This window comes from Bacillus sp. FAU20 (assembly GCF_056033865.1).
On record NZ_JBVYHY010000003.1, the window covers coordinates 229,139 to 690,511 of the forward strand.

Sequence of the window (461,373 nt, forward strand, 5' to 3'; positions counted from 1 at the left end):
AGGACATATGGTGAAAGTAGAAGTAGAAACAGAAACTGAGGAACAGGTGAGAGAGGCTGTTGCTGCTGGTGCGGATATTATTATGTTCGATAATCGTACGCCAGATGAAATTCGGGAGTTTTCAAAAATTGTACCAAGCGCTATCGTTACAGAAGCTTCAGGTGGCATCACAATTGAAGATTTATCGAAATACGGAAAAACAGGGGTAGATTATATTTCACTTGGAGCGTTAACACATTCAGTGAAAGCACTTGATATTAGTTTCAATATTGAAGGGTAAGGAAAGTGGCTTAGAGGGGGAGAAACGTATATGAGTATTTTAGAACAAGTACAGCCAATTGAAACGATGTTACCAGAGCGTTATTACACGATGTCAACGGAAGATATGGAAAATCGGGTTCGTGAAATTAAAGAGAAAATGGGGAAAATGTTATTCATTCCAGGGCATCATTATCAAAAAGATGAAGTGGTACAATTTTCAGATGCAGCAGGGGATTCACTTCAGCTTGCGCAAGTTGCAGCGAGCAATAAAGACGCAAAATATATTGTGTTTTGCGGGGTGCACTTTATGGCGGAAACAGCAGATATGTTAACGACAGATGATCAAGTTGTCATCTTACCAGATATGCGTGCAGGTTGTTCGATGGCGGATATGGCAGATATTGAACAAACAGAAAGAGCGTGGAAAGAGCTCACAAAATTATTTGGAGATACGATGATTCCGTTAACGTATGTTAACTCTACAGCTGCAATTAAAGCGTTTTGCGGTCGTAATGGCGGAGCAACAGTAACTTCTTCTAATGCAAAGCAAATGGTATCTTGGGCGTTTACTCAAAAAGAACGTCTCGTCTTTTTACCAGACCAACATTTAGGGAGAAATACAGCGTACGATTTAGGTATCCCGTTAGATAAAATGGCAGTATGGGACCCACACACAGATTCATTAGAGTACGATGGAGATATAGAAGAAATTCAAGTGATTTTATGGAAAGGACATTGTTCTGTTCATCAAAACTTTACAGTGAAAAACATTGAGAACGTACGGAAAAATCATCCGGACATGAACATTATTGTACATCCAGAATGTTGCTACGAAGTTGTAGCTGCTTCGGATTATGCAGGTTCAACGAAATATATTATTGATATGATTGAAGCGGCTCCATCTGGAAGTAAATGGGCGATTGGTACAGAAATGAATTTAGTGAATCGAATTATTAAGCAACATCCAGATAAAGAAATTGTTTCACTTAATCCATTTATGTGTCCGTGTTTAACGATGAACCGAATTGATTTGCCGCACTTATTATGGGCACTTGAAATGATAGAAAGAGGAGAAGTAATTAACGTTATTAGCGTAGATAAACAAGTGACTGAAGAGGCAGTTCTTGCATTAAATCGTATGTTAGAGCGTGTGTAAAGCAGCGGATTCCCGTTGCTTTTTTTCGTACATATAATCATAACGAGAACAAAATGGGCATACATTGTTTTGAAGAAATCATTGTGGTTCTTTATGCTTATTCCGCTTCTAATGATATTGAAAATCGAAGAAGTGATAAAAGTGAAAAGAAGTTAATGTTATTTAGAAAAAGAGTTACTTCATGAGATTTGTTACTTATAGATAAGTTATACAGGAGGGGGAAAATTTGAAAATTCATATCGTGCAAAAAGGGGATACCCTTTGGAAAATTGCGAAAAAGTACGGAGTGGATTTTGACACGTTGAAAAAAACAAATACACAACTTAGTAATCCAGATTTAATCATGCCAGGTATGAAAATTAAAGTGCCATCAAAGAGTGTTCACATGAAACAACAGGCTGGAGCAGGTTCAGCGCCTCCAAAGCAATACGTAAAAGAAGTGCAGCAAAAAGAATTTGCAGCAACACCAACTCCGCTTGGAATAGAAGATGAGGAAGAAGTTACGTATCAATCAGCACCAATTACACAGCAGCCAGCTATGCAACAAACACAAAAAGAAGTGCAAGTAAAACCGCAGAAGGAGATGCAGGTAAAGCCGCAAAAAGAAGTACAGGTGAAACCGCAAAAAGAGGTACAGGTGAAACCGCAAAAAGAAGTGCAAAAAGAACAGCCAATTCAAAAAGAAAAACCAGTTGAAAAACCGTCTGTTATTCAAAAACCACCTGTGATAGAAAAACAAAAACCGGCGGAAAAAGAAAACACGAAGTTTTCGGTAAATGTATTACCGCAGCCGCCACAACCACCAATAAAACCGAAAAAAGAATATAAAATTTCAGATGTAATAAAAAAAGGAAGCGAGTTAATTGCTCCTCAAATTAGTAAAATGAAACCTAACAATATCATTTCTCCGCAAACGAAAAAAAACAATATAGTATCGCCGCAAGTGAAGAAAGAAAATGTAGGAAATATAGTATCGCCGCAAGTGAAGAAAGAAAATGCAGGAAATATAGTATCGCCGCAAGTGAAGAAAGAAAATGTAGGAAATATAGTATCGCCGCAAGTGAAGAAAGAAAATGTAGGAAATATAGTATCGTCGCAAGTGAAGAAAGAAAATGTAGGAAATATAGTATCGCCACAAGTGAAGAAAGAAAATGTAGGAAATATAGTATCGCCGCAAGTGAAAAAAGAAAATGTAGGGAATATAGTGTCACCGCAAGTGAAAAAAGAAAATGTAGGGAATATAGTGTCACCGCAAGTGAAAAAAGAAAACGTAGGGAATATAGTATCGCCAAATGTATCGAAAGAAAATGTAGTTATTCCACAAGTCATACCGCCAAATATTCAAATGCCAATCATGGATAACAACCAACCACCGAATATAATGCCAATCATGGATAACAACCAGCCACCGAATATAATGCCAATCATGGATAACAGCCAGCCACCGAATATAATGCCAATTATGGATAACAACCAGCCACCGAATATAATGCCAATTATGGATAACAACCAGCCGCCGAATGTAATGCCGATTATGGATAACAATCAAATGCCGAATATGATGCCGATCATGGATAACAATCAAATGCCGAATATGATGCCGATTATGGATAACAATCAAATGCCGAATATGATGCCGATTATGGATAACAATCAAATGCCGAATATGATGCCGATTATGGATAACAATCAAATACCGAATATAATGCCGATTATGGATAACAATCAAATGCCGAATATGATGCCGATTATGGATAACAATCAACCACCAAATATGATGCCCTATCAAATGCCGTATCAACAGCCCATGATGCCGCCGAATTCGTATTATCAACAACCAAATCCATATCAAATGCCATATCAGCAAGGAGCGCCGTTTGGACCGCAATATACGTCTATGCCAAACCCGAATATGATGCCAATGGATAATAATATGCCGCCGCTTGTGCAGGGTGAGGAAGATTGTGGATGCGGAGGAGAAAGTAGACTATATAGTCCACAACCAGGCGGTCCGCAATATGCGAATCCTTTATATTACCAACCAACTCAGTCTGCATATGCACCACAGCCAGGAACGATGTATTATCAACCAGATCCACCGAATGTATTTGGAGAGCCCGTTTCAGAAGAAGAGGACGAAGAAGAAGTTTAAAAAGGCGGGAGTATTCCCGCCTTTTTTACATTCCTGTTAATTAAGAAAATGAAGTTTTTTTATGAAGTGCTAGAAAATTCCCAGTGAAATATTAACAGTGTAAAAACCTTCTCGGTTACTCATCATAAGAGGGAGCTTTTCAGTAGAGAAGCTCATTCTAACAGAGGGGGTTTTTGTATTGAATACGAAAGTAAAAGTGATTGCTGCTTCTTTGTTAGTTACCAGTGCATTAGCTGCATGTGGTACACCGAAAGATAACAATGCAATGGATGGACGTAACTACAATTACGAGCGTACATCTTATAATGATACACACCAGTATCGTGATAATGTGACACGTAATGATCGTTATACAGATTATGTAACATATAGAAATGGTCGTAACGATACAGGATACAATTATTATCGAGATGTAAATTACAATGGACAAATTGCTAATCCGCATCCAACTCGTAATATTACAATGAACAATTCATACATTAACAATGATGGTAAAACAGCTGAAAGAATAACAAATCGTGTGAAACGTATGAATAACGTAGACCGTGTGTCTACAGTTGTATATGGAAACGATGTAGCGATTGCGGTAAAACCACGTAACACAGTGACAAATGAAACGGCGATGGCTAACGAAATTCGTCAAGCTGTTGCAAATGAAGTTGGAAACAGAAACGTATATGTTTCTGTAAGAAATGATATGTTTACTCGTGTCGATGCAATGAGTACGCGTCTACGTAACGGTACAGTTACAAACGATTTTAATCGTGACATAGTGAATATGTTCCGAGACATTCGTTACGGTTTAACTGGTACAGTGCGATAACAAAACAAAAGAGGAAGGGATAGCCCTTCCTCTTTATTCATCGTTGTCTTGTAAGCGACGTTTTTTAATAAAATAACTAACGGAATAAGAAACTAAAAAGCATATGAAAAGAATACTACCTGTTGAAATAGCTTCAAATAGAGGTCTTTCTGGACTGAAAATAATATAAATAATAGCCGTAACGATTCCTACAATAAGGGAGTGGAAGACAAGTTTGTAATAAGGAGTTAACTGTATTTCCTTTTCGCCTTCTTCTACATCGATTGAAACACTTAACTGTAAATAAGCAAGTAAAATACTTGTAAACATAAATAATAGCCACAATGGAGATTTCGTAATTTGATCAATGCCTTCAGTGAATCCGATATAGCCTAAAATTCCAACTACGCCAATGTATTGAAAAAGAAAGACAATACGTATGTTTTTTAACATTTGAAGAATGAGGCGTTCATCCTTTATTTTTTTCATAATATTCATCCCCTGCTTATTATGATTTCGCTGTCACATTAATTGTAACATATATATTGCAATTATCAATTTATAATTTACATAAAATAATTTGGATGAAAGAGGAAATAAAATATTTTTATAAACATGTTGCACTTATACTTTATTAATGTTATATTAGCAAAGCGATGAGCTAATTTACGTAAGACGAGAGATATGCTTAAGTGCTAAACACGCGAATGTGGTCGCCTGGTCTCTCGCCGTAAACGCATCAAGACGCCTGCTTTGCAGGCGTCTTTCATTTTATATAAAAGTAAATGATACATGCAGATGAGGTAAACCCTTATCTGCATTTTTTATTTTTCGAAAGAAATGTAATATGGATAAAACCCCCATTTCCGGAAAAACTACTAATGAAAGTATGATCTTGCCTAAAAGAGGTGAACGGAAATGAAATGGATACTGATTGCGATGCAAGCTTTCGTTATGATGTTTTGTTTCGTTTATGGAACGAATGTGAAGGCGGAAGGGCCAGTACCAGAAGTAACGAAAAAAGAACCTGAGGTTACAATTTTATTAGAGCGTATGTATGTTGATGGCGAAGTAAGCGAAGAAATACTTACAGAAAAAGTGACGGATTTAGAAAAGTTTTTACAGCAGTATAAAGAATGGCAGCTCGTTGATCGTGATGATGTACAAATTGTATTGCAAAAGAAAGTTGATGATATTTCTCCGTTATTGAAAACGAGCGGGTATTTTGGTGTTTCAGAGGAAGGGATATTACAAATTTTCAAAGGTGTACCGAAAAGTGATAATGCGATCCATTCTTTCTTTCAAATTGATATGAAAAAGCTTGAGAGCTATGAACGTGCGAAATTGAAACGTGGCATTCGTATTAAATCAAAAGAAGGTTTTGTGAAGACGATTGAAAAAATGAAGCAATACGCAGTTCAGAGTAAGAAAAAAAGCAGCTCATGGTGAGCTGCTTTTTTTTCTTATTTGTTTTTAGCTAAAATTTCTTTTGCGATTTCATCAATTAGCATATCTTTTCCGATTGGATTGAATGCTTTCGTATTGAAGACTTCATTTGATACTTCATATACGTGATTATTTTTAACTGCTTTATTGTCTTTCCAAACGGCACTGTTTTTGTAGTCTTCGTAAACTTTATCAGCTTCGCCGCCGAAGTTTACAATAAACATTTGGTCAGGCTGGAATGCAACTAGACCTTCTAGTGATACTTGCGCCATCGTTTGTTTTAAATCCGTACCTTTTGTTGCTGGAAGTTTTAAGTCATTAAAGATGATGTCACCGTATCCGAAGCTACCGTATACACGGAAGTTTTGTGGTGTAACTGCAACGAACATAAAGTTCTCATCTTTTGTTTTCTCTTTAATTTTTTTAGATAAAGAGTCTGCTTTCTTATCGTAGTCTGCAATCCATTTGTCTGCTTTCTTCTCTTCGTCAAATAGCTTACCTACTTCTTTAAACTTACCACGCCAGTCTTCTAAGTTTGTTTCTAGAACAACTGTAGGTGCAACCTTTTCTAGTTGATCATAAATTTTTAATTGACGGTTGTTTAAAATAATTAAGTCTGGTTTTAAAGCAGTAACAGCTTCTAAATCAACTTTAGGTGCCCAGTACCAACCTACTGCTTTTACTCCATCTAACTTGTCTGTTAAGTGAGTTTGGATTTTATCTTTATATGTATTTGCTGTACCAACAGGTTTGTGTCCAAGAAGTAATAGTTCTTCTGTTGATCCAGATAAGTCAACAATTCTCTTTGGATTTACTGGAATTGTAGCTTCACCTTTAGCATGTTTTACAACTTTTGTTTTCGGTTGTTCTTTTGCCTTCGATTCTTCTTTTTGAGAAGAACAGCCAACGATAGAAAGAACAACGAGCATAATAGTAAATAAAATAAATAGCTTACGTTTCATCCTGATGCAACCCCTTTAATTAGTATTGATAATCATTATCGACTTCTGTATATTAAGGTGCTTTAACCTTTCTGTCAATGGAAAATAACAGAAGTTTCAAGTGGAGAACATTTGTTGGGGCAGTCTCGCTTTTCTATCATTAAATATGTTAAAATGGAATACATGATTTAAGAGGGAGAGATCGTATTTTGTTTGAATATGTTACAGGTTACGTGGAGTATGTAGGGCCGGAATATGTCGTAATTGATCATAATGGAATTGGTTATCAAATTTTCACACCAAATCCGTATGTATTTCAAAGAAGTAAGCAAGAAATCCGTGTCTATACATATCATTATGTGAGAGAAGATATTATGGCACTTTACGGGTTTAAAACACGTGAAGAGCGTTTATTATTTACAAAGTTGTTAGGCGTGTCTGGCATTGGGCCAAAAGGAGCTCTTGCAATTTTAGCTTCTGGTCAAACAGGACAGGTCGTTCAAGCGATTGAGCATGAAGATGAGAAGTTTTTAGTGAAATTCCCAGGCGTCGGAAAGAAAACAGCACGCCAAATGATTTTAGATTTAAAAGGAAAACTAGCAGATGTCGTACCAGATGCATTTGTTGATTTATTCTCAGACACAGAACGTTTTGATGAGAAGAAAGGTTCATCAGCTGAGCTTGATGAGGCACTGGAAGCTCTCCGCGCACTTGGATACGCAGAACGCGAAGTTTCTCGTGTTGTACCAGAGTTATTAAAAGAATCATTAACGACGGATCAGTATATTAAAAAGGCACTTAGTCTTTTACTAAATGGTAAGAGGTGAGTATAATGGACGAACGTCTCCTTTCAGGGGAATCTGCATATGAAGATGCGGATTTAGAATATTCATTACGGCCACAGACGCTCCGTCAGTATATTGGCCAAGATAAAGCAAAACATAATTTAGAAGTATTTATTGAAGCGGCGAAAATGCGTGAAGAAACGTTAGATCACGTGCTTTTATATGGACCACCAGGTCTTGGTAAAACGACGCTTGCGAATATTATTGCCAATGAGATGGGCGTTAATGTTAGAACAACTTCAGGTCCCGCAATTGAAAGACCAGGAGATTTAGCTGCTGTATTAACAGCGCTTCAGCCAGGGGATGTATTATTTATTGATGAAATTCATCGTTTGCATAGATCAATTGAAGAAGTATTGTATCCTGCGATGGAAGACTTTTGCCTTGATATTGTAATTGGAAAAGGGCCTTCAGCACGTTCTGTACGCCTAGATTTACCGCCATTTACATTAGTTGGAGCAACAACACGTGCTGGAGCATTATCGGCACCGCTTCGTGACCGCTTCGGTGTACTTTCAAGGTTAGAGTACTACACAGTAGATCAGCTTTCTGCGATTGTTGAACGTACAGCAGAAGTATTTGAAGTTGAAATCGATTCGTTAGCTGCATTAGAAATTGCAAGACGTGCTCGTGGTACACCTCGTATTGCGAATCGTCTTTTAAGACGTGTACGTGATTTCGCGCAAGTTCGTGGTAACGGAACGGTTACGATGGAAATTACACAAATGGCATTAGAGCTACTGCAAGTAGATAAATTAGGTCTAGATCATATTGATCATAAATTACTGCTTGGTATTATTGAGAAATTCCGTGGCGGTCCAGTTGGATTAGAAACGGTTTCAGCAACAATTGGAGAAGAATCTCATACGATTGAAGATGTGTATGAGCCGTATTTATTACAAATTGGCTTTTTACAACGAACGCCAAGGGGCCGAATTGTAACGCCGCTTGCGTATGAACATTTCGGAATGGAGATACCAAAAGTATGACGGAGATGCCAAAGCTGCTTATTACAGCCGGGATCTTACTCATCGTTGTTGGATTAGCTTGGAAGTTCATTGGAAGGCTTCCAGGCGATATTTTTGTGAAAAAAGGAAACGTTACCTTTTATTTTCCTATCATTACATGTATTGTGTTAAGTATTGTATTATCTTTTATTATGTATATAATAAATCGATTTAAATAAGAAATAGGTGGATATAGCTATGGATATAAATCTGTTTGATTTTCATTTACCAGAAGAACTTATTGCACAAGTCCCGTTAGAAGATCGTGAAACATCAAGATTAATGGTGTTAGACCGTGAAACAGGTGATATTGAGCATAAACATTTTACGGATATTCTTTCTTACTTACATGAGGGGGATTGCTTAGTTTTAAATGAAACGAAAGTTATGCCTGCTCGTTTGCACGGTGTGAAAGAAGATACAGGCGCGCACATTGAAGTACTTCTTTTAAAACAAGAAGAAGGTGATAAGTGGGAAACGCTTGTAAAGCCAGCGAAACGTGTAAAAGAAGGAACTGTTATCTCTTTTGGCGAAGGGAAATTAAAAGCAACTTGCACAGGAACTGCAGATCAAGGTGGACGCCAGCTTGAATTTTCATATGACGGCATCTTCTATGAAATTTTAGATGAACTTGGGGAAATGCCACTTCCTCCATATATTAAAGAGACGCTAGAAGATCGCGATCGCTATCAAACAGTATATGCGAAAGAAATCGGTTCAGCAGCAGCGCCGACTGCGGGACTTCACTTTACAGAAGAGTTACTGGAGAAGTTAAAACAAAAAGGCGTTCAGTTAGCATTTATTACACTTCACGTAGGGCTTGGAACATTTAGACCAGTTTCTGCTGATACGATTGAAGAACACCATATGCACGCAGAATATTACCATATGTCTGAAGAGACAGCGGCATTATTAAATCGTGTGAAAGAGAATGGTGGACGTATTATTACTGTAGGTACGACATCAACTCGTACGTTAGAAACAATTGCAACAGATCATGAAGGTAAGCTTTGCGCCGCTTCTGGATGGACAGATATTTTCATGTATCCGGGATATGAATTTAAAGCAATTGATGGTTTAATTACAAACTTCCATTTACCGAAATCAACATTAATTATGCTTGTAAGTGCATTTGCAAATAGAGATAATGTACTTCATGCTTATAATGAAGCAGTAAAAGAAAAATATCGTTTCTTTAGCTTCGGTGATGCAATGTTCGTTGCATCTCACGCTAAAATGAGAAACAAATAAAAGGAGTAAGTTATGACAGCAATTCGTTATGAATTTATTAAGACATGTAAACAAACGGGTGCCCGTTTAGGTCGTGTGCATACGCCGCACGGTTCATTTGATACACCAACATTTATGCCAGTTGGTACACTTGCAACAGTTAAGACAATGTCACCAGAAGAATTAAAAGCAATGGATTCTGGCATTATTTTAAGTAATACGTATCATTTATGGCTACGTCCAGGTCATGAAATTATTCGTGAAGCAGGCGGCTTGCATAAATTTATGAACTGGGATCGTGCAATCTTAACAGACTCTGGTGGTTTCCAAGTATTCAGTTTAAGTGACTTCCGTCGTATTGAAGAGGAAGGCGTTCACTTCCGTAATCACTTAAATGGAGATAAATTATTCTTATCACCAGAAAAAGCGATGGAAATCCAAAATGCATTAGGTTCAGATATTATGATGGCATTTGATGAGTGTCCACCATTCCCGGCTACTTTTGAATATATGAAGAAATCTGTAGAGCGTACGAGCCGCTGGGCAGAACGTTGCTTAAAAGCGCATGAACGTCCGCAAGATCAAGGTTTATTCGGTATTGTACAGGGCGGGGAGTACGAAGAGCTTCGTCGTCAAAGTGCGAAAGACCTTGTTTCAATGGACTTCCCTGGTTACGCTGTAGGTGGTTTATCTGTTGGTGAACCGAAAGATATTATGAACCGTGTTCTTGAGTTTACAACACCACTTCTTCCAGATAATAAGCCTCGTTACTTAATGGGTGTAGGTTCTCCTGACTCGTTAATCGATGGCGCAATTCGTGGTATTGATATGTTTGACTGCGTACTTCCAACTCGTATCGCTCGAAATGGTACATGTATGACAAGTGAAGGTCGCCTCGTTGTAAAAAATGCGAAATTCGCAAGAGACTTCGGTCCGCTTGATCCAAACTGTGATTGCTACACATGTAAAAACTACTCACGTGCGTACATTCGTCACTTAATGAAATGTGATGAAACGTTCGGAATTCGTTTAACGTCTTATCACAACCTTCATTTTCTGTTAAACTTAATGGAGCAGGTGAGACAAGCTATTCGTGAAGACCGTCTTGGCGATTTCCGCGAAGAGTTCTTTGAACAGTATGGCTTTAATAAACCGAATGCTAAAAACTTCTAATACATAATTTAAAAGGAGGAACAAAAGATGAATGCAGGTATGATGAATATCGTTATGATCGTTGCGATGTTTGCGATTTTCTATTTCTTATTAATTCGCCCGCAACAAAAACGTCAAAAAGCAGTTGCTCAAATGCAAAGTGAGTTAGCAAAAGGTGATGCTATCGTAACAATCGGTGGTTTACACGGTACAATCGAATCAGTAGATGAGACGAAAATCGTTATTAAATCTGGTGGTTCACACTTAACTTTCGATCGCAATGCGATTCGTGAAGTTGTGAAAAACTAATGTGGAAGGCCCTGCATGAAATGTGCAGGGCCTTTTTTAGTTACTTTGCTTTGACATATTTACACCAAAAATACCACCGAGTGTACTCGCCCCCATTAATGCTAATTGATAAAGTAATTGTGAGTTCGATAAGGTTTGAGAAAAGCCTAAATAGTTAACTAGAAAGACGAGTATAGTGAACGTGAGCCCTGTTGTGAAACCTACTAGCCAACCTTTTCCTTGAGCCTTTTTGCCGGCAGTAAATCCAGACATAAGCATAGATAAAAGAGCAAGTATAAAAATAGTAACGGTTAATGTCCCTTCATTTATATTCGTAAACTTTAATAAAAGAGCCATAATCATACTAGTAATAGATGCGAGAATTAGTAGCGTAACAATACCGAAGCCAATTGCAGTTGATAATTTTTTCGTTCCATCCATTTATGCATTCCCCCTTTTTAATACAAGCATATTTTCCTTTTGCCCAAGTTAGACTAGTTTCTTTTTTATAGGGGAGTCTATACGTAAAAAAGGAGATGTAGGAATGGAATGGATATCGGTAATTGGACGGACAATGCTTTTGTATATCATTATCTTAATTATTTTTCGTCTTATGGGTAAACGTGAGATAGGAGAGCTAAGTGTATTAGATTTAGTCGTATTTATTATGCTTGGAGAAATGGCTGTAGTAGCAATTGAAAATACCGATAAATCACTTTGGCATCAATTAGTTCCGATGGCTTTTCTTATGTGCATACAAATCATTTTGTCAGTCATTTCATTAAAGTTTCAACGATTTCGGCATTTAATAGAAGGTGAACCAGCAATTATTATTAATGCGGGAAAGATTGATGAAAAAAATATGAGAAACCAGCGATATAATATTGATGATTTAATGATGCAATTAAGGGAACAAGGAGTTGGAGATATTCGGGATGTAGAATATGCTATTTTGGAACCGTCTGGGAAGTTATCTGTCTTTCAAAAACAAAAAAATAAACAAGATACATTGCAGTTTACGCTTCCTCTTATTATTGATGGAGAAATTCAATCTAGCCATTTACAAATGATTGAGCATACAGATGAATGGCTTATTGAGAAATTAAAAAACTTAGGTTATAACGATATAACACAAATTTTATACTGTAGTTTTCAAAACGGACAATTTTTTGTTGATTTAAAAGAAAATTAGATACTTATTCTTTGAAAGAGTAAGAATGATTAGTGTAACTAATAATCAGTGGAGATTACCCCACTGATTAAAGTTTCACCTTATTTCAAAAATGAAAGTTTACGAATAATAGGGAGGCGACTTAACTCTTCTTTTCGAATGAGTTTGAAAGTGAAGAGAAGTACGATATAAACAATTGTTGTTAAAGTGATTTCCCATAATGTTTGTATGCCAAGGGAATGAGAGAAAATAATATATTTATGAAGATAAAAACCGAAGGCGCCTGCGATACCGATGGCAAGTCCGCCGAAAATATAGTCTTTTGCGTAAATGGTAAATGTAATCTTTTTCAAAACAGTAGCGTAGTGAAGAAATGTTACTGTTACAATATTTGCAGCGATAGCAAGGGCAACCCCCATCATTTGAAATTCTGGCCTTGATGCTAGTACAAAAATAACGATTAATTTCACGATGGCACCAATAAATGTATTCATCATTGCAGCTCTTGCTAAGTTTAAAGCTTGCAAAACAGAGGTAAGTGGACTTTGGAAATAATGAAATAAAAAGCAAGGCGCAAGAAGTTGAATGAATGCTGTTGCGCTGTCTGATCCATACATAAGAGTTAAAACAGGAGAAGCGAATACGTATAATATAACGACAGACCATCCGCCGGTAATTAATGAAATTCGAAGTGCTTGTTGTAAACGGTGCTCTACTAATTTATGTTGTCTTTTTGCCATTGCCTCACTAATAGAAGGAACGAGCGCTGTAGAGAGAGCGTATGTAATAAAGGCGGGTAGTGATAGGAGTGGGAATGCATAACCGTTTAATATACCGTATTGCTGGGTTGCAACAGAAGCAGCGACACCAGCGATTGCTAAACTTTGCATAACGACAATAGGTTCAAAAAAATATGAAACGGAACCGATTAAACGACTTCCTGTAGTTGGAAGGGCAATATCCATCAGAGAATAAAATGTCCCTTTGCTTTCTTTTACAGTAGTGAAAAATTCAGAACGTATTGATAAATGTTTTTCTCGCTGAAATAACGTGAGTAAAAATAATAACGATGCAACTTCACCGAGAACAGCTGATAACATAGCGCCGGCTGCAGCGTATTCTATGCCGTAAGGTAAAAATAATTGGATGCATATAGCGATAATGGTAATGCGGACGACTTGTTCTAGAACTTGCGCATAAGCGCTAGGTTTCATGTTTTGTTTCCCTTGAAAGTAACCACGCAAAACAGAAGAAACAGCAATAACGGGAACAACGGGCAAAATGGCCATTAATGGATAGTACGTTCTTTCGTCGGTTAATAATGTTTTTGCTAAAATAGGTGTGAGGAACATAATTCCGATTGTTAAAATGATACTAATAACGGATGTAACAGCTAGTGATACGGTTAATATTTTTTTAACTCTTTGTTTATCGTTCACAGCTTCCGCTTCTGCTACAAATTTTGCGATGGCGACAGGAAGACCAATTTGTGTCAATGTAATTGCTAAAATGAATGTAGGAACGGCCATCATATAAAGACCAACGCCTTCTTCTCCTAAAATACGTGCCATTACTATGCGGTTGATAAAGCCGAGTATTTTTGTAATAAAGCCGGCTATCATTAAAATAAATGCGCCTTTTAAAAAGCTTTGTCTCGTCATGTTCTTCTCCTACCTTCTCAAAATCAATGGAATGATTTACAATAATTTATATGCACGTACGAGACAAGAATGACAAGCATTTAAGAGAGTGAAGTATGATAGTGCTCTTGAAAGTAGTTATTGCTGTCCATTAGAGCGGGATTAAAGCGACTTTTTCGTGCTGAAATAAGAAGGAGATGTTATAGATGTTAGATAGAGAGGCTTTGGTAGAATCATACCGCGGACAGTTACAAGTCGTTTTAGAAAGTAAAGTAGAAGAGTTTCAAATGTTCGGTTACGACCGAGTGACAGATGATGATATTTGGAAGTTTCTTAAAGTGAAAAAGTGGAAGAAGATAGACAGCGATGTTAGATTGTATGAATTAGTTAATGACGTATTAACAGTAACAGCTAATGAATATATGACATATTTAACTGTTGAAGCTTACCAAGCGCCACTTTGGTCATTTGATGAGTACGAAAATAAATAACCGACTGCAATTGGTTTGTTCTTCCTTTTGCAGTATAATGATATGTATTGATAAAGAGGAAATAATTATGTCTAAGATTATATATAAAGGAGGTAGTGAAGAGGAAAATAAATGATGGAAGTGTAGGTAGTGTAAAAGCTTACCTATACAGCTAGTGATGAACTAGCAAAAATTATAGAAAGGAAGTCTACTAACTAGGCGTATGCACACGTATAGCAGTGAATCGTAAGAGATTTATTGAAAGTGTTAGTAGCAGAAAGAGGGTACATATGGCAAAGCGTGGTACGAGAATTGCTGCCTTTTTCATCATCGTCTTATTAATCGGTGGAGTAATTGGTTCGGCAGGAAAAGACATAGCAAAAGGAATTAGTCTAGGACTAGACCTTCGCGGTGGTTTTGAAATTCTGTATGAAGTAAAACCAGCCAAAAAAGGTGATAAAATCGATCGAGACGTACTTGTAAGTACAGTAGGTGCTCTTGAAAATCGTGTCAATGTTCTCGGTGTAAGTGAGCCGAACATTCAAATCGAAGGGCAAGATCGAATTCGTGTACAGCTTGCTGGTGTACAAGATCAGCAAAAAGCGCGTGAAATGTTATCGACACAAGCGAAATTAACATTCCGTGATGTAGATGACAATCTCCTTATGGATGGAGCGGATTTAAAAGGCGGCGGAGCGAAGCAAACATTTGATGAGCAAGGCCGTGCAAGCGTAGGTCTTACACTAAAAAGCGCTGAAAAATTCCGTGAAGTAACTGAAAAAATTTCAAAAATGCCACCACCAACGAACTTAATGGTAATTTGGCTTGACTTTGAAGAAGGAAAAGATTCGTATAAAGCAGAATCTGCAAAACCGAATCCCAAGTTCTTATCAGCAGCAACAGTAAACCAAGTATTTAACCAAGCTGAAGTATCTATCGTAGGTGGAAACTTCACAGTTGAAAGTGCGAAACAACTTTCATCTTTATTAAATGCAGGTGCACTTCCTGTTGATTTAAAAGAAATGTATTCAACATCTGTTGGAGCGAAATTTGGTCAACAAGCGTTAGAGCAAACGATTTTCGCTAGTGCGATTGGTATCGCTCTTATTTTCTTATTTATGCTTGTATTCTACCGTTTACCAGGACTTGTAGCGGTTATTATGTTAGGTTTATACATTTTCGTTACATTACTTGTCTTTAACTGGATGCATGCAGTTCTTACGTTGCCAGGTATTGCAGCGTTAGTGCTCGGAGTAGGTATCGCAGTTGATGCGAATATTATTACGTACGAGAGACTGAAAGAAGAGCTGAAAATTGGTAAGTCCATGATGTCGGCATTCCGCGCTGGTAACCATCGTTCATTAGCAACAATTTTAGATGCAAACGTTACAACACTTGCAGCAGCTGGTGTGTTATTCGTGTATGGTAATAGCTCTGTAAAAGGATTCGCAACAAGTTTAATCGTAAGTATTTTAGTTGGTTTTATTACGAACGTATTCGGTACTCGTTTCTTATTAGGTTTACTTGTAAAGAGCCGTTACTTTGATAAAAAACCAGGATATTTTGGTGTGAAACAAAAGGATATTATTCCATTAACAAAAGGTGTAGTACATCCACCGACAAGATTTGATCGTATTAACTTCGTAAATATCGGTCATAAATTCCTTATTTTCTCGATTGTAGTTGTAATTGCAGGAGCAATTATTTTACCAATTTTCAAATTGAATCTTGGTATTGACTTTGCGAGTGGTACACGTATCGACTTGCAATCAAAACAAGCCGTTACTGTGTCTGATGTTCATAAAGATTTTAAAGAATTGAACATTGATGTGAAGGAAGAAAATATTGTACCGACTGGAGATGACAATAAAGGTTTCGCAGTTCGTACATTAGGTGTTTTATCAAAAGATGAAATTGCGAAAACAAAAACATTCTTCCACGATAAATATGGTACAGATCCAAACGTAAGTACAGTTTCACCGACAATCGGTAAAGAAATTGCACGAAATGCATTTATCGCTGTACTGATTGCTTCTGCGGTTATCATTTTATACGTAAGTATTCGTTTCCGATTTACGTATGCGTTATCTGCAGTACTTGCATTATTACATGACGCATTCGTTATGATTGTTATGTTTAGTATTTTCCAACTAGAGGTAGACTTGACGTTTATCGCTGCAGTATTAACAATCATCGGTTATTCTATTAATGACTCGATTGTTACATTTGATAGAAACCGTGAATTATACAAACAGAAAAAACGAGTGCGCGATATAAAAGACCTAGAAGAAATCGTAAATGCAAGTATTCGCCAAACGCTTGGTCGTTCGATTAACACCGTATTAACAGTGTTATTCCCAGTAATTGCACTGCTTATCTTCGGTAGTGAGTCACTACGTAACTTCTCGTTTGCGTTACTTGTTGGATTAATTGTAGGTACGTACTCTTCTGTTTTCGTTGCCTCTCAAATTTGGTTAATGCTTGAAAACCGTCGTTTGAAAAAGGGAAGAAACAAGAAGAAGGTTGAGAAAGTAGAATCTGAACCGCAAGTATAGAAAAGATGATGTCTCTTTATGAGGCATCTCTTTTTTCGTTTGTGGATACAATAAGATAGCAACTTTTTTACAGAAAGAAGATGGAAGAAAGTGGTGGTGTTATCACTGTATTTGTTAAAATAAAAAGATAGGTTAAGAAAAGAAGGGATTTTAATTATGGAAAAAGATGAACGTTTTAAACAGGCCGAGTTTGGTGCTATTGTCGGGATCGTTGGTAATATTATATTAGCGATTGTAAAGGCGGTAATTGGTTATATTGGGAACAGTAAAGCACTGTTAGCGGATGCTGTGCATTCTGCATCAGATGTAATTGGTTCGCTAGCTGTACTTTTTGGATTGCGAGCGGCAAAGCAGCCACCTGATGAAGATCATCCGTATGGTCATGGTAAAGCGGAATCGATTTCAGCGATTATTGTTGCGGTATTATTATTTATTGTGGGACTCGAGATAGCGATTTCGTCTATAAAAGCTTTTTCGCAAGAACTAGAACCGCCAAAAGGAATTACGATTTTTGCTGTTGTTCTTTCAATCGTCGTGAAAGAAGGAATGTTTCAATATAAATTCCGATTAGGGAAAAGAGTAAACAGTGATGCAATTATTGCAAATGCATATGAGCACCGTTCGGATGTATTTTCTTCAATTGCAGCTTTAATCGGTATTTGTGCAGCTATAATCGGTGGTAAGCTTGGTATAGACTGGCTTGTATATGCCGATCCGATTGCGGGATTAGTTGTTTCACTTTTTGTTGTAAAAATGGCATGGAGCATTGGAGCGGAAGCAATTCATGCAACGCTTGACCATGTTCTTCATGAGGAGGATGTTATTCCGCTTAGGGAAGCAGTTCTTCAAGTAGATGGTGTGAAAAAAATTGGTTCTTTATATGCACGGGAGCATGGTCATTATGTTATTGTCGATATTAAAGTGTCTGTAGACCCATACATTACCGTAGAAGAAGGACACCGTATTGGAAAACATGTGAAAGAAATACTTATGAAACAAGATAATGTACAAAATGTATTCGTACATATAAATCCGTATTCTCCAAATTAAACATCATTAACATTTTAGTATATAGATATTGCATCGTAGTTTGCATTATATTGTCACCCCTTAATCTGTCTTGTATAATGAACAGGTTAAGGGGTGATTTCGTGTTACAACCGAAGACGCGTTGGAAAGAAAAAGAATATAATGACGAGCGAGTGAGTGAATTAGCAAGTAAATTACAGTTATCGCCACTTGTCGTTTCATTATTCCTCGGTAGAGGACTAGATACAGAAGATAAGATTTTAGATTTTTTAAATACAGAAAATCAAGAATTTCATGATCCATTTTTATTAGAAGGAATGGATAGAACGGTAGAACGTGTAAATAAGGCGATTCAAAATGGAGAGCAAATATTAATATTTGGTGATTACGATGCGGACGGAGTAAGTAGTACGACGGTTTTATATCTTGCTCTTCAAGAATTAGGTGCAGAAGTAGAATTTTACATTCCAAATCGTTTTACAGAAGGGTATGGACCGAACGAAGAAGCGTTTCGTTGGGCGCATAGCGCAGGGTTCTCACTGATTATTACGGTCGACACGGGCATCGCAGCAGTACATGAAGCGAATGTAGCGAAGGAGCTTGGAATAGATCTAATTATTACAGATCACCATGAGCCACCGCCAGAATTGCCAGAAGCACTTGCGATTATACATCCGAAATTAGAAGGTGGCGTATATCCGTTTCACTATTTAGCTGGTGTAGGTGTTGCGTTTAAAGTTGCGCATGCATTATTAGGCCGTGTACCAGAACATTTATTAGAGATTGCAGTAATCGGTACAGTAGCCGATTTAGTATCACTTCATGGTGAAAATAGGTTGCTAGTGAAACGTGGTTTAAAACATATGCGTATGACGAGAAATATTGGTTTGAAGGCATTGTTTAAAGTTGCTAACGTTTCGCAAAGTGAAATTACAGAAGAGAGTATTGGCTTCTCAATTGCACCGCGTATTAATGCGGTCGGGCGTTTAGAAGATGCAGCGCCGGCTGTACACCTTTTATTATCAGATGATCCAGAGGAAGCGAAGGAGCTAGCTGAAGAAATTGATGAGCTGAACAAACTGCGAAAAGATATTGTAAAGCAAATTACAGAAGAGGCTATCGCTGAAGTTGAAAATAACTTCCCGCCAGAAGAAAACAAAGTATTAGTACTTGCAAAAGAAGGCTGGAACCCAGGGGTAATTGGAATTGTTGCTTCTAAATTAGTTGAACGTTTTTATCGTCCGACGATTGTATTAAGCATTGATCCTATAAAAGAAACAGCAAAAGGCTCAGCACGTAGTATTGCAGGATTTGATTTGTTTGCAAATTTATCAGATTGTAGAGAGTTATTACCACACTTCGGAGGGCATCCGATGGCAGCGGGAATGACGCTACATATGAATGATGTAGATGAATTACGTCGCCGCTTAAATGAACAAGCAGATGCAATTTTAACAGAAGAAGATTTTATTCCAATTACAGCAGTTGATGTTTTTTGTAAAGTAGAGGATGTAACGCTAGCGGCAATTGAAGATATGCAAAAACTAGCTCCATTTGGTGTTGGAAATCCGAAACCACGTATTGCAGTAAAAGATGCAGAGTTAGAAAGCATTCGCGCAATCGGATCAGATGGCTCTCATTTAAAAATGGCTCTTCGTGATGGACAAGCAACACTGGATACAATTGGATTTGGTTTTGGTGCATATGCGAAAGAAATCTCTCCAGTTGCAAAAGTATCTGTAATAGGAGAAGCGTCCATTAATGAATGGAATAATTTTAAGAAGCCACAACTAATGGTACAAGATATTGCTGTAGAGGCGTGGCAATTATTTGATTGGCGTAGTATGCGTAATGCAGAAGCAAATTTAGCAGAACTTCCGAAAGAAAAAATAACAATGGTGTATTTTTCTGAAGAGGTATTGAATAAATTTTCTTTAGAGAGCTATAAAGAAAAGCTCATGCATGCTTCAGAAGTAACGCATTTAGATGATCAATATATCGTGTTACTTGATTTACCAAAAGGAACAGATGAATTACGTGAGCTATTTAAGGTAGGATTCCCAGAGCGAATTTATACGCTATTTTATCAAGAGAATAACCATTTATTTAGTACAGTTCCGACGAGAGAACACTTTAAATGGTACTATTCTTTCTTAAGCCAAAAAACACCATTTTCTTTAAGACAATATGGAGAACAACTATGTCGTCATAAAGGTTGGTCAAAAGATACAGTAAATTTCATGACACAGGTGTTTTTTGAGTTAGAATTTGTTACAATAAAAGATGGCGTCATTTTTATGGCAGACAAAAAACAAAAGCGTGATTTAATTGAATCGAACACATATCGTGAGAAAATGAACCACTTACAATTAGAAAAAGAATTGGTTTATAGCACATATCAGCAACTATATACATGGTTTGAAACGATTCGTAATCATAAAGAAGTAGAACAGTTAGGGTAAAGGATTTGTATTTACAAACCTTTTAGATCTGAGGAGGATTCAGAAATATGGATTTCAAGCAACATATCGCAATTGTACCGGATTATCCGAAAGAAGGTATTGTGTTTAAAGACATTACACCTTTAATGAATGACGGTAAAGCATACAAAGCAGCAACAGATGCAATCGTTGAGTACGCAAAAGAAAGAGATATCGATGTTGTAGTAGGACCAGAAGCTCGTGGTTTCATTATCGGTTGCCCAGTTTCTTATGCGTTAGAAGTAGGATTTGCACCAGTTCGTAAATTAGGAAAATTACCACGTGAAGTAATTACAGTTGACTACGGTAAAGAATATGGTAAAGATGTTTTAACAATCCATAAAGATGCAATTAAGCCAGGTCAACGCGTATTAATTACAGATGATCTATTAGCTACAGGTGGAACAATCGAAGCGACAATTAAGTTAGTTGAAGAACTTGGCGGAGTTGTAGCAGGGATTGCATTCTTAGTAGAACTTACTTACTTAGATGGTCGTAAAATGTTAGATGGTTACGATGTATTAGTATTAGAAAAATACTAATCACTATATAGGTAAAACTACGGTGATAAAAAGTACCCGTGAATCTCTTGGAGAGGAGCGGGTACTTTTGTATAATTGAACAAAAAATCATGGTGAAATGTCAGTAAAATCTTTTCCTTTTCACAATTCACAATCATTGGGTTATAATGATAGAATATAATTTATTCTATTAAATAAAGATAAAGTCAATTTTCAATAAAAGGTGATTCGATGGCAAATGAGCAGGTACTAACAGCTGAACAGGTACTCGAGAAAGCAAGTCAATATTTAGCGGATGAAGATATTGAGCTAGTGGCACGTGCCTATGAATATGCACGTGATGCGCATAGCGAACAATATAGAAAATCGGGTGAACCGTATATTATTCATCCGATTCAAGTTGCAGGTATTTTAGTTGATTTACACATGGATCCAGCTACGGTATCAGCAGGTTTCTTACATGATGTAGTGGAAGATACAGAGATTACGTTAGAAGATATTGAACGGGAATTTAACAAAGAAATTGCTATGCTTGTTGATGGTGTTACAAAGCTTGGGAAGATTAAATATAAATCTCACGAACAACAACAAGCAGAAAACCATCGCAAAATGTTTATTGCAATGGCTCAAGATATTCGAGTTATTTTAATTAAACTAGCTGATCGTCTTCATAACATGCGTACATTGAAACATTTGCCTCAAGAGAAGCAGCGTCGCATAGCGAATGAAACGTTAGAAATCTTTGCACCTTTAGCACATAGACTCGGAATTAGTACTATTAAGTGGGAGCTAGAGGATACGTCACTTCGCTATTTAAATCCACAACAATATTATCGTATTGTAAATTTAATGAAGCGTAAACGTGCAGAACGTGAAGAATATTTAGAGGAAGTAATGACTGGTATTCGTGAGAAATTAGACGAAGTTGCGATACAACCTGAGATTTCTGGAAGACCGAAACATATTTACAGTATTTATCGTAAAATGGCACTGCAAAATAAGCAGTTCAATGAAATTTACGATTTATTAGCTGTACGTGTCGTTGTAAATAGTATTAAAGATTGTTATGCGGTGCTTGGAATTATTCATACGTGCTGGAAGCCGATGCCAGGTCGTTTTAAAGATTATATTGCAATGCCAAAAGCAAATCTATATCAATCTCTTCATACGACTGTAATTGGACCGAAAGGTGATCCACTTGAAGTGCAAATTCGAACGAAAGAAATGCACGAAATTGCAGAATTCGGGATCGCGGCACACTGGGCGTACAAAGAAGGAAAAACAGCAGAAACAACAGGTACATTAGAGAAGAAACTCACATGGTTCCGTCAAATATTAGAATGGCAAAATGAAGCTTCTAATGCAGAAGAATTTATGGAGTCATTAAAAATTGATTTATTCTCTGACATGGTGTTCGTCTTTACACCGAAAGGCGATGTAATGGAATTACCACTTGGATCGGTTCCGATTGATTTCGCGTATCGTGTCCATTCGGAAATTGGGAATAAAACAATTGGTGCAAAAGTAAACGGGAAAATGGTGACGCTGGATTATAAATTAAAAACAGGCGACATCATTGAAATTTTAACGTCGAAACATTCATATGGCCCAAGTCAAGATTGGGTAAAACTTGCTCAAACATCTCATGCGAAAAATAAAATTCGTCAATTCTTTAAGAAACAACGTAGAGACGAAAATATTGAAAAAGGCCGTGAACTTGTTGAAAAGGAAGTACGTGGTCTAGAGTATGAGATGAAAGAAGTATTAGCGCCTGATAACTTAAAACGCGTCGCTGAAAAATTTAACTTTGCAAATGAAGAAGATATGTTTGCAGCAGTTGGATATAGTGGAATTACAGCTTCGCAAATTGTTACGCGACTAACGGACAAGTTCCGCAAACAACGCGAAGAAGAAGAAATTGTTGAAGTTAAAGAAGTTCGTAAACCGATGAAAATTCGAAAATGGGATTCTGGTGTAAAGGTAAGCGGTGCTGATAATTTATTAATCCGTTTATCGAAATGCTGTAACCCAGTTCCAGGTGATGATATCGTTGGGTATATTACGAAAGGTCGAGGTGTATCGATTCACCGCCGTGATTGTGTAAACGTTCATACAGAAGAAGCTGTAGAACGATTATTAGAAGTAGAGTGGGAAGGTAGCCCTGAAAAAGAAATTGAGTATAACGTTGATATTGAAATTTCAGGTTACGATCGCCGTGGTTTATTAAATGAAGTACTGCAAGCTGTTACAGAGACGAAAACGTACATTTCAGCTGTTTCTGGTAGAAGTGACCGTAATAAGATGGCAACAATTAATATGTCAATCTCGATTCGTAACTTACAACACTTGAAAAAAGTAGTAGAACGCATTAAACGCGTTCCAGAAATTTATGCAGTACGACGCATGATGCATTAATAGGGAGTGTAGAAAGATGAGAGTTGTTTTACAACGATCAAAGAAAGCGTCTGTCACAGTAGACGGTGAGATCGTAGGACAAATTCCGTTCGGTTTAACATTACTAGTTGGCATTACGCATGAAGATACAGAAAAAGATGCAACTTACATTGCAGAAAAAATTGCGAACTTACGTATTTTTGAAGATGAGAGCGGAAAGATGAATCATTCTGTACTTGATGTAGAAGGACAAGTTCTATCTATTTCGCAATTCACATTATACGGAGATTGCCGCAAGGGAAGACGTCCAAACTTTATGGATGCTGCGAAACCTGATTATGCAGAGCGTTTATACGATTTCTTTAATGAAGAAGTTCGTAAACAAGGATTACATGTGGAAACAGGAAAGTTCGGAGCAATGATGGATGTTTCTTTGATCAATGATGGTCCGGTGACCTTAATTGTAGAAAGTAAATAGTGTTGATAAAAAAGAGAGGGTTATATAATCCTCTCTTTTTTATACATTGTTGTATGTTTTGTTCATTTATCATAGGATTAATTTAAAGGGGAATAAAAGGAAAAGAAGGTGTAGTATGCTTCAAGAATTTAATATAGCTTTACGTTTTATGCTAGAGTTATGTATTCTTGGGATTGTTGGATACTGGGGGTTTCGAGTAGGAACAACAATGGCTATAAAAATTACACTTGCTATTATAATTCCAATTGTTTTTGCTGTCATTTGGGGGCTATTTGGAGCTCCACATGCAGAATGGGAAGTACAAGGTATATTACATGTATTACTAGAAATTATCGTATTTGGAGTAGGTATTGTAGCGTTATATCATTTGAAGCATCATATGCTAGCAAGTGGACTGGCTATTGTTATTGTTGTAAATCGAATACTAATGTTTATTTGGAATCAATAGCAGTTTCGGTTATGTATAACTCTCTCATCAATATGGAACAATAAAAAGTAAAACATCCATATTGAATGTGAGGGATATACGTATGCGTATGAATGAAAAAGGGCATTCTGTTACAAATGGTGCAAATCAGCTATTTAACGTGAATTTTCATGATTTTATTTCAAAAGAGCAAAACAATACTTCAATGGAGCTTGCTTCCGAGTTTGGGATTTCTCTTCAAGATGTAAAGCGTTTAAAGAAGCAGATTGAACGCTCTTAGAGCACTTGACAATCCTACTGAACAAACGTATAGTAATTTTATATTTACATATGAATATAACCGTTGATAGAGAAGAGTAAATGAGACACACATGGAAAGAGAAGAAATGTCTTAGGCTGAAAACATTTCTACATGATGACTGATTGAATGACACTCTAGAGGTTTCAACTTGAACGGCATATACGCTTAGTAGGGATGAACGCACATTTAAGCGTTATTAAAAAAGTGGAAGCATACGTGCTTCAATTAGGGTGGCACCACGGGTATAATACTCTCGTCCCTACTGTTCAAACAGTAGAGGCGGGAGTTTTTTTATTTTTATTAAGATTAAAACAATTTGAGGAGGAACTGAATATGTCTATTCAAATCCCACGGGGAACGCAAGATATTCTTCCAGGCACTGTTGAGTTATGGCAGTATATCGAAGGGCAAGCACGCGAAATTTGCCGTCGTTACAATTATAAAGAAATTCGTACACCGATTTTTGAACACACTGAGTTATTTTTACGTGGTGTTGGTGATACGACAGATATCGTACAAAAAGAAATGTACTCATTCCAAGATCGTGGAGAGCGCAGCTTAACATTACGTCCAGAAGGCACTGCACCTGTTGTACGTTCTTACGTTGAAAATAAAATGTTCGGTGACGCAACACAACCAACGAAATTATATTATATCGGTCAAATGTTCCGTTATGAAAGACCACAAGCGGGTCGCTATCGTCAATTCGTACAATTCGGTATCGAAGCAATCGGCAGTAATGACCCTGCAATTGATGCAGAAGTAATTGCGCTTGCTGTTGAATTTTACCGCGGCATGGGCTTAAAAAATATTAAAGTTGTATTAAACAGTTTAGGTGACACAGCAAGCCGTCAAGCACACCGTGATGCATTAATCGCACACTTTGAGCCACGTATCGGTGAGTTCTGTTCTGACTGTCAATCTCGTTTAGAAAAGAACCCTCTTCGTATTTTAGATTGTAAGAAGGACCGTAACCATGAATTAATGGGAACAGCACCATCTATTACAGAATACTTAAACGAAGATTCAGCAGTATACTACGACAAAGTTCAAGAACTATTAACGATGATGGATGTTCCATTTGAAAAAGATCCGAACTTAGTACGTGGTTTAGACTACTACCAACACACTGTATTTGAAATTATGAGTGAGGCAGAAGGTTTCGGTGCTATCACTACATTAAGTGGTGGTGGACGTTACAACGGACTTGTACAAGAAATCGGTGGACCAGAAATGCCAGGTATCGGTTTTGCGATGAGTATTGAACGTTTAATTATGGCGCTAAAAGCTGAAAATATTGAATTACCAATTGAACATAGCATTGATTGTTACGTTGTAGCGCTTGGTGAAAAAGCAAAAGATCATGCTGCAAAAGTTGCGTTTGATCTTCGAAAAGCTGGATTATCAGTTGAGAAAGATTATTTAGACCGCAAAATGAAAGCACAATTTAAATCAGCAGATCGTCTAAAAGCGAAATTTGTAGCTGTATTAGGGGAAGATGAGCTAGATAAAGGCATCATTAACTTAAAAGATATGGCAACGGGCGAACAAGAAGAAGTAGCATTAGATGTATTTGCTTCATACGTAGCAGAGAAATTAATATAGGGGGAACTTACAGTGGCTGAAAGAACACATTCATGTGGAAAAGTAACAGTAGAAGCAGTTGGACAGACGGTTCAATTAAAAGGTTGGGTACAAAAACGCCGTGACTTAGGTGGATTAATCTTTATCGATTTACGTGACCGTACAGGTATCGTACAAGTTGTATTTAACCCAGAAACATCAAAAGAAGCGTTAGAAGTAGCAGAAACAATTCGTAGCGAATACGTATTACACGTAGAAGGTACAGTTGTTGAACGTGGTGAAGGCGCAATTAATGACAATATGGCGACTGGTCGTATTGAAGTACAAGCAATAAAAGTAAATGTACTAAATGCAGCGAAAACAACGCCAATTATCATTGCTGATGATACAGATGCATCAGAAGATGTGCGTTTAAAATATCGTTATTTAGACTTACGTCGTCCTGTAATGTTCAATACATTCAAAATGCGTCACGACGTAACAAAAACAATTCGTAACTTCCTAGATACAGAAGAGTTCTTAGAAGTAGAAACACCAATTTTAACGAAAAGCACGCCAGAAGGAGCTCGTGACTATTTAGTACCAAGTCGTGTACATGATGGTGAATTCTATGCGTTACCACAGTCTCCACAGCTATTTAAACAGCTTCTTATGGTCGGCGGATTTGAGCGCTACTATCAAGTAGCACGCTGTTTCCGTGACGAAGATTTACGTGCAGACCGTCAACCTGAATTCACGCAAATCGATATCGAAGCTTCATTCTTAACACAAGATGAAATTTTAGATATGATGGAGCGTATGATGACGAAAGTTATGAAGGATGCAAAGGGTGTAGAAGTTAGTGCACCATTCCCTCGTATGAAATATGCTGATGCAATGGCTCGCTACGGTTCTGATAAGCCAGATACACGCTTTGAAATGGAACTAACAGACTTATCTGAGTTTGCAGCAGGTTGTGGCTTTAAAGTGTTTACAAGTGCTGTAGAAAGCGGCGGACAAGTAAAAGCAATTAATGCAAAAGGCGCTGCGAGCAAATACTCTCGCAAAGACATCGATGCATTAACTGAATTCGTGAAAGTATACGGTGCGAAAGGTCTAGCTTGGCTTAAAGTGGAAGAAGACGGCCTAAAAGGACCGATTGCGAAATTCTTCAGTGAAGAAGATGCAAATGTGTTAATGAGCACATTAGAAGCTACTGCTGGCGACTTATTACTATTCGTAGCAGATAAGAAGAGCGTTGTTGCAGATAGCTTAGGCGCACTTCGTTTACGTCTAGGTAAAGAGCTTGAGCTAATTGACGAAAGTAAATTTAACTTCCTATGGGTAACGGATTGGCCACTTCTTGAGTACGATGAAGATGCAGATCGTTACTTCGCAGCTCACCACCCATTCACAATGCCATTCCGTGAAGACGTTGAGTTACTAGAAACAGCACCAGAAAAAGCACGTGCACAAGCATATGACCTTGTATTAAACGGTTATGAGCTTGGTGGTGGATCACTTCGTATTTACGAGCGTGACGTACAAGAAAAAATGTTCAAAGCACTTGGATTCTCACAAGAAGAAGCGCAAGAGCAATTCGGATTCTTATTAGAAGCATTCGAATACGGTACACCACCACACGGCGGAATCGCATTAGGTTTAGATCGTCTTGTTATGTTACTTGCAGGCCGTACGAACCTTCGTGATACAATTGCATTCCCGAAAACAGCAAGCGCAAGCTGCTTATTAACAGAAGCTCCAAGCCCAGTTGCAGAAGCGCAGCTTGAAGAGTTAAACTTAAAATTAAAATTAAGCTTAAAAGAAGAGAAGTAAGAATAGGGTCTAGATGGTTATACTAATACCATCTAGACTTTTTTTTGGAAGGAAGTTTAAAAAGTCCGGTTCAGATAACTGTCGCATCTCATCGTTATGTATGCTAGTCCGGTGCTCGAGTAGTAACTCTACACTACGCTTCTCCTATCATACGTGCCTCGATCTGTTCGGTTCTCTGAATCAAACGTGTATTTAGGAAGAAAGAAAATTCTGGTCTATGTTTTCATTCTCGAAATATGTATTTTTAGGAATTCTATAACTTTTTCTATACAAATAGTCGGAAAAACGCTAGAATACATGGTAGACCATTTTTGTAATAGGAGTGTAGAGCTGAATGTTACATCAATTTTCACGTAATGAATTAGCCTTCGGTAAAGAAGGACTTGAAATATTAAAAAATAGTACAGTCGGTATTTTAGGAATTGGCGGCGTAGGTTCTTTTGCAGCTGAAGCGTTAGCACGTTCTGGCGTAGGACGTCTCGTATTAGTTGATAAAGACGTTGTAGATATTACAAACGTAAACCGTCAAATTCACGCTTTAGTATCTACTGTAGGACGTTCAAAAGTAGAATTAATGAAAGAGCGTATCGCAGACATTAACCCAGAGTGTGAAGTAATTGGACTAGAAATGTTTTATACAGATGAAACATATGAAGAGTTCTTTAAGCACGGTTTGGACTTCGTAGTGGATGCATCTGATACGATTACGTTCAAAATTCATTTAATTAAACAGTGCTTACGTCGCAAAATTAAAATTATCTCAAGTATGGGTGCTGCAAATAAAATGGACCCAACTCGTTTCCGTATTGCAGATATCTCTAAAACACATACAGATCCAATTGCGAAAGTCATTCGTACGAAGCTTCGTAAAGAGGGTATTAAAAAAGGTGTAAAAGTTGTCTTTTCTGACGAAAACCCAATCGTAATTCGTGAAGAGGTACGTAAAGAAATTGTACCAGACGAAAATGCAAAAATTCGTAAAGCGAAATTACCGCCTTCATCAAATGCATTCGTACCATCAGTGGCAGGCCTAATTATGGCAAGTCACGTTGTACGTGAACGTATTAAAAACGTAGAAGTGAAGCGTGTAGGGCAAGAATAAAGTGAAAGCATATATCCATTTCGGATATATGCTTTTTTATATGTATTAAAGAAATATGGATATTTGCATCACTACTAGTTCAAATGTAAGTAAGGTTAGTAAGTAATAATCATATTTATCTGATTTATAGGCGGACGTATTGTGTAGACTTTTAATGGTGAAAAGAGCTAAAGTCAGGATGAGAAGGCCAAGAGTTATTTTGAAGATTATGAATGAAATAGCAACCATCTCCCTTTAAAGATATATGTTTACAATAACATTTTAGTGAAAATTATCCAATAAACATTAGGAGTTTCCTTGTATGACAGGGAGGAGTGTTATTGTCAATCTTTGTCGAATCGTTGATATATTGCAAGTTGTGATAGAAATATTTGAAAAATCGTTAATATAATTTCATTTACCGACACGCGCATATATATGTACGCTTCACCAAAAACAAACAGGGATGTCACTCAGTTAAAAAAGTGACATCCCTGTTTTTAATTCTCTGCAGAATAAATAATATCTAAATTCCCGTTTTGATCAGTTTTGAAAATCGGGGCAATTTGCTCTTCTTGCTCTTCGACTGAAACAAGTTTTCGAGCACGATCCATAATTCGAACAAGCATCGCGTAATCTTCTTCGATTGCTTGTTGTTTTTTTGTGAGTACCGCTAATTTCGTTTCAAGTTCATGATTCGTTTTTTGCAGAGAAGTGAGCTGAGCTTGTAATACATCATTTTCAGTTTGCAACTTTGCAAGTGAAGGATTGTTATGTTCTAAATTTTGTAAAAATGAGATGACATTTTGCATTGTAAGATCTTGTTTACTTGGCGTAATATCTTCTGAAAAATCGGCGTCAATTACGAGTTGCTTCGTTTTTGTGAACCGATCTTTTTCTATATTAGCTTCAGAACGTTTTAATTCTTTACGTTGTTTTTTTGCAAGCTGCACCGCATCTTCGTAATTCGGTCTTACTTCAGCGTTCCATCTAAAGCCGCAAGCTGCTGAAGTCCGGTTCAACGCATCGCCAACTTCATCGAATGCTTTTATTTGTGTACTTCCGCTGCGAATATGTCGTAAAACAGTTTCTGCTAAAAGGAGATCATCTTCTTTTGTCCATGCATCTTGACGTGTTTTCATAAGCGAAGCCTCCATAATGGTGACGTTTTCGTTTATGTTACCCTTTATTTTTCGTTTTATTCGAAGTTTGTAATCTTTCATAAACAGTAGAAAGAGCTTGCTCAAATTTCCCTGTCGTTTTCGGTTTATAATATTGCTTGCTTTTTATTTTATCAGGTAAGTATTGTTGCCTTACCCAGCCGTTTGGATGGTCGTGTGGATATAAATATCCAATGCCTCTTCCAAGTGATTCTGCGCCTTTGTAATGACTATCTTTTAAATGGCTTGGAATGTCACCTGTTTGACCGTTGCGTAAATCGTGTAATGCAGCATCCAGTGCTTTATAAGCTGAATTTGATTTTGGTGATAAGCATAGCTCGATAACGGCATTTGCAAGTGGGATGCGTGCTTCTGGGAATCCAACTCGTTCAGCTGATTCAATTGCAGCTAGTGTACGTGGTCCAGCTTGTGGGCTAGCAAGTCCAATATCTTCATAAGCCATAATAAGAAGGCGTCTGCCAATACTTTGTAAATCACCTGCTTCAATAAGGCGTGCTAAATAATGGAGCGCTGCATTTACATCACTTCCGCGCACTGATTTTTGAAATGCTGATAATACGTCATAATGAGCATCGCCGCCTTTGTCGTGAACGAAGCTCTTCTTTTGTAAGCATTCTTCCGCAATCTCGAGTGTGATTTCAGCCGCTTGATCGTCTGTAGTAAAGCTAGATAATACAGCAAGCTCAAGTGCGTTATAAGCGGAACGCATATCACCACCAGAGGCGTTTGCAAAGTGATGTAGTGCTTCATCTGTTACCGTTACAGCATATTCTCCAAGGCCTTTTTCTTTATCTTCTAAAGCTCTTTTTAACCCAATTAAAATATCATCTTCTGTTAGTGCGTGTAATTCGAAAATTTGACACCTGCTTCGAATAGCGGAGTTTATTGCATGGAATGGATTACTTGTCGTTGCACCAATTAAAGTAAGAAGTCCGCTTTCTAAGTGAGGTAATAGAAAGTCTTGCTTTGCTTTATCTAGACGGTGAACTTCATCTAAAATTAAAACGAGGTGTCGATGCATCTTCGCTTCTTGTACGACAACTTCCATATCTTTTTTATTGTGAGTAACAGCATTCAATAGACGAAACGGGGTACCGGTACTTCCAGCAATTGCACTGGCAATGGATGTTTTTCCTGTACCTGGAGGACCGTATAAAATCATAGATTGAAAATGATTGGCTTGGACCATTCGCCATAAAATCTTTCCTTCACCAACTAAATGTTGTTGCCCAATAATTTCTTGAATATTTGTAGGGCGCATTCGATGTGCGAGTGGTTGTTTCATTTGGACCGTCTCCCTTAATATATAATCTCGTTCTATCGTATCATTTTTTTCTACGAAATTTGAAATAGGATGCTGTTTTATGGGAAAAATGAAGGATAATATTTTCATTTTTCTTTCAATTGTAATAATTTCCGAGTTTTTCAATGTGATTTTATGTTATCATTTTGATACACAAGTTGAAATTTCTTATAATACTATATTATGCTATAATTTCATAGGATTTTAAATTGTGTTCTTTTTATAAATAAGATATAACCAATAGAAGTGAAAATTTGAAACGAGGTGCAAAATAGATGAAGATTTCAACAAAAGGCCGCTATGGCTTAACAATTATGATTGATCTTGCAAAAAAGTTTGGTGAAGGTCCGATTTCATTAAAATCAATTGCGCAGGCGCATGACTTATCCGAGCATTACTTAGAGCAATTAATTTCACCGCTTCGTAACGCTCGTCTTGTAAAGAGTACGCGCGGGGCATATGGCGGATATGTATTATCTGATCAACCGGCTAACATTACAGCTGGTGATGTAATACGTGTATTAGAGGGACCGATTAGTGTTGTAGAAATGATAGAAGAAGAAGAGCCAGCACAGCGCCAGTTATGGATGCGTGTTCGTGATGCGGTGCAAGAAGTGTTAGATAGTACAACGTTAGAAGATTTAGTACGTTATGAGGAAGAAAATCACGGGGGCTATATGTTTTACATTTAATTCCTTGTGAAACGATTTGGAAAGAAGGAGATTTAATGGAACGCATTTACTTAGATCATGCTGCGACATCTCCGACTCACCCAGAAGTGGTCGAAAAGATGATTCCATATATGACAGAAATATTCGGGAACCCGTCTAGTATTCACTTTTATGGACGTCAAACTCGTCACACAGTAGATGAGGCGAGACGAGTGTGTGCACGCAGCATTCATGCGAATCCGAATGAAATTATATTTACGAGCGGTGGTACAGAAGCTGATAATTTAGCGCTTATAGGTGTAGCACGTGCGAATCGTCATAAAGGTAACCACATAATAACGACGCAAATTGAACATCATGCGATTTTGCATACGTGCGAATTGTTAGAGCGTGAAGGGTTTGAAGTGACATATTTACCTGTCGATGAAACAGGGCGCATTCAAGTTTCTGACATACAAAAGGCATTAACAGAAAAGACGATTCTTGTATCTGTTATGTTTGGGAATAATGAAGTAGGGACGATGCAACCGATTGTGGAAATAGGAAAGCTGTTAAAAGAGCATCAAGCGTATTTCCATACAGATGCGGTACAAGCTTACGGTTTAGTAGAAATTAATGTGAAAGAGTTTGGTATTGATTTATTATCAATTTCAGCTCATAAAATTAATGGGCCAAAAGGTATAGGTTTCTTATACGCTGGTGCAAATGTGAAATTTGAACCGTTATTAATAGGCGGAGAGCAAGAAAGAAAACGCCGTGCTGGTACGGAAAATGTTCCTAGTATTGCTGGGCTTCAGCATGCAATTCTTATAGCTGAAAAAACTCGTGAGCAAAAAAATGCCCAATATGAAGAGTTTAAAGATATAATGGTATCTGTCTTCAAAAATGAAGGCATTACTTTCGAGGTAAACGGAAACTTAGAACATCGCTTACCGCATGTACTTAATATAAGTTTTACAGGAATGAACATTGAACCGTTTCTTGTGAACTTAGACCTAGCTGGCATTTCAGTATCAAGTGGTTCTGCTTGTACAGCTGGTTCGATTGATCCATCACATGTATTAGTAGCGATGTTTGGGAAAGACTCCGATCAAATACGTTCATCCGTACGCTTTAGTTTTGGACTTGGAAATACGAAAGAGCAAATTGAAAAAGCGGCGTACGAAACAGTGAAAATCGTGAAGCGATTAACACAAAATTAGCATGGGAGGTGACATGATGAACAAACTACCTCACGAAACACGCGTTGTCATCGGAATGTCCGGTGGCGTCGATTCATCTGTAGCAGCACTTTTATTAAAAGAGCAAGGTTATGATGTAATCGGAATTTTTATGAAAAACTGGGATGATACAGATGAGAATGGTGTCTGCACAGCAACAGAAGATTACAATGATGTAATTGAAGTGTGTAACCAAATTGGTATTCCGTATTATGCAGTAAACTTTGAAAAACAATACTGGGATAAAGTATTTACGTACTTCTTAGATGAGTACCGAGCTGGTCGTACACCAAACCCAGATGTAATGTGTAATAAAGAAATTAAATTTAAAGCATTTTTAGAGCATGCAATTGCGCTTGGTGCGGATTATGTGGCAACAGGCCATTATGCACGCGTTGCTTATATGGACGGCGAATATAAAATGCTTCGCGGTGTTGATGATAATAAAGATCAAACATATTTCTTAAATCAATTAAGCCAAGAGCAATTATCAAAAACAATGTTCCCGTTAGGTGAATTAAAGAAACCGCAAATTCGTGAAATGGCGAAAGAAGCTGGTTTAGCGACAGCGGCGAAAAAAGATAGTACAGGTATTTGCTTCATTGGTGAGCGTAACTTTAAAGATTTCTTAAGTAACTACTTACCGGCACAACCAGGTGTAATGCAAACATTATCTGGTGAAGTGAAAGGGAAGCATGACGGTTTAATGTATTATACAATTGGACAACGTCATGGCCTTGGAATTGGTGGTAATGGTGATCCATGGTTTGCTGTTGGGAAAAACCTAAAAGAAAACATTTTATATGTTGATCAAGGATTCCATAACGAACTTCTATATGGTGATGAAGTTATTGCCACCAATGTAGGATGGGTAAGTAACAAAGAAAAAGAAACAGAATTTAAGTGCACGGCGAAATTCCGTTATCGTCAAGAAGACAATAAAGTAACGGTTCAAATCGTTGATGAAAATACAGTTCGTATTCTTTGTGATGAGCCAATTCGTGCAATTACACCAGGACAAGCAGTCGTTTTCTATGATGGAGATGAGTGCTTAGGCGGTGCTACAATTGATGAAGTATACCGTAGTGGTAAGAAATTGGATTATTTAGGATAAACGAGAAGCCTCTGCCGATTAGCGGTTAGAGGTTTCTTTTACATAAAGCGAATTTTCGTTCGCTTGGAAAATACATTCTTTGTTATAATTTGTTGTAGAGGTGAAGGACATGTCAAACAAACTTGAAACAGGTATTCAATATATGCAAGAAGGAAATTGGGAAGAAGCAGCTAAAAATTTTACAGAAGCAATCGAAGAAAATCCGAAAGATGCGCTGGGATACATTAATTTTGCAAATTTATTAGACGTATTAGGTGATAGTGAGCGAGCGATTTTATTTTATAAACGTGCACTAGAGTTAGATGATAAATCTGCAGCTGCCTATTATGGTTTAGGAAACGTATATTACGGCCAAGAGCAATTTAATGAGGCGAAAGCTGTATTTGAACAAGCAATGCAAGCTGGGTTACAATCAGCTGATGTAACATTTATGGTAGGTATCACACATGTGCAGCTTGGAAATGATCGTCTTGCACTACCATTCTTACAAAGAGCAACAGAATTAGATGAAAACGATGTAGAAGCTGTATTCCAGTGTGGACTTTGCTTCGCGCGACTAGAACACATTCAAGAGGCGAAACCTTATTTTAAAAAGGTATTAGAAATGGATGAAGAGCATGCAGATGCGTATTACAATTTAGGTGTTGCGTACGTATTTGAGGAAGATAATGAGAAGGCTCTCGCTTTATTTAAGAAAGCAACTGAAATTCAGCCAGATCACTTTTTAGCGGGGAATGGCATTCGTTTATTAGAGCAAGAAGCTGAATAAGATAAAAATATAGTTTAATGGGTAGTTATCCCTCATCTAAAAAGGTGGGGGATGTACTGCTCATTAAAGTGAAAATATCGGAAAGGAGAGGAAAGATGGGAAATCAACATGCAATGGATTTGTTTGAGGAAGAGAAAAAGTTTATAAAAGCGCAAGTTCTTCATACCATTTTCCACAACGAAGAAAACCTCTATTCCGTTGTCAGTATGAAAGTCATTGAAACGAATGAAACATATGACGAAAAGAAAGTAATGATAAACGGTCATTTTCCCCGCATGCATGAAGATGAAGTGTTTACATTGACAGGTCACTTTAAGGACCATCCAAAGTATGGAAAACAATATATGGTTGAAACATTTAAAAAAGAATTGCCGCAAACAAAAGCAGGTATGGTGCAATATTTAGCGAGTGATTTATTTAAAGGGATAGGAAAGCGTACAGCTGAAAAAATTGTGGACCATCTCGGAGAACATGCTATTTCGAAAATTATGGATGACCCTGAGGCATTAAATGGTGTTGTTAATAAACAAAAGGCTCAGGAAATATATGAGACAATTGTTGAACATCAAGGGCTAGAGAAAGTAATGAGCTTTTTAAATGGCTACGGTTTTGGAACGAAACTTTCTATTAAGATTTACCAGCAATATAAAGAGATGACATTAGAAGTGATTCGTAATAATCCGTATCAACTTATCGAAGAAGTGGATGGGATTGGTTTTGGAAGAGCAGATGATATAGGGCGTGCGTTAGGGATATCGGGTAATCATGACGACCGTGTACGCGCAGGATGTTTTTACACATTAGAGAATGTCTCATTACAACTTGGTCACGTTTATATGAGGAAAGATCAACTTGTAAGAGAAACGATGTCACTTTTAAACAATCAAGAAGGAAGAGTGACTGAGGAAGATATTATAGGTTGTATTGAAACGATGCAAAGCGAAGGGAAAGTCATCATAGAAGAAGAACGAGTGTATTTAGCAACGTTATTCTACTCTGAGAAAGGTGTTGTAAAGTCTATTCGCAGGCTTATGAATCAAGAAGAAACACCTTCATTTCCAGAAGCAGAAGTGTTAAAAACGTTAGGTGAAATTGAAGAACAACTGAACGTACAATATGCACCGTTTCAGCAAGAAGCAATTCAAACGGCACTTCATAAACCGATGATGTTATTGACAGGTGGACCAGGAACAGGGAAAACAACAGTTATTAAAGGGATTGTTGAAATGTATGCATCACTACACGGGTTATCGTTAAATCCGAATGAATACAGTGATGATAATCCATTTCCAATACTATTAACAGCTCCAACAGGAAGAGCAGCGAAGCGAATGAGTGAATCAACAGGACTTCCAGCTTGCACAATTCACCGTTTACTTGGTTGGACGCCAGAAGGATCGTTCCAGCGTAATGAAACGGATCCTGTCCAAGGTAAGCTCCTTATTATCGATGAATTTTCAATGGTTGATATTTGGCTTGCAAATCAGCTATTTAAGTCGTTGCCGACGAACATTCAAGTTATCGTTGTAGGTGATGAAGATCAGTTGCCATCTGTAGGACCTGGACAAGTATTAAAAGATTTATTAAATGCAGGCGCAGTTCCGACGGTGAAGCTTACTGAAATTTATCGTCAAGCGGAAGGCTCATCAGTGATTCAACTTGCCCATGCGATAAAAAATGGAACTCTACCACCAGATTTAGCACAAAATCAAAAAGATCGTTCATTTATCGGCTGTACAGGAGCTCAAATTGTTGAGGTTGTGAAAAAAGTTTGTGAAAATGCTAAAACAAAAGGCTTTAGCGCAAGAGATGTACAAGTATTAGCACCGATGTACCGCGGGCCTGCTGGTATTAATGTATTAAACGAAGCGTTGCAACAAGTATTTAATCCGAAGAGGGAAAAGAGTAAAGAAATTGCTTACGGTGATGTTGTGTACCGAAGAGGCGATAAAGTACTGCAACTTGTGAATCAGCCGGAGAGCCAAGTGTTTAATGGTGATATTGGGGAAATTGTTTCGGTGTTTTATGCGAAAGAAAACGTTGAGCAACAAGATATGATTATCGTTTCGTTTGATGGAATTGAGGTAACGTATACGAAGCCCGATTTAAATCAAATTACGCATGCATATTGTTGTTCCATTCATAAATCACAAGGTAGTGAATTTCCGATTGTTATTATGCCAATCGTGAGGAGTTACAACCGTATGTTACGTCGTAATTTAATTTACACGGGTATTACAAGAAGTAAGAAGTTCCTTATTATTTGCGGAGAGGAAGCAGCTTTCCAATCTGGTGTAAATCGCCTTGATGATGCAATGCGTCAAACAACCTTAGCTAGTCGCTTGCAAGAATCACAAGGAGAAGTACAGATGGTCACAGTTAATGGCGAGGAAATGGACGTGGAAAACATTTCACCGTATGATTTCATGTAACAAGGTGAAATTATATAGTGAAACTTTCAAACGCATAGCGTTGAAAGGTTCCAGCAATGTATAAATGAATGCAGTTTGGACATAATGGCGAATAGAATCTGGGAGACTGTAAGGAGATGAAAGCCATATGTTCATTTGTCCAAATTGCAAAGGGAAAGACATTGGAAAAATAGGTGTCAACCAATTTTATTGCTGGAATTGTTATATCGAATTATCGGTTTCAAAGGGGAAAATCCATACACATCAAGTTGAGGAAGACGGTTCATTAAGCTCTCTTGATGATTTATTTGATGAGAATGAAAGAACGATCGGATAACGAAAAGGGGGATTTACTTTGAATCTACGCAATTCATTAATCGCATTAGGTGTTGGAGCTGCAGCATATCAATATGCTCGTAAACAAGATGTATTTTCAAAACGCAATATGAAAAAAGCACGTAAGATGATTAAGTCTTACTTATAATCATTTCGATAAAGTGAAAAACTCCCTTATAGACAAGGGAGTTTTTTTATGCACTCATATGTAAATAAAAAAGTCCGATTTCTGAGAAAAGATAAGATAGACCGTAGCAGCCAACGCCAAGTATTCCATACTGCCATAATTGCTTCGCTTTTTCTTTACGTGAAGAACGAATAAAGAACCCCTTCCAAATACCGAACCCGATACAAATCCATTCAAGAATCATAAAAAGTGCTGATAATCCAAGCATAAACAAAACCATAATTAGCCCTCCTGATTATATTAATTCATGCTGTATTCTCAGGGTGGTTGTCCTTGTTATGTTATTTATATGTACGTCTTTAAAAAACAGTATGGTCCGTATGAAAAGATTTTAAAAGTTTCGCACATAACCTACCCCATTTATTTTCAAAATAAAGGTGGAGGAGGTTTTTCATGTGAAGAATCTTAAAATCATTTGGATATATCGTTTAGGATTATTGTTACTTGTTTTTCTTTGTCTGCTCGTCTTTTTAAAAATTAAGCCGCTATGGGCACCGATTATTTTTGTATTTAAAGTAGCGATTACGCCGTTTCTTATCGCGTGTTTTATTGCGTATTTATTGCACCCTTTAATTGAAAAAATTCATAAGGAAGGGATGCCCCGTACACTTGCCATTTTGCTCATTTATATCCTTTTCTTTGGCGGAATTGGTTATGGGATTTATAAAGGAACACCAGTCGTTATTAAACAGTTACAAGAGATTAATGAACAATTTCCCCAGTTTACAAAGATGTACGATTCGTGGATGGATGGCGTTACAGAACAAACAGCGAATTTCCCTTCGTTCATTCATGAAAAGGTGAAACAACTTTTTGTGGGTGTGGAAACGAAGATTCAAGCGCTTTTAAATAAAGTGATGAGTACAGCTCGTGGTGTACTCGATTCATTGCTCATTATTTTCTTAATACCGTTCATTGTATTTTACATATTAAAAGATTATGGTGAGTTTTATCATATCTTTTGGAAACTAGTCCCAAGTAAATGGCGAGGTACGGGGCAAATGCTTGCGAAAGAAATTGATAAGTCACTTGGAAGTTATATTCGAGGACAGTTATTTGTTTGTTTAGTATTAGGGGGAGTATCAGCTCTTTCTTTTTGGTTTATCGGTATGAAATATCCATTATTGCTTGGCATTATTATTGGGGTAACGGATATAATCCCGTACTTCGGTCCTATTTTAGGAGCGATCCCGACCTTAATGATTGCAGCAACAGTATCAACGAGTTTACTTATTAAGGCGGGGATCACGATTGCGATTTTGCAATTTGTGGAGAGTAACATTTTATCGCCTTACATCGTTGGTAAGTCACTTCGTATGCATCCCGTTATTATTATGCTTGCCTTACTAGTTGGGGGAGAGGTAGCTGGGATTGTAGGATTGCTAATATCGGTTCCGATTTTAGCAGTTATTCGCACTGTCATTGTTCATGTGAGACCGCTCTTGAAAAAAGAAGATGTGTAAGTATAGAAGCCCTCTATGTAAGAAATAGAGGGCTAATCATATATTTATTTAGAAAGTTGCTCGTGTATTTTTTGAACGAGGGAGCTCACATCATTTGTTTGAATATGTTTTATTTTTTTCCATTCGCTATCATACATAAATATAATTTGATTGTTGAAAAGACGCTTTTGTTCTTTTAAATTAGAAATTTTTGCGAAAGAGTACTCTTCAAATATTGGATTCTTACTTACATCTGGCCCATAAAAGAATAGCCTTTTGTTCGTTAAAATTAGCAATCCTGGCCTTGCGACGGAACGATAAATAAATATGTCTAATGAACATGCTGCGTAAAATAATATCGTTTCGTCAGTCGCTAATATGTTTTTAGCTTTGCTAAGTAAGGTTGTCATTGTAATCGCTCCTTTATTTTATTAACAATAATTTAATTATAGCAAAAAAGTAATATTTAGAATTTTTATAAACCATTCTTATAAGGAGATTCCGATTTGTTAATAAACGCATAATATATGAAAAGGCTGTTAAGAATGAATAGTAGAATAGCTATGATTAATAAGCAATTAATACAATATAAATGATTATCTACATTGACAAACTTAAGAGAATTCTATTATATTTAGTCATATAATACATTAAATCAATGACGGAACAAGTACGTTACAGTCCATTTATAGAGAGAAGCTTCCATATGGCTGAAAGAAGCTTTAAATGAAGGGTAACAGAAAGCTAATCCTGAGAGCAGCTAATCACTGCCGTCTTGCCACGTTACGGCACCATGAGGTGATGAATTGATTGTTAATGTAATCAATTCATAATTAGGGTGGTATCGCGAGTTAACTCTCGTCCCTTTTATAGGGACGGGAGTTTTTTATATTTAAGGAGGAAAATATAATGAAACAACTAACAGGCGCACAAATTCGTCAAATGTTTTTAGACTTTTTCCAAGAAAAAGGACATGCAGTAGAACCTAGTGCATCACTAGTTCCACATGAAGATCCATCTCTTCTATGGATTAATAGTGGTGTAGCCACATTAAAAAAATATTTTGATGGACGTGTAATCCCACAAAATCCACGTATTACAAATGCTCAAAAATCAATTCGTACAAACGATATTGAAAACGTAGGGAAAACAGCTCGTCACCATACATTCTTTGAAATGTTAGGAAACTTCTCAATCGGTGATTACTTTAAAGAAGAAGCAATTACTTGGGCTTGGGAATTCTTAACGAGCGACAAATGGATCGGATTCGATAAAGAATTACTATCAGTTACAATCCATCCAGAAGATGAAGAAGCATTCAAAATTTGGAATGAGAAAATGGGCGTTCCAAAAGAGCGTATCATCCGTTTAGAAGAAAACTTCTGGGATATCGGTGAAGGACCAAGTGGACCGAATACAGAGATTTTCTATGACCGCGGAGAAGCTTACGGTAATGACTTTAGTGACCCAGAATTATATCCAGGCGGAGAAAACGAGCGTTACTTAGAAGTATGGAACCTTGTATTCTCTCAATTTAACCATAACCCAGACGGTTCATATACACCGCTTCCTAAGAAAAACATCGATACAGGGATGGGTCTAGAGCGTATGACATCTATCGTTCAAGATGTACCTACAAACTTTGACACAGACTTATTCATGCCGATGATTGGTGCAACAGAAACAATTTCTGGTGAGAAATATCGCAATGGTGACTTAGAAAAAGATATGGCGTTTAAAGTAATCGCTGACCATATCCGTACAGTAACATTCGCTGTTGGTGACGGCGCTCTTCCATCTAACGAAGGCCGTGGTTATGTATTACGTCGTTTATTACGCCGTGCTGTTCGTTACTCTAAGAAATTAAACATCAACCGTCCATTCATGTTTGAATTAGTAACGGTTGTTGGAGAAGTAATGAAAGACTTCTATCCAGAAGTACTTGAAAAGAAAGATTTCATCGCAAAAGTTGTGAAAAATGAAGAAGAGCGTTTCCACGAAACACTTCATGATGGTGAAGCAATTTTAGCTGAAGTTATCGCAAAAGCAAAAGAAGAAAAAACAACTGTTATTTCTGGAGTAGATGCGTTCCGTCTATATGACACATACGGTTTCCCAATTGAACTAACAGAAGAATATGCAGAAGAAGCTGGTATGACAGTTGATCAAGAAGGCTTTGAAAATGAAATGGAAAAACAACGTGAGCGCGCACGTGCTGCTCGTCAAGACGTTGATTCTATGCAAGTTCAAGGCGGTGTCCTTGGAGAAGTGAAAGTAGCGAGTGAGTTCGTTGGTTACGGTACAGTTGCAACAGAAAGTAACGTTGTTGCACTTGTGAAAAACGGCGAATACACAGACAGCTTACAAGCTGGTGAAGAAGGACAATTAATGCTTGATGTAACACCATTCTATGCTGAGAGCGGCGGACAAATTGCAGACCGTGGTTACCTTCTAGCTGACGGTGTGAAAGTTCTTGTAAAAGACGTACAAAAAGCACCAAACGGTCAAAACTTGCACAAAGTTGTTGTTGAAGAAGGTACATTAACGAAAGATGCAGCTGTGAAAGCTATTATCGATACGAAAAACCGTGGTAGCGTTGTGAAAAACCATACAGCAACTCACTTACTACACCAAGCATTAAAAGATGTACTTGGAACGCACGTTAACCAAGCAGGTTCTCTTGTAACTTCTGAACGTTTACGCTTTGACTTCTCTCACTTCGGTCAAGTACAAGCTGACGAATTAGAAAAAATTGAGCGTATCGTAAACGAGAAAATTTGGGAAAGTATTGATGTTGAGATTTCTCAAAAAGCAATCGAAGAAGCGAAAGAAATGGGTGCAATGGCATTATTCGGTGAAAAATACGGTGATGTTGTACGCGTTGTACAAGTTGGCGATTACAGCTTAGAGCTTTGTGGTGGTTGTCACGTTGATAATACAGCTTCTATCGGTATTTTCAAAATCGTTGCTGAGTCTGGTATCGGTGCAGGAACTCGTCGTATTGAAGCAGTAACTGGTAAGTCTGCATACGAATTAATGAACGATCAAGTAGGTTTATTAAAAGAAGCAGCAGGAAAAATGAAAACAAATCCGAAAGATATTTTAACAAGAGTTGATGGTCTATTTGCTGAAGTGAAACAACTGCAAAAAGAAAATGAATCTCTCGCTGCGAAATTAAGCAATATTGAAGCTGGAAACTTAACTGATTCTGTAATGACAGTTGATGGCGTAAACGTATTAGCGGCAAAAGTAAATGTTGCAGATATGAACAACTTACGTACGATGATGGATGACCTAAAAAATAAATTACAATCTGCAGTTGTCGTATTAGCGTCTGTAAATGATGACAAAGTAAACATCTTAGCTGGCGTAACGAAAGATTTAATTAGCCAAGGATACCATGCTGGTAAACTTGTGAAAGAAGTAGCTTCTCGTTGTGGCGGTGGCGGTGGTGGTCGTCCTGATATGGCACAAGCGGGCGGTAAAAACCCAGCGCAAGTTGAGGAAGCTTTAGCATTTGTACAAGAGTACGTTAAATCTGTTTCAAAATAAAGAGATAGTAGTGTACAATGGTAGGGAGAGGAGAAGTTCTTCTCCCTATACTTACTATATAAGTGAGGTGCTTGAAATGGACGGTTTTGATAAAACAATGAAGTTTAGCATTCAAGATGAAAAACAGAGTGTCCATGTAAATGATGTACTTTTAACTGTGTATGATGCACTTCAAGAAAAAGGCTATAATCCGATTAACCAAATCGTCGGTTATTTATTAAGTGGAGACCCAGCATACATACCTCGCCATAAAGATGCACGAAGCATCATTCGCAAGCTTGAACGTGATGAATTAATCGAAGAGCTTGTGAAGTCTTACTTGAAACATCATCGTGAGGAGTAATTTATGCGGATATTAGGTTTAGATGTAGGTACAAAAACAGTCGGAGTTGCAATTAGTGACGAAATGGGCTGGACAGCACAAGGACTTGAAACAATCAAGATTAACGAAGAACGAGGTCAATTTGGTTTTGACCGCATTTCTGAGTTAGTAAAACAGTATGATGTGGACAAGATAGTAGTAGGTTTACCTAAAAATATGAATGGTACAATTGGCCCGCGTGGTGAAGCATGCCAACAATTTGCAGAAAACCTACGAGAACTGTTACAATTAGACGTTGTAATGTGGGACGAGCGTTTGTCAACGATGGCAGCGGAACGTCTGCTCATTTCAGCCGATGTAAGCCGTAAGAAGCGAAAGCAAGTAATTGATAAGATGGCTGCAGTCGTAATCTTACAAGGATTTTTAGATAGTAAATAAGAGGTGACCAAAATGGAAGAAAATCAAATTACAATTGTAGACGAAAAAGGTAACGAACATTTATGTGAAATTATTTTCACTTTTGATGCTGAAAAATTTGGCAAAAAATCATACGTAGTCTTCTCCCCAATCGGTGAAGTAGACGAAGATGGAGACCAAATTTATGATGCAATGGCCTATGAGCAAAATGAAGAAGAGGGCGGAACTTTACTTCCAATCGAATCTGAAGAAGAGTGGGAAATGGTACAAGAAATGTTCAACACTCTAGCTGATGAGCAAGAAGCTGAATAATAAGTACTGAAAAGATGGACGATATATCGTCCATCTTTTTTATATGTAAAATGAAAGATTTTTTGTCGAAACTGCGTAATCCTTTGTAGTATAATGAGACGGATTGTAGAAAAATAAAGTATCTGTCAAAAATGATAGGTAAATTTATTGTGATTTTTCATCGTGTTGTATAGAAAGATGTACATATGGCCTACAATTGAATAAGGAGGAAGAGTTTTGGTAGAGAATCAAGTGAAAAAGAAGCGTAGACGCATTTTTTTATTTTCGATTATTGCACTGCTTTTAGTTTGTGGTTCAGTCTATGCGTATATTTCATCCGCATTAGGACCAGTTGATAGCGGGAATAAAAAAGAGATTGAAGTAGAAATTCCAAAGGGATCATCTACTAGTAAAATTGGTGAGATTTTAGAAGAAAAAGGTGCTGTGAAAAGCGGTACAGTTTTTAGTTTTTATACAAAGGCTAAATCTAAAAATTTACAAGCGGGTACATATTTATTAAATCCTTCAATGAGTGCGAAAGATGTTATTGAGCAAATGTCATCTGGTAATGTACATCGTCCAGCTCTTTATAAAGTGACGATAAAAGAAGGAGCACAAGTAACTGAAATTGCAGAAACGGTTGCAAACGAATTAAAGTGGAATAAAGATGATGTCGTACGTCAATTAAACGATAAAGCATTTATTCAAAAAATGCAGCAAAAGTATCCGAAGTTATTAACGGATAAAATCTTTGATAGTAATATTAAATACCCATTAGAAGGTTATTTATATCCTGCAACGTATTCGTTTTATAAGAAAGATACAACGTTAGAAGAAATTGTAATTCCAATGCTTGAGAAAACAAATGCAATCATTGTTCAAAATGAGGCGAAAATGAAAGCGAAGAATTGGGATGTTCATCAGCTTTTAACATTATCTTCACTTATTGAAGAAGAGGCAACTGGTTTTACAGATCGTCAAAAGATCTCTAGTGTCTTTTATAATCGTTTAGCAAAAGGTATGCCGCTTCAAACGGATCCGACGGTATTATATGCACTTGGAAAGCATAAACAACGTGTATTATACGAAGATTTAAAGGTCAACTCACCGTACAATACGTATGTTGTAAAAGGATTGCCGGTAGGGCCAATCGCAAACTCTGGTAAACATTCAGTAGAAGCTGCGTTAGAACCTGCGCAAACAGATTATTATTATTTCTTAGCCGCACCAAGTGGTGAAGTGTACTATGCGAAAACATTAGAAGAGCATAATGCATTAAAGCAAAAATATATTACGAAAAAATAGTGAAATGGGGAGGGATAGCGAAAAAAGTCGCACATCCCTCTTTTTTGTGGTAAAATATATCGGGTTAAAAACTGGCAGAAGAATCGTTTTTAATATCAAAACGGGACGTACAAGCTAAGGATAAAACTGGCTTGTATTTTTATTGCATTCTATGTGTGAAAAGACGTCATAGAGGCACTTCTCCATGTAAATAAGGAGGACCATTTATGGAGGATGCAGTTAACGAGTACCTATTATCATTTATTGATCCGAAAGATAAATTAATTCTTGAAATGGAAGAATATGCAACAGAAAATCATGTGCCGATTATGGATCGACTTGGAATGGAATTTATGCTGCAATTTTTACGTTTAATTGGACCGAAAAGCATTTTAGAACTTGGAACAGCAATCGGTTATTCTAGTATTCGTATGATGCAAGCTATTCCAAATTCACGTATTGTGACAGTTGAGCGCAATCGTGAGCGATATGAAAAAGCACTTGAATATATAGAACGTTCCCCAGTAACAGATCGTATTTCAGTTATTTACGGTGATGCGTTAGAGACAGGTGAACAAGTAAAAGAACACGGGACATTTGACGTTATTTTTATTGATGCAGCAAAAGGACAGTATCGTCGCTTTTTTGACTTATATGAACCGTTATTAAATCCTGGTGGCGTAATTATTTCAGATAATGTTATGTACCACGGTCTTGTAACGACAAAAGAGAAAATTGAAAACAGACGTACACGTGGTTTAATCCGTCGTATTAAGACGTACAATGAGTGGCTTATGAACCATGAAGGATACGATACAACGATTTTCCCAATTGGTGATGGAGTAGCTGTTAGTAAAAAGAGAGGGTGACCAAGGTATGAAGAAACCTGAATTGTTAGTAACGCCAAGAGCGGTGGCGGATATCGAACAACTTGCGAAAGCAGGAGCAGATGCGGTAATGATCGGTGAGCAAAAGTTTGGTTTACGTTTAGCAGGGGAGTTTTCACGTGAAGATGTAAAACAAACTGTGAAGATTGCACATGAAAATGGTGTGAAAGTATACGTAGCCATGAACGCTATGTTCCACAATGATAAAGTAGAAGAATTAACAGATTACGTTTCATTTTTAAACGAAGTAAATGTAGATGCAATTGTTTTCGGAGATCCAGCGGTATTAATGGCTGTTCGCGAAGTAGCGCCAAATATGCAGTTGCACTGGAATACAGAAACGACAGCAACAAACTGGTTCACTTGTAATTACTGGGGACAAAGAGGAGCGAAGCGTGCTGTATTAGCTCGTGAGCTAAGCTTAGATGAAATTGTTGATTTAAAAGAAAATGCTGAAGTGGAACTGGAAGTACAAATTCACGGTATGACTTGTATGTTCCAATCGAAGCGTTCATTAGTAGGAAACTACTTTGAGTATCAAGGACGTAATCTAGACATTGAAAAGAAAAAATATGAAGAGAATATGTTCTTATATGACCCAGAGCGTAACAATAAATATCCAATTTATGAAGATGAAAATGGTACTCACATTATGAGTCCGAACGATATTTGTTTCATCGATGAATTAGAGGAACTAATCGAAGCTGAAGTTGATAGCTTAAAAATCGACGGAGTACTAAAAACCTCTGAATACATTATTGAAGTAACGAAAAAATATCGTAAAGCAATTGATTTATGCGTAGAAGATCGTGATGCATATTATGACGTGAAAGATGATCTATATAAAGAAATAGAAGAAATGCAACCAGTAAATCGTCCGTTAGATACAGGATTCTTCTTTAAAGAAACGGTTTACTAAACGAGGAGGGTGTAGGAAATGACTGTACAAGAAATTTCACGAGTGATCGATGGCAAACGTGTTATTGTGAAGAAACCTGAACTGTTAATCCCTGCGGGTAACTTAGAAAAATTAAAAGTAGCTATCCATTACGGGGCAGATGCTGTATATTTAGGTGGACAAGAATTTGGTCTTCGTTCGAATGCAGGTAACTTTACGCTAGAAGAAATGGCAGAAGGCGTTGAGTTTGCAAAGAAGTATGGAGCAAAAATATACGTAACAACAAATATCTTTGCACATAATGAAAATATGGACGGGCTAGAGGAATATTTAAAAGGGATTGAAAAAGCTGGCGTAACGGGAATTATCGTTGCTGATCCGCTTATCATTGAGACTTGTAAACGCGTAGCGCCTTCTGTTGAGGTGCATTTAAGCACACAGCAATCACTATCCAACTGGAAAGCAGCACAGTATTGGAAAGAAGAAGGTTTACATCGTCTTGTATTAGCTCGTGAAGCAAGCTATGAAGAAATGAAAGAAATTAAAGAAAAAGTGGATATTGAAATTGAAGCATTCGTACATGGTGCAATGTGTATCGCATATTCAGGAAGATGTACATTAAGTAACCATATGACAGCGCGTGATTCTAATCGTGGTGGTTGTTGCCAATCTTGCCGCTGGGATTATGATTTAGTTCAAACAGTATCACAACATAAAGATGCAAAAGAGCTTCCTCTATTCCAAGAAGGAGATGCTCACTTTGCGATGAGTCCAAAAGATTTAAATTTAATTTTATCAATTCCGAAAATGATTGAAATCGGAATCGATAGCTTAAAGGTAGAAGGACGTATGAAATCAATCCATTACGTAGCGACTGTAGCAACTGTATATCGTAAAGTAATTGATGCTTATTGTGCTGATCCAGATAACTTTGAGTTTAAACAAGAATGGTTAGATGAGCTTGATAAATGTGCAAATCGTGATACAGCTCCTGCATTCTTTGAAGGGGTTCCAGGACATCAAGAGCAAATGTTTGGAAATCATAGTAAGAAAACAACGTATGATTTTGCTGGTTTAGTGTTAGATTATAATGAAGAAACGGGCATCGTAACGATTGAGCAACGTAATCATTTTAAACCAGGACATGAAGTGGAGTTCTTTGGACCAGAAATAGAAAACTTTACGCAAACGGTGGAGAAAATTTGGGATGAGGATGGAAACGAATTAGATGCAGCGAGACATCCGTTGCAAATCGTGAAATTCAAAGTGGATCAACGAGTGTATGTGAATAATATGATGCGCAAAAGCATACTTCAATAAGAAAGAGTGATAGTCGAATGGGGACGAATAAGCCTGTTGTAATTGGAATTGCTGGTGGTTCGGGATCAGGTAAAACGAGTGTAACGAAAGCGATTTTTGACCATTTTAAAGGTCATTCTATTTTAATCTTAGAGCAAGATTATTATTACAAAGATCAAAGCCATTTACCAATGGAAGAGCGTTTAAAAACAAATTATGATCATCCGCTTGCGTTTGATAATGATCTGTTAATTGAACATTTGCAGCAGTTGCTTGCATATGAGCAAATTGATAAGCCTGTATATGACTATACATTGCATACGCGTTCAGAAGAAATTATTCCGGTTGAGCCGAAAGATGTAATTATTTTAGAAGGAATTCTTATTTTAGAAGACCCACGTCTTTGCGAGTTAATGGACATTAAATTATTCGTTGATACGGATGCTGACCTTCGTATTCTGCGCCGCATGCAACGTGATATTAAAGAGCGCGGTCGTACGATGGATTCAGTTATTGATCAGTACGTAAATGTTGTACGTCCAATGCACAATCAATTTATTGAGCCTTCTAAGAAATTTGCGGATATTATTATCCCTGAAGGTGGACAAAACCACGTTGCAATTGATATTATGGTGACAAAAATTGCAACAATTCTTGAACAAAAAGTAAATTTGTAATAGCATAGTAAAAGATATACGGTAGGAAGGGATTTTTTCCCTTCTTATCGAATACAATGAAACATGCAACCTCATCTATATATAGGTGAGGGCATATTTATATCAACTTTCCATACATATCTTCTTTATATAAAGAAGAATTGGAAATACGGGGTTGTATGTGACAACTCCGCTAGTGCAAGGGTACTAGAAACCTCCGCTAACAATGGAAGCGGAGGAGTTTTCATATGGAACTCCTCTTTTTTTCGGGGGATTGGTATATAAAAGGAGTGGAAAATATGTCAACAGAAAAAACATACCCTATGACGCAAGAGGGTAAGCAAAAACTAGAGAACGAACTTGAGCAATTAAAAACAGTAAGACGTAAAGAAGTAGTAGAACGTATTAAAATCGCACGTAGCTTCGGAGACCTTTCTGAGAACTCTGAGTACGATGCAGCAAAAGATGAGCAAGCGTTCGTAGAAGGGCGCATTACACAATTAGAAAATATGATTCGTAACGCAGTTATCATTAAAGATAATGGCGAAGTATCTACTGTTGTTACATTAGGTAAAACAGTAACATTTAAAGAATTACCAAACGGAGATGAAGAAGCGTATACAATCGTAGGTAGCGCGGAAGCTGATCCATTCGAAGGAAGAATTTCTAACGATTCTCCAATCGCAAAAAGCTTATTAGGTAAGCAAATTGGTGAGAAAGTAACAATCCAAACACCAGGCGGAGAAATGCAAGTAGAGATTGTCTCTGTAAAATAAAAAAAGATTCTCCTATCGGGAGAATCTTTTTTTTCTGTAGAATGAAAAAAATTGTGTAAACCTTAGAGTGATTCGACAAAAAATGTCAAAAAAACAATTTAAGATTTGATATCATAATTGGAGAATATAGGTTTTAAAAGGGAAAAGGGGCTAATTATGAAACATAAAATCTTTACAGGATTGGTGTGTAGTATATCCATATTAGGACTTGCTGCATGCGGAACGAATGAAGAAACTACATCATCAAAGGGAGAAAAAGTAAAGCAAGAAGAAAAAAAGGATATTAAAGCAACTGAGAGTTCAAAAACCTTAGAAAATCCACAAGATAAAAAGGAATTTAATGATTTTGATGTAGCGTATCAATTAGCTATTGTCATGAAAATATTTCAAGATGTAACGATTAAGTATGATTACGCAATTGGGAATCCAGATTATTTATTGCGAGATTCGATGGATCAAAAAACAATAGATGATATGAAGAATATGTTACAAGAACAGGCGAAGAATAATGATAAAATTTTAAAAGATGAAGTGAATCAAGCATATACATATTTAAAACAATCGAAAGTAAGTAATAAAGATGATATTCAAAAAATAATAGATGCACAAAATAATTATTTACATATTGTAGATAAGATGATTACTTGTATTGATTCTGTAACAGTTGAGAATGCAAAAGAAAAAAGAAATGAAATGGATAATCTTAGTAAGGATTATTTAAAAATAGCGGCTAATGTAACAACCACTGTAATTGAAGTTGCTAAAAACACTGGAGTGAATGAAACTGAATTTAGATCGCTTCTTATGAAATTTTTAGAGAAGCCAAAGAAACAATAATAGCCTTATATAATATCTGTTTTTGTTTTGGAGATTGTATAAATAAAATAGTACCTCGTCTAAACTACAATAGACGAGGTGTTTTTTATGAAAATAAAACGGAGAATTACAATTGTTTTAATTTGTTTTATGTGCGTTATGTTTGTATTGCTTTGTCGTTTAATCCAAATTCAAATTATAGATACAGAATCATTTACTGATCGCAAAATAAATTTAATTGAAAAAAGTGTTACGCAACGCACACAATCCATTACAGTAGACGATGGACGTGGGCAGTTTATAGATCGTAATGGTAAAAAAATAGGTGAGGAAAAATATCCTGTTTTAATTATTTTTCCATTTTTACAAATAAAAAATGACATGTTAGAGAAAATCGCGCATATCATTGGTGTGTCGAGACAAGAGATTAGAAGACAAATGAAAAATAATAAAAATGCATTTACACTACAAGGAGAAACTGCTCCATTTCGAGTGACACGAGAGCAGATGGAGAAGGTAAATGAATTACATGTATTAGGTATTGTAGCAGCTGAAGTGCGATTAAAACAAACTGGAGAGATAAATCATTTAATTGGTGATGTAGGGGAGAACGAAAGGGAGTTTCAAAAGCGATATGGAGAATTGAAAAGAATTTCCAAACAAACGCCGATAGGTATTTCAGGATTACAGCAATCATTTGATGAATTTCTATTGACTGATGGAGAGGCAAAAGTATTATATCAAGTAGATCGGCAAGGAGAACCAATTTTCGGAAAGCAAGCGAAATACACTTCACCAGGAAATCCATTTTATCCAGTTAGGATTCAAACTACTTTACATAAAGAGTTGGAGCAAAAAGCAGAAGAAGTGATTGAAGCGAACGAAATAAAGAAGGGGGGACTAGTATTACTAGATGTAAAGACAAATGAAATATTAGCGATGGCTAGTAAGCCGTCTTTACAAGTAAGGGATGAGAATTTATATAAAACTACACTTGAAAATCAAATGTTAACGCCACATTTTCCAGGCTCTGTTTTTAAAACAGTAGTTGCAGCTGCAGTCATTGATCAAAAAGTAAATTTGTTTAATCGGACATTTAACTGTAATAAAGATTTATATGGTGAAAACGACCCGCAAGTTAGGATGGGTACACTTAACTTTAAAGAGAGCTTTGCTAGGAGTTGTAACAGGACATTTTCCGAGTTAGGTAACGAGCTATTACAAAAGGATAAGACGGTGCTAGAAACATACGTAGCAGCTTTAGGAGCAAATGAAAAGGTTGGATGGAAAGGTTCTGTATTTCATACACCTCATTTTGAGCAAATGCCAGAAGAAAAGGGTACTACTATTTGGGGGAATGAAGAAAATAAAAATAGTAAAAAAGCGGTAGAACAAACAGCAATTGGACAGAAAGATGTACGTATATCACCTCTAGCAATTGCAAATATGATGGCGACGATTGCGAGGAATGGAGAAAAGATGGAAGTGAAAGCAGTTGAAAAAATAGTATATAAAAATGGAGCGGATTTTTTTACATTTGAGAGCCATACGTTAAATGGAAAACAGCTTTCGTATGAAACAGTGAAAACATTACAAGAGTTATTAAGAGGCGTTGTAACAAGGGAGAAAGGAACAGGAACGGCATTCCGTTCGTTGCCACTAAGTGTCGCTGGAAAATCCGGGACAGCGCAAACAGGGAAAGGGACGAGGGTGAATCGCTGGTTTGCAGGTTATTTTCCGTATGAGAATCCAAGATATGCTTTAGTTGTTGTTGATCTAGAGACTGATAGCAAAGTGAATAAAGTTACACCTATTTTTAAAGATATGGTGGGAGCAATCTATCAATTGGAGAATGAAAAGTAATCTTGCAATTTATAGTGAAATGTCTTCATTTCATGAAAATATCATTGTAAATGTTCAACCTTTCTAGATTTAATGTTACAATAGCAATTAGGAAAAACTGCATGGAGGTTTGGAGAATGGCAGGAGGATCAAGATTCCAACAGAAACAACAAAAACGTCGTCAAAACGGTGTTTTAAATATTGCAATCGCTATTGTATTACTATTAGTAGCTATTGTAGCATATCAATTGTTCGTTCCTAGTACGAAAGAGCAAGCATCTTCTACTGATAAGAAAGTCTCTCAACAAACAACAAAGAATGAGAAAGCTGGAAAATCAGAAGATAAAGAATCTGCTAAGAAAAAAGAAAAAGAACAAGAGCAAGCAGAAGCTAAGCAAAAAGCTGAAGAAGAGAAGTTAAAGGCTGAAGAAGAACAGAAAAAAGCTGAAGAAGAAGCGAAAGCTAACGAGAAAGTATCAGCTGAAAAAACTGTATCCAAGGCAAAAGAGGCTTACACAAAACCTTCTTGGAAAGCTGTAGGAACAGAACAAGGTTCATCACCGGCGATGACGTTTAAACAGGGGTCATCAGATTGGAATGAGATGCAAAGTGCAATTGCTGCGGGTATTGAAGTACCGAAAGAGCAATTAGTATTCCATTTTGTTGGAAGAGACAAAACTGGAAAGAGCAAAGCTTATGGTGATGTTCAAGATAAGCAAAGTGGGAAAAGATATTATGTAAATATTGATTGGGTAGACAATGAGGGCTGGAAACCAGTACTTGTTCAAACTCTAAACTAAAAAAGAGAGGCTCCTTAGGAGCTTCTCTTTTTTGTTAACGCAATTTCTTTAATTTAAAATGAACAACCGCGCTATAATACGGTCTTTTGCTTTCAGGATCCATAACCATTTGATGTGAGATGTGATGAACTTCAAGCATAAGTGCTTTATTATTATCAATTTGTTCACTAATTTTTCGTTCTAAAGAAGCTAAGTCTCCCGCTTCAAAAAACTCTACTTTATCTTCTAACATTTCAAAGGTAAATGACATGAAGACGGCCCCTCTCCTATGTAATCAACTATAGTGTAACAAAGAAAAGAAGGAAATACCATGTACATTTCAATTGACATTTTTAGAAAGAGGGAATATCATACTGATAAAACCGATAAGAAAAAGGGGAATTTTTATGGGTACAGAATTTAATGGTTTATTTGATGAGTGGGCTCATACGTACGACTCATTTGTACAAGGCGAAGATATACAATATAAAGAAGTTTTCGCCCATTATGAGGACATTCTAGAGGATGTAGTTAACAAGTCATTTGGTAATGTATTAGAATTTGGTGTCGGTACAGGTAATTTAACAAATAAATTATTACTTGCTGGCCGCACAGTTTACGGTATAGAACCGTCGCGTGAAATGCGCATGATTGCAAAAGAGAAATTGCCAAAAGAATTTTCAATTACAGACGGTGATTTTCTTTCATTTGAAGTTCCAAATTCAATTAATACCATTGTAAGCACCTATGCATTTCATCATTTAACAGATGATGAAAAAAATGTAGCGATTGCGAAGTATAGTCAATTGCTAAACAAAGGTGGTAAAATAGTGTTTGCTGATACGATATTTGCAGATCAAGATGCATATGATAAAACTGTTGAAACAGCAAAACAAAGAGGTTTCCATCAGTTAGCAAACGATTTGCAAACGGAATACTATACACGTATTCCAGTTATGCAGACTATTTTTGAAAACAATGGCTTCCATGTAACGTTCACGAGATTAAATCATTTCGTTTGGGTAATGGAGGCAACTAAGCAATAGAAAGAGGGATTAGATTGAGAATTGCTGTAATTGGAGCAATGGAAGAAGAAGTACGTATTTTACGTGACAAATTAGAACAAGCAGAGACAGAAACGGTTGCAGGTTGTGAATTTACGAAAGGGCTATTAGCAGGGCATGAAGTAATCTTGTTAAAGTCTGGTATTGGTAAAGTAAATGCAGCGATGTCAACGACAATTTTATTAGAAAAATATAAGCCTGAAAAAGTAATTAATACTGGTTCAGCAGGTGGATTCCATCACTCTCTAAACGTTGGTGATGTAGTTATTTCCACTGAAGTTCGTCACCATGACGTAGATGTAACAGCATTTAACTATGAATATGGTCAAGTACCAGGAATGCCGCCTGGATTTAAAGCTGATGAGGCGTTAGTTGCATTAGCTGAGAAATGTATGCAGGCTGAAGAAAATATTCAAGTTGTAAAAGGTATGATTGCAACAGGTGATTCATTTATGAGTGATCCGAACCGCGTTGCAGCCATCCGTGATAAATTTGAAAATCTTTATGCGGTAGAAATGGAAGCAGCAGCTGTTGCACAAGTATGCCACCAATATGAAATTCCGTTTGTTATCATTCGCGCACTTTCTGATATTGCTGGTAAAGAATCAAATGTTTCATTTGATCAGTTTTTAGATCAAGCAGCTCTTCATTCTACAAACTTTATCGTAAAAGTGTTAGAAGAGTTAAAGTAATGTAACAAAAAGGCAACTGTCTCATATAAAGAAAATACATACAGTTGCCTTTTCTTTATTGGCAAACAAGGGGGAGAACACGATGAATGTATATCGTGGAGTTCATGAGTTAATTGGTCATACACCAATTGTAGAAATTACTCGTTTTCCACTTCCGAAAGGGGTCCGTTTATTTGCAAAGCTTGAATTTTATAACCCAGGCGGAAGCGTTAAGGATCGTTTAGGAAGAGAATTAATCGAAGATGCGCTAGAAAAAGGGCTTGTTACCCAAGGTGGAACAATTATTGAACCCACTGCTGGGAATACTGGTATTGGACTGGCACTTGCAGCATTAGAATATGATTTACGTGTTATCGTTTGTGTACCAGAGAAATTTAGTATTGAAAAACAAGAATTAATGAAAGCGCTAGGTGCAACGGTCGTGCACACACCGACTGAGCAAGGAATGACCGGTGCAATTGCAAAAGCAAAAGAGTTAGTAAATGAAATACCGAATTCATACTCTCCAAGTCAATTTGCAAATGAGGCAAATCCTCGTGCATATTTTAAAACATTAGGACCTGAATTGTGGGACGCATTGAATGGAGAGATTAACATATTTGTTGCTGGAGCAGGAACTGGCGGTACGTTTATGGGGACTGCATCTTATTTGAAAGAAAAAAATATAGATATTAAAACAGTTATCGTAGAGCCAGAAGGATCTATTTTAAATGGTGGTAAGGCTGGTTCACATGAGACCGAAGGAATTGGACTGGAATTTATCCCGCCATTTTTGAAGACATCTTATTTTGATGAAATTCATACGATTTCTGATCGAGATGCATTTTTACGAGTGAAAGAATTAGCGCAAAAAGAAGGACTTCTCGTTGGGAGCTCTTCAGGAGCAGCATTTCATGCGAGCTTACTGGAGGCAGAGAAGGCACCACCAGGTACAAATATTGTAACCATTTTTCCTGATAGCAGTGAGCGCTATTTAAGTAAAGACATATACAAAGGATGGGAATAAAAAATGAGAGCAAAGACAAAGTTAATTCATGGTATTCGCATAGGAGAACCTTCAACTGGATCTGTAAACGTACCGATTTATCAAACAAGTACGTACAAACAAGAAGCAGTTGGTAAGCATCAAGGATATGAATATTCACGTACAGGTAACCCAACACGTGCAGCTTTAGAAGAAATGATTGCTGTATTAGAAAACGGGCATGCTGGATTTGCATTTGGTTCAGGAATGGCTGCTATTACAGCGACAATTATGTTGTTCTCAAAAGGTGACCACGTTATTTTAACAGATGATGTTTATGGTGGAACATACCGCGTTATTACGAAAGTATTAAACCGTTTCGGTATTGAGCATACATTTGTAGATACAACAAACTTAGAGGAAGTTGAAGAAGCAATTCGTCCAAATACGAAAGCAATTTATGTGGAAACACCAACGAACCCACTACTAAAAATTACTGATATTAAGAAAATATCTACTCTTGCTAAAGAGAAAGACCTATTAACAATTATTGATAACACATTCATGACGCCATATTGGCAGTCGCCGATTTCTTTAGGAGCAGATATTGTGCTTCATAGTGCAACGAAATATTTAGGAGGTCATAGTGACGTAGTTGCAGGTTTAGTAGTTGTAAATAGCCCACAACTAGCAGAAGATCTTCATTTTGTACAAAACTCAACAGGAGGTATTCTTGGGCCACAAGATAGCTTCTTACTACTTCGCGGTTTAAAAACATTAGGAATTCGTATGGAAGAACATGAAACGAATTCACGTGCTATTGCTGAGTTCTTAAATAATCATCCAAAAGTAAATAAAGTATATTACCCAGGTCTTGAATCACATCAAAATCACGAATTAGCAACAGAACAAGCAAACGGATTTGGTGCTATTATCTCATTTGATGTAGATAGTGAAGAAACATTAAATAAAGTACTTGAGAAACTACAATACTTTACACTTGCTGAAAGCTTAGGAGCGGTAGAAAGTTTAATTTCTATTCCATCTCAAATGACACATGCATCAATCCCAGCGGATCGCCGCAAAGAATTAGGAATTACAGATACATTAATTCGTATTTCTGTCGGTATTGAAGATGGTGAAGATTTAATTGAAGATTTAGCACAAGCGCTAGCATAATACAAAATGCACTGCTAATATTAGCAGTGTATTTTGTATTATGTTATTTTGTGAAACATTTCACAAAATAGACATACACAAACGAAATGATTTCGTGTATATTGAATTCAGGAAATGTTACTCACAAATAAACTTGTGAAATATTTCACAAACAATGAAATTCATGTAGGAAAGCATCTCTATTTTTTTGTGTTAATTGGGACTTATTTTGACCTACAGGGACATATAAGGACCGTAATAGTAGAATAGGAGGAAATTCACATGGTAGTCAAAGAGAAAGTTGTAAATGAAATGCAGGAAGTAAAAAAGATGATTGATACGCTAGTAAATAATGGTCAACAAGCTTTACAAGCATTAGAAAGTTTTACACAAGAAGAAATTGACAACATTGTTCATGAAATGGCATTAGCAGGTGTTGATCAACATATGCCGCTAGCAAAATTGGCAGTTGAAGAAACTGGCCGTGGTGTATATGAAGACAAATGCATTAAAAATATTTTTGCCACTGAATATATTTGGCATAGTATAAAGCAAGATAAAACGGTAGGGATTATTCACGAAGATCCTCATGAAGAAATAATAGAAATCGCGGAACCTGTCGGTGTAGTAGCTGGAGTAACACCAGTAACGAATCCAACGTCGACAACAATGTTTAAAGCGTTAATTGCGATAAAAACAAGAAATCCAATTATTTTCGCATTTCATCCTTCCGCACAAAAATGTTCTGTGGCAGCAGCGAAAACCGTATATGATGCAGCGATGAAAGCTGGTGCCCCAAAACACTGTATTCAATGGATTGAAAGACCGTCTGTTGAAGCGACGAAACAATTGATGAACCATGATGGTGTAGCACTCGTTCTAGCAACTGGAGGGGCTGGTATGGTGAAATCGGCTTATTCTACTGGGAAACCAGCGCTAGGTGTAGGCCCTGGTAATGTACCATGCTACATAGAGAAATCGGCGCATGTAAAAAGAGCAGTTAATGATTTAATTTTATCAAAAACATTTGATAACGGTATGATTTGTGCATCTGAGCAAGCAATCATTGTAGATAAGGAAATTTACGATGATGTGAAAACAGAAATGATTGCAAACAATTGTTACTTTGTAACAGAAGAAGAGAGAAGGCAATTAGAAAAGCTTGTTATTAACGAAAATACATGTGCAGTAAATAGTGATATTGTTGGGAAATCAGCACAGTATATTGCCGAATTAGTTGGGATTACTGTACCTGAAAATACAAAAATGCTTGTAGCTGAAATACAAGGTATCGGAGCAGCGTATCCACTATCTCGTGAGAAACTGAGCCCAGTATTAGCTTGTGTAAAAGCGAATTCCTTAGAAGAAGGATTTGCATATTGCGAAGAAATGTTAAATCTCGGTGGTTTAGGACATTCAGCAGTTATCCATTCTACAAATAAAGATGTGCAAAAGCAATTTGGGTTACGTATGAAAGCTTGCCGTCTCATTGTAAATGCACCTTCATCACAAGGTGGAATAGGGGATATATATAATGGATTTATTCCATCACTTACACTTGGTTGTGGTTCATACGGAAAGAATTCAGTTTCCCAAAATGTAACAGCGACTCATTTATTAAATATAAAAAGGCTGGCAAATAGAAAAAAGAATATGCAGTGGTTCAAACTGCCACCAAAAATTTATTTTGAAAAACATGCTACAGCTTATTTAGCAAATATGCCTAACATTTCACGAGCATTTATTGTAACGGACCCCGGAATGGTTGAACATGGCTATGTCGATACAGTCGCGCACTATTTAAACAAGCATGCAAATGATGTGAAAGTTGAAGTTTTCTTTGAGGTCGAAACAGATCCATCAGATGAAACTGTTTTCAAAGGTGCGGAAATGATGAAAAGCTTTAAGCCAGATGTAATTATCGCACTTGGTGGTGGTTCAGCTATGGATGCAGCAAAAGGAATGTGGTTATTCTATGAGCATCCAGAAACGACATTCTATGGCATTAAACAGAAATTTTTAGATATAAGAAAACGTACATGTAAATATCCGGAATTAGGAAATAAGGCGCAGTTTGTTGCGATTCCAACGACATCAGGAACGGGATCAGAAGTGACACCATTTGCGGTTATTACAGATAAGAAAAATAATATAAAGTATCCGCTCGCAGATTATGAATTAACACCAGATGTAGCAATTGTTGATCCACAATTTGTAATGACAGTACCACCAAATGTAACAGCAGATACTGGTATGGATGTTTTAACACATGCAATTGAGGCGTATGTGTCTGTTATGGCAAATGACTATACAGATGGATTAGCATTAAAAGCTATTGATCTCGTATTCAAATATTTACCGAGAGCATATAAAGATGGAAATGATGAAGAAGCAAGAGAAAAAATGCATAACGCTTCTGCAATTGCAGGGATGGCATTTGCAAATGCTTTCCTCGGTATTAATCACAGCTTAGCACATAAGATTGGACCAGAATTCCATATTCCGCACGGACGCGCAAATGCCATTCTAATGCCGCACGTAGTCCGCTATAATGCTATTAAGCCAAGAAAACACGCATTGTTCCCAAAATATGAGCACTTTGTGGCAGATGAAAGATATGCACATATAGCGAGAATGCTCGGGCTTCCAGCAAGTTCGGTAGCAGAAGGGGTGGAATCACTCGTCCAAGCAATTATTGAGCTTGGAAAAAGCTTAAATATTAATATGAGTATTGCGGGACAAGGAGTCGATAAAGAGCAATTTGAAGAGGTTGTTGGAGTATTAGCAGAAAGAGCTTTTGAAGATCAATGTACAACTGCTAATCCAAAGTTACCGCTTATTTCAGAGCTGAAAGAAATTTATATGGAAGCATATAAAGGTGAATAATGATAAAAAAAGAGCCGCAGTAAAAGCGGCTCTTTTTTTATTGGAAAACATCTCCCAGAATGGCTGTATTTACTGGTCTTTCAGTTTCATAGAATATGATACAGTGAAATGGAGGAGTGAGAATATAATGAAAGAATTAAAAGGAAAAATAGAAGATTATACTCGGTTTGGACAAATGCTTCTCGCTGTAAGTACATTGTTAATGGTTGGCTTATTGATTCCGAGTGGAGCAAAAGAGACAATCCAATTTTTTGTTATGATGGGGAGCATCGTTATATTTTTAAGTTTATCGTTCTTTTTCTTTCAGCGTGTGAAAGTGATGCGTGAACAGCTAGAGGAAAATGAATGTGAATAATATTGTTAACTAGAGCGCGGCGAAAAGAAAAAATCTTTTTGTCACGCTTTTTGTTTTTTGTAGAAAAATGTATGCGTTTCGTGTTGACAATGATAATCCTTATCAATTAAAGTAGAATAGTGGTTAATGATTATCATTATCAATTAGAGGTGAAGAAATGAAAAAATCTATTACGCTATTTACAGCGATTTTATCTATTTTTTTCTTGTTAATAGGTTGCAGTGCCAAAGGGGACGGAAAAGCGTCTGCAACCAAAACAGAAAAAGGAAAAAAGAAAATCGAAATTACCGACCTATCAGGAAGAAAGGTAACATTCGATAAAGTGCCAGAAAGTTTTGCAACATTAAGTATGGGAGACATGGATATTATTCATGCTTTAGGTGGAAACATAGTAGGTCGCCCAGATACGAAATTAACTCTTCCAGAGGAGTTAAAGAAAGCACAAGTAATTGGGAATGCACATCAACCGAACTTTGAGCAAATTGCTAGTTTAAAGCCCGATGTACTTGTTGCTAACAATGGATTCCAAAAGAATGTGCCAACGGTTGAAGGACAAGGAACGCAAGTTATCATTTCTTCTGCGAATTCTGTACAAGATATTCAAAAAAATATTGAATTATATGGAATGGTAATGAAGAAAGAAGATAAAGCAAAAGAAATTAATCAAAAAATGAATGATCAAATGAAGAAATATGAGAAAAAGAGCGATGTGAAAGCCTTGCTAGTGTATGGCGCACCAGGAACTTATTTAGCGGCATTACCAACATCTTTATCAGGTGATATTTTAGAAAAAACAGGCGGAAAAAATATTGCTTCTGATTTTCCAGAAACGAAAGAATACCCGCAATATGCACAGCTAAGTGTAGAACGTATTATTGAGGCGAATCCAGATGTGATTTATTTAATTACACACGGAGATCCAAAAAGTGTGAAAAAAGCATTCGAAGGCGAAATGATGAAAAATGAAGCGTGGAAAAATTTAGAGGCAGTAAAACAAAACCGCGTAGTTATTTTGCCACCTGATTTATTTGGATCTAATCCTGGTACAAAAGTTACAGAAGCAATGGACTTTATGTATAAAAGTATACAAGATGTAAGGAAATGATACGTATGGAAAGTAGTGAAGTAGTAAGAGAAAAGGAACATCCTTTTGCGAAAAAAAGATGGATAATAGCAGTTACTTTAGTTGTATTAACAATCCTAGGTCTCTTTTACGGTCTTTTCGCAGGAAGTTTATCCTTTTCTGTACGAGATATTTTAACAGGTATACAAGATGAAGGTTCGACAGTTCATCGAATTGTATGGGATCTTCGCATACCGAGAGTGCTCATTGGGTTTATAGTAGGAACATGTTTAGCTGCATCTGGTACACTGCTACAAGGAGTTATGAGAAACCCTCTTGCAGATCCTGGTATTATCGGAGTTTCATCTGGAGCAGGCCTTGTAGCAATTGTCATCATGATTTTATTCCCACAGCATCTAGCTTTTTTACCACTAGGGGCGTTTTTAGGAGCTTTCATAACAGCGATGGTTATTTATGCTTTATCATGGCAAAAAGGGGCACCACCTTCAAGAATCGTCTTAGTAGGGGTGTCGATCAATGCATTAATTGGTGCAGCAACGTCAGCATTAATGTTATTACATAGTGACAAAGTACAATCGGTGTTACCGTGGCTAGCGGGCGGTATTGGTGGTGTAAGTTGGGCACATTTAAACATGATTATTTATTATGCAATATTCGCCATTATATTAGCTTTCTTTGGTATTAAGCATATTCGAGTGTTAATGCTTGGAGATGAAATGGCAAAGTTATTAGGACATAATGTGGAAAAAAGTCGGTTTTATTTAATCGTAGTAAGTACATTATTAGCTGGAATTGCAGTAAGTGTGTCTGGTCTTATTGGATTTGTCGGTCTTGTCGTACCACATATGCTACGTTTATTAGTTGGAAATGATTATAGATATTTGCTACCTTTATCATGCCTTGGCGGCGGGGTATTACTTGTTTTTGCGGATGCAATAGCTCGAAGTTGGTTTGACCCAATCGAATTGCCTGTTGGTATTTTACTGTCCTTCTTAGGTGGTCCGTTCTTCTTATATTTAATTCATAGAGGAGGAAAACAAAGTGATTTCCGTTAACAAAGTGTTTTACGCACACTCTGAAAGATTTCAAATGCAAAATATGAATGTACATATTAAGGCTGGAGAAATCGTTAGTTTAATTGGTCCGAATGGATCGGGAAAATCTACTTTGCTTCGTTTAATAGCAAGGCTACTGAAACAAAGCGAAGGGGACATCATTTTAGATGGGAAAAATATTCATATGATGAAGAGTGCTGATGTAGCGAAGCAATTAGCAATGTTACCACAAATGCATGATCATCAATTAGATTTAACAGTGAAAGAACTAATTGAGTTCGGAAGAGGTCCACATAAATCATGGAGTAGCCGCTTAAATAAAGAAGATGAAGAAATTGTTGATTGGGCATTGTCTGTTACAAATCTTGAAGGGTATGAATATCGTCTTTTACATTCTTTATCAGGAGGGGAACGGCAACGTGCTTGGATTGCGATGACGCTAGCGCAACGTACAAATGTCTTATTATTGGATGAACCAACAACCTTTTTAGATATCGTTCACCAGTTGGAAGTAATGGAACTTGTGAAACGATTAAATGAGGAGTTTGGAATGACAATTATAATGGTTTTACATGACATTAACCAAGCTGCTCAATATAGCGATCGTTTACTTGTATTAAAGCGAGGAAAAATTCAGTATGATGGTATACCAGAAGAAGTACTATGCCATGAAATGTTTCAACATGTATTTGGCATAGATGTAGATATTTTTCAGGGAAGTGACAAGCCTTTTTTTACACCGAAACGAATTTTTAAAAGGGGAGAAGAGCGATGCAAACAGAAGAGCGTATTACCACTGAATTAGTAAGAGAATTTGTTATGGCAGCTCACGGGGATTTAGAGAAAGTACAAGAGCTATTGGTTGAATCACCAAGCTTACTTCACGCCTCTTATAATTGGGGTGGATCAGATTGGGAAAGTGCGTTAGGCGCATCGGCACATGTAGGTCGTAAAGATATTGCTCTTTATTTACTAGAAAAGGGTGCTCGTATGGATATTTTCGCGGCAGCTATGCTTGGGGAATTAGAAGTCGTACAAGCTATTTTAGTAGCTCAACCAGAAGCATTACGTGCATCTGGTCCTCATGGTATTTCTCTTCTTCAGCATGCACGAATGGGTGGAGAGAAAGCTAAGCGTGTATATGATTATTTAGCAATACTATCTTAATGAACGAAGGAAGTTCTTATGTGCGGTAAACTTTTCACTTGAAACAATTGGAAAGTTTACCGCCCGTTAGAACGGGATAAGTATCTAGTATATTTGAAAATCCTACACCCCCCTCAATTGTAGTTTTCTTTATGCTAGTTATGATATGGATGCAGTAGACAATATTTGTCTACTGCTTTTTTTGTTTCTATAAGATTGAATATTCTGCGTTATGTAGTTGATTCATTTATAATAAATGGTAACATTTATTGTGCATACAAAATATGATCGTGAAATTAAGAAGAAATTAGTAGAAAGGAGTGAAGGAATGTTTCATACAGACCGTTTACAAATTCGTAAATATACAATGGATGATTTACAGTTCTACGCTTCACTATGGGGAAACGAAAAAGTAATGCGCTATATTGGAAATGGGACGTTAAAAACATATATGCAATGTAAAAAAAGTTTGGAGGAGTGGGTAATTCCTAGCTATAAAAATGGCCTCGGTTTATTTGTATTAATTGAAAAGGAAACGAGGATACGGATTGGTCATGCAGGATTAGTAAAGCAGCAGATAGATGGAAAAGAGGAAATTGAAATTGGTTATTGGTTATTACCTCAGTATTGGGGAAAAGGCTATGCGAAAGAAGCAGCGGCAGCATTTCGAGACTATGGCTTCCAAGCGTTACGAATGAATAAATTAATTTCTCTTATTAATCCGGACCACCCCGCCTCAATCTTTGTTGCTAGAAAAACGGGGCTTAGTTATGAGAAAACAACTTCATTTCATGGGATGGATGTTCTCGTTTATTCCATTAGGCGCATTGGATGAAAAAAGGTTAATTGCATTTTTTGAAGAATGGTATATAAAAATAAAGGGGGGATTACATGTACATTTATCATAATGGACTTATTATTCGTGAGGGAACGAATGGTGTACCTGCATATGCAATTAAGACTTTATTCGAAGATGCCGGTTGGAGCAATGATAATATCCCTTCTTGGCAAATTGAAAAATTCACGATAGCATTTGAAAATTCAACATGGGCATTCACAATTTGGGATGAAGAAGAGATGGTTGCGATGGTTAGAGTCATTTCTGATGGAATCATGGTCGCGAACATAGTAAATTTAGTTGTGAAATGTGAATATAGAGGGAAGGGATTAGGTAAGAAACTTGTCGCTCTTTGTTTGCAAAAGCTACCACATGGTGACTGGTTTGCACATACTTCTGCGAACAATTTTGATTTTTATAGAAGCTGTGGATTTGAAGTTAGAGAGCTATCGAGAAATGGAACATGTGCGTATTATGGATATCAAGTCGCGAGAAGAGATGGTCACCGATAAATGAATGAAAAGTAAAAAGTTTAGCGAGGTAATTTTGAGGCTATTGATAATAGAGAATGGATTGAGGCTCATTTTATGATAAAATAAAAGAAAATTCTGTTTATTGTTAGGGGGATAAAAATGAGCATAAAAGTTGGGGATGTATTTAAATATGAAAGAAGATTTACTGAGGAAGAGGTTTTTGAATTTGCAAATATTACCGGAGATAAAGGCAGACACCATGTGGAATATGATGAAAATGGAAGATTAATGGTCCATGGTTTATTGACTGCTAGCATTGGAACGAAAGTAGGCGAAGAATTACATTACATAGCAAGAGAATTAGTAAGTGAGTTTATTAGACCAGTTTTCACAGGAGATACAATCACTTGTGAATTAACTTTAACAAATGTTGAGCAAATGGAAGGCTATAAAAAAGTTTCAATCGAGTCAGTTTATCGCAATCAACACGAAAAGACTGTACTAGTGGGGACAAGTTATGGAATTATAAGGGGATAAAAAAGAAGCCTGTTTAGCAGGCTTCTTTTTTATTATTTAGTAAACACGTTTTCGATTTTCCGCATAACTAGAGATGAGTAGTAATGCAGTTTCTTCTCCTATATTACGAACAATATGAGGAACGCATGCATTCCATGAGAAAGAATCACCTTCTTCTACAATTGCAATATCTTCACCGTGCTGAACTTCTAGTTTTCCGCGTAATACAAGGTGACATTCTTCCCCTTCATGGGCATTTGGTGAGTTTTCTTTCGGGAATCCAGTAGGTATTTCTACTAAAGATAGGCGAAGGCCCCCTTGCTCAGCGACATGTTCAATTCTTTGTTCATCTTTTCCGTATACACTGTATTTCCGTTCTTCTTTTTTGACAATTTTTAATCGATCTTTTTGCTCTAACAATAAATAGGGAAGGGGAACGTTTAAAAAGTTGGAGATCGTTTCTAAAGTTGAAATAGATGGTGATGTTTTATTATTTTCAACCTGACTCATAAATCCTTTAGAAAGACCTGTTCCCTCGCAAATTTGTGCGATTGTTATGCCTCTACGTTGACGAATTTCACGTATTGCAGAACCAATATTCATAAAATCAAGCTCCTTTTTGTAAATAACTATTTGTATCATAGCAAAAAAAATATATATTTTCCCAGTGAAAATGAATTGACGAATAAAAAAAATTAGTGTATGTTTTGTAATGTAAATAAAAGTTTTGTATAAGAAAACTATAAAGGAGAGAAAGAAATGAATCAACATATTGGTAACTTAATTATTCGTATCGTGTTAGGGGTAACATTCTTCATGCACGGTTTAACAAAATTCCAATCAGGAATTGACAATATTGCAGGGTGGTTTACAAGCATTGGTTTACCAGGAGGACTTGCATACGGTGTAGCAACATTTGAATTAGTTGGAGGCCTATTATTAATTCTAGGTTTAGGTGTAAGATATATTGGATTATTATTTGCACTTGTTATGGTTGGAGCAATCGTAAAAGTGAAATGGTCAGCTGGTTTATTGGGAGATGGAAAAAATCCTGGTTTCGAATTAGAACTTGCATTATTAGCAATGGGTGCATACTTATTTGTTGCAAAAGCTGATGGTTTTGTAGATAATTTCTTAAAAGAAAAAATGTCAAAGAAGAACTAATTTAAATGGGGGCTAACAAGATGAGTTTTCAACTTCATCCCGATACAACACTTGATGTTGTTCATTTATACGTATCTAATGTAAAGAAATCACTAGAATTTTATACGGAAGTACTAAGTATGAAGGTGCTAAAAGAAGAAGAAGCAGTCGTTACATTTGGGAATGAAAATGATGAACCACTTCTTATCATTGAAGAAAAGAAAGAAGCTTTTCCGAAGCAAAGAGCAAGAACAGGGTTATATCATTACGCAATTTTATTACCAAGTAGACAGGATTTAGCGAATGTTCTTCGTCATCTTGTAGAGATGGTATATCCACTACATGGCGGAGCCGATCATTACTTTAGTGAAGCTCTTTATTTAGCTGATCCAGATGGAAACGGGATTGAAATTTATCATGATCGACAAAAAGAAGTTTGGCGTGATGAGAATGGAGAACTCCCATTTGTTAGTAACCCGTTAGCTGGTGAAGAATTATTACAGCAAGGAAGTACATGGAATGGATTTCCATCTGGTACTGTGATGGGGCATATTCATTTCCATGTAGCTGATTTAGAGGAAGCGAAACGTTTCTATGTTGATGGTCTTGGTTTTGAAGTAACGATTCCAGCTCGTAATGGAGCGTTGTTCGTATCAGCAGGTGGTTATCATCACCATATCGGCTTAAATACGTGGCAAGGTGAAGGGGTGCCACCGCAAATGCCAGGTTCTGTTGGTTTAAAATATTTCACAATTGTACTAGCGGATGAAAAACAAAAAGAGCAAGTATGTGAAAGCTTAAAAAATATTGGCAAGATTGCTACGTACAAAGATGGAATATTACAAGTCGAGGATCCATTTGGACATTGTATCCATTTCAAAATAAAAGGAGAAGCCTAAAAAGGCTTCTCTTTTTTATTTTCTTATAATTGCATTTTCGTTTTGTAAAAATAGTTCATCAAATTGTTTTGCAAGCTCAAAATCTAGTTTCGTTAAACCTTTTGCATTCCAAGATGACAAAGTAATAATAACTGCTTTATACTGGATAAGGATAAATGGATGGTGATTATGTTCTTCTGATAGTTTGGCGGCTTCAGAGACAAATTCGACTCCTTTTAAGTAGTCGGAAAACATATATTTTCGTTCAATCCATTTCTCATCTTTTACCATCCATTTATCTACCTTCAATAATTCCTCGTGAACTTCTTCTTCAGTTAATCTTAGCATCATTTTTCACATCCTTTACTGGAAGTAACGCAAGACCATTGTTAATAAGGCGTGTTACAGCTTCGTCAGTTGTGAAAGTAGAAAGTTGATGTAGTAATGCTGCCGATGTTTCATGCCCTTTGTTATGCTCTAAAAGTAACTCTAATACTTCAAGGCGCAGCAACCATTCTTTCGCATAAAATTTATTTAATACTTCTTGAATTGCTACTAATTGATCGATATGCGCGTCATGTAAAATCCCCTCACTTCGAATATCTCGAACTGTTTGATACATACGTTCAAGTTCATTCAGTACAAGTGGAGCAGGAATTTCTTGAACTTCTTCATCCATTGGGAAAAATGCTGCTGCATCTGCGGCACCTGGGAATACTGAAGTGATTTGTGAGCCAACAGCCATATCAAATGCGCCCCATGAAGCATCAAATAAAACGCGGGCGTTATAAGTAACTGTACAATCGATAAAGGAAATAAGGGCAATTTTCTTATCGTTTTTCACAATATCTGTTACTGTTCCTTTTACATGAATACCACTTGCAAAAGTAAACTCAGCGATAGTTCCAATTGTAACTCCTAATGATTGTAGTTGTTCGTCTGTACAATTTTCTAATGCAATATTTTCAGTGAGTAATCCAATTGGTGTTCCAAATCCGTCACTGTGTACAGAAGTAGAATGATTCGCTAACTGTTTATTATGAAGCGCTAATGCTGTTGGCGAATTTGTTCGCATGTAAATTAATTCACCTGCATCGTTTTCAATTGTCTCGCTAAATGTACCTGTAATTTGTAATCCGCTATTTAGCTCAGCTGTTGCATAGTTCTCAGAGCGAATTGCTTTTTCTAAACCTTCTTTTCCACCTGTTTTAAAGGCCATTGTTTTAGAAAATGTTTCAAGCGCATCTGTTAATTCTTCAAAGGACTTACAAACAAATAGTTGTGGTTGCATTTTTGTTACGTCATAAGTTGTCCCTGTACATGCTTCGATAGAAAATGGAACTTTTTCTACAGCGTCTGTTAAGCAATGTTTGCTTTCGCCAACAGAAGAAAGGAGACCAGCACCATATATTTTTGGATCATCTATATTTCCAATCAATCCATATTCTACTGTCCACCAGAAAAGACGTGAAATTTGTTCAGCTTCTGATAAACCAGAAACTAAGTTTTGTTTTTCAATTACAGCATTTTCAGCAGCCTTAACTTCATCAGGAGTAGAAGTAGGACTTTCTTTTACTATCGTTAATGTACGAACAGCTTCAAATGCATCATGTTCTTCTTTTGTAGAGAAAGCTTTTGCACCAATTTGCCCAAAACGTTTCACATATTTTGCATATGTAGGATCAAGTAAAATCGGTGCGTGTCCTGCGGCTTCGTGTACGATATCTGGAGCTGGTGTGTACTCGATATTTTCTACTTTCCGAATATCTGTTGCGATTGGTAGTAATCCGTGTCCTTGAAAATCGAAGAATGCTACGCCGGGAATAAGTCCGTCAATCGTTACAGCGCCCCAGCCACTTGGTGCCAAACACTCATTCATTTCTTCTACTTTTGGAATTGAATCTATATTAATACCAGATGATTGTAGTCCGTTCACATAGGCTGGATGAGCAACGTCTTTTAAGAAGCTATGATTTTGTCTCATAATATAACGCCACACAGCGTGATTCACCGGTGTGTATTGATCATAATGTTGTGTGGATACGAATGGTTTTAAATGCGATGGAATTTCTGTTTTCTTTGTCATTTAGACATCCTCCTTTTTTTCAATAAAATTGAATATCGATTTCGTATAGCTTGTATCACCTCCTTTCATTTTTGTAAGCGCTTATAAAATTTTAACATAAGATTCGGAATTATTTAACATATGTTTCTATGAGAAATAGAAAAAGCCCCTATCGGAAAATCCGATAGGGGCGAAAGAATCGCGGTACCACCCTATTTGTAAGTGAAAATATACTTACATCTCAATTAATGATAACGGAAAAATTCCGTCTTTTCCTTCATACATAAAAGCACTACGAAAAAGAAGCTCCAGAATTGTAATTCATACTTATATATGTGCTAATTTCCACCGACCATTAGCTCTCTGTAACAGGGATATAAGATACTACTGCGATTCTTTCAACGCGTATATATGAAATTGTGTAAGAGGATGGATGCAAAAAAGTCCCTATCGGAAAATCCGATAGGGACGATAAAAATCGCGGTACCACCCTATTTGTAAACAACTAATTGTTTACCACTCACTTTACGATAACGGAAAGATCCGTCTTTCTCTTCATGCATAAAAAGCATTACGGGAAAGAAGCTCCAGAATTGTAATTCACGCTTGTATATGTACTGATTCGCACCAACCATCAGTTCTCTGAGACAGTGATATAAGTCGCTACTAGTATTCCTTCAAAGCCGATATATAATTCGTTCAACTAAACTATGTTTTGTATTATAAAACTATATTAAAAAAATTGTCAACAAAAATTTTTTATCCCGTGTTAATGAGCAGTAAAATTCCTACCTCAAAATTCAGTGGAAGTAAAGAAGTAAGATGGGAGCCTAACTGCTCGTGAACCCCCGATTGGTGAAGGCTAATAATCAGTGGGGATGAATGAAATCTCCACTGATTAAAGTTTCACTTTATTTCACTTCTAAATTAACAGTTAAATTAGAGGTATTGCCAGCTGCATCAGTTGCTACAATGTGAATAGTATTTTTTCCTTCTTGTAATTGAGTACGATCGAAATAAATGTCATAGCTTTTCTCCCAAGGGTTCAGGAATGCCTGTTCCCATACACCATTTCCGTTAGTTTCATATTGCATTCTCACTGGAATGCCAGGTGCTATCCAACCAGATTCTGACATCCAATCTAGTAGAATATCATCAACTTTTCCTCTAATTACAAGATTTTCTTGGTCAACCTCATGTGTTAACTTAGGTGCAGTTCGATCAAGGAATACAGCAGCTGTTTGCTTTGTTTCTCCGCCAGAATTAGAAGCAACTGCTTCAATTTGATATAAACCATCCGCGAGTGGTGATCCATCTACTTTTGTACCATCCCATTTGAACGGTTTATAACCTGCTGTTTCATTTTTACCTTCATAAATCATTCCTTCGTATGTTACACGTTCTTTTGTAACTAAGTTACCATGTAACGTTACATCTTCAACAGGAGAAACTAAATAGTAGTTGATGAGATTATCATCTAATATGTTATCCCCGTTTGGACTAAAAGTAGAATTCACAATTTCGAGACCATCAATTCGTTTATAATCTTTAGGATCGATACTAAATGTAAATGGAATTCGAATTTCTTCTTTTGCTCCTTGCTCTTTTACATATACATTCCCAGTATACACACCTTGTGGTAGTGAGCTATCGACAGTGATAGTAAATGGTTTTTCCGTATTACTATTTGGTTGTACGCTAATCGATGAAGGAACAGAAGCTTTTACTTTTGTTTTTGTGGTTGCATCTAGTAATTCTACACGAGTTGAAAAGCTTTTCTTTTTACTAGAAAGATTTTGTAACGTAATATTTTGCATCAGTTTTACTTTACCACTGTTTGGCTTTATAAGACCGAAGCTGATATTGTTAGGCTTTACTAATACATTTGTTTGAACAGCTTTTGGAATGTTAATTAAGCCAGATCCTTGCGTCATAACAGGATACGTATTTTCATTAACATCTTTTAAAGTTTTTGCTGTATTGGCAAGTAATGCTTTTAATTGTTCCGTCGTCCAATCAGGGTGCATTTGACGCAGGAGGGCAACCGCTCCAGCTACTTGCGGAGCAGCCATACTTTTTCCGTTATGCGATTCATAGCCGCCTCGTGGTACTGTACTAGTAATTTGTACGCCAGGTGCAACGATATCTGGTTTTATAAGCCAGCTTCCTTGTGACGGACCTCTGGAACTAAAGTTTCCAATTAATTCAGTCGGAACCGGTTGGCTAATTTTTATATTTTTCTTGCGCTTTGTAATTAAGTTTTTCAACTCTTCACCGTTTACATTGGATAATTGCATAACTGGAAGGGCTAGGTTTTCACGTGTAAAGTATTCAGGCATAATATTGATTTCTTTTTCTGTAGAAATGAATAGTACACCAATTGCACCAGCTTGCTTCGCTTGTTCAGCTTTTACTAACGTACTAGAAGTACCTTGTAAAACAAGTGCAAATTTTCCTTTCACATCTTGTTTTGCATAATCGCTTGGATTACCATAGCCAACATATACAAGTGGAGAAGCATTTCCTATTGGGAAATCTGATTTTGATAACGGTAATCCTTGGTAGGTTTTGCTGGAACCAGCTATTTGTAATGTTGGAAAGGGAATAGAAACTGTAGATGCTCCAACTGATATTACGCTACTTGCATTCCCAGGTGCATCAACAGACCAAGGTTTTGGACCATCATTTCCATTGGAAACGACTGCAGTAACCCCAAGCTTTGCTGCACGTTCTAACGTTAAAGTTACAGGCTGATCAGGTACATTTAAATCTTGTCCAAGGGATAGATTTAACACATCAGCACCATCTTGAATCGCTCGTTCAATACCTTGAATAATATCATCTGTTTGTACCAGTACCACCGTCATTCATGACACGATAAGCTAAAATAGAAGCATTTGGAGCAACGCCTTTAATTTTTCCATTACCAGCAATAATTCCAGCTACATGAGTACCATGTACGTTACCATCCATTGGATCGTTGTCTTCATCGACAGTGTCATATCCACCAATATAATTTGCCTTTAAGTCAGGGTGTGTATAGTCTACGCCAGAGTCGATAATAGCTACTTTCATACCTTTTCCATCAAGAGGTTTGCCACAGGGGTCTTTTAAATTCCAAGCTTCAGGCGCACCAATTGTCGGTCTACCGATATTAGGTACTTCTTCGTTAGTAGCGCTTTTCGTTGTTTCGTGCAATTTATATGTTAAGTTCGGATAGATTGTCTTTACTTCAGGTAAAGAAGCAAGAGCAGTAATTTGATCTCCTGGAACTGAAATAGAGAAACCGGAAAATAACGTATTATAAACTTCTTTAATTTTTGCACCAGGTGCTTTTTCTTTTATTTTCTTAGTCGTCTCTTGTTGTGCTTTTTTTAGCTCGGCATGATAAGACTGTGCATTACTATTTTGTAAATCTGGAGCATGCTGAATATTACTTTGAGCAGCGAGAGGTGCATGTTGCAATTCTACAATTACTGATATTTCTTTTGTTGTTTTCGTTTCAACATTTTGAGCAATTTTATGTTCTCCCCACTGTTCAATCGTTGTTTTTAATTGTGGACTAAATTGCTTCTCCTTTTGCATTGATTCAGCATGGGCGCTTAAAGCTCCAAAACTAGAAAAGACGAGTACCATACTTAATAGTGTAGATGTAGTTTTTTTCATTGAGACTCCCCCTAATAAAAAGTGCTAATATTCCGAAATATAATCTTACAAATTTCTCTTAAATTACATAATCGGATGTTAGCTAAACTATATTTTCGGCATAATTCATACTAATCCTCTATGAATTGAAAATTTCTTGAGAAATTTTTTCTGATTATGTCGAATAGGTATTTTTCACATATTGTAGGTGGACATTGAGGAATGCTATGAGGGAAATGGAGGAGTGTTATGAAAAAGGCTATAGCAAGTGTCACCGCATTATTATTCATATTTTTAAGTTCAATTACTATTACTAAAGCAGAAAATAGTGGAGTGAAAATTGCTTTTATTCGTCATCATGACCTCTGGATTAAAGTTGATGGAAAAGAAAAACAACTTACAAAAGGAGAATACATAACAGGACCGAAATGGTCATATGATGGGGAGTGGCTAGCATATGTAAAAGGGAAGAAACAAAGTACTCTTGAGTTATATCGGCTGAAAGATGGAAAGAAAGTTACGCCGTTTCACTTAGAAGTATCAAATTATCAATGGTCACCAATAGAAAATATAATTGCATTTATATTTACAGGTACATTACATACATTTGAGGTAGAAAAAAAGAATGCTGATTTTGAAAATGTATCAGCTGGTGTAGGTGATTATGCATGGTACCCTGATGGAAAGAACTTTCTTATATCATCTGAAGCACACTTACTTCCAACAGGATGGACAGGAGCCCAGCTATATGAAGTGCAAAAAGATGCACATATGAATCCTCACAAAATGAAGCATTTGTATGCATTGCCAAATGAGCATGATGATTTTCTAGCGCTAGTTGCAAGTGGATTTGAGTGGTCACCAGATCGAAAGTGGATTTCATTTTTAGCGGTACCGACAGCTTCATGGTCAGCTGATAGTAATACGCTTTGCTTAGTTCGAGCAGATGGCAGCCGGTTTGAAAAGATAGACCAAATGTTATTAAACACACAATGGTTCAAATGGGCGCCATCTAGCAACATATTAGCCTATATTGAAGGAAGCGGGAGAGTTGCGTTAGAGAATAAACATTTAAAAGTAAAAGAATTGCCAGTACTTCAGCAGAACACATTTACGCCGAAAGGATATGTCGATTGGGATTTTGCATGGAAGAACCACAAAGTAATTATCGTTTCGAGGGCAAAAGAGGCAGGAATAGAAACTCCGCCGGAAAAAAGGCCACTGCCATCTTTATATGAGATTGATCGTACAAGCGATAAACAACATCAAATTACAAAGCCACCTCATGAGCAGGGTGATTATCATCCAATCTTTATAAAGAAGAGCAATCACTTAATATGGATACGTTCAGACCGTAAGAAAGCCAATGTATGGCTTGCCAATAGTGATGGAAAGCAAGAAAAGAAGTGGATTGAAAATATAGATGTACCAGCGTGGTATTATGAGAAATGGAATTGGGAAAATGTCATTTCGGTGAAAGAAGAATAAAAAATCTGCCTAAAAGATAATTTTAGGCAGGTTTTTATTGTTATTTATGTGTTTTATTTGGCTTCTTTTTCGCGGGGTTTCCGTTCCCCTGACGTTTTCTATTTTGTTCATCTTTTGCTTGTTTTTCATGCAGTGTATCTAAAAAATCATTCGAGTTACTCATTTTTATATCGCTCCTTTCATTTCGTCCTAATTACTATATCCATTTAGGAGGATAATCATGAGATAAAAGTTAAGCACTTAGTTTTCTTCTATAGTATACGTAAAATATGCCATACGTAATAAATAGCATAAATAAAATTTGTAGCTCTACATTTTCTTTTAAAATAGTTGCGACAGAAGGTGGTAAGTAAGGTGACGCGTTGCTCGTTTCTACACCTAACCATTTGTTTAAGAGGTTAATGATACAAAACATAAAAACACCAGACCAGCTTGCAATAATTGCTTTCTGCTTAATTTTTGTTTCCCGTTCATCATCTGTAATCCAAGGATTAGCAGTTTTATCACTACTAAAAAATCCGTTTATATATACCCATATGATCATTCCGATTAAGATGGTTATCCATTTCATATTTGTGATTCCCCTCTCTCTTGTAAAAAGTATTTGACATATCGGTTTTTTATATAGCAGGAATAATGGATGAGATAGGGAAGAAATTATGTTGAAGGATTTCATAGAGAGAGGAGGGTGGGTATGAAACTCGTCTTTGTTCGGCACGGTGAAGGAGAACATACAAAGGACTTGCCGTCAAGTTTACAAGTGTTGCATCCCCCATTAACGGATGAGGGAAGGAATCAGGCTAAATTACTTCAATGCAATGTGCCATTGCAAGAAACGGATATATTAATTGCTAGTCCTACACTTAGAACTTTACAAACGGCGACAATATGGAGTGAGAAGGTAGCTTGTCAAAAAATCGTCCATCCATATGTATCCCCGCGTATTTTTCCTTATCGAGAAGAAGCGAGAACATTACCGTGCGATTATATAGTAGATCAGGGAATGATAACAAAGTTATTTCCGCATTTTTCGATAGAGAAAAGCTCAAATAATCAGTTATGGAAGGAAGGTATAAACACTATTTCAAAGAATAGTTTTCAGCAAATAGTAGATGAATTTCTTCTTTGGTGTTATGAACTGAGTGTTGAAAGAATTTGCATTGTATCCCACGATGGAACAATTACAGCATATAGGCAATATTTACAGAAAGTCGTTTTAACTAGATCAGATTTTTTGCAGGAAACGGGCATATATGAAATGGATTTATACAATAAAATTCTGATTGATAAGGGCTGATTATAGGATGGGGTTGTATGTTGAATATTGCATTAGTAGTTGGTTTTAATTCGGATTTAGAGGCGCAATCAATCCGAGCATCTCTTGAATATTTTGGTGCAAGGGTTGTGACATATTGGATTGGTAGACCGAAAGATTTTGTGGAAGTTCTTTCTGGAAAGAACTTATTTAATGGTATTAATTATATTATTTTTTGCTTTCATGGTGAAGAAGGGAAGTTTGTCATGGAAGAGTTAGGCGAAGAAGTATATGAACAAGATGAACCGAGAGGGTATTTTGGTACAGAAGAAATTTATGAATATGCAAAATTGCATAATACACATATTGTAAATAGCGGGTGCACGTTAGGGGAGCAAAATCTAGCAAAATCTTTTTTACATAGTGGTGCGAAATCGTATATTGGATCGATTGATTATGTAGATGGAAATGCAGCACTTATGTTTACTATACGCTTATTTTATGGGGTTATTAACCATGGGAAAACGTTAGAAGAAGCGTTTCAAGAAGCAAGTTTAATTGATGAGGAGACACATACATTTCGATTCTATAATTAGTGTGAAACACGTTTATTCTATATTCGAATAAACGTGTTTCACATTTAACTCACATTTTTTTTACAATTTTTTCAATGAAAATGATTATCACCTGTGGTATGATATGTTCAAGTTTTTACAGGTAATAAAAGTTACTATATAAACGTTAGTTTTTAATGTTTCATACACATGTCACGGATTATTCATAATTAACGTTTGAAAAATAAGTAACTAATGTTATTATATTATCTGTAACTAATTTAATTACAACTTTAGGAGGAAGATATGGTTATTCAATTTTTAAGAGAAAACAAAGCAGTTTCTTTTGTATTAGCAGTAATTCGAGTATATCTTGGTTACACATGGTTAATGGCTGGAATCGGTAAACTACAAGGGAAAGGATTCGATGCAACAGGTTATTTGCAAGGTGCAATTGAAAAATCTAAAGGTGCACAACCGGCTGTTCAATCTTGGTGGGCATCATTCTTACAAGAATTTGCAATTCCAAATGTAGATTTGTTTAATACACTTGTAACATGGGGAGAAATTTTAGTAGGAATTGGTTTAATTGTAGGCTGTTTAACAAAAACAGCGGTCTTTTTTGGCCTTGTAATGAACTTTTCCTATATGTTTAGTGGGTCAATTGGAGTGAATCCTGAAATGGTTATCTTATCTATGTTCGTTCTGGTTTCTGGTATGAATGCTGGTAAATTTGGAATTGACGGCTTCGTTATCCCAAAAGTATTAGGATCAAAAACTCAAAAACGCCAAAAGCAAGCTGCTTAATATATGAAAACGGGTATCTCAAAATGAGATACCCGTTTATGTTATTTTTCAGATTGTATCGGATTGTTTTTAAAGAATTCTTTTACATAACCAACAAATTCTTGTGGCTCTTGACGAAACGGTGCATGATAACCTTTTTCGATAATATGGAAGGTACTATTCTTTAAGAATTGATGATACGTTTCTCCTTCTTTCCATGAAACGCTACTATCATTTCTTCCCCATATAATTAAAGTTGGCTGTTTCATTTCATTTGCATTAATTTTAAGACGCCTAGGCCATAATTTCATTTTATTATAATGCTCTTCATCATTACGTTTGAATTTCACTTTGCTTTTATCATAATCTGCAATAGAAGAAACGGCATTTAAATCAGTCGACAATTGTGGTTTTGGTGAGCCTTGTTTATTAACGAATGTATGAGGGCCACCTGTAGCATCAGTTAAAATAAGGTGAGTAACTGCTTCAGGATATAAATATGTTAAATTTAGAGAAATTTCTCCCCCCATGGAATGACCCAGTATTGCGAATGAATCATACCCTAGTTTTTTCATTAATTTATAATACAAATTTGCATGAGTTGGAAAAGAATAATAAAAATCCATTGGTTTAGATGAGCGCCCGAATCCTAAAGCATCTACAGAAATAATTGTATGATCTTTTGCTAAATCGGAGTAAATCTTTTGAAAACCATCTGATGACCCTCCAAAGCCATGAATCATAAGTAAAGGTGGTTTTTCATTACCAATTTTTTTAAAGTAAATGGTTTGACCATCTATTTCTACCATTTTTTCCTCGGTAGCTAGTTTCGCTGTAATTGTATTTTTCACTTGCTTTACTTGTTCTACTGGCTTTTCTGTTGCACTACATCCTACTAATAGTGTAAGAGTAAGACAACCTACCATAAAATAGCTAAATCGCTTCAATTAGGTGTCTCCTTTCTAACATAACGCTGTATCTATCATAGCAAATAGCATATTACGATTTCCAGGAAGTCGGCTACCATTTTTTATCATAAGCGGTGAAAGGAGCGTTTCTTGGAAATTTTCTGTTTGAAGAAATTTACGAAATGTAAATTGTGAGTGTGGGACATCAATTCGTACTATACCATTCCAACATTCACATATCTTTTTTAATAATTGAATAGCATCTTTTTCTTGCTTGGCGATAAGTGGATTGATACATAATATATTGCCCTTTTGTATGCATAATGAAAAAGCTTCTATACAGTTATTTCTTTCAATTTTAAAAGAGTGTACGGCCCTTGGTAGTAGCAAAGAGTAAAGTAGAGAACGATTCATACCAGTTGCAATTTGATCGAGAGAAGTAAGAGATATAAGGTCTTCTTCTTGTACTTCTTGTAAGTGAGAAGGGTCCGTCTTAATAGTTTGCTTTTCAAAACGATGAATCTTTGTTGCTGTTTGAAATCCGCATGATGTGTATAGAGGTTCGCCAGCTTTTGTCGCAATAAGTGCAATGGGTTGTTTTGGATGAATTTGTTCCAAGCAATGATTTAGCAACATGCGCCCTATTCCTCGTTCTTGAAAATTAGGGTGAACGATTAACATACCAATGGAAGCGAAGTTACGTGTAAAGGGAAATACTCCTCCAGTCGCAATGAGTTTGTTTTCATGAATGTAACCTACAAGTGTGCCGATAGAAAGATACATTTCGAATTGTTTTTTCATAAAAATTTCATCGTGTAACCATCCAACAGATTTGCAAAGATTAAGTAATTCAAAAATAAAAGACTCATTTAGCTTTACTATTTTCATAAAGGCTCACCGCATTTCTATTTATTTTCATAAAAATAGAGTCAAAATGTAAAAAAGAGATTTAGGTTAATAAATGAAATCCAACTTGTTTATATTTAAATTGTAAAGGGCGGGATGATTGATACCAAAAGACAAAGTTATACAAATTATAACTGATATTTACATAAGTTAACAAAAAATTTACATACAGCTAATTTTCTCTTAATAGTCTTCCATTAAATTTGATAGTGGGAAATGAATAACCTAATTAGGGGGACAAGACAGTGAAAAAGTTTGTGAAAAAAGCATGGCCATTTGCAGTTGTGGCATCATTAGCAGTTACTTCGGTAGCAACATGGAATTTTACTCGTTCTAGTGAGGTTAATGCAGATGAGAACGGAAGCAATGCAAAGATTAAAAATGTTATCGTATTAATTGGGGATGGTATGGGCCCTTCATATATGACGGCTCACCGTTATATGAAAGATAATCCGAAAACCTTTGAAATGGAATCTACAGAATTTGATAAGCATCTTGTAGGAACACAAAAAACATACCCAGAAGATGAACATGAAAATATTACAGACTCTGCATCGGCAGCAACAGCTATGTCAGCAGGGATTAAAACATATAATGCTGCAATTGCAGTTGATAATGATAAAGCGGAAGTGAAAACAGTTCTTGAGCAAGCGAAAGAAAAAGGGAAATCAACGGGACTCGTTGCAACTTCTGAAATTACACATGCAACACCAGCTGCTTTCGGTGCGCATGACATTAGCCGTAAAAATATGGACGCAATTGCAAATGATTATTTTGATGAGAAAATTAAAGGGAAGCATAAGGTAGATGTTATGCTTGGCGGCGGCGTAAAGAACTTTGTTAGAAAAGATCGTAATCTTACAGAAGAGTTTAAGAAATCTGGTTATAGCTATGTAACGGATAGAGATCAATTGTTAAATGATAAAAATGATCAAATTCTTGGTTTATTTGCACCAGGTGGATTAGATAAAATGATTGACCGTAATGAAAAAACACCTTCATTAGAAGAAATGACTAATGCAGCAATTGAGCGTTTGAACAAAAATAAAAATGGTTTCTTCTTAATGGTGGAAGGAAGTCAAATCGACTGGGCTGGACATGATAATGATATTGTTGGTGCAATGAGTGAAATGGAAGACTTCGAAAAAGCTTTCAAAGCAGCGATTGAGTTTGCGAAAAAAGATAAAAATACGTTAGTTGTTGCAACGGCAGATCACGCTACTGGTGGCTTATCTTTAGGTGCCAATGGCGAGTATAACTTTAAAGTAGAACCAATTAAAGCTGCAAAGCGCACACCAGACTTTATGGCAAATGAGATTGCAAAAGGTGCAAATGTAGAAGAAACATTGAAAAAGTATATTGATTTACAATTAACTCCAGAAGAAATTCAAGCTGTAAATGATATAGCTCCGTCAAAAGATGTAACAAAGATTGATAATGCAATTGAAGATATTTTCAATAAGCGCTCGGTTACAGGCTGGACAACGGGTGGACATACAGGGGAAGATGTGAACGTGTATGCATTTGGTCCAGGTAAATACTTGTTCTCTGGCGTTCAAGAGAATACAAATATAGCGAAACGTGTCTTTGATATTGTTGGCGGTGGCGATCCGAATAAAGGAAGACGCTAATTAAGAGCGAAAGTGAGGCGAAATGCCTCACTTTTCTTTTTAGGAGTTGGGAATATGGAAAAATTATTTAGAAAATTAAGGTTCCTTTTAGTATTTGTAGTATTACTAGTTGGATGTCAACAAGAAGAGAATAACGTAGAACAAAAATCTACTACTAAAAAAACTGAGGAAAAGGTACAAATACCAAAAGAAGAAGAGAGATCTATTCAAGATGTTATTAATGCATTTGTGCGAACGACGAATGAAAAAAATCTTGCAGAACATATGGAGTTATTTTCAAAGAAGATGCCTAGTGCCGAAGACTTAAAAATACAAAAAGAAGCCGCATTTCAAAAGGGAAATAAGAAAATTGAATTGGAACATATAGATATGAAAGTTAGTAAAGTAGGGTATGTTATTGTTGAAACGAAAGAAAAGGAAGTAGACGACAGCATTACTCTTCAAAAGAAAGTACAGTATGCCCTTGGAAAAGAAGAGGATAAATGGAAGATTGAAGAGGTTCGAATAATAGAGAAAAAATAACGTGAAACTTTAATAAGTGTAGGAGTCATATTTCCCAAAATGGTATAAAAAAAGGTTCTCATTGGCGAGAACCTTTTTTTATAGTGGTAGCATAATTTGATTTGAGCATGCCTCAATATCATCAATATCTTGACGAATTGTGGCCATTTTATTATCAAGATCTTCAGCTTTCATTGCTGCATCATGTAGTTCATCTTTTAAATACTCCGGTATTTTCCCTTCATATTTATAATAAAGTTTGTGTTCTAAACTTGCCCAAAAGTCCATTGCCAGTGTACGTAACTGAATTTCTGCAAATACATCTTTTGTACCAGAATTTAATGATAAAGGGTATTTAATAATCATGTGTAAACTTTTATATCCGTTTCGTTTTGGGTTAGCGATATAATCTTTTACTTCTATGACTTCCATATCTTCGCGTTTTTGAATGACTTCTTTCAAATGATAGATATCTTCTACGAAGCAACATGTAATACGAATACCAATAATATCTTGTAAATGTGTTTGAGCGTTTTCAACTGTTGGTAATAAGCTTTTGCGCTCTAGTTTTTTAATAATACTCTCAGGTTGTTTTAGTCTTGTTTTTATATGTTCAAACGGGTTGTAATCCTCTAGAAATTGAGCTTCCCGGTTCATAATTTCAAATTTAGTTTTTAACTCTTCTAAAGCAAATGTATATGGTAATACAAAAGCTTTCCAGTAGTTAACTGTTGATTGATTATATTCCATTTATATACACACCTTTTCCTATTTGCAAGTGAGGTCGTTATTATACTAAATACCAAATCATATAAGCGCAAGCAGCAAATGATGAGATCATAAAGCGATATTTAGTTTTCATACTTTCAACTCCTTTCGAGTAAGATTTTATATAAATAAACGTGATTGTTAATAAGTTCACTATGTACAGTTTCTATAGTAATAGATTCGTGTGAATTTCGTATGAACTAATTGTTTCAGCTTTTTGTCTTTTTTGCTGTTAATCATAATTATTATTCGAATTTAAAGTGTTTTTATTTTATTTATCTATTTGTATAAATTAATGTATATTTAAATTTATAGTTAAATTTATAGTTATTGAGGAGGATATATGGTGAACTTTGAAGAATTAGCAATTGCTAGACGTTCTGCAATGAAATTTATACAAGGTATAGAAATCTCTAATGAGGACTTTAAAAAAATATTTGAGTTAACTAAGCTTTCTCCATCTTGCTATAATTTGCAGCACACACATTATGTTGTAATTCGTGATCAAGAGCGAAAAGAAAGATTAAAAGAATTAGCTTTCGGTCAATATAAAGTATCGAGTGCATCAGCGGTAGTGCTCGTTTGTGGTGATAAAAAAGCATACCAAAATGTTGAAAATATTTACTTCGGTATGAAAGTTTTAAAAATGATTGATGAATGTGAATATGAAGATACAATTAGGCAAACGAAAGGTTTATATGAAGGAAAAGGAGAGCGTTTCATGGAGGATGAAGCGATTAGAAATGCTTCGTTAAGCGCGATGACTTTTATGTACGCAGCTAAATATTATGGCTATGATACATGTCCAATGATTGGTTTCGATGAAAAAGCAGTACAAAGTGAATTAAATATGCCGGAGCATATAGTACCTGTTTTAATGATTACGATAGGAAAAAGTGATACGACTAAAACTCGCCCACGAGGATATCGAAAGCCGATTAGTGAGTTTGTTACATACGAAACATTTTAATACAAAGCATAGATTACTTAAACAAAAGGGTTCTATTTAGACCCTTTTGTTTTGTAATTGACAAATAGAATGAAGTTATATAATATATAAATCGTAATCATTACGTTTTAGTTTGCAATCTTAAAAAGAAAGGAGAATTACATATGCGTGTAAATATTACACTAGCTTGTACGGAGTGCGGTGATCGTAATTACATTTCTAAAAAAAATAAACGAAACAATCCAGAGCGCATCGAACTAAAAAAATATTGTCCACGATTAAAGCGAGTAACGTTGCATCGTGAGACGAAGTAGAAGACTAGAGATATCTCTAGTCTTTTTTTGTTTATATTTTTTGGTTGTGTTTGTTATAATTACCTTAAATTGTAATAAAGGGAGCGGTATGATGAATCAAAAAGATAAAGAAAGAAAAGAGCAGGTGGCTCATATTATTAACATTCCAGATGATTATAGGCTTGTTGTAGATGATCAAGAAGGTGTGGATGACCCATATCATCTATTATGGTGGGAGCATAAAGCGGATGAGGAGAGAACAATACAGATTACGTTGAATAGACATACTGGTAGTTTAGTTGACCTTAGGATAGAGGATGAAAAAGCTTTTTCGAGCGGTGAGGAAGCGATAGAGGAAAATAAAGCAAGAGCGATTGCAAATACATTCTTAAAAAAATATACAAAAGAAGGATCTGAATTTTATACATATGTAACTGTTAAGGATGACAGGCGCAGTTGGAAAGAAGTAAATTATATGCAAGAAGTGAATGGCTATCCATTGCCGAATACAGGGTGTGTTGTGCGAGTTCATCCTTCAGGAAATATTGTGAATTTCCATTATAATGGACAAAAAGCGATAGAGAAAAAGCCGTCATGGCCAAGTGAAATTGTTGAGGAGAATGTCGTTTTAGAAAATTTGAAAGCTAGACAAGATATGAGACTTGTATTTGTAGATTTAACATACTCTTCGTGGGAGTATGAAAACGGGGAAGAAGTAAAAGGGTACCATCTTGTATATGAACCAGAGCCTAGTCATGCATTTATTGATGCAAGTACAGGCAAAGATTTATACGGGCCAGAACATTATAAATTACCTTCTACAGTACTTGTTGATAAACCGCTAAAGAGTAGTCAAAAAAAAGATGTGTTTGATTTATTTGATTGGGGCAAGGGGAAGTTTGTCAAAATAGATGAAAAAGTAGATGAGGATGAAGTCCGGATAAAATTTGTATTAAAAGAAGAATTACAAAAAGAAATAGAAGAGAAGGATTCATATTCAATGGATGAGTTTTATAAAAAACATTTTCCAATGTTGAAACATGATGAATTCGTTGTAATTACTCTAGATAAAGAAACAAATCAATTGCTTTCTTTTTTTATGTGGAAGGATGAGAAAAAAAAGGAAAACAATCTTATCAAGAGAGCAATGTTTAAGCAAGGCACTTCAATTTTTAGAGCATATTATCCCAGATGCGACAAAGTATGTTCAACTTTGGGATAATTATGAGGAGGAAGAGGGGATAGAGAGGTTTTCCTTTTCAATCTATGTAAATGACATTCATGTAGAGCGGAAATATATTATGATCAACATCAATGCAGAAAATGGTGCTGTGATGCACTACTCTGGAGAGTGTGGCAACTTTATAAAAGAATTACTTACATATAAAACAACACCAAAAGTAACAAAAGAAAAAGCATTAGAAATATACAGAGAGGCTATCCGAGTTAAATTAGAATGGTTTGTAGATCATGATGCAGAGGAAACGGTATATCAATTGCTGTATAAACAAACAACGGATGAGAATTATAAAGAGTTCTTCGACGGTAGTCGAGAAATTCGTTATATTGATGCCAAAACTGGGAGAAAGATTTGGAGTAAGTAAAATAAAAAGAGTTATTTTTCAAAGAAAATAACTCTTTTTATTTTTATACTTTGCCTGTTCGTTTTTCAAAAGTAAATGTGATAGGAAGATGGGAAGAAGAATTATCACTTTTAAATATTACGTTCCATTCTTTAGTATGGGCTTTAATTTCAAAATTAAGAAGATTCATCGCTCTACGTTTATCTATTTCTAAAAACATATTATGAATTTCTGGTTCTTGCTGTAAATTAAAAGCTTTTAGTGTGACTGTAAATGTGAAAAAATTCTGCCCTTCATATACTATTTTTGATATTTTTGTTTTTTGTGTATTTAACAGTATATAAAAACGGTCTGATGGAGTTAATTGTACAGAGTCATCAGTAATTTCATTCTCGCTATTATGAAGTTCAACTAAGAAAGATGTACTATGGGAAGAATCTTTTTTGCTTGTAATCTGTAATTCAGTAGGAATCATCGGTATTTCATAAAAATCATTCCTTATTATGTTATTATAATCCTCTGAAAATTTACGGACTTCTTTTGGAAAAGAGTCTTCTTGTGTACTTAAAAAAGTTTTATGTTGATTTGGAGTTTTTTTACTAAAATTTAATGTTTCTTTAAAGTAATAATTGGAACCAGTTAAAAATAAAAAACTACAAATTAATAAAAAAATTCGATACGGATTTTGAAAGTGAAAGAACAGTAGTATACATGTAATAATTCCAATTACATAGAAAATAAAGATAAGTAGTTCTAGTTTTGAGTGAAACGAGAAACCATAGTTATGAAAAAAATTTATTCCAGTTATAATTTGAGCTCCAAAAAATAAAGAAATTCCAAATTGAAAAAATAATAAATCAGGCCCTCTTTTAATAACAAAAGTAATGAACGAAATGAAAAGTAAAAATACCCCTAAATAAATTGTTACATTTAATAATCTATCTAATGTAATCATGAATAGTGTCCCCTTTAATAGCATATTCATATAAATAACAATTTTATTTAATTATAATATAACGATAAAATATTTTAAATGTTGGAAGTGTTGAGTTTTATAAATAAACTGTACAGACACAAACAACCTCACGCCCACATACACATAATAAAGACCACTATTTTGGCGGAGGTGAAAGGTTTGAGTCTATTCGCCGCAATTGGATACATGGTTCGAGAAGTGTTTGTCTTTGTTTCTTATGTAAAGAATAATGCGTTCCCGCAGCCGTTATCATCAGATGATGAGAGAAAGTACTTAGAGTTAATGGAGCAAGGTGATGCTCAAGCGAGAAATCTTTTAATTGAACATAATTTACGGCTTGTAGCTCATATCGTTAAAAAATTTGAGAACACAGGAGAAGATGCAGAAGATTTAATTTCAATTGGTACGATCGGGCTCATTAAAGCGATCGAGAGCTATTCTGCAGGAAAGGGAACGAAGCTTGCGACGTATGCAGCACGCTGTATTGAAAATGAAATTTTGATGCATTTACGTGTACTAAAGAAAACGAAAAAAGATGTTTCACTTCATGATCCAATCGGGCAAGATAAAGAGGGCAATGAAATATCGCTTATTGATATATTAAAATCAGAGTCTGAAGATGTAATTGATATGATTCAGCTTAGTATGGAGTTAGAAAAAATTAAAGAGTATATCGATATTTTAGACGAAAGAGAAAAAGAAGTGATTGTGAAACGTTTTGGACTTGGGCTAGATAAGGAGAAAACACAGCGGGAAATCGCTAAGGCACTTGGTATTTCTAGAAGCTACGTATCACGGATCGAAAAGCGTGCTTTAATGAAAATGTTCCACGAGTTTGTAAGGGCAGAGAAAGAGAAAAAAGCGAAAGAGTAAAGTGTATTAGAAGCAGCCATATTTTAAAATGGGCTGCTTTTCTTATTGTAAATAAGAAAAGAAAACGCGTTATGCTAAGAAGAAATACATGTTCACTGTTGAAAATGACGGATTCTATCTGTAATATTAGAAGGTGCTAAATAATTTAAGAATAATACCATACTTAGTTTTCTGTATGTATAATAAGGCTGCTTTATATGATATGTGGGAATAAGAACCAATTTTACATATGATATAGAAAGAAAAGAAGGGAAAACTAAAGTTATAGACTGATTAGGGGGTTTCGCAATTTGCGACGTACATTATATCGACTTATGATAGAACTTACAAATGGTCGCTTTACTTCTTATATATTACGTAAATTTGCACAATCTCGTTTGAGCTCTATCATTATTCCATCGTATGCGAAAGTTTTTCAAATTAATCAAGATGAGATGGAAAAGGGTTTGAAGGAATATAGAACATTGCATGAATTATTTACGCGTAAGCTAAAAGAAGGAAAGCGTAGTATTGATGCAGATGCATCGAGTATCGTTAGTCCTGTTGATGGTGTTTTTGCAGATCATGGTCCTATTGAGGATACAAAAACATTTGATATTAAAGGAAAGCGTTATTCGATTGTGGATATGCTAGGTAATGAAGAACGTGCACAGCGATATGCAGGTGGTACATATATGGTTATTTATTTAAGCCCAAGTCATTATCATCGTATTCATAGTCCGCTTTCTGGTTCTGTGACTGAAAGATTTGTACTCGGTAGAAAATCATATCCGGTAAATGCAGCTGGTATGGAATACGGGAAAGAACCACTGTCAAAAAATTATCGTTCTGTTACAGAAGTAAGCAGTGATGGCGAGCATATGGCTCTTGTAAAAGTAGGTGCCATGTTTGTTAATAGTATTGAGCTTTTGCATGAGAGAGACACTGTTCAAAAAGGTGAAGAAATGGCATACTTTACATTTGGTTCAACAGTTGTGTTATTGTTTGAAAAAGATATGATAGAAGTAGTGCAGGAATTAAAGAGTGGACAAGAGCTTCGTCTTGGTGAAAAAATAGCTACTCGCTTAGCTCATAAATAAAGAAAAGCTTTTATAACCGTAAGTAAGAGTTATGGGCAAAGATACTTAATGATGAAATCCCCTAGATGGGAGTACTTGTTTATTCGAGAGCCATCGTAGGATGGCTCTTTTTACAGGGCATCCAATAATGTATCCTTTAACTGTTTAATTGGTACGGGCTGATTAAACTTTCACTCTATATGTAATCAAGATGATTTGACAAGCTTGTCCTCTAATGAGCGTCTAATGATTTCTTGTTTTATAAGTAAAATGAAGTCGGGATTTAATTTTAGTTCTTTTGCTTTATAATAAGACTCAGTGAGTAACTCAGTGGATAACTGTTCCATATGTTTTGTTTTCAAGGTGAGTCACCTCCTAATAATATAAGGATTGATTCGTTGATGCATTTAATGTACCAAAAAAATATGACAGCCACAAACGAGTGGTTATCCACATACCTAGGTGGATAAAGTGTGTATAGTTTGTTAGTAAATTCCAAATTAACTGAAAAATTAATGTGGAAAATGTGTACAATTTTATCCACAGGTTATATATCGAAAAATGTTGTCGAAAAATTTTATGAAAAATCCTCAAAGAGGTGAAAGAAATTGAAACTATTTTTACCAAATGAATATGTAAAAAATGTATATCATGTTCAACCAGAAGATTTAAAAAAACGTGGGATTAAAGGCGTTATTACTGACTTAGATAACACTTTAATTGAATGGGATCGTCCTAATGCAACGCCGCAACTTGAAAAATGGTTCTTGGAGATGAAAGAGCAAGGCATCCAAGTAACGGTCGTTTCAAATAATAATGAGCAACGTGTGAAAGATTTTGCTGATCCATTAGGTATTCCATTTATTCATAGTGCACGTAAACCATTTGTTCGCGCATTTAAGCGTGCGATACAAGAGATGCGTTTGCAGCCAGATGAAGTTGTAGTAATTGGAGATCAGTTACTGACTGACGTGCTTGGTGGAAACCGAGTAGGCCTTCATACAATTTTAGTTGTACCGGTGGCACAAACGGACGGATTAGTAACGCGCTTTAATCGAAAAATCGAACGAAGAATTATGAAAAATATGAAGAAAAAAGGTTTAATTAACTGGGAGGAATAAAGTTTGACTGAAACAATTAAATGTATTGGTTGCGGTGTAGAAATTCAAACAGAAAATAAAAACGAAGTGGGGTATGCTCCTGCCTCATCTTTAGAAAAAGAACAAGTCATTTGCCAACGCTGTTTTCGCTTGAAACATTATAACGAAATTCAAGATGTATCGTTAACAGATGATGACTTCCTACGCATTTTAAATGGAATTGGAAAATCAGATGCATTAGTAGTCAAAATTGTAGATATTTTTGATTTTAATGGTAGCTGGTTACCTGGCTTACATCGTTTCGTAGGAAATAATAAAGTATTACTTGTTGGAAATAAAGCTGATTTAATTCCAAAGTCAGTAAAACATGATAAAGTAAAGCATTGGATGCGCTATAGTGCAAAGCAGCTAGGATTAAAACCAGAAGATGTCTTTTTAATTAGTGCAGCGAAGGGACAAGGAATTGCTGAACTAGCAGAGGCTATTGAGTATTATCGCGGCGGCAAAGATGTTTATGTTGTTGGATGTACGAATGTAGGGAAATCGACATTTATTAATCGTATGATTAAAGAATTTAGTGATGAGACTGAAAATGTAATTACAACATCTCATTTCCCAGGAACAACACTTGATTTAATTGATATCCCGTTAGATGAAGAATCTTCTTTATATGATACGCCAGGTATTATTAACCACCATCAAATGGCTCACTATGTTGGAAAACAAAGCTTAAAGCTTATTACACCAACAAAAGAAATTAAGCCGATGGTGTTCCAATTAAATGAAGAACAAACATTGTTCTTTAGTGGACTGGCACGTTTTGATTATGTAAGTGGCGGTCGTCGTGCATTTACTTGTCACTTCTCGAATCGTTTAACAATCCATCGTACAAAGCTTGAGAAAGCAGATGAATTATATAAAAATCATGCTGGAGATTTACTAAGCCCGCCAACACCAGAAGAATTAGAAAATATGCCAGAGCTAGTGAAATACGAGTTTAATATTCGTGAACCAAAAACGGATGTTGTATTCTCTGGATTAGGATGGGTTACTGTGAACGAACCGGGAGCAAAAATTGTTGCACACGTACCAAAAGGAGTAAGTGTTTCATTGCGTAAATCTTTAATTTAATATGGAGAGGGATTTATGAAACAATTATATGGTGTAATCGGAAATCCAATTGGACATTCACTATCACCCGTTATGCATAACGATGCATTTGAACACTTGAATATGGATGCCCATTATCATGCCTTTCTTGTTAAAGAGGAAGAGCTAGGGGAAGCAGTAAGAGGTTTAAAAGCATTAGGTATTTCAGGATTTAATGTAACAACTCCGCACAAAGTTGCGATTATGGATTATTTGGATGAGATTGACCCGCTAGCAAAACAAATTGGTGCGGTAAATACAGTGGTTCATAAGGGTGGAAAGTTGATTGGCTACAATACAGATGGAATTGGTTTTGTCCGAGCATTGCAGTCCGTTAGTAGTGAACCACTTCAAGAGAAACGTATTTTATTGCTTGGCGCAGGTGGTGCTAGTCGAGCGATTTATTTTTCTCTTGCCGATGTAGGTGTGAAAGAGATTGATGTAGCCAATCGTACAGTAGATAAGGCGAAAGAACTTATTGCTGCATGTACGGCTACTGTTCATTCTGTTCCTTTATCTTTAGAAAAAGCAACAGAAGAGCAAGGGAATTATGATATTATCATTCAGACGACAACGATAGGTATGCATCCACGCGTTGAACATACGCCGTTACAAATTTCTTCGTTAAAAAAAGGAACGATTGTATCAGATATAATTTATAACCCATTTGAAACGAAAATTTTATGCGAGGCGAAAGAGCAAGGTGCAATCATTCAAAATGGTATTGATATGTTTGTTTATCAAGGTGCACTTGCGTTTGAAATGTGGACAGGCCGCGCGCCAAATATCGAACGAATGAAACAATTAGTTATAAGAAAGCTTGGAGGCTAACATATATGTTAACAGGAAAACAAAAAAGATTTTTACGTGCACAAGCACATCATTTAACACCAATTTTTCAAGTAGGAAAAGGCGGAGTAAATGAAAATATGATTAAACAAATCGCAGATACTTTAGAAGCTCGTGAGCTATTTAAAGTAAGTGTGCTACAGAACTGTGAATTCGATCGCCGTGAGGTTGCAGAAGAACTTGCAAAAGGTGCACGTGCTGAAATCGTTCAAGTAATTGGAAGCACAATCGTTTTATACAAAGAATCAAGAGAAAATAAACAAATTAAGCTTCCTCGATAAAAAGACTAGCATGCGCTATTTTTATTGCTGATGCGTAATGATGTACAGAGCGAAACCAATTGAACTTTTATTAATAGCAACTCTCTTCATTCCTAACCGAGGAGAGTTGCTGTATGTAAAAGGAAGGGGCGTTTCTTTTGAGGAAAATTGGCATCATTGGCGGTACATTTGATCCGCCTCACTATGGACATTTGCTAATTGCAAATGAAGTATATCACGCTTTGAACTTGGAAGAAGTATGGTTCTTGCCAAACCAGATTCCGCCACATAAACAAGGGCGGAATATTACAAGTGTGGAAAGTCGTTTACATATGTTAGAGCTCGCGACTGAGGCAGAAGAACACTTTTCTATTTGTTTAGAAGAGCTAAGTAGGAAGGGCCCATCTTATACGTATGACACTATGTTACAATTGACGAAGAAGTATCCGGATGTGCAGTTTCACTTTATTATTGGTGGGGATATGGTTGAGTATTTACCGAAGTGGTATAACATTGAAGCTTTACTTAATCTTGTAACGTTTGTTGGAGTTGCAAGACCTGGGTATACATTGCATACACCATATAAGATTACTACAGTGGAAATTCCGGAATTTGCAGTTTCTTCATCCTTATTACGTGAGAGATATAAGGAGAAAAAAACATGTAAATATTTACTTCCTGAAAAAGTACAGGTATATATCGAGAGGAATGGGTTGTATGAATCGTGAGAATGCACTGCATATTGTCAAACAACAAATGCATGAAAAACGTTATATACACACAATTGGTGTAATGGAGACAGCGATTGAGCTTGCTAAGTTATACGGTGTGGACGAGAAAAAAGCAGAGATGGCAGCTATATTCCATGATTATGCGAAATGTAGAGCAATTTCAGAGATGGAAGAGATTATTAAACGTAAAGATTTGCCGAAAGATTTACTTTGCTATAACAAAGAGTTATGGCATGCACCTGTTGGGGCATACTTAGTAGAAAAAGAAGTAGGCATTACGGATTCTGAAATTTTGCAAGCTATTACATATCATACAAGTGGTCATGAGAACATGACGATGTTAGATAAAGTGATTTATGTAGCTGATTACATTGAACCGGGGCGAAAGTTTCCAGGAGTGGAAGAGGCTCGTAAACTCGCATATACGGATATAAATCAAGCTTTATTATTTGCGTTAAAGAGAACAATTCAATTTTTAATGGAAAAAGATCAGACGATTTATCCATTAACATTCCAAACATACAATGCAGTTATCAAGGAGGAAATGAGTAAATGAACGATAAAGATTTATTAGTATTAGCGGCAAAAGCAGCTGATGATAAGAGAGCAGAAGATATGGTTGTCCTAAATATGCAAGGTATTTCACCAATTGCAGATTATTTCATTATTTGTCACGGTAATTCAGATAAACAAGTGCAAGCAATTGCACGTGAAATTAAATCAAAAGCACATGAGTTCCAAATCGACGTACAACGTATGGAAGGATTTGACGAAGCACGTTGGGTATTAGTTGATCTTGGAGATGTAGTTGCTCATGTATTCCATAAAGATGAGCGTAATCACTATAATTTAGAGCGTCTATGGGGCGACGTGCCACGTGAAGATATTACAGAAGAGTTAGGCCAATGAAATACGAACAATTTGCATTGTTGTACGACGAACTAATGAATGATGTCCCTTATGATAAATGGGTGGAATTTACAGAGGAAAGTTTACAGCAGGCAGATATGAAAGAGGTAAAAATTCTTGATGTAGCATGCGGTACGGGTAATGTAACCCTTCCGCTTGTGCAAAAGGGTTACGATTTAATAGGTGTCGATCTTTCAGAAGAAATGTTAACAGTCGCTCAGCAAAAACTAGGAGGAGAGGGATACTTTATTCCTTTTTATCAACAAGATATGCGCGAGCTTGATGTTCCAGGTGAGTTTGATTGTGTAACCATCTTTTGTGATTCATTAAATTATGTATTGCAAGAAGATGGAGTACAAGAAACATTTAGAAGAGTATCTCACCATTTACGTCAAGATGGTTTGTTTTTATTTGATGTACATTCTTTATATAAAATACATCATGTATTTCAAAATGAAACGTATACAGTAAATGGAGAAGAAATATCTCTTATTTGGAATTGCTTCCCTGGTGAAGAATCAAATAGTGTAGAGCATGATTTAACATTCTTTGTTCAAGATCCGGAAGAAGATGTGTACCATCGGTTTGACGAATGTCACGTGCAACGTGCATATCAAGTGGAAGAGTTAACGAAATGGCTTGAAGAAGCAGGTTTTACAGTGCTTCGTGTAACAGGTGATTTTGAGCGACTTGAAGTTACAGAACAAACAGAGCGTATTTTCTTCATGGCGAAGAAAAACGGATAAAACAAAAGCAACCGAGAAGGTTGCTTTTGTTTTATAAAGAAGATGTATTTTTAGTTCTAGCATAATCTGAAGATTGTATGCGTAAAGTGTGGGAATAGTAGTTGAAGTGAAAATGTATTGTAAAAAAGTAAGTATTTATAAAAAGGATTTGGAATGAAAATGACGTATTTATTATGTGTGTTTATTGAATTGCTGATCAACGCATTCTAAATCTTCATCAAATTTTTCATGTGTTCGCTCAATTAACTTATGGAACATATCTCCAACGTGTTCTTCTAAAACCCGGATGCCTTCCCCAGTAACGCCGCCTTTCACGCAAACCTTTTCTTGTAAGGTAGGTAATGTGAAGATTTCTTTTTCAAGTAATTTCCCCATCCCCACGACCATTTCACTTACTAAAGTAGTAGCCTCTTCGTGTGTAATATTTGTTTTATCTACAGCAGCGTTAATGAAGCATTGTAGTAAATAACTAAAGAAAGCAGGACCGCAACTTGCTATATCAGATGAAACGCGCGTTATATCTTCTTCTATTACAAGAGGTGTCGAAATATTTTTGAATAGACGAAGTAGTTTTTGTTGCCATTCTTCAGAGCAATTATCTCCAAATGTAAATAGTGAGGCGCCAGAGAGCGCGCGATTTGTGATACTTGGAATGATACGCGCGACGTGGCAAGGTACGAGAGTCTCTAATTGTGATGGAGATATTGGACTTGTAATAGAAACTAAGCACGTGTCATCAGAAAAATGTTCAGTGTATTTTTTTAGGATAGGGTATATATCTATCGGCTTAACACAAATAAAGATCAGTTGTGATTGTTCGATTATTTCCGGGATAGTTTTTGCTATATGAACAGAAGGGTATTTTTCTTTTATATGATATGCTTTGGCAGGCGTCCGATTAATGATTGTAAGGCACGAAGGTTTGACAGCACGGGTTTCTAAAAATGCATCGATTAGTATATTCCCCATGTTTCCTGTCCCTATAATTCCTATGTTCAAAGTTTCATCCCTCCTTCGTAACAGCTTTCTCCTAAACAATATGAATGATGTTATAAATTTATGATTAGAGGTGTAAAATGATGTGGGATTTTCCGAAAAAGTGGTTAGGTTTAGTAGCTATTATTGGAACTTTACTTTTTCTTGTTTTTTGGAAAACGAATCAGAGTGTAGAACGAACGCCTATTACAATGAATGTACAAGAGAAGGATATAGAAAAAAAGAGTAAACCGAAAATGTCGGATACAAAGGAACAGAAAAGAACAATTATAATTGATGTGAAAGGAGCGGTTAATAAAGAAGGGGTATATGAAATGGAGGAAGGAGATCGCGTAAAGGATGCGGTTCAAAAGGCTGGTGGTTTTTTATCAGAGGTAGATATGAAAAAAGTGAATTTAGCACAAATTGTACAAGATCAAATGCTTCTTTATATACCGAGTAAAAATGAGTCAGAACAAGGGATGCTTACTTCTTCTAAGGAAGATGGCAAGATTCGAATAAATACAGCGGCGAAAGAGCAATTAGAAAAAATTACAGGGATTGGCTCTAGAAAGGCAGAAAGTATTTTGAAATATCGAGAAGAGCATGGTCCGTTTCAGAAAATAGAAGATTTATTAGAGATTGATGGGATTGGTGCGAAATCTCTTGAAAAGATAAAAGATCAAATTATTATTCCGTAAAAGATTGACGAAGTTTTTCTTCTTTCGCTACACTACAAGTAGACAAAAAAGTAGGTGAAAATATGGAACGAATTTCATGGGATCAATATTTTATGACGCAAAGCCATCTACTATCGTTACGTAGTACATGTACAAGGCTTGCGGTAGGAGCAACAATCGTTCGCGATAAACGAATTATTGCGGGTGGATATAATGGTTCAATTAAAGGTGGTGTACATTGTATAGATGATGGTTGTTACGTAATCGATAATCATTGTGTTCGGACAATTCATGCCGAAATGAATGCTTTATTACAATGTGCCAAGTTTGGTGCGAAAACAGAGGAAGCAGAAATTTACGTTACGCATTTCCCTTGTTTACAATGTTGTAAGGCAATTATTCAAAGTGGTATTACAGCGGTTTATTATGCGCAGGATTATAAAAATCATCCATACGCCATAGAATTATTCGAACAAGCGAATGTAACAGTGAAGCACGTTCCGCTAGAATATGATATTGCTGCATTAGAGGAGCAAAAACGTTATAAGGAGTTAAAAGAATTATTTGCGCCTTTAGAAAAAGATAATTTATCAATGGAAGAATTACAGCATGTATTCACGAAAGCAAAAATGATGCTATAAGGAGTGAGTATAAGTTGCAGGAACAATGGGGGTATGTTGCAATCTCGTTTATAATAGGGGTTGCAATTGCCTTTTCCTCGTCACTTTTATTGATAGTTTTTTGCCTCTTTTTAAATGTTTTCTTCTGTTTATATCGCACTTCGCGTAAAACCTTCATTTTTTGTATTGTAGCGTGCTTTAGTAGCGCTATATACACTTCCTATGTTCAAACGTGGAATAAGCCTCTAGGGGAGTCCTATGGAGTTACAAGAGGGGTTATACAAAATACACCGCTTGTTAATGGGGATCGCCTATCTTTTCAATTTGAAGATCAGAATAAAAATATAGTGCAGTTAAGTTATAGAATCAAATCAGCCTTGGAAAAGAAAAAAATGCAACAATTATACATAGGGATATCATGTGTATTCGAGGGTGAGAGGAAAGAACCGGAAACAGCTCGGAATTTTCATGGTTTTAATTACCGTGATTATTTATACAAACAACATATTTATTTCACATTTGAGGCTACATATATTTCTGAATGCTATAAAACATCACTATCGCTCACGCAATGGATTCTTCTTTTGAGGCAACAAGCAATCTCGAAAGTTACAGAAATGTTTCCAGAGCAATCAGGTGCTTTTATGAATGCATTACTATTTGGTGATAGACAACAAATGACGTTTGAAGTGGAAGAGCAATATCAACAATTTGGTCTTGTACATTTGTTAGCAATTTCAGGTTCGCACATTGTATTGTTAATGGTGATAGTATATTTTATTTTGCTAAGAAGCGGTGTGACAAGGGAGGTAGCAACAATTTGCCTTATCGTTTGTATTCCTTTGTATATGGTTTTAGCAGGGGCGTCACCCTCTGTTATAAGAGCTTCTATAACAGGAGTTTTGATGTTGATTGCTTTTATGTGCTCGATTCGTTTATCTAGTTTAGATGCTTTAAGTGTAACAGCTATATGTATGCTTATATATGACCCTTATCTTGTTTTTAATATTGGATTTCAGTTTTCTTTTGTAGGTAGCTTCGCTTTACTTTTGTCTGCTCCGTTATTGTTAGGGAGTAGCAACGGAGTAATCCGAAATTCTATTTATATTTCTATCATTTCACAGCTCGTTAGTACTCCGATTTTGTTATATCACTTTGGTTATTTTTCTCCATATAGCATTCTCCTCAATCTCTTATACGTTCCGTTTTTATCTATCATTGTATTACCATGTAGCATTATTATTTTACTGTGTATGCCAATTGTCCCGTTTCTCGCAAAAGAATTTGCGGATATATTATCAATAGGCTTGAGTATGTCTAATGATTTTCTGAGTTATTGTGAAAGTTTACCATTTACCCAGCTTATTTTCGGGAAAACGCCCTTCAATCTTGTAGCTGTATATTGCGCGAGTATTGTCAGTATATTGATGGTTTGGGAAAGGAGAGCGCCGAAAAAAATAGTTTGTATAGTTGCCAGTGTATTTCTTTTTATTAGCACATGTCATTATGTATATCCATATTTTAGAGGAAGCGGAAGTGTAACATTTATTGATGTTGGACAAGGTGATGCAATATTAATTCGCCTTCCGTATGATAAAGGAATTTATCTTATTGATACAGGTGGAACGCTTCGTGTGAATAAGGAAGAATGGCAGCAAAAAAAGCATGAATTTTCTGTTGGGAATGATATTTTAATACCCTATTTACAAAAAGAAGGTATTAAAACAATTGATAAATTAATCGTAACGCATGGAGATGCAGATCATATAGGTGCTGCGCAAGAATTATTATCATATATACCTGTAAAAGAAGTGGTATTTGGCCGGAAGGGAAAAGATGCAGTATTAGAAAAAGTAGTAAAGAAACAGGCATTAGAAAAGGAAATGAAAATAACTGAAGTGGGGGAAGGGGAGAATTGGAGTGTAAATGAAGCAGAATTTTTCGTTTTAGCTCCAAAAGGAAAAGAAAAAAGCGAAAATAACGCTTCAATTGTAATATGGGCAAAATTTGGAGGGCTGAAGTGGCTATTTACAGGCGATTTGGAAGAAGACGGGGAGAAGATTTTAGTAGAGGCATATCCAGATTTACGAGTAGATGTTTTAAAAGTTGCTCATCATGGGAGTAATACGTCATCTATAGAGCCTTTTTTGAACGTCATACAGCCTCGTGTAGCGATTATATCTGTTGGTAAGCAGAATAGGTATGGACACCCGCATAAAGAAGTGATAGAGCGTTTTGAGAAGATGGGGAGTGCGATATGGCGCACGGACGAGCAAGGTGCTATTTCCTATGTTTTTAAAGGGAAAAATGGAACCTTTAAAAGTAAAATCACATATGATAAAACACATAATAGATGAAAAAGAGAAGACTGCCATGAAGTGGCAGTCTTTAAGAACCGATAAATTTAATAACAGTTGCAATGATGAAAAGTGTTGCGAAAAAACCAAATGAGACGATAAATCCTACCCCTGAATCAATAGCGTCATTGCGTTTACTTTGAACGTTTTGTTCAAAATCATTCATTTAGAATCCCTCCCCAACATTCCACTTTAGTATAAAATATTGTCAGAAAAAAATCTACAATTTCCATATGAAGAGAAAACGAGCTTTTTTGTTACTTTTAAATCATGAAGTAATGTGAGTTTTTCGTTTCCAAGCATGTTAACAGTTGGCACTTATACTCAAATTTTTATTGTGAATAATAAAGGGAAGGTGATTACCGCACACCAATAAGAAACCCGGGGCTTATTGCGTGGCGTTTAATATAAATAAAGGGACGGGTTATAAAGCCTGTTCCTTTGTACTTGTAAAACAAAAGCTAGGGCATTAGTATAAATATATATTGCCAAGTTAGGGAGTAGGAAAAAGTATGAGTGATATACATAAAAAAATTAAAAAGAAACAGTTTGCTCCGTTATATTTACTATATGGAACGGAAGCTTTTTTTATAAATGAAACGATAAAGCTTATTACGACAGAAGCACTTGAAGAAGAAGATCGAGAGTTTAATGTTGTGACATACGATTTAGAAGAAGCGTATTTAGAAGATGTGGTTGAGGATGCGCGTACGCTTCCTTTCTTCGGAGAACGGAAAGTACTGTTAATAAAGTCACCGCTATTTTTGACTTCGCAAAAAGAAAAGTTAGAGCAAAATATAAAAATTTTAGAAGAATACATTGGTGAACCTTCCCCATTTTCTATTCTTGTTTTTGTTGCGCCTTACGAAAAACTTGATGAGCGAAAAAAAATTACAAAACTATTAAAGAAAACAGCAGATGTAGTAGAAGCAAATGCGATGCAAGTGCAGGATGTTCAGAAGTGGATTGTTGCTCGTGCAGATGAAGTACATGTGCATATTGATAACGCGGCTGTTAGTTTGTTGCTAGAGCTTGTGGGGAGTAATGTAACAATGTTGGCGAAGGAAATGGACAAGTTAACGTTATACGTTGGTATGGGCGGAGAGATTACGACGAAACTTGTTGCAGAGCTTGTGCCAAAATCAGTTGAGCAAAATGTATTTGCTTTGACAGAAAAAGTGGTGAAAAAAGATATTGCAGGTGCAATGCAAATTTTGGATGGATTATTTACGCAGCAGGAAGAACCGATTAAATTGCTTGCGTTATTAGTGAGTCAATTCCGCTTGCTCCATCAAGTGAAAGAGCTACAGCAACGTGGTTATGGCCAAAATCAAATTGCATCTCATATTGGTGTACATCCGTATCGTGTAAAGTTGGCAATGAATCAAACGAAGTTTTTCTCTTTTGAAGAATTAAAAAAAGTGATTATAGAATTAGCGGAAGCTGATTATAGTATGAAGACGGGAAAGATGGATAAGAAGCTTGTGCTCGAGTTTTTCTTAATGCGATTAAATCATATGTGATGACACAAAAAAGTTCATGTACTAAGTATATGAACTTTTTTGTATATAAAAAAACGATCCAAATGGATCGTTTTTTAAACGCCTTACGCGTTTACTTGTTTCGCTAAGCGAGATTTTTGACGAGCTGCAGCGTTTTGGTGGATAAGACCTTTGCGAGCTGCTTTGTCAAGTTTTTTAGAAGCAGTTTTGAAAGCTTCTTTAGCATTTTCAAGATCGTTATTAGTAACTAAAGCTTCTACAGTTTTAACAGCAGAACGCATGTCAGACTTGATAGAAGCGTTATGTGCACGACGCTCTTCGCTAAGTTTAGCGCGTTTGATAGCAGATTTGATGTTTGCCATACTTTTCACCTCCCTGGTGCAATCGAATGACTCGATTCTTACATAGAACAAGTGATATTCTATCAAACGGTGAAGAGAATTGCAATAGTATATCCATGAAATTTCACGTAAAGGAAAGAATGACCTTATATAACTTTGGGAAATCTAACGATATTTACTATGAATTACGGAGGAGATACGATGAAAGAACCATTAGATTTAAGTAAATATAGCATTAGAACTGACCTAGCTGTAGAAGCTCATCAAATGTTGCAAGAAAGCCAAGAAGAACAAAAAGGGATACAGGGAGTTATTGTAAAAGAGAGGGAAGAAGAAGGTACTATAATTACAAAAGTAACAATTGATGAGGCTGCCTCTGAAGCGATGGGTAAAAAGCCTGGAAATTATTTAACGCTTGAAGTTCAAGGTATACGTCAGCAAGATACAGAACTTCAACAAAAAGTGGAGCGTATTTTTGCAAAAGAATTTTCTTATTTCTTAGAAGAGATTGGCGTTACAAAAGAAGCAAGCTGTTTAATTGTAGGTCTTGGGAATTGGAATGTAACACCAGATGCTCTTGGACCGATAGTTGTAGAAAATGTATTAGTAACGAGACATTTGTTTCAATTACAGCCTGAAAGTGTAGAAGAAGGGTTTAGGCCTGTTAGTGCAATTCGGCCGGGGGTAATGGGGATTACAGGGATCGAAACGAGCGATGTTATTTATGGGATTATTGAGAAGACGAACCCGGACTTTGTAATTGCGATTGACGCATTAGCTGCCCGTTCTATTGAACGAGTAAATAGCACGATACAAATTTCTGATACTGGAATTCATCCCGGATCGGGGGTTGGGAATAAACGTAAAGAACTAAGTAAAGAAACATTAGGTATCCCTGTTATCGCAATTGGTGTTCCGACTGTGGTCGATGCTGTTTCGATTACAAGTGATACGATTGATTTTATTTTGAAACATTTTGGCCGGGAGATGAAAGAAGGAAATAAACCTTCACGATCTTTGTTACCAGCGGGATTTTTATTTGGAGAAAAGAAAAAATTAACAGAAGAAGATATGCCGGATGAAAAGAGCAGAAATATGTTTTTAGGTGCTGTTGGTACGTTAGAAGAAGAAGAAAAAAGAAGGCTGATTTATGAGGTGCTATCTCCTCTTGGTCATAATTTAATGGTAACCCCAAAAGAAGTAGATACTTTTATTGAGGATATGGCGAATGTAATAGCGAGTGGTTTAAATGCGGCGCTGCATCATCAAATTGATCAAGATAATACGGGAGCATATACACATTGAGGGGAACAGATGATTATCGTTTGAGTCGCTTTACGCTTTTGTGTATATGTAGTGTAGCTTTATGTTTACTTATGATGATAGCAGGAGTGGCACTTGCTAATCATGGTTTGAAAAGTATGAAAGGCTATCAGCAATTATCATATGAACAAATCGCTCATATGACAGGGACAGAAAGTACAGGTGCTGAATCAGAAATTTTGGGTAGCTCGTTTTCGGCCTCAGAAAAACAACAACAATTAGAACGTTTAAGAAGTTTTAATGTTGTAGAAGGAATTGGGATGGCTGTAGCAAGTGTAGCTTATGAAATGACGAAGTTCGGAACGGATATAGTTGTTGGGAAAATAAAAGAAATTTTTAGCTAAGAGTAACATGGGAGAAGGTTGTTTTACTGATTTGTAAGACAGCCGTTTTAAAATTTGAAAAGGGTTTGTCTCTTATGGTTTATTCGCATAAGATATAGATAGAATGATTTGTATCGTAAGCAGCACGAGTTTTCATTGAATCTTTGTTGCTCTATTGATATAATCAGTGCTAGTGTATATTGGCGAGACTATTAGGAGTTGAGAACATAGATGAATAAAGAAGAAAGAGCAAAAAGACAGTCCAAAATTCGTAATTTCTCTATTATTGCTCATATTGACCACGGAAAATCAACGTTAGCAGACCGTATTTTAGAGAAAACAAACGCGTTAACACAACGCGAAATGAAAGCTCAGTTGCTTGACTCTATGGATTTAGAGCGTGAGCGTGGTATTACAATCAAATTAAACGCAGTACAATTAAACTATAAAGCAAAAGATGGTGAAGAGTATATTCTTCATTTAATTGATACACCAGGACACGTCGACTTTACGTACGAAGTATCACGTAGTTTGGCGGCTTGTGAAGGCGCGATTCTTGTAGTAGATGCAGCGCAAGGTATTGAAGCGCAAACGTTAGCAAACGTATACTTAGCGCTTGATAATAATTTAGAAATTTTACCAGTTATTAATAAAATCGACTTACCAAGTGCGGATCCGGAACGTGTACGTCAAGAGGTGGAAGACGTAATTGGTTTAGATGCATCAGAAGCGGTACTTGCTTCTGCGAAAGCTGGAATTGGTATTGAAGAAATTTTAGAGCAAATTGTTGAAAAAGTACCAGCTCCGGCGGGTGATTCAGAAGAGCCGTTACAATGTATGATTTTCGACTCTTTATATGATCCGTACCGCGGTGTAATTGCTTATATCCGTGTTGTAAATGGAACAGTAAAAGTTGGCGATAAAGTACGTATGATGGCAACGGGTAAGGAATTTGAAGTAACAGAAGTAGGTGTATTTACACCGAAAACTACACAACGTGACGAGTTAACAGTAGGTGATGTAGGTTTCTTAGCAGCATCGATTAAAAATGTTGGTGACACACGCGTTGGTGATACGATTACACATGCGAAACGTCCAGCTGCAGAGCCGTTAGCAGGTTACCGTAAGTTAAACCCGATGGTATTCTGTGGTCTGTATCCAATTGACTCTGCTCGTTATAACGATTTACGTGATGCATTAGAAAAATTAGAGTTAAACGATTCTGCTCTTGAGTTTGAACCAGAAACATCTCAAGCGCTAGGATTTGGTTTCCGTTGTGGTTTCTTAGGACTTCTTCACATGGAAATCATTCAAGAACGTATTGAACGTGAATTTAAGATTGACTTAATTACAACAGCGCCAAGCGTTATTTATAAAGTTTATTTAACTAACGGTGAAGATGTTATAGTTGATAACCCATCTAATATGCCAGATCCACAGTCTATCGATCGTGTAGAAGAGCCGTTTGTGAAGGCTTCAATTATGGTTCCGAATGACTATGTTGGAGCTGTAATGGAGATTTGCCAAGGTAAACGTGGAACGTTTATTGATATGCAATATTTAGATGAAACGCGTGTTACATTAACATATGAAATCCCGTTATCAGAAATCGTATATGACTTCTTCGATCAATTGAAATCAAATACGAAAGGGTATGCATCATTTGACTACGAGTTAATTGGCTATAAACCATCTAAACTTGTGAAAATGGATATTCTTTTAAATAATGAACAAGTGGATGCTTTATCATTTATCGTACACCGTGATTCAGCGTATGACCGTGGTAAAGTAATCGTAGAGAAATTAAAAGAATTAATTCCGAGACAACAGTTCGAAGTGCCAATTCAAGCGACTATCGGAAATAAAGTTGTAGCACGTTCTACAATTAAAGCGATGCGTAAAAACGTACTTGCAAAATGTTACGGCGGTGACATTTCTCGTAAGCGTAAACTTCTTGATAAGCAAAAAGAAGGTAAAAAACGTATGAAGTCTGTTGGTTCTGTAGAAGTACCACAAGAGGCATTCATGGCTGTACTGAAAATGGATGACAACTAATATTTGAAATAAAAAAGAAGTCGTTTGTGCGGCTTCTTTTTTCTGTATAATTACTTTTTAGACATCTGAGCAGCTCTCATTTACAATAATGAGAGAGCTTTTTAGTTCATATAGAGTTAGGAGACTGTTAATGTCCGAAAATATTCGAAAAGATATTCAAGATAAAATACAAAATGGTAATTTTAATTGTGAAAAGGAATTGACGCTTTCTATTATTAGTGGAAAGTGGAAAGTTGTGATACTGTGGCATCTTGGTGTGGAAGGGCCGCATCGTTTCAGTGAATTACAACGGTTATTCCCAAGCATTTCTCATAAAGTTTTGTCGAACCAATTAAAAGAGTTAATGGAAGATGGGATTGTTGATCGGACAGTATATCCCGAAATTCCTCCTCGCGTTGAGTATTATATGACGGAACTAGGCATGTCACTTTTACCGATCGTTGAAATGATGTATGATTGGGGAAAAATGCGAATGGAACAAATTCGTAATACGTTAGAGAAGTAGAGAACCCTCCGGAGTGCGGAGGTTTTCTTTTTAGAAAGGTAGGAGTTATATTTGGTACAAGCTGCATATATTCATATTCCGTTTTGTCAGCACATTTGTCACTATTGTGATTTTAATAAAGTGTTTATTGAACGCCAACCGGTTGATCAATATTTAGATTATCTAGAGAAGGAAATAATAAATACGGTTCAAAAAGTTCCGTTTGATAGTATGAAAACGATTTTTGTGGGCGGGGGAACTCCGACAGCGTTAAATATGGAGCAGACAAAAAAAATACTCGAGATTATTAATCGTCATTTGCGTCCGTTCGCCCCGAATTGTGAATTAACATTTGAAGCGAATCCAGGAGATCTACCGAAAGAGAAGTTGAATGTACTGCTAGAAGGTGGAGTGAATCGAATTAGTTTTGGTGTGCAAACGTTCCGTGATGAACTGCTTGAGAAAATTGGGCGCAAGCATACGAGGGAAGATGCATTCCTAGCGATTCGAGAAGCACAGGAAGTAGGCTTTAAAAATATTAATGTAGATATTATTTATGCTTTGCCAGGACAGACGATAGAAGATGTAAAAGAAACATTAGATATTGCTTTTACGCTTGGTGTACAACATTTCTCGGCATATTCATTAATTGTGGAACCAAAAACAGTGTTTTATAACTTAATGAACAAAGGGAAATTGCGTCTTCCGGGTGAAGACCATGAAGCGAAAATGTATGAAATAGTAATGGATGAAATGGAGAAACACGGTTATAACCAGTATGAAATTAGTAATTTCTCAAAAGGTGACAATAAAAGTAGACATAATCTCACATACTGGAATAATGAAGAGTATTATGGATTTGGAGCTGGAGCTCATAGTTATGTGAACGGGGAACGTATTCAAAATGTAGGTCCCCTGAAGCAATATTTTAATAAAATTGATGAAACAAGATTTCCGTATTTAGATGTTCACAAAGTGACGGAGAAAGAAAGAATGGAAGAAGAACTGTTCTTAGGGCTTCGAAAAACAAAAGGTGTTTCTAAAACGTCGTTCCGCAATAAATTTAATGTGGAGATGGATCAAGTTTTCGCGAAGCAGTTACAAAGCAATCAAGAGCAGGGATTGCTTGAAGAGGAAGATGGACATGTACGTTTAACGCGAAAAGGAAAATTATTAGGGAATGAAGTATTCCAATCATTTTTGATTGACTAATTAAATGTTCCATAGGTGTGAAAAATTTTCATTATTTCGTGACGTTTCCGTTGACAATTGAATGTCAATTTTGGTAAGTTATTAATAGATTTAGCACTCAAAGACAAAGAGTGCTAACAGAGGTGATGATGAGATGCTTACGGAACGTCAGCTCTTAATTTTACAAACAATTATTGATGACTTTATTGGATCAGCGCAGCCCGTTGGGTCTAGAACGTTGGCTAAAAAAGATGAAATTACATTTAGTTCAGCTACTATTCGAAATGAAATGGCGGACTTAGAAGAATTAGGTTTTATTGAAAAAACGCACAGTTCTTCTGGACGTGTTCCTTCTGAGAAAGGCTACCGATTTTATGTAGACCATCTTTTAGCGCCGCAAAACTTACCAAACGCTGAAATTGTACAAATTAAAGATTTATTTGCCGAAAGAATTTTTGAAGCGGAAAAAATTGCACAGCAATCTGCTCAAATTTTATCAGAACTTACGAATTATACGGCCATTGTTCTTGGACCGAAGTTAAGTACAAATAAACTTAAAAATGTACAAATTGTGCCGCTTGATCGTCAAACTGCAGTCGCTATTATTGTAACTGATACAGGGCATGTACAAAGTAAAACGATTACCGTTCCGGAATCTGTTGATTTATCAGATTTAGAAAAAATGGTTAATATTTTAAATGAAAAGCTATCTGGCGTACCGATGGAAGAACTTCATAATAAAATCTTTAAAGAGATTGTTACAGTTTTACGTGGGTATGTTCATAATTACGATAGTGCAATAAAAATGTTGGATGGTACATTTCAAGTTCCGTTATCGGAAAAGATATACTTTGGAGGAAAAGCAAATATGCTTTCGCAGCCAGAGTTCCATGACATTCAAAAGGTTAGATCTTTACTTACCATGATTGATAATGAAGCCGAATTTTATGACATTTTGCGTCATAAACAAGTCGGGATTCAAGTGAAAATTGGTAGGGAAAATTCTTCGACGGCTATGGAGGATTGTAGTTTAATTTCTGCAACATATTCGATCGGCGAAGAGCAACTTGGAACAATTGCTATTTTAGGTCCTACGAGAATGCAATATTCTCGTGTAATTAGTTTGTTACAGTTATTTACGAGACAATTTACTGATGGGCTTAAAAAGTAAATGAGAGTAATACATTCGCTCAAGTGATGAAATTTTCATTGCTGTGTGTAATATATAATCCTTAGGTAATCATGCTATGCATGATACCTAATACCTTTTAAGGAGGTGAATATTGTGGAAGAGCGTAACGAACAAGTGGTAGAAGAAGTAAAAGAAGCGCAAGTTGAAGAAGCTGTCACGCCAGAAAACAGTGAAGAAACTGTAGAAGAAAAAAGTGAGGCTGCTCTTTTACAAGAAAAAGTAGATGAGTTACAAGCGAAACTAACGGAAACGGAAGGTCGCACATTACGTCTACAAGCTGATTTTGAAAATTATAAGCGCCGTGTCCAAATGGATAAACAGGCTGCTGAAAAATATAGAGCACAAAGTCTAGTTTCAGACATCTTGCCAGCTCTTGATAATTTTGAAAGAGCGATGCAAGTGGAAGCGACTGATGAGCAAACGAAATCCTTGTTACAAGGTATGGAAATGGTGCATCGTCAATTGTTAGAAGCACTGAATAAAGAAGGTGTGGAAGTGATTGAAGCTGTTGGTAAACAGTTTGATCCTAATGAACACCAAGCTATTATGCAAGTGGAAGATAGTGAATTTGAATCAAACGCGGTTGTAGAAGAATTCCAAAAAGGTTATAAACTAAAAGACCGTGTGATTCGCCCATCAATGGTAAAAGTAAATCAATAATTTACATAAAACTAGGAGGATTCGCCATGAGTAAAATTATCGGTATTGACTTAGGTACAACAAACTCTTGTGTAGCTGTTATGGAAGGTGGAGAACCAAAGGTTATCCCAAATCCAGAAGGAAATCGTACAACACCTTCTGTTGTAGCTTTCAAAAATGAAGAACGTCAAGTTGGGGAAGTTGCAAAGCGCCAAGCAATTACAAACCCAAATACAATCATGTCTGTTAAACGTCATATGGGTACAGACTACAAAGTAGAAGTTGAAGGTAAAGATTATACACCTCAAGAAATTTCTGCAATCATTTTACAAAACTTAAAAGCTTCTGCTGAAGCATACTTAGGTGAAACAGTAACGAAAGCTGTTATTACAGTACCTGCATACTTCAACGATGCAGAGCGTCAAGCAACGAAAGATGCTGGTCGTATCGCTGGTTTAGAAGTTGAGCGTATCATTAACGAGCCAACAGCAGCAGCACTTGCTTACGGTTTAGAAAAACAAGATGAAGAACAAAAAATCTTAGTATATGACTTAGGTGGCGGTACATTTGACGTATCTATCCTTGAGTTAGCAGACGGCACATTCGAAGTTATTTCAACTGCTGGTGACAACCGTCTTGGTGGCGATGACTTTGACCAAGTTATCATCGATCACTTAGTAGCTGAGTTCAAAAAAGAAAATAACATTGATTTAAGCCAAGATAAAATGGCGCTTCAACGCTTGAAAGATGCAGCTGAAAAAGCGAAAAAAGATCTTTCTGGTGTAACACAAACTCAAATTTCATTACCATTCATTAGTGCTGGAGCTGCTGGTCCATTACACTTAGAATTAACGTTAACAAGAGCGAAATTCGAAGAGCTTTCAGCAGGTCTTGTTGAAAGAACATTAGAGCCAACTCGTCGTGCATTAAAAGACGCTGGTTTTGCTCCAAGCGAATTAGATAAAGTTATTCTTGTTGGTGGATCTACTCGTATCCCAGCTGTACAAGAAGCTATTAAACGTGAAACTGGTAAAGAGCCATATAAAGGTGTAAACCCTGATGAAGTTGTAGCATTAGGTGCTGCAGTTCAAGGTGGCGTACTTACTGGTGATGTAGAAGGCGTTCTATTATTAGACGTAACTCCACTTTCTTTAGGTATTGAAACTATGGGTGGCGTGTTCACGAAATTAATCGAGCGTAACACTACAATTCCAACAAGTAAGTCACAAGTATTCTCAACAGCTGCTGATAATCAACCAGCAGTAGACATTCACGTATTACAAGGTGAGCGTCCAATGTCAGCTGACAACAAAACGTTAGGTCGTTTCCAATTAACTGACCTTCCACCAGCACCACGTGGTATTCCACAAATCGAAGTAACATTCGATATTGATGCGAACGGTATCGTTAACGTACGTGCGAAAGACTTAGGAACAAGCAAAGAGCAAGCTATTACAATCCAATCTTCTTCAGGTCTTTCTGATGAAGAAGTAGAACGTATGGTACAAGAAGCGGAAGCAAATGCTGACGCTGACCAAAAACGTAAGGAAGAAGTTGAACTTCGTAACGAAGCTGACCAACTTGTATTCCAAACAGACAAAGTTGTAAAAGATTTAGAAGGTAAAGTAGATGCAGCTGAAGTTGCAAAAGCAACAGAAGCAAAAGAAGCATTACAAGCTGCAATTGAGAAAAACGAGCTTGAAGAAATTCGTGCGAAAAAAGATGCTTTACAAGAAATCGTACAACAGTTAACTGTTAAATTATACGAGCAAGCTCAAGCTGCTGCTGGTCAAGCAGAAGGTGCGCAAGGTGCACAAGACGCTGGCGCGAAGAAAGATAATGTAGTTGACGCTGAGTTTGAAGAAGTAAAAGAAGACAAGTAATTCAACTGTAAACATAATAAGTAAGATGACAAAAAGTCAAAGTCAAGCGTGCCTTGACTTTGGCTTTTTTCACGAATGAGAAGCGATGTGTGAGGATCTTAAGTTTTTCGCTTTGCATACTGTAAGTGAGGAAACTTTGTTGCAAAGCACTTTCTTTCGGTGTTAAAATTACGTTTATGTGAAAGATTCGGGGGTTGTAAATTTATGAGTAAACGAGACTATTATGAGGTCCTTGGACTTAGCAAGGGCGCTGCAACAGATGAAATTAAAAAAGCGTATCGTCGTTTGGCTAAAAAATACCATCCAGACGTAAGTAAAGAAGAAAATGCAATTGAAAAGTTTAAAGAAGTACAAGAAGCATACGAAGTGTTAAGTGATGATCAAAAGCGTGCGCAGTACGATCAATTTGGTCATGCTGGTGCAAATCAAGGATTCGGTGGATTTGGCGGCGGAGGAGACTTCGGCGGTGGCTTCGGTTTTGAAGATATATTTAGTTCTTTCTTTGGCGGTGGCGGCGGCAGACGTCGTGATCCAAATGCTCCGCGCCAAGGTGCTGACTTACAATATCAAGTCACTTTAGATTTTGAAGAAGCTATTTTTGGTAAGGAATTAAATGTGGAAATTCCAGTAGAAGATCCATGTGATACTTGTAAAGGTAGTGGAGCAAAACCAGGAACTTCAAAAGAAACATGTAAACATTGTTCAGGTTCTGGTCAAGTGAGTGTTGAACAAAACACACCATTTGGTCGTATCGTAAACCGTCAAGCTTGTGGTCATTGTTCAGGAACTGGACAAATTATTAAAGAAAAATGTACGACATGTCACGGTTCAGGTAAAGTTCGTAAACGTAAAAAAATTAATGTTAAAATTCCAGCGGGTATTGATAATGGTCAACAAATTCGTGTGTCTGGAAAAGGTGAAGCCGGCGTAAATGGCGGACCAGCAGGAGACTTATATGTTGTCGTTCATGTAAGAAATCATGAATTCTTCGAGCGTGAAGGAGATCACATTATTTGCGAAATGCCATTAACATTTGCGCAAATGGCGCTTGGTGATGAAGTGGAAGTTCCTACTGTTCATGGTAAAGTGAAGCTGAAAATTCCAGCAGGAACACAAACTGGAACTGAATTCCGCTTAAAAGGAAAAGGTGCTCCGAACGTACGTGGATACGGCCAAGGAGATCAATATGTAGTCGTTCGTGTTGTTGTACCAACGAAATTGACTTCACAGCAAAAAGATTTATTACGTGAATTTGCAGGACAAGAAGAGCAGGATGATAGTTTATTCGGAAAGCTTAAACGTGCTTTCAAAGGGGAATAATGGAAATAAAAAATGGAGTTGGTAAATTGTGAAATGGTCAGAAATTAGTATTCATACAACAGAAGAAGCAGTAGAAGCTGTCTCTCATATTTTACACGAAGCTGGTGCTAGCGGAGTTGCGATTGAGGACCCAGCGGAGTTAACGAAAGAGCGCGAGCAACAATATGGTGAAATTTATGCATTGAATCCCGATGAATATCCAGCGGAAGGTGTATTAATAAAAGCATATTTCCCGCAAACCGATTCTTTACATGAAACGATTGCAGGTGTAAAATCATCTATTGATGTGCTTCCATCTTACGACATCGAAATTGGTACTGGAAATATTACCGTTAACGAAGTCAATGAAGAAGATTGGGCTACTGCTTGGAAAAAATATTACCATCCAGTACAAATTTCTGATACATTCACAATCGTACCGACTTGGGAAGAATATACACCATCTTCTCCTGATGAAAAAATCATTGAATTAGACCCGGGTATGGCGTTTGGTACAGGAACTCATCCAACAACAACGATGTGTATACGTGCTTTAGAAAAAACAGTACAGCCAGGTGACACTATTATTGATGTAGGAACAGGTTCTGGTGTACTTAGTATTGCAGCGGCAAAATTAGGTGCGTCTTCTGTTCAAGCATATGATTTAGATCCGGTTGCGGTTGAAAGTGCAGAAATGAATGTACGTTTAAATAAAACAGATGATATCGTGTCTGTTGGACAAAATAGTCTTTTAGAAGGTATTGAAGGTCCTGTTGATTTAATCGTAGCTAACTTATTAGCAGAAATCATTCTATTATTCCCTGAAGATGCAGCAAGAGTTGTGAAATCAGGTGGATTATTTATTACATCGGGCATTATTGCTACGAAGGAAAAAGTAATTTCTGAGGCGCTAGAAAAAGCTGGATTTACAATTGAAGAAGTGTTACGAATGGAAGATTGGGTAGCAATTATTGCACGAAATGCGTAATATAGATTTTAGTCTATAATGAAAAGGGGAGTCTCTCACTATAAGGTGAGGGACTTGCCGTTTGTTATATGAAAAATGATAACGTTTCGTTCTTTTCGTAAGTGTTGACTTACGAAAGGAACGAAACTCTACTAAGGTGATTATATGCAACGTTATTTTGTAGAAGAGAAATATGTAAATGAGACAAGTATTCGTATTGTAGGTGATGACGTACATCATATCGCAAGAGTGATGCGTATGTCAGCTGGAGATCATATTTATTGCTGTGTAAACGGAAAAACAGCAGTATGTTCAATTGATGAAATTACCAGTGAATTTATTAATACGACTATTGTAGAATGGGTAGAGGCGTCAAGTGAACTTCCTGTTTTCGTGACGATTGCAAGTGGACTGCCAAAAGGAGACAAGCTAGAGTTAATTTTTCAAAAAGGAACTGAGCTTGGGGCAGCTGCATTCTTACCATTTCAAGCATCTCGCTCTATCGTAAAATGGGATGCGAAAAAAGCTGATAAAAAAGTTGAGCGTTTAAGAAAAATTGTGAAAGAAGCTGCGGAACAATCACATAGAAGTGAAATTCCAGAAGTACATGCTCCGGCATCATTTAAGCAATTGCTTTCAATGAGTGGTGAGTATGATGTTTGTCTTGTTGCTTACGAAGAGGAAGCAAAACAAGGCGAGAAATCTAATTTTGCGAAAGCTTTAACGACAATGAAACCAGGTCAAAAGCTATTGATTGTATTTGGCCCAGAAGGCGGTTTAGCTGAGGAAGAGATTACAGCGCTTCGTGAACATAAATTTGTACCATGTAGTTTAGGACCAAGAATTTTAAGAACAGAAACGGCGCCATTATACGCGTTAAGTGCTGCTTCGTATCATTTTGAATTGATGGGGTGATGATCAATGTCAACTGTTGCGTTCCATACGTTAGGTTGTAAAGTAAACCACTATGAAACAGAAGCCATTTGGCAATTGTTTAAACAAGGTGGTTATGAAAGAACAGAATATGAAAAGAAAGCTGATGTATATGTTATTAACACATGTACAGTAACGAATACTGGGGACAAAAAAAGTCGTCAAGTAATTAGACGTGCTGTGCGTCAAAATCCAGATGCAGTTATTTGTGTAACGGGATGTTACGCACAAACATCTCCAGCGGAAATTATGGCAATCCCAGGTGTGGATATTGTAGTTGGTACACAGGATCGTGAAAAGATGTTAGGTTACATCGAAGAATTTCGTAAAGAGCGTCAACCAATTAATGCTGTCCGCAATATTATGAAAACACGCGTGTACGAAGAACTTGATGTACCTTATTTCACGGATCGTACACGTGCGTCTTTAAAAATACAAGAGGGTTGCAATAACTTCTGTACATTCTGTATCATTCCTTGGGCGCGTGGTTTAATGCGTTCTCGTGATGGAAAAGAAGTTATTAAACAAGCACAACAATTAGTGGATGCAGGCTATAAAGAAATCGTATTAACGGGTATTCATACAGGTGGATACGGCGAAGACATAAAAGATTATAACTTAGCTGGATTACTTCGTGATATGGAAGCGGAAGTAGGCGGATTAAAACGTCTTCGTATTTCTTCTATTGAAGCGAGTCAAATTTCAGATGAAGTAATTGAAGTGTTAGATAAATCTGAAGTAGTTGTACGCCACTTGCATATTCCGTTGCAATCTGGTTCTAATACTGTATTAAAACGTATGCGTCGTAAATATACGATGGAGTTCTTCCAAGAGCGTTTAGATCGTTTGAAAGAAGCGTTACCAGGCCTTGCGATTACATCTGATGTAATCGTTGGTTTCCCAGGTGAAACAGAAGAAGAATTCATGGAAACATACAATTTCATTAAAGAGAACCGCTTCTCTGAGTTACATGTGTTCCCTTACTCAAAACGTACAGGAACACCTGCAGCACGCATGGAAGATCAAGTTCCTGAAGATGTGAAGAACGATCGTGTTCATCGTTTAATTGAGCTATCTAATCAATTAGCGAAAGAGTACGCATCAGGGTTTGAAGGTGAAGTGCTTGAAATCATTCCGGAAGAGCAATTTAAAGAGGGCGACCGTGAAGGGTTATATGTAGGTTATACAGATAACTACTTGAAAATTGTATTTGAAGGATCAGAAGAATTAATTGGTAAGCTAGTGAAAGTGAAAATTACGAAAGCTGGTTATCCATATAACGAAGCGCAATTTGTTCGTGTTCTTGAAGATGATGTAAAAAAAGAATCAGCTAGTGCATAAAAAGAGCGTGCAACCGGAAACGGTTTGCATGCTTTCTTTATTTGAATCGGTTAAGTACTAGAGGGCGTGGAGGCGTTTCATGCATCCCTGTATGAAAAAAGATGAAATGATAAAAATATAGTTGTCTTCATCAGTGAAGGATACTAGCTATTTGCCATAACTTTTGAAAAGGAAATGCTTCTATTCTTCTTTTATTCTGCCAAATAGTTGACCTGAAGTGATAAAATGTATTATAATCGTAAAAGACATGCTGAAGAAGTGTTTCTTTTTGCATGCTGAAGTTAGTATGTAAGTGTGATGTTTCGGAGGGAGGGAAAGAGAATGTCAAAAACAGTCGTTCGTAAAAACGAGTCTTTGGAGGATGCACTTCGCCGTTTTAAAAGATCGGTTTCTAAAACTGGTACACTTGCTGAAGCAAGAAAGCGCGAGTTTTATGAAAAACCAAGTGTAAAACGTAAGAAGAAATCTGAAGCGGCAAGAAAGCGTAAATTCTAAGAGAGGGTGTAAGTTATGAGTCTTCTCGGTCGTTTAAACGATGATATGAAACAAGCGATGAAGAATAAACAAAAAGAAAAATTAACCGTTATTCGTATGGTTAAGGCTGCTTTACAAAATGAAGGTATTAAACTGCAACATACTCTTACTGAAGAAGAGGAAATAACAGTTTTAGCTCGTGAAGTAAAACAGTATAAGGACTCCCTCCTTGAATTTAAAAAAGCTGGTCGTGAAGACCTTGTTAATAAACTGCAAAGTGAAATTCAGATTTTAAGCGCATATTTGCCAGAGCAATTAACTGAAGAAGAACTAGTTGATGTAATCAAGCAAGTTATTTCTGAAGTTGGTGCGACTTCTAAAGCAGATATGGGTAAGGTGATGACTGCTGTTATGCCGAAAGTAAAAGGTAAAACAGACGGATCACTTGTGAATAAGCTGGTTATCCAGCTATTAGCATAAAAAAACGTCTCATTTCGTATGAGACGTTTTTTTATTGTTCTTATTAAGGAGAAACGCTATATTGCTTAAAAAGCGTTTCTGTAAGTGATAGAAACCCCTCTAGTTAAAGTTTCAATTTATTATTTCCTTGTATAATTCTGATTCTACACCTGTTCTTACTTCCTTGACTAAAACTTCTTTCGCAAATAAAAGCTAAGTACCGAGCCTTCTGAAACTCAGATTGAAGTTTTATAGCGTGCTCTTCAGCATAATCCTCGAAGGTAACAAAAGAGATTCTAACTATATTAGATTTTGCATCAGTTGCATAAAATGGCCGGATATGACTGTCGATAACTTGTTTTATAGCATTCAAAATTTCTTGACCAAAGCCAATTTACTTTCGTATTTCCTCATTTATTAATTCATCTTTTAATGAACCCTAATATTTTTTGAAATTCATATAACAACCATCTATAAAATATTCTTACTTACAACGTAACATTCAGAGCGGGGAAATTTTCTTTTTTGAATTTTATCCCGCATTAACAGGCAACCCGATTGGTGAGGGTTGATTAAAGTTTCACTTTATCTCATTTGTCCAATAAATGACAACTACTTATTCTATGGTCAGTATGTCACGTCCAGAACGAATTGTAACAGGTTTTTTCAAGTTTCCAACTTCTCGCTAGGCTCAATTTCTTAATGTAACTTGTACTGATATCCTGTAGGGGCGCATATTCTTGTATTAATACTTCTATTATTAAAGGTAATATCCTCTGATCCATCATTGTCCTGACAAATATGATTTCATATAGCGACTGTTTTAATTAACATGATATGAACTCTTACAGAATATAGTTATGTTAGTGAAGTCGTTATAACACGATAGGCACTTGTGAAGAAATACATATATATATATGGGATGAGGAGGGGGTCTTTCGAGATGAAGAAATTAGAACAAATGAAAAATTGGTTAACAAAACAAGTAGATCTACCAGTGGATGTATTAATGGATCTGCCTCGGATTACTCTTGTTGGGCAAATACATATTTATATAGAAAATCATCGGGGGTTATTAGTGTTTTCAGATAAAGAAGTGCGATTACTTTTAAAACATGGTCAATTATTAATTAAAGGACAATCCTTTGTTATTAAAACGATTCTTCCAGAAGAGCTTTTACTCGAAGGTATAATTGAGCAAGTAACATTTTTAGAAAATGAAAAAAAAGGTGATTGAAGTGAAACTTCCATTTGTGAAGTTTTTCTTCTTTATCCTGTAAAAGTTCCGTTGATAGAGACTGATTACAGTTTTACTCTGTTTCATTTTAGTACGAGCTATTTTAATGCTTCAAATAAAAAGTCGTATACCTACTTTTAGAAAGGTAGTGAAGGTGGTAAATGAAAAATAAATGGTTTATAAAGTGGCTTGGGTATGTAAAAGTGCGAATTGAAGGTAGAGGGGCAGAACGGTTTGTTAATGAATGTGTACGGAGGAATTTATTAGTTTGGGATGTTAAGAAGATAGCTGATGAAACGTTAGTTTTTTGTATATTGTTACGCGATGTGAAAAAAATAAAACCAATTTATAGAAAAAATGAATGTAAATTATATTTTATTGGACGTTATGGTTTTCCTTTTTGGAATAAGCGTTTAATTAAAAATAGTGGATTTTTAATTGGGTTTTTAATTTTCTTTTTTGGTGTGATTGCAATGTCAAATATGGTTTGGAAAATTGAAATTACAGGAGCAAAACCTGAAACAGAATATATATTAATGAAAGAATTGGATAAAATGGGTATTAAAAAAGGGAAACTACAGTTTCAAATGCCGAATGTAGAGGATGTACAACGCCATTTGACAGATAATATTAATGCCATTACTTGGGCGGGACTAGAAGTAAGAGGAACGACGTATCATTTTAAAATTGTTGAAAAAAACGAACCGAAAAAAGAAAAGGAACAAAGGCCACAAAATTTAGTAGCAAAAAAAGAAGCGATTATTACAAAAACGTTTGTAGAAGTTGGAAAACCGGTTGTACTGAAAAATGATCATGTGGAAAAAGGGCAGATTCTCGTATCTGGAATATATGGTAATGAGGAAAGCCCGACAATTGTTTCAGCGAAAGGTATTGTGTATGGCGAAACGTGGTATACCTCTAAAGTGAATGTCCCGTTAAAGACGCAATTTCAAGTGTATACTGGTAATGTATACAATGAACATTTTCTTAAATTTGGGGATACGAAAATAAAAATATGGGGATTTCAACATGATAAGTATAAACGCTCTCGTACTGAAAGTGTAAAGCACGATGTGAAATTATTTGGTTTTACACTGCCGATTGCATATGAAAAAGATGTTGTGAGAGAAGAGGAAGAAGCGAATCGAGAATATACAGAAAAGCAAGCGTTAAAAGTAGCGAAAGAGATGGCCGAAAAAGAACTAAAGAAAAAATTGGATGAACATGCTATGATTGTAAGTGATAAGATTTTGAGTAAAGAGGTTGAGGCGGATCAACTAAAGGTCACATTGCATTATACTGTAGTTGAAAATATTGCAGAGCCACAACCAATATCTGAATCCGATATTCAAGGAGACTGAGTAATGGCAGAACAATTAGTAGAAATGAACCAACAATTGGAAAATACTAACGAAGCAATCGCTCTTTTTGGAGTCAATGATGCGCATTTAAAAGTAATTGAACGAGAACTCAATGTATCGATCGTAACTAGAGGAGAAACTGTTCATGTATCTGGGGCAGTTGAAACGGTAACACTCGTAGAAAAAATCTTACAGCAATTACTTGTTGTAATTCGTAAAAGTATATCAATTTCGGAGAGAGATGTTGCGTATGCAATTCAGCTCGCACAACAAGGGAAAATTGCTCAATTTGAAGAGTTATATGAAGAAGAAATTTTCAAGACTCCAAAAGGTAAATCCATTCGTGTAAAAACAATGGGGCAAAGACGATATATTCATGCGATGAAGAAGAATGATATTGTCTTTGGAATAGGGCCAGCAGGAACTGGAAAAACATACTTAGCTGTAGTAATGGCTGTGAGGGCTTTAAAACAAGGATATGTAAAGAAAATTATTTTAACAAGACCTGCTGTAGAAGCTGGAGAAAACTTAGGTTTTTTACCAGGGGATCTGAAAGAGAAGGTTGATCCATACTTACGTCCATTATATGATGCCTTACATGATATTCTTGGACAAGAATATACGCAGCGTATGATGGAGCGAGGAGTAATTGAAATCGCGCCACTTGCTTATATGAGGGGACGTACGCTTGATGATTCATTTGTTATTTTAGATGAGGCTCAAAATACAACGGGTGCTCAAATAAAAATGTTTTTAACGAGATTAGGTTTTAGTTCTAAAATGGTTATTACAGGGGATCCTTCACAAGTAGACTTGCCAAAAGGGGTAAAATCAGGGCTATCTATAGCCTCTAATATTTTATCTGGTGTATCAGGTCTGTCATTTATTACATTAGAACAAACAGACGTTGTGAGACATCCATTGGTGCAACGTATTATTGAGGCATATGATAAAATGGAATGATCCTATTTGTCAGGATCATTTCTTTTTGTATGATAAGGTTGGCGAACGTCATATTTTTTACTATCATGAAAGATAAGGAAAATAAACTATAGGTACTGGTGTATAAAATGTTGCCTCAAAGTATCGTTGGGTAGAAGAAATGAAAGCTATAAATAGTTTCACTTTATTTCTGGAGAGGAGAAGTATTGAAATCATGTCAAGATCTCAAGAAATTTCTAAGTGGTTTCGTAATTTACAACATTCGAAAAAACTAAGTTGGATTTCTTACGTTGTATTAGGAGCAGTGCTGTTTTTTGCGCTTATGAATAATGTAAAACCAGAGCAATTAGATGTTAACATGTATTCTATTGCGAAAAAGACAATCCATTCTCCTATAAAAATTGAAGATAAAGTTACAACGGATAAAAAGAAAAAAGAAGCCGCTACAAAAGTTGAAGATCAATATACATATAAAAGTGAGTATAAACAAAATAAAGTTGATATTGTGAATGACGTCTTCGCTAAAGTGGATGAAGTGGTGCAAGAGATTAAAGCTGTTGGACCGGATGATCAAAAAAAGATTACTGATGCTGAGAAAGTGGATAAGTTAAAAAAGAAACTACCTGCTGACTTAACGAAAGAATTATCTGATTCAAACTTACTAAATTTGATTAATGCAGATTCGGGCCAATTAGTATTAGCGAAAGATGCTGCGGTCACAGCGATTAATAGTATCATGACTGAGCATATTAAAATGGACGAATTGAAAGATGCGAAAGAACGATATGTAAGTGAGATGAATAGTGTTAATGTTGATAATGGTTTAAAAGAGTCAATTAAGGCGCTAGGAAGATATGCAATTTCAGCGAACTATTTTTATGACCCGATCTTAACGAAAGAGAAGAGAAAAGCAGAGGAAGATTTAGTTCCACCTGTTTATATTCTTCAAGGACAAGTTCTTGTTAGAGAAGGTGAAACAATTTCAAGTGATGTGTATAATCAGTTGAAATTAGTTGGTTTGTTAGAAAAAGGGAATGGCTTTCAACCTTATGTTGGATTAGCGGTACTCATTAGTGTGTTACTATACTTTATGCATAAACAATTTGAATTGTTTTTAAAGAGAAAAAGAGAAGATAGACCGTATGTTTTAGCGTATATTACAATTTTGTCTATCACAATCGTCTTAATGAAAATCATTAGTTTGTTTCAAAAACTTGAATACGCAGGGATTGCATATGTTGTCCCAGTTGCGATGGGAACATTACTTGTAAAACTAATGATTGGTGATCGATTTGTCTTTTTAACGAGTATGATTTTTTCTGTATGCGGAAGTATTATGTTTAATGAAGGAGTAACGAGTACGTTAAATTATAGTGTAGGGATTTACGTATTGTTAAGTTCATTATCGGTTAGTATTTTCTTGCGAGAAAAAAATCGTCGTACAATGATCTTACAAGCTGGTATACTCGTTTCTGTATTAAATGTAGTCGTATTGGCGGCGCTCTTATTATTACGTAATGGGAATTTTTCGCCTCTTGAAATTGGTACGCAATTATTAATGGCTTCACTTTCAGGGATTATATCGTCCGTTTTGGCTATGGGGATTTTACCATATTTAGAAAGTGGACTTGGAATCGTATCAAGTATGAAGCTTATGGAACTATCAAGTCCAAATCATCCGCTTTTACGTAGAATTTTGTTAGAAGCGCCAGGGACATATCATCATAGTGTAATGGTAGCGAATCTTTCTGAGGCTGCGTGTGAAGCAGTCGGGGCAAATGGTGTATTAGCACGTGTAGGTGCATATTATCATGATGTAGGAAAAACAGTACAACCGCAATTCTTTATTGAAAACCAAATGGGAATTGAAAACCCGCATGATAAATTAGATCCTGTAACGAGTAAAGATATTATAATTGCTCACGTAACGGATGGAGTAAGAATGCTCGAAGAATATCATATTCCACAAGAAATTATTGATATCGCTGGGCAACATCACGGTACAACGTTACTGAAATATTTTTATTATAAAGCAATTAAAGAAGATAAAGAAAAATATACAGAAGAGATGTTCCGTTATCCAGGTTCAAAAGCAACTTCGAAAGAATCGGCAATTGTTGGTATTGCTGATAGTGTAGAAGCTGCGGTACGTTCTATGAATCACCCAACGCCAGAACAAATTAATAATTTAGTGCAAAGTATTATTAAAGATCGATTGCAAGACGGTCAATTTAGTGAATGTGATTTGACGTTTAAAGAACTACAAATCGTTGGGAAAACGTTGTGTGAAACGTTAAATGGTATTTTCCATTCGCGTATTACATATCCGGAACTTCCGGAAGAAAAGGAGAAAGAATGAGTTTGTTAATTGATTTTATTGATGAAACAGAAGAAGTAAAAGAAGCGTATATGAGTTTAATTCGTGAAGTGTTAGAAAAAGCAGCTCAAATGGAAAATATCGAGGATGGCGTGGAGGTATCGGTGACATTTGTAGATAATGAGCGCATTAGAGAAATTAATCGTGATTACCGAGATAAAGATCAACCTACAGATGTAATATCTTTTGCCATGGAAGAGATGGGAGAAGGAGAAATGGAGATCGTTGGTGCAGAGATGCCGCGCATGTTAGGTGATCTTATTATCTCTATTCCAAGGGCGAAAGAGCAAGCTGAAGAGTACGGACATTCTTTCGATCGTGAACTTGGATTTTTGGCGTTACATGGCTTTTTACATTTACTTGGTTATGATCACATGACGGAAGAAGATGAAAAAGAAATGTTCGGAAGACAAAAAGAAATTTTAGAAGCTTTTGGATTAGGAAGATGAAAAAAGGAAAACTTATAGATAGTTTTGGATATGCTATAGCTGGTATATTCTTTTGTTTTCGTCATGAACGAAATATGAAAATCCATTATTTAGCCGCAGTCATTGTTATATGCTGCGGCTTTTATTTCCATATTACGAAAATAGAGTGGATGATATTACTTATTGTAATAGGGATTGTAATGAGTTTAGAGATGGTAAATACGGCTGTGGAAAAAACGGTAGATTTAGCGACTGCCGATATTCATCCGTTTGCAAAAATTGCAAAGGATGTTGCGGCAGGAGCGGTTTTATTATTTACAATTATAGCTGTTATAATTGGTGCTATTATCTTTTTACCGTATATGGTATAGTTGCATTCCGAAGCTTTTATTAAGCTTTGGAAGTGCCGTAAGGGCCTTTAATGAGAGAGTGTATCTCTTCATAGCTGTGAACAGGAAGGATGCGGGAATATGAATAGTAAACAATTAATTCTAGAAGCAATCGAAGCGCGTAAACAAGCGTACGTACCATATTCTAAATTTCAAGTAGGTGCAGCATTATTAACGCGCGGTGGAAAAGTATATCGTGGGTGTAATGTTGAGAATGCATCATATGGCTTATGTAATTGTGCTGAAAGAACAGCTTTATTTAAGGCGGTTTCTGAAGGAGATAAAGAATTTGTAGCCATTGCGGTTGTAGCAGATACAAAGCGCCCAGTACCTCCTTGTGGAGCATGTCGACAAGTTATGGTAGAATTATGTAAACAGGATACGAAAGTATACTTATCAAATTTACATGGTGACGTTCAAGAGACGACAGTCGGAGAATTGTTACCAGGAGCATTTTTAGCGGAGGATTTACATGAATAGAAAAGGTTATAAATCAGGTTTTGTCTCTATTATTGGCAGACCGAATGTTGGAAAATCTACATTTTTAAATCGTATTATCGGCCAGAAAATTGCTATTATGAGTGATAAGCCACAAACGACTCGTAATAAAATTCAAGGTGTATATACAGAAAATGATGCACAAGTTATTTTCATTGATACACCAGGAATACATAAACCTAAACATAAACTAGGCGACTTCATGGTGAAGATGGCGCAAACGACATTAAAAGAAGTTGATATCGTTCTGTTTATGGTTAATGCTGTCGAAGGCTTTGGTCGTGGTGAGGAATTCATCATTGAGAAATTAAAAGAAACGAAACAACCAGTATTTTTAGTAATTAATAAAATTGACCAACTTCATCCAGAGCAATTACTAGAGTTAATTGATCAATATCGTAAACTACATGAGTTTGCAGAGATTGTACCAATTTCTGCGTTAGACGGTAATAATGTGGACGCTTTAATTGGAACAATTAAAAAGTATTTACCAGAAGGACCACAATACTATCCAGATAATCAAGTAACGGATCATCCGGAGAGATTTATTATTGCAGAGCTTATTCGTGAGAAAGTACTACATTTAACACGTGAAGAAGTACCGCATTCTGTGGCTGTTGTTATCGATGCGATTCAAAAGCGTGAGGGTGGGGCAGTTTATATAAATGCAACGATTGTTGTTGAACGTGCATCACAAAAAGGAATCATCATCGGAAAACAAGGAAAAATGTTAAAAGAAGTTGGTAAACGAGCTCGTTTTGATATTGAAGCGCTACTTGGTTCTAAAGTATTTTTAGAAGTATGGGTAAAAGTGCAAAAAGATTGGCGTAATAAAATGTCTCAGCTTCGTGACCTAGGTTTCCGCGAGGATGAGTACTAAAATAGAGTCAAGCTGTAATCAGTGGATGGTTGGTTCATCCGCTGATTATTGGTTTTTATGAACTTTGATAAATTAGGAAAAATTTTTCTCACATGAAAATGGACAAAATGGGTCAATTTAATAACAACAAAGGAAATTGGTTTATAGGCTACGCTTATTGAGAAAGGTGGATTCTTATGCTAGATTTTACCTGGAAGTTTTTCTCCAAAACAGGAAGCATTGAAACGTACTTGCTTTTGAAAGAAATGGAAAAAGACGTAAACGATGAGATGGATCAACATGAAGAGGAGCTAGCGCATCTAGACTCTCCAATTTCTTGACCCGTTTTGTTCAAACCTTGGATGGTGACGAACATGTTTCAAAAAGTTGAGGGCATCGTTATCCGTACGACAGATTACGGAGAAACGAACAAGATTGTTACAATATTCTCAAGAGAACTTGGTAAGGTAAGTGCAATGGCACGAGGAGCAAAAAAACCGAAAAGCCGATTAGCATCTGTGTCGCAATTAATGACACATGGCCATTTTCTTATTCAAATGGGATCTGGGCTTGGAACATTGCAACAAGGCGAGATTATTTCAACTATGAAAGAAATTCGCGAGGATATATTTTTAACTGCTTATGCATCATTTATTGTTGAGTTAACTGATAAAGCAACAGAAGATAAAAAACATAATCCGTACTTATTTGAAATGTTATATCAAACGTTGCATTATATGTGTGAGGGTGTTGATTCAGAAGTATTATCATTAATTTATCAAACGAAAATGCTTCCAGTATTAGGGATGCGCCCGTACTTTGATACTTGTGCGATTTGTCATCAAGAAACAGACTTTGTCGCCTTCTCCGTCAGGGAAGGCGGTTTTCTGTGCTCACATCATGCAGAGCAAGACCCATATCGTATACCGGTAGGAGAAGCTGTTCATAAATTATTACGTCTTTTCTTCCATTTCGATTTACATAGGCTCGGAAATGTATCGGTAAAGGATAGCACAAAAAAACAAATGCGTTTAGTATTGAATACATATTATGATGAATATTGCGGAATTTATTTGAAATCAAGACGTTTTTTAGAACAACTTGATAAGTTTCAAATATAATTTTGGACCGTATACGGTCCTTTTTACATACTTTCTTTTTCGAATAGCATATTTAGTATATAATATTTAAGAGATAGTATAACTTTTTCGTTGTGCATTAAAGGTGGTGATTATCATAGAGCTGAATAAACGGCAAGAACATATCATTCAGATTGTAAAAGATCACGGTCCTATTACAGGGGAATCAATTGCAGCACAATTGGGTCTAACACGTGCGACGCTAAGACCAGACTTAGCAATTTTAACGATGGCTGGTTATTTAGAAGCACGTCCACGCGTAGGTTATTTTTATACGGGTAAAACTGGGGGGCAGCTATTATCTGAAGCTGTTAAGAAAATTAAAGTACAAGATTATCAATCTAGACCGGTTGTAATTGATAAAAATGTTTCCGTATACGATGCAATTTGTACGATGTTTTTAGAGGACGTTGGTACATTGTTCGTTGTAGATCAGATGACTCTATTAGTTGGTGTTGTGTCTCGTAAAGATTTATTAAGAGCGAGCTTAGGAAAGCAGGATTTAACCTCTCTTCCGGTTAATATTATCATGACAAGGATGCCAAACATTGCGATGTGTCGTAGAGAGGATTCTTTATATGATATTGCGATGGAATTAATAGAAAGACAGATTGATGCAATGCCAGTTGTAAAAGATACGAAACAAGGTTTAGAAGTGATTGGGCGAATTACAAAAACAAATATTACACGTGCGTTTGTAAATTTAGTAAATAACGAATAAGTGTAATTTGTTTAAAGTGAGGTAATGTAATGGATAATAAAATCGTATATGTCGTATCTGACTCTGTAGGGGAAACGGCTGATTTGGTTGTTCGAGCAGCAATGGGGCAATTCCCGTTTGCTCCTGATATTAGACGTGTACCGTATGTAGAAGATACAGGGACATTAAAAGAAGTGATTTCGATTGCTAAGAGTAATCAAGCACTTATATGTTTTACGTTAGTTAAGCCTGATATGCGCCAGTATTTAGTAACAGAGGCTGCAAAAGAAGGGGTAGAGGCATACGATATTATTGGCCCTCTTATTGATCAAATTGAAGAAATTACGGGGCAAGTGCCGAGATATGAGCCAGGTGTTGTCCGTAGGTTAGATGAAGAATACTTTAAAAAGATTGAAGCGATTGAGTTTGCTGTGAAATATGATGACGGCAGAGATGCACGAGGTATTTTAAAAGCAGATATCGTGTTGATCGGTGTTTCGCGTACATCAAAAACACCACTTTCCCAATATTTAGCTCATAACAAACGCTTGAAAGTTGCGAATGTACCACTCGTGCCAGAAGTTGACCCACCTGAAGAACTATATCAAGTGGCAAAAGAAAAATGTTTCGGTTTGAAAATTACGCCAGATAAGTTAAATCATATTCGAAAAGAGCGATTAAAATCACTTGGATTAAGTGACGGAGCAACATATGCAAATATTAATCGTATTCAAGAAGAAATTGATCACTTTGAGGAAGTAATTAGTAAAATAAATTGCCAAGTAATCGATGTATCGAATAAAGCGATTGAAGAAACAGCAAATATTATTGTGAATGCAGTGCAAAACCAAAAAATGTTTTAGCACATTTACCAAAGGTGAATGTGCTTTTTTCGCTCGTGTGAAATATGACACCTATGGATTTTGTAATAGATTGTATTGTAATGGTTATACTTATACTCCTTTGTCTTTTAGTATATTCAAGGTGTGAGTTTGTCATCCTGAAATGTAAGATGAAAAAATAAAGGGATATGTAGCGTAGTTGAAGAAAATATATTATAATAAAAAATTGTGATAAAAACCTATATTTTACGTTTAGACTTTAATTTTTCAGAATAAACTAGGGATAGGATTTACGAAAAAGACATGTAATTACGTTAAATCGACAAAATCTATACAAGAAAACGCACATTATGGAAGGATTCACAGAAGGGATGTAGAATACAGAAATATGCAAAACATCAACAACATATCAGTTGGTGTATATGTATGTCCCGTGAAGGCTGAAGTTGTGCAAGTTGGAGCGGAATTTCATGTCGGAATTTTGTTTGTCGCATCATATGCTCATCCTTTTGGAAAATAGCAAGGCAATTGGATCTTTGTAGATACTGAACAAAATGTAGTTGATTGTTATATGGATCAACATGAAAAAGTTACAGATCTCAAGGTCAAACAGTATATGTGGCTTGCTACTGTTCTTGTAAAAAGGTCTATATGTATTGTTTCTAAGAGATACATTTGTAACAGATGAGCAAATGTATACAATTTTATATAGCAAGTATGTATATGCGATTTATGCATATAAAGGACCTATAGGAAGGTTCAAAATCGTTTATACAATGTAATCGGCAACACTTTCTAACAAGTTTAGAAAAATATTGTCGAATTATAAAGGAATTTTTTAATTTATATCGAATACAAAATACGACACGGAGATGGAGTTATGGGGAACAGAATTCCCGAAGAAGTTGTTGAACAAATTCGGACATCATCCGATATTGTAGAAGTCATTGGTGAATACGTTCAACTTAGAAAACAGGGGCGTAACTATTTCGGCCTTTGTCCATTTCATGGTGAGAACTCTCCTTCATTCTCTGTTTCATCCGATAAGCAAATTTTTCATTGCTTCGGATGTGGAGAAGGTGGAAATGTATTTTCCTTTCTAATGAAAATGGAAGGACTGGCTTTTACCGAGGCTGTTCAAAAGCTAGGCGAAAGAAATGGAATTGCGGTTGCAGAGTACACATCAGGGCAAGGACAACAAGAAGACATATCTGATGACACTGTCATCATGCAGCAAGCTCATGAATTATTGAAAAAGTATTATCATCATTTATTAGTAAATACGGAAGAGGGAAATGAAGCACTTTCATATTTATTAAACCGTGGTATTACGAAAGAAATGATTGAGAAGTTTGAAATTGGTTATGCATCACCTGCTTGGGACGCAGCGACGAAAATTTTACAAAAAAGAGGTTTATCGCTGTCTAGTATGGAACAAGCTGGCCTTCTAATAAGAAGTGAGAAGGATGGTAGTCATTACGATCGCTTCCGCGGAAGAGTTATGTTCCCGATCTATACGTTACAAGGTAAGGTAATAGCATTTAGTGGAAGGGCGTTAGGAGATGACACTCCGAAATATTTAAATAGTCCTGAAACGCCGATTTTTCACAAAAGTAAATTGTTGTATAACTTTCACCAAGCAAGACCGTTTATTAGAAAGCGTGGGCAGGTGGTTCTTTTTGAAGGATATGCCGATGTGCTAGCTGCGGTAAAAAGTGGTGTGGAAGAAGCTGTTGCGACAATGGGAACAGCTTTAACTGAAGAACAAGCAAAACTTCTGCGACGTAACGTTGAAACTGTTGTTCTTTGCTATGATGGTGATAAAGCAGGGCGAGAAGCGACGATGAAAGCAGGGCAATTATTGCTAAAAGTTGGTTGCCAAGTGAAAGTCACATCCTTGCCAGATAAGCTTGATCCTGATGAATATGTGCAACAATATGGCACTACTGCTTTTGAAAATCTTGTGAAATCAAGTGTGAGTTTTGTTGGTTTTAAAATAAATTATTTGCGTTTAGGGAAAAATTTGCAAGATGAGTCTGGCAAAGAAGAATATGTGAAAAGTGTTTTAAAAGAGTTATCGTTGTTACAAGATGCGATGCAGGCAGAGTCATATTTGAAGTCATTATCGCAAGAATTTTCGTATTCAATGGAAACACTTTTGAACCAATTGCACCAATATCGCAAAGAACAAAAGGTACAGCAAAAACAAATAAAGCAGGTTGCTAAACCGTCTCAAGTCGTTCAAACAAAACCTAAGTTAACAGGTTTTGAAAGAGCGGAAAGAGAAATTATTTACCATATGTTGCAAAGTGCAGAAGTAGCTGTTCGTATGGAATCCCATATAGAAGATTTTCATACAGAAGAACATAAAGGGATTTTATATGAACTATACGCATATTATGAAAAGGGAAATGAACCTTCAGTCGGAACATTTTTAAGTTGGCTCTCTGATGAAAAGTTGAAAAATATTATCACTGATATTTCGACGGATGAATTTATTAATCCAGAATACACTGAAGAAGTGTTGCAAGGCCATTTGGAGACGCTTAGACGGCATCAGGAAAAACTTGAAAAGATGGAGATCATCTTTAAAGTGAAACAAATGGAAAAAACAGATCCTGTAGAGGCTGCTAAATATTATGTAGCATATTTACAAAATCAAAAAGCGAGAAAATAGCTTTTTTGATAAATTTTTAGTATAATGAATGTTTGTATCTCGCGTAAGGAGGGGAACAGATGGCTGACAAACCAGCTCGTTCTAAACAAATTGAAACTGAAATGACCCTTGAGCAAGTGAAAGAACAACTCACTGAGCTCGGAAAAAAACGTGGCGTTCTTACATATGAAGAGATTGCAGAACGCATGAATGGATTTGAAATTGAATCCGATCAAATGGATGAATACTATGAATATTTAGGTGAACAAGGCATTGACTTAGTTGGTGATAATGACAACGAAGAAGGCCCTAATAATCGCCAAATTTCAAAAACAGAAGAAGAGTTTGACCTCAATGATTTAAGTGTACCACCTGGGGTTAAAATCAACGATCCTGTTCGTATGTATTTAAAAGAAATTGGTCGTGTAGACTTACTATCTGCAGAAGAAGAAATTCGACTTGCAACGCGTATTGAAGAAGGCGATGAAGAAGCGAAACGTCGTCTTGCAGAAGCAAATTTACGTCTTGTAGTAAGTATTGCAAAGCGCTATGTAGGCCGTGGTATGCTTTTCTTAGACTTAATTCAAGAAGGTAATATGGGTCTAATTAAAGCTGTTGAAAAGTTCGATTATCGTAAAGGTTTCAAATTTAGTACGTATGCAACTTGGTGGATTCGCCAAGCTATTACACGTGCCATTGCAGACCAAGCGCGAACAATTCGTATTCCAGTTCATATGGTTGAAACGATTAATAAGTTAATTCGTGTACAACGTCAATTATTACAAGATTTAGGTCGCGAACCGTCTCCTGAAGAGATTGGTGAGGAAATGGATCTTGCTCCAGAAAAAGTACGTGAAATCTTAAAAATTGCACAGGAGCCAGTTTCTCTTGAAACACCAATTGGTGAAGAAGATGACTCCCATTTAGGTGACTTTATTGAAGACCAAGAAGCAACATCGCCTGCGGACCATGCAGCCTATGAATTGCTAAAAGAACAATTAGAAGATGTGTTAGATACGCTAACAGATCGTGAAGAAAATGTTCTACGTCTTCGTTTCGGTTTAGATGATGGACGAACTCGTACGCTTGAAGAAGTTGGGAAAGTATTCGGCGTAACGAGAGAGCGTATCCGTCAAATTGAAGCAAAAGCACTTCGCAAATTAAGACATCCAAGCCGTAGTAAGCGTCTTAAGGATTTCTTAGAATAGGTTATTTTTTAAGTTTACTTCACCTTTGTGAAGTAAACTTTTTTATTTTGTTAATTTTTGTTAAAATTTAGCTGTGGGCAACGATTACAATTTCTTGTAATTTATTTTACAGAATTGTCTTTTGATTTGCAAATGCTCATTTTTCGATTTTTCGATTAATTTTGTTTATTATATACAAAAATATATGTAGAAAAGCGAAAAATATGATGAGAAACGTTAATAATTATCGAAATAATAAGCGATATGACAATAAAAAACAATAAACTGAATTTATGGAATATTTTTAACAAGTAGTAGTTTGCTCTTTTCTGATAGAGCGTTTTCAAGTACAATATAAATGACTGAATCATCTAACTATTTAGGGGTATAGAGGGGGGAGAAGAGATATGAAACGTAATCCGCTGATTCCGTTCGCTCTTATTGCAGCATTGGGTATTATCGTTATGTTTGTATTTTCATTTCAGGGGCTAAATAAATCTAAAGAGTTAGCTGATGCAAAAAATGGCGGGAAGCCAGCACAAACAGCATCAAAACCAGAGGATATTGTGAAGCAAAGCTGTACGAGCTGCCATGGTGATCAGTTACAAGGGGCAGTTGGACCTAACTTACAAAAAATTGGTGGGAAACTTTCAAAGGATGAAATTAAAGAAATTCTTTCGAAAGGAAAAGGCAATATGCCTGCCAATATAGTTCCAGCTGATCAAGCTGCTAAAGTAGCTGATTGGTTATCGAAGAAAAAATAAAGTTCCGTATGACAAGCCTTTTGCTTATGCAAAGGGCTTGTTTTTCTATATTTTCTAAAATACGATGAATGATAGAGTGGTGAATTGTTGTTATGGGCTTGCAACAACTACTATAAATTCATTATCATGGAGACAGACTGACAAGAGAAGGAGTAATGGAAATACATGAATGAAGTAAAGCTTTCAAAACGATTAGAAGAAGTTGTGCGTGAAATACCAGTAGGATCTACAGTTGCTGATATTGGATCGGATCATGCGTATTTACCGTGTTATACAATTATAAATAATATTGCTACAAAAGCAGTTGCAGGAGAAGTTGTAGATGGACCATTCCGCTCTGCACAAGCAACTGTAGCTGAAAGTGGCTTACAAGATAAGATAGATGTGCGTAAAGGGAATGGATTAGCTGTTATCGCGCCAGGAGAAGTAGATGTAATTACGGTTGCTGGGATGGGTGGAGCGTTAATTCGTGATATTTTAGAAAGTGGTAAAGAAAAATTAAAAGGTGTAACGCGTTTAATTTTACAGCCGAATATTGCAGCGCATCACATTCGTGAATGGTTTATTGAGAATGGATGGGAGCTTATCCATGAAAAAATCGTAAAAGAAGATGGAAAAATTTATGAAATTCTAGTAGGGGAGCGGGGAAACATCGCGTTGCCTTATTCTGAAAATAAACAAGCTGAATTGTTTATGGGACCATTTTTAATAAAAGAAAAAAGTGAAGCTTTTGTTGAAAAATGGGAAGGAGAATTAAAAAACTTCCAAAATATTTTAAAACAGTTAGAACGTGCGACTGATTCTGAAGAAACAAAAGCGAAACGTGAAGAAGTAGAAGCGAAAATGAAAATGATAGGGGAGATTTTATCATGAGTAAAATTCCGAATGGTCATGAAATAATTTCTTTATTTGAAAGTATGTATCCAAAGCATTTAGCGATGGAAGGTGATAAGATTGGTTTGCAGATTGGAGCGCTTAATCAACCTGTGCAGCACGTATTGATTGCTTTAGATGTAACGGAGGAAGTTGTGGAAGAAGCGATTCAATTAGGGGCAAATGTCATTATTGCTCATCACCCTTTAATTTTTAACCCGTTAAAAGCGATTCATACAGATAAGGCGTATGGGAAAATTATTGAAAAGTGTATTAAAAATGATATTGCAATCTATGCAGCGCATACAAATGTGGATGTTGCTAAGGGCGGGGTAAATGATTTACTTGCTGAGGCGTTAGGATTGCAAAATACAGAAGTTTTGGCACCAACATATGCAGAAGAAATGAAAAAAGTTGTTGTGTTTGTGCCAGTCACTCATGCAGAAGAAGTAAGGAAAGCATTAGGAGACGCAGGTGCTGGTCATATCGGCAATTATAGCCACTGTACGTTTAGTAGCGAGGGTACAGGCACATTTGTACCTCAAGAGGGGACAAATCCTTATATCGGGGAAACTGGACAGTTAGAACGTGTAGAAGAAGTGCGAATCGAAACGATTATTCCAGCTTCATTCCAGCGAAAAGTGATTAAAGCAATGGTAACGGCGCACCCTTATGAAGAAGTAGCATACGATGTGTATCCGCTTGATAATAAAGGTGAAACGTTAGGCTTAGGAAAAATAGGATATTTACAAGAAGAAATGACGCTTGGTCAATTTGCAGAACATGTGAAACAATCATTAGATGTTAAGGGTGCAAGAGTTGTCGGTAAGTTAGATGATAAAGTGCGTAAAGTAGCTGTACTTGGTGGAGATGGTAATAAATATATAAACCAAGCGAAATTTAAAGGAGCAGATGTATATGTAACTGGTGACATGTACTATCATGTTGCTCATGATGCGATGATGCTTGGTTTAAATATAGTTGACCCAGGACATAATGTTGAAAAAGTAATGAAGCAAGGTGTACAAAAGCAACTGCAAGAAAAAGTGGATGCAAAGAAATTCAATGTTCAAATTCATGCTTCGCAGTTACATACAGATCCATTCACATTTGTATAAGAAAAATAAAAACCGTTGCTCCATTAGGGCAACGGTTTTTATTATTCTTCTTTTTTCACCTTTACGCGAGGTAATATCTTTTGTAACGGTACTTTTCGAACTCTTTCCCATGTAGCGGGATTCATTGGATTATATTGCTCTAAGAACGCGATAACTTCTTTTGTAATCGGCGTTGGTGTAGAAGCACCTGCTGTGACAGCTACGTTTTCTACACCTTGTAGCCACTCTAATTGAATTTCGCTTACATCAGCAACTCGATATGCTTTTGTACCCGCGATTTCTTGTGATACTTGTGCTAGGCGATTTGAATTGTTACTTTTCGGATCGCCAACAACAATTGTTAAGTCTGCAACATCAGCTTGTTTAGCGACAGCTTCTTGGCGAACTTGAGTTGCTAAACAAATTTCTTTATGGAATTCTGCTGTTGGGAATTTTTTTTGAATGTCCTCCATTAAATGTTGAACATCCCATTGACTCATCGTTGTTTGATTCGTTACTAAAATTTTATCTGTTGGGATTTCTAATGTTTTTAAATCATCGGCTCTTTCGATAAGGTGAACGATGTCAGGTGCAATACCAACTGCGCCTTCTGGCTCAGGATGATTTTTTTTACCGATATAAATGACATGATATCCTTCCGCTTTTTTAGCTTCGATAAGATCATGCGTTTTGGTAACATCTGGGCAAGTGGCATCGATTGTTGTTAAACCTTTTTCTTTTGCGCGTTGTTTAACTTCTGGAGAAACACCGTGTGCTGTGAAAATAACAGTACCAGAATCAATCTTATCTAAAATTTCTAAGCGACTTGGACCGTCTAATGTGATGATTCCATCTTCTTCAAAAGCGTCTGTAACATGTTTATTGTGAACAATCATACCTAAAATATAAATGGGTCTCGGCAATGATTTATCTAATGCGGCGTTACGTGCAATTACCATTGCATCGACAACACCGTAGCAATAACCACGAGGGGAAATTTTAACAATTTTCATATGAGTAATCCTCTCCTTCTAAACAAGGGATACTTTTGTGCATAGTCTTTTACATTATAAAGGAGGAGTGGATAGAAAACAAAGGATTGTTACACATATAGTTTTGGTTTTGTTGCTGTTTGTTGAACTGGTTCTTTCGGTAACTCTTTTTGTATTACAGGTTCAATCACTATTTTCTTTCGTTTTCGTTTCTTTTTTTGAGGTGCAGGAGGCGGACTTTCTACCTCAACTGGCTCTGTTACATTTTCTGTTTGATTTTCTTCCGTGCTTTTTCCAGAGGTGAGGATTTTAACAATGCTTGGTAGACTACGCATAATAGGACCGTACTGTTCGACAACAGGACCTACAGATTGAACGACTTGGGATACTTTTTCGATGTTATTTATCATATTAGTTGGATTCGAAATTAAGTTCGAAAAAAAACTGCCGATGCCACTGCTTGCTGTTGCCGCAGCTGTAGTTGCGCCGCCGCGCGTTTCATTTGATTCATACATTTGAGGCGGTATCATTTGCTCAGGGTGTTGCTGCATGTATGGTTGATATTGTGGATGTTGCTGCGGATATTGTTGGTGGTATTGCTGCTGATATTGCTGTTGATATTGCGGCGGCGACGGTGGTTGCTGATGCATCATCGGTTGCCCTTCCATTTGTCGGTAAGGTGGAACCATTTGCATAAAAGGCTCGGTTGGATCGTGTTTTTTAAAAAGCTTGGCAAGAAAACCTTTCTTTTTTTGTACCATTGGTGGTAGTTGTGGAATTGGATATGGTGTATAAGGTTGCTGCCCTGGATTCGGATACATTTGCCTTGTAGGGGATTTCGGAAACATGTGAGAAATCCTCCTTTCTTCAGTTAGGTATATACACATACAATATGCAATAAAAGGGAAGAAGGTTAGTTTTTGAAGTGAAAACCTAAACTAAAGATGGATTTTACTTGTAGATTTCGATATAATGTAGACTTGACTGATTTGTGCGCGCAGTAGAAATTTTAGAAAGAAGGTGTAACTTATGACACAACAAACTTTTACACAGTATGATTTTAAACCATTTTTAATAGATGCAGTTCGTGAACTACGCTTTACAGAGCCGACAGGAATTCAGCAGAAAATTTTCCCGGTTGTGAAAAAAGGTGTAAGTGTAATTGGACAATCCCAAACAGGTTCTGGGAAAACACATGCATACTTACTTCCTACATTAAACAGAATTAATGCAAGCCGTGAAGAAGTACAACTTGTTATTACAGCGCCTACTCGTGAGTTAGCACAACAAATTTACGAAGAAATCGTGAAATTAACAAAGTTTTGTGCGGAAGACCAAATGATTACAGCACGTTGTTTAATTGGTGGAACTGATAAACAACGCTCAATTGAAAAGTTGAAAAAACAACCTCATATCGTAGTTGGAACACCAGGACGTATTAAAGATTTAGTAGAAGAGCAAGCATTATTTGTTCATAAAGCAAATACGATTATTGTCGATGAAGCAGACTTAATGCTTGATATGGGATTCATTCATGATGTAGATAAAATTGCAGCACGCATGCCTAAAAACTTGCAAATGTTAGTTTTCTCTGCAACAATTCCTCAAAAACTAAAACCGTTTCTGAAGAAGTATATGGAGAATCCAGAACATATTCATATCAATCCAAAACAAGTTGCAGCTGGAAACATTGAACACTATTTAGTGCCTTCTAAACATCGTAATAAAATTGATTTAGTGCATAAAATGCTACTTCAATTTAAACCGTATTTAGCAGTTGTTTTCACGAATACGAAAAAGATGGCAGACCAAGTTGCTGATGGATTAATGGAACGTGGCTTAAAAGTTGGACGAATTCACGGGGATTTATCACCACGTGATCGTAAAAAAATGATGAAACAAATTCGTGACCTGGAATTCCAATATATTGTTGCAACTGATTTAGCAGCACGTGGTATTGATATTGAAGGGATTAGCCATGTTATTAACTATGAGCTACCATCAGATTTAGATTTCTTCGTTCACCGCGTTGGAAGAACAGCACGTGCGGGGCATTCTGGTATTGCAGTGACGATTTATGATCCAGCAAACGAAGAAGCGTTAGATAGCTTAGAAAAACAACGTCATATCGAGTTTAAACATGTAGATTTACGTGGAGATGAGTGGGCAGATTTAGGTGAGCGTCGTCGTCGTAAGAGCCGTAAAAAGCCAAATGACGAACTTGATGTTATGGCAACAAAAGTTGTTAAAAAACCGAAAAAAGTAAAACCAAACTATAAACGTAAACTTGCAACAGAACGTGACAAAGTGAAGAGAAAATACAGCCATAAAAAAAGATAAGGGATTTCCCTTATCTTTTTTTTATCCTGCTAATTTAAATGAAGAGTATAGTCTGTCTAAATAGTCATATGAATTTGTGTAGTGCGTCTTTTGTGAACAAACAATTCACTACATATTTCTACAAATTATGCTATCATTATATCTATTGTATATTGAAGAGGTGATTGTATGTTAAAGATTGGATCTCATGTTTCCATGAGTGGTAAGAAAATGTTATTAGCAGCAAGTGAAGAGGCTGTTTCATACGGTGCAACAACGTTTATGATTTATACAGGTGCACCGCAAAATACACGAAGAAAACCAATTGAAGAATTGAACATAGAAGCAGGAAGAAAACATATGGAGCTGAACGGAATTGAGGAAATTATCGTCCATGCACCGTATATTATTAATGTTGGGAATACGACGAAGCCAGAAACATTCCAATTAGGCGTAGACTTTCTTCGCATGGAAATTGAAAGAACATCGGCATTAGGTGTAGCAAAACAAATTGTTCTTCACCCAGGAGCGCACGTTGGTGCTGGAGCAGATGCTGGTATTCAACAAATTATTAAAGGGCTTAATGAAGTATTAACGCCAGAACAGACGGTTAACATTGCGTTAGAGACGATGGCAGGAAAAGGAACAGAATGCGGTCGTAGCTTTGAAGAAATTGCAAAGATTATTGATGGTGTGAAATATAATGAAAAGCTATCTGTATGCTTTGATACGTGTCATACGCACGATGCAGGATATGATATTGTAAATGACTTTGACGGCGTATTAAACGAATTTGATAAGATCGTTGGTATAGATCGTTTACAAGTACTTCATATTAATGATAGTAAAAATGTACGCGGAGCAGGAAAAGACCGTCATGAAAACATTGGATTTGGTCACATTGGGTATAAAGCATTGCATCACATTGTACATCATCCACAGTTAATGCATGTACCAAAAATTCTTGAAACACCGTATGTAGGGGAAGATAAAAAAGATAAGAAGCCACCATACAAATTGGAAATTGAAATGCTGAAAAACGGCACTTTTGATGAAGGGCTTCTTGAAAAAATTAAAGCGCAATAAGGAGGGGAAATCCCCTCCTTATTTTAGTAGTTGCTGAAATAACGTATTTACTTGTTGGGCAGTGGCAGGGGAAGTTACTTTTGCGATCTGTTTTAAGAGCTCTAGTCGCTCGTTGTTATCGTAAATATTAATATTTTTACCCTTCATAAGTAAAACAATTTGATCAGCTTGTGCTGCTGTAATGGGAACTTCGTATTCTTTGCTATATTTTAATAACTCTTTTGTAGAAATATGATTTAATTTTTTATTAACAATTTGTTTAATGAGGTTCATCTTGTTATCCTCCTTCACGCGTTCTTCTATCGAAATATATGAGCATGTAGCTTGTACATATTCGTATGGAGTTTCTTTTTTCATGAGGAAAAGAAGCGTATGTTATAATATAAGAACGAAACTACAGAAAAAGAGTACAGGGAGGGCTTATGGAGCAAAAGCAACATCGAAAAGAAAGTGTTATTCATCTCATTTATCGTTTAGTTATGATTATTTTTGGAGCAGCATGCGCGGCGGTAGCAATTGAACTATTTTTAATGCCAAATAAAATTATTGATGGTGGAATTATTGGTATTTCTCTTATATTAGATTATCTTACTCCTAACATTTGGTGGTTAAGTTTTTCTACTTTAGTCGTTGTTCTCAATATCCCATTTATGTATTCCGGTTATAAGCAAATTGGAAAAACATTTATGTTATCTTCGACATTTGGTATTGTAGCGTTAGCTTTCATTGAGTCAACGTTACATGCGGTACCACCATTTACAACAGAACCTATTTTAGCGACAGTGTTTGGGGGTCTTATTTTAGGGCTTGGTGTAGGACTTGTAATTCGTCATGGTGGATCGCTAGATGGAACTGAAATTATGGGGATTTTATTAACGAAGAAATTACCGTTCTCTGTTGGTGAATTCGTAATGTTTGTGAACTTATTTATTTTTGCATGGGCAGCATTTGTGTTTGGTGTGGAACAAGCGATGTATTCTGTTATGACGTACTATATCGCATTTAAAACGATCGATACAGTAATTCAAGGGCTAGATGAAACGAAGGCGGTTTTAATTGTATCTGATCAATATGAGGAAGTATCAAACGCGATTTTGCATCGTCTTGGCCGTGGAACTACAAAGCTTGTAGCGAAAGGTGGTTACACGGATAAAGAAAAAGAAGTTATTTATGCAGTTGTAACGCGTCTAGAAGTGACGAAGTTAAAATCAATTGTGCATGAAATTGATGAAAATGCGTTTGTTACGATTATGAGCACGCAAGAGACAAATGGTGGTAAGTTTAAATCGGCTATTCACTAAAAAGTTTATAGGAATATTTTTCGAAAGCAGAGAATTTTTCTCTGCTTTTTGTTATAATAGTAAGGTTTCTTGAAAAAATAGATATATTTTAGGCAGATTGGTTTACAACTATAATAAGCTGTACTATAATTCAAATAGATATAAATCGGAATCATTCTGAATTAAAATAGGTGAGATGCTATGAATAATATATTAGAAATTGAAGGTTTAACATTCCGATACGAAGATCGGAATGTGTTAGAAAATATTAATTTGCAAGTTCCGAAGGGAGCTTTTTTAGGTTTAGTGGGACCGAATGGTTCAGGTAAATCAACTTTACTTAAGTGTTTATTAGGTGTTTTAAAGCCAAAAGAAGGAAGCATTCGCGTGTTTGGCGTTGATAGTAAGAAGTTTAAGGAATGGAACAAAGTTGGTTATGTATCCCAAAAGGCAAATAGTTTCAATTCTGGTTTTCCAGCAACTGTTTCTGAAGTTGTGTCAATGGGACTTGTTTCGAAAAAAGGGCTTTTTCGCTTTTTCACAAAAGAGGATAAGAAAAAGGTAGAAAAAGCAATTGCTGATGTAGGGATGAGTGAGTTTCAAGGTCGTAACATTGGAGAGCTTTCTGGTGGACAGCAACAGCGTGTATTTATTGCTCGTGCGCTCGTTAGTGATCCTGAATTGCTTATTTTGGACGAGCCTACTGTTGGAATCGATGTGAAAAATGTGGAAAGTTTTTACGAAATATTAGAGGATTTAAACAAAAGGCTCGGGATCACATTAATTCTTGTTACTCATGATATGGGAGCTGTTACTGAAAAAGTAACACATGTTGCATGCCTAAACCAACATCTACATTTCCATGGAAATGTAGAGAAGTTCCGAGAGTTAGAAGATGCAGAAATGTCCGTTTTATATGGACATCATGTTCATCGTTTAGAACACGAACATGAGCATCACGGGAGGATATAATGATACAAGATTTTTTACAATATGACTTTTTACGTAATTCTTTATACGCAGGTATTTTAATTGGACTTGTTGCACCACTAATTGGTGTGTTTGTTGTTATTCGTCGTTTATCTCTTATTGCGGATGCATTAAGTCACGTGACGTTATCGGGTATTGCAGCAAGTTTATTACTTGAAAAAACCATTTTTACAGGTGGATTTTTAAACCCCTTATATATGGGGATGATTTTCTCGATTGGTGGAGCGCTACTAATCGAAAAGTTACGAACTGTATATAAGCACTATCAAGAATTAGCAATTCCGATTATCCTTTCGGCAGGGATGGGGGTTGGAGTTATTTTCATTTCACTTGCAAATGGATTTAACACAGACTTATTTAGTTATTTATTTGGTAGTGTCAGTGCTGTAACAAGTACAGATTTAATTATTATTGGGATTGTAGCAATTGTTGTTGTTGCGACAATTATTTTATTATATAAAGAGCTGTTTCTATTATCATTTGATGAGGAATACGCAGTATCAACTGGTTTAAGAGCGAAATGGATTCACTTTATTTTCATTATATTAGTTGCTCTTGTCATTGCAGTATCAATGCGTGTAGTAGGGGTTCTTCTCGTATCATCATTAATGACGTTACCAGTTGCAGCAAGTATTCGTATTGCTAAAGGATTTAAACAAACAATTTTCTTTTCCATTTTATTTGGTGAAATTGCAGTAATTGGTGGAATGTTTGCTTCGTATCAACTTGATCTAGCGCCAGGTGGTACAATTGTTATGATAGCAGTTCTTATTTTAATCGGTGCGATTTTATGGAAGAAGAAAAAAACTGCATAAAGTAGGGATAGGTATGAATCTAACAGAAGCTTTACGCCTAATGAAAGAAAAAGGATACAAACATACTGGAAAAAGAGAAGAGATGCTCAGATTATTTGCAGCACATAATCGTTATTTAACTGCGAAAGATGTTTTAGAGCATATGAAAGATGATTATCCAGGGCTTAGTTTTGATACGATTTATCGTAACTTAACAGTTTTTGCTGAGATTGGTGTTTTAGAACAAACGGAATTAAATGGTGAAAAACATTTTCGTTTTACTTGTTCTATTATGGAACATCATCATCATTTTATTTGTTTGGATTGTGGAGGAACGAAAGAGATTACTTCCTGCCCAATGGATTTTATGAATAAAGATTTTACCGGTTATGAAGTAACGGGTCATAAGTTTGAAATATATGGTCGTTGTCCAAAATGTGCAAAGTAAAAGCTCGTCGGTTATATAACTGACGAGCTTTTTTACGTAGAAAAGAAGGTTGCTCACAAATATTGTGGCAACCTTCTTTTTATTGTTCTTGCGTCTCTTTTTCTTTTTCTCGTTCAGCAGCCATTTCAGCAGCAATTACGTCGATTTCTTTTTTCAGTTCTTCTACCATTGTTTCTTCTGGTACTTTACGAACGACTTGCCCTTTACGGAACAATAATCCCTCTCCACGTGCACCGGCAATACCGATATCAGCTTCACGAGCTTCACCAGGGCCATTTACAGCGCAACCAAGTACCGCGACTTTAATTGGTACTTGAAGTGTAGAGATGTATTCTTCCACTTCGTTAGCGATGCTAATTAAATCGATTTCAATACGACCACAAGTTGGACAAGAGATAAGTGTTGCTGCGTTAGATGCAAGACCGAATGATTTTAATAGTTCACGAGCAACTTTTACTTCTTCAACTGGATCAGCACTTAATGAAATACGTAATGTATTTCCGATGCCTTTATTTAAGATTGCTCCAAGACCAGCAGCACTTTTTACAGTTCCGGCAAACAATGTTCCAGATTCTGTAATACCTAAATGTAATGGATAATCAAAAGCGCGAGCAGCTTTCTCATATGCTTCGATTGCTAAGTTAACATCAGAGGCTTTCATAGATACGATAATATCGTGGAAATCTAAGTCCTCTAAAATTTTAATATGATGTAGCGCGCTCTCGACCATACCATCTGCAGTTGGGTACCCGTACTTTTCTAAAATGTGACGCTCTAATGAACCAGCGTTTACACCAATACGGATTGGAATACCGCGCTCTTTTGCTGCATTTACAACAGCTTCTACTTTATGGCGACGACCGATGTTACCTGGATTGATACGTACTTTATCGATGCCACCTTCAATTGCTTTTAAAGCAAGGCGATAATCAAAATGAATATCAGCAACAAGTGGAATGTTGATTTGTTTTTTTATATCAGCAATAGCATCTGCTGCGCGTTCATCTGGAACGGCAACGCGCACGACTTGACAGCCGGCTTCTTCTAAACGCTTGATTTCAGCAACTGTTGCTTCAACATCATGTGTTTTTGTTGTTGTCATACTTTGTATAATTAATTCATTATTACCGCCGATTGTTAAATTACCGACTTTAACTGGACGTGTTTTTGTACGATGAGTCATTTCATTCACGAATAGATCGCTCTCCTTATAAAAGAAGTTTCTTATTTAGTCCCTCATATCAATGATAGTATACGTGATATAGGGCTATAGAAACCGAAGTACTCAGTTTCACTTTTACTATTGTATCAGCGCCTTTATGTAATTGACAAGGATTAAGTGATAGCTTATTGATATAAGGGGAATTTATAAGACTTTCCAATTTGTATTTTTGTAGCAGATGTACTTTTGTTTAATTGTTTAAAGTCGTCAATGACTTTTTCTATGGAAGGAATTTTTTTCTTATTAATTTGTTCTGTAATAGAAAGAACTGTCTCACCAGTTTTTACTTCAATTGTTTTATAAGATACATCCGTTTCTTTTTCTGTTTTGTTCTCTTTATTTTGTTGGCTGTCTGTGTTTTCTTTTTTAATCGTTTGAGCAGTAGTTGTTTTTTTATATGCACTTAACATCGGTAAAGTACCGATTTTTATATCGTAATAAAATATATAACCGAGAACAAGCACGAATAGGAATATACCTAATCTCTTCATATTCTTCACTCCTTTGCTAGGAATATATGCTTGTCCAAAAAAAAAATGCCTATTTAGGCATTTTTTATTTTTCTTTCGGTTTGGGTACCTCTTTAATCGTTAAGTATAGAACGATTAAAACAACAGCGATATAAATGAACGTTGCCCCAGGTACGACGATTTTGAATAAATCCATAATCATGAAGAAAATGGTTGGGATTGTGTAGCTATATGCAGTTAGTGTCCAAACTTGTTTATAGGATAGTTTACGTTGACCGCTCATAGCAGAACCGATGAACGCAAGTAAAGTCACGCCTACAAAAGTGATGAATAATTGGAATAGGTACACTAAAAATCCAATAACAAATAATAAAATTGGGTAAATATTATCGAATAAAGAAATAAATTCTTGTAGATCTTTTTTCTCAAGAGATGCACCTAACAAATCGTTATAAGAATACGTTTGTGTTTGACCATTTCCCATAGAGACTACTTTATCTTTTAAAACAAATAAACCTGTTTTATTTTGATATTTTTCTAGGTCTGTTGAATTTGGATCAAATACGAAAAGTGCATTTCCTTCTTCTTTTTCAATAGGTTGATCAATATCGGCTTTTAGTTCGCCATTTTCAATTTTAAAATCAGGTAAATCTTTATCGATGACTTGATTTACCATGCCTACACCATCCTGGATAAAACTACCGTACAAAAAAGTTCTTGGAATAGTAGTAATTAAGCAAAGTAGCATAATATACAAAATGGTTTTACCGATTTTTTGAAAACGGAATAGCGCCATATCTTTAGGCGAGTATATGCTTTTTACGAATTGGGTAAATATGGACATAGATTCACTTCCTTTATGTATGTATAAAATCATTGTAACGTAGGAATCTAGAGAATCTCAAGATATATTATATTTACATATAGTGGAGATAACTAAATTTCTTTTTATTAACTTTCTTCTTTTAAATAAGAAAAATACAATTGACACTTTTCTTTTCTATATGGTAAATTTATCTTACCTTTCTTAAAGGGCATATCCGATAGGAATTCCTTTATTTGATATGTTGTTACATACATAATTGTGGACCCTTAGCTCAGCTGGTTAGAGCAGACGGCTCATAACCGTCCGGTCGTAGGTTCGAGTCCTACAGGGTCCATATCCATTTCACATGTTTATTATGTTAGCAGGAAGCTTCCTTGTAGAAGGAAGCTTTTTTTACGGAATATATGAGCATTTTAATTGAAAAGAAGTGGGAATTTTGCTACTTTAATGATAGCAAGACAATGTGATTTATTTGTTTGCACCCTATGGCAATTAGGGTAGAATGAAGTTGTATGTCACTTAAGTGGCAATACATAAACTGGGAGGAATATAACAATGGCAAAACACGAATTACCAAATTTACCTTATGCGTATGATGCTTTAGAGCCTCACTTTGACAAAGAAACAATGAACATCCATCATACAAAACATCACAACACGTACATTACAAACTTAAACGCTGCTTTAGAAGGTCATGCAGAATTAGCTGACAAAAGCGTAGAAGAATTAGTTGCGAACTTAAACGAAGTACCAGAAGCAATCCGTACAGCAGTACGTAACAATGGTGGCGGACATGCTAACCATACATTCTTCTGGACAATCCTATCTCCAAACGGCGGAGGACAACCTGTAGGTGAACTTGCAACTGCAATTGAAGCAAAATTCGGTAGCTTCGATGCATTCAAAGAAGAATTCGCAAAAGCTGGCGCAACTCGCTTCGGTTCTGGTTGGGCTTGGTTAGTAGTAAACAATGGTGAGTTAGAAGTAACAAGCACTCCAAACCAAGATTCTCCTTTAACTGAAGGTAAAACGCCAGTTATCGGTTTAGATGTTTGGGAGCATGCTTACTACTTAAACTACCAAAACCGTCGTCCAGACTACATCGGTGCATTCTGGAACGTTGTAGATTGGAACGCTGCTGAAAAACGTTACCAAGAAGCAAAATAATTGTAATAAATATAGAAAAAGCTAGGGGAGAGCCCCTAGCTTTTTTCTATGCTTTCCTTTTACATAATTGGGCTTGTCTTTGGAAGACTAGAACATGAAGTAAAGGAGAGTTGTGTATGAAATGGAAACATATAATTGGTGACGTTGAAGTGAATCGGGATTTAGTGTTATTGCTCCTTATAGGAGGTTTATACACGCTCGCAATTTCTTTATCGAATACGTTTGTAAATATTTATTTATGGAAACAAACACAAAATTATGTGAATCTTGGCTTGTATAATTTAGCCAGCGTGGTATTACAGCCTCTCACATTTCTTGTAGGGGGGAAATTAGCGAAACGTATCGATCGCTCGATTTTATTACGGATAGGGGTAGGAACGCTCGCAATTTTTTTTATCGTTGTCTTAGTAGCAGGAAAAAGTGCTTCTCAGTATATTTTATTAATGGGGGCTCTTTTAGGAGTAGGATACGGTTTTTACTGGTTGGCTTTTAACTTATTGACATTTGAAATTACAGAACCAGAAACAAGAGATTTCTTTAATGGGTTTCTTGGACTTCTTACATCCTTCTCTGGGATGATCGGACCAATAGCAGCAGGATACACAATTTCACGTATGGAGAAATGGAGTGGTTATACTGTTATATTCTTTCTTTCATTAGTTCTATTTGCAATTGCTGTCGTCTTAAGCTTCTTTTTATCTAAAAGAGAATGTGAAGGGCGTTATGAAATCGTGCAAGTATTGAAAGAACGACGGATTGATAAAAATTGGGGAAAGATTACACGAGCTCATTTTTTCCAAGGATTGAGAGAAGGAACGTTTATTTTTGTCATTTCAGTATATGTTTATTTAGCAACTAATAGTGAGTTCGCATTAGGAAAATACAGTTTAGTTAACTCTGCTGTATCCTTTGTATGTTATTACTTAGTTGCTCGTATGTTAAAGAAAGAGTGGCGAAAAAAAGCAATTTTACTTGGGGGCATTATTTTATATGCTGTCGTCTTTTTAGTCATTTTCAATGTTACATACACGAAATTACTTATTTATGCGGCATGTATTGCGGTTGCATATCCTATTTTACTTGTTCCGTACGGATCAATGACATATGACGTAATTGGTAGAGCGAAAAATGCGAGAGAATGGCGTGTGGAATATGTCGTTGTTCGGGAGCTGTGGTTAAACGCCGGAAGAATCTGTTCCATTTTAAGCTTTTTATGTGCTGTACTATTCTTTCCACCTGAAAAAAGTTTACCTTACTTATTATGTATTTTAGGTGCTGGACATTTTCTTATTTATTTTGCAGTTAAAAATGTCAAATATGATGAGGGAAATGCGAGTAAAACAAGTGTTGTAACGCAAGGGAACGCGCAAAACCAAACTGAACCAGAAGGTTAACTTCTCGTTTGTTTTATGCTAGAATAGAAAAAGATGTAAGACAGCAGTGAGGACACCTGTAGAAGGTGTCCCTTTCACATTACATAGCTGTTGGTAGAGGGGGTTTGTATGAGCAAGAAGCAGAAGCAAAATAAGAAAAAGACCCACGTTCCTTTTCGGTTAAACGTGCTGTTTTTCTGCGTGTTTTTAATGTTCTCCGCGGTTATTGTAAGGCTCGGATATGTACAAATTGTTCGCGGTGAAGAATATAAGAATGAAGTGGAGAAGAAAGAAAACTCAACGATAAGTAATCCTGTACCGCGTGGGAAAATATTTGACCGTTATGGGCGACCTGTAGTAGATAATGCAGCCGTTCGTACTATTACATTTACAAAAATGAAAGGATCAACTGCAGAAGATCGCTTAGAAACAGCGAAAAAGCTAGCAGATTTGATTGAAGTACCGACAGATAAATTAACAGATCGCGATAAAAAAGATTATTGGCTTGCTATGCATAAAGAGGAAGCTAAAGAAAAAATTACGAATAAAGATCGTCAAGAGTTTAAAGATAAAAAAATTGATGATAAAGAATTAGACGAGCGTCAGAGAAGTCGTGTAACAGAAGAAGAGATTAATCAATTATCCGCAAAAGATCTAGAAATACTAGCGATTAAAAGTAAGATGGACGGCGGATATGCAATGACACCTCAAGTTATTAAAAAGGATGCTACAGAAAAGGAATATTCGATTATTAGTGAAAACCTAGCAGCATTACCAGGTGTAGATACGAATGTTGATTGGGAGCGAAAATATACGTACGATGATTTATTCCGAAGTGTACTTGGTGGGGTGTCGACATCTGATGAAGGCTTACCGAGAGAAAGACTAGATTACTATCTTGTTCGTGATTATAATCGAAATGACCGAGTAGGAAAAAGTTATCTTGAACAACAGTATGAAGATAGTCTGCACGGTACGAAAGCAGAAGTTAGAAATGTTACAGATAAAAACGGTAATATTTTAGAAACGATTAATGTATCAAAAGGACAAAGTGGTAATGACCTGAACTTAACAATTGATATGGAATTACAAAAGCGCGTGGAAGATATTCTTGCGAAGAATTTAATGAGGTTTAAAGGAAGCGAACCTCTTTTAGATCGCGCATTCGTTGTAATGATGAACCCAAAAAATGGTGAAGTTTTATCTATGGCGGGGAAACAATTAGTTAACGAAGATGGCCAAACGAAAGTAAATGACTTTGCATTAGGTACCATGACAAGTTCTTATCCGATGGGATCAACTGTAAAAGGTGCAACAGTACTTACTGGATATCAAACTGGTGCGATTCAACCAGGGGCAGTACAATTGGATGAACCAATTAAATTAAAAGGTACACCTACGAAGTCGTCTTGGAAAACGATGGGATATATTAATGACCTTACAGCTTTAAAAATGTCTTCTAACGTTTATATGTTTAAAACAGCGATGAATATCGCCGGTGTTCAGTATGTGAGAGGTGGTACGTTAGATATACCTCAAAAAGCATTTGATACGATGCGTTATTATTTCGGACAGTTTGGACTTGGTGTAAAAACAGGAATTGATTTACCGAATGAATCTGCTGGTCAGATGGGTAGAAGTAGTCAACCAGGTTTCTTACTAGATTTATCAATTGGACAGTATGATACGTATACACCGCTTCAATTAGCGCAATATATTTCGACGATTGCCAATGGCGGATATCGTATGCAACCACAAGTTGTAAAAGAAATTCGTCAACCGGCAGTGAAACCAGATGAAGTTGGGAAAGTTGTTCAATCTATGGAACCGAAAGTATTAAATCGTGTTGATATGCCGGAATCGCAAATTAAACGCGTTCAAGAAGGATTTAGACAAGTGTATAATGATTCGGGTGGTACAGCTACAAAATACTTTACAGGTGCAAAATATAAAGCGGCAGGGAAGACAGGTACCGCGCAAACTGTGTATGGCGGAGATAAAGAGATTGGTAGAAAGGCAAACGGTGAACGTGTGGAAACATATAACTTAACATTAGTAGGTTATGCGCCACTTGAAGATCCAGAAGTAGCATTCTCTGTTGTCGTTCCGTGGGTACATGATGATAAGACTGGTATTAATGGATATATTGGTCGTGAAATTATGGATGCTTACTTTGATTTGAAAAACAAAGAAGTAAATGGTCAAGCTTCAAAAGATGATAAAGACAATAAAAATAAAGATCAAGATGATGAATAAAAAAGTTGTAAAAAAGCACACTATCTGAAAAGATAGTGTGCTTTTTTTTATGGTTTATGCATATCGTGTAATAAATGTGGACAAGTATACAACATTGGAAAAAGCGCGGCCGTATAAATGATACTTGTATATGGTGGGATAGGGGATAAATATTTTATAGGGAAATCATCAGAGGAAATGAATAGCTACTAATGAATTAAAATTGTATCGTATGTTGATTTTTGTGGAACTTTACAAAACTTTTACAAACAATTAAAACCGAATTAATAGTTTAGCAGTATTCTTATATCTGTAATCCTGTTATTTCCGGTTACTTCTAGGAGGAAGAACACGTGAAATGGATGCGTACACCTATTAAAATTTTCGTATTATCAATATGGTTCCTCTGTTTTGAAATGTCTACTGCATTTGCTTTAAATGATACGGGAGAAGTGAGAGTTGATGGATCCTCAACGGTTTTTCCTATTATAGAAGCAGTAGCGGAGGAATATACAAAGGTGCATCCAGACGTGAAAATTTCCATCAGTATTTCTGGAACTGGGGGAGGATTTAATCGTTTCAGTAAAGGAGAAGTAGATATAAATAATGCTTCGAGAGTAATGAAACAAGTCGAGAAAAATGAAATGAAGAAAAACTCTATTCAGTTCACACCTTTTGAGGTTGCTAACGACGGTCTTACGATTGTTGTGAATCGCCACAATACATGGGTAGACGATATGTCAGTAGACGAGTTACGACTACTTTGGAGTGAAGATGGAAGAGAGAAGCGATGGTCACAAATTCATTCAACATGGCCACGTGAACAAGTGAAGTTTTATGCACCAGGCGTAGACTCTGGTACGTATGATTATTTTCAAAATGTCATCTTACAAAATCATCGCATTGTAAAAAAAGTCTCTTTGTCTGAAGATGATCAAGTTATTATGCAAGGGGTAATGAATGATAAACATGCCATTGCTTTTGTAGGATATGCTTATTATATGGCTAATCGAGATAAGGTGAAAGCAATAAAAGTAAATGGTGTATTTCCGACGAAAGAGACCATTCAATCAGGTAAGTATAAGCCGTTATCTAGGCCGCTACTTGCTTATGTGAATAATGCATCTATCCGAAATAAAATGAATGTAGCAAACTATGTTGAGTTTATGATTCAGCATGTCGGTAACCTCGCTGAAGAGGTCGGGTATGTAAAATTACGAAAAGAAAAATACAATGAACAGCTGCGTATGTTAACAGAAATAAAAAGGTAATGTCGGGGTGGAAAGGGGTTTTCATCTTTGGCTCATAATGACAAAAGTCAAATTACATTTTCTGTACAACATTTGATTGAAAGAAATACAAAACAAAGAAAAAAAACGCAGCGAATCAATCGAATAGTACCTTTATTACTAAAAATAATTGCTAGCGTTTCTATTGTGACGACACTTGGAATTGTTTTTACGCTCTCTAATGAAACAATCATGTTTTTTCAAAAAATATCATTATACTCCTTTTTGACGGAGAAAGAATGGTTACCATTTTTTGAAGATCCTAAATTCGGCATATTACCACTTATATGTGGAACGTTCCTTGTAACAGCAATTGCTATGTTTGTAGCAATTCCTATCGGTTTAGCGTGTGCCGTATTTTTAAGCGAATATGCTTCAAATAGTGCACGGAAAATATTAAAGCCGATGTTAGAGCTATTAGCAGGTATCCCGACAATTGTATATGGTTTTTTTGCATTAACAATTGTTACGCCACTTTTACAAAGGGTTATACCAGACTTACAGTTTTTTAATGCGATTAGTCCAGGAATCGTTATCGGATTTATGATGATGCCTACAGTTGCATCTCTATCTGAAGACGCGATGAGAGCTGTGGCGAAAGGGACGAAAGAAGCTTCATTAGCACTCGGAGCGACGCGGTTTGAAATGGTAAAACAAGTGGTGTTTCCGTCCGCTTTTACAGGGATTATGGCAGCAATTATATTAGCGGCTTCTCGTGCAATTGGTGAAACGATGATTGTTGTAATTGCAGCAGGATCCACACCAAATGTATCGCTTGATCCGACACATTCTATTCAAACGTTAACAGCCTATATTGTACAAGTAAGTTTAGGTGATGCTCCGCATGGAACGATTACGTATTACAGCATGTATGCTGTAGGTGCAACGTTATTTTTGTTTACTTTTATTATGAACATCATTTCGCAGTCAATTATGCGCCGTTTTAGGAGGATGACATAATATGCGAATGTTGAATCATAAAAAAATACAAAAAAACATGGCATCACGCTTTTTAAAAGATCGAATTTACAAATTGTTATTTTATATAGCAATTTTATTTTCAATTGTAATTTTGTTTTTGTTACTGTTTCAAATTGTTGAAAAAGGTATAAGTTATCTTTCAATAGATTTCTTTACAAATTTCGCTTCACGTAATCCGAAAGAAGCTGGTATTGCTGCAGCTTTGTCAGGGACAATATTATTTATGAGTATTGTTATACCTGTTTCTTTTATATTTGGAGTTGGAACAGCACTTTATTTAGAGCAATATGCGAAGGAATCTCTATTTAAAAAAATAATAGAGATTAATAATCAAACGTTAGCAGGAGTACCATCCGTTGTATTTGGATTGCTTGGTTTAACTATTTTTGTATATGCTCTTCATTTAGGAGAGAGTATAGTTGCAGCAGCACTGACGATGAGTTTACTCGTTTTACCAACAGTTGTTGTGGCGAGTCAAGAAGCAATTCGATCAGTACCAAGTGTATTATTAGAGGGTTCTTACGGATTAGGTGCTACGAAGTGGCAAACGATGTATCAAATTGTATTGCCATATGCTTTCCCAGGGATTATAACGGGCTGTACGTTAGCGATATCAAGAGCAATTGGAGAAGCTGCACCACTATTAGTTATTGGGGCACTTGCGTTTGCAAATTATGTTCCATTTAGTATGTTTGATAGATTTACAGTTCTACCAATTCAAATTTTTAATTGGATGAGTAGGCCAAAAGAAGAATTTCAGTATGTAGCAGCAGCTGGGATGATTGTTTTGTTAGGTTTGTTGCTATTTATTAATATATTTGTTTTATGGTTACGAAATCGAAAATAAGTTGGAAGTGGATGAAAGGGGAATTCAAATGGTAGCAACAGTAGTAAATGTACAGGTGAAAAACGAAGAGAAAATCGAGACTGCGCCAAAGAAGGTAGTATTTGATACGAAAAACTTAAATTTATGGTATGGGGAAGACCATGCTTTAAAAGATATTAATTTAAGTATTCATGAGAATGAAGTTACAGCCATTATCGGTCCAAGTGGCTGTGGTAAATCAACTTACTTAAAAACATTAAATCGCATGGTAGAGCTAGTACCGATCGTTCGAACTACAGGTGTAATTGAGTATAGAGAACGCAATATATTTGATAAATCATATCCAGTTGAAGAATTAAGAACGCATGTAGGAATGGTGTTCCAAAAGCCAAATCCATTTCCAAAATCTATTTATGAGAATGTAGCATACGGTCCAAAAATCCATGGTATTCGTGACAAAAAGGCATTAGATGAAATTGTTGAAAAAAGTTTACGTGGAGCAGCGATTTGGGATGAGTTAAAAGATCGTTTGCACGATAATGCATATGGTTTATCTGGTGGACAGCAACAGCGTCTATGCATCGCACGCTGCTTAGCTATTGAGCCAGACGTTATTTTAATGGATGAGCCAACATCGGCATTAGACCCAATTTCAACATTAAAAGTAGAAGAATTAATTCAAGAGCTAAAGAAAGATTTTAGTATTGTTATCGTAACGCATAATATGCAACAAGCAGCGCGTATTTCAGACAAAACAGCTTTCTTCTTAAGCGGGGAAGTTGTGGAGTATACAGATACAAATAAATTATTTACGACTCCTTCAGATAAGCGTACAGAAGATTATATTACAGGTCGCTTTGGTTGATATCGTTTCAAAGCTAAGAGCAAATGCCCTCTTAACAGAGGGCATTTCTTATTTTATCTTACTGTTAATAGAGAAGTAATACTTCTCCTTATCTTAAGGTTTATTACAAGCGCAAGAGGCTATGTAGGAGATTTGCCCCGCTATTTGCAGGCAGTAAGCCCCCCACCTTAAAATTTAGCGAAAGCAAAGAAGTTAGGGAGGGGATCTTGCTGCCTATAAAAGCCCGATTGATGAGGGTTGATTAAAGTTTCACTTTTATATAATGGCACATAATATTGAGGGGGAAGAAAAATGGTAAGAGAACAGTTTCAAGGTGATTTAAAAGCGTTACAGCAAAAGGTGATCGAGCTTGGAGAATTAGCAAATGCGGCTTTATTGATTGCTATGGAAGGTCTGCATACAAGGGATGTAGAGAAAGCGTTAGAGGTCATTGATGGTGATTACCGCATGGATAATTTAGAAGAGGAAATAAACGATCTTGCGCTTATGCTCATTACGAAGCAGCAACCTGTAGCAAGTGACTTAAGAAGGATTTTTATTTCAATTAAAACAGCGACAGATTTAGAGCGTATTGCAGATCATGCTGTTAATATTGCAAAGGCTACAATTCGTCTTGGGGAAAAAGAAGTGGCTGTTAGTTTGCACAACCTGGATGAAATGTTTGCGGTTGCAAATGAGATGTTGCATTTAGCGTTAGAAGCATATGAACAAGAAAATTTAACTTTTGCGAAACAAATTGCTGAAATGGATGATTCCGTTGATGAAATATATGGAAAAGCAATTCGTGAGTTTATATCTTCAGTTCCGGAACAACCAGAAGCAATTACGCAAATTACACAATTATCATTTGTCGCGAGATATATTGAGCGTGTAGCAGATCATATTACAAATATTGCTGAAAATGTCTTTTATTTAGTAAAAGGAAAGCATTATTTATTGAATGAGTAGGAATTAAAGTAGGTGATGAGAAATCACCTGCTTTTTTTAGTCAAAACATGACAAAAAAAGCTCGTTGTTTCCTTTAGTTTATGATGATAAGATGTATCATAATATAATGGAAAAATTAGTATATATGTTTGTCGTTAATAAGTATTATTTAACAATTAATAGTAAGCGCTTTCTTGTTGTTTGAAACGTACGTTTTTATAGGTGAGAAATTTAATTATATGGTCTTCTAAATGAGGATTTGTTTAACTAATCAAGTTTATGCTGCTAGTTCATGTGGGATAGGGAATATACATATGGTATATGGAGTTATTGAACATTATATAAGTGGAGGCTGAAGTATATGAAGGGGGTTATTTTAGCTGGAGGAAAAGGAAGACGCCTTAGGCCATTAACATGTAATACTCCAAAGCCGATGTTACCATTATTAGAAAAACCAGTTTTAGAATATAATATTGAGTTATTACGCCAGCATGGTATTCGTGAAATTGCAATTACTGTTCAATATATGAGTACGACCATTAAGCAATATTTTGGTGACGGTAGTAAATGGGGAGTTAACTTGTATTATTTTGAAGACTCTCCTCCGCTTGGCACAGCAGGGAGTATTAAACAAGCAGAACAATTTTTAGATGAAACATTTGTTGTGATAAGCGGGGATGCATTAACTGACTTTCAATTATCAGAAGGAATTGGGTTTCATGAACAAAAGAAAAGAATGGTAACAATGTTTGTGAAAGAAGTAGAAAATCCACTCTCATTTGGATTGGTTGTAATGAATAAAGACCAGGAGGTTACACGATATATAGAAAAGCCGGGCTGGAATGAGGTAGTATCTAATGTTGTGAATACAGGCATATATATTATGGAACCAGAAATCTTTTCTTACATACCGCCTAGGCAATTTTTTGATTTCAGTCATGATGTGTTTCCGCTATTGGCAAACAAAAATGTGTTATTCGCATATTTGTCAGAAGGTTATTGGTTAGATATCGGCACATTTAATCAATATCGACAAGCACAATTTGATTTGTTAACGAAAAAGTTACAAGTACCTATTCCTTATACGGAAGTATTACCGATGGTATGGATGGGAGAAGGGGTGACGATTGGTAAAGGGACGAAAATTCATGGCCCCTCTTTTATTGGAGAAGGAGCAAAGATTGGTACAGGAGCTGTAATTGAGCCATATTCTATTATTGGGAAAAATAGTATCGTTTCAAATTATTCTCATCTTCAAAAGAGTATTGTTTTTGCAAATGCCCACATTGGGAAGTATTGTGAACTATTAGAAACGACAATAGGAGAGCGTACAATAGTTGAAGATGATGTTACACTGTTTCAAAAAAGCGTTGTAGCGGATCACTGTCATATCGGGAGAAGTACGGTAATTAAGCAAAAAGGAAAACTATGGCCTTATAAGGCGATTGATAGTCATTCGATAGTAGGAGCGGCTGGTATTCAAGAGAGTGAAATGAGTGCAGGGTGGTTACAAAAAAGCCGCATTGTAGGAAGAGGGAATGTTGAAATTACTCCCCAGTTTATCGTGAAGATTGCGATGGCCTATGGTTCTCTTTTTACAAAAGGAGAAAGTATATTAATTGGAAGTCAAGAAAATATAGAAACAACCTCTTATAAAAATTTATTTTTACATGCTATTCATGGTATAGGGATTCATACGATGGAATGTAAAGAAATGAACGAGTCACTTTTTCAATATAGTGTTCATCATTTGCAATGTGCAGGTGGTGTTTTCATTCAAGTGGAGAATGGGAATGAGATTGTTATAAAGTTATACGGTCAAGCTGGCATGCCGTTAACGTATAAGCAGCAAAAAGAGATAGAACAAGTATATATGTCCGAATTGTTTTATTACGTGCATGAGAAAGAAATGGGGCGTAATAAGCTGGTTCATGTTTCTATGAATGAGTATATAGAAGTTATATTGGAGCATATTGATATCGAGAAAATACAGATGCAGAAGTTTCATCTTCTTATTAATAAGAGAAATGATACGTTGCAACATTTACTCATGCTCTTTCTGCAAAGACTTGGTTGTACAGTTACATGGATTTATGCAAGCGAACAAAAAGATCATGTGAAAGCTTTGATGAAATCAAGTAAAGCGAATATGGCTCTTATGTTTTCTGAGCAAGGAAATCATTTCGAGTTATACGATAAACATAGTAATATTTACCAAGGTACAGATTTGGAAGAGGTAGATATTCCGGATTTCTTACTCGAATCGACAGGAAATATTTACCCAATGTCTTTGAAGTTAGGAGAATGTTATCTTCTATTTTATACGCAGGATGAAAGAAAGTCGTTTCAAGTAAGGTGGAAGCGAGATATTTTATATCGAATTGGAAAATTATTTGAGCTAATAGCATTGCAAGGAAAAACGTTTCTCAGCATAGTAGAGCAATCACCTCCGCTCTATTTACTTTATGATGAAGTGGTATGTTCATGGAATGAAAAAGGAGAAATTATGAGGAAATTATTGGATGATATGGAAAGGAAGGGAGAAGGTATATTTGAAGGAGTACAGTTCAAATATACTGAAAAAGAGTGGTCTTATATCGTTTCTGACACAAAACAACCAAAGTTTTTGGTGTATTCACATGCTAGAAATCCAGTAATAGCAAGGGAAAATATGAAAAATCTTATAGAAAAAATTAGACAATATCAAAAGGTGTAGAATTTTTATTTTAAAAGTGGTATTATAGTATAGTCTGATTTAAGTTATTAGTACTGGAGGGAAATAAGAATGCGTGTGAATATTACTCTAGCATGTACAGAATGCGGAGATCGTAACTATATCTCAAAGAAAAATAAACGTAACAACGCTGAGCGTATCGAGCTTAAAAAGTATTGCAAGCGTGACAAGAAGTCTACGTTACACCGTGAAACAAAGTAAGCAGTAGGAATATTTTCCTACTGTTTCTTTTTTTATTCGATTCCTATGTTAAAAGTGATACACTATCAGCATAGAGTAAAGTGTCACTGTAAGGGGGAGAGTGTGTGAAAGTAGAGAAAGTACGTTTACGTAAACAAATAATAGAACACATGAATTCTTTATCAGAAGAACAGTATACAACTTTATCAGAACAGATTGCATTTTCGTTGTATGCGCAAAAAGAGTGGGTTGAAGCTAAAACAATTGGAATTACTCTTTCAATGGAAAATGAAGTGAATACATATCCTATTATCGAAAAAGCTTGGGAAGAAGGAAAGAAAGTTGTAGTTCCTAAGTGTAATAAAGGAACAAGAACGATGTCTTTCCGGCAAATTAATAATTTTGATCAATTAGAAACGGTGTATATGAATTTACGTGAACCGATTCCTGGGCTTACGGAAGAAGTGAATATGGATGAAATTGATCTTCAAATTGTGCCGGGCGTAGCTTATACAGAACGAGGAGAGCGAATTGGGTACGGCGGTGGCTATTATGATCGTTATCTCGTGCATTATAAAGGGAAAACGCTATCATTAGCGTATGATTTTCAAATGGTAAAACACATTCCGGTAGAGCCATTTGATAAAAACATAGAAAAAATTATTACAGAAAAAGGAACAATACTTATAAATAAGCTTGTATAGACAAATAAAAATTGACGAGACTTTTTCTTCTTGATTATAATAAAATATGTGAACGTTTTCTTATTATAATTTTTTATAGTAAGTGAGTATAGAGGGTGATGAAATGGTATCTATTTATGATATTCAGCAATTGCTAAAGAAATTTGGTACGATTATTTATACGGGAGATCGAATTGCAGATTTACAATTAATGCAAGATGAATTGCGTGAATTAAATCAATCACAGCTAATCGATCCACAAGACTATCAAACAGCTTTATTTTTATTGAAGCAAGAAATTCAAAAAGAGCTAAATAAGAATTAGATAAAGGTAGGTAAGCAACATGGAAGAGAAATGGTTAGTTGGTGTTGACCTTGGTGGTACAACGATTAAATTAGCATTTATTAATGTATACGGTGAAATTTTACATAAGTGGGAAATCCCTACGAATACAGGTGAGCAAGGAAAACATATTACACTTGATGTTGCGAAAGCAATTGATAAAAAGCTAGAAGAATTAGGCGAATTGAAGAGCAAGTTAATTGGTATTGGTATGGGGGCTCCTGGTCCTGTACATGTGGCATCTGGAATGATTTATGAAGCGGTTAATTTAGGGTGGAAAAATTATCCACTAAAAGATTTATTAGAAGTAGAAACAGGATTACCTGTTGTTATTGATAATGATGCAAACTTAGCAGCGCTTGGTGAAATGTGGAAAGGTGCTGGTGAAGGTGCAAAAGATTTAATTTGTATGACACTTGGTACGGGCGTTGGTGGTGGTGTAATCGCCAATGGTGAGATTGTACACGGCGTGAGTGGTGCTGCTGGTGAGATTGGACATATTACAGTAGTTACAGAAAATGCTTTCCCATGTAATTGCGGGAAGTCTGGTTGCTTAGAAACAGTAGCATCTGCGACAGGTATTGTACGTGTTGCTATGCAAAAAATACAAGAGACTAATAAAGAGAGCATGTTGCGTTCTATGTTAGCTGAAGAAGGACGTATTACATCAAAAGATGTCTTTGAAGCACTTGGACAAGGTGATGAATTAGCAGGAGAAGTAGTAGAAAAAGTAGCTTCTTATTTAGGATTAGCTGTAGCGAACCTTTCTAGTACGTTGAACCCAGAGAAAATTGTTATTGGTGGAGGCGTGTCTAAAGCTGGAGATGCGCTATTAGAACCAATTCAACGCTATTTCGAGCAATATGCTTTCTCACGTGCTGTAAAGAGCACGAAGTTAGCTATTGCAACACTTGGTAATGATGCAGGTGTTATCGGAGGAGCTTGGCTTGTAAAAAAGCACAAATACGAAGCGAAGATGATATAAGTTGTGAAATATGAAAAGAGGAAGGGGAACCCTTCCTCTTTTTGTGTGAAATCTCGATGAAGAATAAAGTGTAAACGAATTAAGCTGCTGGTGGATACCCGTTATATAGAACAGTCATGATCGTAAACCATCCGAAAACGAGTACAGTTGCAATTGCAAAGCCGCTTGCGAAAAAGTTTTTTTCACGAAGTGTTCTAAGCGTAGCGAATACAGCTAACAGAGTGACAAGTGTAAAAATAATAACAAGGCCCATACAATATCCTCCTCTGTCTACCCATTTCTTATTATGAGTTTTTGGAATATTTACTCTTTTATATTGTACATGTTTTAAAAATGATTGTCGAGATAGCATCCTTTCTTTTCCTCAGAGAAAGAAATGTTGTATCATTAAAAGTAAGTTTAATAACTGGAGGAGATTTTCATATGAAATGGATACAAATGCCGTTAGGCCCATTACAAACAAATGCTTATATTTTAATGAACGATCAAAAAGAGTGCATTATCTTTGACCCTGGTCATGAAGGTGAAAAGCTCGTTACATATTTACAAGAAGAACAATTAAAACCATTGGCTGTTTTATTAACACATGCTCATTTTGATCATATCGGTGCTGTTGATGCGGTAAGAGACGCTTTTCATATTCCTGTGTACGTACATAAAGAAGAAGCAGATTGGTTAGGAGATGCAACTGTAAACGGCTCTCAAATTTTTATGATGAACCGCAGTATTACAGCAAAACCGGCGGATCATATTATTGATGCAGAAGGTACATTAACAATTGGATCATTTAATTTTGAAATTTTTGAGACACCAGGACATTCTCCAGGAAGTATTTCTTATTATAGTAAAGAGGCGAATGCTGTATTCTCAGGAGATGTATTGTTCCAAATGAGCATTGGAAGAACAGATTTACCTGGTGGAAGTTTCGCTGAATTAATTGGAAGTATTGAAGAGAAATTATTTGTATTACCAGATGAAACAGCGGTGCTATGTGGACATGGTCCAGAAACAAGCATTGGCTTTGAAAAAGAAAATAATCCGTTTTTACAATAAGGAGTCATTATGGGAATGGAGCTCATTTTAAGAGAATGGATGGGGAAAGAAAAGGATTATTCAATTTCATATAGTACGTATATGAACCTTGTATTGTATACAGAAGGTCATGGATATTATATGAAAGAACGTGAAAAGATTGGAAGACAAGGTGATTTTTTTACAAGTAGCAACGTATCCTCTGTGTTTGCAAAAACTTTTGCTAAACTTTTTATTCGTCTTGTTGAAAATGGTGAAGTTGCTCCGAATATTTGTGAAATTGGTGGAGGAACAGGGAAGTTTGCCTATGATGTTTTACAAGAATGGAAGCAATTATCTCCAAAAACCTTTATTGATTTAAACTATTCAATGATTGAAGTGAGCCCTTTTCATAGAAAATTACAGCAGGAGCACCTTGGCTCATTTTCTAATGTATCGTACTATACCTCTTATAGTGAAATGGGAGATTCTTTCGAGGGAATTCTTTTTTCGAATGAGTTGTTTGATGCATTTCCTGTTGAAATAATTGAGAAAAGAAATGGTATGTTGTATGAAGTGCGTATTACATATACAGAGGAAGGAAACCTTTCGGAAGTATGTAGGCCGTTAGATAAAAGAATTGGTCGCTATTTATTGAAATATAATATTCATATTGCTGAAGGGCAACGTTTTGAAGTACCAATTGTGATGGAGGATTATATAAAAGAAATTGCGAAATGGTTTCAAAGAGGTATATGTATTACAGTTGATTACGGATACACAAAAGAAGAATGGATGCATCCAGCACACCGTGAAGGAAGTTTGCGAGGGTATTATCAGCACAAGCTAATACGTAATCCACTAGCGCATCCAGGTGAAATGGATCTTACTACTCATATTCATTGGGACGAGCTAAAGGAGATGTTTAGTATGCAAGGAATGAGTGCAGTATGGCATAAGAAACAATCTGAGTTCTTGTTAGCTGCAGGGATATTAGAACAGCTTACGAGCCATCAAGATATGAATCCTTTTTCTGAAACGCAAAAACAAAATCGAGCAGTTCGTTCTATGATTTTAAATGGAGGAGTAGGGAGTTCGTTTGATGTTGTTATACATACAAAAGATATGCAACATTTACATTTGGATCGGTATGTAACAATATAAAAAACAAGACACAGTATATACTGTGTCTTGTTTTTTAATACGACTTATGTAGTATTATATATTTCCTCTCATGATATATATTTATATTAAAGATATGAGATAAAAAATATAGAATACGTTCTTTTTCTGCGATTATTAGTCCCTAACCTAATAATACGCGAACGAGTTGAATTATTGTTTCGTTCTCTACTTTGTAATAAATTTCTAATCCTTTTCTTTCACTAGAAACGATTTTAGCGCTTTTTAATTTTGCTAAATGCTGTGAAATTGTAGATTGTGGCATGTTTAATCCAGTATACATTGTAGAAACGTTGCTTGGACCGCGCTCGATTAATCCTTTTACGATACATAAACGAACAGGATGAGCTAGCACTTTTAATAATTCTGCATTACTTTCATATAGTTCTAATTCTTTTTGAAAGGTTTCTAACATGTTCTTTTCCACCTCCGTGTGAGCTATTATACCATACTATACATACCAAAAATTTAAAGAAAAGAAAATAGTTGTTGCAGAAAAAAAGTCCTAAAGTAAAGAAATTGTAAGAAAAGAGACCCTGATGTAAATAAAATAGGTAAATTAGCACGTTTTTGTAAAATGACATTTTTGGGTGAAAATTTCGATGCGTTTTAAAAATTGAAAGATATAAATATATTTGTAACACAATTTTATCATGATTTTCTTATTCTTTCAAATGAATATACTAAATTTTTAAAATAATATGACAAAGGAATTATAATGATATATATAGAATATAAAACAGGTTAAAAGAAAAGAAGCTGAATGTAATTCGCTTCTTTATGGTGATAATGAAATATTTGATTACGGCTGATAAATCTTAGGATAATCAAGTCAGTAGTCATTTATTCTAAAATTCATCTTTTAGCAACGTTAAAAATCTGTGATTCCATATGTTCTCGTAAAAATCAATTGTCTCTTTTGCGGACATAAAAGGATTATTCAACGTAGAGGTTGTTTTCTGTTCCATAAAGTTTTCGTATCCCAGCCCGTGGGCAAACTTAATCGTAGCATCCATACAGTACTCTGTTTGGGCACCACAAAATTCAATGCGATTTACAGATAATTGATCTAAAATTTCTTTTAAGTTTGTTTTATAAAATGAATTTGCATGTGTTTTTCTTACAAAAAAATCTTGTTCTTGAACATCTAGATCGGTATGAATAGTCCAAAGTTCTTTCTCGGGTACTAAATCATCATCACAATGTTGAACAAAAAGGATTGGTTTATTTAATTTTCTGTATGAAGAAATTCTTTTATTTACTTTTGTTAGTAAGTTCTGTAAATCAAATAAATGCTCTCCGCTATAACATACGCCATTTTGTAAATCGATAACGATTAAAATATCTGCACAAGTAACCATTATTTTCACCCCTGTTCATTTCTTAATATATCAATTAATCCATTATTTAGAAATAGATGATATACTTTTATTTTTTTATGGACTATAAGAAAAGAAGAAATTCAAATGAATATAACTAAACCGCATAAAAAGAAGATATGAAAACCTAATCTCATATCTTCTTTTTTCTCTATGCATTTATAGGTTCTTCTACATAAGAAAGGGCATTTTCAAAATCGGATATTAAATCGTTAACATTTTCAAGACCGACTGATAACCGAAGTAATGAATTAGAGATTCCTCTTTCATCACGAGCTTCTTGCGACAGTGCTGCATGTGACATTTTTGCTGGATAAGAAAGAATAGACTCTACAGCTCCTAAACTAACTGCAAAAACAGGTAATTTTACTTTTGATAAAAATTGGCGGAGTGCATCTTCAGACTGCAAAGTAAACGACAAGACCGCGCCAGCTGATGTTGCTTGAGATTGTTGAATATCAAATCCGAGATGTGTTTGTAATCCCGGATAATAGACATTTTGTACTTTAGCGTGCTCTTGTAAATAATGTGCAATTTTATTGGCATTTTTAGCTGAATGCTCGAGGCGTACATGTAATGTTTTTAGACCGCGAAGTACGAGAGAACAATCTTGAGGCCCTAAAATAGCACCGAATGCATTTTGTAAAAATCCAAGCTTTTGAGCGAGTTCTGCATCTTTTACTACTGCTAATCCGGCAGTAACATCACTATGACCAGCAATAAATTTTGTAGCACTATGAAGAACGACATCAGCTCCAAGTTCAAATGGTTTTTGGAATAGTGGTGTCAAAAATGTATTATCAACAAAAGTAAGAGCGCCAATAGACTTTGCGAGTTTAGAAACCTCGCGAATATCTGTCACTTTTAAAAGTGGGTTAGAAGGTGTTTCTACATAAAAGAGCTTTGTATTTGGTTTAATGTTTTGTTTTATTTCTTCTAAATTGGTCATATCAACAAATGTATGTGAAACACCGTAACGGGAGAGTACCTCAGTTATCACTCGGTAAGTGCCTCCGTATACATCTTCAGAAATGAGTACGTGATCACCTTGTGAAAGAAGGAGGAATGCAGTGGAAATCGCTGCAATGCCTGATGCAAAGGCGAATCCTTTTGTTCCGCCTTCTAATAAAGCAATGATATCTTCAAGAGCTTCACGAGTTGGGTTTCCTGACCTGCTATAGTCATATTTTCCGAACGTATCTACATCAAACTGGTGAAAAGTTGATGTGTTATAAATAGGAACGTTCACAGCGCCTGTTTGCGAGTCATGTTTATATTGGTTGTGTAGTAAGAGTGTATCTATAGAATAGCTCATATTCTTACACCTTCTTTTACGAGTTTAATAGCTTGCTTTAAGTCTTGAATTAAATCGTTACTATTTTCAATGCCAACTGAGAATCGAAGAAGACGATTACATACGCCGTTTGCTGTTCTAATTTCTTCAGGAATATCAGCATGTGTTTGCGTTGCTGGATAAGTCATTAAACTTTCTACACCACCAAGACTTTCGGCAAATGTAATTAAGGATAAAGACTGTAAGAATGGATTAATCCAAGCTTCATCTTTAAGGCGGAATGAAATCATGCCGCCTCTTCCTGGATAAAATACATCTGTTACCCCGTCTTCATCGTTTAAATACGCAACAACTGCTTTCGCATTTTCTTCGTGTTGTCTCATGCGAAGCGCTAACGTTTTCATACCGCGAATTAATAACCATGAGTCAAATGGACTTAAAACTGCACCTGATGCATTATGATAATGAGCGATTTCCTCGCAAAGTTCCTTTCCTTTTGCAACGACAAGCCCGCTTAGTACATCGTTATGTCCCCCTAAATATTTCGTTGCGCTATGAAGTACAATGTCAGCACCTTCTGTTAATGGTTGCTGTATATAAGGTGTGTAGAATGTGTTGTCTACAATAAGAAGTAGTCCGTGCCTTTTCGCTACAGTTGCGACAGCAGCAATATCAGTAACTTGCATTAATGGATTAGTTGGAGTTTCTATGAAAATAGCCTTCACTTCAGTTGTGATAGCTTGCTCAATTTGTTTAATAGACTGTGTATTTACGTATCTACATTGAACATTCCACTTTTTTTCATGCTCAGAAAATAATCGATACGTTCCCCCGTATAAATCTTCAGATACAATAAGTTCGTCTCCAGAGCGGAATAGAGAAAGGACGAGGAGAACAGCCGCCATCCCTGAACTACAGGCATAACCTTGTTCGCCATATTCTAAGTCTGCGATCGCCCGTTCTAAAAGACCGCGAGTTGGATTGCCAGTTCGTGAATAGTCAAAGCCAGTAGATTTACCAATTCCTTCGTGACGATAAGCGGTTGAGAAATAAACTGGTGGATTAACCGTTCCAGTTTTAGTTTCACTGCGATTTCCGATTTGTGCTAGTTTTGTTTCGATTGTTGACATGTGAAAATTCCTCCTTTTTAAATTGAAACATTAAGTGAATATAAAATAAAAAAAGCCTTCTAAGAAGAAGGCTTTCGGTTTGAATAGAGTCTTCTTCTCATCTGTCAAATCTTTCACAATTTGCTGGAATTAGCACCTTATTAACAAAATGTTAATGGTTGCTGAGGCGTCACAGGGCCAGTCCCTCTACCTCTCTAGATAAGAATGTTCGTATGAAATTTTTATTATGTTTTTAACTTTACAACAAAAGATAATTGAATTGCAACTTTATTTTAAATAATTTTTATTTTTCCGCAATTGTCATTGACTTTTACTTTTGTGCATGCTAAATTTATAAAAAATTAACAAACATTGTTAAAAGGGGAACACATTTCCTTTTAGCTACATAAATAAAATAATAAAGACAACTCTTATTGAGAGCGGTGGAGGGAAAGGCCCTGTGAAACCCGGCAACCTTCAAACGAAATGTTTGAAACGGTGCTAATACCTGCAAAACGAATGTTTTGCATAATAAGAGGAGGAACGATTATGTCCCCCTCTTCAAAGTGAAGAGGGGTTTTTTATATTGATAGAAATGAGGGAGATTCGTGAAATTACTAGATTTATTATCAAAAGGAATTGTAATAGGTGATGGTGCGGTTGGGACGTTATTGCATTCACATGGTTTGCAAAGTAGTTTTGAAGAATTGAATGTATCTGATCCAGACTTAATTATATCAATTCATAAACAATATGTAGCTGCTGGAGCAGATGTAATTCAAACGAATACGTATGGAGCAAATGAGGCGAAATTACGTATGTATGGTTTAGAAAATCAAGTTACAGAAATTAATAGAGCGGCAGTAAAACTGGCGAAAGCATCTGTGGCAGATAAAAATGCAATTTTAGGAACAATCGGTGGTATGAAACATATCGGAGCTGTTACAACGACTGATATGGAAAGAGAGTTTATGTTACTTGAACAGGCGGAGGCTTTACTAGAAGAACAGGTTGATGGATTACTATTAGAAACTTTTTACGATGAATTTGAATTACTTCATGCCGTTAAAGTATTGCGTAAGCAAACGAATATTCCAATTGTTGCTCAATTAGCGTTACATGAAGCAGGTACGACTCAAAATGGAAATGATGTCAATGAAATATTAAAGCAACTTATAGATTACGGTGCAAATGTTGTTGGATTGAATTGTCAACTAGGGCCGCTTCATATGACGGAAGCTTTCAAAATGATATCGATTCCGCAAAATGGCTATTTATCAGCATACCCAAATGCAGGTCTCCCGAATTATGTGGAGGGACGTTACGTATATGAGGGAAGCCCAGCTTATTTCGAAGCGATGACACCGAGATTTATTGAGCAAGGTATTCGGTTATTGGGTGGTTGTTGTGGTACGACTCCAGAACATATTCAAAGTATGAAGCGCGCTGTTGCGAATATTACCCCTGTAATAGAAAAAGACACGATTCAAAGGCCGAAAGTCGTTCATACGCATGAGAAACGCTCGAAGGCTCACGTCACTCTAGCAGAGAAAGCGAAAAAACAAACGACAGTTGTAGTGGAATTAGATCCACCGAAAACGTTAGATACACAGCGTTTTTTTGAAGGAGCAAGAGCGTTAAAAAGAGCGGGAGCAGATGCTATTACTCTAGCAGATAATTCATTAGCATCACCTCGTGTTTCTAATATGGCAATGGGTGCGTTATTAACGAAGCATGATATCCCGGTATTGACGCATTTAACGTGTAGAGATCATAACGTCATTGGACTACAATCTCATTTGTTAGGTTTATCGGCGTTAGGGATGGAAGAAGTGTTAGCTTTAACTGGTGATCCAGCGCGCGTTGGTGATTTTCCCGGTGCCACTTCTGTATATGATTTATCCTCTATTGAGCTTATTAAAATGATTAAAGAAATGAACGGTGGACGTTCAATTTTAGGGAAATCAATTGGACCGGCGACAAGGTTTTCTGTAGGCGGCGCATTTAATCCTCATGTAAGGCACTTAAAAGCAGCGGTTAAGCGGATGGAACGAAAAATAGATGCTGGAGCGGAGTATTTTTTAACTCAGCCAATTTATGATATCAAGTTAATTGAAGAAGTGTATGAAGCGACAAAGCATTTGGAACAACCTATTTTTATTGGAATTATGCCGTTAGTAAGTAAGCGGAATGCAGATTTTCTTCATTTTGAGGTGCCGGGTATTACTCTTCCTGAAGAAATAAGAGAGAGAATGGATGGACATGAAACGAAAGAGGCAGCAATTGAGGAAGGGATTCGCATTTCACAAGAATTGATTGACGCAGCGATGAAATATTTTAATGGTATTTATCTTATTACACCATTTTTAAAGTATGAAATTACAGAACATCTTGTTAAATATGTAAGAGAAAAGCAAGAAGTGAAAGAAGGTATTAATTGATGAAGTGTATAGAAGAAAAATTAAAAAATAGCATTTTAATATTAGATGGTGCAATGGGGACAATGATTCAGCAAGAGGATTTAACTGCTGAAGATTTCGGAGGGGAAGAGTACGAGGGCTGTAATGAATATTTAGTAGAAACAAGACCAGACGTTATTTTAAAGATTCATAAAACTTATATTGAAGCTGGAGCGGATATTATTGAAACAAATACATTTGGGGCAACGAATATTGTACTAAGTGATTATGAGCTGTCTCATTTAGATGAAGAACTAAATGAAAAGGCAGCACTTTTGGCGAAGCAAGCTGTTAAAGAAAGCGGGAAGGAAGTATATGTTGCGGGAGCGATGGGACCAACAACGAAAGCAATTAGTGTTACTGGTGGTGTGACTTTTGAAGAATTGATTGAGGCTTATACAAGGCAAGCACGAGGATTATTAAAAGGAGAAGTTGATGTATTACTCGTTGAGACGAGTCAAGATATGCGTAACGTGAAAGCAGCTTATATTGGAATTCAAGCTGCATTTGAAGAACTGAAAAAAACGGTTCCTATTATGATTTCAGGAACGATTGAGCCAATGGGAACGACTCTGGCTGGGCAAACAATTGAAGCTTTTTATTTATCAGTAGAACATATGAAACCATTATCTGTTGGGTTAAACTGTGCGACTGGTCCGGAGTTTATGAGGGACCATATTCGTTCACTATCTGATTTATCGGAGTGTTACATTTCTTGTTATCCAAATGCAGGTCTTCCTGATGAAGATGGACATTATCATGAATCTCCATCTTCTCTTGCTGAAAAGGTGAAGCGATTTGCTGAAGAAGGATGGGTTAATATTATTGGTGGTTGTTGTGGCACGACACCAGAACATATAAAAGCAATGAAATCCGCGCTAGCACCTCTTAAGCCTCGTGACCATCATGAGAGAGAAGGACATGGAGTTAGTGGATTAGAAGCACTGCAATATGATGAGTCTATGAGACCGTTATTTGTGGGTGAAAGAACGAATGTTATTGGGTCACGTAAATTTAAACGATTAGTAGCAGAAGGGAAATTTGAAGAGGCTGCTGAAGTGGCAAGAGCGCAAGTGAAGAAAAATGCTCATATTATTGACATTTGTATGGCAGATCCTGATCGCGATGAAATAGAAGATATGGAAAACTTCTTAGCAGAAGTTACGAAAGTTTTAAAAGTACCGATTATGATTGATTCAACAGATGAAAATGTGATGGAGCGAGCTCTTACTTATATTCAAGGAAAAGCTGTTATTAATTCAATTAATTTAGAAGATGGAGAAGAACGATTTAAAAAAGTGACACCGCTTCTTCAGAAGTATGGTGCCGCTATAGTTGTAGGAACAATTGATGAAGACGGTATGGCGGTTAGTGCGGAACGAAAGATAGAAATTGCGAAAAGAAGCTATGAATTACTTACAAAGAAGTATGGGATACGCCCGTCAGATATTATTTTTGATGCACTTGTGTTTCCAGTAGGGACAGGTGATGAAGAATATATTGGTTCAGCGGCAGCGACTATAGAAGGAATTCGCCTTATTAAAGAAGCGTTACCAGAGTGTTTAATGATTTTAGGTGTAAGTAACATATCATTTGGTTTACCACCGGCTGGACGTGAAGTATTAAATTCAGTTTTTTTATACCATGCTACGAAAGCAGGATTAGATTACGCGATTGTGAATACGGAAAAATTAGAACGCTATGCGTCGATTCCAGAGGAAGAAAAACGACTTGCAGATGCATTACTGTTTGAAACGACGAAAGAGACATTGGAAGAATTTACAAATTTTTACCGAGTTGCTAAAAAGAAAGATGTCGTTGTGCAAGAAACGTTAACGCTTGATGAAAGACTAGCAAATTATATTGTAGAAGGTACGAAACAAGGATTACACGAGGATTTAAGTCTTGCACTTGAAGAAGGAAGAAAACCTCTTGATATTATTAACGGTCCGCTTATGACAGGGATGGACGAGGTAGGACGACTATTTAATAATAATGAACTTATTGTTGCTGAAGTATTGCAAAGTGCCGAAAGTATGAAAGCCGCTGTAAGCTATTTAGAGCCACATATGGAATCTAGTGATAGTGCGAAAAAAGGGAAAGTGTTATTAGCAACTGTAAAAGGTGACGTGCATGATATTGGGAAAAATCTCGTTGAAATTATTTTAGCGAATAACGGATATGAGATTATTAATTTAGGAATTAATGTACGTTCGGATCGAATTGTTCAAGAAGTACAAGAAAAGAAGCCAGACATTATAGGTCTTTCAGGTTTATTAGTAAAATCAGCGCAACAAATGGTAACGACTGCTGAAGATTTAAAAGCAGCAAATATTGATGTGCCCATTGTTGTAGGTGGTGCAGCGTTAACGAGAAAGTTTACAGATAATCGGATTTCACCATCATATAAAGGGCTCGTTTGTTATGCGAGTGATGCGATGACGGGGCTCGATATTATTAATAAGCTTCAAAAAGAAGAAGAGCGTGAGAAGATGAAACAGGATAAAAAAGAACGTCATCTTCATATCGTAAAAAAAGAGGAGAAGAAAGTAGAAATTCCAGCAGTAATTGAGCCATTACCGAAGGCTGAAGTTATCGTGCCTGATTCAACAAAACGAATTGTATTACGCGATATTCCGGCCCTTCATCTCGCCCCATTTTTAAATAGACAAATGCTACTTGGGCATCACCTTGGATTAAAAGGAAATGTGAAGAAGCTTTTGAAAGAGGGAGATAAGAGAGCGCATGAATTAAATGATTTAATAGATGAATTATTGCAGGAAGGACAATCTTGGTTAAAACCGAAAGCAGTGTATCAATTTTTCCCAGCGCAAAGCGACGGACAAAACATTGTAATATATGATCCAGAAGATCATACGCGTGTTATAGAGCGTTTCACATTCCCTAGACAAGGAAAGGCCCCCTATCGTACTTTAAGTGATTATTTGCGCCCAATTGGAGATGAGATGGACTATGTTGCTTTCTTATCTGTTACGGTTGGGGAAGGAGTTCGGGACATTGCTGAAGAGTGGAAGGGGAAAGGGGATTACTTACGTAGTCATGCCATTCAATCGTTAGCGCTTGAATTAGCAGAAGGACTTGCTGAAAAAACACATATGCTCATTCGTGATCGCTGGGGCATTCCGGACTCACCTGAACTGACGATGGAAGAACGTTTCCGTACGAAATATAGAGGAATACGTGTGTCATTTGGTTATCCAGCGTGTCCAGAACTTGCAGATCAAGAAAAGCTATTTCGCTTAATTCATCCAGAGGAAATAGGTATTTCATTAACAGAAGGATTCATGATGGAGCCAGAAGCATCCGTAACGGCTATGGTATTTTCTCACCCTGAGGCAAGATATTTTAGTGTATTATAGTCTTGAAGGGGGAGACGTATGAAGAAAATAGTCTTTACAGGTGGCGGTTCGGCAGGACATGTAACACCTAATTTAGCCATTATCCCATATTTACAGGAAGACAACTGGGATATCTCTTATATTGGTTCTCATCAAGGTATTGAGAAAACGATTATAGAAAAGGAAGGCATTCCCTACTATAGTATTTCGAGTGGAAAGCTACGTCGTTATTTTGATTTGAAAAATATAAAAGATCCTTTTCTTGTAATGAAGGGTGTTATGGATGCGTATGTAAGGATTCGAAAACTAAAACCAGATGTGATTTTTTCAAAAGGCGGTTTCGTATCTGTACCAGTCGTAATTGGAGGATGGCTAAATAGAGTACCAGTTTTATTACATGAATCTGATATGACGCCAGGACTAGCAAATAAAATTGCGCTTCGTTTTGCTTCGAAAATATTTGTTACATTTGAAGAAGCAGCGAAACATTTACCGAAAGAAAAAGTAATATATACGGGATCTCCTGTACGTGAAGAAGTGCTGAAGGGAAATCGTGAAAAAGGTTTAGCATTTTTAGGTTTTTCACGTAAAAAGCCAGTTATTACGATTATGGGGGGCAGCTTGGGCGCGAAAAAAATTAATGATACGGCTCGAGAAGCATTACCAGAACTTCTTAACAAGTATCAAATTGTTCACCTTTGCGGAAAAGGTAACCTTGACGAAAGTTTACAAAATAAAGATGGATATAGACAATTTGAATATGTACATGGAGAACTGCCAGATATATTAGCGGTAACAGATTTTGTTATTTCACGCGCGGGCTCCAACGCAATTTTTGAATTTTTAACATTACAAAAGCCGATGGTTTTAATTCCATTATCGAAATTTGCAAGCCGTGGAGATCAAATATTAAATGCAGAGTCCTTTGAAAGGAAAGGGTATGCCTCCGTATTATATGAAGAAGATGTAACTGTAAAATCTCTTATAAAGTATGTCGAAGAATTGAATCAAAATAATGAGAAGTATAAAACAGCACTAAAAAAATATAATGGAAAAGAAGCAATTAAAACAATCATTCAAAATATTTCAGAGGCATGATGAAACAATCATGCCTCTTTTAGTAGGGTGAAAGATTCCAAGAATTGATATTTTTATGTTACAATAAAGTGAAACTTTAATCAGTTGGGTGCATCCCACATCTAACTTCTTTACTTTTACTGAATTTTGAGGAGGGAGTCTTACTGCCCTCAAATAGCGGGATAACAAATGGGTTAATAGGGAAATTCCAATTAATGAAGCGTGAAAATACGAATGGATTAGGAGTGACTGTGTTGGAGCTAAGTCTCTATGAAAATACTGCACTTATTATATGCTTTGTGTTGTACGTTGGTAGTGTTATTGTTTATATTTCAAGGAAATTTTCGCAAGAAAGAGAGCTTGAAAAGTCAGAGATAACAGCTGAACTAGAAATGTTAGCTGATGAAAGTTATAAAAAACAAAAAATAAAACAAGACCATGAAGCATCCCATCATTTAAACGCAAATAAGTTTTAAAGATGGGGATTTTTTTTGAAGTTGTTCTTTATTATAGCTATAACAAATAACGCTAAAAAGGAGTTTCCCCATACATAATGAAGGAGTGTATATAAATGAATTTTTATATCGCCTCAGGTTTCCAAAATAAACATCTTGTACGTTCCGTAGCAAATGAACTGAAACATGCAGGATGGCACCATACATATGATTGGACAAAAAACGAAAGAGTAGCGAATGAAGAACAATTAAGAGAAATTGGTCAGGCAGAACAAAACGCTGTAAAAAAAGCGGATGTATTTTTACTTATATTAGATGGCGGAAACGGGAGCCATACAGAGTTTGGAATGGCGATTGCACTAGAGAAAACGATATATGTATATCAGGCAGAAAACCCGCTCCAAACAACGTTCTATCACTTGCCGGAAATAAATATTTTTGAAGGAGATGTAGCTGAGTTTGCATCTTATGTTATGAATCATATGAAATAATAGTAACTACCTAAAAGGTTATAAAAGTGATCTTTTGGGTACAGTGATGATAAGAAACGTATATAAAGGAGTACATAATATGAAATTAGAAAATGGATGGGAAACGAGCTTTTTAGAAGTCGTACAAAATAGTGAATTTAAGAAAGAGGCACTTCTTAGTCAATTGCTTTGTCAGGATAGTGAAGAAGTAGAAGAGCTTGTGGATGATTACGGCTACGAAGAACTTGTTGAACGTGAACATGATGATGAGTTAGCTGAAATCTTAGGAGAAGAACTTTTTAGTGAGATGGAACGCCAAGTATTCTTATCTTCAAACCCAGAAGAAAAACTTATTTCATTCGTCAATGGATTAGGTTTTCATGTGCTAGATTGGATAGTTCTTCTTGAAACAGAATTTGGCATTGATAGTGCAAGCTTTACATCAGATGCTGTGAAGGTGTTAGAAAAGCGTTTCAGACAATTTCCATACATAGAGGACAAGACAATTTTTGATATGACATTTGGAGAATCGATGGATGTATTAGAATCTGTTACAGGATTACAACTAAAGGAAAAGATGAACGTATAATGAAAAAAGAACGTGATTGGATCACGTTCTTTTTTACATAATAATAATTTTATCATCTAGTTTTGTCTGCCCGGTAAGAAGTGCGTTTAAATATTCCACTTTTCTTATACAAGCTTGTATATGTCTTTCAATCTCTTGTAACTCTGCTTGGTGATGTGTTTCAATTGGATGAATTTGTACGTTGAATTTTTCAAATTGACTACTATATGTTATTTCTGCATAGCCGCTCATAATATCGGTTTCGTTATGAAATAAAAATTGCTTCGTTTTGTCACAGAATGATACATCCTGAAAGCCATATACTTTTAATGCTTCAATTACTTTTTTAATCATTTTTGTATTCATTTTTTAACCCTCTTTGCGAAGTTCTACTTATATATTATAACATAAAAAATTACATAGAAAGCGCTTCCAAATGTATTTTATTATAAACTTTACGTTTCAATCACAAAAATGAAACAAAGAAAAAATAATTGTAAAGAAGGAAGGACTCTTTTATTGTTTCGTCATATATATAGAGAAATAGTGCAATGAAAGGAAATTTTCCGAGGTGGAGATCGTATTTCCAATTTGAGCGCAGTAAAAGAGGTGAGAATCTTGAACTTTGATATTGTAGGACAAAAAGCATATATAAAAGATGGACCGCATCGGAACCGAATTGGAATTGTAAAGAAAAACAAGACAAAATTAGCATCGCAGTTTGCTATTGTAATTGGAGAACAAATCATTGATGTAGAGCTAAAGGATATCGTGTTAGTTGGAGTAGACGTAGGACAATTTCATAAATGGTGCGAACAAAATGGTTATTTGTGAAAAGGACGGGCTGTGAGATAATGAAATATATTTGAGGAAAGAGGATATGTTATTGTATTCTCTTTTTCTATGTTTAAGGAGGCGAAAATGAAATATAAAGAACAGGAGTTTACGTTGGAGTTAAAAGAGAACATTCAATGTATGGAGAAGGAAATAGAGCGAATATCACTTAAACTGCATAAAGAGTATTCGCATTTATACATAGAAAAACACATGGAATTAGATATGGGATTTGCAAGAGAAAAAGAGAATCCCTTTGAGGTGGGTTATTATTCATCAGTTGCTATAGCTATATTAGATGAAGAAAAAGAGATGATTGAATTTCATAATATTCTAATTTGGAAATGCGAAAGAATCTTTTTAGGAATGCCAATTCAATCAAACATTTTGGGGAGTAAGAAAGTAGGGGAACTCGCTGATGAATCTTGTTATGAGATTGAGGAAGAGTTAAAAGAGCAACTAGAAGAATACTTGGAGTGATAATTCTCAAGATAAAATCTATAAAGAGGGAACGGAATAAAAAAGACGCTAACAATTGTATGTTAGCGTCTTTTTTCATTATGAAGCAATTTCACCAGTTTTTGTATCATCTTGATTGTACGTATCTTGATCTAATTCACCAAGCCATTTACTTGAAATAAGACCTGCTGTCATAGAACCACTTACGTTAAGAGCTGTACGCCCCATATCGATTAATGGCTCAACCGAGATAACTAGAGCAACAATACCGATTGGTAAGTTCATCGTAGATAGTACGATTAAAGCTGCGAATGTTGCGCCGCCACCAACTCCGGCAACACCGAATGAGCTAATAGCAACAACAGCGATTAAAGTTAAAATAAATTGTGGTTGTAATGGATCAATTCCTACAGTTGGAGCGACCATCATTGCAAGCATTGCTGGATAAATACCTGCGCAACCGTTTTGTCCGATAGATACCCCAAATGAAGCTGCGAAGTTTGCAATTCCTTCGGAAATACCAAGCTTTTCTTTTTGAGCTTCAATATTTAATGGCATCGCACCAGCACTAGAGCGAGATGTGAATGCAAAAGTTAGTACAGGGAACACTTTTTTCAAATATTGAATTGGATTTAAACCAGACAATGCAATTAATAATAAGTGAATGATAAACATTACGATAAGTGCTACGTAAGAGGCTAACACGAAGTTACCAAGTTTTAAAATAGCATTTATATCGCTACCAGCAACTGTTTTTGCCATAAGAGCTAATACGCCGTATGGAGTAAGGCGTAAAATTAATGTTACCATACGCATTACGATTGCATATACAGCATCAAGCATATTCTTAAATAGCTCTGCTTGTTCTGGATATTTTCGTTTTACACCTATAAAGGCAATGCCGATAAAGGCTGCAAATATTACGACAGAAATTGTTGATGTTGGACGAGCGCCTGTTAAATCAAGAAACGGATTTGTAGGTAATAGCTCTAATAATTTATCTGGAATTGTTGTCTTTTCAATAGAAGTAAATCTTTCTTCAACTAGTTTCAGACGAGCAGATTCTGCATCACCTTGTTGTAGGCCTGTTGCAGATACATCAAATCCTGCACTTGCAGCGATACCGACAGCTGCAGCGATTCCTGTAGTAAGAATTAAAATACCGATAATAAGGCCACTAATTTTACCAAGATTTTTCGTTAACTGTAATTTTGTAAATGCTGAAATAATAGATACTAAAATAAGTGGCATAACGATCATTTGAAGTAATTTTACATAACCGTTACCGATTAAGCCAAACCAAGTATTTGATTCAATAATTACTTTAGAAGTTGGCTCATAAATAAATTGTAATATAAGACCGAATAAAATACCGACTCCTAAAGCGGTAAATACACGTTTATTAAAAGATACATGCTTACGTTGCATATAATATAATACGCCAACTAAGATGAGCATGACTGCAACGTTAATTCCGACAAGCAGTGTATTCATGTTGATTCCCCCTAATTCCAATCTGTTATATAGAATATAAGGTAATAAAACCTATAAGTCAACTAGGAAATTACGGAATTAAAAAAAAGATGGCAAAATGCCATCTTTTAATGTCCAGCTCCAGGCACAAGTAAGAATGTCGTGTAGTATGTAAATCCTATGAAGAAAACAGTTAAATATGCCCCGAATACGTATATATACATACGCTCTGTTAATTTTAAATAGCTTAAAAGTACGAAGAATCCTGTTTGTCCTAAAAATAGTAGTGCGGCCTGTTGCATATCCCCTACGTAAAACATAACCGAGAAAATTCCAGTCCAAAAGCCGAGAACGCGAAACATGCGCTCCATGCCATCTCCCTCCTTTTCTAAAAAAAGTAAACCTCACCTCATTATAGTTTATTTTTCTTACTATTGTAAATATTCGTTCATATAAAAAGAAGCCATTTATAAATGGCTTCTTTTTATATGAGAAATTAAATTGTTAGTTTATAATTACAAGATTTACATCCATCTAATAGACTATCATTTCGAGTTAATTCCATGTTAGGGAATAGGATTTCAAAAATTCCTTTCATCATATCTCCGTGCATGTTACAAATTTCAGTTGGGTGATGAACAGCAACTTCCTTAAATGGACAATTGTGTACATCATAGAAAATTTTTGTTCCATCTGCACTTAATTCAAATGCAGGTGATAAGCCAGCTGTTGAGAAAGCTTCTTTTGCAATTTGAACCTTTTGTTCCACTGTTAAAGCATCTTCACTCACATTTAAACGCAGCATATGTTGTTGCATTAATTCTGCCCCAAATTGTTTTCCTGTTTCGTATAGCGCTTTCTCACCAGCAGCGCCAAGGCTAAGTAAAGAATTGAATGCGATTCTTGCTAACAATTGATAATCACGGAATGGAAATTGCAATTGAATAACATCTTCAGATAAGACATATAATCTGCTTGGTCTTCCGCCTTTTCCAGTTTTCTTCGTTTCCGATTTAAGCATATGAACATCTTCTAATTTAGATAAATGTAAACGTGCTACGTTTGGATGAATATCGAATTCATCTGCAATTTCTTGTACCGTTACGTAACTATGTTTTTGCGAAATATATTTATAAATGTAATAACGAGTTGGGTCAGCTAAAACACCTGTAATTTTTAAAGCTTGTTCCATGAGGATCTCCACCTTTATCACTTTATCCAAGATAATAACATTATAATACAGATAAACATAAGTATAGGTAATTTCAGACAATAATTCGGAAATTGTTCATAATTTCACAAACATATTTTTCCTTTTTCTTCTATTGAAAATACAAAAGTCCCAATTTTTATTGCGCATGTTTTCATGCTATATACATAGTGAGGAGGGAAAAGTGATGAATGGGATTGAAATTTTTGCGAATGCAATTTTAAAAGAAGCGTGTAGGGTACAAGCGTCAGATTTACATATTGTGCCCCGGCAGAATGATGTAGCGGTGCAACTACGTATAGGAAAAGATTTAATGACGAGACAGTGTATTGAAAAGGAGTTTGGAGAAAAACTTGTCTCACATTTCAAATTTTTAGCATCTATGGACATAGGAGAGAAACGGAAGCCACAGAATGGTTCGTTGTATTTGCAAATTGATGGACAAGAAGTGTATTTACGCCTTTCAACACTTCCAACAGTATATCAAGAAAGTCTTGTTATTCGCCTCCATTTACAAGCATCTGTTCAGCCCTTATCACATCTTTCGTTATTTCCAAGTACAGCAGCAAAACTACTCTCGTTTTTACGCTATTCACAGGGGCTACTCGTGTTTACTGGACCGACTGGATCTGGGAAGACGACGACAATGTATGCATTATTAGAGGTAATTAGAAAAAAGAAAACACGCCGCATCATTACACTTGAAGATCCGGTTGAAAAAAGAAGTGACGATGTATTACAAATTCAAATAAATGAAAAAGCGGGTCTCACATATGAAACAGGATTAAAGGCTATTTTACGTCATGATCCAGATATTATTTTAGTCGGTGAAATACGTGATGAAGAAACAGCAAAAATAGCTATAAGAGCAAGTTTGACAGGACATTTAGTAATGACAACGCTGCATACGAATGATGCGAAAGGAGCAATCATTCGTTTCATGGATTATGGTATAACGAGGCAAGAGATTGAACAGTCTTTATTGGCTGTGGCTGCACAGCGACTTGTCGAATTGAAGTGTCCGTTTTGCAGAGGAAAGTGCTCAACTTTATGTAAATCAATGAGGCAAGTAAGGCAAGCAAGCATTTATGAGCTACTATATGGATATGAGTTAAAACAAGCGCTTAAAGAAGCAGATGGAGAATGTGTTACTTACAAACATGAGACTTTAGAATCGTCAATACGAAAAGGATATGCTTTAGGTTTTTTAGAAGAAGATGTTTATGTTTAAGAAAACTTGGAGTTTAAGTGATCAAGTAGTATTGTTGAAACGTTTAGGAGAATTATTAGAAAAAGGCTACTCTCTTTTACAAGCATTAGAATTTTTACAGTTTCAATTACCTGTAGAAAAGAAAGTACAATTGCAGGGCATGATTGAGGGGTTAAAAGATGGGAAAAGTCTACACGATTCTTTTCATCAGTTAAAGTTTCATCAGGACATGTTAAGTTATTTATTTTATGCCGAGCAACATGGTGATATTTCTTTTGCTTTGCAACAAGGAAGTGCACTTCTTTATAAGAAAGATAAGTATAGGAGAGACATGATGAAAATAATGCAGTATCCTATGTTTTTGATGTTTTTTTTACTAATCATGCTTTTTATTTTTAAACTTATTTTATTACCTCAGGTTGAAATGGTTTATAGTTCGTTCGGTTCTAATACACCACTACTTACAGAACAAATTCTAAGTGCAATAAAACTGCTACCTTACATTATTTTAACCGCTATTTTAACTGTTATTATTGGATGTAGTTTATATATGTTGTATTTTAGGAAACTTCCACATATTAGACAGGTAAAAATCATGCTTCGTATTCCTCTCATCAAAACATTTCTTATTTTAAAGCATTCACATTATTTTGCTACTCAGTTGAGTGGTTTATTAAATGGTGGACTATCAGTATGCGAAGCTTTAACAATAATGATGGAGCAAAGATATCATCCGTTCTTTCAATATGAAGCGAGCCGGATTGAAAGACAATTAATTGGAGGAGAACAGTTACAATCTATCATTGCTAAAAGTGGGTATTACGAGAAAGAACTTTCTTATGTTATTACCCATGGACAAGCAAACGGCAATTTAGGGATTGAATTAGGTGACTATAGCGATCTTATTATGGAAAAGATGGAACGGAAAATTAAACATATGTTAGTTATCATTCAGCCTATTTTATTTACATGTATTGGAGGAATCGTTGTCCTTATGTATTTAGCGATGATTATGCCGATGTTTCAAATGATGGATTCTATTTAGGGGGCATTTGTATGCAAAATGAGGAAGGATTTACTCTGTTAGAGATGCTATTAGTAATGGTTGTCATAACTATATTATTACTATTAATTATTCCGAATGTAGTTACACAGCGCTCATCGGTCCAAGGAAAAGGGTGTGCAGCTTACGTGAAATCTATAGAAGCGCAAATACAAGTATATCAATTACAACATAATAAAATTCCATCGTTAAAAGAACTGGCAGATGAAAAGTATATTACAGCTGATAAGTGTCCGAATGGCGAATCTATTCATATATCAGATGATGGCACAGTATCAATTAGGGCATTGTGAAACAGCAAGGATTTACTTTTTTAGAAATGTTACTCGTTTTATTTGCTATTTCTGTATTAAGTATAGTTACGTATTTTAGTGTTCATTCCTTATATGAGCGACAAAAAGTTGAACAATTTTTGAGACAGTTTTCAAATGATATTTTATATATGCAGCAATTAGCGATAAACCGTCAAAAGCACTATACATTACGTTGGCATAAAGATAGAAATATGTATGCTATAAAAGAGTCAGGTACAAAGTATTATATCGTCAAGCGAGAGTATGAAGAAGATATACAAATCGATTTGCATACGTTTCCAAATCCGATGACATATAATCCAAGTGGAAATATTAATAGAGGTGGTACGATTATAATTTCGTATAGAAATTATAAATATGAAATTGTATTTCAGCTTGGAAGAGGGAGATTTACGTATCGTGAAATGTCAAAAAGGATCCATAATGGCTGAAATGATTGTATCGTTAAGTGTTTTAATGATGGCTGTATCGTTACTACTACCGCAAACAGCATTAGTTATGCAAGAAAGAAAAAATATACAAATTCGTTATAAGGCATCTGGGTTATTAAAAAAAGAAGCAGCTATATATATGTATGGAAATGAAGAAAAGCGAATAATAGAAAAGAATATAAATGGAATTGTGTATTACACATATTGGGGAGGCAACGAAGTTTGTACCATGTGGAGAGATGTGAAAGACAGAATGATGGAACAATGCTTTTATGTAGGAGAAAAAATAAATTAGAATTTGGTTTTTCATTAATAGAAATGATTGTATGTCTGTTTCTATTATCAATATTTTTTTTGCTCTTTCCCCGCCTACATTTCATTGAAATGGAAAATAAACAGTCGAAAGGGTTAAATGATTGGGAGTGGAATGTGTTTTTAGGTCAAATGCAATTGGAGTTTCGTGAAGTATCATCTGGAGAACAGCTAGCATTTGAAAATGGAGAAAGTATTTTACGATTCCGATCGCGTAATGGGAGTGAAGTATCGTATGAAAAAGAGAATAGTCGTCTTATAAGAAAGGTAAATAGGCGCGGGAGGGAAGTTGTTTTACAAAATATTGGAACGGTTTCTTACAAACTAACACCTCATGTACTCATTATAAATGTGAAAGATACTAGTGGGGAAATATATGAAGGTGTAGTTATGCGATATAGCGAAATAGGAATAAACGTATGAGAAAGCAAAATGGATTTACAATGCCTGGGACGATTATCTTTCTTATTTTATTAACTTCTTTTTTTATATACGAAACAAATATGTTGTTTACAGATAAAAATTTTTATATAGAAATAGAACAAAAGTTTTTACTGGATGAACTACTTAACCGATCTATTACAGATATAAAAAAAGACTTACAGCAACAAGAAAATGAAGGTACATTCTTCTTTCAGTATGAAAAGGGAGAAGCGAGTGGAAATTATGTCTTTGAAAATGATTTAATTCTCGTTGCGTTACAGTGCACACTCAAACAGGAAGCTTTCTATACGGTGAGCTTTCGGTATAGAAAAAAGGATGGAAAAATAGTCGATTGGATAGAAGGATAATATGTAAAAAATACGAAGAAAAACCAGGGATTTCTATTGTAAATTGAATTGATTTTTTAGAAGAAATGGATAAATATAATGATTAAAAGTTTAAATTTTCTCAAAAAAGAGAAAGGTAGAAAGAATGTGATATATTCATGCTATCCAATCATTATTTTTAGGGAGAATAGGGAAATGACAAACAACAATCAAATAGGTGAAAATAAGGAACAAACTATTTTTGATCATAAAGGAAATACGATTATGACAGAAGATAGAGAAATACACATTATTTCAAAATTCGAAGAACCTCTTATTGTCGTATTAGCAAATGTACTGAGTGATGAAGAGTGTGATGAATTAATTGAAATGTCTAAAAATAAAATGAAGCGTTCTAAAGTTGGTTCATCACGTGATGTAAATGATATTCGAACAAGTAGCGGTGCATTTTTAGAAGACAGTGAACTTACTTTAAAGATTGAAAAACGAATTTCATCTATCATGAATGTTCCTGCGTCGCATGGTGAAGGATTGCACATTTTAAATTATGAAGTGGATCAACAATATAAAGCACACTATGATTATTTTGCGGAACATAGTAGATCAGCTGCTAACAATCGTATTAGTACGCTTGTAATGTACTTAAATGATGTAGAAGAAGGCGGGGAAACGTACTTCCCGAAATTAAATCTTTCTGTACACCCTAGAAAGGGAATGGCAGTATACTTTGAGTATTTTTATCAAGATCAATCACTAAATGAGCTTACGTTACACGGAGGGGCACCTGTAACGAAAGGCGAGAAATGGATTGCAACGCAGTGGGTGAGAAGAGGTACTTATAAGTAAAAGCGAGTGTTACGTTTTGTTCTTCATAGTATAAGAACAAAACGTTTTTTATTAAACAAAGTAGCATCTTTCGTTATAATAACAATTAATAAATGACGATTGAGAGGACAGAAAATGAAATCTATATACATAACCGGCTATATGGGAGCAGGAAAAACAACAATTGGAAAAGCGTTAAGTAAAGAACTTCAAATAGATGTTGTAGATACTGATCAAAAAGTTGAAGAGAAGCAAGAGAAGGCAATTCGAAATATTTTTGCCGAAGAAGGTGAAATGGCTTTTCGGGAATATGAAAGCGAAATGTTACGTTCGCTACCAGTCCATAATGTCATTATTACAACTGGTGGGGGAATTATTGAACGAGCGGAAAATCGCAAGTGGATGAAAGAGAACGGAACTGTCGTGTATTTATATTGTGATCCGCATGTAATTGCAGAAAGGCTTCGTGAAGATACGACACGTCCACTATTTCAAAAGAAAGATATAGATGCATTCGTAAAGAAATTTGAATCACGCCGAGCTTATTATGAAGAGGCGCACATTCATATCGATACGACAAATAAGTCTGTAAGGCAAATTATGAATGAGTTAAAGGAAAAGATTAATGTATAAAAAAGTGGACATACTAATCAAGTAGAGGTGATGATAATATGTCTACTAATGATTATGTTCGCTTTGTGACGCAGCAGTTTGTGTCGTATATGGATGCTCCAAAAGAAGATCGAAAACAAAAGAAAGAACAACGCCGTGCTGAAAAAGAGCCATTTATGAATAAGTGGTTTGGTGTTATGCCGCTGAGTGCTGCTTTGTTTTACCGAAATGTAAAAAGTAAAAGAAAAAAATCAAGTTAAATTTTAGTCATATGTCTAGCAAACCAAAAATCCCCTAGTGTCGTATTACACTAGGGGATTTTTATTTACTGCACGGATTCTTTTTCTTCCGTAACGGCATGTATTTTATTGTTAACCCATACGAACCCTATTCCGATACAAATAGAAATGCCCCAGCCGACAGCGGTCATAATCGCTCTCATTTCACCATAGCCATCTACACCAAAAACAGAGATGAAATAAATTTTTAAAAAGCTTTTTAATATAAATTGCAGCCCGAAAAATAACGTTAAATATTGTAGTGCTGGATAGATACGACTATCACGATAAAGCTCACGACTTTTATCGCGGTCATGCCCTTGCAGCGCTGCAATATCCGCAGCGAAATATAACATGAGTGGTTTTTTTATGAAAATTGTACAGATGACGATAATACCGAGTACGATGTGATAATATGCATCATTCCACAACATTCGTTCAGCTGACCCAGATAATAAATCTACCGTTGTATTAGAAATAAGTGTAATTAAAATAAAGAACCCTGTCACGTTAAACTGTTTTTCTTTTTTTAAAGGTATACAGTGTATAAATAATCCCCGGAACAGAGGAAAGTAACATCGCGTAATAAGGATCGATATAAGGTTTTGCAAATTTCCAAATGAGGAATGGGATTACGAGATAAAAGACAAGATCTAATATAGCTTTTTTATTTTGATTCATACAAAGCCTCCTTAAGTTATACATATATTTTATAATATAATTTCTGAAAATTGTATAAGGTTTAATGGGAAAAGAAAAAATATATCAATTTTCGAGGGGTTAGTAGATTGAAAAAAATTGCCCCTAGCGTAGTAAGTTTTTTTAGTATATAATAAAGGAAACGCTTTCATTTTGATTTGTTCACAAAATGGACGGAAAATCACATATTTACTATCTATATGTTGCTTTATAATGAAACTAATTAAATATACATGCATACAATATTGTGAAATAAATAACATAAATAATCTATATAAATGTAAACGTTATCAAAAGAGAGAGGTGGAGACAATGAGTAAATTTTTCTTCAATCATAATCCAGCAACAGTAGAGGATGGAAGGCTTGTTAAATATGCTGAAATTATTTATGGAGAAGGTGGCCGTTCTGTATTAGAAAATTTAATGGTGAAGGCATCTATCAGATTGCGTGATCGTTATCCGAATAAATCTGACGAGCAGATCTCGAACCTAGTAAATAAAGGCATCCATGATATGTTTCAAAAATATGTGAGCGAGTAAGAGTGGCCAATGGCTGCTCTTATTTTTTTTTGTATAAGGATTGTAACTCTAGCTGAAAATAAACATGTATTCTGAAAAACGTAAAAAGGAGTGGGAAAGATGAGCAATGGAATTGGACGTTCGAAAGAAAATCTTCCAACTGATGCAAATCATGTGAGCGCGAAGGATCGTGCGTATCAAAAACGCATGGCAAAGCAAAAACAACAAGAGCGTAATGAGGATAGAGAATAACTCGAAATAAAGCTCCTTCTAAAGCAGAAGGAGCTTTATTTTGATAGAAAATGATTCGCGGTAACATAAAAGAGTCCACCGTTAATAATTTGCACTGTAATACGTGGTTCATACTGTTCTTGCAGAGCTTGTTTTTCAATTTCATAGCTCTCAGGAAGTTCGTCACTTTCTTCATAAAAACGGTTTAAAAGGTCTAAATCATGATTCCAACGCACTCTTGCTTCTTTTGCCCACGTATGGTCATCTTCTGCAATTATATTTTTTAAAGCGTCTTCTATGCGTTGTAAACCACTTTGAGGTTTAATGATGGGCGAGAGCGTAAAACAAAAATCAGGTATTTTTGGTGTAAGTTTAATGTTTGTTAATGTTTCATGAAAGTTTGCCATCATTGTTCCAGAAATGAGATGAATACCAATCGAGTGAAGGATGTCTTTTTTTCGATCACATTGATAGGAAACTTTTATATTAATACCGAGCCAAGGGTGGAGCGGTGTATGTGTTGCCCCATTATGTCTTACATCCTCATATAAACGTATGTATGAGCCTAATTCTTTTGTCGTTTGGAAAATTTGATGTAGACGTGGTGAACCGTAGTGAATAAGCTCACCATCATTTTCTTCATTTTCTGGATTTGTAATAAGAGTAAGGCGCATTGGATTCGGTACGCCTCCTGTTTTCTCAAGATAGTGCCAATAAAAAGGGCGATTCATTAATAATTTATCCATCTCAATTGTTAACTGTACATCTAATAAATGAGGAGAACGTTCTAAAATTTCACAGTTATTCGCCTCAAAGAAATTGTATAAGTAATTATGAATTTCATGTTGCTGCATAGCCTTGCACCTCAGCTTCATTTCGTTTCGCAAAGTCGATAATAGATGTTAAGTTTTCCATCTTAATTCTAATTTCACCTTCGCTTTTTGATTGCGCGAAAATTTCTTGAATGTGCGCGTCGATGTTTTTCATATTAATTCTTGTTAAAATTTCATCGAGTTCACCGATAACACGCTCGAATAAGTTGATTTTTTCATATAACAGTTTCAGAATATGTTCTTCAACAGTATGCTTTGTAGCTAAGTTATAAATATGAACATCATTTTTTTGTCCAAGACGGTGAATACGTCCGATTCTTTGCTCAAGACGCATTGGATTCCATGGCAAATCATAATTGATCATATGGCTACAAAACTGTAAGTTAATCCCTTCACCACCAGCTTCAGTTGCAATTAATACTTGTGCGTGGTTTTGGAAAAGCTCCTTCATCCAATCTTTCTTCCCGCGTTTAAACCCGCCGCGGAATGGAACGGAAGAAATACCGTGTTGTTGTAAAAACCATTGTAAGTACATTTGTGACGCTCGATATTCTGTGAAGATAACGACTTTATCGTCAATTTCTTTTATAAGCTCAAGAGCTTTATTTGCTTTTGAGTTGAAAGGAATATGATTAATTTTGTCCATTAGCACATCGATATGTGGATCTTTTATATAATGTTCATTTTCTTTCTGTCTTTTTTCTACATGCTTTTTCAATGAATAGTAAACAGCTTCCCGACTACTACACGCTTCCCGTTTTAAAGTTAACGATGAGAAAGCAGATGTGAAGGCGTCTTGTCCTCGCCAATTTTCGATATCATTATATAGAGCTTGTTCTTGTTCATTAAACTCAACAAAAATTGTACGTACATGTCTCTTCGGCCAATCGATACCGGTATTATGTCGTCTATTTCGCACCATTACTTTATTAATGAGAGCTTTTAAGTCTTCATCTGATTCGGCTGAGCGATTTTTGGAAGCGTAATATTCTTCAAAGTTGGATTGATTGCCTAAATGTCCTGGTTTTAATAAAGAAACAAGGTTAAAAATTTCATCAATCTTATTTTGAACAGGAGTAGCGGTTAGTAATAAACAAAACTTCTTTTTTAATCGTTGTGCAAATTCATAGTTTTTTGTTTTATTGTTTTTCAGTTTATGTGCTTCATCGATAATAATAAGGTCATATTCCAAGTTCAACACGATATCGCGATGTGGTGAACGTTTCGCAGTATCAATTGATGATACGATTACGTCAGCTTGTTCCCATGAGTAGCTTTTCTTTTGTGCTACAGCGGGAATGAAAAACTTTGTATTCAGTTCGTATGCCCATTGTGATACGAGAGAAGCTGGGACAAGTATAAGTACCTTTTTCACAAGCCCGCGGACCATGTATTCTTTCAAAATAAGTCCAGCTTCGATTGTTTTTCCAAGGCCTACTTCATCTGCTAGAATCGCTTTACCGTTCATTTGTTCAATCACATTTTGAGCGACTTCTAATTGATGCGGAAGCGGTGTGAAATGGGATAAATGTTTCGGTGCTTGTAGTCCATCAAAAGTAGGAACAAGTAACGATTTTTCTGTTTCATAAGCTAAGTGATATAAATCCCAGTTTGTCCAAGGACCATCTTCGTCAATTCTATTTAAAAAATTGTTTTGCCATGTCCGATCTACGGAAATATCGACATTCATTACAACTCTCCCACCTTTTATAAACTAAAGTAATTATTTTTTAATGTATGATGATTTGCCTTAAAAGAAGGCATAATTATCGTTATTAAAGGCTATATGATAGACAATAATAAAGTATTAAATCTCAAAAGCTGTATTTATTGTGTTTTAACATAAAAAATTCTAAATTATTTTTTATGCTAGAATATTGATGAAATATAGCGAATGATGTTAGGATAATGGTGTGAAATGTGTGGAATCTTTCGTATTTTATCCAAGAAAGTGATTTTTTATTTACGCTTTCATAAAAAAATATAATGAGATTCCGTATATCCTATCTTTTCAGAATGAAAATGTTTAGAAAAGGGAAGCAACTTTTATTGATTTGTCAAAGCATAAGGGGGAGAGAGCATGATTACATTACAACGTACACCGTTATTTGATGTATACGCGAAGTATGGTGGGAAAACAATCGACTTCGGTGGTTGGGAATTACCAGTTCAATTTTCAAGCATTAAAGAAGAACACGAAGCTGTACGTACAGCTGCGGGTTTGTTCGATGTGTCTCATATGGGAGAAGTTGAGGTAAAAGGTGTAGATAGTTTAGCATTTTTACAACGTGTTGTTACAAATGACGTATCTACCTTAAAGGTAGGGGGCGCACAATATACAGCTATGTGCTACGAAAATGGTGGTACAGTAGATGATTTATTAATCTACAAACGTGGTGAAGAAGACTATTTATTAGTAATCAATGCATCAAATATCGAGAAAGATTACGAATGGTTAGCAAGTCATGTAATTGGCGATGCGACAGTAGTCAATGTTTCTAGTGAAGTTGCACAGCTTGCAATTCAAGGACCAAAAGCAGAAGGCATTTTACAAAAAGTTGTGTCAGAAGATTTGAAAGAAATTAAGTTCTTTAAATTTAAAAACGATATTCTTGTAGATGGAATTCCAACACTTGTATCTCGTACAGGTTACACAGGTGAAGATGGATTCGAAATTTATTGTAAGAGTGAAGATGCTGCAAAACTTTGGGAGAAACTTCTTGAAGTTGGAGCAGAAGAGGGCTTAAAAGCATGTGGTTTAGGTGCTCGTGATACACTTCGATTCGAAGCAACATTACCACTTTATGGACAAGAATTATCAAAAGATATTACACCGATTGAGGCTGGAATTGGCTTTGCGGTAAAAACAAATAAAGAAGCAGACTTCTTTGGAAAAGCAACGTTAAAAGAGCAAAAAGAAAACGGTGCGCCTCGTAAATTAGTCGGCATCGAAGTAATCGAACGTGGAATTCCTCGTACGCATTACCCTGTATTTATTGGTGAAGAAAAAATTGGGGAAGTAACGAGTGGTACACAATCTCCAACGTTAAAGAAAAGCATTGGTTTAGCACTAATTGATGTAAAATACGCAGCAGTTGATACAGAAGTAGAAATTGAAATTCGTAATAAACGCGTCAAAGCAGTAGTTGTTCCAACACCATTTTACAAACGTTCAAAGTAACGGGGAGAGGGGTAGATTTCATGTTGCATCGTTATCTTCCAATGACAGAAGAAGACAAAAAAGAAATGTTACAAACGATCGGTGTTCAAACGATCGATGAATTATTCTCTGATATTCCAGAGAGTGTTCGTTTTAAAGGGGATTTAAAAATTAAAGAAGCAAAATCAGAGCCAGAGCTTTTAAAAGAGCTATCTCAAATGGCTAGTAAAAATGCTAACTTAAAAGAATACGCTTCTTTCTTAGGAGCAGGCGTATACGATCATTACGCTCCAGTAATTGTAGATCATGTTATTTCTCGCTCAGAATTTTATACAGCTTACACACCATACCAACCAGAAATTTCACAAGGGGAATTACAAGCAATCTTTGAATTCCAAACAATGATTTGTGAATTAACAGGAATGGATGTAGCAAACTCTTCTATGTATGACGGGGGAACAGCTTTAGCTGAAGCGGCAATGTTAGCAGCTGGCCATACTCGCAAAAAGAAAATTCTTGTATCTAGTGCGGTTCATCCAGAATCAAGAGCAGTACTTGAAACGTATGCAAAAGGTCAAAATCTTGAAGTTGTTGAAATTAATCATAAAGATGGTGTAACAGATTTAGACGTATTACAAAGTGAAGTAGATGATACAGTTGCTTGTGTAATCGTTCAATATCCAAACTTCTTCGGACAAGTTGAAAAATTAGCTGATATTGAAAAAATCGTTCATCAACAAAAATCATTATTTATCGTTTCTTCAAATCCATTATCATTAGGCGCATTAACACCACCAGGGAAATTTGGTGCTGATATTGTAATCGGTGATGCACAACCATTCGGTATTCCAACGCAGTTTGGTGGACCGCACTGTGGTTACTTTGCAACAACGAAAGCATTTATGCGTAAAATTCCAGGACGTCTTGTTGGACAAACTGTAGATTCAGATGGTAAACGTGGATTTGTATTAACGTTACAAGCACGTGAACAGCATATTCGTCGTGATAAAGCGACATCTAACATTTGTTCAAACCAAGCGTTAAATGCATTAGCAGCTTCTGTTGCAATGACGGCACTTGGCAAACAAGGTGTGAAGGAAATGGCACGTCAAAACATTTCTAAAGCACAATATGCCAAACGTCAATTTGAAGCGAAAGGCTTCACAGTAACATTTTCTGGACCATTCTTCAATGAGTTTGTTGTAGATTGCAAACGTCCAGTGAAAGAAGTAAACGATGCATTATTACAAAAGAATATTATCGGCGGTTACGACCTAGGCCGTGATTATAAAGAGCATGAAAACCATATGCTTGTAGCAGTAACTGAGCTTCGAACAAAAGAGGAAATTGACACACTTGTAAACGAAATGGGGGCTATCCAATGAAGAACCAAGACCAAGCACTTATCTTTGAAGTGAGTAAAGAAGGACGCATAGGATATAGCCTACCAAAATTAGATGTAGAAGAAGTGAAACTAGAAGATGTATTTGAGAGCGATTATATTCGAGTAGAAGATGCGGAGCTACCAGAAGTATCTGAACTTGATATTATGCGCCATTATACAGCACTTTCAAACCGTAACCACGGTGTTGATTCTGGATTCTATCCACTTGGATCTTGTACGATGAAATATAATCCGAAAATTAATGAGAATGTAGCTCGTTTCGCAGGATTTGCAAATATTCATCCACTGCAAGATGAAAAGACAGTACAAGGTGCAATGGAATTAATGTACGACTTACAAGAGCATTTAATTGAAATTACAGGTATGGATACTGTTACATTACAACCAGCAGCTGGTGCACACGGAGAATGGACAGGGTTAATGTTAATTCGTGCATACCATGAAGCAAATGGTGATTTTAACCGTACGAAAGTAATTGTTCCTGACTCTGCTCACGGAACGAATCCAGCATCTGCAACTGTAGCTGGTTTTGAAACAATTACAGTAAAATCAAATGAACATGGTCTTGTTGACTTAGAAGATTTAAAACGTGTTGTAAACGAAGAAACAGCAGCACTTATGTTAACAAATCCTAATACATTAGGTCTATTCGAAGAAAATATTTTAGAAATGGCAGAAATCGTCCATAATGCAGGCGGTAAATTATACTATGATGGTGCAAACTTAAATGCGGTATTAAGCCAAGCACGCCCAGGAGATATGGGATTTGACGTTGTGCATTTAAACCTTCATAAAACATTTACAGGTCCTCACGGCGGTGGTGGCCCAGGTTCTGGTCCAGTAGGTGTGAAAGCTGATTTAATTCCGTACTTACCAAAACCGATTTTAGAGAAAACGGAAAATGGTTATCACTTCAACTACGACCGCCCAGAAGCAATTGGTCGTGTGAAACCATTCTATGGTAACTTCGGAATTAACGTTCGTGCATACACGTATATTCGCTCTATGGGTCCAGATGGCTTGCGTGCAGTAACTGAGTATGCTGTATTAAATGCGAACTATATGATGAGAAGATTAGCACCATTCTACGATCTTCCATTCGATAGACATTGTAAGCATGAATTTGTATTATCAGGTCGTCGTCAAAAGAAACTTGGTGTACGTACATTAGATATTGCAAAACGTCTGCTTGATTTCGGTTACCATCCACCAACAATTTACTTCCCATTAAATGTGGAAGAATGTATTATGATTGAGCCGACAGAAACAGAATCAAAAGAAACATTAGATGGTTTCATTGATAAGATGATTCAAATCGCTAAAGAAGTAGAAGAAAATCCAGAAGTTGTACAAGAAGCACCGCATACGACAGTCATTAAACGTTTAGACGAAACGATGGCTGCACGTAAACCAGTTTTACGTTATGAAAAGCCAGCTCCTGTACAAGTTTGATTAGAATAACAAAGGAAGAACTCGCTATATGCGAGTTCTTTTTTTGTATGGAGAATTTGTCCCGCATTAACGGACAGTAAACTCCCAACTCAAAACTTAGCTGGTGCAAAGAAGTCAGGTGGGAGATAAACTGTCCGTTAATGCCCGATTGGTTCAACTAATAATCAGTGGAGATGAACAAAAATCCCCACTGATTAAAGTTTCACTTTATGCAGAAATAGTGAAGAAAATGTTGAAAAATTATATTTTTTGTTTCCTAATGGTGTAAAGATGTAGTTTTATAGGTAGTTTTGTTGAAAAAGTCGGTTTGATAAAAGTATTTATTTTTGTTAGAATTTTATTGAAATTAAGAAGGTGTGATGAGGCAAAGATTACTCATTTTTATGTATATGTGAAAAAACGAGCAAGACGGGGGTGAAAGTGTGGGATATCGATGTTATAGAATGGTATACCATTTAGAAAATGGAGAAACAATTAAAGATGTAAAAGAATTTTGCTATCGAGACCAAGGAAAAGTGTTAGAAAGAGTAGCAAATCGTGTAATGGATAATAGAGAAGTGACGGCGATTGATAAACAAGGAACAATCATTTCAATAGCATGTGAGGATATTGTAAAGGTGGAACTTGATTACATAACAGAAAGTTAACCTTGAGTCATATCCAATTATTCGATAAAATAAACTGTTGAATGGTGAAGTGAGAAGAGAGGAGTTTATCATGGGTAGTACAAGACACTTTTATATGTTTATCTTAGCGTTTGTTCTTGTTGTGGCATTAACGGTTTACTTAATCGTTGACAGCAGCTGGTACAACACGGTTCATCCGGCATTCCTTCTGTTTATGTATATAGGAATTGCAGTAGTAAGTTTCGGAATGAGAGACGAGATGTTAGATCGCTTTGAAAAGTGATACATATACGAAAGACCAACAGGGCAATGTTGGTCTTTTTTTCTTGCCAAAAATAGGATGGTGTGTATATACTGTATATATAAGGTATATACAGTATATACACACTGGAGGAAAACATGAATATTATTATTTCGAATTCTTCCCAAGACCCTATTTATGTACAAATAAGAAAACAATTAAGCCAGCTTATTTTAAATGGTGGTTTAAAGGGTGGAGACCAATTACCGTCTATTCGTAGCTTAGCGAAGGAATTACAAATTAGTGTAATTACAACGAAGCGTGCGTACGAGGAGCTTGAAAAAGAAGGATATATAGAAACTGTTGCTGGGAAGGGGACTTATGTTTCACGTAAAAATAATGAACTACTAAAAGAACAAAGGCTTCGTCTATTGGAAAGTAAAGCGGAAGAGGTTGTAAATGAAAGTAAAGCGTTGCAGCTTTCACTTGAAGATTTACAGCAGATGATTGCGTGTTTATATGAGGGGGAATAAAGGGTGTTAGAGCTAAAAAACGTTTGTAAAAGTTATGAAGATTTCGCAGTGGAAAATATAAGTTTTACACTGCCACGCGGATATATTATGGGGTTTGTCGGACCGAATGGGGCCGGAAAAAGTACGACGATCAAAATGATTATGAATTTAATTAGAAAAGATAGCGGCTATATAAAAATTTTTGGCAAAGACAATAAGAAAGCCGGAAAGGACATAAAACAAAATATCGGCTTTGTATATGATGAAAATCATTACTACGAAGATTTAACGTGTGAACAAATGAAACGTATTATTGCACCGTTATATAAAAAGTGGGACGAAAATCAATACCAATCGTATATGCACAGATTACAAGTTCCAAAGTATAAAAAAATTAAAGAGCTATCTAAAGGGATGAAAATGAAGTTTGCGATTGCAATCGCGCTTTCACATCATGCTGAATTCATTATTATGGATGAACCGACAGCAGGATTAGATCCAGTTGTCCGAAGTGAATTACTTGATATGTTGCAAGAAATTGTAATGGAAGATGAAGTATCTGTATTATTCTCAACACACATTACAACAGACTTAGAGCGCATTGCAGATTATATTACGTTCATCAATGATGGAGAGATTATATTTACTGGTGAAAAAGATGAATTAATGGAGAACTACGTAATCGTAAAGGGAAGCAATGATTTATTAGATCAAGAAGGAAAAGAACTATTTGTTGGATTACGAAAAAATAAATTTGGTTTTGAAGGTTTAGCGAAGGATAAACAAGCAATTATCGATTGGTTTGGAAATGAGGTTGTAATAGAAAAGCCTACATTAGACGATATCATCGTTTACACTGCGAAAGGGAGAGGTGCCTATGCGTCAGCTCGTATATAAAGATTTGTTCTTTTTTCGGGTTATGTGGTTAGTGAATTTTGTTATGCCCCTTTTGTTCTTTATGTTAGATGCAAGTGGTGAATTGTTATTTCCAATGAGTTGTCTATTTATAACCTTTTCATCGGTTATGACGTTAACCGTTATGGATGAAAGAAATAAAAGTGACATTGTTATAAATAGTTTACCGGTAAGTCGAAAGGAAATCATAATTGCTAGATATATTTCCTGTGCAATATTCATTGTAGGTGGCATGATCTCTACGATGTTAGTTGTTTTTCTTATAAGAGGTATTGTGATTATTAGTGATATCGGTGTATATCATACTAATCTATACATTGAAATTCCATGGTATGAAGTCATAAATGGAGCTGTTTATGCCACATTTTTTGTTGTCACGTTTTTTCCTAGTTATTATGGTACAAAATCGAAGGTAGTAAGAAGTATAGTATCAGCAGCATCAATAGGAGTGGGTGTAATTCTTTGGATATTTATTAGTGATGGACTGAATGAAACAACATCTTCATTCAGTGAGTGGATTATGAATCCAGTACATATTGGTGTATTTATAGTTGGAGGAATGATATTAGCTAGTGTCTATATCGCTTCTATGTTTCTTACAATTAAAATTTATGAAACGTGTGATTTATAGAGAGGAGAGTTCATATGCAACAGTTGATTTTGAAGGAGTTTTTCTTACAGAAGAAGATGTTTCCTTTCTATTTTTTAATACCCATTTTATCTATTTTTAAGAATTCCGTCGAACCAATGGGGATTGCAATAGGATTATTTATAACATGTAGTACGATTATATATATTTCTTTTTATTATGACGAGAAAAGTAAGGCAGAAAAAGTATTAGTGAGTTTGCCTATAACGAGAAAAGAGATAATTATAGCTAAATATATTTCAAGTACATTATTTATTATGGCTGGTTTGAGTGTAACTTTTATAGTCGTAATATTAGGAAATATTTTATTGAACAGAGATATAGTTATGCCTGGATATGCAATATTTTCAGCAATAGTAGCAACTTTGATTTATTGTGCAGTAACGATACCGACTAATTACATTGGGGGATATAAAGCTATTACTGTCTTGAATTTGATTATGCTTTTTCCTTTAATGGGTATGATTGGTCTTATGTGCAATATTTTTGGTGATAAAACAATTATGTTAAAAGTACTTCACTCTCAAGAGGCTACACAAGCAATGGGTGTTCTTGGTATCGGAGTGTTAGTAAGTATAGTCATATCAATGTTTCTCTCAATGAAAATGTTTCAGGAGGCAGAGTTATAGAAGGGACATTTTCATATTAGGAGGGGTAATACATGATCAAGCCACTAATTTTAAAAGATTTCATCATTCAATGGAAATTTTTAATTTGGTACATATTGTATCCTGTTTTCTTTTATATGGCCTTAACAGATACGGAAAATTTGTTCATCATTATGTCAGTAATTATTACAATTGGGGCAACAGTAAAAACATTTGAAGCAGATAGTAAAAATGAGAGTGAAGTTATAGTAAATAGTTTACCAATATTGAGAAAACAAATTGTGTATGCGAAATATATAGTAGCAATTATTATTCTTTTTATAAGTGTAACGGTCGGTTGTTTCACGATGGGAATGAAGAGCGGGGTTAACTTATTTGAATTTATTGAAACGACAATGGTTGCTAGTATTAGCTTTATTTTATTGTATTTAAGTTTTGTTTTACCAATATCCTTTTGGCTAGGGTATAAGAAAACCATTTTCATTACGATAGTAATATTCATGGCACCGATAGTTGTTTTAGAAGCTTTGTTTCAAATTAACTTAGAACAAATTCAACTATACAACAGCTTGTTATTCATTAGTTCAATGTGTATGTTCATAGCATCTATCTTTGTTTCAGTAAAAATATATGAAAAAAGAGAATTTTAAAAGGTGCCCTATAAAAGGCACCTTCTTCAATAACGACAATACGAGAGCAGTAGTTTATAAAAAGAAACGCTATTTGGCACATCTTTCGGAGTATGTAATATAAAGCTGAAAACGATAACGAGAATAAGAAAGAGGAAAAATAAAAATAGGATTTGCTTATGTATAGAATTTTGCATATTATTCACTCCTTTTTTAGGTAGTATGTCCAAAAGAAAGGAGTGTATGAAAAATTTTAGGAGGGGAGAATGATGGACAAAAGAAAATGGTTATATAGAATAGGGGTACTTTTCGTTTCAATCGGTCTCATATTAGCAAATTTTTATTCAGACATACCATCACCGTTTCCTAATTTGCATAAAGCAATTGGTATAAGTATTGTTATAATTGGTCTGTTTTGTCTTATCACATCTAACTTCTACAGAAAGTCTGAATGAATATAAAAAAGGACAGTTATTCTTTTTCAGAAGTACTGTCCTTTTTTAATAACTTATTCCATAGTTTGGCGATACTCCATATAATGACGATTGCAATGGAGGCGATAATGGACCAAACAATCGATATAATTTCAAGTGTCATGTTAGGAAGGAATGTGAGAATGGATAATACTTTATGAAACAATGATTCTATTATATGAAAACTTATTTGTAATAGAATGACGATACCAAGTGTGATCCATGCTAATATTTTCTTTCCTTTTTCTTTCCACATGACATTCACCTCACGTTAGCTTAATAGTTTTAAGCCAACAGCGCCGCATAGAATGCAGCTTAAGAAAGCAAGACGACGCCAATCCGCTGATTCTCGGAAAATGAGAATGCCTAGAAGTGCACTTCCGGCAGTTCCGATTCCAGTCCAAATCGCGTAAGCAGTTCCCATCGGTAATGTGTTCATCGCAAGGGATAAGAAGAAGAAGCTTACGCCGAAGTTAGCGATTAAGATAACTTTTGGTGCCCAGCCTTTCTTTTCAGTGGCTACTTTCATAAAGAGTACACCAATAATTTCACAAATACCAGCTAGAATTAAAAATACCCAAGCCATTTTATGCGGCCTCCTTCGCTTCTTTTTCTTCTGTTACTCGTTTTAAACCAATTACTCCGAAGAAGATTAAACCGATTAATAAAACTTTTACGATAGAGAAAGGTTCTCCGAAAACGAAAATCTCAGTAAGAACGATTCCACCAGCTCCAATACCTGTAAAGACTGCGTATACAGTGCCGACAGGTAAATCTTTATAAGCTCTAAATAATAAGACGAAACTAATTGTAATTAATAGAGCAACACCAGCCCATTGAAGTGGTGCTTCCGCGTGTTTTAATCCAATCACCCAAAAGATTTCAATAATACCAGCTAAGATTACATAAATCCATGCCATTTGTCATTTCTCCTTCCTACCAGTCGTTAGGTAAAGGGCTTAAAAACGACGCATTGCAAAGGAGCAATCCGTCAGTTTGAAAGGCCTCGCCAAAATACTTGCCAAGAGGCGTTTAAACGAGTCTCAAAGCGATTTAAACCTGCGAATAGTAGTTCAACCATAAGTCCGTCCAGTAAGCATAGAAAAGCTTCTAGAGCGTCTTTCACTTCAATGTTATGCAGTTCACTTTGCTCGTTTGCCTGTTTAAATATAGGGAATAAAAGTTTTCCGACGTTTTCAATGTGCGCATTCGCTTTTTCGATAATTTGTTCGCGAAATGCATCAGGCGGAAAATAAGAAGTTCGTAACCAAAACATTGATTCTTCACTTTCACCAAATCGTTTTGCGTAGCCCTTTAGTAATTGTAAGAGCAATTCTTCAGTAGACGAATTTGAAAATTTTTCGATATCGTCAGTGAAGCTTTGTAAATCTTTTTGAAGAGCGGATTCTAAGCATATAAAATATAGCTCTTCTTTTCCTTTAAAGTGTGCGTAAATCGATGGCTTTTTAATCCCAACTTCTTGAGCAATATTTGCTAATGAAGTTCCTTCGTAGCCGTAGCGTGCGAAATGAGAAAGTGCTACAGCTTTAATGCGGTTTGCTGTCATTTTCATCCCCTACCTAACGTTCGTTAGGTTCATTATATGAGATGGAAAATATAAAGTCAATAGGTGAAAAGCTGAAAAAGAGCGTTATAGGTAACGCTCTTTTTAGACAGTCTCTCGCTCAATTAAATGGAATGAAAGCTCTTTTGCACTGCCGACAATTTGCTCGCTTTGGATCTGCTTATGGAATAAAGAAAAAGCATGTGAGCCCATTGCGAGACCGGGATGTTCAATTGTGGAAATTTCTAATGCCTTTGAAATTTCATGATTATCAAATCCAAGGATAGCAAGGTCTTCAGGTACTCGAATGCCATGTTTTCGAGCCTCTGTTAATAAACCAGCTGCAACTTGATCGTTCGCTGTAAAAATAGCAGTTGGACGATTTTTCATGTTTACAATACGATGGAGTACTTGTGCACCATCCTGCATTGTATAGCATTGGTGGAAAATCCATTCAGGATGCAACGTTTTCCCTTCGTTACGAAGTGTATCGGCGAATGCTTTTTCGCGCTCCATGGAATTTACACTTGTTTTTCTTGCTAAACAAATTCCGATTTTTTCATGGCCTCTACTTAGTAAATAGGCAGTACCGAGACGGAAACCTTCATAATGATCTACGTAGATGGATGAAATGAGGGGATGCTTCATTTTTTCACATGAAATAATAGGGGCAAATTTTGCAAAAGGTTCGATTTGTTCCCAAGAGCTCGTTCGGGAGCAAATAATCATCCCATCAAATTGTTTCATTTTCATCATTTCAAGAACACGAATTTCTTCAATGCTATCGTAATTCGTTTGACATAAATTAATATGATACCCAGCTAATAACGCTTCGTTTCCGATTCCTTCAATAATCGTACTGAAGTAGGGGAGGTTAATGAAAGGAAGCATAACGCCAATTGTATATGTTTTCCCTTTTATTAAATGGACAGCATTTATATTTTTTGCGTAGTTTAATTCTTCAACAGCATCTAGAACACGCTTACGCTTTTCTTCTTTTACGTAAGGGTGATTATTCAGGACACGAGAAACAGTTGATATCGATACACCAGCAGTTTTAGCAATTTGTTTTATATTGGCCATATGTATCACCTCTTTCCCTTATTATAAAGGGAAAATAATAAGAAAGAAAAAATCTTGACCTGAAAAGCTTTTCACAAACTATGGTATTAATAAGACTTCTTTTTATTCGCGTAACCTTTTCACTTGGGCGTAAGAATAATAGGGGTCTTTTTTGTTTGCAAAAAGTGTTGTCAAAATGTGTGAGAATAACGTGGAAAGAGAAAGGCATTGAATATCGCCTGCTATATCGGAATGTAGAAGAGAACGATGAAAAGGTAATCAAGCAGAGTTTATTATACATTGTGAATAAGATGAAATGAAAAAACTAGCTGATTTATTCAGCTAGTTTTTTGTATGTTATTATTTCTTTTTAATTTTGCCTGTCCAAGATTTAAATCCACCTTGTAATTGGTAGAAATCTTTGTAGCCTTGTTTTTTTAAGTATTGCGCTGCACGACCTGTACGGAATCCGCTTTGGCAATATAAGTAAACAGGTTGATCTTGACGAAGTTCTTTATGGCGAAGGCGAATTTGTGATAACGGAATGTTACGTGCACCTAAAATATGCCCTGCGTTATATTCGTCTGCTTCACGAATATCGATAAGCTGTGCTTTACGGTAGCCAGCGCGAAATTCTTCTTCTGTAAGAGTTTTAATTAATTTTTTCTGATAGAAGTACATCCATACAGTGTAGCCGATAAATGCTACGATTACGGCTAATAAAATAATCCAAGTTGTTGACACGATTCTATCGCTCCCTTTTTTCTTATCCTACTTTCAATATTATAATGCCCATATGTATTTATGCAACAGATTCATTTGCATATAAGAAGAAATTTCGTATTCTTTCACAAATTTTGTCGAATTTGGTAGACTAGAGAATGTGAAAAATAATTGGTTATATGAGGTGCAGGATGGGAAAAGAAAAATGGTGTTATATTAACTCTGGTCAATGTTCACCGGCATTTAATATGGCGTTAGATGAATGTTTGTTAAATTGGCAAAGTGACAAGAAAATGCCACCAACAATTCGTTTTTATGAATGGGAAGTACCAACATTAACAGTTGGATATTTTCAACGTGTTGAAAAAGATATTAATATGGATGTAGTTAACGAAAAGAAATATGGATTCGTTCGTCGTCAAACAGGCGGCAGGGGGGTACTACATGACAAAGAGTTAACGTATAGTGTTATTGTGTCTGAAGATCATCCGAACATGCCGAAAACAGTTACAGAAGCGTATCGTGTTATTTCGCAAGGTTTATTAGATGGTTTTAAGGCATTAGGGTTAGAAGCCTATTATGCAGTTCCAAAAACAGAAGCAGATCGTGAAAATTTAAAAAATCCACGTTCAGGCGTATGTTTTGATGCACCATCTTGGTATGAAATTGTAGTGGAAGGACGAAAAATTGCTGGTAGTGCTCAAACACGTCAAAAAGGTGTTATTTTACAGCATGGATCGATTCCATTAGAAATTGATTTAGATGAACTATATGATCTATTTTTATTCCCAAATGAACGTGTGAAGGAACGTATGAAGAGTATGTTCTCTTCTAAAGCAGTAGCAATTAATGAATTAACAGACCGTACATTTACGATAGAACAGTTAATTAAAGCGTTTGAAGTTGGCTTTGAAGAAGGATTAGATATAGAACTTGTTCCATATGAATTAACAGAAGAACAGTTACATGAAGTTCAAACGTTAGCGAAAGAAAAGTATGAAAGTAATGAGTGGAACTATAAAAAATAAGAGATGGCAATTGCCATCTCTTATTTTTTATAGTAAATTAAGTACTTTTTCTACTTTGATTCCTTTATCTTGTAAAGAACGAAGGCGACTTACAACGTCCATAATTTCTTTGTCAAATGTAACGCTAATACCTTGGTTTTGTAGTTCTTCTTTTAAGCTTTCAATAGAATCATCTATGTCGATGCCAAGCTCGTAATCTTGACAAACTTCAATTGTCTTTTTCACGAGTTTAACATAATTTTCTTGTAGTTTTGAATTTGTTTCAGTCAAAGCAGGCTGCTTCGGTTTTGCAGGAGCAACCGGTGCTGTCTCTTGCTTTGTAACTGGAGTAGGGACTGCTTTTTTCACAGGCGCTGGAGTTGCTAGTTCTACAGCTGCTTCTACGCTTACTGGCTTCGGTGTCGGTACCGGAGTAGGCTTAGGTGCCATAGCAGGTGTTTCCACCCGCGTAACAGGCTTAGGAGCAGGTGTAATTGCTTTTGGAGCTTCTACAACTACTTCTTTTTTCGGTGCTGCTTCTACCCGTGTTTCTTCTTGCTCGGCAGCTTCTTTATTTTCTTTACTCCACATAACGCGTTCAATTTCTAGAGAAACATTGTTTTTGTTCATCGCTGTTAATGTAACTTTACCAACTTCAGCGTTTCCAGTGAAATCAACAATTTTATAAATAACACTCTTGTTCCAATCCACGTTTCCGCTCAAAAATAATTCTTCGTTACATTTCGGCGTTAAGCCCTCGATTTTAATTTCTGCGTTTACACCGTTTTCACTATATACCATAATTAGCGAAGCATTTACATCTTCGTCTGCTAACATTAGTTCACGTACCATTTTGCCGGTGCGTACTTGCGTTTTCTTCTTAACTGACATCTAATTTCTCCTCTCAAAAATTCAGTAATAATAAAAAAATCGTATAACGAAAAATAATTGCTCACGAAGATTTATGATACCGATAATAAAAGCATCACGTCAACAATTAACTTTAATTATTTTGCATTTTTCTTATTTTCTTTATGAAATTTTTCAATTTGTAAAATTAGACAGAAGAAAAAACAGCCTTTTGAAGGGCTGTTAAAAATTTGATTTTTTATATAGTAATTTATATAAAATAAAAAATAAGATAGCAATTAAAGCATTTTGCCAAAAGTTTAGATGATAAATGAGATAAGGTTGCTTTTGGAAATAAATATTTAAGAATACAGCGGAACAAAATGGAGTAGCAAATGCGAATCCAAATAGAATTCTTCTTTTCCAATTCATTTTCTGATTAAATGAGTAACGCTTTAATAAATATAAAATAAATAGTATACCTAGTATAATTATTGAAACAGACAAAGTAGTTCCAAGGATGCTAAAAGGCGGACTTGATAATGTATTGTTTTTTTCAAAGAGAAACATAAAAAATGAAATAATTGCATTTATGCCAAACTGTATAGCAAGAAGTAAGCTAACAACAAAACCGATTAAAGAAGTTTTTTCTAATTTTGTTTGGGCTGGTAAAGCTGATATAAGTTCATCGCAATAAGATTGTAAATCACTACCGAAAATGTCATAAGCGCTTTTATTTTCTGTTTGTGCTTCGATGAGGTGATCTAATATTTCTAGTAACAGTTCCTCCATTTGTTGCTCAGGTACGTTTGATATTCGAAGATATACTAACATATCGCCATAAGCAGCTTCGTTTTCGGAAGTTAGAAACTCACGTTTTTTATTATTCAATTCAATCATGTCTTGTGCATTCATCCCCATCACTCCCCCTGTAATAAGTTATTTACCGTAGTAGAAACCATTCCCCAACTTTGTTTAAATTCTTCAAGTTGTTCTAACCCTTTATCGGTTACGTGATAATATTTTCGCTTTGGACCGAGTGAGGAAGCTTTTAATGTTCCTTCGATCAATTTTTCTTTTTGCATACGTAATAATAAAGGGTAGATGCTTCCTTCGCTTACGAATGTAAAGCCATGTTTATTTAATTTTGTGCTCAGTTCATATCCGTACACTTCTTCTTGTGAAATGATGTATAGGATGCAACCTTCTAGTACACCTTTTAACATTTGGCTGTGCATGATTTCACCACCTTTTACTCAGGTAACTTGCGTTGCAAGGTAGCTGTTATCCAAATTATAACATCCAGTAACTTGCAATGCGAGTTACTGAAGTGGAAAACTTTAATGTGTTTTAATTTTTCCGCGTTCCTCATACTAACAAGAGGAGGGAAGCGTATGAAACCATTTATGCCAAAACTCGTTTACTTTGAACCGAAGGCACTTGAATATCCACTTGGAAAAGAGCTTTATGAGAAGTTTACGAAGATGGGATTAGAAATTCGTGAAACGACATCACATAATCAAATTAGAAATTTGCCAGGAGAAAATGATTTGCAAAAGTATCGTAATGCAAAGGCTACACTTGTTGTTGGAGTAAGGAAGACGCTAAAGTTTGATACGTCAAAACCGTCAGCTGAATATGCAATTCCGCTCGCAACAGGGTGTATGGGACATTGTCATTATTGCTATTTGCAAACGACACTTGGGAGTAAGCCTTACGTTCGTGTGTATGTCAATCTTGATGAAATATTTGAGAAGGCAAAGCAATATATGGATGAAAGGGCACCTGAAATAACAAGATTTGAAGCAGCGTGTACATCAGACATTGTTGGGATTGACCATTTAACACATGCATTAAAGCGGGCGATTGAATTCATTGGAGAAAGTGAACATGGGCGCTTACGTTTCGTAACGAAATATTCGCACGTTGATCATTTATTAGATGCAAAACATAATGGGAAAACTCGTTTCAGGTTTAGTATAAATTCACGATATGTAATTAAAAATTTTGAACCAGGGACATCGCCGTTTGAGGAGCGAATAGAGGCGGCGCGTAAAGTAGCAGGTGCAGGTTATCCACTTGGTTTTATAGTCGCGCCACTTTATATGCATGAAGGATGGGAAGAAGGATATCGTGAACTATTTGAGCGACTGTACAATGCGCTGAAAGATATGACGATACCAAATTTAACGTTTGAATTAATTCAGCATCGTTTTACGAAACCAGCGAAAAAGGTTATTCAAGAGCGTTATCCAAATACGAAGCTTGAAATGGATGAAGAGAAGCGAAAGTATAAATGGGGACGATATGGCATCGGAAAATATGTATATAAAAAGGATGATGCAACAGTATTGGAAGAAACGATAAGAGGTTATATAAATGAGTTTTTCCCTAATGCCGAAATACAATATTTTACTTAAGGGGAGTCTGTATGCAAATACAGATTCTTTTTTGTTTTATATATTTAGGCTCGTTTCCACCTTGTCACGTTATTCTTTCTGGTGTATCATTTTATTGATTGCTTCGTACGGAATAAGCAAAATGAACTTGGATGGAGGAAACCGATGCCTACCCCTAGTATGGAAGATTATATTGAACAAATTTATTTGTTGATTGATGAAAAGGGTTATGCCCGCGTATCTGATATTGCTGAAGCGCTTAGTGTACATCCATCCTCTGTAACAAAAATGGTGCAAAAATTAGACAAAGATGAATATCTAATTTATGAAAAATATAGAGGGCTTGTATTAACAACAAAAGGTAAAAAAATCGGAGAACGTCTCGTATATCGTCATGATTTGCTAGAGCAATTTATGCGTATTATCGGTGTGGATGAAGGTAAAATTTACAATGATGTAGAAGGAATTGAACATCATTTAAGTTGGGAAGCGATTGATCGCATTGGTGATTTAGTGCAATACTTTGAACAAGATGCAGTCCGAGTGGAAACACTTCGCGGTGTTCAAAGAGCAAATGAAGAGAAAAGTAATTAAGGGGAACGTATGGCGTTTCCTTTTTTATTTCAATTCGAAAAGGATGGGAGAATTATGAAAGCAATTATTTTTGATTTTGATGGATTAATTGTGGACACAGAAACGATATGGTTTCACTCTTTCAGAGATGCTGTTCGTGAATACGGCGGGGAACTACCTTTAGAGGAATTTGCGAAATGCATTGGAACAACAGATGAGGTACTTTATGCATATTTAAATGATCAATTAAAAGAGAATTTTAACAAAAGTGCATTAAAAGAAAAAGTGGCAACTTTACATAAAGAGAAAATGAAAATACCAAAAGCTCGTGATGGGGTAAAAGAATATTTAGAAGAAGCGAAAGAAATGGCATTAAAAATCGCACTAGCTTCTAGTTCGTCTAGAGAATGGGTTATTCATTTTTTAGAAGAACTACAAATTCGAGAATATTTTGAAGTAATTAAAACGAGAGAAGATGTTAAGAAGGTAAAACCAGATCCAGCTCTTTATCGAGTTGCAATAGAAGAATTAGGAATTAAGCCGTCTGAAGCTGTTGTATTTGAAGATTCATTAAATGGATTGAGAGCAGCAGTTGCAGCGGGATTAACGTGCATTGTGGTACCTAATGATGTGACGCGGAATTTACCATTTGAAAATCATCATCTTCGAATTGAAAGTATGAAAGAGAAAAGTTTAAAAGAAGTGCTTCAAAGTATAAAAAAAGACCGTACTTCCTAAAAGGAAGCACGGTCTTTCTTTTTGCTTTTTTTGCCTTCAATGACAGTTAAATGAGACTGTTTTCTTTTTCGTTTCAAAGTGGAAGAATTCCCTTTTTTAATTTTGTCATTAGAAGTATTTGACTTAAAGAAAGAATTGCCTAGGGGTGCTACATTTTGTTTCCCATGTTTGCGGTTCGATTGTTTTGCCGCACGCTTATATGAGCTTTGCGAATTTGCAGAACCACTGGAATTTGTAAACATCTTGTATAGCAAGTAAAAGATACCGACAACAAGTAACATGTACCCGATATTTCTTAATACACCCATGGGATTTGTAATAACAGATGAAACAAGGCCGAATATTGCCAATCCGATAATAAGCACAAATATAGCGAAAGTAAACGAACGACCGTTCATAAGGGACACCTCCTAAAAACGTATATTAAAATTAGTATATTAACGATGAGGAAAGGAGTTGAACACCATTTTTAAATAATTATTGTTTGTTCTCTAAACGTAATAATTCTTCAAACGATGCAATTGCTACTTCCACTTGGTCATCTGTTGGTTCTTTCGTTGTTAATAGTTGTAGCCATAACCCAGGATATCCAAGTACGCGTAATACGGGAATATCTCTTAATCGATTTGTAAATTGCAATACTTCAAAAGAAATACCAAGTACAACTGGAATTAATAAAATTCGGTTTATAACTCGTGCCCAAAGAGGGTCTGTAGGGACTAGGAAATAAACGAACATTCCAATAATGACTGTAAATATAATAAAGCTACTGCCGCATCTATAATGGAGACGAGTTTGCTTTTGAACGTTTTCTACAGTCAGAGGAAGGTTATTCTCGTAAGCATTGATTACCTTATGCTCTGCACCGTGATACTGAAATACCCGCTTAATAAGTGGGGTTAAAGAAATAAAGTATATATAGCTCAATAATAGCATGAGCTTAATGACACTTTCGACAATGATTTGCCCAGTATGAGATGGGAAAATCGGTCTCGTTAATTCAGCTAATAGTGCAGGAACTGCTGTGAAAATGACTTTACCGAATATAAAAGATAAAACGCCAACAGCTGCAACTCCTAATACCATCGTTAATTTTGATTGTTCTTCTTTTTTATTTGCAATTTGTTCATCATCTTCTGGGTGGACGTCAAATCGTTCTGAAGCGAAGTTTAAATGCTTTGCTCCATTCGCACTTGCATCCACAATAGCGGCAATCCCTCGTAAAAATGGAATTTTTTTTAGGGTAGATAGTACTTTATTACGAACGCGTGGTAATCGATAAAATTCAATCGATTTATCTTTACGACGAACCGCTGTAACAGTATATTCTCTACCGCCAAACATAACTCCTTCTATGACCGCTTGCCCGCCATATATTTGTTTTGACTCTTCTGCCATGTTAACACCAACCTGTATTTGTTTCTCTCTTATGTAGAAAAAGAGGCAATTGTCATACTGGGTTCTGTCGTTTTGAAATAAGACAATCACCGAGTTTCCTTTATTTTATCGGCAAATACAAGTAGATGACAAGTGAAAATGTTATGAGAGTCGGACATTTCTTATTCTTTTTATAGACAAATTTCGCAGTATTTAAACATGCTTCAAAATAGTTTCGGGCATACTATTGAGCGGAGGTGTTGATGTGAGTCAAGAACAATTAGGAACAAGGAATTTTGTGCAGATTGGTTTGTTTGGTGGAATCTTTTGGGGCGGAATATGGTATTTCCTTCATATATTTTCATTCACGGAGGCGGGACCAAATTATTTCCTTTTACCATTTGCGTTTGGAAGTTGGAAAGAGGGTGTATGGGGCAATGTGTCCGGAATAGTGTGTATGGGACTTCTTTCAATTTTGATTGCCTTTTTGTATAAAGCATTTTTTGCGAAGTTTGAAGGGATTATAGCGGGAATTATTTATGGGCTATTTTGGTGGGCACTACTGTTTTTGGGGATGGGTTTAATGGCTCCTGCTATTAAAAGTGCACTCCATTTACCGAAAGAAACAATTGTGACGACCATATGCATTTTTATATTGTATGGTGTGTTTATAGCCTACTCTGTTTCTTACGCAGTAAATACCAATAAGGCCGAGCGAGAAGGGGAAGAGAAGACAAACTATTCAAATAAGTAACTCCTATGTTAAAATGTTGTATAGACATTTAATAATAAGGAGTTTTAAGCATATGAAAAAGGTACTCCTCGTAAACGGTCCTAACCTAAATCGCCTTGGTGTTCGTGAGGTAAATGTATATGGAAAGGGCACGCTAGCGACACTTGAAGCAGATATGAAGCAAGAAGCAGAAACAATGGGAGTGGAGTTAGAATGTTTCCAATCGAATCATGAAGGTGCGATTATCGATCGTATTCATGAGGCGGAAGATATATATGAAGGGATCATTTTAAATCCTGGAGCATTTACACATTATAGCTATGCGATTCGAGATGCAATTGCGAGCATTTCGATTCCTGTTATTGAAGTACATATTTCTAACATTCACCAGCGTGAGTCGTTCCGTCATGAATCTGTGACGGCAGCTGTTTGTGCGGGACAAATTGTTGGATTTGGTTTTTATGGCTATAAGTTAGCGTTATTTGCATTAATGGAGAAATTGAGGGAGGCATAAAGTAATGGAGAAAATCGAAAGATTACGAAGTGCATTTGATGAGGCTGGTATTGACGGTATTTTGTTAACAAATGAACATAGTCGTAGATATATGGCTAACTTCACAGGAACAGCTGGTGTTGTTCTTATTTCAAAAGATCGTGCTCAATTTATTACAGATTTCCGTTATGTCGAGCAGGCAAGTAAACAAGCGGTTGGATATGAGATTGTGCAGCACGCAGGATTGATCATTGATGAAGTGGCAAAGCAAGTGAAAGAGCTTGGAATTCAAAAGCTTGGTTTTGAGCAAGATACTCTTACATATAGTTCTTATTCAGTGCATAAGGAAGCGATTGATGCTGAATTTATCCCGACTTCTGGCCTTGTAGAAAAGTTACGCTTGATAAAGACTGATTCAGAGATTAAGATATTAAAGGAAGCTGCACAGATTGCAGATGCTGCCTTTGAGCATATTCTATCATTCATTCGCCCGGGAGTATCTGAAATTGAAGTGTCAAATGAACTTGAATTTTTCATGAGAAAACAAGGAGCAACATCTTCTTCGTTTGATATTATCGTTGCTTCAGGTCTTCGTTCGGCATTACCGCACGGCGTGGCATCTGAAAAAGTGATAGAAACAGGAGATTTCGTTACATTAGACTTCGGCGCTTATTATAAAGGATATTGTTCTGATATTACTCGTACGATTGCAGTTGGTGAACCATCTGATAAATTGAAAGAAATTTATAATATCGTTTTAGAAGCACAACTACGTGGTGTGAACGGTATTAAAGCTGGTTTAACAGGCCGTGAAGCGGATGCGTTAACGCGCGATTACATAACGGAAAAAGGATACGGTGAATACTTCGGACACTCTACTGGCCATGGAATCGGTCTTGAAATCCATGAAGCACCAGGTTTAGCGTTCCGTTCTGATACAGTTCTTGAACCAGGTATGGCTGTAACAGTAGAACCAGGTATTTATATTCCAGGTATTGGCGGCGTACGTATTGAAGATGATATCATTGTAACAAGTGAAGGTAATGAAGTAATTACGAAATCACCAAAAGAACTTATTATTTTGTAACATACAGGAGGATTTTTTTACATGATTTCAGTAAACGATTTTCGTACAGGTTTAACAATTGCAGTGGATAATGGCCTTTGGCAAGTACTTGATTTCCAACACGTAAAGCCAGGTAAAGGTGCTGCATTCGTTCGTTCTAAACTACGTAACCTTCGCACAGGTTCTGTTCAAGAGAAAACATTCCGTGCAGGCGAGAAAGTAGAAAAAGCACACATCGAAAACCGTCGTATGCAATACTTATACGCAAGCGGTGAGGCTCACGTATTTATGGATAACGGAACTTATGAGCAAATCGAACTTGGTGAAAACCAAATCGAGCGCGAGCTTAAATTCCTAAAAGAAAACATGGAAGTAGCAATCATGACTTACCAAGGCGAAGTACTTGGTGTTGAACTTCCAAACACAGTTGAATTACAAGTTACAGAAACAGAGCCTGGTATTAAAGGTGATACTGCTTCTAACGTAACAAAACCAGCTACATTAGAAACTGGTCTTGTTGTACAAGTACCAATCTTCATTAACGAAGGCGAAATGCTTATCATCAACACTGGTGAAGGTAAATACGTTTCTCGTGCATAGTAGAAAAGCACTCGTGATAATTCACGAGTGCTTTTTTATAGGAAATAGGGTAGATAGTAAATAGCTGTTATTATAAAACTGACTAAAACAAGTGAAAGAGTACCCATAATAGATGGAGTCAAAACAATTTGAAATGGTTTTATTTCGCCAGTCTCAACGCCAGTTAATGTTTTACTTATTGCGTGATCTGTAATGTTATTTCTATGGTTACTTATAATAATTAACCACATAATTGCAAATATTGCTAAACTACCAAGGAAAAAGGTCTCTATAAATGACCAACCGACCAATAATGAAAAAAGATAAATAAGAGCTAATTCTACTACAACGGTTAAACTAACTTTCAATGCCTTCATATTTTTCCTCCTCATTCTGTAATTTCAACCAGTTTAAAAAATTTTCACGTGACACGACATGCAGAGAGCAAGGTGACTTTACTTCTTTCTCTAGTGCAGCGTGTTCATCTGGAAACTTGTTTTCCACATGCAATGAAATATAAGGTAGTTTTTCTTGTGCTTTTAATGAGCGGATATTATTCGTTTTAGCACCAGCAAATACGTAGGAAAGTTGTAAGTCTAAAAAGGCGATTTTAAAGATTTCTTTTTTAGCAGCCTCGTTATAGCCTTTTCCCCAGTACGGATAGCCAAGCCAACTACCAATGTGAGATTGCTTCTTCTCATTATTAATATGTTTAAGTGTGGTGAGGCCAATTATTTCATCCTCTTCATTCACAATCATTCTCGATAAGGATTTCTTTTGACGTTCTTCTTCTATTGCAAAAAGAAGAAATGCTTTCGTATCTTCGATGTTTTCTACCGTTATCCCCAATGCATTTTTTATATGTAGATCATTTGATAGCTCGAAAATCACATTTGTATAGCATAAATCTAGTGGTAATAAAGTGACGTGCTGCATGGTTTATACCCCTTTTAAACTAAATATACCATAAAATAATATGAATATTCAGATTATAATTCAGACTTTAGAGAAAAATTATGTTTTTACTTCTGAAATAGACAACCTCTGCATATGGTTGTACAAATATATTCTTTTTTAGAATACGAAGTTAGTAACTGTTACGGGAGAAGGTGGAAGAATGAAACAGTGGCTAGCGGCAATGGAAACATCTGTGCTTGTTATGGGAGCACTTCGATTATTTTCAGGTAGTGCGGAGATATTTGCTGCTTTGCTTATGCTTTATGTGAATGATGCGAAGAAAGCGTTGTTTATAAATGGTATGTTGGCGTTTGTTGGACCTACCGTATTAATTTTAACAATGACAATTGGGATAGCGAGTGTAGCAAGTGAAATTTCTTTCTTGAAGCTCTTTTTTCTAGCGCTTGGAATTTGCTGTATTTTTATCGCATTACTGAAATAGTAAGTCGAGTATAGTGGGGAGAAGCCGATGAAAGAGGTATTAGAAGTTTTACCAAAAACGATGAAGTACTTAATTGAAGAATGTAAGCAATACGATGCTTTAGAGGAAATTCGTGTTCGAATTGGAAGGCCGCTAGAGTGTATTGCACACGGAAAGGTGTTTTTTTATGACTATATTACTACTGCAGAGGATGCTATTTACTTATTGAATAAGTTAAGTCAATTCTCAATTTATACGATGGAAGAGGAATTAAAACGTGGGTATGTGACGCTTCGCGGGGGGCATAGAATCGGGTTAGCAGGAAAAGTCATTACAGAAAAAAGCGCAGTGAAAATGATTCGTGATGTCTCTTCCTTTAATATTCGTATTGCTCGTCAAAAAATAGGGATTGCTGAACCGCTTTTGCCATATTTGTATGAAAAAAGGTGGTTAAACACGATGGTAATTGGCCCTCCCCAAACAGGAAAAACGACACTTTTAAGAGATGTAGCACGTTGCATGAGTCAAGGGGTAAGTGCTTCGGAAATTCCTTCCTGTAAAGTGGGGATTGTTGATGAACGGTCAGAAATTGCTGGCTGTGTGAAAGGGATCCCGCAATACGATTTTGGTACCCGAGTCGATGTGTTAGACGCATGTCCAAAGGCAGAAGGAATGATGATGATGATTCGTTCTATGAGTCCTGATATTTTGATCGTAGATGAAATTGGCCGTAAAGAAGATAGTGAAGCAATTATGGAGGCAGTGCATGCAGGTGTTCAGCTTTTTATAAGTGCACACGGATTTTCCTATGAGGATGTTGTGAGACGTCCATCGCTCAAGGCAGTGCTAGAGCTTGGTATATTTGATAGGTTTGTGGAGTTGTCAAAAGCGAGGGGTCCAGGAACGGTTATGCAGGTGAAAGATAAATATGGAAAACCAGTGTTATCAAATAGAAAGGCTGAGGGCGTATGGTGAAAATATTTGGTGCAGTGTTAATCGTTGCGGTCAGCACCTTTTTCGGGTTTTCGTACGCTAAAAGATACAGTGAGAGGCCTAGGCAACTTAGGTTATTAAAATCAGCACTTCAATCATTAGAGGCAGAAATTATGTATGGACACACACCTTTATCTGAGGCTGCCGAGCGATTAGTTAAACAAATGCCAAAGCCATTAAATTGGATATTTCAAAGTTTCGCTAAAAAACTAGAAAGTGGAGAACAAACAGTAAGGGAAGCTTGGATAGATAGTTTGAAAGAGAATTGGAAGTTGACGGCTTTTCAACAAACCGAGTATGAAATACTGCAGCAATTTGGTGAAACTCTCGGGCAACATGATCGTGAATCACAACAAAAACATATTCGCTTATGTATTACACATTTGGAGAGAGAAGAAGAGGAAGCAAAAGCTTTACAACTGCAATACGAAAAAATGATCAAGAGCTTAGGGGTACTAGCAGGGCTACTAATTGTAATTTTACTGCTATAGGGGGGAGAAAGGCGATGTCCATTGATGTTGGATTAATATTTCAAATCGCCGGAATCGGCATTGTTTTAGCTTTCATTCATACTGTACTAAAAGAATTGAAGCGTGAGGATATTGCAAATTGGGTTATCCTTGTCGGTTTTGTCGTCATTTTATTTCATGTTGCATTTTTAATTAATACGCTATTCGACAAGATTAAAAGTGTCTTTCTCTTCCAGTAAAGGAGGCGGTTCGAATCGAAATTATACAAATTGTCGGATTAGGCCTCGTTGCTACGTTTTTAGCTGCTGTTTTGAACCAGCATAAATCTAGTATTACATCTTTATTTATTGTGTTCGTAGGCAGTGTGATGTTTCTTATTTTAATCGATCAAATTCATTCTATTTTACAAATGATTGAGAGAGTAGCGAGTGAAGCGAAAGTTAGTAATGTCTACGTGGAAACGTTACTAAAGATTATTGGAATTGCTTATATTGCTGAGTTTGGAGCTCAAATCACAAAAGATGCTGGTCAAGGTGCCATCGCTTCGAAAATTGAACTTGCTGGGAAAATCTTAATTCTCGTTATGGCAATTCCTATTTTGACGGTTGTAATTGAAACTATTCTCGGATTTTTACCGACGGGATAAGGGGGAGTGAATGTTGAGGAGGTTTGGAGCTAAGCTGCTATTTGCTTGCTTCCTTTTCTTTTCTTTACCGGTTGTTGTACAAGCTTCTCCTGTAGAAACAAACGTCGTTGATCAACAATTGGATAAGCTCGGAATTGAAGATGTGAAGCAATTTTGGGACGGGCTTGTTACAAAATATGGAGGCTATTTGCCAGAGAGTCAAAAAGGGAGTTTTATGGAGTTTGTAAAGGGAGAAAAAGAATTCTCTCTAAAAGAGTGGATGATAGGGTTATTAAAATATTTATTTCATGAGCTTGCAGCTAATGGAAAACTGCTTGGCACACTCATTATGCTCACAATCTTTAGTGCATTGTTGCAATCACTACAATCTGCTTTTTCAAAAAGTAGTGTAAGTAAAATTGCTGATGCTGTTGTATATATGGTACTTATTATTTTTGCTTTGAATAGTTTTTATGTCGTTATGACATATGCAAGAGAAACGATACAAACAATGGTAGATTTCATATTAGCGCTATTGCCAATTTTATTGGCGCTTATAGCGACTGGTGGCGGGGTTGTATCTGTATCTTTCTTTCATCCGATTATCATTTTCTTAATGAATACAAGCGGGCTTCTTATGAATTATATCGTTCTACCGCTTTTATTACTGGCAACGATATTAAGTATTGTAAGTACAATGAGTGATCAATATAAAGTTACGAAATTGTCCAAGCTTCTGCAAAACGTTAGCGTTGGGATTATCGGTATCTTCTTAACGATTTTTTTAGGAGTATTATCTGTACAAGGAACAGCGACAGCCGTTGCTGATGGAATAGCTGTGAAAACTGCTAAATTTGTAACAGGAAACTTCATTCCAGTAGTTGGAAGGATGTTTACCGAAGCGGCAGATACTGTTATTAGCGCATCAGGATTATTGAAAAACACAGTCGGAATTATTGGGCTCGTCATTTTATGCTTAATTGTTGCTTTTCCTGCGATTCAAATTTTCTGTATTGCATTTATTTATAAATTTGCAGCAGCAGTATTGCAACCGGTTGGCGGCGGAGCAATTATTCAATGTTTAGACATTATTGGACGAAGCATCATTTACGTATTTGCTTGCTTAGCTATCGTATCATTTATGTTCTTTTTAAGTATTACAATTATTATTGCTGCGGGGAATATTACACTTATGATGCGATAGGAGGTGAAGAGTATGCAATTTGTTACAGAGTGGATCAGAAATATTATCGTTTTTTTGCTCTTAGCAACAATGCTTCATCTTATTCTTCCAAATTCGAATTTGCAAAAATACGTTAAATTCGTTGTAAGTCTTTTGTTAGTCGTATTAATTTTAACGCCTCTTTTTAAACTATTGCAGACAGATATAAATGAAGTAATTGCAAATTTTAATGAAGAAAAGTACGTAGCAGAAGGATCTGTAAAAAATTCAATAGATTCGAAGAAAAAAGAAATACAAGCTCTAACACGTGCATATAGTTTAGAAGAGATGGCTACCAAAATGAAAAAAGAAGTAGGAAAAGAGTTTGAGAAAAAGTATGGTATGACTGTCTCCGAAATACAAATAGTCGCAGCAGAAAATACAGAAGAAGTAAAGTCAGCGAAAGATATTCAATCTGTTGTTGTGACGTTGAAAGAAAAAGAACGTAGTAAAAATGATGCAATTGAAACAGTAAAGCCAATTGAAATTAACACGAAAGAGCCTCCAAAAAAAGTGGAAGAAACGAATGGAGAAATGAAAGATTTCTTTTCAAGCAGGTGGCAACTAGAGAGTAAACAAATCCAAGTTCAAATGGAAGGGAGGACAGGTAGAGTAAATGGACAATAAAGATAAAAATTCGAAGTTCTCATTTTTTCGAAACTTATTGAATGGGGATCAAAAAGAAAGCAACGAGAAGGGTAAAAAGGTAACACCTAAGTTTTTACTTGTCCTACTCATACTTGGAATTTTGCTTATGTTTTCTAGTAGTCTCTTTTCAAGTAAAAAAGAAGAAGTACCTGTATTTAAAGAACAAAAAACTCAAAACCAAGAAAAAGACGTACCAACTTTCGGACAAAAAAGTAATGATAGTATGTCAAATGTAGAAAAATATGAAAAAGCGTATGAACAAGAATTAAAAACTGCTTTAGAAGAAATAGCAGGAGTAAAAGACGTAACGATTAAAGTGAATTTAGATTCATCTGAAGAAAAAATTTTAGAAAAAAATACAGTGAAACGCTCACAAACAACAGGTGAAACAGATAAAACAGGCGGTAAGAGAGAAGTAGAGGACGAGTCTCTTGATGAAAAGACTGTCATTATACGTGAAGGGGATAAAGAAACTCCTGTTGTTTTACGAACAGAGAAGCCGAAAGTACGTGGTGTTCTTGTCGTAGCAAAGGGAGTGGATAATATACAAGTTAAAGCAATGGTAAAAGAAGCTGTGATAAGGCTGCTAGATGTACCGGCCCATCGCGTTTCAGTTTCACCGAAAAATTGATAGGGAGGAAATAAAGTGTTAAAAAAACAAACAGTTTGGCTATTAACGATGTTAAGTTTAGTTGTTGTACTATCTGTGTATTACGTGACAACTCCTGACAAAATGAATACAGCATCGCCAGCAACAGGTGAAAAGATTGGACAAGAAAAACAAGGTACTGATAAAGCGGTAACAAACGAAGCGCCTAAAGAAACTCCGAAAAAAGAAAATACAAGCAAGGAAACAACAAATAAAGAAACAGACAAAAAAGAAAATGCAAAAAAAGAAACAAGTAAAAAAGAGGGTAATGTATCAGTTCAATCAAGTGATGAGAATTTCACAGCTTTACGTATGCAAATGGAAGATCAGCGTAGTGAAGAGAAAGCAAAATTACAAGAAGTGATGAATTCTTCGAAATCTTCAGCGACAGAAAAGAGTAAAGCGAAAGATAACTTTGATGCAATCACTACAATGGAAACGAAGCAAGAATTACTTGAGACAGTAATTAAATCTCAAGGAGGATATCCAGATGCTCTTGTAAGAGCTGATGGTACTGATATTAGAGTAACGGTTAAAGCGGCAAAACATTCACAGAAAGAAGCAAATAAAATTATTCAACTTGTAAGAAGTGAAGGTGGATCAAAAGATGTAGGTGTGAAATTTGATCCACCAGCGAAATAAGTGAAACTTTAATCCGTAGGGATTTCCCTGCGGATTATTATCTTTTACTAAGCAAAAGGTATGCAAATAGTAAAATAGAGTATGTAAGTAAGCGTGTGAATAGAAAAAAGCTATCATTTTCGATAGCTTTTTTCTATTTCGTCTTTGTATTTATTTTTATTATGTTCAACTCGGAATGGAGAAACACGTTGTGAGTAAAAGATTAATGGTTCATGGTACTGATGATTACTTTTTCCGGATTTGACGTGGATGAAAAGAACGCATGCCCAAACGATTACGGCAGGTAAAAAGAGAATGAGCCATATCATATTTCCACACCTCGACACAATATATTTTCTACACCTTGAACATACTATTCTTATATGAAGGAATGATGAACGGCGTGTAAACAAAAAAATAATATTTGGTAAAAATATATTATTGACTATAGATGTGGTGAAGAGTGGAGAGGGAATGGCATGTTTGCTGTGTAACGTTTTGAAAAAGTAGTGAATGTTTTTTAAGAAGTGGTCTTGCCAATTTCATGTGAAACTTGGTATTATTACTAGGTATTAATTTTTTGTTGGAATAATATTTTTACAGGAGTTTCGATTTATTATAAAGAAATATAAATTGGAATGTTTAAAAAATTTATCGTAAGATGGAAATAGTAAATATTTCTATTAGTTAATGAAATATATTTTCTAATAGAATACATCGTATTTTTACAGTCAATCTAGTTTTCGTGACGAGAATCTGTAAAAACGGGACAAACAAGAGTATGGGAGTGGATTTTACATGTTTAAAATTCAAGAAGTTCGCGAATTAATTAAATTAATTGATAGCTCTAATATTGATGAATTTGAATACAAAAAAGACGGTACAACAATCAAAATGAAAAAGCGTGGTAATGAAGTTGTTGCTGTGCAAGCACCTGCAGCAAAACAAGCTATGCAACCAGTAGCGCCTGTTGAAGTTGAAACGAAAGTAGCAGCAGCGCAAGCAGAAGCACCAAAACAAGAAGAGAAGAAGGCTGTTCAAAATGAAAACCTACATAAAATCACATCACCGATGGTAGGTACATTCTATTCTTCTTCTTCGCCTGATACACCTCCATATGTAAGTGTTGGGGATAGAGTATCGAAAGATTCTATCGTATGTATTGTCGAGGCTATGAAGTTATTTAACGAAATTGATGCTGATGTAGAGGGCGAAATTGTTGAAATTCTTGTTAATAACGGACAGCTTGTTGAGTATGGACAACCGCTATTTCTTGTAAAAGCGTAATAAGGGAGTCTTTGTGATGATAAAAAAAGTATTAATAGCCAATCGTGGGGAAATTGCTGTACGAATTATTCGTGCTTGTAAAGAAATGGATATTGAAACAGTTGCAATTTATTCAGAAGCAGATAAAGAGTCACTTCACGTACAGATTGCAGACGAGGCGTATTGTGTAGGACCAACGATTTCGAAAGAAAGCTATTTAAATTTGACAAACATTATTAGCGTTGCGAAGTTAACAGGCTGCGATGCTATTCATCCGGGATACGGATTTTTAGCAGAGAATGCAGATTTCGCAGAGTTATGCCGTGAATGTAACTTGATTTTTATCGGTCCAAGTCCAGAAGCTATTTCAAAGATGGGCACAAAAGACGTTGCTCGTGATACAATGAAAGAAGCAGGGGTTCCGATTGTACCAGGTTCACAAGGGATTATTAAAAATACCGAAGAAGCGATCGAGCTTGCTAATCAAATTGGATATCCAGTTATTATTAAAGCGACTGCAGGTGGCGGCGGAAAAGGTATTCGTGTTGCACGCCATGAAGAAGAGCTTATAAAAGGAATTCAAATTACACAGCAAGAAGCTAGTACCGCTTTTGGGAACCCTGGTGTATACTTAGAAAAGTACGTTGAAGATTTCCGCCATGTTGAGATTCAAATAATGGCAGATACACACGGAAATGCCATTCATTTAGGAGAGCGTGATTGTACAATTCAGCGCCGTTTGCAAAAACTATTAGAAGAAAGTCCATCACCTGCACTTGATGAAGATATTCGCAAGCAGATGGGTGAAGCGGCAGTTAAAGCGGCGGTAGCGGTTGATTATACAGGTGCTGGTACGGTTGAGTTTATTTATGAATATAAAACGAAAACCTTTTATTTCATGGAGATGAATACGAGAATTCAGGTTGAGCATCCGGTTACTGAAATGGTAACGGGAATGGACTTAATTAAAGAGCAAATTCTTGTTGCTTCAGGAGAAAAGTTATCGTTACAGCAAGAAGAAGTACAATTTAATGGTTGGGCAATTGAATGTCGAATTAATGCGGAAAACCCTGCCAAAAAATTTATGCCATCTCCAGGTAAAGTAGAAATGTACTTACCACCAGGAGGATTTGGTATTCGCGTCGATTCAGCTGTATATCCGGGATATTCAATCCCACCTTTCTATGATTCGATGGTTGCTAAATTAATTGTTCACGGAAAAACACGTGAAGAGGCAATTGCAAAAATGAAGCGCGCACTTAGTGAATTTGTCATTGAAGGCGTACATACAACAATCCCGTTCCATTTGCAATTGTTAGATCATCCTGATTTTGTAAAAGGTGAGTTTAATACGAAGTTTTTGGAAGAGCATGAACTTGTGACGCAGTGATACATTAAAGGAGGTTTTTTTCATGGCTGAACATATGTTAGATATGGGTCAAGATACAACTCTTGGTAAAGTAGAAATTGCACCAGAAGTAATTGAAGTAATTGCAGGTATTGCAGCTGCTGAAGTAGAAGGTGTAGCGGCAATGCGCGGTAATTTTGCTACAGATGTTGTTGAGAAGTTAGGTAAGAAAAATCATGGTAAAGGTGTAAAGGTTGAATTAGCAAACGAAGATATTATCGTTGACCTTTATGTTGTAATGTATTTTGGTGTAGCAATTCCAGTTGTTGCACAAAAGATTCAAGACAATATTCGCCAAGCACTCTTTACAATGACAGGACTTGAGCCAAAAGAAGTGAATGTTCACATCGTTGGCGTAACATTCGAAACACAAAAAACAGAAATCGAACCAGTGTAAGAATGAAAAGGTGCCTAGTAACATAGGCATCTTTTTTATCGTTTCATTTCTTCACAAATTACAACCCTCTAATTATTATACTATTTCAAAAAATAAGAAATAAACAAGAAAATGTGTCGTTTTTCCAAAAAACGTACATTGTGATAAGATATGGAACTTGAAGTTAATCTTTTTATTATTTTTCAGCCTTGTAACCCGTGTGTGAAACGATAAATTGTGTTATTATCATTGTATTATAAGGTTGGAAAATCAATGAAAACTGTAAGAGTAAGTGAATTGACGGCTTATAAATTATAATAATATAACAAAGTATAAGGAAAGACTTGAAGCATAAAGGAGAGTTACAATGAAACGTAGGACGGCTAGAGAAAGAGCAATGCAAGCATTATACCAAATGGATATTACAGGTGAATTAGAACCGAAAGTAGCAGTGGAAAACACGCTAGATGAAGGCGAAGAAACAAATGAGTTTCTAGAGTCACTTGTAGTAGGTTTTGTAGAAAATAAAGAAGCAATCGATGAAGCGATTCGTCAAAACTTAAAAAAGTGGAAGCTTGAGCGTATTAGTATTGTTGATCGCAGTATTTTACGTGTAGCTGTGTATGAAATGAAGTACATGGAAGAAATTCCACATAACGTAACAATTAACGAAGCAATTGAAATTGCAAAAACATTTGGGGATGAGGAATCTCGTCGTTTTATTAACGGCGTTTTATCTAATATAAAAGATACACTGTAAATTCTTTAAGGGGGAATCTTAAAATGGTAGCAGTAATCATCAAAGGAAATGAAGTTGCGGAGAAAAAACGAGCACAATTAACAGAAGAAGTTGTGAAGTTGAAAGAGCAAGGTATTGTACCAGGATTAGCAGTTATTTTAGTTGGAGAAGATCCAGCATCTCGTTCTTATGTGAAAGGAAAAGAAAAAGGCTGTGAACAAGTAGGAATTTACTCAGAGCTAATTGAACTTCCTGAAACAATTACTGAGGAACGTTTGCTTGCTGAAATCGATCGCTTAAATGGCGATGACCGTATTAATGGTATATTAGTGCAATTACCTTTACCAAAACATATTGAAGAAAAAGCTATCATTGAAAGAATTTCACCAGAAAAGGATGTAGACGGATTTCACCCAATCAGCGTGGGACGCATGATGACGGGACAAGATACATTCCTTCCATGTACACCGCATGGTATTGTAGAATTAGTAAAAGAAACAAATCTTGATATTTCTGGGAAACATGTAGTAGTAATTGGAAGAAGTAATATTGTCGGTAAACCAGTGGGGCAATTGTTTTTAAATGAAAATGCAACTGTCACATATTGTCATTCTAAGACGCAAAATATGAAAGAGTTATCGAAGTTAGCTGATATTTTAATCGTAGCTGTTGGACGACCTAAAATGATAACAGCTGATTATATGAAAGAAGGAGCGGTTGTAATTGATGTTGGTGTTAACCGTTTAGAAACAGGAAAACTTTGTGGTGATGTTGACTTTGACAACGTGTTAGATGTTGCGGGTTACATTACACCTGTACCAAAGGGTGTTGGTCCAATGACAATCACAATGCTTCTTCATAATACTGTTGAATCTGCCAAACGTGCAGGTGTCGTTTGTAAATAATTTGAATCGGCTATGAGGAGAGAGAAATGGAGAAGCAATATTTAACCGTTACAGCGTTAACACGCTATATAAAAACAAAAATAGAATATGATCCGCATTTGCAGTCTGTTTGGTTAAAAGGTGAAATTTCCAACTTTAAAAATCATAGCCGTGGCCACATGTATTTTACATTGAAAGATGAAAATGCAAGAATCGCAGCGGTTATGTTTGCGGGTCATAATCGTAATATTAAATTCAAACCTGAAAATGGGATGAAGGTACTCGTGAAAGGGAAAATCTCTGTTTACGAGGCGAGTGGTTCTTATCAAATTTATATTCAAGACATGCAGCCTGACGGAGTCGGAAATTTACATTTAGCGTACGAACAGTTAAAAGTTCGTTTAGAAGAAGAAGGACTTTTTTCTCAAGTTTATAAAAAAGCAATTCCTCCTTACGCTAAAACAATAGGTGTGATTACGTCGCCAACAGGAGCAGCGATTCGTGATATTATAACAACGATTAAACGTCGTTATCCAATTGGGAATGTTATTGTATTTCCGGTACTTGTACAAGGGGAGTCAGCGGCTCCCTCGATTGTACAAGCGATTCGTACAGCGAATGAAATGGGAGAGATAGATGTACTAATCGTTGGACGTGGTGGAGGTTCTATTGAGGAATTATGGGCTTTCAATGAGGAAATGGTTGCAAGAGCAATCTTTAAGAGTGAAATTCCTATTATTTCGGCAGTAGGCCATGAAACGGATTTTACAATCGCAGATTTTGTTGCAGATTTACGCGCGCCAACACCGACTGCAGCAGCTGAGCTGGCAGCACCTAACATTATAGAGTTACAAGAAAAGGTATTACAAAGAACTCTGAGATTGCAAAGAGCGATGAGAGAGTTAGTACATAAAAAAGAAGAAAAACTACAAGTGTTGCAAAAATCGTATGCGTTCCGTTATCCAAGACAAGTATATGAGCAAAAGGAAGAGCAATTAGATAGAGCGCTAGAACAGCTTGTTTTAGCGAAAGAGCGCTATATTGATAAAAAGGTGAATCAGTTAAAGCAACTTTCATTTTATTTAGAGAAGCACCACCCATCTCAAAAAATTATGCAAACAAAGGTAGCTGTTGAAACGTTGCAAAAGCAATTACAACGTGAAATGCAAACGTTACTTCAAACGAAAGAATTTGCCTTTGTAAGAGCTGCTCAAAAACTTGAAGCGTTAAGTCCGCTTAAAGTAATGATGAGAGGGTACGGGCTTGTATATGATGAAGAGAAGCAAGTGTTAAAAAGTGTGAAAGATGTAAGCCTTGGAGATGCTGTTTCAGTTCAATTACAAGATGGAATACTAGATTGTAGCGTATCAGGCATAGAGGAGCGTGAATTGAATAATGGAAAATAAATTAAGCTTTGAAGAGGCAATTTCGCAACTTGAGCATCTTGTTTCTAAGCTAGAACAAGGTGACGTACCTTTAGAAGAAGCGATTTCTTATTTTAAAGAAGGTATGGAATTATCTAAGCTTTGTGATGAGAAGCTGAAGAATGTACAAGAACAAATGGCAGTTATTCTTGGGGAAGATGGAGAGCTTGAACCGTTTACTGCTTTAGGAGATGAAGCATAGTGACGATTGCTTTTGATACTTTTTTGAAAGAAAGTAAAACTTTCGTAGAAGAAAAACTTGTAAGCTATGCAAATGAATTACAATGTCCAAATGTACTTCGTGAAGCAATGGCATATTCTTTGGAAGCGGGTGGAAAACGTCTCCGCCCGTTACTTTTGTTTGCAACATTACAAGCGTTTGGGAAAGAAAGAAATCTTGGAGTAGGTGCAGCTTGTGCTCTTGAAATGATTCATACATATTCGTTAGTTCATGATGATTTACCTTGTATGGATGATGATGATTTAAGAAGAGGAAAGCCCACAAATCACAAAGTATTTGGTGAAGCGATGGCAGTTTTAGCAGGAGATGGCTTATTGACGTATGCTTTTCAAGTTATTATGGCATATGAGCAAAAAGAAATTTCTGCTGAAAAAAAAGTAAGACTTGTACTTGAACTTGCAAAAGCAGCAGGACCAGAAGGAATGGTTGGCGGACAAGTGGCAGATATGGAAGCGGAAGGGAAACGCCTTACGATTGATGAATTGGAGTACATCCATAAACATAAGACCGGAAAACTGCTTGAATTTGCTGTACTTGCGGGTGCGATACTTTCTGATGCGACAGAAGAGCAAGAAGAAAAGTTGCTTACTTTTGCTAAATATATCGGTCTAGCTTTCCAAATTCGAGATGATATTTTAGATGTCGAAGGAACTGAAGAAGAGATTGGAAAACCGATTGGTAGCGATCTTTCTAACGAAAAGAGCACATATACGACGTTGTTTACTATAGATAGAGCAAAGGATATTTTAGAAGAAACAATTGCAGAAGCAAAAGGTGCGATTAGCTCCTTGCAATTACAAGATGAATATTTACTATCTATTTGTGATTTGATTGCAAAACGTAATAACTAATATAACAGCGTTTTCATTTGTTGAGTCATTCATCATTTTATGATATAAATGTAGGAAAAGGTTTTTCTTTTCTTGTTATTGGCAAAAATATATGTAGATTACATTGCCGTTATCACTTCGTGTTAGCGGCTATTTTTTTCATCGCCTAAAGAAATATGGTTTATAATAGGATTAGGGCGCAATAGACTGGTTAATAGCGGGACAAGACGAAAAATAGAAAAGAGAATTTCTTGTTTTGTGTAAATGTTTTTTTATAATATTTGACATGTTGACAGATTATGAAATGAAAGTGAGTGATCCATGTGGATCTAACGCAAATTCAAAACCCTAGTTTTTTGAAAGATATGTCTATCAGTGAACTAGAGGGATTGAGTGAGGATATTCGTAAGTTTTTAATTGAAGAGCTCTCTCAAACAGGTGGACATATTGCACCTAATTTAGGTGTAGTAGAACTCACAATTGCTCTGCATAAATTATTTGATAGCCCGCAAGATAAATTTTTATGGGATGTAGGACATCAATCCTATGTACATAAAATTTTAACTGGACGCGCGAAAGAGTTTGGTACATTAAGGCAATATCAAGGTCTATGTGGTTTCCCGAAACGTTGCGAGAGTGAGCACGATGTATGGGAAACTGGTCATAGCTCGACTTCGTTATCGGCTGCAATGGGAATGGCTCTGGCACGTGATTTAAAGAAAACGAAAGAATATGTTATACCAATTATTGGAGATGGTGCTTTAACAGGCGGAATGGCTTTAGAGGCATTGAACCATATTGGACATGAAAAAACAGACATGATTGTTATTTTGAATGATAATGAAATGTCAATTGCACCAAACGTTGGTGCGCTTCATAATGTACTCGGTCGTTTACGTACTGCAGGAAAATATCACTGGGTAAAAGATGAATTAGAGTATATATTAAAGAAAATTCCAGCAGTTGGCGGGAAAGTGGCTGCGACAGCAGAGAAAATAAAAGATAGTCTTAAATATTTACTAGTATCTGGTGTCTTTTTCGAAGAGTTAGGCTTTACATATTTAGGTCCAGTCGATGGGCATGATTATGAAAAGTTATTCGAAACGTTGCAATATGCAAAGAAAACAAAAGGCCCAGTACTCGTTCACGTTATTACGAAAAAAGGAAAAGGTTATAAACCGGCTGAGAGTGACGTTATCGGTACTTGGCATGGAACAGGACCTTATAAAATTGAATCAGGTGACTTCGTTAAGCCGAAAGAAGTTGCACCAGCATGGAGTGCTGTCGTTAGTGAAACAGTACTTAAGCTAGCGAGAGCAGATGAGCGTATCGTAGCAATTACACCTGCAATGCCTGTTGGATCAAAACTTGAGAAATTCCAAAAAGAATTCCCAGATCGTATGATTGATGTAGGTATTGCAGAACAGCATGCTACAACAATGGCAGCAGGTATGGCAACGCAAGGAATGAAGCCATTCTTAGCAATTTATTCGACATTTTTACAAAGAGCATATGACCAAGTTGTTCATGATATATGCCGCCAAAATTTAAATGTTTTCATCGGAATAGATCGCTCGGGATTAGTAGGAGCAGATGGTGAAACGCATCAAGGCGTATTTGATATCTCATTCTTACGTCACTTGCCGAATATGGTGCTTATGATGCCGAAAGATGAAAATGAAGGGCAACATTTAGTTTATACGGCGATGCAATATGAAGATGGACCAATCGCATTGCGTTATGCGCGCGGTAATGGACTTGGCGTTCATATGGATGAAGAATTAAAGGCGATTCCAATCGGTACGTGGGAGACGTTAAAAGAGGGTACACAAGCAGCTATTTTAACGTTTGGTACGACAATACCAATGGCAATGGAAGCAGCTGAGCGTCTTGAAAAAGCTGGGGTTTCAGTGAAAGTAGTGAATGCTCGCTTTATTAAACCAATGGATGAAGCATATTTACATGATCTTCTAGGAAAGAATATACCGATTTTAACGATTGAAGAAGCTTGTTTAATTGGTGGTTTTGGAACAGGAGTAGTTGAATTTGCATCTGAAAATGGTTACCATAGTGCATTAGTTGAACGAATGGGTATTCCAGACCGCTTCATAGAGCACGGAAGTGTAACAAAATTATTAGAAGAAATTGGTTTAACGACAGATGCTGTTGTAGACCGTATTCATACAATGATTCCATCAAAACAAAAAAGGGCGTAACAAATGAGCGTAAAAAAAGAAAGAGTAGATGTACTATTAGTAGAGCGAGGACTTATAGAAACGCGTGAGAAGGCAAAGCGCGCCATTATGGCCGGACTCGTATATGCAAATGAGATGAGACTTGATAAGCCAGGAGAGAAAATCTCGCAAGATACTGAGATTACGGTGAAAGGACAAGTTATGCCGTATGTAAGTCGTGGTGGTTATAAACTTGAAAAGGCATTAGAGACATTTCATCTTGATTTACAAGATAAAGTTATGATAGATATTGGTTCATCAACTGGTGGCTTTACAGATTGCGCGCTTCAAAATGGAGCGAAATTATCTTATGCATTAGATGTAGGATACAATCAACTAGCGTGGAAATTACGTCAAGATGAGCGTGTTGTTGTAATGGAACGAACAAACTTCCGTTACGTGACACCAGCAGATTTAGAACGTGGTTTACCGCAATTTGCAAGTATTGATGTTTCATTTATATCATTAAAGCTTATACTGCCAGTTTTAAAAACAATGCTTATGCCTAACGGAGATGTAGCAGCGTTAATTAAACCGCAGTTTGAAGCTGGAAGAGAGCAAGTTGGGAAAAAAGGTATCGTTCGTGATAGAAAAGTACATGAAGCTGTTGTAGAAATGATTGTCGATTTTGCTTTAAAAGAAGGCTATGATGTGGAAGGTTTAACATTCTCACCAATTACGGGTGGGGATGGTAATATTGAATTTTTAATTCATCTGAAATGGCATGGTGAACGTGAGAATGGCGAAAATCATTCTCCAATTTCTATAGAGCAAGTTGTTACAGAAGCGCATGACGTTCTAAAACAAAAAGGGAAAGGGGAATAACATACGTTGTTCCTCTTTTTGCTGTAATTGTATAATGATTGCAAAAACAATTGTGTACAAGAAACGAATTATAAGTTAACATAAATAAGTGAAGTATACCAATGTTTAAACTATGGTAAGAGATAGTGTGAGGTGCAAATGTATGAATAAAGGTCAGCGCCATATTAAAATCAGGGAAATTATTGCAAACAAAGAAATTGAAACACAAGATGAATTAGTTGATATTTTACGTAATGAGGGATTTAATGTAACGCAAGCAACAGTATCGCGCGATATTAAAGAATTGCACTTAGTGAAGGTGCCATTACATGATGGGCGCTATAAATATAGCTTGCCAGCAGATCAACGATTTAACCCGTTACAAAAATTAAAACGAAATCTAGTGGATTCATTTGTAAAATTAGACACGGCAGGACATATGCTTGTGCTAAAAACATTGCCTGGTAACGCTCATTCACTTGGAGCACTTATTGATCATTTAGAGTGGGATGAGATCATCGGAACCATCTGTGGTGATGATACTTGCTTAATTATTTGCCGTACACCTGAAGATACAGGTGTTGTCTCTGATCGTTTCTTAAATATGTTGTAACAAAAAATCTTGTTTGCTTTCCATCATAAAGTGGAAAGTGAACAAGATATTTTTATTGTTTAAAAATATGAATTTTCAATTGTAATATAATATTTTGTGTGTATAAAGTTAAAAAATAGATGGATTGACCCGTAAAACAAATGTTTGGTACAATGAAGCGGGTTAGAAGAGTATATACATACAAATATATAGCATGATTATTTGAATGAAGAACTGAGAAAATCCTTTAGTAAGGGATTATTTTATAACGAGGTGAATGGGGCATTGTTATCGGAATTATCGATTAGAAACTTTGCTATTATTGAAGCATTAAATATTTCTTTTCAAAAAGGTTTAACGGTTTTAAGCGGTGAAACAGGGGCCGGAAAATCGATTATTATTGATGCAATTAGTTTACTTGTAGGTGGCCGTGGGTCAGCAGAATTTGTTCGATATGGAACAGAAAAGGCTGAGATTGAAGGGTTATTTTATGTTGAAGATGAGAAGCATCCATGTATTGAAAAGGCAGAAGAGTTAGATATAGAAATAGAAGATGGCATGATTATTTTAAAGCGTGATATTGCTGCGAACGGGAAGAGTGTATGTCGTGTAAATGGGAAGCTTGTTACACTTAGCATATTAAAAGAAATTGGGAAAACACTTGTTGATATTCATGGACAGCATGAAACGCAAGATTTAATGAATGAAGAACGACATCTGTTTATGCTTGATCATTTTGATGGGGATCGAATCGTTAAACAATTAGATATATATCAAAACGTATACGCTGACTATGAAAAATTAAAAAAACAATTGAAATCGTTAAGTGAAAATGAACAACAAATGGCACATCGCTTAGATTTAATTCAGTTTCAGCATGAAGAAATTCGCAAGGCGGATTTAAAGCTGGATGAAGAAAATGAATTAACTGAGGAACGATTACAAATTTCTAATTTTGAAAAGATTTATAAAGCGTTAGGTGATGCATATCGTTCGTTAAGTGCCGACGGACAAGGATTAGATAATGTAAGAAGTGCAATGGGGCAAATGGAAAGTATTACACATTTAGATGAAGTGTATCAAGAGAATCATGATTCAATTGCAAATAGTTATTACTTATTAGAAGAGGTTGCCTATCAACTGAGAGAAAAGCTCGATATGATGGAATATGATCCAAATCGTTTAGATGAAATCGAAACACGTTTGAATGAAATTCGTATGCTAAAGAGAAAATATGGAAATACTGTAGAAGAGATTTTAGCGTATGCTGATAAAATTGAAAAGGAAATTTTTACGATTGAAAATAAAGACGTTCATATTGAAACGACGAAGAAACAGTTGAAGGAATTAGAAAGTGTTATTCTGAAAGAAGCAACGTTGTTAAGTAATATGCGTCATGAGCTTGCAGAACATCTTACAAATGCAATTCATCAGGAATTAAAAGAATTATATATGGAAAAAACGAAATTTGAAGTGAGAATTATGAAGAGAGAAGGAAATGCAGAAGAGCCCCTTGTGGAAGGTGCACCGGTAAGACTTACGGCGGACGGTTACGATCATGTGGAATTTTATATTTCAACGAACCCAGGAGAGCCGCTAAAACCACTTTCAAAGGTTGCTTCTGGAGGAGAGTTATCTCGTATCATTTTAGCTTTAAAAAGCATTTTTTCTAAGCATCAAGGGGTTGCATCTGTTATTTTTGATGAAGTGGATACGGGTGTAAGTGGCCGGGTCGCACAGGCTATTGCAGAAAAAATTTATCGAGTATCAGTAAACTCGCAAGTACTTTGTATTACGCACTTACCTCAAGTAGCTTCAATGGCGGATTCGCATTTATTTATTCGAAAACAAGTAGCGAATGATCGGACAATTACTTCGGTTACTGTTTTAACTATGGAGGATAAAGTAACAGAAATAGCTCGAATGATTTCTGGTGTGGAAATTACAGATTTAACGACAGAGCATGCGAAAGAATTACTTACGCAAGCGCATCATTTTAAACAGACAGCAGAGGCTATCCAGTAATGGATAGCTTTTTTTCTCAAATGAAGATTTCTTAATTCTTCCGGTTATAAATAAAGCATTGCAAGGAGAGATTAAAAAGTGAAGCCAAGAGGCTGAATGTGGGGTAGGAGCGAGGAGAGTGAACAAGTTGAAATTAGAAAAATTTCGAAAAATAATAGGTCTTTGTCTCCTTGTTTCTTTAGTTTTTATTGGATGTTTTAAACCGCTTCGAACGTTTATTTCATCACCGAAACAACTTGTTGTTTTTGAAGGACAACAATCAGAAATATCATCATTACCAGTTTTCAAAGCTTCATCCACAAATCGTCATGTATTTACAGTGAGTTCGAATGAACAAAAACAAGGACTTATGGTAAATTCTCATCAAAATGGTGAAGCTGATATGGTATTTCAGCTTGCTGGTTTTCCAGTGAAAAAAGTAAATGTGAAAGTGTTAAAAGATTTTAAAGTGATTCCAGGTGGACAATCAATTGGTGTGAAATTAAATACAAAAGGTGTACTTGTTGTAGGCCATCATTTAATTCAAACTGAAAAAGGTAAAATATCTCCTGGTGAAACAGCAGGTGTACAAATCGGAGATATGATTACTGAAATTAATGGTAAAACAATTGAAAGAATGAGTGATGTAGCACCGTTTATTCATAATAGTGGAGAAACAGGTGAACCGCTTAATCTTGTATTGTTAAGAGATGGAAAATATATTCGTACGAAGCTAACTCCACAAAAAGACAACGGTGAATCGTCTTATCGAATTGGCTTGTATATCCGTGATTCGGCAGCTGGAATTGGAACGATGACATTTGTTCATCCAGATTCTATGAAATATGGGGCACTTGGTCATGTTATTTCTGATAATGATACGAAAAAGCCGATTCAAGTCGAAGATGGACAAATTATGCGCTCGACAGTTACATCGATTGAAAGAGGTAGTCATGGGAATCCAGGAGAGAAATTAGCAAGATTCTCACCAGACCGTGAAGTGATTGGCGATATTACAATTAATAGTCCATATGGTATTTTTGGAAAATTAAAGACGAATATGAAAAACGGTATAATGGATAAAGCAATGCCTATTGCATTATCTCATCAAGTAAAAGAAGGACCAGCAAAAATATTAACAGTTATTAATCAAGATAAAGTAGAGGCGTTTGATATTGAAGTTGTTAGTACAGTGCAGCAAAAATTCCCAGCTACAAAGGGTATGGTAATAAAAGTAACAGATAAACGTCTATTAGCGAAAACGGGCGGTATCGTACAAGGAATGAGTGGAAGTCCAATTGTACAAAATGGAAAAGTAATTGGTGCTGTTACACATGTATTTGTAAATGATCCAACATCAGGATATGGTGTTCATATTGAATGGATGTTACATCAAGCTGGAATTAATATTTATGATCAAGAGAAAAAAGCGAGCTAATATATATTATTAGCTCGCTTTTTCTGTTGAAAAATTCGTTGAAATTTTGTAAAAGCTCCGCAAGAGGTGTTTTTTGTTGTAAAATAAAAGGAAAGGGTTGAACGTTTCGTTGTATTTCTATGATGGAATGTGTTGCGAAAGGGAATAAATGAACGATAAACATATTTTTTTGTGATTTTATCGGAAAGTAAGAAACTTTAAAAGGGAATTTTCACACAATTGTCGAACAATTCATGTAGCCTAGAAGGATACACATGTCGGAGAATCGATTCGGTAAGGGAGGAAAAGCTGTGGAGAAAATTAAAGTATGTCTTGTGGATGATAATAAAGAACTAGTATCAATGTTAGAGAGCTATGTAGCCGCTCAAGATGATATGGAAGTAATCGGTACTGCTTATAATGGTCAAGAGTGTTTAAACTTATTAACAGATAAGCAACCTGATGTACTCGTTTTAGACATTATTATGCCACACTTAGACGGTTTAGCTGTATTGGAAAAAATGCGACATATTGAAAGGTTAAAACAGCCTAGCGTAATTATGTTGACGGCATTCGGGCAAGAAGATGTGACGAAAAAAGCTGTTGACTTAGGTGCCTCATATTTCATATTAAAACCATTTGATATGGAGAATTTAACAAGTCATATTCGTCAAGTGAGTGGTAAAGCAAACGCTATGATTAAACGTCCACTACCATCATTCCGATCAGCAACAACAGTAGATGGAAAACCGAAAAACTTAGATGCGAGTATTACGAGTATCATTCATGAAATTGGTGTACCCGCTCATATTAAAGGATATATGTATTTACGAGAAGCGATTTCCATGGTATACAACGATATCGAATTATTAGGATCGATTACGAAAGTATTGTATCCAGATATCGCAAAGAAATATAATACGACAGCGAGCCGTGTGGAGCGCGCAATTCGTCACGCAATTGAAGTAGCGTGGAGCCGTGGGAATATTGATTCTATATCGTCCTTATTTGGTTATACAGTATCCATGTCAAAAGCAAAACCTACGAACTCTGAGTTTATCGCAATGGTTGCGGATAAGTTGAGACTTGAACATAAAGCTTCGTAAACGCTGTAGCGACAAAGATGTAACGCTCATCTTGTAATTGGTAAAAGCCAATAAACATGATTTCAATCCAATAAATATTTTGATACATACCCAATGAATGATTTTTATTCGTTGGGTATTTTTTATTTGTGAAAAGGAGTGATTTCATGAAGATATCGGAAACGGAATGGTATTTAAATGACTTTTTAATTTATTGCCAAAGCAAAAATCTATCACCGAAAACAATTTCATCTTACGAGCAAACATTAAAATTGTTCCTGTTATGGTTAAAAAATGAACAAGACCTTGAGGAAGTCAACTATGTAAAAGCGGGACATATACGACAATATATTGCTTACGTTCAGGACCGTGGCAAATATACGGTGGTAAGTCGAGAAGAGTCAATTTATAGTAATCACCCACAGAAAAGAATGGATTACAAAAAAAGCGTAAGTAACGTAACCATTAACAATTACATTCGAAATATAAAAGTGTTTTTCAATTGGTTACATGAGGAAGGTGAGATACGGAAGAATCCTGTAGATGGTATATCGACAATCAAAACGGAACGTAAACAAAAAAAGGCAATAACAAAACAAGAGTTTCAAAAGTTGTTAGATGTGTTCGATTATACAAAATTTCACGGTTATAGAAATAAAGTCATCGTCTTGCTACTACAAGATACAGGATGTCGAATAGGAGAAACTTTAGCAATTAAAGTTGATGACATAGACTTCAAACATCGTATGATTTTGCTGAAACATACCAAGGCAAGACAAGAACGTTATGTATATTTTTCACAGACATTAGCACGTGAATTAAAACATTATTTGCAATTTAAAGATAGGGACACGGAAACCGAGTTATTATCCCCCACAACGAAAGGAACTGAGTTGACGATACATTCCTTTGAGAAACAATTAAGACAAGCCAGTGACAAAACCGGTGTGTCTGTACATCCTCATCAGTTGAGAAACAACTTCGCACGGGAATATTTGATGAATGGCGGTGACATTTTCACGTTATCACGAATTTTGGGACATTCATCGGTGCAAGTTACGGAACAGGCATATATGGATTTAACACGAGAAGAAATAGCGAGGAAATATCACGAACATTCGCCATTAGCGAAATGGAGAGTTAGATAACAAAATAAAAAACGAGCGGATTATAGGACGGCCATCCTACCACTCGTTCTCACACAACAAATCCCGAAGGACTCGTCATGTTCATTTTAGCATGATTGTCCTTTGTAATCAAAAGGAGAATGAAACATGTTATTGAATGGTAAGCCAGAAGAATTAACACGTTATTCGAAATTAGAATATGATGCGAAATTATTCGTTCAGAAGGCTCACGAATTGTGGGAATACAGTGATTTACAGATACGATGTGTGTATTTAATATCTGACCTTGCAAAGAAAGGTTGTGGGGTGTTCAGTATCGCATATGGCACATTTCAAAAGATGTTTGAACAACGCTTTAGCATGAAAATATCATTATCAACTGTTCGAAGATTTTTCGCTTTAATGGAGAAAATCGGTTTATTATCAATCAATGAGGCGAAACGAAAAAATGAGCAACAATCCGCTAACGTTTATATCGTTGAGCAACAATGCGAAGAACCACAACATGAACAACCTCTAGAGCATCCTTCTGAACACCAAAATACTGTTTCTAAAGAAACAGAAGACGATAAACAAAAAACTTTCAATAATAATAATGTTAACAATACCGTTATACAAAACAATGTAATACATGATGAATATGTGTATGCAAGAAAAAATGGCATCAGTAAGAAAATGTTCTCCAAGGTAATTGATGAAATGAAGAATAAAAAGAGGATTAGTAATATAGGAGCATATATACGTGGGGCGATTAATAACATAATCAATCACATATCGTTCCGCAATGGAAAACGAACATATGAGAATCCTATGAGTCAATTCTTTTATAATTGGTTGAATGACAACGGACACGAAACGGTATAGGTTTCGACAACTTATTAACTTTTGCTCAAATACTGTCCGTTTGCTGTCCGAGGGATTGCAGATAGATATTCAACGAATGAATGTTTCTATTCAACAAATACATGGAAAATATATAGAAGTAGTATAATGCGGTCATTTATGTATATATCAATTAAATATGTTGTATATACAAAAAATGCCACGTACCAAATGAATGATACGTGGTGTAATGTAAATCAAAACAGAAAGGATACATAAAACATGTTAGAAATTATTGTAGATGTTATTCATAATACTATTATATTGTGTTTTAATGATTTTTAAGGAAGGATTGCAAAGGAAATTTAAAATTATTCACGTACAGTTGCGGTGATTTTAACAAACATATTATCATCAAATTCGTGTATCTGTTTAATATCAAATGCTTGCCCCTTGCAAACTAAAAATAGTTAATTAAATATTTACAAAGCGAAATTAAGTAATTGATACAATCTTTGTTTATGAAAGAGTATTCGTTTATCCTTCTCTAATAAAAACTTTATTTTATGAGGAAGATTTGAGCAGCATTATAGGTGTGGAAGTATATCAACTTTCAAACTGCAAGGTAATTAATCCTTGAAAATTTAACGGTAACGATGTGGCATATATGGTTCATTTCTAAAATGAAAATTCTGCTTAAAGTAATGTATTTTTGGCAAAAAACTTTAACGGGAGTCCTGAATATTTGATAAAATAGATATATTGTAGTAATTTTTTACAGGAAATAGTTTTCATTATTAGAAGATGAGGAAATTGAGTGCCATGAAAGGGGATTAGTTCCATGTTACATAATGAAGATTCAAGAGTGAAATTACCTGCCCTTATACATTTTAAAAGGTTGGAGTATGAATATCAGAGTAAGCGAAATGCTCAAATAGACGTTAGAAATAATATTTTTGTTGACGTATTTAAAAAGTCTATTGAGGACATTAATGGAAAAGAATTTAGTGATAGCTTTATAAAGGATTTAATTAATGAAATTGCCACGTTAACAGATAATAATAAAGATAAAGGACAATCATTTTTCAATAGACTCATTGGTTTTCACGAAGTAAAATTAATAGATTTAAAGACACCTTGTAATAATGATTTCAGAGTAGTTACTGAATTGACTTTCAGAGGGGAACGTGAAGAATTTCGACCAGACATTACTATTCTTATAAATGGAATTCCTTTGGGATTTATAGAAGTTAAAAAACCAAATAATCAAAACGGTATTCAAGCGGAATTTTCTAGAATGAAAACTCGATTAAAAATAGAAGATTTCATTCCATTTTTTAATCAATTTCAAGTACTCGGATTTACAAATAATATGCCTTATAATGATGGTTCTCGGGTCCAATTACAGGGAAGTTATTATACAACACCAAATGGAGAAAAGACATCTTACAATAATTTTAGAGAAGAACAAGAGATTGCAGTTAATGAATTTATTGATGAAAACTTTATTGATAGTGTATTAAAAGATAATCGAAGTATGTCCATTAAAGGGACTGCGGAATTCAATACTAATTTAAGTTCTAATTCCTATACTAATAAATTCATTACATCCCTCTTCACAAAAGAACGCCTGATTTTCTTTCTTAGGTATGGAATTGTGTATGTCGATTCTCCACGAGATGGTTTGCAAAAACACATAATTAGATATCCACAATATTTTGCTATCAAAGAGCTTATAAGAAAGATGGATAATGGGTTAAAAAGAGGTGTTGTATGGCATACACAGGGGTCAGGGAAAACGGCATTGTCTTACTTCATGAGCAATGTACTAAGAGACCACTTTCAAAAAAAACAAGTTGTTACAAAGTTTTACTTTGTGGTAGATAGGTTAGACCTATTAACCCAAGCTTCTACAGAGTTTTCGAGTCGTGGAATGACTATTGCCAACATCAATTCAAAAGAAGCCTTTAAAGAGAATATAAAATCTGCTGTTATTGTGCCTCCAACTTCACAAGAAGGAAGATATGTGGAAACAATGAATGTGGTTAATATTCAAAAGTTTTCCGATGACTCAACTGTTAATTTAGAAATTGATAAGGAAATTCAACATATATACTTCCTAGATGAAGTTCATAGGGGCTATAAACCAAAGGGAACATTTTTAGCTAATCTTTTGGGTTCAGACCCAAATGGGATTTTTATCGGTCTCACAGGAACTCCTATTCTTAAAGAAGATTTTAAAACTACTGACTTATTTAGTGAATACATCCACAAATATTACTATAATATGTCTATTGCTGATGGTTACACTCTTAAAATTAAGAAAGAGAATATTGCAACCAATTTTAAAAGTGATGTAAAAGACCTGCTAAATATTGAAGAAGGGGAAAGTATTCCATCTAAAGATTGGGAAACTGTCACGAAAGAACCAGCATTTGTTGAGAGACTTTGTCAATATATTGAGGAAGATTTTGATATTTTCCGAAAAGATGTTTATCAGGATATGTCTCTAGGTTCTATGATAGTTACTTCTTCATCTGAGCAAGCAAGGGCAATTCAAGAGTGGTTTGAAAATAATAGTTCTCTGAAGACTGCTTTGGTTCTTCATGATGAGAAGAATAATAAGGATAAACAAGAAGAGTTTAGAGGAAAAAGAAACAAAGAAAAAGGCAATGTAGTTGAAAGTAAATATGATGGGGTTGTTGTATATAGGATGTTATTAACTGGATTTGACGCTCCTAGATTGAAACGTTTATACCTATTAAGGCAAATAAAAGAGCACTCTCTTCTTCAAACACTTGCAAGGGTAAATAGACCGTATAAAGAGATGAAATATGGTTATGTTGTTGATTTCGTTGATATCACTGAAGAATATGAAGAAACCAACCGGAGATATCTTGAGGAACTACGAGCTGATATTATTGAAGACGATGGCAATGATGTGGAAGAAATGTTTGTTGATATTCCTGTAATTAAGAGGAAAATTCAAGGTATTGAAAACAAGCTTTTTAATTACATGGGAAATATTGAAGGGAATTTAGAAGCCTTTCAAATACAAATAGAACCGCTTAGTGAGCAACAACTAAGAGTAATCGAAGCTTATTTAATAGAATATAAGGAATGTTACAATGAGCTAAGAATGAGTCATGAGGATATTTCACATATTCCAATTGAACGTATTAGAAAAGCTAATATTGAAGTCTCTAATAAAATCCGTTTAAAAGTTCTTGAAAGAACTGTGAGGAATCCTAATAAAAATATCACCAATCTTGATTTTACGCAATTGATTATCGAATTTTTAAAGACAGGTGAAATGGATTTAGCGTTTACAACAGAGGATGATATTCTTGAGAGGGTTAATAAAATTAAGAATGCTTTTTCTGCTAATAATGACCAGGATGATGAAAAGTTACTGGACCTTCAAAACGAATTCAAGGGTATTATATGGTTATTTAAGGATGGAGCTAGTAATACTAAAAAAATAAATGAAATCCTAGCAAAACTGGATGCCTTGCTTCAAGAAATATTAATACTCAATGCTCAAAATAATGGACTTACCTCAAGATATAATGGGGATGATTCATGTATGAGAATACACAAAAAAATCTTAAAACACTATGACGAGAATTTAAATGATATAATGGTCTATCAAATAATTACAGATATTACTCTAGAAGTAAACAAACTAATTGGCCATATACATCAACCATCTGAAAAGGTCATATTCCATCAGATGAAAAGTCCTGTTAAAAAGGCCTTTAAAAAACAAGAGTTTTCATTATCCATAAGACAAGTAGAAGACATTGTCCATCTCTTTATAGATGATAAATTTAAAAGAGAGTAATAAGAGAGGCTCCTCTTTCTTGTGGAAGATGTTTTTCAAAATAGGTTTTAAAAAGTAGGATTTATAGAGAGAGGAATACAAAAATGAGTATACAAGAATATCTTGATAAAATGAAAGAAATGATTGACGAACTAAAGGCAATGAGCACAGCCCTTGGTCTTTCCAATACTGGAGATGAGTATAAAATTATAAGTGAGCTGTTTACCTATAAATTCTTAAATGATAAATTACTTTATGATTTTGCTAATAGAGAAGATAAAGAAGATTCCTTCGATGAGTTTGTTGATTTTGCAGGGATAGATACACCAAAAATGAAAAAAGAACATTTAATTGATAATCTGTTCCAACAACAAAATCAAGAAAATTTCCATGAAATCTTTGATAAAGCTTTTGTAGAAGTAAATGAAATGAATAAGGATATCTATAACATAGAAACTACATCGGGTAAGAAAAAGCCGCTTTTTGAACCATTATCAGTTTATATCCGTGATGATGGAAAAGAACTTGAACTTGCTAAAAGAGCAATTAACATTCTATCTAAACACACATTCACAAACATTTATGATGGTGGATTTGATTATTTCTCAACGGTCTTTGAGTATTTAATTAAAGACTATAATAAGGACTCGGGAAAATACGCTGAATATTTTACTCCTTTATTTGCAGGTAATATCATGGCAGAAATTTTATATAACGATACACCTGTTTCTAATGTATCTGTTTATGACCCGTCAGCAGGTTCAGGAACATTACTACTTGCACTAGCAAATAAGATAGGAACTGATAGATGTTCTATCTATTCGCAGGATATTTCACAGAAGTCTACACAGTTCTTAAGAATTAACTTGATTTTAAACAAATTAAATCATTCTCTTCAAAATATTATTGAAGGAAATACATTGACTAAACCAGAACATAGGGATGGAGACGAACTTAAAAAGTTTGATTTTATAGTAAGTAATCCTCCATTCAAAATGGACTTCAGCAATATGATTGAAAATCTTAAAGTTGATAAATATAATCGTTTTTTTGCTGGATTACCTAACATACCAAAGAAAGATAAAAATGGAATGGCAGTGTACGAAACTTTTTTACAGCATGTTATTACTTCCCTTTCAGATAAAGGAAAAGCCGCTGTTGTTGTTCCAACTGGTTTTGCTACAGCTGTTTCAGGTATTCCCAAAAAAATTAGGGAGAAATTGGTTGATGAGAACATCTTACAGGGTGTAATCCATATGCCTTCTAATATTTTTGCTCGTACAGGAACATCAGTAAGTATCATCTTTATTAATAAAACAAAAATGGATGACAAAGTAATGTTGATGGATGCTTCAAATCTGGGGGATAAAATTAAGCTTGATGATGGTCAAAGAACTGTCTTGAATGAAGATGAGAAAATCAAGATTATGTCTTTTTTCAAAAAACGTATAGAAGAACCAGAATTCTCAGTTGTTGTCTCAAATAAGGATATTAAAGACAACGGATATGTTATTCAAGCGGGTCAATATGTTGAATTAAATGAGGAAATATTGGGATTTGACATTGACAAGAGATTAAATGAACTTTCAAATCAATTAAAAGAAATTATTAAAGAAAATAAAAAGCTTGATGTAACATTGGAAAAGATAGTTGAGGAGATGAGAGGTTCCTAATGCGTATTAGAGATTTATGTGAAATTAACTCACAAAGCCTTAATTTAGATATAAATTTCGAGACCTATGAATATTTAGATACGGGAAATATAACAAGAAATGTTATCGATAAAATACAGGTTTTTAACAATAAAAATGAATTACCAAGTCGAGCTAAGAGGTTAGTTAGACAGGGGGACATTTTGATATCAACGGTTAGGCCGAACCAACTTCATTATGGTATTTTAGAAAATCCAAAGGATAATCTAATTGTTTCAACCGGTTTTGCTGTACTATCTCCCAAAAGTAATCTGGTCAACAACTATTATTTATATTATTATCTAACACAAGAGAAAATAACTAAATTTTTACAAATGATAGCAGAGAGTAGCGTTTCAGCTTATCCTTCCATAACACCGGATGTTATAGGGAATATAGAAATAAATTTACCCCCTTTGGACATACAAAACAAGATTGTTGAATCCATTTCTATATTTGATAAGAAAATCTCTTCAAATGTACGTCTCGCTACTAAGCTGGAAGAACATTCTAAAATACTTTTCCATAAATGGTTTGTGGATTTTAATTTTCCGGACAGCGATGGTAAGCCGTATAGATATAATAATGGAGTTATGCACGAAATTGAGGGGAGTATGGTTCCTAGAGGATGGGAGTACAAAAAAATAGATGAAATTGTAGATACAATAATTGACCATCGGGGAAAAACACCAAAAAAATTGGGCAGTGATTGGAGTAACGAAGGAATAACCGCTTTATCAGCCAAAAATATTAAAAATGGACAGTTAATAAATTCTGAAAAAGTAAAAAAAGTTAGTCGAGAGCTGTATGAGAAATGGATGTCAGAAAAGCTTGTTGAAGGTGATATTTTAATGACATCAGAAGCACCTTTAGGTGAGTTTTACTTCATATTAATTGATACAGAATATTGTTTGAGCCAGCGTCTTTTTGCAATTCGGGCTCAAATTTCTGAGGTACTACCAACGTATTTATACTTTGAATTATCGCAGCCGAGAGGTTTAAAAAAGATTGTCGCACGGCAAAGTGGAAGCACAGTTTTCGGAATAAGGCAAGAAGAACTGAGAAAAGTGAAAACACTTGTCCCGGCGTATTCAATTCAAGAGAAATTTCATAACCTTGTGTTTCCAATGATGAAAAAGATTAGACTTTGTCAAAAAGAAAACCAAATTCTTACTGAGATTCGGAATTTGCTGGTTAAGAAGCTGATAAATTAAGAGATTATACATATTGAAATTTATTTTACTATATAAATTTTAATATGTGTATCGTAATAAAAGAAACCTGTTTTTTGGATGATTAGGCTAAATTTTTGGAATGCCCATTTATCTGACTCGATACAAAAAATATCTAGTCGGATAAATGGTTTTTTATTATAAATTAAACATTATTTTGGCTATGCTGATTATAATTACACAATTTTTTCTCAATTACATAATAAATAATATTGAGAGGATGTTGTAAATGGTTATTCCAAAACATCAAGATGTAAGATTGCCATTATTAAAAAGTCTTGAAGATGGTATTGTGCATACGTTGAAAGAAAGTGTAGTGAGATTTGCAGATTATTTTCAATTAACCAAAGAGGAACGGCATGAACTACTTCCTCAAACTAACAGAACTAAAATATATGACCGAGTGTATTGGGCAAAAACCCATTTAAATATGGCAGGTTTAATTGAGTCATTAGGACGTGGGAAATTTAGAATTACTCCGGAAGGAAACGAATTGTTGAAGCGAAACTTTTCTAAAATAGAAGATATACATTTAGAACAGTATCCTGGGTATGTAGAGTTTTTGAAAAGAAGTGGAAAGAAGTTTATTAGTAAATCGAATAATAGCAGTATTAGAAAAGAGTTATGAAAAAATTGAAGATACACCTTATGCGATTGTTGAACTTGCTTTTAAAGAACTAAATATAGCTCCTGGTGGCGATTGGTACTATCCGCAAAAAAATATCAAATAAATCCTCAAGATACTAATCATATTTATACACTTTTTAAATTAACTTATCCAAAATAAAAAAAGTAGGTGTAACTTATAAAATTACAGTTACACCTATTCAATGTCATCAACTTCCTTCAACAAATCTAATAATGGATTATTCGCCTGCTGTTGTTTTTGACCGTTTATACCTTTCAACTTTTCTTCTTCAATCCTTAATTTAGTTAGCTCATTAGCCAAACGTAACCGTTCTTTATAAGTTAAACATAATTGCACCATGTAACCACGAATTAGCTTGTCTAATTTCAATAAATTTGTTAAGTGTTTCCCGTACTCATCTGACAATACATCTAATTCATGAGTTGTTTCTACAGCTTTGCGATAAAGCACGATATACTGACAAAGTTGAGACAAATCTTCAGAGTCAGCTTCAGATAAATGTTCATGATATTTAACGAATTTAGCAAATTCTTTTTTTCCTTCGGCATCTAAATATTTAGCTGGCTTAGGTTTTGGTACGTCGACTCCTAAAATTTTCGCTTCCTCTTCTTCTCTGATTCTCCTCGCCATTTTTGATAGTTTTCTATTACTTAAATGTACAGGTTTAACTGTGCTCATAGTTTCCGATTCCTTTCATCTTCAAATTTCTAAATGCTGGGGAAAAATTTTTTAGTTTTGGACTACCGCTATGTCCATTCATCTCCTAGGTCTTTTTAAAAATGGACCTAGGGGGCTATTAAGCTATTTTATAAAGCAACAAACGGACTTATATTTTTAATTTCATAATCAAAATCTAACTTATTTCTATTTCCTAATTCTAAATTGCATTGTTTACACAATGTAATCAAATTATTTTCTTCGTAAGCTAATTCTGGATAATCACGCCAGGACTGGATATGATGGCATTGTAAGTTATTAGTGATAAATAATCCAAATTTAATTCTACACCGCACACAATGTCCATCATCTCTTAATATAATCTGCTTACGTAACTTCTGAAATTTCCTTGTGGTACTTGGATGATACCCATACTTGGGCTTAGCTCTGTGTGTTTGACAAACACATTTCGCTTTACTTTTCACCAATTGTCCACAAAAACCACATATTCTATTTACCTTAAATCCCATAATATAATCCTCCTTAAAATTGCTTTAGATTAATATTAGTATATTTAAATCTAATTGCATTTGTAAAAACACCACTCAACAATATTTATTGAATATTAATATTCAAAACTCTATTTACTTTTGTTTTCACGTTGCACAAGTATATTAATCAAATGCGCATGTAACGATGTATTAATGTATTTTGATTCGCTTTGCAGTTCATACTTTAACCATTTAGGTAAACGTAAGTTGACTTGTACAACATCTTGTTTACACATGATTGTTCCTCCTTCATTTAGTATTACGATAGTGTCTATATAATATATATAAACTACCATACACAAACGAAAGAGATGACCATGTATTATATGAAACTATTTCAATTTTCCCTGTAACGACTGTAACTCTTGTTTGCGCTTTATTAACATGGATATGTGTGAATCAATCGACTGTTGTTGGTCGGATAGTAACTGCTGCATATCACTGTTACCTGTTCCTAATGGTATCAAAGCATTTTCTAACTCTTCTAATGTAAGTGATTCCATACGTTTCGTGCTTCGCATTAGTAATCGTAAATCGTTTTGCATGTAATCATATACGCCTTGTATATCAATATCGGCACAAGCAAACTGTCTCATTAACGTATGTTTCTTCAGTTCACGATAATGTATTTTGAATGTGTCGTTCGTGGAGTGCTCAATTGCATTTTGCATGTAATAAATACCGTTACAATCTTCCCACAGTTCATATAATTCATCATCCGTCGATAGGTGGTTGTCGATGTCCACATGCGTTAATCGTTTAATCGAATTGTCCTTACAGATGATGTCCTTGATTGCGCCAAATACCATCTTGTGAAAATCTTGTACGAAATCATCTTCACATAATGTCATCCTCGGTTGTAATAATAATTGTGGGTATTTTGCTAGAGTTCCTAATACCTGATATACGTTTCTAATTGGATTCAATAATTTTGTTTCCTCTTTTGTTAATGTGTTTTCAAATACCGCTTTTTCTTCGCCAAATCCGTGTTTTAAATTTATCATTGTAATTTCTCCTTTGATTTTCATAGTTTTGTTACGGACATTAAACGGACGTAATTCAATCAACTTATTAATATGTCGTAAATTATTGTCCGTCTGGTGTCCTGTGTGATTTATATTTTTTCAATCGTCCAGATTGTTACTTTCTTTTTATCAATCGTTTTACGTGTATCATCAACTGTAAAACCATGCTCATGTATGAACTTCTTAATGTTTGCTAAACTTACTAATCTGTCGCTTTTCTTAGATGCACCAAAGTAATAACTGATTTTCGCTTCAAACTCTCGTCTTGTTTCATTCATAAGTTGCACACCTTCGAGAGATTCCAAATACGGTTGTAATTCATCTGCTACACGATTGGTAAACTCTTGTTTTTTGTTATCGTAACTACTCGACCATTCAATTTTAGATGGACGGTCGAACAGTTCTCGCACGAGAATTTGATAGTTGCGTACAATATCTTTTTTCTTAACAATTTCCCAATTGCCTGTTATATCTTTTTCTTCCACATGATTCTCTATTAGTAATGGAATAATGTACTTTCTTTGGAATATTAGTAACCCCACATAATGCTCATTCTGTAGGTAATGACGATTCAATTTTAACTTTGCGATTCTTTCATACATTTCCTCGTCTTCATAGCGTTCCAAGAACATCTTGTACACCTTTTCCAATGTTACATCTTCCAATTTCTCTTCAGTGTATGAGATTTCATTCAACTCAAAATCTGATTTAGTAGTTTCTCGGAACTTATCAACCATTTTGTCATGATAATTTTTGTATTTCATACAAATGTCGATGGAATCGTTTAATCTTCCTAAAGTTCTTTTCAAAATCCCTTTGCTTTCCGTCGTGAACCATACTGTTAAACGGTCACTCTCGTCGTCTACATCAAAGCGTTTGCGACCAATCATCTGTTGTATTTGAATATGGTCGAATTGATTCAAAAGGATGATATGTTTCAAATCCTTGTCCTTTAAGTCGATGCCATTATCAATCGCTTTATTTGCAAGTGCTCCTTGTGTTTTGAAACGCTTGTCCTGTACCAGTAATCCGATTTTTCCTTGCATCTCTTCATCTTTCAGACCACGGAATATACCATCACGTGGTTGAATCCACATAGAATGATAGTATTCTACGTCATATCCTTCTTCTTTTAATTCTTCACATAAATTTGCCATCATTCCACGTGCTTTCATATCTTCTACAAATACCAACCATTTTTCATCTTCAGGAATGTCTTTCAAGATTTCCTTTAATGCTTTGTTGGAACAAATAAAATTCATCCTGTGTGCCCATCCTAATTCTTTGCGGTAATCCAAGAATGGACTCGGTTTAATGTTTCTAAATTTGAAATGCTCAAGAATCAATTGTGGTGTTGCAGTAAACAGAATGACAGGCTTTATCTTCGCTACTTCAATAAGTTTTGTCATGATTAATACCGTAGTAAGATTCCAAGCATCTGAAATAAAATAATGCGATTCATCACATATAATAACGTCCGCTTCGTCGATTGCCATGATTGTATCTTTAGTTGTTGATACCTTTTGATAACTGCTTACATCAACGCTTTTGGAATCGTATGCTTCGATTTGCTTACAAAGCTGTATTACATCGTCCTCGGTTTTAATTCTTACTGCTGTCCGATTAGATAGTAATAATGAATTTGCACTCGCATGATTATGATACTTACCATGACCAAAACCATATTTTTTATTTTCAAACATAGGTTTGATTAATTGGTTGATGATGAATGTTGATTTGCCTGTTCCTGTGGGTGATGCGATTAGGCTGAACCCTGGTTGTAAAATATTTTCTACATCTTCTTTGGTGATAACATCTGTAATGTAATTTCTTTTCATTTCAAATATCCTTTCTGTGTATGGGACATCAAACGGCAAGTAATCGAGCACTTATATACTAGTTGTCGAACTCTTGGGCGTTTAATGTCCGTGTTGTTTAAAATTTTTTCGTGTCGTTTTTACATAACACCGCTATTATATTGAGAAGTTTTGCGATGTAAACTTAGCCACGAAATTTTTTTCGATTCTTATTTAAGAATGATTCTAAATATATTATAATATAGAAAATGGAATAAATTAGGGGGTTGGTTAAAAAATGAAAAGACAAAATGTTCACTCTGCAATTGGCGCACTTACGACACTGTTTTATGTACATCAAGATACATACTTAGGGATTGCAACTATGGAACATTACGTAGAACTAGGACTGTTAAATGATACGAGATTACTAGCGGAAATTCTTGAAGAAACACAGAGTTGTGATTTATTGCGTGTAATAAAATTGTTCGACTCGTTGGCTGCTGAACGGATTGAGGACATCTTGAGAGGTGTTAAATCTTAAGGTAATTTGAAATTACCTTAAATCCCAAGGTCATTTGAGATGACCTTCAACATCGTTACTGGCGATGTTAGATTTCAACTGCAACAAAGTGTCGCAAATACAAAATTCCAACTCGGACAAATTGTCGGAGTTGGTTTTACCAATGAGAGGGGAAATACAAATGAAGAGAAAAGAACCTGTGAAGGTTGTATACAAATATTCGTTGTTTCAATATCTTGTGAAAAATGATTGCCAGTTCCTATACTCCACACGTAATCGAATTAAACCAGAATGGCAATGTTACATGTTCCTACATGATGAAAGGTTAGACCAAGCTTTAGACAAATATCCGAATGAAAGATATATTCATGGCGAAAAAAACAGTAGATTTTGAACGAATAAAAACGATATTGTTGTTCGTTTCGGTCATAATAATGATGCTAATGTTCGCTATGACCGTGTGGGGCGACTTATTTCATAAGGACGATGAAACTATACGGATTGAACAGGAACGTGAGGAACATCGACTATAACGTTTAGAAATGATAAAGGATATGAAATGAAAAGATGTAAATAACCATATTTACATCTTTTTTCTTGCAGAAAATTGTCACCGTTTGTAAAATGATGGATAGACAAGGGGGACATATGATGACAACATTCATGCCAACATTTATCACAATAATCTCAGGTGTTTTTGTATTTATAATAGGCAGGTTTATTGAAAAGCTTTTTATTGACCCAATGAAAGAACATAAAACGGTTATTGCTGAAATTTATGATGGGTTAATTTATCGTACAAATATAATTGTTAATCCATTAGAACTCACTGAAAATTCGAATAAAGATTTACAAAAAATCTATCAAGATACATCCAATGAATTGAGGAGGATGTCTACAAAATTAAGAGCCGCTACATTTAATTTACAAGGAGCATATTGGTTTTATCGTTTAGTATTCAGAGCCCCAAAGAAAAAGGACATTATGGTGGTGTGTAGCTCTTTAATTGGATTATCTAACTGTATAGGTACAAAAGATGTTGACCTAAATATTGCATTTCAACAGACAATCCTGAAAAAGTTAAAATTAAATAAATTTGAAGATAAAGCTTTTAAAAAAGTACCGTAACAATAATACGGTGTTTTTTATTTTTATGTATGTTATCGTTCGTATATTATTTTGGATTTACGCTTTGATTTTTCGCTTATATTTATATACCACGCCTTATGTGTATTACTCCACAATTTAATTTCTAAAAACGATTGCCAATCAAATTCGTAAATGGCTCTCAGCTTCATATTATCATTGAAGAGTACTACAATTGCATATTCAAATTTCTTTTCTTCGGGCAAATTGGAATTTGGCGGGTTCAATCCTTTAAATACTCCCGTAGCACTTCCACTTGATGTTTTTATACTATATCGCTCATTGGTATCACTAATAGCGTCGATGTCCTTAGCGCCAATTTCGACAAAACGTAAATTGTAATGAAGGTGTGTTGTTATAATAGTCAATCGCCACAGTTTCGCCAATATCACCAACAAAGTTTTTTGTCCTTATATCTTTTTTATCCTTAAAAGCTTTCATTAAACGGCTGTAATGTTCCAATCTTTCAGCGAAAGTCATACATTCATAATTTATCTCAGATAACATACATATCACCCCTAACACAATATAGCTAATTATTACCATATTTTATAAAAAAAGTCATTCGTTTTCTTGTAATATGAAGAAAGTTGACTTTGAAAAAATTTAAAAATTCCGTCATTTATCCTTACAAATCGCTAAATATCAATATAATAGTATAGTGGTTAAATCAAAAAAGGGAGAACGGAATAATGAAAAATAAAACATATGAATATTTTAAGGACATGACAAAATGGTATTACGAAAAACAATTGGAACACTATGAAGTAATCATTTGGTTATTACAATCGGAAGGTATTAAATATCGTTTTGTGTATGATGATGTAACGTCACCAGTAATTCTTATGGACGAAGATGATTTCTTTGGGTGGAACAACACTTTAACTTTGCGTGCAACTGCTGATTCCTTCACGTTGCGATTAGGGAAATATACCGAGGAAGGCGAAAAGATTGAAGTTGTAAAAGTTGCTGAAAGTAAAACCCCTCGATTAATTGTTGATTGTATCAAGTCATTACATTTTGCACATCACTTGGGATTAAAATTAAATTAACCTATAAATATACCACTGACTTATTGGAGTTGGTGGTTTTCTTTTTGTTCACAAGTTCATCGCAATTTACGACATGAAAATAAAAAGTTCATTTCGCTACCTTACAAAACTGAACCAATCAATATAATAGTCGTGTAATGAAAAACAAAAACGAAATGGAGATATTTAAAATGACAATTTTATATTTAACAAACGAAAAAACAGTGGAAGAAGTAGTAGAAAATTTTGCGGGAATGTTAATTCAACATTTAGATGAGAATGCTGAAAAATTTGAGCCATCATTTTTAATTGACGGTGATGCAATCATAGTAAATTACTTAACTGCTGAAGGTTTGGTATTTGATTTAATCGCATTTGACCCAGAAATTCATGTTACAAAAGAAGGGTATCTTTATGTGAATTTCAAACCAGTATACGATAAAGGATTTCAACAATATATTGATTCGGTGGCGGAAGTATTCAACACACCTGATTTCTAACATACATAATCGTCCGTAGAAATACGGGCGTTTTTTATCTTTACAGTGTTTACATTTGTTGATACTATAGAATTACATGTTGATTATGACAATATTCGACAAATTACATAATGCCTCCAATTACATAATGAAAAATTAATCCACTGGAGGAATGCAAGATGGCTTATATTATTGATGGTGAAGATTTAAAAAGATTGGTGCGAATGAATTTTGAAGAAATGAAACGAGCACTGAAAGGCAAAATTAATGATATTGAATACGAAGAAAGCGTAGATGAAAATGGTGAATTGATTTGCTCCATCTATGTGTACGATAAAACAATTTCAATGACATCAATCACATGTCATAAAAAAGGCTTTAGCACCCATTGGGGAAACAGTACTACATGGGATATTAAAGAAATAATCCAAACGATTATGGGTGGAGAATAACTGTATGTCATCAAACGCCCTAAATTGACGTATATTACGTTTTATCAAAATAACGATAAATGACATTAAAATAAAATTAAAATGCGAAACGGACGAATCTGAACGTCCGTTTTTTTGTTGTTTTCATTTTGAAGTTCAAATTTTGGAAACTGCTTCTTGTTTCACAAACTAAAGTGATGATATAATGTGTGCAACGAAACAAATTAATGAACACATGCCAATAAACTAAAAGGGTATGTATTAAAATATTGAATTTGAAAACGTATTGTTTATGCGTTTTTACCATATAAAACGAGCGGAACAACCCCATGTCCTCCGAGTTTATCGCAATGGTTGCGGATAAGTTGAGACTTGAACATAAAGCTAGCTGAGAGTAGAAGTACCAAAGGGTTTTCGTTTTAGTAAAACCGATGCATGCTGGAACTCTATGCTCAATAGTAATTTTAAAATCAATAAACTTTTTAATGAAAGACCAATGAATGTTATAATTCGTTGGTCTTTTTATTTTGTTGAGAAAAAGAGACTATTTGATATCATGGAAAATAAAACCTACTTTTAGTAATATTACATGTAAGTGAGTTTTTTATAAGGCAATTAAATAGATATAGATAGGGAGAAGGGGAATGAAAAATAAAATTTCAACTTGGCTAGGAATAGTAGCAGCTATGGGAGTTCTTGCTATTGCAGTTACATTTGGAATGTTAGAACTTGCCCATAATCCAGTAGATAAAGAAGAGAGTGCTCAAATAGATAAAAAAGAAGACCAAACAATAGTAGATAGATGGAGTCTTTGTTGATGTGTATGTTACTGAAAATTCTACTGAAAGAGAAGTCATTACAGCAATGCATCGCATGACTCATCAAAAAGTGGTGGCAGGACGAAAATCGGGCTCTATCCCAATTATTCAAAATAATGCTAAAAAATTAAAAGAAATTATAAATAAGAATAGCTTTGCGAAGAAAAATGAGCTATTAGCAATTGCTAATAGATGGGTACAAAAGGATTTTAGTAAAATTGTAGAAGATCACAGTTATTTGTCGGATGCTCAAGAAGATAGCATTTGTAAAGCAACTAGAGCAATGGATGCGTTAGAAGAGCAACATTATATTTTAACTACATTCGGGGAGGAAAAAGCGAAAGAATTGTACGAATCAGGGGATGCTCCGCACGTTCAATAAAAAATAATATAAAGGGCTTCTAGTTTTTTTATGATCGTGTTTTTAGGACGCAATGGGAACTTATAAATAAATGGTCTGCTTTCTTTATTACATGTAACAAAAAAGAAAAGGTGTGATTCATTATTAAATGATGAAGGGACGGCTAAATTGCATCGTAGCACATCTGTTAAAGGATTTTAGTAGGAAAGGCATCCATGATATAATAGAAAATAATAAAAAGTCCTGCAAAACAGGACTGTATTATTCTTCGTCTTTATTTTGTTTTTCTAATTCAACTAGCTTTTGAATTAAAATGTGCTGCGGCATATGCATGAGTTGTTCAAGTGGAACACCTAGTGCTTTTGATAAGCGGACTGCAGTGTCTGGAGAAATTTGTAATGGTTTCATAGAAGTACCTCCTTTTTCGTATAGTATAGCATAAGATTGGGGGAGTGAGGATGACTCTTATATTTGCACATCGTGGTGCGGCTGGAACGTACCCAGAAAATACAATGATTTCATTTGAAGCGGCTGAGTCTTTTAGAGCGGATGGAATTGAACTTGATGTTCAATTAACGAAAGATGGGAAAGTTGTCGTCATTCATGATGAAACGGTGGACCGGACAACAAATGGAAAAGGTGCGGTTCGGAATTATGTATATGAGGACTTATGTAAGTTAGATGCAAGTTATAAATTTGGTGATAAAGTAGGTTTTTGTAAAATACCACTTTTAGAAGAGGTATTAGAATGGCTTGAACAAACGAGTTTGCTACTTAATATTGAACTTAAAAATAATAAAATTCCATACAGAGGTTTAGAGGAAGAAGTTATAACGCTTGTACGGAAATTTAGTTTAGAGGATCGTGTTGTATTTTCTTCGTTTAATCACTACAGTATGAAACGGTGCCATATGATGGCTCCTGATATTCAAACAGCAATTTTATATCGCGAAGGTTTGCATAGTCCGTGGGCATACGCGAAAAAAATGGGGGCTACAGCAGTACATCCGAATTATCGTTACCTTCAAGATGCTATTGTCGAACTAACGATGGAAAGTGGTGTAGAGGTTCGCCCTTATACAATTAATGAAGAAACGCTTATGCGTAAATATTTTGATATGAATATATCGGCGATTATTACTGATTACCCTGAAACGGCAAGAACGTTATTGCCAATAAAAAAATGAGACCGCGTGTAACGGTCTCATTTTTTTATTTATAAATAGTGGGGCATTCCTATCTTCTAAAGCGAGCTTGTACTTTATTTCGTTTGCGATCTCGGTGCAAGACGAAGCCACCAAAGATATAAAAGCCGAGCGCGAAGCAGAGAGCGCCGATTAAAAATTGTAACCACAGTATAGAAATTGGTGGAAATAGAATCCCGAATACCGTATCTCTCATTAACTTTATACCAAATACAGCTAATGAAATAGGGATGAGTGCTAATAGTAGAGCAACGTAACGCTGCATACATAATACTCCTTTTCAGATTATTTCGTATATTTTAATGATGTTATACGGAAAGGGGTTTGTCAAGAGGGTGCTGAACGAGTAAGATAAGGGTGTGAAAAAATTTGCAGAGTTACTTCGAGAGGAAGTGTAATATATGAAACAAAAAGTATTAATTGTTGGTGCAGGTGAAGGCGGGAGCGCACTGCTGAATCTGTTACAAAGTTCGAATATATTTCAAATTATAGGGATTATTGATATAAATCCATTGGCAAAAGGATTACAAATTGCTAAGGAATACGGGATTGCAATTGGAGAAAGTGTAACTCCATTTCTTTCTATGCATATTGATGTAATATTTGATATGACAGGTGAAGATGATGTACATAAAGTTTTATTGGAAAAAAAGAAAAAAGACACTCTTCTTATACCAGGTGATATCGCAAAAATTGTTACAGGATTAGCGCATGAGAAGGAAGGGCTAATTGGGCAGTTAGAGGAACAAACGCAACAAGGAGAATTAATTTTAAATTCTACACATGACGGCATGATCGTAATTGATCGAGAGGGACAAGTTCGTCTTTTTAATAAAAGTGCAGAGCGTATTATCGGATATAAAAAAGAAGAGGCGATAGGAAAATATATTTTAGAAGTCATTCCAACTAGTAAATTACTTCGCATTATACGTACGAAACAAATAGAAGTAAATTATGAACTGACATTAGAGAATGGAAAGAAAATTATTACAACGCGTATTCCAATATTAAAAGAAGGCGGAGAGGTGCAAGGGGCATTTGCAATTTTTAAAGATATAACAGAAGTTGTAGATCTTGCGGAAGAAGTTACAGATTTAAAAGAAATTCAAACACTATTAGAGGCAATTATTAACTCATCTGAAGAAGCGATTTCAGTTGTGGATGAAAAAGGAAGAGGTTTAGTCATTAACCCGGCATATACGAAATTAACGGGTTTAACAGAAGAAGATATTATTGGGAAGCCTGCTACAACTGATATTGTAGAAGGCGAAAGTATGCATATGAAAGTACTTCGAACGCGTCGTGCGGTGCGCGGAATACATATGAAGATTGGGCAAAAAAAGCGAGATGTAATTGTAAACGTAGCACCAGTTATTGTGGATGGAATATTGAAAGGAAGCGTCGGCGTTATCCGTGACGTGTCGGAAATTCAAAAATTAACAAATGAATTGAATAGAGCAAGGCAAATTATTCGCACATTAGAAGCGAAATATTCATTTGATGATATTGTCGGAAATTCAGATGAAACAACTGCAGCTATCGAACAGGCGAAGCTAGGAGCGAATACACCAGCAACAGTACTGTTACGCGGGGAATCTGGGACTGGTAAAGAATTGTTTGCACATGCAATCCATAATGGAAGTAATCGAAAATACAATAAGTTCGTCCGTGTAAACTGTGCGGCCATTTCGGAGACGTTGTTAGAAAGTGAATTATTTGGTTATGAGGAAGGGGCGTTTTCTGGAGCGAAAAGAGGCGGGAAACGTGGGTTCTTTGAGGAAGCGAATAACGGTAGTATTTTTTTAGATGAAATAGGGGAGTTGTCTGCAAATACACAAGCGAAACTCCTTCGTGTATTGCAGGAAAAAGAAATTGTAAAAGTTGGTGGAACGAAAGCGATACCTATTAATGTTCGAGTAATTGCAGCGACACATGTGAATTTAGAAAAGGCTATTCTAGAAGGGAAGTTTAGGGAGGATTTATATTATCGATTAAATAAAATCCCAATTCAAATTCCATCTCTTCGTCAACGTAAAGGAGATATACCGACAATTGCGGACAGGTTGATTCAAAAAATTAATCAAGATTACGGTCGTAATGTAGAAGGGCTCACTGATTCAGCCGTTTTATATTTACAATCATACGAATGGCCAGGAAATGTGAGGGAACTTGAAAATATTTTGGGGAGAGCTATTATCTTTATGAATTATAACGAGACCTATATTGATGTACACCATTTACCGCCATTACATAACGAAGAGCAGGTGGAGTCAAAGCAATCTCATTTATTACCTGAATTAGAAGAAAAGCCACTTGAACATTTAGTGACAGAGTTTGAAGGGAATATTATTTATGAATATTTGGAGAGATTTGATGGGAATAAAACACAAACTGCAAAAGCGTTAGGAATTTCCGTTCGAAATTTATATTACAAGCTAGAAAAGTATAACCATGCAAAAAATAGCACGCAATAAATTGCATACCGTGCAATTTATTGCATGGTATACAAAAAGCGACAAGATAAGACGGAATTTTTCGTTATTTTCCAAAGTATTGATTTTACTGCATTTTGAATACGTTTTCATTATTGGTAAGACCACTTTTAAAAGTTGGCACGGTATTTGCTTTATAAATGGACGAGGGACGACGGAAAGGGTTGATTACAAAATATGAAGTTAGAATACTTAATTGATCAAGCAGGACAGCCTAAAAAAACTGTGGCTGTAGCAGTAGCTGAAGATCATGAAGTAATTGAAGCTGTAGCGAAAGCAATTAAATTACAGCTAGCTCAATTTCGTCTATATGGAAATCAAGAAAAAATAATGGGGATGCTACAAGAACATGGTTTACAAACTTCAGAACATGTTGAAGTGATTGCAGCAATGTCTAGTGCTGAAGCTGCAGAACTTTCTGTTAAAGCTGTGAGAAATGGTGAAGCAGATGTGCTTATGAAGGGGAACATCCCAACAGCAAATATTTTGAAGGCTGTGTTAAACAAAGAGTGGGGCCTACGTAAAGGTAGCGTACTTTCACATGTAGCAGCATTTGAAGTTCAAAATTACGACCGTCTTATTTTCGTTACAGATGCAGCGATGAACATCGCACCTGACGTAACACAAAAAGCTGCTATTATACAAAATACTGTAGAAGTTGCCCAGGCAATAGGAATCGACTTGCCCAAAGTGGCACCAATCGCAGCAGTAGAAGTTGTGAATCCAGCGATGCAGGCGACAATTGATGCAGCGATGTTAACACAAATGAATCGCCGCGGACAAATTAAAGATTGTATCGTTGATGGACCACTTGCTTTAGATAATGCAGTATCACAAATTGCAGCAGAGCATAAAGGCATAGTAAGTGATGTAGCAGGTAAGGCAGATATTTTACTCGTCCCAACGATTGAAGCTGGAAATGTGCTATATAAATCACTCGTATACTTTGCGGATGCAAAAGTAGGAGCAATGATTGCTGGCGCAAAAGCACCGATTGTTTTAACATCTCGTGCTGATTCAGCAGAAACAAAAGTATATTCATTAGCATTGGCAGTTGCGACTGCTTCAAAATAAACCAAAAAGGGTAAAACATTAGGGGGAAACGACAATGACATTAGAAATCTTCGAATACTTAGAAAAATATGATTATGAGCAAGTAGTATTTTGTCAAGATAAAGAATCTGGTTTAAAAGCAATTATTGCAATTCATGATACAACACTTGGACCGGCTCTTGGTGGAACAAGAATGTGGACATATGATTCTGAAGAAGCGGCGATTGAAGATGCATTGCGTCTTGCAAAAGGGATGACATACAAAAACGCAGCAGCTGGTTTAAACTTAGGTGGTGCGAAAACAGTAATTATCGGTGATCCTCGTAAAGATAAGAGCGAAGCAATGTTCCGTGCACTAGGACGTTATATCCAAGGACTAAACGGACGTTACATTACAGCTGAAGATGTTGGTACAACAGTAGATGATATGGATATTATCCATGAAGAAACTGACTTTGTAACAGGTATCTCACCATCATTCGGTTCTTCTGGTAACCCATCTCCAGTAACTGCATACGGTGTTTACCGTGGTATGAAAGCAGCTGCAAAAGAAGCTTTCGGTACTGACAATTTAGAAGGAAAAGTAATTGCTGTTCAAGGCGTTGGTAACGTAGCATATCACCTATGCAAACATTTACACGCTGAAGGAGCAAAATTAATCGTTACAGATATTAATAAAGAAGCTGTACAACGTGCTGTAGAAGAATTCGGTGCATCAGCAGTTGAACCAAATGAAATTTACGGTGTTGAATGCGATATTTACGCACCATGTGCATTAGGCGCAACAGTTAATGATGAAACTATTCCACAACTTAAAGCAAAAGTAATCGCAGGTTCTGCAAATAACCAATTAAAAGAAAATCGTCACGGTGACATCATTCATGAAATGGGTATTGTATACGCACCAGATTATGTAATTAATGCAGGTGGCGTAATTAACGTAGCAGACGAATTATATGGATACAATAGAGAACGTGCACTAAAACGTGTTGAGTCTATTTATGACACAATTGCAAAAGTAATCGAAATTTCAAAACGCGATGGCATAGCAACTTATGTAGCGGCAGATCGTCTAGCTGAAGAGCGCATTGCAAGCTTGAAAAATTCTCGTAGCACTTACTTACGCAACGGTCACGATATTATTAGCCGTCGCTAATCATTCATATATAACTTTTACAAAAGGCGTGGTTACCTCTTATGAGGTTTCCGCTTCCTTTTGAATTTATTAGTGGAGGTAGCAACATTGTCTGTAAATCGAATTCTTGTTATTAACCCAGGTAGTACATCCACAAAAATTGGTGTTTTTGATAATGAAAGACCCGTTTTAGAAGAAACGATTCGTCATGACGTAGAACAGATTGGGAAATACAAGCGAATTATCGACCAATATGAGTTTCGAAAAGAAACGATTTTAGAAGTTCTACATTCTCATGGTATTAACATTTCAAAATTAAACGCTGTTTGTGGACGTGGTGGATTACTTCGTCCAATCGAAGGCGGTACGTATACAGTAAACGATGCGATGTTAGAAGATTTAAAAAATGGGTTTAGCGGACATCACGCTTCAAACCTTGGAGGCATTTTAGCATATGAAATTGCTTCTGGATTAAACATTCCTGCATTTATTGTGGATCCTGTCGTTGTAGATGAGATGGAGCCAGTTGCTCGTATAAGTGGTATTGCTGGTATGGAACGTAAAAGTATCTTCCATGCATTAAATCAAAAAGCAGTTGCTCGTAAAGTAGCCGAACAGTTAAACCACAAATATGAGGATTTAAATTTATTAGTTACACATATGGGCGGTGGTATTACAGTTGGTGCTCATAAAAAAGGAAGAGTAATCGATGTGAATAACGGTTTAAACGGAGAAGGACCATTTAGTCCAGAGCGTGCTGGTACAGTACCAGTAGGGCAACTAGTAGAAATGTGTTTCTCTGGTGAGTATTACCGAGATGAAATGATTAAAAAGCTTGTCGGACAAGGTGGACTTGTAAGTTTAATCGGTACAAATGATGCGATTAAAGTAGAGAAAATGGTTGAAAAAGGTGATCCTGAAGCAACTCTTATTTATAAAGCAATGGCATATCAAGTTGCAAAAGAGATTGGCGGAGCTAGCGCTGTACTTCACGGGAAAATCGATGCAATCGTATTAACTGGTGGACTGGCATACAGTAAAATTCTTGTCGATGAAATAAAAGAGCGAGTGGACTGGATTGCAGATGTTATTGTACATCCAGGCGAAGATGAGTTAGAAGCGTTAGCAGAAGGAGCACTTCGTGTATTACGTGAAGAAGAAGCTCCAAAAGAATACGTTGTACGTGAAAAAGAAACGGTAGCTAGGGGTTGAGATAATGGCAAAAGAATATGATTTAGTCATCGTTGGCGGCGGTACTGGTGGATATGTTGCTGCAATTCGTGCATCACAACTAGGGTTAAAAACTGCACTAGTCGAAAAAGAAAATCTTGGTGGTACTTGTTTACACAAAGGATGTATCCCTAGTAAAGCTCTTTTACGTAGTGCGGAAGTATATGCAACTGCTAAAAAAAGCGAAGAGTTCGGAGTTATTGCAAGCAATGTAGAACTAAACTTTGCGAAAGTACAAGAGCGTAAAGAGAAGATTGTAACGCAGCTTCATAAAGGCGTTCAACACTTAATGAAACAAGGTAAAATTGATGTGTTTGAAGGTATTGGCCGTATTCTTGGCCCATCTATTTTCTCTCCGATGCCAGGGACAATTTCAGTTGAACTTGCAAGTGGAGAAGAGAATGAAATGTTAATTCCAAAAAATGTACTTATTGCAACAGGTTCTCGTCCAAATTCATTACCAGGTTTAGAATTAGACGGAGAGTACGTAATGTCTTCAGATCATGCTCTAAAAATGGAAACGCTTCCTAGTTCGATTATTATTGTTGGTGGCGGTGTAATCGGTATTGAGTGGGCATCTATGCTTGCTGACTTCGGTGTAGAAGTTACAGTATTAGAGTATGCGAAAACGATATTACCACTAGAAGATCAAGACGTCTCAAAAGAAATGCAACGTCTATTTAAGAAAAAAGGTATTAAAGTAGTAACTGGTGCAAAAGTATTACCAGAAACATTGGTAAAAGATAATGGAGTAACAATCCAAGCTGAACACAACGGTGAAAATAAAGAATTTAAAGCAGAAAAAATGCTTGTATCTGTAGGAAGACAAGCGAATACGCAAAATATTGGCTTAGAGAACACAGATATCGTTGTGGAAAAAGGATACATTCAAACAAATGAGTTTTATCAAACGAAAGAATCACATATTTACGCAATTGGAGATGTAATCGGTGGCCTGCAACTTGCTCACGTTGCTTCTCATGAAGGAATTGCTGCAGTAGAACATATTGCAGGGAAAGAAGTTACACCAATTGATTACTCTATGGTATCAAAATGCGTATATAGCAGTCCAGAAGTTGCTTCTGTCGGTTTAACAGAACAAGAAGCGAAAGAAAAAGGCTATAAGTTAAAAGTAGGTAAGTTCTCATTCCGCGCAATCGGAAAAGCACTTGTATACGGAGAATCAGATGGTTTCGTAAAACTTGTAGTTGATGAAGAGACAAATGACATTCTTGGTGTTCATATGATCGGACCGCATGTAACAGATATGATTTCTGAAGCTGGTCTTGCAAGAGTACTTGATGCAACACCTTGGGAAGTAGCACATACAATTCATCCGCATCCATCATTATCTGAGGCGATTGGTGAAGCAGCACTTGCTGTAGATGGAAGAGCGTTACACGCATAAAAATGTGGATTTAGGAGGTTATGAAAAATGGCAGAAGTAAAAGAAAAGCGCCATGAAGAGCTTGGCTTAAGTGATGAGCAAGTATTAGAAATGTTCCGTACGATGTTACTTGCACGTAAAATCGACGAACGTATGTGGTTATTAAACCGCGCTGGTAAAATTCCATTCGTAATTTCTTGTCAAGGACAAGAGGCTGCACAAGTTGGAGCGGCGTTCGCTCTTGATAGAGAGAAAGATTATGCATTACCATACTACCGTGATATGGGTGTTGTACTAGCATTTGGTATGACAGCTAAAGAGCTTATGTTGTCAGCTTTCGCGAAAGTTGGAGATCCAAACTCTGGTGGTCGTCAAATGCCTGGTCACTTTGGTCAAAAGAAAAATCGTATTGTTACAGGTTCATCTCCAGTAACAACGCAAGTACCACATGCAGTTGGTATTGCACTAGCTGGAAAAATGGAGAAGAAAGATTTAGTAACGTTCGTTACATTTGGAGAAGGTTCTTCAAACCAAGGCGACTTCCATGAAGGGGCAAACTTTGCTGGTGTACACAAACTACCTGTTATTTTTATGTGTGAAAATAATAAATATGCAATCTCTATTCCAGTTGAAAAACAATTAGCATGTAAAAACGTATCAGATCGTGCGATTGGTTACGGTATGCCTGGATATACAATAGACGGAAACGATCCGCTTGCAGTATATAAAGCTGTAAAAGAAGCAGCAGATCGCGGTCGTCGTGGTGAAGGACCAACTTTAATTGAAACAGTATCATATCGTTTAACAGCACATTCTAGTGACGATGATGATCGTGTTTATCGTGATAAAGAAGAAGTAGAAGAAGCAAAGAAAAAAGATTCAATTATAACATTCGCAGCTTATTTAAAAGAAGCTGGTGTGTTAACTGAGGAATCCGAAAAACAAATGTTAGACGAAATTATGCATATCGTAAATGAAGCAACAGAATATGCAGAAAATGCTCCGTATGCAGCACCTGAAGATGCATTGAAGCACGTATACGCAGAATAGGGGGGAACGTTTCATGGCTGTAATGTCTTATATCGATGCTATTACATTAGCAATGCGCGAAGAAATGGAACGCGATGAGAAAGTATTCGTTTTAGGAGAAGATGTTGGTAAAAAAGGTGGCGTGTTTAAAGCGACACACGGTTTGTATGATCAATTTGGTGAAGATCGTGCGCTTGATGCACCGCTTGCAGAATCTGCAATTGCTGGGGTAGCAATTGGTGCGGCAATGTATGGTATGCGTCCAATCGCTGAAATGCAGTTTGCTGATTTCATCATGCCAGCAGTAAACCAAATTGTTTCTGAGGCAGCAAAAATTCGTTATCGTTCTAATAATGATTGGACTTGTCCAGTTACAATCCGTGCACCATTTGGCGGGGGTGTTCACGGTGCATTGTATCATTCACAATCTGTAGAAGCGATGTTTGCAAACCAACCAGGTTTAAAAATCGTTATCCCTTCTACACCATATGATGCAAAAGGCTTATTAAAAGCAGCCATTCGTGATGAAGATCCAGTATTATTCTTCGAACATAAACGTGCATATCGTTTAATTAAAGGTGAAGTGCCGGAGGATGACTACGTATTACCAATCGGAAAAGCAGATGTAAAACGTGAAGGTGATGATATTACAGTTATCACGTACGGATTATGTGTTCATTTTGCTCTTCAAGCGGCTGAAAAGTTAGCACAAGATGGCATCTCTGCACACATTCTTGATTTACGTACTGTATATCCATTAGATAAAGAAGCAATCATTGAAGCAGCTTCTAAAACAGGTAAAGTTCTTCTTGTAACAGAAGACAATAAAGAAGGAAGCATTATGAGTGAAGTGGCAGCAATTATTGCTGAAAACTGTCTATTTGATTTAGATGCGCCAATCGCACGTCTTGCAGGTCCAGACGTTCCAGCAATGCCATATGCACCAACAATGGAAAAATTCTTTATGGTAAATCCAGATAAAGTTGAAAAAGCAATGCGTGAACTTGCGGAATTTTAATCGGGGGGACTATACATGGCTGTAGAAAATATTACAATGCCTCAGCTCGGGGAGAGCGTTACAGAGGGCACAATTAGTAAATGGCTCGTTAATGTTGGCGATCACGTAAACAAGTATGATCCGCTTGCAGAAGTAATGACTGATAAAGTAAATGCTGAAGTACCATCTTCTTTCACGGGGATTGTGAAAGAGTTAATCGCTGGTGAAGGTGATACGTTAGCTGTAGGTGAAGTAGTTTGTGTGATTCAAGTAGAAGGCGCAGATGAAGTAGCAGCAACAGCTGTTGAGGAAAAAACAAAAGAAGAACCAAAGGCGGAAGTAGCTACGTCTGAAAAAGCACCGAAAGTAAAACAACCAACTGATGGAAAACCACGTTTTTCACCAGCTGTGTTAAAACTTGCGGGTGAGCATAACGTTGATTTAGATCTAGTAGAAGGTACGGGAGCAAACGGCCGTATCACTCGTAAAGATATTTTAAAGCTAGTGGAATCTGGAAATATTCCGCAAGCAGGTGCGGCGAAGAAAGAGGAAGCTGTAGCGGCAGTAGTAGAAGCTCGCCCAGAAGCATCAAAAGCAGCACCAGTAGCGCAAAAAGTAGAAGCTGCGAAACCAGTTTCTGTACCTACAATGCCTGGAGATATCGAAATTCCAGTAACAGGTGTGCGTAAAGCAATCGCAGCAAACATGTTACGTAGTAAACACGAAGCACCACATGCTTGGATGATGATTGAAGTAGATGTGACAAACCTTGTGTCATACCGTAACTCAATTAAAGGTGACTTTAAGAAGCGTGAAGGCTTTAACTTAACGTTCTTTGCTTTCTTCGTAAAAGCAGTAGCACAAGCGTTAAAAGAGTATCCTCAAATTAATTCAATGTGGGCTGGCGATAAAATTGTTCAGAAGAAAGATATTAACCTTTCTATCGCTGTTGCAACAGAGGAAGAACTATTTGTACCAGTAATTAAGCAAGCGGACGAGAAAACAATTAAAGGCATCGCTCGTGAAATTACAGAACTTGCAGGAAAAGTACGTACGAAATCGTTAAAAGCGGACGAAATGCAAGGCGGAACATTTACAATTAATAACACAGGATCATTCGGTTCTGTTCAATCTATGGGTATTATTAATTACCCACAAGCGGCTATTTTACAAGTTGAATCAATTGTAAAACGCCCAGTAATTATGGATAACGGTATGTTCGGTGCCCGTGACATGGTTAACTTATGTTTATCACTTGATCACCGAGTACTTGATGGTTTAATTTGTGGTAAGTTCTTAGGACGTGTTAAAGAAATTTTAGAAAACATGTCAGAAAATAATACATCTGTATATTAATAAAAAGCTCGCTTATGCGAGCTTTTTATTATCTTATTTCTTCATCTACATCCTACTATATGTATAAATATCTTTCCCAGTAATCTTACAATAAACGATTATGTATTAGGAATTTACGAAAATACATTGCTGATATATGGTATATGGATATAAAATAAGAAAAGAATAATTTTTTTGGCAAATCTTACTGACGAAACTGTAGTATAATATATTGTATTGTATGAAAAAGAGAGTTATTCTATATAAGTGTTTTATAGATAATGTGTAATCAGTCGTCAAAACATGAAGAATGTTGACTCCTGGTTTTTTATTTTTGCCGTAACAATGTTTCAGGAGGGTGTCATGAAAAGAAGTACCGAGTTTCTAAAAAGTTTAGATGTAAAATTAATTTTAATTTTGTGTGCACTATGTGTGACGAGTATAGCTGCTATATATAGCAGTCAGCAAACGGGACAGTATGGAGCTGCAAACTTTGCTATGAAACAAGGTGTTAACTACATAATTGGGATTGTATTGTTACTTCTTGTTGCAAGCATCGACTTAGATCAATTGCAAAAATTGTCTTGGCCACTTTATATTGCCGGGTTTGGTTCACTTATTCTTTTGAAAATACTACCGGTTTCCACCTTCACACCTGAAAAATTAGGTGCAAAAAGATGGTTCGTTTTTCCAGTACTTGGACAAATTCAGCCGTCTGAGTTTTTCAAAATTGCATTGCTTCTTGTAGTAGCAAGCATAGCTGTGAAACATAATGCGCAGTATATGGCAAGGACATTCCAAACGGATTTAAAATTAGTAGGTAAAATTATGCTAGTTTCTCTTCCTCCTATGGCTGTTGTATATAGCCAACCGGATACAGGTATGGTGTTCTTATATGCTGCTGCTATTGCATGTATTTTATTTATGTCAGGTATTCAAAAAAAATTGATAGCATTATGTACAGTTATTCCGGTGACCATATTATCTACATTAATATTTATTTTCTTTAAGTATCCAGATTTTTTCTATAATAAGTTAGTTACTTTACTAAAACCTCACCAACAGTCGCGTATTGTAGGTTGGTTAAATCCATTTGAAAATGCAGATCAAGGTTATCAAACACAGCAATCGATTTTAGCTGTAGGTAGTGGAGGAATGGAAGGCAAAGGGTTTGGGGGAGGAAGCGTCTATATCCCAGAGAAGCATACTGACTTTATTTTCGCTACAATTGCCGAAGAAGGTGGATTTATCGTAGCAGCCTTAGTTGTCTTCTTGTTCCTATTACTACTATATCGAACAATTATTATTGGTTATTCCGCTGATAATTTATTTGGTACATTATTATGCGCTGGATCGATCGGTATATTAACAGTTCAAATATTCCAAAACATCGGTATGATTGTTGGATTAATGCCTGTAAAAGGTATTGCATTACCTTTCTTATCGTATGGGGGAAGTTCCTTATTCTCGAATATGATTATGATGGGGCTCATACTATCGGTACGGAAAACTTATAAAAAATATATGTTTTCAGTTAAGTAAAAAAAACTGGTTCGTTTTTAAACGAACCAGCTTTTTTACATATATGCTCATAAACGTTGCAAACTAAACAGGATAGCAGTTTGAGACGGGTAAGGAGTGCAAAGTGATGCATATGCATATTTTTGAAGGAGCACGGCATCTTTCTAATAGTAAATGGGTTATTCGGGCTATTATAGCATACATATTTTTAATATTAGTTGCGAAAGCGATGGGCAAAGGTCTATCGCACAACTTCGTTTTTTAGATGTTGTATTAGTGTTATTACTTGGCGGGAATATTTCTAATGCAGTTTTTGATGAAAAGGTCGGATTACTTGGTTCAATGAGTACAATTTGTATACTAGTTGTACTTCATATTGTAAGCTCTATTTTAATGTTGAAATGGGATAGATGGAGACGGTTTTTAAAGCCTGCACCGATTATTCTTATACATAATGGTTCCATTGATTGTAGCAATTTGAAAAAGGCGAGAATTACGGCGGGATATTTATTTTCGGAATTTCGTATGCGAAATGTGAGCGATATTCAAACGATTAAATTAGCATTATGGGAAGCAAACGGTGTCGTTTCTATATTTCGGTATCCAAAATATGAAGCAGTTTCGCGGCTTGATCTTAAAGTGGCGGGAAAAAAATCTCCAGTTTCTTTTGTATTAGTAAAGGATGGGAGGATACAGAAAGATGTTCTTGCATTATTAGGAAAAACAGAAGCGTGGGCGAGAGAATTGCTAGAGGAGAGTACAGAAGTCGAATCTATCATGTTAGCTACAATAGATGAATCACATAAAATAAATATTTTGTTAAAAAAATGAAAGATATACGCATTTTGTCGTTTCGTACATATGATACAATAGTGTGGACAACGAAAAAGGAGGCGATACGGTGGGATATGTAGAAGAATTACGAAAAATAGTTGGTCATCGCCCTTTAATTTTAGTTGGTGCTGTTGTACTCGTTATAAATGAAAATGGATATGTTTTATTACAGCAGCGGACAGAGCCGTACGGAAAATGGGGGCTACCTGGCGGGCTAATGGAGCTTAGTGAATCACCAGAAGAAACAGCTTATCGTGAAGTATATGAAGAGACAGGAATAAAAGTGAAGAATTTGCGACTAATCAATGTATTTTCTGGAGCGAACTACTTTACAAAATTAGCAAACGGTGATGAATTTCAATCTGTAACAACCGCCTATTATACGGATGAATACGAAGGGGATTTTGTTATGAATAAAGAAGAAGCAGTTCAGCTTAAATTCTTTTCACTAACAGAACTACCTGACTATATTGTAGGATCGCATAAAAAAATGATTGCTGAATATATGAAGATTATGGAAAAAAAAGATATAATAATAGTGAAAGAAATACAAAAACACAGCTCTGGTTGGTAGTCCAGACGCATGATTTCATGTCAGTAACCTTCCCCTCCGGGATGTCCCGTATTTCTAATCTTTTAAAGGAGGGGCTGTCAATGAATTTGACAGTATATCACGATGGTCAATTTTTTGTTGGAATTATTACATGTAAAGAAAAAGGGAAATTGTATGGAGCGAGGTATATTTTTGGAGCGGAACCGTCAGATGAAGAAGTGCTTATGTTTGTGAATGGTTCAATTTTAGAGCATTTTCAGCACTTTGCAAAATGTGGTGTAGAAGTTAATGAAAAACAGCGTCCTAAAAACATAAAGCGTATCATACGACAAGCAGCAAAAGAAACAACTATTAAACGTTTTACTAAGGCGCAAGAGGCGATTAGTTTATCTTATGAATTGCATAAGCAAGAAAAGAAAGTGCAGTCTAAAGAGAAGCGAGAAGCTGAAAAAGAAAGAAGACGTTTAATGAAAGTACAAAAAGCAAAGCAAAAACATCGTGGTCATTAAAGAAAAGGTGTTAGAGCAAGAGCTCTAACACCTTTTCTATACTTAAATACAAGTAAACTTACTTGTATTTCATAAACATTAACTGGTAAGATACAAATAGGTAGTTTTAGAGGAGGGAAAAGAGTGATTAATTTTAACTTTTTTATGAATGATGTTGTCCGCCAAGCGCGTGAAGAGATTGTCTCTGCTGGATATACAGAATTGACGACGCCAGAAGCGGTAGAAGAAGCATTTAAAAGAAATGGAACAACACTTGTAATGGTAAACTCTGTATGTGGTTGTGCAGGTGGTATTGCTCGTCCTGCTGCTGCGCATTCCGTACATTATGATAAACGTCCTAACCACCTTGTAACGGTGTTTGCAGGTCAAGATAAAGAAGCGACAGCAAGAGCGCGTGAATATTTCGAAGGGTACCCACCTTCTTCTCCATCATTTGCTTTATTAAAAGATGGAAAAATTGTAACGATGGTAGAGCGTCATGAAATTGAAGGTCATGAACCGATGCAAGTTATTGCGAAACTACAATCGTATTTCGAAGAGAATTGTGAAGAACTATAAAAAATAAGAGAAAAAGCGGCACATCCACAATCAAGTGGATGTGCCGCTTTTTTATTTATTATTAAAATTTCTGAGATATGCATAGTTATGTTGTTTTATGCATTTTTTTATACATAATAAACAGCGTTTGTATTGCTGTTTTATTTATTTTTATTTTATATATTGCATAAAAATAAAAGTGCTGATACAATACAAACATCGAATAAATATTCTATTAAACTTTTAAATATACATTATTAGGGGGAAGAAAGATGAAGAAGTTAGTATCAATATCGTTTGCACTTATTTTAATTGTAAGTATATTCAGCGCTTGTAGTAATGGGGAGCCGAAAGAAAGAAAAGGAAATAAGAAAGTACTCGTAATGGGGACTTCAGCGGATTATAAACCATATGAATACGTGGAAGCTTCAAAAAGTGATGAAATTATTGGTTTTGATGTTGATGTTGCTAAATATATCGGAAAAGAACTTGGGTATGAAGTGAAAGTGAAAGATATGGATTTTGGTGGTTTATTAGCATCTCTTAGTTCAGGAAAAGTTGATTTCGTAATGGCAGGCATGACGCCAACTGCAGAGCGTAAAAATAATGTTGATTTTACAGATATTTATTTTGTTGCGAAAAATATGGTCGTTTCTAAAAAGGATTCTAACATTAAATCTGTAGAGGATTTAAAAGGGAAAAAAGTAGGAGTACAAACAGGGTCTATTCAAGAAGAGAAAGCAGCCGAATTTAAAAAACAAGTAGATTTCCAAGTTGAGGGACGTGACCGTATACCAGAAATCGTACAAGAAATTAAAGCTGGTCGTTTTGAGGCTGCAATTATAGAAGACACAGTTGCTAAAAATTATTTAGAGAAAATGAAAGATTTACAAGGAATTGAAATTAAAGAAGCACCAGAAGAAGTTGGAGCAGCAATTGCCCTTCCGAAAAACAGTGATAAAACAGCTGAATTTAATAAAGTAATTAAAAAAATGCAAGAAAATGGAGAAATGGATAAATTAGTGAAGAAATGGTTTGGCAGCGGAAAATAAGCTGCCTTTCACTTTTCTGTGAGGGGAATGAAAAGAATGAATTTAGATTTTTCGGCGATTACGCCTTCGATACCATATATACTAAAAGGTTTAGAAGTTACTTTGAAAATTGTAGCGGTATCAGCTTTAGCAGGATTTATTTTAGGAACGCTATTAGCACTTTGTAAAATTGTTAGAATACGAGCATTAAATATAGCAGCAGATTTTTATACATCAATTTTTCGTGGTACACCACTTGTATTGCAATTAATGATTATTTATTTCGGCGTCCCACAAATAATTGGTTATGAAATACCAGCATTCTTAGCAGCTGTACTTGCGTTTAGCTTGAATTCAGGTGCATACATGTCAGAAGTAATTCGTGCTGGTATTCAAGCGGTTGATAAAGGACAAACAGAAGCAGCAATGGCTTTAGGGATACCATACGGAAAAATGATGAGAAATATTATTTTCCCTCAAGCATTAAAAAATATATTACCAGCGCTTGTGAATGAATTTGCGACACTTACGAAAGAATCGGCTGTAGTAACAGTAATAGGCGCGACTGATTTAATGCGTCGTGCTTACATTGTAGGCGGTGAGACATTTAAATATCTTGAACCATTACTTTTTGTTGGACTGATTTATTATATGTTAGTCATTATTCTTACATTAGTCGGGAAGGCAATTGAAGGGAGAATGAAGAAAAGTGATTAAAATTGAAAACCTTCATAAATCATTTGGTAAAAACGAAGTATTAAAAGGAATTACAACAACGATTGAAAAAGGGGAAGTAGTTGCAATTATAGGACCTTCTGGATCAGGAAAATCAACATTTTTACGTTGTATGAATATGTTAGAAGCACCAACGGATGGTCACATTTGGATTGGAACGGAAGAAGTAACGAATCCGAAAACGAATGTTATGCATGTTCGTGAAAATGTCGGTATGGTATTTCAGCATTTTCACTTATTTCCTCATATGACTGTATTAGAAAATATTACGTATGCTCCTATCAATGTAAGAGGGGTAACGAAGCAAGAAGCTGAAAAGAAAGCTGAGAAACTTTTAGAAAAGGTTGGATTAGTAGATAAAAAAGATACGTATCCAAATCGTCTTTCGGGAGGACAAAAGCAACGTGTAGCAATTGCAAGAGCGTTAGCAATGGAACCGGAAGTTATGTTATTTGATGAACCGACATCGGCGCTAGATCCAGAGATGGTGAAAGAAGTGTTAGAAGTTATGAAATCGTTAGTTACGACAGGAATGACGATGGCTATCGTTACACATGAAATGGGTTTTGCAAAAGAAGTGGCAGATCGTGTTCTTTTCTTGGACGGAGGAAAGCTTGTAGAAGATAGTGCGCCAGAAGAATTTTTTGCAGCGCCGAAAAGTGAACGTGCGCAACAATTTTTACAAAAAATATTGTAATATGAAAAGGTTATGTGAATAATAAGTAGAAAAGGATGACATTGTGTCATCCTTTTTTTATACTAGCTGTAAATACGTTTATACATATAGGAGTAATGATATGTTTAAAATTGGATATCGTACAGTAAAAACAGCAATAGGGACAGGCGCGGCAGTTTTTATTGCTCAGTTATTAGGGTTAGAATTTTATAGTTCAGCAGGTATTTTAGTTATTTTATGTGTACAAAATACGAAGCGCAAATCGCTTCAAGTGTCGTTACATCGTTTTCTAGCGTGTGTATTATCAATGGTATTCGCGTTTTGTATTTTTGAAACGATAGGCTATACACCACTTGCAATTAGCATATTGTTACTTACATTTATTCCGACTGCAGTAATGCTTAAAATTCAAGAAGGTATTGTCACGAGTTCAGTTATTGTTATGCATCTATATTCATTGAAGCAAATTACATGGCTTATAGTTGGAAATGAAATTGCTATATTAACGATAGGGATTAGCGTGGCGTTATTAGTAAATATGTATATGCCGAGTAGTGAAAATAAGCTAAAAGAGTATCAGGATAAAATAGAGAGTAATTTTAAAACGATTTTGTTTGAAATGGTTGTGTATTTACGAAATCGAGAAAGTAGTTGGAGTGGAGCAGAACTCATTGAAACCGAGAATATGTTAAATGAAGCAAGGGATTTATCGTTTAAAAAACTTGAGAATGCATTTATGCGAGAAGATGATTATTACTATCGTTATTTTAATATGCGCATGCAACAATTCGAAATTTTAGAGCGAATGATACCACTAGCAGCTTCTTTATCGTGGACATATGAACAAGCTGACATGATTGCAGATGTTGTTGAAAACATTGGTAATGCTATTAGCCCTGAGAGTACTGGCGTTATTTCCTTAAGGCAGCTTCAAGAAATGAGGGAATTATTTAGAGACATGCCATTGCCAGTTACACGCGAAGAATTTGAGATACGTGCGAAACTTGTTCAACTTGTGTATGAAATGGAACAATATTTACTCATTAAAAGTCGCTTTAAGGGAAAGGATAATATAAAAGAACTTATATAGAAGGTAGGAATTATCTATGCCGTATCTTCTCTCTATCATATTATGTCTTTCTTTATCGCCGATTTGGCCTCTTGGGGATAATCCACGTGCCGGAGATCCTTTTATTATTGTAAATAAAGCAACGAATAAATTAGCTTACATTGACGATGGAAAGATTCAAAAGGTTTTTCCAGTAGCGACAGGGAAAACGAATGAATTAACTCCAGAAGGAACTTTTGATGTTGTAATGAAAGCAAAGGATCCGTATTACATTGCGAAGGATATTCCAGGTGGATCGCCAAAAAATCCACTTGGGTCAAGGTGGATTGGATTTAATGCAAGAGGAACTGATGGAAGTAAATATGGAATACATGGAACAAACCAACCGAGTTCAATTGGAAAGTATATTTCACAAGGGTGTATAAGAATGAAGAAAAACGATGTGGAATATTTGTTTGAGCGCATTCCAATTGGAACGAAAGTATGGATTGTGAAATCGAAAAAATCATTTCAGCAATTGGCAAAAGAAAAAGGAGCCGTTGCATATGAAAAAGCCAATGAAAAGGTTGGCTTTTTCTATTATAATAAGTTGTCTTGACATGTGTACATAACCGTGCGTTAATGAGAGTATAGAAAGATAAAATTAGATAAAGGGGTTGCTCATATGTACTTGAATCCGAAACTTTCATATATGCAGTTTTTTATGGGATTTCTATTTGTTATTACATTCATATTGGCAACTTTTAATATATGTTCTTATCTTGTAGCGATTGTATGTATGGCATTACTTAATCTCACTTTTGTTATTGGGGCATTTCAGCAGAAACAATATACAAGTTTTGTAATAGCACTTGTAATGTCATTTTCCTTTAGTATTGTAGCGATTGTGTTTTATATAAAATAAACCATCTCGATGTCGAGATGGTTTATTTTTTCATGTGTAAAAAGTAAAAAAAGGACGAACACATCGCCCTTTTTACCAAAACATACTCGCGCCAGCAAGTAATGTTGTTACAAGCATAGAAATTAGCATCACATAAACCATAATTTTTTGAGCTTTTTTATGCATCGTTATACCTCCTTGCAAATCAGTACAATTTCATTGTAACGAGAAATGAAATTATGGACAAGAGGAGAGTGAGGACAAAATTCGGGAGGGGATTGCAAAATATAACAGGAAATTTGAGTGTGTATAGAGAATATAGTTAAAGGGTATATTGTTAATTTTTAGTTGGGCAAGCTGAAGAATGGAGATACGATGATGAAAATATACGAAACAGATCGTTTATACTTAAGGGAAATTGATGAGTCGTATGCTGAAACAGTTCTTCAATATTACGACAGAAATCGTGAATTTTTAAAAGCTTGGGAAGAGTATAGACCGGATGATTTTTTTACGCTAGATTATCAAAAGAAAAAATTGCAAAAGGATAGAAAAGAGTTCGAAGAAGGGAAAATCATCAGACTATGGATTTTTAAAAAGGGTGATGATACGAAAATAATTGGGTGTATTTCATTTAATTTAATCGTTCGTGGCATTTATCAATCTTGTGTACTCAGTTATAAATTAGATAAAGCAGAGTTAAACAAAGGGTATACGACAGAAGCACTTAGAAAAGCGATTCAAGTTGCTTTTGAGGAATTTCAGTTACATCGTATAGAAGCTCCGATTATGCCTCGTAATTTAGCATCTATACAAGTAGTAACGAAGATAGGTTTTCAATATGAAGGCGTGTCTAGGAAGATGTTAATGGTAAATGGCGTGTGGGAAGATCATATGCGCTGGGTATTGTTAAATGAGTAATAGAAAGCAGATGGTTATCTAGACATGTAAACCATCTGTTTTTTGTCTTGTATTTCGAAACTTTTGCGAAATTCTGTTATAATTAATAGTGTTACATACATAATGGTAGTGCAGGAGGCGCAGTCTTATGATTAATCAAGAACGTTTAGTAAATGAATTTATGGAATTAGTACAAGTAGATTCTGAAACGAAATTTGAAGCAGAAATCTGCACAGTATTAACGAAGAAATTTACAGATTTAGGTGTAGAAGTATTTGAAGATGACACAATGGCTGTAACTGGTCATGGTGCAGGTAACTTAATTTGTACTTTACCAGCAACAAAAGAGGGTGTTGATACAATTTACTTTACTTCTCATATGGATACAGTAGTTCCTGGTAATGGAATTAAGCCTTCTATTAAAGATGGATATATCGTATCAGACGGTACAACAATTTTAGGTGCGGATGATAAAGCTGGATTAGCATCAATGTTCGAAGCAATCCGTGTTTTAAAAGAGAAAAATATCCCTCATGGTAAAATTGAATTTATTATTACAGTCGGAGAAGAATCAGGTCTTGTTGGTGCAAAAGCATTAGACCGTGAGCGTATTACAGCGAAATATGGCTACGCATTAGATAGCGATGGAAAAGTTGGTGAAATCGTTGTTGCAGCTCCAACACAAGCGAAAGTGAACGCAATTATTCGCGGGAAAACAGCTCACGCTGGTGTAGCGCCGGAGAAAGGTGTATCTGCAATTACTATCGCAGCGAAAGCAATTGCGAAGATGCCACTTGGTCGCATTGACTCTGAAACGACTGCAAATATTGGACGTTTTGAAGGTGGTACACAAACGAATATCGTTTGCGATCATGTACAAATCTTTGCAGAAGCTCGTTCTTTAATCAATGAGAAAATGGAAGCACAAGTTGCGAAAATGAAAGAAGCATTTGAAACAACTGCAAAAGAAATGGGCGGTCATGCAGACGTTGAAGTAAACGTTATGTACCCAGGATTTAAATTTGCTGATGGCGATCACGTTGTAGAAGTCGCAAAACGTGCAGCTGAAAAAATTGGTCGTACACCTTCTCTTCACCAAAGTGGTGGCGGAAGTGATGCAAACGTAATTGCAGGACATGGTATCCCGACAGTTAACTTAGCAGTTGGTTATGAAGAAATTCATACAACAAACGAGAAGATTCCTGTTGAAGAGTTAGCAAAAACAGCAGAATTAGTTGTTGCAATTATTGAAGAAGTAGCGAAGTAATGGAATAGAAAAAGCGTGTAAATCAATTGTGATTTACACGCTTTTTATTTTGACTCGATTGCTTTGACAAAACGTATAAGCCAATATAAGAAAACCTATGGAAGTATATACGTTGTTGCTACATATACTAGACGAGGGAATAATCCTAACGTATTCATATTGAAAATGGGAAGTAGTAAATAATTAATTGCAATGATTAATATAACAAAAAGGAATGTATAGTTGAGTTTATCCCGCTATTTGCCGGGCAGTAACACCCCTACCTCAAAATTCAGCGAAAGTAAAAAAGTTAGGTGGGGCCCTGCTGCCCGTAAAGGCCCGATTGGTGAGGGCTGATTAAACTTTCACTTTATTATATATCCTCTTTATATCGACTATAAAAAAGAACAAGTAATTATTATAACTATTGTGCAAAATTTGATATAATAAAAGAACGAACGTTCTGATTAGGAGTGAGTACTATGCGAGAAATGTATCCGAAAAATGGTCGTGTAATTTTACATGTAGATATGAATTGTTTTTTCGCATCTGTTGAAATTGCTCATGATCCATCATTACAAGGAAAGCCATTAGCGGTTGCTGGAAATGAAAAAGAGAGAAAAGGAATTATTATAACATGTAGTTATGAGGCGAGAGAATACGGAATACGTACGACGATGCCCCTTTGGGAAGCGAAAAGGTTATGCCCGCAATTAGTTGTAAGGCGTCCTAATTTCACATTATATCGCGAAGCTTCATTTCAAATGTTTCAAGTCATTTCTCGTTTTACAGAAAAGATACAACCAGTCTCAATAGATGAAGGATATTTAGATATTACAGATTGCTACGCACTTGGTTCGCCTCTTGAAATAGCAAAGATGATTCAACAAGCACTACTAACAGAGTTGCAGCTTCCGTGTAGTATCGGAATCGCTCCAAATCTTTTCCTAGCAAAAACAGCTTCTGATATGAAAAAACCTCTCGGTATTACCGTACTTCGAAAACGTGATATTCCAGAAATGATTTGGCCACTTCCAGTTGAAGCAATGCATGGGATTGGAGAAAAAACAGCTGAAAAATTAAATGAAATTCATATACATACAATTGAACAATTAGCGAAGGGAGACGAGCATATCATTCGCGCTAAAATTGGGAAGCACGGTATTGATTTACAAAAGCGTGCAAAAGGTACGGATGATAGGGAAGTGGATCCGAGTCAAATGGGCCAACATAAAAGTGTCGGTAACTCGATGACTTTTTCAAAGGATATGGATGAAGAGAAAGAATTACTTGATATGTTAGAACGGTTATCAAAATCAGTGAGTAAAAGATTACAAAAGCGAACCCTTGTCAGCTATAATATTCAAATTATGATTAAATACCATGATAGGCGAACAGTAACACGGAGTAAGCAATTGAAAAATGCAATTTGGGAGGAACGTGATATTTTTCAAGCAGCATCCCGTTTATGGAAGCAACATTGGGATGGTGATTCCGTTCGTTTACTAGGTGTTACAGCTACTGAAATAGAGTGGAAGACAGAATCGGTGAAACAATTAGATTTGTTTTCATTTGAAGAGGATGCGAAAAAAGAACCACTACTTGCTGTCATTGATCAAATTAATGATAAGTATGGAACACCAATTTTACAACGAGGTAGTCAACTACTACGTAAGCAAGAGAAGTCGTTTCAACAAAAGTTAGAAAATAAGTTTATGTAGAAGGTGTCATGAAGTAGTAAAATCATGACACCTTTCCTAGTTAACTCGCTTCTAAATTTAAAGAAGTCTTCCATCCAGCTCCAGTAACGCCAGATTCTAATAGCATTCTACTTACTATTTTTTCGATTAAGATAGCCGCATTTGTCTTGCAATGTAATGTAGCCTGTATACACACCTTTTGATTAGAATCTACGTCTTCACTATACAACTCTTTTAAACCGATTCCTTCTGTACTTACCATATGCATAAGTAAAAAACGAATATGTGCTTCATTTTCTTCTGAACAAGTAAGGGAAAGTAAGTAGTTCGTTTGTTCTGGTGATTCTTCTTTTGATTTTTTATTCATAAAAAGAGCAATTGGGCGAAGAAGTATATTTGCTAGTAACACGCCGGCTGCACCTAATATAGCTGCAACGAGGAAACCGGCGCCTGTAAGAGTACCGACAGCAGCTGCACACCATAAAGTAGCTGCTGTATTTAGCCCTCTAATACTAAAACCATCGCGGATAATAACGCCACCCCCTAAAAATCCAATACCACTAACGACTTGAGCAGCAATGCGGGATGGGCTAGCATCATGATCAAGCATGACGGATAATAAAACAAATATACAGGCACCAAGTGATACGAGAGCATTTGTCCGTAACCCAGCCATTCGGTGTCTCCATTGTCTTTCCATTCCAATGCAAGCTCCTACAATAATTGCTATAACTAACCTGAATACAATGTCGTACCATACCATCATGGTCACCTCCATATATAATATGTGTTATGTTTTTTAGAATGAGCGGGGGATACCCACTCATTCTTATTTTTACAACCAGCTATGAAACTTTTTAATATAAAGCTTTTTCAGGAATTGTGTTAAAAAAGCGTAGCCTAATAGTATTCCTACTAACCAAGGGAAATAGTTAAGTGGCAATGCTTGTAAACCAACGGCTGCACCAAGTGGTGAGAATGGAATATAAATCCCGATTGCCATAATAAGAGCGGTTAATAAAACGACTGGTGTTGATGCAGTGCTTTGAATAAATGGAATCTTTTGTGTTCTTATCATGTGAACAATTAAAGTTTGTGTTAACAATCCAACGACAAACCAACCGGACTGGAATAATGATTGCTCGCTCGGTGTATTTGCACCAAATACATTCCACATGACTACGTATGTGATAATATCAAATATAGAACTAATTGGGCCGATATAAATAATGAAGTTTCGTAAGTTTGCAGTATCCCATTTTCGTGGTTTTTCTAGAAACTCTTTATCCATTTTGTCCCATGGAATAGAAAGTTGTGAAATATCATAAAGTAAGTTTTGAATTAAAAGATGAATGGCAAGCATCGGTAAAAAAGGAATGAAAGCACTTGCTACTAACACGCTAAACACATTACCGAAGTTAGAGCTAGCTGTCATCTTAATATATTTTAAAATATTTCCGAATGTAGTACGTCCTTCTAAAATCCCTGCTTCTAATATAGTTAAACTTTTTTCGAGTAGAATAATATCGGAAGCTTCTTTCGCAATATCAGTAGCAGTATCAACAGATATTCCGACATCAGCTTCACGTAATGCTACAGCATCGTTAATGCCGTCTCCCATGTAACCTACAGTGTGTCCATTTTCTTGTAATGCGTGTATAATACGAGATTTTTGCATTGGATTAAGCTTCGCAAATACAGTCGTTTCTTCAGCAAGTTTTGCTAATGCTTTATCTGGTAAAGAATCAATCTCGTAACCGAGGATTGGTTCGCCGATATCTAATCCAACTTCTTTACAAACCTTTCTTGTAACAATTTCGTTATCGCCAGTTAAAATTTTCACTTGTACACCATGTTTTTGTAATGCTTGAATTGCAGCTGCTGCAGATGGTTTCGGTGGATCTAAAAAGCCGATATATCCAGCGAGAATCATATCAGTTTCGTCTTTTACTGCGTACTCTGTATCATTTATTTTTCTATCTTTTTTATAAGCCACAGCAATAACCCGCATACCTTCACTATTTAGTGTCTCACTTAGTTTTTTGACATTTGAACGTATTTCCTCGGTGAGTGGAACGATTTTTTCATCCACTTCAGTGTAGTTACAAATTGATAAAATTTCTTCTACGGCACCTTTACAAACCATTGTATGTTCACCTGAAATATCCTTTACGATAACTGACATACGCCGGCGGGCGAAATCGAATGGAATTTCATCTAGCTTTTGAAAAGCTGATGGATTAAATGTATTGTTTTCCTCTGTATGCTTAATAACAGCTTTATCTATTAAATTTTTCAATCCAGTTTGATAGAAACTATTTAAATAGGCAAATTGCAAGACGCGATTGCATTCATTTCCCTTGGGATCTAAGTGACGAACAAGGACCACTTTATCTTCTGTTAAAGTTCCGGTTTTATCTGTACAAAGAATGTTCATAGCACCTAAGTTTTGAATAGAATTTAGCTGTTTTACAATTACTTTTTGTTTAGACATGTTAACGGCACCTTTAGCTAAATTAGCAGTTACAATCATTGGTAACATTTCAGGTGTAAGGCCAACAGCGACGGCAATAGCGAAGAAGAAAGCTTCTTGCCAATCTCCTTTTGTGAATCCATTAATGAGAAGGACAATAGGTGCCATAATAAGCATGAATGTAATTAAGAGCCAGCTTACTTTGTTTACACCTTTATCAAAGCTTGTTTCTACACGCTTTCCAATTACCTTATTTGCTAAAGAGCCGAAATACGTATCGGTACTTGTTGAGATGACAACAGCTTTTGCGCTACCACTTACAATATTTGTTCCCATGAAGCAAAGGTTTTCCATATCGAGTGGATTGTAATTTTTTTTCATGTTTTTCGGTAAGATATGCTTATTTTCTGTATGGTAGCAGTGTTCGTATTTTTCTACAGGAAGTGCTTCCCCTGTTAAAGAAGATTGATTAACAAATAAATCTTTAGCGGATACAATACGCACATCAGCTGGAACGATATCACCGGCTGAAAGGGAAATGATATCGCCAGGTACAAGTTCCTCAATTGGAATTTCTGTTGTGTAATTTCGATTTAAATTCGTTACATTTTTTGTTTCATGTACAAATCCATTTATTCTAAATACGCTTGCAGTTGTTCGAACCATAGCTTTTAAATTAACGGCAGCTTTTTGAGAACGAAATTCTTGGGAAAACCGAATTGTTGCACTAAGTAGTACCATTGCAGATACGACAATTGTTCCTTGCATATCATCCGTGAAAAAGGAGAGTGCTCCAAGAGCTAATAAAACGAAAATAAATGGATTTTTAAATGCCGACAGAAATTGAATGTACCACGGTGCCATTTTATTATGAGCTATTTCGTTCGGACCATATAAAGAAAGTCTACGAGACGCTTCTTGTTTAGATAATCCATCTTGTGTTGTTTCTAAAAGTTTTAACGCAGAGCTTACATCTTGTGTTGCAACCTCCACTAATAATTCGTTATTTGTTTTCATGCTATCTTGCTCATAAGCATGCTTTGTTTCTTGTCTTTGTAAATTAAACATCGGTAGTTCCTCCTCTGTCATGAAGGAGGAAACAATCTGTTACCTAACTATTTGAAATGGTGAGGAACAGTTTCTTTCCTACCTACATGATGAAATATGAATGTAAAACGTATGGGTATCTGGGCCGAATCATCAATTGCCAACTGTTCCTCACCTCCGTACAATTTAGTAGTTTCTGAATATGCTATGTTTGTTTCATAGTAAGGTGCATATAGACGTAAAAAGACCTTTACTCAAAACGAGTAAAGGTCTGAATTCGCAGTTAAAAGAGTCCACAACAAAGACTGTTAGTAGACATAAATAAAAACAGTTTTTGTGTATGACAAAATACATGCACCTCTCCCTCGTTGAGTTTTAGCACTGTATAGCATAGGTACTGAAACCAGCTACATTAAAAAAGGCCTTCATTCCGACCTTTCCTGTTGACCCATTGGCGTCTCTCGACATTTTTGGGCAGCAGCGTTTCTCTATACAGGAGCCTCACCTAACAGAGACCATATTCAATTACATGTTGAATGTTAGCACTGTAAAATTGTAGTGTCAATATTTTTTTATCTGTGTTTTTAAAATATTAAACGGATTTATAATAGATATGTGGGATGAAATGTATGATATTGATTATAAATAATATGAAAAATAAATATTTTTATAAAAGGGGAATTTGTAATGGGACCACAAAATTTTATTATAAATATTGAGAATCAAAAATGGTTGTTTAATGAGCAGGAAGATTTATGTTCACACGGAGAAATATATTTAAATGTGGCTGGAACGATTATTACGCGGACAGGTATGGATGAGGAATGGGGAATAAGTGAATCAGCTTTAGCTTTGTTACGAACTTTAGATAAAGAATATATTTGTGATATTGAAAATGAAGAGGGGCTTATTTTGCACGGATGTGGCACTATGTTAATGTTAGGATGCCCAATTTCAATTCATTGGACTATAAACCATATAGGTGAAAACGTGATTTTAAAGGACTTTGTCAAAGTTATTTCTACTAATCAAAAGGCTATATACTATGAAGGACTTCATATAGAATTGAATGAAAATGAATATAGAAAACAAATTGTTTCTTTTGCACTACAAGCAAAAGAATTATTTAATAAATCAAGTGAAAAGATAATTTCAAATGAGTTTGAGCGAAGTATGTATACCGACTTTTGGACGGAATATGATTATTTGTTAAATAAGTATAAATAAAAAAAGCACTGTAACTAGTGCTTTTTTTATTATAGATTACGAGATTGTAGGGTTTTCAAAAATAACAATCTCTGAACTGTTTGTAGTTGAAACGCGTTGGGCGTAATATGTTAAAGCTGAAGAAATATATGCTGGTAACGTATCATTTGTATGTGATGTTGTATATTCATGGATTAATTCCTTTAAAGTTGTCCATTCTAATTGTGCTGGGTGATCAGACACGAAAGAACTTACCCAGCGATCAAATGAAGATGAAAAATCAGTTTGTAAACGAAATACTTCTTTCATAATAAAACGCTCCCTTAAAATGTAGTATAATTATTTTAACACAAAAAACGAACGATAGCTAAATTTTTTAAGTGTAACGTTCGTGTTATATAGTTGTCTAGATGTTTCGTTATGTAAATTCAATTTGCCATTTGAAATAACATTCCGTAAGATGAGAGATAGAGTATATTTAGAGCTGGAGGAAAGAAAGTGGAATTTGTATTTTTAGGAACTGGTGCAGGTGTTCCTTCAAAAGGAAGGAACGTTTCAGCAATTGCTTTACAATTGTTAGAAGAACGAGGACAAACTTGGTTATTTGATTGTGGTGAGGCCACGCAACATCAAATATTACATACATCTGTACGTCCGCGCCGCATTGAAAAAATATTTATTACGCATTTACATGGCGATCATATTTTTGGGTTGCCTGGTTTATTAGGTAGCCGTTCATTTCAAGGAGGAACTACGCCTTTAACGGTGTATGGACCGAAAGGAATTAAACAATTTATTGAAGTGGCATTATCGGTAAGTACGACACATGTGAAATATCCACTTGAAGTTGTGGAGATAACAGAAGAAGGTACCGTATTTGAAGATAATGAATTTTATGTAGAAACGAAAAGATTGTCACACGGTATAGAATGCTTTGGATATCGTATTGTAGAGAAAGATATACAAGGTGCTCTTTTAGTTGATAAGTTGCTTGAGATGGGTGTGAAACCAGGTCCAATCTTTAAACGTTTAAAAGATGGTGAAGTAGTTGAATTAGAGGATGGCACGATATTAAATGGAAATGAGTTTATCGGCCCACCTCAAAAAGGAAGAATTATTACTATCTTAGGTGATACGCGATATTGCGAAGCGAGTAGGGAGCTTGCGCAAGATGCAGATGTACTTGTCCATGAAGCGACTTTCGCAGCAGAAGATGAGCAACAAGCGTATGATTATTTTCATTCTACATCTAAGCAAGCTGCGAGCATTGCACTTCAGGCAAATGCGAAGCGACTAATATTAACTCACATTAGTTCTCGCTATCAAGGAGATACATATAAGGAATTATTGAAAGAGGCTAGAGAGTTGTTTTCTAATACAGAAATAGCGACAGATTTGAAATCATTCCCAGTAGAAAAATGATAATTTCGTAAAAAATGGTAACGGCGGGTTACCATTTTTTTATGTTTAAAAAAATTTAAAAATAAAACTGTTATTATTTTATACTTATACTTGGATGATACAGAAAATTAGGATGGTTTGAATATATAGGATAAAAATACGAAATAATGATTATTTAGAAAAACTGTTATATAAGTCAGATGACATACAAGTGATACAAATAGCAGAAATGGACTTTTATTCAGAACTTTTAAAATTCAACAAAAGTAAGCGTTTTATAAAAAACAAGCTATAATGAGGGCAGATTATAATTTATGATAAGTCACATGTATTTTAGTCATTATCGTAACAAGTGAAGTTGACTAAATCATGAGAGAGTAACACGAGAATTATAATAGGAAAGATATTACTATTATTTGTCATAAGTCTTTTTCACTTTTTAGCTAAACGATATGATTAGCAAGTGTATCTATTGCGAGTTCCTTAGTAGAAGCTTTTTATTAATAAGGTGGTGGAGATTTAATTGGTACACCACTCTTTAAAAGAGTTCAGAACATCAGCAGGTAGTATAGGCGGAATAGCGGGTGCAAATTTAGTTGCATTAGCAATGGTTATATCACTTGTTTATGCTATGCTTGCAATGGCTTCTGTGTTAAACTTTGGATTGCTACCAGACTTTATTGTGGATTATCTTGTATCATTTTTAAATGAAAATAATGCTAAGATTCTTATGTATTATGATAACTGGTATTATTTCAGGTTATATTGGATTACTTTTATTCAAAAACTATCCAATTCGTACAGCAGAACAAATTCGTGGTACAACTGGAAAAGCGACAGATGTAGCAGCTTAATAGAATAGTAGAATAAATTTTTTTCATAGAGGTTTAGGGGGAGTTATGATGAAGTATCGCTCAGTATTTGATATTATCGGTCCAGTTATGATTGGACCATCAAGTTCACATACAGCAGGCGCAGCAAGAATGGGGCAAGTTGCTCGCCAGCTGTTTCGTCATGAACCAGAAAGAGTAAGCATTTCGTTATATGGATCATTTGCAAAGACGTATCGAGGGCATGGTACGGATGTAGCACTAATCGGTGGAATATTAGGATTTGAAACAGATGACTTACGTATTCCAGAGGCGCTAGAAATAGCAAAAGAGCGCGAAATTGAAGTGGAATTCATTGAAGAAGATGCCAATGCACCTCACCCAAATACAGCGAGAATTCGTTTGTATAAAGGTGAAGATGAAATTGAAGTTGTTGCTTGCTCAATTGGTGGCGGTAAAATTGAAGTTGTAGAATTAAACGGATTCGATCTTCAATTATCAGGCACGAGCCCAGCACTACTTATTGTAAATAACGATCGCTTCGGTGCTATTGCAGCGGTAGCTTCAATCCTTGCGAAACATGAGATTAACATTAGTACAATGAGTGTTTCTCGTAAAGAAAAAGGAAGAAGAGCACTTATGGTCATTGAAACAGATGAATTATTAGCAGATGAAGTAATTGAAGAAATAAAAGCGCAACAAAATATTTGTCAAGTAACTATTATGGAATAATTGCAGGGGGGACACACCATGTTTCGGAACGCAGCGGAACTAGTGGCGCAAGCTAAAGAACAAAATGTAAAAATCGCAGAAATTATGATTCAATGTGAAATGGAAACAAGAAGTATTTCACGTGAAGAAGTAATTGCTGGTATGGAAAAGAACTTAGTAGTGATGGAGCAAGCAGTAGAACGTGGTATTCGCGGCGTGAAATCACCAACTGGTTTAACTGGTGGAGATGCTGTAAAAGTTCAAGCGTATATGAAGAGCGGAAAAGGCTTATCAGGAGATACGATTTTGGACGCAGTAAGCAAAGCTGTTGCAACAAATGAAGTAAACGCGGCGATGGGAATTATTTGTGCAACACCAACAGCAGGGTCTGCTGGAACAGTGCCAGGTGTACTATTTGCACTAAGAGAAAAATTGCAGCCTACACGTGAAGAAATGATTGAATTCTTATTTACAGCAGGAGCTTTCGGTATGGTTGTTGCGAATAACGCTTGTATTTCTGGTGCAGCGGGAGGATGCCAAGCTGAAGTTGGTTCAGCAAGTGGAATGGCGGCTGCAGCTGCAGTTGAGATGGCTGGTGGAACACAAGATCAAGCAGCTACAGCGATGGCAATTTCATTAAAGAACATGCTTGGTTTAGTGTGTGATCCTGTTGCAGGACTTGTAGAAGTACCTTGTGTAAAACGTAATGCAGCAGGAGCTGCAAATGCGATGATTTCAGCAGATTTAGCATTAGCTGGTGTAACGAGTACAATTCCATGTGATGAAGTAATTGAGGCAATGTTTAGAATCGGACAAACGATGCCAGTAGCACTTCGTGAAACAGCAGAAGGTGGACTTGCAGCAACGCCAACTGGTCGTCGCCTGCAAGAAGAGATTTTTGGGAAGAACAATAACTAAGTGTAATTATAGAAAAAGGAGCTCAAATAAACTTGAGCTCCTTTTTCTATTTTTCTTTTGTTAGTTGTTCTAATGTTTTTCCAAGGTTATGTGATCGTTTCGTTGCCTGTGTAATACAAGAAATAAGTGCTTGTTGAAATTTATGTTCTTGTAATACTTCAATACCTGCTTCGGTAGTTCCACCAGGAGAAGTAATTTCCTTTCGCAAAATAGAAGGGTGTTTGTCACTTGCTTTTAGCATTTCAGCAGCACCAATCATCGTTTGAAGAATAAGTGATTTTGCAACATCTTCTTTTAAACCAATATTTTTTGCAGCTTCTTCCATAGCTTCCACTACGTAATAAATATAAGCAGGTCCACTTCCGGATAATGCAGTGACAGCATGCATATCTTCTTCCTCTACAACAGAGACGAGACCAATCGTTTCAAATAAAGATGTTGCAGTGCGAATATGCTCCGCTGTTGCATGTTTTGAAGGGGAGATAGCGGTAGCTGATTTTAAAATGGCTGCGGATGTATTTGGCATTGCACGAATAATTGGAATGTCTTTTTGAAGTAGTTTTCTAATTGAGTCAGTAGAAACACCTGCTAGTAATGAAATAATAAGCACGTTATTATTTATGTATTCTTTAAAAGGGGTAAGCGCCTCTGCAACATCCTTTGGTTTCATTGCTAGAAAAAGAATATTTGCATCAGTAAGTAATTCTTTTTTATTATGAGTACCTTTGACACCGTATTTTTTATGTAGCTCTTGTAATCTTGTCTCGTTAGAACGATTACTTACAGTAATTTGTTCACCTTTAACGACATTTGCATGTAACAAGCCACCAATAATAGCTTCGGCAATAGAGCCTGCACCGAGAAAGGAAATGTTTTGAATAGACATGATGTTCCTCCTTTAATTTTGGTTAGAAATTCTTATAAATGTACATACATTCGTTTTTTTATAGGAAACACCTCTTTTTGTCTGAAAATAATGACAAATATATATAGAAGTTGTAAACTGAAGAAGTATTCATTTTTGAACCGGAAAGAGACAGGGGGGCTAAGCATGACGGCGATTCACCGAATGGAGATTCCTGTACCATTTGCAGTGGAAACTGTGAATGTGTTTTTAGTTGAGGGGGAGACATTAACATTAATTGATACAGGGACGAATACAGAAGAGGCAAGGAATGCGTTAGAAAGTCAATTAGGTGCATTAGGGCATACGATAGAAGAAATTGAAACAGTAGTCATTACGCATCATCATGCAGATCATTGTGGACTTTTAAATATATTTTCTGAGAAGACGAATATTATTGGACATCCTTGGAATGAGCCTTGGATTACACAAAATCCAGAATTTTTAAAGCGGTATCATGAATTTTTTAGAGAGACGGCCTTACAGTTTGGTGTGCCAGCAGCATTTTTGAAAGACGAGTCGTTATTGACGACGAGGACACTTAAATATTCTTGTAATAGATCGTTAACGCATACTGTCAGAGAAGGAGATCGTATTGATTCTTTGCCTGGATTTATAGTACTTGAAACACCAGGTCATGCTTCTACTCATATTTCTTTATATAGAGAATCTGATGGAATATTAATTGGTGGAGATGCTCTCATTAGTCATATTTCTTCGAATCCAATACTAGAACCGCCATATGAAGGGCAAACAGAGCGGGCACGCCCATTACTACAATATAATCAAACATTACAGCGTTTAAGCGAAATGAATATTTCACGCATTTTATCAGGGCATGGGGAAGATGTTCTAAATGTGAAACAACTTATTGAAACGAGATTACAAAAGCAAGAAACACGTGCTTTTAAAGTGCTTGAGTTATTAAAGGAAAAACCAATGACAGCATTTGAAGTATGTGTAAAACTATTTCCGGTATTATATAAAGAACAGTTACCACTTACTATTTCAGAAACGGTTGGACAATTGGACTATTTAGCATATAATCAACAAGTGATGATTGATGAGTCATCGCAACGATTGATTTATTATGCAAAGTAGGTGACAGCAATGACAGGACGCTTACAAAATAAAGTAATCGTCATTACAGGTGCTTCTAGTGGGATTGGTGAGCAAGTTGCAATGCAAGTTGCAGCACAGGGAGCGACTCCCGTATTAATGGCTCGAACAGAAGAGAAACTACAAGCGTTAGTAGACAAAATTAAAGAAACTTATAATACGCCTTGCTATTATTATGTATTAGATGTAAGTGAAGAGATAGAAGTACAGTCTGTTTTTTCAAAGGTATTACAAGAAGTAGGACGTATTGATATATTAGTAAACAACGCGGGATTTGGTATTTTTAAAACGTTTGAAGATGCGTCAATGGATGAAGTAAAAGATATGTTCCAAGTAAATGTATTTGGATTAGTAGCATGTACGAAAGCGGTACTACCTTATATGGTAAACAAGAACGAAGGACATATTATTAATATTGCTTCACTTGCTGGAAAAATTGCAACTCCGAAATCGAGTGCTTATGCAGCAACGAAACATGCTGTATTAGGTTTTACGAATAGTTTACGCATGGAATTAGCGAATACACATATTTATGTTACAGCAATTAATCCAGGTCCGATAGATACAAACTTTTTTGAAATAGCGGATCAATCTGGTATATATGTAAAGAATATGGGACGTTACATGTTAAAACCAACATACGTAGCAGAACAAATCGTAAAGTCGATGCACACGAAAAAACGTGAAGTAAACTTACCGAAGTGGATGGGAATTGGCCCGAAACTTTATGCTTTATTCCCAGGTTTATTTGAACGTGTAGCAGGTAAATCATTAAGTAAAAAATAGGAGATTTCCACATGGAAATCTCCTATTTTTTATTGTTTTCCAGTCACATAATCATAAACAATATCCTCAATCTCCTCGTATAAATCAATTTCAATATTTGAATGAGTCACCGTTTGAATATGTTTCACTAGCATTTCCCGATCTTCTTTTGATATTGGACTGCATTGATATTGTTGAAAACTTTTTATAATCATTTTCTCAATTAATTTTTCGTTCATATTTTTTCCCGCCTGTATGTACGTATGTATTGTTTTATTGTACTTGAAGTGAAATAAAAAAACTACCATGCACTATTTGTGTATAAAAATTCGGTTGTGCATATTGTTTTTCTAGTAAAATTAAGTTTTTTTAGTTTTAAAAATTTATAAATATTTAATTGACTCTATAAAAATACAATATTATAATCATACTTAATTTAAAGAATCAATATGAGGAGGAACTTATGAAAGTCGCAATTATTGGAGCCACTGGATATGGGGGCATTGAGTTAATTCGTTTATTAGAACAACATCCATATTTTTCTATAGCATCTCTTCATTCTTTTTCACAAGTTGGTGAGTGTATAACAAATGTATATCCACACCTTCGAAATGTTCTCGTTCATACGTTACAAGAAATTGATGTGGAGACAATAGGGAAAGAAGCAGAAATTGTATTTCTAGCAACACCAGCAGGAGTATCGGCGAAGTTAACTCCCAAGTTATTAGCAGAAGGTTTAAAAGTAATTGACCTATCTGGAGACTTTCGTATGATAGATCCTTCGTCATATGAACTGTGGTATAAAAGGCCAGCAGCGAAAGAAGAAATTCTTAGAAAAGCAGTGTATGGGTTAAGTGAATGGAAAAGGTCTGAGATTCAAAATGCAAATTTAATTGCAAACCCAGGATGTTTTGCTACAGCCACATTGCTAGCGATAGCGCCGTTAGTACGTAGCGGCATGATTGAAGAAGATTCGATTATTATTGATGCGAAATCAGGGGTATCAGGAGCAGGAAAAACACCAACAACAATGACTCATTTTCCTGAGCTATACGATAACTTACATATCTATAAAGTAAACCAGCATCAGCACGTTCCAGAGATTGAGCAAATGCTTACAGAATGGAATAGTGAATTACAGCCAATTACATTTAGCACACATTTAATACCGATATCACGAGGAATCATGATTACACTTTATGCAAAAGTAAAACAAAAGATGGAAATAAAGCAACTTCAAAAATTGTATGAAGAAACGTATGAACAATCGCCTTTCATCCGAATTTGTACGCAAGGCAAATTTCCAAGTCCAAAGGAAGTGAGAGGCTCAAATTATTGTGATATTGGCATAGCTTACGATGAAAGAACAGAAAGAGTTACGGTCGTTTCTGTTATAGACAATATGATGAAAGGCGCGGCTGGGCAAGCGATGCAAAATGCAAACATAATAGCGGGACTAGAAGAGACAACAGGTTTACAACATATGCCGCTTTATCCATAAGGGGGACATGATGATTAAAGTAGCGTCTATTACAAAATTAGAAAATGGTTCAATTGTAACGCCGAAAGGCTTTTCGGCAATTGGTACTGCAAATGGTTTGAAAAAGGAGAAAAAGGATTTAGGTGCCATCGTTTGTGATGTACCAGCATCATGTGCCGCTGTGTATACAACGAATCAAATACAAGCAGCCCCCTTGCAAGTAACGAAGGATAGTATAACGGCTGAGGGGAAATTACAAGCTATTATCGTTAATAGTGGAAATGCAAATGCTTGTACAGGAATGAAAGGATTGCAAGATGCTTACGAGATGCGCGCATTAGGGGCAGAACATTTTGGGATGAAAGAAAACTACGTTGCAATAGCCTCAACAGGTGTAATTGGTGTTCCGCTGCCGATGGATATAATCGGAAAGGGAGTTGCAACTCTTATACCGACGAAGGAAGAAAGTGAATCATATTCTTTTTCGGAAGCAATTTTAACGACGGATCTTATAACGAAAGAAACTTGCTATGAAATGATTATTGATGGGAAGAAAGTGGCGATTGCTGGTGTTGCAAAAGGTTCAGGGATGATTCATCCGAATATGGCAACGATGCTTAGTTTTATTACGACAGATGCCAATATAGAACATGAAGAATTGCAAACAGCATTATCACAAATAACGAATCGTACATTTAATCAAATTACGGTAGATGGAGATACTTCTACGAATGACATGGTCATCGTTATGGCAAGTGGATTATCAGAAACGAAACCAATCAATATGGAACATGCAGATTGGGAAACTTTCGTATTTGCTTTACAGAAGGTATGTGAAGATTTAGCGAAAAAAATCGCACAAGATGGTGAGGGCGCTACGAAGTTAATAGAAGTAAATGTGTTAGGAGCTCGAACGAATGAAGAGGCAAAGAAAATTGCAAAGAAAATAGTCGGTTCGAGTCTTGTGAAAACAGCAATACATGGTGAAGACCCAAACTGGGGGCGAATTATTAGCAGTATTGGACAAAGTGAAGTCACGATTAACCCAAATACAATTGATATTACTCTTCAATCTATTACGGTGCTGAAAAATAGTGAACCTCAAATGTTTTCTGAAGAGGAAATGGAAATGAAATTAAAAGAACATGAAATTATGATTGATGTGTATTTACATTTAGGAGAAGAGACAGGATCAGCTTGGGGCTGTGACTTAAGCTATGAATATGTGAAAATAAACGCTTGTTATCGTACATAAGGAGAGGGAAGATGAGCGATTATATTGTAGTGAAATGCGGCGGTAGTATGTTGGATCAATTAAATGATGTGTTTTTTGATTGTATAAAGAAATTACAGCAGAAGTATAAAGTAGTGATTGTCCATGGTGGTGGGCCAGAAATTGATGCCAAATTAAAAGATTGTAACATCAACGTAGAAAAAAGAGATGGATTACGCGTAACACCAAAAGAAGTTATGGATATTGTTCAAATGGTGCTATGCGGAAGTACGAATAAAAAACTCGTAATGAATTTACAAAAGCACAATTTACTTGCGGTAGGTTGTTCAGGGTGTGACGGCAATTTACTTCAAATTCAACCTGTCAACGAGGAGATAGGATATGTGGGAGAAGTAAGTTATGTCGAAACGTCCTTACTAAAAGGGGTAATGAATATGAATTATATTCCTGTTATTGCTCCAATCGGGGTAAATGGTAATGAAATTTATAACATAAATGCGGACAATGCTGCAGCTGGGATTGCGGCCGCGTTAGGGGCAAAAGAGCTTGTTTTTATTACGGATGTAGATGGAATATTACATGAAGGGAATTTGGTAAAGGAAACGGATGAATCTGAAATTGCTACTTTTATAGAAACAGGTGTTATTACAGGTGGGATGATTCCGAAAGTACAGGCGGCACTAGCATCATTAAAAATGGGAGTGCAAAAGATAAGTATTGTGAATGGTACAAAAGATTTTACTGAGGTTACGGGAGAGTGTATTGGAACGACGGTAACGAAAGGTGTGAGTATTGTATGACGAGTCATCTTTTTCAAACGTATGGCAGAAGAACTATTGAGTTTGTAAAGGGAACTGGAACGAAAGTTATTGATAATAAAGGTAAGCAATATTTAGATTTTACATCAGGAATTGGCGTATGTAATTTAGGACATTGTCACCCTACTGTTTTCAAAAGTGTACAAGAGCAACTTGATGATATATGGCATATATCTAACCTGTTTACAAACAGCTTACAAGAAGAAGTTGCGTCATTATTAACAGAAAATAGAGCATTAGATTATGTGTTTTTCTGTAATAGTGGGGCAGAGGCAAATGAAGCGGCTTTAAAGTTAGCACGTAAGCATACTGGAAAATCTCTCGTCGTAACATGCCAGCAGTCTTTTCACGGTAGAACATTTGGAACGATGAGTGCAACGGGCCAAGATAAGGTAAAAGAAGGATTTGGTCCATTACTTCCATCTTTTTTACATATCCCTTTTAACGATATTAAAGCATTAGAGGAAGTAATGAATGAAGAAGTTGCGGCGGTAATGGTAGAAGTTGTTCAAGGAGAGGGAGGAGTAATACCTGCTGATCTATCTTTTTTGAAAGAGATTGAAACATTATGTAATAAGTTCGGTTCCTTATTTATTATAGACGAAGTTCAAACGGGGATAGGAAGAACTGGAACACTATTCGCTTATGAACAAGTGCGAATAGAGCCTGATATCGTTACCGTTGCAAAGGCACTTGGGAATGGGATTCCTGTCGGAGCAATGATTGGCCGGAAAGAACTTGGAACATCGTTTCCTGCAGGATCACACGGTTCAACGTTTGGTGGAAATTATATTGCAATGGCTGCAGCGAAAGAAGTATTGCAAATAACTAAGAAACCATCGTTTTTAAAAGAAGTAAAGGAAAAGGGCGAGTACGTATTACAGAAGTTGCAAGAGGAATTACAGCATGTCGAATGTATTCAAAATATACGTGGTAAAGGGCTTATGATTGGGATTGAGTGTAAGCATGAAGTTGCAAGTTTTATAGAGCAACTAGAAAACGAAGGACTTCTCGTATTACAAGCAGGGCCTAATGTTATAAGACTATTACCGCCACTCATTGTCACGAATGAAGAGTTAGAACAGGCAGTATATATAATAAAAAAAGTAGTTTTTACAAAAAACGTATCAATTATATAAGGGGGAAGTTTCATGTCAACTGTACAAGTACCAAAATTAAATACGAAAGATCTTTTAACATTAGAAGAATTGACGCAAGAAGAAATCATTTCATTAATTGAGTTCGCTATATATTTAAAAAAGAATAAGCAAGAGCCTTTATTACAAGGCAAAATATTAGGGCTTATTTTTGATAAGCATTCAACTCGTACTCGTGTATCTTTTGAAGCGGGAATGGTACAACTCGGGGGACATGGTATGTTTTTAAGTGGGAAAGAGATGCAAATGGGAAGAGGAGAAACCGTTTCAGATACTGCGAAAGTATTATCACAGTATATTGACGGGATCATGATACGTACATTTTCACACGCGGATGTAGAAGAGCTTGCAAAAGAATCGAGTATTCCTGTTATTAACGGTTTAACGGATGATCATCATCCTTGTCAAGCATTGGCAGACCTCATGACGATATATGAAGAAACAAATACATTTAAAGGAATAAAATTGGCTTACGTAGGTGACGGAAATAATGTATGTCATTCATTGTTGCTAGCGAGTGCAAAAGTCGGAATGCATATGACTGTTGCAACGCCTGTAGGATATGAACCGAATGAAGAGATTGTAAAAAAAGCGTTAGCGATTGCCAAGGAAACAGGAGCTGAAATTGAAGTTTTGCATGATCCTGAATTAGCGGTGAATGAAGCAGATTTCATTTATACTGACGTTTGGATGAGCATGGGGCAAGAGGGCGAAAAAGAGAAATATACTTTATTTCAACCTTACCAAATCAATGACGAACTTGTTAAGCATGCGAAGCAAACATATCGTTTCTTACACTGTTTACCTGCCCATCGTGAAGAAGAAGTAACAGGAGAAATTATAGATGGACCACAGTCTATCGTCTTTGAGCAAGCTGGTAATCGATTGCATGCTCAAAAAGCGTTATTAGTGAGTTTATTTAAAAATGTAGAAGAGCCTTCCTAAAAGGGAGGTTTTTTTATATTAAAATGTTGGATGTATATTTGGTTAACCATTTTGATATCATTTATAATAAAAGAGAAAACTAAATTTGTTGTTCAGAGTGTGTAAGGACATACTACATATAAAAATATAGTTAAAGAGATGATGAGGGTGAAAACAACTAAGAAAACATATTCGTTTTTTCAGCGGATGTGGAGAATATTAAAGTTTCAATATTATAAGTTGCTTCGATCGCCAGAAGGCGCAAAGAAAGTATCGTTAGGGTTTGCTATAGGATTCGGCTTAGAAATGTTAGTCATTTATACGGCATCGCTCGTATATGTAATATTTTATCCAATCGTCAGGTTAGCAAAGGGATCTTTTCCTGCGGCAGTTATTGGCAATATTATTGGGAAAATATCGTTTCTCCCAGTATTTTTATTTCCGCTTGCGTATGCGCTAGGAAAAATGATTTATCCATTTCATGTACAGAAAATTCAACATGAACCATTTACGATATCGGACTTGTTTTCAAGTCACATTTTTACGATATTAAAGAGCTTATTACAAAGTGAAGTGTATGTATTAATTGGAATGACGATTTTAGGAGTTGGGTTTGGTCTCATTTCATATTTCGTTGTGCATTATTTATACGAAAAGAACCGTAAGTTACGTTTGAAGAAAAGGAAGAAACGAGTGAGAGAACCACTTGTACAATTATAAACAATGTCACATTCATTTTCTCCTTTGAATATGTTTAAGAAAAAGGAGGAGAGGATAATGTATTATTATTACGTACCTCAAGTATATCCATATGTAAGTTATTATCCGGTTTATGATACGAGTAGACAATACGAATTATATCGGCAACAACAATTACAGCAATTATCACAAATACCACAATTACCAACACAACAGCCTACGCAGGAAAAAAAACCATATTTAACAACATGGCCATATTCCAATGTATACTATGGTAACTATTACGAATCATAAAGCTGCTTCTATTTAGAAGCAGCTTTATACGTTTGTTTTCAAAATTAAATTTTGAATGGTTTGAAGAGAATGAATGAGCTTTTCGCGCTCTTCCTCAGATAATGTTTGGAAATTTTCTTTTAGTTTGTCTAAAATGAATTGCTGATACTGATTTACTAATAATTTCCCTTCAGCTGTTAGAGAAATTAAAATGACCCGTCGATCTTTTTCGCTATAATGACGCTCTATTAGTTCTTCTTGAATAAGTTTGTTTAATAGAGGTGTCATGTTAGGCCGTGAAATCGCTAGCCGCTTGCCGATTTCGGAAACTGCTAATGTGCCGTTTTCATGCAAAAGCAGTAATACTTGTGTATGTGATGGCGGCATATGTCTTTGAGAAGAAAATTCTCCAGGAAGCATAAATTTGCGATAAAAAAGAGGCACTAGCGAAAGAAGATGATCAACAATACGTTCCCACTCGCGTGATTCCATATAAAGGCCCCCTTCCACTATCATTGTAACAAAAAAGACATGTTATAAAAATAGAATTGTTTCATGGTCGCTTTAATATTTGTAGGATAACACTTGCTTTGTAAATGTATTGGCAATAATCGCATAGCCGTTATCATTTGGGTGTACTTGGTCAAATAATAACTCTTTTTTATCATTCGATATTAATTTGCGAATTGGTAAAACGATAGATGGTTGATTTGCTTTGGAAATGGAATAAACAGATTCATTCCAGCCATCTAAAAACATATCTGCATAACTTGCGATGGAGTCATCGAGTTGTAACGGATTATAGAGTTCTGAGAGAATGAGTAAAGCGTCAGGATTTTGATCTCGAACTGTCTTTACAATACTTTTTATATCCGCTTCAAAATGGGCTTTTTCTTTATTTAACATTTTTATACCATCTATAACACCAACATCACGATTTAAACGAAATAAATTATTTCCTCCAATATTAATTGTAATTATATTTGCTGCTCTAATTTTTTCCTTTACATCTTCTGATTGAACTTTTTTTGCGAGACGATCTGTTGTAAGACCGTTTACCCCAAGGTTTTCTACTGTAATTGGTTTGTGAATTTGTGCTTCTATTTGCTTAGAAGCTAATTCAGCAAACCCACCTTGTGTCGATCCATATCCTTTAGCGAGTGAATCACCTAATACAAGATGATAAAAAGATTCGTTTGTTTGCTTATCAATCCAATTTGGAGCAGATGTTTTTTCTGTTTTTTCTTCAGATTCATTTTGTTTTGTCTCGTCGTTCTTTTCAAAATAAGAATAAGAAATGATCAGAAGGAGGAGACAAACAATTGTTAAGATGACTTTTTTCATAAATTCATCCTCCTTGTAATTGGTAATTGTATCATATTCAGCAGTATTAGCAATGTAAGGGCATATTATATGTTTATGAAAAGTTTATAATAACTTTACAGAAAATTTGTTGAAGTTTGTCAAAAAATATTGACGATAGGAAAGAACTTTATATATGATAATGTCAGATAAGGTGAAACTTTAATTAGTGGGAGCTTTATTTCCTATTAATTGTTAGTCATCATCAATCGGGCGTTTAAGGGGACTACTCGTTAGCGCAGGGTGAAATGAAAATTGTGTCTCTAATAGAAGAAAAAAGGTATGTGGTTAGAGACAGATAGGGATTCATTTCATTATTTCTGGTAATTGTATAAGGGGGATTTTTTGTGAAAAAGTCAAAAAAAATGCTAGCTGGAGCAACTCTTGCGATTGGTGTTATAGCACCGCAAGTAATGCCAGCAACAGCTCATGCAGATGAGAACACTGGGGAGAGTACAGTTAACTTACGAATTCTAGAAACATCAGATATTCACGTTAACTTAATGAATTACGATTATTATCAAACGAAAACAGATAATAAAGTAGGTCTCGTACAAACGGCAACACTTGTTAATAAAGCACGTGAAGAAGCGAAAAACTCTGTCCTATTTGATGATGGGGATGCATTACAAGGGACACCGCTTGGAGATTATGTAGCGAATAAAATAAAAGATCCGAAGAATCGTGTGGATCCTAGTTATACACATCCATTATATCGTTTAATGAATTTAATGAAGTATGACGTCATCTCTCTTGGGAATCATGAATTTAACTACGGTTTAGATTACCTAAACAAAGTGATTGAAAAAACGGATTTCCCGGTTATTAACTCGAATGTCTATATAGATGACCATGATGGTAATGATGAGAATGACGAGCATTACTTTGATAGACCATATCATATTTTAGAGAAAGAAGTAGTGGATGAAGCAGGCCAAAAACAAATAGTGAAAATTGGTGTAATGGGATTTGTTCCACCACAAATTATGAATTGGGATAAAGCGAATTTAGAAGGAAAAGTAAAGGCAAAAGATATTGTGCAAACAGCGAAAAAATTAGTTCCGGAAATGAAGGCGCAAGGTGCGGATATTATAGTTGCACTAGCGCATTCAGGTGTTGATAAGAGTGGATACAACGAAGGAATGGAAAATGCATCGTTTTATTTAGCAACACAAGTTCCTGGCGTAGATGCAGTATTAATGGGACATTCACATACCGAAGTGAAGGATGTATTTAATGGTGTTCCAGTTGTAATGCCTGGTGTTTTTGGTAGTAACTTAGGTATTATTGATATGCAATTGAAAAAGGTAAACGGAAAATGGGAAGTGCAAAAAGATCAGTCTAAGCCGCAACTTCGTCCGATTGCTGATAGTAAAGGTAATCCATTAGTAGAATCTGATCAAAAACTAGTTAATGAAATTAAAGATGATCATCAAGCGACAATCGATTATGTGAATACAGCTGTAGGTAAAACAACTGCACCAATTAATAGTTATTTTTCATTAGTACAAGATGATCCTTCCGTACAAATTGTGACAAATGGGCAAAAATGGTATGTAGAACAAGAACTTAAAAAACCAGAGTATGAAAAGATTAAAGATATTCCGGTTTTATCTGCAGGTGCACCATTTAAAGCAGGTGGCCGAAACGGTGCAACATATTATACTGATATTCCAGCTGGAACGTTAGCGATTAAAAACGTTGCAGATTTATACGTATATCCAAATACGTTATATGCTGTAAAAGTAAATGGGGCACAAGTGAAAGAATGGCTTGAAATGTCTGCAGGTCAGTTTAATCAAATTGATCCAAAGAAAACAGAAGAACAGCCGTTAGTAAATATAGGCTATCCTACATATAACTTCGATATTTTAGATGGCTTAAAATACGAAATTGATGTAACACAACCGGCGAAATACGATAAAGATGGAAAAGTTGTAAATGCAAATACGAATCGTATTGTAAATATGACATATGAAGGTAAGCCAGTAGCTGATGATCAAAAGTTCATCGTTGCTACAAATAATTATCGCGGTAGCAGTAAAACGTTCCCTGGTGTAAGTAAAGGAGAAGTTATTTACCAATCGCAAGATGAAACACGTCAAATTATTGTGAAGTATATGCAAGAAACACCAGTTATTAATCCAGCAGCTGATCAAAATTGGACGTTTAAACCGATTGTTGCAGATAAATTAAATACAACATTTGATTCTTCACCAAATGCACAAAAGTATATAAAGGCAGATGGAAAGATTTCATATGTTGGACCATCTGAAAATGAATTTGCTAAATATGCAATTGATATAACGAAGAAGAATGATGATAAAGAAACTGGTGAAGGAAATCCAACAACACCACCAAAAGGTGATGGAGAAAACCCAACAACACCGCCAACAGGTAATGAAGAAAAACCAACACCACCAACAGAAGAAGGTAATAATGGTAATGAACCAAAGCAAGATGGAAACACTACTGGATCTGGACAAACTACAACAGATGATCAAAATACAAAAGAAACAACAACTGTAAGTGAAAATAAAGAAGCTGAAAAAGATGAACGTGATTTACCGAAAACAGGTGCAAGTATTGCTTCTACAATTGGAGCTGGTCTTGCGTTTGTTGGAGCGGGATTACTTATGTTATTTAGAAGAAAGAAAGCGAATAGATAGTCGAGAAATATAAAAAGGATTACCGATTTGGTAATCCTTTTTGTTATATTATGAAACTGGTACTGCTTTTTCTTTTTTCCATGAAAGACCGAATCCAGTAAAGCCGACGATAATGGTTACGACTGGACAAGCTAAACAGAAGATTGCGTATGGCAGGTAATCGAATGTTGGAACGCTAAGAACGTTTGTTAAGAATACGCCACTGACACCCCATGGTACGAGTGGGTTAATTACTGTACCAGCATCTTCTAATACTCGTGATAAATTACGACGTTCTAAACCGACTTCATCGTATTTATTAGCAAATGCTTGTCCTGTTAAAACGATGGATAAGTACTGCTCACCAAGTAAGAAGTTTACACCAATTGCAGTTGAAGCAGTAGAAATAATTAAGCGTGTACTAGTTTTTACGAAGCTAGAGATAATATTCATCAGCTGCGCTATAATACCCATTCCTTGTAATAATCCTCCCATACAAAGAGCTAGGAAAATAAGAGCAATTGACATCATCATACTTTGCAGGCCACCGCGAGATAATAAGCTGTCAATGTCTTTGATACCAGTTTTAGAAACGTAACCGTCTTGCATAATTTTTATTAAATCAGCTAAAGAAGTGCTAGGTTTAAAAATAAAGAGAATAATAATCCCTACCACAATTCCTGCAAGTAATGTTGGAACTGCGGGTACCTTTTTAAATGCGAATAGGAACAGTAATAAAATAGGAATCAGTGTAACGATAGAAATCGTTGCATTTTTTTCTAGTGTGTTAATAAATGCTGAGAAATCAACGTTTCCACCAGATCCGCTTCCTAAAATGAAAAATGCGATAAAAGCAATAATGAAAGCTGGAACTGTTGTCCAAAGCATGTTACGAATATGTTCAAATAAATCTACACCCGTTACAGCAGGCGCTAAGTTTGTTGTATCAGATAAAGGAGACATTTTATCTCCGAAGAATGCACCAGAAATAATTGCACCAGCAATAAGAGCTGGATCGTATCCAAGGGCAGTACCCATTCCCATAAAGGCAAGTCCTACAGTTGCAGCAGTTGTAAAAGCACTACCGATACTCGTTCCAACAATTGCACAAACAACAAAAACAGTTGGAACGAAAATTTTTGGAGATACAAGTTGGAAGCCGTATACCATTAAAGTCGGAATAGTTCCAGCTGCGATCCAAACGCTAATTAATACACCTACAAGTAAGAAAATAAATATAGATGGAATACCAGCTGAAATACTACTAATCATCCCTTTCTCCATAGTAGACCAAGAGATTTTCTTTAAGAATCCAAATGCTAATAAAAGAACGATACCAAATAAAATTGGGATGTGTGGTGAAACTTCTAATTGAATAACACTAAAACCAATACAGAAAAAGATAAAAATTGTTAAAAGAACAGACTCAATTTTTGAAACCATTGTTTTCCCCTCCTAAGTAATGTGAAATAGCTCTTTTTTATATAAAATTCGCCAATATTGTATATTTCCTTCTAAAATTTAGAATTTTGTGACAAATTACCGGTAATTGTTAGTTCTTCTATATGATGCGGAAATGATTGGATAAAAAAACGTCCCTGCATATAATTATGCAGGGACGAAGAAATCGCGGTACCACCCTAGCTTGTGAAATGAATGTATCACAAAATAAAGGGTCATATGATATGCGCTTATAAAATAAAAAACGCCCCTGCAATATATGCAGGGACGAAAAATTCGCGGTACCACCCTAAATTGTGAAACAGTGTCGTTTCACCACTCTTTAGACATAACGGTCTATAACCGTCTTTCACTACTCCTCACGTTTCGTAAAAGAAGCTCCAGGGGGTAATTCATAATTCGCTCTGTACTGGTTCGCACCGACCACCAGCTCTCTGAAATCAGAAATCGAAATACTACTAAATCCTATCAACGCCGATTCATATGATGTTAGTTAAATTTTTATCATATTTTCATCTTACATGTCAATAAAAATATTAAATGTTTTTTTAGGGAAATAAAGGATAATTGTTTTAAAGCTCTAATTTTGTACGTTATAATGAATTTGAAAGGGGAGGAAAGAGTGAAGAAAAAAATAATTCTTTTTACCACCTTACTAGTCGTTGGCGGAAGTGCTGGAATTTACACAGCTTTTGCGGCTGAATCACAGCAGTTGAAACAAAAGCAAATACAACAGTCAGAAGTGAAGAAAGTAAAAGAAATAGAAGAGAAGAAATCAATGGAAAAAGCAGCAGAGAAACTAGGAGTTTCTACTGAGGGGAAAACAAAAGAAGAGGTTACGAAAGAAGTAAATACCGCTAGGTTTGAGAAGCGTCATGATTTATTAATTGAGCACGCTAAGCAACTTGGAATTGATACAGAGGGGAAAAAAGATGAAGAAATTATTTTAGAAATTGGAAAGATACAGCATGGAAAGTAGAACAACTTATCGTATGATAAGTTGTTCTTTTTTAAGAACTATTTGATTTTAAAATAATTGACAGTCATTCGGATTTAATGTTAACTATATTTATAAATAAGTTAACATTAGGGGTGGCAATTGTGACAATAAAAAGTAAAACGATTGAAAAATCATCTTATACATATGAAGAATTAGCAGAGAAAAATAAAGCTTACGTATGGCACCCATTTACACAAATGAAAGATTATTTAGAAGAAGATCCTGTCATTATTGAACGTGGAGAGGGAAGAAAGCTATACGATGTAAATGGTAATGAATATTGGGATGGTGTTTCATCTATATGGTTAAATGTTCACGGACATCAAGTACCGGAATTAGATGAAGCAATTCGTGAGCAATTAAATAAAATTGCTCATTCTACTATGTTAGGACTTGCTAACGTTCCATCTATTTTATTAGCAGAAAAAATTATTGAGGTTGTACCAGATGGATTGAAGAAGGTATTCTATTCTGATTCAGGTTCTACGGCTGTTGAAATTGCAATTAAGATGGCTTTCCAATATTGGCAGCATAAAGGGAAACCAAAGAAACAAAGATTCGTTACATTAAAAGAAGCATATCACGGTGATACAATTGGAGCTGTTTCGGTAGGAGCAATAGACTTGTTTCACCAAGTGTATAGTTCGCTCTTATTTGATGCGATTAAAATGCCGTATCCATATACATATCGTTCTCCTTACGGAAATAATAAGGAGGAAATTGTAAAAAGCCATTTAGAAGAAATGGAAGAATTGTTGAAAGAAAAGCATGAAGAAGTAGCTGCCATCATTGTAGAGCCATTAATGCAAGGTGCTGGCGGGATGATTACAATGCCAAAAGGATATTTAAAAGGACTGCGCGATTTATGTACTAAGTACAATGTATTATTTATTACAGATGAGGTAGCGACTGGATTTGGGCGTACAGGGAAAATGTTTGCGTGTGAACATGAAAATGTGACGCCAGACATTTTAACTGCTGGGAAAGGTTTAACAGGTGGATATTTACCAATTGCAGTTACGGTAACGACAGATGAAATATATAATACCTTCTTAGGAGAATATGAAGAACAAAAAACATTTTTTCATGGACATAGCTACACAGGCAATCCGTTAGGGTGTGCGGTAGCAATCGCGAATCTAGAACTATATGAAAAAACAAATTTAATAGAAGAAGTGGCACGTAAAACGGATTATGTGGCAGCGCAATTAGAAAAGCTCTTTGCGTATAAACATGTAGGTGATATTCGTCAGTGCGGATTAATGGTTGGTATTGAGCTTGTGAAGAATAAGGAAACGAAAGAAGCGTTTGACTGGACAGAGAGGATCGGTGTTCAAGTATGTAAACGCTCAAGAGAGCTGGGTATGATTTTACGACCGCTAGGTAACACGATTGTATTTATGCCGCCACTTGCTTCTACTTTTGAAGAGATTGATGATATGTTACGCATTTTATATAAGGCAATCTCGGATGTTACGGAGGGAGAATAATGAGTGGTTTTTTCATAACAGCAACGGATACTGAAGTTGGAAAAACAGTAGTTGCAGGTGCTATAGCAGGTGTATTTAGAGAATTAGGATATAACGTAGGGGTGTATAAACCGTTACAAAGTGGGCATGTTGCATCAAACCCTGAGGGAGATGCAGCAAGGTTAAAAGCATTATCAGGTGTACCGACACAAGAAAATGAAATTTGCCCTTATTCTATTGAAGAACCACTTGCTCCGAGACTTGCCATGAAAAGAGCTGGAAGAGTAGTAAAGTTAAAAGAAATTACTGATTACTATAATGAACTATTAAAAGAGTTTAATAGCTTATTTGTAGAAGGAGCAGGTGGGCTTGCTGTCCCATATACAGAAGATGCTTTAGTAATTGATTTTGCAAAAGAATTACAGTTGCCTCTTATTGTAGTAGCTCGTCCTACATTAGGAACAGTAAATCATACAGTGTTAACGATTGCTTACGCAAAGGCGCATGGCTTAACCGTAGCGGGTGTCATTTTATCAGGTTGCAAAGAATGTGAAATGGAAAGAGTGCAAGAAAATAAAGAAATGATTGAAGAGCTGAGTGGGGTACCAGTTTTAGGATTATTACCATTCTTTGAAGGTGAGTTTACGAAAGAAGAAGTATTAGAATCTGCAAAAGAATATATTATGATTTCAAAATTAGAGGAGTTTATCCAAAATGAATCAAAATTGGCGGGCGCACCTTCAATCTAAATTACAACAATTACATGAGCAAGGGCAGTATCGTGATTTGCATGTAACAGAGAAGGCAGAAGAGACTTGGCTTATTCGAGATAAAAAAAGGATGTTAAATTTAGCGTCAAATAATTATTTAGGGTTAGCTGGAGATGAAAGGTTAAAAGAAGCTGCTATTGCCTGTACAAAAAGATATGGAACTGGAGCGACTGCCTCTCGTCTCGTTGTAGGAAATCATCCATTATATGAAGAGGTTGAGAGAAGCATATGTGACTGGAAAGGTACTAAAAGAGCTTTAATTGTAAATAGTGGGTATACGGCAAATATAGGTGCCATATCTTCTTTAGCCTCTCGGCACGATATTGTTTTTAGTGATAAGTTAAATCACGCAAGTATTGTTGATGGAATCATATTAAGCGGGGCAGAGCATAAAAGGTATCGTCATAATGATTTGGATCATTTAGAGAAGCTGTTGAAAATGGCTTCGCCTGAAAAAAGGAAATTAATCGTAACAGATACCGTTTTTAGTATGGATGGTGATACTGCGTATTTGAGAGATTTAGTACAGCTGAAAGAGAAATACGGGGCAATCATTATAGTCGATGAAGCACATGCGAGTGGAATATATGGAATCGGCGGAGCTGGGTTATCTCATATAGAAAAAAAACTTGCTCAAAAAATTGATATACATATGGGGACGTTTAGCAAGGCTTTAGGGTGTTATGGTGCGTATTTGACAGGCGATGAAATTTATATAGAGTATTTACAAAATATGATGAGAAGCTTTATTTTTACTACGGCTTTACCACCAAGTACGTTAGGAGCAGTGCAAAAAGCAATTGAAATTGTAAAAGAAGATAACGAAAGAAGAGAGAACCTTATAGCAAACGGAGAATACTTCAGAACTAAATTAAGGGATGCTGGTTTTGATATTGGGAATAGTTCAACTCATATTGTACCGATTGTAGTCGGTTCAAATGAACATGCTTTACGATTTAGTAAAAGGTTGCAAGAGGCAGGGATTGCGGCCATTGCAATTCGTCCGCCAACTGTGCCGGTTCATAGTTCTCGAATTCGCTTTGCAGTTACATCGCAACATACAATAGCTGATTTAAAATGGGCTATTGACCGAATTATTCACATTGCGAAAGAAGAGGAGATTTTCGTATGAACGAGCTAAAGATTATTTTTATCCCCGGATGGGGAATGGAAGAGAATATTTGGGATTTAGTACTTCCGTATTTTAAAGGATATCCTGTTGAATGCATAGATTGGCGTAATGTGAAAGAACGAAGTGAATTTACAGAACGAATTATAGATGTAGCGCATAACGACAACGTAATTTTAGTTGGATGGTCACTAGGAGCGTTAACAGCAGTTGAAGCTTATAAAAAGATTGAGGCAAAAGGTATCGTATTAATTGGTGGGACCGCTAAATTTACAAATACGAGCGACTATAGTAATGGATGGAATGCTTTGCATGTAGAACGGCTGAAAAGGAATTTGGCGAGAAGGAAAGAAGATACGCTCAAGCGGTTTTATGAAAATATGTTTACGAAAGATGAGCTAAAAGAGAACAAAAACTTTGAGGACATTGTAGAACATTTTAAAGGTGATTCTATTCAGTCTTTACAACTAGGTTTGGATTATTTAATAGAAACAGATATGAGAGAAGAACTAAAAGAAATTAAAGTACCTATACTACTTATCCACGGAGAACAGGATGTAATATGCCCATTGTCTGCGGCACGTAGTATGACGGAGAATAGTAGCAGCGAGCTGAAAGTAGTAAGTGAAGCAGGGCATGCATTATGTGTAACGAATTTTGAATATTGCGCAAATGAGATAATTCAATTTGTAGAGGGGATACGACATGATCAACAAAACGTTACTACAAAAACGGTTTAATGGGGCAGCCGTATCTTACGATCGATATGCAAATGTACAAAAAAAGATGGCACATTCATTACTTTCAATCTTAAAGGAACGATATAGTGAAACGGCACCGATACGTATTTTAGAACTGGGGTGCGGGACGGGTTATGTAACAGAGCAATTATCAAAGTTATTTCCGAAAGCACATATTACAGCAGTTGATTTTGCTGAAAGTATGATTGCGATTGCGCAAACTAGACAAAATGTAAAAAATGTAACGTTTCACTGTGAAGATATTGAGCGATTACGATTAGAAGAATCATATGATGTCATTATTTCAAATGCTACATTTCAATGGTTAAATAATTTACAACAAGTGTTAAGAAATTTATTTCAACATTTGTCTATAGATGGGATATTACTCTTTTCAACGTTTGGACATGAAACATTTCAAGAATTGCATGCTTCGTTCCAACGTGCGAAAGAAGAAAGAAATATAAAAAATGAAACATCGATTGGTCAACGTTTTTATTCAAAAGATCAGTTGCTTCATATATGCAAGATAGAAACAGGGGAGGTGCATGTTTCTGAAACATGTTACATAGAGAGTTTTACAGAAGTTAAGGAGTTTCTGCATTCTATTCGAAAAGTAGGAGCAACTAATAGCAATGAAGGATCATATTGTCAAAGTCCCTCACTCTTTCGTGCGATGCTACGCATATACGAAAGAGACTTCACGGGAAATGAAGGGATAATGGCAACGTATCATGCTTTATTTATGCATATAACAAAAGAGGGGAAGAGATGAAATGAAACAAGTGCAAACAAAAAAGGATTGGAAAAAACTAGCATACGACGTAGTGGAAGAGAAGATGATTACGAAAGAAGATGCAATAGCGATATTAGAAGCTGATGATACAGAAGTTTTAGAAATTATGAATGCAGCTTACATTATTCGCCATCATCATTTTGGTAAGAAAGTAAAATTGAATATGATTATTAATACGAAATCTGGATTATGTCCTGAAGATTGTGGATATTGCTCACAGTCTATTATTTCAGAAGCACCGATTGATAAATATGCATGGTTAACGCAGGAGAAGATTGTAGAAGGGGCACATGAAGCAATACGCCGTAAAGCAGGTACATATTGTATTGTAGCGTCTGGTCGTCGTCCGACGGATAAAGAGGTAAATCACGTAATTGGAGCAGTTAAGGAAATTCGTGAAACGACAGACTTGAAGATTTGTTGTTGTTTAGGTTTCTTAAATGAAGATCAAGCAGGACGTTTAGCGGAAGCAGGCGTGCATCGTTATAACCACAACTTAAATACACATGCAAATAATTACGATAGTATTTGTTCAACTCATACGTACGATGATCGTGTTGATACAGTTCAAAAAGCAAAACAAGCTGGTATTTCACCATGCTCTGGAGCGATTTTTGGCATGGGAGAAACAATTGAAGAGCGTGCTGAAATTGCATTTGAATTACAACGTATAGATGCAGATTCTATCCCTTGTAATTTCCTTGTTGCTGTAAAGGGGACACCTCTTGAAGGGCAAAAAGAGTTAACACCAGTAGAATGTTTAAAAGTACTGGCAATGATGCGTTTTGTAAACCCAACAAAAGAAATTCGTATTTCAGGAGGACGTGAAATCAATTTACGTTCTGTACAGCCAATCGGTTTATTTGCAGCAAATTCTATTTTTGTCGGGGACTACTTAACGACAGCTGGACAAGAGCCGACTGCGGACTGGGGTATGATTGCAGATTTAGGATTTGAGATTGAAGAATGTGCATTATAGGATAGATGAAAAAGCAAACTTGTAAAAGGGTTTGCTTTTTTTGTAAATAAAATGTAATAAATAGTTGTAAACGCTTGATGCTATTGGTTTTTGAACGAAAAAAAGAATTTTTGTGGACGAATTTTCCAAGCCCTAGTTGTACATAGTAAATATGTAATTTATATTGGGTTGGAGGATTTTACATGTACAAATACATATTAGCGATTATGACTTGTTTAATTTTAATAAAAGCAATAAGTTCTGATCCAGTTAAGGCTGCTGAAAATCCTGAACAAAAAGAGATGCAACAAAGAATCGAACAACACTTTCGAACGAAAGCTGAACATTTTGGATTGAAAACGGAAGGAAAAGATTTAAAGGAAGTTAGAAAAGAAATTACTATTATAGAAGAAGCGAAAAAAAGAGAGAATGTATGGAGAACAGCACAAGCTCTTCATATAAAAACAGAAGGAAAAACGATGAATGAATTAATAAAAGATGTAAAAAAAAGGTAAAAAAATAAAAAGAGGCCGCAGCCTCTTTTTTTATGCCCATTGTTTTGATAAGTGAGCCATTTCAATTGCAGCAACAGCTGATTCATATCCTTTATTACCAGCTTTCGTACCTGCGCGTTCAATCGCTTGTTCAATTGTTTCTGTCGTTAATACGCCGAAAATAACTGGGATGTCCATTTGTAGTGATAATGACGCAACACCTTTTGCTACTTCATTACAAACGTAATCGTAGTGAGTTGTAGCACCTCGGATTACAGTACCTAATGTAATAACAGCATCATACTTTCCGCTACTAGCCATCTTTTTAGCGATTAAAGGAATCTCAAATGCACCAGGAACCCAAGCAACATCAATATCATTTTCTTCTACACCGTGACGCTTTAATCCGTCTAAAGCGCCGCCAAGTAACTTACTTGTAATAAATTCGTTAAAACGTCCAACAACAACTCCAACTTTTAATCCTGTACCAACTAAATGACCTTCGAATACCATAATAAATCTCTCCTTTAATTATAAGTTTAGTAAGTGTCCTAATTTGTTTACTTTCGTTTGTAAATACGATTTATTCTCTTCTTTTGCCGGCATTTGCAACGGTACACGCTCGACTACTTCTAAATCGTAACCTTGTAAGCCAGCAATTTTTCTTGGGTTATTCGTTAATAATCGTAAACTTTGTAAACCTAAATCTTTTAATATTTGAGCACCGATACCGTAATCACGAAGATCAGCAGGGAAGCCGAGTTTTTCATTTGCTTCTACAGTATCGAATCCTTCTTCTTGTAATTTATAAGCACGAAGCTTATTAAGAAGCCCAATGCCTCTTCCTTCTTGTCTCATATAAAGAAGAACACCTTTTCCTTTACGCTCAATTTGAGCAAGTGCTGCATGGAGTTGTGGTCCGCAATCGCAGCGATGTGAACCGAATACATCTCCTGTTAAGCATTCAGAATGAACACGTACAAGTACCGGTTCACCTGTTGAAATATCACCTTTTACAAGTGCGATATGTTCTTTCGTATCTAATGAGTTAGAATAGCCAATTGCGTGGAAAGTACCGAAATCTGTAGGTAATGTAATTTCCACTTCTCTCGTCACAAGTGTTTCATGATGGCGGCGGTAAGCAATTAAATCTTCTATTGTAATCATTTTTATATCAAATTGTTTTGCGCATTCTATTAAATCAGGTACACGTGCCATCGTGCCGTCCTCATTTATAATCTCGCAAATAACTCCAGCTGGTTCGGCACCGCATAGCTTTGCTAAATCAACAGCAGCTTCTGTATGACCTGCACGACGCAGGACACCGCCTTCTTTCGCAATTAATGGAAAGATATGTCCAGGTCGATTGAAATCAGTGCCTTTTGATGCAGGGTTTAACAATTCTTGTATCGTAGTTGCACGTTCGTGAGCGCTAATCCCTGTTGTTGTAGAAACATGGTCAATGCTCACTGTAAACGCAGTATGATGTGAATCTGTATTATGAGATACCATTGGTTCTAATTGTAGACGTTCTGCGTACCCTGCTGTAATCGGTACACAAACGAGACCACGGCCATGTGTAATCATAAAATTAATTGTTTCTGGTGTAATGTACTCTGCTAAAGCAATAAAATCGCCTTCATTTTCTCGGTTTTCATCATCACATACGATAACGACTTTACCTTGTTTTAAATCTTCTAGAGCTTCTTCAATACGATGAAACATTGTTCTTCCCCCTTATAGAAATCCGTTTTCTTGTAAAAAGCTTTCAGTCATTGAACCTACTCGTTTTGTAGGTTTAGTAATAAAGCGTTCGATATATTTACCAATCATGTCACACTCAATGTTTACGATATCTCCGGCATTTTTTTCTCCAATGACAGACTCGCTTACTGTGTGCGGGATGAGTGAAATCGTTATGGAAGATTCGTCTATATCAAATATCGTTAAACTCGTTCCATCAACAGCAATGGACCCTTTCTGCAAACAATAGTGCAGCAGTTCATCAGAAATTGCTATTTTGTAATAGACGGCATTGTAATGTTGTTTTTTATTTAAAATCGTTCCGATGCCATCAATATGTCCTGAAACGAAATGTCCACCGAATCGTCCGTTTGCAGCCATTGCTCGCTCTAAATTTACTTTAGAGTGCGGTTTAAGCATGCGAAGTGATGTCGACTGCATCGTTTCAGGCATTGCATCAACTGTAAATGAAGTAGTTGTAAAGCTTGTTACAGTTAAGCAAATACCGTTAACCGCGATACTATCACCTAAGTGAACATCTGATAAAATTTTCTTTGCATGAATCGTTAATTTCATCGCTTCTCCGCTTTGTTGCATGTTTGCTATCGTTCCTAATTCTTCTACAATTCCTGTAAACATTTCGTCACCTCGTTTCGGGCATTCGCAACGATTTTTATATCATCACCAATTTGTTTCATCTCTTGAATTTTCAAGGAAAGCGCATCTTGTAATTTTGAAAAACCATTTCCTCCAAATAAAGTAGGAGCATCTTTCCCACCAATTAATTTCGGGCTTATATAGGTTACAATTTCATTAAAATTATTTGTTTTTAAGAAACTTGCATGAATTGATTGGCCACCTTCAACGAATAGAGAAAGAATTTGTTTCTCTCCAAGAAAGGAAAGAAGGTCCTCGATTTCTATATACTTCGTTTCCATTTGGAATATAGCTATATTTTTAGATTCATAAGAAGATATCTTCGCTTTCTTTACATCCTTACCGACAATAATCCATGTCGGTGCTAAACCATCTGTTATAACATGAGAAGATGGTGGCGTTCGTAAATGGGTATCTAAAACAACGCGAATAGGATGTTTCCCACCATTTGGAATTCTTGTTGTTAAATGAGGATTATCAGCTATAACTGTATTCACTCCAACAAGAATTGCATCATGTGTATGGCGATATTGGTGAACATCAGCACGTGCTTCTTCACCTGTAATCCACTTACTTTCACCAGTTACAGTTGCTATTTTTCCATCTAAGCTCATTGCTGTTTTGATTGTTACAAAAGGGCGTTTCGTTTTCATGTAGTGAAAAAAGTAGCGATTTAATAAAAGCGCTTCTGCTTCAAGAATACCGGTAGTTACTTCAATTCTAGCTTCCTCTAATCTTCTTTTTCCGTTACCAGAAACGAGCGGATTACAATCGAGAGTAGCAATTACAACACGCTTAACTCCTTTTTCAATGAGCAATTCACAGCAAGGTGGTGTTTTTCCAAAGTGGCTACACGGTTCCAGTGTTACATAAACGGTAGCGTCTTTGGCGTTCTGACCAGCCATTTGAAGGGCATGAACTTCTGCGTGTTCTTCACCAGCTCGTAAATGAGCGCCCATACCAACGATGTTTCCATCTTTTACAACAACAGCACCAACCATAGGATTCGGACTTGTTTGTCCTGATGTCCCTTCTGCTAACTGCAGGGCAATCCTCATATATTCTTGATCTGTCATTTTCTTCACCTCTCCTAAAAAAATCAAAAAACCCCAAGGATTTAATATCCTTGGGGTTTGGGAGACGTGATTTCTAGAAATATAGTTTGAATACGAAAGCATAGGAAAGAAACCTAACGATAATTGATATTTCTGCATAAGGAAAAAACCTAGCAAAATATCGAATTTTTAAACGCTAGTTGTCTCTTTTTATTTCAGTATAAAAAATAAGTATAGAAAATTAAACATATATAAAGAATCAAAATGAATCTTTAAAAATATGCATACTGAAATAAAAGTGTATTCACTATATAAAAAACTAGAAACATATCCTTCTCCCATCCAGACTATACTGTCGGCCCTAGAGTTTCACTAGATCCACCGTTTTCGAGTTGAAAACGGGTCACGGACTTAGAAGTTTTCACTTCATCACCGCCGGTTGGGAATTTCACCCGACCCCGAAGGATGCTGTTTGCTCAAATTATAGCACAAAAAAAATAAAAGGCTAGTAAAAAATATTCGAATGTGAAGAATTGTGTGAAAATATATGCAGGCTGGAATGGAAATAAAAGTATTAGAAATGTTGTAAGGAGAAGGGATATAACGGAGTTGCTAAAAAGAAAAAACATGCACAAAAAAATGTGCATGTCACATGTAAAATTATTCTGCCTCTGGTGCTCTAACAACAGACTCGAATTTACCTTTATGCGAAGCGTCGCAATAAGGCATATTTTTTGATAAACCACAACGGCATAAAGAAAATGCCGGTTTTGCTGGGAATACATTCCCTTGTGAGTCGACTAATTCCACGTCCCCTGTAACGCGAAAAGAGCCATTATCATTTACTTTAATTTGTACTTTTGCCAACGTTATCCCTCCTTCCCAAACGCTTAATTTCATCATATAATCAAGGGAAGTGCTTGGCAATATAAAGTGAAACTTTAATTAGTGGGGAAGGCATCCCCCACTAATTATTAGTTGAACCAATCGGGCTTTTAGGGGCAGTTAATCTCCCACCTAACTTCTTTGTTTCAGCCGAATTTTGAGGTGAGAGTTTTACTGCCCGCAAATAGCGGGGAAAAAAGAGCACTTTGTTTGAGAAAGAAGAGAGTGTTATAATAGTTTTCATAACTGACTAGAGTAAGGTGACGAGAGATGGATAAACAATTACATACATTACGAAATATTGCAAATGAGCGCACGTGGGCATCATTTTTGAATGATAATCATCCATATAGTTTGTTACATTGGTCCATTGCAGGTGTAGGGCAAGAGGCAAAGGATGTTTGGTTACTTCAAGATGAAGTAACATTTCAAACGACAGAATTCCCAACGTTAGATGATGCAATGCAATGGATTTCTGAAAATATGGAACAAGTTACAGACGTTTTAGCGCAATAAAAAACAGGCTTATGCAAGCCTGTTTTTTGTTTCTTTCACATAGGTGTTTAAAAATTGATCGACGGCTGCTTCGTATTCTTCTTTATTTTCGTTATAAGAGCAAGCGTGTGCACCGTGTTCTGCAATATAAAGTTGTTTATTATTTTCTTTCGCTTCATATAACGCTTTTGTCATATCAGCTAAAATATAGTCGTCATCTTTACTATGAATAAAGAGAACGGGATTGTTAATATTTTTTATACAGTCGATTGGTGAAACTTCACGAATTGTATAACCGTCACGAACTTTCAAAAATGCGTTTGCTAAAGGTAATAAAGGCCATTTTGGTAAATGGAATTCAACCTTTAAACGGTGCTGTAATTGTCCGTGAAAATCAGAGAAAGGACAATCTGCAATATAGAAATCAGCACCATCTTCTAAAAGTCCTGCGTATTGAAGAAGTGTTGCAGCTCCCATAGATTCACCATGAATACCAAGTGTAATATTGGTGCCAAAACGGTTTTTTAGCCAGTCAACTACGGATTTTAAATCATGTTTTTCATAGTATCCATAGCTTGTTGTTTTTCCGCCAGTTTTACCATGACGACGATGATCGTAAATGAGGACGTTATATCCCCTTTTTAAGAATAAGTTTGCATATTTTACAGAGTTTATTTTATTTACAGTTACACCGTGGCAAAAAACCATAAACTTATTGGAGTGACCAGCAGGAATGTAATATCCGTGAAGGTCGTATCCGAATTGAGAAGGGATATGAATTTCTTCTTTATGAAGAGCATCAAAATCCTCTATACGAAAATGTTTTTTCGTTTCTCTTTCGAGTACTTCTTCCTCTGTTTTTTTCTTTAAGTACATCACTTTATTTGTAAAGAAAATCCCAAGGGCAGTTATTGCACCTAGTATAGTAAACAATGCTGCAAAAAAACGTTTCATACTTTACCTCATCCTCCAAATACCGTTACATGTGATACACTTATATTGTATCACAATGATATAAAAGGGGAGAAATAGGAAATGCTGCATATACAAAAAATTACGTCAGCGATGAAAGAAACAATCCGAATGTTCATGTGTGAGAACTGGGGAAGTTCATTGATGATTTCACGTGGTAAGGGACATCAGTTAGAAGAGTTGCCAGGTTTTGTTGCGCTCTTAGATGACAGAATAATCGGAATTGTAACGTATGAAGTGAGCGGAAATATGTGCGAAATTGTATCGCTGGATAGCTTTGAAGAAAGAAAAGGAATAGGGACGAAACTTGTGGATTGTGTATTACAAGTTGCAGAAGAAGAACGGTGCAGCCAGGTCTGGCTTATTACAACAAATGATAATATGAATGCGTTACGATTTTACCAAAAACGTAATTTTGTAATGACTAATTTATATGTGAATGCGGTAGAGGAGGCACGAAAAATAAAGAAAGAAATTCCACGTATTGGATATGATAATATCCCAATTTTACATAAAATTCAGTTGGAGTATCGTTTAGTGAAATGATGTAACAATTTTCAGAAATATAAGTCATTAATCTTGACGGTGAGTGTAATTTAGGTTACCGTAAAATTGTAATCTATTACCATATTAAGGGGTGACGATGTGGCAACTATACGTGATGTTGCAAAATTGGCAGGTGTTTCAGTCGCAACCGTTTCACGAGTTATTAATGAAAAAGGATACGTTCATGAGGACACAGTAAAACAAGTAAAGGAAGCAATTGAAGAATTACGTTATAGGCCAAACAGTGCAGCGAAGCCACTATTTAAAGAGAATTCAACGATAATTGCATTACTTGTAGATAATTTAAGTAACCCATCAAACATCACTTTGCTACATTGTATTGAGGGAATAGCATATAAAGAAGGCTATCAAATCATTATTTGTAATATAGAGAATAAAGATAGATACATACATATGCTGAAGCAAAATAATATTGCAGGTGTTATTTTGACAAGAGCAGTTTTTAAAAGTATAGGAGAAATTCCATTTCCGTTTGTTGTGATTGATGAGCAACAATCACATGGAAATTATTATGAAAGTGGACAGAGAGCTGTTTCTTTATTAAAAGAGAAAGGGTGTCACTTTCTTGCATATTTCGGTGAGGGAGAAGAAAGTGAAGAAATGGAAAATCATATAGCAGGGTTTTTAGACGCTGTTTGGGATGAAGGAATCTCTTATCGAGAAGAATGTGTACAAGGGTATACAAATAAACAATTTATTACATTATTGCAAAACAATCCGTATATAGATGGAATTGTAGCCTCAAGTGATCAGATTGCTATTGAGTTAATTCGGTCAGCGAGATTTCTAAATATACATATACCAAATAAATTAAAAATTGTTGGACCGAATGGGAGCATAGAGTGTGAATGGATAGGTTCATCACTATCGACAATTGAAAGCAGTGTCAAAGATAACGGAAAAGTAGCTTTTCAACAATTAAAAGGAAAAATAAAAAAGTAAAAGGTGCGTTTTATACGCACCTTTTTATAATGTAATTGCGGCAATAAAGCCAAATATAAGTAACGGTATATTGTAATGTAGAAAAGTGGGTACACATGTATCCCATATATGATGGTGCTGACCATCAGCATTTAAACCGGATGTTGGTCCAAGGGTACTATCCGATGCTGGAGATCCTGCGTCACCTAGCGCTCCGGCTGTACCGATAATTGCAATTGTGGCCATTGGACTAAATCCAAGCTGAATGCAAAGAGGTACAAAAATGGTTGTTAAGATAGGGATGGTTGAAAAGGATGAACCAATTCCCATCGTGACGAGAAGTCCAATAACGAGCATAAGAAATGCAGCGAGTGGTTTGTTATTTCCGATTATATGTGCACTCGTTTGCACCAGAGATTCAACATGTCCTGTTTTTCGAAGAACAGCGCCGAATCCAGCGGCAGCGATCATAACAAAGCCAATAAAGGACATCATACGCATTCCGCTTGTTAATATCGCATCTGCTTCTTTAAGTGGTAGACTGCCACTAACTGATAAGACGATAATACCTGCTAAAGCACCGAAAATCATTGATTCTGTAGTTAATTGAACAGTTAATGTAGCAATGATAGATAATAACCCGAAAGTAATGCTACGTTTTGTATAGGGAACGATTTCATTTTCGGTAGTATGAATTTGTTCTGTTTCATACGTACGAGGTTTTCGGTACGTAATGAATACCGCTACACATAATCCAATAATCATACCGATTGCTGGAATAGTCATTGCTTTTGGAATAAGTGTGACATCGAATGTAAGGCCGCTTTGCGCAGCGTTGGTTTGTAATACGTCATGATAAATTTTTCCGAACCCTGCAGGGATCCACATATAAGGAGTAATCAATCCAAATGTAATAATACATGTGACAAGTCTGCGATCCACTTTCAGCTCATTTAATACTTTTAAAAGTGCTGGAATTAAGATGGGGATGAAAGCAATGTGAACAGGAATCACATTTTGTGAGAAACAAGCCATCGTTAAAATAATGAATAAAATAAGTATTTTAGAATAAATTTGTTTTTTCGTGTCTTGTTCATTGCCAATCCATTTTAATGCAGTTTGAATCATAGCATCTGGAAGTCCTGTTTTGGAAAGGGAAATAGCGAAACCACCAAGCATTGCATAACTTAAAGCGATTGGAGCACTGTTTCCAAGACCAGTTGTAAAAGTGTTAATTGTTTCTGAGATACCGAGTCCGCCGATAATTCCGCCTGTTAAAGCTCCAACAATGATGGCGACAATGACCTGGACACGTAACAAACTAAGCAATAGCATAATTGCTACTGCGACGAGTACAGCGTTCATAATAAATGTAATCTCCCTAAATTTTTATTCTGTTAAGACAAGTAAATATGAAACATTTTGCTATGTTTATACATACTTGCGACATATTATTATAAAATGTTTTCTATGAAATGTAAAAGAGCCTTTTGTTACTAATGCTGAAAAGCTAGCTCTTGTTTAATTGATTGCAAAGAATTGGCGAATAATTCTGGTTCTTCTAAATCAGGAGAATGTGCTGAATTTGGGAACCAGATCATCTTTTTTATAGGCGCTTCAATAATATCGCAATATTCCTGAACGAGTGCATAAGGAGTTTGATAATCATAGCGACCAGAACAAAAATAAACTGGAATAGATAAACTTGAGATAGAAGAAAAGAAATCGATTGTCAGCATTTCTTCCCATAAAACGCCAGATTTTAAATTTCCTGCGAGAAACTTGAACCAATCTAATAGCGTATACTCAGGAGAAAAGAAACCTTTTCGTATGAAAGAGAAGGAAGATCCGTTTTGGATTGCGCCTCCAAATGTGCCAAGCCACTTTCTTTGAATAATGAGACGTCTCGTATCTAAAAATGGTGGTTTGCCTAATTTTAAAAGGGAAGCTAATGCTTTTTTATGATCATGTTTTTTGGCAGAATGAATTAAATGTTGATATAGCAATTCTTCATTTTGTTTCATATGTACAATTTGCCCAATACCGATGTAAGCCTGGATATACTTTGGATATTGATGTGCTATGTTAAGCCCAATAATACTTCCCCAAGAATGACCAGCGAGAAATAGTTTTTGTTTGTTGAACCTTTTAAGTACATATTGAATCACTTCTTTTGCATCGGAAACGAATTGTTCGATTGTGAAATTTGCTCCGAAATCTTTCATTGAAAAGGATTTACCAGCCCCGCGCTGATCCCAATTAATAACAATAAATTGCTTCTCTAATTCTTTTTGAAAATGGCGAATAAATCCGATTTGTGCCATCCCAGGTCCGCCGTGACAGCATAATAAAATAGGCTGCTCTACGTGCCCACGCATAAGGAGAGTTTGTTTTCGATTATTAATCATAACGCTTTCTATCGTAGCGATACTATTAGGAATGAGTTGTTTGTTTTCGTTATAGAACTGAGGGGTGTAGCTACGAAAAAGCATATTGAAAACCTCCTTTTGTGAAATCGTATGAATCGCACAGGCTATTCATTTTGCATATACTGTTAGAAAATCATTGTAACATACCATACTAGTGTCATTTCAACACGGGAGGAGGGAAATTGTGACGATTGGAGAAATTATAGATGGTTTAAATAGACGGGAATCCATCGCTATTATAGCAAAGCGTCTTGAAATAAGCCCGTATACATTATCGAAGAAATTAAGATTGATTGGATATGAATATGATGGAGAGCAGAAGAAACGTATTTTTGTAGGAGATGGAGAAGAACCACGTCACTTACAACTCCAAGAAGCGACCGCCCTTCAATATGAGAAAACAGATTATCAATTATTAATTTATGAGCAATTACAAAGCATTTATGAGTTATTAAGAAAAAGAGAAGAAGTAATTGCACCAATTGTGAGTAAAAGTACAGAGAAAAAGAGACGAACCTTTTCTATTAATACAGAAATATTAGCAAGATTGGACCTTATATCAGAATCGAAAGGAATTCAAAAATCTAAACTTGTAGAAGAAGCGTTGCAACAATTTTTACAGCAATATGAAGTTGACAAAGCATCACATTTTGATAACTAAAGAAAAGGATACTATGTTCATTGGAAGAACGAGTATCCTTTTTATGATGTATATTACGTATAAAATAGAGGATCAGTACAAATCCTTTATGGTGTGAAAAATGAAATTTATTATTAGAGAAACACTTAATTTACTTTTTGAATTCTTCCATCAATAACTGGCTGAATGGGTTCTTTTAATTGTTTTACGTAATCGACTAACGCTTCAAAGTCGTTTGGACCAGTTTCTGCATTTTTACCATTTTTAAATGATACAAATCCGTCACCGCCAGAAGCTAAGAAGGCATTTGCAACTACGCTATACGTTGTAGATGGAGATAATTCTTCTCCGTTTGTTAAACGTATATTTGTAACTTTTTCACCGTTTGGTTTATTTGCATCCCACGTATATTGAATACCTGAAATTTGAAGCATTCTTGTTGTTCCTTTTTGCCATTGCTGATTTAAAATATCGCCAATGTCTTGACCTGTTAAATCTACTTTAATCAATTGATTTCCAAAAGGTTGAATGCCGTATAACTCACCCCACGTAATATCACCAGCATCTAAGTCATTACGAATGCCACCAGGATTCATGAGGGCGATTTGGGTTTGCATCGTTTGACGCTGAGCATCGGCAACTAAATTTCCAAGAGTGGATTCACCAGAATCATTTTGTTTACGGTCGATAGGTGCTGTAGATTTTCCGACTACTTCATTTACAAGTGGTGCGATTTTTTCTTTATATTGATCTAGTTTTTTCTTTACTTGTTTATCAGGTTCTACACCTTCATGATACGTTGTAACAACTTCAGCTTTTTTCTTTACAATATCCTTTGTTTTACGATCAATTGTTACATCCACGTCTGAGAAAGCCGTTCCGTATGAATTTGCTTGGACAATTAGTTTATTATTTACTGTACCATTTACATACGTATGACTATGTCCACCGAAAATAACATCAACTTCTGAGTCTGTTTCATTTGCAATTCGAGTAAGATCGCCATTTGTTATCCCAGACTCATCGGTTGTTCCACCGACATGAGCAAGAACGACGATAGATTTAACGCCGAGGCGTTTTAATTGTTGTGTTGATTTATTAATTGCTTCTACTTCATCAGTAATTTGTACATTTTTAAGCATCGTAGGCATAACGACATTTGGTGTATCAGTTGTAACAACCCCAATGAATCCTACAGGAACACCATCTACAATTTTTATAGTAAATGGTGGTAAAAATAAGCGGCCAGTTGATTTGTTATAGAAGTTAGCAGCTACATAGGGGAAGTTAGCACCTTTGAAATTCCCTGTTTTTTCATGATATCCACCGTAAATGAGGCGTTTCATTTCATCAATGCCTTCATCAAATTCATGGTTCCCGATTGTACCGACATCAAATTTTAAGTCATTTAAAAATTCAATCGTCGGTTCATCTTGTAATAATGCTGAAACTGGTGGACTAGCTCCGACGATATCACCAGCATGTACGAGAAGTGTATTAGGGTTTTGTTTTTTATGTTCTTTTAAATAAGTAGCTAAGTAATCAGCGCCACCAGCTTCTTTATTATTGATTTTTTTAACAGTATCTAGTTGTCCATGGAAATCATTAATACCAAGCATTTGTACGTCTATGTAGCGGTTTTGTTCAGCTGGATTCTGAGATGGGGGAGCGGCGAATACGGTTGAAAAAGTAATGGTGCTTAAAACGGCAACAGCAGGAATGATTTTTTTCCACATAATATAATTCTCCTTTTTTTATAATCTGACATCATACGACATAATTTTAATAGATTCATAGGATTATATCTATATAAAAATTTAGTTTTTTCGAAAAATTAACATATTTACAAAAAGTGAATAATAGAGTAAAGTCCCTTTTTTGTTGTCGATTTCATGGTGTATCTACTATAATAGAGAAAAAAGTAAAAGGTGAGCAGCATGAAGAAAAAGAAACAAAGACAAATGCAAAGACAATCGCAAGTGAATCAACCAAAGAAAGAATCTCTTACATTAGGTGATCAATTAAACGATTCACTTATGCAGCAATTAAAGAGTAAGAAGAAAGAATTGCAAGTGAGAGAAGAGAAAAAAGAGGCAGCAGAACTGGAAAGAAAGCGTCAAGAACAAAAAGAACGTGAAAAGAATAAATCATTTGAAGAACTGTTAAGTGAAAGTAACCTTACTTGGAAAGACTTTAAATAATAACGAAAATGATCAGTGAAATAACGCTGATCATTTTTTTGACGAGCTTGTAAGAAAAGGGGAGTTAGAATGAGAAAAATTGTAGTTGTTCCGCATGAAAATCATTGGGGTGAAAAGTTTCAAATAGAGGCTGAAAGATTAAAATCTGCGATGCCAGAAACAGTGAAAATTCATCATATTGGAAGTACGTCAGTGCCAGGACTGGCAGCTAAACCAATTATAGATATGATTATGGAAGTAGAGAGTATCGATAGAGTAGATAGGTGGAATGAACGATTTATAGAGCTTGGTTACATCGTAAAAGGGGAAAATGGTATTCCAAGACGCCGATATTTTATTCATGGAACTGAAGAAAAACGCTCGTATCATTTACACGTGTTTGAAAAAGGAAATCCAGAGATAGTAAGGCATTTAGCATTTCGTGATTATATGATGGCTCATTGTGAAGAAGCTGAGGCATATGCAACTTTAAAGAAAGAATTAGCTGAAAAGTATACATATGATGGTGCGTTATATTCAGAAGGGAAAACTGAGTTTGTACGTAATGTTGATGAAAAAGCGAAGAAATGGATAGAAAATAACGTGAATGAATGAGTTCGCATTATTTTTGAATATGTATAAATTTATTATGTAAACTGTACATATGTTTTGACTTTTTGGTTGAATCTTGTTCAAATAAAGTGGTGGCTTATAAAAAATGTAATAATGAAAGGGAGACGACTGTGCACATTCCAACAACTACACTTCATAATGGCGTAAAAATGCCGATGATTGGTTTAGGCGTTTATAAAGCGAAAGAAGGCGACGAAGTAAAACAAGCAGTAAAAACAGCGTTAGAAGTTGGATACCGTTCGATTGATACAGCAACTGTATATGAAAATGAAAGCGGTGTCGGAGAAGCGGTTCGTGAATCAGGAATTCCGAGAGAAGACATCTTTATTACAACAAAAGTTTGGAACGACGATCAAGGATACGAGGAAACACTTGAGGCGTTTGAAAAGAGTTTGAAAAAATTACAAATGGACTATGTAGATTTATATTTAATACATTGGCCGGTAAGAGGGAAGTATGTTGATACGTACCGAGCTTTGGAGAAATTGTATGAAGAAGGTAAAGTGCGCGCGATTGGTGTTTCGAATTTCCATAAACAACATTTAGAACTGCTATTACCTAATTGCAAAATAAAGCCGATGGTAAACCAAGTGGAACTTCATCCGATGTTGACGCAATTTGAGTTGCGTAATTTCTGTCAAGGTGAGCAAATTCAAATGGAAGCATGGAGTCCATTAATGAGAGGCGGAGAAGTATTTCAGCACCCGATTATTCAGGCCATTGCTACTAAATATGAAAAAACACCTGCGCAAGTTATATTAAGGTGGGATATTCAAAGCGGGATTGTGACCATTCCTAAATCTGTTACACCATCTCGCATTCAGGAGAATTTTTCTATCTTTGACTTTTCACTAACGGAAGAAGAGATGACTCAAATTAATACGTTAAATCGTAATTTACATGTAGGAACGAATCCTGATAAATATGATACGTTATAAAAAGACGCTACCATACTGGTAGCGTCTTTTTAACGATGTAAAGCGTAGGTATCACATTTAGCGATTTGCTGAAGCTGTATATATTCTTCTGTTGTTAACTGTGTTTGTTTACTAGCCTGTACATTTTCTTGTAATTGTTGAATAGAGCTTGCACCAGGTATAACAGCTGCAACAGTCTTATTATGTAAGCAATATTGAATAGCTGTTCCTGTTAAAGAGCGCTCTCCAATCGTTTCTTTTACACTCGCTAGAGTTGTATGTAATTCATCGTAAGAATAAGAGAGATAATCCTTTTCCTTTACTCTTTCTATTTTTCTTGCATTGTTGTCAGTTAAAATTCCTTTTGCAAGTGGCCCGCGGGCAATGACGCTAATTTGGTGTTCATTCAGAAGGGGGAACCATTCTTCTGGACGACGATTTAAAAGGCTATATTCCATTAGTACACTAACGATATTTGAACGTTGTGCATATTCACGGATGACATTTGGACGTATAGAAGAAATACCGTAATGGCGAACGATACCTTCTTTTTTTAATTCTTCAAAGGCTTCAATTGTTTCATCTATAGGATCTTCAATCGTTCCGCCGTGAAGTTGATAAAGATCAATATAATCAGTTTGAAGTCTACGTAAACTTTCTTTCACTTCAGCCTTTATGTAATTCTTAGAAGGATCCCAGGACCAGCCGTTTTTTTCTTCTGTCCATCGATTTCCAACCTTTGTTGTAAGAACAATTTGGTTTCGTTTTCCTTTTAATGCTTTTCCAACAAATTCTTCGTTTAATCCGTAATCATATAAATCTGCTGTATCAAAAAAATTGATTCCTAAATCGATTGCTCCATCGATAATACGCAGGGCTTCTGTTTCAGATGTACCGAGAGACATACAGCCAAGTCCCATTTCTGTCACAAATAAATCTGAGTTTCCTAATTGACGTTTTTTCATAGGTCAACCTCCTTACCTTTATTGTACGAAAGGGAAAAGAGGTTGACAAACGTTTACTTTTTATTTGCTGTAATCCACTCTTGTACAGTTGTATACTCTTTGCCATATTGTTTTAGCTTATGGCGAATTTGCCATGCTTTTCCGACTAAAGTGACGCGATTTGGTAAAATATAAACTTTCATTTCTATCACGCTCCTTTCAATGTGGTAAAATGTATGAGGAAAGAATAGGAAATAGAACAGGGAGATGAAGTAGTATGAGTAATCTTGCAGAGAGAACAGTAAAAACTGAGCCAATTTTTGATGGTAGAGTTATAAAAGTTCGTGTTGATGATGTAGTATTACCAAATGGAGCAATGAGTAAACGTGAAATTGTAAATCACCCTGGTGCAGTTGCTATTATTGCTATTACTGATGAGGGGAAAATGGTACTTGTTGAGCAGTATCGTAAAGCGCTTGAAAAGGCGATTATAGAAATTCCAGCCGGCAAGTTAGAACCCGGTGAAAAACCTGAGGTGACAGCAGTTCGTGAATTAGAAGAGGAAACAGGATATGTATGTGAAAATATGGAGCTCATTACTTCTTTCTATACATCTCCAGGATTCGCAGATGAAATTTTATATGTATATAAAGCGACAGGTTTGACAAAAAAAGAAAATAAAGCTGAGTTAGATGAAGATGAGTTTGTGGAATTAATGGAAGTATCGTTAGAAGAAGCGATTACTCTTATGAAAGATCTTCGTATTCATGATGCGAAGACGATGTTTGCAGTACAATATTTACAACTACAAAGATAAACACTCGCCAAAGGCGAGTGTTTTTTAATTGATTTTTGCATATACACGTGCATCACGTAAGCTACCATCTGGTGCTAGGAAATCATTTTCCATTGTACCTTCTAGAATGAATTCTAGACGTTCTGCTAAGCTACATGCATTTATATTTGTTGCATCAGTACGAATTTCAATTCTTCTAGCGCCTAGTTTATCAAAGGCGAACTGAATCGCACCTTTAACAGCTTCGGTCATATAGCCTTGTTTTGTATAGGCACTATGTAGCCAGAAGTGAAGTGAAAACTTTGGAATATCCCAGTTTTCAGGCTTTAGTGTAATTGCTCCGATGAATGTACCAGATACTTTATCATATAAGTGAAAATCAAGTGTTTCACGAAGTAAAAACTGTCCGTGAGCTTCGCGAACAATTTCTTCAGCACTCTCTTCTGTTTCAGCGTTAATTGGTATCCACGGTACTAAGTCTTCTAGAGAAGCTTGGATTGCTTCATATACTTCGGCACCATCACCTGGAAATGGTTTACGAACTTGCAAGCGTTCAGTTTGAAATAATGTTGGAAAATCTAATAATAATGGTTTCAAGAGAAATCCCTCCTATTCTCTACTTTTTAGTTTAGCAAAGTAGAGCGGAATTTCAATGCTAATTCGTCATACTTTTTTCTTTCTTTCATACATTTTTAATAAGAGCGTGAACGGAGGGAAGAAAAATGTGGCGAAAAAATTGGCAAGACCGTGTAATGTCTCACATACAGGAAAACTCTTCATTATATATATTTAACGCTGTTTTATTATTGATGGGAGTAATATTCGGAGCCATTCTTGTGAATAGTTTACAAATCAATCAAAAACAAGATTTATCATTTTATTTACAACGTTTTTTTGGACAAGTCTCTAAAGGAGAATTTGCCATTGCGGGCGAAATGTTTCGAGAAAGTTACTTTTCGCAATTAAAATACATCGGATTTATTTGGATTTTAGGAATTTCAATTATTGGATTACCACTTATTTTTATTTTATTATTTGTAAAAGGAGTTGTCGTCGGATTTACAGTTGGTTTTTTAGTAAGTCAGCATGGATGGAATGGACTATTATTAGCATTTGTATCTGTTTTGCCACAAAATTTAATTATCATTCCAGTCTTTCTCGTTATGACAACCATTGCTGCAAGTTTTTCTTTACGGATGATTAGGCATCAATTTATTAGAAAAATAACCGAACCACTATTACCATTATTAATCCGTTATACATGCTTCTTTCTCGTAATTGGAGTGGTGTTAGCACTTGCTTCTAGTGTGGAGGCTTACGCATCACCAGTTTTAATGAAAGAAGTCGTTGAGGCTATTAATAAAAAATAAATACTTTTTGAGAATAATTATCAATTTGTTTTTATTGTTTTTTCTTTTGACAGAAGCCCTTCTTCTGATATAATGGTGTAAGAGTGGCGAGGAGGGAGTAGTACCGAATGGAAGAAAGAATTGAACGAATTAAGAAGCAATTACATGCAGCGAGCTACAAATTAACACCGCAACGTGAAGCAACAGTTCGTGTGCTGCTAGAAAATGAAGAAGATCATTTAAGCGCAGAAGATGTTTACCTCCTTGTAAAAGAAAAGTCGCCAGAGATCGGATTAGCAACCGTCTATCGAACTTTAGAACTATTATCTGAGTTAAAAGTTGTCGATAAGATTAACTTCGGAGACGGTGTTTCACGCTATGACTTACGCCAAGAAGGTGCGCAGCGTTTCCACCATCATTTGATTTGTACACAATGTGGTGCTGTACAAGAAATACAAGAAGATTTACTTGGTGAAGTGGAAAGGAAAGTAGAACGAGACTGGAGCTTTAAGGTGAAAGATCATCGTTTAACATTCCATGGGATTTGTAAAAATTGTCAAGAAAATGAAACGGATGAAAAATAACCTTTTCCTATTTATCTAGGAAGAGGTTTTTTATTTGAATAAGGTATAAATAGGTGAAAGCTTGGCATATGTTGTAATAACTTATATTTTGGAGGAATTTACAATGCGCCGAGCTTTAAAATTAACTTTTGATGGAATAAAAGTATTTTTATTATTTACAAGTTGTACGATTTTGTTTTATTTCGCTATACTATGGATAAATGAAGAATATGAAAGCTATCATCGTTATGAAAAACCTAAAGAAGAGACTGTAGAAAAAGTATCAGGGAATGAAGAACCGGCAAAGGATGCTTTCGTAAATAGAATGATGTTTTTCTATGAAAATGGGGAGTAGTGTAGAGTGGAAGATCAATTAAAAGATTTTATTCATTATATGGTTGTCGAAAAAGGATTAGCAAAGAATACAGTAGTATCTTATGAACGGGATTTAAAAAGCTACGTAAAGTATTTGCAAAATGTGGAACAGACGAAAACTTTTCATGAAGTGACCCGTTTACACATTGTTAACTTTTTGCAGTATTTAAAAGAGAACGGAAAATCTTCGAAAACATTGGCGCGTCATATCGCATCAATTCGTTCGTTCCACCAATTTTTACTGCGTGAACGAGCGGTAGAACACGACCCATCCGTACATATTGAAACGCCACAAGGGGAACGGAAATTACCAAAAGTATTATCAGTTGATGAAGTAGAGGCGTTACTTCAAACACCAAAAATGACAAGTGCTTTTGGGATTCGTGATAAGGCGATGCTAGAGTTACTGTATGCGACAGGACTTCGTGTTTCAGAATTGATTGCACTCAATTTAGAAGATGTACATTTAACGATGGGATTTGTTCGTTGCATAGGGAAAGGGAATAAAGAAAGAATTATTCCACTAGGAAGTTTAGCAACGGAAGCGATTCAAAAGTATATTGAAAAAGGAAGAAGAGAATTAATGGGGAAAAAAGTAGTAGATGCACTCTTTTTAAACCATCATGGTAATCGATTATCAAGACAAGGATTTTGGAAAATATTAAAACGATTAGCGAAAGAAGCAAATATTGAAAAAGAGCTTACACCTCATACGTTGCGTCACTCGTTTGCTACGCACTTATTAGAAAATGGAGCAGATTTACGTGCTGTACAAGAAATGCTTGGACATGCAGATATTTCAACGACTCAAATCTATACGCACGTTTCAAAAACTAGATTAAAAGATGTATATAAACAGTTTCATCCGAGAGCATAGTTACTATGCTCTTTTTTTATAGATTAAGAGGGGAAGACTGTTTCACAGAAACTTCACAAACATTTCGTATATTGTTTTCAGCAGAAGACTGGAATATTACAATGTATTTCCTCTATACTAAATAAAGTATAAAGGAGGAAATGATGATGAAAAAACTGATTATGACTTTATTTATCGCGATGCTAGCATTGGCTGGCTGTAATACAAACAAAGAAGAGCTGAAAAAAGAACAGAAACTTGAAGCTGTAAAAGTAGCAGTCCAAACAAATCCGAAAGAAATTAAACCAGGTGAAAAAACAGAAGTACAAGCACTTGTTACACAAGGAAAAGAAAAAGTAACGGATGCTGATGATGTAAAGTTTGAAATTTGGAAAGATGGCGACGAAAAACACGAGATGTTAGATGGTAAGCATAAAGGGAAAGGTGTTTATGCAGTCGAGAAAACATTCGAAACGGATGGAGTATACCATATTATCGCTCACACAAATGCACGTGAAATGCACGTTATGCCAGAAGTAAAAGTTGCTGTAGGAAATGCGAAAGTAGAAGATGCGAAAAAAGAAAATAGTGATCACAGTGCAGGACATGGAGATCATAAAAGTGACACAATGATCCATCTTATGGCTGGAGACATAAAGGCAAATGCTGAATCTACAATGAAAGTTCATTTGAAGCAAAAAGAAGAAGCATTAACTGGTGCTGAAGTACAACTAGAGATTTGGAAAGATGGTGTTGAAAAACACGAATTTATTCCAGCGAAAGAAGGGAATAAAGGAGAGTATGAAACGAAACATACTTTCAAAGAGAACGGTGCTTACAAAGTGAAAGTACATGTAAGAAAAGGCGAATTGCATGAACATAAAGAAGAAACGGTAGAAGTAAAATAAAAAGTAGCTCTTTAGAGCTACTTTTTATTTTTAATATGAAGAAATAAATCATAAAAAAATTAGCACTTCGTTGCAGAATGGATTACAATAGAAGTGTGAAGAAAATGAGAAATTCTACGAAAATGTATTAAAAAGAAAGCGTAAACATGTTATGATATCAGTATCAGATGTCTGACATCTGACTTAGAAAAAACTAGAAATGTTTTTGAATCGTTTCAAGTAAACGAAATAGGTTAGAAAATGATTTAAAGAAGTACTGTTTGACAATGAGAATTCTTTTGGATAACAGTTTCACTTTATAGCGTTTTGAACATACTACAAGAAGTAGAACTGAACTTATAGGAGGTCGCAGTTATGAATAAATATAAACGTATATTCCTAGTCGTAATGGACTCTGTGGGAATCGGTGAAGCACCAGATGCTGAGCAATTTGGTGATCTAGGATCTGACACAATTGGTCACATTGCTGAACATATGAATGGGTTACAAATGCCTAACATGGTGAAATTAGGTCTTGGTAACATTCGAGAAATGAAAGGTATCTCTAAAGTAGAGAAACCACTTGGATATTACACAAAAATGCAAGAGAAATCTACTGGTAAAGATACAATGACAGGTCACTGGGAAATCATGGGCCTTTACATTGATACACCATTCCAAGTGTTCCCGGAAGGATTCCCGAAAGAATTACTTGATGAATTAGAAGAAAAAACAGGCCGTAAAATTATCGGTAATAAGCCAGCTTCTGGAACTGAGATTCTTGATGAACTTGGTCAAGAGCAAATGGAAACAGGCTCTTTAATCGTTTATACTTCTGCTGATAGCGTATTGCAAATTGCAGCACACGAAGAAGTAGTGCCACTTGATGAGTTATATAAAATCTGTAAAATTGCACGTGAATTAACATTAGATGAGAAATACATGGTAGGTCGTGTTATTGCTCGTCCATTCGTTGGTGAACCTGGAAACTTTACACGTACACCAAACCGTCATGACTATGCATTAAAACCATTCGGCCGTACAGTAATGAATGAATTAAAAGATAGTGACTACGATGTAATTGCTATCGGTAAAATCTCTGATATCTATGATGGTGAAGGGGTAACTGAATCACTTCGTACGAAGTCTAACATGGATGGAATGGATAAGCTTGTAGATACATTAAATATGGACTTTACAGGTCTTAGCTTCTTAAACTTAGTTGACTTTGATGCATTATTCGGCCACCGCCGTGATCCACAAGGATACGGAGAAGCTCTGCAAGAATATGATGCACGTCTTCCAGAAGTATTCGCAAAACTAAAAGAAGATGATCTATTATTAATTACAGCAGACCACGGTAATGATCCAATTCACCCTGGTACTGACCATACACGTGAATATGTACCATTATTAGCATATAGCCCAAGCATGAAAGAAGGCGGACAAGAGTTACCACTTCGTCAAACATTTGCTGATATTGGTGCAACAGTAGCAGAAAACTTCGGTGTGAAAATGCCAGAATACGGAACAAGCTTCTTAAACGAGCTAAAGAAATAGGGGGATAAACAAATGAATCGTGAACTTATTACAAAATCAGCTTCATACTTAAAAGAGAAATTTCAAGAGACACCACAAGTAGGACTAATCCTTGGGTCAGGACTAGGTGTATTAGCAGACGAAATTGAGAACGCAGTAACAGTACCTTACAGTGAAATCCCTGAATTCCCAGTATCAACTGTAGAAGGCCATGCAGGTCAACTAGTATTTGGTACACTTCAAGGTGTAACAGTAGTAGCAATGCAAGGACGTTTCCACTTCTATGAAGGATACGACATGCAAAAAGTAACATTCCCAGTTCGTGTTATGAAAGAACTAGGTGTAGAAACAGTAGTTGTAACAAACGCAGCTGGTGGTGTAAATACATCATTTGAGCCAGGCGATCTTATGTTAATTTCAGATCACATTAACTTCATGGGTACGAATCCATTAATCGGACCAAATGATTCTGAAATGGGCGTACGTTTCCCTGATATGTCTACATCATATACAGTAGAACTTCGCGAAATGGCGAAACAAGTTGCAGCAGACTTAAATATTAAAGTACAAGAAGGTGTATACGTAGGAATGACAGGTCCTGTATATGAAACACCTGCTGAAATTCGTATGCTTCGTACACTTGGCGGAGATGCAGTTGGTATGTCAACAGTACCTGAAGTAATTGTAGCGCGTCATGCTGGTATGAAAGTATTAGGTATTTCTTGTATTTCAAATATGGCAGCTGGTATTTTAGATCAACCACTTCACCACGATGAAGTAATTGAAACGACAGAACGTGTTAAAGCTAACTTCTTAGCATTAGTAAAAGCAATCGTAAAACAAATGAAGGGGTGACTTCACAATGAGAATGGTGGACCTAATTGCAAAAAAACGTGACGGACATGCATTAACGACAGAAGAAATTAACTTTATTGTTGAAGGATATACGAATGGTAATATTCCTGATTATCAAGTAAGTTCACTTGCAATGGCAATTTTCTTCCAAGATATGAACGATCAAGAGCGTGCGGATTTAACGATGGCAATGGTAAATAGCGGTGATACAATCGACTTATCAGCTATTGAAGGTGTAAAAGTAGATAAGCATTCAACAGGTGGTGTTGGTGATACAACGACACTTGTATTAGGTCCATTAGTAGCTGCTTTAGATGTACCAGTAGCGAAAATGTCTGGACGCGGCTTAGGACATACTGGTGGTACAATTGATAAATTAGAAGCAGTTCCAGGATTCCATGTGGAAATTGAAAACGATGAATTCATGCGTCTTGTAAATGAAAATAAAATCGCTGTTATCGGCCAAAGTGGTAACTTAACACCTGCTGATAAAAAGCTATATGCACTTCGTGATGTAACAGCAACAGTAAACTCAATTCCGCTTATTGCAAGTTCGATTATGAGTAAAAAAATTGCTGCTGGTGCAGATGCAATTGTTCTTGATGTAAAAACTGGGGCAGGTGCATTTATGAAAACGGATGAAGATGCAAAACGTTTAGCAGAAGCAATGGTACGCATCGGTAATAACGTTGGTCGTAATACGATGGCAGTTATTTCTGATATGAGTCAACCACTCGGTGAAGCTATCGGTAACGCATTAGAAGTTCAAGAAGCAATTGATACATTACAAGGTAAAGGGCCGAAAGATTTAGAAGAGCTATGTTTAACACTTGGAAGTCAAATGGTGTACCTTGCTGGACAAGCTTCATCTTTAGAAGATGCACGTGAAAAGCTAATTGAAGTAATGAACAACGGAAAAGCACTAGAATCATTTAAAACGTTCTTATCAGCGCAAGGCGGCGACGCATCTGTTGTTGATGACCCTTCTAAATTGCCACAAGCACAATTTAAAATTGAAGTGGAAGCGAAAGAAGACGGATATGTATCAGAAATCGTTGCAGACGAAATCGGAACAGCAGCAATGCTTTTAGGAGCAGGACGTGCAACGAAAGAGTCTGAAATTGATTTAGCAGTTGGTCTAATGCTGCGCAAAAAAGTAGGCGATAGCGTGAAGCAAGGTGAATCTCTTGTTACAATTTACGCAAACCGCGAAAATGTTGAAGATGTAAAAGCGAAAATTTATGAGAACATGAAGATCTCTAAAGAACACGTAGATGCACCAACTTTAGTACACGGTATCGTAACGAAGTAATAAAAAAAGCTGAGGAGATTTCTCCTTGGCTTTTTTTACTATTTTTTGTTTATAATAATAATGGGTGAAATTATGATTAGAATTTGTGCAGTAACAAAAACAGATGAAGTATTATATGATGTTTCTCTAGAAGAAACAAAGAAAGACCATATTGTATGGTATTGGCTAGATTTATATAAGCCAACGAAAGAAGAGTATACATATATTCTGCAAGACCATTTTAAGTTCCATCCCCTTGCAATTGAAGACTGTATAGAATATGTACAGAGGCCAAAAGTTGATTTTTATGATGGATATAACTTTTTAGTTCTTCATGCATTTGGGGAAGATGGACTAGAACCGCACGAAATCGATTTATTTATTAGTGATCGTTATATTGTTTCTTTCCACTTTTCTCATAACAATGCAATCGAAAGAGTATGGAAAACACTTGGAGAAAAGAAGCGTATTAAAAATAGTCCTTTACACGTAGCTCATACAATTATCGACCAAATTGTAGATGACTATTTTGCGCCTGTATATTACATTGAGGATCATTTAAATGCAATTGATGATAATTTAACGGGGGAGACAGCAGGAAGTGTATTAGAAGAGGTATTTGATATACGTGCAGATTTATCAAAGCTAAGGCGTACAATCATTCCGATGCGTGATTTATTATATCGTATTTTAAATTCGACTCGTTTTTACGGTATAAGCGATCATGAAATTTACTTTAAAGATATACATGATCATTTGCTTAAACTAACAGAAATGATTGAGGCAAGCCGAGAGTTAACAGCAGATATTCGGGATAGTTATTTTTCATTAAACTCACATCATATGAATAACATTATGAAAACATTAACTGTATTCTCGACTATTTTCATGCCATTAACATTTATTGCGGGAGTATATGGAATGAACTTTACGCATATGCCAGAGCTTGGTGGACAATATAGTTATTTTATTTGTCTACTTATCATGGCACTAATTGGCGGGGGAATGATGGTCTGGTTTTATAAAAAAGGATGGTTTAAGTAAAAAAACACCGAGGATTTCCTCGGTGTTTTTTCTTAACCAATAGCATGTAATACAAACATAGCTAAGAATAAGCATGTAATGATATACATAGATGGTGCGACTTCTTTACGCTTTCCAAGAGCAACTTTTAAGATAGGGTAAGCAATAAATCCGAACGCAATGCCATCAGCGATACTATATGTGAGCGGGATCATAACGATAATTAAGAATGCTGGAAATCCTTCTGAAAAGTCATTCAGAGGAATTTGTTGAATGCTTGTAATCATTAGACCGCCAATAATAATTAAGATTGGTGCAATGGCACTATCAGGAATTAATTTGACAAATGGAAGAGCAAACAGTGATGCAAAGAATAGCAACCCAGTAACGATAGACGTCAGACCTGTCTTACCACCTGCAGTAATACCTGCGGCACTTTCTACTGTTGAAACGGTAGGACTTGTGCCAAATAGACCACATGTCATTGCTGAAATTGCATTGGCTTGGTAAGCACGTGGGAATTTACGATCATCTTCTAATAAACCGTGCAGAAGTCCCATATTCTCAAAAATAAGCACCATGCTTAAAGAGAATGTTGCAATCCAAAATGGTAAGGAGGAAAGTTTCTCAAATGACATAGCTCCAAACACATCACCGTAATTAGCGAATGAGAATGAACTATTTCCCACTTGACTCGTATCCACAAGACCAAATAGCCATGCGATACCAGTTCCTATTGCAATCGTCCATAAAAAGTTTCCACGTACGTTGCGAATAAATAATACAAGTGCAATGATAAGAGTAAGTAATGTCGCAAGAACGACAGGATTACTTAATTTCCCCATTGCCACAGCAGTATTTGGGTTCGAAACGACTAAACCACCTTTTTGCAATCCGATAAACGCTAAAAATAATCCGATGCCGACAGTAATCGCTTCCTTTAATGACTTTGGAATTGATACTGATAGCACGCGAGCGATTGGTGTAAAAGCGGCAATTGCAAAAATAATACCAGAGATAAAGACAGCAGCCAAAGCTTCTTGCCAAGTTAGTCCAAGCGTATGCACAGCTGTGTACGTAAAGAATGCATTTACACCCATACCCGGGACAAGAATAGCAGGTGCATTTGCCCAAAATGCCATGAGTAGACATCCGACAAATGAACTAAAAACAGTTGCTAAAATTCCAGCTTCAAGAGGAATGCCAGCATCTGATAAGATTGACGCATTTACAATCATAATATATACGATTGTGAAAAATGACGTAACTCCAGCTAAAACTTCTTGTTTTGGTGATGTTTCGTGTAAACCTAATTTAAATGTTCTTTCAAGTATTCCTTTCATGTTAAACCTTCTTTTTCATATCCCTCTCCCACCCGTGATATCTCTTTTGTAAGAGCTCACCGTTCTTTATTATATCAGAACATCATGTTTTTACAACAAGTAAAATGATAACGTTTACTTATAAAGAGAATTCGTTATAAATACGTAAAAATAGCCCGTATGGATGAAATGATTTCTAATTCACCCGATTGAATGGGCGGGGCTGCTTGTGCATGTAAAGTAGCATAAGACGTAACCTCCCTTGGTAATTGGGCAGATTCTTCAACGAATGAGAGGGGAACAGGATTAATATTTAAATTATATGTACTCGCAATAGCACGAGCTTTTTCTACTGCTTGGTGCAGAGCTTGAATGAGAGCTTGCTCATAATATTTATTTGGATGAGATACTCGGAAACGTAAACCTTTTGCTACATTTGCGCCATTTGAAACGGCTATATCATATACTTCCCCAGCTTTTTGTACATTTAAAACGGTAATTTCATACAAATGCTCCACGCGGTATCCTTGTAGCAATGCTTTATCATTTACATATTCGTATTGAGGAGTGATCGTATAAGAAATCGTTTCTATATCTTTATCGGCAATACCAAGCTGTTTAAGTGCATCCAGCAATTGTTTGGATTGCACTGCATTTTCTTCTTGAGCCTGTTTTACATTTTTATCATCTGTTCGAATGCCAAGCGTTAATATAACAACATTCGGTTTTGCTTTGACAATGCCTTCGCCTTGTACAGTAATAGTAGCTTCTTTACCAGTATTAGCAGTGCGTACGTTGTGTAAATAAGGATTCATTCCACCCTGCATTTTCCATCACCATCCTTTTTATATGTATATGTGTGAACAAAAAAGAAATTTATATGAAAAAAGTTACATAAATGAGAATGTTGAGGAAAGAAAGCATATACAACATAGGTATTTATAGATTATAATATGTGTAAATATGATAAAAAAGGGACGAGGCTATTGAACGAAAAAAGAGAAACGCTGATTTTAGATTTATCTGCATCATTTCGAAAAATGATACGTTTATTACAAAATGATATTAATACACGTTTTGCAGAACATATGCCATATAATGAATTTTCTGTATTACGTGCGTTATTTTTAAAGAGTCCACAGATGGCTTCGCAAATTGCGAGTGAAGTAAACGTAACCTCCAGTCATATTACAGCTGTTACAGATCGTCTCGTACGAAAAGGATTAGTAGAAAGAAAACGTTCTAATTCAGATCGTCGAATCGTGTACTTAGAAATTACAGAGCACGGAAGAGAAGTAACTGAAAAACTTGAAGCTGTGCGTAAAGAATATTATAAAGAGAGATTTAAAGGTTGGAGCGACCAAGAAATAGAAATGGTCTTAGAACTATTTGGCCGCGTATTATAATAAATGAGGATAGGAAGCGAAAGCATTCCTATCCTTTTTCTTTTGAATAAAAATATTTTGAAAATCCGATACTTTAATTAAAAGATCGGAGGAAAGATTATGAAATATATTGCTGCACTTACCATTTTATTTGGTGGTTTTTTCTATTTTCAAACATTCACGTACGCAGATACGCCTATCCAAGTGGTGCGAAAAGAAGTGAAGTATATTGAAAACGACAATACAGTTTTATATTCGAAATTATGGGTTCGTTCTATGCAAAACGCAGTATTATTCCACCATAGCGATAATATTCGTAATCAGGACACATTACGTAATGTAACAAGTTCATCGCTTGTTAAAGCGAAGCAACTATCTTTTCAGAAAGCGGCCCTCTATATACCGAGATTATCGCAATACGTATCAAAAATAGGAAAAGAAAACATTCAAGTGTACTACATTGCGATTCACTATAATGTGAAAAAACAAAATGCATATCAACTAGATGGTATGAACTATTTTCTACAAGTATTCGTGAAAGAGCGTGGGGAATGGAAAATTGCCGAAAGTATAGTTGCACCGACAGAGCAAATTGTGCAAAATGGTGATGGATTTGGGATGAAAGAAGAGATGGTGTATGGGGATAGGAGAGAGAATGTGAAATAACCTCTTTATTTAGATAGGGACATATATAATAAAAAGCATTGCTCTTGTGCAATGCCTTTTTATTTAGTTCATATAAGAGTTAAATAATTCATAACATCTTTCTTTTGTCAGCTTCTCTTAATGCCATTGTTCCGTGTTTATAGTTTCACATCTATAATGCTTTTTGAAACATGTATTCATCATCTTAATGTATGTTTATTTCCCTCCAAAAGCAAACTTCAATTTTAATAGACGTGTAAAAATGAAGTAACTTATGATAGCGAATAGGAAAAATCCAACATAATAAGACAGAAGTGCATCTCGTCCACCTAATATTCTACCGCCAAGCAGTCCGAAGCATAGAACAGTGCAAATCATGAACCATTTTTGCAAGTTAGGAAACAATAGTATTTTTCCGTTTTGTTCGTTTGGTGTACGTGTGTATAGAAAGGTTGCCATTGATAAAAAGATAATGATGTAAGCAAATGGTGTTAATAGTGTCCAAGGAGAAGATACAAAAGTATGCTCCATTGGATTGTCCTGTGGTACACTAGAAAGTTTATTGCCATAGTTATCAAATGTTTCTATCGGGTGGTAATCATAAGTAATAGAAAAAGATTCTAATGGTGAAATGATATCTATATGTTGTAAGTACTCATGAGTACGTTGCTCTATTTCTCCCATTGCATCTAAAGACCATTGTGTATGGGAATAAATGAATCCGGAAATTAACAATCCAAAACCGTATGGTAAAAATAATAGAATGATAGTTAAACTACTTTGAGAGAATATATGTCCAGTAATGGTTCCGATAAATAAGGTGAATGTATAAATAGCGATAAGTACAACCGTAGCATATAGAAAGTAACTATAGAACGGAGTAAAGATTTGATACTCATTGTGAAACGACATGTTCTTTATTCCGTACATACTAAGCCAGCAAACAATTTGCACTGTAATAATATTCAAAACACCAAGCCACCATTTTGTTAAAAAAATATCTTTTCGTTTAAAAGGCATCGAGAAGAGAAAATCAGTTGATTGATTGTTACGTTCCCACCCAATTAAAAGACAAGCAAGTGCAATAAGAGTAAATCCTTGAAAGAGGACGGCACCATCAGATGCATGAAAATAGTAGGAGTAGTAATATGCATAGTCATCAAACTTCATTTTTGATTGTTTTAGCTGCATTTGCGCTTCTTGATAATATTTATAAGGTAGTTGATATAAACTAATTAACCAAAATAATAGAATTATATATTTTCCTTGCTTCCATTGCCTTATCCATAAAGCTTTATGAAACATGCGAATCCTCCTCAAACGTTGTGATAAAAATATCTTCGAGTGACATGGCTAATTCTTCAATGAGCAGTGGCTGTTCTTTATGAAACTTTTCTAATGTAGCTGCCACATTTCCCTCAATTAAGATTGTATATACTTTTCCCGTTTGGTTTAATATTTTAATATTGCTTAAGTTTTCTAGTTTTTGAGGTAATGAGCGTTCATAGGCTACTTGGATTTTAGCAAATTGTGATTTTGCATCGTCTAATGATGTAATAGAAGATACGGTATGTCCTTTTAACATAATGATTGTATCTGCAATTTGTTCTACTTCATCTAAATGGTGAGTGGAGATGAAAATGGTAATTTCTTTTTCTGCAACTTCTCCAACGAGAAACTGTAAAATCTGTCTTTTAACGATAGGATCCAGCCCGTTTGTTGGTTCATCTAAAATAATATATTCTGCCTGTGCAGCAACAGCTAAAATGATGGCAAGCAGTGCTTTCATTCCTTTTGAATAACTACGAATTCGTTTGTTTGGTAAGTTAAAACGTTCTAACAGTTCATAGAAATATGCTTCATTAAATGCGGTATAAACTTCTTTATAAAACTTTACGATTTCTTTTATCGTATAGCCGTTCAGTATATTAGTAGAATCAGGAACATATACAATTTTTTGCTTTATTTCAGGAAACTGATGAATGTTTGTATCTTCATATGTAACAGTTCCCTCGTCTGGGTCTAAAATACCGACCATCGTTCGCAATAAAGTTGTTTTTCCCGCGCCGTTTCTTCCGAGTAATCCGATGATACTCCCTCTTTGCAATGTGAAAGAAACATCGTCTAAAATTGTTTGATTATCAATTGTTTTCTTCAAGTTTGTCACTTTCAACATCCGCATTCCCTCCAATCTCTTTATAGTATGAATCTATCCAATCATGAATTTTATCTTTCGTAACACCAAGATAAGAGGCTTCTAATAGTAATTGATGAAATTGCTTTTCAACCATAGCGATTTTCCTTTCGTCTAATGTTGGGGTAATCGATTGAGATACAAATGTTCCTTTTCCTCGTAACGTTTCAATAATTCCTTGTCGCTCTAACTCTTGATACGCTTTACTCACTGTATTTGGATTTATAACGAGTAAAGAAGCGAGTTCGCGTACAGAAGGAAGTTTATCACTTGGAGCCAACATGTTTTTCAATACGAGTTCTTTTATATTTTGAACAATTTGTTCCCATATCGGAGTGTTGCTTCTTGGATCAAGTTGAATATGCAAGAGCAATGTCTCCTTCCTCATATGTATTAAGTGTACTACTTCGTGTAATACACTTAATACAATATAGGGGATGAATGTGTTTGTCAACTGAAAATGTTAGAAAAATTTGGTATTAAAAAAGAGTAAATTGGAAAAAATAGGTCTGATATAGAATGGAGGGTTAGTCATGAAGCGAGTTTTTGGAATACTTGTTTGTTTCATGTTATTGCTTTCTGGAACTTCAGTGAGTTTCGCACAATCTGAGAAAACGAAGCAGGAGAAAACAGAAGAAACAACACCGAAGTTAGCGGAACAAGCGTCGTCAGCAATCGTAATTGAGCAAGATACAGGTAAAGTTTTATTTGATAAAAACCCAAATGAAAAATTACCACCTGCTAGTATGACAAAGATTATGACAATGCTTTTAATTATGGAACAAGTTGAAAAAGGAAAACTAAAACTGACCGATAAAGTTAGAGCGAGCGAACATGCAGCTTCAATGGGTGGATCGCAAATCTTTTTAGAACCTGGGGAAGAGATGACTCTAAATGAGATGTTAAAGGGTATTGCAATTGCATCTGGAAATGACGCATCTGTTGCAGTAGCCGAGCATATCGCAGGTTCAGAAGAAGGATTTGTAAATATGATGAACAAAAAGGCGAAAGATCTAGGGCTGAAAAATACACATTTTCAAAACCCGACAGGTCTTCCGGCTAAAGACCATTATTCCACAGCAAATGATATGGCTATAATGGCGAGAGAATTGATGAAGTATCCACTTATTCGTAAATACACAGGTAAGTACGAAGATTATTTACGTGAAGATACGGATAAAAAGTTTTGGCTCGTTAATACGAATAAGCTAGTACGTTTTTATCCTGGCGTAGATGGAGTAAAAACAGGTTTTACGACAGAAGCGAAATATTGTTTAACAGCATCGGCTCAAAAAAATGGCATGCGTGTCATTTCAGTTGTCATGGGAGCACCAACATCAAAAGAACGGAACAACCAAGTGACGAAGCTTCTTGACTATGCATTTGGACAATATACGACAAAGAAATTGTATACGCGCGGCGAAAAAATTAAGACAGTTCAAGTAGGGAAAGGGAAAAAAGAAAAAGTAGATTTAGTTGCATCAGATAATGTTTCTCTTCTTATGAAGAAGGGCGAGAATATGGACAAGGTAAAACAAGAAGTAATTGCTGAAAAGAAAGTAAAAGCACCGATTAAAAAAGGTGACGCGCTTGGTACACTTGTTATTAAAAAAGATAAAGATGTTTTATTAAAACAAACAATTGTAGCAAAAGAAGATGTTGCTGCAGCGAGCTGGTGGGAGTTATTTAAAAGAAGTTTTGGGATGTTTTCAACATCAAAATAGCGGCAAATATTTTGCCGCTTTTCTATTCGTATGTAAGTGAATAATGCTGAAAGGTTTCACTTTATGACGAAATAGTTCTTCTTTTGTCAGCAGGAAGGATTCTTATTTTGTATCACGAAAATCTTTATGTATGTGAAAAAGTAAAGTTTGAGCATAAGGAGGAAATCGTGTGAGTCTTTCCATGCAATTAGAAGTGAAACGTGACGTCCTATGTGTGAGACTAGAGGGTGAATTAGATCATCATACGGCTGAAGAGTTGCGAACGAAAGTAACAGATATGATTGAGACACATGGTGTTCATCATATTGTTTTGAGCCTAGAGAACTTATCGTTTATGGATAGTTCTGGTCTAGGTGTTATATTAGGCCGATATAAACACGTAAAGGGATTAGGTGGAGAAATGGTTGTTTGTGCAATTTCACCGCCTGTTAAGCGTTTATTTGAAATGTCGGGCTTATTCAAAATCGTTCGCTTAGAAGAAAGTGAAGCGCACGCGCTCGCGACGTTGGGGGTGGCATAGATGAGAAATGAAATGAACCTTCAATTTTCAGCATTAAGTCAAAATGAATCGTTCGCTCGCGTTACAGTGGCGGCTTTCATTGCACAACTAGATCCAACGATGGAAGAATTAACGGAGATTAAAACAGTTGTGTCAGAAGCGGTTACAAATGCAATTATTCATGGATACGAAGGAAATGCAGAAGGTATTGTTTATATTTCTGTAATTTTGGAAGAAGCAATGGTGAAACTCACGATTCGAGATGAAGGGATTGGAATCTTTAACTTAGATGAAGCGAGACAACCCCTTTTTACAACTAAACCTGAATTAGAGCGTTCCGGAATGGGATTTACTATCATGGAAAATTTTATGGATGAAGTAGAAGTTATTTCAAACGAATCTTTCGGGACAACAATCCATTTGACAAAATACTTATCAAATAGTAACGCTCTATGCAATTAAGGAGAATAGCCTATGGACATAGAGGTCAAAAATGAGAAGAAGAAACCTCAGTTAAAGGACCACGAGCTAAAAGCGTTAATTCAAAAAAGTCAAGATGGAGATCAACAGGCAAGAGATACAATCGTTCAAAGTAATATGCGTCTTGTTTGGTCGGTTGTACAGCGGTTTCTTAATCGAGGATACGAACCAGACGATCTATTTCAAATTGGATGTATTGGGCTCTTAAAATCGGTAGATAAATTTGATTTATCTTTCGACGTGAAATTTTCAACATATGCAGTTCCCATGATTATTGGAGAGATACAACGTTTTTTACGTGATGATGGATCAGTGAAAGTTAGTAGGTCTTTAAAAGAAACAGGGAACAAAATTCGAAAGATGAGAGATGAGCTTTCGAAAGAGTTCGGAAGGGCTCCAACGATTAATGAAGTGGCAGAGGCACTAGAACTAACGCCAGAGGAAGTTGTTCTAGCGCAAGAAGCGAGCCGTGCTCCTTCATCTATACATGAAACTGTATATGAAAACGACGGCGATCCAATCACTATTTTAGATCAAATTGCAGATCAATCTGAAACGAAATGGTTCGATAAAATTGCTTTAAAAGAAGCGATTAGAGAACTAGATGAACGAGAGCGCTTAATTGTATACTTGCGTTACTATAAAGATCAAACACAGTCAGAAGTAGCAGAGCGCATAGGCATTTCACAAGTACAAGTTTCAAGACTTGAAAAGAAAATATTAAAACAGATGAAAGATCGAATAGACGAATAATTGTCTATTCGATTTTTTTATGCCGTTAATAGGAGAGAGATGTTAATTTTCGAAAAAATTAACAGAATTTATTGATAATTTAGTCAATTTAAAATATAATCCAAGTATGAACTTGTCATAAAGGGGGAAGGAAACATGGAAACGAGGCAACAATGGGGAACGAGAGCTGGATTTATTTTCGCAGCGGTCGGATCTGCCGTTGGATTAGGAAACATATGGCGTTTTCCTTATACAGCGTATGAAAATGGAGGAGGAGCATTCTTTTTACCGTACTTATTTGCATTATTAACGACTGGTATTTCATTGTTAGCGTTTGAGTTTGCCCTTGGTCATCGTCATCGTGGTTCAGCACCACTTACATTTTTCCGTATTAGCCCGCGTGCCGAATTTATTGGATGGTGGCAAATGTGCGTAACATTTATCGTTTCAACATATTATGCAGTGATTATTGCTTGGTCTATATCGTATACATACTTTGCAATTACTGGAGCATGGGGAAAAGACACGCAATCATTTTTATTTAAAGAGTACTTACATGTTGCAGATAAGCCAGGACAATTTGGAGGACTTGTACCGGAAGTATTAATTCCGTTAGCTCTCGTTTGGATTATTGTGCTTGGCGTTGCATTTAAAGGAGTTAAAAAAGGAATCGAAGTGGTTAACCGTATATTTATTCCTTTATTAGTTGTTATGTTCCTTATTATCGTCGTTCGTGCAGTGACGATGGAAGGTGCTATGCAAGGACTAGATGCATTCTTTAAACCAGATTGGAGTCGTATTTTTGATGGGAAAGTATGGCTTGCTGCTTATGGTCAAATATTCTTTAGTTTATCTTTAGCATTTGGAATTATGATTACTTATTCTAGTTATTTACCGAAAAACTCGGATACAACAAATAATGCCTTTATTACTGGATTTGCAAACTCAGGATTTGAATTATTAGCAGGTATTGGGGTCTTTGCAGCTCTTGGGTTTATGGCAAATAATATGGGAGTACCGGTTGATAAAGTAGCAAGTGCTGGCGTTGGGCTTGCGTTCGTAGTGTTTCCGCAAATTATTAATGAATTACCGATGTCACCGTTGTTTGGTGTATTATTTTTCTTATCGTTAACGGTTGCTGGAATCACATCACTTATTTCACTCGCGGAAGTATGCTTTGCTGCTGTGTCTGAAAAATTCAGTTTAAGTCGGGAAAAAACCATTGGAATTATGGGAACCCTTCTCGTGTTAGTTTCTCTTGCTTTTGCAACACGTGGTGGGCTTATGTTCTTAGATGTTGTCGACTATTTCGCTAATAATTTCGGATTAATTACAATTGCACTTGCGGAAGTAGTGACGATAGGGCTCATTTTACGTCGTTTACCAGTTTATCAAAATCATGCAAACTTTGTATCTGACATTAAATTAGGAACGTTTTGGAGAGTGAGTTTACTCGTTATTACTCCGCTTATGTTAGGGTATATGCTAATTGATGGTACAATCCAAAATATTAAAAAGAACTACGGAGATTATCCGACTGAGTTTGTTGTAACGTATGGTTGGTCGATAGCAGTAGCCTTCCTTATTGTTGCGCTAATTATTAGTCTAAAGAAATGGGATGCACAAATACATTCGGATTCTGCAAAGCTTGAAAAAGAATGGAAAGATCGAGGTGTTTCATAATGAGTGGATCAGCGATTATGATGATGGTTATTGGAATCGTAGTCATTTGGGGAGGGCTTGCATTAAGTATTGCAAACTTATTTAAGAAAAAGGCATAAGTAAAAACATCTGTACCGAAATGGTGCAGATGTTTTTTTATGAAAAAATTGTATTAGAAAAAAATTCAATAACCATACTACAACTACGAGGAAGAGTGAAGGGGTGAATGAAAGTTGGAACAAACGATTTATATTAAAATGCGCAATCGTTTAAAAGTTTCTCCTACTTATGAAGTAAAGCTGGGTGATGTTGCTCAACTTGCCGGAGATTCTTCCGTAGTTGAGTTGTTACAAAATGAGATAGTTTACAAAATAACAGTGCATGATAAGACTCATGTTGTAATTGATGTTATGAAAGTAATTGAGATTATTCAACAGAAAGCATCTCATGTACAAATTAATTTACTCGGTTCTGGACAAACTCTTGTTGAAATTATATACGAAAAAAAGAAGGCACAACCAATTTTTTTCGGACTTGTATGGTTGTTACTTTTCATTGGAGCGGCCCTTGCGATCATTTATTTCCATGAAGATGTAAGTATGCAACAAGTACATCAACGGTTATATTACATGATTACTGGAGAATTTAATGCGCAACCACTTTTATTTCAAATTCCTTATTCTTTAGGCCTTGGCTTAGGAATGGTTTTATTCTTTAATCATGTATTTCAAAAACGAATTAATGAAGAGCCAAGTCCGCTAGAAGTTGAGATGTTTCAATACCAACAGTCACTTGATCAATATGTAATGGTTAATGAAAACAAGGATAATATGAAACAACTTACCGATGATTGAGTCTGGATTTGTTATTTTAATTGGTTTAGCTGGAGGGATTGCGGTAGGTAGCGGATATGTCGCATTTTTAGCTGTACTTGGTATAATCCCCCGTTTAGCTCAATTAACGAGAAGTGGAAAGCATATTCAATATTTTGAGTGGGCGGTCATTGCAGGTACGTTAACAGGGGCTTGGTGCAGTTTGAAAAATATTACATTTCAAACGTCGCAATATTGGCTCGTTATATTAGGGATATTTTGTGGCACGTTCATCGGAATGCTTGCTGCGGCATTAACAGAGGTGTTAAATGTTCTACCTATTTTAGCGAAACGAGTAGGGGTAGAGGGGAAGATTATTGTTTTACTCGTTGCTCTTGTACTTGGGAAAGTAATAGGGTCGTTGTTTCACTGGATTTATTTCGTAAGGTAGGGGGCAGTATATAAATGACAAGTCAGAAATTGAAGGATGATTACATAAATAAAGTGAAGAAGTATCATCCAAAGCCAAACTATTTACTAAATTGTATCAAAGCATTTCTTGTAGGTGGACTCATTTGCACAGTTGGAGAAGTATTGATGAAATTGTATATACATTATTTTCACTTCAGTGAACAAGAGGCAGGAAACCCAACTGTTGCAACTCTTGTTTTAGTATCAGCGATTTTAACAGGATGTGGTGTATATGATAAAATCGGTCAATTTGCTGGAGCAGGATCAGCGGTACCGGTAACAGGATTTGCAAATTCTATGGCGAGCGCTGCCTTAGAACATAAGAGCGAAGGGGTTGTTCTAGGGATTGCTACAAATATGTTTAAATTGGCAGGAAGTGTGATTGTATTTGGAGTTGTTGGTGCATATATCATTGGGTTAATAAGGTATACCTTTAAAATTTTTATGTCTTAAAGGAGGGGCTAGTATGAGGTTGACCGGAAAACAAACGTGGGTATTTCAAAATGATATATATGTAAATGCAACGGGCACTGCTGTCGGTCCGAAAGAAGCTGAGGGCCCTCTTGGAAAAAAATTTGATATTTCATATGATGACTTACATTGTGGAGAGGAAAATTGGGAGCTCGCCGAACGAAGGTTAATGTCGGACTCAATTCAACAAGCAGTGCAAAAAGGGAATATAAAAACATCGCAAATTGATTTCTTTTTAGCGGGAGATTTATTAAATCAAACAGTGACAGCGAATTATGTTGCGCGTAAGTGGGGTATTCCTTTTTTAGGAATGTTTAGCGCTTGTGCGACGTCTATGGAGACTTTAGCAGTTGGCTCAGCTTTTATAGACGGTGGATTTGCAAATCGTGTCTTAGCTACAGTAAGTAGTCATAATGCAACGGCTGAAAGACAATTTCGCTATCCAACAGAGTACGGTGGACAAAAGCCAGGGACAGCAAATTCAACTGTGACTGGTGCAGGATCTATATTAATTAGTAATGAAAAAAGTGCAATTAAAATTACGGCGGCTACAATCGGAAAAGTGCAAGATTTAGGAATCACAAATCCTTTGGACATGGGGGCAGCGATGGCTCCAGCAGCAGCTCATACAATTCAACAGCATTTTGAAGATTTGAGAAGAAGTGCTGATGACTATGATTTGATTGTTACGGGTGATTTATCAGCTGTTGGGACGCCGATTGCGAAACAACTTTTACTTGAGGAAGGTTATGATCTTGGGCATATATACAATGATTGTGGATTGATGATTTATGAATCAAGTCAAGAAGAAGTGTTTGCAGGTGGTAGTGGTTGCGCTTGTTCAGCGGTTGTCACATATGGTCATTTATTACACGAGATGCAAAAAGGGAATTTACAACGAATTTTTGTCGTTGCGACTGGTGCATTATTAAGCCCGATGATGATGCAACAGAAAGAGACGATTCCAACAATTGCACATGGTGTTGTATTTGAGAGAGTTAAAGGAGAGTGAATTGTGGACTTTATATACGCATTTCTTGTAGGTGGAGCTATTTGTGTAATTGGGCAACTATTGTTAGATTTCGCAAAGTTAACACCAGCTCATTTAATGGCAACTTTTGTAGTCATCGGAGCAATATTAGATGGATTTGGCTTGTACGATAAACTAATAAAGTTTGCAGGTGCTGGAGCCACAGTCCCTATTACAAGTTTTGGACATTCACTATTGCACGGAGCAATGCATGCAGCAGAAAAACATGGATATTTAGGAATTGGTATTGGCATGTTTAGTTTAACGTCTGCGGGCATTTCCGCAGCGATATTGTTTTCATTTTTTATAGCACTTATATGTAAACCGAAAGGATAAATCAAATGAGACGAAGGGTTGTTTTGGTCACAGATGGAGATGAATATGCAAAGCGGACAATTGAGCTTTTAACGAAGGAATTTGGGGGTAGGTGTATTTCAGCATCACAAAGTAATCCAACCAAATTGACAGGGAAAAAAGTTGTTGAGCTTATTATGCAAACGCCATATGACCCTGTATTTGTCATGTTTGATGACAGTGGATTTATTGGAGAAGGATCTGGTGAAAAGGCTTTAAAATATGTGGCTACCCATAAACAAATTGATGTGCTTGGCATTTTAGCAGTAGCGTCTAATACGCATCATTGGGAATGGGCACGCGTAGATGTAAATGTAGATCGGAACGGGAACTTAACCGAATATGGTGTGGATAAATTTGGACTTCCAGATGGTGAAATTGGCAGAATTAGCGGAGATACAATTTATTGTTTAGACGATTTGAATGTTCCTGTCATCGTTGGAATTGGTGATATTGGTAAGATGTGTGGAAATGATGAATGGGAGAGAGGATCACCAATTACAAAAAAAGCAATTCAATTAATTTTGGAAAGGAGTGGATTTTATGACGAAGCCTAAAAAAGTGGATATCCCAATTTCATCTTTCATAAGTGATAATGAAAATTACTTAAAGCAAACAGCTGGACTGGGTGTTACATACGATGTTGGCATTCGTAAATTTCAAATTTTAAATAAAGAAATTGGTGTGTTGTTTGTAAATGGACTCTGTGATACGAATTATATTATCCCTATTTTAGAAGAAGCGGTGGATACAAATGAAATAAGGGATGTAGAAGAAGATACAGTGAAGCTTCTAGAGAATCGTTTAATTCATCAACAAGTAAGTAAAGTGAAAACGATGGATGAGGTAATGCTCCAAGTATTATCAGGACTCATCGTTATATTTGTGGAAGGTGAAAGGGAAGCGTTCGCAATAGATGTTCGTAGTTATCCAGGGCGGACTCCGACAGAACCAGATACAGAAAAGGTTGTACGTGGTGCAAGGGATGGGTTTGTTGAAAATATCGTTGTAAATACAGCGTTAATTCGTAGAAGAATACGTGACCCACGTCTTCGAAATGAAATGATTAGAGTAGGAGATAGATCGCAAACGGATATTTGTATTACGTATGTACAAGATGTTGCAAATCCGGATTTAGTTAAGATTATAAAACAAGAATTAAATAACATCGATGTCGATGGAATTACGATGGCTGATAAAACAGTGGAAGAATTTGTTGTAAAGCAAAGCTATAACCCATTCCCACTTATTCGATATACAGAAAGACCAGATGTAGCAGCAAATCATTTATTAGAAGGACATGTGTTAGTACTAGTAGATACATCACCGAGTGCTATGATTACTCCAACAACATATTTCCACCACTTACAGCATGCAGAAGAGTTTAGACAAAATCCGGCTGTCGGGACATTTTTACGCTGGGTACGCTTTTTAGGTGTCTTATTCTCCTTATTTTTACTACCGTTTTGGTTAGTGTTTGTATTTGACCCAACTCTTTTACCAGAAAATCTTGCTTTCATCGGACCGACTAAGATGACGCATTTACCAATTTTATTACAGGTAATAATGGCAGAGGTCGGACTTGAATTTTTAAGGATGGCAGCCATTCATACTCCAACGCCGTTATCGTCTGCAGCAGGATTAATTTCCGCCATATTAATTGGTCAAATAGCAATCGATGTAGGTTTGTTTGTACCAGAAGTTATTTTGTATGTTGCGGTTTCTATGATCGGTGCATATGCAACACCGAGTTATGAATTAGGACTCGGAAATAAGGTTGGAAAATTGTTTGTTATTATTTTGACAGGTCTCTTCCAGGAGATGGGATTTGTAATTGGTATGACGATATTAATTTTATTTTTAACGTCTATAAAAAGTTTACAAACACCTTATTTATGGCCGTTTTTACCATTTGATTGGGGCGCGTTAACAAAAATTTTACTCCGTCCAACGATGTCTAGTTTAAAAGTACGACCAAGTATTGTAAGACCTCAAAATGTAAAAAGACAAAAATAAACGGGATTATACACCCGTTTATTTTTTTTAGCAAAAATTTATTATTTTTTAACAAAAATCAAACATTTTTTGTGTACACTTAGAGTAGATATTGTGTATGGAAGGGGAAGAGGACATGATTAAATTATTTGTAAGTGATTTAGATGACACGCTCGTTTACGATGTGAATCATATGCAAAAAGAAGATGAACGTGCGCTGTGTTGGTTAGCTGAGAAAGGGACAAATATTTGTTTTGCCTCTGGCCGTTTTACACACAGAATTGATGAAGTTGTAAAAAGGTTTTCATTCCCATATTACACAACTGGCTTAAATGGAGCGACAATGTTACTTCCGGATGGGAATTTATTTCATGAATCGAGTTTTGAAAATACGGTTGCCCAGGAAATATATCGATATATACATAAAAAAGGACTAGCGGATATTGTTTGTGGAAATGAGCAGCGATATACAAAAAGGAAGAATGAACATCACCATAATTTTGAAGCGTATATGGGCGTGCATATTGCTGAAATTGAAGCGTTAGAAGAAGAGTTTGGTAAGACTGTACACCCTGCAAAATTGTTTGTTTTTGGAGAAGAAGAGAAAATTGTAACGTTAGATCAAGAGCTACGAGATACGTTTCAAGGCGAAGCGGAAGTTTTTATATCAGGTAAACGCTATGTTGATATTATGCCAAGAGGGGTGAGTAAGGGGAGTGCTCTAAAGCGACTAATGGACCATTTGCAAATTGAAGCAAATGAAGTTGCTTGTATTGGAGATTCTTTCAATGATATTTCTATGTTTGAAGTAACCCCGCATTCATTTACTCTTCATCATGCCCATCCATATGTAAAGGAGAAAGCAAATCATATAGTGCGTTCGGTTGAAGAGGCTGTTATGAAATTACCGTTACTTGTATAAAAAAGAAGCCCGTCACTGACGGGCTTCTTTTTACTTGAATAAAGATTTAACAAAATCAATGATACTTGAGAAGAAATCTTTCACTTTATCTAGAAAACTTTGTCCTTCTTCAGAACCTAAGAAGGCAGAAACGTGTTCTTTTGCTTTGTTTAATTGACTACCAACTTGATTCCAATCAATATTAAGATTTTTCATTTTATCAAATAACGATACTAAGTTATCTAACTGTTCATCTGTCAATGTAATGCCGAGTTGATCAGCAATTTTTTTAATTAATGAACGTAAATCTTCTGTTGTTTTTGGCTGTTCTTTTGCAATTTCTTCTTTAATTTTTGCAACAAGTTGAACTGCTTTTTCTTCACCAATTTTATCACCAAGCTGGGCTGTTTGTACCATTTCTTCATTCGCTACTTTTTTAACTTCTTCAGGAATTTGTTTATTGGACGCAGTTTCGTATGCTTTCATTAATCCAGTTAAAGCTGCAGTTCCTGAAACTTTAAAAGGTGCAGTAATTTGAATTTCTGCATCTTTTACACCTGCTGTAATCAAAGCGTTAGTGTACATTGCATCTGTTACCCAGTTAATGTTCTTTGATCGTACAATAAGACCAGATCCTGGTTTTGTGTATGTAATCATAGAAGAAGAAATTGCTCTCGTACCAATTTGTGCTTTTGGAACAATGCCTTCTAGAAATTTATGTTCTTCCGCATTAGATACAGTAATAATTGTAGCATCTTTCGGTGCTTTCATTTCTTTTAACAGATCTTGTTTTTGTTGTTCAGATAAGTTCTCTCCTAATGTAACAATTGATTCTCCCTCGATGATGTCTGCAAACGAAGCTGTTGGCATCATAAATACCGTTACAGCTAATAGCAGAGCTAGTAATTTCGTTTTCACGAAAAATCGCTCCCTTTCTCTTTCTAAAATTTTCGGGCAACAAAGTTATTATAGTATATATTTCTTATTTGTCACCTGACTTTTTCCACATTTCAAAAAAGAAGTATCTAGATTGTCGGATTCTTTTTGTTTCTAGTCATGAATGTGGTAATATAGTGCTGAGATAGTTGAAAGGAGACATATACGTATGAAAACTTTAGGATACATATTAATGGAAAACGGTGAAAAAATCGACTTGGAATTTTTCCCAGAAGAAGCACCAAAAACAGTAGAAAACTTTAAAAAATTAGCAGAGCAAGGATTTTATGACGGTGTTACATTCCACCGTGTTATTCCTGGCTTCGTAAGCCAAGGTGGAGACCCAACAGGTACAGGTGCAGGTGGCCCAGGTTACTCTATTCCATGTGAAACTGATGGAAACCCTCATAGACACCTTGTAGGATCACTTTCTATGGCTCACGCTGGCCGTAACACAGGCGGTAGCCAATTCTTTATCGTTCATGAGCCACAGCCACATTTAGATGGTGTTCATACTGTATTCGGTAAAGCAACAAGCGGTATTGAAACAGTATTAAAAATGCGTCAAGGCGATGTAATGAAAGAAGTTAAAGTTTGGGAAGAATAAGGTAAGGAAAAAGAGAGTTTTTGCTCTCTTTTTTATTTTTAATGAAATCGAGTACTTCTTCTACAGCTCATCATACAAGTAGTGTTGTTGCTAAAATATATTGCTTGTGAGAACAAACCTTTAACAAATTACATAGAATACATTACATTATATGTTTCAACAAATATTTTTTGTTATATTAATTTTGCTAGAATTGTGCTGCTTTAGAGTAACTATGAATGAAGTGATGTTGAATGATGTGTTTCTTTCCATTCCATATAAAATTTTCTTTTTTTAACTCTATTTATTAAAGGAATAGTGCTGAAACATAGATTTGACTTTCTTCTTTTCGCTTTGTATGATTATCAAGTTGTTTTAGACTCTTCTCACTCTGTTGAAAATATTGTAAAATGAATGTGATATGAAAAGAGTGATTGAGGGGATTACTAGTTTGTAACTTTTGTAAGAAGGGATAAGGGTTATGTTAATTCGTTTTAAAAAAAGTTATGAAAAAATTGCAATGGGGCTTCTTTCGTTTATGCCAACTGAAAAAGATGTGAAAACATTACAATTGACAATGAAAGAATATGAAGCAAAAGATGATTGGCAATTGTATTTGTGGAAAGAAAATGAAGATTTTGTTGGAATAATGGGGATTGTAAAAAAAGAGAATCATGTATTAGAAATTCAGCATTTGAGTGTGAACCCGTCTCACCGTCATGTGGGGATTGGGACGAAGATGGTTCAAGAGTTAAAGAGTAAATTTCTTGAGTTTACAATTTGCGGAAATGAGCAAACGGCAAGTTTTTGCGAAAAATGTAAAGGGCTAGAACAAAATATACATTCGTGAAAGCAGAGATAAGTAGTTTATTATCTCTGCTTTCTTTTTTGTAATTGTTCGTATCGTTCAGTAATGACCTCTGTGCGATCACGCAAAGTGTGCTTGTTTATAATATATTCAACTGGGATAGCATTCAAGTCTTTCCAAGAGAGGTTTTGTTTTTGACATAACTCTATGCACTGCTTCTCTAACAATGGATCTGATAAGGGTAAAAATAAAGGTACAAAACGTTCTTTTTTATGGATAGATTGCAATCTTTCATTGAGCAAGGAAAGAAGTTGTACTTGATTAATTCCTAAACGTTGTAAAGGCACACCGCTTTTTTCTAAAATTGTGATTGCGCTTTTCATCATTTTTGTGGAACCATTCCAGTTAGCACGTCTTTGGTGGTATAAAGAAACTGCAATTTGAATGAGACCAACTAAGTAATGATCTCGATTACCTCTTGGTTTTGTCTTCCAGTACTCTTCTAGTATTTCGTGACATTCAAAATAGTCATAATCTCCATGGAAATGAATTAAAAATTGTATGTATTCGGTAGGATACATGTTTTTTCGCCCCTATCTAACGGTTATACATATAAGTGTATCATAGAAATATGAACAATAAACGACTAGGAGGTTTCCCCCTAGCCGTTATTGTTCATATTAGCAGAAGCAAGCTGCTCCTACAATAATTAGTAAAATAAACAGTACAACAAGTAATGCGAACCCACCGCTAAAACCACAATCAACGTGACCCATAGTTTTTTGACCTCCTACATTGTTCTTACTACACTGTTATCATATGAAGTGGTGGGCATGATGACATAGGCATTGGTCTATTTTTAATTAAATTTCTTAAAAAGGTTGGATAGAACATGAGTATGCTCTATACTTATGTTGTTATAGAAAAAATGTGGTGGGATGCTTTGTGCAATATAATTTTAAAGTAGAGGCTTTTGAAGGGCCTTTGGATCTATTGTTACATTTAATACATCGTTATGAAATTGATATATATAATATTCCTGTAGCAGATATTACAGAGCAATATTTATCTTATGTGCATACGATGAAAGAACTTCAATTAGATGTTGCAAGTGAGTATTTAGTAATGGCCGCAACGTTATTACAAATTAAAAGTAAGATGTTGTTGCCGAAACATGAAGAAGATGTACTTGATAACGGTGATGATTTTATAGATGATCCTCGTCAAGAATTGATGGAGAGGTTAATTGAATATAAGAAATATAAGCAAGTTGCTACTGAGTTAAAAGAAAGAGAACAAGAAAGAGCACAGCTATATACACGTCCGCCAATTGACTTTACATCGTTGGAACAAGAAGCGGAGACAAGTTTACCTCTTGATGTTACGTTATATGATATGCTAGCAGCATTTCAAAAATTAATGCGCCGTAAAAAGGCAAAAAAACCTGTAACAACACGTATTACTCGTCAAGAAATACCAATTGAACAACGAATGACTGATATTTTAAAGCAGTTAAAAATAAAGGGTGGTCGCCAAAGTTTTTATGATTTGTTTGTTGATGATGAACGTGAAATAATGGTTGTAACATTTTTAGCAGTTCTGGAACTTATGAAAAATCAACAAATCACAATTGAGCAAGAACATAATTTTGATGAAATTTTCGTATCAAGCTCTAATAAATCTGCATAGAGCAAGTATGTGAAAATGGGATAGAAACATTTTATCTCATGCTATGTTTTAATGTATCGTTTGGAACAAGAGAAAAAGTATTGAACCGAACGCATTGATTGTGATTCGGTTTTTTGATGTGTATTTTTATGGAAAAATAGAAGGAAGGAGCTCGTGAAATGGATAGGAAAGAACAAAAGTCAATTATTGAAGGCCTTTTATTTGTTTCTGGTGATGAAGGGATTTATCCAGAACAAATAGCGAAAGTTCTTGAAATTGAAATGAATGAAGTAATTAATATTTTAGAAGAAATGCAACAAGAATGTGAAGGTGCAAACCGTGGTTTGCAAATTGTACAGTATGCAAAAGTATATCGTTTTGCTACAAAGAAAGAACATGCTTCATATTATCAAAAATTAATGGATACACCAACAGCTGCTTCGCTTTCGCAAGCTGCCCTCGAAACGTTAGCGATTGTTGCATATCGTCAACCAATCACAAGGACTGAGATGGAAGAGATTAGAGGAGTTAAAACCGATAAGGCGTTACAAACGTTGGTTTCCCATTTACTTATAAAAGAAATGGGAAGAGCAGAAGGACCAGGGCGGCCTATTTTATATGGAACAACAAAAGAATTTTTGGACACATTTGGATTGAAAACATTAGATGATTTACCACCGCTTTCTGAAGAGAATGAACAAATGAATGAAGCTGATTTATTCTTCGGTTCCTTACAAGAGATATCGAAATAAAAGCTTAGCATTTTGCTAAGCTTTTTTTGTATATCAATTATTTACAGTGCCATACTAAATGAAAAAAGGAGACGAGTTATGAGAGGTATGCGGATTATTCTATTATTAGCTTCTGTTTTATTATGTTTTTCTTTAAATAGCGCATCAGCTAAAAGGTATATGATGTCTATTCATACTACGTCTCCTTTACATATGCATCGGCAACATCTTAGTAAAATGAAAGTGAGCTTTTTAAAAGTGGGGCAAGGTGACGCAACACTTATTATAATGCCAAATGGACAAACAATGTTAATTGATGGAGGACCTTATGAAGCAGGAGAGGTTATTATTCAGAAATTAATTGAGAAAGGGATTAATCATTTAGATGTAATTGTCAGTACGCATCCCGATATGGATCATATAGGGGGGTTAATTCCAATTGTAGAGCAAATGCCGGTATCGCTTATATTAGATAGTGGAAAAACATATAGTTCTCTTACTTATCATACGTATCGGAATAATATTAAAAAAAGAGGGATACCTTTCGTTTCAGTAAAGGAAGGACAATATATACCGCTGGATCCACATGTTTCTATACAAGTATTAAACAACGGGAAATCAAAAGATGAAAATAATGAATCCTCAATTGTTTTAAAGGTACGATATGGAAAAGCGGATTTTTTATTAATGGGTGACGCGGATGTACGGACAGAAAATGAAATATTAAAACAATTTGATGTGCATGCAGATGTTTTGAAAGTGGGGCATCACGGCTCATATACTTCAACAAGTGAAACGTTTATAAAAAAAGTGGAACCGCAGTTTGCTATTCTGTCGTACGGGAGTAGTAATCCGTATGGACACCCTCATCAAAGTGTAGTAAAGCGCTTGAAAAGGCACGGTATAATGGTATATAGAACAAATAAACGTACAGTAGAAATAGAAACAGATGGTGAACATGTTATGTTAAAATCTAGCGGGTTAATGCCATTGTTGAAGTGATTTCTATATTAGGGGTGGATACTGTCCCTTTTTGGAAAAATGAATAATATATATTATAATTATAAGGGACGTAAGAAATTTCCTTTTCTGTTGAATAAAAAGGAAATTTCATTAGAATGTATAGACAACTACTCGTGCATATATTAAGATGGAACTAGGCGAATAAGGTAATAATAACAAGTAGGTATTTCATGGGAAAGGATCGATGAAAATGAAAACGCAAATTGTCATCAATGCCAAAATTTACACAGGTCAAGAAATAGTGGAAAACGGATTTATTCGTTACGCAAAAACCATTAAAGAAATTGGTTTGATGGCTCAATATGTACCACAAGAAAATGAAACTGTTTTTGATGCTACAGGGAAGATTGTAATTCCAGGTATGATCGATGTTCATATTCATGGTGGATACGATATTGATGCGATGGATGCAAATAGCGATGGGTTAGTAACTCTAGGTAAAGAAATGTTAAAAGAAGGGGTTACAACTTACTTCCCAACAACAATGACACAAGCTCCAGAGGCAATTGAAGCAGCGCTAACTGCTGCGAAAGAAGCAAAAGAAAAAGGAGCGCATTTCGAATATATTCACTTAGAAGGACCATATGTTTCAAAGAAACGTGCAGGTGCACAACCACTTGAACATATCGTTCCTGCAAATATTGAGCAATTTAAACAATGGCAAGAAGCAAGTGGGAATTTAATTAAATTAGTAACATATGCACCAGAAGAAGAGGGAGCATTAGAGTTTGAACAATATCTTGCTGAAACTGGTGTAGTTGGCACAATGGGGCATACAGATGCAATTGATGCACAACTAAAAAATAGAAAGATTACACATGCGACACATTTATACAATCAAATGCGTGGATTACATCACCGTGAACCAGGAGTTGTTGGTCATGTGTTATTAAATCCAGATGTAATGGTTGAAGTAATTACAGATGGTATTCATATTCACCCTGATATGGTGAAATTAGCATATAAGTTAAAAGGACCGAAAAAAGTAAGTGTTATTACTGACGCAATGCGTGCAAAAGGTCTTGAAGATGGATTATATGAGCTTGGCGGACAGCCAGTACATGTAAAAGATGGTAGTGCTCGATTAGAAGATGGAACGTTAGCTGGTAGTATTCTAAAAATGGATCAAGCTTTCCGAAATGTAATTGAATTTACAGGTTGTTCAATCGAAGATGCAGTACTGATGACATCAGTTAACCAAGCAGAAGAGTTTGGATTAAATAATAAAGGTGCATTAGCGGTAGGAAAAGATGCAGACTTTGTTGTGATGAATGAAGATTTACATGTATATGATACGGTTCGTTTAGGAATTCATATGAAGGAAGGGAAGTAATTAAATGAATATTCTTGTTGTAAAAACTCCAAAAGAATTAGCAGAAGCAGGTTATAAATTAATTGAAGAAGTTGTAAAAACAAAAGAAAATCCAACATTAGGAATGGCTACAGGAAGCTCTCCATTAGGTATTTATGCAGAAATACGAAAAAATAAACTTGATACAAGCCGTGTAACCACTGTAAACTTAGATGAGTACGTAAATTTACCACATGAAGATAAAAACAGCTATCACTATTTCATGCAAGAACAGTTGTTTGATCATCTTCCATTTAAACAAACTTATGTACCAAACGGGATGGCAAGTGATTTAGAGGAAGAGTGCAAACGTTACGAGAGCATTCTAGCTGCTAACCCAGTTGACCTACAGATTCTTGGAATCGGTGAAAACGGTCACATCGGATTTAATGAGCCAGGAACACCGTTTAATTCTCCAACAAACATTGTTGAATTAACAGAATCTACACGCCAAGCAAACCTTCGCTTCTTCGAAAAAGAAGAAGATGTGCCAACTCATGCGATTACAATGGGAATTGGAAGCATTATGAAAGCGAAACAAGTTCTACTTGTTGCGATGGGTTCTAAAAAGGCAGAAGCTGTTAAAGAATTATTGCAAGGTGAATATAGTGAAGAGTGTCCGGCTACAGTTTTACAACGTCATCCGAATGTAACCGTAATCGCTGATCAAGAAGCTCTATCTTTATGCAGTGAGGCGATTGCTGATGAACATCGACAAGTATTCACCATTTCCGATCTATTATCAGATTCAAGAGTGGGTGAAACAGCTAATTGAGGACGGCGAATGGAAGCCGGGAGATAAAATCCCATCTGAGAATGAACTTTGTGATAAGTTCGAAGTGAGTCGTATGACAATCAGACAGGCGATTAATAATTTAGTGGAACAAGGCTATTTATATCGGAAGCGTGGAATTGGAACATTTGTCCAACTTCCGAAAGTGGAACAAAAGTTGCAAGGAATGACGGGATTCACAGAAGACATGATTTCTCGTGGAATGAATCCAAGTAGTCAATTACTTAGTTTCCGCCTAGTTCCAGCTACTGCTAAAATAGCAGACCGGTTAAGAATACAGGAGGGGGAATCGGTTTATGAAGTGAGGCGTATTCGCTTAGCTGATGATGAACCGATTGCTTTTGAGACGACATATTTGTCGCCAGCTCTTGTAAAAGATATTAACGAAGAGATATTGCAACAATCTTTATATGAACATTTAGAGAAAAAACTGGGCTTTAAACTTGTTAGCGCTACTCAGTCAATTGAAGCTTCCGTTGCGACGGAAAATGAAGCTGAACATCTGCATATTCCTAAAAAGGCGCCTGTACTTGTCATGCGTCAATGGTCATATTCAGAAGGTGAGGTACCGCTAGAGTACGTGAAATGTATTTATCGTGGAGATCGTTATAAATTTATTACGAATATCGCACGTAACAAATAGTATATTTCAGTTTGTGAAGTACAGTGGAATTGAAAATGGTTAACATGTAAAGAAATAAAAATACGACTCATCCTTATAAGGAATGAGTCGTATTTTTATTATGAGTAATTACGTGGTTAACAGCATCTTTGACGTGATTTACTACATAGTGAGCGTGATTTTTTACTGCATCATCTGCTTGCGACATAGCAAAACTGTGAGGAGTTAAAGAAAACATAGGAATGTCATTATATGAATCCCCTATACAAGCAATTTCCTCAGGTTTTATTTGAAACTCATTTAATAAAACAGAAATGGCAGAGCCTTTACTAACATTTGGTGGCATTACATCTAAACATTGTTCTGCAGAGATGAAAGTACTAACTTTCCCGTGGAATTTTTCATCAATTTTTTTCTGAAGGAGTTGTAAGTTCTCCTTTGTTCCACCGACAGAAATTTTATTTGGGAAAATTGTATCATCAATTTTCTGTAGTAAGTTTGGTTCTTCAACAGAAGTCATAGTTACCTGTTGTTCAAGTTCTTGAATAAAAGGTGTTTTCTCTTCAATGTAATAATTATGTTCATCACTTACATAACGGAAATAAGGATCTTCATTCGTCATAGCTAACAAATCGGGAAGTATGCTGGAATCAAAAGTTGCAGATAATAGTTGTTTATTTTCATGTGTATATACAAAAACACCATTTACACTAATACGATGAAAATTTGTATTTACAGCTTTCATTAAGTCTGCAATTTCATTATCAAGTCTTCCGGAAGCGAAGCAAAGAATAACATTTTGCTCGGCAAGGCTGCGCAGTGCCGCAACATCTTGTTCGTCAATAAGACCTCCGTGTTGCATCATTGTACCATCGATATCACTTACAAACATTTTAATCATGCTGTTATCCCCTTTCTATGTACAGTTGCTCTTACATTATACGCATCATATATAAACATGTCTAAAAAATGAATTTTTATTAAATGGCAGATGTTTTACATTGACGACAAAGAAGAATATTCTGTAACATAAAAGTAGGCTATTTAAGTACGAGGGTGGTGTTATATGAGTAATTATCTAGAAATTAAAAAAGTTTTAAATAATAATGTCATCATTGCTAGCCATCCGGAACACGAGGAAGTAGTAGTGATTGGTAAAGGAATTGGATTTGGGAAAAAAGCGAAAGATGTCTTGGAGCAAGAACAAATCGAAAAAATGTTTGTCTTAAAAAATGAACGTGATCGTGAACAGTACAAATTATTAGTGCCGCATATTAGTGAAAAATTAATTGAATTGATGAACGATATTATGCTGTACATTCAAGGGAAAGCGAAATCTCCACTAAATGAACATATTCATATTGCGTTAACAGATCATATTTCATTTGCGATTAAAAGGTTAAAACAAGGACTTACAATTGATAACCCTTTTTTAGTTGAAACAAAAATGCTCTATCCAGAGGAATATGAAATTGCGGAAGGTGTTGTAGAACTTTTAAATTCTCGTTTGCAAATTGCATTGCCTGAAGGAGAAATTGGTTTTATTGCACTTCACATTTACAGTTCGCTTACAAATTCTGATTTATCTTCAGTTAATCAAAACTCCCGTCTCATTGCACAACTTGTATCTTTAATTGAGACAAACTTACAAATTACATTAGATCAAGAGAGCATTCATTATTTACGTCTTATTCGTCATCTTCAATATGCTATTGAGAGGGTGAAAAAAGGAGAAAAAGTAGAGGAATCACAAAGTTTTGCTGATTTATTAAAGGCCGAGTATCCAGTTTGCTATAACTTGGCTTGGAAGCTAGTTAAGGTCATGCAAAAAGAGTTGCAACTACCTGTATATGAAGCTGAAAGTATTTATTTAACGATGCACTTGCAACGCTTAGTAAAGGCAGAGCATGTGTAAAAAGTTATATATTTTTGTCTAAAATGAAAACGTTAAAAAAAATGATTGAATCGCTTACAATAGTTATGTATAATAACTATTGCAAAGTTATACAAATTTCGACAAACACATTAAGGTGAGTAACGAAAACGTTTGCCTTAATTATAGTGAACTTATACGTAAACCTATTTTTGACACGTGTTACTGATTCGATCAGGCATGAGTGGAGAAAAGTAAGGAATGTAAGCTAGAGAAAGGGATATACTACCCTTTGTATAGCTATCGTTCTATCTTTTTTTCCTCATGTCTTTTTGGCGTTTGTCGGAAGGTATCAATATAGATAAGAGAGGAAGGGTTTCCATGTTTAAGAAGATCTTTGGTGTTCTTCAAAAAGTCGGGAAAGCGTTAATGCTTCCAGTAGCGATTTTACCGGCGGCAGGTATTTTACTTGGATTTGGTAATGCATTTCAAAATCCACAGTTAACAAATGTTATTCCTGCTTTAAAAGCAGATTGGTTCGTAATGGTTGCAAAAATTATGGAACAATCTGGTGATATTATTTTCGCTAACCTTGCATTATTATTCGCAGTTGGGGTAGCAATTGGTTTAGCTGGTGGAGACGGAGTAGCTGGTTTAGCAGCATTCGTCGGCTACTTAATTATGAACAAAACGATGAGTGTGTTCTTAGAAGTAGATAAGCTAGTGAAAGTAACAAGTTCTGGAGCAGACCCAGTAAAAATTGGATTTGCAGATCCAGCGTATGCAAACGTATTAGGTATTCCAACGCTACAAACAGGAGTATTTGGTGGTATTATCGTCGGGATAGTAGCGGCATATTGCTATAATAAATACTTCAACATTGAATTACCATCATACTTAGGTTTCTTTGCAGGTAAGCGTTTCGTACCGATCGCAACTGCAACATTCTCTTTAATAGTAGGTATTATCATGTGCTTCATTTGGCCATACATTCAAGGTGGCTTAAACACGTTCTCACATCAAATGATTGATGCAAATAGAACAATCGCAGCATTTATATTCGGTTTAATTGAACGTTCATTAATTCCATTTGGATTACATCACATTTTCTATTCACCGTTCTGGTTCGAATTCGGTCAGTATACAAATGCAGCTGGCGAATTAATCCGTGGTGACCAAAAAATCTTTATGGCACAGTTAAAAGACGGTGTAGAATTAACAGCAGGTACATTTACAACTGGTAAGTATCCGTTCATGATGTTTGGTCTTCCAGCAGCAGCTTTAGCAATGTACCATGAAGCACGTCCAGAAAATAAAAAATTAGCAGCAGGTATTTTAGGTTCTGCAGCATTAACATCTTTCTTAACAGGTATTACAGAGCCACTTGAATTTTCATTCTTATTCGTAGCGCCAGTATTATTCGGAATTCACGCTGTATTTGCTGGTCTATCATTTATGACAATGCAAATTTTAGGTGTTAAAATTGGTATGACATTCTCTGGTGGTTTAATTGACTTCCTATTATTCGGTGTACTACCAGGCCGTACAGCATGGTGGTGGGTAATTATTGTTGGTCTTGTACTAGCAGTTATTTACTACTTCGGATTCCGCTTTGCAATTCGTAAATGGAATCTAAAAACACCTGGTCGTGAAGTGGCAAATGCAAATGACGGCGCAGGAAAAGCAGAAGCAGGCGAACTTCCTCGTGAAGTATTAGTAGCACTTGGTGGTAAAGAAAACATTGCTTCTTTAGATGCTTGTATTACTCGTTTACGTGTTCAAGTTAACGAACAAAAGAATGTAAACAAAGACCGCTTAAAAGAACTTGGAGCAGCTGGTGTACTTGAAGTTGGAAATAACATTCAAGCTATTTTCGGACCGAAATCTGACACATTAAAATCACAAATTCATGATATTATGTCAGGCCGTACACCTCATGTTGAAAAAGAAGAACCTGTAAAAGTGGAAGAAACTCCTCAAAAAGTTGATGAAAATGAAACAATTGTATCACCAATTGAAGGGAAAATCTTACCGATTACAGAAGTGCCTGACCAAGTATTCTCAGGAAAAATGATGGGAGATGGATTTGCAATTGAGCCAACTGAAGGAACAGTAGTTTCTCCAGTTAATGGTGAGATTGTCAATGTATTCCCTACAAAACATGCGATTGGTATTCAATCTGAAGGCGGAAAAGAAATTTTAATCCACTTTGGTATTGATACTGTAAAATTAAATGGTGAAGGTTTTGAAGCGCTTGTAGCACAAGGCGACAAGGTGAAACAAGGCCAACCATTATTAAAAGTAGATCTTGCATTTGTAAAAGAAAATGCACCATCTATCATTACACCAATTGTCTTTACAAACTTACAACAAGGGCAACAAGTCGAATTGAAAAAAGATGGAAATGTTAAGAAGGGCGAAACCGCTATTATTGACATTCAGTAGGAATTTGACGCAAAATGTTTATAATTATAATAGGCGATGTGGTTGACCGAACATCGCCTATTATATACAATAGATGGTGTAGTACTCACGTCTATACAACTAAAAAATACTGTAATTTAAAGGAGATAAATTATCATGGAAAAAATCTTTAAAGTAACTAGCGACTCAGGAATTCATGCTCGTCCAGCAACTCTACTTGTAAACACTGCAAGCAAATTCGGTTCTGACATTAACTTAGAGTATAACGGAAAGAACGTTAATTTAAAATCAATCATGGGCGTTATGTCTTTAGGCATTCAACAAAACGCAGAAATTAAAATCACTGCAAATGGTGATGATGCAGCTCAAGCACTAGCAGCTATCGAAGAAACTATGAAAAACGAAGGATTAGGAGAATAATGACTCTTAATATTCAAGGGATCGCTGCATCAAGTGGGATTGCTATTGCAAAGGCTTTCAGACTTGAAAATCCTGAATTTAACATCGAAAAGAAATCAATTACAAACGAAGCTGCAGAAATTGCACGCTTAGACGCTGCGCTTGAGAAAGCAAAAACTGAATTAGAAGCTATTAAAGACCACGCATTTGCTGAACTAGGTGCTGACAAAGCTGCGATCTTTGAAGCACATTTATTAGTGTTAAATGATCCAGAACTAGTAAACCCAGTAAAAGATAAAGTAAATAGCGAAAAAGTAAATGCTGAATTTGCAATGGATGAAGTTGCATCAATGTTTATTTCTATGTTTGAAAACATGGATAACGAATATATGAAAGAACGTGCTGCGGACATTCGTGACGTAACAAAACGCGTTCTTGCACATTTACTAGGAATTAACTTCTCAAATCCTGGTACAATTTCTGAAGAGGTAATCATCATTGCTGAAGATTTAACACCATCTGATACAGCTCAGTTAAACCGTAAGTATGCAAAAGGTTTTACTACTGATATCGGTGGACGTACATCTCACTCTGCAATTATGGCTCGTTCTATGGAAATTCCAGCTGTTGTTGGTACGAAAGTTGTTATGGAAAAAATCCAAAACGGCGATATCGTTATCATTGACGGTTTAGATGGAGAAGTAATTGTAAACCCATCAGAAGAAACTCTTCGTTCGTTTGAAGAAAAGAAAGCGAAATTTGAAGAGCAAAAAGCTGAATGGGCAAAATTAAAAGATCAAGCTACTGTAACAAGTGACGGACATCACGTTGAGCTTGTTGCAAATATCGGAACACCAAATGATGTACAAGGTATTATCGATAATGGCGGAGAAGGCGTTGGCTTATACCGTACAGAATTCTTATACATGGGCCGTGACAATCTTCCAACAGAAGAAGAGCAGTTCGAAGCGTATAAAGCAGTTCTTGAAGGTGTAAAAGAGGGTCAACCAGTCGTTGTTCGTACACTTGATATCGGTGGAGATAAAGAGCTTCCATACTTACATTTACCAAAAGAAATGAACCCATTCTTAGGATACCGTGCAATTCGCTTATGTCTTGATGAGCAAGATGTGTTCCGTACACAACTTCGTGCATTACTTCGTGCTAGCGTATACGGTAACTTAAAAATTATGTTCCCAATGATTGCAACTCTTGATGAGTTCCGTCAAGCGAAAGCAATTTTATTAGAAGAGAAAGCGAAACTTGTAGAAGCGGGTACAACTGTTTCTGATTCTATTGAAGTTGGTATGATGGTTGAAATCCCAGCTTCAGCAGTATTAGCAGATCAATTTGCGAAAGAAGTTGACTTCTTCTCTATTGGAACAAATGATTTAATCCAATACACAATGGCTGCAGACCGTATGAACGAACAAGTATCTTACTTATACCAACCATATAACCCATCTATTTTACGTCTTGTAAAAATGGTTATCGATGCTGCTCATAAAGAAGGCAAATGGGCTGGTATGTGTGGTGAGATGGCGGGCGATTCACTTGCTATTCCATTATTATTAGGATTAGGTTTAGATGAGTTCAGTATGAGTGCAACATCTATTCTTCCTGCAAGAACACAACTAAGCAAGTTGTCAAAAACAGAAATGGAAACATTAGCAGAAAAAGCATTAATGATGTCAACTGCTGAAGAAGTTGTTGAACTAGTTAAAAGCATATAAGTAATAAAAAAACCTGAGTCGATTGAAATCGGTCTCAGGTTTTTTCTATGAGAAAAGTAAATCTTATTTTCTTACTAGAGGATAAGGTACAGAATTAGATAGCGATAGCAACGATATCAGATGGGCATACACGTAAAATACCAGTAAAAGTATTTCGGTTTTGATTGTGCTTATCATCTTTGTTGTTATCTTTATTGTCTTTGTCATTGTTATTACGAGCTAAAGCAGAGAAAAGAGCAACACCGTTACAGAAACCTTCAAAAATTACATTGTTGAAAGATCCAACACCTTTAACGCTTAATAGAGAAAGCTCTGTTCCAACTGAAATGCTAGCAAGTACGTTACATACAGCTGGTTGTTGTGGCTTAACCTCTCTCTCCTTCTCACGATGGTCGCGCTCTCTTTCATGATGATGACAGTCTCTAAAGTTATCACAGCATCCAAATGATCCAAACATAATCCTCATCACCCCCTTCACACTTATAATCTATGTAAGTTCGGTAGTAAGTGACTGGACAGAGAGTGGAATTTTTTCTAGGAGATTTTCTCATTTTAAATGACTAGCTGGGTATTTAGTATGGAATGATGTTTAAAATAGGGGTAATATAACAAAAAAATGTAAAAACCACCGAAATAAATGAAATGGGTAGCCTTTACACTTTTTTACTTTTATATAAAACGATGATATATACAGGAAGAGCTAGGAGTAGTGGTACAATGGATCGTGCAGTATGTTTTTCTGATTCTAATTGGAATGCTTCTTCTTTTGGGAATTGTAAAATGGAGATGTTTGCGGCATCACCAATAAAATATAGAAGCAGTACAGTTACTATGTAGCATAAAAGTGCGATAAAGCTTCCGTATGAACTCAATGAAAATCCCTCTCTTGTTATCTATTTGTTATCATTGTATCACAATTGTAACAAAAATACACGGGTATATTTCAATACCTAAACAAAATTCGACACGAAACGTCACGTTTACTTATGAGGAGGGAATAGAATATACTTTTCCATAAGTATAAATGTCGAATGATTTGTAGTAATATTACAAAAGTGTGACAGGAAATAAAAAAACGAAGGCAACGTAGTTACCTTCGTTTTTTATTATTTTGCCCACTCGCTCACTTGCTCTACGCTCATACGTGGTGCAGGGTGGCCTTTTAAAGTTGATTCACCAATTGTAATAAGCATAATTGGAACGTAACGAGATGAAACGTTAAATTCGTCTGTCAGTGCTTGTGGATTAAAGCCACCAATAGCACAAGTGTCCCAACCAGTCGCTTTAGCTGCAAGCATAAGTTGCATTGCTGCTAAAGATGCATTTGAAAAGGCAGCATCTCTTGAGAATTGTTCACGAGCATATGCAGATTCAATATTTTTAGCTAAGCGTTCTTTTGCTTCTTCTTTCATAAATCCTTGTTCTACAATTGGACCATATACTGGCTCAACATTTTTATAAGCTTCTAAATCACCTAAAATAGCGACTACTGCAGAAGCATCAAGAATTTGTTGTTGGTTATAAGCTATCGGGTGTAATCGTTTTTGTACATCTTCACCTTGAAAAACAAGGAATTTCCAGTGTTGTAAGTTCCAAGCGGAAGGTGCTTGTGCTGCGGCTTTTAAAATCTCGTGTAATTCTGTAGATGAGATTTCTTTATTTGGGTTGAATGCACGTGTAGATGTGCGTTCATATAGAACGTTAAAAAAGTTGTCGTTTGTCATTATATATCCTCCAAATTACATATAAAATTATCGAGAAAACGCAATATATATTACTTACATTTTGTAAGTTATCGAATTTAAGAATATAATATCTTTATTTTAATTGTCAAGTTTTAAGAAATAAGCTAGGGCATTCATACAAACGATATAATTCCTATAATCATACACTAAAAAAGGAATTTATAGAGTGAAAAGGGAAGATAACATTCTCAATTAGCTTGTTAATATGTATCTCTCACAAATTAAAGTTTATTGGGTAATAGTCTTTTAAAAATGTTTGTGAGGAATTCAGTAGAACAAGATATATGAAGTGAGTGAAGACTAGTGATGAACATACTACATTTTTTATTAGAGAATACGGTTTTCCAAAATGTGTTACAAGATTTGCAGTTAAATGTCCTTTATATAGAAAATGGATGTAAACATCAACAAACGATAGAAAATATTCATCCAAAATGTATGTTTATAGCAAATAGTTTTGAAGAGGGCGAATTATTATTTCAAAGAACGAAACCGCACATTATAATTATGTATGTAACAGATTATTCTCAAATAAAATATATAAAGAATATGTATACCTTGCAAAGTACATTTATTGTCATTTGGGATCAACAAATAACAAAAGAATTTACAGATGTACTCGCATTAGGAATACGTAATATTGTAATAGCCCCTGTAACTCCGCAAGCAGTGTTAGAAGAAGTGAATAAGAGTTTGTATCAACTTTCTTTAGTAAGGCAAGTTAGTTTGCAACAGGAACTGCTTCAAACGATGTTTGATTTTCAAAATGATTTATTATTTATAGTAGAAGATGATGAAATTGTTGATTGTAATACAAATTTTTTAACGTTTTTCGGATATGAAAATTTGTTTGCCTATCGTGAGCAACATTTAGTATTTGCTGAACATTTTATTAGAGAAAATGGATACTACTCGACGACGCATGATATAACATGGCTAGACGATACTTTATCAAGCGGTAGAAGAATTAAGATGTTAAATTATGAAGGGACAGTATCTACTTTTCTATTACGTGCGACACCATTGCCAGAAGATTTATCAAGATTTATTGTAAAGTGCACGGAAATTACAGAATTAGATGAAATCTATCAAGAACAAGAAAGACTTGCTATGATAGATTCATTAACAGAGATTTATAATCGTTTAAAGTTTCAACAAATACTAGAGGTAGAATGGGAAAAGGTAATACGTACTGATGAGAAAATAGCAATTATTTTATTTGATATAGATAATTTTAAAACAGTTAATGACACATATGGTCATGATTTTGGCGATTTGGCATTAATACAACTTGCAGAGCTTATGAAATCTAAAGTGGAGCAGCAACATGTATTTGCAAGATGGGGAGGAGAAGAATTCATTATATTAGTGACAAATACAGTAGAAAAGGAAGCATTTCAAGTTGCGGAGTCATTACGATTCTTCATTGAAACAAAGCAATTCACTGGAATTTCAAAGTTAACAGCTAGCTTTGGAGTTGCGTTATATGAACAAGGAACTACAAGAGAAGAATTAATGCAACGAGCGGATATTGCATTATATGAAGCGAAAAAAAATGGGAAGAATCAAGTATGTGTGTATAGAAAAGAAAAAATGTAATTTTTCGCAACAAATTGTTGCGATTTTTTTTTATTGTTTGATAATAGAATAGGGGGACAATTTTTAGCTAAGGAATTATGGAGGATCAATATGATAAAAAAAGTAATGGTCATGGCTTCACTGTCTGCTATAGTTGGCGGTGGGGTATACTATTTTCTTGTTAGCCCCAATATAAAGGAAAACACTGTATTAACAACTAAAGTGAATCCTACTATTGAATCGGAAGTACAAGGGAATATAGAAGAAAAAGAAGAGCAACAAATTGATTATGCTAGCATATCTCAAAAATTAGATCAATATTTAGTCGGAAAGCAATTCAATGGAACAGTTTTGGTAACAGATAAAGAGCATGTTATTTTGAATAAAGGATATGGGTATGCTGATGTTCAAAATAAAATTGAAAATACGCCTCAGACAAAATATCGTATCGGTTCTATTACGAAAACAGTGGTTGCCACATCTATTTTACAGTTGCAAGAACAAGGGAAATTGAATATTCAAGATAATGTAAATAAATATATTCCTTCATTTCCGGAGAATAAAAATATTACGCTATATCATTTATTAACGCATACCTCTGGTTTACCTGAACACGCAAAAGGCAATGTTAATGCTGCTTCCCGTTTACAGTTAATTAATTGGATTGGACGTCAAAATTTAGAATTTCCTGCAGGAACAGGTTGGAGATATACAGATTATAATTATATGGTGCTTGCTTATATAATAGAACATATATCGAAAAAACCTTTAGGAGATTACATAAAAGAAAGTATATTTGTAAAAGCAGATATGTATGAATCCGGCATGGGAAATATGGTGCCTGGAGATAAAAATTTTACAAAGGGTTATGTGAAAAAAAATCAAGAGCTTGTACCAGCACAAAAGCTAGGCATGGATTGGCTATATGGTTGTGGTGAGATGTATACGACAGTTGGAGATATGAAGAAATTAGACGAAGCAATTATAAATGGAAAACTTCTTTCAGAACAAAGTATACAAACAATGTTTTCACCTTCAGCGGAACGGAAATATGCATTTAGTTTTTATATATATCCAGATTATTTTCATAATCATGGTGTATTATCTGGTTGGAACACTTTCAATAATTTTAATAAAGAAAAAGGAACTTTTGTTATGTTATTTTCAAATGTGAAAAATAGTATGGATGATGACTTTAATAAAGAGTTCCGAAAGATGGTAAATGATTTATTAGAACAAAGGGGATGAGAAAATGGAACATAAAACTTTATCAATAGGTTTCATTGGTATTGGCGTAATGGGAAAAAGTATGGTTTATCACTTAATGCAGGATGGTCATAAAGTATATGTATATAATAGAACGAAGGCAAAAACAGATTCTTTAGTACAAGATGGTGCACATTGGTGTGATACGCCAAAAGAGTTAGTGAAGCAAGTTGATATTGTAATGACAATGGTTGGATATCCACATGATGTAGAAGAAGTGTATTTTGGTATAGAAGGAATTATAGAACATGCAAAAGAAGGTACGATAGCAATTGACTTTACGACATCTACACCTACTTTAGCAAAACGTATTAATAAAGTTGCAAAAAGCAAAAAAATATATACGTTAGATGCACCTGTCTCAGGAGGAGATGTTGGCGCGAAAGAAGCAAAACTCGCAATTATGGTAGGTGGAGAGAAAGAAATATATGATAGATGCTTACCTTTACTTGAAAAGTTAGGAACAAACATTCAATTACAAGGACCGGCTGGGAGTGGACAACATACAAAAATGTGCAATCAAATTGCGATTGCTTCCAATATGATTGGAGTATGTGAGGCTGTTGCTTACGCGAAGAAGGCTGGACTGAATCCAGATAAAGTGTTAGAGAGTATTTCAACAGGGGCAGCAGGTAGCTGGTCATTAAGTAATTTAGCTCCTCGAATGTTAAAAGGAGACTTTGAGCCAGGATTTTATGTAAAGCATTTTATGAAAGATATGAAAATTGCTTTAGAGGAAGCAGAAAAATTACAATTACCAGTTCCAGGCTTAAGTTTGGCGAAAGAATTGTATGAAGAGTTAATTAAGGGTGGCGAAGAAAATAGTGGAACACAAGTATTATATAAAAAATATATAAGGGGGTAAACGAGGTGGACTTTCAAAAGTTTGATGAGATGATTGATACTTTACAGCGAGCTACTTGTATGCAAATCAATGAAAAACAAAAAGAAGCTTTTAAACAAAAATATGATTTTGAACCAGAATTTGAATATGGAAGAGATGAGAAGGGGCATTATGTAATTCGAACCTCAAAAAAGATGTTAGAAGAAATGGAGTTTTATTTGGCATTGAAATATGATCGTGATGGAGTGGATCTTTATATGCAAGCTGAGATTGATGGTATATTTCATGTATCTGTTAGCTATGGTGAAGATGCCCTACATCTACAAGAATTGTTTCAATTTCTAGAAGAAAATAAATAAAAGTCCTCATTTGAGGACTTTTATTTATTTAGTCATCTTTAATTTTTATAATTATAAGTTAGAAGCACGGCGGCATCGTTCAACCGGGAACGGGATAATTTGTGCGATGTGATTAGGACCAAATTGTTTTGTACGAGCATGGCGTATTATATAAAAAGCACACAGAATTGAAACAGGAATAGCGCCGAATAAACCAAATAATAAAGCGCTTACACAAGATGCGACAAATCCTAAAACACCAATTTCTAACTCTTCCATAATAGCTCCTAAAATAACAGGAAATGCTCCACATGTAACTCCAAGTATAAGTGCGATAAGTAAGCTCATGATTATCCCCCTCTGTTTGCGATATTCTTTTCCTTCTTAGTTAATTGTAGTATATCACATATAAAACAGAATTTTCAGAAAAAATTCAATAAATGTTCAAAAAATGCACTTGAAAAAATCAAGGTGTTAAATTTGTGATGAAATGGTACTTTCAAGTAAATAAAAAATCAGGCTTATTTCAAAATGAAATAAGCCTGTTCCATAGGAGGATGTATATATGTAGAGTGAATAAAAGTTTGGAAAAGGGGATCCAAGTCCTTTTATTCAACTAACTACCTTAATAGATTGGAACCCAGCCTTCAGTTGTAACAAAAATACGAATAGCTACAACTTGGCGATCATCTTGCAAAGTAAAATAATGTCTTGCATTTTCAGGAACAGATATGAGATCACCTGGCTCAAGTTCAACGTCAAAGAATGTTCCGTCTTTTCCTTCAATGGCAAAGATGCCATGACCACTAACAATAAAGCGAACTTCATCATCAGTATGATGGTGTTCTTTTTGAAAATTAATTAATAGTTCGTCAAGGTTAGGTGTGCTATTTGAAAGTGAAATTACATCATGCGCTTTATAACCTCGGCGTGCTGAAACATCAGCAATTTCTTTTGAAAACACAGCTAATATTTCAGCTTTGTTTTCATCTGTTAAAGAATAATTTTCATTTAAATGAGTAGGAAGTTTAGAAATATTCCATTTCTCATATAAAACGCCTTCCTTTTGTAGAAATTTAGATACTTCCACTTCATTTTCAATGCGAGTATTTACTTCATGAATACGAATTTGCGCCATTAGAAACGCCTCCTTGAATTGATAATAGTTTTATATGAAATTGGAATAGAAACTCATAAGCTTCTAATCTCTTCTTTGCATCAAAGCTATCTCGGCCCCATACGGTAATACCGTGGTTACGAATCAATATTGCTCCCGAATCTCCTTGTATATGCTTTCGGAAGTTTTCTCCAAGTGTTGGGATATGGGCATGGTTTTCAATAATAGGAATTTGAATTGTTGCACCTTCTTCCCAAATATCGAGAGCTTTAATAATTTCTTGATTTTGAAGTGTGACTGCATCACTATATAAATTTGTGATGACATTATTATCAGTTGTATGAACATGAAGTACACACCCGGCATTCGTATTGTTATAAATGTGTGTATGCAATATTGTTTCTGCTGAAGGGCGTAATTCAGTCTCTAAAACGGGAACTCCTACATGATCTACTAATAGAAAATCATCTGGAGTGGTTTTTGTTTTATCTTTACCGCTTGCTGTAATAAGAAAAGTAAGTGGTTCATGACTAACCTTTATAGAAATATTACCACTTGTTGCCGGGAACCAATTTCGTGTTGTTAATTCTTTTTTTATCTCGCTCAAGTCATACCATTGACGAAAAAGTTGTTTCATAATTTCACCTCCAACAAAAGTTTTAATTCAGCTTGCACATCTTGAAATGTTTCAAACGGTGTATAAGCAATATGATTTTCTTCACACTTTGTAATAAGAAAATCGCGAGCGAATACTTTATCCGCTTGTTTCGCGGCTTGTAAATCAGTAATAGAATCTCCAATTACAATATGAAAGTCATTTGTATCACTTAATTTACGGATTAATGATGATTTACATAATCCGCAATGATTTTGGCAATGATCATCACAAGAATGAGGCCATTTAACTGTAATAAACTCTGCTGAAAAGTCTGTTTCATTACAATAAATTTGCTCTTTTGGAATGATTCCTTGTAAGAGTGGATAGACGAAGAAATCCATTCCACCTGATATCACGTAAAAAGAAATGTTATTTTCCTTTACGAATTGTATAAATTCATGAAAACCACTACGGATTTCAGCAGTTTCTATTAAAAATTGAATAATATCATCGTGCAGATTAGTAGGTATTAATTGAAATAATTGAGAAACACCTTCTTGAATGGATAGTTCTTGTGATAAAATTTTATTCTTTACTTCTTCGGCTTCTGGTGGTGCGAATTTTTCCATAATGGACATAATGTTATCATTATTTGTAATCGTGCCATCGAAATCACAAAATACTTGAATACTCATAGTTTCACCTCATGAGAGGGATTTCCCCATATTTGTAGTGCACTATGCAAATTTATGTCGTCTACTTCATGGAGCGGTTTATTTTGCAAAGTAGCATCAATTGCAGTACGGAAAGCTTTACCCCCGCCTTGCGCTCCATTTGGATGTCCGTGTATCCCGCCACCAGCATTAATAACAACATCTTTACCGAAATCTCGTACAATAAAGGGAACGAAACCAGGATGAATACCAGCAGACGGAACAGAAAAGCTCTTCTTGAAAAATGCATCGTCTTCAGTTAAATATTTTGAGATAGCAAGAGCCTCCTCTTTTTCTAGCGCAACACTTCCGTATGGAGATGGGAATAATGAAAAGTCAGCCCCAGCATAACGTAGTAGCTTTCCAAGTAATAATGGAGATGAAACTCCATATAACTTGGATGCTGAATAAGCACCACTTACAGCAGGATGTGCCATAATAGGAACTGGGATTTCATCATCTTCTGCAAGTGATTGTAGTACATCTAGTCCGTAAGCAAATGCGTTAAATAATAGAATATCAGCTCCAGCTTCTACTGCACGTTTTGCATTTTCTTTTAAATCAAAAGTTCGTCCTGTTAAATTTACGGCATATAACGTTTTATGTCCGTATGTTTCGTAGACAGATTGTAAAACTTCTTTTCCGGATACAATGCGTTTCGTAAGTGGTGTTAATGCATTTTCAAATAATATTTCATCATCTTTTACTATATCTACACCACCAATTGCTTGATCGCGTAATTGTGTTTTTAAATACCCAATGTTTCGTCCAATCATTCCTTTAAAAATACTCATTAAAAGGGGACGATCATGCACTTGTAAAAGATTTCGAATACCATCTATCCCGAATTTTGGACCAGGAAAATATTTTTTTAACTCGTCTGAAAAAGTTAAGTCAATTAATTTTACTTCGCCATCAAGTGATAGCTTTCCAAATGTAGTCGTTAAAATCGCTGGTAAATCTGGACTGAAGTTTAATAGCGGATATTCGATTTTAATAATTCCGCGTTTTACTTTTTTACGTAAATACGAATTGGTATGTTCATGTTCAGCTAATTCCTCAACATGAATGACGTTGCCTTTATGCTGCTTTAATTGTTCTTGCAATAAATGTGGCAAATGAGTCCAAGAGCCAATTGTTAAACCGAGTGCAATTTGTTCCGCCTTTTTTTCTAAGTGATGTGAATCATCATGAATTAAATATGTCGCTATAATTCCGCTCATTGTTATAACCTCCTAGTTAAATAAAAAAACCTCTCAGCTAAGGAGAGGTTTTTTTACAACCAGCTCCTTATCTGTCAGCGTAATGCTGCGAGAATTAGCACCGTGTCTACAATTGTAGATCGGTTGCCGGGTTTCGTCGGGCTCGTCCCTCCACCTGCTCTTGATAAGAAGTATTTAGAAATGTTTAAATTTTTAAGATAACTGAATTTTGTCAGATATTTTTTATGTTGTCAATTACTTTTTGAAAAAATTCAAATTATCAATTCGATTAATGGCTTCTCGTAATCTATCTTCTGTATGCAAGAGACCAACGCGGACATACCCTTCGCCATGCTCACCAAATCCAACACCAGGAGCAACTGCAACATGTGCTTTTTCTAGTAAAATATCAGAAAATTGCTCAGAGGTATATCCTTTTGGAACAGGAAGCCATGCAAAGAATGACCCTGTTGGAATGTCTACATTCCAACCAATTGAGTGACAAGCTGAAATAAGAGCGTTTCGTCGAGATTCGTAACTATTTACAAGGTCTATTACGCAAGACTGTGAACTTAATAGTGCTTCGCGGGCAGCATCTTGAACTGCACCAAAAATACTAACATACATATGATCTTGTAATAAGTTAATGGTTTCAATGACACTTTCATTTCCTACTGCAAAAGCGATACGCCATCCAGCCATATTGAAAGTTTTCGATAGAGTGTAAATTTCAATACCTGTATTTTTAGCACCGTCTGCTTGTAAGAAACTCACGGGCTTTTGACCATCAAATCCAATAGCGCCGTAAGCAAAATCGTGAACAACTAATATATTATGTTCATTAGCAAAGTTAATGGTTGTATCAAAAAAATCTTTTGATGCAGTAGCACCGGTCGGATTATTTGGATAGTTTAAAAACATTAATTTTGCACGCTCGGCAATAGAGTCATCGATTTTCGTATAATCTGGTAAAAAATTATTTTCTGCAATAAGCGGCATTGTTTCAAATTGTGCTTTTGCTAAAGCAACTCCTGATAAATAATCTGGATAGCCTGGATCTGGAACGAGAATAGTATCACCAGGGTTTGTAAAACAAACTGGTAACTCTACTAATCCAGCCTTTCCCCCAAACAAAATAGCAACTTCTGTTTTTGGATTTACTACTACATCATATTCACGTTGATAGAATGTTGCCACGGCTTCTTTTAAACTTTCATGTCCGCGAAATGGCGGATATTTATGATGAATGGTCTTTTCTGCAGCATCTTGTAAAGCTTTTACGATATGCTGCGGTGTTGGTTGATCTGGATTACCTTGACCTAGATTAATAACATCGTGACCAGCTGCTACGACTTTGTTAACTTTTGCAACAAGTGAAGCGAAAAATTGTGTCGGCAATGATGTTACTATCTCAGAAGGTTGAAATAATTTCATACTTTCCACCTCTTTTGAAAGTTGTTACAATTCTAGTGACAAATGATATAATCTTTCCAGTATTTTGTAAAGAAAAAATAAGAATGGGGCTGACAAAATGAAAGTCGCATGTATTCAAATGGATATTGTTTTTGGAGATGTAGAAAAAAATATTGAGAATGCTAAAAATAAAATAAGCGAAGCTATGAAGGAAAGGCCAGATGTTATCGTCTTACCAGAATTATGGACAACAGGATATGATTTAACAAGACTTTCTGAAATTGCAGATAGGGATGGATTGGAAACGAAAGAAAAGTTAAAAGAATGGTCGAAACAATATGGTGTACATATTGTTGGTGGTTCCATAGCGAAGCAAACGGAACAAGGTGTTACAAATACAATGTATGTTGTAAACAAGGAAGGAGAACTAGTTAATGAATATAGTAAAGTACATTTATTTCAGCTTATGGATGAACATAAATATTTAATAGCTGGTAATGGTACGGGCGAATTTAAGCTAGATGATGTTGAATGCGCTGGAACAATTTGTTATGATATTCGTTTTCCAGAGTGGATGCGTGTCCATACTGTTAAAGGGGCAAAAGTATTATTTGTTGTAGCTGAATGGCCATTAGTTCGTTTAGCACATTGGCGTTTGCTATTGCAAGCAAGAGCAGTTGAAAATCAGTGTTATGTTGTTGCTTGTAATAGAGCAGGAAAGGATCCGAATAATGTGTTTGCAGGTCATTCTTTAATTGTGGATCCTTGGGGTGAAGTTGTAGTAGAGGCGAATGAAGAGGAATCAATTTTATTTGGAGAGCTTGTATTCGAGAAAATTAAAGAAGTACGTAAAGGAATTCCAGTTTTTGCGGATCGTCGTCCAGAATTATACAAATAAAATGTTGACAAGTGATTTTTATTCTTGGTATAGTCTTCAACATAAAGTTAAAAATTCAAAAAATTATATAACTCTTATCAAGAGCAGGTGGAGGGATTTGGCCCGATGAAACCCAGCAACCGACCGTAATACCATTGTGAAATGGGGCGTTTATTACGCCAAAAGGCACGGTGCTAATTCCAGCAGAAAGTAAAACTTTCTGGCAGATAAGAGGGGAGAAGGTAAACTTCAAACCTCTTTCTTAGTGAAAAGAGGTTTTTCTGTGTTAGAAAAACCTCTGAATTTAAAAAGGGGGAGAAGACGATGGGATATTATTCATTAACAGAAATAACAGCTGTACAATATGCGAAAGATCATGGCTATTTTGAAGCGAAGGCAAATGTCGTTTGTCATGAAATTGGAGACGGAAACTTAAATTACGTGTTCAAATTAGATGATGGAGAGAAGTCTATTATAATAAAACAGGCACTGCCATATGCGAAAGTAGTTGGTGAAAGCTGGCCATTGTCTATAAAAAGAGCAACGATTGAAAGCAAGGCATTACAAATTTTTGCGCAGTATGTACCGGATTATGTTCCAGTAGTGTACAGTCATGATGAAGAGTTAGCGATAACGGTAATAGAAGACTTATCAAGACTAACAATTACAAGAAAAGGATTAATAGACGGAGAAGAATATCCGCTTTTATCCCAGCATATCGGCTGTTTTCTAGCACATGTTTTATTTTATACTTCAGATTTTGGTTTACAGTCAGAAGAGAAGAGGGTACTAGAAGGTACCTTTGTAAACCCAGACCTTTGTAAAATTACAGAGGATTTAGTGTTTACAGATCCGTTTGGACATTATGATACAAATGATTATGAGCCAAATTTACAGCTCGTGGTTGATGAACTTTGGAGTGATAAAACTTTAAAACTAAAAGTAGCACAATATAAATATAAGTTCTTAACAAGAAAAGAAACTCTTATTCATGGTGATTTACATACTGGTAGTATTTTTTCGTCACCTTCTGAAACGAAAGTGATTGATCCAGAATTTGCGACATATGGCCCATTTGGATTTGACATAGGTCAATTTATTGCAAATCTATTATTAAATGCTTTATCTAGAGAAGAAGAAAAAAGAAGTGTACTATTTTTCCATATAGAAAAGACGTGGAGTTATTTTGTAGAAACTTTTACAAAGTTATGGATTGGAGAAGGTGTAGAAGCATATACGAAAGAAAAACAATGGTTACCAATTATTTTGCAAAATATCTTTACTGATGCAGTTGGATTTGCCGGATGTGAACTAATTCGTAGAACAATTGGTTTAGCTCATGTAGCAGATTTAGATGAAATAGAAAATAAAGAAACAAGAATTCAAGCTAAGAAACAAGCGCTATCCTTAGGAAAAGAACTAATAAAATATGAATCTAAAAGTGCTGATATTCAACTGTTTCGAACATTATTTCAACAGACAGTTTCAAGGGGTGTAAAAGCATGAGTACAATCGTTACTGTTCCGAGATCTGTAAGTTGGAAAGGTGATGCAATTGCGGTATTAAATCAAACGAAATTGCCACATAGCACAGAATACAAAACATTAACGACTATTGAAGAGGTTTGGAAAAGTATCATAATGTTAGAAGTACGCGGAGCGCCTGCAATTGGAATTGTAGCTGTATTTGGCTTGGCGCTTGCAGCGAAAAAATATAATACTTTACATATCGAAGAATTTCAAAAGAAGTTTAATAGAGACTGTAACTATTTAGGGACATCACGCCCAACGGCAGTAAATTTATTTTGGGCAATTGATCGTATGAGAGAATCTATTCGAGAGATTACTACAATAAAAGAAGCACAAAAAATATTAGAAGAAGAAGCGCTTCGCATTCAGCAGGAAGATGAAGAGGTGTGTCGAAATATTGGGGAATATGCGTTAACATGTTTTAAAGATGGCGATAATATTTTAACAATCTGTAACGCTGGAAGTATCGCAACTGCCAGATATGGAACTGCATTAGCTCCCTTTTATATTGGAAAAGAGAAAGGTGTGCGTTTACATGCATATGCGTGTGAAACGAGGCCAGTTTTACAAGGTGGTCGCTTAACGACGTGGGAATTGAAGCAAGCAAATATTGATGTGACCCTTATTACAGATAATACTGCAGCTCATGCTATTCAAACGAAAGAAATAAACGCGATTATTGTGGGGGCGGATCGAATTGTCGCAAATGGAGATACAGCCAATAAAATAGGGACAATGAATTTAGCTATTTTAGCAAAGCACTTTAATATCCCATTTTACGTTGCTGCTCCACTGTCAACATTTGATGTTACGAAAGAAACTGGAGCCGAAATTATTATTGAAGAAAGAGATGAAACAGAAGTTACGAAAATCTTTGGAAAACAAGTAGCACCAATTGGAACGGATGTTTATAATCCAGCATTTGACATAACGCCGAATGAATTAATTACAGGAATTATTACTGAGAAAGGTATTATACGCGGGGACTATAAACGAGAAATTGCATCATTATTTGAAAAACAAGCTAATACATAATAGCTTGTTTTTTTATGCCTAAATGCAGTGTTTTCTCTTACTTATATAATGAAAGGAGGGGAAGAGGATGGAAGAGTGGATCAAGATGATAGGTAATGTAGGGTTTCCGATTGTTGTAACATTATATTTACTTCACCGTATTGAAAGTAAATTAGATGGGGTAATTGTTGCAATTGAGAAGCTCCCGCGGCAATTACTAAAGTACGAAGATCCTCGCGATAAAAAATAAAGTTTGCTCTTCTTGAGCAAACTTTATTTTTTATTGAGCAGTATAACCACCATCTATAACAACAGCTTGTCCCGTTATACCTTTAGCTTTTTCACTCGCTAAAAACATCGCATAATCAGCGATTTCTTGTACTTGTAATAAGCGCTTTTGTGGGACGAGTGGATAAATAACATCTTCTAAAACATTTTCAAGTGGTACATTTCGTGTAGTAGCTAAGTCTTGTAGTTGATTACGTACAAGAGGGGTATCGACATAACCAGGGCAAAGGGCATTAACAGTAATACCATGCGTAGCACCTTCTAAAGCAGCAACTTTTGTTAATCCAATTACGCCATGTTTTGCACTATTGTAGGCAGCTTTTCCAGCAAATCCGACAAGGCCGTTAATAGAAGCGACATTAATAATACGACCATATTTTTGTTGTTTCATAATCGGAAAGGCATGCTTAATTGCGATAAACGGAGCAATTTGCATAATTTGAATTAGTAGCTCGAACTTTTCAGTTGGAAAGTCTTCAATGGGTGAAACGTGTTGCATTCCTGCGTTGTTAATTAATATATCTAATGAACCGAAATGATCAACTGTTTGAGAAATTGCTGCTGTAATTTCCTCTTCAGATGTAACGTCACATTTTAAACCGATAGCTTGAAAATCTTCATTTTGTAATTGTTCAGCAGCTTCTTTTGCACGTTCTTCAAGCCGATCGGTAATCACAACTTTTGCACCTTCTTTTGCAAAAGCCTTTCCCATTTCATAACCAATACCACTCGCAGCACCAGTTAAAAAGACAACTCGATTTGTAACCATGATGAAAAACATCCCTTCATAATAAAGTTTTCATAGTGCACTATTTAGAGAGGCTACAATGAAATTCCTGCAAACATTTGGAAAAATATCGTTAGCTATCTTGTTTTGCAAAATAGTCTTTGCTATACTATTTTGTAAAGCAAGATACTTACGCTTATCTATCTTGTAAAACAAGATAGTAGGAGGATTTAAATTATGTCGACAAGTCAAATGCTGAAAGGGATTTTAGAAGGATGCTTACTTGCTATTATTTCTGAAGGCGAAATATACGGTTATGAAATGAGTGAAAAGCTAGCGAAGTATGGTTTTACAATGGCGAGTGAGGGAAGTATTTATCCGTTATTAATACGAATGCAAAAAGAAGGACTAATAACAAGCGTAATGAAGGAATCTCCATCTGGTCCAAAGAGAAAATATTATACATTAACAGAAAAAGGCGAGGAAGCACTTGATGAATTTATGGATCGCTGGGAAACGATGCAAAGTAGTGTAGAACGTCTACTTGAAGGGAAGGGGGGGGAAAATAATGCTATCAAATGAAGCACGAAAGTTTTTATTAGATATGAGATTATTTTTGACGGCAAAGAGTGTAAAAGAAAGTGATATTGAAAACTTTTTAGAAGATGCAGAGTTGCATTTAATAGAAGGTGAGAGTAAGGGGAAGAGTGTAGAAGATATTTTCGGAAGCTCACCGAAAGAATATGCAAATGAACTTGTAAAGGTAATGGAAAAGGATAGATGGGAAACGTGGAAGCAAATTGGTTTTACAGTAATGAATATCGTATCATTTTGGATTATTGCTTCTATCTTAATAGTGAATAACGGAATGTTACAGATTTCACTTATTCAGTGTATCGGTTATAGTTTTTCATTTATTTTAGTTGTTATAGGTCCTAATTTTCTACTTCGCAAAATGACCTTCGTAACAAGCTTTACAAAAACATGGTTTTCTATGTGGTCTCTAGTTATGATTACTCCAATGTTTTTATTAGGAGCTGTTACGATATTAGATGTGATATATCCAACAAAAATGCTCACATTCACCGAAGTGCAAAGTTATATAGTGGCTGGTGGGATTTTTATCATCACAGTAGCTATAAATATATATTTTGAAGGATGGTTTAAAAATTTATATTTAATCATTCCACTTTCAATTATGTTAGTGTTTAAAACATTTACATCGGAAGATCTCGTGCCAATGTTATTTCAAATTATATGTTTATATGGAAGTTTATTTATTTTAACTTTCGTTGAAATTATGATGAAGACGAATAGAAGAGAAGCGGTTTAATAAGGGAGGGATTATTATGAAGATTTCTAAAGAAGGGGAAAAGTTTTTAATCGATACGAAAGTGTATTTAATAACAAAAGGAATTAAAGAAGAAGATGTGGACGCCTTTCTAGAAGATGCAGAGCTTCATTTAATAGAAGGTGAGAAAGAGGGAAAGACGGTAAGTGATATATTTGGTGATTCACCAAAAGAGTATGCGGAAGAATTAGCGAAAGAGATGGAGAAGGATAAAAGCGGGAGTATAAAAAGTATCTTAGGAATGATAATTGGGATAGGTGGATATTGGTTACTTACAAATATTTTATTTGGAAATCCGAATCAACAATTTACATTAACAAATGTACAGTTAATTGGTTATCCAATCGTTTTAATTATTACGATTATTGGAACGATTGTTGCGTTTAGAATTTCTTCTTTTAAAAGTAAATTAGTAGAGTTTGGAATTATTTATGTAATAGTGATGATACCTATTTTATTATTGGTGTTATTAATGTTTATGAATAAATGGTATGGGACGCCAATTTTACAATTGTCGACAATGCAGACATATATATTAGCAGTAACTATATTTTTATTACTTCTTATTGGTGAAGTATATGTTCTTGGTTGGATAGGTGTTGTGGTACTAATTGTTCCTCTTGCAATTATGTTCTTATTTAAAGACTTAGAAGAAAGAAATGTATTTTGGGGAATTGCAAAGATCTTACTTATGTATGGAAGTATATATGGATTAATGAGATGGTCTTTAAAAATTGAAGAAAGAAAAAGTGTGAACTAGAAGTTCAATAAAAAGCGGCTGCTCTGGATATATCAAAAATTATTTCCAAAGAAATATTATATAGGGATTTTTAGAGGGATTACATTTATATTTAGTTGTCTATTTTTATTTCTAGCAGCCGGGATTTGGTTTTTTGATCGGAATAAATTGTTTTAAACAGTAACATGAGGGTTACTGTTTTTTTCTTTGTAATAAAGAGCTTTGTAAAGAGAGGGCTTTTTGTTCTGCAGTTAATAAGGAATGAATATGAACGTTTTCTGGACGAGGGACTATCGGATACATAAGATTTGTTGGAGAAGGATGGTGCTCCGAGCCGGTTGGAGAATGAGGATCTGCATGAGTAAGTTTTCCATGAACACGTCTTGTAAATAAAATATGACCGATTTCGTGAGCGAGCGTATATATATTTTTCATAGGGGCAGCCGAATTTGTTAAAACAATATAGCCGGTAAGTTGCTGTTGTTTTGCTAAAGAGTAAGCGCAGGCAATTACTGCTGTTTCTTTGAAATAATCACTGCCAATATAACAAATATAAAGGTCGCATTCAGGAGCTTCATTTACACATGTTTGGAAAAAGGATGCCAACTTTTCTTGACTTTGAATGGAATTTCTATAACTGATTTCACGGTCAAAAAAACGGAAAAGTTCATTTAATACAATTACTTCTTGAATTTGAAATGTAATGGGGTGCCAAATTGATTCTGCAACAGCTAAATCTTTTGCGATGCGGTCATCAGAAATATCGGCGCCGGGAGTAATGCAAATACATATATTGACGTATGGATCCATAAGGAACACCTCAAATGAAAAAGTTCTTCCTATAATATATGTGGGAAAAAGATGTCATGTATGGATAAACGCCTTCTTTATTGAATATATAGATGACAAGTCGAAAAAATTTCATAGTTCTATAACATGGTGTGGTCGTCTTTTTGATATAGTAAAGGAAAGGGGGAGAATATATGTATACATTAAAAATCGTTTCAGACAGAGAAGCACTTTATCAATTTGCGAGTTATGTAAGAGTTGTACAAGGGGTTGAAGATGTATATGTAGAGGTAGGAGAACCTTTATATGAACATCCTTTAATGAAGTTTTATGTACATATTAAGCTGAAAGAAACATATGAGCAGCATAAAGCGTTACAGGAAATAGCAAGATTAGTAGAATTGGGGCGTTTTACATATGTCCATTATCGTAATGATGAAATTGAGGAAGCTTTTGAAGCTGTAAAATATGAAAGTTTTAAGAAATAAAGGTGAAAAAAAGGAGGCGAAAGCTTCTTTTTTTCTTTAAAATTACATGAACAAAAAGAGAAAAATTTTGTTATGATAAGGGAGGTTAGGGAAAGGGGGATTTACATATGGGGTATATTGAAGAGTTACGCAAAGTCGTTGGTACAAGGCCGCTTATTCTCGTAGGATCAGCAATCATTATATTAAATGATAATCAAGAAGTATTGCTTCAATATCGTTCAGATACATATAATTGGGGTGTACCTGGTGGGGCGATGGAACTGGGCGAAACGACAGAAGAAACTGCACGTAGAGAGTTATTTGAGGAAACGGGGTTAACTGCAAAAATAATGCAATTTCTTGGTGTTCTATCAGGAAAAGAAGTATATTTCCGTTATCCGAATGGCGATGAAATTTTCAATGTCATTCATCTGTATCAGGCACATCATGTGAGTGGGGAATTAAAGCTCGATCATGAAGGGTTGAAACTCCGATATTTTCCAGTAGATAAGTTGCCAAAATTGAATGAAACGACAGAGAAAATTTTACAAAAGTTTTTATATGCACTGACAGAATAGAAGGTTAATTCCTTCTATTTTTATTATATGAAATATTTTGATTTTTTAGTATGTTTATAGTATGATAGTTATAGATATACATCTTATGGAAGTTCACCTAAAAACTTACTAGGGTACATAAGAGAGGGGCAAGTACAAAATGCATAATGTTGTTATTACAGCTGCAGTTCGTTCGCCAATTGGAACTTTTGGAGGAGCGCTAAAAAATGTAACGCCAGTAGAATTAGCTGTTCCTGTACTTCAGGAAGCTGTAAAACGAGGCGGGGTAGAACCACATGAAGTTGATGAAGTAATTTTAGGTCATTGTATTCAAAGAACTGATGAAGCAAATACGGCGAGAACAGCTGCATTAGCGGCAGGATTTCCTGACACAGTTACGGGATATACAATCCAACGTCAATGTTCTTCAGGTATGCAAGCAATTATGTCAGCTGCAATGCAAATCCAATTAGGTGTAAGTGATGTTGTTGTTGCAGGTGGAGTAGAAGCGATGAGTTCGAGCCCTTATGCATTGAAACAGCACCGCTGGGGACAACGTCTACAGCACGGAGAAATTCGTGACACGGTGTGGGAAGTGTTAGAAGATCCGATTCACCATATTATGATGGGTGAAACAGCGGAAAATTTAGTTGAACAATATGAAATTACAAGAGAGGAACAAGATGAAGTTGCTCTTCGCAGTCATACATTGGCACTGAAGGCAATCGAGTCTGGATATTTTGACGATCAAATTGTTCCTATTACAATAAAAGAACGTAGAAAAGAAGTAGTATTTTCGCAGGATGAGCATCCACGTGCAGATATTACAGCGGAAAAATTAGCAGGGTTAAAACCAGCATTCCGTAAAGATGGATCTGTAACTGCAGGTAATGCATCTGGCCTGAATGACGGAAGTGCAGTTCTAGTATTAATGAGCGAAGAAAAAGCGAAAGAAAAAGGCTTACAACCGTTAGCTAGAATTGTTGGATATTCAGTAGCTGGAGTAGACCCGAAAATTATGGGTATTGGACCAGCACCAGCAATCCGAAAAGGATTAGAGAAAGTAGATTGGTCATTAGAAGATGCAGATTTACTTGAAATTAATGAAGCTTTCGCGGCTCAATATTTAGCTGTAGAGAAAGAGTTAGGCTTAGACCGTGAAAAAGTGAACGTAAACGGTAGTGGCGTAGGACTTGGGCATCCAATTGGTTGTACAGGGGCTCGTATTACAGTAAGTTTAATTCACGAATTAAAAAGACGTGGTTTAGAAAAAGGAATTGCCTCTTTATGCGTTGGTGGCGGTATTGGGGTTGCCTTATTTATAGAAGCACTATAAAAAAGAAGCAGCTATTGCTGCTTCTTTTTTTACGACTTAAATAGATGATGGAATAATCGATCGCGATTTTCAAAGAAAAGTTTCGTCGTTTGGTAATGCTCAGTTTCTTCTAATGTGGATTCGTGAATTCCCTCTTGTGTTAAAGAGTATATAGTAGATTCAGGGTAAGCCATTAAAATAGGAGAATGCGTCGCAATAACAAATTGTGAACCTTGTTCCGCTAGCTCATGCATTCGAATGAGCATGGAAAGTTGTCTCATCGGTGATAAAGCTGCCTCAGGCTCATCTAAAATGTATAAACCTTGTCCTGAAAAACGGTTCATAAATAAGGAAAAGAATGATTCACCGTGAGATTGTTCGTGTAGTGAAACGCCGCCGTAAGATTTTATAGCATCTATTTCATCAATATAAGAAGCAACGTTATAAAATGATTCAGCGCGAAGAAAGAAACCGTCGTTTGGTGTATTGAAACTTTTGGAAATTCGAAGGTATTCATGTAAAGATGAATGTGAATCGTTTGTGCTAAAGCGGAAATTCTTCGTTCCACCTTCTGCATTAAAACCTAACGCAATTGCAATTCCTTCAAGTAATGTTGATTTACCTGTTCCGTTTTCTCCAATAATGAATGTTACATTTGGATGGAAAGCTAGTGACTGTAATGTTCGAATAGCGGGTAAACAGTAAGGATATACGGAAAAACTAGGGATATTTTCTTTTTTTAATGTGACATTTTGTAAAAAGGGTACGTCAATCAATATATAAACCTCAATTCATAACGGATTTTGAATTTAAAAAGGCAGCAAATAAAAGTGTTAATGACACCTGAATCCCTTCTTGTTTTTTGAATATTTTATGTGGATTATATCATTTAAACTATCATATTCCAATGTGAAAATAAATATTGCATGAAGATCCATTCTCTCGTTATGATATATGGTATTCTATTGAAAATGTGAGAAGGAGTTAAAGTATGCCGTTTACATTTGCACATCCAGCAGCAGTTCTTCCTTTTGCGAAAAAGCATTCTAAACATATTTCAGTAACGGCTCTTATATTAGGTAGTATGGCGCCTGACTTTGAATATTTTTTACACTTTAGACCCTATGGTGTTATTGGCCATACATGGCTTGGGTTCTTATATTTAAATTTACCGCTTGTATTTCTACTCGCATACATATATCATTACATTTTAAAAAAGCCGTTTATAACGCATTTGCCTAAACCGTTTGCTGGTTATTATTCATATGCAATAGATGAGAGGTGGGGGCTACATACCTGGAAAGAATTCTTTGTATTTTGCTATTCTGCATTATTCGGTATGCTCACGCATGTCGTTTGGGATGCATTTACTCATAATACAGGCTATTTCGTTATGAAAATACCATTGTTACAAATTGAATTACGCAGTATTCCATTGTATAAATATATGCAACATGGGAGTACATGTGTTGGCTTATTATTGCTATTATACGTACTATGGAAGTATAAAGATGAAACAGGGAAAGATATGATTGTAGCTTTAGAAAAAAGAAAGTATTGGGTTTCTATAATCATTGTGACAGCTTTTATATTTATCGTGCATGCGTTCTTAGATCCTTATTTTCATATTTTCCAAATTGGAGGTATAATAGTATCTGGACTGACAAGTTCATTTTGTGGAATTGTCATTGTTTCTATAGTTTACAAAGCAAGGGACTAATTTTATATTCATGAATGATAGCGTTAGGAGAAATGAAATGATGAAAGCATGGAAAAGTATTTTTGTTTTATGTAGTTTTCTTCTTATGTTAAGTGGTTGCTTCCATCAAGAAGAAAAGAAAGCTGAACCGAAGAAGAAAGAATCTATTCCTGAAACGAAAGAATATGGTGGGCGTGAGCTGAAAAAAGTAGGACAAAAAGTGAAAGAAACAGGATGGGGTACTTTCAAGTTAGAGCAGATGCATTCTGTGAATCAAACATTTGAAGTAGCGCCAATGAAAATTTACGTACAAGATGTGAAAGTAATCTCTTTATCACAAATGAGTGAAAAGGCAAAAAATACATTGAAAGTATACACGGCACTAACTCCTGAAGAAGTAAAACGTAGATTAGGGGATAAAGTAAGCCAAGAAGATGCAGAATTATATGCATCGCTAAGTGGAACAGAAATTAGTAATACAATTCGTTACGTTGAGATTACATATAAAGTGGAGAATAGCGGAAATAAAAATATGCAATTTTTCTCTATGAATGATGTTATGATTAATGGTAAGCAACATTTTAAAGTAGCCACTCAAAACTTTTTATATGACGAAGATACGTTAGTTGGTACAAAAAATGTATCAAGAGAAGACTATAAGCCTGGTGAAACAAGAGATGGTATTATTGGTTTAATACTTGACGATGGAAAAGACAAGGTAAAGGATATTCAGTTTACAACTGATGATTTACTTGCAGGAGATTCAGAAACACAAGATGTTGTAAAAGAGCCACAAACGTTTAACATCTCACTAAAATAATGTAAGACAAAACAGTCAGCATTCAAATATTATGCTGACTGTTTTTTTATTTCTTTTATGTATAAATCTACATTTTGAAAAGGCACCTTAATTTTAAACGCATCTTTTTGTTCATTAAATTGCTTTTCATTGTAGGGACCGAAACGTTTATTGTGCTTTACGTCAATAATCCAATAATGTTCACTTTTTCTATTTGCAATTGCTGCGTCAGGGTTATTTGGATCTGATTTTTCCTCAGTTTGTTTTGCAATAATGTATTTATCATCCCAAGCAATGTCTGTAATTTTTGCAGGGATGTATTGTGTGGCATATACAGCATCTTGCGAGGGGAAAAGTTCAAATGCATTTCCAGAAGTACGTATGAGTTCGTATTCATCGTTAACCGTATAAGTTAAGTGACTTGTGTTTCCTGCACAACCAGTTAATAGGAAGGCGACGAATAGGATTATCCATTTTTTCAATATGGGAACCTCCTTTATAATGCTATTGTAACAAATTGTACAAGAAAAGTAAGAGAAACGCTAGTTTACAATGTTTTTTAGAAGTGGTACGATGAGACGGGTAAAGAAGGAAATGAAGGAGTCGACATAAAATGAAGTTAAAGATGCATCGTCCAGCGCTTGTAATGAATCGCATAGGTGCTTCCCTAATTGACATGTTTTTAATCTCGGTTATGTATGGTGCAGTAGTAGCTATTATGACCGGAAACTATAGTGCTATGTTTAAGCGCTTTAATATAAGCTTAGGTGATTTTAGATATGATTTCGCAGTAGTTTTCATATTAATGGCGATATATTTTATTGTATTACCCTTTCTTTGGAACGGTGTAACTCTTGGTAAAAAGGTAACGAGAATAAAATTAATTTCATTGAAGAGTGAAAAGCTAACGTTGCAAACATTAATTATAAGATTTTTTGTAGTGTTATTACCGAACGTATTGCTATTAGGAATTCCATTAATATGTAATGTATATATGATGTTGTTCCGCAAAGATAATTGTGGTTTTCAGGATTTAATGACAAAAACGAAAGTAATAAGTCTTGTATAATGAAAAAAGACCTTTTTATATATAAAAGGGTCTTTTTGATTTTATAAGTATATTGGGAATGTTTACAGTAAGGAAAAGCTAAAATGTGTCATTTCCATTTATAATCGATTGAAAATTAAGAAAATGGTATAATGATTAAAAATAATATCTTTATTAAGCTATATTGGAGCTGAGTAAAATTTCACTTTATATAATAAGGGGGAAGTTAAAATGACAGGAGGAAGCATAATTTTTTGGGGTATTCTCATTTTTATCGGTCTAGTTTTTGATCAGCGTAATAGTAAGAAAAAAGAAGGATAAAAAGTAAGCGTTCACAAATAAAATAGCGATTTTTCTTGCTTGCAGATTATTCTTATAAAGGAGTATACTGAATGACGGTAAGACTTATAGAAGGGGTAATGAAAATGAAGCTTGCAGGAAAAGTTGCTATCGTAACTGGCGGTGGCATCGGTATTGGACGTAATACAGCTCTTTTGTTGGCTAAACAAGGCGCAAAAGTTATTGTGACGGACATTGATCAAGAGAGTGGACAAGCAACAGTGGAGGAAATTATGAATCTAGGCGGAGAAGCACTTTTTGTATCCTATGATATGGGAAAGCAAGGAGATTGGCAACGCGTTATTAGCATTACTTTGAATGCATTCAGTCGCATTGATATGCTTTTTCAAAATGCTGGTTTATATAAAATAGATTCTATTTTTTCTCGCCAACAAGAGAACGATTCCAATGTACTTTGTATTAATGACGTTTGGATAGAGATAAAACAATTAACGTCATCTTTTATGAAACAGCAAGAAGAAGTGGTGCTTAGTGATTTACCGATTTTCGGTATTATTAGCACGAAAGGACAATCATTTCATACAGTAGAAGCCCTAGTATAATAATGAAAACCGCCCTCAATATATGTGGACGGTTTTTTTGTATGTGTATAGTAAAGATAAATTTTTTAGCGAATACGTTGTTCAGTTTGGTTATCAAAGAAATGCGCTTTATTCATATCAAATGCTAATTTAATTTGGTCACCAGGTGAAAACGTATGTCTTGCATCTACACGTGCTGCAAAATCTTGATTTCCAAGTTTCATATATAAAATGGATTCAGCACCTAATAATTCAGCGACTTCAATTTTTGTTGTGAAGGCAGTAGATTGCGAAGCTTCTAAAAATAGTAGTTCATCATGAATGTCCTCTGGGCGAATACCTAAAACAATTTCCTTATTTACATAGCCTTGTTCACGTAGCATCTTCATTTTTCCTTCAGATACTTTAATTTTTATAGTATTATCTATAACGAAATCGGTTTCAGTCAATTTACCACGGAAGAAATTCATCGCTGGTGAGCCGATAAATCCACCCACGAAAATGTTTTCTGGTGTTTCGTATACTTCTTTTGGAGTTCCAATTTGTTGGATTTTTCCATCCTTCATAACGACAAGACGCGAAGCCATAGTCATTGCTTCTGTTTGGTCATGTGTTACATAAATTGTTGTTGTTCCCAGGCGATGATGTAGCTTAGAAATTTCTGAGCGCATTGCAACACGGAGTTTAGCATCTAAGTTTGATAATGGTTCATCCATTAAGAAAACTTTTGCATCTCGAACGATTGCTCTACCTAACGCAACACGTTGGCGCTGTCCACCTGATAATGCTTTCGGTTTTCTATCTAAATATTGTTCAAGTCCTAAAATTTTTGCTGCATCTTTCACACGACGATCGATTTCATCTTTTGGTATTTTTCGAAGTTTTAATCCAAATGCCATATTATCATATACACTCATATGTGGATAAAGAGCGTAGTTTTGGAATACCATTGCGATATCTCGATCTTTTGGAGGAACATCATTCATTAGTTTACCATTAATTGAAAACTCGCCTTTTGAAATATCTTCAAGTCCAGCTACCATTCGTAATGTTGTAGATTTTCCGCATCCAGAAGGACCGACAAATACGATAAATTCTTTATCTTGAATGTGTAAATTAAAATCAGTTACAGCTGTTACGTTATTATCATATATCTTATAAATGTTTTCTAATTTAAGTTCTGCCATGGTATTTCCCCCTAGAAATAATTATGCAAACGTTTTCTTTGAATTCATTATAAACGAATAGATTCAAAAAATAAATAAAAAAATAAAACGTTTTCATTTATTGGAGAGTTATTAGTAATTTTCATATGTTTTCTTAGAAAAAGAACAATAAAAATTGTAAGCGCTATTTTAAATTGAGATAGAATCTGTTATCATTCATTAATGAAAACGTTTGCGCCTTGAAAAAGAGAAAAATGAATGAAATGGGGTAGCATAATGGAAAAACAATGGTGGAAAGAAAGCGTAGTATATCAAATTTATCCTCGTAGCTTTATGGATAGTAACGGTGATGGTATAGGAGATCTTCAAGGGATTATTTCAAAGCTAGATTACTTAAAAGAATTAGGGATTGATGTGATTTGGTTATCACCAGTCTATGAATCTCCAAATGATGATAATGGTTATGATATAAGCGATTATTGTAAAATTATGAACGAGTTCGGAACAATGGAAGATTGGGATGAGCTATTACATGAAATGCATGAACGCAATATGAAACTGATGATGGATTTAGTTGTTAATCATACATCTGATGAACATAATTGGTTTATTGAATCACGTAAATCAAAAGATAATAAATATAGAGATTACTATATATGGCGTCCTGGAAAAGAAGGGAAAGAACCGAACAACTGGGGAGCTGCTTTTAGTGGATCTGCATGGCAGTATGATGAAATGACGGATGAATATTATTTACATCTGTTTTCTAAAAAACAGCCAGATTTAAACTGGGATAATGAAAAGGTAAGACAAGATGTTTATGAGATGATGAAGTTTTGGTTAGAAAAAGGAATTGATGGATTCCGCATGGATGTTATCAATTTTATATCTAAAGAAGAAGGGCTACCAGCTGTTGAAACAGATGAAGATGGTTATGTTTCAGGTCATAAACATTTTATGAACGGTCCAAACATTCATAAATATTTACATGAAATGCATGAAGAAGTATTATCGCATTATGATATTATGACGGTTGGTGAGATGCCAGGTGTAACGACAGAAGAAGCCCAACTGTATACTGGAGAAGAACGAAAAGAGTTGCAAATGGTATTCCAATTTGAACATATGGATTTAGATTCAGGAGAAGGTGGAAAGTGGGATGTAAAACCATGCTCACTTCTTACTTTAAAAGAGAATTTAACAAAGTGGCAAAAAGCATTAGAGCATACAGGATGGAATAGCCTTTATTGGAATAATCATGATCAGCCTCGCGTTGTATCTCGTTTTGGTAATGATGGAATGTATCGCATTGAATCAGCAAAAATGTTAGCGACAGTTCTTCATATGATGAAAGGAACGCCATATATTTATCAAGGAGAAGAAATCGGAATGACGAACGTCCGATTTGAGTCGATTAATGAATATCGAGATATTGAAACGTTAAATATGTATAAAGAAAAAGTGATAGACCATGGTGAAGATATAGAAAAAGTAATGGAATCTATTTATATAAAGGGCCGTGATAATGCTAGAACTCCGATGCAGTGGAATGATCAGAATCACGCTGGATTTACAAAAGGTGAACCTTGGATTACTGTAAATCCTAACTATAAAGAGATTAATGTGAAACAAGCAATTCAAGATGAAGGTTCAATTTTTTATTACTATAAGAAATTAATTGAACTACGCAAAAATAATGAAATAGTTGTATATGGATCATATGATTTAATATTAGATAATGACCCTTCTATTTTTGCTTATGTAAGAACATATAGAGATGAAAAACTACTTGTCATTGCAAACTTTACTGCGGATGAAAGTGTATTTGAAATGCCTAAGGATATTGGTTATAGTGAATCAGAGTTATTTATACACAATTACGATGTAGAAATCGGATCGATAGATAACATTTCATTACGTCCGTATGAAGCGATAGTATTCAAATTGAAATAAGAAAAAGCCTTATGCCACTTCAAACTTGGCATAAGGCTTTTTGGATTACCATTTTAATATGGAGAATCCATATGGAGGAAGTGTAACTTGTAATACACTTGCTTCCGCTGAAAATTCTTCGTTTGTATAAATATTAATTATTTTCTTACCAGTAACATGAAGAGGGAGTGAAACTGTAACTTCACTATTAGTAGGGTTTAAAACGAAAAAGATAGTTTCATCCTCATATGTTTTCGTATAAGAAATATAATTATGTTCATCATTTGTTTCGATGAATTGAAAAGTACCATGTCCTCCAAATGCTTTATGTTCTTTACGTAATAAAATCAATGTTTGTATATGGGTAAATAATGCATGATCTTGTTCTTTAGTATCCCAAATCATACATTTACGGCAATCAGGGTCCATGCCGCCATCCATACCAATTTCATCCCCGTAATAAATACAAGGAGAGCCGATGAAAGAAAGATGGAATACATAGAGCAATTTCAACTTATTTTTATCTCCGTTGCATGTTGTTAAAATTCTTGGAGTATCATGGCTGTCTAATAAATGAAATGCTGCTTCATTTACATTCATAGAGTAGGAATGTAGAGATTCTGTAATTTGCTTCGTGAATTCACTTGCTTTAATGGAATCGTTAGCAAAGTAAGAAAGTAGAGCGTTTGTAACAGGATAACTCATGACAGCATCAAATTGATCGCCTTGTAGCCACGGAAGGGCATCGTGCCAAATTTCTCCCAAAATATATACTTCAGGATTTAGTGTCTTTATTTCAGTTCGGAATTCTCTCCAAAAGTTGTGATCGACTTCATTGGCGACATCAAGGCGCCAGCCATCTATATTGAATTCGCGTACCCAATAACGTCCTACTTCAAGTAAGTATTCTTTTACATCTGGATGAGCTGTATTTAATTTAGGCATATACGGTGTAAAGGAGAAAGTATCATAATTTGGAAGTGGTTCGGTTATAATCGGGAATTCATGAATGTGGAACCACTCTTTATATGCGGACTTCTCACCATTCTCTAGTACGTCTTGAAATTTCTCGAAAAAGTATCCACTATGATTAAACACAGCATCGAGCATTACTTTTATACCGTGCTTATGACATTCTTCAACGAGCTCTTTAAAAGTTTCTTTCGTCCCAAATTGTGGGTCAATTTCCATATAGTCAATTGTGTCATATTTATGGTTTGAATGAGCTTTGAAAATAGGTGTGAAATATATTCCGGAAATGCCAAGGTTAACAAGGTAATTAAGGTTTTGAATAACACCAGCAAAATCTCCGCCGAAAAAATTAGTTGTAGTTGGATTCGCACTTCCCCAAGGAAGGGTGTTTTCTGGATTCAGCGTACTATCGCCATTAGCGAATCGTTCAGGAAAAATCTGATACCAAATGGTGTCTTTAATCCAAGATGGTGCTTTGAATACATCATCTGCATGAATAAATGGAAAACAGAAAAAGTTACCAACATCATCATTTGGAATGCTAGAAAAAAATCCTCGCTCTGCATAAATAAGAGTGTCTGTTTCAGATTTTAATTCAAATCCATAACGTAAGCGCTTAAATTTCGGTTCGATTGCAATGGACCAATAATCAAATAATGCAGTAGAACCCGTTTTTTTCATGGGTGTACTTGATGATATCCATTTCCCGTCTTTCCATTCGTAAGGATCACCGTAAATAAGATCGGCGCATTGAACATCATCTCTCTTAGTACGTACTCGGATGTGAATTGTTTGTTCATCATAAGCGTATGCATAATTATCTTTCGGCCTATGATAAATGGCTTCTTTAAACATATAGAAAATCCCCCTTCAATATCTCTATACATAGTATTCCCTTAAGTGTAATAATAAAGCCTATATTGCAAACGATTGCCTTTCTCATAGCTTTAATATTGCTTATAAGAGTAGTATTCATTTCATATAAAGTCAATGTATAAAGAGTATAATGACATAATTTTTAAATTAATATTTGCAAAATGAATAAAAGAATGTATAATGATAGACAAATAGCGCAAACGTTTTCATAGATTGAGATATTGTTTGCGCTTCAATTAAACTATTAAATGCAAACGTTTTCAGTTACTGAGGTACATAGACAATTTAGGGAGGTTTTTGGGATGAAGAAAGCATTATCATTATTAACGGTTTCAGCATTATCTATTGGTATGTTATCTGCATGTGGACCGAAAGATTCAGGGAAAAAAGAGGAAAGTAAAGCGAAAAAAGATTATGATCTTCTTGTTTGGGAAGATGATAAAAAAGGTGTTGGTTTAGAAGCAGCAGTGAAAAGCTTTGAGGAAAAATATAAAGTAAAAGTAAAAGTTGTTGAAATGCAAATGACAGATCAAGTGAAGAAGTTACGCCTTGATGGGCCAGCGGGGACTGGACCAGATGTTGTAACATTGCCACACGATCAAATCGGAAATGCAGTAACAGAAGGTTTACTTTCTGAAGTGAAAGCAGATGATGCTGTAAAGAGTAAATTTACTGATTCATCAATAAAAGCACAGACATATAACGGAAAATTATATGGTTTACCAAAAGCAATTGAGACGCCAGTCTTTATTTACAATAAAAAACTAATGCCAAAAGCGCCAGAAACGATGGACGAGCTGTTTAACTTCTCAAAAGAATTTACGAAAGATGGCAAGTACGGATTTTTAGCATTAGGAGATAACTTCTACTTTGCTAATGCATTCATGGCAGGTATGGGCGGTTATGTATTTGGTGAAAAAGATGGAAAGCCAAATGCAAGTGATGTTGGATTAAATAATAGCGGAGCAGTACAAGGTGCTGAATATCTTCAAAAATGGTACAAAGAAAAATTATTCCCGAAAGGTATTATCGGTGAATCAGGTGGGCCTGCTGCTGATGGGTTATTCAATGAAGGAAAAGCAGCATCTATCATGAATGGCCCATGGGCGTTCCAAGCAATGGAAAAGAACGGAATTGATTATGGCGTTGCTCCAATGCCGAAATTACCAAATGGTCAACCAATGAAAACGTTCGTTGGGGTTAAAGGGTGGCATGTAACTAGTTTCTCTAAACAAAATGATTTAGCTACAAAATTCACTGAGTGGGTAACAAATGAAGAAAACGCAAAAATTCGATTTGAAAAAACAAAAGAAATTCCTCCAGTAAAATCAGTAATGGAAGATCCAATTATTAAAGATAACGAAGCTGCAAAAGCAGTTGCAACGCAATCTGAAAATGGAATTCCAATGCCAAACATTCCAGAAATGCAAGAAGTTTGGAAACCAGCTGGAGATGCGCTTCAATTAGTTGTTACAGATAAAGAGGCACCAAAAGCGGCGCTTGATAGTGCAGTGAAACAAATTAAAGGTAATATTGAGGCAAATCATAACAAGAAAAAATAAGGTGAAATTCGTGCCTCTAATATGAGAGGCACGAATTCTCTCCCTTCCATGTAGGAAGAAAAAAGGGGGAAGGAACATGCAAACATCTATGGAACCAGCAAATGGGTTGAATCATTCTAAGCATAGGAAAATGGCAACCATGTTATCAATCATTCCAGGCGTGGGCCAAATGTATAATAAACAATTTGTAAAAGGTCTTATTTTTCTAGTATTAACAGGTTCATTTATTGTAGCCTTTGCTGATTTATTAAATATGGGATTATGGGGTATTGTAACGCTTGGTACAGAAGTTCCACGTGACCATTCTGTCTTTCTATTAGTAGAAGGAATCTTGGCCCTTATCGTTATCGCTTTTGGACTCGGCATATATGCATTTAACTTATATGATGCATACCAAAATGGAAAGAAACGTGATATCGGAACACCGTTAAATTCTGTAAAAGAGCAATACCGTAATTTGTTAGATCAAGGTTTTCCTTATTTAATGGTTTCACCAGGTTTTCTACTACTTATCTTTGTTGTCGTATTTCCAATCATCTTCGTAGTTTTAATTGGATTTACAAACTATGATTTATATCATTCTCCTCCAGCTAAATTAGTAGATTGGGTGGGCTTTAAAAACTTTATTGATATTTTCACTTTACCGATGTGGAGAGAGACATTTGTAAGTGTATTCTCTTGGACTGTCATTTGGACATTCGTTGCAACAACATTACAAGTTGCGCTTGGTATTTTCTTAGCGATTATCGTAAATCAGCCCGGTATTAAAGGAAAGGCGATTATTCGAACAATCTTTATTTTACCGTGGGCTGTTCCAGCATTCGTATCTATTCTTGTGTTCTCTGGTATGTTTAATGAAACATTCGGAGCGATTAACAATCAAGTATTAGCTTTATTCGGAATTGAAAAGATTGCTTGGATGACAGATCCATTTTGGGCGAAGATTGCTTTAATTATGATTCAAACGTGGCTTGGGTTCCCGTTTATCTTTGCGATGACAACAGGTATACTGCAATCGATTCCGGGAGAATTATATGAAGCGGCTACAGTAGATGGAGCGACAGCTTGGCAACAGTTTCGTAAAATTACATTGCCACTAGTGTTATACGCAACAGCGCCAATATTAATTACGCAATATACGTTTAACTTTAATAACTTTAGTATCATCTATCTATTTAACGGTGGAGGTCCTGCTGTAGCTGGACAAGACGCAGGTGGAACGGATATTTTAATTTCATGGATTTATAAGTTAACGATGACTTCAGCGCAGTACGGAAAAGCAGCAGCTCTTACAATGATATTATCGTTAATCGTTATTACAGTTGCGTTATGGCAATTTAAGAGAACAAAATCATTCCAAGAAGAGGATATGATGTAAATGAATATTAAAAGACAGAAGATGTTACGTCTCTCATTAAGTTATTTAGTTATTTTCGTAATGTGTGCCATCATTTTCTATCCGTTATTATGGATTATTGGCTCATCGTTTAATCCGGGTGATAGTTTATCTGGATCAAGTATTATTCCACAAAATGCAACGTTAGATCATTATCGTAAGTTATTAGATCTAGAGAATAGTAATTACTTACTATGGTATAAAAACACATTAAAAGTAAGTGTTTTAACGATGATTTTCTCAGTGTTAGCAATTAGCTTTACTGCTTATGCATTTTCGAGATATCGTTTTGTTGGAAGAAAAAATGGTTTATTAACATTTTTAATTCTGCAAATGATTCCAAACTTTGCAGCGTTAATTGCTCTATACGTATTAGCTCAATTAACAGGATTAATTGATACACATCTTGCATTAATTTTAATTTATGTAGGCGGGGCCATTCCGATGAATACATGGCTTATGAAAGGGTATTTTGATACGATTCCGAAAGAACTGGATGAATCAGCTCGTATGGATGGAGCAGGACATTTTCGTATTTTTTGGCAAATCATTATGCCACTTGCAAAGCCAATCGTAGCGGTTGTAGCGTTATTTACTTTCATTGGTCCGTTTACAGATTTCATTTTAGCGAGTATTATTTTGCGAACACCAGAAAATTATACTTTAGCAGTTGGATTATATGAAATGGTTGCGAAAAAATTCGGTAATGAATTTACAACGTTTGCAGCGGGTTCTGTGTTAATTGCAATCCCAATTTCAATTTTATTCCTATCACTACAAAAATACTTTATTTCTGGTTTAACAGCTGGAGGTACAAAAGGATGAAAAATGGGACATTACGTCCCATTTCTCTTTTCATCTCCCTATAAATAAGTTTATAGGGAGATGAAAAGAGATTTGACATCACATGTGAAAAGAAGTGAAATAAATAGTATATTATAGTATAGGAAAAAATAGCTATATCCCTTACAATACATGAAGAGGGAGAATAGGATTAGTTTTGCAAGATATAAGAAATGAAAGTTTATGACTTGCAATGAGTGCGAGATAAAATATATGAAAAATGGCAGAGAAATGAGAGGAGGGGATTTTTATGACAGTTACAATTAAAGATGTGGCGAAGCAAGCGAATGTTGCACCATCAACAGTTTCTCGTGTAATTGCTGATAATCCAAGTATAAGTGAAAAGACAAAGCGCCGTGTTAGGAAAGTGATGAGTGAATTAGGGTATCATCCCAATTTAAATGCGAGAAATCTTGCGAACCAAACGACGAAGACACTTGGTCTTGTTATGCCAAGTTCTGCAAGTAAAGCTTTTCAAAATCCATTTTTCCCAGAAGTTATAAGAGGGATTAGTTCATTTGCACACGTAGAAGGTTATGCGCTTTACATGTCGACAGGTGAAACGGAAGAAGAAATTTTTAATGGTGTCGTAAAGATGGTACAGGGACGCCAAATTGGTGGCATTATTCTTTTATATTCAAGAGAGAATGATCGGATTATTCAATATTTACATGAACAAAATTTCCCGTTTGTTTTAATAGGAAAACCATATGATCGAAAAGATGAAATTACATATGTAGATAATGACAATTATACAGCTGCAAGAGAAGTGGCAGAATATTTAATTTCATTAGGGCATAAGCAAATCGCGTTCATTGGTGGTGGATCAGATTTACTTGTAACGAGAGATCGTTTAGCTGGTATGAGTGATGCCTTGAAATTAGCAGACATTGTATTACCAAAAGAATATATTTTACATTTTGATTTTTCGAGGGAAAGTGGTCAACAAGCCGTTGAGGAATTAATGGGACTGCAGGAACCGCCGACGGCAATTATGGCAACGGATGACTTAATTGGACTTGGTGTGTTAAGTGCTCTTTCTAAAAAAGGATTCGTTGTACCGAAGGATGTTTCTATTGTAAGCTTTAATAATGCTTTATTATCAGAAATTGCAAGCCCTCCACTTTCAACAGTTGATGTGAATATTTATCAGCTAGGATATGAGGCAGCAAAAGCATTAGTTGATAAAGTAGAGAATGCAGAATCCACTGCAAAGTGTATCATTATTCCTCATAAATTACTAAAACGTCAAACTTGTGATCATTATGCATAAAAAAAGCTAAGAGTTTAACTCTTAGCTTTTTTCTTTAAAAAGGCTTCTAATCGGTCGCAGCCTTCTTTTAAAGTTTCGATACTATACGCATAGGACAAGCGAAGGTAGCCTTCACCGTATTCAGAGAATGCTGTTCCAGGAACTACAGCTAGTCCTGCTTCTTTAACAAGATTAAGTGCAAAATCAAATGATGAAGATGTCAAATGACCAACATATGGGAATAAATAAAATGCACCTGTTGGCTTTTCAACTGTTAATCCCATTTGAGTGAGTCTATTATATACGTAATCACGGCGTTTTTTATATTGGTGGCGCATCATTTTAGGTGCGTCTTTAGCCGCTGTTAATGCTTCAATTGCAGCGTATTGAGCGATTGAAGTAGCGCACGTTACGTTGTACTGATGAACTTTTAATATGTGTCCTGCTAAATAGCTTGGTGCAAATAAAAGTCCAACACGCCAGCCGGTCATAGAATGTGATTTAGATAAACCGTTAATGACAATTGTCTTTTCACGCATTTCTGGGAAATGGGCGATAGATGTATGCTTTTGTTCATATACAAGCTCGCTATAAATTTCATCTGAAAGGACGAAAATATTTTTATCTTTTAAAACATCTACAATATCTTTTAATTCTTCGGTGGATAAAGTTACACCAGTTGGGTTAGAAGGATACGGTAGTACGATACATCTTGTTTTTTCTGTAATAGCATTTTTAAGCGCTTCAGCTGTTAAACGAAATCCAGTTTCACGAACATCTACAAAAATAGGCGTTGCACCGCATAATCGAATAATAGGTTCGTAGCCTGGATAAATAGGAGCAGATAAAATTACTTCTGTTCCTGGCTCTAAAATCGTTCGGAATGCAACATCAATTGCTTCGCTAGCACCGATTGTAACGATGGTTTCGTTTTCAGGTGAATAATGTAAATCGTAGTTATCTTTTACGAAGTTACAAGCTGCCTTGCGTAATTCTAGTAAACCAGCGTTATGTGTATAGCTTGTATAGTTTTCTGTAATAGCCCGTTTAGCCGCTTCTTTCACGAGAGAAGGTGTAGGGAAATCGGGTTGTCCAATTGTTAAAGAAATCAAATTATCATAGTTTTGAATCATGTTAGAGAATTGACGGATTCCAGAAATTTGGATGTCCTTCACTCTAGGGTTAATGAATTGTTCCATTGTATCTCCCTTTCTTCCGTTTGAAAATTAAGTTCATTTTATCATATTTTCTATGATTACGCTTTGTATATGTTATTTAGAAAGAGAGAGAAAAGAGAAAAAAAAGCCGCTATAAGCGACTTTTTAATATCCGTATTCCCAATCTATTTCATCTTCATTCCAGAGTACAGAGGATACCTTGCCAAGGTGAACAACTGATTCGTTCACAGCACATGTGCAGTTTTCTTCTCCCGCTTTATGCTGTAACTCTTCATATACTGATTTTTCAACATTTTCTAGAACAACCAAATTTTCTTCTTTTAAAACAAGCGTAGTACCCGCCATATTTATCTTCCTCCTACTAAAGTAATGATCACTTATTTGTAAACATAGATAGTATGGATTATATGCTGTATTTTGCTATAGTTGTCCGTCTAAAAAAGTATTTTTATATTTTCTTTGTAATCCGTATTCATTGTATACTGCATGAAGGAAATTTGGTACAGGGTTTACAATCATTTCGAAAATCTGTAACAATTATTATGAGCTGTTAACAAAGAATTAACAAATATGTTAAGAAAAATCAAAATTTTAAAACAAATACACCTATAAAATGATATAATCATATCAAAATACATATAGGGGATGAGAGGTTATGGAGCTTATCCGTGATTTGTTGATTCAAATTGCCATCATAATTTTGCCACTATTTTTATATGAAGCGATTCGTTTAAATCGCTATCAAGAAATGCCTCCGAAGCCAAATCGTTACTTTATTATGTTTTTATCTAGCGTTACGCTCATTCTCTCCATGACATACTCTATTTGTTTTGGCAATGTGTGTGGGTATAACTTTCACCCCATTCCAATTGTCAGTGGTTTTTTATATGGTGGGATTGTTGGTTTAATCCCAGCGGTTATTTTTGTTGCATATGAATGGTTACTAAAGGGAATGAGCTTTCTTCCAGTTTTAGAAGTAATATTTCTATTGATAGTTCCGCTATTTTTATCAAAGAAATGGTCTCTTTTTTCAAAGGATAAGAAATTAATTTTAGCATTTATGATTTCATCATTTTATGTGCTTGTTTCTTTAGTATTAGGCATGATTAATGTTCTTTTGGAAACAGGATTTACACCGTATATTTCGCAAATATATAGCGGATTTATATTTGCCTCGCTTATCATGGTCATGACAATGGTATTTCAGGTGTATTTAACTGAATATTTAAATGAAAATGCATTGCTACGTACAGAGATGCAAAAATCAGAAAAACTTAATATTGTAAGTGAATTAGCAGCAAGTGTGGCACATGAAGTTCGCAATCCCCTTACTGTTGTTCGTGGATTTATCCAATTGCTAGAAAGCACGGAAGATGTGAAGAATAAGGATTATATGCGTCTCGTATTAGCTGAATTGGATCGGGCGGAACAAATTATTTCAGATTACTTAAATTTAGCAAGGCCGCAAATTGAGAAAAAAGAACACATTTGTTTATCAGCCCAATTAATAGAAATGACCACTCTTATGTCGTCATTTGCAGCGATGCAAGGTGTATATTTACAAGTTGAAATTTCAGAAAGTCTTTATACGATTGGTGATAAGACAAAATTGAAGCAAGCTATTATGAATGTTGTTAAAAATGGTATTGAAGCAATTCAAGGAAATAAAGGATATTTAAAAGTAACAGCTATTCAAAAAGACGAAACAATCATAATAAGAGTTAAAGATAGTGGTGTTGGTATGACGAAAGAACAGTTAGCAAGGCTGGGGCAACCATATTATTCTTTAAAAGAAAAAGGAACAGGATTAGGGCTTATGGTAACATTTAGTATTTTACAAGCGCATAATGGTACATTGGAATATAAGAGTGAGAGCGGAAAAGGCACTGAAGCAATTATTATATTACCAGCTGTACAAAATAAGGAATAAAAGTTACCGATGGAAGGTAACTTTTTATTTTATATTGTTTATTCGTTTGTTTTTTCTTGTTTTGCTCGGCTAAATAAACTTTTAAATGATTGAAAGAAGCTTTGCTCTTTTGAGGCAGCAACCATTCTTTTTGTTTCTTGAATTTCTCGAATAACTTGCATAAGCTGTGCATCACGGTTACTATCCTTGTTATAAATTTGACTAACAAGTTTATTCATTTTTTCTTCCTGTTTGGATTCTCGTTTATACATATGATTCATTAATAAGTCCATCTTTTCTTTTTGCAATGCATCTGTTTGAGCGGCGTGATCGACTAACTCTTGAAGCATTTTTTCTTGAGAGCCTTCTTTTACATAAACTTGTTGCATCAATTCGTCTAGTTTCTCATCCTTTAAACGATTTTGTGTAATTAGAGTAGAATTTTGATGAATAATTGCTTCATTTAATTGAGCGAGCATTTCAAGTTTTAACATGAACTCCTCAAAGTTACGCCCATCTTCTTTTTCTTTCGGTTGTATTTCTTGTTTATCTTGTATAACTGGTACAGGTGGGGCCTCTTTTTCTTTTAAAATAATTGGTATCGTTTCTGAAATATCTTCTTGCAGTGTAGCAGCTCTTTCATGAATAGATTTCAATAGTTTTAAATCATCCAGCTTATAAATACGAGCATCAGCTGTTTTGGAAATCATATAACCATGTTCCTCTAACAGTTGACTATATTTGCGAACTATATGTTTTGGGATGCCTGTTTTATTCGTGACATCTTTCGTTTTATAGGTAGCTTCCATAATATTTCCTCCCCAAAAAGTATCGTATATATCATTTCAATCTTTTATGAGGACTTCCTTTGAAAAAGAATGTCGGAAGGTTATTAGTTTTCTACAGCATTAGTGAAAAGATGAAGAAAAATGAGAGTTTTTGGCGGAATAGCGAAGAAGAGCTGCAATAATGTCTGAAAACATATACAGAAGAAGTTTGTTATAATAACGGAGGAAAAGAAACTGGTAGAAACATGGAGGTATACATGAAGCAATTAAAAGGTATTATCATTTCAATTATCGCAATTCTGTCTATTTTAGTAGCAGTTTATGAAGTACTTGTGCCAGAGGAAACAAGTGTAAAGAAAACGAATACGTATGATCAAGTGTTAGAATTTCCGAAAGAACGTTATCCAGAGACAGGAAAACATATTACGGATGCTATAAAAGAAGGGCATTCAGAAGTTTGTACAATCGATCGTGGTGGTGCTGCAGATAGAAGGAAATTGTCGTTAGCACCATATCCATCAAAAAAAGGGTATGATCGTGATGAATGGCCAATGGCGATGTGCAAGGAAGGCGGAAAAGGAGCACATATTGAATATATAAGTCCGGCGGATAACCGCGGAGCAGGCTCTTGGGTAGGGAATAAGTTAGATAAATACCCAGATGGTACGCGAGTAAAATTTGAAGTGAAGTAGTAGTTGTATATTTCATAATGAAGGAGAAGGGGAACTATGGAGTTAACGATTTCTTATTCGCAATTAATGTTGATGAACTATGACGGTGAGCAGCCTTATGTAGATTGGACTGATGAAGATTTTGAAAGAGGTTATGCTAAGGCAGATGGAACTGTTATTTTTGAAGCGCTTTCTGATTATACTTGTGAAGTGAAAGTGACCCCAGGGAAACATATTGAAAAAGAAGAAGTAGTTAGAACGATTACGGTTCCTTTTACAGTTGAAAATGAAAGTATCGTTATAACGAGTATTCTTTCTAATAAATTTCAAATACCTATTCCAAATGGTGAGTATACAGTTGTATTACAAGCAATTCCTCTTGAAGAGCCAACGGATGATGAATTATATAAAATACAATACGAATTCTTTTTTGAAAGTAAAGAATAAAAAATGGGTTATCCTGAGAAAAGGATAACCCATTTTTGTTATGCGTTTGTTTTTAAAAGGGAACGAGCATCTTTCGCTGCTTGCACCATATGTTCTAAAGCTGGAATAACTTCTTCTGTTCTTCTCGTTTTTAAACCACAATCAGGATTAATCCAGAAATATTTAGGATCACATACTTGTAAAGATTGTTCTACGATTTTATACATTTCATCTTTACTCGGTACACGTGGGCTATGAATATCATATACACCTAGGCCGATGCCTTTTTCATATGTTGTATGTTTTAAAGTATCAATAAATTCTCCGTGACTTCTTGATGTTTCGATAGAAATTACATCTGCATCTAATGCGCGAATCGCGTCAACAATATCTTCGAAGTTACTGTAACACATATGAGTATGAATTTGTGTTTCATTTGCTACAGAAGAAGTTGCTAAAAGGAAGGATTGTACTGCCCATGTAATATAAGCATCCCAATCTTTTTCTTTTAGTGGCATTCCTTCACGAAGTGCGGGCTCATCGACTTGGATTACTCTAATTCCGGAAGATTCAAGTAGTTCAATTTCGTGACGAAGAGCTAGTGCAATTTGATACGAAACTTCTTTTCTTGGAATATCATTTCGAACGAAGGACCAATTTAAAATTGTAACAGGTCCGGTTAACATTCCTTTTACAACTTTCTCCGTTAAGCTTTGTGCATAAACTGTTTCCTTAATAGTCATGCCGTTAATAAAGGCTACATCACCATAAATAACAGGTGGTTTTACGCAGCGGGAACCGTAAGATTGTACCCAACCGTTTTTAGTGAATGAGAAACCAGCAAGGCGCTCACCAAAATATTCGACCATGTCAGTTCTTTCAAATTCACCATGTACAAGGACATCAAGACCAATTTCTTCTTGGTAACGAATCCATTTTTCTGTCTCTTTTTCAATAAATTGTTCATATTGTTCATTTGAAATAACGCCGTTACGCCATTCTTTTCGCGTTTGACGAACTTCAGTTGTTTGCGGGAAGCTACCAATGGTCGTTGTTGGTAATAGCGGTAACTCCAGGGCAACTTGCTGTAATTCGTATCGTTTTTTAAATGGAAGAGGGCGTGAAAAATCTTCTTCTTTTAGTGCTGTTCGTGCTGCTTTGACATCTTCTCGGTTACGTGCAGCAGATGAACGAATTGTATGATGTACGTTTCGATATGTTTCCAGCTCATTACTAATGCTTTCTGTACCTTGAGTGAGAGCGGAATGAATAAGAACTAACTCTTCTAATTTTTGATTTGCAAATGCTAACGCATCAAACAGCTCAGTCGATAAGTGAGTTTCTTCTGTTTTATCGATTGGTGTATGCAATAAGCTACAAGAAGGCTGAACGATGATATCTTTCGTTTGGACTTGTTTTTGTAACGTTGTAAATAGCTCAAGGACTTCATCAAGGTCAGCTCTCCAAATGTTACGGCCATCTATACAACCGACAGCTAAAGTTTTATCAGCTGGGAATCCATATTTTGAAATAGCATTTAAATTACCTTCTTTACCATGAATGAAATCTAATCCAATACCGGATACCGGGAATGTAATAATTTCTTCATAGTTTTCTTCTACGCTATCAAAATATGTTTGTAAAAGAAGAGTCGCATTTGGAACTTCTTTACGAATAGCTTCATAAATTTCTTTTGCTTGTTGAACTTCTTCTTTCGTTAAAGAAGCAAAAATCGGTTCATCAACTTGAATGGCTGGTGCACCAGCTGCATGTAGTTCTGAAAGCAGTTGTACGTATGGTGCAACTAACTGTTTTAAAATAGTAGCAAATTGCTCTTGTGTATAGCCTTTAGCTAATTTCAAAAAAGTATATGGTCCTAAAATAACAGGTTTGCCATCTACGCCTAATTCTTGTTTTGCCTCTTCGTATAAGCGAAGTGGACGATTATCTTTTAAAGAGATTTGTAATCCCTCTTCATATTCAGGAACGATATAATGATAGTTTGTGTTAAACCATTTTGTCATTTCGGAAGCTACGTGATCTTTAGAGCCACGCGCCATTGCGAAATATACATCAAGGTAAGATGTAAACTCAGAAAAACGTGATGGGATAAATCCTAGCATATAAGCGGTATCCAAAACGTGATCGTAATATGTAAAGTCGCCAATTGGAATGAGTTCAATCCCTTTTTCTTGCTGTACTTTTACGTGTTGAAGGCGGATTTCTTTCATTGTTGTTAAAAATTGTTCTTCATTGATTTTATTGGACCAAAAAGCTTCTAATGTTTTTTTCCACTCTCGTTGTAATCCGATACGTGGATAACCTAAGTTACTTGTTTGAATTGCCATTTCAAATTCCTCCCTAATTAAAAGTAAGCACTTCCGTTTACTGGGAAATACCTATAACAAAAAGTATAAAGGCATAGAAAATAAGCCTTCCTTTTTGTTTTAACACCTCATCATCATCCGTGAATCTATCAGTGTTGTTAAAACAGGCAGGTCTCCTGACTTATGCTTCATATAATTTCTTTCACCTTCCCGTTTTCACAGTGGCACTAAAAAGAAATCTCAGCATTTACAGTGGCGGGACCGTGTTGGAGTTTCACCAAGCTTCCCTTTTAAACACGAAACGAAACTTTCGTGTACCTATTTTCCTTTTGAAAGGAATTTAACAAGCGATATGATATTGAAACAAATTCTAACACAATTTTTGGAATTTTGTCTACTGTTTTAAAATAAGAAAATTCAAAAGTTTTTATTTCTTATTATTATGACTTTTTATTCTGGATTAACTAATAATATTACAGTATAAAAAGAGAAATTGAGCTATGAAAGAAGTAGGATGTCTTCTTTCATAGCTCAATTTTCATCTATAGCAACTTCTGAAAGTCGGCCTGCTATAGCATCTTTAAGGAGGGTGTTTAGCCATTGTAATTCAACTGTAATATGCTCAATTACACTTTGCAGAATATATAGTTGTGCACGTGAAACCTTTCCTTTATTACAATCATATATCGTTTGCATAGTATGTAAATATTGAAGAGTATCGTTTTTCTTTTTTTTCTAAAATAGGAACTAATTCGTGATCATTGCTAAAGTGAGCGAAAGATAAGGCTGAATAAATAGGTTTATATATTTGGTTTTTGGCTTCGAATTGTTTTAATAGTAAAGTGTGAAATAGTTTTTTACCTTCTTCTGTTATATGAAAAATCGTTTTGTCAGGTCGATTTGTGTCTTTAATTACATTTGTAATATGAATTGCGCCTTGCTTTTCTAATTGCTCGAAGGCGTAATAAAGTGATCCTTTAGCATATTTAATGTAACAATCCATTTGTCGTTCTTTCATAATATGCTGCACTTCATATGGATGTTTATCTCCTTCGAGTAGCAAGCCGAGAATGACTAATTTCATGCTCATGCTGTCTCAACTCCTGTATATAAAAACTTTATCCCGCATTAACTGCCCGTAAAAGCCCGATTGGTGAGGGCTAATAATCAGTGGGGGATGCCCCCACTGATTAAAGTTTCACTTTATACATATTATAAACGGCATATCCTTTTTCATAAAGGGATATGCCGCTTCTTTTTTATATTAACTAACTTGCTTTTGTTTTTCTTTCTTTTTAGGACCTGTAAAGAGGCGTTCATTTCCCATAAGTAAAATACAAATAATACTTAGTACAGCCGGGATGAGTGCCCAGAAGAATGTGTTCGCAATAGATGTAGCGAGAGCTTCTTTAATACCCGCTAATATTTCAGCAGGAATTTTGGCGGTAGCGCCTGGTGATAATAAGAAACTTGTGTCTCCGCCTTTTGGAGCTAATTTTGCTAGTTCAGGGGGGAATACAGAGTTTAGTTTATCTGTAAAAATATGATTTTGAATTGTACCGAAAATCGTTACACCAAGAGTCATACCGAGTGATCGGAAGAATGAGTTTGTTGATGTCGCCGAACCACGGTCCCGCATTTCCAACTTGTGAATAGAGGACATACTTAATACTGAGAATGAGAAGCCAACACCAAGCCCAGCGAGAATCATAAATAGTGTTACGAGTAAACGAGGTGTCTCCATTGTTAAAGTACTTAATAAATAAATACCAAGAACGAAGAAGACACCAGATACCATCATAATGTTACGATAGCTTATTCGAGAAGCTAATTGTCCTCCTGTTTGACTTCCAATTACAGAACCGACCATCATTGGTGTTAAAATTAATCCAGCATTAGAGGCGGAACCTCCAAGAACGCCTTGAATGAAGATTGGAATATAAACTGTACAGATAATAAAAGCGGCACCATAGAAAAAGGCAACTCCTTGACTAGCTGCGAATAAAGGTTTTTTAAATAGATGGAACGAAATAATAGGCTCGGTTGCTTTTCGTTCTACAAAGAAGAAAATAATAAGCGTAATAACTACTGTTGTAAATAAGCCAATAATTACAGTGGAATTCCAGGCATATTCCTTACCACCAAGTTCTAATGCAAACATTAAGCAAACAATACTTATGACAAGTGTAATAGCACCAGCCCAATCAATTTTTTGTTTTCTAAATTCTAGAGACTCACTGTAGTATTTAGTAATGAAGAAAAAGGAGATAAGTCCTAATGGAATATTGATATAGAAGACCCAATGCCAACTTATATAGTCTGTAATATAAGCACCTAATAAAGGACCGAATACACTAGATGTCCCGAAAACAGCACCGAATAGTCCTGTCATCTTCCCGCGTTTTTCTGGTGGGAAAATATCATACATAATTGTGAAGGCGATAGGCATAAGGGCACCACCACCGATACCTTGAATAGCTCTATAAATACTTAATTGCTCAATACTTGAAGCTGTTCCGCAAAGCGCAGAACCGAATAAGAAAAGAATGAGGCCCCCAATATAAAAACGTTTCCGTCCGTACATATCAGAAAGTTTCCCGAAGATAGGCATCCCTGCCATTGTTGCTACCATATAAGCTGATGTGACCCAAACGAACTTATCAAATCCTCCTAGGTCTCCAACAATTGTTGCCATTGCGGTTGCAACGATTGTATTATCCATTGCGGCCATTAATATACCAAGCAGTAAACCAGCAACAACAAATTTTGTCTTGTTGGTGTCTTTTTTTAATGGTTGAGTTTCCAAATATAACCCTCCTTTAGAAATAAGTAAACTATATTAAGTTTTGAGTGCAGTGGATAAAAATTTAAATGTATAGTTGATTTTAATTTCTTTTCCATAAGTGCACTAATATGCCATAAAGAATATTATAGTCAAATTTGACTATAAGGCAAACTTTTTCTTCCGCCAAAATATTCTTTCATATGAGTGGAGAGCAAGTGAGCCATACTGAATATTGCCATAAAGTAAATTGTAAAAAATTTTCATTAAGAACACCTTCTGTTAATAGATGAAAAATGGTTTTTTCTTCATATTGTCGAATAGGATAAAAGGAAGAGAAATATTAAACATTGCTTGTAGCAAACTTTAGTAATCTGGGGAATTCATTGTGTGTATGGTACATCTGAAATGAGGTGAATATATATTATGAAAATATGGGGAAGAATTTCGGATACAGGAAAGTATTCAATACCGCTACAACCAGTATTGTGGATTGACGGATCGAAAAAGGAAAACGAACCTCCTCAAATAGCCGTTACATTACAAATTGGTAGTATGTATACAGAACAATTTTCGTATGAATTGACCTATGATGTAAACGACATACTTATTATGCGAATTGAAGTGGAAAATAAAGGGTTAGAAATGATTTCGAGAGTTGTTGTAAGTCATATGATTCGAGATTACTTTGCTTATATTCCTAATTCTTTAAAAGTTGATAAGGGGATAAGTGAGTTTTTATTCCAGCTTGTAAGATGGCGAATTGATGATTTGTTACCAAATGAGAAGGTGGAACTACGTTGTAAAATAAAAGCTAATAAAGATAAAGCTCTTAAACAAGTATTCTTTCAGGCTACATATACATTTCAAGACAAAGAGGTATCATATGGCCCATTGCAAACAAATGAAGTTGTTGTGCGTCAATGATAAAAAGGAACCTGTACAAAAGGTTCCTTTTTTAGTGAAGGTTGTGTTTTTTGAGTATTTTCTTTTGCTCCACTCCTTTTTTTCCTACATAGTTATTTTTGTAGCCAAAGTATAGAATAAATAAAAATGAAACAACATTAACAATAGCGTCGATTTGATCGTTTGTAATAAAGTGTATGCCGAAAGAGGTAAATAATAATTTTAATGATAATAGAAAACCAGCTAGTAAACGCATAGCATCTGATAGATTCTCTTTTTGTAGCATATAGATTACTCCTTTTTATAAAAGTTATATTATATATATATGAAATAGAGTAGAAAAGGTATACAAGCTTAAGCGGAAATGTACATTGGATATGTACATTTTTTATTTTGTAGAAAAACATTATTGATATAGAAACATATATTGGTATAAAAGGGGGAAAAGTATGAAACATAAAGGGAAAATTAGTGGATTATTGCTTGGTAATACTGTGGCAGTTACAGAATGGATTGCACTTCAGGATGTAATTGCAAAACTAGATTCACGATCATTTTATACCGTCTTTATTATTTATATATTGCAAATGATACTAAGTTATTATTTTGGACATTGGTACGATAAAAGAGCGAGCGAGCGTATGGATGTGGAAGTAGGAGGAATGGCAAGCAACGATTTTGTTGTTGATTTTTTTGGGAAAGTAGCTGCTTTATCTGAAAGAGATTCTCGTAATATTACAGTGTACATTCTTTCTGTAAAAGAATGGGAAGGATTAAAAGACACGTTGCAAGAAAAAAAATTGGGAGTGTTAGTACAAAAATTAGAGAATACCATTGTAAAGACAATTCGGAAGGGCGATGTTGTTACAAAGTGGGATGAAAATAAGTATGTTATTGTAGCAATTGATAATGGTCATGAAACATCAACAATAACAAAACGATTAATGAAAAATATTGAAAGTGAAATAGAAGGGGATTTACTCAGTGTCACTCTTTTATTTGGAGCAGCTAGCTATCCAGTAGAAGGAAAAACGTTTGAAGAACTGTTGAGAAAGTCGCAAAATCAATTGTACCAGTATAGAAATTTGCAAGAAAATGAGTGAAGCTTTGATTTGAAGATATATGATAGGAAGATGTTTTGTTTGTAACATTTTTTTGACTTTTATTACAAAAAAACGCCACGTTTGTAATAAAAGTCTTTAAAAATATATGAAATAAGCATATAATTATGATGGTAATGCCAATGCAATTTGCACAGTGTGTTTTATTTTAAAAGTGTAGAGGAAAGCAAGCTCTACACTTTTCCTTTTTAGGAAATGAAAAGAATATTTGTAAGTTGTTGCGAGACATCGATTGTACTGTGTAAAATGAACAAAGAGATTAATTGATAGAAAGCTGGAAAGGGAATGATAGACGTGAGAGCGGAGTAATCACCTTTTATCAGGTGAATTATTATAGTCTTATTAAGACTGAGGTGAAATTCCGTGGACATTAAAGTAATACATAGTGTGAACAGGCCTTAAAAAACACGAAGTAGTATACTTAAAGATGGATATGGAATTGCTAAATAATTCAAAAAGAAGAATGTAATATCAAGTAATAATTTGTACAAACAATATTAATGATCTTCGTAAAAAAGATGCGAGTGTATAGAACAATTACATATTTTATAACTTTTTTATATTACACGATGGTCGTTTATAAGTAGGAGGAAGAGATGTTGAAATATAGTAAATTAGCAATTGTAACTGCATTATCAATGATTTTATTAGCCGGTTGTTTCGGTCCGAAACCAGAAGAAGAATTATATGTAGCGTTTGAAAACGCTGCTAAACAAGAAAAAACAATGTTTGAAGATGCAAAAAAACTTGAGACTTTAGAGAAAGAAGGACAAGAATTATATAACCAAATTGTGCAAGAAGGAAAAGATAATAATCAAACTGTTAAAGAAAAACTGAATCAAGCAGTGAAAAATACAACTGAACGAGAAAAAGTGCTTACAAAAGAAAAAGAAGTTTTAAATAAAGCGCAAGAAGAAGTGAAGTCAGCTGATAAGTATGTGAAGAAAATTGAAGATAAGAAATTGAAAGATCAAGCTGATAAAGTGAAAAGCACGTATGAGAAACGACACGATTCATTTAATAAAATGTATGACAGCTATGACAAATCTTTAAAACAAGAAAAAGAGTTATATACAATGTTACAAGATAAAGGTACTAAATTAAAAGATATTAGTGAAAAAGTAAAAGTAGTAAATCAGTCTTATAAGGATATTGAGTCAGAAAAAGATAAATTTAATGAATTCACAAAGTCTTATAATACAGAAAAAGTAGCTTTTTATAAACAAGCAAATATTAAAATTAAAGAAGAGAAAAAATAAAACAGTTTGGCCAAGTGTAGGCCAAACTGTTTTATTTTTTTGTATAAGTACGACTATACCATGGAACAGGTTCACTTAATTTTTTTTCTTGTTTTAATGCTTCAGGACCAATATAATCTTGAAGTGTTTTTTTTGCTACTGTTAATGATAAGGTTGTTTTCGGATTTCGATAGGAGGATTCAAGATGACCAAGATGCGGTAGAATTCGAAAATCTTCTTTCGTAGGAGGGATGTGGAAAAAATAATCGCCTAAACGTATAAGGACATCAGATTGTTGTTGGCTAAAACGTGGGTTTCTAGAAAAATGTAATCCTTCTTTAATTGCTTTTTTTTCAGCAATCAAACGTTCTAAAGCTGTCTTTTTTAACCAGTATAAATATTTAGGATTAGTAGCTGCTTTAGCATGACGATTCACAACGAAAATAGATTGAGCTAGTCGATTAATAGAATGTTGATTTTGTAATTGAGATTGTGGTTGTGAAGGTTTCATATTGAATCTCCTTTCAATTTTTCATTATTATACCATAAATAAAATAGGTATTTATTATACGCAAAAAGTGATTGTATATATTTTCAATATTAAAGCAATATTGTTACAAAAAACAACTATTTTGTATAATAGTAATAGAATATGTTTTTGAAATTTGATAATGAAAGAGTGAGAAGTTTGAAAGAAATATTAAAACAACAGTATGCCATTATAGATATTGGATCTAATACAATGCGTTTAGTTATTTATGAAAAGCAAAATGGAGGTTATTATAAAGAGATTGAAAATACGAAAGTTGTTGCGAGGTTAAGGAATTACTTAATTGATGGTGTGTTGAATGAAGAGGGAATAGAAGTATTATTACAGACATTATTTCAATTTCAAGAAAGTACAAGATTCCATCAGTTGCATCATGTACTTTGTGTTGCAACAGCAACAATTAGACAGTCGGAGAATCAAGAGGAAATTAAAAAGCTTGTTGAAGGACAAACAGACTTTACTCTTAGAGTATTATCAGAGTATGAGGAAGCGCGTTACGGATACTTGGCGGTTATGAATTCTACATCGTTTTCAGAAGGAATAACGGTAGATATTGGTGGGGGAAGTACGGAAGTTACATACTTTAGAAATAGAGAGATTTTAGAGTACCATAGTTTTCCTTTTGGGGCACTTTCTTTAAAGCAACAATTTATTAAAGGTGATATTCCTATTAAAGATGAGTTAGAGGGAATGCAACAGTATTTAGAGTCTCAATTTCGAACGTTACCATGGTTAATCAATAAGAAATTGCCTCTTATTGCAATTGGTGGTAGTGCTAGGAACTTAGTAAAAATCCATCAAAATTTAATATGTTATCCTATAGCAGGATTACATTTATACAAGATGAAAGAAGAAGATATTGAAAGTGTAAAAGAGGAATTAGAAAAATTGTCGTTCATAGAACTTCAGAAATTGGAAGGATTGGCAAAAGATCGAGCAGATACGATTATTCCAGCGGTTGAAGTATTTCATACACTTGTTAATGTTATAGAGGCACTGGCATTTGTATTAAGTAGAAAAGGGTTAAGAGAAGGTGTTTTCTATGAAGAGTTGACAAAAGATTTGGGGGTTTCATATTATCCGAACGTAGTTGAAGAAAGTTTGCATTTACTATCATATGAATACGAAATGGACATGGAATTTGTTATTCAACTTATTAAACATGGAAGACTAATTTGCAAACAACTTGAGGAAATAGGGCTTATTTCTATGTCAGTAAAAGACTGGGAAGTGTTCCATCAAGCAGCGAAAGTATTTAATATAGGCAAATATATAGACGAAGAAGCGAGTCGTTTACATACGTTTTATTTATTAGCGAATAAGACAATTGATGGCATGATGCATAAAGATAGAGTGAGGTTAGCACTTATTGCATCTTATAAATCAAAAATGCTATTTAAACAACATTTATCTCCATTTGAAGGTTGGTTTGATAAAAGTGAACAAAAAAAAATCCGCCTATTAGGAGCTGTTTTACAATTTTCAGCTGCTTTAAATGTAAGGCAACGATCGCTTGTTGATACCATATCTATAACAGAAAGCGAAGAGGGATTAACGTTTAAAGTTTTATGTGAACAGTCTGCATTAGCAGAAAAAGTGCAAGCTGAAAAACAAAAAAAACAGTTAGAAAGAGTATTAAAAACGAATATTAATTTATTATTTGAATTAAAACATTAGGTTGTACGGATGTCTTTACGAAAAATTTACACTTTGTAATATTGTAATTTGATAAAATGAAATTAACTAAATTATAGTAAAAAAGTTTCAAGGGGAAGTGTGAAGAGAATGGAATTATCGAAGGGGAATGCAGTAGATTTAAATGATACAGCTTATTACAATAATCGAGAGTTAAGCTGGCTAGCATTTAATGAACGTGTACTACAAGAAGCGCAAGATAGAAATAATCCACTTTTGGAAAGATTGAAATTCATTAGTATTTTTAGTTCGAATTTAGATGAATTCTTTATGGTACGTGTAGCGGGATTAAAGGATCAAGTGAGTGCTGGATTTAATCAGCCAGAAAATAAAGCTGGCTTAACACCAAAAAAGCAATTAAATAAAATTGCGATAAAAGCCCATGCACTAATGACAGTACAATATGATACATTTAAAAATTATGTATTACCAGCGCTTGAGTTAGAGGGAATTGAACGTTTAACATTCAATGATTTGACGAAAGAGCAGCGAGAATTTATAGAAGAGTATTTTGACGAGCAAATTTTCCCGGTGTTAACTCCTGTAGCTATTGATGCATATCGCCCATTTCCAATGTTATTAAACAAAAGTTTGAATTTGGCTACTCTTTTATATGATGAGAAGCAAGCGGAAGAAGAAAACAGGACGAAGTTAGGGATTGTACAAGTTCCTTCATTACTTGAGCGCTTCATAATTTTACCGAGCGAAGGGCAAAAGCATAAATTTATTTTATTAGAAGACGTAATTAGTAGCTTTACTCATAAATTATTTACGGGATATACAGTATCATCTGTTACTCGTTTCCGTATTACACGCAATGCAGATTTAACGATTCATGAAGAAGGTGCGAGAGATTTATTAAAGGTAATTGAAAAAGAATTAAAAAAGCGTAAGTGGGGGGCTGCTGTTCGTTTAGAAGTTGGGAAAGAACACATTGATGAAAGAGTATTAGCGTTATTATATGAGGTTCTGGAAGTAAAAGATGAAGATGTATATATAATGGATGGTCCATTAGATTTAACATGTTTGTTTTCTTTATATAAAAAACTAGCTCCTTTATATGAACATCTTGTATATCCGGCTCTTATTCCGCAACCGCCTCAAGATTTAGGTGATGAAGAAGATGTATTTGAAAAAGCAATTGAGCATGATATTTTATTACATCATCCTTTTGAATCATTTCAGCCGGTAGTTGATTTTGTCCGTGATGCGGCAGACGATCCGAATGTACTTGCGATTAAACAAACGTTATATCGTGTAAGTGGTGATTCACCGATTATTCAGGCGTTAAAAATAGCGGCTGAAAAGGGAAAACAAGTGACGGTATTAGTTGAATTAAAGGCAAGGTTTGATGAAGAAAACAATGTTCATTGGGCTAAAGAATTGGAACAGGCAGGCTGTCATGTTATTTACGGTGTAAGTCACTTGAAAACTCATAGTAAAATTACGTTAGTTGTAAGAAGAAAAAACGGAAAAATCGAAAGGTTCGTACATCTCGGAACTGGAAATTATAATGATGCAACAGCGAAGTTATATACTGATTTTGGATATATTACATCAAGAAAAGATTTTGGGGTTGATGCAACCAATTTCTTTAATTATTTAAGTGGTTATACAACAAAGCCACATTTTCATCATTTATCGGTTGCTCCATTTGATATAAGAGAGCAGTTTATGGATTTAATAGATGAAGAAATCCGTTATCATAGACAATATGGAAATGGATATATTATCGCTAAGATGAATTCATTAACAGATAAACCGTTAATAAAAAAAATGTACGAAGCATCGCAAGCTGGAGTAAAGGTAGAGCTCATTGTTCGAGGAACATGTTGTTTAAGACCTGGTATTCCAAATGTAAGTGAAAATATTCGTGTAGTTAGTGTTGTGGGAAGATATTTAGAACATAGCCGTATTTATTATTTCCATCATAATGGAGAGGAGAAAATATATTTATCTTCAGCTGATTGGATGACGCGAAATATGGAGAAGCGAGTGGAAATATCTTTCCCGATATTAGATATTGAAATGAAGGCACGAATTAAGGCGATTTTACAGCTTACATTAGCTGATAATGTGAAGACACGTGAACAAAATAAAGATGGTGATTACTATTATGTTATTAATGGTAGTACAGAAGAAATTGATAGCCAAGTGAAGTTGTTTAAGATGGCGTATCAAAATACCGACGCTGAATAATGAAAAAAGTAAAAACCTCTTATGTCCATAAGAGGTTTTTACTTTTTTCTACTCATATGCTCCAAAAATGGAAGGATGGGTAGAAACAATAGTTTTATTATAAGCGTGTAATGAGGTGGCTCGTTGAGAGAATAACATTTGAAAGAATCGTTATTTTAACTTAGTAATAGTATGGTTGCTGACATGGTCCACCGTAACAAGGATAAGGTGCTGGCGGCGGGAAAGGTGGTGGATAAGGTGGATAAAATGGTCGAGGGCCGAAAGCTAATGCTCCGCCGAGCAATCCACCAGCAATTCCAGCTAGAAAGGGAACGCCAAAAAACGGGAAGAAGCGTGAGTCGCCTACTGGACCAATAGGTGCTGAACGGACTGGAATTGGTTGATAATATGGATACATGAACATACCTCCTTTATTGGACTCACTTTTATCATATGGTAAACAAAACGTGGATGAGCGCGTACAAGAAAGGATATGTAAGAAAATAGGCGAATTATTACGAATGTTGGAGTGTAAAAATTGTGATTTCAGGTTTTGACATAAAACGAAATGGAACACGTGTTCTTCCGAGGCCTCGATTGACATAGAGGGTTAAATCCTGCATCGTATAGAAGCCTTCAATATAGTCTTTGGCGAGTGATGGTGTAATAATAGCTCCTAAAAAAGGGATTTGTACTTGTCCGCCATGGCTATGACCAGAAAGTTGCAAGTTGATTGGATATTTGGAAATTTGCGGTGCGATATCTGGCTCGTGAACAAGAACGATGTTATAAGTATTTTGCCGTGCATGTTGTAATGTTTTCTCTATTTTTGGTTTGCCTAGTAGTATATCATCGAGACCGAAAATAGAAATTTCACTATTATCCATTAGACGAATTCTTTTTTCACTATTGAGCAATAGTTCAAATTCTGATTCACGCATGATGTGCTCATAGTATTCAGTTCCATATCCACCGTGATCATGGTTACCATAAATAGCGAATTTACCAAAGGGGGCTTGTATATTTTTTAAAATGGATGCGACGAAAGGAGTGTCAGTATACGTTTGATAATTATCAATGAGATCTCCAGTAAAAAGGACAATATCTGGATTTACAGCATTAATTTTAGAAACAACTTGAGATAAATGCTGGAGCGAGAAATAGTATCCGAGATGTAAATCGCTGAATTGAAGAATTTTCATACCATGAAAACTTTTTGGGATGAGTTGTGATTTTAATGTGTGCTGTGTAAAAGAAATGAAATGGGGCTCTATATATTTAGCATAGTAGTATCCGATGCTACTGGTTATAAATGAATAGAGACAAGTACGCATACCAATTTTCAAAAAAGTTCTTCTTGTAATGTGCTTCATAAAAATATGAGTATACCTCAAGGTTTTTATTCCATTTATAGGCTACTCAAATCTCCTTTCAGTTTATTTAAAAATATACTTTACATAATAAAAAATTAGTATAGATTACGAAAAAAAATGAATGAAAAGAAAGTTCTTTACGTTAAAATATCAGAAAACTTTAAAAATATAAAGATTTCTATTAAATAAAGTGATAAAATGAATATGTATTCATTTTTTGGAGGGGATGTATGTGAAAGAAAAGGTAGTTATTATAACAGGTGGATCGAGTGGAATGGGAAAAGGAATGGCGACTCGTTTTACAAAAGAAGGGGCACGAGTTGTTATTACAGGACGTACGAAGGAAAAACTAGAGGAAACGAAGTTGGAAATTGAACAATTTCCAGGGCAAGTATTACCTGTACAAATGGATGTAAGAAATACGGATGACATTCAGAAAATGATTGAACAGATTGATGAGAAGTTTGGTCGAATTGATGTTTTAATAAATAATGCAGCTGGAAACTTTATTTGTCCAGCAGAAGATTTATCCGTGAATGGTTGGAATTCAGTCATTAATATTGTATTAAACGGTACATTTTACTGTAGCCATGCTGTTGGAAAATATTGGATTGAAAAAGGGATAAAAGGGAATATCATTAACATGGTAGCAACATATGCATGGGATGCTGGTCCAGGAGTTATTCATTCGGCTGCAGCGAAGGCAGGAGTATTAGCGATGACGAAGACGCTCGCTGTTGAGTGGGGACGTAAATATGGAATACGAGTTAACGCTATCGCGCCAGGACCAATTGAACGTACGGGCGGTGCTGATAAATTATGGATTTCAGAAGAAATGGCTAAGCGTACGATACAAAGTGTTCCGCTTGGAAGGCTGGGTACGCCAGAAGAAATCGCTGGTCTAGCTTATTATTTATGTTCAGATGAAGCTGCGTACATAAATGGAACTTGCATGACAATGGATGGAGGACAACATTTACATCAATATCCATTTTAAAAGGGATAAAAAAATGAATGTTTGATTCATTTTTTATGGTTAAATGTGACGGAATTGTGACATATGAAAGAAAAGTGTTTACAAGAGGTCATATATACGTTATATTTAAGACCTCTTTTTTCTTCATAGTAGAATTGCTAATTCCCCTTAGCATTTTACCCCTCTAATCCCTTCAGGAAAACTGAAGGGATTTTTTATTATTTTTCCGTAAATATCATGTTATAATTTTTGAAAAGTAAAGGGAGGGAAGCACGTTGATAGATGCATTAGATGTAATGAGTAACTTGGATAAAGTCCTTCCTTATTATCAAGCTATTTTTAGTGCTGATGAGCATACTGTAATTGGATACGAAGTAGTAGGACGTATTCAAACAGAAGAGGGCATACAAAGTTTAGCTTCTTTCTTTCACGATGATTCAATTCCAAGTGAATTTCAACTGGAAGCGGATAATATTATAGTAGAAAAAGCTTTAAATCGTTATTTAGAAAGCGATCAAAAATTATTATTATTTATACATCGGAATGCTAATGTATTAATGAATGATGATGATGAAAGCTTGCTTCAACTTTTATTGAGGTATGAAGAACAAGGTTTAAATTTAAAACAAATTGTTTTAGAGATTACAGAGCATGAATGTAAAGAAGATATAGAGCAATTTAATCATTTGCTTATGTATTATCGTACATATGGTATTCAAATTTCAATTAATAAAGTCGGAACGGGCACAAGTAATTTAGAGCGTATTAGCGTGTTAGCACCTGATATTTTAAAAGTAGATTTAACGAACTTAAGGCAAACAGCACTTTTACAATCTTATCAAGATATTTTATATTCTTTATCATTACTTGCTAGAAGAATTGGTGCAACTTTGTTATATGAAGAAATAGATGCTTTTTATCAACTGCAATATGCTTGGAAGAACGGCGGAAGATATTATCAAGGTAATTATTTGAAAGAATGTTTACCTGATTTTATTGAAACGAATGTTTTGAAAGAGCGACTTGGTAATGAATGTCATCAGTTTATTCAGCATGAAAAGAAGAAGTTACAAAAAATTTATAATTTAACAGAGATGTTACGCGATCGCATTGGCGATGTTTTATCAAAACAAAAAAAGAATGAAGATATAAATGATTGGTTATTACAATTTAGTCAAAGTGTATCACAGTGTAGTTTTCGTATATTTATTTGTAATGAAGATGGTTTCCAGCAATCAGGAAATGTTATGAAAAAAGATGGAGAATGGATTGTGATGCCGGATTATTATATGAAGAACTGGAGTTGGCGCCCGTATTTTCTCGAGAATATCATGAAAATGCGTTTTGAGAATAAGGCGAGGCTTTCAGATTTATATGCAGATATTGAAACGGGAGAAATGGTACGAACATTTTCTTTCCCGATTGATGATGACAACTTTTTATTTATAGATTTATCTTATGAATATTTATATGAAGAAGATGTTTTATTTTAATGCACGAAGAGATTCGTGCATTTTTTGTTTGTTTTTATCATAAATTGGTAATAGTGAAAATGGTGATGAAAATGCTGTCTATCGTTGTAAAGATTTTACGAACGAAACCTGTCCTTTCTTTGCATAATCATTGTTACAATGAATACTACAAAGACAAGTTCTTTTAAAAGGAAGGTGAAAAAATGAGGAAATATGGAATATGGCTTGTTCTATTTGTATGTGTTGCCTTTCTAGTTGGTTATAGTGTTACGACTGTTTTAGGAAAAGAGGAAGTGGAAGTCGATCGGAAAGAAGTATTTACAACGATACAAAAAGGCTATGAAACCCAATTTTCAATTCGTGGGAAGAATTTGCCGATGAATAAGATGATAGAGATGTTATCACCGTATTTTACAGATAATTTCCTTCAAGTATTTACAGATGAAAATAGCAGAAGTGATAAACAAAGTGGTGAATATTTACTTCCGGCAAAAGAAGCACCGTTTTCTTTTAATTCAGAAACGAAAATGTCGTATGATGAAGAACATAAAAATTTATATGTATATGAGCGGACAAAAAGTGGACAATATCAAATTGTAACATTGAAAAGGGATCAAGATAAATGGAAGTTAGCAGGATATCATGAAAGTCAGGAACTTTTAACTGAAATAAAAAGGTTGCAACAATTATAAAGTGAAACTTTTAATCAGTGGGAGGGATTACTCTTCCATCTAACTTCTTTGCTGTAGCTAAATTTTGGGTGGGAGTTTTATTACCTACAAATAGCGGGATAAGAATAGGAATAGGTATTTACCTATTCCTATTCTATATTGAGTAGTTTTTGTAACTTTTCAATTTGAAAACCTGCAACTACTTCGCCATCAATTACGACTGTTGGAGTTGAATAAGAATCATAGTCGTTTAAAAGACGATTGCGAGCAGCAGCGTCTTTTTTTACGTCAAATTCTTCATATGCAACGTTATTATGCTTCAAAAATTCTTTTACAATAACACATGGCGGACAATCGGGTTGTGTATAAACCTCAATTTTTTTCATTGTAATTCCTCCTTTTTTCTGTTTTTTATTATATTCTTCCAATATAAAAACCGCAATAAAGAAGGGGAAATATGTTCTTTCTGTTTTTTCCTTCGCATTTCGACAAATTTTTAGTTGAGTTTCTGGCCAATAACCTTTATCCTAGAGTGTGGAACATTTTTTCTGTTATGACGGATAGAATGAGTATAGCTGTAAAACCTATTGGTAGGAAGATCAGAGAAAGGAGAGATTTCATGTCTCTACTCCAAGGAATTTTAACTCGACTTGTTAGTCTACAAGAACAAGCTGAAAGCGGTGAAGTAGCACAACGCTATTTTGAAGTGAACGGTGAGCGCAAATGTAGCGTGAAATTTTTCGATAAAAGTGAAATGTATGAGTTAGAAGTGTATCAACAAGGTGAAAAACCTCAAGTGTATCAATTCGATAATATCGACATGGTTGCAATTGAGATTTACGATATCATTTCTTGATACATATAAAAAAGGTACTGCCACATGGCAGTACCTTTTTTAGTTCTATTACTTTCCGGCGTAATGTATAGAATTTTTTTATTTTTCCTACAATGGTATTAAAATGAAAATTTAATCCGTGCAAGTTTGCTTATCCATGTGGATAATTAGTCCCGTCAACCGGCTGAATATGTGAAGCTAAATTTCTCACAATCGCTGGGTTCTGCAAATAGCGGGGGAAATATAACTAGGAGGTTATCGTATGGAACGTTTACCAGTTGTGATTTGTCCTAATTGTCAAAGTTCTGCTGAGATTATTCATGTATTAACGGCTCAATCTAATCAAAATGTAATTTATACGTGCCAAGTTTGTCACTTTATAATTCGAAATATTGAAACGAATAAAGGATAGGAAGTTATAATTTTAGTTTTTGTCCCATACAATGAGAATACAAAAAGTCTGTCTAATTGAAAGGACGTGACTCTATGGACGGTGCACATAAATTTTACAATGTTTCAGAGAGACATTTAAATTTCGATATGGTTTTTAACCGTATTTGTAGTTTCATTGAAAAGGATCCACGAAATTTATATCGATTATCCATTGGGACAGACTCGCAAGCCCATCAAAAGGATACGAGGTTTATTACAGCAATCCATATTCATCGTGTTGGAAAAGGTGCCTGGGGTTGTTTACACCATAGATCAGTAAAAGATAAGCCAACAACCTTACGTGAGAAAATATATTTAGAAACACAGTTTAGTCAAGAAATCGCATGTCTATTTACGCCTACTCATATACAAACAATATGGGAGTTATTGCACCCTTATGCTCAAGATGGGGCTGGATTCATAATGGAAATTCATTTAGACATTGGGAATGATGGTTTAACAAAAGAATTTATTTTAGATATGACAGAAAAAATTCGAGCGATGGGATTAACTGCAAAAATTAAGCCGGATGCTTATGCGGCATTTAGCTATGCAAATCGATATACGAAATGATTTTTTGTCTATTTACGATTGCTACATATCTTTTAGTAAAAACTGAATATTACATCTATTAAATAGGTTGAATTTTTTATATAATAAGAGTAACGATGCGAGTGTAAGGAGAGGGGTATATGCAAAGGGAAGTTGTTTTAACGAAGGAAGAAGAAAGTTTGCTACTAGATATTTTATTTCAGCAAAATTATGCAAGTGAAATTTTAGCTGTGGAACTTACAGATATTGAGAATGGTTTGAAACAGACAGATGTGATGCAATATAAAAAAATCACAAGGTTATTTTACAGATTAAAAAATAAAGGGTATTAAGCGCTACCGGAATGGTAGTCTTTTTTTTGTACTGTATGCTAAAATAGCTGTGTGATTGTATTTTTATTAAAATAAATTTAGGACAAAATAATAATATGAAAACGCTGTCATAAAATGTGAATAGAGTTGTGAACATAAGCAGGAAAAAGGAAAAAGGGAAAATGGGGGATGTAATATGATTAGTATTCCGAAAGACGAATTTCAACAAATTCTTGTGAAGGATTTAATGATTTCATCGGAAAAAGTAGCTCATGTCCAAATTGGAAATAGTTTAGAACATGCTTTACTCGTTCTTGTGAAATCTGGATATTCGGCGATACCTGTCTTAGATCCAATGTATAAACTACATGGTTTGATTAGTACTGCCATGATATTAGATGGTATGTTAGGATTAGAGCGTATTGAGTTTGAAAGACTTGATGATATGAAAGTAGAGCAGGTGATGAAGGAAGATATACCTGTTCTTAAATTAGAAGATTCATTTGCAAAAGCTTTAGAAATGACAATTGATCATCCTTTTATTTGTGCTGTTAATGAAGAAGGCTATTTTGAGGGGATTTTAACACGTCGGGCTATTTTAAAATTGTTGAATAAGAAAGTAAGGCAACATAATCGATAACGTGAGAAAAGTGACTTCATAGAAACGAAGAAGTCACTTTTTTTTTTCGTGCATATCACTTGTGTATGTATTATATTTAAAAAGACATAAAACATAAGGAAGTTTGCGCTCGGAAATTGTATTTTCTGAATGAAAGCATTCGGCTAAATTAAGGATGAAAAGCTTATTGAAATAAGGTGTATGGAAGCTAAGGAAAGAGGGAGAAAGTTGCAAATTGATGATTTTCAAATGATGGTTGTGTTAGCTCAGGAATCAAATATGAGAAAAGCGGCGGAACGTTTATTTGTTTCCCAACCTGCGCTGAGTCAACGATTACAATCTATGGAGAAACAATGGGGAATGAAGTTTTTTATTCGCTCACAAAAAGGATTGACAATTACACCTGAAGGGGAAAAAGTAGCAAATTATGCTAAAGAAATGTTGCAAAGGGAAGAAGATATAAAAAGTGAGCTAGCTGTTTTTAGAACGGAAACTCATGGAACGTTAAAAATAGCTGTTGCATCAGTTATTGGTCAATATTGGCTCCCTCCTGTTTTGAAAAAGTTTGTGCATAAATATCCTTCTGTAAAGATATCGCTGTTTACTGGATGGAGTAGTGAAGTGCAAAAGCAGTTTTATGAAGGAGACGTTCATGTTGCTATACTGAGGGGAACACAAGAATATAAAGGTCAGAAGCAACAATTATTTGAAGATGAACTGTATTTAGTTGATAAAGAAATAAAAGATATTTCGATGTTAAAAGAAACAAATAGGCCGTTCATTCAATTTAAAAGTGATTCGACTTATTATGGACAAATACAAAATTGGTGGTATGGTTTATTTTCTAATCCGCCTAAGCGAACGATTGTAGTTGACCAAATTGAAACATGTAAACAACTTGTTTTAAATGGTATAGGTTATGCACTTTTACCTTCTACTGTTTTAAAGGAAGTACAGGAAAATATGTATAAAACACCTGTTCAACTGACGAGAGAAACATGGTTGTTAACAAGTGACTCGGCAAGGCAGTTGAAACAAGTACAAGCATTTTTAGAAATTATAGAAGAAATTCAAAGAGAAAAATAAGATTATTATCTTGCTACTCGCTCTTCCGTTTGGTAGAGTAACATTATAAATGGATTTAGGAGGCAACAAGAATGAAAATGATGGACGCTAACGAAATTATTTCGTTTATTCAAAAAAGTGAAAAGAAAACTCCTGTAAAGGTATACATAAAAGGGGATTTAAAAGAAGTAACATTCCCTGAAACAGTACAAGCATTTGTGAATAAAAAATCAGGTGTATTATTCGGAGAATGGTCTGAAATTAAGACAATTCTTGATGAGAATAATAAGCACATCGTTGACTACGTTGTAGAAAACGATCGTCGTAATTCTGCAATCCCAATGCTTGATTTAAAAGGTATTAAAGCTCGCATCGAGCCAGGTGCTATTATTCGTGACCATGTTGAAATTGGTGACAACGCTGTAATTATGATGAATGCAACAATTAACATTGGTGCTGTAATTGGTGAAGGTTCTATGATCGACATGAACGCAGTACTTGGTGGACGTGCAACAGTCGGTAAAAACTGTCACGTAGGTGCAGGTGCTGTACTTGCAGGTGTTATTGAGCCACCTTCTGCAAAACCAGTTATCGTTGAAGATGATGTAGTAATCGGTGCAAACGTAGTTGTTTTAGAGGGTGTTACAGTAGGTAAAGGTGCAGTTGTGGCAGCGGGAGCTGTTGTAACAGAAGATGTGCCTCCATACACAGTTGTTGCAGGTACTCCAGCACGTGTAATTAAAGAAATTGATGAGAAGACAAAAGCAAAAACAGAAATTAAACAAGAGCTTCGTCAATTAAACCCAGAGAAATAAAAAGTAAAAAAGCGTAAGAGCGTAAATGGGCTCTTACGCTTTTTATAGATAGAGGTGCAAAAATGACAGTAAGCAAATTTGTCCAAATTCGTAGAGATCTACATAGAATTCCAGAAATCGGATTTAAGGAATGGAAAACGCAACAGTATATTTTAGATTATATAGGAACACTTTCTCATGAATTTGTGGAAGTGAAGACATGGAAAACGGGTGTAATCGTTAAAGTAAATGGAAAAAAACCCGAAAAAATAATAGGTTATCGTGCAGATATAGACGGTTTACCAATTACAGAGGAAACTGGATACAAGTTTGCTTCTATTCATGAAGGAATGATGCATGCATGTGGCCATGATGTACATACAGCGATCGGTTTAGGCCTTCTAACGAAAGCTGTGAGCGAAAGAATAGATGATGACCTTGTATTTCTATTCCAGCCAGCAGAAGAAGGACCAGGCGGTGCTCTTCCTATGTTAGAAAGTGAAGAGTTAAAAGAATGGAAACCAAATATAATTCTTGGTCTTCATATTGCACCAGAATACGCTGTAGGGACAATTGCAACGAAAGAAGGACTGTTATTTGCCAATACTTCAGAATTATATATTGATTTAAAAGGAAAAGGTGGCCATGCTGCCTATCCGCATACTGCAAATGACATGATTGTTGCAGCGAGTCATCTTGTTACACAGCTTCAATCTGTTATTAGTCGCAATGTAAATCCTCTTGATAGTGCAGTAATTACAATCGGGAAAATTACAGGTGGTACGGTTCAAAATATTATTGCAGAAAAATCTCGTTTAGAAGGAACGATTCGAACATTATCAGTGGAATCAATGAAGCGTGTGAAAAGCAGAATTGAGGCAATTGTTGCAGGTATCGAAGCTTCTTTCCAGTGTGAGGCGATTATAGATTACGGAGCAATGTATCATCAAGTATATAACCATGAAGAGTTAACGAGAGAGTTTATGCAATTTGTACATAAACAAACTGATATGAATGTTATTACATGTACTGAGGCAATGACAGGTGAAGATTTTGGTTATATGCTTCGAGAAATCCCTGGATTTATGTTTTGGCTTGGAGTAAATTCAGAATATGGTTTACATCATGCAAAATTAAAACCAGACGAAGAAGTGATTGAAAAGGCAATTACATTTCTAAGCCAATATGTAAAGTGGAAAGGGAATAGAAAATAAAACTTCCGCTTTCATGAAGGTTCCAAAAAACTTTTTGTTTTGAGGTGTAAGTAACGCTCGTATAGATTGATTTTAGACATTTACATACAAATAAAAGAATTAAAGTTAATTGTACTGTTTTAATAATGAGCAGGGGGTTTTAGCCACTGCTCATTATTAATTATCTGACTAACTTATATATGTTTACTTTTAGTATGAAAAGTGTGTAAAATCAATGTGAAACATAGAAAAAAGGGTGGGGAATTACGTGCAAATTAGCAGTGCGATTTTATGTTTCGTCTTATATGCGTATGTTATTATTGCGGCGGTTTATTTTGGGATAAGTTTTTATGCCTATCGTCTAGTAGATAATAATGAATATGACGAAACATACAAATGGGTAAAGAGATATTTATCACCTGTACTAGAAATTATGAATGGGTTTGTGCTCTTTTTATTTATTGGATTAATTGCTTTCTCAACGAGTTTAGTAGGGAATAAAACTACGTTATTTGTATTGGGTATCATTATTTTTATGTTGTTAGGAATAAGGATTGGTAATACGGTCTTTTGGAATGAAAGAAAAGTAGATGGTTGGACGGGAATGTTAATTCCGTGCATGTTAGCTGCAATCGTGACAAATATAGAGCATGAATATTATCAATTACATTTTTGGCTCATTATCGTTTTAACAATTCTTTCTGTTTTGTATATAAGCACAGTAGTACTAACATATATTGCACATGAAAAAGGAGACGTTAAAGGCACTCGTTTCTTTAGAGGACGGGCATTATTTTGGAGTGTGCCGACGATGGCAGTTATCGCGCTTATTGCGATATTAGTAAATGGATATCAATTTTTTAATTGGCAACTATTTTTAGAAAACTGGTGGATCTTTATCTTTTCATTTATTGCTTTTTTAGGTGCAACGCATTATTTATTCCATCAACATCATTACATATGGGCATTATTATTTGCCTTCACACAGCTTCTATTTGCCTTTTTTGGTCAAGAAACATTATTATTCGTTTTTGAAACATTTAGTTCGTTTGGAAATATATTTGTATTTGCTATGTTACTTGTTGGTATCGCTTTTTACTTGCAACAATATTTTTATATACAAAAACAAAAATAAGAGCTAATTACAGTTTTTGTGACGCATATAAAGTGTGTTACACTGAAAATAAATAGTACTTGAAGTTATTGGAGGAATTCCTGTGGGTGAGAAAGAAAAAGAATTTGCTGTCATTGGACTTGGTCGCTTTGGTGGAAGTATTTGCCGAGAACTAGCTCAATTAGGTATGGAAGTAATGGCAATCGATTCAGATGAGGATAAAATTAATGAATTTGCAAATATAGCTTCGCATGCTGTAATTGCAGATTCAACAGATGAGATGGTATTAAAAAGCCTCGGTATTCGAAATTTTGATCACGTAGTCGTTGCTATTGGAGATAATTTAAATTCAAGTATTTTAACGACTTTGATTTTGAAAGAGCTGGGTGTAAAAAATATTACTGTAAAAGCTCAAAATGATTATCATGAAAAAGTGTTAAGTAAAATAGGTGCAGATCATATTGTGCATCCAGAACGTGATATGGGAAAAAGGATTGCTAATAATATTGCATCAAGCAATGTGTTAGACTACCTTGAGCTTTCAGATGAGCATAGTATTGTAGAGATTATTGCGAATAAAAAAATTGATGGGCACTCTTTAATTGAATTAGATATTCGTGCGAAGTTTGGATTGAATATTGTAGCAATTAAACGAGGTAAAGAAGTTATCGTATCCCCTCGAGCTACGGAGAGTATTCAAGCAGGAGATATATTAATTGTCATTGGTCATGACGATGAAGTGGATCGATTTAAACACTTTTTAAGATAAGAGAAAAGAAAAGGACAATGCCTTCATGGCATTGTCCTTTTTCTTATATTTCCATAATGATTGGTAAAATCATTGGACGGCGTTTCGTTTTCTCATATAGGAATGGGGCTAATGTGTCTGTAATTTCATTTTTAATTTCAGACCATTGTGTTGTTTTACGCTCCATTACTTTTTCTAAATGAGTTGTAATTAATGTTTGTGCATCATTGATTAAATCGCTGCTTTCACGCATGTAAACGAAACCGCGTGAGATGATATCAGGTCCTGCTGCAACTTTAAATTCTTTCATATCAATGCTTACAACTACAATTACAAGTCCTTCTTCAGAAAGGATACGACGATCTCGTAATACGATATTGCCAATATCTCCAATACCGTTTCCATCAATGTAGACCGAACCAGATGGGATTTTTCCAGCTACGCTAGCTTCATCCGAACGTAAAGCAAGAACATCGCCATTATCCATAATGAAGCAATTTTCTTCAGGGATGCCACAATCATTTGCTATGTTCATGTGCATACGTTGCATACGATATTCACCATGAATTGGCATGAAGTACTTCGGTTTAATTAGACGTAACATTAACTTTTGTTCTTCTTGTCCACCGTGTCCACTTGTATGGATATTTGAAAGTTTACCGTGAATTACATCAGCGCCAGCGCGGTACAACATGTTAATTGTACGACTTACGCTAATTGTATTTCCTGGAATTGGTGAAGAAGAGAAAACAACTGTATCTCCAGGAATAATTTGAATTTGGCGGTGTGTACCGTTTGCAATACGTGAAAGTGCTGCCATCGGTTCACCTTGACTACCTGTACATAAAATAACAACTTTATTAGCTGGTAAGCGGTTTAGTTGAGATGCATCTATGAATGTATCTTTCGGGCAACGAATATAACCAAGGTTTTGTCCAATTTCAATCGCTGCTTCCATACTTCGACCAAACACAGCTACTTTACGGTTGTTTTCAACAGCAGCTTCAACAACTTGTTGTAAGCGGTGAATATTTGATGCAAAGGTTGCGAATATAATCCGTCCTTCTACTTTACGGAAAATGTCTTGAATGCTATCACCAACGCGACGCTCAGACATAGTAAAGTTTGGAACTTCACTGTTCGTACTATCAGATAATAGACATAGTACGCCATCTTTACCGATTTCAGCCATTTTCGTTAAATCAGCTGGTTCACCAACTGGTGTGAAGTCAAATTTGAAGTCACCTGTATGAACAACTTGACCTTGAGGTGTTTTCACAACAACGCCGTACGAATCTGGAATACTGTGAGTTGTACGGAAGAAGGATACAGACGTTTTTTTGAATTTAATAACGTCATCTTCTTGAATCTCGTAAAGTTTTGCTTTACGAAGTAAGCCGTGTTCTTCTAATTTGTTTTTGATGAGCGCAATTGCTAATTTTCCACCGTAAATTGGAATGTTCACTTGACGTAATAGGTAAGGGATTCCACCGATATGATCTTCGTGACCATGTGTAATGAATAACCCTTTAATTTTATCTTCGTTTCGCACAAAATAAGTGTAGTCTGGTATTACATAATCGATTCCGAGAAGTTCGTCCTCTGGAAATTTAATTCCAGCATCAATTATAATAATTTCATCCTGAAATTGAACAGCGTATGTATTTTTACCGATTTCACCAAGCCCACCGAGAGCAAATACAGCAACTTGGTCGTTTTTTAGAAATTTCATATCGCTATACGATTTCCGCTAATGTTAAATCAGCGTTTTCTTTTTCATATTCAAGATGAGCGCCAGTAACAGACTGAACAAACTCGATATTATATGCGAACTTATTTAATTTTGTACGAACATCCTTTTCAGACGTAGCCTCTAAATATAAAACTTTTGTATTTTCACGTACTGGAACCTCAGTTAATTTTTCTTGATAAAATACTTTAAAAATCATTTGGAAAACCTCTCCTTGTCTATGTTTTGCATTATCTGTTACTTATTATAAAGCAAACAGTCACGATTTTCATGTTTTTTCGAATGAGAATGAAGAAAAAGCCCTAAATGGGCATAATTTAAGCGATTGTCTTTTTACGGACTAGACCGTTTAAATAACGCTTGAGCTTTTTCTTCAGCTTCTTCAGCATGATTACTCCTTCCTTTCCTTATTTTAAACATGCCTATTACTAGTGAAAACTCTATCTCTGATATAAGAGATAGGACAAAAGTGAATGGTGAATCTTGTCCTTTCCCATACAGTGAAAGTTATTCTATAGTAACGATTAGTAGCCGTTAGTTATAGGTATAGTATGAGGAAGAATGGAAAAGAAAATTCATCCGAACAAGTATCCACATGTTTTACTAATATATATATGCAAAGTTTACAAATAAGGTCAGAAAGGGAACGCTTTCTTCACAGATGTTTAATATGTTATACTTTTTTTTAGAATTTGAAAAGTGATATTCAAAATAGGAATATAGAGTGCCAGAAAGGATTTTGACAAATGAATGATAAAATTGTCTTTTTTGATATTGATGGAACGTTATTAGATCATGATAAAAAAATTCCACAATCTACACGAGATGCAGTAAAACAGTTACAAGAGAAAGGTGTACATGTAGCAATTGCGACAGGGCGCGCGCCATTTATGTTCGAAGATATTCGCAAGGAACTTGATATACATAATTATGTTAGTTTTAATGGACAATATGTTGTCTTTGAAGATGAGGTAATATTTGATAATCCGTTACATCCAGATGCTTTACATAAGTTTACTCAGTTTGCAAAACAAGAAGGATATCCACTTGTATACCTTGACCATCAAAATATGAGAGCATCAGTGGAATATCATGATTATGTGAAAGAAGGCTTCGGAAGCTTAAACTTTGAGCATCCAGCATATGAGCCTAATTTTTATGAGGAACGTAATATTTATCAAACACTACTTTTTTGTGAAGTAAATGAAGAGGAAAAGTTTATTAATCATTATCCAGATTTTCATTTTATTCGTTGGCATGCATATTCAATGGACATCATTCCTAATGGTGGTTCTAAGGCAAAAGGAATTGAGAAATATATTGAAAAGTTAGGTTTTAATCGTGATCAAGTGTATGCATTCGGAGATGGCTTAAATGATTTAGAAATGATCGAAGCCGTTGGCACAGGTATTGTGATGGGAAATGGCCATGAAGACTTAAAAAAACTTGCAAATCATGTGACAAAGGATGTTAGTGAAGACGGTATATATCATGGACTAAAGTGGGCTGGATTGCTGTAAGTGAATATGGAACCCATTTCATAATAAAAAGGCGGAAGTTAACTTCCGCCTTTTTATTATCGCTCTAGAGGTTTGGAATCATCAGGAGCGGCAAAAGGATTTTCTTTATTAATATGGTCATAGAACATAACTCCATTTAAATGGTCAATCTCGTGCTGGAATACGATTGCTGGTAAACCTTTTAAACGTAATTTTACTTCTTCTCCGTTAATAGAAGTTGCTTTTACTGTAATTCTTGTATAACGAGGAACATAACCAGGTACTTCGCGGTCTACAGATAGACAGCCTTCACCACCCTGTAAATATGTACGTTCAACAGAATGGCTAATGATTTTTGGATTGAATAATGCATGGCTATATAATGTACCGTCCGCATCGGTTACATGAACTGCAATCATTTTTTTTGAAACACCGATTTGCGGAGCCGCTAATCCGATTCCAGGGCGTAAACTATATTTTTCAGCCATTTCAGGATCTTGGCTATTTATTACGAATTCAATCATTTCTTTTAAGGTAGTTGTATCTTCTTCGCTTGCCGGTAATGACACCTCTTCTGCAACGTTGCGCAAAATAGGATCTCCTTCGCGAATAACATCTTTCATTGTAAGCATATGTAATCTCTCCTTTCCTCTTTAGTCTACCAAAGGAGATGGAAAAAGTCATCGGCAAGAAAGGGAAGGCATTTTGGAAATCGTTCTATTATAGAGTATTTATGTATGTGATAAACAGAAAAAGACGGCAAAGCCGTCTTTTTCTTTCCATAGTTGTTTCGTTTTACATTAGCGAATGCAAGCAGCACCAACGATAATTAAAAGAATAAACAACACAACGATTAAGGCGAAGCCGCGTCCAGACCCGCCACAAGAACCGCCATAACCGTAGGAAGGATATGAACAAGTTGGATAGCAATATGAGTATCCGTACATGAGATGACCTCCTTTATCATTTCCCGCTAATACTGCGGTTACTATAATGTATGGAAGAGAGGGTGGAAATGTATAGGTATTTACCTAAAAAAGGAAGAGTAGTTTGTATATTTTTGTTACGAAGAGAGAAAAACTAAAGAGAATTAAATCGTTTACATATTATTCTAAGAGAAAAAATAAGTGAAAAAGGGAATAATATAACAGTAGGTCAATGCTTACTAATACAGATGTAAAAAATAAAAACACGTTTGTGTAGTAGAAACCTGCATATTATTTATAAAAAAACGTATTCAAAGTAATTGACATCGTAATTAGAATAGTTGTAAACTAAAAAACGTGATCAAGATTGTATTAATATGTTTCTGAAAAAACATTAGTACAGATTGTTAGGTACACAAAATTATTCTCAACCGACAGACAAACATGTTGGTTTACATCGTTGCGCTTTTTAAACTGGAAAATAGCCAGTGAAAGCGTTTCAGAATATGGTTCAAGAGAGGAAGAGGTGAACGGAATGGGTACTAAAACAAAAAAGACCCTATTTAATGTTGATGAGCAAATGAAAGCTATCGCAGCTCAATTTGAAACATTACAAATTTTAAATGAAAACGGTGAAGTTGTGAATGAAGCAGCTATGCCTGAATTATCTGATGATCAATTAAAAGAATTAATGCGTCGTATGGTGTATACTCGCGTATTAGATCAACGTTCTATTTCTTTAAACCGTCAAGGACGTTTAGGTTTCTACGCACCTACAGCTGGACAAGAAGCTTCTCAATTAGCAAGTCATTTCGCACTTGAAGCAGAAGATTTCATCTTACCAGGATACCGTGATGTACCACAATTAGTATGGCACGGATTACCATTATACCAAGCATTCTTATTCTCTCGTGGACACTTCATGGGTAACCAAATGCCTGAGAATGTAAATGCATTAGCTCCACAAATCATTATCGGTGCGCAAATCATCCAAACTGCTGGTGTTGCGTTAGGTATGAAACTACGTGGTAAAAAATCTGTTGCAATTACTTACACTGGTGACGGTGGTGCTTCACAAGGTGACTTCTACGAAGGTATGAACTTTGCAGGTGCATTTAAAGCTCCAGCAATCTTCGTTGTTCAAAACAACCGTTATGCAATCTCTACTCCAGTAGAAAAGCAATCTGCAGCTAAAACTGTAGCACAAAAAGCAGTAGCAGCAGGTATTTACGGAATTCAAGTAGACGGTATGGATCCACTAGCTGTATACGCAGCGACTGCTTTCGCTCGTGAGCGCGCAGTAAATGGCGAAGGCCCTACTTTAATCGAGACTTTAACATTCCGTTACGGTCCACATACAATGGCTGGTGATGACCCAACTCGTTACCGTACAAAAGATATCGAAAACGAATGGGAACAAAAAGACCCAATCGTACGCTTCCGTAAGTTCTTAGAAGCTAAAGGCCTATGGTCTCAAGAAGTTGAAGAGACAGTAATCGAAGAAGCAAAAGAAGATATCAAACAAGCAATTGCTAAGGCTGACCAAGCTCCAAAACAAAAAGTAACTGATTTAATGGAAATCATGTACGAAAAAATGCCTTACAACTTAGCTGAACAATATGAAATCTACAAAGAAAAGGAGTCGAAGTAAGCCATGGCTCAAATGACAATGATTCAAGCAATCACTGATGCTTTACGCGTTGAAATGAAAAATGACCCTAACGTACTTGTATTTGGTGAAGACGTTGGTGTAAACGGCGGTGTATTCCGTGCTACTGAAGGTTTACAAGCTGAATTTGGTGAAGATCGTGTAATGGATACTCCACTTGCAGAGTCTGGTATTGGTGGACTTGCAGTTGGTCTTGCACTTGAAGGATTCCGTCCAGTTCCAGAAATCCAATTCTTCGGTTTCGTTTATGAAGTAATGGATTCAATTTCTGGTCAATTAGCTCGTATGCGTTACCGTTCTGGTGGACGTTGGACTGCTCCAGTAACAGTTCGTTCTCCATTCGGTGGTGGTGTTCATACTCCTGAACTACATGCTGATAGCTTAGAAGGATTAGTGGCTCAACAACCTGGTCTAAAAGTTGTTATTCCATCTACTCCATACGACGCTAAAGGTCTTTTAATCTCTGCGATTCGTGACAACGATCCAGTTATCTACTTAGAGCATATGAAATTGTACCGTTCATTCCGTCAAGAGGTACCAGAAGGTGATTACACAATTGATTTAGGCAAAGCTGATATCAAACGTGAAGGTACAGATGTATCTGTTATCGCTTACGGCGCTATGGTTCACGCTGCATTAAAAGCTGCTGAAGAACTTGAAAAAGAAGGTATCTCTTTAGAGGTTGTTGACTTACGTACAGTTCAACCATTAGATATCGAAACAATCATCGCTTCTGTTGAAAAAACAGGTCGCGTAGTTGTAGTTCAAGAAGCTCAAAAACAAGCTGGTATTGCAGCTAACGTTGTAGCGGAAATTAACGACCGTGCAATCTTAAACTTAGAAGCTCCAGTTGTACGTGTTGCAGCTGCTGATACAGTATTCCCATTCTCTCAAGCAGAGAGCGTATGGTTACCAAACCACAAAGATATTGTTGAAGCTGTAAACAAAGTAATGAACTTCTAATTTTTAGCTTTTCATGTGCAAAAGAAATCAGCACATGCTGGTTTCTTTTGTACATATTCCATAATAATGAAATGAATCAGGGGGCTGAATTCCGTGGCATTTGAATTTAAACTACCAGATATCGGTGAAGGTATCCACGAAGGTGAAATCGTAAAATGGTTTATTAAACCAGGCGATGAAGTGAACGAAGACGATGTACTTCTTGAAGTACAAAATGATAAAGCAGTAGTAGAAATCCCTTCTCCTGTTAAAGGTAAAGTACTTGAAGTACTTGTAGAAGAAGGAACAGTTGCAATCGTAGGAGATACATTAATTAAATTTGATGCTCCTGGATACGAAAACCTTAAATTTAAAGGTGACGATCATGATGAAGCTCCAAAAGCTGAAGAAGCAGCAGTAGAAGCTCCAGCAGCGGAAGCTACTCCAGCAGCAACTGCAGAAGTAGTAAATGAGCGCGTAATCGCTATGCCATCTGTTCGTAAATACGCTCGTGAAAAAGGTGTAGACATTCATAAAGTATCTGGTACTGGTAAGAATGGCCGTATCGTAAAAGCTGACATCGATGCATTTGCAAATGGTGGACAAACTGTAGCAGCAACTGAGGCTCCAGCAGCAGTAGAAGCTACTCCAGCAGCAGCGAAAGAAGAAGCACCAAAAGCACAACCAATCCCAGCTGGTGAATATCCAGAAACTCGTGAGAAAATGAGTGGTATCCGTAAAGCGATTGCGAAAGCAATGGTTAACTCTAAACACACAGCTCCTCACGTAACATTAATGGACGAAGTAGATGTAACAGAACTTGTTGCTCACCGTAAGAAGTTCAAAGCAGTAGCAGCTGACAAAGGTATTAAATTAACTTACCTTCCGTACGTTGTTAAAGCTTTAACATCTGCATTACGTGAATACCCAATGTTAAACACTTCTTTAGATGATGCATCTCAAGAAGTAGTTCATAAACATTACTTCAACATCGGTATCGCAGCTGATACAGACAAAGGTCTATTAGTACCAGTTGTTAAAGATACAGATCGTAAGTCTATCTTCACAATTTCTAACGAGATCAATGATCTTGCTGGTAAAGCACGTGAAGGTCGTCTAGCTCCAGCTGAAATGAAAGGTGCTTCTTGCACAATTACAAACATTGGTTCTGCAGGTGGACAATGGTTCACTCCAGTTATCAACCACCCAGAAGTAGCAATCCTTGGTATCGGCCGTATCGCTGAAAAACCAGTTGTGAAAAACGGTGAGATTGTTGCAGCTCCAGTATTAGCATTATCTCTAAGCTTTGACCATCGTTTAATTGACGGTGCAACTGCTCAAAAAGCGTTAAACCAAATTAAACGTCTATTGAATGACCCACAATTATTAGTAATGGAGGCGTAATAACAATGGTAGTAGGAGATTTCCCAATTGAATTAGATACAGTCGTTGTTGGTGCAGGTCCTGGTGGATACGTTGCGGCAATTCGTGCAGCACAATTAGGTCAAAAGGTAGCAATCATTGAAAAAGCTAACCTTGGTGGCGTATGCTTAAACGTTGGATGTATTCCTTCAAAAGCGTTAATCAATGCAGGTCATCGTTATGAGAATGCAATGCATTCTGATGACATGGGTATTACTGCAGAAAACGTAAAAGTTGACTTTACAAAAGTTCAAGAATGGAAAAACGGCGTAGTTAAGAAATTAACTGGCGGTGTTGAAGGCCTTCTTAAAGGTAACAAAGTTGAAATCATTCGCGGTGAAGCTTACTTCGTAGATGCTAATACATTACGCGTTATGACTGAAGATGCAGCTCAAACTTATACGTTTAAAAATGCTGTTCTTGCAACTGGTTCTACACCAATCGAAATTCCAGGATTCAAATACTCTAAACGTGTTATCAACTCTACAGGTGCTTTAAGCTTACCTGAAATTCCTAAAAAACTTGTTGTAATCGGCGGCGGTTACATCGGTATGGAATTAGGTACTGCATATGCCAACTTCGGTACAGAAGTTACTGTAGTAGAAGCTGGCGACGAAATCTTAGCTGGTTTCGAAAAAGCTATGAGCTCTGTTGTTAAACGTGCTCTACAGAAAAAAGGTAACGTAAATATCCATACAAAAGCTATGGCTAAAGGCGTTGAAGAAACAGAAACTGGCGTAAAAGTTAGCTTTGAAGTTAACGGTGAAATCCAAACTGTAGAAGCAGATTACGTATTAGTAACTGTAGGTCGTCGTCCAAACACTCAAGAAATCGGTCTTGAGCAAGTTGGAGTTAAAATGACTGACCGCGGCATCATCGAAATCGATGAGCAATGTCGTACAAATGTACCAAACATCTATGCAATCGGTGATATCGTTCCTGGACCACCATTAGCTCACAAAGCTTCTTACGAAGGTAAAGTAGCTGTAGAAGCAATTAGTGGCCATGCATCAGCTATCGATTACATCGGAATTCCTGCAGTATGCTTCACTGATCCAGAATTAGCATCTGTTGGTTACACTAAAAAACAAGCTGAAGAAGCTGGAATGACTGTAACTGTATCTAAGTTCCCATTCGCTGCTAACGGTCGTGCATTATCATTAAACAGCACTGACGGTTTCCTACAACTTGTAACACGTAAAGAAGATGGTCTTCTTGTAGGTGCTCAAGTTGCAGGTGCAGGTGCTTCTGATATTATCTCTGAGATTGGTTTAGCTATCGAAGCTGGAATGACAGCTGAAGATATCGCTCAAACAATCCATGCTCACCCAACATTAGGTGAAATCACAATGGAAGCAGCTGAAGTTGCTCTTGGAATGCCAATTCACATTGTAAAATAATTAAGTAATGTAAATAGCCCCTCTCTTATTGTAAGAGAGGGGCTATTTTTATTTTCATCAAATGACCTGCAAGGTCTTTAAACGTACTTGTCGAATGAATATATAATACTTTAACAAATGATTCAGGCGTAACTTACTTCAAAGGTAATGTATATCATCCTATAATATGTAATTGATTCAAACTTAACCCCATATATTAATAAAATAGAGCATGTCAAAGGAGAAGGTTCCATGAAAATATTACATGTTATATTTTATCATTTACTACTATGGAGTGGCTTTTCCACTGTATTAACATTATCGAATGGTGATAAGTTTCATTATAAAGTTATTCTTTTTTTCGTATTCCTATATCTAGCCTATGTAATAGCATATTTTGTATTGCACGTGAGAAAGCAAGCTTTATTTCTTACATGTTCAAATTGTATACTATTTTTAATCATATTATCTATTTTTTAAATTAGCGTTTATAAAAATACATTGTTCTTCCATTAAATAATTGTAACTCTCCTTCTAATTTCTTCGCTAAAAAACGGCAAAATTCATTTGCTTTCCCTTTGTCACCAAATGTTGCATTAGGTGGTAAAGAAACTTGGATGAAAGATTGTTCATTTTCTATACCAACACCAATATAAATTGAGTCATAGCGGTCGTGATTGGATTGAAGTTTTAATGTTGTTGTAGATGTATCTAAAATTTCATAAGGAAAAGCGGTATTTGTATACGTGTAATTAATTTGGGCACCAGTTTTAGAAGTAACTGTTTTATAATAATGAAAAAGTTGTTTTATATCATCTATTGAAACTGATTGTTGGTTGGATTTAGGTACAAGCGTAATAAAGGCGTGTTGCATATAAGTTCCCCCTAACTTAGTAGAATACTATCATTCTACATCCTACTGAATTTTTTGACAATTAAAAGGAGTATTACATGTTTTGTTTAATATACTAGTAATGAAACGTGATATAGAAAGGTGGAAACCAATGTTTGAAAAATTGTATGATGAGCATGAAAGTGTGAAGGTACGATTTTTAGGGTTTATGACACATGATACACGTTATGATTTTGGTGTTATTTATACAAATATGTTTTTTGGAAAGCCGCTCATTGTTTGTATGCAAACAGGAAGGTCTACTTTACTCGGACGAGATGATGTAGAGAATGTTCAATATATACAGGAGATTTTTAAATTAGGATCAGAAGAGGAAGCAAAGGAGTTAGCTCAGTTTTTCAAATTTCTAGTTCCGTCAACTTCTTTACATGCGGAATATGAAGAATAATTAATGTGAAACAGTCGTACTTATAAATATGGCTGTTTTTTCATTTTAATATTGCATACTAATTTAAATTGAAAATATTTAATGTGTTATACTAAAAACCTATTGACGTAAAAAGTATAACATATTAAAATAAAGACAGAAAGTTAAGCGGTTACAAAAAAGTTTTTGGGATTATAAACTTAGGGGGAAATGAAAAATGGGAACAATCGTATGTCAAGATTGTGAAGGTACAATTGCACACTTCGAAGATGAGAAAGTAACAGTACTTTACGGGAAATGTGGATCTTGCGGATGTGATCACACAGAGCATACAAAAGCCCAATAATTGATAGGAAATGGACAGCTAAAAGTTTTTAGGACCATAAACTTAGGGGGAAATGAAAATGGGAACAATCGTATGCCAAGTATGTGAAGGAACAATCGGACATTTTGAAGATGAGAAAACGACAGTACTTTACGGAAAATGTGGAACAAATTGTGACTGTGCTAGAAAAGATAATGCGAAAGCTTAATGATAAATAAATAGATTACTATTAAAACTCAGGGGGAAATGAAAATGGGAACAATCGTATGCCAAGTATGTGAAGGAACAATTGGACATTTTGAAGATGAAAAATCAACAGTACTATACGGGAAATGTGGATCTCATTGCGAATGTTACCATAAAGAACATACAAAAGCTTAATAATAAGAAAAAGCGCCTACATGTGTAGGCGCTTTTTTAATAAATTGTAGTTGTATGACCAACTGTTGCAACGATTGCATCATCCCTAATCGGAATAAAGCTTATGGAGGTCTGTGGTGTACTAGAAGAAGCGTATTGGCTCATTATACGACTATCGATACGGGTAATAGTATCGGTCAAGAAAGCTGAAATAAAAGCGTAAGGAACTCGTCGTTCATTTAATGAATAAATAATTTCTTCTTTTGTTTTTACACCTACGCCATGTCCGTAAAAAAAGAAATTTCCTAAATAGATTGTGTTTTCTCCTTGCCACTCAATCGTAGCTGGATTCACTTGTGGGTTTTTAAAGTAAACGAGGTCACCTGGAACAAGATCGCCACCGTTTTTTGTTATGAGTCTTAGATCTTGATCGTAGTCCCATGTGTAAAGTAAAAGGTTTGCAAATAGACGATTGAAAGTTTCTTCCTCATACAATGATAGTAAAGCTTTATAAAAAATAATGATCATAGCGGTTGCGCATTCAGTTCCATATAGTTTTCCGTTTTTGAAAATATCTTGTATGGCAATAGAAGGTGGTATGTTTGGAAGAAGCTCGAATCCTCCAAGGGATGTTCTTTTCCAATACTGGGGGTTGCAAAAGGATTGTTGAAATGTACGAAACTGAAAACCACTTTGAAAAAGCTCTAGTGCAGAGATAATAATATTAACTCGTAAATTGAGATCAAAGCTGAGTTCATCAGCTGTTCGGAAGGAATAAACTTCTTGATTTCCTGCCATTATTGATAAAATTTGTTGTTTCTCTGCTGCAAATGGCTCATATTCATTTGTAATATAAGGATGTACAATAGAACGGCCTATTACAATCATAATAGTATCCCCACCTATACGTTACATTCTTTAGTATCGTATGAAGAAAAGGAGAAAAGGTGAAAAAAAAGCCTATCAACTGATAGGCTTGTACTCTTTAATAACACGTAATGTTTGTAATGTCATATCTTCAGGACCTTGTACAGGTAAACCTGCTTCTAAGTTTTTACGAATATACTCTAAGTTTTCTTGTGTAATAATTTCCCCCGGAGTAAAGATTGGAATCCCTGGCGGATAAACCATAACAAAATCAGCTATAATACGACCCGCTGCATTTTCAAATGGAATGACTTCTGTTTCCGAATAAAAAGCATCTCGGGGAGAAAGTGCTAGCACTGGAATTTCTGGAATCTCTACTTGTACTTGAACACCTTTATCTGCCCTATTTCTAAATGTTGCTGCTAAATCTTGTAATGCTGCAATAAGTGTATTTGTATCACTTTCTGTATCTCCCAAAGTGATAAGACATAGTATGTTGTATAGATCTGAGAGTTCTACTTCAATGTTATATTGCTCTCTAAGCCATACTTCAGCTTGGTGGCCGGTAATACCTAAATCTTTTACAGATACAATTATCTTTGTAGGATCATAGTTAAAGGTAGCATCTGTACCTAACATTTCTTTTCCAGGACAGTAAAGATGCTCAATAGAATTTATCGCATCACGAACATGTTCAGCTAATTGTATTGTTTGTTCTATGAGTGCTGTTCCTTCTGTAGCAAGACGTTTTCTCGCAACATCAAGGGATGCTAACAAGATGTAAGAAGTTGATGTAGTCGTAAGCATGCTAATAATAGATTGGACATGTTTTACATTCACCAAGCCTTCTTTCACATTAAGAATAGAACTTTGAGTTAAAGAGCCTCCTAATTTGTGAACACTTGTTGCTGCCATATCTGCCCCAGCTTGCATCGCTGACATCGGCAATTCATCGTGAAAATGAATATGAACACCATGAGCCTCGTCAACTAGTACAGGGATGTCATAAGAATGTGCTAATTGTACAATCTGTTCTAAGTCTGCAGCAAACCCAAAGTACGTTGGGTTAATAACAAGTAAGCCCTTTGCATCTGAGTGCTCTTCAAGTGCTTTTTTGACAGATTGAATTGTGATTCCATGAGAAATACCGAGCTTCGGATCGATTTCAGGATGCATGAAAATTGGTTTTGCACCTGAGAAAATAATAGCTGACATTACTGATTTATGCACGTTTCGTGGTACTAGGATTTTGTCACCAGGACCGCAAACGCTCATCACCATTGTCATAATAGCGCCACTTGTACCTTGAATAGAAAAGAAAGTATGATCTGCACCGAATGCAGCGGCTGCTAAATCCTGTGCTTCTTTAATCATACCTTTTGGATGATGTAAATCATCGAGTGGCGCAATATTAATTAAATCAATTGCTAATGCATTATGCCCAATAAATTCGCGAAATGTAGGATCCATGCCCTGTCCTTTTTTATGACCAGGAATATGGAATTGAATTGGATTTCGCTTACTGTGCTCAACTAAAGCGGTAAACAATGGTGTTTCGTATTGGGACAATCTATACACCCCTTCTTCTTCATAATATTTAGTGTAATTTGTTTTATATAATCCTGCTCTAAAAAAGTTTAGTCTTTTTTAGAATAAGGCTTGTTTTTCTGCCATTCAAAAAATCGTTTTTGAGATGGTAGCTTCACTTTATTTTCTATAAAACAAAAGCATTATATCACCAATAATTATAGATGTATAGAAAAAAATGTTTTTAAGGTGAGTATGTTTAATAGTTAGCCTCAACTAATGAATAGAGGAAGACAATTCCATTAAAATGAATAAATAGTGTATAATGCAGAGTGGCTATAATGAAGAATAAAATATTCTCTTTAAGATAGCATAATGAAACAAGAAGAAATGATAAATGAGGTGCGAAATGGAATATCAATATCCGTTAGATTATGATTGGTCAAATGAGGAAATGGTTACAATTGTTAAGTTTTATGAAGCGATTGAGAAAGCTTATGAAAAAGGGATTGTAAGAGAAGAATTAATGGGTTTATATCGTCGTTTTAAAGAGATTGTTCCATCGAAAGCAGAAGAAAAGAAAATTGATAAAGAATTTCAAGAAGTAAGTGGATACTCTATATATCGTGCTATTCAAAGGGCAAAAGAAGTCGAAGAACAAAAGCTTGTAAAAATGTAAAAATATTTTGAAAAATAAAAACTGAAGTGATATAATGTGATAACAACTAAAAACGGACAATATAAATTGTCCGTTTTCTACTATCGATTACAAAGTGCATATAAAGGAAGGAGTGATTGCATCGTAGATTCAATCTTAGCAAGGAATTGTTCGTTGGTCATTGCTGAAAACTCCTCTGGTGATATATGAATACCAACTAATAATTCTGCTTTTTTTACAGTAGCTAGTCGTTCAATCATCTTTTGTAAGTCTTCGGTTTCAAGTGTTTTATGTAATTTCACACTTGGTTTAGTATGGTCAATGGACCAAACGAAGTCATTTGGAATATTTGTTTTTAAATCATTTAAATGTTCTAAGAAGGCATGAGCCGTCTCAACTTTTTGTGGACACTCATAGATTAAACCAAAGTATATGAAGGCATGAGTACCCCATAAGCCGATTTGGAAATGCGGTAGCATTTTATATCCTCGTTTATTTGTTGAAAAAGCAACCCAAGTATCGTTTGGTGGATTGACTTTGCGGCGTGCGTGTTTTGCAACATGATAAAAAAAGTTCTCATCAGTTTGTTTGGATAAGTATTCTGCAAATTGTTCCCCTAAAGCTTCTAGCTTAGGATGAATGTTCGTTTTAATTGCACTCATTCGTTCTTCGAGACCATCAACTGTAAAGACATCAAAATCAGTTGACTTGAATGTTTGTATTGTCATGATTGTTCCTCCAACTCCTATTTTGCTTTTATTTTAGCATAGCTTGTACTATTCATAAAAAAAACAGCACAAAAAAATTTAAATAAAAAAATATAATTTTGTTGCATAGATGATTTATCCAACATAGTATAGTATAAAACAAAAAATCAGAAAATTGAATTAATTCTAGTCCGAGGGCAGACGAATATTGGGAGGAGGCAAATAATATGAGACAGGTGATTAATGCGTTAAAGAGAACAGATGCTGAAAAGAGAATACCGGTGCTACGTTTGGAGCTAGATTATGAATTAGCAACTTTATATGATGCGATGATGGAAGATGATAAACAGAAAAAAGAAGAGTGTGTACAAAAGTTAGAAGTGTTAAGACTTGAAATGATTCGTTTAGAAGCGTAATAATAGTATATGTATAAAAAATTAGTTGGTGCGAACCTTATAAAGGGTTCGTTTTTTCTGTGAACAGTATAGATCGGAGTGTTTAAACATGCAAGAAGTATGGAAAGACATTGATGCACACGCCAAACGGTGGATTCGGGATGCAGGAGAGCATTTAATGGCATCAATGAAAAAAGCACTTATTATAGAAACAAAATCAAATGCAGCTGACTTAGTTACAAATATGGACCGAGAGATAGAACAGTTTTTAATTGGGAAAATTAAAGAAACATTCCCGAATCATAGTATTTTAGGAGAAGAGGGTTATGGAGACGAGATAACGTCTTCTGACGGGGTTGTTTGGTTAATTGATCCAATTGACGGCACGATGAACTTTGTTCATCAAAAAAGAAATTTTGCGATTTCAATTGGGATTTATGAGAACGGTATCGGAAAGATTGGACTTATATATGATCCAGTGCATGATGAACTATATCATGCAGTCAAGGGATCTGGAGCTTTTTGTAATGATATATCAATTCCTCCATTGAAAAAAGGAACTGTAGAGGAAGGTATTGTAGCTTTAAATGCGATATGGCTTACAGATAATCCATTGCTTAATATGGAAAGTATGATGGCACTTGTTAAGAAAGCAAGGGGCACAAGATCATATGGCTGTGCAGCGTTAGAGATGGTATACGTTGCAACAGGAAGAATAGATGCATATGTAACGCCGAGATTATCACCATGGGATTTTGGCGGAGGACAGATAATTGTAGAAGAAGTTGGAGGTAAGGTGACGACATTCTCTGGAGCGCCACTTTCTATCATAGAGAAGAGCAGTGTGTTAGTTGCAAAACCAGGAGTGTATGAAGAAGTGTTATCGTTTATATGAGAGCAACAAAAAAAGTAAGAGGCTGTGTATAAGCTTCTTACTTTTTAGCGTTATTGTGATTTGCGCATTTTTCTTTTTGTTACAAAACCGTATCCAACTGTAACAAATGTGCCGATAATGCAAATAATAATACCGATTGGACTATTTTCAGCAATCATAATGCCGATACCGATTAAGAAAATAACACCGATAATTGCAGTTAATAAAAAGCGATATTGAATGTGTTCCATTTCTTCACCCTCCAATCTCATTTTACTTTCACAAAAGTAAGAATACAACTATATTTTCATTCTTGCTTTTATTTTAATTGCTATTGTATCCCCTTCGCTCTTATAATAGAGAAGGATTAAAAAGACATTAGGAGTTGGACATGTTGAAAAAACGACAAGATTTACGTAATATAGCAATTATTGCCCACGTTGACCATGGTAAAACAACACTTGTTGACCAGTTATTACGTCAAGCGGGGACTTTCCGTGCGAACGAACACGTTGAAGAACGCGCAATGGATTCAAATGATCTAGAAAGAGAACGCGGTATTACAATTTTAGCGAAAAATACAGCGATTCACTATGAAGATAAAAGAATTAACATTTTAGATACACCTGGTCACGCTGACTTCGGTGGAGAAGTAGAACGTATCATGAAAATGGTTGATGGTGTTTTACTTGTTGTTGATGCATATGAAGGTTGTATGCCACAAACACGATTTGTTTTAAAGAAAGCTCTTGAGCAAAACTTAACTCCAATCGTAGTTGTAAACAAAATTGACCGTGACTTCGCTCGTCCAGATGAAGTAGTTGATGAAGTAATCGACTTATTCATTGAGCTTGGTGCAAACGAAGATCAATTAGAGTTCCCAGTTGTATTTGCATCAGCAATGAACGGAACAGCAAGCTTAGATTCAAACCCAGCAAATCAAGAAGAGAATATGAAATCATTATTCGATACAATTATCGAACATATTCCAGCACCAATTGATAACAGCGAAGAGCCACTTCAATTCCAAGTAGCACTTCTTGATTACAACGACTACGTTGGACGTATTGGAGTTGGTCGCGTATTCCGCGGTACAATGAAGGTTGGACAACAAGTTGCTTTAATGAAAGTAGACGGAAGCGTGAAGCAATTCCGCGTAACGAAATTATTCGGTTACATGGGATTAAAACGTCAAGAAATTGAAGAAGCAAAAGCAGGGGACTTAGTAGCCGTTTCTGGTATGGAAGACATTAACGTAGGTGAAACAGTATGTCCAGTTGAACATCAAGATGCGTTACCATTATTACGTATTGATGAGCCAACACTACAAATGACGTTCCTTGTAAATAATAGCCCATTTGCAGGTCGTGAAGGTAAATACATTACATCTCGTAAAATTGAAGAGCGTCTTCGTTCACAATTAGAAACAGATGTAAGTTTACGTGTAGATAATACAGATTCTCCTGATGCGTGGATCGTATCTGGACGTGGGGAACTACATTTATCTATCTTAATTGAAAACATGCGTCGTGAAGGTTATGAATTACAAGTATCTAAGCCAGAAGTAATTATTAAAGAAGTTGATGGCGTAAGATGTGAGCCTGTAGAGCGTGTACAAATCGATGTACCTGAAGAATACACTGGTTCTATTATGGAATCTATGGGTGCACGTAAAGGTGAAATGTTAGATATGGTGAATAACGGAAACGGTCAAGTTCGCCTTACTTTCATGGTTCCAGCACGTGGTTTAATTGGTTACACAACAGAATTCTTAACATTAACTCGTGGTTACGGTATTTTAAACCATACATTCGATTGCTACCAACCAGTACACGCTGGACAAGTTGGTGGACGTCGTCAAGGTGTTCTAGTTTCACTTGAAACAGGAAAAGCATCACAATATGGTATTATGCAAGTTGAAGACCGTGGTGTAATCTTCGTTGAACCAGGTACAGAAGTATATGCTGGTATGATTGTAGGAGAACACACTCGTGAGAACGACTTAACAGTTAACGTTGTGAAAATGAAACAACAAACTAACATTCGTTCTGCGACGAAAGATCAAACTTCAACAATGAAGAAACCACGCCTAATGACTTTAGAAGAATCATTAGAGTACTTAAACGATGACGAGTTCTGTGAAGTAACTCCAGAATCAATTCGTCTACGTAAAAAGATTCTTGATAAGAGTGAGCGCGAAAGAGCTGCTAAGAAAAAGAAATCTGTTGAAGCGTAAAAATAAAAAAACAACGACCTTTATAAAGGTCGTTGTTTTTTTATTTTGTTTATTTTTTTAGAATATTTACTCATTTTTGTGGACAGTATTTTTTTTGCGAGTTACTCTTGTATTAAGTATATAAAGAAAATTGCATTTTACTGCTAGGGGGGAAGAGTGTGTTAGAAAGGATGTCTTTTTTTGCAAAATTGTGTAAGGTAGATGAAAATCCAGAGTTAGGAATGTGGTTACTTTATGGGACGATTATTATATTAAGTGGTCTCGTTTATAATTTAGGATTTGCTAGAAAGTTGTCTGTACTAAAAAATATTGTGATATACATATCATTAGCAATTGGATGTACAGTATTAACCTTTTTTGCTGTGTTTTTACCTGTTGGAGAAGGACTAGTTGTAGCGGCAATTGTACTTGGAATTTATAGATTGCGTTTGCGTCAAGCGAAACAACAAAAAGCAGGCTGAGGAAGGGGAGTTTTCATGCGTTCAGTACAAGATGCACTATATAATTGGTTAACAATTAAAACAGTTGCGGAAGCACGTCCAAATGATAGTGCTGCAAAAGAAACATATTTGTTATTTCAAAATATGATATATGAAGAACATAAATTAAGAAATGTGGAAGTCGAAAAGAACGAGGAAATGTATTTAATTACATATGAAATAAATGGAGAACGGAAATCTGCAAGGTTTCCGTTAGAAGCCATTGATTGTTTTTTGGATCAGATGAATCGTGAACCAGAAAAATATAAATAAGTCCTTATCTATATAAGTAAGGACTTATTTACATTTTACCAATCATCTTCGATTTTTTTATCACGATATAATCGGAAATTACCACTTGCATGACGTTCCATTGTACGCTCTGCAATTCGTTCCGAACATTCCATGCACATATATGTATGAATAGGGCGATTACGCAGTTTTTTTGCCATAGGATTTTCATCATCTAACATATCTTTTTTATCACAAATCATACATTTGACTCTCATTTCGTCACCTCAATACGAATTCTATCAGTATAAGTATATCATGGAAGTATAATGTTTTTGAATAATAGCGGGAAAAAATAATATTTTCGCAATTCAAAAAATAAGTTATGATAAGGATATACCAAGTATGTTTGGAGGTGAAAATATGGCGAATGTAGTAGAGCCTACCTTAACAGAGGATTTAGTACAAACGTTGCGTAAAGAGTGTATTGTTATGATAGCAACGACAGATTTCGAAAAACAAGTTCCTAACGTAAGTGCTATTTCTTGGGTGTATGCAGTGAGTAAAACTAGTATTCGATTTGCAGTAGATCAACGTTCACGTATTGTGGAAAATATACGTCATAATACAGGTGTGGTATTGACTATAATGGCGAATGAATCCGTATTTTCTATAAGTGGTGCAAGTGAAATTTTGACAGATAGAATGGAAGGTATTTCTCTAAAATTAACTGTAATAGAAGTAAATGTGCAAGAAGTGCGTGATGTTATGTTTTATGGAGCGAAACTTGCAATTGAACCAACATATGAAAAAACATATGATCTTCGGGCAGCGAAAAAGCTGGATAATGAAGTGTTAGTAGGGATAAGAGAATTATAAAGATGCTAAATAGGAAATTAGTTTATTCACTTTTGTAATCGGTTATTGTGATTTAACGTTAATAATTATAATAAAAAGTAATATATTGAATAGAAATGAATAAAGAATAAATAAAAGGTTTAATGACTATGATTTTCGATTCTACCTCGTTTACACGGTACATATAATTATAACAATGGTTCGTCCATATTTTATGGATGAAACCCTTGTTCTACAAATTTAAAAGTGGAGTCAGGGGGTAACAGGTTGGATAAAATTTATGTGTTAGATACGAATGTACTTTTGCAGGATCCTTTATCTATTTTTTCATTTGAAACCAATGAAGTAGTGATTCCAGCAGTTGTATTAGAAGAGGTTGATTCGAAAAAACGTTATATGGATGAAGTAGGACGAAACGCTCGTTATGTATCTAAGTTAATAGATAAATTTCGTGAAATAGGAAAGCTGCATGAAAGTATCCCGCTAGAAAACGGCGGAACATTTCGTATTGAATTGAACCATCGTTCATTTGTGCAACTACAAGATATTTTTGTAGAAAAAACAAATGATAATCGAATTTTAGCTGTAGCAAAAAATCTATCTTTAGAAGAACAGGAAAAAGAGGACGGGAAGTCTGTTATTTTAGTAAGTAAAGATGTACTCGTAAGGGTAAAAGCTGATGCAATTGGTTTGAAGGCTGAAGATTATTTAAGTGATCGCGTAATTGAAGTAGAAAATATATATTCTGGCTTTTTAGAAGGATATATATCAAAAGAACAATTGGATTATTTTTATGAGAAAGGTGAATTGCCTCTATCTGAAATTGCGAATCATCCTTTTTACCCAAATCAATTTGTAGTAATGAAAGATGCATTGGGAGGCTCTAGTTCTGCGCTTGGCATTGTGGATCACTTAGGTAAAAAGGTAAAGAAACTTATTTTTCACAATGAACAAGTGTGGGGGATACGACCACGAAACGTGCAGCAAATTATGGGATTAGAATTGTTGCTTCGTGAAGATATTCCGCTTGTAACGTTAACGGGGAAAGCCGGCACAGGAAAAACGTTACTTGCGTTAGCTTCGGGACTTATGCAAACAGAAGACTTAGGATTATATAAAAAATTACTTGTGGCAAGACCAATTGTTCCAGTCGGAAAAGATATCGGTTATTTACCAGGAGAAAAAGAAGAAAAGTTAAGACCATGGATGCAGCCAATTTTTGATAACCTAGAGTATTTATTTAATACGAAAAAGCCAGGAGAGTTAGATGCTATTTTAGCTGGAATGGGTTCGATTGAAGTAGAAGCCCTTACTTATATACGCGGGAGAAGTATTCCAGATCAGTTCATTATCATTGACGAAGCACAAAATTTAACAAAGCATGAAGTGAAAACGATATTAACTAGGGTAGGGGAAAAGAGTAAGATTGTATTGATGGGAGATCCTCAGCAAATTGATCACCCATATTTAGATGAATATAATAATGGCTTAACGTATGTTGTAGAGAAGTTTAAAGAACAGCGTATTAGTGGTCATGTGAAGTTTGTTAAAGGGGAGCGATCTAATTTAGCTCAACTAGCAGCAGATTTATTGTAAAAAGGAGTGAGCTTAAGCTCACTCCTTTTCTTTAAATAATTGTAAATTTACGGATGTTACGGATTGGATTTTGTCTATTAGATCCATCATTGTAATATAGATGAACAGGTCCATCCTCTTTTAATGGCTTCCCTTCTTTTGAAAAACCAAGAATAGCATTTTCGACAGTTTCTAATGGAAGTATTAATGTTTGTTCTACTGTTTCAATTTCAACTTGCGTAGCGTCCTCTAAAATTTCAGCGTTAGCAAGGAATGGATGAAGTGGTATACCAAATGTTCCAGTAATCAGCTGTTCTTTTTTATATTTCTTCACACTTTGCTGTATTGGGGGAAAAGCGGCACCATCACGGATTTCGCGATCCCAATGTTCTGAAGTGTTTTTTAAATAAGTTTCTAGTTCAGACGTGTTTTCTCTAGTTTCATCAAAGTAAGTTGTCAAATCTACTTTTCGATCATCAAAGATCCAAACAGTTGGATCAATAGTAATTGGAAAACGTACTTTTCCGTTAATAAATAAAATTTCGCTCATTGTTGTTCCCCCATTTGTGTTATACTCCCACTTTTCAGTATAATAGTATTAGACACTGTTGTCACAAAAAATGTTTCTATTGCAATTTATTAAAACTATCGCTAATATTAATAGATAGGATATAGGAGAGTAGGACGGAAACGGAGGGAATCAATTTGGCGTCTGAGACAGTAGCAAATCATCAGGAAAAGGCACTAGCCCTTCTACAAGCGGATGCAGAGAAGATTTTAAGACTTATTAAGGTGCAAATGGACCATCTTACAATGCCGCAATGTCCATTATATGAAGAAGTGTTAGACACACAAATGTTTGGACTATCCCGCGAGGTCGATTTTGCAGTTCGCCTTGGTCTTATTGCAGAAGAACAAGGGAAAGCAATGTTAGGTGAGCTCGAACGTGAGTTATCTGCACTTCATGAAGCGTTTACAAACAAACAACAATAACGGGTTCAAATAAGGGGGCTCAAACTAAATTAGTTTGAGCTTTTTATTTGTATAATAAAGCAGGAAGAATCAATGTACATATGGAATACAACAATAATTAAATTGAAACAGAAAGAGGAAATGAAATGAAAAAAGTATGGAAATCAATGGATTATTCATTATTACTTCCTCTTGTTATCTTATGTGTACTGGGAGTAATAATGGTATATAGTTCTAGTTCCATTGTTGCGATTTCGAGGCATAACTGGCCGGCAAATTACTTTTTTAAAAAACAATTAATAACTTTAGCTATCGGAACGGTATTGTTAGTGATTGTAGCTTCGTTACCTTATAAGTTTTGGAGGAAACGAATAATTTTATCGGCGATGGGGCTAGGGAGTATTGCTTTACTAGCAGCAGCCTTGATTTTTGGTAAGGAAATAAATGGTGCAAAAGGTTGGATATTAGGTATACAGCCCGCTGAATTTGTTAAACTATCGATTATTATTATATTAGCTCGCTTTTTTGCAAGGAGACAAGAGACAAATACACCTGTTTTTAAAGGGTCGGGACTTACACTTGGTTTTGTTGGAATGGCAATGTTTTTAATTTTAAAGCAAAATGATTTAGGTACCGATTTGTTAATTGCAGCAACAGTAGGGATTATGTTTCTTTGTTCAGGAGTACGGATTAATTTATGGATTAAACGAATTGTTTTAACTTCTATAGTATGGATTCCAGCTCTATATTTTTTGGCTAATTATAAATTAAGTGGATACCAAAAGGCACGTTTTTCAGTTTTCCTTGATCCATTCAATGATCCTCAAAATGATGGATTCCAATTAGTAAATTCTTTTATTGGAATTGCTTCAGGAGGGCTTAATGGTAGAGGATTAGGAAATAGTGTGCAAAAATATGGATATTTACCAGAACCGCAAACAGATTTTATTATGGCTATTATATCTGAAGAATTAGGTTTTATTGGTGTAGCTATTATTTTAATTTGCTTGCTACTTATTATTATTCGTTCATTCAGGATTGCTCAAAAATGTAACGATCCTTTTGGAAGTTTAATTGCAATCGGAATTGCAAGTTTAATAGGAGTACAAACTTTTGTTAATGTTGGTGGTATGTCTGGATTAATACCGCTTACGGGAGTACCTTTACCGTTTATTAGTTATGGCGGGAGTTCCTTAATAGCTAATCTACTTGCAATGGGAATACTACTCAATATTGCTAGTCACGTGAAACGACAAGAGAAACAACAGAATGGTGTAATGAAAGAAAGAGAACAAAATGGACCACATCTTGTAGTTGTAAAATAAAAACACATTGTGCTTAGAGCATGATGTGTTTTTTATTTTTAAGTAGTTTTAAATGTGATGTATTAATATATCTTTCAGTTAAAAAATATATCACATTAAGTTTAATGTGATATACAATTAAGTTGTTAGAAAAGGAGGAGGTATGCTATACTATTTTTGTGAAACAAATTGTACAGAAAACTTATCATTTGTTAAAAAATAAGGTATGATGGATAAAAATAAAGTGAAGCTTTCTAAGTATAATATAATGTGGAAAGTGAAGAACTTCACGCTTTTTAAGGTGTGTATATATTTTATCTCTAGAGTGGTAGGAAAGTAGAGGGGGAAAATCATGACAAAGCTGCAACGTATTCAAAAAGTATTGGTAGCTAACCGTGGAGAGATTGCAATTCGTGTGTTTCGAGCTTGTTCGGAACTAGGATTAAAAACAGTTGCAATCTATTCTAAAGAGGATAGTGGTTCTTATCATCGCTATAAAGCCGATGAGTCCTATTTAGTTGGGGAAGGAAAAAAACCAATTGATGCTTATCTAGATATTGAAGGCATTATTGAGATTGCAAAAAGTAATCATGTAGATGCAATCCACCCTGGATATGGTTTCTTGTCAGAAAATATTCAATTCGCGAAACGTTGCGAAGAAGAAGGAATTATCTTTATCGGTCCAAAAAGTAAGCATTTAGATATGTTTGGAGATAAAGTGAAAGCAAGAACACAAGCGCAGCTAGCACAAATTCCAGTTATACCTGGTAGTGATGGTCCAGTAGATTCATTAGAAGAAGTCGAAAAATTTGCTGAAAAGTATGATTACCCGATTATTATTAAAGCGTCCCTTGGTGGTGGCGGTCGTGGTATGCGTATTGTGCGTACTAGTGAGGAATTAGGAGAATCATATAATCGAGCGAAATCAGAAGCGAAAGCAGCCTTTGGTAATGATGAAGTTTACGTCGAAAAATTCGTTGAAAAACCTAAACATATAGAAGTACAAATTTTAGCAGATGAAGAAGGTAATGTTGTTCATTTATACGAGCGTGACTGTTCTGTACAACGTCGTCATCAAAAAGTTGTAGAAATAGCACCGAGTGTATCACTTTCAGATGATTTGCGTCAGCGTATTTGTGATGCTGCTGTGAAGTTAACGAAAAATGTAAACTATTTAAATGCAGGAACAGTAGAATTCCTTGTAAAAGATGATGAGTTTTACTTTATTGAAGTAAATCCACGTGTTCAAGTAGAACATACGATTACAGAAATGATTACAGGAGTAGATATCGTTCAATCACAAATTTTAATAGCTGATGGACATTCATTACATAGCAAAATGGTAGGTGTGCCGAAGCAAGAGGAAGTAGTTGTGCATGGATTTGCAATTCAATCTCGTGTAACAACTGAAGATCCGCTAAATAATTTTATGCCGGATACAGGAAAAATTATGGCGTATCGATCAGGCGGTGGTTTTGGTGTGCGTCTTGATACAGGAAATAGCTTCCAAGGTGCAGTTATTACACCGTACTACGATTCTTTACTTGTAAAAGTTACAACTTGGGCACTTACTTTTGAGCAAGCTGCTGCAAAAATGGAACGTAACTTAAAAGAATTCCGTATTCGTGGTATTAAAACAAATATTCCATTCTTAGAGAATGTAGTAAAACATAAAAACTTCTTATCAGGGGAATATGATACGTCGTTTATTGACGCGTCACCGGAACTGTTCTTGTTCCCGAAACGTAAAGACCGTGGAACAAAAATGTTAAATTATATTGGCACAGTAACAGTAAATGGTTTCCCAGGAGTAGGGAAAAAAGAAAAACCAATATTCCCAGATGCTCGTATTCCATGTTTAAAACATTCAGAGCCAATTCAAAATGGAACGAAACAAATTTTGGACGAGCGTGGAGCAGACGGATTAGTAAAATGGGTACAGGATCAAAAACGTGTACTTTTAACGGATACAACATTCCGTGATGCACACCAGTCATTACTTGCAACTCGTATTCGTACAAAAGATTTACATCAAATTGCGGAGCCAACAGCGAGAATGTTACCGAACCTATTCTCAGCGGAAATGTGGGGCGGTGCAACGTTTGATGTTGCGTATCGTTTCTTAAAAGAAGATCCATGGGAACGATTACTAGATCTTCGTGAAAAAATGCCGAACGTGTTATTCCAAATGTTACTTCGTTCTTCAAACGCAGTTGGATACAAAAACTATCCAGATAATTTAATCCAAAAATTTGTGGAATGTTCTGCTCAAGCTGGCATTGATGTATTCCGTATTTTTGATAGCTTAAACTGGGTGGAAGGCATGAGAGTTGCAATTGATGCTGTACGAGACACTGGTAAAATTGCAGAAGCAACAATGTGCTACACAGGAGATATTCATGATCCACTGCGTAGTAAATATGATTTAAATTACTATAAAAATTTAGCAAAAGAGTTAGAAGCATCAGGAGCTCATATTTTAGGTATTAAAGATATGGCGGGCTTACTAAAACCAAATGCAGCATATGATTTAGTTTCTGCATTAAAAGAGACAGTGTCGATTCCAATTCATCTGCACACGCACGATACGAGTGGAAATGGTATATTAACGTATACGAAGGCAATTGAAGCAGGTGTTGATATCGTCGATGTAGCAGTGAGTTCTATGGCTGGTCAAACGTCACAACCAAGTGCCAACACGCTATACTATGCGTTAGGCGGAAACGAAAGACAACCAGATGTTAATATAGATTCTTTAGAAAAACTATCTCATTATTGGGAAGATGTACGCAAATACTATGCACCGTTTGAAAGTGGTATGAATGCGCCTCATACAGAGGTATATATGCATGAAATGCCGGGTGGGCAGTATAGTAATCTTCAGCAACAAGCGAAAGCGGTTGGTTTAGGAGATCGTTTCGATGAAGTGAAAGTAATGTACCGCCGTGTGAATGACATGTTTGGAGATATTGTAAAAGTAACGCCATCATCAAAAGTTGTTGGTGATATGGCATTATTTATGGTTCAAAACCATCTGACAGAACAGGATGTTTTAGAGCGTGGGCATGCGATGGACTTCCCAGGGTCTGTTGTTGAAATGTTCTCGGGTGATTTAGGTCAACCGTACGGTGGTTTCCCGAAAGAATTACAAAAGATTATTTTAAAAGGAAAAGAGCCATTAACAGTAAGACCAGGTGAATTACTAGAGCCAGTAGACTTTGAAGCGTTAAAAGAAGAATTATTCCATAAAATTGGACGCGAAGTAACGATTTTTGATGTAGTTGCATATGCTTTATATCCAAAAGTATTTATGGACTATGAAAAAGTTGCTGAGCTTTATGGAAATGTATCTGTACTTGATACACCGACGTTCTTCTATGGTATGAGACTAGGTGAAGAAATTGATGTAGAAATTGAACAGGGTAAGACATTGATGGTTAAACTTGTATCAATTGGAGAACCACAGCCGGATGGACACCGTGTTCTTTACTTGGAATTTAACGGTCAACCACGTGAAATTATCGTGAAAGACGAGAGTGTAAAAGCAACAGTTGCACAACGTGTGAAAGGAAACCGTGAGAATCCAAATCATATTAGTGCAACGATGCCAGGAACGGTAATTAAAGTAGTTGTAAAAGAAGGCGATGAAGTGAAAAAAGGCGATTCTATGGCAATTACAGAAGCGATGAAAATGGAAACGACAGTTCAAGCGCCGTTTAATGGTAAAGTGAAAAAAGTATATGTTAACGATGGTGATGCAATTCAAACAGGTGATTTACTTATTGAATTAGATCACTAAAATAAGAAAAGAGCTGTGTAAATACAGCTCTTTTCTTATTGCAAAAAATCCCTTGCCGAATTGGCAAGGGATTTTAGTTTTAAATTATTTTGTTTGTTTAGAAGTTGATTCGGCTTCTTTTGCATTCACTTTACTTCTTGTTCCTAACATAACTAAATAGCATAGTACGGCAAACAAGCAAGAAATGAATAGAGAATGTAACAATGCCATTGCTAAACTAGCGTTTGTAAATACAACTAAAACTCCTACTACAGCTTGAAGTGTAACAAGGATAAATGAAATGATCCATCCCCAATATACTACAGGTTGCTGTTTGTAATGGCGGATAGCGAGAATCATCGCGTATAGTATCCAAGCGAAAATTAACATCGCTGCAACTCTATGGCCCATTTGAACCCATTCATGTAGTTGATTTGGCATAGGTCTGTTTTTGCTACATAAAGGAAAGTCTGGACAGGCTAAGCTAGCTCGTTCGTGACGTACTAAAGCGCCTGTGTAGACGACGATATAACTGTAAATTGTTACACCATAAATATGAAATTTCATTTTTTTGTCCATAATAAGTGAACGTGCATCAAATTTTTGGTCAATTTCAAAGATAAGACACGTTAATAAAATGACAGAAGCAAATGAAATTAAGGAAATACCGAAATGGATAGCAAGTACAGCTGGCATTTGTCCCCAAACAACTGCTGCTGCTCCCATTAATGCTTGTGCAACTAAAAATACGAAGGATAAAATTGCTAACGTTTTTGTTTCACGCACATGTTTATAATATTTCCAGGACAAAATACAAAGGAGTGTGACAAGAATTCCAGCTGATCCGGATGTTAATCGGTGGCTAAGTTCAATAATAGTTTCCATTGATAAATTAGATGGAACAAATTCACCGTTACAAAGTGGCCATGATTTACCACAACCTTGACCAGAACCTGTTTTTGTAACTAAAGCGCCTCCTAATAAAACTATTAATAAATCAAGGCTTGTAATGACTGCTAACCATTTAATAAAGCGTTGCAATCTCTTTCACCATCTTTCTGCTATGAAGTTATTGCGAAATATTTTCATTCCATTATGTATAGAATAAAACGCGCTAGTTCCTATGATATATAAAAAATAATAAAATAGCAAAGAAATGGAGGGGGAAGGAAAGGGAGAGAAAATAGGTGTAAAAACAGGGTTCACAAGGAAAAAATTGGTTGGAAAATAGGCTATTTTGAAAAGAAATGGGGAGAATACGTGTTAAATAGGACAAAATAGTTTATTATAGAAGGTAACATCATGTTATGATAAGGACAAGTCAGAATGAAGTTTTTTATATTCGACACAAAAAGTTCATGTTTTCTTCACAAAATGTTCGGGAAATATGATTTAATATATTGGAGTATGGGCGTAGATTAGTAGTAGAATGGGTTAACAATGTTTCTACTGTAATAATATTGCTATATAGAAGCGAATTATTTCATTTGAAATAGGCGCAAAAAGAAAGATGAAAGTTTTAAGAGGGGGTTAGAGTGATGAACCATGCAACAAGTGAGCTGCATGATGAGTCCGCTGTTACAAGTGTACCGGAAACAACTCGGTTACAAGATTTATCAGCACTCGTTAAAATGGGGATTGTAAACTCAAATACACTTACTGTATTTACAGGATTTTGGTTGGCATTACACTTTAATGGATTAAGTGTGATGGACAATCTGGATAAGCTATTTTTTACAATCGTTGGTTCAGGATTAATTATGGCGGGGGTATGTTGTTTAAATAACTACATCGATAGAGACATCGATCCGTTAATGGAAAGAACAAAGACACGTCCAACGGTTACTGGAAAGTATAAACCAGGATTTGCACTTACATTTGGACTAGTTATATTACTTCTTGGATTTGTATTCTTATTATTAACAACACCAATGGCAGTTTTAATGGGATTTATTGGTGCTTTCACATATGTTGTCCTATATACTTTATGGACAAAGAGAAAGTATACACTAAATACTGTTGTAGGTAGTATATCTGGAGCAGTTCCACCTTTAATTGGATGGGCAGCAATCGATCCATCTTTAGGTCATCCAATTGCTTGGATGTTATTTTTAATTATGTTTATTTGGCAAATCCCACATTTCCTTGCATTAGCGATGAAACGTGTTGATGAATATCGAAATGCAGAAATTCCAATGCTTCCTGTAGTTCATGGATTTGAAATTACGAAACGCCAAATTATGATTTGGACAGTATGTTTATTACCACTACCATTTTATATGAGTGGACTAGGGATAACATTTATGGTAATTGCAACACTGCTTAACATCGGATGGATCGTTTTAGGATTTTATGGCTTCCGTAAGAAAGATGACATCAAATGGTCCGTGCAAATGTTTGTTTATTCCCTAAATTATTTAACAATCTTATTTGTATCAATGATTGTAGTTACATTCTTCTAAGACAACGACATAATTGGATTTCTTTACGTTGAGATTTACTTTACTTAACTATAAAGTACAATCTAATTCACAAGGAAAGTGGGGATTGTTTGTATGAAGAAACAGTGGCGACTGCTTTCGTTCGTTTCACTGCTGGCTTTACTGTTAGGGGGATGCGGTAAAGCCTTTCAATCTACTTTAATTCCGCAAGGAGAAGTAGCAAAAATGCAATATGATTTACTTCTACTGGCGAGTGCAATCATGGTAGGAGTAGTGCTAGTAGTTACTATTATTTTCTTGTATGTAATTGTGCGTTTCCGCCAAAAGAAAGGCCAGGAAGATCATATTCCAGAGCAAGTTGAAGGGAATCACAAGCTAGAAATTATATGGACAGTTATTCCGATTATTCTTTTACTAATCTTAGCTGTTCCAACGGTTACATATACATTCAAACTTGCTGATGTAAGTGCGATGGAGAAAAAGAATATTGATAAAGATACTATCGTTGTTGATGTAACAGCGAATCTTTATTGGTGGGAATTTTCTTACAAATCAGAAAAGATAGTAACTTCGCAAGATTTGGTCATCCCCACAGGTAAGAAAGTGTATTTAAATTTGAAGGGTGCCGATATTAAACACTCATTTTGGGTTCCATCTTTAGCAGGGAAAATGGATACAAATACAGACAATGTGAACAAAATGTGGTTAAAGGCAGATAAATCGGGCACTTATAATGGTTTTTGTACCGAATTTTGCGGTCCATCACATTCTTTAATGCAATTTAAAGTGAAAGCTTTAGATGAAAGCGAGTACAAAAAATGGCTTGCTGATATGAAGAAGATTGATGGGAAGAAAGAAGTAGCTTCAACAAAGGCGCAAGAGGGCCAAGAAATATTTAATAAAAGCTGTATTGGTTGTCACGCAGTTGGATCTAATGATAGTAGACCACCTTCCGCTCGTATCGCACCAAACTTAGCAAACTTTGCGGATCGCGATATGGTTGCCGGTATTGCCGAAAACAATGAAGAAAACTTAAAAAAATGGCTGAAAGATCCTGAAAATATGAAGCCAGGAAACAAAATGACTGGCAAATATGGCAACTTAACGGATGATCAAATTGATGCATTAAATGCATACTTACAAACGTTAAAAGTTGAAAAGTAAAGAGGGATTATTCGCGAAGGGGAGGTTGAAAACGTGAGTTCTGTAGCAAAAAAACAGGGGATGGGTGCTGTCATATGGGATTATTTAACGACAGTAGACCATAAAAAGATTGCCATTCTCTATTTAATTGCAGGTGGATTGTTTTTTGTAATAGGCGGAATAGAAGCTCTATTTATTCGCCTTCAATTAGCGATTCCTAACAACGCTTTTCTTGTTGGGGATGCTTATAATCAAGTATTAACGATGCACGGTACAACAATGATTTTCCTCGCAGCTATGCCACTCGTGTTTGCATTTATGAACGCCGCTGTACCACTTCAAATTGGTGCACGTGATGTTGCGTTCCCGTTTTTGAATTCACTCGGATTTTGGTTATTTTTCTTTGGTGGAGTATTTTTAAATTTAAGTTGGTTTTTAGGTGGAGCACCTGATGCAGGATGGACATCTTATGCATCTTTAGCTTTAGCCTCTAAAGGTCATGGGGTTGATTTCTATGTACTTGGCTTGCAAATTTCAGGTATTGGTACATTAATTGGAGGTATCAACTTCCTTGTAACCATTATTAATATGCGTGCGCCAGGGATGACGTATATGCGTATGCCGATGTTTACATGGACGACATTTGTAACATCTTCGCTTATATTATTTGCTTTTCCGCCGTTAACTGTAGGATTAGGACTTTTAATGTTAGATCGCTTATTTGGAACAAGTTTCTTTAATCCAGCGCTGGGCGGGAATACAATTATATGGGAGCATTTATTCTGGATTTTTGGTCATCCAGAGGTATACATTCTTATACTTCCAGCTTTCGGAATATTCTCGGAAATCTTCGCGACATTTTCGAAAAAACGATTATTCGGTTATTCGTCGATGGTGTTTGCGACAGTATTAATTGGATTTTTAGGATTTATGGTATGGGCTCACCATATGTTTACAGTTGGGCTTGGTCCAGTTGCAAATGCTATTTTCTCAGTTGCAACAATGGCGATTGCAGTTCCGACCGGTATTAAAATATTCAACTGGCTCTTTACAATGTGGGGCGGAAGTATTCGCTTCACGACACCAATGATGTGGGCAGTAGCTTTCATTCCATCATTCGTAATGGGTGGAGTTACAGGGGTTATGCTAGCATCTGCACCAGCTGATTATCAATTTCATGATAACTATTTCGTAGTAGCGCATTTTCATTATGTAATCGTTGGCGGTGTTGTATTTGGTTTACTTGCAGGAGCTCATTATTATTGGCCACTGATGTTTAATAAAGTATTAAATGAAACATTAGGAAAGATAACGTTTTGGCTATTCTTTATCGGCTTCCATTTAACGTTCTTTATTCAGCATTTCCTTGGCTTGATTGGTATGCCGCGTCGTTACTACACATATCTTGAAGGGCAAGGGTTGGAAATGGGGAATATGATTAGTTCTATCGGAGCGGTATTTATGGCTCTTGGAACGATTGTTCTTTTATTCAATGTAATTAAAACGACAGTATCAAAAGAAAAAGCTGGTCGTGATCCGTGGGATGCACGTACATTAGAATGGACAATGCCGGCACCGACACCAGAATATAACTTTAAACAATTACCATTTGTTCGCGGATTAGATCCGTTTTGGATTGAAAAACGTGAAGGTAATAAAGAGATGACAGCAGCGGAACCAGTTGGTGATATTCATATGCCAAATCCTTCGTTTTCACCATTTGTCATTTCTTTCGGATTGTTTATAGCGGCATTTGGTGCGATGTATATGCAGGGCGGAAAAGATAAGTTTTGGTTATTAGTAGCAATTATTGGTTTAATCATTACATTTGGCGCAATGTTCCTACGTTCAGTAATCGATGATCATGGATATCATATTCATAAAGAAGATTTAGATGATAAGGGGGGCAAGGCATAATGCATGTAGATGAAAAATTAACGAATGAAACATTTCCAGCAGAGCCTGAAAAAGCAACCCTTGAAGGGAAAAATAAGTTTGTCGGTTTTTGGTTATTTCTTGGAGGCGAAACAGTGTTGTTCGCTTCCTTATTTGGCACATATTTAGCGTTAAAGAATTCTACAAATGGTGGACCAACATCTCAAGAGATGTTCCAAATGCCACTCGTTTTTATTATGACGATGCTTTTATTAACGAGTAGCTTAACGAGTGTATATGCGATGTATCACATGAAAAACTTTAACTTTAAGAAAATGCAACTTTGGTTACTAGTAACTGTATTGCTAGGTTTAGGGTTTTTAGGGTTTGAGATATATGAGTTTTATCATTATACACATGAATTTAAGCATACTATGAGAAGTAGTGCCTTTGGCTCTGCGTTTTATGCTCTTGTTGGTACACATGGACTCCACGTATTGTTTGGGTTATGTTGGATTTTAACATTAATCTTTAGAAATGCGAAGAGAGGTCTAAATTTATACAATGCACCGAAGTTTTATGTTGCATCGATTTATTGGCACTTTATTGACGTAGTTTGGGTGTTTATTTTCACTGTAGTATATTTAATGGGAATGGTGGGATAAACAATGGCGATAAAGCAAACGAATAATCCTAAAGTTGATCTTGTTTATCGGAAGAGAAAAAGTGCGGAGGAAATGAGGCATCAAGTTATTACGTTTGCATTAATGATTTTTTTAACATTAGTTGCATTTGTAGCAGTGGCGTATCCAAAAACTTTTAGTCCGAATTTCTCTGTACCGTTTATTTTACTATTAGCAGTGGTACAAGTAATTTTTCAATTGTATTATTTTATGCATATGAGTCATAAAGGACATGAAGCAGCAAGTTTCTTTCTTTACTCTGGTTTGCTAATAGGGTTAATTACAATTTTAGCTTTTATGACAATCGTGTGGATTTGAAAAGTGAAAAATAAGGGAGCTTGTGTTGTCACAGCTCCCTCTTCATATTATGAGATAACCTTACGAAGGTCGGTGTGAAAATGAGTAACTTGTGGATATTTGGTTTTCAGGCTTTATGGAGTCCAATCTATTTATTATTTATGCTTTCGATTCTTATTGGGTACTTCTTAATTATTGGGCCATATAGAATGCGATTTGAAAATGCGACGAAGGTAAGTAAGAAGCAAATTTTTTATTTTACGACTGGTATTGTTCTTTTGTATTTTGTAAAGGGAGGGCCTATTGATTTAATTGGCCATATTATATTTAGTGCTCATATGTTTGAAATGGCAGTCATGTATATTGCGGTTCCACCGTTACTGTTGCTTGGTATACCAATTTGGTTATATCGTTATATTACTTCTTTTAAGTTCGTTCAAGTTATATTAAAGGCATTTGCTAAACCACTTATTGCGTTGTTTGTATTTAACGGCCTGTTTTCTTTTTATCATTTACCAGTTGTTTTTGATACAGTAAAACAAAGTCAAATAGCTCATCCTATTTGTCTCGCTATATTGTTTTTTACAGCAATCATGATGTGGTGGCCGATGTTAAATCCATTACCAGAATATCAAACGTTAAGTGATATAAAGAAACTTGGTTATATGTTTGCTAACGGCATATTATTAACGCCTGCTTGTGCGTTAATCATTTTTGCAACAGCCCCGCTATTTGCAACGTATACGGATCCGGCTGCTTGGATGAAAGCGATGGAACTATGTGTACCAGCGGGTACTTTATCTGATTTAAATATAACGGGACCAGAATTTTTGCACTGGATGCCAGTCGTACAAGACCAGCAAACTGGTGGTATCATAATGAAAATTGTCCAGGAAATAGTGTACGGTACAATTATAGGTTATGTATTCTTTAGATGGGCACGTAGAGAACGTGAAAAGGATAAGGAGCAGTTGCAACAATTGCCGCCATATTTACAGACTAAGTAAAAAAGTGTATGGGATTCCATACGCTTTTTTACTTAGTCACTTTAAAAAGATTGAATTTTCTAACTATTAATGTTAAGTTAGTGTAGGCGTGTACTAAAAGTGGATATAAAATTTACTACTAGTTTTCATGCGTAATAATTCCATGTGTAGTGCAAGTTTTTTAGAGAGTTACAAATATATATTGTTATATTTAATAAATACGAACTATTTTAAGGGGGAGTTTAAATGGGTAGTAGTGGAAGTATGGTAAAGCCGATTAGTGGTTTTTTGACAGCACTAATTCAATATCCAGTACCAGTAGTAGAGTCACGTGCAGACATTGATAAACAAATTCAACAAATCATAAAAACAATTCATTCGACCAAATCAGGTTACCCTGGATTAGAATTGATAGTATTTCCTGAATATAGTACACAAGGGCTAAATACAAAAAAATGGACTACAGAAGAATTTTTATGTACAGTGCCTGGGCCGGAAACAGACTTATTTGCTGAGGCATGTAAAGAATCTAAAGTATATGGTGTTTTTTCAATAATGGAGAAAAATCCTGATGGTGGAGAGCCATATAATACCGCAGTTATTATTGATCCACAAGGTGAGATGATTTTGAAGTATCGTAAGCTAAATCCTTGGGTGCCAGTCGAGCCTTGGAAAGCTGGAGATTTAGGCTTACCTGTTTGTGATGGACCTGGAGGAAGTAAATTAGCTGTTTGTATTTGTCATGATGGTATGTTCCCTGAAGTAGCTCGTGAAGCGGCCTATAAAGGTGCAAATGTCTTAATTCGTATTTCTGGATATAGTACACAAGTTAGTGAACAATGGATGCTAACCAATCGTTCAAATGCATGGCAGAATTTAATGTATACATTGTCGGTAAACTTAGCGGGTTATGATGGTGTATTTTATTACTTTGGTGAAGGACAAGTATGTAATTTTGATGGGACTACTTTAGTACAGGGACATCGAAATCCTTGGGAGATTGTTACTGCTGAAGTATATCCAGAACTAGCAGATCAAGCTAGATTAGGATGGGGATTGGAAAATAATATATATAATCTAGGTTCAAGAGGATATGTAGCAACTCCTGGTGGGGTGAAAGAAAATCCATATACGTTTGTAAAAGATTTAGCTGAAGGTAAATATAAGGTTCCTTGGGAAGAGGAGATTAAAGTAAAAGATGGATCTATTTATGGATATCCAGTAAAAAAAACGATTCATTCTTAGGGAAGGGAAATAAAACAAGCGCATCATATTGATGCGCTTATTTTTGTTAATCAATAATTTGAAATTCTTTTAACTCTTTTTCGACATTTTGTAGGAGTTGTTCGCTTTTTTGAAGTACATTCGTTGGGAAAGTCTCATCATCACCATATTCAACGCCGTGAGGATAATAATGTTTTCCTAATAAGGGGGGAAGTAGTTTTACTTCAGCATGTCTACTGCCAATGTCACCTTCAATAGCAACTCCTTGTACTCGTAAATAATAAATATCCTTTAATATTTCAAATTTATAATCGTATGTAACCCGTTCATAATCCCACTGTCCAGCAAGTACGAAGTGGTTGTTTTCCATGATTTCAGTTAAAAGAGTTAATTCAACGACGGCTCCATTAAATTTCGTATTTGTAAATTGCATATAATACCTCCTTTTTTAATGTTACACCATTATTTTTATAATAGTATGAATAATAAGAAAGTGCAATTCATATTGAGAGAAAAGGGATAATCCAGACTTTTTTCACAAAAATATGATATAGTGAAAAGAGTACGGTACACACAAAAAGAAAGAAATGGATTTGTGTATATCTCAATTTTATGTTTTGTTCAGGAGGTATATCGTTTGAAGAAATTATTGCGTATCGTAATGATTACATTTTTAATTTTAGCTGTTGATTTATACGGGAAATTACTCGTTTCACAATATATATTAACCCCATCTCAATCAAAGCAAGAAAATAAAATTGTGAAAAAGAAAAAGCAAATGAAGGAAGACTCCCCAGATACTGTTTTAAATATGATTGGTGAAGACTCTGAAAACTTATTAGCGAAGTGGGGAGAACCCTCTCGAATAGAGCCATCTGCATACGGATATGAATGGTGGGTATACAACCAGGATTTAACTCAGTATGTTCAATTTGGAGTTTCTGAACGTAAAGTTGTAACGGCGTACGCAGCTGGTGAACAAGTTAAGGTTCTACCTTATTATATAAATGAAAAATATGAAGAAGTATATAAAAAAAGTCCGCTTTCGCATGAAATTTCATTAAAAAGAGGGAAAAATAGTTATCAATTTGAGCTATCTGATACCGAAGTCATGGAACAACCGTTAATACCTGTAGAAGATGGATGGGCGCAATTGTATTTTGATCAATTTACACATGAGCTTGTTGGTGTTCGTTAT

501 protein-coding genes, 1 tRNA gene, 10 pseudogenes, 7 riboswitches and 5 other annotated features (2 of these 524 only partly in view) are annotated in these 461,373 nt (G+C 35.6%); of the genes and pseudogenes, 379 read left to right on the top strand and 133 right to left on the bottom strand.

The genetic code is table 11. The features are described from left to right. The 4 genes and pseudogenes from nadC to AC0OM3_RS01450 form a co-directional block, all read left to right on the top strand. Positions 1-280, top strand: the 3' end of a protein-coding gene (gene nadC / locus AC0OM3_RS01435; protein ID WP_001092248.1) for a carboxylating nicotinate-nucleotide diphosphorylase. Its footprint begins 554 nt before the window's first position; 280 of the gene's 834 nt are visible here — the last part of the coding sequence; the start codon falls outside the window, past its left edge; its stop codon occupies positions 278-280. 30 nt (positions 281-310) lie between these two features. Then, positions 311-1,417: a quinolinate synthase NadA gene (gene nadA, locus AC0OM3_RS01440; protein ID WP_000025343.1), complete on the top strand. Its 1,107-nt coding sequence runs from the start codon at positions 311-313 to the stop codon at positions 1,415-1,417. A gap of 226 nt (positions 1,418-1,643) precedes the next feature. Beyond that, positions 1,644-1,800: pseudogene (safA, locus tag AC0OM3_RS01445) on the top strand (SafA/ExsA family spore coat assembly protein); the annotation flags it as partial. 1,947 nt (positions 1,801-3,747) lie between these two features. Further along, entirely contained in the window at positions 3,748-4,392 is a 645-nt protein-coding gene (locus tag AC0OM3_RS01450) for a YhcN/YlaJ family sporulation lipoprotein (RefSeq protein WP_001093536.1), read from the top strand. A gap of 33 nt (positions 4,393-4,425) precedes the next feature. On the opposite strand, the gene AC0OM3_RS01455 is transcribed toward AC0OM3_RS01450, so the two are convergent. Then, complete coding sequence (locus AC0OM3_RS01455; RefSeq protein WP_000721223.1) at positions 4,426-4,860, bottom strand: hypothetical protein; 435 nt, start codon at positions 4,858-4,860, stop codon at positions 4,426-4,428. A gap of 429 nt (positions 4,861-5,289) precedes the next feature. Here AC0OM3_RS01455 and AC0OM3_RS01460 point away from each other — a divergent pair, with 429 nt between their 5' ends. Next, positions 5,290-5,820 carry a BofC C-terminal domain-containing protein gene (locus AC0OM3_RS01460; RefSeq protein ID WP_000871192.1) on the top strand — a complete coding sequence of 177 codons (531 nt, stop codon included), beginning with the start codon at positions 5,290-5,292 and terminating at the stop codon, positions 5,818-5,820. Positions 5,821-5,834: 14 nt separating this feature from the next. Here the strand turns inward: AC0OM3_RS01460 and AC0OM3_RS01465 are convergent, their stop codons facing one another. Further along, entirely contained in the window at positions 5,835-6,779 is a 945-nt protein-coding gene (locus AC0OM3_RS01465; protein ID WP_000823612.1) for an iron-hydroxamate ABC transporter substrate-binding protein, read from the bottom strand. A gap of 188 nt (positions 6,780-6,967) precedes the next feature. Between AC0OM3_RS01465 and ruvA the strand changes: the two genes are divergently transcribed. From ruvA to yajC, 6 genes are read left to right on the top strand one after another with little or no spacing between them, the layout of a single operon-like run. Beyond that, a complete protein-coding gene (gene ruvA, locus AC0OM3_RS01470; protein WP_000464511.1) occupies positions 6,968-7,585 on the top strand; it encodes a Holliday junction DNA helicase RuvA in 618 nt (205 codons plus the stop codon). A 5-nt stretch (positions 7,586-7,590) separates the two neighbouring features. Then, on the top strand, positions 7,591-8,592 hold the full coding sequence (ruvB, locus tag AC0OM3_RS01475; protein WP_000344449.1) for a Holliday junction branch migration DNA helicase RuvB: 1,002 nt from the start codon (positions 7,591-7,593) through the stop codon (positions 8,590-8,592). Further along, the gene (locus AC0OM3_RS01480) at positions 8,589-8,789 is read left to right on the top strand and encodes a DUF2905 domain-containing protein (protein WP_000138162.1); all 201 of its coding nucleotides are present in this window, start codon (positions 8,589-8,591) and stop codon (positions 8,787-8,789) included. The genes ruvB and AC0OM3_RS01480 overlap by 4 nt, the downstream gene beginning before the upstream one ends. A gap of 19 nt (positions 8,790-8,808) precedes the next feature. After that, positions 8,809-9,861, top strand: coding sequence for a tRNA preQ1(34) S-adenosylmethionine ribosyltransferase-isomerase QueA (gene queA / locus AC0OM3_RS01485; protein WP_000354015.1), 1,053 nt, complete (start codon positions 8,809-8,811; stop codon positions 9,859-9,861). A 12-nt stretch (positions 9,862-9,873) separates the two neighbouring features. Continuing rightward, positions 9,874-11,013, top strand: coding sequence for a tRNA guanosine(34) transglycosylase Tgt (gene tgt / locus AC0OM3_RS01490; protein ID WP_000125365.1), 1,140 nt, complete (start codon positions 9,874-9,876; stop codon positions 11,011-11,013). 27 nt (positions 11,014-11,040) lie between these two features. Next, complete coding sequence (gene yajC, locus AC0OM3_RS01495; protein ID WP_000991115.1) at positions 11,041-11,301, top strand: preprotein translocase subunit YajC; 261 nt, start codon at positions 11,041-11,043, stop codon at positions 11,299-11,301. A 36-nt stretch (positions 11,302-11,337) separates the two neighbouring features. On the opposite strand, the gene AC0OM3_RS01500 is transcribed toward yajC, so the two are convergent. Beyond that, on the bottom strand, positions 11,338-11,721 hold the full coding sequence (locus AC0OM3_RS01500; protein ID WP_000349148.1) for a TIGR04086 family membrane protein: 384 nt from the start codon (positions 11,719-11,721) through the stop codon (positions 11,338-11,340). A 103-nt stretch (positions 11,722-11,824) separates the two neighbouring features. Between AC0OM3_RS01500 and AC0OM3_RS01505 the strand changes: the two genes are divergently transcribed. After that, positions 11,825-12,472, top strand: a complete 648-nt coding sequence (locus AC0OM3_RS01505; protein ID WP_474211009.1) for a DUF421 domain-containing protein — start codon at positions 11,825-11,827, stop codon at positions 12,470-12,472. An 80-nt stretch (positions 12,473-12,552) separates the two neighbouring features. Here AC0OM3_RS01505 and spoVB read toward each other — a convergent pair whose 3' ends face one another. Beyond that, entirely contained in the window at positions 12,553-14,112 is a 1,560-nt protein-coding gene (spoVB, locus tag AC0OM3_RS01510) for a stage V sporulation protein B (protein WP_000198295.1), read from the bottom strand. A 185-nt stretch (positions 14,113-14,297) separates the two neighbouring features. On the opposite strand from spoVB, the gene AC0OM3_RS01515 reads away from it, so the two are divergent. From AC0OM3_RS01515 to AC0OM3_RS01570, 12 genes are all read left to right on the top strand, one after another. Then, positions 14,298-14,582, top strand: coding sequence for a post-transcriptional regulator (locus AC0OM3_RS01515; RefSeq protein ID WP_000886980.1), 285 nt, complete (start codon positions 14,298-14,300; stop codon positions 14,580-14,582). 269 nt (positions 14,583-14,851) lie between these two features. After that, on the top strand, positions 14,852-17,116 hold the full coding sequence (secDF, locus tag AC0OM3_RS01520; RefSeq protein ID WP_001119051.1) for a protein translocase subunit SecDF: 2,265 nt from the start codon (positions 14,852-14,854) through the stop codon (positions 17,114-17,116). 156 nt (positions 17,117-17,272) lie between these two features. After that, positions 17,273-18,166: a cation diffusion facilitator family transporter gene (locus AC0OM3_RS01525; RefSeq protein ID WP_474211011.1), complete on the top strand. Its 894-nt coding sequence runs from the start codon at positions 17,273-17,275 to the stop codon at positions 18,164-18,166. 101 nt (positions 18,167-18,267) lie between these two features. Then, complete coding sequence (gene recJ / locus AC0OM3_RS01530; protein WP_474211012.1) at positions 18,268-20,607, top strand: single-stranded-DNA-specific exonuclease RecJ; 2,340 nt, start codon at positions 18,268-18,270, stop codon at positions 20,605-20,607. A gap of 47 nt (positions 20,608-20,654) precedes the next feature. Beyond that, a complete protein-coding gene (locus tag AC0OM3_RS01535; protein ID WP_000346215.1) occupies positions 20,655-21,167 on the top strand; it encodes an adenine phosphoribosyltransferase in 513 nt (170 codons plus the stop codon). Between the two features lie 210 nt (positions 21,168-21,377). Next, complete coding sequence (relA, locus tag AC0OM3_RS01540; protein WP_001262803.1) at positions 21,378-23,561, top strand: GTP diphosphokinase; 2,184 nt, start codon at positions 21,378-21,380, stop codon at positions 23,559-23,561. A gap of 16 nt (positions 23,562-23,577) precedes the next feature. Beyond that, on the top strand, positions 23,578-24,018 hold the full coding sequence (locus AC0OM3_RS01545) for a D-tyrosyl-tRNA(Tyr) deacylase (RefSeq protein WP_001266965.1): 441 nt from the start codon (positions 23,578-23,580) through the stop codon (positions 24,016-24,018). 115 nt (positions 24,019-24,133) lie between these two features. Next, positions 24,134-24,466: a YrdB family protein gene (locus AC0OM3_RS01550; protein ID WP_000938749.1), complete on the top strand. Its 333-nt coding sequence runs from the start codon at positions 24,134-24,136 to the stop codon at positions 24,464-24,466. An 82-nt stretch (positions 24,467-24,548) separates the two neighbouring features. Next, positions 24,549-24,725 carry a hypothetical protein gene (locus AC0OM3_RS01555; RefSeq protein ID WP_001242605.1) on the top strand — a complete coding sequence of 59 codons (177 nt, stop codon included), beginning with the start codon at positions 24,549-24,551 and terminating at the stop codon, positions 24,723-24,725. A gap of 54 nt (positions 24,726-24,779) precedes the next feature. After that, positions 24,780-25,010, top strand: a binding site (T-box leader). Positions 25,011-25,079: 69 nt separating this feature from the next. After that, a complete protein-coding gene (gene hisS, locus AC0OM3_RS01560; RefSeq protein WP_033673109.1) occupies positions 25,080-26,351 on the top strand; it encodes a histidine--tRNA ligase in 1,272 nt (423 codons plus the stop codon). Between the two features lie 12 nt (positions 26,352-26,363). After that, positions 26,364-28,145 carry an aspartate--tRNA ligase gene (aspS, locus tag AC0OM3_RS01565; RefSeq protein WP_000840925.1) on the top strand — a complete coding sequence of 594 codons (1,782 nt, stop codon included), beginning with the start codon at positions 26,364-26,366 and terminating at the stop codon, positions 28,143-28,145. 334 nt (positions 28,146-28,479) lie between these two features. Continuing rightward, positions 28,480-29,247: a tRNA threonylcarbamoyladenosine dehydratase gene (locus tag AC0OM3_RS01570; RefSeq protein WP_000903177.1), complete on the top strand. Its 768-nt coding sequence runs from the start codon at positions 28,480-28,482 to the stop codon at positions 29,245-29,247. A 479-nt stretch (positions 29,248-29,726) separates the two neighbouring features. Here AC0OM3_RS01570 and AC0OM3_RS01575 read toward each other — a convergent pair whose 3' ends face one another. Together AC0OM3_RS01575 and AC0OM3_RS01580 are read right to left on the bottom strand one after the other, a co-directional pair. Beyond that, positions 29,727-30,368, bottom strand: a complete 642-nt coding sequence (locus AC0OM3_RS01575) for an RsfA family transcriptional regulator (RefSeq protein ID WP_000857709.1) — start codon at positions 30,366-30,368, stop codon at positions 29,727-29,729. A gap of 37 nt (positions 30,369-30,405) precedes the next feature. Beyond that, positions 30,406-31,692, bottom strand: coding sequence for a replication-associated recombination protein A (locus AC0OM3_RS01580; protein WP_000812921.1), 1,287 nt, complete (start codon positions 31,690-31,692; stop codon positions 30,406-30,408). Between the two features lie 293 nt (positions 31,693-31,985). On the opposite strand from AC0OM3_RS01580, the gene cymR reads away from it, so the two are divergent. The 7 genes from cymR (at position 31,986) to AC0OM3_RS01615 (ending at position 38,379) form a co-directional block, all read left to right on the top strand. After that, entirely contained in the window at positions 31,986-32,402 is a 417-nt protein-coding gene (gene cymR / locus AC0OM3_RS01585) for a cysteine metabolism transcriptional regulator CymR (protein WP_000704116.1), read from the top strand. A 35-nt stretch (positions 32,403-32,437) separates the two neighbouring features. Next, on the top strand, positions 32,438-33,583 hold the full coding sequence (locus AC0OM3_RS01590; RefSeq protein WP_000439895.1) for a cysteine desulfurase family protein: 1,146 nt from the start codon (positions 32,438-32,440) through the stop codon (positions 33,581-33,583). A 16-nt stretch (positions 33,584-33,599) separates the two neighbouring features. After that, positions 33,600-34,715, top strand: coding sequence for a tRNA 2-thiouridine(34) synthase MnmA (mnmA, locus tag AC0OM3_RS01595; protein ID WP_001038010.1), 1,116 nt, complete (start codon positions 33,600-33,602; stop codon positions 34,713-34,715). Between the two features lie 109 nt (positions 34,716-34,824). Continuing rightward, positions 34,825-35,484: a tetratricopeptide repeat protein gene (locus AC0OM3_RS01600; protein ID WP_474211014.1), complete on the top strand. Its 660-nt coding sequence runs from the start codon at positions 34,825-34,827 to the stop codon at positions 35,482-35,484. Positions 35,485-35,579: 95 nt separating this feature from the next. Next, positions 35,580-37,916 carry an SF1B family DNA helicase RecD2 gene (recD2, locus tag AC0OM3_RS01605; protein ID WP_000528087.1) on the top strand — a complete coding sequence of 779 codons (2,337 nt, stop codon included), beginning with the start codon at positions 35,580-35,582 and terminating at the stop codon, positions 37,914-37,916. A 127-nt stretch (positions 37,917-38,043) separates the two neighbouring features. Continuing rightward, on the top strand, positions 38,044-38,232 hold the full coding sequence (locus tag AC0OM3_RS01610) for a hypothetical protein (protein WP_000469281.1): 189 nt from the start codon (positions 38,044-38,046) through the stop codon (positions 38,230-38,232). A gap of 18 nt (positions 38,233-38,250) precedes the next feature. Then, entirely contained in the window at positions 38,251-38,379 is a 129-nt protein-coding gene (locus AC0OM3_RS01615) for a YrzQ family protein (protein ID WP_001053553.1), read from the top strand. 46 nt (positions 38,380-38,425) lie between these two features. Here the strand turns inward: AC0OM3_RS01615 and AC0OM3_RS01620 are convergent, their stop codons facing one another. Continuing rightward, the gene (locus tag AC0OM3_RS01620) at positions 38,426-38,638 is read right to left on the bottom strand and encodes a hypothetical protein (RefSeq protein WP_000242539.1); all 213 of its coding nucleotides are present in this window, start codon (positions 38,636-38,638) and stop codon (positions 38,426-38,428) included. Positions 38,639-38,813: 175 nt separating this feature from the next. Between AC0OM3_RS01620 and AC0OM3_RS01625 the strand changes: the two genes are divergently transcribed. Further along, positions 38,814-39,881, top strand: coding sequence for an AI-2E family transporter (locus tag AC0OM3_RS01625; protein WP_000793128.1), 1,068 nt, complete (start codon positions 38,814-38,816; stop codon positions 39,879-39,881). A 44-nt stretch (positions 39,882-39,925) separates the two neighbouring features. On the opposite strand, the gene AC0OM3_RS01630 is transcribed toward AC0OM3_RS01625, so the two are convergent. Beyond that, the gene (locus AC0OM3_RS01630; RefSeq protein WP_474211015.1) at positions 39,926-40,270 is read right to left on the bottom strand and encodes a PH domain-containing protein; all 345 of its coding nucleotides are present in this window, start codon (positions 40,268-40,270) and stop codon (positions 39,926-39,928) included. Between the two features lie 239 nt (positions 40,271-40,509). Beyond that, positions 40,510-40,729: a binding site (T-box leader), on the top strand. Positions 40,730-40,769: 40 nt separating this feature from the next. Here AC0OM3_RS01630 and alaS point away from each other — a divergent pair. The 13 genes from alaS (at position 40,770) to AC0OM3_RS01695 (ending at position 53,700) form a co-directional block, all read left to right on the top strand. Further along, positions 40,770-43,412 carry an alanine--tRNA ligase gene (gene alaS / locus AC0OM3_RS01635; protein ID WP_089148271.1) on the top strand — a complete coding sequence of 881 codons (2,643 nt, stop codon included), beginning with the start codon at positions 40,770-40,772 and terminating at the stop codon, positions 43,410-43,412. 76 nt (positions 43,413-43,488) lie between these two features. Further along, a complete protein-coding gene (locus AC0OM3_RS01640) occupies positions 43,489-43,755 on the top strand; it encodes an IreB family regulatory phosphoprotein (protein ID WP_000348590.1) in 267 nt (88 codons plus the stop codon). 3 nt (positions 43,756-43,758) lie between these two features. Next, positions 43,759-44,172, top strand: coding sequence for a Holliday junction resolvase RuvX (gene ruvX / locus AC0OM3_RS01645; RefSeq protein ID WP_001221197.1), 414 nt, complete (start codon positions 43,759-43,761; stop codon positions 44,170-44,172). 12 nt (positions 44,173-44,184) lie between these two features. Further along, the gene (locus tag AC0OM3_RS01650; protein ID WP_000392247.1) at positions 44,185-44,463 is read left to right on the top strand and encodes a DUF1292 domain-containing protein; all 279 of its coding nucleotides are present in this window, start codon (positions 44,185-44,187) and stop codon (positions 44,461-44,463) included. Positions 44,464-44,679: 216 nt separating this feature from the next. Beyond that, entirely contained in the window at positions 44,680-45,747 is a 1,068-nt protein-coding gene (gene mltG, locus AC0OM3_RS01655) for an endolytic transglycosylase MltG (protein ID WP_474211017.1), read from the top strand. Positions 45,748-45,953: 206 nt separating this feature from the next. Further along, positions 45,954-46,595, top strand: coding sequence for an O-methyltransferase (locus AC0OM3_RS01660; protein ID WP_000389102.1), 642 nt, complete (start codon positions 45,954-45,956; stop codon positions 46,593-46,595). Between the two features lie 7 nt (positions 46,596-46,602). Beyond that, positions 46,603-47,532, top strand: a complete 930-nt coding sequence (locus tag AC0OM3_RS01665; RefSeq protein ID WP_000742808.1) for a peptidase U32 family protein — start codon at positions 46,603-46,605, stop codon at positions 47,530-47,532. 18 nt (positions 47,533-47,550) lie between these two features. Next, on the top strand, positions 47,551-48,831 hold the full coding sequence (locus tag AC0OM3_RS01670) for a peptidase U32 family protein (RefSeq protein WP_000217974.1): 1,281 nt from the start codon (positions 47,551-47,553) through the stop codon (positions 48,829-48,831). Between the two features lie 17 nt (positions 48,832-48,848). Further along, entirely contained in the window at positions 48,849-49,487 is a 639-nt protein-coding gene (udk, locus tag AC0OM3_RS01675; RefSeq protein ID WP_000537078.1) for a uridine kinase, read from the top strand. Positions 49,488-49,765: 278 nt separating this feature from the next. After that, positions 49,766-50,242, top strand: a complete 477-nt coding sequence (greA, locus tag AC0OM3_RS01680) for a transcription elongation factor GreA (protein ID WP_014894880.1) — start codon at positions 49,766-49,768, stop codon at positions 50,240-50,242. A gap of 156 nt (positions 50,243-50,398) precedes the next feature. Next, positions 50,399-51,079: a hypothetical protein gene (locus AC0OM3_RS01685; RefSeq protein ID WP_000680879.1), complete on the top strand. Its 681-nt coding sequence runs from the start codon at positions 50,399-50,401 to the stop codon at positions 51,077-51,079. A gap of 87 nt (positions 51,080-51,166) precedes the next feature. Then, complete coding sequence (locus tag AC0OM3_RS01690) at positions 51,167-52,921, top strand: peptidoglycan D,D-transpeptidase FtsI family protein (RefSeq protein WP_474211018.1); 1,755 nt, start codon at positions 51,167-51,169, stop codon at positions 52,919-52,921. 116 nt (positions 52,922-53,037) lie between these two features. Continuing rightward, the gene (locus tag AC0OM3_RS01695; RefSeq protein ID WP_000897101.1) at positions 53,038-53,700 is read left to right on the top strand and encodes a YrrS family protein; all 663 of its coding nucleotides are present in this window, start codon (positions 53,038-53,040) and stop codon (positions 53,698-53,700) included. A 34-nt stretch (positions 53,701-53,734) separates the two neighbouring features. Here AC0OM3_RS01695 and AC0OM3_RS01700 read toward each other — a convergent pair whose 3' ends face one another. Further along, positions 53,735-53,950 carry a YrzA family protein gene (locus AC0OM3_RS01700; protein ID WP_000010984.1) on the bottom strand — a complete coding sequence of 72 codons (216 nt, stop codon included), beginning with the start codon at positions 53,948-53,950 and terminating at the stop codon, positions 53,735-53,737. A 136-nt stretch (positions 53,951-54,086) separates the two neighbouring features. Between AC0OM3_RS01700 and AC0OM3_RS01705 the strand changes: the two genes are divergently transcribed. The 13 genes from AC0OM3_RS01705 to AC0OM3_RS01765 all read left to right on the top strand — a co-directional run bounded on the left by AC0OM3_RS01705 (position 54,087) and on the right by AC0OM3_RS01765 (position 65,931). Further along, positions 54,087-54,725 (top strand): class I SAM-dependent methyltransferase, encoded by a 639-nt coding sequence (locus AC0OM3_RS01705; protein ID WP_474211020.1) that lies wholly within the window; start codon positions 54,087-54,089, stop codon positions 54,723-54,725. 14 nt (positions 54,726-54,739) lie between these two features. Further along, positions 54,740-55,435 carry a 5'-methylthioadenosine/S-adenosylhomocysteine nucleosidase gene (mtnN, locus tag AC0OM3_RS01710; protein WP_001217024.1) on the top strand — a complete coding sequence of 232 codons (696 nt, stop codon included), beginning with the start codon at positions 54,740-54,742 and terminating at the stop codon, positions 55,433-55,435. A gap of 82 nt (positions 55,436-55,517) precedes the next feature. Continuing rightward, entirely contained in the window at positions 55,518-56,441 is a 924-nt protein-coding gene (locus AC0OM3_RS01715; RefSeq protein WP_001103851.1) for an O-acetylserine dependent cystathionine beta-synthase, read from the top strand. A 3-nt stretch (positions 56,442-56,444) separates the two neighbouring features. Then, entirely contained in the window at positions 56,445-57,578 is a 1,134-nt protein-coding gene (locus tag AC0OM3_RS01720; RefSeq protein ID WP_001201908.1) for a bifunctional cystathionine gamma-lyase/homocysteine desulfhydrase, read from the top strand. Between the two features lie 261 nt (positions 57,579-57,839). Beyond that, positions 57,840-60,443 (top strand): bifunctional acetaldehyde-CoA/alcohol dehydrogenase, encoded by a 2,604-nt coding sequence (gene adhE, locus AC0OM3_RS01725; protein WP_474211023.1) that lies wholly within the window; start codon positions 57,840-57,842, stop codon positions 60,441-60,443. 127 nt (positions 60,444-60,570) lie between these two features. Next, the gene (locus AC0OM3_RS01730) at positions 60,571-60,798 is read left to right on the top strand and encodes a YrhC family protein (protein ID WP_000661266.1); all 228 of its coding nucleotides are present in this window, start codon (positions 60,571-60,573) and stop codon (positions 60,796-60,798) included. A gap of 157 nt (positions 60,799-60,955) precedes the next feature. Next, positions 60,956-61,903 (top strand): ABC transporter substrate-binding protein, encoded by a 948-nt coding sequence (locus AC0OM3_RS01735; RefSeq protein ID WP_000748477.1) that lies wholly within the window; start codon positions 60,956-60,958, stop codon positions 61,901-61,903. A 5-nt stretch (positions 61,904-61,908) separates the two neighbouring features. After that, positions 61,909-62,937 (top strand): FecCD family ABC transporter permease, encoded by a 1,029-nt coding sequence (locus AC0OM3_RS01740; protein ID WP_002000971.1) that lies wholly within the window; start codon positions 61,909-61,911, stop codon positions 62,935-62,937. Next, entirely contained in the window at positions 62,924-63,742 is an 819-nt protein-coding gene (locus AC0OM3_RS01745) for an ABC transporter ATP-binding protein (protein ID WP_000626529.1), read from the top strand. The genes AC0OM3_RS01740 and AC0OM3_RS01745 overlap by 14 nt, the downstream gene beginning before the upstream one ends. After that, a complete protein-coding gene (locus AC0OM3_RS01750) occupies positions 63,709-64,104 on the top strand; it encodes an ankyrin repeat domain-containing protein (RefSeq protein ID WP_001192765.1) in 396 nt (131 codons plus the stop codon). The genes AC0OM3_RS01745 and AC0OM3_RS01750 overlap by 34 nt, the downstream gene beginning before the upstream one ends. 235 nt (positions 64,105-64,339) lie before the next feature. Continuing rightward, positions 64,340-64,918 (top strand): GNAT family N-acetyltransferase, encoded by a 579-nt coding sequence (locus tag AC0OM3_RS01755; protein WP_000256013.1) that lies wholly within the window; start codon positions 64,340-64,342, stop codon positions 64,916-64,918. Positions 64,919-64,974: 56 nt separating this feature from the next. Beyond that, positions 64,975-65,433: a GNAT family N-acetyltransferase gene (locus AC0OM3_RS01760; protein ID WP_000276119.1), complete on the top strand. Its 459-nt coding sequence runs from the start codon at positions 64,975-64,977 to the stop codon at positions 65,431-65,433. A gap of 120 nt (positions 65,434-65,553) precedes the next feature. Further along, positions 65,554-65,931, top strand: a complete 378-nt coding sequence (locus AC0OM3_RS01765) for a hotdog family protein (RefSeq protein ID WP_000025015.1) — start codon at positions 65,554-65,556, stop codon at positions 65,929-65,931. Positions 65,932-65,967: 36 nt separating this feature from the next. On the opposite strand, the gene AC0OM3_RS01770 is transcribed toward AC0OM3_RS01765, so the two are convergent. After that, the gene (locus AC0OM3_RS01770; protein WP_001020693.1) at positions 65,968-66,513 is read right to left on the bottom strand and encodes a helix-turn-helix domain-containing protein; all 546 of its coding nucleotides are present in this window, start codon (positions 66,511-66,513) and stop codon (positions 65,968-65,970) included. Positions 66,514-66,669: 156 nt separating this feature from the next. Between AC0OM3_RS01770 and AC0OM3_RS01775 the strand changes: the two genes are divergently transcribed. Both AC0OM3_RS01775 and AC0OM3_RS01780 read left to right on the top strand, forming a co-directional pair. Then, positions 66,670-67,074, top strand: coding sequence for a DoxX family protein (locus tag AC0OM3_RS01775; protein WP_001071553.1), 405 nt, complete (start codon positions 66,670-66,672; stop codon positions 67,072-67,074). 20 nt (positions 67,075-67,094) lie between these two features. Next, positions 67,095-67,952, top strand: coding sequence for a VOC family protein (locus AC0OM3_RS01780; protein ID WP_000009836.1), 858 nt, complete (start codon positions 67,095-67,097; stop codon positions 67,950-67,952). A gap of 15 nt (positions 67,953-67,967) precedes the next feature. On the opposite strand, the gene AC0OM3_RS01785 is transcribed toward AC0OM3_RS01780, so the two are convergent. The 3 genes and pseudogenes from AC0OM3_RS01785 to AC0OM3_RS01795 form a co-directional block, all read right to left on the bottom strand. Continuing rightward, a complete protein-coding gene (locus AC0OM3_RS01785) occupies positions 67,968-68,282 on the bottom strand; it encodes a 4a-hydroxytetrahydrobiopterin dehydratase (RefSeq protein WP_000979538.1) in 315 nt (104 codons plus the stop codon). Then, positions 68,263-70,017 carry an aromatic amino acid hydroxylase gene (locus AC0OM3_RS01790; protein ID WP_000163215.1) on the bottom strand — a complete coding sequence of 585 codons (1,755 nt, stop codon included), beginning with the start codon at positions 70,015-70,017 and terminating at the stop codon, positions 68,263-68,265. Before AC0OM3_RS01790 ends, AC0OM3_RS01785 begins: the two co-directional genes overlap by 20 nt. A 162-nt stretch (positions 70,018-70,179) precedes the next feature. After that, positions 70,180-70,407 (bottom strand) — a binding site (T-box leader). Between the two features lie 50 nt (positions 70,408-70,457). Further along, positions 70,458-70,686: a binding site (T-box leader), on the bottom strand. Between the two features lie 221 nt (positions 70,687-70,907). Further along, positions 70,908-73,662, bottom strand: a pseudogene (locus AC0OM3_RS01795) (S8 family peptidase). Positions 73,663-73,890: 228 nt separating this feature from the next. On the opposite strand from AC0OM3_RS01795, the gene AC0OM3_RS01800 reads away from it, so the two are divergent. Next, positions 73,891-75,129: an eIF2A-related protein gene (locus AC0OM3_RS01800; RefSeq protein WP_000709063.1), complete on the top strand. Its 1,239-nt coding sequence runs from the start codon at positions 73,891-73,893 to the stop codon at positions 75,127-75,129. A gap of 40 nt (positions 75,130-75,169) precedes the next feature. Here AC0OM3_RS01800 and AC0OM3_RS01805 read toward each other — a convergent pair whose 3' ends face one another. Together AC0OM3_RS01805 and AC0OM3_RS01810 are read right to left on the bottom strand one after the other, a co-directional pair. Beyond that, positions 75,170-75,292 carry a DUF4023 domain-containing protein gene (locus tag AC0OM3_RS01805; protein WP_000071861.1) on the bottom strand — a complete coding sequence of 41 codons (123 nt, stop codon included), beginning with the start codon at positions 75,290-75,292 and terminating at the stop codon, positions 75,170-75,172. Between the two features lie 69 nt (positions 75,293-75,361). Next, positions 75,362-75,700 carry a hypothetical protein gene (locus tag AC0OM3_RS01810; protein ID WP_000871283.1) on the bottom strand — a complete coding sequence of 113 codons (339 nt, stop codon included), beginning with the start codon at positions 75,698-75,700 and terminating at the stop codon, positions 75,362-75,364. Between the two features lie 123 nt (positions 75,701-75,823). Between AC0OM3_RS01810 and AC0OM3_RS01815 the strand changes: the two genes are divergently transcribed. The 3 genes from AC0OM3_RS01815 to AC0OM3_RS01825 all read left to right on the top strand — a co-directional run bounded on the left by AC0OM3_RS01815 (position 75,824) and on the right by AC0OM3_RS01825 (position 77,745). Further along, positions 75,824-76,426 carry a histidine phosphatase family protein gene (locus AC0OM3_RS01815; protein ID WP_000779735.1) on the top strand — a complete coding sequence of 201 codons (603 nt, stop codon included), beginning with the start codon at positions 75,824-75,826 and terminating at the stop codon, positions 76,424-76,426. Positions 76,427-76,443: 17 nt separating this feature from the next. After that, on the top strand, positions 76,444-76,980 hold the full coding sequence (locus AC0OM3_RS01820; RefSeq protein ID WP_000931926.1) for a hypothetical protein: 537 nt from the start codon (positions 76,444-76,446) through the stop codon (positions 76,978-76,980). A gap of 264 nt (positions 76,981-77,244) precedes the next feature. Then, positions 77,245-77,745 (top strand): DoxX family protein, encoded by a 501-nt coding sequence (locus tag AC0OM3_RS01825; protein ID WP_000236609.1) that lies wholly within the window; start codon positions 77,245-77,247, stop codon positions 77,743-77,745. Positions 77,746-77,786: 41 nt separating this feature from the next. Here the strand turns inward: AC0OM3_RS01825 and AC0OM3_RS01830 are convergent, their stop codons facing one another. Both AC0OM3_RS01830 and AC0OM3_RS01835 read right to left on the bottom strand, forming a co-directional pair. Beyond that, the gene (locus AC0OM3_RS01830; RefSeq protein ID WP_000819833.1) at positions 77,787-78,671 is read right to left on the bottom strand and encodes an alpha/beta fold hydrolase; all 885 of its coding nucleotides are present in this window, start codon (positions 78,669-78,671) and stop codon (positions 77,787-77,789) included. A gap of 15 nt (positions 78,672-78,686) precedes the next feature. Further along, positions 78,687-79,520: a GNAT family N-acetyltransferase gene (locus AC0OM3_RS01835; protein ID WP_000706690.1), complete on the bottom strand. Its 834-nt coding sequence runs from the start codon at positions 79,518-79,520 to the stop codon at positions 78,687-78,689. 263 nt (positions 79,521-79,783) lie between these two features. On the opposite strand from AC0OM3_RS01835, the gene AC0OM3_RS01840 reads away from it, so the two are divergent. Further along, positions 79,784-81,169 (top strand): alkaline phosphatase, encoded by a 1,386-nt coding sequence (locus AC0OM3_RS01840; RefSeq protein WP_000714913.1) that lies wholly within the window; start codon positions 79,784-79,786, stop codon positions 81,167-81,169. 54 nt (positions 81,170-81,223) lie between these two features. Next, the gene (locus AC0OM3_RS01845; protein ID WP_000413043.1) at positions 81,224-81,691 is read left to right on the top strand and encodes a hypothetical protein; all 468 of its coding nucleotides are present in this window, start codon (positions 81,224-81,226) and stop codon (positions 81,689-81,691) included. Positions 81,692-81,769: 78 nt separating this feature from the next. Here the strand turns inward: AC0OM3_RS01845 and AC0OM3_RS01850 are convergent, their stop codons facing one another. Continuing rightward, complete coding sequence (locus AC0OM3_RS01850; protein ID WP_000456230.1) at positions 81,770-82,420, bottom strand: GTP pyrophosphokinase; 651 nt, start codon at positions 82,418-82,420, stop codon at positions 81,770-81,772. A 361-nt stretch (positions 82,421-82,781) separates the two neighbouring features. On the opposite strand from AC0OM3_RS01850, the gene AC0OM3_RS01855 reads away from it, so the two are divergent. The 3 genes and pseudogenes from AC0OM3_RS01855 (at position 82,782) to AC0OM3_RS01865 (ending at position 85,284) form a co-directional block, all read left to right on the top strand. After that, positions 82,782-83,408: a nitroreductase family protein gene (locus AC0OM3_RS01855; protein ID WP_000245986.1), complete on the top strand. Its 627-nt coding sequence runs from the start codon at positions 82,782-82,784 to the stop codon at positions 83,406-83,408. 143 nt (positions 83,409-83,551) lie between these two features. Further along, the gene (gene rpmG, locus AC0OM3_RS01860; RefSeq protein WP_001265617.1) at positions 83,552-83,701 is read left to right on the top strand and encodes a 50S ribosomal protein L33; all 150 of its coding nucleotides are present in this window, start codon (positions 83,552-83,554) and stop codon (positions 83,699-83,701) included. A gap of 88 nt (positions 83,702-83,789) precedes the next feature. Next, positions 83,790-85,284 (top strand): annotated as a pseudogene (locus tag AC0OM3_RS01865) (YcdB/YcdC domain-containing protein). Positions 85,285-85,327: 43 nt separating this feature from the next. Here the strand turns inward: AC0OM3_RS01865 and AC0OM3_RS01870 are convergent. Then, positions 85,328-86,248 carry a hypothetical protein gene (locus tag AC0OM3_RS01870; protein WP_003302736.1) on the bottom strand — a complete coding sequence of 307 codons (921 nt, stop codon included), beginning with the start codon at positions 86,246-86,248 and terminating at the stop codon, positions 85,328-85,330. Between the two features lie 150 nt (positions 86,249-86,398). Here AC0OM3_RS01870 and sigK point away from each other — a divergent pair, with 150 nt between their 5' ends. Beyond that, a complete protein-coding gene (sigK, locus tag AC0OM3_RS01875) occupies positions 86,399-87,112 on the top strand; it encodes an RNA polymerase sporulation sigma factor SigK (protein ID WP_000051382.1) in 714 nt (237 codons plus the stop codon). 290 nt (positions 87,113-87,402) lie between these two features. Continuing rightward, complete coding sequence (locus AC0OM3_RS01880) at positions 87,403-88,191, top strand: phosphatidylserine decarboxylase (RefSeq protein WP_001254988.1); 789 nt, start codon at positions 87,403-87,405, stop codon at positions 88,189-88,191. 185 nt (positions 88,192-88,376) lie between these two features. Here AC0OM3_RS01880 and sda read toward each other — a convergent pair whose 3' ends face one another. Beyond that, a complete protein-coding gene (sda, locus tag AC0OM3_RS01885; RefSeq protein WP_000850094.1) occupies positions 88,377-88,532 on the bottom strand; it encodes a sporulation histidine kinase inhibitor Sda in 156 nt (51 codons plus the stop codon). 246 nt (positions 88,533-88,778) lie between these two features. Here sda and AC0OM3_RS01890 point away from each other — a divergent pair, with 246 nt between their 5' ends. The 8 genes from AC0OM3_RS01890 (at position 88,779) to AC0OM3_RS01925 (ending at position 93,914) form a co-directional block, all read left to right on the top strand. After that, complete coding sequence (locus tag AC0OM3_RS01890; protein ID WP_000765314.1) at positions 88,779-89,291, top strand: YqeG family HAD IIIA-type phosphatase; 513 nt, start codon at positions 88,779-88,781, stop codon at positions 89,289-89,291. 3 nt (positions 89,292-89,294) lie between these two features. Beyond that, a complete protein-coding gene (yqeH, locus tag AC0OM3_RS01895) occupies positions 89,295-90,401 on the top strand; it encodes a ribosome biogenesis GTPase YqeH (RefSeq protein WP_000140801.1) in 1,107 nt (368 codons plus the stop codon). 15 nt (positions 90,402-90,416) lie between these two features. After that, a complete protein-coding gene (gene aroE, locus AC0OM3_RS01900; RefSeq protein ID WP_000812084.1) occupies positions 90,417-91,250 on the top strand; it encodes a shikimate dehydrogenase in 834 nt (277 codons plus the stop codon). A 5-nt stretch (positions 91,251-91,255) separates the two neighbouring features. Further along, positions 91,256-91,549, top strand: coding sequence for a ribosome assembly RNA-binding protein YhbY (gene yhbY / locus AC0OM3_RS01905; protein ID WP_000955224.1), 294 nt, complete (start codon positions 91,256-91,258; stop codon positions 91,547-91,549). A 137-nt stretch (positions 91,550-91,686) separates the two neighbouring features. Beyond that, positions 91,687-92,256 (top strand): nicotinate-nucleotide adenylyltransferase, encoded by a 570-nt coding sequence (gene nadD / locus AC0OM3_RS01910; protein ID WP_001226048.1) that lies wholly within the window; start codon positions 91,687-91,689, stop codon positions 92,254-92,256. Then, positions 92,246-92,815 (top strand): bis(5'-nucleosyl)-tetraphosphatase (symmetrical) YqeK, encoded by a 570-nt coding sequence (yqeK, locus tag AC0OM3_RS01915; RefSeq protein WP_074593431.1) that lies wholly within the window; start codon positions 92,246-92,248, stop codon positions 92,813-92,815. Before nadD ends, yqeK begins: the two co-directional genes overlap by 11 nt. Beyond that, positions 92,812-93,168, top strand: coding sequence for a ribosome silencing factor (gene rsfS / locus AC0OM3_RS01920; RefSeq protein WP_000998173.1), 357 nt, complete (start codon positions 92,812-92,814; stop codon positions 93,166-93,168). Before yqeK ends, rsfS begins: the two co-directional genes overlap by 4 nt. After that, on the top strand, positions 93,165-93,914 hold the full coding sequence (locus AC0OM3_RS01925; protein WP_000873072.1) for a class I SAM-dependent methyltransferase: 750 nt from the start codon (positions 93,165-93,167) through the stop codon (positions 93,912-93,914). The genes rsfS and AC0OM3_RS01925 overlap by 4 nt, the downstream gene beginning before the upstream one ends. Before the next feature lie 171 nt (positions 93,915-94,085). Here AC0OM3_RS01925 and comER read toward each other — a convergent pair whose 3' ends face one another. Then, entirely contained in the window at positions 94,086-94,913 is an 828-nt protein-coding gene (gene comER, locus AC0OM3_RS01930; RefSeq protein WP_001020553.1) for a late competence protein ComER, read from the bottom strand. A 77-nt stretch (positions 94,914-94,990) separates the two neighbouring features. On the opposite strand from comER, the gene AC0OM3_RS01935 reads away from it, so the two are divergent. From AC0OM3_RS01935 to AC0OM3_RS01945, 3 genes are all read left to right on the top strand, one after another. Then, positions 94,991-95,590 carry a helix-hairpin-helix domain-containing protein gene (locus AC0OM3_RS01935; RefSeq protein WP_000989933.1) on the top strand — a complete coding sequence of 200 codons (600 nt, stop codon included), beginning with the start codon at positions 94,991-94,993 and terminating at the stop codon, positions 95,588-95,590. A 62-nt stretch (positions 95,591-95,652) separates the two neighbouring features. Beyond that, positions 95,653-96,210, top strand: a complete 558-nt coding sequence (locus AC0OM3_RS01940) for a ComE operon protein 2 (protein ID WP_000439771.1) — start codon at positions 95,653-95,655, stop codon at positions 96,208-96,210. A 14-nt stretch (positions 96,211-96,224) separates the two neighbouring features. Beyond that, complete coding sequence (locus AC0OM3_RS01945) at positions 96,225-98,546, top strand: DNA internalization-related competence protein ComEC/Rec2 (RefSeq protein ID WP_199717669.1); 2,322 nt, start codon at positions 96,225-96,227, stop codon at positions 98,544-98,546. A gap of 31 nt (positions 98,547-98,577) precedes the next feature. Here the strand turns inward: AC0OM3_RS01945 and AC0OM3_RS01950 are convergent, their stop codons facing one another. Further along, a complete protein-coding gene (locus AC0OM3_RS01950; protein ID WP_000997609.1) occupies positions 98,578-98,712 on the bottom strand; it encodes a YqzM family protein in 135 nt (44 codons plus the stop codon). A gap of 346 nt (positions 98,713-99,058) precedes the next feature. Between AC0OM3_RS01950 and holA the strand changes: the two genes are divergently transcribed. After that, on the top strand, positions 99,059-100,069 hold the full coding sequence (gene holA / locus AC0OM3_RS01955; RefSeq protein WP_001279922.1) for a DNA polymerase III subunit delta: 1,011 nt from the start codon (positions 99,059-99,061) through the stop codon (positions 100,067-100,069). 83 nt (positions 100,070-100,152) lie between these two features. Here the strand turns inward: holA and rpsT are convergent, their stop codons facing one another. Beyond that, positions 100,153-100,410, bottom strand: a complete 258-nt coding sequence (rpsT, locus tag AC0OM3_RS01960; RefSeq protein WP_001274011.1) for a 30S ribosomal protein S20 — start codon at positions 100,408-100,410, stop codon at positions 100,153-100,155. A 180-nt stretch (positions 100,411-100,590) separates the two neighbouring features. Between rpsT and gpr the strand changes: the two genes are divergently transcribed. From gpr to AC0OM3_RS02120, 32 genes are all read left to right on the top strand, one after another. Further along, on the top strand, positions 100,591-101,694 hold the full coding sequence (gene gpr, locus AC0OM3_RS01965; RefSeq protein ID WP_000662622.1) for a GPR endopeptidase: 1,104 nt from the start codon (positions 100,591-100,593) through the stop codon (positions 101,692-101,694). Continuing rightward, positions 101,691-102,056, top strand: a complete 366-nt coding sequence (locus AC0OM3_RS01970; protein ID WP_001215036.1) for a YqxA family protein — start codon at positions 101,691-101,693, stop codon at positions 102,054-102,056. The genes gpr and AC0OM3_RS01970 overlap by 4 nt, the downstream gene beginning before the upstream one ends. Before the next feature lie 210 nt (positions 102,057-102,266). Beyond that, positions 102,267-104,090, top strand: coding sequence for an elongation factor 4 (gene lepA, locus AC0OM3_RS01975; protein ID WP_001030949.1), 1,824 nt, complete (start codon positions 102,267-102,269; stop codon positions 104,088-104,090). Positions 104,091-104,220: 130 nt separating this feature from the next. After that, the gene (locus tag AC0OM3_RS01980) at positions 104,221-104,595 is read left to right on the top strand and encodes a winged helix-turn-helix transcriptional regulator (RefSeq protein ID WP_001293539.1); all 375 of its coding nucleotides are present in this window, start codon (positions 104,221-104,223) and stop codon (positions 104,593-104,595) included. 51 nt (positions 104,596-104,646) lie between these two features. Continuing rightward, positions 104,647-105,786, top strand: a complete 1,140-nt coding sequence (gene hemW, locus AC0OM3_RS01985) for a radical SAM family heme chaperone HemW (RefSeq protein ID WP_474211026.1) — start codon at positions 104,647-104,649, stop codon at positions 105,784-105,786. Between the two features lie 133 nt (positions 105,787-105,919). Then, a complete protein-coding gene (gene hrcA, locus AC0OM3_RS01990) occupies positions 105,920-106,936 on the top strand; it encodes a heat-inducible transcriptional repressor HrcA (RefSeq protein WP_000954941.1) in 1,017 nt (338 codons plus the stop codon). A 114-nt stretch (positions 106,937-107,050) separates the two neighbouring features. After that, positions 107,051-107,617: a nucleotide exchange factor GrpE gene (gene grpE / locus AC0OM3_RS01995; protein WP_000392710.1), complete on the top strand. Its 567-nt coding sequence runs from the start codon at positions 107,051-107,053 to the stop codon at positions 107,615-107,617. 26 nt (positions 107,618-107,643) lie between these two features. Then, positions 107,644-109,479 (top strand): chaperone protein DnaK, encoded by a 1,836-nt coding sequence (dnaK, locus tag AC0OM3_RS02000; RefSeq protein WP_000034700.1) that lies wholly within the window; start codon positions 107,644-107,646, stop codon positions 109,477-109,479. A gap of 204 nt (positions 109,480-109,683) precedes the next feature. Beyond that, positions 109,684-110,799, top strand: a complete 1,116-nt coding sequence (gene dnaJ / locus AC0OM3_RS02005; protein WP_000043934.1) for a chaperone protein DnaJ — start codon at positions 109,684-109,686, stop codon at positions 110,797-110,799. Positions 110,800-110,827: 28 nt separating this feature from the next. Then, entirely contained in the window at positions 110,828-111,766 is a 939-nt protein-coding gene (gene prmA, locus AC0OM3_RS02010; RefSeq protein ID WP_000872104.1) for a 50S ribosomal protein L11 methyltransferase, read from the top strand. A gap of 144 nt (positions 111,767-111,910) precedes the next feature. Beyond that, positions 111,911-112,660, top strand: a complete 750-nt coding sequence (locus tag AC0OM3_RS02015) for a 16S rRNA (uracil(1498)-N(3))-methyltransferase (protein WP_001190164.1) — start codon at positions 111,911-111,913, stop codon at positions 112,658-112,660. Between the two features lie 6 nt (positions 112,661-112,666). Further along, positions 112,667-114,019: a tRNA (N(6)-L-threonylcarbamoyladenosine(37)-C(2))-methylthiotransferase MtaB gene (gene mtaB, locus AC0OM3_RS02020; RefSeq protein ID WP_000108683.1), complete on the top strand. Its 1,353-nt coding sequence runs from the start codon at positions 112,667-112,669 to the stop codon at positions 114,017-114,019. A 321-nt stretch (positions 114,020-114,340) separates the two neighbouring features. After that, complete coding sequence (gene rpsU / locus AC0OM3_RS02025; RefSeq protein ID WP_000048061.1) at positions 114,341-114,514, top strand: 30S ribosomal protein S21; 174 nt, start codon at positions 114,341-114,343, stop codon at positions 114,512-114,514. A 15-nt stretch (positions 114,515-114,529) separates the two neighbouring features. Continuing rightward, entirely contained in the window at positions 114,530-114,973 is a 444-nt protein-coding gene (locus tag AC0OM3_RS02030; RefSeq protein ID WP_000054562.1) for a GatB/YqeY domain-containing protein, read from the top strand. Between the two features lie 922 nt (positions 114,974-115,895). Beyond that, a complete protein-coding gene (gene yqfC / locus AC0OM3_RS02035; RefSeq protein WP_000732269.1) occupies positions 115,896-116,189 on the top strand; it encodes a sporulation protein YqfC in 294 nt (97 codons plus the stop codon). Positions 116,190-116,350: 161 nt separating this feature from the next. Next, positions 116,351-117,550: a sporulation protein YqfD gene (yqfD, locus tag AC0OM3_RS02040; RefSeq protein ID WP_000792494.1), complete on the top strand. Its 1,200-nt coding sequence runs from the start codon at positions 116,351-116,353 to the stop codon at positions 117,548-117,550. A gap of 3 nt (positions 117,551-117,553) precedes the next feature. Further along, positions 117,554-118,513, top strand: a complete 960-nt coding sequence (locus tag AC0OM3_RS02045; protein ID WP_474211028.1) for a PhoH family protein — start codon at positions 117,554-117,556, stop codon at positions 118,511-118,513. 193 nt (positions 118,514-118,706) lie between these two features. Next, the gene (locus AC0OM3_RS02050; RefSeq protein ID WP_000091508.1) at positions 118,707-120,851 is read left to right on the top strand and encodes an HD family phosphohydrolase; all 2,145 of its coding nucleotides are present in this window, start codon (positions 118,707-118,709) and stop codon (positions 120,849-120,851) included. Then, complete coding sequence (gene ybeY / locus AC0OM3_RS02055) at positions 120,848-121,318, top strand: rRNA maturation RNase YbeY (RefSeq protein ID WP_000054682.1); 471 nt, start codon at positions 120,848-120,850, stop codon at positions 121,316-121,318. Before AC0OM3_RS02050 ends, ybeY begins: the two co-directional genes overlap by 4 nt. After that, positions 121,315-121,668, top strand: a complete 354-nt coding sequence (locus AC0OM3_RS02060; RefSeq protein ID WP_000715462.1) for a diacylglycerol kinase family protein — start codon at positions 121,315-121,317, stop codon at positions 121,666-121,668. The genes ybeY and AC0OM3_RS02060 overlap by 4 nt, the downstream gene beginning before the upstream one ends. Positions 121,669-121,767: 99 nt before the next feature. Next, entirely contained in the window at positions 121,768-122,166 is a 399-nt protein-coding gene (locus AC0OM3_RS02065; protein WP_001086285.1) for a cytidine deaminase, read from the top strand. Beyond that, on the top strand, positions 122,159-123,064 hold the full coding sequence (gene era / locus AC0OM3_RS02070; RefSeq protein WP_001080229.1) for a GTPase Era: 906 nt from the start codon (positions 122,159-122,161) through the stop codon (positions 123,062-123,064). Before AC0OM3_RS02065 ends, era begins: the two co-directional genes overlap by 8 nt. Positions 123,065-123,240: 176 nt before the next feature. Next, positions 123,241-123,384 (top strand): YqzL family protein, encoded by a 144-nt coding sequence (locus tag AC0OM3_RS02075; protein ID WP_000883924.1) that lies wholly within the window; start codon positions 123,241-123,243, stop codon positions 123,382-123,384. Positions 123,385-123,417: 33 nt separating this feature from the next. Beyond that, positions 123,418-124,164 carry a DNA repair protein RecO gene (gene recO, locus AC0OM3_RS02080; protein WP_474211031.1) on the top strand — a complete coding sequence of 249 codons (747 nt, stop codon included), beginning with the start codon at positions 123,418-123,420 and terminating at the stop codon, positions 124,162-124,164. Positions 124,165-124,270: 106 nt separating this feature from the next. Continuing rightward, on the top strand, positions 124,271-124,903 hold the full coding sequence (gene ccpN, locus AC0OM3_RS02085) for a transcriptional regulator CcpN (protein ID WP_000583756.1): 633 nt from the start codon (positions 124,271-124,273) through the stop codon (positions 124,901-124,903). 29 nt (positions 124,904-124,932) lie between these two features. Beyond that, positions 124,933-125,745 (top strand): pyruvate, water dikinase regulatory protein, encoded by an 813-nt coding sequence (locus AC0OM3_RS02090; protein ID WP_000368944.1) that lies wholly within the window; start codon positions 124,933-124,935, stop codon positions 125,743-125,745. 367 nt (positions 125,746-126,112) lie between these two features. Then, positions 126,113-126,244, top strand: coding sequence for a hypothetical protein (locus AC0OM3_RS02095; protein WP_003302665.1), 132 nt, complete (start codon positions 126,113-126,115; stop codon positions 126,242-126,244). Positions 126,245-126,604: 360 nt separating this feature from the next. Next, positions 126,605-128,401, top strand: coding sequence for a DNA primase (gene dnaG, locus AC0OM3_RS02100; protein WP_000528221.1), 1,797 nt, complete (start codon positions 126,605-126,607; stop codon positions 128,399-128,401). Between the two features lie 59 nt (positions 128,402-128,460). After that, a complete protein-coding gene (rpoD, locus tag AC0OM3_RS02105) occupies positions 128,461-129,588 on the top strand; it encodes an RNA polymerase sigma factor RpoD (protein WP_000764065.1) in 1,128 nt (375 codons plus the stop codon). A gap of 386 nt (positions 129,589-129,974) precedes the next feature. Next, the gene (gene cccA / locus AC0OM3_RS02110; RefSeq protein WP_000828141.1) at positions 129,975-130,331 is read left to right on the top strand and encodes a cytochrome c550; all 357 of its coding nucleotides are present in this window, start codon (positions 129,975-129,977) and stop codon (positions 130,329-130,331) included. A gap of 165 nt (positions 130,332-130,496) precedes the next feature. After that, positions 130,497-131,204 carry a tRNA (adenine(22)-N(1))-methyltransferase gene (locus AC0OM3_RS02115; RefSeq protein ID WP_001006535.1) on the top strand — a complete coding sequence of 236 codons (708 nt, stop codon included), beginning with the start codon at positions 130,497-130,499 and terminating at the stop codon, positions 131,202-131,204. Further along, entirely contained in the window at positions 131,201-132,322 is a 1,122-nt protein-coding gene (locus AC0OM3_RS02120) for a Nif3-like dinuclear metal center hexameric protein (RefSeq protein WP_474211034.1), read from the top strand. The genes AC0OM3_RS02115 and AC0OM3_RS02120 overlap by 4 nt, the downstream gene beginning before the upstream one ends. A 41-nt stretch (positions 132,323-132,363) precedes the next feature. On the opposite strand, the gene AC0OM3_RS02125 is transcribed toward AC0OM3_RS02120, so the two are convergent. Together AC0OM3_RS02125 and vrrA are read right to left on the bottom strand one after the other, a co-directional pair. Next, complete coding sequence (locus AC0OM3_RS02125) at positions 132,364-133,314, bottom strand: 4-hydroxy-3-methylbut-2-enyl diphosphate reductase (protein WP_000706661.1); 951 nt, start codon at positions 133,312-133,314, stop codon at positions 132,364-132,366. A gap of 89 nt (positions 133,315-133,403) precedes the next feature. After that, entirely contained in the window at positions 133,404-134,141 is a 738-nt protein-coding gene (vrrA, locus tag AC0OM3_RS02130) for a VrrA/YqfQ family protein (protein WP_000484172.1), read from the bottom strand. Between the two features lie 181 nt (positions 134,142-134,322). Here vrrA and AC0OM3_RS02135 point away from each other — a divergent pair, with 181 nt between their 5' ends. Both AC0OM3_RS02135 and AC0OM3_RS02140 read left to right on the top strand, forming a co-directional pair. Continuing rightward, on the top strand, positions 134,323-135,633 hold the full coding sequence (locus AC0OM3_RS02135; protein ID WP_000194018.1) for a DEAD/DEAH box helicase: 1,311 nt from the start codon (positions 134,323-134,325) through the stop codon (positions 135,631-135,633). A gap of 168 nt (positions 135,634-135,801) precedes the next feature. Further along, positions 135,802-136,698, top strand: coding sequence for a deoxyribonuclease IV (locus tag AC0OM3_RS02140; protein ID WP_000912460.1), 897 nt, complete (start codon positions 135,802-135,804; stop codon positions 136,696-136,698). Between the two features lie 18 nt (positions 136,699-136,716). On the opposite strand, the gene AC0OM3_RS02145 is transcribed toward AC0OM3_RS02140, so the two are convergent. Then, the gene (locus tag AC0OM3_RS02145; protein ID WP_001048954.1) at positions 136,717-136,971 is read right to left on the bottom strand and encodes a DUF2624 domain-containing protein; all 255 of its coding nucleotides are present in this window, start codon (positions 136,969-136,971) and stop codon (positions 136,717-136,719) included. Positions 136,972-137,120: 149 nt separating this feature from the next. On the opposite strand from AC0OM3_RS02145, the gene AC0OM3_RS02150 reads away from it, so the two are divergent. The 4 genes from AC0OM3_RS02150 (at position 137,121) to AC0OM3_RS02165 (ending at position 140,210) form a co-directional block, all read left to right on the top strand. Continuing rightward, on the top strand, positions 137,121-137,999 hold the full coding sequence (locus AC0OM3_RS02150; RefSeq protein WP_000435963.1) for a YitT family protein: 879 nt from the start codon (positions 137,121-137,123) through the stop codon (positions 137,997-137,999). 180 nt (positions 138,000-138,179) lie between these two features. Next, positions 138,180-138,950, top strand: coding sequence for a metal ABC transporter ATP-binding protein (locus AC0OM3_RS02155; protein WP_001059662.1), 771 nt, complete (start codon positions 138,180-138,182; stop codon positions 138,948-138,950). Then, positions 138,950-139,783 (top strand): metal ABC transporter permease, encoded by an 834-nt coding sequence (locus AC0OM3_RS02160; protein WP_000613815.1) that lies wholly within the window; start codon positions 138,950-138,952, stop codon positions 139,781-139,783. The genes AC0OM3_RS02155 and AC0OM3_RS02160 overlap by 1 nt, the downstream gene beginning before the upstream one ends. Positions 139,784-139,796: 13 nt before the next feature. Beyond that, entirely contained in the window at positions 139,797-140,210 is a 414-nt protein-coding gene (locus tag AC0OM3_RS02165) for a Fur family transcriptional regulator (protein WP_001054516.1), read from the top strand. Positions 140,211-140,289: 79 nt separating this feature from the next. Here the strand turns inward: AC0OM3_RS02165 and ispG are convergent, their stop codons facing one another. The 3 genes from ispG to yqgB form a co-directional block, all read right to left on the bottom strand. Then, complete coding sequence (ispG, locus tag AC0OM3_RS02170; RefSeq protein ID WP_153577907.1) at positions 140,290-141,393, bottom strand: flavodoxin-dependent (E)-4-hydroxy-3-methylbut-2-enyl-diphosphate synthase; 1,104 nt, start codon at positions 141,391-141,393, stop codon at positions 140,290-140,292. Between the two features lie 164 nt (positions 141,394-141,557). Further along, a complete protein-coding gene (yqfZ, locus tag AC0OM3_RS02175; RefSeq protein ID WP_000825404.1) occupies positions 141,558-141,923 on the bottom strand; it encodes a protein YqfZ in 366 nt (121 codons plus the stop codon). Positions 141,924-141,987: 64 nt separating this feature from the next. Continuing rightward, positions 141,988-142,746: a protein YqgB gene (yqgB, locus tag AC0OM3_RS02180; RefSeq protein ID WP_000021894.1), complete on the bottom strand. Its 759-nt coding sequence runs from the start codon at positions 142,744-142,746 to the stop codon at positions 141,988-141,990. Positions 142,747-142,988: 242 nt separating this feature from the next. Here yqgB and AC0OM3_RS02185 point away from each other — a divergent pair. From AC0OM3_RS02185 to glcK, 14 genes are all read left to right on the top strand, one after another. After that, positions 142,989-143,062 (top strand) — tRNA-Ile (locus AC0OM3_RS02185). A 221-nt stretch (positions 143,063-143,283) separates the two neighbouring features. Then, positions 143,284-143,895 (top strand): superoxide dismutase [Mn], encoded by a 612-nt coding sequence (gene sodA, locus AC0OM3_RS02190; RefSeq protein WP_001052031.1) that lies wholly within the window; start codon positions 143,284-143,286, stop codon positions 143,893-143,895. 116 nt (positions 143,896-144,011) lie between these two features. After that, positions 144,012-145,289: an MFS transporter gene (locus AC0OM3_RS02195; RefSeq protein WP_000871387.1), complete on the top strand. Its 1,278-nt coding sequence runs from the start codon at positions 144,012-144,014 to the stop codon at positions 145,287-145,289. Between the two features lie 108 nt (positions 145,290-145,397). After that, positions 145,398-147,524: a peptidoglycan D,D-transpeptidase FtsI family protein gene (locus tag AC0OM3_RS02200; protein WP_000038991.1), complete on the top strand. Its 2,127-nt coding sequence runs from the start codon at positions 145,398-145,400 to the stop codon at positions 147,522-147,524. Between the two features lie 332 nt (positions 147,525-147,856). Beyond that, positions 147,857-148,774: a PstS family phosphate ABC transporter substrate-binding protein gene (locus AC0OM3_RS02205; protein WP_000871823.1), complete on the top strand. Its 918-nt coding sequence runs from the start codon at positions 147,857-147,859 to the stop codon at positions 148,772-148,774. 27 nt (positions 148,775-148,801) lie between these two features. Beyond that, complete coding sequence (gene pstC / locus AC0OM3_RS02210; protein WP_474211038.1) at positions 148,802-149,752, top strand: phosphate ABC transporter permease subunit PstC; 951 nt, start codon at positions 148,802-148,804, stop codon at positions 149,750-149,752. Between the two features lies 1 nt (position 149,753). Then, positions 149,754-150,620: a phosphate ABC transporter permease PstA gene (gene pstA / locus AC0OM3_RS02215; protein WP_001242556.1), complete on the top strand. Its 867-nt coding sequence runs from the start codon at positions 149,754-149,756 to the stop codon at positions 150,618-150,620. Between the two features lie 28 nt (positions 150,621-150,648). Continuing rightward, complete coding sequence (gene pstB, locus AC0OM3_RS02220; RefSeq protein ID WP_000226680.1) at positions 150,649-151,464, top strand: phosphate ABC transporter ATP-binding protein; 816 nt, start codon at positions 150,649-150,651, stop codon at positions 151,462-151,464. Positions 151,465-151,755: 291 nt separating this feature from the next. Next, positions 151,756-152,412 carry a phosphate signaling complex protein PhoU gene (phoU, locus tag AC0OM3_RS02225; RefSeq protein ID WP_000251240.1) on the top strand — a complete coding sequence of 219 codons (657 nt, stop codon included), beginning with the start codon at positions 151,756-151,758 and terminating at the stop codon, positions 152,410-152,412. Between the two features lie 340 nt (positions 152,413-152,752). Then, a complete protein-coding gene (locus AC0OM3_RS02230) occupies positions 152,753-155,107 on the top strand; it encodes a sugar phosphate nucleotidyltransferase (protein WP_000679325.1) in 2,355 nt (784 codons plus the stop codon). 69 nt (positions 155,108-155,176) lie between these two features. Beyond that, complete coding sequence (gene rpmG / locus AC0OM3_RS02235; RefSeq protein ID WP_001265616.1) at positions 155,177-155,326, top strand: 50S ribosomal protein L33; 150 nt, start codon at positions 155,177-155,179, stop codon at positions 155,324-155,326. Positions 155,327-155,430: 104 nt separating this feature from the next. After that, positions 155,431-156,009 carry a 5-formyltetrahydrofolate cyclo-ligase gene (locus tag AC0OM3_RS02240; protein ID WP_000861927.1) on the top strand — a complete coding sequence of 193 codons (579 nt, stop codon included), beginning with the start codon at positions 155,431-155,433 and terminating at the stop codon, positions 156,007-156,009. 103 nt (positions 156,010-156,112) lie between these two features. After that, on the top strand, positions 156,113-156,313 hold the full coding sequence (locus AC0OM3_RS02245) for a YqgQ family protein (RefSeq protein WP_000253699.1): 201 nt from the start codon (positions 156,113-156,115) through the stop codon (positions 156,311-156,313). Between the two features lie 19 nt (positions 156,314-156,332). Then, complete coding sequence (glcK, locus tag AC0OM3_RS02250) at positions 156,333-157,316, top strand: glucokinase (RefSeq protein WP_000391701.1); 984 nt, start codon at positions 156,333-156,335, stop codon at positions 157,314-157,316. Between the two features lie 79 nt (positions 157,317-157,395). Here glcK and AC0OM3_RS02255 read toward each other — a convergent pair whose 3' ends face one another. Further along, entirely contained in the window at positions 157,396-157,569 is a 174-nt protein-coding gene (locus AC0OM3_RS02255; RefSeq protein WP_000524852.1) for a DUF2759 domain-containing protein, read from the bottom strand. A gap of 170 nt (positions 157,570-157,739) precedes the next feature. Between AC0OM3_RS02255 and AC0OM3_RS02260 the strand changes: the two genes are divergently transcribed. Together AC0OM3_RS02260 and AC0OM3_RS02265 are read left to right on the top strand one after the other, a co-directional pair. Next, the gene (locus tag AC0OM3_RS02260; RefSeq protein WP_000871225.1) at positions 157,740-158,369 is read left to right on the top strand and encodes an MBL fold metallo-hydrolase; all 630 of its coding nucleotides are present in this window, start codon (positions 157,740-157,742) and stop codon (positions 158,367-158,369) included. Between the two features lie 9 nt (positions 158,370-158,378). After that, positions 158,379-159,491: a class I SAM-dependent methyltransferase gene (locus AC0OM3_RS02265; protein WP_000525138.1), complete on the top strand. Its 1,113-nt coding sequence runs from the start codon at positions 158,379-158,381 to the stop codon at positions 159,489-159,491. Positions 159,492-159,633: 142 nt separating this feature from the next. On the opposite strand, the gene AC0OM3_RS02270 is transcribed toward AC0OM3_RS02265, so the two are convergent. From AC0OM3_RS02270 to metI, 4 genes are all read right to left on the bottom strand, one after another. Next, positions 159,634-159,924, bottom strand: coding sequence for an ArsR/SmtB family transcription factor (locus AC0OM3_RS02270; protein ID WP_000894377.1), 291 nt, complete (start codon positions 159,922-159,924; stop codon positions 159,634-159,636). A gap of 433 nt (positions 159,925-160,357) precedes the next feature. Beyond that, positions 160,358-160,870: a cysteine hydrolase family protein gene (locus AC0OM3_RS02275; RefSeq protein WP_000255614.1), complete on the bottom strand. Its 513-nt coding sequence runs from the start codon at positions 160,868-160,870 to the stop codon at positions 160,358-160,360. Positions 160,871-161,039: 169 nt separating this feature from the next. Beyond that, positions 161,040-162,203: a cystathionine beta-lyase gene (gene metC / locus AC0OM3_RS02280; protein WP_000122295.1), complete on the bottom strand. Its 1,164-nt coding sequence runs from the start codon at positions 162,201-162,203 to the stop codon at positions 161,040-161,042. Beyond that, the gene (gene metI, locus AC0OM3_RS02285) at positions 162,200-163,312 is read right to left on the bottom strand and encodes a cystathionine gamma-synthase/O-acetylhomoserine thiolyase (protein ID WP_474211041.1); all 1,113 of its coding nucleotides are present in this window, start codon (positions 163,310-163,312) and stop codon (positions 162,200-162,202) included. The genes metC and metI overlap by 4 nt, the downstream gene beginning before the upstream one ends. A gap of 94 nt (positions 163,313-163,406) precedes the next feature. Continuing rightward, positions 163,407-163,517, bottom strand: a riboswitch (SAM riboswitch). Positions 163,518-163,719: 202 nt separating this feature from the next. Continuing rightward, a riboswitch (SAM riboswitch) is annotated at positions 163,720-163,829 on the top strand. A 70-nt stretch (positions 163,830-163,899) separates the two neighbouring features. On the opposite strand from metI, the gene AC0OM3_RS02290 reads away from it, so the two are divergent. From AC0OM3_RS02290 to AC0OM3_RS02315, 6 genes are all read left to right on the top strand, one after another. Next, positions 163,900-165,732, top strand: coding sequence for a bifunctional homocysteine S-methyltransferase/methylenetetrahydrofolate reductase (locus AC0OM3_RS02290; RefSeq protein ID WP_000770349.1), 1,833 nt, complete (start codon positions 163,900-163,902; stop codon positions 165,730-165,732). Next, the gene (gene metH, locus AC0OM3_RS02295; protein WP_474211042.1) at positions 165,732-169,130 is read left to right on the top strand and encodes a methionine synthase; all 3,399 of its coding nucleotides are present in this window, start codon (positions 165,732-165,734) and stop codon (positions 169,128-169,130) included. Before AC0OM3_RS02290 ends, metH begins: the two co-directional genes overlap by 1 nt. Before the next feature lie 18 nt (positions 169,131-169,148). Continuing rightward, the gene (gene murG / locus AC0OM3_RS02300; RefSeq protein WP_000724778.1) at positions 169,149-170,207 is read left to right on the top strand and encodes an undecaprenyldiphospho-muramoylpentapeptide beta-N-acetylglucosaminyltransferase; all 1,059 of its coding nucleotides are present in this window, start codon (positions 169,149-169,151) and stop codon (positions 170,205-170,207) included. Positions 170,208-170,401: 194 nt separating this feature from the next. Continuing rightward, the gene (locus AC0OM3_RS02305) at positions 170,402-170,662 is read left to right on the top strand and encodes a DUF3966 domain-containing protein (protein WP_474211043.1); all 261 of its coding nucleotides are present in this window, start codon (positions 170,402-170,404) and stop codon (positions 170,660-170,662) included. A 95-nt stretch (positions 170,663-170,757) separates the two neighbouring features. Then, positions 170,758-171,132: a nucleoside 2-deoxyribosyltransferase gene (locus AC0OM3_RS02310; protein ID WP_001012347.1), complete on the top strand. Its 375-nt coding sequence runs from the start codon at positions 170,758-170,760 to the stop codon at positions 171,130-171,132. Positions 171,133-171,211: 79 nt separating this feature from the next. Further along, the gene (locus tag AC0OM3_RS02315) at positions 171,212-171,700 is read left to right on the top strand and encodes a hypothetical protein (protein WP_000764269.1); all 489 of its coding nucleotides are present in this window, start codon (positions 171,212-171,214) and stop codon (positions 171,698-171,700) included. A gap of 33 nt (positions 171,701-171,733) precedes the next feature. On the opposite strand, the gene AC0OM3_RS02320 is transcribed toward AC0OM3_RS02315, so the two are convergent. Then, the gene (locus AC0OM3_RS02320) at positions 171,734-172,045 is read right to left on the bottom strand and encodes a hypothetical protein (RefSeq protein ID WP_001093237.1); all 312 of its coding nucleotides are present in this window, start codon (positions 172,043-172,045) and stop codon (positions 171,734-171,736) included. A gap of 252 nt (positions 172,046-172,297) precedes the next feature. Between AC0OM3_RS02320 and AC0OM3_RS02325 the strand changes: the two genes are divergently transcribed. Both AC0OM3_RS02325 and AC0OM3_RS02330 read left to right on the top strand, forming a co-directional pair. Continuing rightward, positions 172,298-172,513 (top strand): DUF3912 family protein, encoded by a 216-nt coding sequence (locus AC0OM3_RS02325; protein WP_001008332.1) that lies wholly within the window; start codon positions 172,298-172,300, stop codon positions 172,511-172,513. A gap of 87 nt (positions 172,514-172,600) precedes the next feature. Further along, entirely contained in the window at positions 172,601-172,993 is a 393-nt protein-coding gene (locus AC0OM3_RS02330; protein ID WP_000875397.1) for a hypothetical protein, read from the top strand. A 78-nt stretch (positions 172,994-173,071) separates the two neighbouring features. Here AC0OM3_RS02330 and AC0OM3_RS02335 read toward each other — a convergent pair whose 3' ends face one another. From AC0OM3_RS02335 to AC0OM3_RS02345, 3 genes are all read right to left on the bottom strand, one after another. Continuing rightward, positions 173,072-174,466 (bottom strand): L-cystine transporter, encoded by a 1,395-nt coding sequence (locus AC0OM3_RS02335; protein ID WP_001094346.1) that lies wholly within the window; start codon positions 174,464-174,466, stop codon positions 173,072-173,074. Positions 174,467-174,573: 107 nt separating this feature from the next. Beyond that, positions 174,574-174,816, bottom strand: a complete 243-nt coding sequence (locus AC0OM3_RS02340) for a DUF2626 domain-containing protein (RefSeq protein ID WP_000440717.1) — start codon at positions 174,814-174,816, stop codon at positions 174,574-174,576. A gap of 125 nt (positions 174,817-174,941) precedes the next feature. Further along, complete coding sequence (locus AC0OM3_RS02345) at positions 174,942-175,637, bottom strand: helix-turn-helix transcriptional regulator (RefSeq protein WP_000434104.1); 696 nt, start codon at positions 175,635-175,637, stop codon at positions 174,942-174,944. A gap of 205 nt (positions 175,638-175,842) precedes the next feature. Between AC0OM3_RS02345 and comGA the strand changes: the two genes are divergently transcribed. The 10 genes from comGA (at position 175,843) to AC0OM3_RS02395 (ending at position 181,452) form a co-directional block, all read left to right on the top strand. After that, a complete protein-coding gene (gene comGA / locus AC0OM3_RS02350) occupies positions 175,843-176,886 on the top strand; it encodes a competence type IV pilus ATPase ComGA (protein ID WP_001013171.1) in 1,044 nt (347 codons plus the stop codon). Next, complete coding sequence (gene comGB, locus AC0OM3_RS02355; protein ID WP_002164182.1) at positions 176,873-177,910, top strand: competence type IV pilus assembly protein ComGB; 1,038 nt, start codon at positions 176,873-176,875, stop codon at positions 177,908-177,910. Before comGA ends, comGB begins: the two co-directional genes overlap by 14 nt. Before the next feature lie 11 nt (positions 177,911-177,921). After that, on the top strand, positions 177,922-178,221 hold the full coding sequence (comGC, locus tag AC0OM3_RS02360; RefSeq protein WP_001178685.1) for a competence type IV pilus major pilin ComGC: 300 nt from the start codon (positions 177,922-177,924) through the stop codon (positions 178,219-178,221). Next, positions 178,218-178,673, top strand: coding sequence for a competence type IV pilus minor pilin ComGD (comGD, locus tag AC0OM3_RS02365; protein WP_000813141.1), 456 nt, complete (start codon positions 178,218-178,220; stop codon positions 178,671-178,673). Before comGC ends, comGD begins: the two co-directional genes overlap by 4 nt. After that, positions 178,666-178,968 (top strand): hypothetical protein, encoded by a 303-nt coding sequence (locus AC0OM3_RS02370; RefSeq protein WP_000829463.1) that lies wholly within the window; start codon positions 178,666-178,668, stop codon positions 178,966-178,968. The genes comGD and AC0OM3_RS02370 overlap by 8 nt, the downstream gene beginning before the upstream one ends. Then, positions 178,938-179,408 carry a competence type IV pilus minor pilin ComGF gene (gene comGF / locus AC0OM3_RS02375; RefSeq protein ID WP_000923105.1) on the top strand — a complete coding sequence of 157 codons (471 nt, stop codon included), beginning with the start codon at positions 178,938-178,940 and terminating at the stop codon, positions 179,406-179,408. The genes AC0OM3_RS02370 and comGF overlap by 31 nt, the downstream gene beginning before the upstream one ends. Further along, positions 179,405-179,776 (top strand): competence type IV pilus minor pilin ComGG, encoded by a 372-nt coding sequence (gene comGG / locus AC0OM3_RS02380; protein ID WP_001231319.1) that lies wholly within the window; start codon positions 179,405-179,407, stop codon positions 179,774-179,776. The genes comGF and comGG overlap by 4 nt, the downstream gene beginning before the upstream one ends. A gap of 174 nt (positions 179,777-179,950) precedes the next feature. Beyond that, positions 179,951-180,601 (top strand): 2OG-Fe(II) oxygenase, encoded by a 651-nt coding sequence (locus tag AC0OM3_RS02385; protein WP_000183865.1) that lies wholly within the window; start codon positions 179,951-179,953, stop codon positions 180,599-180,601. A 114-nt stretch (positions 180,602-180,715) separates the two neighbouring features. Then, positions 180,716-181,213 carry a shikimate kinase gene (locus AC0OM3_RS02390; RefSeq protein ID WP_000836648.1) on the top strand — a complete coding sequence of 166 codons (498 nt, stop codon included), beginning with the start codon at positions 180,716-180,718 and terminating at the stop codon, positions 181,211-181,213. Positions 181,214-181,251: 38 nt separating this feature from the next. Continuing rightward, positions 181,252-181,452 (top strand): YqzE family protein, encoded by a 201-nt coding sequence (locus tag AC0OM3_RS02395; RefSeq protein WP_000106083.1) that lies wholly within the window; start codon positions 181,252-181,254, stop codon positions 181,450-181,452. 65 nt (positions 181,453-181,517) lie between these two features. On the opposite strand, the pseudogene AC0OM3_RS02400 reads toward AC0OM3_RS02395, so the two are convergent. Beyond that, positions 181,518-182,151 (bottom strand): annotated as a pseudogene (locus AC0OM3_RS02400) (VC0807 family protein). Between the two features lie 141 nt (positions 182,152-182,292). Next, a pseudogene (locus tag AC0OM3_RS02405) lies at positions 182,293-182,408 on the bottom strand (GTP pyrophosphokinase). Positions 182,409-182,481: 73 nt separating this feature from the next. Between AC0OM3_RS02405 and AC0OM3_RS02410 the strand changes: the two are divergent. Next, positions 182,482-182,709: a hypothetical protein gene (locus AC0OM3_RS02410; RefSeq protein WP_000032702.1), complete on the top strand. Its 228-nt coding sequence runs from the start codon at positions 182,482-182,484 to the stop codon at positions 182,707-182,709. Positions 182,710-182,808: 99 nt separating this feature from the next. Next, positions 182,809-182,940, top strand: coding sequence for a hypothetical protein (locus AC0OM3_RS02415; protein ID WP_000064668.1), 132 nt, complete (start codon positions 182,809-182,811; stop codon positions 182,938-182,940). Between the two features lie 35 nt (positions 182,941-182,975). Here AC0OM3_RS02415 and AC0OM3_RS02420 read toward each other — a convergent pair whose 3' ends face one another. Both AC0OM3_RS02420 and AC0OM3_RS02425 read right to left on the bottom strand, forming a co-directional pair. After that, positions 182,976-183,773 carry a YqhG family protein gene (locus AC0OM3_RS02420; RefSeq protein ID WP_001183964.1) on the bottom strand — a complete coding sequence of 266 codons (798 nt, stop codon included), beginning with the start codon at positions 183,771-183,773 and terminating at the stop codon, positions 182,976-182,978. After that, positions 183,760-185,442, bottom strand: coding sequence for a DEAD/DEAH box helicase (locus AC0OM3_RS02425; protein ID WP_001100037.1), 1,683 nt, complete (start codon positions 185,440-185,442; stop codon positions 183,760-183,762). Before AC0OM3_RS02425 ends, AC0OM3_RS02420 begins: the two co-directional genes overlap by 14 nt. Before the next feature lie 390 nt (positions 185,443-185,832). Here AC0OM3_RS02425 and gcvT point away from each other — a divergent pair, with 390 nt between their 5' ends. The 11 genes from gcvT (at position 185,833) to AC0OM3_RS02480 (ending at position 194,404) form a co-directional block, all read left to right on the top strand. After that, the gene (gene gcvT / locus AC0OM3_RS02430) at positions 185,833-186,933 is read left to right on the top strand and encodes a glycine cleavage system aminomethyltransferase GcvT (RefSeq protein WP_000631774.1); all 1,101 of its coding nucleotides are present in this window, start codon (positions 185,833-185,835) and stop codon (positions 186,931-186,933) included. Positions 186,934-186,953: 20 nt separating this feature from the next. Further along, complete coding sequence (gcvPA, locus tag AC0OM3_RS02435) at positions 186,954-188,297, top strand: aminomethyl-transferring glycine dehydrogenase subunit 1 (RefSeq protein ID WP_000903242.1); 1,344 nt, start codon at positions 186,954-186,956, stop codon at positions 188,295-188,297. After that, the gene (gene gcvPB / locus AC0OM3_RS02440) at positions 188,294-189,769 is read left to right on the top strand and encodes an aminomethyl-transferring glycine dehydrogenase subunit 2 (RefSeq protein ID WP_000795690.1); all 1,476 of its coding nucleotides are present in this window, start codon (positions 188,294-188,296) and stop codon (positions 189,767-189,769) included. Before gcvPA ends, gcvPB begins: the two co-directional genes overlap by 4 nt. Before the next feature lie 443 nt (positions 189,770-190,212). Continuing rightward, positions 190,213-190,416 (top strand): DUF3929 family protein, encoded by a 204-nt coding sequence (locus AC0OM3_RS02445; RefSeq protein ID WP_000262496.1) that lies wholly within the window; start codon positions 190,213-190,215, stop codon positions 190,414-190,416. Positions 190,417-190,486: 70 nt separating this feature from the next. Then, complete coding sequence (locus AC0OM3_RS02450) at positions 190,487-190,678, top strand: hypothetical protein (protein ID WP_000535936.1); 192 nt, start codon at positions 190,487-190,489, stop codon at positions 190,676-190,678. Between the two features lie 116 nt (positions 190,679-190,794). Continuing rightward, positions 190,795-191,169 (top strand): GntR family transcriptional regulator, encoded by a 375-nt coding sequence (locus tag AC0OM3_RS02455; protein ID WP_001021358.1) that lies wholly within the window; start codon positions 190,795-190,797, stop codon positions 191,167-191,169. Positions 191,170-191,172: 3 nt separating this feature from the next. Next, positions 191,173-192,045, top strand: a complete 873-nt coding sequence (locus tag AC0OM3_RS02460; RefSeq protein ID WP_000891284.1) for an ABC transporter ATP-binding protein — start codon at positions 191,173-191,175, stop codon at positions 192,043-192,045. Continuing rightward, positions 192,026-192,694, top strand: a complete 669-nt coding sequence (locus AC0OM3_RS02465; RefSeq protein WP_001249561.1) for an ABC-2 transporter permease — start codon at positions 192,026-192,028, stop codon at positions 192,692-192,694. Before AC0OM3_RS02460 ends, AC0OM3_RS02465 begins: the two co-directional genes overlap by 20 nt. 14 nt (positions 192,695-192,708) lie before the next feature. Continuing rightward, positions 192,709-193,341: an ABC-2 transporter permease gene (locus AC0OM3_RS02470; protein WP_001186559.1), complete on the top strand. Its 633-nt coding sequence runs from the start codon at positions 192,709-192,711 to the stop codon at positions 193,339-193,341. Between the two features lie 35 nt (positions 193,342-193,376). Beyond that, on the top strand, positions 193,377-193,970 hold the full coding sequence (locus tag AC0OM3_RS02475) for an ABC-2 transporter permease (protein ID WP_074593489.1): 594 nt from the start codon (positions 193,377-193,379) through the stop codon (positions 193,968-193,970). A gap of 245 nt (positions 193,971-194,215) precedes the next feature. Continuing rightward, positions 194,216-194,404 (top strand): hypothetical protein, encoded by a 189-nt coding sequence (locus AC0OM3_RS02480; protein WP_002181117.1) that lies wholly within the window; start codon positions 194,216-194,218, stop codon positions 194,402-194,404. A 16-nt stretch (positions 194,405-194,420) separates the two neighbouring features. Here the strand turns inward: AC0OM3_RS02480 and AC0OM3_RS02485 are convergent, their stop codons facing one another. From AC0OM3_RS02485 to AC0OM3_RS02505, 5 genes are all read right to left on the bottom strand, one after another. Beyond that, positions 194,421-194,678, bottom strand: coding sequence for a DUF3975 family protein (locus tag AC0OM3_RS02485; protein WP_000265370.1), 258 nt, complete (start codon positions 194,676-194,678; stop codon positions 194,421-194,423). A 15-nt stretch (positions 194,679-194,693) separates the two neighbouring features. Then, a complete protein-coding gene (locus AC0OM3_RS02490; RefSeq protein WP_000312623.1) occupies positions 194,694-195,008 on the bottom strand; it encodes a DMT family transporter in 315 nt (104 codons plus the stop codon). A gap of 1 nt (position 195,009) precedes the next feature. Then, the gene (locus AC0OM3_RS02495) at positions 195,010-195,342 is read right to left on the bottom strand and encodes a DMT family transporter (protein WP_000312354.1); all 333 of its coding nucleotides are present in this window, start codon (positions 195,340-195,342) and stop codon (positions 195,010-195,012) included. Positions 195,343-195,413: 71 nt separating this feature from the next. Beyond that, entirely contained in the window at positions 195,414-195,995 is a 582-nt protein-coding gene (locus AC0OM3_RS02500) for a TetR/AcrR family transcriptional regulator (RefSeq protein WP_002181118.1), read from the bottom strand. A 96-nt stretch (positions 195,996-196,091) separates the two neighbouring features. Continuing rightward, complete coding sequence (locus AC0OM3_RS02505) at positions 196,092-197,069, bottom strand: LacI family DNA-binding transcriptional regulator (protein WP_001273977.1); 978 nt, start codon at positions 197,067-197,069, stop codon at positions 196,092-196,094. 185 nt (positions 197,070-197,254) lie between these two features. On the opposite strand from AC0OM3_RS02505, the pseudogene AC0OM3_RS02510 reads away from it, so the two are divergent. Further along, a pseudogene (locus AC0OM3_RS02510) lies at positions 197,255-197,368 on the top strand (DNA polymerase III subunit delta); the annotation flags it as partial. A gap of 40 nt (positions 197,369-197,408) precedes the next feature. On the opposite strand, the gene AC0OM3_RS02515 reads toward AC0OM3_RS02510, so the two are convergent. Then, the gene (locus AC0OM3_RS02515) at positions 197,409-197,792 is read right to left on the bottom strand and encodes a rhodanese-like domain-containing protein (protein ID WP_000108653.1); all 384 of its coding nucleotides are present in this window, start codon (positions 197,790-197,792) and stop codon (positions 197,409-197,411) included. Positions 197,793-197,962: 170 nt separating this feature from the next. On the opposite strand from AC0OM3_RS02515, the gene AC0OM3_RS02520 reads away from it, so the two are divergent. Continuing rightward, the gene (locus tag AC0OM3_RS02520; RefSeq protein ID WP_000514065.1) at positions 197,963-198,799 is read left to right on the top strand and encodes a lipoate--protein ligase family protein; all 837 of its coding nucleotides are present in this window, start codon (positions 197,963-197,965) and stop codon (positions 198,797-198,799) included. A gap of 27 nt (positions 198,800-198,826) precedes the next feature. Here AC0OM3_RS02520 and AC0OM3_RS02525 read toward each other — a convergent pair whose 3' ends face one another. From AC0OM3_RS02525 to AC0OM3_RS02535, 3 genes are all read right to left on the bottom strand, one after another. Beyond that, complete coding sequence (locus AC0OM3_RS02525) at positions 198,827-199,669, bottom strand: hypothetical protein (RefSeq protein ID WP_000111903.1); 843 nt, start codon at positions 199,667-199,669, stop codon at positions 198,827-198,829. Between the two features lie 201 nt (positions 199,670-199,870). Further along, on the bottom strand, positions 199,871-200,542 hold the full coding sequence (locus tag AC0OM3_RS02530) for a DUF1129 family protein (RefSeq protein ID WP_000993575.1): 672 nt from the start codon (positions 200,540-200,542) through the stop codon (positions 199,871-199,873). A 5-nt stretch (positions 200,543-200,547) separates the two neighbouring features. Then, complete coding sequence (locus AC0OM3_RS02535; RefSeq protein WP_000556083.1) at positions 200,548-200,865, bottom strand: PadR family transcriptional regulator; 318 nt, start codon at positions 200,863-200,865, stop codon at positions 200,548-200,550. 156 nt (positions 200,866-201,021) lie between these two features. Between AC0OM3_RS02535 and splB the strand changes: the two genes are divergently transcribed. The 3 genes from splB to AC0OM3_RS02550 all read left to right on the top strand — a co-directional run bounded on the left by splB (position 201,022) and on the right by AC0OM3_RS02550 (position 203,337). Continuing rightward, positions 201,022-202,047 carry a spore photoproduct lyase gene (gene splB, locus AC0OM3_RS02540; protein ID WP_000802101.1) on the top strand — a complete coding sequence of 342 codons (1,026 nt, stop codon included), beginning with the start codon at positions 201,022-201,024 and terminating at the stop codon, positions 202,045-202,047. Between the two features lie 144 nt (positions 202,048-202,191). Then, positions 202,192-202,620, top strand: coding sequence for a transcriptional regulator MntR (gene mntR, locus AC0OM3_RS02545; protein ID WP_001143082.1), 429 nt, complete (start codon positions 202,192-202,194; stop codon positions 202,618-202,620). A gap of 54 nt (positions 202,621-202,674) precedes the next feature. Further along, positions 202,675-203,337, top strand: coding sequence for an HAD family hydrolase (locus tag AC0OM3_RS02550; protein ID WP_474211044.1), 663 nt, complete (start codon positions 202,675-202,677; stop codon positions 203,335-203,337). Here the strand turns inward: AC0OM3_RS02550 and AC0OM3_RS02555 are convergent. Together AC0OM3_RS02555 and AC0OM3_RS02560 are read right to left on the bottom strand one after the other, a co-directional pair. After that, positions 203,334-203,735 carry an SA1362 family protein gene (locus AC0OM3_RS02555; RefSeq protein ID WP_001014460.1) on the bottom strand — a complete coding sequence of 134 codons (402 nt, stop codon included), beginning with the start codon at positions 203,733-203,735 and terminating at the stop codon, positions 203,334-203,336. The genes AC0OM3_RS02550 and AC0OM3_RS02555 overlap by 4 nt on opposite strands. 79 nt (positions 203,736-203,814) lie before the next feature. Then, on the bottom strand, positions 203,815-204,735 hold the full coding sequence (locus AC0OM3_RS02560; protein WP_000807121.1) for a DUF1385 domain-containing protein: 921 nt from the start codon (positions 204,733-204,735) through the stop codon (positions 203,815-203,817). A 244-nt stretch (positions 204,736-204,979) separates the two neighbouring features. Here AC0OM3_RS02560 and AC0OM3_RS02565 point away from each other — a divergent pair, with 244 nt between their 5' ends. The 4 genes from AC0OM3_RS02565 to efp are packed head-to-tail and all read left to right on the top strand — an operon-like array spanning position 204,980 to position 207,606. Continuing rightward, positions 204,980-205,468, top strand: a complete 489-nt coding sequence (locus AC0OM3_RS02565) for a YqhR family membrane protein (RefSeq protein ID WP_000076884.1) — start codon at positions 204,980-204,982, stop codon at positions 205,466-205,468. Positions 205,469-205,520: 52 nt separating this feature from the next. Next, positions 205,521-205,961, top strand: coding sequence for a type II 3-dehydroquinate dehydratase (gene aroQ / locus AC0OM3_RS02570; RefSeq protein ID WP_000757087.1), 441 nt, complete (start codon positions 205,521-205,523; stop codon positions 205,959-205,961). Positions 205,962-205,965: 4 nt separating this feature from the next. Further along, entirely contained in the window at positions 205,966-207,027 is a 1,062-nt protein-coding gene (gene pepQ, locus AC0OM3_RS02575) for a Xaa-Pro dipeptidase (protein WP_000411038.1), read from the top strand. Positions 207,028-207,048: 21 nt separating this feature from the next. After that, positions 207,049-207,606: an elongation factor P gene (gene efp / locus AC0OM3_RS02580; protein ID WP_000626510.1), complete on the top strand. Its 558-nt coding sequence runs from the start codon at positions 207,049-207,051 to the stop codon at positions 207,604-207,606. Positions 207,607-207,641: 35 nt separating this feature from the next. Here efp and AC0OM3_RS02585 read toward each other — a convergent pair whose 3' ends face one another. Beyond that, a complete protein-coding gene (locus AC0OM3_RS02585; RefSeq protein ID WP_474211045.1) occupies positions 207,642-207,962 on the bottom strand; it encodes a hypothetical protein in 321 nt (106 codons plus the stop codon). After that, entirely contained in the window at positions 207,943-208,521 is a 579-nt protein-coding gene (locus AC0OM3_RS02590; protein ID WP_001164982.1) for a GNAT family N-acetyltransferase, read from the bottom strand. The genes AC0OM3_RS02585 and AC0OM3_RS02590 overlap by 20 nt, the downstream gene beginning before the upstream one ends. A 181-nt stretch (positions 208,522-208,702) precedes the next feature. Between AC0OM3_RS02590 and AC0OM3_RS02595 the strand changes: the two genes are divergently transcribed. The 9 genes from AC0OM3_RS02595 to AC0OM3_RS02635 are packed head-to-tail and all read left to right on the top strand — an operon-like array spanning position 208,703 to position 214,212. Continuing rightward, the gene (locus tag AC0OM3_RS02595) at positions 208,703-208,984 is read left to right on the top strand and encodes a YqhV family protein (RefSeq protein ID WP_000816050.1); all 282 of its coding nucleotides are present in this window, start codon (positions 208,703-208,705) and stop codon (positions 208,982-208,984) included. A gap of 27 nt (positions 208,985-209,011) precedes the next feature. After that, positions 209,012-209,938 carry a stage III sporulation protein AA gene (gene spoIIIAA, locus AC0OM3_RS02600; RefSeq protein ID WP_000665905.1) on the top strand — a complete coding sequence of 309 codons (927 nt, stop codon included), beginning with the start codon at positions 209,012-209,014 and terminating at the stop codon, positions 209,936-209,938. Then, the gene (gene spoIIIAB / locus AC0OM3_RS02605) at positions 209,932-210,447 is read left to right on the top strand and encodes a stage III sporulation protein SpoIIIAB (protein ID WP_000238702.1); all 516 of its coding nucleotides are present in this window, start codon (positions 209,932-209,934) and stop codon (positions 210,445-210,447) included. Before spoIIIAA ends, spoIIIAB begins: the two co-directional genes overlap by 7 nt. A 14-nt stretch (positions 210,448-210,461) precedes the next feature. Continuing rightward, entirely contained in the window at positions 210,462-210,665 is a 204-nt protein-coding gene (gene spoIIIAC / locus AC0OM3_RS02610; RefSeq protein WP_000020914.1) for a stage III sporulation protein AC, read from the top strand. 23 nt (positions 210,666-210,688) lie between these two features. Further along, on the top strand, positions 210,689-211,072 hold the full coding sequence (gene spoIIIAD, locus AC0OM3_RS02615) for a stage III sporulation protein AD (RefSeq protein ID WP_077393170.1): 384 nt from the start codon (positions 210,689-210,691) through the stop codon (positions 211,070-211,072). A 10-nt stretch (positions 211,073-211,082) separates the two neighbouring features. After that, entirely contained in the window at positions 211,083-212,255 is a 1,173-nt protein-coding gene (gene spoIIIAE, locus AC0OM3_RS02620) for a stage III sporulation protein AE (protein ID WP_000946110.1), read from the top strand. A gap of 12 nt (positions 212,256-212,267) precedes the next feature. Beyond that, positions 212,268-212,900 (top strand): stage III sporulation protein AF, encoded by a 633-nt coding sequence (spoIIIAF, locus tag AC0OM3_RS02625; RefSeq protein ID WP_001161027.1) that lies wholly within the window; start codon positions 212,268-212,270, stop codon positions 212,898-212,900. Beyond that, positions 212,890-213,552 carry a stage III sporulation protein AG gene (spoIIIAG, locus tag AC0OM3_RS02630; RefSeq protein WP_000368890.1) on the top strand — a complete coding sequence of 221 codons (663 nt, stop codon included), beginning with the start codon at positions 212,890-212,892 and terminating at the stop codon, positions 213,550-213,552. Before spoIIIAF ends, spoIIIAG begins: the two co-directional genes overlap by 11 nt. A 15-nt stretch (positions 213,553-213,567) precedes the next feature. Beyond that, positions 213,568-214,212, top strand: coding sequence for a SpoIIIAH-like family protein (locus tag AC0OM3_RS02635; RefSeq protein ID WP_000914709.1), 645 nt, complete (start codon positions 213,568-213,570; stop codon positions 214,210-214,212). A 113-nt stretch (positions 214,213-214,325) separates the two neighbouring features. Here the strand turns inward: AC0OM3_RS02635 and AC0OM3_RS02640 are convergent, their stop codons facing one another. Beyond that, the gene (locus AC0OM3_RS02640) at positions 214,326-214,520 is read right to left on the bottom strand and encodes a hypothetical protein (protein WP_000638001.1); all 195 of its coding nucleotides are present in this window, start codon (positions 214,518-214,520) and stop codon (positions 214,326-214,328) included. Between the two features lie 469 nt (positions 214,521-214,989). On the opposite strand from AC0OM3_RS02640, the gene accB reads away from it, so the two are divergent. The 20 genes from accB (at position 214,990) to AC0OM3_RS02740 (ending at position 238,818) form a co-directional block, all read left to right on the top strand. Further along, the gene (gene accB / locus AC0OM3_RS02645) at positions 214,990-215,478 is read left to right on the top strand and encodes an acetyl-CoA carboxylase biotin carboxyl carrier protein (RefSeq protein WP_000472859.1); all 489 of its coding nucleotides are present in this window, start codon (positions 214,990-214,992) and stop codon (positions 215,476-215,478) included. Positions 215,479-215,494: 16 nt separating this feature from the next. After that, on the top strand, positions 215,495-216,847 hold the full coding sequence (accC, locus tag AC0OM3_RS02650) for an acetyl-CoA carboxylase biotin carboxylase subunit (RefSeq protein WP_000592870.1): 1,353 nt from the start codon (positions 215,495-215,497) through the stop codon (positions 216,845-216,847). A 22-nt stretch (positions 216,848-216,869) separates the two neighbouring features. Next, the gene (locus AC0OM3_RS02655) at positions 216,870-217,262 is read left to right on the top strand and encodes an Asp23/Gls24 family envelope stress response protein (RefSeq protein ID WP_000807630.1); all 393 of its coding nucleotides are present in this window, start codon (positions 216,870-216,872) and stop codon (positions 217,260-217,262) included. 346 nt (positions 217,263-217,608) lie between these two features. After that, the gene (gene nusB / locus AC0OM3_RS02660; RefSeq protein WP_000830247.1) at positions 217,609-218,001 is read left to right on the top strand and encodes a N utilization substance protein NusB; all 393 of its coding nucleotides are present in this window, start codon (positions 217,609-217,611) and stop codon (positions 217,999-218,001) included. Positions 218,002-218,024: 23 nt separating this feature from the next. Then, positions 218,025-218,885 (top strand): bifunctional methylenetetrahydrofolate dehydrogenase/methenyltetrahydrofolate cyclohydrolase FolD, encoded by an 861-nt coding sequence (gene folD / locus AC0OM3_RS02665; protein WP_000226734.1) that lies wholly within the window; start codon positions 218,025-218,027, stop codon positions 218,883-218,885. 26 nt (positions 218,886-218,911) lie between these two features. Beyond that, the gene (gene xseA / locus AC0OM3_RS02670) at positions 218,912-220,270 is read left to right on the top strand and encodes an exodeoxyribonuclease VII large subunit (RefSeq protein ID WP_000415249.1); all 1,359 of its coding nucleotides are present in this window, start codon (positions 218,912-218,914) and stop codon (positions 220,268-220,270) included. Then, complete coding sequence (gene xseB, locus AC0OM3_RS02675) at positions 220,260-220,490, top strand: exodeoxyribonuclease VII small subunit (RefSeq protein ID WP_000428423.1); 231 nt, start codon at positions 220,260-220,262, stop codon at positions 220,488-220,490. The genes xseA and xseB overlap by 11 nt, the downstream gene beginning before the upstream one ends. Further along, complete coding sequence (ispA, locus tag AC0OM3_RS02680) at positions 220,490-221,380, top strand: (2E,6E)-farnesyl diphosphate synthase (RefSeq protein ID WP_000150373.1); 891 nt, start codon at positions 220,490-220,492, stop codon at positions 221,378-221,380. The genes xseB and ispA overlap by 1 nt, the downstream gene beginning before the upstream one ends. Positions 221,381-221,682: 302 nt before the next feature. Further along, a complete protein-coding gene (gene dxs / locus AC0OM3_RS02685) occupies positions 221,683-223,575 on the top strand; it encodes a 1-deoxy-D-xylulose-5-phosphate synthase (protein ID WP_000366452.1) in 1,893 nt (630 codons plus the stop codon). A 3-nt stretch (positions 223,576-223,578) separates the two neighbouring features. Continuing rightward, positions 223,579-224,418, top strand: a complete 840-nt coding sequence (locus tag AC0OM3_RS02690) for a TlyA family RNA methyltransferase (RefSeq protein ID WP_000111872.1) — start codon at positions 223,579-223,581, stop codon at positions 224,416-224,418. A gap of 142 nt (positions 224,419-224,560) precedes the next feature. Beyond that, a complete protein-coding gene (gene argR, locus AC0OM3_RS02695; RefSeq protein ID WP_001032581.1) occupies positions 224,561-225,010 on the top strand; it encodes an arginine repressor ArgR in 450 nt (149 codons plus the stop codon). 264 nt (positions 225,011-225,274) lie between these two features. Further along, on the top strand, positions 225,275-227,014 hold the full coding sequence (gene recN, locus AC0OM3_RS02700; RefSeq protein ID WP_000947761.1) for a DNA repair protein RecN: 1,740 nt from the start codon (positions 225,275-225,277) through the stop codon (positions 227,012-227,014). A 118-nt stretch (positions 227,015-227,132) separates the two neighbouring features. Beyond that, positions 227,133-228,431, top strand: a complete 1,299-nt coding sequence (spoIVB, locus tag AC0OM3_RS02705; protein ID WP_002164177.1) for a SpoIVB peptidase — start codon at positions 227,133-227,135, stop codon at positions 228,429-228,431. 290 nt (positions 228,432-228,721) lie between these two features. Continuing rightward, the gene (gene spo0A / locus AC0OM3_RS02710; protein WP_011110369.1) at positions 228,722-229,516 is read left to right on the top strand and encodes a sporulation transcription factor Spo0A; all 795 of its coding nucleotides are present in this window, start codon (positions 228,722-228,724) and stop codon (positions 229,514-229,516) included. Positions 229,517-229,662: 146 nt separating this feature from the next. After that, complete coding sequence (locus AC0OM3_RS02715; protein WP_474211046.1) at positions 229,663-230,643, top strand: tyrosine-type recombinase/integrase; 981 nt, start codon at positions 229,663-229,665, stop codon at positions 230,641-230,643. 126 nt (positions 230,644-230,769) lie between these two features. Continuing rightward, complete coding sequence (locus tag AC0OM3_RS02720) at positions 230,770-231,486, top strand: hypothetical protein (RefSeq protein ID WP_474211047.1); 717 nt, start codon at positions 230,770-230,772, stop codon at positions 231,484-231,486. Between the two features lie 799 nt (positions 231,487-232,285). Then, positions 232,286-235,288, top strand: a complete 3,003-nt coding sequence (locus tag AC0OM3_RS02725) for a type I restriction endonuclease (protein WP_474211048.1) — start codon at positions 232,286-232,288, stop codon at positions 235,286-235,288. A gap of 83 nt (positions 235,289-235,371) precedes the next feature. Further along, positions 235,372-236,940: an HsdM family class I SAM-dependent methyltransferase gene (locus AC0OM3_RS02730; RefSeq protein WP_474211049.1), complete on the top strand. Its 1,569-nt coding sequence runs from the start codon at positions 235,372-235,374 to the stop codon at positions 236,938-236,940. Further along, positions 236,940-238,172, top strand: coding sequence for a restriction endonuclease subunit S (locus AC0OM3_RS02735; protein ID WP_474211050.1), 1,233 nt, complete (start codon positions 236,940-236,942; stop codon positions 238,170-238,172). Before AC0OM3_RS02730 ends, AC0OM3_RS02735 begins: the two co-directional genes overlap by 1 nt. Before the next feature lie 247 nt (positions 238,173-238,419). Further along, positions 238,420-238,818, top strand: coding sequence for a winged helix-turn-helix domain-containing protein (locus AC0OM3_RS02740; RefSeq protein WP_474211051.1), 399 nt, complete (start codon positions 238,420-238,422; stop codon positions 238,816-238,818). Positions 238,819-239,013: 195 nt separating this feature from the next. On the opposite strand, the gene AC0OM3_RS02745 is transcribed toward AC0OM3_RS02740, so the two are convergent. The 5 genes from AC0OM3_RS02745 to AC0OM3_RS02765 all read right to left on the bottom strand — a co-directional run bounded on the left by AC0OM3_RS02745 (position 239,014) and on the right by AC0OM3_RS02765 (position 242,910). Further along, positions 239,014-239,469: a hypothetical protein gene (locus AC0OM3_RS02745; protein ID WP_474211052.1), complete on the bottom strand. Its 456-nt coding sequence runs from the start codon at positions 239,467-239,469 to the stop codon at positions 239,014-239,016. Positions 239,470-239,645: 176 nt separating this feature from the next. After that, positions 239,646-240,026, bottom strand: a complete 381-nt coding sequence (locus AC0OM3_RS02750; protein WP_474211053.1) for an HNH endonuclease — start codon at positions 240,024-240,026, stop codon at positions 239,646-239,648. A 110-nt stretch (positions 240,027-240,136) separates the two neighbouring features. Further along, positions 240,137-240,283, bottom strand: coding sequence for a hypothetical protein (locus AC0OM3_RS02755; protein WP_474211054.1), 147 nt, complete (start codon positions 240,281-240,283; stop codon positions 240,137-240,139). Positions 240,284-240,379: 96 nt separating this feature from the next. Beyond that, on the bottom strand, positions 240,380-241,051 hold the full coding sequence (locus AC0OM3_RS02760; RefSeq protein WP_474211055.1) for a hypothetical protein: 672 nt from the start codon (positions 241,049-241,051) through the stop codon (positions 240,380-240,382). A 110-nt stretch (positions 241,052-241,161) separates the two neighbouring features. Next, entirely contained in the window at positions 241,162-242,910 is a 1,749-nt protein-coding gene (locus tag AC0OM3_RS02765; protein ID WP_474211056.1) for a DEAD/DEAH box helicase family protein, read from the bottom strand. 256 nt (positions 242,911-243,166) lie between these two features. Here AC0OM3_RS02765 and AC0OM3_RS02770 point away from each other — a divergent pair, with 256 nt between their 5' ends. From AC0OM3_RS02770 to AC0OM3_RS02780, 3 genes are all read left to right on the top strand, one after another. Continuing rightward, complete coding sequence (locus AC0OM3_RS02770; RefSeq protein ID WP_220778856.1) at positions 243,167-243,412, top strand: hypothetical protein; 246 nt, start codon at positions 243,167-243,169, stop codon at positions 243,410-243,412. Between the two features lie 160 nt (positions 243,413-243,572). Further along, positions 243,573-243,785 carry a hypothetical protein gene (locus AC0OM3_RS02775; protein WP_446025975.1) on the top strand — a complete coding sequence of 71 codons (213 nt, stop codon included), beginning with the start codon at positions 243,573-243,575 and terminating at the stop codon, positions 243,783-243,785. A gap of 257 nt (positions 243,786-244,042) precedes the next feature. Beyond that, positions 244,043-244,519: a hypothetical protein gene (locus tag AC0OM3_RS02780; protein ID WP_474211057.1), complete on the top strand. Its 477-nt coding sequence runs from the start codon at positions 244,043-244,045 to the stop codon at positions 244,517-244,519. 32 nt (positions 244,520-244,551) lie between these two features. Here AC0OM3_RS02780 and AC0OM3_RS02785 read toward each other — a convergent pair whose 3' ends face one another. Continuing rightward, complete coding sequence (locus AC0OM3_RS02785; RefSeq protein WP_474211058.1) at positions 244,552-244,923, bottom strand: hypothetical protein; 372 nt, start codon at positions 244,921-244,923, stop codon at positions 244,552-244,554. A gap of 306 nt (positions 244,924-245,229) precedes the next feature. Between AC0OM3_RS02785 and AC0OM3_RS02790 the strand changes: the two genes are divergently transcribed. The 4 genes and pseudogenes from AC0OM3_RS02790 to AC0OM3_RS02805 all read left to right on the top strand — a co-directional run bounded on the left by AC0OM3_RS02790 (position 245,230) and on the right by AC0OM3_RS02805 (position 247,678). Next, positions 245,230-245,589 carry a hypothetical protein gene (locus AC0OM3_RS02790; protein WP_446025971.1) on the top strand — a complete coding sequence of 120 codons (360 nt, stop codon included), beginning with the start codon at positions 245,230-245,232 and terminating at the stop codon, positions 245,587-245,589. Positions 245,590-245,759: 170 nt separating this feature from the next. Then, positions 245,760-246,068 carry a hypothetical protein gene (locus AC0OM3_RS02795; RefSeq protein ID WP_446025970.1) on the top strand — a complete coding sequence of 103 codons (309 nt, stop codon included), beginning with the start codon at positions 245,760-245,762 and terminating at the stop codon, positions 246,066-246,068. Positions 246,069-246,226: 158 nt separating this feature from the next. After that, complete coding sequence (locus tag AC0OM3_RS02800; protein ID WP_474211059.1) at positions 246,227-246,499, top strand: hypothetical protein; 273 nt, start codon at positions 246,227-246,229, stop codon at positions 246,497-246,499. Between the two features lie 623 nt (positions 246,500-247,122). Beyond that, positions 247,123-247,678, top strand: a pseudogene (locus AC0OM3_RS02805) (PRK06770 family protein). Positions 247,679-247,918: 240 nt separating this feature from the next. On the opposite strand, the gene AC0OM3_RS02810 reads toward AC0OM3_RS02805, so the two are convergent. After that, entirely contained in the window at positions 247,919-248,065 is a 147-nt protein-coding gene (locus tag AC0OM3_RS02810; RefSeq protein WP_000803575.1) for a YycC family protein, read from the bottom strand. A gap of 50 nt (positions 248,066-248,115) precedes the next feature. On the opposite strand from AC0OM3_RS02810, the gene AC0OM3_RS02815 reads away from it, so the two are divergent. Beyond that, positions 248,116-248,844 (top strand): glycerophosphodiester phosphodiesterase, encoded by a 729-nt coding sequence (locus AC0OM3_RS02815; RefSeq protein ID WP_000172585.1) that lies wholly within the window; start codon positions 248,116-248,118, stop codon positions 248,842-248,844. 49 nt (positions 248,845-248,893) lie between these two features. Here AC0OM3_RS02815 and AC0OM3_RS02820 read toward each other — a convergent pair whose 3' ends face one another. Then, complete coding sequence (locus AC0OM3_RS02820; protein ID WP_001190210.1) at positions 248,894-249,127, bottom strand: DUF2627 domain-containing protein; 234 nt, start codon at positions 249,125-249,127, stop codon at positions 248,894-248,896. A 136-nt stretch (positions 249,128-249,263) separates the two neighbouring features. Here AC0OM3_RS02820 and AC0OM3_RS02825 point away from each other — a divergent pair, with 136 nt between their 5' ends. From AC0OM3_RS02825 to AC0OM3_RS02915, 19 genes and pseudogenes are all read left to right on the top strand, one after another. Beyond that, positions 249,264-251,336, top strand: coding sequence for a sigma-54 interaction domain-containing protein (locus tag AC0OM3_RS02825; RefSeq protein ID WP_000810969.1), 2,073 nt, complete (start codon positions 249,264-249,266; stop codon positions 251,334-251,336). A gap of 195 nt (positions 251,337-251,531) precedes the next feature. Continuing rightward, complete coding sequence (yqiS, locus tag AC0OM3_RS02830; RefSeq protein WP_000764680.1) at positions 251,532-252,428, top strand: phosphate butyryltransferase; 897 nt, start codon at positions 251,532-251,534, stop codon at positions 252,426-252,428. 34 nt (positions 252,429-252,462) lie between these two features. Next, a complete protein-coding gene (locus AC0OM3_RS02835; RefSeq protein ID WP_000171357.1) occupies positions 252,463-253,563 on the top strand; it encodes a leucine dehydrogenase in 1,101 nt (366 codons plus the stop codon). An 87-nt stretch (positions 253,564-253,650) separates the two neighbouring features. Then, a complete protein-coding gene (gene buk, locus AC0OM3_RS02840; RefSeq protein WP_000115780.1) occupies positions 253,651-254,754 on the top strand; it encodes a butyrate kinase in 1,104 nt (367 codons plus the stop codon). Between the two features lie 4 nt (positions 254,755-254,758). After that, the gene (gene lpdA / locus AC0OM3_RS02845) at positions 254,759-256,180 is read left to right on the top strand and encodes a dihydrolipoyl dehydrogenase (protein ID WP_001051289.1); all 1,422 of its coding nucleotides are present in this window, start codon (positions 254,759-254,761) and stop codon (positions 256,178-256,180) included. 27 nt (positions 256,181-256,207) lie between these two features. Then, the gene (bfmBAA, locus tag AC0OM3_RS02850; RefSeq protein ID WP_227899608.1) at positions 256,208-257,209 is read left to right on the top strand and encodes a 3-methyl-2-oxobutanoate dehydrogenase subunit alpha; all 1,002 of its coding nucleotides are present in this window, start codon (positions 256,208-256,210) and stop codon (positions 257,207-257,209) included. 13 nt (positions 257,210-257,222) lie between these two features. Then, positions 257,223-258,206, top strand: a complete 984-nt coding sequence (gene bfmBAB / locus AC0OM3_RS02855) for a 3-methyl-2-oxobutanoate dehydrogenase subunit beta (RefSeq protein ID WP_000290071.1) — start codon at positions 257,223-257,225, stop codon at positions 258,204-258,206. 15 nt (positions 258,207-258,221) lie between these two features. After that, entirely contained in the window at positions 258,222-259,541 is a 1,320-nt protein-coding gene (locus AC0OM3_RS02860; protein ID WP_474211060.1) for a dihydrolipoamide acetyltransferase family protein, read from the top strand. A 342-nt stretch (positions 259,542-259,883) separates the two neighbouring features. Then, positions 259,884-261,062 (top strand): FtsW/RodA/SpoVE family cell cycle protein, encoded by a 1,179-nt coding sequence (locus AC0OM3_RS02865; protein ID WP_000831178.1) that lies wholly within the window; start codon positions 259,884-259,886, stop codon positions 261,060-261,062. A 106-nt stretch (positions 261,063-261,168) separates the two neighbouring features. Beyond that, positions 261,169-261,872: pseudogene (locus tag AC0OM3_RS02870) on the top strand (DUF421 domain-containing protein). 70 nt (positions 261,873-261,942) lie between these two features. Continuing rightward, positions 261,943-262,449, top strand: a complete 507-nt coding sequence (locus AC0OM3_RS02875) for an NUDIX hydrolase (protein ID WP_474211061.1) — start codon at positions 261,943-261,945, stop codon at positions 262,447-262,449. Positions 262,450-262,529: 80 nt separating this feature from the next. Then, positions 262,530-262,937: a YjdF family protein gene (locus AC0OM3_RS02880; protein ID WP_474211062.1), complete on the top strand. Its 408-nt coding sequence runs from the start codon at positions 262,530-262,532 to the stop codon at positions 262,935-262,937. 144 nt (positions 262,938-263,081) lie between these two features. Continuing rightward, on the top strand, positions 263,082-263,495 hold the full coding sequence (locus AC0OM3_RS02885) for a BrxA/BrxB family bacilliredoxin (protein WP_001979317.1): 414 nt from the start codon (positions 263,082-263,084) through the stop codon (positions 263,493-263,495). 251 nt (positions 263,496-263,746) lie between these two features. Further along, the gene (locus AC0OM3_RS02890; protein WP_000737669.1) at positions 263,747-264,526 is read left to right on the top strand and encodes a transporter substrate-binding domain-containing protein; all 780 of its coding nucleotides are present in this window, start codon (positions 263,747-263,749) and stop codon (positions 264,524-264,526) included. A gap of 36 nt (positions 264,527-264,562) precedes the next feature. Beyond that, complete coding sequence (locus AC0OM3_RS02895) at positions 264,563-265,222, top strand: amino acid ABC transporter permease (protein WP_001046920.1); 660 nt, start codon at positions 264,563-264,565, stop codon at positions 265,220-265,222. Further along, on the top strand, positions 265,215-265,937 hold the full coding sequence (locus AC0OM3_RS02900; protein WP_000590204.1) for an amino acid ABC transporter ATP-binding protein: 723 nt from the start codon (positions 265,215-265,217) through the stop codon (positions 265,935-265,937). Before AC0OM3_RS02895 ends, AC0OM3_RS02900 begins: the two co-directional genes overlap by 8 nt. A 100-nt stretch (positions 265,938-266,037) precedes the next feature. Continuing rightward, positions 266,038-267,006 carry an aromatic acid exporter family protein gene (locus AC0OM3_RS02905; RefSeq protein WP_000472672.1) on the top strand — a complete coding sequence of 323 codons (969 nt, stop codon included), beginning with the start codon at positions 266,038-266,040 and terminating at the stop codon, positions 267,004-267,006. A 16-nt stretch (positions 267,007-267,022) separates the two neighbouring features. Further along, the gene (locus AC0OM3_RS02910; RefSeq protein ID WP_474211063.1) at positions 267,023-267,583 is read left to right on the top strand and encodes a L,D-transpeptidase; all 561 of its coding nucleotides are present in this window, start codon (positions 267,023-267,025) and stop codon (positions 267,581-267,583) included. A 66-nt stretch (positions 267,584-267,649) separates the two neighbouring features. Then, entirely contained in the window at positions 267,650-267,889 is a 240-nt protein-coding gene (locus AC0OM3_RS02915; RefSeq protein WP_000281167.1) for a DUF3894 domain-containing protein, read from the top strand. A 72-nt stretch (positions 267,890-267,961) separates the two neighbouring features. Here the strand turns inward: AC0OM3_RS02915 and prli42 are convergent, their stop codons facing one another. Beyond that, complete coding sequence (gene prli42 / locus AC0OM3_RS02920) at positions 267,962-268,054, bottom strand: stressosome-associated protein Prli42 (protein WP_000549037.1); 93 nt, start codon at positions 268,052-268,054, stop codon at positions 267,962-267,964. Positions 268,055-268,243: 189 nt separating this feature from the next. On the opposite strand from prli42, the gene AC0OM3_RS02925 reads away from it, so the two are divergent. The 3 genes from AC0OM3_RS02925 to AC0OM3_RS02935 all read left to right on the top strand — a co-directional run bounded on the left by AC0OM3_RS02925 (position 268,244) and on the right by AC0OM3_RS02935 (position 271,735). Next, entirely contained in the window at positions 268,244-268,789 is a 546-nt protein-coding gene (locus AC0OM3_RS02925; RefSeq protein WP_033672813.1) for a GNAT family N-acetyltransferase, read from the top strand. A gap of 127 nt (positions 268,790-268,916) precedes the next feature. Then, a complete protein-coding gene (locus tag AC0OM3_RS02930) occupies positions 268,917-270,035 on the top strand; it encodes a tripeptidase T (protein WP_000609824.1) in 1,119 nt (372 codons plus the stop codon). 461 nt (positions 270,036-270,496) lie between these two features. Next, on the top strand, positions 270,497-271,735 hold the full coding sequence (locus AC0OM3_RS02935) for a DNA polymerase IV (protein ID WP_001208853.1): 1,239 nt from the start codon (positions 270,497-270,499) through the stop codon (positions 271,733-271,735). Between the two features lie 40 nt (positions 271,736-271,775). Here AC0OM3_RS02935 and AC0OM3_RS02940 read toward each other — a convergent pair whose 3' ends face one another. Together AC0OM3_RS02940 and mgtA are read right to left on the bottom strand one after the other, a co-directional pair. Then, on the bottom strand, positions 271,776-272,477 hold the full coding sequence (locus AC0OM3_RS02940; protein WP_000262342.1) for an MgtC/SapB family protein: 702 nt from the start codon (positions 272,475-272,477) through the stop codon (positions 271,776-271,778). A gap of 72 nt (positions 272,478-272,549) precedes the next feature. Beyond that, positions 272,550-275,255 carry a magnesium-translocating P-type ATPase gene (mgtA, locus tag AC0OM3_RS02945; RefSeq protein WP_474211064.1) on the bottom strand — a complete coding sequence of 902 codons (2,706 nt, stop codon included), beginning with the start codon at positions 275,253-275,255 and terminating at the stop codon, positions 272,550-272,552. A 331-nt stretch (positions 275,256-275,586) separates the two neighbouring features. Further along, a riboswitch (M-box (ykoK) riboswitch) is annotated at positions 275,587-275,754 on the bottom strand. Between the two features lie 167 nt (positions 275,755-275,921). Here mgtA and AC0OM3_RS02950 point away from each other — a divergent pair. Next, positions 275,922-276,461 carry a hypothetical protein gene (locus AC0OM3_RS02950; RefSeq protein ID WP_474211065.1) on the top strand — a complete coding sequence of 180 codons (540 nt, stop codon included), beginning with the start codon at positions 275,922-275,924 and terminating at the stop codon, positions 276,459-276,461. Between the two features lie 36 nt (positions 276,462-276,497). Here AC0OM3_RS02950 and AC0OM3_RS02955 read toward each other — a convergent pair whose 3' ends face one another. Beyond that, positions 276,498-276,749, bottom strand: a complete 252-nt coding sequence (locus AC0OM3_RS02955; RefSeq protein ID WP_000665709.1) for a DUF3932 family protein — start codon at positions 276,747-276,749, stop codon at positions 276,498-276,500. Between the two features lie 189 nt (positions 276,750-276,938). Between AC0OM3_RS02955 and rnz the strand changes: the two genes are divergently transcribed. The 4 genes from rnz (at position 276,939) to sdaAA (ending at position 280,300) form a co-directional block, all read left to right on the top strand. Then, complete coding sequence (gene rnz / locus AC0OM3_RS02960) at positions 276,939-277,862, top strand: ribonuclease Z (RefSeq protein ID WP_000397455.1); 924 nt, start codon at positions 276,939-276,941, stop codon at positions 277,860-277,862. A 686-nt stretch (positions 277,863-278,548) separates the two neighbouring features. Beyond that, positions 278,549-278,695, top strand: a complete 147-nt coding sequence (locus tag AC0OM3_RS02965; protein ID WP_370685670.1) for a hypothetical protein — start codon at positions 278,549-278,551, stop codon at positions 278,693-278,695. Positions 278,696-278,743: 48 nt separating this feature from the next. Next, positions 278,744-279,403 carry an L-serine ammonia-lyase, iron-sulfur-dependent subunit beta gene (gene sdaAB, locus AC0OM3_RS02970; protein WP_000877445.1) on the top strand — a complete coding sequence of 220 codons (660 nt, stop codon included), beginning with the start codon at positions 278,744-278,746 and terminating at the stop codon, positions 279,401-279,403. Between the two features lie 18 nt (positions 279,404-279,421). After that, positions 279,422-280,300 carry an L-serine ammonia-lyase, iron-sulfur-dependent, subunit alpha gene (gene sdaAA, locus AC0OM3_RS02975; RefSeq protein ID WP_000489461.1) on the top strand — a complete coding sequence of 293 codons (879 nt, stop codon included), beginning with the start codon at positions 279,422-279,424 and terminating at the stop codon, positions 280,298-280,300. Positions 280,301-280,346: 46 nt separating this feature from the next. Here the strand turns inward: sdaAA and proI are convergent, their stop codons facing one another. Further along, positions 280,347-281,186 carry a pyrroline-5-carboxylate reductase ProI gene (gene proI, locus AC0OM3_RS02980; RefSeq protein ID WP_000027247.1) on the bottom strand — a complete coding sequence of 280 codons (840 nt, stop codon included), beginning with the start codon at positions 281,184-281,186 and terminating at the stop codon, positions 280,347-280,349. 165 nt (positions 281,187-281,351) lie between these two features. Between proI and AC0OM3_RS02985 the strand changes: the two genes are divergently transcribed. Both AC0OM3_RS02985 and AC0OM3_RS02990 read left to right on the top strand, forming a co-directional pair. Beyond that, a complete protein-coding gene (locus tag AC0OM3_RS02985; protein ID WP_000125121.1) occupies positions 281,352-282,305 on the top strand; it encodes an MBL fold metallo-hydrolase in 954 nt (317 codons plus the stop codon). Between the two features lie 9 nt (positions 282,306-282,314). Next, positions 282,315-283,109 carry an SDR family NAD(P)-dependent oxidoreductase gene (locus AC0OM3_RS02990; RefSeq protein ID WP_474211066.1) on the top strand — a complete coding sequence of 265 codons (795 nt, stop codon included), beginning with the start codon at positions 282,315-282,317 and terminating at the stop codon, positions 283,107-283,109. Positions 283,110-283,138: 29 nt separating this feature from the next. On the opposite strand, the gene AC0OM3_RS02995 is transcribed toward AC0OM3_RS02990, so the two are convergent. Next, positions 283,139-283,327, bottom strand: a complete 189-nt coding sequence (locus AC0OM3_RS02995) for a YqzH family protein (RefSeq protein WP_001003225.1) — start codon at positions 283,325-283,327, stop codon at positions 283,139-283,141. Positions 283,328-283,551: 224 nt separating this feature from the next. Here AC0OM3_RS02995 and argC point away from each other — a divergent pair, with 224 nt between their 5' ends. The 7 genes from argC (at position 283,552) to AC0OM3_RS03030 (ending at position 289,694) form a co-directional block, all read left to right on the top strand. Next, positions 283,552-284,589: an N-acetyl-gamma-glutamyl-phosphate reductase gene (gene argC / locus AC0OM3_RS03000; protein WP_000861255.1), complete on the top strand. Its 1,038-nt coding sequence runs from the start codon at positions 283,552-283,554 to the stop codon at positions 284,587-284,589. 10 nt (positions 284,590-284,599) lie between these two features. Further along, positions 284,600-285,823 (top strand): bifunctional glutamate N-acetyltransferase/amino-acid acetyltransferase ArgJ, encoded by a 1,224-nt coding sequence (gene argJ, locus AC0OM3_RS03005; protein WP_474211067.1) that lies wholly within the window; start codon positions 284,600-284,602, stop codon positions 285,821-285,823. A gap of 11 nt (positions 285,824-285,834) precedes the next feature. Then, positions 285,835-286,602, top strand: a complete 768-nt coding sequence (gene argB / locus AC0OM3_RS03010; protein WP_001286778.1) for an acetylglutamate kinase — start codon at positions 285,835-285,837, stop codon at positions 286,600-286,602. Then, complete coding sequence (locus AC0OM3_RS03015; RefSeq protein ID WP_000200542.1) at positions 286,599-287,759, top strand: acetylornithine transaminase; 1,161 nt, start codon at positions 286,599-286,601, stop codon at positions 287,757-287,759. Before argB ends, AC0OM3_RS03015 begins: the two co-directional genes overlap by 4 nt. 12 nt (positions 287,760-287,771) lie before the next feature. After that, complete coding sequence (gene argF / locus AC0OM3_RS03020; protein WP_000108892.1) at positions 287,772-288,722, top strand: ornithine carbamoyltransferase; 951 nt, start codon at positions 287,772-287,774, stop codon at positions 288,720-288,722. Positions 288,723-288,860: 138 nt separating this feature from the next. Continuing rightward, on the top strand, positions 288,861-289,421 hold the full coding sequence (locus AC0OM3_RS03025) for a DUF2062 domain-containing protein (protein WP_033672806.1): 561 nt from the start codon (positions 288,861-288,863) through the stop codon (positions 289,419-289,421). A 57-nt stretch (positions 289,422-289,478) separates the two neighbouring features. Then, complete coding sequence (locus AC0OM3_RS03030; protein ID WP_000291961.1) at positions 289,479-289,694, top strand: hypothetical protein; 216 nt, start codon at positions 289,479-289,481, stop codon at positions 289,692-289,694. Between the two features lie 24 nt (positions 289,695-289,718). Here the strand turns inward: AC0OM3_RS03030 and AC0OM3_RS03035 are convergent, their stop codons facing one another. Together AC0OM3_RS03035 and AC0OM3_RS03040 are read right to left on the bottom strand one after the other, a co-directional pair. Beyond that, positions 289,719-290,165: a MarR family winged helix-turn-helix transcriptional regulator gene (locus AC0OM3_RS03035; protein ID WP_000445819.1), complete on the bottom strand. Its 447-nt coding sequence runs from the start codon at positions 290,163-290,165 to the stop codon at positions 289,719-289,721. A 72-nt stretch (positions 290,166-290,237) separates the two neighbouring features. After that, positions 290,238-291,017 (bottom strand): GDSL-type esterase/lipase family protein, encoded by a 780-nt coding sequence (locus AC0OM3_RS03040; RefSeq protein WP_000755850.1) that lies wholly within the window; start codon positions 291,015-291,017, stop codon positions 290,238-290,240. Between the two features lie 365 nt (positions 291,018-291,382). Between AC0OM3_RS03040 and cpdB the strand changes: the two genes are divergently transcribed. Continuing rightward, complete coding sequence (cpdB, locus tag AC0OM3_RS03045; RefSeq protein ID WP_474211068.1) at positions 291,383-293,704, top strand: bifunctional 2',3'-cyclic-nucleotide 2'-phosphodiesterase/3'-nucleotidase; 2,322 nt, start codon at positions 291,383-291,385, stop codon at positions 293,702-293,704. Between the two features lie 48 nt (positions 293,705-293,752). Here the strand turns inward: cpdB and nhaC are convergent, their stop codons facing one another. Next, on the bottom strand, positions 293,753-295,126 hold the full coding sequence (gene nhaC / locus AC0OM3_RS03050; RefSeq protein ID WP_000253730.1) for a Na+/H+ antiporter NhaC: 1,374 nt from the start codon (positions 295,124-295,126) through the stop codon (positions 293,753-293,755). A gap of 278 nt (positions 295,127-295,404) precedes the next feature. Continuing rightward, positions 295,405-295,625, bottom strand: a binding site (T-box leader). A gap of 141 nt (positions 295,626-295,766) precedes the next feature. Between nhaC and AC0OM3_RS03055 the strand changes: the two genes are divergently transcribed. From AC0OM3_RS03055 to AC0OM3_RS03090, 8 genes are all read left to right on the top strand, one after another. Then, the gene (locus AC0OM3_RS03055; RefSeq protein WP_000726909.1) at positions 295,767-296,123 is read left to right on the top strand and encodes a hypothetical protein; all 357 of its coding nucleotides are present in this window, start codon (positions 295,767-295,769) and stop codon (positions 296,121-296,123) included. Between the two features lie 77 nt (positions 296,124-296,200). Then, positions 296,201-297,634, top strand: a complete 1,434-nt coding sequence (gene bioA / locus AC0OM3_RS03060) for an adenosylmethionine--8-amino-7-oxononanoate transaminase (RefSeq protein ID WP_002164169.1) — start codon at positions 296,201-296,203, stop codon at positions 297,632-297,634. After that, positions 297,634-298,362 (top strand): dethiobiotin synthase, encoded by a 729-nt coding sequence (gene bioD, locus AC0OM3_RS03065; protein ID WP_000012472.1) that lies wholly within the window; start codon positions 297,634-297,636, stop codon positions 298,360-298,362. The genes bioA and bioD overlap by 1 nt, the downstream gene beginning before the upstream one ends. Then, on the top strand, positions 298,328-299,515 hold the full coding sequence (gene bioF, locus AC0OM3_RS03070) for an 8-amino-7-oxononanoate synthase (protein ID WP_001075422.1): 1,188 nt from the start codon (positions 298,328-298,330) through the stop codon (positions 299,513-299,515). The genes bioD and bioF overlap by 35 nt, the downstream gene beginning before the upstream one ends. After that, a complete protein-coding gene (locus AC0OM3_RS03075) occupies positions 299,512-300,252 on the top strand; it encodes an alpha/beta fold hydrolase (RefSeq protein ID WP_001004162.1) in 741 nt (246 codons plus the stop codon). Before bioF ends, AC0OM3_RS03075 begins: the two co-directional genes overlap by 4 nt. Then, the gene (gene bioC / locus AC0OM3_RS03080; RefSeq protein ID WP_000608901.1) at positions 300,218-301,027 is read left to right on the top strand and encodes a malonyl-ACP O-methyltransferase BioC; all 810 of its coding nucleotides are present in this window, start codon (positions 300,218-300,220) and stop codon (positions 301,025-301,027) included. The genes AC0OM3_RS03075 and bioC overlap by 35 nt, the downstream gene beginning before the upstream one ends. A gap of 1 nt (position 301,028) precedes the next feature. Further along, on the top strand, positions 301,029-302,027 hold the full coding sequence (gene bioB / locus AC0OM3_RS03085) for a biotin synthase (RefSeq protein WP_000815836.1): 999 nt from the start codon (positions 301,029-301,031) through the stop codon (positions 302,025-302,027). A 182-nt stretch (positions 302,028-302,209) separates the two neighbouring features. Beyond that, positions 302,210-302,521 carry a hypothetical protein gene (locus AC0OM3_RS03090; protein ID WP_474211069.1) on the top strand — a complete coding sequence of 104 codons (312 nt, stop codon included), beginning with the start codon at positions 302,210-302,212 and terminating at the stop codon, positions 302,519-302,521. A 30-nt stretch (positions 302,522-302,551) separates the two neighbouring features. Here the strand turns inward: AC0OM3_RS03090 and ribH are convergent, their stop codons facing one another. The 5 genes from ribH to AC0OM3_RS03115 form a co-directional block, all read right to left on the bottom strand. Further along, a complete protein-coding gene (ribH, locus tag AC0OM3_RS03095) occupies positions 302,552-303,013 on the bottom strand; it encodes a 6,7-dimethyl-8-ribityllumazine synthase (RefSeq protein WP_000230895.1) in 462 nt (153 codons plus the stop codon). A gap of 18 nt (positions 303,014-303,031) precedes the next feature. Then, a complete protein-coding gene (gene ribBA / locus AC0OM3_RS03100) occupies positions 303,032-304,225 on the bottom strand; it encodes a bifunctional 3,4-dihydroxy-2-butanone 4-phosphate synthase/GTP cyclohydrolase II (RefSeq protein WP_474211070.1) in 1,194 nt (397 codons plus the stop codon). Between the two features lie 12 nt (positions 304,226-304,237). Further along, a complete protein-coding gene (ribE, locus tag AC0OM3_RS03105; protein ID WP_000493906.1) occupies positions 304,238-304,882 on the bottom strand; it encodes a riboflavin synthase subunit alpha in 645 nt (214 codons plus the stop codon). Beyond that, positions 304,864-305,976: a bifunctional diaminohydroxyphosphoribosylaminopyrimidine deaminase/5-amino-6-(5-phosphoribosylamino)uracil reductase RibD gene (gene ribD / locus AC0OM3_RS03110; RefSeq protein ID WP_000131982.1), complete on the bottom strand. Its 1,113-nt coding sequence runs from the start codon at positions 305,974-305,976 to the stop codon at positions 304,864-304,866. Before ribD ends, ribE begins: the two co-directional genes overlap by 19 nt. A gap of 305 nt (positions 305,977-306,281) precedes the next feature. After that, positions 306,282-306,425, bottom strand: a riboswitch (FMN riboswitch). A 190-nt stretch (positions 306,426-306,615) separates the two neighbouring features. Further along, complete coding sequence (locus tag AC0OM3_RS03115; RefSeq protein WP_001151582.1) at positions 306,616-306,822, bottom strand: CDGSH iron-sulfur domain-containing protein; 207 nt, start codon at positions 306,820-306,822, stop codon at positions 306,616-306,618. Between the two features lie 288 nt (positions 306,823-307,110). On the opposite strand from AC0OM3_RS03115, the gene AC0OM3_RS03120 reads away from it, so the two are divergent. After that, positions 307,111-307,356, top strand: a complete 246-nt coding sequence (locus AC0OM3_RS03120) for a DUF2552 family protein (protein WP_000360793.1) — start codon at positions 307,111-307,113, stop codon at positions 307,354-307,356. Between the two features lie 9 nt (positions 307,357-307,365). On the opposite strand, the gene AC0OM3_RS03125 is transcribed toward AC0OM3_RS03120, so the two are convergent. Continuing rightward, positions 307,366-308,289 (bottom strand): alpha/beta hydrolase, encoded by a 924-nt coding sequence (locus tag AC0OM3_RS03125; protein WP_000819229.1) that lies wholly within the window; start codon positions 308,287-308,289, stop codon positions 307,366-307,368. Positions 308,290-308,370: 81 nt separating this feature from the next. Here AC0OM3_RS03125 and AC0OM3_RS03130 point away from each other — a divergent pair, with 81 nt between their 5' ends. Together AC0OM3_RS03130 and AC0OM3_RS03135 are read left to right on the top strand one after the other, a co-directional pair. Then, a complete protein-coding gene (locus tag AC0OM3_RS03130) occupies positions 308,371-308,853 on the top strand; it encodes a GNAT family N-acetyltransferase (protein WP_474211071.1) in 483 nt (160 codons plus the stop codon). A 99-nt stretch (positions 308,854-308,952) separates the two neighbouring features. Beyond that, entirely contained in the window at positions 308,953-309,816 is an 864-nt protein-coding gene (locus tag AC0OM3_RS03135) for a LacI family DNA-binding transcriptional regulator (RefSeq protein WP_074593469.1), read from the top strand. Between the two features lie 24 nt (positions 309,817-309,840). On the opposite strand, the gene AC0OM3_RS03140 is transcribed toward AC0OM3_RS03135, so the two are convergent. Together AC0OM3_RS03140 and AC0OM3_RS03145 are read right to left on the bottom strand one after the other, a co-directional pair. Beyond that, the gene (locus AC0OM3_RS03140) at positions 309,841-311,160 is read right to left on the bottom strand and encodes a Na+/H+ antiporter family protein (protein ID WP_074593470.1); all 1,320 of its coding nucleotides are present in this window, start codon (positions 311,158-311,160) and stop codon (positions 309,841-309,843) included. A gap of 131 nt (positions 311,161-311,291) precedes the next feature. After that, entirely contained in the window at positions 311,292-312,287 is a 996-nt protein-coding gene (locus tag AC0OM3_RS03145; protein WP_474211072.1) for an alpha/beta fold hydrolase, read from the bottom strand. Positions 312,288-312,408: 121 nt separating this feature from the next. On the opposite strand from AC0OM3_RS03145, the gene AC0OM3_RS03150 reads away from it, so the two are divergent. Next, the gene (locus tag AC0OM3_RS03150; RefSeq protein ID WP_000151930.1) at positions 312,409-312,885 is read left to right on the top strand and encodes a ribbon-helix-helix domain-containing protein; all 477 of its coding nucleotides are present in this window, start codon (positions 312,409-312,411) and stop codon (positions 312,883-312,885) included. A gap of 125 nt (positions 312,886-313,010) precedes the next feature. Here AC0OM3_RS03150 and AC0OM3_RS03155 read toward each other — a convergent pair whose 3' ends face one another. Continuing rightward, positions 313,011-314,600, bottom strand: coding sequence for a bifunctional metallophosphatase/5'-nucleotidase (locus AC0OM3_RS03155; protein ID WP_474211073.1), 1,590 nt, complete (start codon positions 314,598-314,600; stop codon positions 313,011-313,013). Between the two features lie 201 nt (positions 314,601-314,801). Between AC0OM3_RS03155 and AC0OM3_RS03160 the strand changes: the two genes are divergently transcribed. The 3 genes from AC0OM3_RS03160 to AC0OM3_RS03170 all read left to right on the top strand — a co-directional run bounded on the left by AC0OM3_RS03160 (position 314,802) and on the right by AC0OM3_RS03170 (position 316,615). Then, complete coding sequence (locus AC0OM3_RS03160) at positions 314,802-315,065, top strand: YqkE family protein (RefSeq protein WP_000727559.1); 264 nt, start codon at positions 314,802-314,804, stop codon at positions 315,063-315,065. Positions 315,066-315,134: 69 nt separating this feature from the next. Next, on the top strand, positions 315,135-315,659 hold the full coding sequence (locus AC0OM3_RS03165) for a GrpB family protein (protein ID WP_001227167.1): 525 nt from the start codon (positions 315,135-315,137) through the stop codon (positions 315,657-315,659). Between the two features lie 128 nt (positions 315,660-315,787). Beyond that, positions 315,788-316,615 carry an aldo/keto reductase gene (locus tag AC0OM3_RS03170; RefSeq protein ID WP_000548006.1) on the top strand — a complete coding sequence of 276 codons (828 nt, stop codon included), beginning with the start codon at positions 315,788-315,790 and terminating at the stop codon, positions 316,613-316,615. Positions 316,616-316,644: 29 nt separating this feature from the next. Here the strand turns inward: AC0OM3_RS03170 and lolS are convergent, their stop codons facing one another. Further along, a complete protein-coding gene (gene lolS, locus AC0OM3_RS03175) occupies positions 316,645-317,559 on the bottom strand; it encodes an aldo/keto reductase (protein ID WP_000747201.1) in 915 nt (304 codons plus the stop codon). A 53-nt stretch (positions 317,560-317,612) separates the two neighbouring features. Then, positions 317,613-317,741, bottom strand: a complete 129-nt coding sequence (mciZ, locus tag AC0OM3_RS03180) for a Z-ring formation inhibitor MciZ (RefSeq protein ID WP_000870295.1) — start codon at positions 317,739-317,741, stop codon at positions 317,613-317,615. Between the two features lie 74 nt (positions 317,742-317,815). Between mciZ and AC0OM3_RS03185 the strand changes: the two genes are divergently transcribed. Next, complete coding sequence (locus AC0OM3_RS03185) at positions 317,816-318,355, top strand: NUDIX hydrolase (RefSeq protein WP_000067044.1); 540 nt, start codon at positions 317,816-317,818, stop codon at positions 318,353-318,355. A gap of 24 nt (positions 318,356-318,379) precedes the next feature. On the opposite strand, the gene AC0OM3_RS03190 is transcribed toward AC0OM3_RS03185, so the two are convergent. Then, positions 318,380-318,931: a GNAT family N-acetyltransferase gene (locus AC0OM3_RS03190; RefSeq protein WP_000803479.1), complete on the bottom strand. Its 552-nt coding sequence runs from the start codon at positions 318,929-318,931 to the stop codon at positions 318,380-318,382. A 155-nt stretch (positions 318,932-319,086) separates the two neighbouring features. On the opposite strand from AC0OM3_RS03190, the gene spoIIM reads away from it, so the two are divergent. From spoIIM to corA, 9 genes are all read left to right on the top strand, one after another. Next, entirely contained in the window at positions 319,087-319,704 is a 618-nt protein-coding gene (spoIIM, locus tag AC0OM3_RS03195) for a stage II sporulation protein M (RefSeq protein WP_013142149.1), read from the top strand. A 107-nt stretch (positions 319,705-319,811) separates the two neighbouring features. After that, positions 319,812-320,267, top strand: coding sequence for a ferric iron uptake transcriptional regulator (fur, locus tag AC0OM3_RS03200; RefSeq protein ID WP_000392657.1), 456 nt, complete (start codon positions 319,812-319,814; stop codon positions 320,265-320,267). A 103-nt stretch (positions 320,268-320,370) separates the two neighbouring features. Continuing rightward, entirely contained in the window at positions 320,371-320,601 is a 231-nt protein-coding gene (locus tag AC0OM3_RS03205; RefSeq protein WP_001250432.1) for a YqzK family protein, read from the top strand. Positions 320,602-320,607: 6 nt separating this feature from the next. Further along, positions 320,608-321,498, top strand: a complete 891-nt coding sequence (gene xerD / locus AC0OM3_RS03210) for a site-specific tyrosine recombinase XerD (RefSeq protein ID WP_000390088.1) — start codon at positions 320,608-320,610, stop codon at positions 321,496-321,498. Positions 321,499-321,644: 146 nt separating this feature from the next. Then, a complete protein-coding gene (locus AC0OM3_RS03215) occupies positions 321,645-322,385 on the top strand; it encodes a FixH family protein (RefSeq protein ID WP_474211074.1) in 741 nt (246 codons plus the stop codon). 354 nt (positions 322,386-322,739) lie between these two features. Then, positions 322,740-323,924, top strand: a complete 1,185-nt coding sequence (gene deoB, locus AC0OM3_RS03220) for a phosphopentomutase (RefSeq protein ID WP_001046079.1) — start codon at positions 322,740-322,742, stop codon at positions 323,922-323,924. Positions 323,925-323,936: 12 nt separating this feature from the next. Further along, positions 323,937-324,758 (top strand): purine-nucleoside phosphorylase, encoded by an 822-nt coding sequence (locus tag AC0OM3_RS03225; RefSeq protein ID WP_001078446.1) that lies wholly within the window; start codon positions 323,937-323,939, stop codon positions 324,756-324,758. Positions 324,759-324,765: 7 nt separating this feature from the next. Further along, positions 324,766-326,070 (top strand): pyrimidine-nucleoside phosphorylase, encoded by a 1,305-nt coding sequence (locus AC0OM3_RS03230; RefSeq protein ID WP_001243086.1) that lies wholly within the window; start codon positions 324,766-324,768, stop codon positions 326,068-326,070. A 60-nt stretch (positions 326,071-326,130) separates the two neighbouring features. After that, positions 326,131-327,093, top strand: a complete 963-nt coding sequence (gene corA, locus AC0OM3_RS03235; RefSeq protein ID WP_474211218.1) for a magnesium/cobalt transporter CorA — start codon at positions 326,131-326,133, stop codon at positions 327,091-327,093. A gap of 32 nt (positions 327,094-327,125) precedes the next feature. Here corA and AC0OM3_RS03240 read toward each other — a convergent pair whose 3' ends face one another. Then, a complete protein-coding gene (locus AC0OM3_RS03240) occupies positions 327,126-328,415 on the bottom strand; it encodes an NCS2 family permease (RefSeq protein WP_000676239.1) in 1,290 nt (429 codons plus the stop codon). A 134-nt stretch (positions 328,416-328,549) separates the two neighbouring features. Further along, a complete protein-coding gene (locus tag AC0OM3_RS03245; protein ID WP_001161437.1) occupies positions 328,550-329,221 on the bottom strand; it encodes an SIMPL domain-containing protein in 672 nt (223 codons plus the stop codon). A 159-nt stretch (positions 329,222-329,380) separates the two neighbouring features. On the opposite strand from AC0OM3_RS03245, the gene AC0OM3_RS03250 reads away from it, so the two are divergent. Both AC0OM3_RS03250 and AC0OM3_RS03255 read left to right on the top strand, forming a co-directional pair. After that, positions 329,381-329,800, top strand: a complete 420-nt coding sequence (locus AC0OM3_RS03250) for a MarR family winged helix-turn-helix transcriptional regulator (protein WP_001003305.1) — start codon at positions 329,381-329,383, stop codon at positions 329,798-329,800. A gap of 99 nt (positions 329,801-329,899) precedes the next feature. Next, positions 329,900-330,445 carry a hypothetical protein gene (locus AC0OM3_RS03255; protein WP_061884545.1) on the top strand — a complete coding sequence of 182 codons (546 nt, stop codon included), beginning with the start codon at positions 329,900-329,902 and terminating at the stop codon, positions 330,443-330,445. Between the two features lie 195 nt (positions 330,446-330,640). On the opposite strand, the gene AC0OM3_RS03260 is transcribed toward AC0OM3_RS03255, so the two are convergent. From AC0OM3_RS03260 to AC0OM3_RS03270, 3 genes are read right to left on the bottom strand one after another with little or no spacing between them, the layout of a single operon-like run. Continuing rightward, positions 330,641-331,729, bottom strand: a complete 1,089-nt coding sequence (locus AC0OM3_RS03260; RefSeq protein ID WP_474211075.1) for an ABC transporter permease subunit — start codon at positions 331,727-331,729, stop codon at positions 330,641-330,643. Beyond that, the gene (locus AC0OM3_RS03265; protein WP_046946410.1) at positions 331,719-332,600 is read right to left on the bottom strand and encodes an ABC transporter ATP-binding protein; all 882 of its coding nucleotides are present in this window, start codon (positions 332,598-332,600) and stop codon (positions 331,719-331,721) included. Before AC0OM3_RS03265 ends, AC0OM3_RS03260 begins: the two co-directional genes overlap by 11 nt. Further along, positions 332,566-332,985: a GntR family transcriptional regulator gene (locus AC0OM3_RS03270; RefSeq protein WP_000548037.1), complete on the bottom strand. Its 420-nt coding sequence runs from the start codon at positions 332,983-332,985 to the stop codon at positions 332,566-332,568. The genes AC0OM3_RS03265 and AC0OM3_RS03270 overlap by 35 nt, the downstream gene beginning before the upstream one ends. Before the next feature lie 166 nt (positions 332,986-333,151). Here AC0OM3_RS03270 and dacF point away from each other — a divergent pair, with 166 nt between their 5' ends. From dacF to AC0OM3_RS03340, 14 genes are all read left to right on the top strand, one after another. Then, positions 333,152-334,342 carry a serine-type D-Ala-D-Ala carboxypeptidase DacF gene (gene dacF, locus AC0OM3_RS03275; RefSeq protein WP_000831991.1) on the top strand — a complete coding sequence of 397 codons (1,191 nt, stop codon included), beginning with the start codon at positions 333,152-333,154 and terminating at the stop codon, positions 334,340-334,342. A 169-nt stretch (positions 334,343-334,511) separates the two neighbouring features. Next, positions 334,512-334,862, top strand: a complete 351-nt coding sequence (gene spoIIAA / locus AC0OM3_RS03280) for an anti-sigma F factor antagonist (RefSeq protein WP_000059135.1) — start codon at positions 334,512-334,514, stop codon at positions 334,860-334,862. Further along, positions 334,863-335,303, top strand: coding sequence for an anti-sigma F factor (gene spoIIAB, locus AC0OM3_RS03285; protein WP_001243398.1), 441 nt, complete (start codon positions 334,863-334,865; stop codon positions 335,301-335,303). A 12-nt stretch (positions 335,304-335,315) separates the two neighbouring features. Then, positions 335,316-336,074 (top strand): RNA polymerase sporulation sigma factor SigF, encoded by a 759-nt coding sequence (gene sigF, locus AC0OM3_RS03290; protein ID WP_000350729.1) that lies wholly within the window; start codon positions 335,316-335,318, stop codon positions 336,072-336,074. Between the two features lie 135 nt (positions 336,075-336,209). Then, positions 336,210-337,736, top strand: coding sequence for a sodium-dependent transporter (locus AC0OM3_RS03295; protein ID WP_000450085.1), 1,527 nt, complete (start codon positions 336,210-336,212; stop codon positions 337,734-337,736). Further along, complete coding sequence (locus AC0OM3_RS03300) at positions 337,736-337,834, top strand: methionine/alanine import family NSS transporter small subunit (protein WP_000016826.1); 99 nt, start codon at positions 337,736-337,738, stop codon at positions 337,832-337,834. The genes AC0OM3_RS03295 and AC0OM3_RS03300 overlap by 1 nt, the downstream gene beginning before the upstream one ends. A 114-nt stretch (positions 337,835-337,948) precedes the next feature. Then, on the top strand, positions 337,949-338,569 hold the full coding sequence (locus AC0OM3_RS03305) for a stage V sporulation protein AA (RefSeq protein ID WP_474211076.1): 621 nt from the start codon (positions 337,949-337,951) through the stop codon (positions 338,567-338,569). Further along, positions 338,562-338,978: a stage V sporulation protein SpoVAB gene (gene spoVAB, locus AC0OM3_RS03310; RefSeq protein ID WP_000572937.1), complete on the top strand. Its 417-nt coding sequence runs from the start codon at positions 338,562-338,564 to the stop codon at positions 338,976-338,978. The genes AC0OM3_RS03305 and spoVAB overlap by 8 nt, the downstream gene beginning before the upstream one ends. A gap of 14 nt (positions 338,979-338,992) precedes the next feature. Further along, complete coding sequence (gene spoVAC / locus AC0OM3_RS03315) at positions 338,993-339,451, top strand: stage V sporulation protein AC (RefSeq protein WP_000203814.1); 459 nt, start codon at positions 338,993-338,995, stop codon at positions 339,449-339,451. 13 nt (positions 339,452-339,464) lie between these two features. Continuing rightward, positions 339,465-340,481, top strand: a complete 1,017-nt coding sequence (gene spoVAD, locus AC0OM3_RS03320) for a stage V sporulation protein AD (RefSeq protein WP_001241159.1) — start codon at positions 339,465-339,467, stop codon at positions 340,479-340,481. A gap of 3 nt (positions 340,482-340,484) precedes the next feature. After that, the gene (spoVAE, locus tag AC0OM3_RS03325; RefSeq protein WP_000345907.1) at positions 340,485-340,835 is read left to right on the top strand and encodes a stage V sporulation protein AE; all 351 of its coding nucleotides are present in this window, start codon (positions 340,485-340,487) and stop codon (positions 340,833-340,835) included. A 5-nt stretch (positions 340,836-340,840) separates the two neighbouring features. After that, positions 340,841-341,410, top strand: a complete 570-nt coding sequence (gene spoVAEA / locus AC0OM3_RS03330; protein WP_001254412.1) for a stage V sporulation protein SpoVABEA — start codon at positions 340,841-340,843, stop codon at positions 341,408-341,410. Beyond that, complete coding sequence (gene spoVAF / locus AC0OM3_RS03335) at positions 341,397-342,869, top strand: spore germination protein SpoVAF (RefSeq protein ID WP_474211077.1); 1,473 nt, start codon at positions 341,397-341,399, stop codon at positions 342,867-342,869. Before spoVAEA ends, spoVAF begins: the two co-directional genes overlap by 14 nt. Before the next feature lie 97 nt (positions 342,870-342,966). After that, positions 342,967-343,770, top strand: a complete 804-nt coding sequence (locus AC0OM3_RS03340; RefSeq protein WP_002181155.1) for a Cof-type HAD-IIB family hydrolase — start codon at positions 342,967-342,969, stop codon at positions 343,768-343,770. Positions 343,771-343,800: 30 nt separating this feature from the next. On the opposite strand, the gene AC0OM3_RS03345 is transcribed toward AC0OM3_RS03340, so the two are convergent. Beyond that, positions 343,801-344,667: a DUF1002 domain-containing protein gene (locus AC0OM3_RS03345; protein WP_000850515.1), complete on the bottom strand. Its 867-nt coding sequence runs from the start codon at positions 344,665-344,667 to the stop codon at positions 343,801-343,803. Between the two features lie 187 nt (positions 344,668-344,854). Here AC0OM3_RS03345 and AC0OM3_RS03350 point away from each other — a divergent pair, with 187 nt between their 5' ends. Further along, positions 344,855-345,292, top strand: a complete 438-nt coding sequence (locus AC0OM3_RS03350; protein WP_000853782.1) for a peptidylprolyl isomerase — start codon at positions 344,855-344,857, stop codon at positions 345,290-345,292. 460 nt (positions 345,293-345,752) lie between these two features. Continuing rightward, entirely contained in the window at positions 345,753-346,121 is a 369-nt protein-coding gene (gene ribT / locus AC0OM3_RS03355) for a GNAT family N-acetyltransferase RibT (RefSeq protein WP_000908399.1), read from the top strand. Between the two features lie 20 nt (positions 346,122-346,141). Here ribT and AC0OM3_RS03360 read toward each other — a convergent pair whose 3' ends face one another. Together AC0OM3_RS03360 and AC0OM3_RS03365 are read right to left on the bottom strand one after the other, a co-directional pair. After that, entirely contained in the window at positions 346,142-346,660 is a 519-nt protein-coding gene (locus AC0OM3_RS03360; protein WP_000283593.1) for a DUF309 domain-containing protein, read from the bottom strand. 99 nt (positions 346,661-346,759) lie between these two features. Next, positions 346,760-346,855, bottom strand: coding sequence for a YjcZ family sporulation protein (locus tag AC0OM3_RS03365; RefSeq protein WP_000510194.1), 96 nt, complete (start codon positions 346,853-346,855; stop codon positions 346,760-346,762). 169 nt (positions 346,856-347,024) lie between these two features. Here AC0OM3_RS03365 and scpA point away from each other — a divergent pair, with 169 nt between their 5' ends. The 6 genes from scpA (at position 347,025) to phnF (ending at position 352,288) form a co-directional block, all read left to right on the top strand. Further along, positions 347,025-347,768, top strand: a complete 744-nt coding sequence (gene scpA, locus AC0OM3_RS03370; RefSeq protein WP_001199747.1) for a segregation/condensation protein A — start codon at positions 347,025-347,027, stop codon at positions 347,766-347,768. Positions 347,769-347,926: 158 nt separating this feature from the next. Continuing rightward, the gene (gene scpB / locus AC0OM3_RS03375) at positions 347,927-348,499 is read left to right on the top strand and encodes a segregation/condensation protein ScpB (protein ID WP_000375172.1); all 573 of its coding nucleotides are present in this window, start codon (positions 347,927-347,929) and stop codon (positions 348,497-348,499) included. Between the two features lie 78 nt (positions 348,500-348,577). Beyond that, a complete protein-coding gene (locus tag AC0OM3_RS03380) occupies positions 348,578-349,480 on the top strand; it encodes a ComEC/Rec2 family competence protein (protein ID WP_001214823.1) in 903 nt (300 codons plus the stop codon). A 211-nt stretch (positions 349,481-349,691) separates the two neighbouring features. Then, the gene (gene nagA / locus AC0OM3_RS03385; protein WP_474211219.1) at positions 349,692-350,834 is read left to right on the top strand and encodes an N-acetylglucosamine-6-phosphate deacetylase; all 1,143 of its coding nucleotides are present in this window, start codon (positions 349,692-349,694) and stop codon (positions 350,832-350,834) included. Between the two features lie 4 nt (positions 350,835-350,838). Beyond that, a complete protein-coding gene (nagB, locus tag AC0OM3_RS03390; RefSeq protein WP_474211078.1) occupies positions 350,839-351,627 on the top strand; it encodes a glucosamine-6-phosphate deaminase in 789 nt (262 codons plus the stop codon). Continuing rightward, entirely contained in the window at positions 351,557-352,288 is a 732-nt protein-coding gene (gene phnF / locus AC0OM3_RS03395; RefSeq protein ID WP_021727649.1) for a phosphonate metabolism transcriptional regulator PhnF, read from the top strand. The genes nagB and phnF overlap by 71 nt, the downstream gene beginning before the upstream one ends. Positions 352,289-352,361: 73 nt before the next feature. Here the strand turns inward: phnF and AC0OM3_RS03400 are convergent, their stop codons facing one another. After that, positions 352,362-353,168, bottom strand: a complete 807-nt coding sequence (locus AC0OM3_RS03400; protein ID WP_000594242.1) for a Cof-type HAD-IIB family hydrolase — start codon at positions 353,166-353,168, stop codon at positions 352,362-352,364. A gap of 165 nt (positions 353,169-353,333) precedes the next feature. Here AC0OM3_RS03400 and glcT point away from each other — a divergent pair, with 165 nt between their 5' ends. From glcT to ptsP, 4 genes are all read left to right on the top strand, one after another. Beyond that, entirely contained in the window at positions 353,334-354,182 is an 849-nt protein-coding gene (gene glcT, locus AC0OM3_RS03405) for a glucose PTS transporter transcription antiterminator GlcT (RefSeq protein WP_000073857.1), read from the top strand. A gap of 339 nt (positions 354,183-354,521) precedes the next feature. Beyond that, positions 354,522-356,585: a PTS glucose transporter subunit IIABC gene (ptsG, locus tag AC0OM3_RS03410; protein ID WP_000473174.1), complete on the top strand. Its 2,064-nt coding sequence runs from the start codon at positions 354,522-354,524 to the stop codon at positions 356,583-356,585. 135 nt (positions 356,586-356,720) lie between these two features. Further along, positions 356,721-356,984 carry a phosphocarrier protein HPr gene (gene ptsH / locus AC0OM3_RS03415; RefSeq protein ID WP_000411080.1) on the top strand — a complete coding sequence of 88 codons (264 nt, stop codon included), beginning with the start codon at positions 356,721-356,723 and terminating at the stop codon, positions 356,982-356,984. After that, complete coding sequence (gene ptsP / locus AC0OM3_RS03420) at positions 356,984-358,696, top strand: phosphoenolpyruvate--protein phosphotransferase (RefSeq protein WP_000174208.1); 1,713 nt, start codon at positions 356,984-356,986, stop codon at positions 358,694-358,696. Before ptsH ends, ptsP begins: the two co-directional genes overlap by 1 nt. Before the next feature lie 94 nt (positions 358,697-358,790). Here ptsP and AC0OM3_RS03425 read toward each other — a convergent pair whose 3' ends face one another. The 3 genes from AC0OM3_RS03425 to AC0OM3_RS03435 form a co-directional block, all read right to left on the bottom strand. Continuing rightward, positions 358,791-359,153, bottom strand: coding sequence for a DUF3915 domain-containing protein (locus AC0OM3_RS03425; RefSeq protein WP_000468026.1), 363 nt, complete (start codon positions 359,151-359,153; stop codon positions 358,791-358,793). A gap of 196 nt (positions 359,154-359,349) precedes the next feature. Continuing rightward, positions 359,350-359,568, bottom strand: coding sequence for a hypothetical protein (locus AC0OM3_RS03430; protein WP_000100485.1), 219 nt, complete (start codon positions 359,566-359,568; stop codon positions 359,350-359,352). 234 nt (positions 359,569-359,802) lie between these two features. Continuing rightward, entirely contained in the window at positions 359,803-360,420 is a 618-nt protein-coding gene (locus tag AC0OM3_RS03435; protein WP_000180389.1) for a nitroreductase family protein, read from the bottom strand. Between the two features lie 327 nt (positions 360,421-360,747). On the opposite strand from AC0OM3_RS03435, the gene AC0OM3_RS03440 reads away from it, so the two are divergent. From AC0OM3_RS03440 to AC0OM3_RS03455, 4 genes are all read left to right on the top strand, one after another. After that, on the top strand, positions 360,748-362,040 hold the full coding sequence (locus AC0OM3_RS03440) for a GGDEF domain-containing protein (RefSeq protein WP_001023183.1): 1,293 nt from the start codon (positions 360,748-360,750) through the stop codon (positions 362,038-362,040). 90 nt (positions 362,041-362,130) lie between these two features. After that, the gene (locus AC0OM3_RS03445; RefSeq protein ID WP_000592900.1) at positions 362,131-363,267 is read left to right on the top strand and encodes a serine hydrolase; all 1,137 of its coding nucleotides are present in this window, start codon (positions 362,131-362,133) and stop codon (positions 363,265-363,267) included. Positions 363,268-363,271: 4 nt separating this feature from the next. After that, positions 363,272-364,150 carry an NAD(P)-dependent oxidoreductase gene (locus tag AC0OM3_RS03450; RefSeq protein WP_000400427.1) on the top strand — a complete coding sequence of 293 codons (879 nt, stop codon included), beginning with the start codon at positions 363,272-363,274 and terminating at the stop codon, positions 364,148-364,150. 5 nt (positions 364,151-364,155) lie between these two features. Next, a complete protein-coding gene (locus tag AC0OM3_RS03455; protein WP_000347327.1) occupies positions 364,156-364,488 on the top strand; it encodes a DUF3909 family protein in 333 nt (110 codons plus the stop codon). Between the two features lie 51 nt (positions 364,489-364,539). Here the strand turns inward: AC0OM3_RS03455 and AC0OM3_RS03460 are convergent, their stop codons facing one another. From AC0OM3_RS03460 to AC0OM3_RS03485, 6 genes are all read right to left on the bottom strand, one after another. Beyond that, positions 364,540-364,815 carry a hypothetical protein gene (locus AC0OM3_RS03460; RefSeq protein ID WP_000054659.1) on the bottom strand — a complete coding sequence of 92 codons (276 nt, stop codon included), beginning with the start codon at positions 364,813-364,815 and terminating at the stop codon, positions 364,540-364,542. Positions 364,816-365,092: 277 nt separating this feature from the next. Next, entirely contained in the window at positions 365,093-365,605 is a 513-nt protein-coding gene (locus tag AC0OM3_RS03465; protein WP_000057326.1) for a 1,2-dihydroxy-3-keto-5-methylthiopentene dioxygenase, read from the bottom strand. Continuing rightward, a complete protein-coding gene (locus AC0OM3_RS03470; RefSeq protein ID WP_000811342.1) occupies positions 365,583-366,221 on the bottom strand; it encodes a methylthioribulose 1-phosphate dehydratase in 639 nt (212 codons plus the stop codon). The genes AC0OM3_RS03465 and AC0OM3_RS03470 overlap by 23 nt, the downstream gene beginning before the upstream one ends. Beyond that, positions 366,218-366,877, bottom strand: a complete 660-nt coding sequence (locus AC0OM3_RS03475) for a 2-hydroxy-3-keto-5-methylthiopentenyl-1-phosphate phosphatase (protein WP_000027462.1) — start codon at positions 366,875-366,877, stop codon at positions 366,218-366,220. The genes AC0OM3_RS03470 and AC0OM3_RS03475 overlap by 4 nt, the downstream gene beginning before the upstream one ends. Continuing rightward, a complete protein-coding gene (gene mtnW / locus AC0OM3_RS03480; protein ID WP_000014170.1) occupies positions 366,874-368,118 on the bottom strand; it encodes a 2,3-diketo-5-methylthiopentyl-1-phosphate enolase in 1,245 nt (414 codons plus the stop codon). Before mtnW ends, AC0OM3_RS03475 begins: the two co-directional genes overlap by 4 nt. A gap of 64 nt (positions 368,119-368,182) precedes the next feature. Beyond that, a riboswitch (SAM riboswitch) is annotated at positions 368,183-368,288 on the bottom strand. A 64-nt stretch (positions 368,289-368,352) separates the two neighbouring features. After that, positions 368,353-369,531 carry a pyridoxal phosphate-dependent aminotransferase gene (locus AC0OM3_RS03485; protein WP_000765530.1) on the bottom strand — a complete coding sequence of 393 codons (1,179 nt, stop codon included), beginning with the start codon at positions 369,529-369,531 and terminating at the stop codon, positions 368,353-368,355. 97 nt (positions 369,532-369,628) lie between these two features. Between AC0OM3_RS03485 and AC0OM3_RS03490 the strand changes: the two genes are divergently transcribed. From AC0OM3_RS03490 to AC0OM3_RS03505, 4 genes are all read left to right on the top strand, one after another. Beyond that, complete coding sequence (locus tag AC0OM3_RS03490) at positions 369,629-370,408, top strand: carbon-nitrogen family hydrolase (protein WP_002164162.1); 780 nt, start codon at positions 369,629-369,631, stop codon at positions 370,406-370,408. A gap of 71 nt (positions 370,409-370,479) precedes the next feature. After that, positions 370,480-370,621, top strand: a riboswitch (SAM riboswitch). Between the two features lie 90 nt (positions 370,622-370,711). Continuing rightward, positions 370,712-371,893 carry an S-methyl-5-thioribose kinase gene (gene mtnK / locus AC0OM3_RS03495; RefSeq protein WP_474211079.1) on the top strand — a complete coding sequence of 394 codons (1,182 nt, stop codon included), beginning with the start codon at positions 370,712-370,714 and terminating at the stop codon, positions 371,891-371,893. Then, positions 371,890-372,951, top strand: a complete 1,062-nt coding sequence (gene mtnA, locus AC0OM3_RS03500) for an S-methyl-5-thioribose-1-phosphate isomerase (protein ID WP_474211080.1) — start codon at positions 371,890-371,892, stop codon at positions 372,949-372,951. Before mtnK ends, mtnA begins: the two co-directional genes overlap by 4 nt. A gap of 67 nt (positions 372,952-373,018) precedes the next feature. Beyond that, complete coding sequence (locus AC0OM3_RS03505) at positions 373,019-373,180, top strand: YvrJ family protein (RefSeq protein ID WP_000393330.1); 162 nt, start codon at positions 373,019-373,021, stop codon at positions 373,178-373,180. Positions 373,181-373,210: 30 nt separating this feature from the next. Here AC0OM3_RS03505 and AC0OM3_RS03510 read toward each other — a convergent pair whose 3' ends face one another. Then, positions 373,211-373,987 carry a 3-hydroxybutyrate dehydrogenase gene (locus AC0OM3_RS03510; RefSeq protein WP_000258426.1) on the bottom strand — a complete coding sequence of 259 codons (777 nt, stop codon included), beginning with the start codon at positions 373,985-373,987 and terminating at the stop codon, positions 373,211-373,213. Between the two features lie 195 nt (positions 373,988-374,182). Here AC0OM3_RS03510 and AC0OM3_RS03515 point away from each other — a divergent pair, with 195 nt between their 5' ends. The 4 genes and pseudogenes from AC0OM3_RS03515 to AC0OM3_RS03530 form a co-directional block, all read left to right on the top strand. Then, the gene (locus AC0OM3_RS03515) at positions 374,183-374,527 is read left to right on the top strand and encodes a PadR family transcriptional regulator (protein WP_061884534.1); all 345 of its coding nucleotides are present in this window, start codon (positions 374,183-374,185) and stop codon (positions 374,525-374,527) included. After that, entirely contained in the window at positions 374,514-375,278 is a 765-nt protein-coding gene (locus tag AC0OM3_RS03520) for a DUF1129 domain-containing protein (RefSeq protein WP_199717801.1), read from the top strand. Before AC0OM3_RS03515 ends, AC0OM3_RS03520 begins: the two co-directional genes overlap by 14 nt. A gap of 16 nt (positions 375,279-375,294) precedes the next feature. Then, the gene (locus AC0OM3_RS03525) at positions 375,295-376,056 is read left to right on the top strand and encodes a DUF1129 domain-containing protein (RefSeq protein ID WP_000703258.1); all 762 of its coding nucleotides are present in this window, start codon (positions 375,295-375,297) and stop codon (positions 376,054-376,056) included. A 12-nt stretch (positions 376,057-376,068) separates the two neighbouring features. Continuing rightward, a pseudogene (locus tag AC0OM3_RS03530) lies at positions 376,069-376,212 on the top strand (DNA-binding protein); the annotation flags it as partial. A gap of 15 nt (positions 376,213-376,227) precedes the next feature. Here the strand turns inward: AC0OM3_RS03530 and AC0OM3_RS03535 are convergent. After that, the gene (locus tag AC0OM3_RS03535) at positions 376,228-376,845 is read right to left on the bottom strand and encodes an ImmA/IrrE family metallo-endopeptidase (protein ID WP_000371610.1); all 618 of its coding nucleotides are present in this window, start codon (positions 376,843-376,845) and stop codon (positions 376,228-376,230) included. A 173-nt stretch (positions 376,846-377,018) separates the two neighbouring features. Here AC0OM3_RS03535 and AC0OM3_RS03540 point away from each other — a divergent pair, with 173 nt between their 5' ends. The 3 genes from AC0OM3_RS03540 (at position 377,019) to AC0OM3_RS03550 (ending at position 379,184) form a co-directional block, all read left to right on the top strand. After that, complete coding sequence (locus AC0OM3_RS03540) at positions 377,019-377,312, top strand: DUF3928 family protein (protein WP_000288330.1); 294 nt, start codon at positions 377,019-377,021, stop codon at positions 377,310-377,312. A 107-nt stretch (positions 377,313-377,419) separates the two neighbouring features. Beyond that, the gene (locus AC0OM3_RS03545) at positions 377,420-377,869 is read left to right on the top strand and encodes an NUDIX hydrolase (protein ID WP_002164161.1); all 450 of its coding nucleotides are present in this window, start codon (positions 377,420-377,422) and stop codon (positions 377,867-377,869) included. 139 nt (positions 377,870-378,008) lie between these two features. Next, entirely contained in the window at positions 378,009-379,184 is a 1,176-nt protein-coding gene (locus AC0OM3_RS03550; protein ID WP_000552079.1) for an acetyl-CoA C-acetyltransferase, read from the top strand. A gap of 29 nt (positions 379,185-379,213) precedes the next feature. Here AC0OM3_RS03550 and AC0OM3_RS03555 read toward each other — a convergent pair whose 3' ends face one another. After that, complete coding sequence (locus tag AC0OM3_RS03555; RefSeq protein ID WP_000568013.1) at positions 379,214-379,939, bottom strand: AAA family ATPase; 726 nt, start codon at positions 379,937-379,939, stop codon at positions 379,214-379,216. A 215-nt stretch (positions 379,940-380,154) separates the two neighbouring features. On the opposite strand from AC0OM3_RS03555, the gene AC0OM3_RS03560 reads away from it, so the two are divergent. Together AC0OM3_RS03560 and AC0OM3_RS03565 are read left to right on the top strand one after the other, a co-directional pair. Then, positions 380,155-380,883 carry a DUF4184 family protein gene (locus AC0OM3_RS03560; protein WP_001116858.1) on the top strand — a complete coding sequence of 243 codons (729 nt, stop codon included), beginning with the start codon at positions 380,155-380,157 and terminating at the stop codon, positions 380,881-380,883. 37 nt (positions 380,884-380,920) lie between these two features. Continuing rightward, on the top strand, positions 380,921-381,682 hold the full coding sequence (locus AC0OM3_RS03565) for a hypothetical protein (protein WP_000973901.1): 762 nt from the start codon (positions 380,921-380,923) through the stop codon (positions 381,680-381,682). A gap of 29 nt (positions 381,683-381,711) precedes the next feature. Here the strand turns inward: AC0OM3_RS03565 and AC0OM3_RS03570 are convergent, their stop codons facing one another. Then, positions 381,712-382,143 (bottom strand): DUF3997 domain-containing protein, encoded by a 432-nt coding sequence (locus AC0OM3_RS03570; RefSeq protein ID WP_000758790.1) that lies wholly within the window; start codon positions 382,141-382,143, stop codon positions 381,712-381,714. A gap of 131 nt (positions 382,144-382,274) precedes the next feature. On the opposite strand from AC0OM3_RS03570, the gene AC0OM3_RS03575 reads away from it, so the two are divergent. The 3 genes from AC0OM3_RS03575 to AC0OM3_RS03585 all read left to right on the top strand — a co-directional run bounded on the left by AC0OM3_RS03575 (position 382,275) and on the right by AC0OM3_RS03585 (position 383,611). Next, on the top strand, positions 382,275-382,730 hold the full coding sequence (locus tag AC0OM3_RS03575) for an RDD family protein (RefSeq protein WP_000769083.1): 456 nt from the start codon (positions 382,275-382,277) through the stop codon (positions 382,728-382,730). Between the two features lie 210 nt (positions 382,731-382,940). Beyond that, entirely contained in the window at positions 382,941-383,030 is a 90-nt protein-coding gene (locus AC0OM3_RS03580) for a hypothetical protein (protein WP_000145637.1), read from the top strand. 71 nt (positions 383,031-383,101) lie between these two features. Further along, positions 383,102-383,611, top strand: a complete 510-nt coding sequence (locus AC0OM3_RS03585; protein ID WP_000218410.1) for an SDR family NAD(P)-dependent oxidoreductase — start codon at positions 383,102-383,104, stop codon at positions 383,609-383,611. 65 nt (positions 383,612-383,676) lie between these two features. Here the strand turns inward: AC0OM3_RS03585 and AC0OM3_RS03590 are convergent, their stop codons facing one another. Then, on the bottom strand, positions 383,677-384,777 hold the full coding sequence (locus tag AC0OM3_RS03590) for an ABC transporter ATP-binding protein (RefSeq protein WP_474211081.1): 1,101 nt from the start codon (positions 384,775-384,777) through the stop codon (positions 383,677-383,679). Positions 384,778-385,032: 255 nt separating this feature from the next. On the opposite strand from AC0OM3_RS03590, the gene malL reads away from it, so the two are divergent. Beyond that, positions 385,033-386,709 carry an oligo-1,6-glucosidase gene (gene malL, locus AC0OM3_RS03595; protein ID WP_050552458.1) on the top strand — a complete coding sequence of 559 codons (1,677 nt, stop codon included), beginning with the start codon at positions 385,033-385,035 and terminating at the stop codon, positions 386,707-386,709. A 45-nt stretch (positions 386,710-386,754) separates the two neighbouring features. On the opposite strand, the gene AC0OM3_RS03600 is transcribed toward malL, so the two are convergent. After that, on the bottom strand, positions 386,755-388,515 hold the full coding sequence (locus AC0OM3_RS03600; protein WP_474211082.1) for an alpha-glycosidase: 1,761 nt from the start codon (positions 388,513-388,515) through the stop codon (positions 386,755-386,757). Positions 388,516-388,838: 323 nt separating this feature from the next. Between AC0OM3_RS03600 and AC0OM3_RS03605 the strand changes: the two genes are divergently transcribed. The 4 genes from AC0OM3_RS03605 to malR all read left to right on the top strand — a co-directional run bounded on the left by AC0OM3_RS03605 (position 388,839) and on the right by malR (position 393,610). After that, entirely contained in the window at positions 388,839-390,098 is a 1,260-nt protein-coding gene (locus AC0OM3_RS03605; protein ID WP_000709912.1) for an extracellular solute-binding protein, read from the top strand. A 76-nt stretch (positions 390,099-390,174) separates the two neighbouring features. Continuing rightward, positions 390,175-391,476: a maltosaccharide ABC transporter permease MalC gene (gene malC / locus AC0OM3_RS03610; protein ID WP_001194994.1), complete on the top strand. Its 1,302-nt coding sequence runs from the start codon at positions 390,175-390,177 to the stop codon at positions 391,474-391,476. After that, entirely contained in the window at positions 391,477-392,319 is an 843-nt protein-coding gene (gene malD / locus AC0OM3_RS03615) for a maltosaccharide ABC transporter permease MalD (RefSeq protein WP_001022608.1), read from the top strand. It begins immediately after the preceding gene. Between the two features lie 268 nt (positions 392,320-392,587). Continuing rightward, the gene (gene malR, locus AC0OM3_RS03620; protein ID WP_000219050.1) at positions 392,588-393,610 is read left to right on the top strand and encodes a maltose operon transcriptional repressor MalR; all 1,023 of its coding nucleotides are present in this window, start codon (positions 392,588-392,590) and stop codon (positions 393,608-393,610) included. A 14-nt stretch (positions 393,611-393,624) separates the two neighbouring features. Here malR and AC0OM3_RS03625 read toward each other — a convergent pair whose 3' ends face one another. Both AC0OM3_RS03625 and AC0OM3_RS03630 read right to left on the bottom strand, forming a co-directional pair. Beyond that, positions 393,625-394,788 carry an aminotransferase A gene (locus AC0OM3_RS03625; RefSeq protein WP_474211083.1) on the bottom strand — a complete coding sequence of 388 codons (1,164 nt, stop codon included), beginning with the start codon at positions 394,786-394,788 and terminating at the stop codon, positions 393,625-393,627. 123 nt (positions 394,789-394,911) lie between these two features. Continuing rightward, the gene (locus tag AC0OM3_RS03630) at positions 394,912-395,112 is read right to left on the bottom strand and encodes a hypothetical protein (RefSeq protein ID WP_000929280.1); all 201 of its coding nucleotides are present in this window, start codon (positions 395,110-395,112) and stop codon (positions 394,912-394,914) included. A 310-nt stretch (positions 395,113-395,422) separates the two neighbouring features. Between AC0OM3_RS03630 and kinB the strand changes: the two genes are divergently transcribed. Beyond that, positions 395,423-396,697 (top strand): sporulation sensor histidine kinase KinB, encoded by a 1,275-nt coding sequence (gene kinB, locus AC0OM3_RS03635; protein ID WP_000420360.1) that lies wholly within the window; start codon positions 395,423-395,425, stop codon positions 396,695-396,697. Between the two features lie 38 nt (positions 396,698-396,735). Here the strand turns inward: kinB and AC0OM3_RS03640 are convergent, their stop codons facing one another. Further along, complete coding sequence (locus tag AC0OM3_RS03640; protein WP_000388466.1) at positions 396,736-397,485, bottom strand: DUF3967 domain-containing protein; 750 nt, start codon at positions 397,483-397,485, stop codon at positions 396,736-396,738. 236 nt (positions 397,486-397,721) lie between these two features. Here AC0OM3_RS03640 and nucA point away from each other — a divergent pair, with 236 nt between their 5' ends. Together nucA and comJ are read left to right on the top strand one after the other, a co-directional pair. Further along, positions 397,722-398,156: a DNA-entry nuclease gene (nucA, locus tag AC0OM3_RS03645; protein WP_000811494.1), complete on the top strand. Its 435-nt coding sequence runs from the start codon at positions 397,722-397,724 to the stop codon at positions 398,154-398,156. 36 nt (positions 398,157-398,192) lie between these two features. Continuing rightward, positions 398,193-398,582: a competence protein ComJ gene (gene comJ, locus AC0OM3_RS03650; protein WP_000424030.1), complete on the top strand. Its 390-nt coding sequence runs from the start codon at positions 398,193-398,195 to the stop codon at positions 398,580-398,582. A 38-nt stretch (positions 398,583-398,620) separates the two neighbouring features. Here comJ and metE read toward each other — a convergent pair whose 3' ends face one another. From metE to AC0OM3_RS03665, 3 genes and pseudogenes are all read right to left on the bottom strand, one after another. After that, positions 398,621-400,909 carry a 5-methyltetrahydropteroyltriglutamate--homocysteine S-methyltransferase gene (gene metE / locus AC0OM3_RS03655; protein ID WP_001007627.1) on the bottom strand — a complete coding sequence of 763 codons (2,289 nt, stop codon included), beginning with the start codon at positions 400,907-400,909 and terminating at the stop codon, positions 398,621-398,623. 128 nt (positions 400,910-401,037) lie between these two features. Beyond that, positions 401,038-401,225, bottom strand: a riboswitch (cobalamin riboswitch). 194 nt (positions 401,226-401,419) lie between these two features. Continuing rightward, positions 401,420-401,978 (bottom strand): annotated as a pseudogene (locus AC0OM3_RS03660) (PadR family transcriptional regulator). Positions 401,979-402,152: 174 nt separating this feature from the next. Beyond that, complete coding sequence (locus AC0OM3_RS03665; RefSeq protein ID WP_474211084.1) at positions 402,153-403,694, bottom strand: MDR family MFS transporter; 1,542 nt, start codon at positions 403,692-403,694, stop codon at positions 402,153-402,155. A 402-nt stretch (positions 403,695-404,096) separates the two neighbouring features. Here AC0OM3_RS03665 and AC0OM3_RS03670 point away from each other — a divergent pair, with 402 nt between their 5' ends. Continuing rightward, positions 404,097-404,597 (top strand): hypothetical protein, encoded by a 501-nt coding sequence (locus AC0OM3_RS03670; protein WP_000708124.1) that lies wholly within the window; start codon positions 404,097-404,099, stop codon positions 404,595-404,597. Between the two features lie 31 nt (positions 404,598-404,628). On the opposite strand, the gene AC0OM3_RS03675 is transcribed toward AC0OM3_RS03670, so the two are convergent. Continuing rightward, entirely contained in the window at positions 404,629-404,862 is a 234-nt protein-coding gene (locus AC0OM3_RS03675) for an SPP1 phage holin family protein (protein WP_000939449.1), read from the bottom strand. Positions 404,863-405,025: 163 nt separating this feature from the next. Between AC0OM3_RS03675 and AC0OM3_RS03680 the strand changes: the two genes are divergently transcribed. Continuing rightward, entirely contained in the window at positions 405,026-405,679 is a 654-nt protein-coding gene (locus AC0OM3_RS03680; RefSeq protein WP_000680819.1) for a diguanylate cyclase domain-containing protein, read from the top strand. A 614-nt stretch (positions 405,680-406,293) separates the two neighbouring features. Then, positions 406,294-406,956, top strand: a complete 663-nt coding sequence (locus tag AC0OM3_RS03685; protein ID WP_000922485.1) for a YkyA family protein — start codon at positions 406,294-406,296, stop codon at positions 406,954-406,956. A 31-nt stretch (positions 406,957-406,987) separates the two neighbouring features. On the opposite strand, the gene AC0OM3_RS03690 is transcribed toward AC0OM3_RS03685, so the two are convergent. Continuing rightward, entirely contained in the window at positions 406,988-407,446 is a 459-nt protein-coding gene (locus AC0OM3_RS03690; RefSeq protein ID WP_000804864.1) for a YkyB family protein, read from the bottom strand. A gap of 141 nt (positions 407,447-407,587) precedes the next feature. On the opposite strand from AC0OM3_RS03690, the gene AC0OM3_RS03695 reads away from it, so the two are divergent. Next, positions 407,588-409,162, top strand: a complete 1,575-nt coding sequence (locus AC0OM3_RS03695; RefSeq protein ID WP_474211085.1) for a Ppx/GppA phosphatase family protein — start codon at positions 407,588-407,590, stop codon at positions 409,160-409,162. Positions 409,163-409,270: 108 nt separating this feature from the next. Continuing rightward, entirely contained in the window at positions 409,271-411,379 is a 2,109-nt protein-coding gene (locus AC0OM3_RS03700; protein ID WP_474211086.1) for a polyphosphate kinase, read from the top strand. Between the two features lie 160 nt (positions 411,380-411,539). On the opposite strand, the gene AC0OM3_RS03705 is transcribed toward AC0OM3_RS03700, so the two are convergent. Both AC0OM3_RS03705 and AC0OM3_RS03710 read right to left on the bottom strand, forming a co-directional pair. Then, positions 411,540-411,776 carry a hypothetical protein gene (locus tag AC0OM3_RS03705; protein WP_000283738.1) on the bottom strand — a complete coding sequence of 79 codons (237 nt, stop codon included), beginning with the start codon at positions 411,774-411,776 and terminating at the stop codon, positions 411,540-411,542. A gap of 97 nt (positions 411,777-411,873) precedes the next feature. Continuing rightward, positions 411,874-412,731, bottom strand: coding sequence for a metallophosphoesterase (locus AC0OM3_RS03710; protein ID WP_002164159.1), 858 nt, complete (start codon positions 412,729-412,731; stop codon positions 411,874-411,876). A gap of 232 nt (positions 412,732-412,963) precedes the next feature. Between AC0OM3_RS03710 and fadH the strand changes: the two genes are divergently transcribed. The 3 genes from fadH to AC0OM3_RS03725 all read left to right on the top strand — a co-directional run bounded on the left by fadH (position 412,964) and on the right by AC0OM3_RS03725 (position 415,871). Beyond that, entirely contained in the window at positions 412,964-413,728 is a 765-nt protein-coding gene (fadH, locus tag AC0OM3_RS03715) for a 2,4-dienoyl-CoA reductase (protein ID WP_000660917.1), read from the top strand. 254 nt (positions 413,729-413,982) lie between these two features. After that, complete coding sequence (locus AC0OM3_RS03720; RefSeq protein WP_000564306.1) at positions 413,983-415,200, top strand: EAL domain-containing protein; 1,218 nt, start codon at positions 413,983-413,985, stop codon at positions 415,198-415,200. A gap of 182 nt (positions 415,201-415,382) precedes the next feature. Further along, a complete protein-coding gene (locus AC0OM3_RS03725; protein ID WP_001233807.1) occupies positions 415,383-415,871 on the top strand; it encodes a DUF3993 domain-containing protein in 489 nt (162 codons plus the stop codon). Between the two features lie 128 nt (positions 415,872-415,999). On the opposite strand, the gene AC0OM3_RS03730 is transcribed toward AC0OM3_RS03725, so the two are convergent. Next, complete coding sequence (locus tag AC0OM3_RS03730; RefSeq protein WP_000717872.1) at positions 416,000-416,236, bottom strand: glutaredoxin family protein; 237 nt, start codon at positions 416,234-416,236, stop codon at positions 416,000-416,002. Between the two features lie 233 nt (positions 416,237-416,469). On the opposite strand from AC0OM3_RS03730, the gene AC0OM3_RS03735 reads away from it, so the two are divergent. The 10 genes from AC0OM3_RS03735 to AC0OM3_RS03780 all read left to right on the top strand — a co-directional run bounded on the left by AC0OM3_RS03735 (position 416,470) and on the right by AC0OM3_RS03780 (position 423,534). Continuing rightward, the gene (locus AC0OM3_RS03735; RefSeq protein WP_000055151.1) at positions 416,470-416,706 is read left to right on the top strand and encodes a YkuJ family protein; all 237 of its coding nucleotides are present in this window, start codon (positions 416,470-416,472) and stop codon (positions 416,704-416,706) included. A gap of 241 nt (positions 416,707-416,947) precedes the next feature. Further along, complete coding sequence (locus AC0OM3_RS03740; RefSeq protein WP_000440539.1) at positions 416,948-417,097, top strand: hypothetical protein; 150 nt, start codon at positions 416,948-416,950, stop codon at positions 417,095-417,097. A gap of 74 nt (positions 417,098-417,171) precedes the next feature. After that, on the top strand, positions 417,172-417,690 hold the full coding sequence (locus tag AC0OM3_RS03745; RefSeq protein WP_000348491.1) for a ribonuclease H-like YkuK family protein: 519 nt from the start codon (positions 417,172-417,174) through the stop codon (positions 417,688-417,690). 119 nt (positions 417,691-417,809) lie between these two features. Further along, a complete protein-coding gene (abbA, locus tag AC0OM3_RS03750; RefSeq protein WP_001188692.1) occupies positions 417,810-418,001 on the top strand; it encodes an antirepressor AbbA in 192 nt (63 codons plus the stop codon). Positions 418,002-418,176: 175 nt separating this feature from the next. Beyond that, complete coding sequence (gene cbpB, locus AC0OM3_RS03755; protein WP_000623581.1) at positions 418,177-418,620, top strand: cyclic-di-AMP-binding protein CbpB; 444 nt, start codon at positions 418,177-418,179, stop codon at positions 418,618-418,620. A gap of 180 nt (positions 418,621-418,800) precedes the next feature. Continuing rightward, positions 418,801-419,685 carry a LysR family transcriptional regulator gene (locus tag AC0OM3_RS03760; RefSeq protein WP_001987174.1) on the top strand — a complete coding sequence of 295 codons (885 nt, stop codon included), beginning with the start codon at positions 418,801-418,803 and terminating at the stop codon, positions 419,683-419,685. A gap of 71 nt (positions 419,686-419,756) precedes the next feature. Beyond that, positions 419,757-420,479 (top strand): 2,3,4,5-tetrahydropyridine-2,6-dicarboxylate N-acetyltransferase, encoded by a 723-nt coding sequence (gene dapD, locus AC0OM3_RS03765; protein WP_000783241.1) that lies wholly within the window; start codon positions 419,757-419,759, stop codon positions 420,477-420,479. 62 nt (positions 420,480-420,541) lie between these two features. Continuing rightward, the gene (locus AC0OM3_RS03770) at positions 420,542-421,672 is read left to right on the top strand and encodes an N-acetyldiaminopimelate deacetylase (protein WP_000218669.1); all 1,131 of its coding nucleotides are present in this window, start codon (positions 420,542-420,544) and stop codon (positions 421,670-421,672) included. 247 nt (positions 421,673-421,919) lie between these two features. Further along, positions 421,920-422,786: a hypothetical protein gene (locus AC0OM3_RS03775; protein WP_001167319.1), complete on the top strand. Its 867-nt coding sequence runs from the start codon at positions 421,920-421,922 to the stop codon at positions 422,784-422,786. An 82-nt stretch (positions 422,787-422,868) separates the two neighbouring features. Continuing rightward, positions 422,869-423,534 carry a potassium channel family protein gene (locus AC0OM3_RS03780; protein WP_000504034.1) on the top strand — a complete coding sequence of 222 codons (666 nt, stop codon included), beginning with the start codon at positions 422,869-422,871 and terminating at the stop codon, positions 423,532-423,534. A gap of 43 nt (positions 423,535-423,577) precedes the next feature. Here the strand turns inward: AC0OM3_RS03780 and rnjA are convergent, their stop codons facing one another. Beyond that, a complete protein-coding gene (rnjA, locus tag AC0OM3_RS03785; RefSeq protein ID WP_000670377.1) occupies positions 423,578-425,245 on the bottom strand; it encodes a ribonuclease J1 in 1,668 nt (555 codons plus the stop codon). Between the two features lie 4 nt (positions 425,246-425,249). Next, a complete protein-coding gene (locus tag AC0OM3_RS03790; RefSeq protein ID WP_000576435.1) occupies positions 425,250-425,462 on the bottom strand; it encodes a DNA-dependent RNA polymerase subunit epsilon in 213 nt (70 codons plus the stop codon). 547 nt (positions 425,463-426,009) lie between these two features. Between AC0OM3_RS03790 and AC0OM3_RS03795 the strand changes: the two genes are divergently transcribed. After that, positions 426,010-426,783, top strand: a complete 774-nt coding sequence (locus tag AC0OM3_RS03795) for a Cof-type HAD-IIB family hydrolase (RefSeq protein ID WP_000998267.1) — start codon at positions 426,010-426,012, stop codon at positions 426,781-426,783. A gap of 56 nt (positions 426,784-426,839) precedes the next feature. On the opposite strand, the gene def is transcribed toward AC0OM3_RS03795, so the two are convergent. Both def and AC0OM3_RS03805 read right to left on the bottom strand, forming a co-directional pair. Beyond that, on the bottom strand, positions 426,840-427,394 hold the full coding sequence (def, locus tag AC0OM3_RS03800) for a peptide deformylase (protein ID WP_000957048.1): 555 nt from the start codon (positions 427,392-427,394) through the stop codon (positions 426,840-426,842). Positions 427,395-427,562: 168 nt separating this feature from the next. Beyond that, positions 427,563-427,709, bottom strand: coding sequence for a YjcZ family sporulation protein (locus tag AC0OM3_RS03805; RefSeq protein WP_000274562.1), 147 nt, complete (start codon positions 427,707-427,709; stop codon positions 427,563-427,565). A 514-nt stretch (positions 427,710-428,223) separates the two neighbouring features. On the opposite strand from AC0OM3_RS03805, the gene pdhA reads away from it, so the two are divergent. The 5 genes from pdhA to AC0OM3_RS03830 all read left to right on the top strand — a co-directional run bounded on the left by pdhA (position 428,224) and on the right by AC0OM3_RS03830 (position 433,580). Further along, the gene (pdhA, locus tag AC0OM3_RS03810) at positions 428,224-429,339 is read left to right on the top strand and encodes a pyruvate dehydrogenase E1 component subunit alpha (protein WP_000536895.1); all 1,116 of its coding nucleotides are present in this window, start codon (positions 428,224-428,226) and stop codon (positions 429,337-429,339) included. A gap of 3 nt (positions 429,340-429,342) precedes the next feature. After that, on the top strand, positions 429,343-430,320 hold the full coding sequence (gene pdhB, locus AC0OM3_RS03815; RefSeq protein ID WP_000068168.1) for a pyruvate dehydrogenase complex E1 component subunit beta: 978 nt from the start codon (positions 429,343-429,345) through the stop codon (positions 430,318-430,320). Between the two features lie 93 nt (positions 430,321-430,413). Next, positions 430,414-431,703, top strand: coding sequence for a pyruvate dehydrogenase complex dihydrolipoyllysine-residue acetyltransferase (gene pdhC / locus AC0OM3_RS03820; protein ID WP_000863422.1), 1,290 nt, complete (start codon positions 430,414-430,416; stop codon positions 431,701-431,703). Positions 431,704-431,708: 5 nt separating this feature from the next. After that, positions 431,709-433,121, top strand: coding sequence for a dihydrolipoyl dehydrogenase (gene lpdA / locus AC0OM3_RS03825; protein WP_000260108.1), 1,413 nt, complete (start codon positions 431,709-431,711; stop codon positions 433,119-433,121). 231 nt (positions 433,122-433,352) lie between these two features. Further along, on the top strand, positions 433,353-433,580 hold the full coding sequence (locus AC0OM3_RS03830; protein ID WP_000697469.1) for a hypothetical protein: 228 nt from the start codon (positions 433,353-433,355) through the stop codon (positions 433,578-433,580). Position 433,581: 1 nt separating this feature from the next. On the opposite strand, the gene AC0OM3_RS03835 is transcribed toward AC0OM3_RS03830, so the two are convergent. Further along, positions 433,582-433,974: a DUF1885 family protein gene (locus tag AC0OM3_RS03835; RefSeq protein ID WP_001163299.1), complete on the bottom strand. Its 393-nt coding sequence runs from the start codon at positions 433,972-433,974 to the stop codon at positions 433,582-433,584. Between the two features lie 130 nt (positions 433,975-434,104). Between AC0OM3_RS03835 and AC0OM3_RS03840 the strand changes: the two genes are divergently transcribed. From AC0OM3_RS03840 to AC0OM3_RS03855, 4 genes are all read left to right on the top strand, one after another. After that, the gene (locus tag AC0OM3_RS03840; protein ID WP_000462038.1) at positions 434,105-434,401 is read left to right on the top strand and encodes a DUF3055 domain-containing protein; all 297 of its coding nucleotides are present in this window, start codon (positions 434,105-434,107) and stop codon (positions 434,399-434,401) included. A gap of 196 nt (positions 434,402-434,597) precedes the next feature. Then, on the top strand, positions 434,598-434,726 hold the full coding sequence (locus AC0OM3_RS03845) for a GapA-binding peptide SR1P (protein WP_000536778.1): 129 nt from the start codon (positions 434,598-434,600) through the stop codon (positions 434,724-434,726). A gap of 58 nt (positions 434,727-434,784) precedes the next feature. After that, entirely contained in the window at positions 434,785-434,913 is a 129-nt protein-coding gene (locus AC0OM3_RS03850) for a GapA-binding peptide SR1P (RefSeq protein ID WP_000536803.1), read from the top strand. A 44-nt stretch (positions 434,914-434,957) separates the two neighbouring features. Beyond that, positions 434,958-435,086, top strand: a complete 129-nt coding sequence (locus AC0OM3_RS03855) for a GapA-binding peptide SR1P (protein ID WP_272513703.1) — start codon at positions 434,958-434,960, stop codon at positions 435,084-435,086. A 36-nt stretch (positions 435,087-435,122) separates the two neighbouring features. On the opposite strand, the gene AC0OM3_RS03860 is transcribed toward AC0OM3_RS03855, so the two are convergent. Then, on the bottom strand, positions 435,123-435,953 hold the full coding sequence (locus AC0OM3_RS03860) for a protein-glutamine gamma-glutamyltransferase (RefSeq protein WP_000635337.1): 831 nt from the start codon (positions 435,951-435,953) through the stop codon (positions 435,123-435,125). Positions 435,954-436,028: 75 nt separating this feature from the next. Then, positions 436,029-437,501 (bottom strand): arginine decarboxylase, encoded by a 1,473-nt coding sequence (speA, locus tag AC0OM3_RS03865; RefSeq protein WP_000084899.1) that lies wholly within the window; start codon positions 437,499-437,501, stop codon positions 436,029-436,031. A 367-nt stretch (positions 437,502-437,868) separates the two neighbouring features. On the opposite strand from speA, the gene AC0OM3_RS03870 reads away from it, so the two are divergent. After that, positions 437,869-438,138, top strand: coding sequence for a UPF0223 family protein (locus AC0OM3_RS03870; protein ID WP_000456557.1), 270 nt, complete (start codon positions 437,869-437,871; stop codon positions 438,136-438,138). An 80-nt stretch (positions 438,139-438,218) separates the two neighbouring features. Here AC0OM3_RS03870 and AC0OM3_RS03875 read toward each other — a convergent pair whose 3' ends face one another. Beyond that, positions 438,219-438,845: a YktB family protein gene (locus AC0OM3_RS03875; RefSeq protein ID WP_000155317.1), complete on the bottom strand. Its 627-nt coding sequence runs from the start codon at positions 438,843-438,845 to the stop codon at positions 438,219-438,221. A 206-nt stretch (positions 438,846-439,051) separates the two neighbouring features. Between AC0OM3_RS03875 and AC0OM3_RS03880 the strand changes: the two genes are divergently transcribed. Together AC0OM3_RS03880 and AC0OM3_RS03885 are read left to right on the top strand one after the other, a co-directional pair. After that, positions 439,052-439,240 carry a hypothetical protein gene (locus AC0OM3_RS03880; RefSeq protein WP_001250164.1) on the top strand — a complete coding sequence of 63 codons (189 nt, stop codon included), beginning with the start codon at positions 439,052-439,054 and terminating at the stop codon, positions 439,238-439,240. A gap of 88 nt (positions 439,241-439,328) precedes the next feature. Beyond that, positions 439,329-440,114 (top strand): inositol monophosphatase family protein, encoded by a 786-nt coding sequence (locus AC0OM3_RS03885; RefSeq protein ID WP_474211087.1) that lies wholly within the window; start codon positions 439,329-439,331, stop codon positions 440,112-440,114. Positions 440,115-440,164: 50 nt separating this feature from the next. On the opposite strand, the gene AC0OM3_RS03890 is transcribed toward AC0OM3_RS03885, so the two are convergent. Then, on the bottom strand, positions 440,165-440,344 hold the full coding sequence (locus tag AC0OM3_RS03890) for a DUF5325 family protein (protein ID WP_000400127.1): 180 nt from the start codon (positions 440,342-440,344) through the stop codon (positions 440,165-440,167). A 140-nt stretch (positions 440,345-440,484) separates the two neighbouring features. On the opposite strand from AC0OM3_RS03890, the gene typA reads away from it, so the two are divergent. The 3 genes from typA to AC0OM3_RS03905 all read left to right on the top strand — a co-directional run bounded on the left by typA (position 440,485) and on the right by AC0OM3_RS03905 (position 443,081). After that, positions 440,485-442,329, top strand: coding sequence for a translational GTPase TypA (gene typA, locus AC0OM3_RS03895; RefSeq protein ID WP_000914762.1), 1,845 nt, complete (start codon positions 440,485-440,487; stop codon positions 442,327-442,329). Between the two features lie 158 nt (positions 442,330-442,487). Next, on the top strand, positions 442,488-442,790 hold the full coding sequence (locus AC0OM3_RS03900; RefSeq protein ID WP_000893665.1) for a YlaH-like family protein: 303 nt from the start codon (positions 442,488-442,490) through the stop codon (positions 442,788-442,790). A 15-nt stretch (positions 442,791-442,805) separates the two neighbouring features. Then, positions 442,806-443,081: a hypothetical protein gene (locus AC0OM3_RS03905; protein WP_001258154.1), complete on the top strand. Its 276-nt coding sequence runs from the start codon at positions 442,806-442,808 to the stop codon at positions 443,079-443,081. Positions 443,082-443,116: 35 nt separating this feature from the next. Here AC0OM3_RS03905 and AC0OM3_RS03910 read toward each other — a convergent pair whose 3' ends face one another. Then, positions 443,117-443,317, bottom strand: coding sequence for a YlaI family protein (locus AC0OM3_RS03910; RefSeq protein ID WP_002082250.1), 201 nt, complete (start codon positions 443,315-443,317; stop codon positions 443,117-443,119). Positions 443,318-443,462: 145 nt separating this feature from the next. Between AC0OM3_RS03910 and AC0OM3_RS03915 the strand changes: the two genes are divergently transcribed. Both AC0OM3_RS03915 and AC0OM3_RS03920 read left to right on the top strand, forming a co-directional pair. Beyond that, on the top strand, positions 443,463-443,918 hold the full coding sequence (locus AC0OM3_RS03915) for a pyridoxamine 5'-phosphate oxidase family protein (protein WP_000024598.1): 456 nt from the start codon (positions 443,463-443,465) through the stop codon (positions 443,916-443,918). A 246-nt stretch (positions 443,919-444,164) separates the two neighbouring features. Then, the gene (locus tag AC0OM3_RS03920) at positions 444,165-445,493 is read left to right on the top strand and encodes a PhoH family protein (RefSeq protein ID WP_000358083.1); all 1,329 of its coding nucleotides are present in this window, start codon (positions 444,165-444,167) and stop codon (positions 445,491-445,493) included. 31 nt (positions 445,494-445,524) lie between these two features. Here AC0OM3_RS03920 and AC0OM3_RS03925 read toward each other — a convergent pair whose 3' ends face one another. Further along, positions 445,525-446,022 carry a hypothetical protein gene (locus AC0OM3_RS03925; RefSeq protein WP_001289812.1) on the bottom strand — a complete coding sequence of 166 codons (498 nt, stop codon included), beginning with the start codon at positions 446,020-446,022 and terminating at the stop codon, positions 445,525-445,527. A 155-nt stretch (positions 446,023-446,177) separates the two neighbouring features. On the opposite strand from AC0OM3_RS03925, the gene AC0OM3_RS03930 reads away from it, so the two are divergent. The 3 genes from AC0OM3_RS03930 (at position 446,178) to pyc (ending at position 451,547) form a co-directional block, all read left to right on the top strand. Beyond that, positions 446,178-446,465 carry an Fpa/YlaN family protein gene (locus AC0OM3_RS03930; RefSeq protein ID WP_000135694.1) on the top strand — a complete coding sequence of 96 codons (288 nt, stop codon included), beginning with the start codon at positions 446,178-446,180 and terminating at the stop codon, positions 446,463-446,465. 125 nt (positions 446,466-446,590) lie between these two features. After that, positions 446,591-447,769: an FtsW/RodA/SpoVE family cell cycle protein gene (locus AC0OM3_RS03935; protein ID WP_000758409.1), complete on the top strand. Its 1,179-nt coding sequence runs from the start codon at positions 446,591-446,593 to the stop codon at positions 447,767-447,769. A gap of 331 nt (positions 447,770-448,100) precedes the next feature. Continuing rightward, positions 448,101-451,547: a pyruvate carboxylase gene (pyc, locus tag AC0OM3_RS03940; RefSeq protein WP_000164057.1), complete on the top strand. Its 3,447-nt coding sequence runs from the start codon at positions 448,101-448,103 to the stop codon at positions 451,545-451,547. 84 nt (positions 451,548-451,631) lie between these two features. Here the strand turns inward: pyc and ctaA are convergent, their stop codons facing one another. Next, positions 451,632-452,567, bottom strand: coding sequence for a heme A synthase (gene ctaA, locus AC0OM3_RS03945; protein ID WP_474211088.1), 936 nt, complete (start codon positions 452,565-452,567; stop codon positions 451,632-451,634). Positions 452,568-453,064: 497 nt separating this feature from the next. On the opposite strand from ctaA, the gene ctaB reads away from it, so the two are divergent. The 7 genes from ctaB to AC0OM3_RS03980 all read left to right on the top strand — a co-directional run bounded on the left by ctaB (position 453,065) and on the right by AC0OM3_RS03980 (position 460,196). Then, positions 453,065-453,988, top strand: coding sequence for a protoheme IX farnesyltransferase (gene ctaB / locus AC0OM3_RS03950; protein ID WP_474211089.1), 924 nt, complete (start codon positions 453,065-453,067; stop codon positions 453,986-453,988). 93 nt (positions 453,989-454,081) lie between these two features. Then, complete coding sequence (coxB, locus tag AC0OM3_RS03955; RefSeq protein ID WP_000745265.1) at positions 454,082-455,131, top strand: cytochrome c oxidase subunit II; 1,050 nt, start codon at positions 454,082-454,084, stop codon at positions 455,129-455,131. A gap of 60 nt (positions 455,132-455,191) precedes the next feature. After that, a complete protein-coding gene (gene ctaD, locus AC0OM3_RS03960; RefSeq protein WP_153577875.1) occupies positions 455,192-457,027 on the top strand; it encodes a cytochrome c oxidase subunit I in 1,836 nt (611 codons plus the stop codon). Then, positions 457,027-457,650 carry a cytochrome c oxidase subunit III gene (gene ctaE / locus AC0OM3_RS03965; protein WP_000557861.1) on the top strand — a complete coding sequence of 208 codons (624 nt, stop codon included), beginning with the start codon at positions 457,027-457,029 and terminating at the stop codon, positions 457,648-457,650. Before ctaD ends, ctaE begins: the two co-directional genes overlap by 1 nt. 3 nt (positions 457,651-457,653) lie before the next feature. Further along, positions 457,654-457,986: a cytochrome c oxidase subunit IVB gene (ctaF, locus tag AC0OM3_RS03970; RefSeq protein ID WP_474211090.1), complete on the top strand. Its 333-nt coding sequence runs from the start codon at positions 457,654-457,656 to the stop codon at positions 457,984-457,986. 80 nt (positions 457,987-458,066) lie between these two features. Further along, on the top strand, positions 458,067-458,972 hold the full coding sequence (gene ctaG / locus AC0OM3_RS03975; RefSeq protein ID WP_474211091.1) for a cytochrome c oxidase assembly factor CtaG: 906 nt from the start codon (positions 458,067-458,069) through the stop codon (positions 458,970-458,972). 225 nt (positions 458,973-459,197) lie between these two features. Continuing rightward, on the top strand, positions 459,198-460,196 hold the full coding sequence (locus AC0OM3_RS03980; protein ID WP_000535803.1) for a formamidase: 999 nt from the start codon (positions 459,198-459,200) through the stop codon (positions 460,194-460,196). Between the two features lie 46 nt (positions 460,197-460,242). On the opposite strand, the gene AC0OM3_RS03985 is transcribed toward AC0OM3_RS03980, so the two are convergent. Beyond that, the gene (locus AC0OM3_RS03985; protein ID WP_001160943.1) at positions 460,243-460,608 is read right to left on the bottom strand and encodes a YugN family protein; all 366 of its coding nucleotides are present in this window, start codon (positions 460,606-460,608) and stop codon (positions 460,243-460,245) included. A 204-nt stretch (positions 460,609-460,812) separates the two neighbouring features. Here AC0OM3_RS03985 and AC0OM3_RS03990 point away from each other — a divergent pair, with 204 nt between their 5' ends. After that, positions 460,813-461,373, top strand: the 5' portion of a protein-coding gene (locus tag AC0OM3_RS03990) for a CAP domain-containing protein (protein WP_000735380.1). It continues 474 nt past the right edge of the window; 561 of the gene's 1,035 nt are visible here — the first part of the coding sequence; its start codon is at positions 460,813-460,815; its stop codon lies beyond the right edge, outside the window.

Excerpts from the sequence above, each read along its gene's own strand:
- AC0OM3_RS03850 (WP_000536803.1), top strand. The coding sequence starts at position 434,785 with ATGGGAACAATCGTATGCCAAGTATGTGAAGGAACAATCGGACATTTT.
- AC0OM3_RS03625 (WP_474211083.1), bottom strand. The coding sequence starts at position 394,788 with ATGGAACAATTCATTAACCCTAGAGTGAAGGACATCCAAATTTCTGGA.
- aroQ (WP_000757087.1), top strand. The coding sequence starts at position 205,521 with ATGAAAAAGGTACTCCTCGTAAACGGTCCTAACCTAAATCGCCTTGGT.
- AC0OM3_RS03425 (WP_000468026.1), bottom strand. The coding sequence starts at position 359,153 with ATGTTTGGATCATTTGGATGCTGTGATAACTTTAGAGACTGTCATCAT.
- AC0OM3_RS02595 (WP_000816050.1), top strand. The coding sequence starts at position 208,703 with ATGAAACAGTGGCTAGCGGCAATGGAAACATCTGTGCTTGTTATGGGA.
- AC0OM3_RS03580 (WP_000145637.1), top strand. The coding sequence starts at position 382,941 with ATGACAGGAGGAAGCATAATTTTTTGGGGTATTCTCATTTTTATCGGT.
- AC0OM3_RS03910 (WP_002082250.1), bottom strand. The coding sequence starts at position 443,317 with ATGAGAGTCAAATGTATGATTTGTGATAAAAAAGATATGTTAGATGAT.
- AC0OM3_RS02820 (WP_001190210.1), bottom strand. The coding sequence starts at position 249,127 with ATGCAGCGTTACGTTGCTCTACTATTAGCACTCATCCCTATTTCATTA.
- AC0OM3_RS03680 (WP_000680819.1), top strand. The coding sequence starts at position 405,026 with ATGAAACATAAAGGGAAAATTAGTGGATTATTGCTTGGTAATACTGTG.
- lpdA (WP_001051289.1), top strand. The coding sequence starts at position 254,759 with ATGGCAAAAGAATATGATTTAGTCATCGTTGGCGGCGGTACTGGTGGA.
- ptsG (WP_000473174.1), top strand. The coding sequence starts at position 354,522 with ATGTTTAAGAAGATCTTTGGTGTTCTTCAAAAAGTCGGGAAAGCGTTA.
- AC0OM3_RS01755 (WP_000256013.1), top strand. The coding sequence starts at position 64,340 with ATGGTAACATTTATTGTGCATACAAAATATGATCGTGAAATTAAGAAG.
- AC0OM3_RS03160 (WP_000727559.1), top strand. The coding sequence starts at position 314,802 with ATGAAGAAAAAGAAACAAAGACAAATGCAAAGACAATCGCAAGTGAAT.
- ribD (WP_000131982.1), bottom strand. The coding sequence starts at position 305,976 with ATGACAGATCAAGAATATATGAGGATTGCCCTGCAGTTAGCAGAAGGG.
- AC0OM3_RS01935 (WP_000989933.1), top strand. The coding sequence starts at position 94,991 with ATGATGTGGGATTTTCCGAAAAAGTGGTTAGGTTTAGTAGCTATTATT.
- AC0OM3_RS02125 (WP_000706661.1), bottom strand. The coding sequence starts at position 133,314 with ATGAAAATTGTTAAAATTTCCCCTCGTGGTTATTGCTACGGTGTTGTC.
- comGB (WP_002164182.1), top strand. The coding sequence starts at position 176,873 with ATGTTTATGTTTAAGAAAACTTGGAGTTTAAGTGATCAAGTAGTATTG.
- AC0OM3_RS03675 (WP_000939449.1), bottom strand. The coding sequence starts at position 404,862 with ATGCTACAAAAAGAGAATCTATCAGATGCTATGCGTTTACTAGCTGGT.
- AC0OM3_RS03710 (WP_002164159.1), bottom strand. The coding sequence starts at position 412,731 with ATGAAGCACATTACAAGAAGAACTTTTTTGAAAATTGGTATGCGTACT.
- AC0OM3_RS01640 (WP_000348590.1), top strand. The coding sequence starts at position 43,489 with ATGGACGGTTTTGATAAAACAATGAAGTTTAGCATTCAAGATGAAAAA.
- bfmBAB (WP_000290071.1), top strand. The coding sequence starts at position 257,223 with ATGGCTGTAATGTCTTATATCGATGCTATTACATTAGCAATGCGCGAA.
- ruvB (WP_000344449.1), top strand. The coding sequence starts at position 7,591 with ATGGACGAACGTCTCCTTTCAGGGGAATCTGCATATGAAGATGCGGAT.
- AC0OM3_RS01760 (WP_000276119.1), top strand. The coding sequence starts at position 64,975 with ATGTACATTTATCATAATGGACTTATTATTCGTGAGGGAACGAATGGT.
- AC0OM3_RS02890 (WP_000737669.1), top strand. The coding sequence starts at position 263,747 with ATGAAGAAGTTAGTATCAATATCGTTTGCACTTATTTTAATTGTAAGT.
- AC0OM3_RS02925 (WP_033672813.1), top strand. The coding sequence starts at position 268,244 with ATGATGAAAATATACGAAACAGATCGTTTATACTTAAGGGAAATTGAT.
- cbpB (WP_000623581.1), top strand. The coding sequence starts at position 418,177 with ATGATTAGTATTCCGAAAGACGAATTTCAACAAATTCTTGTGAAGGAT.
- rpsT (WP_001274011.1), bottom strand. The coding sequence starts at position 100,410 with ATGGCAAACATCAAATCTGCTATCAAACGCGCTAAACTTAGCGAAGAG.
- AC0OM3_RS03915 (WP_000024598.1), top strand. The coding sequence starts at position 443,463 with ATGGCGAATGTAGTAGAGCCTACCTTAACAGAGGATTTAGTACAAACG.
- AC0OM3_RS01690 (WP_474211018.1), top strand. The coding sequence starts at position 51,167 with ATGAAAATAAAACGGAGAATTACAATTGTTTTAATTTGTTTTATGTGC.
- AC0OM3_RS03985 (WP_001160943.1), bottom strand. The coding sequence starts at position 460,608 with ATGCAATTTACAAATACGAAATTTAATGGAGCCGTCGTTGAATTAACT.
- coxB (WP_000745265.1), top strand. The coding sequence starts at position 454,082 with ATGAAGAAACAGTGGCGACTGCTTTCGTTCGTTTCACTGCTGGCTTTA.
- AC0OM3_RS01790 (WP_000163215.1), bottom strand. The coding sequence starts at position 70,017 with ATGACAAAGAAAACAGAAATTCCATCGCATTTAAAACCATTCGTATCC.
- AC0OM3_RS02385 (WP_000183865.1), top strand. The coding sequence starts at position 179,951 with ATGACAAACAACAATCAAATAGGTGAAAATAAGGAACAAACTATTTTT.
- AC0OM3_RS03885 (WP_474211087.1), top strand. The coding sequence starts at position 439,329 with ATGCAAGAAGTATGGAAAGACATTGATGCACACGCCAAACGGTGGATT.
- AC0OM3_RS01505 (WP_474211009.1), top strand. The coding sequence starts at position 11,825 with ATGGAATGGATATCGGTAATTGGACGGACAATGCTTTTGTATATCATT.
- typA (WP_000914762.1), top strand. The coding sequence starts at position 440,485 with ATGTTGAAAAAACGACAAGATTTACGTAATATAGCAATTATTGCCCAC.
- rpsU (WP_000048061.1), top strand. The coding sequence starts at position 114,341 with ATGTCAAAAACAGTCGTTCGTAAAAACGAGTCTTTGGAGGATGCACTT.
- AC0OM3_RS03545 (WP_002164161.1), top strand. The coding sequence starts at position 377,420 with ATGGGGTATATTGAAGAGTTACGCAAAGTCGTTGGTACAAGGCCGCTT.
- AC0OM3_RS03695 (WP_474211085.1), top strand. The coding sequence starts at position 407,588 with ATGTTTTTGAAATTTGATAATGAAAGAGTGAGAAGTTTGAAAGAAATA.
- pyc (WP_000164057.1), top strand. The coding sequence starts at position 448,101 with ATGACAAAGCTGCAACGTATTCAAAAAGTATTGGTAGCTAACCGTGGA.
- AC0OM3_RS03300 (WP_000016826.1), top strand. The coding sequence starts at position 337,736 with ATGAGTGGATCAGCGATTATGATGATGGTTATTGGAATCGTAGTCATT.
- phoU (WP_000251240.1), top strand. The coding sequence starts at position 151,756 with ATGGTAAGAGAACAGTTTCAAGGTGATTTAAAAGCGTTACAGCAAAAG.
- nusB (WP_000830247.1), top strand. The coding sequence starts at position 217,609 with ATGAAACGTAGGACGGCTAGAGAAAGAGCAATGCAAGCATTATACCAA.
- AC0OM3_RS03465 (WP_000057326.1), bottom strand. The coding sequence starts at position 365,605 with ATGGCGCAAATTCGTATTCATGAAGTAAATACTCGCATTGAAAATGAA.
- spoVAB (WP_000572937.1), top strand. The coding sequence starts at position 338,562 with ATGATTGAGTCTGGATTTGTTATTTTAATTGGTTTAGCTGGAGGGATT.
- spoVAEA (WP_001254412.1), top strand. The coding sequence starts at position 340,841 with ATGAGACGAAGGGTTGTTTTGGTCACAGATGGAGATGAATATGCAAAG.
- AC0OM3_RS03460 (WP_000054659.1), bottom strand. The coding sequence starts at position 364,815 with ATGAGCTTACTTATCGCACTTATACTTGGAGTTACATGTGGAGCATTT.
- AC0OM3_RS03790 (WP_000576435.1), bottom strand. The coding sequence starts at position 425,462 with ATGATTTTTAAAGTATTTTATCAAGAAAAATTAACTGAGGTTCCAGTA.
- lpdA (WP_000260108.1), top strand. The coding sequence starts at position 431,709 with ATGGTAGTAGGAGATTTCCCAATTGAATTAGATACAGTCGTTGTTGGT.
- AC0OM3_RS02265 (WP_000525138.1), top strand. The coding sequence starts at position 158,379 with ATGGGAATGGAGCTCATTTTAAGAGAATGGATGGGGAAAGAAAAGGAT.
- AC0OM3_RS02730 (WP_474211049.1), top strand. The coding sequence starts at position 235,372 with ATGAGTATACAAGAATATCTTGATAAAATGAAAGAAATGATTGACGAA.
- dnaJ (WP_000043934.1), top strand. The coding sequence starts at position 109,684 with ATGAGTAAACGAGACTATTATGAGGTCCTTGGACTTAGCAAGGGCGCT.
- AC0OM3_RS03230 (WP_001243086.1), top strand. The coding sequence starts at position 324,766 with ATGAGAATGGTGGACCTAATTGCAAAAAAACGTGACGGACATGCATTA.
- AC0OM3_RS03700 (WP_474211086.1), top strand. The coding sequence starts at position 409,271 with ATGGAATTATCGAAGGGGAATGCAGTAGATTTAAATGATACAGCTTAT.
- AC0OM3_RS01765 (WP_000025015.1), top strand. The coding sequence starts at position 65,554 with ATGAGCATAAAAGTTGGGGATGTATTTAAATATGAAAGAAGATTTACT.
- AC0OM3_RS01465 (WP_000823612.1), bottom strand. The coding sequence starts at position 6,779 with ATGAAACGTAAGCTATTTATTTTATTTACTATTATGCTCGTTGTTCTT.
- AC0OM3_RS03360 (WP_000283593.1), bottom strand. The coding sequence starts at position 346,660 with ATGTATCCTACCGAATACATACAATTTTTAATTCATTTCCATGGAGAT.
- AC0OM3_RS01670 (WP_000217974.1), top strand. The coding sequence starts at position 47,551 with ATGACTGTACAAGAAATTTCACGAGTGATCGATGGCAAACGTGTTATT.
- AC0OM3_RS03380 (WP_001214823.1), top strand. The coding sequence starts at position 348,578 with ATGAGAGGTATGCGGATTATTCTATTATTAGCTTCTGTTTTATTATGT.
- kinB (WP_000420360.1), top strand. The coding sequence starts at position 395,423 with ATGGAGCTTATCCGTGATTTGTTGATTCAAATTGCCATCATAATTTTG.
- AC0OM3_RS02330 (WP_000875397.1), top strand. The coding sequence starts at position 172,601 with ATGAAATATAAAGAACAGGAGTTTACGTTGGAGTTAAAAGAGAACATT.
- AC0OM3_RS02530 (WP_000993575.1), bottom strand. The coding sequence starts at position 200,542 with ATGAATGCACAAGACATGATTGAATTGAATAATAAAAAACGTGAGTTT.
- ribH (WP_000230895.1), bottom strand. The coding sequence starts at position 303,013 with ATGGTATTCGAAGGTCATTTAGTTGGTACAGGATTAAAAGTTGGAGTT.
- AC0OM3_RS02260 (WP_000871225.1), top strand. The coding sequence starts at position 157,740 with ATGAAATGGATACAAATGCCGTTAGGCCCATTACAAACAAATGCTTAT.
- dnaG (WP_000528221.1), top strand. The coding sequence starts at position 126,605 with ATGGGGAACAGAATTCCCGAAGAAGTTGTTGAACAAATTCGGACATCA.
- dapD (WP_000783241.1), top strand. The coding sequence starts at position 419,757 with ATGAAAATGATGGACGCTAACGAAATTATTTCGTTTATTCAAAAAAGT.
- AC0OM3_RS02470 (WP_001186559.1), top strand. The coding sequence starts at position 192,709 with ATGCAACAGTTGATTTTGAAGGAGTTTTTCTTACAGAAGAAGATGTTT.
- queA (WP_000354015.1), top strand. The coding sequence starts at position 8,809 with ATGGATATAAATCTGTTTGATTTTCATTTACCAGAAGAACTTATTGCA.
- AC0OM3_RS03575 (WP_000769083.1), top strand. The coding sequence starts at position 382,275 with ATGAAGTTAAAGATGCATCGTCCAGCGCTTGTAATGAATCGCATAGGT.
- AC0OM3_RS01580 (WP_000812921.1), bottom strand. The coding sequence starts at position 31,692 with ATGAAACAACCACTCGCACATCGAATGCGCCCTACAAATATTCAAGAA.
- ispG (WP_153577907.1), bottom strand. The coding sequence starts at position 141,393 with ATGACTCATCGTACAAAAACACGTCCAGTTAAAGTCGGTAATTTAACA.
- AC0OM3_RS02490 (WP_000312623.1), bottom strand. The coding sequence starts at position 195,008 with ATGGCTTGGGTATTTTTAATTCTAGCTGGTATTTGTGAAATTATTGGT.
- rsfS (WP_000998173.1), top strand. The coding sequence starts at position 92,812 with ATGAACGATAAAGATTTATTAGTATTAGCGGCAAAAGCAGCTGATGAT.
- era (WP_001080229.1), top strand. The coding sequence starts at position 122,159 with ATGAATAGAAAAGGTTATAAATCAGGTTTTGTCTCTATTATTGGCAGA.
- AC0OM3_RS02445 (WP_000262496.1), top strand. The coding sequence starts at position 190,213 with ATGGTATACCATTTAGAAAATGGAGAAACAATTAAAGATGTAAAAGAA.
- dnaK (WP_000034700.1), top strand. The coding sequence starts at position 107,644 with ATGAGTAAAATTATCGGTATTGACTTAGGTACAACAAACTCTTGTGTA.
- AC0OM3_RS02140 (WP_000912460.1), top strand. The coding sequence starts at position 135,802 with ATGTTAAAGATTGGATCTCATGTTTCCATGAGTGGTAAGAAAATGTTA.
- yhbY (WP_000955224.1), top strand. The coding sequence starts at position 91,256 with ATGTTAACAGGAAAACAAAAAAGATTTTTACGTGCACAAGCACATCAT.
- murG (WP_000724778.1), top strand. The coding sequence starts at position 169,149 with ATGAAGAAAATAGTCTTTACAGGTGGCGGTTCGGCAGGACATGTAACA.
- AC0OM3_RS02655 (WP_000807630.1), top strand. The coding sequence starts at position 216,870 with ATGGCTGAACATATGTTAGATATGGGTCAAGATACAACTCTTGGTAAA.
- AC0OM3_RS03880 (WP_001250164.1), top strand. The coding sequence starts at position 439,052 with ATGAGACAGGTGATTAATGCGTTAAAGAGAACAGATGCTGAAAAGAGA.
- AC0OM3_RS02320 (WP_001093237.1), bottom strand. The coding sequence starts at position 172,045 with ATGAATACAAAAATGATTAAAAAAGTAATTGAAGCATTAAAAGTATAT.
- nadA (WP_000025343.1), top strand. The coding sequence starts at position 311 with ATGAGTATTTTAGAACAAGTACAGCCAATTGAAACGATGTTACCAGAG.
- AC0OM3_RS01480 (WP_000138162.1), top strand. The coding sequence starts at position 8,589 with ATGACGGAGATGCCAAAGCTGCTTATTACAGCCGGGATCTTACTCATC.
- AC0OM3_RS02725 (WP_474211048.1), top strand. The coding sequence starts at position 232,286 with ATGTTACATAATGAAGATTCAAGAGTGAAATTACCTGCCCTTATACAT.
- AC0OM3_RS02905 (WP_000472672.1), top strand. The coding sequence starts at position 266,038 with ATGTTTAAAATTGGATATCGTACAGTAAAAACAGCAATAGGGACAGGC.
- malR (WP_000219050.1), top strand. The coding sequence starts at position 392,588 with ATGACAGTTACAATTAAAGATGTGGCGAAGCAAGCGAATGTTGCACCA.
- AC0OM3_RS03090 (WP_474211069.1), top strand. The coding sequence starts at position 302,210 with ATGTACAAATACATATTAGCGATTATGACTTGTTTAATTTTAATAAAA.
- AC0OM3_RS03035 (WP_000445819.1), bottom strand. The coding sequence starts at position 290,165 with ATGGAATCACGCGAGTGGGAACGTATTGTTGATCATCTTCTTTCGCTA.
- AC0OM3_RS02200 (WP_000038991.1), top strand. The coding sequence starts at position 145,398 with ATGAGCAAGAAGCAGAAGCAAAATAAGAAAAAGACCCACGTTCCTTTT.
- AC0OM3_RS02990 (WP_474211066.1), top strand. The coding sequence starts at position 282,315 with ATGACAGGACGCTTACAAAATAAAGTAATCGTCATTACAGGTGCTTCT.
- AC0OM3_RS01695 (WP_000897101.1), top strand. The coding sequence starts at position 53,038 with ATGGCAGGAGGATCAAGATTCCAACAGAAACAACAAAAACGTCGTCAA.
- AC0OM3_RS02335 (WP_001094346.1), bottom strand. The coding sequence starts at position 174,466 with ATGAATACACTGCTTGTCGGAATTAACGTTGCAGTCATGCTCATCTTA.
- AC0OM3_RS02880 (WP_474211062.1), top strand. The coding sequence starts at position 262,530 with ATGAATTTGACAGTATATCACGATGGTCAATTTTTTGTTGGAATTATT.
- AC0OM3_RS01950 (WP_000997609.1), bottom strand. The coding sequence starts at position 98,712 with ATGAATGATTTTGAACAAAACGTTCAAAGTAAACGCAATGACGCTATT.
- AC0OM3_RS02895 (WP_001046920.1), top strand. The coding sequence starts at position 264,563 with ATGAATTTAGATTTTTCGGCGATTACGCCTTCGATACCATATATACTA.
- AC0OM3_RS03890 (WP_000400127.1), bottom strand. The coding sequence starts at position 440,344 with ATGGAACACATTCAATATCGCTTTTTATTAACTGCAATTATCGGTGTT.
- folD (WP_000226734.1), top strand. The coding sequence starts at position 218,025 with ATGGTAGCAGTAATCATCAAAGGAAATGAAGTTGCGGAGAAAAAACGA.
- AC0OM3_RS01590 (WP_000439895.1), top strand. The coding sequence starts at position 32,438 with ATGGAACGCATTTACTTAGATCATGCTGCGACATCTCCGACTCACCCA.
- AC0OM3_RS03925 (WP_001289812.1), bottom strand. The coding sequence starts at position 446,022 with ATGAGCGAAATTTTATTTATTAACGGAAAAGTACGTTTTCCAATTACT.
- AC0OM3_RS03350 (WP_000853782.1), top strand. The coding sequence starts at position 344,855 with ATGAAAACTTTAGGATACATATTAATGGAAAACGGTGAAAAAATCGAC.
- AC0OM3_RS03795 (WP_000998267.1), top strand. The coding sequence starts at position 426,010 with ATGAATGATAAAATTGTCTTTTTTGATATTGATGGAACGTTATTAGAT.
- AC0OM3_RS03440 (WP_001023183.1), top strand. The coding sequence starts at position 360,748 with ATGAACATACTACATTTTTTATTAGAGAATACGGTTTTCCAAAATGTG.
- bioC (WP_000608901.1), top strand. The coding sequence starts at position 300,218 with ATGATCAACAAAACGTTACTACAAAAACGGTTTAATGGGGCAGCCGTA.
- recO (WP_474211031.1), top strand. The coding sequence starts at position 123,418 with ATGTTTCAAAAAGTTGAGGGCATCGTTATCCGTACGACAGATTACGGA.
- AC0OM3_RS01740 (WP_002000971.1), top strand. The coding sequence starts at position 61,909 with ATGGAAAGTAGTGAAGTAGTAAGAGAAAAGGAACATCCTTTTGCGAAA.
- mgtA (WP_474211064.1), bottom strand. The coding sequence starts at position 275,255 with ATGTTTAATTTACAAAGACAAGAAACAAAGCATGCTTATGAGCAAGAT.
- AC0OM3_RS02965 (WP_370685670.1), top strand. The coding sequence starts at position 278,549 with ATGAAAATAATGCTAAGATTCTTATGTATTATGATAACTGGTATTATT.
- AC0OM3_RS03205 (WP_001250432.1), top strand. The coding sequence starts at position 320,371 with ATGCGCCGAGCTTTAAAATTAACTTTTGATGGAATAAAAGTATTTTTA.
- mntR (WP_001143082.1), top strand. The coding sequence starts at position 202,192 with ATGCCTACCCCTAGTATGGAAGATTATATTGAACAAATTTATTTGTTG.
- AC0OM3_RS01815 (WP_000779735.1), top strand. The coding sequence starts at position 75,824 with ATGAAACTCGTCTTTGTTCGGCACGGTGAAGGAGAACATACAAAGGAC.
- AC0OM3_RS03875 (WP_000155317.1), bottom strand. The coding sequence starts at position 438,845 with ATGACAATACAAACATTCAAGTCAACTGATTTTGATGTCTTTACAGTT.
- AC0OM3_RS01785 (WP_000979538.1), bottom strand. The coding sequence starts at position 68,282 with ATGATGCTAAGATTAACTGAAGAAGAAGTTCACGAGGAATTATTGAAG.
- AC0OM3_RS01705 (WP_474211020.1), top strand. The coding sequence starts at position 54,087 with ATGGGTACAGAATTTAATGGTTTATTTGATGAGTGGGCTCATACGTAC.
- AC0OM3_RS02315 (WP_000764269.1), top strand. The coding sequence starts at position 171,212 with ATGAAATTAGAAAATGGATGGGAAACGAGCTTTTTAGAAGTCGTACAA.
- AC0OM3_RS02885 (WP_001979317.1), top strand. The coding sequence starts at position 263,082 with ATGAATGATGTTGTCCGCCAAGCGCGTGAAGAGATTGTCTCTGCTGGA.
- AC0OM3_RS01980 (WP_001293539.1), top strand. The coding sequence starts at position 104,221 with ATGTCCGAAAATATTCGAAAAGATATTCAAGATAAAATACAAAATGGT.
- rpmG (WP_001265617.1), top strand. The coding sequence starts at position 83,552 with ATGCGTGTAAATATTACACTAGCTTGTACGGAGTGCGGTGATCGTAAT.
- glcT (WP_000073857.1), top strand. The coding sequence starts at position 353,334 with ATGAGTAATTATCTAGAAATTAAAAAAGTTTTAAATAATAATGTCATC.
- gcvPA (WP_000903242.1), top strand. The coding sequence starts at position 186,954 with ATGTTGCATCGTTATCTTCCAATGACAGAAGAAGACAAAAAAGAAATG.
- AC0OM3_RS02690 (WP_000111872.1), top strand. The coding sequence starts at position 223,579 with ATGAGCGTAAAAAAAGAAAGAGTAGATGTACTATTAGTAGAGCGAGGA.
- pdhB (WP_000068168.1), top strand. The coding sequence starts at position 429,343 with ATGGCTCAAATGACAATGATTCAAGCAATCACTGATGCTTTACGCGTT.
- bfmBAA (WP_227899608.1), top strand. The coding sequence starts at position 256,208 with ATGGCAGAAGTAAAAGAAAAGCGCCATGAAGAGCTTGGCTTAAGTGAT.
- AC0OM3_RS02145 (WP_001048954.1), bottom strand. The coding sequence starts at position 136,971 with ATGAACCTCATTAAACAAATTGTTAATAAAAAATTAAATCATATTTCT.
- AC0OM3_RS01940 (WP_000439771.1), top strand. The coding sequence starts at position 95,653 with ATGGAACGAATTTCATGGGATCAATATTTTATGACGCAAAGCCATCTA.
- yqfZ (WP_000825404.1), bottom strand. The coding sequence starts at position 141,923 with ATGAAGAGATTAGGTATATTCCTATTCGTGCTTGTTCTCGGTTATATA.
- AC0OM3_RS03505 (WP_000393330.1), top strand. The coding sequence starts at position 373,019 with ATGGAAGAGTGGATCAAGATGATAGGTAATGTAGGGTTTCCGATTGTT.
- AC0OM3_RS02765 (WP_474211056.1), bottom strand. The coding sequence starts at position 242,910 with ATGAAAAGAAATTACATTACAGATGTTATCACCAAAGAAGATGTAGAA.
- vrrA (WP_000484172.1), bottom strand. The coding sequence starts at position 134,141 with ATGTTTCCGAAATCCCCTACAAGGCAAATGTATCCGAATCCAGGGCAG.
- AC0OM3_RS03770 (WP_000218669.1), top strand. The coding sequence starts at position 420,542 with ATGACAGTAAGCAAATTTGTCCAAATTCGTAGAGATCTACATAGAATT.
- AC0OM3_RS01600 (WP_474211014.1), top strand. The coding sequence starts at position 34,825 with ATGTCAAACAAACTTGAAACAGGTATTCAATATATGCAAGAAGGAAAT.
- def (WP_000957048.1), bottom strand. The coding sequence starts at position 427,394 with ATGCTTACAATGAAAGATGTTATTCGCGAAGGAGATCCTATTTTGCGC.
- yqeK (WP_074593431.1), top strand. The coding sequence starts at position 92,246 with ATGAATCGTGAGAATGCACTGCATATTGTCAAACAACAAATGCATGAA.
- AC0OM3_RS02275 (WP_000255614.1), bottom strand. The coding sequence starts at position 160,870 with ATGGTTACTTGTGCAGATATTTTAATCGTTATCGATTTACAAAATGGC.
- nagA (WP_474211219.1), top strand. The coding sequence starts at position 349,692 with ATGAAAACGCAAATTGTCATCAATGCCAAAATTTACACAGGTCAAGAA.
- bioF (WP_001075422.1), top strand. The coding sequence starts at position 298,328 with ATGAATCAAAATTGGCGGGCGCACCTTCAATCTAAATTACAACAATTA.
- comJ (WP_000424030.1), top strand. The coding sequence starts at position 398,193 with ATGGAGTTAACGATTTCTTATTCGCAATTAATGTTGATGAACTATGAC.
- AC0OM3_RS03705 (WP_000283738.1), bottom strand. The coding sequence starts at position 411,776 with ATGTATCCATATTATCAACCAATTCCAGTCCGTTCAGCACCTATTGGT.
- lepA (WP_001030949.1), top strand. The coding sequence starts at position 102,267 with ATGAATAAAGAAGAAAGAGCAAAAAGACAGTCCAAAATTCGTAATTTC.
- AC0OM3_RS02525 (WP_000111903.1), bottom strand. The coding sequence starts at position 199,669 with ATGTCAGTTAAGAAGAAAACGCAAGTACGCACCGGCAAAATGGTACGT.
- AC0OM3_RS03540 (WP_000288330.1), top strand. The coding sequence starts at position 377,019 with ATGTATACATTAAAAATCGTTTCAGACAGAGAAGCACTTTATCAATTT.
- rpmG (WP_001265616.1), top strand. The coding sequence starts at position 155,177 with ATGCGTGTGAATATTACTCTAGCATGTACAGAATGCGGAGATCGTAAC.
- AC0OM3_RS02940 (WP_000262342.1), bottom strand. The coding sequence starts at position 272,477 with ATGGTATGGTACGACATTGTATTCAGGTTAGTTATAGCAATTATTGTA.
- AC0OM3_RS03225 (WP_001078446.1), top strand. The coding sequence starts at position 323,937 with ATGAATCGTGAACTTATTACAAAATCAGCTTCATACTTAAAAGAGAAA.
- AC0OM3_RS01805 (WP_000071861.1), bottom strand. The coding sequence starts at position 75,292 with ATGAGTAACTCGAATGATTTTTTAGATACACTGCATGAAAAACAAGCA.
- AC0OM3_RS02715 (WP_474211046.1), top strand. The coding sequence starts at position 229,663 with ATGAAGATATCGGAAACGGAATGGTATTTAAATGACTTTTTAATTTAT.
- AC0OM3_RS03640 (WP_000388466.1), bottom strand. The coding sequence starts at position 397,485 with ATGGAAGCTACCTATAAAACGAAAGATGTCACGAATAAAACAGGCATC.
- AC0OM3_RS01665 (WP_000742808.1), top strand. The coding sequence starts at position 46,603 with ATGAAGAAACCTGAATTGTTAGTAACGCCAAGAGCGGTGGCGGATATC.
- AC0OM3_RS01545 (WP_001266965.1), top strand. The coding sequence starts at position 23,578 with ATGAGAGTTGTTTTACAACGATCAAAGAAAGCGTCTGTCACAGTAGAC.
- phnF (WP_021727649.1), top strand. The coding sequence starts at position 351,557 with ATGAACATCGACAAGTATTCACCATTTCCGATCTATTATCAGATTCAA.
- ptsP (WP_000174208.1), top strand. The coding sequence starts at position 356,984 with ATGACTCTTAATATTCAAGGGATCGCTGCATCAAGTGGGATTGCTATT.
- xseA (WP_000415249.1), top strand. The coding sequence starts at position 218,912 with ATGGAGAAGCAATATTTAACCGTTACAGCGTTAACACGCTATATAAAA.
- AC0OM3_RS01735 (WP_000748477.1), top strand. The coding sequence starts at position 60,956 with ATGAAAAAATCTATTACGCTATTTACAGCGATTTTATCTATTTTTTTC.
- AC0OM3_RS03040 (WP_000755850.1), bottom strand. The coding sequence starts at position 291,017 with ATGAAAAAAGTCATCTTAACAATTGTTTGTCTCCTCCTTCTGATCATT.
- AC0OM3_RS03560 (WP_001116858.1), top strand. The coding sequence starts at position 380,155 with ATGCCGTTTACATTTGCACATCCAGCAGCAGTTCTTCCTTTTGCGAAA.
- mtnW (WP_000014170.1), bottom strand. The coding sequence starts at position 368,118 with ATGAGCGGAATTATAGCGACATATTTAATTCATGATGATTCACATCAC.
- AC0OM3_RS01500 (WP_000349148.1), bottom strand. The coding sequence starts at position 11,721 with ATGGATGGAACGAAAAAATTATCAACTGCAATTGGCTTCGGTATTGTT.
- AC0OM3_RS02865 (WP_000831178.1), top strand. The coding sequence starts at position 259,884 with ATGAAAAGAAGTACCGAGTTTCTAAAAAGTTTAGATGTAAAATTAATT.
- AC0OM3_RS02745 (WP_474211052.1), bottom strand. The coding sequence starts at position 239,469 with ATGGCGAGGAGAATCAGAGAAGAAGAGGAAGCGAAAATTTTAGGAGTC.
- spoIIIAA (WP_000665905.1), top strand. The coding sequence starts at position 209,012 with ATGAAAGAGGTATTAGAAGTTTTACCAAAAACGATGAAGTACTTAATT.
- AC0OM3_RS03215 (WP_474211074.1), top strand. The coding sequence starts at position 321,645 with ATGAAAAAACTGATTATGACTTTATTTATCGCGATGCTAGCATTGGCT.
- AC0OM3_RS03145 (WP_474211072.1), bottom strand. The coding sequence starts at position 312,287 with ATGCTTTTTCGTAGCTACACCCCTCAGTTCTATAACGAAAACAAACAA.
- rnjA (WP_000670377.1), bottom strand. The coding sequence starts at position 425,245 with ATGAAATTTCTAAAAAACGACCAAGTTGCTGTATTTGCTCTCGGTGGG.
- nagB (WP_474211078.1), top strand. The coding sequence starts at position 350,839 with ATGAATATTCTTGTTGTAAAAACTCCAAAAGAATTAGCAGAAGCAGGT.
- AC0OM3_RS02780 (WP_474211057.1), top strand. The coding sequence starts at position 244,043 with ATGACAACATTCATGCCAACATTTATCACAATAATCTCAGGTGTTTTT.
- AC0OM3_RS01720 (WP_001201908.1), top strand. The coding sequence starts at position 56,445 with ATGAGAGCAAAGACAAAGTTAATTCATGGTATTCGCATAGGAGAACCT.
- AC0OM3_RS03140 (WP_074593470.1), bottom strand. The coding sequence starts at position 311,160 with ATGAACGCTGTACTCGTCGCAGTAGCAATTATGCTATTGCTTAGTTTG.
- AC0OM3_RS03590 (WP_474211081.1), bottom strand. The coding sequence starts at position 384,777 with ATGGCAGAACTTAAATTAGAAAACATTTATAAGATATATGATAATAAC.
- alaS (WP_089148271.1), top strand. The coding sequence starts at position 40,770 with ATGAAACAACTAACAGGCGCACAAATTCGTCAAATGTTTTTAGACTTT.
- spoIIIAC (WP_000020914.1), top strand. The coding sequence starts at position 210,462 with ATGTCCATTGATGTTGGATTAATATTTCAAATCGCCGGAATCGGCATT.
- AC0OM3_RS02770 (WP_220778856.1), top strand. The coding sequence starts at position 243,167 with ATGAAAAGACAAAATGTTCACTCTGCAATTGGCGCACTTACGACACTG.
- AC0OM3_RS02495 (WP_000312354.1), bottom strand. The coding sequence starts at position 195,342 with ATGGCATGGATTTATGTAATCTTAGCTGGTATTATTGAAATCTTTTGG.
- spoIIIAE (WP_000946110.1), top strand. The coding sequence starts at position 211,083 with ATGTTGAGGAGGTTTGGAGCTAAGCTGCTATTTGCTTGCTTCCTTTTC.
- AC0OM3_RS03845 (WP_000536778.1), top strand. The coding sequence starts at position 434,598 with ATGGGAACAATCGTATGTCAAGATTGTGAAGGTACAATTGCACACTTC.
- accB (WP_000472859.1), top strand. The coding sequence starts at position 214,990 with ATGTTTAAAATTCAAGAAGTTCGCGAATTAATTAAATTAATTGATAGC.
- AC0OM3_RS03835 (WP_001163299.1), bottom strand. The coding sequence starts at position 433,974 with ATGCAACACGCCTTTATTACGCTTGTACCTAAATCCAACCAACAATCA.
- comGG (WP_001231319.1), top strand. The coding sequence starts at position 179,405 with ATGAGAAAGCAAAATGGATTTACAATGCCTGGGACGATTATCTTTCTT.
- AC0OM3_RS03125 (WP_000819229.1), bottom strand. The coding sequence starts at position 308,289 with ATGAAACGTTTTTTTGCAGCATTGTTTACTATACTAGGTGCAATAACT.
- AC0OM3_RS02520 (WP_000514065.1), top strand. The coding sequence starts at position 197,963 with ATGGGAAAAGAAAAATGGTGTTATATTAACTCTGGTCAATGTTCACCG.
- pepQ (WP_000411038.1), top strand. The coding sequence starts at position 205,966 with ATGGAGAAAATCGAAAGATTACGAAGTGCATTTGATGAGGCTGGTATT.
- accC (WP_000592870.1), top strand. The coding sequence starts at position 215,495 with ATGATAAAAAAAGTATTAATAGCCAATCGTGGGGAAATTGCTGTACGA.
- ctaG (WP_474211091.1), top strand. The coding sequence starts at position 458,067 with ATGAGTAACTTGTGGATATTTGGTTTTCAGGCTTTATGGAGTCCAATC.
- mtaB (WP_000108683.1), top strand. The coding sequence starts at position 112,667 with ATGTCAACTGTTGCGTTCCATACGTTAGGTTGTAAAGTAAACCACTAT.
- AC0OM3_RS02505 (WP_001273977.1), bottom strand. The coding sequence starts at position 197,069 with ATGGCCAATATAAAACAAATTGCTAAAACTGCTGGTGTATCGATATCA.
- AC0OM3_RS02090 (WP_000368944.1), top strand. The coding sequence starts at position 124,933 with ATGGATAATAAAATCGTATATGTCGTATCTGACTCTGTAGGGGAAACG.
- AC0OM3_RS03260 (WP_474211075.1), bottom strand. The coding sequence starts at position 331,729 with ATGTTTCATAAAGCTTTATGGATAAGGCAATGGAAGCAAGGAAAATAT.
- AC0OM3_RS01610 (WP_000469281.1), top strand. The coding sequence starts at position 38,044 with ATGTTCATTTGTCCAAATTGCAAAGGGAAAGACATTGGAAAAATAGGT.
- argB (WP_001286778.1), top strand. The coding sequence starts at position 285,835 with ATGAGCGATTATATTGTAGTGAAATGCGGCGGTAGTATGTTGGATCAA.
- aroE (WP_000812084.1), top strand. The coding sequence starts at position 90,417 with ATGAAACAATTATATGGTGTAATCGGAAATCCAATTGGACATTCACTA.
- AC0OM3_RS01515 (WP_000886980.1), top strand. The coding sequence starts at position 14,298 with ATGTTAGATAGAGAGGCTTTGGTAGAATCATACCGCGGACAGTTACAA.
- spoVB (WP_000198295.1), bottom strand. The coding sequence starts at position 14,112 with ATGACGAGACAAAGCTTTTTAAAAGGCGCATTTATTTTAATGATAGCC.
- AC0OM3_RS02930 (WP_000609824.1), top strand. The coding sequence starts at position 268,917 with ATGATTAATCAAGAACGTTTAGTAAATGAATTTATGGAATTAGTACAA.
- AC0OM3_RS03605 (WP_000709912.1), top strand. The coding sequence starts at position 388,839 with ATGAAGAAAGCATTATCATTATTAACGGTTTCAGCATTATCTATTGGT.
- AC0OM3_RS01780 (WP_000009836.1), top strand. The coding sequence starts at position 67,095 with ATGAGTTTTCAACTTCATCCCGATACAACACTTGATGTTGTTCATTTA.
- bioD (WP_000012472.1), top strand. The coding sequence starts at position 297,634 with ATGAGTGGTTTTTTCATAACAGCAACGGATACTGAAGTTGGAAAAACA.
- nhaC (WP_000253730.1), bottom strand. The coding sequence starts at position 295,126 with ATGGTTTCAAAAATTGAGTCTGTTCTTTTAACAATTTTTATCTTTTTC.
- AC0OM3_RS02720 (WP_474211047.1), top strand. The coding sequence starts at position 230,770 with ATGTTATTGAATGGTAAGCCAGAAGAATTAACACGTTATTCGAAATTA.
- AC0OM3_RS03840 (WP_000462038.1), top strand. The coding sequence starts at position 434,105 with ATGTTTGAAAAATTGTATGATGAGCATGAAAGTGTGAAGGTACGATTT.
- AC0OM3_RS01555 (WP_001242605.1), top strand. The coding sequence starts at position 24,549 with ATGCGTATGAATGAAAAAGGGCATTCTGTTACAAATGGTGCAAATCAG.
- AC0OM3_RS03490 (WP_002164162.1), top strand. The coding sequence starts at position 369,629 with ATGAAAGTCGCATGTATTCAAATGGATATTGTTTTTGGAGATGTAGAA.
- sigF (WP_000350729.1), top strand. The coding sequence starts at position 335,316 with ATGGACATAGAGGTCAAAAATGAGAAGAAGAAACCTCAGTTAAAGGAC.
- corA (WP_474211218.1), top strand. The coding sequence starts at position 326,131 with ATGGGTGAAATTATGATTAGAATTTGTGCAGTAACAAAAACAGATGAA.
- AC0OM3_RS03295 (WP_000450085.1), top strand. The coding sequence starts at position 336,210 with ATGGAAACGAGGCAACAATGGGGAACGAGAGCTGGATTTATTTTCGCA.
- AC0OM3_RS03760 (WP_001987174.1), top strand. The coding sequence starts at position 418,801 with ATGGAAGCTAAGGAAAGAGGGAGAAAGTTGCAAATTGATGATTTTCAA.
- AC0OM3_RS02165 (WP_001054516.1), top strand. The coding sequence starts at position 139,797 with ATGAATCTAACAGAAGCTTTACGCCTAATGAAAGAAAAAGGATACAAA.
- AC0OM3_RS01700 (WP_000010984.1), bottom strand. The coding sequence starts at position 53,950 with ATGTCATTTACCTTTGAAATGTTAGAAGATAAAGTAGAGTTTTTTGAA.
- bioB (WP_000815836.1), top strand. The coding sequence starts at position 301,029 with ATGAAACAAGTGCAAACAAAAAAGGATTGGAAAAAACTAGCATACGAC.
- AC0OM3_RS03565 (WP_000973901.1), top strand. The coding sequence starts at position 380,921 with ATGATGAAAGCATGGAAAAGTATTTTTGTTTTATGTAGTTTTCTTCTT.
- AC0OM3_RS02935 (WP_001208853.1), top strand. The coding sequence starts at position 270,497 with ATGCGAGAAATGTATCCGAAAAATGGTCGTGTAATTTTACATGTAGAT.
- AC0OM3_RS02950 (WP_474211065.1), top strand. The coding sequence starts at position 275,922 with ATGGGACCACAAAATTTTATTATAAATATTGAGAATCAAAAATGGTTG.
- AC0OM3_RS03935 (WP_000758409.1), top strand. The coding sequence starts at position 446,591 with ATGAAAAAAGTATGGAAATCAATGGATTATTCATTATTACTTCCTCTT.
- AC0OM3_RS01630 (WP_474211015.1), bottom strand. The coding sequence starts at position 40,270 with ATGACAACCTTACTTAGCAAAGCTAAAAACATATTAGCGACTGACGAA.
- AC0OM3_RS02345 (WP_000434104.1), bottom strand. The coding sequence starts at position 175,637 with ATGGAACAAGCTTTAAAAATTACAGGTGTTTTAGCTGACCCAACTCGT.
- ctaB (WP_474211089.1), top strand. The coding sequence starts at position 453,065 with ATGAACCATGCAACAAGTGAGCTGCATGATGAGTCCGCTGTTACAAGT.
- metE (WP_001007627.1), bottom strand. The coding sequence starts at position 400,909 with ATGGCAATTCAAACAAGTAACTTAGGTTATCCACGTATCGGATTACAA.
- AC0OM3_RS01660 (WP_000389102.1), top strand. The coding sequence starts at position 45,954 with ATGGAGGATGCAGTTAACGAGTACCTATTATCATTTATTGATCCGAAA.
- sodA (WP_001052031.1), top strand. The coding sequence starts at position 143,284 with ATGGCAAAACACGAATTACCAAATTTACCTTATGCGTATGATGCTTTA.
- AC0OM3_RS03025 (WP_033672806.1), top strand. The coding sequence starts at position 288,861 with ATGATGAGGGTGAAAACAACTAAGAAAACATATTCGTTTTTTCAGCGG.
- rpoD (WP_000764065.1), top strand. The coding sequence starts at position 128,461 with ATGGCTGACAAACCAGCTCGTTCTAAACAAATTGAAACTGAAATGACC.
- AC0OM3_RS03255 (WP_061884545.1), top strand. The coding sequence starts at position 329,900 with ATGAAATATATTGCTGCACTTACCATTTTATTTGGTGGTTTTTTCTAT.
- AC0OM3_RS03120 (WP_000360793.1), top strand. The coding sequence starts at position 307,111 with ATGGATAAACAATTACATACATTACGAAATATTGCAAATGAGCGCACG.
- AC0OM3_RS01455 (WP_000721223.1), bottom strand. The coding sequence starts at position 4,860 with ATGAAAAAAATAAAGGATGAACGCCTCATTCTTCAAATGTTAAAAAAC.
- AC0OM3_RS01750 (WP_001192765.1), top strand. The coding sequence starts at position 63,709 with ATGCAAACAGAAGAGCGTATTACCACTGAATTAGTAAGAGAATTTGTT.
- AC0OM3_RS02030 (WP_000054562.1), top strand. The coding sequence starts at position 114,530 with ATGAGTCTTCTCGGTCGTTTAAACGATGATATGAAACAAGCGATGAAG.
- AC0OM3_RS02535 (WP_000556083.1), bottom strand. The coding sequence starts at position 200,865 with ATGCACAGCCAAATGTTAAAAGGTGTACTAGAAGGTTGCATCCTATAC.
- AC0OM3_RS02150 (WP_000435963.1), top strand. The coding sequence starts at position 137,121 with ATGGAGCAAAAGCAACATCGAAAAGAAAGTGTTATTCATCTCATTTAT.
- AC0OM3_RS02480 (WP_002181117.1), top strand. The coding sequence starts at position 194,216 with ATGATGGACAAAAGAAAATGGTTATATAGAATAGGGGTACTTTTCGTT.
- AC0OM3_RS03735 (WP_000055151.1), top strand. The coding sequence starts at position 416,470 with ATGTCTCTACTCCAAGGAATTTTAACTCGACTTGTTAGTCTACAAGAA.
- ybeY (WP_000054682.1), top strand. The coding sequence starts at position 120,848 with ATGAGTTTGTTAATTGATTTTATTGATGAAACAGAAGAAGTAAAAGAA.
- sdaAA (WP_000489461.1), top strand. The coding sequence starts at position 279,422 with ATGTTTCGGAACGCAGCGGAACTAGTGGCGCAAGCTAAAGAACAAAAT.
- AC0OM3_RS02590 (WP_001164982.1), bottom strand. The coding sequence starts at position 208,521 with ATGCAGCACGTCACTTTATTACCACTAGATTTATGCTATACAAATGTG.
- comGC (WP_001178685.1), top strand. The coding sequence starts at position 177,922 with ATGCAAAATGAGGAAGGATTTACTCTGTTAGAGATGCTATTAGTAATG.
- udk (WP_000537078.1), top strand. The coding sequence starts at position 48,849 with ATGGGGACGAATAAGCCTGTTGTAATTGGAATTGCTGGTGGTTCGGGA.
- AC0OM3_RS02195 (WP_000871387.1), top strand. The coding sequence starts at position 144,012 with ATGAAATGGAAACATATAATTGGTGACGTTGAAGTGAATCGGGATTTA.
- AC0OM3_RS02060 (WP_000715462.1), top strand. The coding sequence starts at position 121,315 with ATGAAAAAAGGAAAACTTATAGATAGTTTTGGATATGCTATAGCTGGT.
- AC0OM3_RS03745 (WP_000348491.1), top strand. The coding sequence starts at position 417,172 with ATGGACGGTGCACATAAATTTTACAATGTTTCAGAGAGACATTTAAAT.
- AC0OM3_RS01730 (WP_000661266.1), top strand. The coding sequence starts at position 60,571 with ATGAAAGAATTAAAAGGAAAAATAGAAGATTATACTCGGTTTGGACAA.
- gpr (WP_000662622.1), top strand. The coding sequence starts at position 100,591 with ATGAAAGAACCATTAGATTTAAGTAAATATAGCATTAGAACTGACCTA.
- AC0OM3_RS03340 (WP_002181155.1), top strand. The coding sequence starts at position 342,967 with ATGGAAGGGGAAGAGGACATGATTAAATTATTTGTAAGTGATTTAGAT.
- AC0OM3_RS02860 (WP_474211060.1), top strand. The coding sequence starts at position 258,222 with ATGGCTGTAGAAAATATTACAATGCCTCAGCTCGGGGAGAGCGTTACA.
- holA (WP_001279922.1), top strand. The coding sequence starts at position 99,059 with ATGAGTGATATACATAAAAAAATTAAAAAGAAACAGTTTGCTCCGTTA.
- AC0OM3_RS02095 (WP_003302665.1), top strand. The coding sequence starts at position 126,113 with ATGCAAAACATCAACAACATATCAGTTGGTGTATATGTATGTCCCGTG.
- gcvT (WP_000631774.1), top strand. The coding sequence starts at position 185,833 with ATGATTACATTACAACGTACACCGTTATTTGATGTATACGCGAAGTAT.
- AC0OM3_RS03690 (WP_000804864.1), bottom strand. The coding sequence starts at position 407,446 with ATGAAACCTTCACAACCACAATCTCAATTACAAAATCAACATTCTATT.
- AC0OM3_RS03830 (WP_000697469.1), top strand. The coding sequence starts at position 433,353 with ATGAAAATATTACATGTTATATTTTATCATTTACTACTATGGAGTGGC.
- AC0OM3_RS02115 (WP_001006535.1), top strand. The coding sequence starts at position 130,497 with ATGAATGAAGTAAAGCTTTCAAAACGATTAGAAGAAGTTGTGCGTGAA.
- hisS (WP_033673109.1), top strand. The coding sequence starts at position 25,080 with ATGTCTATTCAAATCCCACGGGGAACGCAAGATATTCTTCCAGGCACT.
- AC0OM3_RS01460 (WP_000871192.1), top strand. The coding sequence starts at position 5,290 with ATGAAATGGATACTGATTGCGATGCAAGCTTTCGTTATGATGTTTTGT.
- AC0OM3_RS02500 (WP_002181118.1), bottom strand. The coding sequence starts at position 195,995 with ATGAAAATGACAGCAAACCGCATTAAAGCTGTAGCACTTTCTCATTTC.
- AC0OM3_RS03730 (WP_000717872.1), bottom strand. The coding sequence starts at position 416,236 with ATGAAAAAAATTGAGGTTTATACACAACCCGATTGTCCGCCATGTGTT.
- nucA (WP_000811494.1), top strand. The coding sequence starts at position 397,722 with ATGAAGCAATTAAAAGGTATTATCATTTCAATTATCGCAATTCTGTCT.
- AC0OM3_RS03550 (WP_000552079.1), top strand. The coding sequence starts at position 378,009 with ATGCATAATGTTGTTATTACAGCTGCAGTTCGTTCGCCAATTGGAACT.
- AC0OM3_RS02135 (WP_000194018.1), top strand. The coding sequence starts at position 134,323 with ATGACACAACAAACTTTTACACAGTATGATTTTAAACCATTTTTAATA.
- AC0OM3_RS03015 (WP_000200542.1), top strand. The coding sequence starts at position 286,599 with ATGACGAGTCATCTTTTTCAAACGTATGGCAGAAGAACTATTGAGTTT.
- splB (WP_000802101.1), top strand. The coding sequence starts at position 201,022 with ATGAAACCATTTATGCCAAAACTCGTTTACTTTGAACCGAAGGCACTT.
- AC0OM3_RS01855 (WP_000245986.1), top strand. The coding sequence starts at position 82,782 with ATGGTGAACTTTGAAGAATTAGCAATTGCTAGACGTTCTGCAATGAAA.
- AC0OM3_RS03860 (WP_000635337.1), bottom strand. The coding sequence starts at position 435,953 with ATGATTGTAATAGGCCGTTCTATTGTACATCCTTATATTACAAATGAA.
- spoVAC (WP_000203814.1), top strand. The coding sequence starts at position 338,993 with ATGACAAGTCAGAAATTGAAGGATGATTACATAAATAAAGTGAAGAAG.
- relA (WP_001262803.1), top strand. The coding sequence starts at position 21,378 with ATGGCAAATGAGCAGGTACTAACAGCTGAACAGGTACTCGAGAAAGCA.
- AC0OM3_RS02465 (WP_001249561.1), top strand. The coding sequence starts at position 192,026 with ATGCGTCAGCTCGTATATAAAGATTTGTTCTTTTTTCGGGTTATGTGG.
- AC0OM3_RS02640 (WP_000638001.1), bottom strand. The coding sequence starts at position 214,520 with ATGATATGGCTCATTCTCTTTTTACCTGCCGTAATCGTTTGGGCATGC.
- AC0OM3_RS03265 (WP_046946410.1), bottom strand. The coding sequence starts at position 332,600 with ATGTTGAAAGTGACAAACTTGAAGAAAACAATTGATAATCAAACAATT.
- AC0OM3_RS03670 (WP_000708124.1), top strand. The coding sequence starts at position 404,097 with ATGAAAATATGGGGAAGAATTTCGGATACAGGAAAGTATTCAATACCG.
- AC0OM3_RS03240 (WP_000676239.1), bottom strand. The coding sequence starts at position 328,415 with ATGAAAGGAATACTTGAAAGAACATTTAAATTAGGTTTACACGAAACA.
- malL (WP_050552458.1), top strand. The coding sequence starts at position 385,033 with ATGGAAAAACAATGGTGGAAAGAAAGCGTAGTATATCAAATTTATCCT.
- AC0OM3_RS02120 (WP_474211034.1), top strand. The coding sequence starts at position 131,201 with ATGAGTAAAATTCCGAATGGTCATGAAATAATTTCTTTATTTGAAAGT.
- AC0OM3_RS03855 (WP_272513703.1), top strand. The coding sequence starts at position 434,958 with ATGGGAACAATCGTATGCCAAGTATGTGAAGGAACAATTGGACATTTT.
- gcvPB (WP_000795690.1), top strand. The coding sequence starts at position 188,294 with ATGAAGAACCAAGACCAAGCACTTATCTTTGAAGTGAGTAAAGAAGGA.
- AC0OM3_RS03725 (WP_001233807.1), top strand. The coding sequence starts at position 415,383 with ATGAGGAAATATGGAATATGGCTTGTTCTATTTGTATGTGTTGCCTTT.
- AC0OM3_RS03445 (WP_000592900.1), top strand. The coding sequence starts at position 362,131 with ATGATAAAAAAAGTAATGGTCATGGCTTCACTGTCTGCTATAGTTGGC.
- AC0OM3_RS03740 (WP_000440539.1), top strand. The coding sequence starts at position 416,948 with ATGGAACGTTTACCAGTTGTGATTTGTCCTAATTGTCAAAGTTCTGCT.
- AC0OM3_RS01925 (WP_000873072.1), top strand. The coding sequence starts at position 93,165 with ATGAAATACGAACAATTTGCATTGTTGTACGACGAACTAATGAATGAT.
- lolS (WP_000747201.1), bottom strand. The coding sequence starts at position 317,559 with ATGAAAAAACGTCAATTAGGAAACTCAGATTTATTTGTGACAGAAATG.
- fur (WP_000392657.1), top strand. The coding sequence starts at position 319,812 with ATGGAAGAAAGAATTGAACGAATTAAGAAGCAATTACATGCAGCGAGC.
- sdaAB (WP_000877445.1), top strand. The coding sequence starts at position 278,744 with ATGAAGTATCGCTCAGTATTTGATATTATCGGTCCAGTTATGATTGGA.
- yqfD (WP_000792494.1), top strand. The coding sequence starts at position 116,351 with ATGAAAAATAAATGGTTTATAAAGTGGCTTGGGTATGTAAAAGTGCGA.
- AC0OM3_RS01810 (WP_000871283.1), bottom strand. The coding sequence starts at position 75,700 with ATGAAATGGATAACCATCTTAATCGGAATGATCATATGGGTATATATA.
- AC0OM3_RS02415 (WP_000064668.1), top strand. The coding sequence starts at position 182,809 with ATGAGCAATGGAATTGGACGTTCGAAAGAAAATCTTCCAACTGATGCA.
- dacF (WP_000831991.1), top strand. The coding sequence starts at position 333,152 with ATGAAGCGAGTTTTTGGAATACTTGTTTGTTTCATGTTATTGCTTTCT.
- AC0OM3_RS03155 (WP_474211073.1), bottom strand. The coding sequence starts at position 314,600 with ATGTGGAAAAAAATCATTCCTGCTGTTGCCGTTTTAAGCACCATTACT.
- glcK (WP_000391701.1), top strand. The coding sequence starts at position 156,333 with ATGGAAGAGAAATGGTTAGTTGGTGTTGACCTTGGTGGTACAACGATT.
- AC0OM3_RS02065 (WP_001086285.1), top strand. The coding sequence starts at position 121,768 with ATGAATAGTAAACAATTAATTCTAGAAGCAATCGAAGCGCGTAAACAA.
- spoIIAB (WP_001243398.1), top strand. The coding sequence starts at position 334,863 with ATGAGAAATGAAATGAACCTTCAATTTTCAGCATTAAGTCAAAATGAA.
- argC (WP_000861255.1), top strand. The coding sequence starts at position 283,552 with ATGAAAGTCGCAATTATTGGAGCCACTGGATATGGGGGCATTGAGTTA.
- AC0OM3_RS02370 (WP_000829463.1), top strand. The coding sequence starts at position 178,666 with ATGGCTGAAATGATTGTATCGTTAAGTGTTTTAATGATGGCTGTATCG.
- spoIIIAG (WP_000368890.1), top strand. The coding sequence starts at position 212,890 with ATGGACAATAAAGATAAAAATTCGAAGTTCTCATTTTTTCGAAACTTA.
- AC0OM3_RS03185 (WP_000067044.1), top strand. The coding sequence starts at position 317,816 with ATGAGTAATCTTGCAGAGAGAACAGTAAAAACTGAGCCAATTTTTGAT.
- AC0OM3_RS02455 (WP_001021358.1), top strand. The coding sequence starts at position 190,795 with ATGAATATTATTATTTCGAATTCTTCCCAAGACCCTATTTATGTACAA.
- AC0OM3_RS02585 (WP_474211045.1), bottom strand. The coding sequence starts at position 207,962 with ATGAAGGCATTGAAAGTTAGTTTAACCGTTGTAGTAGAATTAGCTCTT.
- AC0OM3_RS03365 (WP_000510194.1), bottom strand. The coding sequence starts at position 346,855 with ATGGGTCACGTTGATTGTGGTTTTAGCGGTGGGTTCGCATTACTTGTT.
- pstB (WP_000226680.1), top strand. The coding sequence starts at position 150,649 with ATGGTAGCAACAGTAGTAAATGTACAGGTGAAAAACGAAGAGAAAATC.
- AC0OM3_RS02955 (WP_000665709.1), bottom strand. The coding sequence starts at position 276,749 with ATGAAAGAAGTATTTCGTTTACAAACTGATTTTTCATCTTCATTTGAT.
- efp (WP_000626510.1), top strand. The coding sequence starts at position 207,049 with ATGATTTCAGTAAACGATTTTCGTACAGGTTTAACAATTGCAGTGGAT.
- AC0OM3_RS02485 (WP_000265370.1), bottom strand. The coding sequence starts at position 194,678 with ATGTGGAAAGAAAAAGGAAAGAAAATATTAGCATGGATCACACTTGGT.
- AC0OM3_RS02425 (WP_001100037.1), bottom strand. The coding sequence starts at position 185,442 with ATGAATGTCGATATTTCCGTAGATCGGACATGGCAAAACAATTTTTTA.
- AC0OM3_RS03165 (WP_001227167.1), top strand. The coding sequence starts at position 315,135 with ATGAGAAAAATTGTAGTTGTTCCGCATGAAAATCATTGGGGTGAAAAG.
- yajC (WP_000991115.1), top strand. The coding sequence starts at position 11,041 with ATGAATGCAGGTATGATGAATATCGTTATGATCGTTGCGATGTTTGCG.
- AC0OM3_RS02760 (WP_474211055.1), bottom strand. The coding sequence starts at position 241,051 with ATGATAAATTTAAAACACGGATTTGGCGAAGAAAAAGCGGTATTTGAA.
- AC0OM3_RS03980 (WP_000535803.1), top strand. The coding sequence starts at position 459,198 with ATGGGTAGTAGTGGAAGTATGGTAAAGCCGATTAGTGGTTTTTTGACA.
- ctaD (WP_153577875.1), top strand. The coding sequence starts at position 455,192 with ATGGGTGCTGTCATATGGGATTATTTAACGACAGTAGACCATAAAAAG.
- AC0OM3_RS02835 (WP_000171357.1), top strand. The coding sequence starts at position 252,463 with ATGACATTAGAAATCTTCGAATACTTAGAAAAATATGATTATGAGCAA.
- AC0OM3_RS03600 (WP_474211082.1), bottom strand. The coding sequence starts at position 388,515 with ATGTTTAAAGAAGCCATTTATCATAGGCCGAAAGATAATTATGCATAC.
- ctaF (WP_474211090.1), top strand. The coding sequence starts at position 457,654 with ATGGCGATAAAGCAAACGAATAATCCTAAAGTTGATCTTGTTTATCGG.
- prli42 (WP_000549037.1), bottom strand. The coding sequence starts at position 268,054 with ATGCATAAAAAAGCTCAAAAAATTATGGTTTATGTGATGCTAATTTCT.
- AC0OM3_RS01620 (WP_000242539.1), bottom strand. The coding sequence starts at position 38,638 with ATGGTTTTGTTTATGCTTGGATTATCAGCACTTTTTATGATTCTTGAA.
- pstA (WP_001242556.1), top strand. The coding sequence starts at position 149,754 with ATGCGAATGTTGAATCATAAAAAAATACAAAAAAACATGGCATCACGC.
- ruvX (WP_001221197.1), top strand. The coding sequence starts at position 43,759 with ATGCGGATATTAGGTTTAGATGTAGGTACAAAAACAGTCGGAGTTGCA.
- AC0OM3_RS03400 (WP_000594242.1), bottom strand. The coding sequence starts at position 353,168 with ATGATTAAAATGTTTGTAAGTGATATCGATGGTACAATGATGCAACAC.
- AC0OM3_RS03525 (WP_000703258.1), top strand. The coding sequence starts at position 375,295 with ATGAAGATTTCTAAAGAAGGGGAAAAGTTTTTAATCGATACGAAAGTG.
- AC0OM3_RS02395 (WP_000106083.1), top strand. The coding sequence starts at position 181,252 with ATGTCTACTAATGATTATGTTCGCTTTGTGACGCAGCAGTTTGTGTCG.
- AC0OM3_RS01770 (WP_001020693.1), bottom strand. The coding sequence starts at position 66,513 with ATGAATATTGGTTCTGCAATACGTGAAATTCGTCAACGTAGAGGCATA.
- AC0OM3_RS03450 (WP_000400427.1), top strand. The coding sequence starts at position 363,272 with ATGGAACATAAAACTTTATCAATAGGTTTCATTGGTATTGGCGTAATG.
- AC0OM3_RS01650 (WP_000392247.1), top strand. The coding sequence starts at position 44,185 with ATGGAAGAAAATCAAATTACAATTGTAGACGAAAAAGGTAACGAACAT.
- AC0OM3_RS03805 (WP_000274562.1), bottom strand. The coding sequence starts at position 427,709 with ATGTACGGATACTCATATTGCTATCCAACTTGTTCATATCCTTCCTAC.
- AC0OM3_RS03510 (WP_000258426.1), bottom strand. The coding sequence starts at position 373,987 with ATGGTTACAAATCGAGTTGTCTTTTTAACTGGTGCTGCGAGTGGTATT.
- AC0OM3_RS02750 (WP_474211053.1), bottom strand. The coding sequence starts at position 240,026 with ATGGGATTTAAGGTAAATAGAATATGTGGTTTTTGTGGACAATTGGTG.
- AC0OM3_RS01825 (WP_000236609.1), top strand. The coding sequence starts at position 77,245 with ATGGTTATTCAATTTTTAAGAGAAAACAAAGCAGTTTCTTTTGTATTA.
- AC0OM3_RS02390 (WP_000836648.1), top strand. The coding sequence starts at position 180,716 with ATGAAATCTATATACATAACCGGCTATATGGGAGCAGGAAAAACAACA.
- AC0OM3_RS02550 (WP_474211044.1), top strand. The coding sequence starts at position 202,675 with ATGAAAGCAATTATTTTTGATTTTGATGGATTAATTGTGGACACAGAA.
- AC0OM3_RS03520 (WP_199717801.1), top strand. The coding sequence starts at position 374,514 with ATGCTATCAAATGAAGCACGAAAGTTTTTATTAGATATGAGATTATTT.
- recD2 (WP_000528087.1), top strand. The coding sequence starts at position 35,580 with ATGGGAAATCAACATGCAATGGATTTGTTTGAGGAAGAGAAAAAGTTT.
- AC0OM3_RS01535 (WP_000346215.1), top strand. The coding sequence starts at position 20,655 with ATGGATTTCAAGCAACATATCGCAATTGTACCGGATTATCCGAAAGAA.
- AC0OM3_RS02790 (WP_446025971.1), top strand. The coding sequence starts at position 245,230 with ATGAAAAATAAAACATATGAATATTTTAAGGACATGACAAAATGGTAT.
- pdhA (WP_000536895.1), top strand. The coding sequence starts at position 428,224 with ATGGGTACTAAAACAAAAAAGACCCTATTTAATGTTGATGAGCAAATG.
- yqiS (WP_000764680.1), top strand. The coding sequence starts at position 251,532 with ATGAAGTTAGAATACTTAATTGATCAAGCAGGACAGCCTAAAAAAACT.
- AC0OM3_RS02305 (WP_474211043.1), top strand. The coding sequence starts at position 170,402 with ATGAAGCGTGAAAATACGAATGGATTAGGAGTGACTGTGTTGGAGCTA.
- spoVAD (WP_001241159.1), top strand. The coding sequence starts at position 339,465 with ATGAGGTTGACCGGAAAACAAACGTGGGTATTTCAAAATGATATATAT.
- AC0OM3_RS02740 (WP_474211051.1), top strand. The coding sequence starts at position 238,420 with ATGGTTATTCCAAAACATCAAGATGTAAGATTGCCATTATTAAAAAGT.
- AC0OM3_RS01820 (WP_000931926.1), top strand. The coding sequence starts at position 76,444 with ATGTTGAATATTGCATTAGTAGTTGGTTTTAATTCGGATTTAGAGGCG.
- AC0OM3_RS01850 (WP_000456230.1), bottom strand. The coding sequence starts at position 82,420 with ATGGAATATAATCAATCAACAGTTAACTACTGGAAAGCTTTTGTATTA.
- AC0OM3_RS03515 (WP_061884534.1), top strand. The coding sequence starts at position 374,183 with ATGTCGACAAGTCAAATGCTGAAAGGGATTTTAGAAGGATGCTTACTT.
- AC0OM3_RS02825 (WP_000810969.1), top strand. The coding sequence starts at position 249,264 with ATGAAACAAAAAGTATTAATTGTTGGTGCAGGTGAAGGCGGGAGCGCA.
- AC0OM3_RS03630 (WP_000929280.1), bottom strand. The coding sequence starts at position 395,112 with ATGGCGGGTACTACGCTTGTTTTAAAAGAAGAAAATTTGGTTGTTCTA.
- yqfC (WP_000732269.1), top strand. The coding sequence starts at position 115,896 with ATGAAGAAATTAGAACAAATGAAAAATTGGTTAACAAAACAAGTAGAT.
- AC0OM3_RS01525 (WP_474211011.1), top strand. The coding sequence starts at position 17,273 with ATGGAAAAAGATGAACGTTTTAAACAGGCCGAGTTTGGTGCTATTGTC.
- argR (WP_001032581.1), top strand. The coding sequence starts at position 224,561 with ATGAATAAAGGTCAGCGCCATATTAAAATCAGGGAAATTATTGCAAAC.
- ribBA (WP_474211070.1), bottom strand. The coding sequence starts at position 304,225 with ATGTTTCATCGTATTGAAGAAGCTCTAGAAGATTTAAAACAAGGTAAA.
- AC0OM3_RS02155 (WP_001059662.1), top strand. The coding sequence starts at position 138,180 with ATGAATAATATATTAGAAATTGAAGGTTTAACATTCCGATACGAAGAT.
- metC (WP_000122295.1), bottom strand. The coding sequence starts at position 162,203 with ATGAGCTATTCTATAGATACACTCTTACTACACAACCAATATAAACAT.
- AC0OM3_RS03535 (WP_000371610.1), bottom strand. The coding sequence starts at position 376,845 with ATGGATCCATACGTCAATATATGTATTTGCATTACTCCCGGCGCCGAT.
- ctaE (WP_000557861.1), top strand. The coding sequence starts at position 457,027 with ATGCATGTAGATGAAAAATTAACGAATGAAACATTTCCAGCAGAGCCT.
- AC0OM3_RS02050 (WP_000091508.1), top strand. The coding sequence starts at position 118,707 with ATGTCAAGATCTCAAGAAATTTCTAAGTGGTTTCGTAATTTACAACAT.
- AC0OM3_RS02985 (WP_000125121.1), top strand. The coding sequence starts at position 281,352 with ATGACGGCGATTCACCGAATGGAGATTCCTGTACCATTTGCAGTGGAA.
- AC0OM3_RS02255 (WP_000524852.1), bottom strand. The coding sequence starts at position 157,569 with ATGGGCCTTGTTATTATTTTTACACTTGTCACTCTGTTAGCTGTATTC.
- cccA (WP_000828141.1), top strand. The coding sequence starts at position 129,975 with ATGAAACGTAATCCGCTGATTCCGTTCGCTCTTATTGCAGCATTGGGT.
- AC0OM3_RS01775 (WP_001071553.1), top strand. The coding sequence starts at position 66,670 with ATGAATCAACATATTGGTAACTTAATTATTCGTATCGTGTTAGGGGTA.
- AC0OM3_RS02420 (WP_001183964.1), bottom strand. The coding sequence starts at position 183,773 with ATGCAGCAACATGAAATTCATAATTACTTATACAATTTCTTTGAGGCG.
- hrcA (WP_000954941.1), top strand. The coding sequence starts at position 105,920 with ATGCTTACGGAACGTCAGCTCTTAATTTTACAAACAATTATTGATGAC.
- argJ (WP_474211067.1), top strand. The coding sequence starts at position 284,600 with ATGATTAAAGTAGCGTCTATTACAAAATTAGAAAATGGTTCAATTGTA.
- AC0OM3_RS01845 (WP_000413043.1), top strand. The coding sequence starts at position 81,224 with ATGGAAAAATTATTTAGAAAATTAAGGTTCCTTTTAGTATTTGTAGTA.
- AC0OM3_RS02560 (WP_000807121.1), bottom strand. The coding sequence starts at position 204,735 with ATGGCAGAAGAGTCAAAACAAATATATGGCGGGCAAGCGGTCATAGAA.
- secDF (WP_001119051.1), top strand. The coding sequence starts at position 14,852 with ATGGCAAAGCGTGGTACGAGAATTGCTGCCTTTTTCATCATCGTCTTA.
- abbA (WP_001188692.1), top strand. The coding sequence starts at position 417,810 with ATGCAAAGGGAAGTTGTTTTAACGAAGGAAGAAGAAAGTTTGCTACTA.
- AC0OM3_RS02800 (WP_474211059.1), top strand. The coding sequence starts at position 246,227 with ATGGCTTATATTATTGATGGTGAAGATTTAAAAAGATTGGTGCGAATG.
- deoB (WP_001046079.1), top strand. The coding sequence starts at position 322,740 with ATGAATAAATATAAACGTATATTCCTAGTCGTAATGGACTCTGTGGGA.
- AC0OM3_RS01550 (WP_000938749.1), top strand. The coding sequence starts at position 24,134 with ATGCTTCAAGAATTTAATATAGCTTTACGTTTTATGCTAGAGTTATGT.
- argF (WP_000108892.1), top strand. The coding sequence starts at position 287,772 with ATGTCAACTGTACAAGTACCAAAATTAAATACGAAAGATCTTTTAACA.
- AC0OM3_RS01800 (WP_000709063.1), top strand. The coding sequence starts at position 73,891 with ATGAAAAAGGCTATAGCAAGTGTCACCGCATTATTATTCATATTTTTA.
- ptsH (WP_000411080.1), top strand. The coding sequence starts at position 356,721 with ATGGAAAAAATCTTTAAAGTAACTAGCGACTCAGGAATTCATGCTCGT.
- malC (WP_001194994.1), top strand. The coding sequence starts at position 390,175 with ATGCAAACATCTATGGAACCAGCAAATGGGTTGAATCATTCTAAGCAT.
- AC0OM3_RS01685 (WP_000680879.1), top strand. The coding sequence starts at position 50,399 with ATGAAACATAAAATCTTTACAGGATTGGTGTGTAGTATATCCATATTA.
- tgt (WP_000125365.1), top strand. The coding sequence starts at position 9,874 with ATGACAGCAATTCGTTATGAATTTATTAAGACATGTAAACAAACGGGT.
- AC0OM3_RS03905 (WP_001258154.1), top strand. The coding sequence starts at position 442,806 with ATGCGTTCAGTACAAGATGCACTATATAATTGGTTAACAATTAAAACA.
- AC0OM3_RS03585 (WP_000218410.1), top strand. The coding sequence starts at position 383,102 with ATGACGGTAAGACTTATAGAAGGGGTAATGAAAATGAAGCTTGCAGGA.
- AC0OM3_RS02735 (WP_474211050.1), top strand. The coding sequence starts at position 236,940 with ATGCGTATTAGAGATTTATGTGAAATTAACTCACAAAGCCTTAATTTA.
- AC0OM3_RS02995 (WP_001003225.1), bottom strand. The coding sequence starts at position 283,327 with ATGAACGAAAAATTAATTGAGAAAATGATTATAAAAAGTTTTCAACAA.
- AC0OM3_RS02775 (WP_446025975.1), top strand. The coding sequence starts at position 243,573 with ATGAAGAGAAAAGAACCTGTGAAGGTTGTATACAAATATTCGTTGTTT.
- greA (WP_014894880.1), top strand. The coding sequence starts at position 49,766 with ATGTCAACAGAAAAAACATACCCTATGACGCAAGAGGGTAAGCAAAAA.
- comGA (WP_001013171.1), top strand. The coding sequence starts at position 175,843 with ATGAATGGGATTGAAATTTTTGCGAATGCAATTTTAAAAGAAGCGTGT.
- spoIIIAB (WP_000238702.1), top strand. The coding sequence starts at position 209,932 with ATGGTGAAAATATTTGGTGCAGTGTTAATCGTTGCGGTCAGCACCTTT.
- AC0OM3_RS02310 (WP_001012347.1), top strand. The coding sequence starts at position 170,758 with ATGAATTTTTATATCGCCTCAGGTTTCCAAAATAAACATCTTGTACGT.
- AC0OM3_RS02755 (WP_474211054.1), bottom strand. The coding sequence starts at position 240,283 with ATGTGTAAACAAGATGTTGTACAAGTCAACTTACGTTTACCTAAATGG.
- AC0OM3_RS03130 (WP_474211071.1), top strand. The coding sequence starts at position 308,371 with ATGCTGCATATACAAAAAATTACGTCAGCGATGAAAGAAACAATCCGA.
- AC0OM3_RS03475 (WP_000027462.1), bottom strand. The coding sequence starts at position 366,877 with ATGAGTATTCAAGTATTTTGTGATTTCGATGGCACGATTACAAATAAT.
- malD (WP_001022608.1), top strand. The coding sequence starts at position 391,477 with ATGAATATTAAAAGACAGAAGATGTTACGTCTCTCATTAAGTTATTTA.
- mciZ (WP_000870295.1), bottom strand. The coding sequence starts at position 317,741 with ATGAAAGTTTATATTTTACCAAATCGCGTCACTTTAGTCGGAAAAGCA.
- mnmA (WP_001038010.1), top strand. The coding sequence starts at position 33,600 with ATGAACAAACTACCTCACGAAACACGCGTTGTCATCGGAATGTCCGGT.
- spoIIIAF (WP_001161027.1), top strand. The coding sequence starts at position 212,268 with ATGCAATTTGTTACAGAGTGGATCAGAAATATTATCGTTTTTTTGCTC.
- spoIIM (WP_013142149.1), top strand. The coding sequence starts at position 319,087 with ATGTCTCACATACAGGAAAACTCTTCATTATATATATTTAACGCTGTT.
- AC0OM3_RS02795 (WP_446025970.1), top strand. The coding sequence starts at position 245,760 with ATGACAATTTTATATTTAACAAACGAAAAAACAGTGGAAGAAGTAGTA.
- cymR (WP_000704116.1), top strand. The coding sequence starts at position 31,986 with ATGAAGATTTCAACAAAAGGCCGCTATGGCTTAACAATTATGATTGAT.
- AC0OM3_RS01570 (WP_000903177.1), top strand. The coding sequence starts at position 28,480 with ATGTTACATCAATTTTCACGTAATGAATTAGCCTTCGGTAAAGAAGGA.
- metH (WP_474211042.1), top strand. The coding sequence starts at position 165,732 with ATGAAGTGTATAGAAGAAAAATTAAAAAATAGCATTTTAATATTAGAT.
- proI (WP_000027247.1), bottom strand. The coding sequence starts at position 281,186 with ATGTCTATTCAAAACATTTCCTTTCTCGGTGCAGGCTCTATTGCCGAA.
- metI (WP_474211041.1), bottom strand. The coding sequence starts at position 163,312 with ATGTCAACAATCGAAACAAAACTAGCACAAATCGGAAATCGCAGTGAA.
- AC0OM3_RS03870 (WP_000456557.1), top strand. The coding sequence starts at position 437,869 with ATGGAATATCAATATCCGTTAGATTATGATTGGTCAAATGAGGAAATG.
- AC0OM3_RS02340 (WP_000440717.1), bottom strand. The coding sequence starts at position 174,816 with ATGGAGCGCATGTTTCGCGTTCTCGGCTTTTGGACTGGAATTTTCTCG.
- spoVAF (WP_474211077.1), top strand. The coding sequence starts at position 341,397 with ATGACGAAGCCTAAAAAAGTGGATATCCCAATTTCATCTTTCATAAGT.
- AC0OM3_RS03075 (WP_001004162.1), top strand. The coding sequence starts at position 299,512 with ATGAACGAGCTAAAGATTATTTTTATCCCCGGATGGGGAATGGAAGAG.
- AC0OM3_RS02810 (WP_000803575.1), bottom strand. The coding sequence starts at position 248,065 with ATGAAACCATTACAAATTTCTCCAGACACTGCAGTCCGCTTATCAAAA.
- bioA (WP_002164169.1), top strand. The coding sequence starts at position 296,201 with ATGTTAACTATATTTATAAATAAGTTAACATTAGGGGTGGCAATTGTG.
- AC0OM3_RS03030 (WP_000291961.1), top strand. The coding sequence starts at position 289,479 with ATGTATTATTATTACGTACCTCAAGTATATCCATATGTAAGTTATTAT.
- AC0OM3_RS02555 (WP_001014460.1), bottom strand. The coding sequence starts at position 203,735 with ATGAACGGTCGTTCGTTTACTTTCGCTATATTTGTGCTTATTATCGGA.
- ribE (WP_000493906.1), bottom strand. The coding sequence starts at position 304,882 with ATGTTTACAGGAATTGTAGAAGAATTAGGAACGATAGCAAACATGCAA.
- xseB (WP_000428423.1), top strand. The coding sequence starts at position 220,260 with ATGGAAAATAAATTAAGCTTTGAAGAGGCAATTTCGCAACTTGAGCAT.
- adhE (WP_474211023.1), top strand. The coding sequence starts at position 57,840 with ATGGTAGTCAAAGAGAAAGTTGTAAATGAAATGCAGGAAGTAAAAAAG.
- AC0OM3_RS02410 (WP_000032702.1), top strand. The coding sequence starts at position 182,482 with ATGAGTAAATTTTTCTTCAATCATAATCCAGCAACAGTAGAGGATGGA.
- comGF (WP_000923105.1), top strand. The coding sequence starts at position 178,938 with ATGCTTTTATGTAGGAGAAAAAATAAATTAGAATTTGGTTTTTCATTA.
- AC0OM3_RS02270 (WP_000894377.1), bottom strand. The coding sequence starts at position 159,924 with ATGTTAGAAACCTTTCAAAAAGAATTAGAACTATATGAAAGTAATGCA.
- AC0OM3_RS01575 (WP_000857709.1), bottom strand. The coding sequence starts at position 30,368 with ATGAAAACACGTCAAGATGCATGGACAAAAGAAGATGATCTCCTTTTA.
- scpB (WP_000375172.1), top strand. The coding sequence starts at position 347,927 with ATGGATAGGAAAGAACAAAAGTCAATTATTGAAGGCCTTTTATTTGTT.
- AC0OM3_RS03470 (WP_000811342.1), bottom strand. The coding sequence starts at position 366,221 with ATGAAACAACTTTTTCGTCAATGGTATGACTTGAGCGAGATAAAAAAA.
- AC0OM3_RS02075 (WP_000883924.1), top strand. The coding sequence starts at position 123,241 with ATGCTAGATTTTACCTGGAAGTTTTTCTCCAAAACAGGAAGCATTGAA.
- AC0OM3_RS02245 (WP_000253699.1), top strand. The coding sequence starts at position 156,113 with ATGGTATCTATTTATGATATTCAGCAATTGCTAAAGAAATTTGGTACG.
- AC0OM3_RS03245 (WP_001161437.1), bottom strand. The coding sequence starts at position 329,221 with ATGCAGGGTGGAATGAATCCTTATTTACACAACGTACGCACTGCTAAT.
- yqgB (WP_000021894.1), bottom strand. The coding sequence starts at position 142,746 with ATGTCCATATTTACCCAATTCGTAAAAAGCATATACTCGCCTAAAGAT.
- mtnA (WP_474211080.1), top strand. The coding sequence starts at position 371,890 with ATGAGTACAATCGTTACTGTTCCGAGATCTGTAAGTTGGAAAGGTGAT.
- AC0OM3_RS03435 (WP_000180389.1), bottom strand. The coding sequence starts at position 360,420 with ATGACAAACGACAACTTTTTTAACGTTCTATATGAACGCACATCTACA.
- AC0OM3_RS02160 (WP_000613815.1), top strand. The coding sequence starts at position 138,950 with ATGATACAAGATTTTTTACAATATGACTTTTTACGTAATTCTTTATAC.
- AC0OM3_RS02815 (WP_000172585.1), top strand. The coding sequence starts at position 248,116 with ATGACTCTTATATTTGCACATCGTGGTGCGGCTGGAACGTACCCAGAA.
- AC0OM3_RS03485 (WP_000765530.1), bottom strand. The coding sequence starts at position 369,531 with ATGAAATTATTTCAACCTTCTGAGATAGTAACATCATTGCCGACACAA.
- AC0OM3_RS03685 (WP_000922485.1), top strand. The coding sequence starts at position 406,294 with ATGTTGAAATATAGTAAATTAGCAATTGTAACTGCATTATCAATGATT.
- AC0OM3_RS02915 (WP_000281167.1), top strand. The coding sequence starts at position 267,650 with ATGTACTTGAATCCGAAACTTTCATATATGCAGTTTTTTATGGGATTT.
- ribT (WP_000908399.1), top strand. The coding sequence starts at position 345,753 with ATGTTAATTCGTTTTAAAAAAAGTTATGAAAAAATTGCAATGGGGCTT.
- AC0OM3_RS01715 (WP_001103851.1), top strand. The coding sequence starts at position 55,518 with ATGAATGTATATCGTGGAGTTCATGAGTTAATTGGTCATACACCAATT.
- mtnK (WP_474211079.1), top strand. The coding sequence starts at position 370,712 with ATGGGATATTATTCATTAACAGAAATAACAGCTGTACAATATGCGAAA.
- AC0OM3_RS02015 (WP_001190164.1), top strand. The coding sequence starts at position 111,911 with ATGCAACGTTATTTTGTAGAAGAGAAATATGTAAATGAGACAAGTATT.
- AC0OM3_RS01835 (WP_000706690.1), bottom strand. The coding sequence starts at position 79,520 with ATGAAAATAGTAAAGCTAAATGAGTCTTTTATTTTTGAATTACTTAAT.
- AC0OM3_RS02230 (WP_000679325.1), top strand. The coding sequence starts at position 152,753 with ATGAAGGGGGTTATTTTAGCTGGAGGAAAAGGAAGACGCCTTAGGCCA.
- AC0OM3_RS02910 (WP_474211063.1), top strand. The coding sequence starts at position 267,023 with ATGCCGTATCTTCTCTCTATCATATTATGTCTTTCTTTATCGCCGATT.
- AC0OM3_RS02450 (WP_000535936.1), top strand. The coding sequence starts at position 190,487 with ATGGGTAGTACAAGACACTTTTATATGTTTATCTTAGCGTTTGTTCTT.
- AC0OM3_RS01870 (WP_003302736.1), bottom strand. The coding sequence starts at position 86,248 with ATGAATATGCTATTAAAGGGGACACTATTCATGATTACATTAGATAGA.
- AC0OM3_RS02045 (WP_474211028.1), top strand. The coding sequence starts at position 117,554 with ATGGCAGAACAATTAGTAGAAATGAACCAACAATTGGAAAATACTAAC.